Annotated in this window: 392 protein-coding genes, 8 tRNA genes, 3 rRNA genes, 7 pseudogenes and 2 riboswitches (2 of these 412 running past the window's edge); of the genes and pseudogenes, 147 read left to right on the forward strand and 263 right to left on the reverse strand. The window is 71.3% G+C overall.

Annotation, left to right across the window (positions count from 1 at the left end; all coding sequences use genetic code 11):
• Positions 1-67, reverse strand: the start of a protein-coding gene (locus tag OG965_RS09165; RefSeq protein WP_371651022.1) for a glutamate--cysteine ligase. It extends 1,454 nt beyond the left edge of the window; only the first 67 of its 1,521 coding nucleotides appear in the window; its start codon is at positions 65-67; its stop codon lies off the left edge, out of view.
• A gap of 490 nt (positions 68-557) precedes the next feature.
• On the opposite strand from OG965_RS09165, the gene OG965_RS09170 reads away from it, so the two are divergent.
• Together OG965_RS09170 and OG965_RS09175 are read left to right on the forward strand one after the other, a co-directional pair.
• Positions 558-1,145, forward strand: coding sequence for a hypothetical protein (locus OG965_RS09170; RefSeq protein WP_371651024.1), 588 nt, complete (start codon positions 558-560; stop codon positions 1,143-1,145).
• A 336-nt stretch (positions 1,146-1,481) separates the two neighbouring features.
• The gene (locus OG965_RS09175) at positions 1,482-1,688 is read left to right on the forward strand and encodes a DUF5999 family protein (protein ID WP_067155431.1); all 207 of its coding nucleotides are present in this window, start codon (positions 1,482-1,484) and stop codon (positions 1,686-1,688) included.
• Positions 1,689-1,822: 134 nt separating this feature from the next.
• Here OG965_RS09175 and gcvP read toward each other — a convergent pair whose 3' ends face one another.
• Complete coding sequence (gcvP, locus tag OG965_RS09180; protein WP_371651025.1) at positions 1,823-4,708, reverse strand: aminomethyl-transferring glycine dehydrogenase; 2,886 nt, start codon at positions 4,706-4,708, stop codon at positions 1,823-1,825.
• A gap of 194 nt (positions 4,709-4,902) precedes the next feature.
• A riboswitch (glycine riboswitch) is annotated at positions 4,903-5,000 on the reverse strand.
• A 112-nt stretch (positions 5,001-5,112) separates the two neighbouring features.
• On the opposite strand from gcvP, the gene OG965_RS09185 reads away from it, so the two are divergent.
• Positions 5,113-5,493 carry a PRC-barrel domain-containing protein gene (locus OG965_RS09185; RefSeq protein ID WP_371651026.1) on the forward strand — a complete coding sequence of 127 codons (381 nt, stop codon included), beginning with the start codon at positions 5,113-5,115 and terminating at the stop codon, positions 5,491-5,493.
• Here OG965_RS09185 and OG965_RS09190 read toward each other — a convergent pair.
• From OG965_RS09190 to OG965_RS09250, 13 genes are all read right to left on the reverse strand, one after another.
• On the reverse strand, positions 5,406-6,881 hold the full coding sequence (locus tag OG965_RS09190; RefSeq protein WP_371651028.1) for a DNA polymerase IV: 1,476 nt from the start codon (positions 6,879-6,881) through the stop codon (positions 5,406-5,408). The genes OG965_RS09185 and OG965_RS09190 overlap by 88 nt on opposite strands.
• 56 nt (positions 6,882-6,937) lie before the next feature.
• Positions 6,938-7,567 carry a MerR family transcriptional regulator gene (locus OG965_RS09195; RefSeq protein WP_371651029.1) on the reverse strand — a complete coding sequence of 210 codons (630 nt, stop codon included), beginning with the start codon at positions 7,565-7,567 and terminating at the stop codon, positions 6,938-6,940.
• Positions 7,568-7,752: 185 nt separating this feature from the next.
• Complete coding sequence (locus tag OG965_RS09200; protein ID WP_006123076.1) at positions 7,753-8,226, reverse strand: bifunctional nuclease family protein; 474 nt, start codon at positions 8,224-8,226, stop codon at positions 7,753-7,755.
• A gap of 53 nt (positions 8,227-8,279) precedes the next feature.
• Complete coding sequence (locus OG965_RS09205) at positions 8,280-9,023, reverse strand: MerR family transcriptional regulator (RefSeq protein ID WP_371651031.1); 744 nt, start codon at positions 9,021-9,023, stop codon at positions 8,280-8,282.
• A gap of 58 nt (positions 9,024-9,081) precedes the next feature.
• Complete coding sequence (locus OG965_RS09210) at positions 9,082-10,023, reverse strand: FHA domain-containing protein (RefSeq protein WP_371656892.1); 942 nt, start codon at positions 10,021-10,023, stop codon at positions 9,082-9,084.
• An 82-nt stretch (positions 10,024-10,105) separates the two neighbouring features.
• Positions 10,106-10,996, reverse strand: coding sequence for a DUF881 domain-containing protein (locus tag OG965_RS09215; RefSeq protein ID WP_371651032.1), 891 nt, complete (start codon positions 10,994-10,996; stop codon positions 10,106-10,108).
• A gap of 5 nt (positions 10,997-11,001) precedes the next feature.
• Positions 11,002-11,334 (reverse strand): small basic family protein, encoded by a 333-nt coding sequence (locus tag OG965_RS09220; RefSeq protein ID WP_003970459.1) that lies wholly within the window; start codon positions 11,332-11,334, stop codon positions 11,002-11,004.
• Positions 11,331-12,254, reverse strand: coding sequence for a DUF881 domain-containing protein (locus tag OG965_RS09225; protein WP_371651033.1), 924 nt, complete (start codon positions 12,252-12,254; stop codon positions 11,331-11,333). Before OG965_RS09225 ends, OG965_RS09220 begins: the two co-directional genes overlap by 4 nt.
• Before the next feature lie 96 nt (positions 12,255-12,350).
• The gene (locus OG965_RS09230) at positions 12,351-14,846 is read right to left on the reverse strand and encodes a sugar phosphate nucleotidyltransferase (RefSeq protein ID WP_371651034.1); all 2,496 of its coding nucleotides are present in this window, start codon (positions 14,844-14,846) and stop codon (positions 12,351-12,353) included.
• 110 nt (positions 14,847-14,956) lie between these two features.
• Positions 14,957-15,565, reverse strand: coding sequence for a CDP-alcohol phosphatidyltransferase family protein (locus OG965_RS09235; protein WP_371651036.1), 609 nt, complete (start codon positions 15,563-15,565; stop codon positions 14,957-14,959).
• A 154-nt stretch (positions 15,566-15,719) separates the two neighbouring features.
• A 5S ribosomal RNA gene (gene rrf / locus OG965_RS09240) occupies positions 15,720-15,836 on the reverse strand.
• 77 nt (positions 15,837-15,913) lie between these two features.
• Positions 15,914-19,037 (reverse strand): 23S ribosomal RNA (locus OG965_RS09245).
• A gap of 280 nt (positions 19,038-19,317) precedes the next feature.
• A 16S ribosomal RNA gene (locus tag OG965_RS09250) occupies positions 19,318-20,843 on the reverse strand.
• Together the 16S, 23S and 5S rRNA genes form the textbook arrangement of a ribosomal RNA operon.
• Positions 20,844-21,595: 752 nt before the next feature.
• On the opposite strand from OG965_RS09250, the gene OG965_RS09255 reads away from it, so the two are divergent.
• Both OG965_RS09255 and ptsP read left to right on the forward strand, forming a co-directional pair.
• Positions 21,596-22,045, forward strand: a complete 450-nt coding sequence (locus tag OG965_RS09255) for a PTS glucose transporter subunit IIA (RefSeq protein WP_371651037.1) — start codon at positions 21,596-21,598, stop codon at positions 22,043-22,045.
• A 94-nt stretch (positions 22,046-22,139) separates the two neighbouring features.
• Positions 22,140-23,810, forward strand: a complete 1,671-nt coding sequence (ptsP, locus tag OG965_RS09260; protein ID WP_371651038.1) for a phosphoenolpyruvate--protein phosphotransferase — start codon at positions 22,140-22,142, stop codon at positions 23,808-23,810.
• Between the two features lie 90 nt (positions 23,811-23,900).
• On the opposite strand, the gene OG965_RS09265 is transcribed toward ptsP, so the two are convergent.
• Positions 23,901-24,857 carry a hypothetical protein gene (locus OG965_RS09265; protein ID WP_371651039.1) on the reverse strand — a complete coding sequence of 319 codons (957 nt, stop codon included), beginning with the start codon at positions 24,855-24,857 and terminating at the stop codon, positions 23,901-23,903.
• 22 nt (positions 24,858-24,879) lie between these two features.
• The gene (locus OG965_RS09270) at positions 24,880-26,154 is read right to left on the reverse strand and encodes an MFS transporter (RefSeq protein WP_371651040.1); all 1,275 of its coding nucleotides are present in this window, start codon (positions 26,152-26,154) and stop codon (positions 24,880-24,882) included.
• A 45-nt stretch (positions 26,155-26,199) separates the two neighbouring features.
• On the opposite strand from OG965_RS09270, the gene OG965_RS09275 reads away from it, so the two are divergent.
• A complete protein-coding gene (locus OG965_RS09275) occupies positions 26,200-27,522 on the forward strand; it encodes an aminotransferase class I/II-fold pyridoxal phosphate-dependent enzyme (protein ID WP_371651042.1) in 1,323 nt (440 codons plus the stop codon).
• Positions 27,523-27,565: 43 nt separating this feature from the next.
• Here OG965_RS09275 and OG965_RS09280 read toward each other — a convergent pair whose 3' ends face one another.
• Positions 27,566-29,554, reverse strand: a complete 1,989-nt coding sequence (locus tag OG965_RS09280; protein ID WP_371651043.1) for an acetoacetate--CoA ligase — start codon at positions 29,552-29,554, stop codon at positions 27,566-27,568.
• A 218-nt stretch (positions 29,555-29,772) separates the two neighbouring features.
• Between OG965_RS09280 and OG965_RS09285 the strand changes: the two genes are divergently transcribed.
• Complete coding sequence (locus OG965_RS09285; RefSeq protein WP_371651045.1) at positions 29,773-32,139, forward strand: TIM-barrel domain-containing protein; 2,367 nt, start codon at positions 29,773-29,775, stop codon at positions 32,137-32,139.
• A gap of 152 nt (positions 32,140-32,291) precedes the next feature.
• Here the strand turns inward: OG965_RS09285 and OG965_RS09290 are convergent, their stop codons facing one another.
• Entirely contained in the window at positions 32,292-32,828 is a 537-nt protein-coding gene (locus OG965_RS09290; protein WP_371651046.1) for an NUDIX domain-containing protein, read from the reverse strand.
• 92 nt (positions 32,829-32,920) lie between these two features.
• Here OG965_RS09290 and OG965_RS09295 point away from each other — a divergent pair, with 92 nt between their 5' ends.
• The 5 genes from OG965_RS09295 to glpK (OG965_RS09315) all read left to right on the forward strand — a co-directional run bounded on the left by OG965_RS09295 (position 32,921) and on the right by glpK (OG965_RS09315) (position 38,031).
• On the forward strand, positions 32,921-33,727 hold the full coding sequence (locus OG965_RS09295; RefSeq protein WP_371651048.1) for a M15 family metallopeptidase: 807 nt from the start codon (positions 32,921-32,923) through the stop codon (positions 33,725-33,727).
• A 97-nt stretch (positions 33,728-33,824) separates the two neighbouring features.
• Entirely contained in the window at positions 33,825-34,253 is a 429-nt protein-coding gene (locus OG965_RS09300) for a Zn-ribbon domain-containing OB-fold protein (RefSeq protein ID WP_371656893.1), read from the forward strand.
• Positions 34,250-35,446, forward strand: a complete 1,197-nt coding sequence (locus OG965_RS09305; protein WP_371651050.1) for a lipid-transfer protein — start codon at positions 34,250-34,252, stop codon at positions 35,444-35,446. The genes OG965_RS09300 and OG965_RS09305 overlap by 4 nt, the downstream gene beginning before the upstream one ends.
• A gap of 305 nt (positions 35,447-35,751) precedes the next feature.
• Entirely contained in the window at positions 35,752-36,477 is a 726-nt protein-coding gene (locus tag OG965_RS09310; protein WP_371651052.1) for an MIP/aquaporin family protein, read from the forward strand.
• A gap of 42 nt (positions 36,478-36,519) precedes the next feature.
• Positions 36,520-38,031 (forward strand): glycerol kinase GlpK, encoded by a 1,512-nt coding sequence (gene glpK, locus OG965_RS09315; protein WP_371651053.1) that lies wholly within the window; start codon positions 36,520-36,522, stop codon positions 38,029-38,031.
• Positions 38,032-38,130: 99 nt separating this feature from the next.
• Here the strand turns inward: glpK (OG965_RS09315) and OG965_RS09320 are convergent, their stop codons facing one another.
• Genes OG965_RS09320 through OG965_RS09335 form a run of 4 tightly spaced genes read right to left on the reverse strand, consistent with a single transcriptional unit; the run spans position 38,131 to position 42,361 of the window.
• Positions 38,131-38,736: an ATP/GTP-binding protein gene (locus tag OG965_RS09320; RefSeq protein ID WP_371651055.1), complete on the reverse strand. Its 606-nt coding sequence runs from the start codon at positions 38,734-38,736 to the stop codon at positions 38,131-38,133.
• Positions 38,717-39,169 (reverse strand): DUF742 domain-containing protein, encoded by a 453-nt coding sequence (locus tag OG965_RS09325; protein ID WP_371651057.1) that lies wholly within the window; start codon positions 39,167-39,169, stop codon positions 38,717-38,719. The genes OG965_RS09320 and OG965_RS09325 overlap by 20 nt, the downstream gene beginning before the upstream one ends.
• A gap of 10 nt (positions 39,170-39,179) precedes the next feature.
• Positions 39,180-39,620 carry a roadblock/LC7 domain-containing protein gene (locus tag OG965_RS09330; protein WP_371651058.1) on the reverse strand — a complete coding sequence of 147 codons (441 nt, stop codon included), beginning with the start codon at positions 39,618-39,620 and terminating at the stop codon, positions 39,180-39,182.
• Entirely contained in the window at positions 39,617-42,361 is a 2,745-nt protein-coding gene (locus OG965_RS09335) for a nitrate- and nitrite sensing domain-containing protein (RefSeq protein WP_371651059.1), read from the reverse strand. The genes OG965_RS09330 and OG965_RS09335 overlap by 4 nt, the downstream gene beginning before the upstream one ends.
• Before the next feature lie 350 nt (positions 42,362-42,711).
• Between OG965_RS09335 and OG965_RS09340 the strand changes: the two genes are divergently transcribed.
• From OG965_RS09340 to OG965_RS09375, 8 genes are all read left to right on the forward strand, one after another.
• The gene (locus tag OG965_RS09340; protein ID WP_371651061.1) at positions 42,712-43,197 is read left to right on the forward strand and encodes a hypothetical protein; all 486 of its coding nucleotides are present in this window, start codon (positions 42,712-42,714) and stop codon (positions 43,195-43,197) included.
• Positions 43,198-43,215: 18 nt separating this feature from the next.
• Positions 43,216-44,019 (forward strand): IclR family transcriptional regulator, encoded by an 804-nt coding sequence (locus OG965_RS09345; RefSeq protein WP_371651063.1) that lies wholly within the window; start codon positions 43,216-43,218, stop codon positions 44,017-44,019.
• A gap of 166 nt (positions 44,020-44,185) precedes the next feature.
• Entirely contained in the window at positions 44,186-46,651 is a 2,466-nt protein-coding gene (locus OG965_RS09350; RefSeq protein ID WP_371651064.1) for an FAD-dependent oxidoreductase, read from the forward strand.
• Between the two features lie 68 nt (positions 46,652-46,719).
• Positions 46,720-47,955 carry an N-methyl-L-tryptophan oxidase gene (solA, locus tag OG965_RS09355; protein WP_371651066.1) on the forward strand — a complete coding sequence of 412 codons (1,236 nt, stop codon included), beginning with the start codon at positions 46,720-46,722 and terminating at the stop codon, positions 47,953-47,955.
• Positions 47,952-49,094 carry an aromatic ring-hydroxylating dioxygenase subunit alpha gene (locus OG965_RS09360; protein WP_371651068.1) on the forward strand — a complete coding sequence of 381 codons (1,143 nt, stop codon included), beginning with the start codon at positions 47,952-47,954 and terminating at the stop codon, positions 49,092-49,094. Before solA ends, OG965_RS09360 begins: the two co-directional genes overlap by 4 nt.
• Before the next feature lie 107 nt (positions 49,095-49,201).
• Positions 49,202-50,671, forward strand: coding sequence for an aldehyde dehydrogenase family protein (locus OG965_RS09365; protein WP_371651070.1), 1,470 nt, complete (start codon positions 49,202-49,204; stop codon positions 50,669-50,671).
• 82 nt (positions 50,672-50,753) lie between these two features.
• Positions 50,754-52,352 (forward strand): APC family permease, encoded by a 1,599-nt coding sequence (locus tag OG965_RS09370; protein ID WP_371651072.1) that lies wholly within the window; start codon positions 50,754-50,756, stop codon positions 52,350-52,352.
• 20 nt (positions 52,353-52,372) lie between these two features.
• The gene (locus OG965_RS09375; protein WP_371651074.1) at positions 52,373-53,950 is read left to right on the forward strand and encodes a GMC family oxidoreductase; all 1,578 of its coding nucleotides are present in this window, start codon (positions 52,373-52,375) and stop codon (positions 53,948-53,950) included.
• Between the two features lie 39 nt (positions 53,951-53,989).
• On the opposite strand, the gene OG965_RS09380 is transcribed toward OG965_RS09375, so the two are convergent.
• From OG965_RS09380 to OG965_RS09395, 4 genes are all read right to left on the reverse strand, one after another.
• Complete coding sequence (locus OG965_RS09380; RefSeq protein ID WP_371651076.1) at positions 53,990-58,660, reverse strand: hypothetical protein; 4,671 nt, start codon at positions 58,658-58,660, stop codon at positions 53,990-53,992.
• A 94-nt stretch (positions 58,661-58,754) separates the two neighbouring features.
• Positions 58,755-59,600, reverse strand: coding sequence for a hypothetical protein (locus OG965_RS09385; protein WP_371656894.1), 846 nt, complete (start codon positions 59,598-59,600; stop codon positions 58,755-58,757).
• A gap of 336 nt (positions 59,601-59,936) precedes the next feature.
• The gene (locus OG965_RS09390; RefSeq protein ID WP_371651078.1) at positions 59,937-61,460 is read right to left on the reverse strand and encodes a hypothetical protein; all 1,524 of its coding nucleotides are present in this window, start codon (positions 61,458-61,460) and stop codon (positions 59,937-59,939) included.
• 266 nt (positions 61,461-61,726) lie between these two features.
• Entirely contained in the window at positions 61,727-62,431 is a 705-nt protein-coding gene (locus tag OG965_RS09395) for a GntR family transcriptional regulator (RefSeq protein ID WP_371651080.1), read from the reverse strand.
• A gap of 187 nt (positions 62,432-62,618) precedes the next feature.
• Here OG965_RS09395 and OG965_RS09400 point away from each other — a divergent pair, with 187 nt between their 5' ends.
• From OG965_RS09400 to OG965_RS09415, 4 genes are read left to right on the forward strand one after another with little or no spacing between them, the layout of a single operon-like run.
• Positions 62,619-63,899, forward strand: coding sequence for an MFS transporter (locus OG965_RS09400; RefSeq protein ID WP_371651082.1), 1,281 nt, complete (start codon positions 62,619-62,621; stop codon positions 63,897-63,899).
• The gene (locus OG965_RS09405; protein ID WP_371651084.1) at positions 63,896-64,657 is read left to right on the forward strand and encodes a LamB/YcsF family protein; all 762 of its coding nucleotides are present in this window, start codon (positions 63,896-63,898) and stop codon (positions 64,655-64,657) included. Before OG965_RS09400 ends, OG965_RS09405 begins: the two co-directional genes overlap by 4 nt.
• Before the next feature lie 14 nt (positions 64,658-64,671).
• The gene (pxpB, locus tag OG965_RS09410; RefSeq protein WP_371656895.1) at positions 64,672-65,292 is read left to right on the forward strand and encodes a 5-oxoprolinase subunit PxpB; all 621 of its coding nucleotides are present in this window, start codon (positions 64,672-64,674) and stop codon (positions 65,290-65,292) included.
• The gene (locus OG965_RS09415) at positions 65,289-66,188 is read left to right on the forward strand and encodes a biotin-dependent carboxyltransferase family protein (protein WP_371651086.1); all 900 of its coding nucleotides are present in this window, start codon (positions 65,289-65,291) and stop codon (positions 66,186-66,188) included. The genes pxpB and OG965_RS09415 overlap by 4 nt, the downstream gene beginning before the upstream one ends.
• On the opposite strand, the gene OG965_RS09420 is transcribed toward OG965_RS09415, so the two are convergent.
• The 4 genes from OG965_RS09420 to OG965_RS09435 form a co-directional block, all read right to left on the reverse strand.
• Complete coding sequence (locus tag OG965_RS09420) at positions 66,176-69,751, reverse strand: hydantoinase B/oxoprolinase family protein (RefSeq protein WP_371651087.1); 3,576 nt, start codon at positions 69,749-69,751, stop codon at positions 66,176-66,178. The two genes, OG965_RS09415 and OG965_RS09420, sit on opposite strands and share 13 nt — an antisense overlap.
• The gene (locus OG965_RS09425) at positions 69,748-70,074 is read right to left on the reverse strand and encodes a hypothetical protein (protein ID WP_371651089.1); all 327 of its coding nucleotides are present in this window, start codon (positions 70,072-70,074) and stop codon (positions 69,748-69,750) included. Before OG965_RS09425 ends, OG965_RS09420 begins: the two co-directional genes overlap by 4 nt.
• A gap of 32 nt (positions 70,075-70,106) precedes the next feature.
• Complete coding sequence (locus OG965_RS09430; protein WP_371651091.1) at positions 70,107-71,525, reverse strand: HEAT repeat domain-containing protein; 1,419 nt, start codon at positions 71,523-71,525, stop codon at positions 70,107-70,109.
• Between the two features lie 256 nt (positions 71,526-71,781).
• Positions 71,782-72,174, reverse strand: coding sequence for an ankyrin repeat domain-containing protein (locus tag OG965_RS09435; protein WP_371651093.1), 393 nt, complete (start codon positions 72,172-72,174; stop codon positions 71,782-71,784).
• Positions 72,175-72,496: 322 nt separating this feature from the next.
• Here OG965_RS09435 and OG965_RS09440 point away from each other — a divergent pair, with 322 nt between their 5' ends.
• Both OG965_RS09440 and OG965_RS09445 read left to right on the forward strand, forming a co-directional pair.
• Entirely contained in the window at positions 72,497-72,691 is a 195-nt protein-coding gene (locus OG965_RS09440; protein ID WP_067155558.1) for a hypothetical protein, read from the forward strand.
• Positions 72,692-72,728: 37 nt separating this feature from the next.
• Entirely contained in the window at positions 72,729-74,282 is a 1,554-nt protein-coding gene (locus tag OG965_RS09445) for a hypothetical protein (protein WP_371651094.1), read from the forward strand.
• A 10-nt stretch (positions 74,283-74,292) separates the two neighbouring features.
• Here the strand turns inward: OG965_RS09445 and OG965_RS09450 are convergent, their stop codons facing one another.
• A complete protein-coding gene (locus OG965_RS09450; protein ID WP_371651096.1) occupies positions 74,293-75,789 on the reverse strand; it encodes a PLP-dependent aminotransferase family protein in 1,497 nt (498 codons plus the stop codon).
• A 64-nt stretch (positions 75,790-75,853) separates the two neighbouring features.
• Here OG965_RS09450 and OG965_RS09455 point away from each other — a divergent pair, with 64 nt between their 5' ends.
• The 4 genes from OG965_RS09455 to OG965_RS09470 all read left to right on the forward strand — a co-directional run bounded on the left by OG965_RS09455 (position 75,854) and on the right by OG965_RS09470 (position 79,369).
• Positions 75,854-76,567, forward strand: coding sequence for a YitT family protein (locus tag OG965_RS09455; RefSeq protein WP_371651097.1), 714 nt, complete (start codon positions 75,854-75,856; stop codon positions 76,565-76,567).
• Entirely contained in the window at positions 76,564-77,328 is a 765-nt protein-coding gene (locus tag OG965_RS09460; RefSeq protein ID WP_371651098.1) for a glycerophosphodiester phosphodiesterase, read from the forward strand. Before OG965_RS09455 ends, OG965_RS09460 begins: the two co-directional genes overlap by 4 nt.
• A 59-nt stretch (positions 77,329-77,387) precedes the next feature.
• A complete protein-coding gene (locus OG965_RS09465) occupies positions 77,388-78,740 on the forward strand; it encodes an MFS transporter (protein ID WP_371656896.1) in 1,353 nt (450 codons plus the stop codon).
• Between the two features lie 254 nt (positions 78,741-78,994).
• Positions 78,995-79,369 (forward strand): RNA polymerase-binding protein RbpA, encoded by a 375-nt coding sequence (locus OG965_RS09470; protein ID WP_067155573.1) that lies wholly within the window; start codon positions 78,995-78,997, stop codon positions 79,367-79,369.
• 121 nt (positions 79,370-79,490) lie between these two features.
• Here the strand turns inward: OG965_RS09470 and fxsA are convergent, their stop codons facing one another.
• The 4 genes from fxsA to OG965_RS09490 form a co-directional block, all read right to left on the reverse strand.
• Positions 79,491-80,066 carry an FxsA family membrane protein gene (fxsA, locus tag OG965_RS09475; protein WP_371651100.1) on the reverse strand — a complete coding sequence of 192 codons (576 nt, stop codon included), beginning with the start codon at positions 80,064-80,066 and terminating at the stop codon, positions 79,491-79,493.
• 80 nt (positions 80,067-80,146) lie between these two features.
• On the reverse strand, positions 80,147-80,914 hold the full coding sequence (locus OG965_RS09480) for a polyprenol monophosphomannose synthase (protein WP_371651102.1): 768 nt from the start codon (positions 80,912-80,914) through the stop codon (positions 80,147-80,149).
• A 412-nt stretch (positions 80,915-81,326) separates the two neighbouring features.
• Entirely contained in the window at positions 81,327-83,006 is a 1,680-nt protein-coding gene (locus tag OG965_RS09485; RefSeq protein ID WP_371651104.1) for an amidohydrolase, read from the reverse strand.
• Positions 83,007-83,015: 9 nt separating this feature from the next.
• Positions 83,016-83,456 (reverse strand): Lrp/AsnC family transcriptional regulator, encoded by a 441-nt coding sequence (locus tag OG965_RS09490; protein WP_067155585.1) that lies wholly within the window; start codon positions 83,454-83,456, stop codon positions 83,016-83,018.
• A gap of 203 nt (positions 83,457-83,659) precedes the next feature.
• Between OG965_RS09490 and OG965_RS09495 the strand changes: the two genes are divergently transcribed.
• Positions 83,660-84,100: a hypothetical protein gene (locus tag OG965_RS09495; RefSeq protein WP_371651107.1), complete on the forward strand. Its 441-nt coding sequence runs from the start codon at positions 83,660-83,662 to the stop codon at positions 84,098-84,100.
• Between the two features lie 12 nt (positions 84,101-84,112).
• On the opposite strand, the gene OG965_RS09500 is transcribed toward OG965_RS09495, so the two are convergent.
• The 3 genes from OG965_RS09500 to OG965_RS09510 form a co-directional block, all read right to left on the reverse strand.
• On the reverse strand, positions 84,113-85,207 hold the full coding sequence (locus OG965_RS09500; protein ID WP_371651109.1) for a phosphotransferase family protein: 1,095 nt from the start codon (positions 85,205-85,207) through the stop codon (positions 84,113-84,115).
• A gap of 25 nt (positions 85,208-85,232) precedes the next feature.
• Positions 85,233-86,354, reverse strand: coding sequence for a hypothetical protein (locus OG965_RS09505; RefSeq protein ID WP_371651111.1), 1,122 nt, complete (start codon positions 86,352-86,354; stop codon positions 85,233-85,235).
• A gap of 110 nt (positions 86,355-86,464) precedes the next feature.
• Positions 86,465-87,637 carry an acyl-CoA dehydrogenase family protein gene (locus OG965_RS09510; protein WP_371651113.1) on the reverse strand — a complete coding sequence of 391 codons (1,173 nt, stop codon included), beginning with the start codon at positions 87,635-87,637 and terminating at the stop codon, positions 86,465-86,467.
• A 337-nt stretch (positions 87,638-87,974) separates the two neighbouring features.
• Here OG965_RS09510 and OG965_RS09515 point away from each other — a divergent pair, with 337 nt between their 5' ends.
• Positions 87,975-89,216, forward strand: a complete 1,242-nt coding sequence (locus tag OG965_RS09515; RefSeq protein WP_371651115.1) for a glycoside hydrolase family 18 protein — start codon at positions 87,975-87,977, stop codon at positions 89,214-89,216.
• A gap of 57 nt (positions 89,217-89,273) precedes the next feature.
• Here OG965_RS09515 and OG965_RS09520 read toward each other — a convergent pair whose 3' ends face one another.
• On the reverse strand, positions 89,274-89,903 hold the full coding sequence (locus tag OG965_RS09520; protein WP_371651117.1) for a TetR/AcrR family transcriptional regulator: 630 nt from the start codon (positions 89,901-89,903) through the stop codon (positions 89,274-89,276).
• A gap of 168 nt (positions 89,904-90,071) precedes the next feature.
• On the opposite strand from OG965_RS09520, the gene OG965_RS09525 reads away from it, so the two are divergent.
• From OG965_RS09525 to OG965_RS09535, 3 genes are all read left to right on the forward strand, one after another.
• Positions 90,072-90,620: a DUF6230 family protein gene (locus OG965_RS09525; protein ID WP_371656897.1), complete on the forward strand. Its 549-nt coding sequence runs from the start codon at positions 90,072-90,074 to the stop codon at positions 90,618-90,620.
• 227 nt (positions 90,621-90,847) lie between these two features.
• Positions 90,848-91,786, forward strand: a complete 939-nt coding sequence (locus tag OG965_RS09530) for a DUF6114 domain-containing protein (protein ID WP_371651119.1) — start codon at positions 90,848-90,850, stop codon at positions 91,784-91,786.
• The gene (locus tag OG965_RS09535) at positions 91,783-92,670 is read left to right on the forward strand and encodes a hypothetical protein (protein ID WP_371651121.1); all 888 of its coding nucleotides are present in this window, start codon (positions 91,783-91,785) and stop codon (positions 92,668-92,670) included. Before OG965_RS09530 ends, OG965_RS09535 begins: the two co-directional genes overlap by 4 nt.
• Here OG965_RS09535 and OG965_RS09540 read toward each other — a convergent pair.
• Both OG965_RS09540 and OG965_RS09545 read right to left on the reverse strand, forming a co-directional pair.
• The gene (locus OG965_RS09540; protein WP_371651123.1) at positions 92,648-92,809 is read right to left on the reverse strand and encodes an SCO1431 family membrane protein; all 162 of its coding nucleotides are present in this window, start codon (positions 92,807-92,809) and stop codon (positions 92,648-92,650) included. The two genes, OG965_RS09535 and OG965_RS09540, sit on opposite strands and share 23 nt — an antisense overlap.
• A gap of 117 nt (positions 92,810-92,926) precedes the next feature.
• Positions 92,927-94,309 carry a peptidase C39 family protein gene (locus OG965_RS09545; protein WP_371651125.1) on the reverse strand — a complete coding sequence of 461 codons (1,383 nt, stop codon included), beginning with the start codon at positions 94,307-94,309 and terminating at the stop codon, positions 92,927-92,929.
• A gap of 179 nt (positions 94,310-94,488) precedes the next feature.
• On the opposite strand from OG965_RS09545, the gene OG965_RS09550 reads away from it, so the two are divergent.
• Together OG965_RS09550 and OG965_RS09555 are read left to right on the forward strand one after the other, a co-directional pair.
• Positions 94,489-95,118 (forward strand): uridine kinase, encoded by a 630-nt coding sequence (locus OG965_RS09550; protein WP_371651127.1) that lies wholly within the window; start codon positions 94,489-94,491, stop codon positions 95,116-95,118.
• Between the two features lie 355 nt (positions 95,119-95,473).
• A complete protein-coding gene (locus OG965_RS09555) occupies positions 95,474-97,360 on the forward strand; it encodes an AAA family ATPase (RefSeq protein ID WP_371651129.1) in 1,887 nt (628 codons plus the stop codon).
• A gap of 71 nt (positions 97,361-97,431) precedes the next feature.
• Here OG965_RS09555 and OG965_RS09560 read toward each other — a convergent pair whose 3' ends face one another.
• The 10 genes from OG965_RS09560 to ribD form a co-directional block, all read right to left on the reverse strand.
• Positions 97,432-98,499, reverse strand: a complete 1,068-nt coding sequence (locus OG965_RS09560; protein WP_371651131.1) for a hemolysin family protein — start codon at positions 98,497-98,499, stop codon at positions 97,432-97,434.
• On the reverse strand, positions 98,496-99,830 hold the full coding sequence (locus OG965_RS09565; protein WP_371651133.1) for a hemolysin family protein: 1,335 nt from the start codon (positions 99,828-99,830) through the stop codon (positions 98,496-98,498). The genes OG965_RS09560 and OG965_RS09565 overlap by 4 nt, the downstream gene beginning before the upstream one ends.
• 203 nt (positions 99,831-100,033) lie before the next feature.
• Positions 100,034-100,489 carry a PH domain-containing protein gene (locus OG965_RS09570; RefSeq protein ID WP_190089803.1) on the reverse strand — a complete coding sequence of 152 codons (456 nt, stop codon included), beginning with the start codon at positions 100,487-100,489 and terminating at the stop codon, positions 100,034-100,036.
• A gap of 46 nt (positions 100,490-100,535) precedes the next feature.
• On the reverse strand, positions 100,536-101,384 hold the full coding sequence (gene hisG / locus OG965_RS09575) for an ATP phosphoribosyltransferase (protein WP_371651135.1): 849 nt from the start codon (positions 101,382-101,384) through the stop codon (positions 100,536-100,538).
• Between the two features lie 49 nt (positions 101,385-101,433).
• Complete coding sequence (locus tag OG965_RS09580; protein WP_101387335.1) at positions 101,434-101,715, reverse strand: phosphoribosyl-ATP diphosphatase; 282 nt, start codon at positions 101,713-101,715, stop codon at positions 101,434-101,436.
• Positions 101,716-101,750: 35 nt separating this feature from the next.
• Positions 101,751-102,236 (reverse strand): 6,7-dimethyl-8-ribityllumazine synthase, encoded by a 486-nt coding sequence (gene ribH, locus OG965_RS09585; protein ID WP_101387336.1) that lies wholly within the window; start codon positions 102,234-102,236, stop codon positions 101,751-101,753.
• Positions 102,237-102,290: 54 nt separating this feature from the next.
• Positions 102,291-103,580: a bifunctional 3,4-dihydroxy-2-butanone-4-phosphate synthase/GTP cyclohydrolase II gene (locus OG965_RS09590; RefSeq protein ID WP_371651137.1), complete on the reverse strand. Its 1,290-nt coding sequence runs from the start codon at positions 103,578-103,580 to the stop codon at positions 102,291-102,293.
• Positions 103,577-104,221, reverse strand: coding sequence for a nicotinamide riboside transporter PnuC (locus OG965_RS09595; protein ID WP_371651139.1), 645 nt, complete (start codon positions 104,219-104,221; stop codon positions 103,577-103,579). The genes OG965_RS09590 and OG965_RS09595 overlap by 4 nt, the downstream gene beginning before the upstream one ends.
• Positions 104,218-104,826 (reverse strand): riboflavin synthase, encoded by a 609-nt coding sequence (locus OG965_RS09600; RefSeq protein ID WP_371656898.1) that lies wholly within the window; start codon positions 104,824-104,826, stop codon positions 104,218-104,220. Before OG965_RS09600 ends, OG965_RS09595 begins: the two co-directional genes overlap by 4 nt.
• 2 nt (positions 104,827-104,828) lie before the next feature.
• Complete coding sequence (gene ribD / locus OG965_RS09605) at positions 104,829-105,911, reverse strand: bifunctional diaminohydroxyphosphoribosylaminopyrimidine deaminase/5-amino-6-(5-phosphoribosylamino)uracil reductase RibD (protein ID WP_371651141.1); 1,083 nt, start codon at positions 105,909-105,911, stop codon at positions 104,829-104,831.
• 161 nt (positions 105,912-106,072) lie between these two features.
• Positions 106,073-106,203, reverse strand: a riboswitch (FMN riboswitch).
• Positions 106,204-106,491: 288 nt separating this feature from the next.
• Here ribD and OG965_RS09610 point away from each other — a divergent pair.
• Positions 106,492-108,858 (forward strand): chitinase C-terminal domain-containing protein, encoded by a 2,367-nt coding sequence (locus tag OG965_RS09610; protein ID WP_371656899.1) that lies wholly within the window; start codon positions 106,492-106,494, stop codon positions 108,856-108,858.
• Positions 108,859-109,030: 172 nt separating this feature from the next.
• Here the strand turns inward: OG965_RS09610 and OG965_RS09615 are convergent, their stop codons facing one another.
• Entirely contained in the window at positions 109,031-110,173 is a 1,143-nt protein-coding gene (locus OG965_RS09615; protein WP_371651143.1) for an ROK family transcriptional regulator, read from the reverse strand.
• A gap of 107 nt (positions 110,174-110,280) precedes the next feature.
• Between OG965_RS09615 and OG965_RS09620 the strand changes: the two genes are divergently transcribed.
• Positions 110,281-111,504: an MFS transporter gene (locus OG965_RS09620; RefSeq protein ID WP_371651145.1), complete on the forward strand. Its 1,224-nt coding sequence runs from the start codon at positions 110,281-110,283 to the stop codon at positions 111,502-111,504.
• A gap of 51 nt (positions 111,505-111,555) precedes the next feature.
• Here the strand turns inward: OG965_RS09620 and OG965_RS09625 are convergent, their stop codons facing one another.
• Positions 111,556-112,854 (reverse strand): alginate lyase family protein, encoded by a 1,299-nt coding sequence (locus tag OG965_RS09625; protein ID WP_371651147.1) that lies wholly within the window; start codon positions 112,852-112,854, stop codon positions 111,556-111,558.
• Positions 112,855-113,049: 195 nt separating this feature from the next.
• Between OG965_RS09625 and OG965_RS09630 the strand changes: the two genes are divergently transcribed.
• Positions 113,050-114,468 carry a uracil-xanthine permease family protein gene (locus OG965_RS09630; RefSeq protein ID WP_371651149.1) on the forward strand — a complete coding sequence of 473 codons (1,419 nt, stop codon included), beginning with the start codon at positions 113,050-113,052 and terminating at the stop codon, positions 114,466-114,468.
• On the opposite strand, the gene OG965_RS09635 is transcribed toward OG965_RS09630, so the two are convergent.
• On the reverse strand, positions 114,450-115,553 hold the full coding sequence (locus OG965_RS09635) for a glycoside hydrolase family 6 protein (protein WP_371656900.1): 1,104 nt from the start codon (positions 115,551-115,553) through the stop codon (positions 114,450-114,452). The two genes, OG965_RS09630 and OG965_RS09635, sit on opposite strands and share 19 nt — an antisense overlap.
• 188 nt (positions 115,554-115,741) lie before the next feature.
• Between OG965_RS09635 and OG965_RS09640 the strand changes: the two genes are divergently transcribed.
• Positions 115,742-116,509, forward strand: coding sequence for a DUF5995 family protein (locus OG965_RS09640; RefSeq protein ID WP_371651151.1), 768 nt, complete (start codon positions 115,742-115,744; stop codon positions 116,507-116,509).
• Positions 116,473-117,402: an LLM class F420-dependent oxidoreductase gene (locus OG965_RS09645; protein ID WP_371651153.1), complete on the forward strand. Its 930-nt coding sequence runs from the start codon at positions 116,473-116,475 to the stop codon at positions 117,400-117,402. Before OG965_RS09640 ends, OG965_RS09645 begins: the two co-directional genes overlap by 37 nt.
• Before the next feature lie 67 nt (positions 117,403-117,469).
• Here OG965_RS09645 and OG965_RS09650 read toward each other — a convergent pair whose 3' ends face one another.
• Together OG965_RS09650 and OG965_RS09655 are read right to left on the reverse strand one after the other, a co-directional pair.
• Positions 117,470-119,164, reverse strand: a complete 1,695-nt coding sequence (locus OG965_RS09650) for a flavin monoamine oxidase family protein (protein ID WP_371651155.1) — start codon at positions 119,162-119,164, stop codon at positions 117,470-117,472.
• A gap of 66 nt (positions 119,165-119,230) precedes the next feature.
• The gene (locus tag OG965_RS09655) at positions 119,231-120,028 is read right to left on the reverse strand and encodes a carbon-nitrogen hydrolase family protein (protein ID WP_371651157.1); all 798 of its coding nucleotides are present in this window, start codon (positions 120,026-120,028) and stop codon (positions 119,231-119,233) included.
• A gap of 313 nt (positions 120,029-120,341) precedes the next feature.
• On the opposite strand from OG965_RS09655, the gene OG965_RS09660 reads away from it, so the two are divergent.
• Positions 120,342-120,908, forward strand: coding sequence for a Repetin (locus OG965_RS09660; RefSeq protein WP_371651159.1), 567 nt, complete (start codon positions 120,342-120,344; stop codon positions 120,906-120,908).
• Positions 120,909-120,928: 20 nt separating this feature from the next.
• Here OG965_RS09660 and OG965_RS09665 read toward each other — a convergent pair whose 3' ends face one another.
• Both OG965_RS09665 and OG965_RS09670 read right to left on the reverse strand, forming a co-directional pair.
• Complete coding sequence (locus OG965_RS09665) at positions 120,929-121,384, reverse strand: Lrp/AsnC family transcriptional regulator (RefSeq protein ID WP_101387350.1); 456 nt, start codon at positions 121,382-121,384, stop codon at positions 120,929-120,931.
• A gap of 10 nt (positions 121,385-121,394) precedes the next feature.
• Positions 121,395-122,879 carry an amino acid permease gene (locus tag OG965_RS09670; RefSeq protein ID WP_371651161.1) on the reverse strand — a complete coding sequence of 495 codons (1,485 nt, stop codon included), beginning with the start codon at positions 122,877-122,879 and terminating at the stop codon, positions 121,395-121,397.
• 359 nt (positions 122,880-123,238) lie between these two features.
• Here OG965_RS09670 and OG965_RS09675 point away from each other — a divergent pair, with 359 nt between their 5' ends.
• Positions 123,239-124,222: a GDSL-type esterase/lipase family protein gene (locus tag OG965_RS09675; protein WP_371651163.1), complete on the forward strand. Its 984-nt coding sequence runs from the start codon at positions 123,239-123,241 to the stop codon at positions 124,220-124,222.
• Between the two features lie 133 nt (positions 124,223-124,355).
• Here OG965_RS09675 and OG965_RS09680 read toward each other — a convergent pair whose 3' ends face one another.
• The 3 genes from OG965_RS09680 to OG965_RS09690 all read right to left on the reverse strand — a co-directional run bounded on the left by OG965_RS09680 (position 124,356) and on the right by OG965_RS09690 (position 126,705).
• Entirely contained in the window at positions 124,356-125,798 is a 1,443-nt protein-coding gene (locus OG965_RS09680) for a GuaB1 family IMP dehydrogenase-related protein (RefSeq protein WP_371651165.1), read from the reverse strand.
• Between the two features lie 137 nt (positions 125,799-125,935).
• On the reverse strand, positions 125,936-126,280 hold the full coding sequence (locus OG965_RS09685; protein WP_371651167.1) for a barstar family protein: 345 nt from the start codon (positions 126,278-126,280) through the stop codon (positions 125,936-125,938).
• Complete coding sequence (locus tag OG965_RS09690) at positions 126,277-126,705, reverse strand: ribonuclease domain-containing protein (RefSeq protein WP_371651169.1); 429 nt, start codon at positions 126,703-126,705, stop codon at positions 126,277-126,279. The genes OG965_RS09685 and OG965_RS09690 overlap by 4 nt, the downstream gene beginning before the upstream one ends.
• Positions 126,706-126,763: 58 nt before the next feature.
• On the opposite strand from OG965_RS09690, the gene OG965_RS09695 reads away from it, so the two are divergent.
• Genes OG965_RS09695 through OG965_RS09705 form a run of 3 tightly spaced genes read left to right on the forward strand, consistent with a single transcriptional unit; the run spans position 126,764 to position 130,812 of the window.
• Entirely contained in the window at positions 126,764-128,308 is a 1,545-nt protein-coding gene (locus OG965_RS09695; RefSeq protein WP_371651171.1) for an ATP-dependent DNA ligase, read from the forward strand.
• Positions 128,309-128,312: 4 nt separating this feature from the next.
• On the forward strand, positions 128,313-129,641 hold the full coding sequence (locus OG965_RS09700; RefSeq protein ID WP_371651173.1) for a glutamine synthetase: 1,329 nt from the start codon (positions 128,313-128,315) through the stop codon (positions 129,639-129,641).
• Between the two features lies 1 nt (position 129,642).
• Positions 129,643-130,812 (forward strand): amidohydrolase family protein, encoded by a 1,170-nt coding sequence (locus OG965_RS09705; protein ID WP_371651175.1) that lies wholly within the window; start codon positions 129,643-129,645, stop codon positions 130,810-130,812.
• 96 nt (positions 130,813-130,908) lie between these two features.
• Here the strand turns inward: OG965_RS09705 and OG965_RS09710 are convergent, their stop codons facing one another.
• Complete coding sequence (locus OG965_RS09710; RefSeq protein ID WP_371651177.1) at positions 130,909-131,961, reverse strand: sugar-binding transcriptional regulator; 1,053 nt, start codon at positions 131,959-131,961, stop codon at positions 130,909-130,911.
• Positions 131,962-132,040: 79 nt separating this feature from the next.
• Positions 132,041-132,724: a ribulose-phosphate 3-epimerase gene (rpe, locus tag OG965_RS09715; RefSeq protein ID WP_371651179.1), complete on the reverse strand. Its 684-nt coding sequence runs from the start codon at positions 132,722-132,724 to the stop codon at positions 132,041-132,043.
• Between the two features lie 180 nt (positions 132,725-132,904).
• On the opposite strand from rpe, the gene OG965_RS09720 reads away from it, so the two are divergent.
• Positions 132,905-135,100, forward strand: coding sequence for an MMPL family transporter (locus OG965_RS09720; protein ID WP_371651181.1), 2,196 nt, complete (start codon positions 132,905-132,907; stop codon positions 135,098-135,100).
• Between the two features lie 83 nt (positions 135,101-135,183).
• On the opposite strand, the gene OG965_RS09725 is transcribed toward OG965_RS09720, so the two are convergent.
• Together OG965_RS09725 and fmt are read right to left on the reverse strand one after the other, a co-directional pair.
• Entirely contained in the window at positions 135,184-136,641 is a 1,458-nt protein-coding gene (locus OG965_RS09725) for an RsmB/NOP family class I SAM-dependent RNA methyltransferase (RefSeq protein ID WP_371651183.1), read from the reverse strand.
• Between the two features lie 89 nt (positions 136,642-136,730).
• Positions 136,731-137,660 carry a methionyl-tRNA formyltransferase gene (gene fmt, locus OG965_RS09730; protein WP_371651185.1) on the reverse strand — a complete coding sequence of 310 codons (930 nt, stop codon included), beginning with the start codon at positions 137,658-137,660 and terminating at the stop codon, positions 136,731-136,733.
• 282 nt (positions 137,661-137,942) lie between these two features.
• Between fmt and OG965_RS09735 the strand changes: the two genes are divergently transcribed.
• Positions 137,943-138,473 (forward strand): hypothetical protein, encoded by a 531-nt coding sequence (locus OG965_RS09735; RefSeq protein WP_329397113.1) that lies wholly within the window; start codon positions 137,943-137,945, stop codon positions 138,471-138,473.
• A gap of 187 nt (positions 138,474-138,660) precedes the next feature.
• Here the strand turns inward: OG965_RS09735 and OG965_RS09740 are convergent, their stop codons facing one another.
• A complete protein-coding gene (locus OG965_RS09740) occupies positions 138,661-140,808 on the reverse strand; it encodes a primosomal protein N' (RefSeq protein WP_371651187.1) in 2,148 nt (715 codons plus the stop codon).
• Positions 140,809-141,021: 213 nt separating this feature from the next.
• On the opposite strand from OG965_RS09740, the gene OG965_RS09745 reads away from it, so the two are divergent.
• From OG965_RS09745 to OG965_RS09760, 4 genes are all read left to right on the forward strand, one after another.
• Positions 141,022-142,314 carry a helix-turn-helix domain-containing protein gene (locus OG965_RS09745; protein WP_371651189.1) on the forward strand — a complete coding sequence of 431 codons (1,293 nt, stop codon included), beginning with the start codon at positions 141,022-141,024 and terminating at the stop codon, positions 142,312-142,314.
• Positions 142,315-142,367: 53 nt separating this feature from the next.
• Positions 142,368-143,051, forward strand: coding sequence for a TIR domain-containing protein (locus OG965_RS09750; RefSeq protein WP_371651191.1), 684 nt, complete (start codon positions 142,368-142,370; stop codon positions 143,049-143,051).
• A 185-nt stretch (positions 143,052-143,236) separates the two neighbouring features.
• Entirely contained in the window at positions 143,237-144,994 is a 1,758-nt protein-coding gene (locus tag OG965_RS09755; protein WP_371651193.1) for a hypothetical protein, read from the forward strand.
• Positions 144,995-145,019: 25 nt separating this feature from the next.
• Positions 145,020-146,117 carry a hypothetical protein gene (locus OG965_RS09760; protein ID WP_371651195.1) on the forward strand — a complete coding sequence of 366 codons (1,098 nt, stop codon included), beginning with the start codon at positions 145,020-145,022 and terminating at the stop codon, positions 146,115-146,117.
• Between the two features lie 58 nt (positions 146,118-146,175).
• Here OG965_RS09760 and metK read toward each other — a convergent pair whose 3' ends face one another.
• The 13 genes from metK to pyrR form a co-directional block, all read right to left on the reverse strand.
• A complete protein-coding gene (gene metK / locus OG965_RS09765; protein ID WP_371651198.1) occupies positions 146,176-147,384 on the reverse strand; it encodes a methionine adenosyltransferase in 1,209 nt (402 codons plus the stop codon).
• A 241-nt stretch (positions 147,385-147,625) separates the two neighbouring features.
• A complete protein-coding gene (gene coaBC / locus OG965_RS09770; RefSeq protein ID WP_371651200.1) occupies positions 147,626-148,843 on the reverse strand; it encodes a bifunctional phosphopantothenoylcysteine decarboxylase/phosphopantothenate--cysteine ligase CoaBC in 1,218 nt (405 codons plus the stop codon).
• Between the two features lie 80 nt (positions 148,844-148,923).
• A complete protein-coding gene (rpoZ, locus tag OG965_RS09775; RefSeq protein ID WP_003970369.1) occupies positions 148,924-149,196 on the reverse strand; it encodes a DNA-directed RNA polymerase subunit omega in 273 nt (90 codons plus the stop codon).
• A 26-nt stretch (positions 149,197-149,222) separates the two neighbouring features.
• Positions 149,223-149,816: a guanylate kinase gene (gene gmk / locus OG965_RS09780; RefSeq protein ID WP_371651203.1), complete on the reverse strand. Its 594-nt coding sequence runs from the start codon at positions 149,814-149,816 to the stop codon at positions 149,223-149,225.
• Positions 149,817-149,854: 38 nt separating this feature from the next.
• Positions 149,855-150,178, reverse strand: a complete 324-nt coding sequence (locus OG965_RS09785) for an integration host factor (RefSeq protein WP_030493613.1) — start codon at positions 150,176-150,178, stop codon at positions 149,855-149,857.
• A 275-nt stretch (positions 150,179-150,453) separates the two neighbouring features.
• Positions 150,454-151,293: an orotidine-5'-phosphate decarboxylase gene (pyrF, locus tag OG965_RS09790; RefSeq protein WP_371651205.1), complete on the reverse strand. Its 840-nt coding sequence runs from the start codon at positions 151,291-151,293 to the stop codon at positions 150,454-150,456.
• On the reverse strand, positions 151,290-152,399 hold the full coding sequence (locus tag OG965_RS09795; RefSeq protein ID WP_371651207.1) for a quinone-dependent dihydroorotate dehydrogenase: 1,110 nt from the start codon (positions 152,397-152,399) through the stop codon (positions 151,290-151,292). Before OG965_RS09795 ends, pyrF begins: the two co-directional genes overlap by 4 nt.
• A 57-nt stretch (positions 152,400-152,456) precedes the next feature.
• Positions 152,457-155,765: a carbamoyl-phosphate synthase large subunit gene (carB, locus tag OG965_RS09800; RefSeq protein WP_371651209.1), complete on the reverse strand. Its 3,309-nt coding sequence runs from the start codon at positions 155,763-155,765 to the stop codon at positions 152,457-152,459.
• A complete protein-coding gene (gene carA / locus OG965_RS09805; RefSeq protein ID WP_371651211.1) occupies positions 155,758-156,897 on the reverse strand; it encodes a glutamine-hydrolyzing carbamoyl-phosphate synthase small subunit in 1,140 nt (379 codons plus the stop codon). Before carA ends, carB begins: the two co-directional genes overlap by 8 nt.
• The gene (locus OG965_RS09810; protein WP_371651214.1) at positions 156,894-157,484 is read right to left on the reverse strand and encodes a hypothetical protein; all 591 of its coding nucleotides are present in this window, start codon (positions 157,482-157,484) and stop codon (positions 156,894-156,896) included. The genes carA and OG965_RS09810 overlap by 4 nt, the downstream gene beginning before the upstream one ends.
• Positions 157,481-158,767, reverse strand: a complete 1,287-nt coding sequence (locus OG965_RS09815; RefSeq protein WP_371651216.1) for a dihydroorotase — start codon at positions 158,765-158,767, stop codon at positions 157,481-157,483. The genes OG965_RS09810 and OG965_RS09815 overlap by 4 nt, the downstream gene beginning before the upstream one ends.
• 2 nt (positions 158,768-158,769) lie before the next feature.
• Entirely contained in the window at positions 158,770-159,756 is a 987-nt protein-coding gene (locus OG965_RS09820) for an aspartate carbamoyltransferase catalytic subunit (RefSeq protein ID WP_371651218.1), read from the reverse strand.
• A gap of 94 nt (positions 159,757-159,850) precedes the next feature.
• Entirely contained in the window at positions 159,851-160,426 is a 576-nt protein-coding gene (gene pyrR / locus OG965_RS09825; RefSeq protein WP_371651220.1) for a bifunctional pyr operon transcriptional regulator/uracil phosphoribosyltransferase PyrR, read from the reverse strand.
• A 228-nt stretch (positions 160,427-160,654) separates the two neighbouring features.
• On the opposite strand from pyrR, the gene bldD reads away from it, so the two are divergent.
• Positions 160,655-161,155 (forward strand): transcriptional regulator BldD, encoded by a 501-nt coding sequence (gene bldD, locus OG965_RS09830; protein ID WP_067155757.1) that lies wholly within the window; start codon positions 160,655-160,657, stop codon positions 161,153-161,155.
• Between the two features lie 194 nt (positions 161,156-161,349).
• On the opposite strand, the gene nusB is transcribed toward bldD, so the two are convergent.
• The 14 genes from nusB to OG965_RS09900 all read right to left on the reverse strand — a co-directional run bounded on the left by nusB (position 161,350) and on the right by OG965_RS09900 (position 174,789).
• Positions 161,350-161,781, reverse strand: a complete 432-nt coding sequence (gene nusB, locus OG965_RS09835) for a transcription antitermination factor NusB (RefSeq protein WP_371651222.1) — start codon at positions 161,779-161,781, stop codon at positions 161,350-161,352.
• A gap of 2 nt (positions 161,782-161,783) precedes the next feature.
• A complete protein-coding gene (efp, locus tag OG965_RS09840) occupies positions 161,784-162,350 on the reverse strand; it encodes an elongation factor P (protein ID WP_371651224.1) in 567 nt (188 codons plus the stop codon).
• 58 nt (positions 162,351-162,408) lie between these two features.
• The gene (locus tag OG965_RS09845) at positions 162,409-163,515 is read right to left on the reverse strand and encodes a M24 family metallopeptidase (RefSeq protein ID WP_371651226.1); all 1,107 of its coding nucleotides are present in this window, start codon (positions 163,513-163,515) and stop codon (positions 162,409-162,411) included.
• 240 nt (positions 163,516-163,755) lie between these two features.
• On the reverse strand, positions 163,756-164,625 hold the full coding sequence (locus tag OG965_RS09850; RefSeq protein WP_371651229.1) for a Pro-rich N-terminal domain-containing protein: 870 nt from the start codon (positions 164,623-164,625) through the stop codon (positions 163,756-163,758).
• Between the two features lie 128 nt (positions 164,626-164,753).
• On the reverse strand, positions 164,754-165,194 hold the full coding sequence (gene aroQ / locus OG965_RS09855; protein WP_371651231.1) for a type II 3-dehydroquinate dehydratase: 441 nt from the start codon (positions 165,192-165,194) through the stop codon (positions 164,754-164,756).
• The gene (gene aroB / locus OG965_RS09860; RefSeq protein ID WP_371651232.1) at positions 165,191-166,285 is read right to left on the reverse strand and encodes a 3-dehydroquinate synthase; all 1,095 of its coding nucleotides are present in this window, start codon (positions 166,283-166,285) and stop codon (positions 165,191-165,193) included. The genes aroQ and aroB overlap by 4 nt, the downstream gene beginning before the upstream one ends.
• On the reverse strand, positions 166,282-166,800 hold the full coding sequence (locus OG965_RS09865; protein ID WP_371651234.1) for a shikimate kinase: 519 nt from the start codon (positions 166,798-166,800) through the stop codon (positions 166,282-166,284). The genes aroB and OG965_RS09865 overlap by 4 nt, the downstream gene beginning before the upstream one ends.
• On the reverse strand, positions 166,797-167,981 hold the full coding sequence (gene aroC / locus OG965_RS09870) for a chorismate synthase (RefSeq protein WP_371651236.1): 1,185 nt from the start codon (positions 167,979-167,981) through the stop codon (positions 166,797-166,799). The genes OG965_RS09865 and aroC overlap by 4 nt, the downstream gene beginning before the upstream one ends.
• 214 nt (positions 167,982-168,195) lie before the next feature.
• Positions 168,196-169,032, reverse strand: a complete 837-nt coding sequence (locus OG965_RS09875) for a shikimate dehydrogenase (RefSeq protein ID WP_371656901.1) — start codon at positions 169,030-169,032, stop codon at positions 168,196-168,198.
• A 5-nt stretch (positions 169,033-169,037) separates the two neighbouring features.
• Positions 169,038-170,768, reverse strand: coding sequence for an endolytic transglycosylase MltG (gene mltG, locus OG965_RS09880; protein ID WP_371651238.1), 1,731 nt, complete (start codon positions 170,766-170,768; stop codon positions 169,038-169,040).
• A 101-nt stretch (positions 170,769-170,869) separates the two neighbouring features.
• Positions 170,870-171,334: a Holliday junction resolvase RuvX gene (gene ruvX, locus OG965_RS09885; protein WP_371651240.1), complete on the reverse strand. Its 465-nt coding sequence runs from the start codon at positions 171,332-171,334 to the stop codon at positions 170,870-170,872.
• Positions 171,334-174,018: an alanine--tRNA ligase gene (alaS, locus tag OG965_RS09890; RefSeq protein WP_371651242.1), complete on the reverse strand. Its 2,685-nt coding sequence runs from the start codon at positions 174,016-174,018 to the stop codon at positions 171,334-171,336. Before alaS ends, ruvX begins: the two co-directional genes overlap by 1 nt.
• Complete coding sequence (locus OG965_RS09895; RefSeq protein ID WP_371651244.1) at positions 174,018-174,359, reverse strand: DUF6167 family protein; 342 nt, start codon at positions 174,357-174,359, stop codon at positions 174,018-174,020. The genes alaS and OG965_RS09895 overlap by 1 nt, the downstream gene beginning before the upstream one ends.
• A gap of 7 nt (positions 174,360-174,366) precedes the next feature.
• Positions 174,367-174,789, reverse strand: a complete 423-nt coding sequence (locus OG965_RS09900; protein WP_188271526.1) for a DUF948 domain-containing protein — start codon at positions 174,787-174,789, stop codon at positions 174,367-174,369.
• Between the two features lie 161 nt (positions 174,790-174,950).
• Between OG965_RS09900 and OG965_RS09905 the strand changes: the two are divergent.
• A pseudogene (locus OG965_RS09905) lies at positions 174,951-176,414 on the forward strand (regulator); the annotation flags it as partial.
• A 189-nt stretch (positions 176,415-176,603) separates the two neighbouring features.
• A pseudogene (locus OG965_RS09910) lies at positions 176,604-177,296 on the forward strand (regulator); the annotation flags it as partial.
• 14 nt (positions 177,297-177,310) lie between these two features.
• Here the strand turns inward: OG965_RS09910 and rpsD are convergent.
• A complete protein-coding gene (rpsD, locus tag OG965_RS09915; protein ID WP_101392271.1) occupies positions 177,311-177,925 on the reverse strand; it encodes a 30S ribosomal protein S4 in 615 nt (204 codons plus the stop codon).
• Positions 177,926-178,168: 243 nt separating this feature from the next.
• Between rpsD and OG965_RS09920 the strand changes: the two genes are divergently transcribed.
• Positions 178,169-178,858: a DUF2470 domain-containing protein gene (locus OG965_RS09920; RefSeq protein ID WP_371656902.1), complete on the forward strand. Its 690-nt coding sequence runs from the start codon at positions 178,169-178,171 to the stop codon at positions 178,856-178,858.
• Between the two features lie 65 nt (positions 178,859-178,923).
• On the opposite strand, the gene OG965_RS09925 is transcribed toward OG965_RS09920, so the two are convergent.
• The 4 genes from OG965_RS09925 to OG965_RS09940 form a co-directional block, all read right to left on the reverse strand.
• Positions 178,924-180,276, reverse strand: coding sequence for a replication-associated recombination protein A (locus OG965_RS09925; RefSeq protein ID WP_371651246.1), 1,353 nt, complete (start codon positions 180,274-180,276; stop codon positions 178,924-178,926).
• Positions 180,277-180,341: 65 nt separating this feature from the next.
• Complete coding sequence (locus OG965_RS09930) at positions 180,342-180,974, reverse strand: vitamin K epoxide reductase family protein (protein ID WP_371651248.1); 633 nt, start codon at positions 180,972-180,974, stop codon at positions 180,342-180,344.
• Between the two features lie 193 nt (positions 180,975-181,167).
• Positions 181,168-182,430: a histidine--tRNA ligase gene (gene hisS / locus OG965_RS09935; RefSeq protein WP_371651250.1), complete on the reverse strand. Its 1,263-nt coding sequence runs from the start codon at positions 182,428-182,430 to the stop codon at positions 181,168-181,170.
• A gap of 14 nt (positions 182,431-182,444) precedes the next feature.
• Positions 182,445-183,155 carry an MBL fold metallo-hydrolase gene (locus tag OG965_RS09940; RefSeq protein ID WP_371651253.1) on the reverse strand — a complete coding sequence of 237 codons (711 nt, stop codon included), beginning with the start codon at positions 183,153-183,155 and terminating at the stop codon, positions 182,445-182,447.
• Between the two features lie 149 nt (positions 183,156-183,304).
• Here OG965_RS09940 and OG965_RS09945 point away from each other — a divergent pair, with 149 nt between their 5' ends.
• Both OG965_RS09945 and OG965_RS09950 read left to right on the forward strand, forming a co-directional pair.
• Entirely contained in the window at positions 183,305-184,096 is a 792-nt protein-coding gene (locus tag OG965_RS09945; protein WP_371651255.1) for a peptidylprolyl isomerase, read from the forward strand.
• 175 nt (positions 184,097-184,271) lie between these two features.
• Positions 184,272-185,501: a DUF349 domain-containing protein gene (locus OG965_RS09950; RefSeq protein WP_371651257.1), complete on the forward strand. Its 1,230-nt coding sequence runs from the start codon at positions 184,272-184,274 to the stop codon at positions 185,499-185,501.
• 68 nt (positions 185,502-185,569) lie between these two features.
• Here OG965_RS09950 and OG965_RS09955 read toward each other — a convergent pair whose 3' ends face one another.
• The 18 genes from OG965_RS09955 to pgsA all read right to left on the reverse strand — a co-directional run bounded on the left by OG965_RS09955 (position 185,570) and on the right by pgsA (position 203,854).
• On the reverse strand, positions 185,570-186,721 hold the full coding sequence (locus OG965_RS09955) for a caspase family protein (RefSeq protein WP_371651259.1): 1,152 nt from the start codon (positions 186,719-186,721) through the stop codon (positions 185,570-185,572).
• Positions 186,702-187,088, reverse strand: coding sequence for a hypothetical protein (locus tag OG965_RS09960; protein WP_371651261.1), 387 nt, complete (start codon positions 187,086-187,088; stop codon positions 186,702-186,704). Before OG965_RS09960 ends, OG965_RS09955 begins: the two co-directional genes overlap by 20 nt.
• A gap of 10 nt (positions 187,089-187,098) precedes the next feature.
• Positions 187,099-188,439, reverse strand: a complete 1,341-nt coding sequence (locus tag OG965_RS09965) for a protein kinase (protein ID WP_371651263.1) — start codon at positions 188,437-188,439, stop codon at positions 187,099-187,101.
• 92 nt (positions 188,440-188,531) lie between these two features.
• Positions 188,532-191,018, reverse strand: a complete 2,487-nt coding sequence (locus tag OG965_RS09970) for a bifunctional (p)ppGpp synthetase/guanosine-3',5'-bis(diphosphate) 3'-pyrophosphohydrolase (RefSeq protein WP_371651264.1) — start codon at positions 191,016-191,018, stop codon at positions 188,532-188,534.
• A gap of 195 nt (positions 191,019-191,213) precedes the next feature.
• Positions 191,214-191,756: an adenine phosphoribosyltransferase gene (locus OG965_RS09975; RefSeq protein WP_371651266.1), complete on the reverse strand. Its 543-nt coding sequence runs from the start codon at positions 191,754-191,756 to the stop codon at positions 191,214-191,216.
• Complete coding sequence (gene secF, locus OG965_RS09980; RefSeq protein WP_371651268.1) at positions 191,753-192,859, reverse strand: protein translocase subunit SecF; 1,107 nt, start codon at positions 192,857-192,859, stop codon at positions 191,753-191,755. Before secF ends, OG965_RS09975 begins: the two co-directional genes overlap by 4 nt.
• 1 nt (position 192,860) lies before the next feature.
• Positions 192,861-194,618 carry a protein translocase subunit SecD gene (secD, locus tag OG965_RS09985; RefSeq protein ID WP_371651270.1) on the reverse strand — a complete coding sequence of 586 codons (1,758 nt, stop codon included), beginning with the start codon at positions 194,616-194,618 and terminating at the stop codon, positions 192,861-192,863.
• A gap of 144 nt (positions 194,619-194,762) precedes the next feature.
• On the reverse strand, positions 194,763-195,236 hold the full coding sequence (gene yajC, locus OG965_RS09990; RefSeq protein ID WP_371651273.1) for a preprotein translocase subunit YajC: 474 nt from the start codon (positions 195,234-195,236) through the stop codon (positions 194,763-194,765).
• Positions 195,237-195,405: 169 nt separating this feature from the next.
• Entirely contained in the window at positions 195,406-196,485 is a 1,080-nt protein-coding gene (ruvB, locus tag OG965_RS09995; protein WP_371651275.1) for a Holliday junction branch migration DNA helicase RuvB, read from the reverse strand.
• Between the two features lie 25 nt (positions 196,486-196,510).
• Complete coding sequence (ruvA, locus tag OG965_RS10000) at positions 196,511-197,116, reverse strand: Holliday junction branch migration protein RuvA (RefSeq protein ID WP_371651277.1); 606 nt, start codon at positions 197,114-197,116, stop codon at positions 196,511-196,513.
• Entirely contained in the window at positions 197,113-197,658 is a 546-nt protein-coding gene (gene ruvC, locus OG965_RS10005) for a crossover junction endodeoxyribonuclease RuvC (protein ID WP_371651279.1), read from the reverse strand. The genes ruvA and ruvC overlap by 4 nt, the downstream gene beginning before the upstream one ends.
• A 119-nt stretch (positions 197,659-197,777) precedes the next feature.
• On the reverse strand, positions 197,778-198,530 hold the full coding sequence (locus OG965_RS10010) for a YebC/PmpR family DNA-binding transcriptional regulator (protein ID WP_371651281.1): 753 nt from the start codon (positions 198,528-198,530) through the stop codon (positions 197,778-197,780).
• 62 nt (positions 198,531-198,592) lie between these two features.
• Positions 198,593-199,180, reverse strand: a complete 588-nt coding sequence (gene pdxT / locus OG965_RS10015; protein WP_371651284.1) for a pyridoxal 5'-phosphate synthase glutaminase subunit PdxT — start codon at positions 199,178-199,180, stop codon at positions 198,593-198,595.
• Between the two features lie 7 nt (positions 199,181-199,187).
• Positions 199,188-200,102, reverse strand: a complete 915-nt coding sequence (pdxS, locus tag OG965_RS10020) for a pyridoxal 5'-phosphate synthase lyase subunit PdxS (protein ID WP_371651286.1) — start codon at positions 200,100-200,102, stop codon at positions 199,188-199,190.
• A gap of 203 nt (positions 200,103-200,305) precedes the next feature.
• Positions 200,306-200,851 carry a hypothetical protein gene (locus OG965_RS10025; protein ID WP_371651288.1) on the reverse strand — a complete coding sequence of 182 codons (546 nt, stop codon included), beginning with the start codon at positions 200,849-200,851 and terminating at the stop codon, positions 200,306-200,308.
• 293 nt (positions 200,852-201,144) lie between these two features.
• Positions 201,145-202,305, reverse strand: a complete 1,161-nt coding sequence (locus OG965_RS10030) for a glycosyltransferase family 4 protein (RefSeq protein ID WP_371651290.1) — start codon at positions 202,303-202,305, stop codon at positions 201,145-201,147.
• Positions 202,302-203,198, reverse strand: a complete 897-nt coding sequence (locus tag OG965_RS10035) for a phosphatidylinositol mannoside acyltransferase (RefSeq protein WP_371651292.1) — start codon at positions 203,196-203,198, stop codon at positions 202,302-202,304. The genes OG965_RS10030 and OG965_RS10035 overlap by 4 nt, the downstream gene beginning before the upstream one ends.
• On the reverse strand, positions 203,195-203,854 hold the full coding sequence (pgsA, locus tag OG965_RS10040; RefSeq protein WP_371651294.1) for a phosphatidylinositol phosphate synthase: 660 nt from the start codon (positions 203,852-203,854) through the stop codon (positions 203,195-203,197). The genes OG965_RS10035 and pgsA overlap by 4 nt, the downstream gene beginning before the upstream one ends.
• Positions 203,855-204,137: 283 nt before the next feature.
• Here pgsA and OG965_RS10045 point away from each other — a divergent pair, with 283 nt between their 5' ends.
• Complete coding sequence (locus OG965_RS10045) at positions 204,138-206,345, forward strand: elongation factor G-like protein EF-G2 (RefSeq protein WP_371651296.1); 2,208 nt, start codon at positions 204,138-204,140, stop codon at positions 206,343-206,345.
• A gap of 186 nt (positions 206,346-206,531) precedes the next feature.
• Positions 206,532-208,187 carry a hypothetical protein gene (locus tag OG965_RS10050; protein ID WP_371656903.1) on the forward strand — a complete coding sequence of 552 codons (1,656 nt, stop codon included), beginning with the start codon at positions 206,532-206,534 and terminating at the stop codon, positions 208,185-208,187.
• Positions 208,188-208,204: 17 nt separating this feature from the next.
• Here the strand turns inward: OG965_RS10050 and OG965_RS10055 are convergent, their stop codons facing one another.
• The 4 genes from OG965_RS10055 to OG965_RS10070 form a co-directional block, all read right to left on the reverse strand.
• Entirely contained in the window at positions 208,205-208,765 is a 561-nt protein-coding gene (locus OG965_RS10055; protein WP_371651298.1) for an HIT domain-containing protein, read from the reverse strand.
• Positions 208,766-208,844: 79 nt separating this feature from the next.
• Positions 208,845-210,821: a threonine--tRNA ligase gene (gene thrS, locus OG965_RS10060; RefSeq protein WP_371651300.1), complete on the reverse strand. Its 1,977-nt coding sequence runs from the start codon at positions 210,819-210,821 to the stop codon at positions 208,845-208,847.
• Positions 210,822-210,962: 141 nt separating this feature from the next.
• Positions 210,963-212,159 carry a hypothetical protein gene (locus OG965_RS10065; protein WP_371651301.1) on the reverse strand — a complete coding sequence of 399 codons (1,197 nt, stop codon included), beginning with the start codon at positions 212,157-212,159 and terminating at the stop codon, positions 210,963-210,965.
• Positions 212,159-212,725, reverse strand: a complete 567-nt coding sequence (locus tag OG965_RS10070) for a DUF4365 domain-containing protein (RefSeq protein ID WP_371651303.1) — start codon at positions 212,723-212,725, stop codon at positions 212,159-212,161. The genes OG965_RS10065 and OG965_RS10070 overlap by 1 nt, the downstream gene beginning before the upstream one ends.
• A 140-nt stretch (positions 212,726-212,865) precedes the next feature.
• Here OG965_RS10070 and OG965_RS10075 point away from each other — a divergent pair, with 140 nt between their 5' ends.
• Positions 212,866-213,591, forward strand: coding sequence for a 3'-5' exonuclease (locus OG965_RS10075; RefSeq protein WP_371651305.1), 726 nt, complete (start codon positions 212,866-212,868; stop codon positions 213,589-213,591).
• A gap of 64 nt (positions 213,592-213,655) precedes the next feature.
• On the opposite strand, the gene OG965_RS10080 is transcribed toward OG965_RS10075, so the two are convergent.
• The 4 genes from OG965_RS10080 to OG965_RS10095 all read right to left on the reverse strand — a co-directional run bounded on the left by OG965_RS10080 (position 213,656) and on the right by OG965_RS10095 (position 214,881).
• Positions 213,656-213,727 (reverse strand) — tRNA-Val (locus OG965_RS10080).
• Between the two features lie 39 nt (positions 213,728-213,766).
• Positions 213,767-214,228, reverse strand: coding sequence for an SRPBCC family protein (locus tag OG965_RS10085; RefSeq protein ID WP_371651306.1), 462 nt, complete (start codon positions 214,226-214,228; stop codon positions 213,767-213,769).
• A gap of 107 nt (positions 214,229-214,335) precedes the next feature.
• Positions 214,336-214,407 (reverse strand) — tRNA-Val (locus tag OG965_RS10090).
• A 63-nt stretch (positions 214,408-214,470) separates the two neighbouring features.
• Entirely contained in the window at positions 214,471-214,881 is a 411-nt protein-coding gene (locus tag OG965_RS10095; RefSeq protein ID WP_371651309.1) for a TIGR02611 family protein, read from the reverse strand.
• A 190-nt stretch (positions 214,882-215,071) separates the two neighbouring features.
• On the opposite strand from OG965_RS10095, the gene OG965_RS10100 reads away from it, so the two are divergent.
• Together OG965_RS10100 and OG965_RS10105 are read left to right on the forward strand one after the other, a co-directional pair.
• Positions 215,072-215,485: an SsgA family sporulation/cell division regulator gene (locus tag OG965_RS10100; RefSeq protein WP_003987206.1), complete on the forward strand. Its 414-nt coding sequence runs from the start codon at positions 215,072-215,074 to the stop codon at positions 215,483-215,485.
• Positions 215,486-215,692: 207 nt separating this feature from the next.
• A complete protein-coding gene (locus OG965_RS10105) occupies positions 215,693-216,250 on the forward strand; it encodes a CGNR zinc finger domain-containing protein (protein ID WP_371651311.1) in 558 nt (185 codons plus the stop codon).
• Positions 216,251-216,294: 44 nt separating this feature from the next.
• Here OG965_RS10105 and OG965_RS10110 read toward each other — a convergent pair whose 3' ends face one another.
• Both OG965_RS10110 and OG965_RS10115 read right to left on the reverse strand, forming a co-directional pair.
• Complete coding sequence (locus OG965_RS10110; RefSeq protein ID WP_371651313.1) at positions 216,295-216,474, reverse strand: hypothetical protein; 180 nt, start codon at positions 216,472-216,474, stop codon at positions 216,295-216,297.
• A gap of 388 nt (positions 216,475-216,862) precedes the next feature.
• The gene (locus OG965_RS10115) at positions 216,863-217,312 is read right to left on the reverse strand and encodes a hypothetical protein (protein ID WP_371651315.1); all 450 of its coding nucleotides are present in this window, start codon (positions 217,310-217,312) and stop codon (positions 216,863-216,865) included.
• Positions 217,313-217,467: 155 nt separating this feature from the next.
• Here OG965_RS10115 and OG965_RS10120 point away from each other — a divergent pair, with 155 nt between their 5' ends.
• A complete protein-coding gene (locus OG965_RS10120) occupies positions 217,468-217,995 on the forward strand; it encodes a DsbA family protein (protein ID WP_371651317.1) in 528 nt (175 codons plus the stop codon).
• A gap of 3 nt (positions 217,996-217,998) precedes the next feature.
• Here OG965_RS10120 and OG965_RS10125 read toward each other — a convergent pair whose 3' ends face one another.
• The 3 genes from OG965_RS10125 to OG965_RS10135 form a co-directional block, all read right to left on the reverse strand.
• Positions 217,999-218,835, reverse strand: a complete 837-nt coding sequence (locus tag OG965_RS10125; protein ID WP_371651319.1) for a GNAT family N-acetyltransferase — start codon at positions 218,833-218,835, stop codon at positions 217,999-218,001.
• 81 nt (positions 218,836-218,916) lie between these two features.
• Positions 218,917-219,738 carry an aminotransferase class IV gene (locus tag OG965_RS10130; RefSeq protein ID WP_371651321.1) on the reverse strand — a complete coding sequence of 274 codons (822 nt, stop codon included), beginning with the start codon at positions 219,736-219,738 and terminating at the stop codon, positions 218,917-218,919.
• Positions 219,739-220,785, reverse strand: a complete 1,047-nt coding sequence (locus OG965_RS10135; protein WP_371651323.1) for a chorismate-binding protein — start codon at positions 220,783-220,785, stop codon at positions 219,739-219,741. It abuts the gene before it with no gap.
• Between the two features lie 202 nt (positions 220,786-220,987).
• Between OG965_RS10135 and OG965_RS10140 the strand changes: the two genes are divergently transcribed.
• The 5 genes from OG965_RS10140 to OG965_RS10160 all read left to right on the forward strand — a co-directional run bounded on the left by OG965_RS10140 (position 220,988) and on the right by OG965_RS10160 (position 221,466).
• Positions 220,988-221,060 (forward strand) — tRNA-Gly (locus OG965_RS10140).
• 39 nt (positions 221,061-221,099) lie between these two features.
• Positions 221,100-221,173, forward strand: a tRNA-Cys gene (locus OG965_RS10145).
• A 1-nt stretch (position 221,174) separates the two neighbouring features.
• Positions 221,175-221,246: transfer RNA gene (locus tag OG965_RS10150), tRNA-Val, on the forward strand.
• A 26-nt stretch (positions 221,247-221,272) separates the two neighbouring features.
• Positions 221,273-221,344, forward strand: a tRNA-Val gene (locus OG965_RS10155).
• A 50-nt stretch (positions 221,345-221,394) separates the two neighbouring features.
• Positions 221,395-221,466, forward strand: a tRNA-Val gene (locus OG965_RS10160).
• A gap of 84 nt (positions 221,467-221,550) precedes the next feature.
• On the opposite strand, the gene OG965_RS10165 is transcribed toward OG965_RS10160, so the two are convergent.
• From OG965_RS10165 to OG965_RS10180, 4 genes are all read right to left on the reverse strand, one after another.
• A complete protein-coding gene (locus OG965_RS10165) occupies positions 221,551-221,871 on the reverse strand; it encodes a zf-TFIIB domain-containing protein (RefSeq protein ID WP_371651325.1) in 321 nt (106 codons plus the stop codon).
• 60 nt (positions 221,872-221,931) lie between these two features.
• On the reverse strand, positions 221,932-222,936 hold the full coding sequence (locus tag OG965_RS10170) for a phosphotransferase (RefSeq protein ID WP_371651327.1): 1,005 nt from the start codon (positions 222,934-222,936) through the stop codon (positions 221,932-221,934).
• A gap of 287 nt (positions 222,937-223,223) precedes the next feature.
• Positions 223,224-223,433, reverse strand: a complete 210-nt coding sequence (locus OG965_RS10175; protein WP_371651329.1) for a hypothetical protein — start codon at positions 223,431-223,433, stop codon at positions 223,224-223,226.
• Positions 223,434-223,620: 187 nt separating this feature from the next.
• Entirely contained in the window at positions 223,621-223,887 is a 267-nt protein-coding gene (locus OG965_RS10180; RefSeq protein WP_190089580.1) for a hypothetical protein, read from the reverse strand.
• 201 nt (positions 223,888-224,088) lie between these two features.
• Between OG965_RS10180 and OG965_RS10185 the strand changes: the two genes are divergently transcribed.
• The gene (locus tag OG965_RS10185; protein ID WP_371651331.1) at positions 224,089-225,312 is read left to right on the forward strand and encodes a serine/threonine-protein kinase; all 1,224 of its coding nucleotides are present in this window, start codon (positions 224,089-224,091) and stop codon (positions 225,310-225,312) included.
• Positions 225,313-225,399: 87 nt separating this feature from the next.
• On the opposite strand, the gene OG965_RS10190 is transcribed toward OG965_RS10185, so the two are convergent.
• The 8 genes from OG965_RS10190 to OG965_RS10225 form a co-directional block, all read right to left on the reverse strand.
• Positions 225,400-226,215, reverse strand: coding sequence for a TrmH family RNA methyltransferase (locus tag OG965_RS10190; RefSeq protein WP_371651333.1), 816 nt, complete (start codon positions 226,213-226,215; stop codon positions 225,400-225,402).
• A 64-nt stretch (positions 226,216-226,279) separates the two neighbouring features.
• Positions 226,280-227,509: a uroporphyrinogen-III C-methyltransferase gene (gene cobA / locus OG965_RS10195; RefSeq protein WP_371651335.1), complete on the reverse strand. Its 1,230-nt coding sequence runs from the start codon at positions 227,507-227,509 to the stop codon at positions 226,280-226,282.
• A 143-nt stretch (positions 227,510-227,652) separates the two neighbouring features.
• Positions 227,653-231,153 (reverse strand): nicotinate-nucleotide--dimethylbenzimidazole phosphoribosyltransferase, encoded by a 3,501-nt coding sequence (cobT, locus tag OG965_RS10200; protein WP_371651336.1) that lies wholly within the window; start codon positions 231,151-231,153, stop codon positions 227,653-227,655.
• Positions 231,154-231,489: 336 nt separating this feature from the next.
• On the reverse strand, positions 231,490-232,710 hold the full coding sequence (cbiE, locus tag OG965_RS10205; protein ID WP_371656904.1) for a precorrin-6y C5,15-methyltransferase (decarboxylating) subunit CbiE: 1,221 nt from the start codon (positions 232,708-232,710) through the stop codon (positions 231,490-231,492).
• A 103-nt stretch (positions 232,711-232,813) separates the two neighbouring features.
• Positions 232,814-233,470, reverse strand: a complete 657-nt coding sequence (locus OG965_RS10210; RefSeq protein ID WP_371651338.1) for a GNAT family N-acetyltransferase — start codon at positions 233,468-233,470, stop codon at positions 232,814-232,816.
• Positions 233,471-233,632: 162 nt separating this feature from the next.
• Positions 233,633-234,496, reverse strand: a complete 864-nt coding sequence (locus OG965_RS10215) for a MetQ/NlpA family ABC transporter substrate-binding protein (protein WP_371651340.1) — start codon at positions 234,494-234,496, stop codon at positions 233,633-233,635.
• Positions 234,497-234,565: 69 nt separating this feature from the next.
• On the reverse strand, positions 234,566-235,234 hold the full coding sequence (locus OG965_RS10220) for a methionine ABC transporter permease (RefSeq protein ID WP_371651342.1): 669 nt from the start codon (positions 235,232-235,234) through the stop codon (positions 234,566-234,568).
• Positions 235,231-236,301: a methionine ABC transporter ATP-binding protein gene (locus OG965_RS10225; RefSeq protein ID WP_371651344.1), complete on the reverse strand. Its 1,071-nt coding sequence runs from the start codon at positions 236,299-236,301 to the stop codon at positions 235,231-235,233. The genes OG965_RS10220 and OG965_RS10225 overlap by 4 nt, the downstream gene beginning before the upstream one ends.
• A gap of 548 nt (positions 236,302-236,849) precedes the next feature.
• Between OG965_RS10225 and OG965_RS10230 the strand changes: the two genes are divergently transcribed.
• Together OG965_RS10230 and OG965_RS10235 are read left to right on the forward strand one after the other, a co-directional pair.
• Positions 236,850-237,209: a hypothetical protein gene (locus OG965_RS10230; RefSeq protein ID WP_190089588.1), complete on the forward strand. Its 360-nt coding sequence runs from the start codon at positions 236,850-236,852 to the stop codon at positions 237,207-237,209.
• Between the two features lie 2 nt (positions 237,210-237,211).
• The gene (locus tag OG965_RS10235; protein WP_371651346.1) at positions 237,212-237,649 is read left to right on the forward strand and encodes a hypothetical protein; all 438 of its coding nucleotides are present in this window, start codon (positions 237,212-237,214) and stop codon (positions 237,647-237,649) included.
• 149 nt (positions 237,650-237,798) lie between these two features.
• Here the strand turns inward: OG965_RS10235 and OG965_RS10240 are convergent, their stop codons facing one another.
• The 3 genes from OG965_RS10240 to OG965_RS10250 all read right to left on the reverse strand — a co-directional run bounded on the left by OG965_RS10240 (position 237,799) and on the right by OG965_RS10250 (position 240,096).
• On the reverse strand, positions 237,799-238,302 hold the full coding sequence (locus OG965_RS10240) for a GNAT family N-acetyltransferase (RefSeq protein ID WP_371651348.1): 504 nt from the start codon (positions 238,300-238,302) through the stop codon (positions 237,799-237,801).
• A 36-nt stretch (positions 238,303-238,338) separates the two neighbouring features.
• The gene (locus tag OG965_RS10245) at positions 238,339-238,833 is read right to left on the reverse strand and encodes a sigma-70 family RNA polymerase sigma factor (protein ID WP_371651350.1); all 495 of its coding nucleotides are present in this window, start codon (positions 238,831-238,833) and stop codon (positions 238,339-238,341) included.
• A gap of 96 nt (positions 238,834-238,929) precedes the next feature.
• A complete protein-coding gene (locus OG965_RS10250; protein WP_371651352.1) occupies positions 238,930-240,096 on the reverse strand; it encodes a glycerophosphodiester phosphodiesterase in 1,167 nt (388 codons plus the stop codon).
• A 251-nt stretch (positions 240,097-240,347) separates the two neighbouring features.
• Between OG965_RS10250 and OG965_RS10255 the strand changes: the two genes are divergently transcribed.
• On the forward strand, positions 240,348-241,019 hold the full coding sequence (locus OG965_RS10255) for a 1-acyl-sn-glycerol-3-phosphate acyltransferase (protein ID WP_067155949.1): 672 nt from the start codon (positions 240,348-240,350) through the stop codon (positions 241,017-241,019).
• A gap of 132 nt (positions 241,020-241,151) precedes the next feature.
• On the opposite strand, the gene OG965_RS10260 is transcribed toward OG965_RS10255, so the two are convergent.
• Complete coding sequence (locus OG965_RS10260; protein WP_371651354.1) at positions 241,152-242,696, reverse strand: MFS transporter; 1,545 nt, start codon at positions 242,694-242,696, stop codon at positions 241,152-241,154.
• Positions 242,693-243,244, reverse strand: coding sequence for a TetR/AcrR family transcriptional regulator (locus OG965_RS10265; protein ID WP_371651356.1), 552 nt, complete (start codon positions 243,242-243,244; stop codon positions 242,693-242,695). The genes OG965_RS10260 and OG965_RS10265 overlap by 4 nt, the downstream gene beginning before the upstream one ends.
• Positions 243,245-243,360: 116 nt before the next feature.
• Between OG965_RS10265 and OG965_RS10270 the strand changes: the two genes are divergently transcribed.
• Positions 243,361-243,867 carry a DinB family protein gene (locus OG965_RS10270; RefSeq protein WP_371651358.1) on the forward strand — a complete coding sequence of 169 codons (507 nt, stop codon included), beginning with the start codon at positions 243,361-243,363 and terminating at the stop codon, positions 243,865-243,867.
• A 107-nt stretch (positions 243,868-243,974) separates the two neighbouring features.
• Here the strand turns inward: OG965_RS10270 and lepB are convergent, their stop codons facing one another.
• The 3 genes from lepB to OG965_RS10285 form a co-directional block, all read right to left on the reverse strand.
• Positions 243,975-244,910, reverse strand: a complete 936-nt coding sequence (lepB, locus tag OG965_RS10275; protein WP_371651360.1) for a signal peptidase I — start codon at positions 244,908-244,910, stop codon at positions 243,975-243,977.
• 117 nt (positions 244,911-245,027) lie between these two features.
• Positions 245,028-246,455, reverse strand: coding sequence for an argininosuccinate lyase (argH, locus tag OG965_RS10280; RefSeq protein WP_371651362.1), 1,428 nt, complete (start codon positions 246,453-246,455; stop codon positions 245,028-245,030).
• Positions 246,456-246,539: 84 nt separating this feature from the next.
• Positions 246,540-247,733, reverse strand: a complete 1,194-nt coding sequence (locus OG965_RS10285; protein WP_371651364.1) for an argininosuccinate synthase — start codon at positions 247,731-247,733, stop codon at positions 246,540-246,542.
• 195 nt (positions 247,734-247,928) lie between these two features.
• Between OG965_RS10285 and OG965_RS10290 the strand changes: the two genes are divergently transcribed.
• Positions 247,929-248,639: a L,D-transpeptidase family protein gene (locus OG965_RS10290; protein ID WP_371656905.1), complete on the forward strand. Its 711-nt coding sequence runs from the start codon at positions 247,929-247,931 to the stop codon at positions 248,637-248,639.
• Between the two features lie 12 nt (positions 248,640-248,651).
• On the opposite strand, the gene OG965_RS10295 is transcribed toward OG965_RS10290, so the two are convergent.
• From OG965_RS10295 to OG965_RS10335, 9 genes are all read right to left on the reverse strand, one after another.
• Positions 248,652-249,191, reverse strand: coding sequence for an arginine repressor (locus OG965_RS10295; protein ID WP_067155970.1), 540 nt, complete (start codon positions 249,189-249,191; stop codon positions 248,652-248,654).
• Positions 249,192-249,198: 7 nt separating this feature from the next.
• Positions 249,199-250,398 carry an acetylornithine transaminase gene (locus OG965_RS10300; RefSeq protein ID WP_371651367.1) on the reverse strand — a complete coding sequence of 400 codons (1,200 nt, stop codon included), beginning with the start codon at positions 250,396-250,398 and terminating at the stop codon, positions 249,199-249,201.
• The gene (argB, locus tag OG965_RS10305; protein ID WP_371651370.1) at positions 250,395-251,300 is read right to left on the reverse strand and encodes an acetylglutamate kinase; all 906 of its coding nucleotides are present in this window, start codon (positions 251,298-251,300) and stop codon (positions 250,395-250,397) included. Before argB ends, OG965_RS10300 begins: the two co-directional genes overlap by 4 nt.
• A complete protein-coding gene (gene argJ / locus OG965_RS10310) occupies positions 251,297-252,454 on the reverse strand; it encodes a bifunctional glutamate N-acetyltransferase/amino-acid acetyltransferase ArgJ (RefSeq protein ID WP_371651372.1) in 1,158 nt (385 codons plus the stop codon). Before argJ ends, argB begins: the two co-directional genes overlap by 4 nt.
• On the reverse strand, positions 252,451-253,482 hold the full coding sequence (gene argC / locus OG965_RS10315) for an N-acetyl-gamma-glutamyl-phosphate reductase (protein WP_371651374.1): 1,032 nt from the start codon (positions 253,480-253,482) through the stop codon (positions 252,451-252,453). Before argC ends, argJ begins: the two co-directional genes overlap by 4 nt.
• Before the next feature lie 73 nt (positions 253,483-253,555).
• Complete coding sequence (locus tag OG965_RS10320) at positions 253,556-254,233, reverse strand: response regulator (RefSeq protein ID WP_371651376.1); 678 nt, start codon at positions 254,231-254,233, stop codon at positions 253,556-253,558.
• On the reverse strand, positions 254,230-255,567 hold the full coding sequence (locus OG965_RS10325) for a sensor histidine kinase (protein WP_371651378.1): 1,338 nt from the start codon (positions 255,565-255,567) through the stop codon (positions 254,230-254,232). Before OG965_RS10325 ends, OG965_RS10320 begins: the two co-directional genes overlap by 4 nt.
• Complete coding sequence (locus OG965_RS10330; protein ID WP_371651380.1) at positions 255,560-256,729, reverse strand: acyltransferase; 1,170 nt, start codon at positions 256,727-256,729, stop codon at positions 255,560-255,562. The genes OG965_RS10325 and OG965_RS10330 overlap by 8 nt, the downstream gene beginning before the upstream one ends.
• A complete protein-coding gene (locus tag OG965_RS10335; RefSeq protein ID WP_371651382.1) occupies positions 256,722-257,693 on the reverse strand; it encodes an alpha/beta hydrolase in 972 nt (323 codons plus the stop codon). The genes OG965_RS10330 and OG965_RS10335 overlap by 8 nt, the downstream gene beginning before the upstream one ends.
• 281 nt (positions 257,694-257,974) lie before the next feature.
• Between OG965_RS10335 and OG965_RS10340 the strand changes: the two genes are divergently transcribed.
• Positions 257,975-258,532, forward strand: coding sequence for a sugar O-acetyltransferase (locus OG965_RS10340; RefSeq protein ID WP_371651384.1), 558 nt, complete (start codon positions 257,975-257,977; stop codon positions 258,530-258,532).
• A 32-nt stretch (positions 258,533-258,564) separates the two neighbouring features.
• Here the strand turns inward: OG965_RS10340 and OG965_RS10345 are convergent, their stop codons facing one another.
• Positions 258,565-259,140 (reverse strand): histidine phosphatase family protein, encoded by a 576-nt coding sequence (locus OG965_RS10345; protein WP_371651386.1) that lies wholly within the window; start codon positions 259,138-259,140, stop codon positions 258,565-258,567.
• 70 nt (positions 259,141-259,210) lie between these two features.
• The gene (locus tag OG965_RS10350; RefSeq protein WP_371651388.1) at positions 259,211-260,659 is read right to left on the reverse strand and encodes a PLP-dependent aminotransferase family protein; all 1,449 of its coding nucleotides are present in this window, start codon (positions 260,657-260,659) and stop codon (positions 259,211-259,213) included.
• On the opposite strand from OG965_RS10350, the gene OG965_RS10355 reads away from it, so the two are divergent.
• On the forward strand, positions 260,658-261,656 hold the full coding sequence (locus OG965_RS10355) for a DMT family transporter (protein WP_371651390.1): 999 nt from the start codon (positions 260,658-260,660) through the stop codon (positions 261,654-261,656). The two genes, OG965_RS10350 and OG965_RS10355, sit on opposite strands and share 2 nt — an antisense overlap.
• Before the next feature lie 73 nt (positions 261,657-261,729).
• Entirely contained in the window at positions 261,730-261,921 is a 192-nt protein-coding gene (locus tag OG965_RS10360; RefSeq protein WP_371651392.1) for a DUF1918 domain-containing protein, read from the forward strand.
• A 9-nt stretch (positions 261,922-261,930) separates the two neighbouring features.
• Here the strand turns inward: OG965_RS10360 and OG965_RS10365 are convergent, their stop codons facing one another.
• The gene (locus tag OG965_RS10365; RefSeq protein ID WP_371651394.1) at positions 261,931-263,214 is read right to left on the reverse strand and encodes a glycoside hydrolase family 10 protein; all 1,284 of its coding nucleotides are present in this window, start codon (positions 263,212-263,214) and stop codon (positions 261,931-261,933) included.
• A 164-nt stretch (positions 263,215-263,378) separates the two neighbouring features.
• On the opposite strand from OG965_RS10365, the gene OG965_RS10370 reads away from it, so the two are divergent.
• Together OG965_RS10370 and OG965_RS10375 are read left to right on the forward strand one after the other, a co-directional pair.
• Positions 263,379-264,239 carry a 3-hydroxybutyryl-CoA dehydrogenase gene (locus OG965_RS10370; RefSeq protein WP_371651396.1) on the forward strand — a complete coding sequence of 287 codons (861 nt, stop codon included), beginning with the start codon at positions 263,379-263,381 and terminating at the stop codon, positions 264,237-264,239.
• Positions 264,240-264,439: 200 nt separating this feature from the next.
• Positions 264,440-264,697, forward strand: coding sequence for a hypothetical protein (locus tag OG965_RS10375; protein ID WP_371651398.1), 258 nt, complete (start codon positions 264,440-264,442; stop codon positions 264,695-264,697).
• A gap of 15 nt (positions 264,698-264,712) precedes the next feature.
• Here OG965_RS10375 and OG965_RS10380 read toward each other — a convergent pair whose 3' ends face one another.
• The 10 genes from OG965_RS10380 to infC all read right to left on the reverse strand — a co-directional run bounded on the left by OG965_RS10380 (position 264,713) and on the right by infC (position 275,783).
• Positions 264,713-265,249 carry an NUDIX domain-containing protein gene (locus OG965_RS10380; protein WP_371651400.1) on the reverse strand — a complete coding sequence of 179 codons (537 nt, stop codon included), beginning with the start codon at positions 265,247-265,249 and terminating at the stop codon, positions 264,713-264,715.
• 51 nt (positions 265,250-265,300) lie between these two features.
• A complete protein-coding gene (locus tag OG965_RS10385; RefSeq protein WP_371651402.1) occupies positions 265,301-266,641 on the reverse strand; it encodes a transcriptional regulator in 1,341 nt (446 codons plus the stop codon).
• Positions 266,642-266,897: 256 nt separating this feature from the next.
• Complete coding sequence (locus OG965_RS10390) at positions 266,898-267,965, reverse strand: PP2C family protein-serine/threonine phosphatase (RefSeq protein ID WP_371651404.1); 1,068 nt, start codon at positions 267,963-267,965, stop codon at positions 266,898-266,900.
• A 219-nt stretch (positions 267,966-268,184) separates the two neighbouring features.
• Complete coding sequence (gene pheT, locus OG965_RS10395; protein ID WP_371651406.1) at positions 268,185-270,713, reverse strand: phenylalanine--tRNA ligase subunit beta; 2,529 nt, start codon at positions 270,711-270,713, stop codon at positions 268,185-268,187.
• Positions 270,713-271,834 (reverse strand): phenylalanine--tRNA ligase subunit alpha, encoded by a 1,122-nt coding sequence (gene pheS, locus OG965_RS10400; RefSeq protein ID WP_371651407.1) that lies wholly within the window; start codon positions 271,832-271,834, stop codon positions 270,713-270,715. The genes pheT and pheS overlap by 1 nt, the downstream gene beginning before the upstream one ends.
• Before the next feature lie 148 nt (positions 271,835-271,982).
• A complete protein-coding gene (locus OG965_RS10405) occupies positions 271,983-273,107 on the reverse strand; it encodes a sensor histidine kinase (RefSeq protein ID WP_371651409.1) in 1,125 nt (374 codons plus the stop codon).
• An 82-nt stretch (positions 273,108-273,189) separates the two neighbouring features.
• Complete coding sequence (locus OG965_RS10410; RefSeq protein ID WP_371651411.1) at positions 273,190-274,020, reverse strand: TrmH family RNA methyltransferase; 831 nt, start codon at positions 274,018-274,020, stop codon at positions 273,190-273,192.
• Between the two features lie 282 nt (positions 274,021-274,302).
• Positions 274,303-274,689 carry a 50S ribosomal protein L20 gene (rplT, locus tag OG965_RS10415; RefSeq protein ID WP_114037952.1) on the reverse strand — a complete coding sequence of 129 codons (387 nt, stop codon included), beginning with the start codon at positions 274,687-274,689 and terminating at the stop codon, positions 274,303-274,305.
• Positions 274,690-274,793: 104 nt separating this feature from the next.
• Complete coding sequence (gene rpmI, locus OG965_RS10420; RefSeq protein WP_329466136.1) at positions 274,794-274,988, reverse strand: 50S ribosomal protein L35; 195 nt, start codon at positions 274,986-274,988, stop codon at positions 274,794-274,796.
• 99 nt (positions 274,989-275,087) lie between these two features.
• Positions 275,088-275,783 carry a translation initiation factor IF-3 gene (gene infC, locus OG965_RS10425; RefSeq protein WP_371651414.1) on the reverse strand — a complete coding sequence of 232 codons (696 nt, stop codon included), beginning with the start codon at positions 275,781-275,783 and terminating at the stop codon, positions 275,088-275,090.
• A gap of 342 nt (positions 275,784-276,125) precedes the next feature.
• Between infC and OG965_RS10430 the strand changes: the two genes are divergently transcribed.
• Positions 276,126-276,491 (forward strand): DUF1844 domain-containing protein, encoded by a 366-nt coding sequence (locus OG965_RS10430; protein ID WP_371651416.1) that lies wholly within the window; start codon positions 276,126-276,128, stop codon positions 276,489-276,491.
• Positions 276,492-276,570: 79 nt separating this feature from the next.
• Here OG965_RS10430 and OG965_RS10435 read toward each other — a convergent pair whose 3' ends face one another.
• The 3 genes from OG965_RS10435 to OG965_RS10445 are packed head-to-tail and all read right to left on the reverse strand — an operon-like array spanning position 276,571 to position 279,745.
• Positions 276,571-277,308 carry an SseB family protein gene (locus tag OG965_RS10435; RefSeq protein ID WP_371651418.1) on the reverse strand — a complete coding sequence of 246 codons (738 nt, stop codon included), beginning with the start codon at positions 277,306-277,308 and terminating at the stop codon, positions 276,571-276,573.
• A 17-nt stretch (positions 277,309-277,325) separates the two neighbouring features.
• Positions 277,326-278,531 carry a type VII secretion-associated serine protease mycosin gene (gene mycP, locus OG965_RS10440; protein ID WP_371651420.1) on the reverse strand — a complete coding sequence of 402 codons (1,206 nt, stop codon included), beginning with the start codon at positions 278,529-278,531 and terminating at the stop codon, positions 277,326-277,328.
• Positions 278,528-279,745, reverse strand: coding sequence for a hypothetical protein (locus tag OG965_RS10445; protein ID WP_371651422.1), 1,218 nt, complete (start codon positions 279,743-279,745; stop codon positions 278,528-278,530). The genes mycP and OG965_RS10445 overlap by 4 nt, the downstream gene beginning before the upstream one ends.
• A 407-nt stretch (positions 279,746-280,152) precedes the next feature.
• Between OG965_RS10445 and OG965_RS10450 the strand changes: the two genes are divergently transcribed.
• A complete protein-coding gene (locus OG965_RS10450; RefSeq protein WP_371651424.1) occupies positions 280,153-281,355 on the forward strand; it encodes an amino acid deaminase/aldolase in 1,203 nt (400 codons plus the stop codon).
• 21 nt (positions 281,356-281,376) lie between these two features.
• Here OG965_RS10450 and OG965_RS10455 read toward each other — a convergent pair whose 3' ends face one another.
• The 5 genes from OG965_RS10455 to OG965_RS10475 form a co-directional block, all read right to left on the reverse strand.
• Positions 281,377-282,339, reverse strand: coding sequence for a DUF2510 domain-containing protein (locus OG965_RS10455; RefSeq protein ID WP_371651426.1), 963 nt, complete (start codon positions 282,337-282,339; stop codon positions 281,377-281,379).
• 28 nt (positions 282,340-282,367) lie between these two features.
• The gene (locus OG965_RS10460) at positions 282,368-283,642 is read right to left on the reverse strand and encodes a haloacid dehalogenase-like hydrolase (RefSeq protein ID WP_371651428.1); all 1,275 of its coding nucleotides are present in this window, start codon (positions 283,640-283,642) and stop codon (positions 282,368-282,370) included.
• A gap of 102 nt (positions 283,643-283,744) precedes the next feature.
• Positions 283,745-284,527 (reverse strand): 3-oxoacyl-ACP reductase, encoded by a 783-nt coding sequence (locus OG965_RS10465; RefSeq protein WP_371651430.1) that lies wholly within the window; start codon positions 284,525-284,527, stop codon positions 283,745-283,747.
• Between the two features lie 4 nt (positions 284,528-284,531).
• Positions 284,532-285,911: an aldehyde dehydrogenase gene (locus OG965_RS10470; protein ID WP_371651432.1), complete on the reverse strand. Its 1,380-nt coding sequence runs from the start codon at positions 285,909-285,911 to the stop codon at positions 284,532-284,534.
• A gap of 8 nt (positions 285,912-285,919) precedes the next feature.
• Positions 285,920-287,284 carry a glutamine synthetase family protein gene (locus tag OG965_RS10475; protein ID WP_371651434.1) on the reverse strand — a complete coding sequence of 455 codons (1,365 nt, stop codon included), beginning with the start codon at positions 287,282-287,284 and terminating at the stop codon, positions 285,920-285,922.
• Between the two features lie 78 nt (positions 287,285-287,362).
• Between OG965_RS10475 and OG965_RS10480 the strand changes: the two genes are divergently transcribed.
• From OG965_RS10480 to OG965_RS10490, 3 genes are all read left to right on the forward strand, one after another.
• On the forward strand, positions 287,363-288,088 hold the full coding sequence (locus tag OG965_RS10480; RefSeq protein WP_371651436.1) for a FadR/GntR family transcriptional regulator: 726 nt from the start codon (positions 287,363-287,365) through the stop codon (positions 288,086-288,088).
• Between the two features lie 198 nt (positions 288,089-288,286).
• Positions 288,287-289,741, forward strand: coding sequence for an ethanolamine permease (eat, locus tag OG965_RS10485; RefSeq protein ID WP_371651438.1), 1,455 nt, complete (start codon positions 288,287-288,289; stop codon positions 289,739-289,741).
• A gap of 44 nt (positions 289,742-289,785) precedes the next feature.
• Entirely contained in the window at positions 289,786-290,490 is a 705-nt protein-coding gene (locus tag OG965_RS10490; RefSeq protein WP_371651440.1) for a gamma-glutamyl-gamma-aminobutyrate hydrolase family protein, read from the forward strand.
• Between the two features lie 14 nt (positions 290,491-290,504).
• Here the strand turns inward: OG965_RS10490 and OG965_RS10495 are convergent, their stop codons facing one another.
• A complete protein-coding gene (locus tag OG965_RS10495; protein ID WP_371651442.1) occupies positions 290,505-291,446 on the reverse strand; it encodes a LysR family transcriptional regulator in 942 nt (313 codons plus the stop codon).
• A gap of 70 nt (positions 291,447-291,516) precedes the next feature.
• Here OG965_RS10495 and OG965_RS10500 point away from each other — a divergent pair, with 70 nt between their 5' ends.
• Positions 291,517-292,614, forward strand: coding sequence for a TDT family transporter (locus tag OG965_RS10500; protein WP_371651444.1), 1,098 nt, complete (start codon positions 291,517-291,519; stop codon positions 292,612-292,614).
• On the opposite strand, the gene OG965_RS10505 is transcribed toward OG965_RS10500, so the two are convergent.
• From OG965_RS10505 to OG965_RS10520, 4 genes are all read right to left on the reverse strand, one after another.
• Positions 292,583-293,323, reverse strand: coding sequence for a helical backbone metal receptor (locus OG965_RS10505; protein WP_371651446.1), 741 nt, complete (start codon positions 293,321-293,323; stop codon positions 292,583-292,585). The genes OG965_RS10500 and OG965_RS10505 overlap by 32 nt on opposite strands.
• On the reverse strand, positions 293,323-293,874 hold the full coding sequence (locus OG965_RS10510; protein WP_190089632.1) for a helix-turn-helix domain-containing protein: 552 nt from the start codon (positions 293,872-293,874) through the stop codon (positions 293,323-293,325). The genes OG965_RS10505 and OG965_RS10510 overlap by 1 nt, the downstream gene beginning before the upstream one ends.
• Before the next feature lie 213 nt (positions 293,875-294,087).
• A complete protein-coding gene (locus OG965_RS10515; RefSeq protein ID WP_371651449.1) occupies positions 294,088-295,884 on the reverse strand; it encodes an ABC transporter permease/substrate binding protein in 1,797 nt (598 codons plus the stop codon).
• Positions 295,877-296,941, reverse strand: a complete 1,065-nt coding sequence (locus tag OG965_RS10520; RefSeq protein WP_371651451.1) for a glycine betaine/L-proline ABC transporter ATP-binding protein — start codon at positions 296,939-296,941, stop codon at positions 295,877-295,879. Before OG965_RS10520 ends, OG965_RS10515 begins: the two co-directional genes overlap by 8 nt.
• 261 nt (positions 296,942-297,202) lie before the next feature.
• On the opposite strand from OG965_RS10520, the gene OG965_RS10525 reads away from it, so the two are divergent.
• Together OG965_RS10525 and OG965_RS10530 are read left to right on the forward strand one after the other, a co-directional pair.
• Positions 297,203-298,111, forward strand: a complete 909-nt coding sequence (locus OG965_RS10525) for a 5'-3' exonuclease H3TH domain-containing protein (protein WP_371656906.1) — start codon at positions 297,203-297,205, stop codon at positions 298,109-298,111.
• A gap of 136 nt (positions 298,112-298,247) precedes the next feature.
• Positions 298,248-299,087, forward strand: coding sequence for a siderophore-interacting protein (locus OG965_RS10530; protein ID WP_371651453.1), 840 nt, complete (start codon positions 298,248-298,250; stop codon positions 299,085-299,087).
• Positions 299,088-299,215: 128 nt separating this feature from the next.
• Here OG965_RS10530 and OG965_RS10535 read toward each other — a convergent pair whose 3' ends face one another.
• The 11 genes from OG965_RS10535 to OG965_RS10585 form a co-directional block, all read right to left on the reverse strand.
• On the reverse strand, positions 299,216-302,050 hold the full coding sequence (locus tag OG965_RS10535; protein WP_371651455.1) for a DEAD/DEAH box helicase: 2,835 nt from the start codon (positions 302,048-302,050) through the stop codon (positions 299,216-299,218).
• 144 nt (positions 302,051-302,194) lie between these two features.
• Positions 302,195-303,151: a twin-arginine translocase subunit TatC gene (gene tatC, locus OG965_RS10540; RefSeq protein WP_371651457.1), complete on the reverse strand. Its 957-nt coding sequence runs from the start codon at positions 303,149-303,151 to the stop codon at positions 302,195-302,197.
• A gap of 62 nt (positions 303,152-303,213) precedes the next feature.
• Complete coding sequence (gene tatA, locus OG965_RS10545; RefSeq protein WP_371651459.1) at positions 303,214-303,495, reverse strand: Sec-independent protein translocase subunit TatA; 282 nt, start codon at positions 303,493-303,495, stop codon at positions 303,214-303,216.
• A 223-nt stretch (positions 303,496-303,718) separates the two neighbouring features.
• Positions 303,719-303,916, reverse strand: a complete 198-nt coding sequence (locus OG965_RS10550) for a hypothetical protein (protein ID WP_371651461.1) — start codon at positions 303,914-303,916, stop codon at positions 303,719-303,721.
• A gap of 9 nt (positions 303,917-303,925) precedes the next feature.
• Positions 303,926-304,198: a hypothetical protein gene (locus tag OG965_RS10555; RefSeq protein ID WP_371651463.1), complete on the reverse strand. Its 273-nt coding sequence runs from the start codon at positions 304,196-304,198 to the stop codon at positions 303,926-303,928.
• Positions 304,199-304,204: 6 nt separating this feature from the next.
• The gene (locus OG965_RS10560) at positions 304,205-305,191 is read right to left on the reverse strand and encodes a helix-turn-helix transcriptional regulator (RefSeq protein ID WP_371651465.1); all 987 of its coding nucleotides are present in this window, start codon (positions 305,189-305,191) and stop codon (positions 304,205-304,207) included.
• 15 nt (positions 305,192-305,206) lie between these two features.
• Entirely contained in the window at positions 305,207-306,181 is a 975-nt protein-coding gene (locus tag OG965_RS10565) for a helix-turn-helix transcriptional regulator (RefSeq protein ID WP_371651467.1), read from the reverse strand.
• Between the two features lie 137 nt (positions 306,182-306,318).
• On the reverse strand, positions 306,319-306,690 hold the full coding sequence (locus OG965_RS10570; protein ID WP_371651469.1) for an FKBP-type peptidyl-prolyl cis-trans isomerase: 372 nt from the start codon (positions 306,688-306,690) through the stop codon (positions 306,319-306,321).
• A gap of 57 nt (positions 306,691-306,747) precedes the next feature.
• A complete protein-coding gene (locus OG965_RS10575; protein WP_371651471.1) occupies positions 306,748-307,698 on the reverse strand; it encodes an FKBP-type peptidyl-prolyl cis-trans isomerase in 951 nt (316 codons plus the stop codon).
• Positions 307,699-307,811: 113 nt separating this feature from the next.
• Positions 307,812-309,173, reverse strand: coding sequence for a Pup--protein ligase (gene pafA, locus OG965_RS10580; protein ID WP_371651473.1), 1,362 nt, complete (start codon positions 309,171-309,173; stop codon positions 307,812-307,814).
• A 24-nt stretch (positions 309,174-309,197) separates the two neighbouring features.
• Positions 309,198-310,442, reverse strand: a complete 1,245-nt coding sequence (locus OG965_RS10585) for an MFS transporter (protein WP_371651475.1) — start codon at positions 310,440-310,442, stop codon at positions 309,198-309,200.
• Positions 310,443-310,563: 121 nt separating this feature from the next.
• Between OG965_RS10585 and OG965_RS10590 the strand changes: the two genes are divergently transcribed.
• Positions 310,564-311,568 carry a LacI family DNA-binding transcriptional regulator gene (locus tag OG965_RS10590; RefSeq protein ID WP_371651477.1) on the forward strand — a complete coding sequence of 335 codons (1,005 nt, stop codon included), beginning with the start codon at positions 310,564-310,566 and terminating at the stop codon, positions 311,566-311,568.
• 79 nt (positions 311,569-311,647) lie between these two features.
• Here OG965_RS10590 and prcA read toward each other — a convergent pair whose 3' ends face one another.
• The 6 genes and pseudogenes from prcA to arc form a co-directional block, all read right to left on the reverse strand.
• Complete coding sequence (gene prcA / locus OG965_RS10595; RefSeq protein ID WP_371651479.1) at positions 311,648-312,397, reverse strand: proteasome subunit alpha; 750 nt, start codon at positions 312,395-312,397, stop codon at positions 311,648-311,650.
• 46 nt (positions 312,398-312,443) lie between these two features.
• Complete coding sequence (gene prcB / locus OG965_RS10600) at positions 312,444-313,289, reverse strand: proteasome subunit beta (RefSeq protein ID WP_371651481.1); 846 nt, start codon at positions 313,287-313,289, stop codon at positions 312,444-312,446.
• Positions 313,241-313,453 (reverse strand): annotated as a pseudogene (locus tag OG965_RS10605) (endonuclease domain-containing protein); the annotation flags it as partial. The pseudogene OG965_RS10605 and the gene prcB, both read right to left, overlap by 49 nt.
• A 69-nt stretch (positions 313,454-313,522) precedes the next feature.
• Positions 313,523-313,741 carry a ubiquitin-like protein Pup gene (locus OG965_RS10610; RefSeq protein ID WP_016325855.1) on the reverse strand — a complete coding sequence of 73 codons (219 nt, stop codon included), beginning with the start codon at positions 313,739-313,741 and terminating at the stop codon, positions 313,523-313,525.
• A 131-nt stretch (positions 313,742-313,872) separates the two neighbouring features.
• A complete protein-coding gene (dop, locus tag OG965_RS10615; RefSeq protein WP_371651484.1) occupies positions 313,873-315,384 on the reverse strand; it encodes a depupylase/deamidase Dop in 1,512 nt (503 codons plus the stop codon).
• A 246-nt stretch (positions 315,385-315,630) separates the two neighbouring features.
• Positions 315,631-317,397, reverse strand: a complete 1,767-nt coding sequence (gene arc, locus OG965_RS10620; protein WP_371651486.1) for a proteasome ATPase — start codon at positions 317,395-317,397, stop codon at positions 315,631-315,633.
• A gap of 277 nt (positions 317,398-317,674) precedes the next feature.
• Between arc and OG965_RS10625 the strand changes: the two genes are divergently transcribed.
• Positions 317,675-317,953 carry a ferredoxin gene (locus tag OG965_RS10625; protein WP_371651488.1) on the forward strand — a complete coding sequence of 93 codons (279 nt, stop codon included), beginning with the start codon at positions 317,675-317,677 and terminating at the stop codon, positions 317,951-317,953.
• 37 nt (positions 317,954-317,990) lie between these two features.
• Here the strand turns inward: OG965_RS10625 and OG965_RS10630 are convergent, their stop codons facing one another.
• The 3 genes from OG965_RS10630 to OG965_RS10640 all read right to left on the reverse strand — a co-directional run bounded on the left by OG965_RS10630 (position 317,991) and on the right by OG965_RS10640 (position 320,980).
• The gene (locus OG965_RS10630) at positions 317,991-318,563 is read right to left on the reverse strand and encodes a hypothetical protein (RefSeq protein ID WP_371651490.1); all 573 of its coding nucleotides are present in this window, start codon (positions 318,561-318,563) and stop codon (positions 317,991-317,993) included.
• 212 nt (positions 318,564-318,775) lie between these two features.
• Positions 318,776-319,663, reverse strand: coding sequence for a tRNA (adenine-N1)-methyltransferase (locus tag OG965_RS10635; protein ID WP_328313834.1), 888 nt, complete (start codon positions 319,661-319,663; stop codon positions 318,776-318,778).
• A gap of 66 nt (positions 319,664-319,729) precedes the next feature.
• Positions 319,730-320,980 (reverse strand): site-2 protease family protein, encoded by a 1,251-nt coding sequence (locus OG965_RS10640; RefSeq protein WP_371651494.1) that lies wholly within the window; start codon positions 320,978-320,980, stop codon positions 319,730-319,732.
• 103 nt (positions 320,981-321,083) lie between these two features.
• On the opposite strand from OG965_RS10640, the gene OG965_RS10645 reads away from it, so the two are divergent.
• Positions 321,084-321,974 carry a RecB family exonuclease gene (locus tag OG965_RS10645; RefSeq protein WP_371651496.1) on the forward strand — a complete coding sequence of 297 codons (891 nt, stop codon included), beginning with the start codon at positions 321,084-321,086 and terminating at the stop codon, positions 321,972-321,974.
• A 12-nt stretch (positions 321,975-321,986) separates the two neighbouring features.
• Entirely contained in the window at positions 321,987-322,658 is a 672-nt protein-coding gene (locus tag OG965_RS10650; RefSeq protein ID WP_053723497.1) for a response regulator transcription factor, read from the forward strand.
• 53 nt (positions 322,659-322,711) lie between these two features.
• On the opposite strand, the gene OG965_RS10655 is transcribed toward OG965_RS10650, so the two are convergent.
• The 4 genes from OG965_RS10655 to metH all read right to left on the reverse strand — a co-directional run bounded on the left by OG965_RS10655 (position 322,712) and on the right by metH (position 330,883).
• Positions 322,712-324,298 carry an ABC transporter substrate-binding protein gene (locus OG965_RS10655; RefSeq protein ID WP_371651498.1) on the reverse strand — a complete coding sequence of 529 codons (1,587 nt, stop codon included), beginning with the start codon at positions 324,296-324,298 and terminating at the stop codon, positions 322,712-322,714.
• Positions 324,299-324,407: 109 nt separating this feature from the next.
• Positions 324,408-326,006 (reverse strand): ABC transporter substrate-binding protein, encoded by a 1,599-nt coding sequence (locus tag OG965_RS10660; RefSeq protein ID WP_371651500.1) that lies wholly within the window; start codon positions 326,004-326,006, stop codon positions 324,408-324,410.
• Between the two features lie 514 nt (positions 326,007-326,520).
• Positions 326,521-327,222 carry an HAD family hydrolase gene (locus OG965_RS10665; RefSeq protein ID WP_371651502.1) on the reverse strand — a complete coding sequence of 234 codons (702 nt, stop codon included), beginning with the start codon at positions 327,220-327,222 and terminating at the stop codon, positions 326,521-326,523.
• Positions 327,223-327,352: 130 nt separating this feature from the next.
• Complete coding sequence (metH, locus tag OG965_RS10670; RefSeq protein WP_371651504.1) at positions 327,353-330,883, reverse strand: methionine synthase; 3,531 nt, start codon at positions 330,881-330,883, stop codon at positions 327,353-327,355.
• A gap of 280 nt (positions 330,884-331,163) precedes the next feature.
• Between metH and OG965_RS10675 the strand changes: the two genes are divergently transcribed.
• The 5 genes from OG965_RS10675 to OG965_RS10695 all read left to right on the forward strand — a co-directional run bounded on the left by OG965_RS10675 (position 331,164) and on the right by OG965_RS10695 (position 337,139).
• A complete protein-coding gene (locus OG965_RS10675) occupies positions 331,164-331,928 on the forward strand; it encodes an IclR family transcriptional regulator (RefSeq protein ID WP_371651506.1) in 765 nt (254 codons plus the stop codon).
• Between the two features lie 368 nt (positions 331,929-332,296).
• Positions 332,297-333,097, forward strand: a complete 801-nt coding sequence (locus OG965_RS10680) for an MIP/aquaporin family protein (RefSeq protein ID WP_371651508.1) — start codon at positions 332,297-332,299, stop codon at positions 333,095-333,097.
• Positions 333,098-333,139: 42 nt separating this feature from the next.
• Positions 333,140-334,702, forward strand: coding sequence for a glycerol kinase GlpK (glpK, locus tag OG965_RS10685; RefSeq protein WP_371651510.1), 1,563 nt, complete (start codon positions 333,140-333,142; stop codon positions 334,700-334,702).
• Between the two features lie 5 nt (positions 334,703-334,707).
• The gene (locus tag OG965_RS10690) at positions 334,708-336,318 is read left to right on the forward strand and encodes an FAD-dependent oxidoreductase (RefSeq protein ID WP_371651512.1); all 1,611 of its coding nucleotides are present in this window, start codon (positions 334,708-334,710) and stop codon (positions 336,316-336,318) included.
• A 149-nt stretch (positions 336,319-336,467) separates the two neighbouring features.
• Positions 336,468-337,139 (forward strand): FadR/GntR family transcriptional regulator, encoded by a 672-nt coding sequence (locus tag OG965_RS10695; RefSeq protein WP_371651514.1) that lies wholly within the window; start codon positions 336,468-336,470, stop codon positions 337,137-337,139.
• Between the two features lie 78 nt (positions 337,140-337,217).
• Here OG965_RS10695 and OG965_RS10700 read toward each other — a convergent pair whose 3' ends face one another.
• From OG965_RS10700 to OG965_RS10720, 5 genes are read right to left on the reverse strand one after another with little or no spacing between them, the layout of a single operon-like run.
• Positions 337,218-338,243: an ABC transporter permease gene (locus OG965_RS10700; protein WP_371651516.1), complete on the reverse strand. Its 1,026-nt coding sequence runs from the start codon at positions 338,241-338,243 to the stop codon at positions 337,218-337,220.
• Positions 338,240-339,739: a sugar ABC transporter ATP-binding protein gene (locus OG965_RS10705; protein WP_371651518.1), complete on the reverse strand. Its 1,500-nt coding sequence runs from the start codon at positions 339,737-339,739 to the stop codon at positions 338,240-338,242. The genes OG965_RS10700 and OG965_RS10705 overlap by 4 nt, the downstream gene beginning before the upstream one ends.
• A gap of 2 nt (positions 339,740-339,741) precedes the next feature.
• Entirely contained in the window at positions 339,742-340,779 is a 1,038-nt protein-coding gene (locus OG965_RS10710) for a sugar ABC transporter substrate-binding protein (protein ID WP_371651520.1), read from the reverse strand.
• Positions 340,780-340,804: 25 nt separating this feature from the next.
• Entirely contained in the window at positions 340,805-341,623 is an 819-nt protein-coding gene (locus OG965_RS10715; protein WP_371651522.1) for an SDR family NAD(P)-dependent oxidoreductase, read from the reverse strand.
• Positions 341,620-342,945 (reverse strand): enolase C-terminal domain-like protein, encoded by a 1,326-nt coding sequence (locus OG965_RS10720; RefSeq protein ID WP_371651524.1) that lies wholly within the window; start codon positions 342,943-342,945, stop codon positions 341,620-341,622. Before OG965_RS10720 ends, OG965_RS10715 begins: the two co-directional genes overlap by 4 nt.
• Positions 342,946-343,271: 326 nt before the next feature.
• Here OG965_RS10720 and OG965_RS10725 point away from each other — a divergent pair, with 326 nt between their 5' ends.
• From OG965_RS10725 to OG965_RS10735, 3 genes are all read left to right on the forward strand, one after another.
• Complete coding sequence (locus OG965_RS10725; RefSeq protein ID WP_371651526.1) at positions 343,272-344,267, forward strand: PAC2 family protein; 996 nt, start codon at positions 343,272-343,274, stop codon at positions 344,265-344,267.
• A gap of 294 nt (positions 344,268-344,561) precedes the next feature.
• On the forward strand, positions 344,562-346,220 hold the full coding sequence (locus OG965_RS10730) for a S8 family serine peptidase (protein WP_371651528.1): 1,659 nt from the start codon (positions 344,562-344,564) through the stop codon (positions 346,218-346,220).
• Positions 346,221-346,330: 110 nt separating this feature from the next.
• Positions 346,331-346,855, forward strand: a complete 525-nt coding sequence (locus tag OG965_RS10735; protein WP_371651530.1) for a hypothetical protein — start codon at positions 346,331-346,333, stop codon at positions 346,853-346,855.
• Between the two features lie 71 nt (positions 346,856-346,926).
• Here OG965_RS10735 and mshC read toward each other — a convergent pair whose 3' ends face one another.
• The 4 genes from mshC to OG965_RS10755 form a co-directional block, all read right to left on the reverse strand.
• Entirely contained in the window at positions 346,927-348,156 is a 1,230-nt protein-coding gene (mshC, locus tag OG965_RS10740; protein WP_371651532.1) for a cysteine--1-D-myo-inosityl 2-amino-2-deoxy-alpha-D-glucopyranoside ligase, read from the reverse strand.
• Between the two features lie 131 nt (positions 348,157-348,287).
• Positions 348,288-349,160 carry an SCO1664 family protein gene (locus OG965_RS10745; protein ID WP_371651533.1) on the reverse strand — a complete coding sequence of 291 codons (873 nt, stop codon included), beginning with the start codon at positions 349,158-349,160 and terminating at the stop codon, positions 348,288-348,290.
• Positions 349,124-349,714: a DUF3090 domain-containing protein gene (locus OG965_RS10750; protein WP_371651535.1), complete on the reverse strand. Its 591-nt coding sequence runs from the start codon at positions 349,712-349,714 to the stop codon at positions 349,124-349,126. The genes OG965_RS10745 and OG965_RS10750 overlap by 37 nt, the downstream gene beginning before the upstream one ends.
• 95 nt (positions 349,715-349,809) lie before the next feature.
• On the reverse strand, positions 349,810-350,508 hold the full coding sequence (locus OG965_RS10755; RefSeq protein ID WP_371651537.1) for a histidine phosphatase family protein: 699 nt from the start codon (positions 350,506-350,508) through the stop codon (positions 349,810-349,812).
• Between the two features lie 59 nt (positions 350,509-350,567).
• Here OG965_RS10755 and OG965_RS10760 point away from each other — a divergent pair, with 59 nt between their 5' ends.
• Complete coding sequence (locus OG965_RS10760) at positions 350,568-351,584, forward strand: magnesium and cobalt transport protein CorA (protein ID WP_371651539.1); 1,017 nt, start codon at positions 350,568-350,570, stop codon at positions 351,582-351,584.
• Between the two features lie 126 nt (positions 351,585-351,710).
• Here OG965_RS10760 and OG965_RS10765 read toward each other — a convergent pair whose 3' ends face one another.
• Together OG965_RS10765 and OG965_RS10770 are read right to left on the reverse strand one after the other, a co-directional pair.
• The gene (locus OG965_RS10765) at positions 351,711-352,499 is read right to left on the reverse strand and encodes a ferritin-like domain-containing protein (RefSeq protein WP_371651541.1); all 789 of its coding nucleotides are present in this window, start codon (positions 352,497-352,499) and stop codon (positions 351,711-351,713) included.
• 226 nt (positions 352,500-352,725) lie between these two features.
• Positions 352,726-353,781, reverse strand: a complete 1,056-nt coding sequence (locus tag OG965_RS10770; RefSeq protein WP_371651543.1) for an LLM class F420-dependent oxidoreductase — start codon at positions 353,779-353,781, stop codon at positions 352,726-352,728.
• A 138-nt stretch (positions 353,782-353,919) separates the two neighbouring features.
• On the opposite strand from OG965_RS10770, the gene OG965_RS10775 reads away from it, so the two are divergent.
• A complete protein-coding gene (locus tag OG965_RS10775) occupies positions 353,920-354,903 on the forward strand; it encodes an aldo/keto reductase (RefSeq protein ID WP_371651545.1) in 984 nt (327 codons plus the stop codon).
• Entirely contained in the window at positions 354,900-357,224 is a 2,325-nt protein-coding gene (locus OG965_RS10780; protein ID WP_371651547.1) for a helix-hairpin-helix domain-containing protein, read from the forward strand. Before OG965_RS10775 ends, OG965_RS10780 begins: the two co-directional genes overlap by 4 nt.
• A 90-nt stretch (positions 357,225-357,314) precedes the next feature.
• On the opposite strand, the gene OG965_RS10785 is transcribed toward OG965_RS10780, so the two are convergent.
• The gene (locus OG965_RS10785) at positions 357,315-357,980 is read right to left on the reverse strand and encodes a hypothetical protein (protein WP_371651550.1); all 666 of its coding nucleotides are present in this window, start codon (positions 357,978-357,980) and stop codon (positions 357,315-357,317) included.
• A 47-nt stretch (positions 357,981-358,027) separates the two neighbouring features.
• On the opposite strand from OG965_RS10785, the gene OG965_RS10790 reads away from it, so the two are divergent.
• A complete protein-coding gene (locus tag OG965_RS10790; RefSeq protein WP_188275129.1) occupies positions 358,028-358,216 on the forward strand; it encodes a DUF5703 family protein in 189 nt (62 codons plus the stop codon).
• A 92-nt stretch (positions 358,217-358,308) separates the two neighbouring features.
• Here the strand turns inward: OG965_RS10790 and OG965_RS10795 are convergent, their stop codons facing one another.
• The 3 genes from OG965_RS10795 to OG965_RS10805 form a co-directional block, all read right to left on the reverse strand.
• Positions 358,309-359,127 carry a chaplin family protein gene (locus OG965_RS10795; RefSeq protein ID WP_371651553.1) on the reverse strand — a complete coding sequence of 273 codons (819 nt, stop codon included), beginning with the start codon at positions 359,125-359,127 and terminating at the stop codon, positions 358,309-358,311.
• A 137-nt stretch (positions 359,128-359,264) separates the two neighbouring features.
• Positions 359,265-359,498 (reverse strand): chaplin ChpH, encoded by a 234-nt coding sequence (chpH, locus tag OG965_RS10800; RefSeq protein ID WP_067156120.1) that lies wholly within the window; start codon positions 359,496-359,498, stop codon positions 359,265-359,267.
• Positions 359,499-359,711: 213 nt separating this feature from the next.
• Entirely contained in the window at positions 359,712-361,037 is a 1,326-nt protein-coding gene (locus OG965_RS10805) for a M20/M25/M40 family metallo-hydrolase (RefSeq protein WP_266991443.1), read from the reverse strand.
• A 190-nt stretch (positions 361,038-361,227) separates the two neighbouring features.
• On the opposite strand from OG965_RS10805, the gene OG965_RS10810 reads away from it, so the two are divergent.
• A tRNA-Leu gene (locus OG965_RS10810) sits at positions 361,228-361,315 on the forward strand.
• Between the two features lie 241 nt (positions 361,316-361,556).
• Here the strand turns inward: OG965_RS10810 and OG965_RS10815 are convergent.
• Both OG965_RS10815 and OG965_RS10820 read right to left on the reverse strand, forming a co-directional pair.
• On the reverse strand, positions 361,557-363,359 hold the full coding sequence (locus OG965_RS10815) for a hypothetical protein (protein WP_371651556.1): 1,803 nt from the start codon (positions 363,357-363,359) through the stop codon (positions 361,557-361,559).
• 95 nt (positions 363,360-363,454) lie between these two features.
• Positions 363,455-364,456, reverse strand: a complete 1,002-nt coding sequence (locus OG965_RS10820; RefSeq protein WP_371651558.1) for a hypothetical protein — start codon at positions 364,454-364,456, stop codon at positions 363,455-363,457.
• Positions 364,457-364,477: 21 nt separating this feature from the next.
• On the opposite strand from OG965_RS10820, the gene OG965_RS10825 reads away from it, so the two are divergent.
• Entirely contained in the window at positions 364,478-364,798 is a 321-nt protein-coding gene (locus OG965_RS10825; protein ID WP_371651560.1) for a helix-turn-helix domain-containing protein, read from the forward strand.
• A 210-nt stretch (positions 364,799-365,008) separates the two neighbouring features.
• On the opposite strand, the gene OG965_RS10830 is transcribed toward OG965_RS10825, so the two are convergent.
• On the reverse strand, positions 365,009-365,530 hold the full coding sequence (locus tag OG965_RS10830; RefSeq protein ID WP_371651562.1) for a hypothetical protein: 522 nt from the start codon (positions 365,528-365,530) through the stop codon (positions 365,009-365,011).
• 276 nt (positions 365,531-365,806) lie between these two features.
• Between OG965_RS10830 and OG965_RS10835 the strand changes: the two genes are divergently transcribed.
• Positions 365,807-366,574, forward strand: coding sequence for an IclR family transcriptional regulator (locus OG965_RS10835; protein WP_371651564.1), 768 nt, complete (start codon positions 365,807-365,809; stop codon positions 366,572-366,574).
• 24 nt (positions 366,575-366,598) lie between these two features.
• On the opposite strand, the gene OG965_RS10840 is transcribed toward OG965_RS10835, so the two are convergent.
• Positions 366,599-367,219: an NUDIX domain-containing protein gene (locus OG965_RS10840; protein ID WP_371651565.1), complete on the reverse strand. Its 621-nt coding sequence runs from the start codon at positions 367,217-367,219 to the stop codon at positions 366,599-366,601.
• Positions 367,220-367,802: 583 nt separating this feature from the next.
• Here OG965_RS10840 and OG965_RS10845 point away from each other — a divergent pair.
• Positions 367,803-368,051 carry a DUF1653 domain-containing protein gene (locus tag OG965_RS10845; RefSeq protein WP_371651568.1) on the forward strand — a complete coding sequence of 83 codons (249 nt, stop codon included), beginning with the start codon at positions 367,803-367,805 and terminating at the stop codon, positions 368,049-368,051.
• Positions 368,052-368,093: 42 nt separating this feature from the next.
• The gene (locus tag OG965_RS10850; protein ID WP_371656907.1) at positions 368,094-369,605 is read left to right on the forward strand and encodes a GMC family oxidoreductase; all 1,512 of its coding nucleotides are present in this window, start codon (positions 368,094-368,096) and stop codon (positions 369,603-369,605) included.
• Here the strand turns inward: OG965_RS10850 and OG965_RS10855 are convergent.
• From OG965_RS10855 to OG965_RS10875, 5 genes are all read right to left on the reverse strand, one after another.
• On the reverse strand, positions 369,602-370,228 hold the full coding sequence (locus tag OG965_RS10855) for a hypothetical protein (protein WP_371651571.1): 627 nt from the start codon (positions 370,226-370,228) through the stop codon (positions 369,602-369,604). The two genes, OG965_RS10850 and OG965_RS10855, sit on opposite strands and share 4 nt — an antisense overlap.
• A gap of 130 nt (positions 370,229-370,358) precedes the next feature.
• Positions 370,359-371,852, reverse strand: a complete 1,494-nt coding sequence (locus tag OG965_RS10860; protein WP_371651573.1) for an aldehyde dehydrogenase — start codon at positions 371,850-371,852, stop codon at positions 370,359-370,361.
• 3 nt (positions 371,853-371,855) lie between these two features.
• Complete coding sequence (locus tag OG965_RS10865) at positions 371,856-373,286, reverse strand: hypothetical protein (RefSeq protein WP_371651575.1); 1,431 nt, start codon at positions 373,284-373,286, stop codon at positions 371,856-371,858.
• Positions 373,287-373,410: 124 nt separating this feature from the next.
• Entirely contained in the window at positions 373,411-374,601 is a 1,191-nt protein-coding gene (locus OG965_RS10870) for a hypothetical protein (protein ID WP_371651577.1), read from the reverse strand.
• A gap of 153 nt (positions 374,602-374,754) precedes the next feature.
• Positions 374,755-376,278, reverse strand: coding sequence for a hypothetical protein (locus OG965_RS10875; RefSeq protein ID WP_371651579.1), 1,524 nt, complete (start codon positions 376,276-376,278; stop codon positions 374,755-374,757).
• Positions 376,279-376,502: 224 nt separating this feature from the next.
• Here OG965_RS10875 and OG965_RS10880 point away from each other — a divergent pair, with 224 nt between their 5' ends.
• The 3 genes and pseudogenes from OG965_RS10880 to OG965_RS10890 form a co-directional block, all read left to right on the forward strand.
• A complete protein-coding gene (locus tag OG965_RS10880; protein ID WP_371651581.1) occupies positions 376,503-377,744 on the forward strand; it encodes a pyridoxal phosphate-dependent aminotransferase in 1,242 nt (413 codons plus the stop codon).
• Complete coding sequence (locus OG965_RS10885; RefSeq protein WP_371651583.1) at positions 377,741-378,862, forward strand: glutamate--cysteine ligase; 1,122 nt, start codon at positions 377,741-377,743, stop codon at positions 378,860-378,862. Before OG965_RS10880 ends, OG965_RS10885 begins: the two co-directional genes overlap by 4 nt.
• Positions 378,863-378,983: 121 nt before the next feature.
• Positions 378,984-379,471, forward strand: a pseudogene (locus tag OG965_RS10890) (transposase family protein); the annotation flags it as partial.
• A gap of 530 nt (positions 379,472-380,001) precedes the next feature.
• Here the strand turns inward: OG965_RS10890 and OG965_RS10895 are convergent.
• Both OG965_RS10895 and OG965_RS10900 read right to left on the reverse strand, forming a co-directional pair.
• Positions 380,002-380,645 (reverse strand): annotated as a pseudogene (locus OG965_RS10895) (ISKra4 family transposase); the annotation flags it as partial.
• A gap of 110 nt (positions 380,646-380,755) precedes the next feature.
• Positions 380,756-383,770 carry a DEAD/DEAH box helicase gene (locus tag OG965_RS10900; RefSeq protein ID WP_371651584.1) on the reverse strand — a complete coding sequence of 1,005 codons (3,015 nt, stop codon included), beginning with the start codon at positions 383,768-383,770 and terminating at the stop codon, positions 380,756-380,758.
• 735 nt (positions 383,771-384,505) lie between these two features.
• Here OG965_RS10900 and OG965_RS10905 point away from each other — a divergent pair.
• Complete coding sequence (locus OG965_RS10905) at positions 384,506-385,957, forward strand: hypothetical protein (RefSeq protein ID WP_371651586.1); 1,452 nt, start codon at positions 384,506-384,508, stop codon at positions 385,955-385,957.
• A 136-nt stretch (positions 385,958-386,093) separates the two neighbouring features.
• Here OG965_RS10905 and OG965_RS10910 read toward each other — a convergent pair whose 3' ends face one another.
• Together OG965_RS10910 and OG965_RS10915 are read right to left on the reverse strand one after the other, a co-directional pair.
• Positions 386,094-387,497, reverse strand: a complete 1,404-nt coding sequence (locus OG965_RS10910) for a restriction endonuclease (protein WP_371651588.1) — start codon at positions 387,495-387,497, stop codon at positions 386,094-386,096.
• 55 nt (positions 387,498-387,552) lie between these two features.
• Positions 387,553-391,179, reverse strand: a complete 3,627-nt coding sequence (locus OG965_RS10915) for a hypothetical protein (protein ID WP_371651590.1) — start codon at positions 391,177-391,179, stop codon at positions 387,553-387,555.
• A gap of 519 nt (positions 391,180-391,698) precedes the next feature.
• Between OG965_RS10915 and OG965_RS10920 the strand changes: the two genes are divergently transcribed.
• The 5 genes from OG965_RS10920 (at position 391,699) to OG965_RS10940 (ending at position 400,554) form a co-directional block, all read left to right on the forward strand.
• Positions 391,699-396,927: a sacsin N-terminal ATP-binding-like domain-containing protein gene (locus OG965_RS10920; protein ID WP_371656908.1), complete on the forward strand. Its 5,229-nt coding sequence runs from the start codon at positions 391,699-391,701 to the stop codon at positions 396,925-396,927.
• A 472-nt stretch (positions 396,928-397,399) separates the two neighbouring features.
• On the forward strand, positions 397,400-398,362 hold the full coding sequence (locus OG965_RS10925; RefSeq protein WP_371651592.1) for an RluA family pseudouridine synthase: 963 nt from the start codon (positions 397,400-397,402) through the stop codon (positions 398,360-398,362).
• Positions 398,363-398,432: 70 nt separating this feature from the next.
• Positions 398,433-399,380 (forward strand): aldo/keto reductase, encoded by a 948-nt coding sequence (locus tag OG965_RS10930; protein ID WP_371651593.1) that lies wholly within the window; start codon positions 398,433-398,435, stop codon positions 399,378-399,380.
• On the forward strand, positions 399,377-399,688 hold the full coding sequence (locus OG965_RS10935; RefSeq protein ID WP_371651595.1) for an L-rhamnose mutarotase: 312 nt from the start codon (positions 399,377-399,379) through the stop codon (positions 399,686-399,688). The genes OG965_RS10930 and OG965_RS10935 overlap by 4 nt, the downstream gene beginning before the upstream one ends.
• Positions 399,685-400,554, forward strand: coding sequence for an amidohydrolase (locus OG965_RS10940; RefSeq protein WP_371651597.1), 870 nt, complete (start codon positions 399,685-399,687; stop codon positions 400,552-400,554). Before OG965_RS10935 ends, OG965_RS10940 begins: the two co-directional genes overlap by 4 nt.
• Here OG965_RS10940 and OG965_RS10945 read toward each other — a convergent pair.
• The 4 genes from OG965_RS10945 to OG965_RS10960 form a co-directional block, all read right to left on the reverse strand.
• Positions 400,538-401,167, reverse strand: a complete 630-nt coding sequence (locus OG965_RS10945) for an MBL fold metallo-hydrolase (RefSeq protein WP_371651598.1) — start codon at positions 401,165-401,167, stop codon at positions 400,538-400,540. The two genes, OG965_RS10940 and OG965_RS10945, sit on opposite strands and share 17 nt — an antisense overlap.
• A complete protein-coding gene (locus OG965_RS10950) occupies positions 401,167-402,252 on the reverse strand; it encodes an S-(hydroxymethyl)mycothiol dehydrogenase (protein WP_371651600.1) in 1,086 nt (361 codons plus the stop codon). Before OG965_RS10950 ends, OG965_RS10945 begins: the two co-directional genes overlap by 1 nt.
• A 239-nt stretch (positions 402,253-402,491) precedes the next feature.
• Positions 402,492-403,940, reverse strand: a complete 1,449-nt coding sequence (locus tag OG965_RS10955; protein WP_371651602.1) for an amino acid permease — start codon at positions 403,938-403,940, stop codon at positions 402,492-402,494.
• A gap of 209 nt (positions 403,941-404,149) precedes the next feature.
• On the reverse strand, positions 404,150-404,851 hold the full coding sequence (locus tag OG965_RS10960; RefSeq protein ID WP_371651604.1) for a FadR/GntR family transcriptional regulator: 702 nt from the start codon (positions 404,849-404,851) through the stop codon (positions 404,150-404,152).
• Between the two features lie 194 nt (positions 404,852-405,045).
• Here OG965_RS10960 and OG965_RS10965 point away from each other — a divergent pair, with 194 nt between their 5' ends.
• Entirely contained in the window at positions 405,046-405,555 is a 510-nt protein-coding gene (locus OG965_RS10965; RefSeq protein ID WP_371651606.1) for a gluconokinase, read from the forward strand.
• A 34-nt stretch (positions 405,556-405,589) separates the two neighbouring features.
• Positions 405,590-406,996, forward strand: a complete 1,407-nt coding sequence (locus OG965_RS10970; RefSeq protein WP_371651608.1) for a gluconate:H+ symporter — start codon at positions 405,590-405,592, stop codon at positions 406,994-406,996.
• On the opposite strand, the gene OG965_RS10975 is transcribed toward OG965_RS10970, so the two are convergent.
• The 4 genes from OG965_RS10975 to OG965_RS10990 form a co-directional block, all read right to left on the reverse strand.
• Entirely contained in the window at positions 406,982-407,674 is a 693-nt protein-coding gene (locus OG965_RS10975; RefSeq protein ID WP_371651610.1) for a cytochrome b/b6 domain-containing protein, read from the reverse strand. The genes OG965_RS10970 and OG965_RS10975 overlap by 15 nt on opposite strands.
• On the reverse strand, positions 407,616-408,350 hold the full coding sequence (locus tag OG965_RS10980) for a molybdopterin-dependent oxidoreductase (RefSeq protein WP_371651612.1): 735 nt from the start codon (positions 408,348-408,350) through the stop codon (positions 407,616-407,618). The genes OG965_RS10975 and OG965_RS10980 overlap by 59 nt, the downstream gene beginning before the upstream one ends.
• 91 nt (positions 408,351-408,441) lie before the next feature.
• On the reverse strand, positions 408,442-409,971 hold the full coding sequence (locus tag OG965_RS10985) for an APC family permease (RefSeq protein WP_371651614.1): 1,530 nt from the start codon (positions 409,969-409,971) through the stop codon (positions 408,442-408,444).
• A 102-nt stretch (positions 409,972-410,073) separates the two neighbouring features.
• Positions 410,074-411,084 (reverse strand): hypothetical protein, encoded by a 1,011-nt coding sequence (locus OG965_RS10990; protein WP_371651616.1) that lies wholly within the window; start codon positions 411,082-411,084, stop codon positions 410,074-410,076.
• 616 nt (positions 411,085-411,700) lie between these two features.
• On the opposite strand from OG965_RS10990, the gene OG965_RS10995 reads away from it, so the two are divergent.
• From OG965_RS10995 to OG965_RS11025, 7 genes are all read left to right on the forward strand, one after another.
• On the forward strand, positions 411,701-412,594 hold the full coding sequence (locus OG965_RS10995) for a DMT family transporter (protein WP_371651618.1): 894 nt from the start codon (positions 411,701-411,703) through the stop codon (positions 412,592-412,594).
• A 33-nt stretch (positions 412,595-412,627) separates the two neighbouring features.
• On the forward strand, positions 412,628-413,161 hold the full coding sequence (locus OG965_RS11000; RefSeq protein WP_371651620.1) for an NUDIX hydrolase: 534 nt from the start codon (positions 412,628-412,630) through the stop codon (positions 413,159-413,161).
• 23 nt (positions 413,162-413,184) lie between these two features.
• Complete coding sequence (locus tag OG965_RS11005) at positions 413,185-413,577, forward strand: YidH family protein (protein ID WP_371651622.1); 393 nt, start codon at positions 413,185-413,187, stop codon at positions 413,575-413,577.
• Complete coding sequence (locus OG965_RS11010; RefSeq protein WP_371651624.1) at positions 413,574-413,891, forward strand: DUF202 domain-containing protein; 318 nt, start codon at positions 413,574-413,576, stop codon at positions 413,889-413,891. The genes OG965_RS11005 and OG965_RS11010 overlap by 4 nt, the downstream gene beginning before the upstream one ends.
• Positions 413,892-413,976: 85 nt before the next feature.
• The gene (locus OG965_RS11015; RefSeq protein WP_371651626.1) at positions 413,977-414,276 is read left to right on the forward strand and encodes a hypothetical protein; all 300 of its coding nucleotides are present in this window, start codon (positions 413,977-413,979) and stop codon (positions 414,274-414,276) included.
• A gap of 111 nt (positions 414,277-414,387) precedes the next feature.
• Positions 414,388-415,425 carry a phosphotransferase family protein gene (locus OG965_RS11020; RefSeq protein ID WP_371651627.1) on the forward strand — a complete coding sequence of 346 codons (1,038 nt, stop codon included), beginning with the start codon at positions 414,388-414,390 and terminating at the stop codon, positions 415,423-415,425.
• A gap of 9 nt (positions 415,426-415,434) precedes the next feature.
• Positions 415,435-416,649 (forward strand): acyl-CoA dehydrogenase family protein, encoded by a 1,215-nt coding sequence (locus OG965_RS11025; RefSeq protein ID WP_371651629.1) that lies wholly within the window; start codon positions 415,435-415,437, stop codon positions 416,647-416,649.
• 6 nt (positions 416,650-416,655) lie between these two features.
• Here the strand turns inward: OG965_RS11025 and OG965_RS11030 are convergent, their stop codons facing one another.
• From OG965_RS11030 to OG965_RS11040, 3 genes are read right to left on the reverse strand one after another with little or no spacing between them, the layout of a single operon-like run.
• Entirely contained in the window at positions 416,656-417,249 is a 594-nt protein-coding gene (locus OG965_RS11030; protein ID WP_358835900.1) for a TetR/AcrR family transcriptional regulator, read from the reverse strand.
• Positions 417,250-417,295: 46 nt separating this feature from the next.
• Positions 417,296-418,948, reverse strand: a complete 1,653-nt coding sequence (locus OG965_RS11035) for a class I adenylate-forming enzyme family protein (protein ID WP_371651631.1) — start codon at positions 418,946-418,948, stop codon at positions 417,296-417,298.
• Positions 418,945-419,718 (reverse strand): SDR family oxidoreductase, encoded by a 774-nt coding sequence (locus OG965_RS11040; RefSeq protein ID WP_371651633.1) that lies wholly within the window; start codon positions 419,716-419,718, stop codon positions 418,945-418,947. Before OG965_RS11040 ends, OG965_RS11035 begins: the two co-directional genes overlap by 4 nt.
• A gap of 165 nt (positions 419,719-419,883) precedes the next feature.
• On the opposite strand from OG965_RS11040, the gene OG965_RS11045 reads away from it, so the two are divergent.
• From OG965_RS11045 to OG965_RS11055, 3 genes are all read left to right on the forward strand, one after another.
• Positions 419,884-421,134, forward strand: coding sequence for an exo-beta-N-acetylmuramidase NamZ domain-containing protein (locus OG965_RS11045; protein WP_371651635.1), 1,251 nt, complete (start codon positions 419,884-419,886; stop codon positions 421,132-421,134).
• A gap of 80 nt (positions 421,135-421,214) precedes the next feature.
• Entirely contained in the window at positions 421,215-422,540 is a 1,326-nt protein-coding gene (locus OG965_RS11050) for an erythromycin esterase family protein (protein ID WP_371651637.1), read from the forward strand.
• A gap of 119 nt (positions 422,541-422,659) precedes the next feature.
• The gene (locus tag OG965_RS11055) at positions 422,660-423,976 is read left to right on the forward strand and encodes a serine-threonine protein kinase (RefSeq protein WP_371651639.1); all 1,317 of its coding nucleotides are present in this window, start codon (positions 422,660-422,662) and stop codon (positions 423,974-423,976) included.
• 107 nt (positions 423,977-424,083) lie between these two features.
• Here OG965_RS11055 and OG965_RS11060 read toward each other — a convergent pair whose 3' ends face one another.
• Positions 424,084-426,861, reverse strand: a complete 2,778-nt coding sequence (locus tag OG965_RS11060) for a penicillin acylase family protein (protein WP_371651641.1) — start codon at positions 426,859-426,861, stop codon at positions 424,084-424,086.
• A gap of 299 nt (positions 426,862-427,160) precedes the next feature.
• Here OG965_RS11060 and OG965_RS11065 point away from each other — a divergent pair, with 299 nt between their 5' ends.
• The gene (locus OG965_RS11065; RefSeq protein WP_371651643.1) at positions 427,161-427,772 is read left to right on the forward strand and encodes a hypothetical protein; all 612 of its coding nucleotides are present in this window, start codon (positions 427,161-427,163) and stop codon (positions 427,770-427,772) included.
• Between the two features lie 122 nt (positions 427,773-427,894).
• On the opposite strand, the gene soxR is transcribed toward OG965_RS11065, so the two are convergent.
• Complete coding sequence (gene soxR, locus OG965_RS11070; protein WP_371651645.1) at positions 427,895-428,395, reverse strand: redox-sensitive transcriptional activator SoxR; 501 nt, start codon at positions 428,393-428,395, stop codon at positions 427,895-427,897.
• A gap of 128 nt (positions 428,396-428,523) precedes the next feature.
• On the opposite strand from soxR, the gene OG965_RS11075 reads away from it, so the two are divergent.
• Positions 428,524-428,985, forward strand: a complete 462-nt coding sequence (locus OG965_RS11075; protein ID WP_371651647.1) for a MaoC family dehydratase — start codon at positions 428,524-428,526, stop codon at positions 428,983-428,985.
• A gap of 16 nt (positions 428,986-429,001) precedes the next feature.
• Here OG965_RS11075 and OG965_RS11080 read toward each other — a convergent pair whose 3' ends face one another.
• The 3 genes from OG965_RS11080 to OG965_RS11090 all read right to left on the reverse strand — a co-directional run bounded on the left by OG965_RS11080 (position 429,002) and on the right by OG965_RS11090 (position 431,209).
• Complete coding sequence (locus OG965_RS11080; protein ID WP_371651649.1) at positions 429,002-429,631, reverse strand: TetR/AcrR family transcriptional regulator; 630 nt, start codon at positions 429,629-429,631, stop codon at positions 429,002-429,004.
• A gap of 64 nt (positions 429,632-429,695) precedes the next feature.
• Entirely contained in the window at positions 429,696-429,983 is a 288-nt protein-coding gene (locus OG965_RS11085) for a YiaA/YiaB family inner membrane protein (protein WP_283144169.1), read from the reverse strand.
• A 74-nt stretch (positions 429,984-430,057) separates the two neighbouring features.
• Positions 430,058-431,209: an acyl-CoA dehydrogenase family protein gene (locus OG965_RS11090; RefSeq protein WP_371651651.1), complete on the reverse strand. Its 1,152-nt coding sequence runs from the start codon at positions 431,207-431,209 to the stop codon at positions 430,058-430,060.
• 88 nt (positions 431,210-431,297) lie between these two features.
• Here OG965_RS11090 and OG965_RS11095 point away from each other — a divergent pair, with 88 nt between their 5' ends.
• The 3 genes from OG965_RS11095 (at position 431,298) to OG965_RS11105 (ending at position 433,710) form a co-directional block, all read left to right on the forward strand.
• Positions 431,298-431,975, forward strand: a complete 678-nt coding sequence (locus OG965_RS11095; protein WP_371651653.1) for a TetR/AcrR family transcriptional regulator — start codon at positions 431,298-431,300, stop codon at positions 431,973-431,975.
• 18 nt (positions 431,976-431,993) lie between these two features.
• Positions 431,994-432,689 (forward strand): ArsR/SmtB family transcription factor, encoded by a 696-nt coding sequence (locus OG965_RS11100; RefSeq protein WP_371651655.1) that lies wholly within the window; start codon positions 431,994-431,996, stop codon positions 432,687-432,689.
• Positions 432,690-432,753: 64 nt separating this feature from the next.
• Positions 432,754-433,710, forward strand: a complete 957-nt coding sequence (locus tag OG965_RS11105; protein ID WP_371651657.1) for a DMT family transporter — start codon at positions 432,754-432,756, stop codon at positions 433,708-433,710.
• A gap of 7 nt (positions 433,711-433,717) precedes the next feature.
• Here the strand turns inward: OG965_RS11105 and OG965_RS11110 are convergent, their stop codons facing one another.
• The 7 genes from OG965_RS11110 to OG965_RS11140 all read right to left on the reverse strand — a co-directional run bounded on the left by OG965_RS11110 (position 433,718) and on the right by OG965_RS11140 (position 442,463).
• Positions 433,718-434,800 carry a Zn-dependent alcohol dehydrogenase gene (locus OG965_RS11110; protein ID WP_371656909.1) on the reverse strand — a complete coding sequence of 361 codons (1,083 nt, stop codon included), beginning with the start codon at positions 434,798-434,800 and terminating at the stop codon, positions 433,718-433,720.
• Between the two features lie 42 nt (positions 434,801-434,842).
• Positions 434,843-436,237 carry an aldehyde dehydrogenase family protein gene (locus tag OG965_RS11115; RefSeq protein ID WP_371651660.1) on the reverse strand — a complete coding sequence of 465 codons (1,395 nt, stop codon included), beginning with the start codon at positions 436,235-436,237 and terminating at the stop codon, positions 434,843-434,845.
• Between the two features lie 112 nt (positions 436,238-436,349).
• Entirely contained in the window at positions 436,350-437,162 is an 813-nt protein-coding gene (locus tag OG965_RS11120) for a class F sortase (RefSeq protein WP_371651662.1), read from the reverse strand.
• Positions 437,149-437,796, reverse strand: a complete 648-nt coding sequence (locus OG965_RS11125) for a hypothetical protein (protein WP_371651664.1) — start codon at positions 437,794-437,796, stop codon at positions 437,149-437,151. Before OG965_RS11125 ends, OG965_RS11120 begins: the two co-directional genes overlap by 14 nt.
• Positions 437,797-437,954: 158 nt before the next feature.
• Positions 437,955-439,334 carry a CitMHS family transporter gene (locus OG965_RS11130; RefSeq protein WP_371656910.1) on the reverse strand — a complete coding sequence of 460 codons (1,380 nt, stop codon included), beginning with the start codon at positions 439,332-439,334 and terminating at the stop codon, positions 437,955-437,957.
• A 122-nt stretch (positions 439,335-439,456) separates the two neighbouring features.
• Positions 439,457-441,676: a molybdopterin oxidoreductase family protein gene (locus tag OG965_RS11135; RefSeq protein ID WP_371651666.1), complete on the reverse strand. Its 2,220-nt coding sequence runs from the start codon at positions 441,674-441,676 to the stop codon at positions 439,457-439,459.
• 172 nt (positions 441,677-441,848) lie between these two features.
• Entirely contained in the window at positions 441,849-442,463 is a 615-nt protein-coding gene (locus OG965_RS11140; RefSeq protein WP_371656911.1) for a TetR family transcriptional regulator, read from the reverse strand.
• Between the two features lie 97 nt (positions 442,464-442,560).
• Here OG965_RS11140 and hmgA point away from each other — a divergent pair, with 97 nt between their 5' ends.
• The 4 genes and pseudogenes from hmgA to OG965_RS11160 form a co-directional block, all read left to right on the forward strand.
• A complete protein-coding gene (hmgA, locus tag OG965_RS11145; RefSeq protein ID WP_371651668.1) occupies positions 442,561-443,886 on the forward strand; it encodes a homogentisate 1,2-dioxygenase in 1,326 nt (441 codons plus the stop codon).
• Positions 443,887-444,122: 236 nt separating this feature from the next.
• Positions 444,123-444,905, forward strand: coding sequence for a GntR family transcriptional regulator (locus OG965_RS11150; protein WP_371651669.1), 783 nt, complete (start codon positions 444,123-444,125; stop codon positions 444,903-444,905).
• Between the two features lie 310 nt (positions 444,906-445,215).
• Positions 445,216-446,412 carry a type ISP restriction/modification enzyme gene (locus tag OG965_RS11155; RefSeq protein WP_371651671.1) on the forward strand — a complete coding sequence of 399 codons (1,197 nt, stop codon included), beginning with the start codon at positions 445,216-445,218 and terminating at the stop codon, positions 446,410-446,412.
• Positions 446,413-446,569: 157 nt separating this feature from the next.
• Positions 446,570-447,077, forward strand: a pseudogene (locus tag OG965_RS11160) (CoA transferase); the annotation flags it as partial.
• A 92-nt stretch (positions 447,078-447,169) separates the two neighbouring features.
• Here the strand turns inward: OG965_RS11160 and OG965_RS11165 are convergent.
• Positions 447,170-447,433, reverse strand: coding sequence for a hypothetical protein (locus OG965_RS11165; RefSeq protein WP_067156261.1), 264 nt, complete (start codon positions 447,431-447,433; stop codon positions 447,170-447,172).
• Positions 447,434-447,690: 257 nt separating this feature from the next.
• Between OG965_RS11165 and OG965_RS11170 the strand changes: the two genes are divergently transcribed.
• Positions 447,691-449,334, forward strand: a complete 1,644-nt coding sequence (locus OG965_RS11170) for a protein kinase (RefSeq protein ID WP_371651673.1) — start codon at positions 447,691-447,693, stop codon at positions 449,332-449,334.
• Between the two features lie 18 nt (positions 449,335-449,352).
• On the opposite strand, the gene OG965_RS11175 is transcribed toward OG965_RS11170, so the two are convergent.
• The gene (locus OG965_RS11175; protein ID WP_371651675.1) at positions 449,353-450,162 is read right to left on the reverse strand and encodes an SGNH/GDSL hydrolase family protein; all 810 of its coding nucleotides are present in this window, start codon (positions 450,160-450,162) and stop codon (positions 449,353-449,355) included.
• Between the two features lie 332 nt (positions 450,163-450,494).
• Here OG965_RS11175 and OG965_RS11180 point away from each other — a divergent pair, with 332 nt between their 5' ends.
• From OG965_RS11180 to OG965_RS11200, 5 genes and pseudogenes are all read left to right on the forward strand, one after another.
• A complete protein-coding gene (locus OG965_RS11180) occupies positions 450,495-450,827 on the forward strand; it encodes a hypothetical protein (RefSeq protein ID WP_371651677.1) in 333 nt (110 codons plus the stop codon).
• Positions 450,828-451,266: 439 nt separating this feature from the next.
• Positions 451,267-452,070 (forward strand): glycosyltransferase family 2 protein, encoded by an 804-nt coding sequence (locus OG965_RS11185; protein WP_371651679.1) that lies wholly within the window; start codon positions 451,267-451,269, stop codon positions 452,068-452,070.
• Entirely contained in the window at positions 452,067-453,194 is a 1,128-nt protein-coding gene (locus tag OG965_RS11190) for a glycosyltransferase family 2 protein (RefSeq protein ID WP_371651681.1), read from the forward strand. The genes OG965_RS11185 and OG965_RS11190 overlap by 4 nt, the downstream gene beginning before the upstream one ends.
• A 20-nt stretch (positions 453,195-453,214) precedes the next feature.
• The gene (locus tag OG965_RS11195) at positions 453,215-453,982 is read left to right on the forward strand and encodes a polysaccharide deacetylase family protein (protein WP_371656912.1); all 768 of its coding nucleotides are present in this window, start codon (positions 453,215-453,217) and stop codon (positions 453,980-453,982) included.
• Positions 453,983-454,081: 99 nt separating this feature from the next.
• Positions 454,082-455,317, forward strand: a pseudogene (locus OG965_RS11200) (lipopolysaccharide biosynthesis protein); the annotation flags it as partial.
• A gap of 14 nt (positions 455,318-455,331) precedes the next feature.
• On the opposite strand, the gene OG965_RS11205 reads toward OG965_RS11200, so the two are convergent.
• On the reverse strand, positions 455,332-456,684 hold the full coding sequence (locus tag OG965_RS11205) for a xylan 1,4-beta-xylosidase (RefSeq protein WP_371651683.1): 1,353 nt from the start codon (positions 456,682-456,684) through the stop codon (positions 455,332-455,334).
• Positions 456,685-456,834: 150 nt separating this feature from the next.
• Here OG965_RS11205 and OG965_RS11210 point away from each other — a divergent pair, with 150 nt between their 5' ends.
• A protein-coding gene (locus tag OG965_RS11210) for a DUF5925 domain-containing protein (protein ID WP_371651685.1) crosses the window boundary here: on the forward strand, positions 456,835-457,067 show its beginning. Its footprint extends 862 nt past the window's final position; 233 of the gene's 1,095 nt are visible here — the first part of the coding sequence; it begins with the start codon at positions 456,835-456,837; its stop codon lies off the right edge, out of view.

The following is a 457,067-nucleotide window of genomic DNA, read 5'->3' on the forward strand; positions in this document are numbered from 1 at the left end:
GGAGCTTCTGCCGGTACGCGTGCCGATCGGACAGGTCGAACTCGCCCGCCACGACCTTCTCACCCATCGAAGCGTCCCTCCTCGAATGGGCAGCCGGCCCGGCCGGCCGCGTGCGTCACGGTCGATAATGCCCAGGCTGACTGATCCATAACGCCCCATGGAAGGGAGCCTGCCGGTAAGCTGGTACGAACCGGCCTCAGGCACATGCATTCGGCATACAGCAACATGCGGATACCAACACTTCGGGAATCGTGAAAAACACCGACGCGTTTCGGCCTACCGCCGCCACAGGACCTTTCCAGGCCAGTCCGGTACCCCGTTCCGCGAATCGGGATGAATGCCGCATCACAAGGACCGGAATGCGACTTGCCCGCAATACGGGCGACAGCTAGATGAAACGCGCCGTGAACACGTGTCGTATAAACTTCGCGAACGAGGCAGAGAGTTGGCGCCCCGGCCACTGTCCCCCGGCCCCCCTCTGACCCCGTATCACCGCAGACAGCGCCGTCCGCACCGCCCACGCACCAACGTGTCTCCGAAGTGAGAGGCGACCCACCATGCCGCTGCATGTTCCCCCGGCCCCCGCGCCCGCCCTGCGCAGCGTCCTCGCGGCACTCGGTTCCCCCACCGCCGTCCGCGCGGCGCGCACCCCCGCCCTGCGATCCGCGCAAGGCCCGCTGACCCCCGAACTCCCGCTCCCCGTCCACGTGCTGGACCGGATCACCCCGAGCGCCCGCGCCCCGCGCAGCCGGCTGGCCGGCTGGCGCTTCCTGATCAGCGACGGAGAGGGCGCGGTCGCGGCCGCCGACACCATGCTCACCCCGGACGGCTGGGCCTTCTCGCACTTCTTCGAGGGCCCCTACATCGCCTCGACCCAGCACGCCCTGCGCCAGGCGGAGGCGCTGACCATGGACTTCGAGCCCCGGCTGCTCTCGGTGCCGGAGCTGTACATGCTCACCCTGTGGCTGCGGCGCGACACCACGGCCGACCCCGCCTCCGGCGCCCTGGACCCGGCCGACCTGCTGGTGCCGCTGGCGCCCGCCCCGCCCGGCATCTGCGCCCACCGCCCGCACCGGGTCTCCGAGCTGCTGCCGGTGATGACCCTGCGGCTCACCCCCGCGCCACTGCTGAGCCAGCCGGTCTGACACGCCGACCGGCCGCCGGCAGGAACGAGCCCACAGCGCTCCGGAGCCCCCTTCGGCCCGGGGCGCTGTGCCGTGCGCCCGTTCGCGTCCTCCGTACGGGCTAGCCCGTAACGGCCACCACGAACCACCCGAAGAGACTGGGCAGTTGAGTTGAACCGGCCGCACGAGTGATGCGTCAATATGCAGTAGGAAGTGGTGCCGCGAAATCCCTGCGGATTGACGCCCGTAGGGCAACACTGGGAGCGGACCGACCGACTTAAACAACGGGGGGCGGCCATGAAGACCGCATCGAGCCGCAGGACACTCACTACTACGACGCAGCGAAAGAACGCATCCATGTGCCAGCACCAGCCAGCCTGCCCGACAGCCGACTCCGCCGACCGGGAGGCCGCGCAGCTCGTGGCACACCACCCGGAACAGGGCTGGAGCCTGCTGTGCAACGGCGTCCTGATCTTCGAGGACACCGGCGAGCTGCTGCCGGACGGGCGGATCATCGCCCCGCACCGGGCGCTGACAGCCGGACAGGTGGCGAAGGCCGCCTAGCGCGGCACCGCCGGGCACGGACACGCGCACCGCACAGCTGAACAGCCGAACAGCACGACACGAAAAGAAGGGGCCGGCCCGGGGAGAAACCCCCGCACCGGCCCCGACGTATGTCAGCCGTAGACGGCTCTACATCAGTTGTCGTACTCGTCCATCGGCGGGCAGGAGCAGACCAGGTTGCGGTCGCCGAAGGCACCGTCGATACGGCGCACCGGCGGCCAGTACTTGTCGGCGGCCGAGACCCCGGCCGGGAAGACGGCCTCCTCGCGGCTGTACGCGTGGTTCCACTCGCCGCCGAGCGCCGCCGCGGTGTGCGGGGCGTTGGCGAGCGGGTTGTCGTCGGCGGGCCACTCGCCCGAGGCGACCTTCTCGATCTCGGCGCGGATCGCGATCATCGTCTCGCAGAACCGGTCGATCTCGTTCAGGTCCTCGCTCTCGGTCGGCTCGATCATCAGCGTGCCGGCCACCGGGAACGACATCGTCGGCGCGTGGAAGCCGTAGTCGATCAGACGCTTGGCGATGTCGTCGACGCTGACGCCGGTCGACTTCGACAGCGGCCGCAGGTCCACGATGCACTCGTGCGCCACCAGGCCGTTGGGGCCGGTGTAGAGCACCGGGTAGTGCGGCTCCAGGCGCTTGGCGATGTAGTTGGCCGCGAGCACCGCGACCTGCGTCGCGCGCTTGAGGCCCTCGCCACCCATCAGACGCACGTACGCCCACGAGATCGGCAGGATGCCCGCCGAGCCCCACGGGGCGGCCGAGATCGGGCCGACGCCCGTCTCGGGACCGGCCGTCGGCTGGAGCGGGTGGTTCGGCAGGAACGGCGCGAGGTGCGCGCGCACACCCACCGGGCCGACGCCGGGGCCGCCACCGCCGTGCGGGATGCAGAACGTCTTGTGCAGGTTCAGGTGCGAGACGTCGCCGCCGAACTTGCCCGGCTTGGCGAGGCCCACCAGGGCGTTGAGGTTGGCGCCGTCGACGTAGACCTGGCCGCCCGCGTCGTGCACCTCGCCGCAGATGTCCGCGACGTGCTCCTCGAACACACCGTGCGTGGACGGGTAGGTGATCATCAGCACCGAGAGCTCGTCGCGGTACTGCTCGATCTTGGCGCGCAGGTCGGCGATGTCGACCTCGCCGTCGTCGGCGGTCTTCACCACGACGACCTTCATACCGGCCATCACGGCGCTGGCGGCGTTGGTGCCGTGCGCGGAGGACGGGATGAGGCAGACCGTGCGCTGCTCGTCGCCGTTGGCCCGGTGGTAGGCGCGGACCGCGAGCAGACCCGCGAGCTCGCCCTGCGAACCGGCGTTGGGCTGGATCGACACCGCGTCGTACCCGGTGACCTCGGCGAGGCGCTCCTCCAGCTCGTGGATGAGCGTGAGGTAGCCCCCGGCCTGCTCGGCCGGCGCGAAGGGGTGCATCTGGCCGAACTCGGGCCAGGTGACCGGCTCCATCTCGGTGGTCGCGTTCAGCTTCATGGTGCAGGAGCCGAGCGGGATCATGCCGCGGTCCAGCGCGTAGTCGCGGTCGGCGAGCTTGCGCAGGTAGCGCAGCATCGCGGTCTCGGAGCGGTGCTGGTGGAAGACCGGGTGGGTCAGGACGTCGTCGGTGCGCAGCAGCGCGCCCGGCAGCGTGTCCGCGGCCGCGGTGTCCAGCGCCTCGATGTCGCCCTCGGCGCCGAAGGCGGCCCAGACGGCGGCGACGCGGTCGCGGTCGGTGGTCTCGTCGCAGGCGATCGAGACGGTGTCGGCGTCGACCAGGTACAGGTTGACCCCGCCGTCACGGGCGGCGGCGACGGCCTCGGCGGCCTTGCCGGGGACCCGGACGGTCAGCGTGTCGAAGTACGAGCCGTGCACGACCTCCACACCGGCGGCGCGCAGCCCCTCGGCGAGGATCACCGCGTACCGGTGGGTGCGGCGGGCGATCTGCCGCAGGCCGTCCGGACCGTGGTAGACCGCGTACATGCCCGCCATGACGGCGAGCAGGACCTGCGCCGTACAGATGTTGCTGGTGGCCTTCTCGCGGCGGATGTGCTGCTCGCGGGTCTGCAGGGCCAGGCGGTACGCCCGGTTGCCGTCCGCGTCGACGGAGACGCCGACCAGGCGGCCGGGCAGGCTGCGGGCGAACTTCTCCTGGACCGCCATGTAGCCGGCGTGCGGGCCGCCGAAGCCCATCGGGACGCCGAAGCGCTGGGTGGTGCCCACCGCGATGTCCGCGCCGAGCTCGCCGGGCGAGGTCAGCAGGGTCAGGGCGAGCAGGTCGGCGGCGACGGTGACGATCGCGCCCAGCTCGTGGGCCTCGTCGATGACCGGCTTGAGGTCGCGGACCTGGCCGGAGGCGCCCGGGTACTGGAGCAGCACACCGAAGACACCGCGCTCGGCCACCTCGGCCGGGATGCCGTGGCTCAGGTCGGCGACGACGACCTCGACACCGGTCGGCTCGGCGCGCGTCTCTATGACGGCGACGGTCTGCGGCAGCGTGTCCGCGTCGACGAGGAAGACCCCGCCCTTGACCTTGCCGACGCGGCGCGAGAGCGCGAGCGCCTCGGCGGCCGCGGTGCCCTCGTCGAGCAGCGAGGCGCCGGAGGTGGGCAGCCCGGTGAGGTCGGCGACGACGGTCTGGAAGTTGAGCAGCGCCTCCAGACGGCCCTGCGAGATCTCCGGCTGGTACGGCGTGTACGCGGTGTACCAGGCCGGGTTCTCCATGACGTTGCGCAGGATCACCGGCGGGGTGAACGTGCCGTAGTAGCCCAGGCCGATCATCGGGGCCAGGACCTTGTTGCGGTCGGCGAGAGTACGCAGCTCGGCCAGGACCTCGGCCTCGGTGCGGGCGCCGGGCAGACCCAGCGCCTCGGCGCTCTTGATCACGTCCGGCACGGCCGCGGCGGTCAGCTCGTCGAGCGAGCCGTAGCCGACCTGCGCGAGCATCTTCGCCTGGGCCTCGGCGTCGGGCCCGATGTGACGCTGCTCGAAGGGGATGCCACGCTCTAGCTCGGTGAGCGGCATGCGGTTGGCGGTCATAACGGAGGCCTCCTGGTCTGCACGACCTGCGAGGGGCACCACGGCGCGGATGCCCGGACGGCCTCCCCCTCTGTCATCTCAACCTGAGAGTTTCACCGGGGCGCGTGGGGGCGTCCCGGCTTTCACCGTCGGTGAGGAAGGGTGCGCGCACAGGCGTATGCCCGCACGTCCCCCGTCCTGCTTTCCAGAGTGACCTCGTCCGCGCGGTACGTGTGCCTGAGAGATTCCGGGGAGGATTTGCTCCTTCGGCGCCTCCGGACTTCTTTCCGAAGGACTCTCCCGCGCGGGGTCAGCAGCCATCGCCAGGGTACCAGCGCGTTCAGGCCCTGATCCTTCGAGTGGCCGACGCCCGCGATGTGCACTTTCGTAGTACTTACGAGCAGTTGCGACCAGTTGGAGGGACCGTGCAGACCGATATCGATCCGCGCAGCCTGATCGGCCGCAAGGCGTTCGACCGCAACGGCAACAAGATCGGCACGGTGGACGAGGTCTACCTCGACGACGCCACCGGAGTGCCCGAGTGGGCCGCCGTACGCACCGGCCTGTTCAGCCGGGACGCCTTCGTCCCGCTGGAGCCCAGCACCCTCGTCGACGAGGGCCTGCACATCCCCTACGACCGGGCGCTGATCAAGGACGCTCCCGACTTCGGCGTCGGCCGCCACCTCTCCCCCGAACAGGAGCTGCAGCTCTACCACCACTACGGTCTGGACATCGCCGCCCCCGATCCGCTCCCCGGCCCCGACCGGGACTTCGGACGGCTCGCGGGCGAGGAGGACGACACCTGACCCTCCGCGCCACCCGCCTCCGCCTCCGCGTCCCCTGGCCCGGCCACCAGCGGCAGCGGCTCGGACGGCTCCAGGTCGGGGTCGTCCACCCGGAACGTCCGCACCCGTCCGGGCACGGTCGCCGTGGGCGTCTCGAACCGGACGGTCACCCGCCCCACCCCGCTGCCCTGCACCCAGCCGGGGCCGAACTCGCGGTGGCGCACATCGTGCCCGGCCACCCAGCGCCGCTCTGCCGGGTCCGCCGCCTCCGCCTGCTCGGGGGCGGCCGGAGCCGTCTCCGCCTCGACGGCCGCCTCCTCCACCGCCTCCCGCTCACCGGCCGCCTGGGCGAAGAGGTCCTCCTGCGTGAAGTCCGCGAGGCCGCTGACCCCGACCCCCAGGAGGCGCACGCCGCCCGTCGTGTCCACGGAGTCGAGCAGCCGGCCGGCCGCCTCGCGCACCACCGCGGGGTCGTCCGTGGGCCCCCTGAGCGTCTCCGACCGGGTCAGCGTCGAGAAGTCGTACCTGCGGACCTTCAGGACGATCGTGCGGCCCGAGTGCCCGGACGCCCGCAGGCGCTGCACACACCGGTCGGCGAGCCGCCCCACCTCGTTCATCACCCGCACCCGGTCGTGCAGATCCACGTCGAAGGTGTCCTCGACCGACACGGATTTGGTGTCCCGCTCGGCCACCACCGGCCGGTCGTCGAGCCCGAGCGCCATCCGGTGCAGCGACGCCCCGTGCGCCTTGCCGAGCAGCCGTACGAGCTCGTCCTCGCCCGCCTCGGCGAGATCCGCGACCGTGGTCATCCCGGCCCTGCGCAGATGCTCCCCGGTCGCGGGCCCCACGCCCGGCAGCGTCCTGACCGGCATCGGGGCGAGCAGCGCCCGCTCGGTGCCGGGCTCTATGAGCACCAGCCCGTCGGGCTTGGCCTCCTCCGAGGCGATCTTCGCCAGCATCTTGGACCCGGCGAGCCCCACCGACCCCGTCAGGCCCGTCACCGCGCGGATGTCCTCACGCAGCCGCTGACCGGCCTCACGGGCCGACTGCGCGTCCCACGCGACTCCCCCGGCCTCCAGGTCCACGAAGGCCTCGTCGAGGCTCAGGGGCTCCACCAGAGGCGACAGCCGCCCCAGCAACTCCATCACCTGTTCGCTGATCGAGCGGTAGAAGCCGAAACGCGGCACCAGATACGCGCCATTGGGACACAGCCGTCTCGCCTGAGCCATCGGCATCGCGGAACGCGCGCCGAAGCGCCGAGCCTCGTATGACGCGGTGGCCACCACACCACGCGGTCCGAGGCCGCCCACGATCACGGGTTTTCCGCGCAGGCTGGGCTTCGACGCCTGCTCTGCGGCGGCGAAGAAGGCATCCATGTCGAGATGCAGAATGGTCGGCGCGGCTCTCACATCACCGATGCTGCCTCACGCCACTGACAATCGGCCCCCGGCGGCCCCGCGGCCCCTCAGACCGCGCGGTTGCGGCGCCGGGCGAGCTCGTCGGTGGGGTTCTGCCCGACCAGCGTCTCACCGGTGTCGACCCGCTCTCCGTGCAGCTGGGACAGGGCCGCCTCGACGTCGCGCCACACCACGCCGACCGCGATGCCGAAGACACCCTGGCCGCCCTGGAGCAGGTCGACGACCTCGTCGGGCGAGGAGCACTCGTAGACGGTGGCCCCGTCGCTCATCAGCGTCATCCGCTCCAGATCACGGAAGCCGCGCTCACGCAGGTGCTGCACGGCGGTGCGGATGTTCTGGAGGGCGACCCCGGTGTCCAGGAAACGCTTGACGATCTTGAGGACGACGACGTCCTTGAAGCTGTAGAGCCGCTGGGTGCCCGATCCGTACGCCGGACGCACACTGGGCTCGACCAGACCGGTGCGCGCCCAGTAGTCGAGCTGCCGGTAGGTGATCCCCGCCGCCGCGCACGCCGTCGGCCCCCGGTATCCGACGGTGTCGGTGTCGGTGCCGGTGTCCGCCGCACTGTCGTGAGGGGGGTACTCACTACTCGGCCGAGAGCCTGGGGGCGGGTACGGCCCGCTCTCCCCCGGACGTCCGGGGGCCTCCCCTGCCGTACTGTCGCCGCTGCTTCTCACGCCGACCCTCCGTCCTAGAACTGCCTTCACGACGGTAGGCAGTCACTCGGGGTGCGTCAACGATCGCCACACTCGGCACGCCGAGTGATAATCACCCTGAGAGTGGTTTCGCGTACCCCTCTTCGGGGAAAGGCTACTCGAATGCGCCGGAGCCGCCCGGTGTTCGGGGCTCCCGGCGCAGCGGCTCACTGACTGTTGGTGCCGAAGTCCTCGGGCGAGATCTGGTCGAGGAACTCGCGGAACTTCTCCACTTCGTCCTCCTGCTCGTCCGGGATCGCGATCCCCGCGTCGTCGAGCACCCCGTCACTGCCGTAGATCGGCGTTCCGGTGCGCAGGGCGAGCGCTATGGCGTCGGACGGACGCGCGCTCACCTCGACACCACTGGCGAAGACCAGCTCCGCGTAGAAGACACCTTCGCGCAGGTCCGTGATGCGGACCTCGGTGAGCTCCTGACCCACGGCCTCCAGCACGTCCTTGAAAAGGTCGTGCGTCAGCGGCCGCGCCGGAGCCATCCCCTGCTGGGCGAAGGCGATCGCGGTCGCCTCCCCTGGACCGATCCAGATGGGGAGGTACCGATCGCCTCCCACTTCACGCAGGAGCACGATCGGTTGGTTGGAGGGCATTTCCACCCGGACACCCACGACGTCGAGCTCGTTCACACAGCAACCCTAGGACGTGCCCGGCAGGTTTGGGTAGTCGGGGACCCCTTGGCTCAGTGCAGCCGGACCCCGAGAGCGGTCTGGACCAGGGCCGCGTGGAGCCGCACGGACAGCGCCGCCAGCTCCCTGACGGTCGCCTCCGCATGAGCCCTGGTCTGCGGGTTGCGGTGCAGCCGCAGGGGTGCGACCACCTGTTCGACCAGACCGGCCTCGCGGTCGGCCGCCGCCTTCATGGCGCGAAGATGCCGCGGTTCCAGACCGAATCGGCCCAGGTCCGCCACGAGACGCGCCACGTTCACCGACTCCGCGTCGTAGCCGCCCTCGGGACCGGCCTTGATCAGCCCGTAGGACTCCCACTCGGTCAGCTCCGCCTCGGTGACCTCGGCGGCCACCAGCAGCTCCGTACGCCCCACACGCGACGCCGTGCGGCGCTCCGGGTCGCCCTCGGCCCCGCCGTCCGCGAGATCGCCCGCTCCGCCCGCAGTGGGCAGCACGGGCTGCTCCCCCCGGCTCAGCGCGTCGAGGTGCTCGCGGATGACCTTCAGCGGCAGATAGTGGTCCCGCTGCATCCGCAGCACCTGGGCGAGCCGCTCCACGTCCTCGGGGCTGAACTTGCGGTACCCCGACGGCGTGCGCCGGGGCTCCACCAGACCCTCGGACTCCAGGAAGCGGATCTTGGAGATGGTGACTTCGGGGAACTCCTCGCGCAGCTGGTTCAGCACGGTGCCGATGCTCATCAGCCGGTCGCCGGCGGTGGCGGTGCCGTTTCCGGCACCGCCCCTCGGTGTGTGCAGCATGGGCCTTCCCTGGATGGTTCTTCCCCTGAGGGGCCCCCGAACGGAGTCTGGAAGAAGGTCAGACGCCGCGCTGGCTCGCGTAGAACACCAGGCGGTACTTCCCGATCTGCACCTCGTCGCCGTTGGACAGGTCGATCGAGTCGATCCGCTCCCGGTTCACATACGTACCGTTGAGGCTGCCGACGTCCGAGACGGTGAAACGGCCGTCCGCGCCGCGACGGAACTCCACATGACGGCGCGACACGGTCACGTCGTCGAGGAAGATGTCGCTCTGCGGATGCCGGCCCGCCGTGGTCAGCTCGCCGTCCAGCAGGAAGCGGCTGCCCGAGTTCGGTCCGCGGCGCACCACCAGGAGGGCGGAGCCCAGCGGCAGCGCGTCGACAGCGGCCTGCGCCTCCGGCGACAGCGACGGCAGTGCCGTCTGGCCCGTCACCTCGGAGTCGTACGCCTCCAGGCCGGAGATCGAGATCGTCGACGTGGTCTCCGCGGCACGCTCGGGAACCGCGCCCGGGCGCAGCGGCGCGCCACAGTTGGAGCAGAAACGGCTCGCCGCCGCATTGCTGTGCCCGCACCTCGTACACACCGGCATGGACGGATCCTCCTGTCCCGGCTGGACCGCGTGGGTGCTGGTCGCATACGGATCGGGCGTAAACCCTCCACCCGTACTTGACGATTCCCCGAAACCTATGCGGCCGGGACCGGCAGGGTCAACAGAAGACGCGCCCGGACCGCCCGGAATGTCACCACCGGGGCGGCCCACCTCATCGCGGAACAGCGGGCGCTCGCCGCCCTGCTCCTCCGCCTGTCCACGGCCTCGGGCACGATGCCGGGCGGAGCCGCTGGCACCGTCCTCACGTGCGCTCTTGCCGAACAACTTCGCAAACAACTTCACGGGCGATTCCCCTTGACCGAAACAGACCCGCCCGTGGGGCAGGACGAACCCAGAATCAACACACCGGCCGACCCGGACATCCTCACAACGTCCGTATCCGCCAAACAGTTTCCACCACGCACCACGAGTTGGGTGCGCCGACCCCCCGCAAGCTCATGCCCTTGTGCGGTCGCTCGCATGCGGCCCCGCGTCACCGCGAGGACGACCGAGCGTAGTCAGGCCGCTTCGCAGGTCGCAAGGCATCTACGACGATCTTCTCGGAACGGACCACAGTGGCCGTGGCCTGCTCCTTCTCCAGAGTCTGCACCACACCGCCGGGGATGTTGAGCGCGGGTTCGAGATCCTGTGGCTTCCCGATCACCTTGAAGACATAGGGAGCGGTGACCTTCCGGCCGTCGACCTCGATGCCCCCGTCGGCGTCCGAGAAGTACGTGTTGGCGACCACCCGGACGTCATTGACCTGGATCGCCTCCGCGCCCGCGGCGCGCAGCTCCTGGATGGTGTCGAGGAGTTTGTCCGCCTCGACCGCCTTCTTGGAGTCGATGATGGTCAGCGTGATGCCGGGGCCCTGCGCCGCGACCGTGCCGGCCAGGATCCCCAGCTGACGCTCCTTCTCCAGGGTCTGCTTGCGCGCCTCCGCCGCCTGGTTCGAGCTGGTCTCCAGCTCGGTGCGCTGCCCTTGCAGCCGCTGCTTCTCGTCCTCAAGACGCTTGGTACGGGAGTCGAGCTCGTCCAGGATGCGCACCAGGTCCTCCTGGCGGGCCCCGCGCAGCGCGCTGTTGTCGCTGGTGGAGCGGACCTGGATGGCCAGGCCCAGACCGAGCACGAACAGCAGCAGGGCGACGATCAGTTGAGCCCGGGTCACCCGCGGCGGCCACAGCCCCGCGGCCAGCCGCTGGCGGCCCGTCTGCTGCGGTCCCGACGGCTCCTGGGGCGCGGGGGCGGGCGTCTCGGACGCCGGGGGCGTCCCGGGCTCCTTCGGCGTGTCGGCCCGAGGGGGCTCCGGCACGGAAGGAGTACTTCCGGCGGCGGGCCGCGGGGTGCGATCCGGTCCCTGCTCCGGGGTGTCTTCGCTGCTCATCGGCCTCACGCCCGGAAGACGTGCCGGCGGATGGCCGCGGCGTTGGAGAAGATCCGGATGCCGAGCACGACGACCACACCGGTCGACAGCTGCGCGCCCACGCCCAACTTGTCACCGAGGAACACGATCAGCGCCGCCACGACGACGTTCGACAGGAAGGACACCACGAAGACCTTGTCGACGAAGATGCCGTCGAGCATGGCCCGCAGACCGCCGAAGACCGCGTCCAGCGCGGCGACGACGGCGATGGGCAGATACGGCTCGACCACCGCAGGCACCTCGGGCCGGACCAAAAGTCCGACCACGACTCCCACGACGAGGCCAAGTACGGCGATCACGATGTGCCTTTCCCTGTGGCGGCCGCGCCCCTGCCGGCGCCCGTGGCCTGCGGCTGTGCTGTACGTACGATCAGGCTCGGCGCGGCCGGCAGGCGCACCTCGCCCTGGTCCGAAATGCTGGTACGGATGCCGTAGTTCTCCTGGAGCACATGGAGATACTGACCGTCGGCGCTGTCCTGGAAGGCGGTGCTGAGTTTCTTCCCGTCCCCCACCGCGAGCACCGTGTACGGCGGCACCAGCGGCCTGTTGTCGACCAGTATGGCGTCGCCGGCCGCCCTGATCGCCGAAAGAGCGGTCAGCCGCTGCCCATTGATGGCCACGGCTTCGGCGCCGGACTGCCAGAGCCCGTTGACGATGCGCTGCATGTCCCGGTCGCGGACCCGGCCGGTGTCCGAGAAGCTGCTGTTCTCGCGCGGACCGCCACCCCCGCCCGACTCGGTGCTCTTGGCGTCGTCGACGACCAGCTTCACACCGGGGCCGCGCACCTCGGTCGCTCCCGACAGCAGCGCGACCAGTTCGCCCTGGTCACCGCCGTGCTTCTCCAGCGCCTTGCGCTGGCGTTCACCGACCTCGTCGCGCAGCGAGTCGACCTCCTTCTGGAGGTCGTCCGCCGCCTTGGTCTCCGCCTCCACACGCCCGATCAGCTCCTGGCGCTCCTTGGCGACCACCGGTGCCGTTATCCGCGCCTGCGCGGCGCCGATCGTCACCACCACGGCGGCGAGCACCAGACCGGCGGCCAGCCCGAGCTTCGCGCGCAGGGTGCGGGGCATGCCCTCCTGGCCCTCGGCCCTGCGCCGGGCCGTCGCCTCCGCGTACCCGTCGTCGAGCGCGTGGTCCATCACATTGGTCAGCAGCGACATGGACGCGTCGGGGCGGGACGGCGGAGAAGGCGTGCTCCGAACGGGGGGCTGCTGCGACATGCCGCACATCGTCGCACGTCGGCGCCCCTGCCGCCGAATGGCCCCACCGGTGCGCCGGACGGCCTCCCACGACCCCGCCCGGCGCCCCCGAAGGCCTCAGTGACCTGCGCTGTCCACGATCGCGGACCACTCGTCGAGCAGCGCCTGCGCGGAGGCGTCGTCGGGCCCCTCGGCCCACAGATGGGTGACCGCCTCGGCCGGGTCGGGCAGCACCATCACCCACCGGCCGTCGGCCTCGACGACCCGTACGCCGTCGGTCGTGTCCACCGACCGGTCCCCGGCCGCCTCGACCACCCGCCGCATGACCATGCCCTTGACCGCCCACGGCGTCGCCAGGTCCCGGCGCAGTACATGCGCGCGCGGTATCCGCGAATCGATCTGACTGAGCGTCAGCTGCGTCCGCGCCACCAGGCCGATCAGCCGTACGAAGGCGGCGGCGCCGTCGAAGACGCTGCTGAACTCGGGAATGATGAACCCGCCACGCCCGTCGCCGCCGAAGATGGTCGACTCCTCACGGCCCACGCGCGTGAGGTCGTCGGGCGACGTGGTCGTCCACTCCACCTGCGTGCCGTGGTACGCGGCGACCTGCTCGGCGATACGGGTCGTGGTCACCGGCAGCGCCACCCGCCCGCTGCGCCGCTCGGCCGCCACGAGATCGAGCATCACCAGGAGCGCCCGGTCGTCCTCGACGATCCGCCCGCGCTCGTCGACCAGCGACAGCTTCTCCCCGACCGGGTCGAACCGCACACCGAACGCGGCCCGGGCCGAGGCCACGATCTCCCCGAGCCGCACCAGACCGGCACGCCGCCCGTCCGCCGTCTCGGTCGGCCGCGACTCGTCGAGCCCCGGGTTGATGGTGAGCGAGTCCACCTGGAGCCGCCCGAGCAGACTGGGCAGGACCAGCCCCGCGCTGCCGTTGGACGCGTCGACCACGACCTTGAGACCGGCCTCCGCGACACCCGTCGTGTCGACCTTGCGCAGCAAGGAGCCTGTGTACGAGTCGAAGACGCTGCTCGGGAACTGCAGGTCCCCGATCTCGCCGGGGAACGCCCGCCGGTACTCCTGACGTGCGTACACCCGGTCCAGCTTGCGCTGCCCGGCCTGCGAGAGGTCCGCGCCCCGCTCGTCGAAGAACATGATGTCCACGGAGTCCGGCACACCCAGTGAGGTCCGGATCATGATCCCGCCGGCGCTGCCCCGCGCGGTCTGCTGTCTGGCCACCGGCAGCGGTACGTTCTCCAGGTCCCGTACGTCGATGGCACTGGCCTGGAGGGCCGAGATCACCGCCCGCTTCAGGGCGCGCGCCCCGCGCGAGTGGTCGCGCGCCGTCGTGACGGTCGCGCCCTTCTTCAGGGTCGTGGCGTACGCACCGGCCAGCCGCACCGCCAGCTCCGGGGTGATCTCCACATTGAGGATGCCGGAGACACCGCGCGCCCCGAAGAGATGGGCCTGGCCGCGCGACTCCCAGATCACCGAGGTGTTGACGAACGCACCCGCCTCGATGGTCTTGAACGGATAGACCCGGACATTGCCCTGAATGATCGATTCTTCACCGACCAGGCACTCGTCCCCGATAACGGCGCCGTCCTCGATCCGGGACGACCGCATGATGTCGGTGTTCCTGCCGATCACACAGCCGCGCAGATTGCTGTGCTGCCCGATGTAGACGTTGTCGTGGACGACGGCCTTGTGGAGGAAGGCCCCGGTCTTGACGACGACATTGGACCCGATGACCGTGTGCTCGCGGATCTCCACACCGGCTTCGACCTTGGCGTAGTCGCCGATGTAGAGCGGGCCGCGCAGCACCGCGTCCGGATGGACCTCCGCGCCCTCGGCGACCCAGACGCCGGGCGAGATCTCGAAGCCGTCGATGTCGACATCGACCTTGCCTTCGAGCACGTCGGCCTGCGCCTTCACATAGCTCTCGTGCGTGCCGACGTCCTCCCAGTAGCCCTCCGCGACATAGCCGTAGATGGGCTTGCCCTCCTTCATCAGCTGAGGGAAGACATCACCGGACCAGTCGACGGACACATCGGCGTCGACATAGTCGAAAACCTCCGGCTCCATCACATAGATTCCGGTGTTCACCGTGTCCGAGAAGACCTGGCCCCAGGTCGGCTTCTCCAGGAAGCGCTCGACCTTTCCCTCTTCATCGACGATGGTGATGCCGAATTCCAGCGGGTTGGGCACCCGGGTCAGGCACACCGTGACCAGCGCGCCCTTCTCCTTGTGGAAGTTGATGAGATCCGTCAGATCGAAGTCGGTGAGGGCGTCACCCGAGATGACGAGAAAGGCATCGTCCTTCAGGGCCTCCTCGGCGTTCTTGACGCTGCCCGCGGTACCGAGGGGCTTCTCCTCATTGGCATAGGTGAGCTCCATCCCGAGCTCCTCGCCGTCGCCGAAATAGTTCCTGACCAGCGAGGCCAGGAACTGCACGGTTACGACGGTCTCATTGAGCCCATGCCGCTTGAGCAGCCGCAGCACATGCTCCATGATCGGCCGGTTTACCACCGGCAGGAGCGGCTTGGGCATGCTTGAGGTCATGGGGCGAAGGCGTGTTCCTTCGCCACCGGCCATCACGACGGCCTTCATGTCGGAAGCGTCCTCCTTGACGAGACGACGGTCTAGCCGACTGCACCCGTCCGGGTGGGCCCCCTGGCATCATGCGCGGACCCCTCTGCTCCGAAGGACCGCCGACGAGCTCAATCGGCCGCTGAGTCCGCCTTCACCAGCCGGCGGACCTGAACCACATACAGGATCCCTGCCCACCAATACAGAGTTGTACCCCATCCGGCGAACGCCCATCCGAAAATCGCTCCCAGATCGGCGAGCCACCCGCTTCCGTCGCTCAGCAGAAGCAACGGGAAGGCGTACATGAGGTTGAACGTGGCCGCCTTACCCAGGAAGTTCACCTGCGGCGGCGGATAGCCGTGCCTGCGGAGGATTCCCACCATCACCAGAAGCATCAGCTCCCGGGCCAAAAGGGCAGCGGTCACCCAAACCGGCAGGATCTCCCGCCAGGTGAGACCGACCAGCGTGGAAAGGATGTACAGCCGGTCGGCCGCCGGGTCAAGGAGCCGGCCGAGACTGCTGATCTGGTTCCAGCGCCGGGCGAGCTTCCCGTCCAGGTAGTCACTGACACCGCTCAGCGCCAGTACGAGCAATGCCCAGCCATCACTCTTGGGCCCGCCGAACTCGGGTCGGAGGATCAGCCACAGGAACACGGGTACGCCGACGAGACGCGCCATGCTGAGGATGTTGGGGATGGTGAGCACCCGGTCCGTCTGAACGCGAGTCTCCTGGACCTCCACCCGGGGGCCTCCTGTGAAAGTGCCAACGATGCCCCCTGACCTTACCGGCAGCGGACGGGAACGAGTGCACAGGGGTACGCGTCCGATAAGGCCCTGAACGCAAAAATGCCTCAACCCCCGGCCCAAAAGGGCACGGGGGTTGAGGCTAAAGATTGTTCGGCGGCGTCCTACTCTCCCACAGGGTCCCCCCTGCAGTACCATCGGCGCTGAAAGGCTTAGCTTCCGGGTTCGGAATGTAACCGGGCGTTTCCCTAACGCTATGACCACCGAAACACTATGAAATTAACGATGCTGGTGTTGACACAGCCGTTCGTTATTTCAGAACTAACACAGTGGACGCGAGCAACTGAGGACAAGCCCTCGGCCTATTAGTACCAGTCAGCTCCACCCCTTACGAGGCTTCCACATCTGGCCTATCAACCCAGTCGTCTACTGGGAGCCTTACCCTCTCAAGGAGGTGGGAATACTCATCTCGAAGCAGGCTTCCCGCTTAGATGCTTTCAGCGGTTATCCTTTCCGAACGTAGCCAACCAGCCATGCCCTTGGCAGGACAACTGGCACACCAGAGGTTCGTCCGTCCCGGTCCTCTCGTACTAGGGACAGCCCTTCTCAATATTCCTGCGCGCGCAGCGGATAGGGACCGAACTGTCTCACGACGTTCTAAACCCAGCTCGCGTACCGCTTTAATGGGCGAACAGCCCAACCCTTGGGACCGACTCCAGCCCCAGGATGCGACGAGCCGACATCGAGGTGCCAAACCATCCCGTCGATATGGACTCTTGGGGAAGATCAGCCTGTTATCCCCGGGGTACCTTTTATCCGTTGAGCGACGGCGCTTCCACAAGCCACCGCCGGATCACTAGTCCCGACTTTCGTCCCTGCTCGACCCGTCGGTCTCACAGTCAAGCTCCCTTGTGCACTTACACTCAACACCTGATTGCCAACCAGGCTGAGGGAACCTTTGGGCGCCTCCGTTACTCTTTAGGAGGCAACCGCCCCAGTTAAACTACCCATCAGACACTGTCCCTGATCCGGATCACGGACCCAGGTTAGACATCCAGCACGACCAGAGTGGTATTTCAACGACGACTCCACAACCACTGGCGTGGCCGCTTCACAGTCTCCCACCTATCCTACACAAGCCGAACCGAACACCAATATCAAACTGTAGTAAAGGTCCCGGGGTCTTTCCGTCCTGCTGCGCGAAACGAGCATCTTTACTCGTAGTGCAATTTCACCGGGCCTATGGTTGAGACAGTCGAGAAGTCGTTACGCCATTCGTGCAGGTCGGAACTTACCCGACAAGGAATTTCGCTACCTTAGGATGGTTATAGTTACCACCGCCGTTTACTGGCGCTTAAGTTCTCAGCTTCGCCAAGACGAATCTTGACTAACCGGTCCCCTTAACGTTCCAGCACCGGGCAGGCGTCAGTCCGTATACATCGCCTTACGGCTTCGCACGGACCTGTGTTTTTAGTAAACAGTCGCTTCTCGCTGGTCTCTGCGGCCACCCCCAGCTCAGGAAGCAAGTTCCCTCACCAGTGATGGCCCCCCTTCTCCCGAAGTTACGGGGGCATTTTGCCGAGTTCCTTAACCATAGTTCACCCGAACGCCTCGGTATTCTCTACCTGACCACCTGAGTCGGTTTAGGGTACGGGCCGCCATGAAACTCGCTAGAGGCTTTTCTCGACAGCATAGGATCATCCACTTCACCACAATCGGCTCGGCATCAGGTCTCAGCCTTAATGTGTGACGGATTTGCCTATCACACGGCCTACACCCTTACCCCGGGACTACCACCGCCCGGGCTGGACTACCTTCCTGCGTCACCCCATCGCTTACCTACTACCACCTTGGATCGACGGCTCCACCACTTTCCTTTCCCCGAAGGGTCCGGAACGGCTTCACGGCCTTAGCATTAATGGATTCGATATTGGGCGTTTCAAAGCGGGTACCGGAATATCAACCGGTTGTCCATCGACTACGCCTGTCGGCCTCGCCTTAGGTCCCGACTTACCCTGGGCAGATCAGCTTGACCCAGGAACCCTTAGTCAATCGGCGCACACGTTTCTCACGTGTGTATCGCTACTCATGCCTGCATTCTCACTCGTGAACCGTCCACCACTAGCTTCCGCTGCGGCTTCACCCGGCACACGACGCTCCCCTACCCATCCATACGCCCGTTGGGGCTATGTGTATGAATGACACGACTTCGGCGGTACGCTTGAGCCCCGCTACATTGTCGGCGCGGAATCACTTGACCAGTGAGCTATTACGCACTCTTTCAAGGGTGGCTGCTTCTAAGCCAACCTCCTGGTTGTCTCTGCGACTCCACATCCTTTCCCACTTAGCGTACGCTTAGGGGCCTTAGTCGATGCTCTGGGCTGTTTCCCTCTCGACCATGGAGCTTATCCCCCACAGTCTCACTGCCGCGCTCTCACTTACCGGCATTCGGAGTTTGGCTAAGGTCAGTAACCCGGTAGGGCCCATCGCCTATCCAGTGCTCTACCTCCGGCAAGAAACACACGACGCTGCACCTAAATGCATTTCGGGGAGAACCAGCTATCACGGAGTTTGATTGGCCTTTCACCCCTAACCACAGGTCATCCCCCAGGTTTTCAACCCTGGTGGGTTCGGTCCTCCACGAAGTCTTACCTCCGCTTCAACCTGCCCATGGCTAGATCACTCCGCTTCGGGTCTAGAGCGTGCAACTCAAACGCCCTGTTCGGACTCGCTTTCGCTACGGCTTCCCCACACGGGTTAACCTCGCTACACACCGCTAACTCGCAGGCTCATTCTTCAAAAGGCACGCAGTCACGACTGCTGTTCCGAAGAACAACAGCGACGCTCCCACGGCTTGTAGGCACACGGTTTCAGGTACTATTTCACTCCGCTCCCGCGGTACTTTTCACCATTCCCTCACGGTACTATCCGCTATCGGTCACCAGGGAATATTTAGGCTTAACGGGTGGTCCCGCCAGATTCACACGGGATTTCTCGGGCCCCGTGCTACTTGGGTGTCTCTTAAACGAGCCGCATGAATTTCAGCTACGGGGGTCTTACCCTCTACGCCGGACCTTTCGCATGTCCTTCGCCTATTCATACGGTTTCTGACTCGTCCTGTCGCCGGCAGACGACAGCAAAGAGATCCCACAACCCCCACGACGCAACCCCTGCCGGGTATCACACGTCGTAGGTTTGGCCTCATCCGGTTTCGCTCGCCACTACTCCCGGAATCACGGTTGTTTTCTCTTCCTGAGGGTACTGAGATGTTTCACTTCCCCTCGTTCCCTCCACATGCCCTATGTGTTCAGGCATGGGTGACAGCCCATGACGACTGCCGGGTTTCCCCATTCGGAAACCCCCGGATCAAAGCCTGGTTGACGGCTCCCCGGGGACTATCGTGGCCTCCCACGTCCTTCATCGGTTCCTGGTGCCAAGGCATCCACCGTGCGCCCTTAAAAACTTGGCCACAGATGCTCGCGTCCACTGTGCAGTTCTCAAACAACGACCAGCCACCCATCACCCCACCACATACGCGGTGAGTGCACTGGGGCCGGCATACCGAAGGACAGGCTTTACAGCCCGTGCCTTCAGACACCCAACAGCGTGCCCGGCCCGGCCCCTCAGGAGTTCACGTTCCACGCCGAAGCAGTACTAGTGATCCCGAAGAACCGTGCCGAATAGTCAACGTTCCACCCATGAGCTGACCGTGCAGAACATTTGCCTGCAATCGGTACTGTGCTCCTTAGAAAGGAGGTGATCCAGCCGCACCTTCCGGTACGGCTACCTTGTTACGACTTCGTCCCAATCGCCAGTCCCACCTTCGACAGCTCCCTCCCACAAGGGGTTGGGCCACCGGCTTCGGGTGTTACCGACTTTCGTGACGTGACGGGCGGTGTGTACAAGGCCCGGGAACGTATTCACCGCAGCAATGCTGATCTGCGATTACTAGCAACTCCGACTTCATGGGGTCGAGTTGCAGACCCCAATCCGAACTGAGACCGGCTTTTTGAGATTCGCTCCGCCTCACGGCATCGCAGCTCATTGTACCGGCCATTGTAGCACGTGTGCAGCCCAAGACATAAGGGGCATGATGACTTGACGTCGTCCCCACCTTCCTCCGAGTTGACCCCGGCAGTCTCCTGTGAGTCCCCATCACCCCGAAGGGCATGCTGGCAACACAGAACAAGGGTTGCGCTCGTTGCGGGACTTAACCCAACATCTCACGACACGAGCTGACGACAGCCATGCACCACCTGTATACCGACCACAAGGGGGCGACCATCTCTGGCCGTTTCCGGTATATGTCAAGCCTTGGTAAGGTTCTTCGCGTTGCGTCGAATTAAGCCACATGCTCCGCTGCTTGTGCGGGCCCCCGTCAATTCCTTTGAGTTTTAGCCTTGCGGCCGTACTCCCCAGGCGGGGAACTTAATGCGTTAGCTGCGGCACCGACGACGTGGAATGTCGCCAACACCTAGTTCCCAACGTTTACGGCGTGGACTACCAGGGTATCTAATCCTGTTCGCTCCCCACGCTTTCGCTCCTCAGCGTCAGTAATGGCCCAGAGATCCGCCTTCGCCACCGGTGTTCCTCCTGATATCTGCGCATTTCACCGCTACACCAGGAATTCCGATCTCCCCTACCACACTCTAGCTAGCCCGTATCGAATGCAGACCCGGGGTTAAGCCCCGGGCTTTCACATCCGACGTGACAAGCCGCCTACGAGCTCTTTACGCCCAATAATTCCGGACAACGCTTGCGCCCTACGTATTACCGCGGCTGCTGGCACGTAGTTAGCCGGCGCTTCTTCTGCAGGTACCGTCACTTTCGCTTCTTCCCTGCTGAAAGAGGTTTACAACCCGAAGGCCGTCATCCCTCACGCGGCGTCGCTGCATCAGGCTTTCGCCCATTGTGCAATATTCCCCACTGCTGCCTCCCGTAGGAGTCTGGGCCGTGTCTCAGTCCCAGTGTGGCCGGTCGCCCTCTCAGGCCGGCTACCCGTCGTCGCCTTGGTAGGCCATCACCCCACCAACAAGCTGATAGGCCGCGGGCTCATCCTTCACCGCCGGAGCTTTCAACCCCCGCCCATGCAGGCAGGAGTGTTATCCGGTATTAGACCCCGTTTCCAGGGCTTGTCCCAGAGTGAAGGGCAGATTGCCCACGTGTTACTCACCCGTTCGCCACTAATCCACCCCGAAAGGCTTCATCGTTCGACTTGCATGTGTTAAGCACGCCGCCAGCGTTCGTCCTGAGCCAGGATCAAACTCTCCATGAATGTTTACCGGTAATCCGGTCCACACACACGAAAGAGCGGGACAGTCATGTCGGAATAAGACCGACCGTCCTCAGCGTCCTCGCTGTGTAATCGCCTGCCCGCCACAAGGGCGCACAGGACTTTTCAAAGGAACCTCCAACCCACCACAAGGGATGGGCCGGGGTTGTCAATCTGGCGTTGACTTTTGGCACGCTGTTGAGTTCTCAAGGTACGGACGCTTCCTTTGTTCCCGTTTCCGGGCCCTCCGGGCGCTTCCTTCGTTTCCGACTCTATCAGACTCTTTCGTATCCGATTCCCAGTCGGCGGGATTCGCTTTCCAGGTTTTCGCTTTCGCGTTTCCCTTTCCGGCGACTCCGACTCTACCAGTGCTTTTCCGTCTCCCTGACCACTTCGTTTTGCGGCGCACGGAAATACCGACACAGCAAAGCGAGGCGCAGGTCAAGATCAGCAAGTGAAGAGGAGCCTGCCCGTCCCGACGCATTCACGTGAAGTTCACACGTTGCGGTCAGGCGGGACTTAGGACAGTACAGGCCCCGGTGTGGTCCGGGCAAATCGGCCCTAGGGCCTCCGGGGGTCTATGGTCTAGTCCACTACCGCACCGGTCTAGTCCAGTAGTCTCCGTCGGGTAAGCCCGGACTGGAGTCATACCAGGCGAACCCGGACTTCTTATGACTTACCCTTCTGAACAGTACGCCGTCACACAGCAAGTAGTGACGGTGACACGAAGAAGCCCCACCCCTGGGAGGCCATCCATGACCACCGTGACGTCCCCGCTCGCCGGGCGTGCCATCGGACTCGCGGCAGTGCCCGATCCGGTGTTCTCCGGCGCAATGGTGGGCCCCGGTACCGCCATCGACCCCGTACGAGAGCCCTCGGAGGCGGTTTCCCCCGTCGACGGCGTCATCGTCTCCCTGCACCCGCACGCTTTCGTCGTCGTCGACGACGAGGGCCACGGCGTGCTGACGCACCTCGGTATCGACACCGTGCAGCTCAACGGCGAGGGCTTCGAGCTTCTCGTCAACAAGGGCGACACCGTCACGCGCGGCCAGGCCGTCGTGCGCTGGAACCCGGCCGCCGTGGAAGAGGCCGGGAAGTCCCCCGTATGCCCCATCGTGGCCCTCGAAGCCACTGCTGACTCCCTCGGCGACCTCCGTGAGGACGGCGATGTGAAGGCCGGCGACGTCCTCTTCACCTGGAAGTAGTTCAGCCAGAAGTCGTACGCCGCCGTCGTCGAGACGGTGAGTCGGACATCCACCGCGGCGGCTCAGACCGCCGCACCAATCGGAGACGGGTGAAATGGAGACAACGCTGCGAGGCGTCGGCGTGAGCCACGGTGTGGCGATCGGCCAGGTCCGGCACATGGGCACTGCGGTCCTGGAGCCGCCGGCCAAGCAGATTCCGGCGGAGGAGGCGGAGCGCGAACAGGGGCGTGCCCGCAAGGCCGTCGAGGCCGTGGCGGCCGACCTGAACGCGCGCGGCAACCTGGCTGGGGGTGAGGCGCAGGCCGTGCTGGAGGCTCAGGCCCTGATCGCCCAGGACCCCGAGCTGATCGCCGACGTCGATCGGCGCATCGCCGTCGGCAGCACGGCCGAGCGTGCCGTGTACGACGCGTTCTCCCACTACCGCGAGCTGCTCGCGGGCGCCGGTGAGTACATGGCCGGGCGCGTGGCGGACCTCGACGACGTGCGCAACCGCATCGTGGCGCGCCTGCTGGGCGTCCCGATGCCGGGCGTTCCGGACAGCGACGAGCCGTACGTACTGATCGCGCGCGACCTCGCTCCGGCCGACACCGCGCTGCTCGACCCGGCGCTCGTGCTCGGCTTCGTGACCGAGGAGGGCGGGCCGACCAGCCACAGCGCGATTCTGGCGCGGGCGCTGGGCGTCCCGGCGATCGTGGCGCTGCCGGGCGCCGGTGAGCTGGCCGAGGGCACGCTGGTCGCCGTCGACGGCAGCACCGGCGAGATCTTCGTCGACCCGACCCACGAGAAGCGCGCCGAGCTGGAGCGTGCCGCAGCCGAGCGCAAGGCCGCGCTGGCCGCGTCCTCCGGTCCGGGTGCGACCTCGGACGGGCACAAGGTGCCGCTGCTCGCCAACGTCGGCGGTCCCGCCGATGTGCCGGCGGCGGTGGAGGCGGGCGCCGAGGGCGTCGGTCTGTTCCGTACCGAGTTCCTCTTCCTCGACGACTCCGCGAAGGCGCCGTCGGAGGAGAAGCAGGTCGAGGCGTACCGCAAGGTGCTTGAGGCGTTCCCCGAGGGCCGTGTGGTCGTGCGGGTGCTGGACGCGGGCGCCGACAAGCCGCTGGACTTCCTGACGCCCGCCGACGAGCCGAACCCGGCGCTCGGCGTGCGCGGTCTGCGGTCGCTCCTGGACCACCCCGAGGTGCTCCGCACGCAGCTGACGGCGCTGGCCAAGGCCGTCGAGGGGCTTCCGGTGTACCTGGAGGTCATGGCGCCGATGGTCGCGGACCGTGCGGACGCCAAGGCGTTCGCGGACGCGTGCCGGGCGGCCGGGCTGCAGGCGAAGTTCGGCGCGATGGTGGAGATCCCCTCCGCCGCGCTCCGCGCGCGCTCGATCCTCCAGGAGGTCGAGTTCCTGTCGCTGGGCACCAACGACCTGGCCCAGTACACGTTCGCGGCCGACCGGCAGGTCGGTGCGGTGTCGCGGCTGCAGGACCCGTGGCAGCCCGCGCTGCTCGACCTGGTCGCGCTGTCCGCCGACGCGGCCAAGGCCGAGGGCAAGAGCTGTGGTGTCTGTGGCGAGGCTGCCTCCGATCCGCTGCTCGCGTGTGTGCTCACCGGTCTGGGTGTGACCAGCCTGTCGATGGGTGCCGCGTCCATTCCTTACGTGCGCGCGACGCTGGCGAAGTACACGCTCGCCCAGTGCGAGCGCGCGGCCGCCGCGGCCCGTGCCGCGGACTCGGCCGAGGAGGCCCGTGTGGCCGCGCAGGCGGTGCTGTCCGGGGAGTGACCCGGGCCGCTGTCCGCTGCCTCCGCGCAGTGTCCGAGTGAGAGGGGCTTCCCGTCGCGGGTGCGGCGGGGAGCCCCTTTCGCTTGTCCGTCAGTGGTCGGTGGTGGGCTGGTCGAACGGGAAGCCCGCCCGGTAGTCCACTCCTGGTTCGGGTGCCACCGGGTCTCCGGTGTCGGCATCGGTGCAGTAGGCGCTGAAGACTTCCCCGGCCGTGAGCGGGAGGAGGCTGCCCTCGTGCAGCCGCCAACCGTGGACGCGGTCGGGTGCGTCCGGCGCTGTCGTCCGCAGCACCAGGCCGCCCGGGCTGTGCTGGGCGATGCCCGCGGCGAGGACGGTGACGAACTCGGCGACGTCCGTCTCGTCGAGCAGGGCCGCGTCGCCGCCGCGGCTCTCGGCGTGGAGCACGGCGATGAGGTGCTCCTGCTGTGCCTGGACGCTGCACACCATGTGGTGCAGGCCCGGGCCCGCCGCCTCGATCAGGCGCGTGAGGATCGTCGAGGCGCGTTCGAAGGCGGAGCGGCCGATGTCCTGGCCGCATTCGGCGCACTCCCCCAGGTCCGCCAGGAGCAGGGTCGCGTAGTCCCAGGTCGCCTGGCGGACCGCTTTGTTGATGAGCTCGGGCACCAGGCTGTCGATGGGCTGGCCCGCGTAGGCGACGCGGGCGCCGCCCGCCGCGATCTCGGCGGTGAAGCGGGTGCGGCTGTCGGCGGTGTCGGGGTCGATGCCGGTGGCCGTGCAGAACTCGGTGAACTCCTCCGGGTCGAAGAGGGCGACCGTGGTGTGCAGTCCCTGGGCGGCGAGGGATCTGAGCAGGCCGTCGACCTGGCGGAGATAGGCGGTGTGGTCGTCGAAGGCGAAGGACCGGTACCGCGTCATCGCCTCGAAGTCGTACGCGTCGGCCAGCAGCCCCACCGTGCCGGGCGTCTCCCGGCGCAGGGTCCGCCGCATGGCTCTGGCCGCGTGGACGGGCCGGGAGCCACGGGGTGTTCTGGACCGGGTGGACGTCGTCGGGCTGGTGGATTTCCTGGAGTTGCGGATGTGCGCCATGCTTCCCCCTGCGTACTGTCGATCAGTGCTCACTCACCGTAACCGGGGCCACTGACAACGCCGGTCGCGGCAGCCGGTCCCGTACGAGCCGGTGCTGAACACAGCAGGTCAGAGCGATGACGGCGCCGAAGGCCGTCCAGCCGGCGGGGCCGGTCGCGATGGCCGCGGTGACGGCGAGCGGTCCCGCGCTGCGCTGTGCGGACTGGGCCAGCCCGTGCACGCCGAGGTAGCTGCCCTGGGCCTGCTCCGGGGCCAGCGCGATCGAGAGTTCCCACGAGACGGTGGCGTGGATCATCTCGGCCAGGGTGAAGGCGGCGGTCGAGACGGTCAGGCAGATGCTCGCCAGTACGGCGCCGTGGACCGCGGAGGCGGCCATGGCGACGCCGGCGGCGGCGAAGACGGCGGCGAGCGGGAGGAGCAGGCGGTGTGCCGCCTTGGTGGTCGCGCCGAAGCGGGCCAGGGGGACCTGGAGGCCCACCACCATCACGTTGTTGAGCACCATCAGTAGCGGTACGAGGCCGTGGGGCACGTCCGTGGCGGAGACCGCCCAGAGGGGGATGCCGACCTTGAATACGGCGTCGTCCATGAAGAGCACCGACTCGGTGGCCACATAGGCCAGGTAGGTGCGGTCCTTCCAGGGGCTGCCCGGTCGCGCGGCGGGGGCGGGGTCCTTGGAGGTGGCGACCGTGCGCATGGGCGAGGGCGGTTCGGCGCAGCGGGCGGTGACCAGGGCGGCGCCGACGAAGGAGAGGGCGTCTCCGGCGAGCAGCCACTGGTAGGCGGCCGTGCTGGCGAGTGCGAGGGCGGCTGCCGCCGCGAGGCCTCCGACGGCCCAGCCCGCGTTGGCCAGGGTGCGGCTGACGGCCTGGTAGCGGACGCGGTCGGGTCCGGCGACGCGGGCCGCGTACAGCTTGGTGAGTACGTTGGCGGAGCGGTCGCCGAAGCTGCCGACGGCCGAGTACGCCAGCAGGAGCGCGTAGTTGTCGGTGGTGAGCAGTGCGGCGGCGGCGAGGGCGCGCAGGACCTGGAAGACGATGAGCACGCGCGTGAGGGGCAGCCGGTCCGCGATGCGGCCTCCTATGGGGGCGCCCGCGATGCCGGCCGCGCCGGCGAGGGCGACCAGCGTGCCGACCTGGGTGACCGAGAGTCCGGCCACGTAGGTGAAGTACAGGACCGAGACGGCGGCCCACAGGCCGCTTCCGGTCCGGTCGACGAAGGCGACCCAGAGCATCAGTCGGCCGTCGCGGCCTCCCGGGACTCGTTCCCACAGTGCGGCACGTCGGCTGCGCAAAGTCACTGCTCCCCCTTGACTGGCATTATGTATTGATACATAGTTCAGTACGTGGCAGAACAATATGCGATTACTGGCACCTCGGCCAAGGGAATTGCCGCTTCCGTCGAACGGGCCGTCGCCGACGGCGGTTTGGCGCCGGGGGACACGCTTCCTCCGGTCCGCCGGCTCGCGGACGACCTGGGCGTGAGTCCCGGCACGGTGGCGACGGCGTACAAGGAGCTGCGCGGGCGCGGCGTCGTGGTCACGCACGGGCGGGGCGGAACCGTCGTCGCGGCCGCGCCCTCGGTCGCCTCGCGGCGCCCGCCGAAGGTGCCGGAGGGGCTGCGGGACCTCGCGGGCGGTCACCCCGACCCGGCCTTCCTGCCCGAACTGCCCGCGCCGGTGCGGATGACGGCCGGTGCGCGGTCGCACCGCTCGACGCCCCGGCTGCCCCTGCTGGAGGAGCGCGTCCAGGAATGGCTGGGTGCCGACGGCGTGCCGACCGGGTCGGTGACCTTCGCCCACGGCGCGCTCGACTGCGTCGCCCGGCTGCTCACCACCGAGCTGCGGCCCGGTGACGCGGTGGCCATGGAGGACCCCGGCTACCACCATCTGCTCGACCTGGTGCAGGTGATGGGGCTGCGTACGGTCCCCGTCGCCGTCGACGACCAGGGGATGCGGCCGGAAGCCCTGCGCGAAGCGCTGCGGGCGGGGGCGCGGGCCGTCGTGTGCAGCCCGCGGGCGCAGAACCCGTACGGCGGCTGCTTCTCGGAGCGGCGCCGCGACGACCTGGTGGAGGTGCTGAGAGCGGCGCCCGAGGTCCTGGTGATCGAGAACGACCACGCCGCGGAGATCGCGGGTGCGCCGCTGTACACCCTGACGGCGGACGGTCAGCTGGCACGCTGGGCGCATGTGCGGACGGTGACGAAGTACCTGGGCACGGATCTGCGGTGGGCGGCCGCCGCCTGTGACCCGGCGACGCTGGCGCGGCACGACGGCCGACTGCTGCTGACCTCCGGCTGGGTGAGCCATCTGCTCCAGGGCACGGTGCTCGGGCTGCTCACCGACCGGATGGCGCGGGAGCTCGTGCACCGCGCGCGTGACGCCTACGGGGAGCGGCGCCGCGCTCTGGCGGGCGAGCTGGAGCGGCGCGGGATCGCCTCGCACGGGGCGAGCGGGATGAACCTGTGGGTGCCGGTGCGGGACGAGTCCGCGGTGGTGAACGGGCTGCGCTCGCGCGGCTGGTGGGTCGCCGCGGGGGCGCGGTTCCGGATCGCTTCGGGGGCCGGTGTACGGATCACCGCGGCGGGGCTCGAACCGGCCGAGGCGGCCCGGCTGGCCTCGGACTTCAGCGAGGTGCTGGGCGAGTCCGAGGCCACATACGGAGGGTGAGGGGCGGCGCCCCGGCCCTGCGGGCGGCCGGGGCGCGCTCTTGTCAGCCGTGCTTGCGGGCGACCGCTTCGTAGAAGCGGAGGAGGTCGAGGTTGTCGACCGAGCCCGGGTTGACCGCCTTCTCCAGGGGTGTGCCCTGGAGAAGGCGCTTGACCGGCACCTCGATGCGCTTGCCCGTCAACGTGTGCGGAACGCCCGGGACTTCGATGATCTCGTCCGGGACATGGCGCGGGGAGAGCTGCTCCCGGATCGCCTGCTTGACCTTCGTACGGAGGGCGTCGTCCAGGACCGCGCCCTCGGCGAGGTGGACGAAGAGCGGCATCCAGTAGCCGCCGTCCGGCTCTTCGAGGCCGATGACCAGGGATTCACGGATCTCCGGGAGGCGTTCGACGACTTCGTAGATGTCGGCCGAACCCATGCGGACGCCCTGGCGGTTGAGGGTGGAGTCGGAGCGGCCGTGGATGACCACCGAGCCGTGGTCGGTGATCGTGATCCAGTCGCCGTGGCGCCACGCGCCGGGGAACATCTCGAAGTAGCTGTCGTGGTAGCGGCTGCCGTCCGGGTCGTTCCAGAAGCGGATCGGCATGGAGGGCATCGGGTTGACCACGACCAGCTCGCCCACCTCGCCCACGACCGGCTTGCCCTGCGGGTCCCAGGCCTGCAGGTCCGTGCCCAGACAGGCGGCCTGGAGCTCGCCGATGTGCACGGGGAGCGTCGGGACGGCGCCCGCGAAGCAGGAGCACACGTCGGTGCCACCGCTGACGGACGCGATCCACAGGTCCTCGCGGACCTCGTCGTGGAGCCAGCGGAAGCCGTCGGGCGGGAGCGGCGAGCCGGTGGTGGCGACGCACTTCACGCGCGAGAGGTCGTGGTCGCGGGACGGGTGCACACCGGCCTTGCGGCAGGCCATCACGTACGCGGCTGAGGTGCCGAAGAGGGTGGCGCCGGTCCGCTCGGCGACGCCCCACTGGGCGCCGGTCTCCGGGAAGCCCGGGCTGCCGTCGTACAGAACGACCGTGGTGCCGGTCAGCAGGCCGGAGACGAGGAAGTTCCACATCATCCAGCCGGTGGAGGTGTACCAGAAGAAACGGTCCTCGGGGCCCAGGTCGCAGTGGAGGCCGAGCTGTTTGAAGTGTTCGAGGAGGATGCCGCCCTGGGACTGGACGATGGCCTTGGGCAGGCCGGTCGTGCCGGAGGAGTAGAGAACCCAGAGCGGGTGGTCGAAGGGAACTTGCTCGAAGACCGGCTCGTTGTCACTCTCAGTGAGCGAAGACCATTCGAGAGTTCCCTGGGGGGCAGCGGTGCCGAGCAATGGGATGTGGACGACGGCGCGCAGGGTGGGCAGTTCGCGGCGGAGCTCCGCGACGACGTCGGTGCGGTCGTGCTCCTTGCCGCCGTAGCGGTAGCCGTCGACGGTGAACAGGACGACGGGTTCGACCTGCTGGAACCGGTCGAGGACGCTGCGCGCGCCGAAGTCGGGGGCGCAGGACGTCCACACGGCGCCGACGGCCGCGGTGGCCAGGAGCGCGGTGACGGCCTGTGGGACGTTCGGCAGATATCCGCTGACGCGGTCCCCGGGCCGTACGCCGAGGGCGCGCAGCTCGGCGGCGAGCGAGCCGACCTGGCGGCGCAGCTCCGCCCAGCTGGTGGCGACGGACTCGTGCGTCTCGTCGACGTGCAGGAGCGCGGCGTCGTCGGCGCGGGCCGGGTCCTCGGCGGTGCGCAGCGCGTGCTCGGCGTAGTTGAGGGTGGCGCCGGGGAACCACTGGGCGCCCGGCATCGACCGGTCGGCGAGCACCGTCTCGTACGGGGTCGAGAAGCGCACCTCGAACCAGTCGGCGACGGCCTTCCAGAAGGTGTCGAGTTCGGTGACGGACCAGCGGTGCAGCGCCGCGTAGCCGCCCTCGGCAGGTGCGCCGTAGCGCTCGGCGGCCCAGGTCTGGAACGCGGTGATCCGCGCCCCGGCGATGCGGTCGGGGCCCGGCTGCCACAGGGGCGCGGGCTGCGGCGCGGCGTTCGCTGGTGAGGTCATGGGTCGGCTCCCGGGCTGGTACGCGTGGTGTGCGTGTGCCGCGCGCACACGCGTAGGGGTGTGCGCATGCGGCGGCTCACAGGGACGATGCCATGTGATCGTCTTCCGCACCAGGGTGTGCCGCCCATAGTCGGGCACCTGACGATGTGGTGCCACCACGGGTGAACGGAAGTTGAACGGAGCACACAGCTCATGATCCGGATGGCAGGGTGAGCCGCATGGACGGCAATGACCTGGTGCGCTCGGTGAAGGCGGTCGGCTCGGTACAGGGGCTGCGGGCGGTCCGCTCGGCCCTGCGGCGGCGCCGTGCGGACGCCTGGGGGCTGCCCGCGCGCGGGCCCGAGCGCGCCCGGGTACCCGGTCAGGTACGGGACGCGGAGCCCCGGCCGGGTGGCGGCGTGGTGCGGTTCGCGCGCTCCGAGCTGGAGGTGCGGGTGGCGGCGGGCGGCGCCGTGTTCTGGGGCTGGGACGGAGCCGGCCCCGAGCCGTCGTACGCGCTGTCAGGGCCCGCGCCCGAGCCCGACGCGCGCGCCGCCCTGGAGCCCGATACGGACGGCGGCTGGCGGGTGGTCTCCGAACGGGTGATGGTGGCGGTGTCCCGGCACGGGGCGGTGGAGGTGCGCACCCCCGGCGGGGTGGTGCTCCGCCGCGAGCTGCCGCCGCGCTGGTGGGAGCCGGTCGGCGGCGGTCCCGCGCGCTGGGTGCAGCGCTCCGAAGTGGCCGCCGACGCGCGTGTGTTCGGGCTCGGCGGGCGCGCGGACGGCCCCCGGCTGCGCGACGGGGCGTACCGGCTGTGGAACACGGACCCGCGCGGCGGCTTCGCCCCCGGCGACGACCCGCTGTACATCACGATGCCGGTGCAGCTGGTGGTGGCGGACGCCGGGACCCATCTGGCGTTCTACGACAACGCCTGGGACGGCCGGGTCCTGCTCCGCGAGGGCGAGGAGGGTGCCGGTTCCGGTCATGACCGGGCCGGGAGCAGCGAGCTGCGGATGGAGGGCGGGCCGTTGCGCTGCTGGGTGGTGGTGGGCACCCCCGCGCGCGTGCTGCAGGGGTGGACGGCGCTGACCGGCGCGCCCGCGCTGCCGCCGTCCTGGGCGCTGGGCCCGCAACACGCCCGCTGGGGTTTCGGCAGCGAGGCCGAGGTGCGGCGGGTCGTCGCCGGGTACCGGGAACACGGGCTGCCGCTGTCCGCGCTCCATCTGGACATCGACCACTACGACGCCCACCAGGTGTTCACGGTCGACCGCGAGCGCTTCCCGGATCTGCCCCGCCTCGCCAAGGACCTGGCCGAGGAGGGTGTGCGGCTGGTGTCGATCGTCGATCCGGCGGTGAAGGCGCAGCGCGGCAACGCCGTGTACGAGAGCGGGCTCGCGGCGGACGCGTTCGTGCGGGACGCGCGCGGCGACGAGGTGCGGGGCGTGGTCTGGCCGGGCGAGTGCGTGTATCCCGACTTCACCGATCCACGCGCGCGTGAGTGGTGGGGCGGGCTCTACCAGGAGCGGCTGGACCAGGGCTTCGCCGGGGTGTGGCACGACATGAACGAGCCGACGTCGTTCGCGCCCTTCGGCGATCCGACCCTGCCCCGCTCGGCGCGGCACGTGCTGGAGGGCCGGGGCGGCGACCACCGCGAGGCCCACAACGTGTACGGCCTGACCATGGCGCGGGCGGGCTACGAGGGTTTGCGCAGGCTGCGCCCCGACGACCGTCCTTTTCTGTTCAGCCGCTCCGGCTGGGTCGGGATGCAGCGCTACGGGGGCACCTGGTCGGGTGATGTGAGCACCGGCTGGCCGGGGTTGCGGGCCTCGCTCGCCCTGGTGCTCGGACTCGGGCTGTGCGGGGTGCCGTACTCGGGCCCGGACGTGGGCGGATTCAGCGGCACCCCGTCGCCGGAGCTGTATCTGCGCTGGTTGCAGCTGGCGGCCCGGCTGCCGTTCTTCCGTACGCACTCGGCGATCTGGGCCGGGCGCCGGGAGCCGTGGGAGTTCGGTCCCGAGGTGCTCGGCCACGCGCGCGTGGCGCTGACCGAGCGGGAGCGGCTGCACCCGTACTTCATGACGCTGGCGCAGCTCGCCCGGCTGACCGGGGCGCCCTACGCACGGCCCGTGTGGTGGGGCACGCCGGGCGACAAGGCGCTGCGGGACTGCGAGGACGCGTTCCTGCTCGGTGACGCGCTGCTGGTGGCGCCCGTCTTCGAGCGGGGCACGGACCGGCGGGCGGTGCGGCTGCCGCGCGGCCGCTGGTACGACACGGCGACCGAGGAGCCCCACGAGGGCCCCTGCCAGGTCCTCGTGGACGCGCCCCTGGCCCGTATCCCGGTGCTGGCCAGGGCCGGTTCCGTCATCCCGGTGCGCGGCGCGCAGGGCGAGGTGGAGCTGGAGGTGTGGGCCCCGGCGGCCGGGCGCACCGGCGGCGGCCTCGTCGTACGGGACGCGGGCGACGGGTGGGGGCAGGCGGTGGTGGAGCGTTTCACCACCCGTACGGCGGGCGGCCGGGTGGTGGTGGAGCGGATCACGGACGAGGGGGCGACGCGGGAGGTGGGGTACGCGGTGCGGGTACGGGGTGAGGGCCGTGGGGTGGGGTGACCTGCGCTTGGCGCCGCGAGGCGAGTGCGGCCAGCCTGTGCCGATGGGGCTGCGCTCAGCGAGTGGCCGCCACTCTTCAGCGAGCGCGGCTGGCCCTCAGCGAGAGCCGCCGACTCTCGCCCCCCCCTCAACGCCCCGCCGCCCCGCCCCCCTCACCCCCTCTCGCCCCCGGCGAACCACCCCCGTACCACCTGCGTATGCAGCGGAAACGCCAGTTCCTCGGGGCGGCGGAGCACCCGCCAGCCCGCGGTCTCGTCGGTCGGGGCGGGCGGTGGGAGTTCGGCTGCGGCGCGGGCGGGGAGCAGGCCGAACAGGAGGACGTGGTGCGGGGAGCTGAGCGCGTCCACGAGGCGTACATCGGAGGCGGAGGCTTCTATTCCGGTCTCCTCGTACAGCTCGCGGACGACCGCCTCCTGCCACAGCTCGCCGTCGTCGACGAAGCCGCCGGGCAGGGCGGAGCGGCCGATATGGGGTTCCACCGCGCGGGTGATGACGACGAGTCCCGTACCGCGCGCGTCCTCCACGGGAAGGAGGGCGACGGCGACCGGCAACGGGTTGCGATAGGTGACGGTCCCGCAGGCCGCGCAGGGGCGGGGCCAGCAGGCCGAGGCCGAGGGGTAGGGCGATCCGCACGCGGTGCAGTGCGAGTCCTTCACAGGCTGCTTCGAGGTCTTCGAGGTCCCGGTCACGCGCGGACTTTAACCGAATACATTCGGCCATCGGATCACATTGCCCCAACTCCCCCTTTTCTACGACCCGTTGAGCAATGAAGGGTGTGCACATGACACTCAGATCGACCGTGCGCGACCTCGTCGCCGCTGCCGCCGCCCTGCTCGCCGTGACCGCCGCCTCGCCCGCGGCCCGGGCCACGCCCGAACCCAAGGCACCCGCCGAGTTCGTGGCGCTGGCCACCGTGGACCCGACGATCATCCAGGAGATGCGCTACATCACGCCGCACAACTTCGTGGGCCGGCCGATCGACGGCTACCGCCAGCCGGTGTGCATCCTGACCCGCCAGGCGGCCCAGGCACTGCACCAGGCGCAGCTGAAACTGCTCCGCGAGGGCTACTCGCTGAAGGTGTACGACTGCTATCGGCCGCAGCGGGCCGTCGACACCTTCGTGGAGTGGGCGAAGGACCTCGACGACCAGCGGATGAAGACCGAGTTCTATCCTCTTGTCGACAAGTCGAGGCTGTTCGAGGACGTGTACATCGCGGCCAAGTCCGGGCACAGCCGGGGCAGTTCGATCGACGTCACCATCGTCCGGCTGCCCGCGTGGCCGACCCCGCCCTACCGCCCCGGCCAGCCGCTCGTGCCGTGCTTCGCACCGAAGGACCAGCGCTTCCCCGACAACTCCGTCGACATGGGCACCGGTTTCGACTGCTTCGACACCCTGTCGCACACCGACGACCCCCGCATCCAGGGCGTCCAGCGCGCCAACCGCCAGCTCCTGAAGGGCACGCTCCAGGCCGCCGGGTTCGTCGGGATCCCCCAGGAGTGGTGGCACTACACCTTCCAGCCGGAGCCGTTCCCGGACACCTACTTCGACTTCCCGGTGGCGTGGCGCTCGGTGGCCGGCCACCGCTGAGCGACGCCCCCTGCCGGAGCGCGGCCGCCCGTGGCACACTTCTGACGTTCCGTCAGATTCGAGGCCGGGAGGGGTTTTGACGCGCACGCGCACGCCCGTGGTGGCGGGCTGGTTCACGGAGGCGGAGGATCAGGGGTTCCGGCTGCTCGGCACCCGGTGCTCCGCCTGCGCCTCCGTGTTCTTCCCCCGCGAGGACTCCTTCTGCCGCAACCCCGCCTGCTCCGGGCGGGAGTTGACCGAGGTGCCGCTCTCCGGGCGCGGGCGCGTCTGGTCGTACACCGACGGGCGCTACCGGCCGCCCGCGCCCTATGTCTCCGACCCCGAGGCCGTCTGGCAGCCGTACACACTGGTCGCCGTGGAGCTGGAGGCCGAGCGGATGGTCGTCCTGGGACAGGCCGTGCCGGGTGTGACCACCGCCGACCTCGCCGTCGGAATGGAGGTCGAGGTGGTGCCCGGCGTGCTCGACGAGGACGCCGGGACCGTCTGGACGACCTGGCACTGGCGGCCCGTGGGGGCGAGCGCATGAGCGGCACGGACGACATCGCGGTCCTCGGCGCCGGGATGCACCCCTGGGGCAAATGGGGCAGGAGTTTCATCGAGTACGGGACGGTCGCGGCCCACGCCGCGCTCGCCGACGCCGGGCTCGACTGGCCGGACGTGCGGTCCGTGGTCGGCGCGGAGACCGTGCGCGGCGGCTACCCCGGGTATGTGGCCGGGGCGACCTTCGCACGGGCCCTCGGCTGGCAGGGCGCGCGCGTGACGAGCGTGTACGCGGCCTGCGCGTCCGGGGCGCAGGCGATCAACACCGCGCGGGCGCAGATCCTCTCCGGGATGGCCGAGGTGGTGCTCGTGGTGGGCGCCGACGCGGCGCCCAAGGGGTTCTTCGCCCCGGCGGGCGGCGAGCGGCCGGACGATCCCGACTGGCTGCGCTTCCGGGTCCTGGGCGCCACCAACCCGGCCTACTTCGGTCTCTACGCCCGCCGCCGCATGGCCCTGCACGGGGACACCATCGATGATTTCGCGCTGGTCAAGGTGAAGAACGCGGCGGCGGGCGCGCTCAACCCGTACGCCCGCTACCGCAAGGCGGTGACCGCCGAGGAGGTCGCCGCCTCGGCCGTGGTCGCCGATCCGCTGCGGCTGCTCGACATCTGCGCGACCTCCGACGGGGCGGCCGCCCTGGTGCTGTGCGGCATGGACTACGCGCGCCGGCACGGGGCGCTCGACCCGGTCCGTATACGAGCCGTGTCCACGGTCACGCCCACCTACCCGAACACGGTCCTGGACCTGCCGGACATCGCCACCGACTCGGCGGTCGCGGCGGAGCCCTCGCCGTACTCCTTCCGCGCCTCCATCGCACGGGCCGCCTACGAGGAGGCCGGGATCGGGCCCGAGGACCTGTCGCTGGCCGAGGTGTACGACCTGTCGACCGCCCTGGAGCTGGAGTGGTACGAGGATCTGGGGCTGTGCGGCGCCGGGGAGGGCGCGAAGCTCGTACGGGAGGGCGTGACAGCGCTCGGCGGTCGCGTTCCGGTCAACGCGAGCGGGGGGCTCGCATCGTTCGGCGAGGCGGTGCCCGCCCAGGCCATCGCGCAGGTCTGCGAGCTCACCCGGCAGCTGCGCGGCACGGCGGGCGAGCGGCAGATCGACGGGGCACGGGCCGGGATCACCGCCAATCAGGGGCTGTTCGGGCACGGCTCGTCGGTGATCGCGGTGCGCTGAACTCCCGGCCGCCGCTGCGTCCGTACCCCGGTAGCCGTTGCTGTCGGCGACCTTGACGCTCCATCACGGCCGGTGAACACTTCCCGTTGTCTCTCGGCTTCGCCGTTCCTCGGCTCCCGGCCGCGTGCCGTCGCACGCGGTCGCCGGGCCGCTCCCCCACAGGGCGATTCCGCCAGACCAGCACGCTCGTCACGGATGCCGGGCGGGGTCCAGCGGACCCTCACCACCGGCTCCGCAGCCATGGGAAAGCACGCACCCTGCACGGCGGACCGGGCCACGCCCCGGGCGAGGGCATAGGAGCAGCCATGAGCAACGGAGACATCTTCCTCGGTGAGGTCATCGGCACGTCGATCCTGATCCTCTTCGGCGCCGGGGTCTGCGCGGCGGTCACGCTCAACCACTCCAAGGCGAGGGGCGCCGGCTGGGTGGTCATCGCCTTCGGCTGGGGCTTCGGCGTGCTGGCCGGGGCGTACACCGCGGCGCCTCTGTCGGGCGGCCATCTCAATCCGGCGGTGACGGTCGGCGTCGCCGTCGACACCGGCGAGTGGGACAAGGTCTGGCTCTACGTCCTGGGCCAGCTGACCGGTGCGATGCTCGGCGCGGTCCTCGCCTACCTCGTGTACTTCGCCCAGTTCCGGGCCAACTCCGAGCGGGACGGCGCCGTTGCGACGCTCGGCATCTTCTCGACGATCCCCGAGATCAGGAATCCGGCCGCCAATCTGGTCACCGAGATCATCGCCACGGTGGGCCTGGTGCTGCCCGTGCTCGCCTTCGGCGACACCGAGGGCCTGGGCGAATCCGGCGGCACGGTGCTGATCGTGTCGCTGCTCGTCGTCGGCATCGGACTCTCCCTCGGCGGGCCCACCGGGTACGCCATCAACCCGGCCCGCGACCTCGGCCCGCGCCTGGTGCACAGCGTGCTGCCGATCCCCCGCAAGGGGACGTCGGACTGGGGTTACGCCTGGATACCGGTGGCGGGACCGCTGGCCGGCGGGGCCCTCGGCGGCCTCATCCACCACGCGGCCTTCTGAGCACGCGCCGCGCCACCGCAGCCTTCAGACCTAGGGGTAGCCATGACGGAGAAGTTCGTCGCAGCCATCGACCAGGGCACCACGTCCAGCCGCTGCATCATCTTCGACCAGAGCGGCGCCATCGTCGCCGTGGACCAGCGCGAGCACCGCCAGATCTTCCCGAAGCCCGGCTGGGTCGAGCACGACGCCACCGAGATCTGGTCCAAGGTGCAGGCCGTGGTCGCGGGCGCGCTGGCCAAGGCCGGGATGCGCGCGGAACAGCTCAGCGCGCTCGGCATCACCAACCAGCGCGAGACGACGGTCCTGTGGGACCGGGCGACCGGCAAGCCCGTGCACAACGCGATCGTCTGGCAGGACACCAGGACCTCCGCGCTCTGTGCCCAACTCGGCGCCGGGGACGGCCAGGACCGCTTCCGGGACGCCACCGGGCTGCCGCTGGCCAGCTACTTCTCCGGGCCGAAGGCGGCCTGGCTGCTCGACAACGTCCCGGGGCTGCGGACCCGCGCCGAGCGCGGCGAGATCGCGTTCGGGACCGTCGACTCCTGGCTGATCTGGAACCTGACCGGCGGCACGGCCGGCGGAGTGCACGTCACCGACGTCACCAACGCCTCGCGGACCATGCTGATGAATCTGGAGACCCTGGAGTGGGACTCCTCGATCCTGGCCGCGATGAACGTACCGGAGGCGATCCTTCCGGAGATCCGGTCCTCGGCCGAGGTGTACGGGACGGCGGTGGGCCAACTGGCGGGCGTGCCGGTGGCGTCCGCGCTCGGCGACCAGCAGGCGGCGATCTTCGGGCAGGCCTGCTACGACACCGGGACGGCCAAGAACACGTACGGGACCGGGAGTTTCCTGCTGCTCAACACCGGCGGCCGGCCCGTGCCCTCCAAGAGCGGCCTGATCACCACCGTTGGCTACAAGATCGGTGACCAGGCGCCGGTCTACTGCCTGGAGGGCTCGATCGCGATCACCGGAGCCCTGGTCCAGTGGTTCCGGGACCAGCTCGGCCTCATCCGCAGCGCCAACGAGATCGAGACGCTCGCCGCGAGCGTCGAGGACAACGGCGGCGCCTACATCGTGCCCGCCTTCTCCGGCCTGTTCGCGCCCTACTGGCGCTCGGACGCGCGCGGTGTCATCACCGGCCTGACCCGGTACGTCACCAAGGCGCACCTGGCCCGCGCGGTCCTGGAGGCCACCAGCTGGCAGACCCGCGAGGTGGTGGACGCGATGTACCAGGACTCCGGGGTACGGATCACCACGCTCAAGGTCGACGGCGGGATGACCGTCAACAAGCTCCTGATGCAGCATCAGGCGGATGTGCTCGGCGTGCCCGTGATCCGGCCGAAGGTCTCCGAGACGACCTGTCTGGGCGCCGCCTACGCGGCCGGGCTCGCCACCGGGGTGTGGGCGGGCCTGGACGAGCTCAAGGCGCACTGGCAGAAGGACGTGGAGTGGGTGCCCGCCATGGAGGCGCAGCTGCGCGAGCGCGAGTACGGCAACTGGCGCAAGGCGGTGGAGCGCAGCCTCGGCTGGCACGAGGAGGACGGGAAGTAGCCGCCTCGGCCCCGAGGGCACGGGAGCGGCAACTCCCCCAAGACGCACGGCCCGTACCCCAGTCGGTGGGGGTACGGGCCGTGTCCCTGCGCGGGGGCCTCAGATCGAGACCGGCCGGCGTCTGCGCTCGGAGAGGACCATCGCGTGCTCCACGACCGCGACCAGCACGTCCTTGACGGCCTCGCGGTCGCGCGCGTCCGTCATGATCAGCGGCACGTCCGGGTCGAGGTCGAGCGCGGAGCGCACGGCGTCGGCCGGGTAACGGGCCGCGTCGTCGAAGCAGTTGACGGCCACGGTGAAGGGCAGCCCCCGGCGCTCGAAGTAGTCGATCGCCGCGAAGGAGTCCTCCAGGCGGCGGGTGTCCGCGAGGACCACCGCGCCCAGCGCCCCCTGCGCCAGCTCGTCCCAGAGGAACCAGAAGCGGTCCTGTCCGGGCGTGCCGAACAGGTACAGCACCAGGTCCTCGCGGAGGGTGATGCGCCCGAAGTCCATCGCGACGGTGGTGGTGTTCTTCGCCTCCACGCCCGCGACGTCGTCGACCGGCCGCCCGGCCTCGCTGAGCCGCTCCTCGGTGCGCAACGGCCGGATCTCGCTGACCGCGCCCACCAGAGTGGTCTTGCCGACTCCGAAGCCGCCCGCCACCAGGATCTTGAGCGTCACCGGTTCGACGGGCCGCTTCCTGCGGCTAGAGCGCCCGAAGGCCATTGATCACCTCGCGGAGAAGGGACTCGTCCGGCAGCTCGGCCGGCGGAACGGGTCGGGAGACGTGCACCAGCTGGTCCTGGACGAGATCGCCCACCAGGACGCGGACCACCCCGACGGGCAGGTCGAGTCCGGCGGCGAGCTCGGCGATGGACTGCGGGGTGCCGACGCAGCGCTCGACGATCTCGACGTGTTCGGGCGAGAGCGAGTGGTCCCGCCCCGGGTCGTCGGCGGCCGGTTCGGGCACCACCACCGCGATCAGGTCGAGGCGGTGCTGACCGACGCTGGTGGTGCGGCCGCGGGTCATCGCGTACGGCCGCACCACCGGTCCCGCGTCGTCGTCGAACCAGTGGTGCTGCCGGGGCGGCGACTGCTGCGGCACCCGGTCCGGCTGCTGCGGGCCGTTCGCCGGCGCCCGCTGGTCTGCTTCACTCATACCGTCGCGCTCACCCTGCGGTGGGCAGGCCGGTCCGTGGTGCCGTGGTGAGGTGGGCCCCGACCCGCTTGACCATCAGGGTCATCTCGTACGCCACCTGGCCGACGTCCGACTCGGCGTCGGACAGGACGGCCAGACAGCTGCCGTCGCCGGCGGCGGTCACGAACAGGAAGGCGTCGTCGAGCTCCACGACGGTCTGGCGGACCCCGCCCACGTCGAAGTGGCGGCCGACCCCCTTGGCGAGGCTGTGGAAACCGGAGGCCACGGCGGCCAGGTGCTCGCCGTCCTCCCGCGTCAGATCCCTCGACGTGCCGGTGGGCAGGCCGTCGCTGGACAGGACGAGCGCCTTACGGATGGAACCGACCCGGTCGACCAACTCGTCCAGCAACCAGTTGAGTTCCCCGGCGCCCTTCCCGATGACGTCCTGTGCTGCGGACTTCGGTGCGGTCATCGACCGTCCCCCTCCGATGTATAACGTCGTACGTCGCCCAGGGCCTGGTCGGGCCCGTCGGCTGTGGTCTCTGCGCTGGTCATCGCGTTGTGCCGACGCCCGCGCTGCCAGCCACGCTGCATCGACGCCATACGGTTGCGCACTTCCTCTGCGTCGCGCTCGGGCTGCGGCTGAGCGCCCGGGCCGCCCGGCCCGGTGCGGTCCGCGGGCTCGGCGGAGGTCTGTTTCAGCTGGGGGGCGAGGCTGGCCTGGCGGACCCGGCGGGGCAGAGCGCCCTGCGGACCGGTTCCGTCGGCGCTCTCGGGGCCGGGAGCGGGCCGCCGCAGCGGCTCGGGCGCCGGGGCCGGGACGAGCCCGCTGGCGCGCAGCGCGTCGGCCCGCCGCCGCTCCGGAGTCGGCCCGGCCGGACGGACCGGCTCCGCCGCGGGCGACGGGTGGTCGCGGCCCGGCTGGTCGTCGACCCGGCGCCCGTGGTCGCTGACCAGCGTCGGCGCGGGCGGGCGGCGGCGCGGCAGCGGTACGGGGCCGAACGGCTGGACCGGGGCTCCGGCGCCTTCGTCGGCCGCCTGCTCGTGCTGCCGGTGCTCGGCCGGGACCCCGCGGGGCGCACCGAGGAAGCCGGTGCGGGCGTCGTCCCGCTGGTCGGCACCCAGGACGTGCGGGGCGACCGGCTCCAACGGGTCCACGGGTGCCTCCAGTTCGACCGGCCCGTCGAGCACGGCGCGGTCGGGGATGCCCACCGGGAGCGGGGAGAGCGCGCGGGGTCCGCCGTCGCGCTCGCGGCGCCCGGCCGCGTCGCCGTGGGCCGCCTTGCGGTCGAGGCGGAAGCCGGTGCCGTTGGTGTCCGGCGCGTCGGTGAGCAGGGCCGCCGGAATGAACACGACGGCCGTGGTGCCGCCGTACGGGGAGGGCTGGAGCGAGACGCGGACGTTCTGCCGCTGGGCGAGCCGGCTGACCACGAACAGGCCGAGCCGGTCGGTGTCGGAGAGCTCGAACTCGGGGGTCTCGGCGAGCCGCAGGTTGGCGTCGAGGAGCGCTTCGGGCGTCATGCCCAGGCCCCGGTCGTGGATCTCCAGGGTGAAGCCGTTGGCCACCCGCTCGCCGTGCACCTGGACGGCGGTGTGCGGGGGCGAGAACACCGTGGCGTTCTCCAGGAGTTCGGCCACCAGGTGGGTGAGGTCCGCGACGGCCGGGCCGCCCACGCCGAGCCGGGGCAGCCTGCGGACCTCGATGCGCTCGTAGTCCTCGACCTCGGCCACGGCCGCCCGGACGACGTCCATCAGCTGGACGGGCTTGCGCCACTGGCGGGACGGGGCGGCGCCGGAGAGGATCACCAGGCCCTCGGCGTGACGGCGCATACGGGTGGTGAGGTGGTCGAGCCGGAAGAGGTCGGCGAGCTCGTCGGTGTCCTCGGTGCGGCGCTCCATGGTGTCGAGGAGCGTGAGCTGGCGGTGGAGGAGGACCTGGTTGCGGCGGGCCAGGTTGACGAACACCTCGGCCACCCCGCGCCGCACGTCGGCCTGTTTGACGGCGGCCTCGACGGCCGCGCGCTGAAGGGTGTTGAGGGCCTGGCCGACCTGGCCGACCTCGTCCTTCTCGTAGTCCAGGCGCGGCGCCTCGGTCTCGACGTCGACGTGTTCGCCGGCGGCGAGGCGGCGCATCACGCTCGGCAGGCGCACGCCGGACACCTCGTGCGCCTCCTTGCGGAGGCGGGTGAGGTCGCGGATCAGCTCGCGGCCGATGCGGACGGAGAGGAAGAGCGAGAAGACCAGGGCGAGGAAGCCGAGGACGCCCGCGACACCGGCCTTGATGAGGACGTTGAAGGCGACCGGGTGGACGCGGTCGCGGTAGCGGTCGTCGGCGTCGGAGACGGCCTGCGAGAGACGCGAGAGCAGCGGGGTCGCGGTCTGCTGCCAGCGGGCCAGGTCGACGCGCGGGTTCTTGGTGGGGCCCGCGGTGATGATGTTCTGCTCGGCGGCGCGCAGCGACTCGGAGCCGGCGGCGGCCCAGAACCGCTCGAAGATCTCGCGTTCGCCGCCGGGCAGGTTCTCCAGGCTTATCTCGTACAGGAGCGTGCGGTTGGCCACCAGGTTGACCACCTCGCGCAGTTCGTTCCAGGTGAACTGCGGCGGCGCGACCAGCGAGGAGGCGATCAGGGCGTCCTCGCGCGCCAGCATCTCGCGCGCCCGGGCCAGGCCCACGACCGCGCGGCCCTGCTTGTCCATGTCGACGTTCTCCAGCGCGTGGAGATTGGTCAGGAACGTGTAGCAGGGCTCGATGACTCCGCTGTAAGCCTCCAGCGCCTGGGTGCGGTTGACGCTGCGCCGGTCGATCTGCCGACGCAGATCACCGATGCCGTCGAACTCCTGGAGGACGGTCTTCAGCCGCGACCTGGCCGCCGGGCGCAGATCGTCGCGCACCTGGGAGTCGTCGGCGGCGGAACGAATCTTCGCCACCGCGCGGTCGGTGTCCCGGCGGCGGCTCTGCAGCGCGGCGAGCGCGTCGGAGGCTCGCTGGTCGGCCAGGTAGACGAGCGTCTGACGGCGCTCCTCCTGGATGACCTGAACCGTGTCCTCCATCGGCGAGCCGACCTTGTCCACGATGTACGTGACGTTCAGGAGCTCGTTGGCCTCGCGGCCGGTGATGTAGGTCGTGAATCCCCAGAGAGCGGTGAGGGAGACGAGCGGCACCAGCAGCAACGCCACGATCTTCCTGCGGATGGACTTCCCGCGAAAGCGCATGGCCTCCCCCAGATCAACCGTCAACAAACGGCGCGAGCCTACTACTGCCACACAGACAACTCGAAGGCACGTCCGGACGATTTTCGGCCGCCCTCACAGGAGTTGATCATGGGTTGTCCTGGTATTACGGGAGATCACCTACCGAGTGTGGCCGAGGACACCCGTAGGGCCAGTGGTTCCCGTACCGGCCCGGATGGCTGGAATTCTGCCTTCCACGCAAATCCGGGGAACTTCGGGGAGTTCCGTTCGTCCTTCTGTACGGGGGTTGTGACGGGATGTACGGACCCGTTCGCATCGGGAGGCATCGATGCGCCGGTGGTGGGGAGTGAGTATCCATGGGCACTGAAGGCATGAGTGCGGACCGTGTGGCATCGGAGGGCTCGCGCGCGGACGGCAGGCATGACGACAGCGGGCGGAGCGGCGGCGGACGCGGCGCGGGCGAACTGCCGCCGCTGTGGGTGGAGGAGCCCGCGATCCGGCCGCGGCTGCCCGATCCGATCAGGAACGCGGCGGTGCGCTCGGTGCTGATCGTCGCGTTCACGCTGATCCAGGCGGTGATCGCGTTCCTGTGCACGGTGGCGGGTTCCTGGCTGGCCTTCCCGATGGTCCTCAGCAGCGTGGCGAGCACGGTGGTGGCGACCTGGGCGGTCCTGGACGTGTGGGTCACCCGCCAGGTGTGGAACCAGCGCAACGGCGTGGTGTCGGTGCCGAGCAGCACCGCGCGCCAACTGCGCCGGGAGCGGCGCCGGGTGCGGCGTGGTGCGGCCCGTGCAGCCGAGAGGTCGGGGACCGGCCGAATAGGCCAGAGCGAGACGGGCAGCCTCTCCCGGGCATAGCGGCCCGGAGGAGTGCTGGTGGGTGAGGTGCAGGAGCCGGACGCGGCCGCGGGCAGACGACGGGGCGGCGCCGGGGCACTGCGGTCGGTCGACCGCGCGGTCAGCGTCCTTGAGGCGCTGGCCCGGCTCGGCGAGGCCGGAGTCACCGAGATCGCCGATGAGTTGGGGGTGCACAAGTCGACCGCGTTCCGGCTGCTCGGCGCGCTGGAGAACCGGGGTCTGGTCGGCCAGGAGAAGGAGCGGGGGAAGTACTTCCTGGGCGCCGGGATGCTGCGCCTGGCCGGTGCCGCGGCCGTGCGGCTCGACATCTCGCAGGAGGGCGTGCCGGTCTGCCGCGCGCTCGCGGACGTCACGGGCGAGACCGCCAACGTCGCCGTGCTCGACGGCGACGCGGCCGTCAACATCATGCAGGCGCGCGGCGCGGCGGCCGTCACAGCGTTCAACTGGCTGGGTAGGCGCACCCCGCTCCACGCGACCGCTAGCGGCAAGGCGCTGCTCGCCCATCTCCCGGAGGAGCGCCGCGAGGCACTGCTGGCCGAAGGGCTGGCGCGCTTCACCACGCACACCGTCACGGATCCGGCCGTTCTCCGCGCCGAGCTGGCCCGGGTGGTGGAGCGGGGGTACGCGCGGACGGCCGAGGAGCTGGAGGACGGGCTCAACGCCCTGGGGGCGGTGGTGCGCGGCCACGACGGCTCGGTCATCGGCGCGATCGGGGTCTCGGGCCCGGCGTACCGGATGCCGCGGGAGTCGCTCCCGGAGGTCGCCGAGCACGTCATGGAGGCCGCTCGGGACCTCTCGCGCCGCATGGGTCATCCCGGGTAACACGCGGGCTGACCATACGTCACAGTCCTTTTCCGCCAGGCGAATTCATGGCTCGGTAGCCCTCGGCCGACGACCGGTCAGACCCTCTTGACGCTCTCCTGGGCCGTCCTCAGGATGTCTCACATCGCGCAACCGGTAGTGCTCTGCGCAACAGGAGGGTGAGGCCGTGTCTCACGAGATCCGCACCGCCCCCGCACCCGATCCCGCCCACGCGCGCGTAGTCGTCATCGGCGCCGGGATCGTGGGCTGTTCGCTCGCCGACGAGCTCACCGCACGGGGCTGGTCGCACGTCACTGTCGTGGAGCAGGGGCCGCTGCCCGCGCCGGGCGGGTCCAGCTCGCACGCGCCCGGCCTCGTCTTCCAGACCAATGCCTCCAGGACGATGACGGCCTTCGCGGCGTACACGGTGGACACGCTGCGCGGGCTGAGCGTGGACGGCGAGCCCTGTTTCCGGGCGGTCGGCGGGCTTGAGGTCGCCACCACCCGGGAGCGCTGGGCCGATCTGCACCGCAAGGTGGGCGTCGCGGCCGCCTGGGGCGTGCGGGGCGAGCTGCTCACCGCGCACCGGTGCAGGGCGCTGTGGCCGCCGCTCGACGTGGAGAAGGTCCTCGGCGGCTTCCACACCCCCGACGACGGGCTCGCCGACGCGGTGCTCGCCTCCCGGGCGCTGCGGGCACGCGCACAGGCCCGGGGCGCCCGGTTCCTGGCGCGGCACACGGTCACGGCCATCGAGCGGGAGGACGGCCGCGTCACCGCCGTCGTCACCGACCGGGGTCGCTTCCCGGCCGATCTCGTGGTCTCGGCCGCCGGGTTCTGGGGCCCGGTGATCGGTCGGCTGGCCGGGGTGACCGTGCCGCTGCTGCCGCTCGCCCACCAGTACGCGACGACCGCCCCGCTGGCCGGACTCACCGCACGGGCGGCGGCCGCGCTGCCGATCCTGCGCCACCAGGACCGCGACCTGTACTTCCGTGCGCACCCGGACGCGGACGGGGCACGGCTCGGCATCGGCTCGTACGCCCATCGGCCGCTGCCGGTGGACCCGTTCGCGGTCCCGGCGTACGACGACGCGCCCGTCATGCCCTCCTCGCTCGCCTTCACCCCGGAGGACTTCGCGCCGAGTTGGGCGGACGCCACGGCGCTGCTGCCCGAGCTCGCGCACAGCGCGGTGGCGCACGGCTTCAACGGCGTCTTCTCCTTCACGCCCGACGGTATGCCGCTGCTCGGCGAGTCCCGGGAGCTGCGCGGGTTCTGGCTGGCCGAGGCGGTGTGGGTGACGCACTCGGCGGGGGTGGCCAGGGCGGTCGCCGAGTGGATGACGGACGGCCGCCCGTCGCTCGACGTGCACGCCTGCGACATCCGGCGCTTCGAGGACGTGCAGCTCACTCCGCGGTACATCGAGGAGCGGGCGGCCCAGAGCTTCGTCGAGGTGTACGACGTCATCCATCCGCTCCAGCCGATGGAGCGCCCGCGCCCGCTGCGGACCAGCCCCTTCCACGTACGCCAGCGCGAGCTGGGGGCGTACTTCCTGGAGGGCGGCGGCTGGGAGCGGCCGCACTGGTACGAGACGAACGCGCCCCTGGTGGACGGGCTGCACATCCCCGTGCGCGACGCGTGGTCGGCGCGGTACTGGTCGCCGATCGCGGCCGCGGAGGCGAAGGCGACGCGCGAGCGGGTCGCGCTGTACGACATGACCCCGCTGCGGCGCCTGGAGGTGACCGGGCGCGGCGCCCTGGCGTTCCTGCAGCGGATGACGACCAACCAGCTGGAGAAGAAGCCGGGTTCGGTGACGTACACGCTGCTGCTCGACGAGGCGGGCGGGATCCGGTCCGATCTGACCGTGGCGCGCCTGGGCCCCGACCGCTTCCAGGTGGGCGCCAACTCCCCCGCCGACCTGGACTGGCTGCTCGCGCACGCGCCGGACTCCGTGTCCGTCCGGGACATCACCTCCGGCACCTGCTGCGTCGGCGTCTGGGGCCCGCTCGCCCGTGAGCTGGTGCAGCCCCTGACCCGCGACGACTTCTCGCACACCGCGTTCGGCTACTTCCGGGCGAAGGAGACGGTCATCGGGAACGTCCCGGTCACCGCGCTGCGGCTGAGCTACGTCGGCGAGCTGGGCTGGGAGCTGTACACCAGCGCCGATCTCGGGCTGCGGCTGTGGGACACGCTCTGGGACGCGGGGCGGCGGCTCGACGCGGTCGCGGCGGGCCGCAGCGCCTTCGAGTCGCTGCGCCTGGAGAAGGGCTACCGAGCCTGGAGCCGCGACATGACGGCCGAGCACACCCCGTACGAGGCGGGGCTCGGCTTCGCGGTCCGGCTCGGCAAGGGCGAGTTCATCGGCCGCGCGGCGCTCGGCGACCCCGAGGCCGTGAAGCGCCGGCTCACCTGTCTGACCCTGGACTCCCGTTCGGCGGTGGTCCTCGGCGGCGAGCCGGTGCTGGTCGACGGTGTGCCCGCCGGTTACGTCACCAGCGCCGCGTACGGCTACACGGTCGGCCGGTGCGTCGCGTACGCCTGGCTGCCCGTCCTGGCGCCGGGCACGGCGGTCCATGTCGAGTACTTCGGCGAGAAGGTCCCCGCGACCGTCTCCGAAGAGCCGCTGTTCGACCCGCGGATGGCTCACCTCATGCGGTGAACGGCGTCCCGCGGTGAACGGCGTCACGAGGCGTGCCCGGCCGGGCACCGACCCCTCCGGGAGGAACCATGGCTCCGACGTACGACGTGATCGTTCTCGGCCTCGGCGGCATGGGTTCGGCCGCCGCCCAGCATCTCGCCGCGCGCGGCGTGCGCGTCCTCGGCCTGGAGCGGTTCGGCCCGGTGCACGCGCACGGCTCCAGCCACGGCGGCTCGCGGATCACCCGGCAGTCCTACTTCGAGGACCCGGCGTACGTGCCGCTGCTGCTGCGGGCGTACGAGCTGTACGAGCGGATCGAGCGGGATTCGGGGCGCGAGATAGCGCTGCTGTGCGGCGGGATGATGGTGGGCCGCCCCGACTGCCGTACGGTCGCGGGCGCGGTGCGCTCGGCCCGGCAGTGGGATCTGCCGCACGAGATGCTGGACGCCCGCGAGATCCGCCGCCGCTTCCCCGCCATGAACCCGCTCGACGACGAGGTGGCGCTCTACGAGGCGCGGGCCGGGCTGCTGCGGCCCGAGACCACTGTGGCTGCCCATCTCCAGCTCGCCACCAAGGCGGGCGCCGAGCTCCACTTCGAGGAGCCGGTGACCCGCTGGGAGGAGCTGCCGGGCGGGCGCGGGGTCCGCGTCCACACGGCCGAGAACAGCTACACGGCGGGCCACCTGGTGATCTGTCCGGGTGCCTGGGCGCCCGAGCTGCTCGCGGACCTCGGTGTGCCGGTCCGGGTCGAGCGGCAGGTCATGTACTGGTTCGGGCCCGAGGGCGGCACCGAACCGTTCCTCCCGGAGCGCCAGCCGGTCTTCGTGTGGGAGGAGGCGGACGGGGTCCAGGTGTACGGGTTCCCGGCCATCGACGAGCCCTCGGGAGGCGTCAAGGTGGCGTTCTTCCGCAAGAACGGCGCCCCCTGCACGCCCGCCACCATCGACCGTACGGTGGCCCCGGCCGAGGTCGAGGAGATGGCGACGGCCATGCGCCGGGTGACCCCCACCCTGCCCGGAACGTTCCTGCGGGCCGTGACCTGCATGTACTCGAACACTCCGGACGAGCACTTCGTGATCGCGCCGCACCCGGCGCACACGGGGACCGCCACCGTGGCCTGCGGCTTCTCGGGGCACGGCTTCAAGTTCGTGCCGGTGGTCGGCGAGATCCTCGCCGACCTGGCGCTCGACGGTACGACGGCCCACCCCATCGAGCTCTTCGACCCGCACAGGTTCGGCGCGCAGGCGGACACGGGCGCGGGGGCGGGCACCTCCGCAAGCACCTCCGGGGGCACCTCCGCCGACGCCCGTGGAGGCGCGCGATGACCGCCGAGGCCGCCGAGCGCACGCCGAGCCTGCTTGAGACCCTGCCCGGCCGGTTCTACTGCGACCCGGCGGTCTTCGCCCGCGAGCAGGAGCGGATCTTCGAAGCGCTGTGGTTCTGCGCGGTCCGCGCCGCCGACCTCGACAGACCCGGCGCCTTCCGCACGGTCCAGGTGGGCCGCGAGAACGTGCTGGTGGTGCGGACGCGCGAGGGCGTGCTGCGGGCGTTCCTCAACGTCTGCCGGCACCGGGGCGCCCGGGTGTGCGCCGAGGAGAGCGGCACGGTCCGGCGCACCCTGCAGTGCCCGTACCACGCCTGGACGTACGACCTCGACGGCAGACTGGTCGCCGCGCCGAACCTGGCGCGGATGCCGGACGTGGACCGCGAGGAGCGCGGGCTGCTGCGGGTCGCGCTGCGCGAGTGGCTCGGCTACGCGTGGGTGTGCCTGGCCGAGGAGCCGCCGTCGTTCGAGGACACGGTGGTCGGCGCGGCCACCGAGCGCCTGGGCGACCCGGCGGCGGTCGAGCGCTACCGGGCCGCGGAACTGGCCCTGGGCCGCCGGATCTCGTACGACGTGCGCGCCAACTGGAAGCTGATCGTCGAGAACTTCATGGAGTGCTACCACTGCGCGACGATCCACCCCGAACTCACCCACGTACTGCCGGAGTTCGCCAAGGGGGTCGCCGCCCAGTACTACGTGGGGCACGGCGCCGAGTTCGCGCGGGGCGCGGAGGGGTTCACCGTGGACGGCAGCGCGGGCTTCGGCCGCCTCGCGGGTCTGGCGGACGCACAGGACCGCCGCTACTACGCGATCACCGTGAAACCGCAGGTGTTCGTGAACCTGGTGCCCGACCACGTGATCGTCCACCGGATGTTCCCGCTGGCCGTGGACCGCACGGTCGTCGAGTGCGACTGGCTGTACGCGCCGCAGGTCGTGGCGTCCGGCGCCGACGTCTCCCGGTCCGTGGAGCTGTTCCACCGCGTCAACGCGCAGGACTTCGAGGCGTGCGAGCGCACCCAGCCCGCCATGGATTCGCGGGCGTACCGGCACGGCGGGGTGCTGGTTCCCAGCGAACACCACATCCGGGCCTTCCACGAGTGGGTTCTGACCTGTCTGAATCGTCACATGTCTGAAGTGTGAATTCCTGGGTAGCGGCGACCCGGGGCGCCTCGTGATCACGGCGCCCCCGACTCTGCCGCACGGCTGTCGCCGGGCGGCCGGGGGAACTGAGGAAGTCAAGGAGCGTCATGCCTGAACTGTTCATCGGCGGCCGATGGAGCGCCGCCGTCGACGGGGAGACCCGCGAGATCCGCTGTCCTGCGGACGGCTCGCAGGTCGCCGTGGTCGACGAGGCGGGTCCCAAGGACGCGGCGGCCGCGGTGGCCGCCGCCCGCGAGGCCTTCGACCGGGGCCCCTGGCCCACAACCCCCGCCGCCCAGCGGGCCGCGCTGCTGCTGCGCGTCGCCGACCTCATCGAGCGTGACGCGGCCGCGCTGGCCCGCGCCGAGTCCCTGGACACCGGCAAGCGGCTGGTCGAGTCCGAGTACGACATGGCGGACATCGCCAACTGCTTCCGCCACTTCGGCCACCTCGTCGCGGCCCAGGAGCCCGGCCGGGTCATCGACACCGGGAACCCGGTGACGGACAGCCGTACCGTCACCGAGCCGGTCGGCGTCTGCGCGCTGATCACTCCGTGGAACTACCCGCTGCTGCAGACCGCGTGGAAGGTCGCGCCGGCCATCGGCGCGGGCAACACCTTCGTCCTCAAGCCCAGCGAGCTGACCCCGCACACCGCGATCATGCTGATGCGCCTGCTCACCGAGGCCGGACTGCCGGACGGGGTCGCCAATCTGGTCCTGGGCACCGGCTCCGCCGCCGGGGCGCCGCTGGTCGAGGACGAGCGCGTGGACCTGGTGTCGTTCACCGGTGGACTGACCACCGGGCGGCGCGTGATGGCGTCGGCGGCGGCCACCGTCAAGCGCACCGCGCTGGAACTCGGCGGCAAGAACCCCAACATCGTCTTCGCCGACGCCGACTTCGAGACGGCCGTCGACTACGCGCTGACCGCCGTGTTCCTGCACTCCGGCCAGGTCTGCTCGGCGGGCGCGCGCCTGCTGGTGGAGGACTCGCTGCACGACCGCTTCGTCGACGAAGTGGTGCGCCGGGCGCGGCTGATCAGGCTCGGCGGCCCCTTCGACGAGCAGGCCCGCACCGGCCCGCTGATCTCGGCGGGCCATCTCGCCAAGGTCGAGGCGTATGTCGAGGCCGGGCTCGCCGAGGGCGCTGTGCTGCGCTGCGGCGGCGCCCGACCGGACGACCCGGCGCTCGCGGGCGGCCACTACTACCTGCCGACGGTCCTGGACGAGTGCACGGCCGCGATGTCCGTGGTCCGGGACGAGTCGTTCGGGCCGGTGCTGACCGTCGAGCGGTTCCGCGACGAGGACGAGGCCCTGGAGCTGGCCAACGGCACGATCTACGGCCTGGCCGGAGCGGTGTGGACCCGCGACGAGGCCCGCGCGCGCCGCGTCGCGGCCCGGCTGCGCGCGGGCACGGTGTGGATCAACGACTTCCACCCGTACGTCCCGCAGGCCGAGTGGGGCGGGATGAAGCAGTCGGGGACGGGCCGTGAGCTCGGTCTCGCCGGGCTCGCCGAATACCAGGAGACCAAGCACATCTGGCGCAACACCGAGCCGCGCCCGCAGCGCTGGTTCGACTGAGCGACCGCCGCACCCACCGGTCCGACCGCACGCCGTCCCCTGCCCTCCCCTCTGCGCGATCCTGTACGAGGAGTGATCCCCGATGACCGCCACCACACCCCCGCCCCCCTCGCCCTCCCCAGCCCGGGCGAGCGCCGACGCCGATGACGCCGCGCTCGCCGAACTCGGGTACAAGCCGGGGCTCAAGCGCACCCTCGGCAACTTCCACACCTTCGCCGCCGGGATCAGCTACATCTCGATCCTGACCGGCACGTTCCAGATGTTCTACTTCGGCGTCAGCCTCGGCGGCCCGGCCTACTGGTGGTCCTGGCCCCTGGTCTTCGTCGGCCAGTTGATGGTCGCGCTCTGCTTCTGCGAGCTGGCCGCCCGCTACCCGGTGGCCGGATCGGTCTACAACTGGGCCAAGAACCTGGGCGGTCCGCACGTCGGCTGGCTGGCCGGCTGGATGATGACGCTGGCGAGCATGGTGTCGCTGGCCGCCGTCGCCCTGGCACTCCAGCTGACGCTCCCTCAGATCTCGTCGTGGTTCCAGTTCGTGGGCGACGGCAGCGGGAAGTACGACGCCGCGGCCAACGCGGTCGTCCTGGCCTGCGGGCTGATCCTCTTCACCACCGTGATCAACGCGTTCGGCGTCAAGCTGATGGCCCGGATCAACACGGCCGGCGTCTTCATCGAGCTGGTCGCCGCCGTGATCCTGGTGATCCTGCTGGCCGCGCACATCACCCGCGGCCCCAGCGCCATCGTGGAGACCCACGGCATAGGCGCCGGCCAGAACCTGGGCTACTTCGGCGCGTTCCTCACCGCCTCGCTCGCCTCCGCGTACGTCATGTACGGCTTCGACACCGCGTCCTCGCTCGGCGAGGAGGCGGTCGACCCGAGCCGCAACGCGCCGCGCGCGATCCTGCGGGCGCTGATCGCCTCGTTCGTCATCGGCGGCCTCATCCTGCTGTGCGCGCTGCTCGCCACGCCCGACCTGAGCGCGCCCGAACTCTCCGTGGACGGGCTCCAGTACGTGGTCCTGAGCACCCTCGGCGACACCATGGGCCAGGCGCTGCTCTGGTGCGTGGTGATCGCGGTCGTGGTGTGCGAGCTCGCCGTGCACACCGCGGGCATCCGGCTGATGTTCGCGATGGCCCGTGACAACAACCTGCCGGGCGGCAGTCGGCTCGCCAAGATCAGCCCGCGCTTCCAGACCCCGATCGCGCCCGCCGTGGTCTGCGGGATCGTCGCCATCGGCATCCTGCTGGTCAACATCAAGCAGCCGCAGATCTTCTCGGTCGTCACCAGCATCGCGATCATCATGATCTACGTGGCGTATCTGCTGGTCACGATGCCCATGCTGGTCCGCAGGCTGCGCGGCACCTGGCAGCCCGCGCCCGGCCGCTTCTCGCTCGGCCGCTTCGGCCTCCCCGTCAACATCGTCGCGGTGCTGTGGGGCCTGGGCATGACCGTCAACCTGCTGTGGCCGCGCGCCGCCGTCTACAACGCGGCGGCCCCGTACCACTGGTACCTGCGCTGGGGCGGCGTGCTGTTCGTCGGCGCCGTCACCGTGGGCGGCTTCGCCTACTACTGGTTCGTCCAGCGCCACCGCACCGGCGTCCTCGCGGACCACGCCGCCGAGAAGAAGCAGGACACCGACCCCACCACCACCCCCGGCACCACCGCCGCCGCCACCGGCTGAAGCAAGGAGCGAAGGAAATCATGAACGAGGCCAATACCGGTACGCACACGGACGAGTTCGACTACGTCGTCGTCGGCGGCGGCACCGCGGGCAACGTTGTCGCGGCCCGGCTCAGCGAGGACCCCTCGGTGACCGTGTGCGTCCTGGAGGCCGGCCCCTCGGACGTCGGCGACGACAACGTGCTGCGCCTGGAGCGCTGGATGGGGCTGCTCGACTCGGGCTACGACTGGGACTACCCGGTCGAGCCGCAGGAGCGCGGCAACAGCATGATGCGCCACGCGCGCGCCAAGGTGCTCGGCGGCTGCTCCTCGCACAACTCCTGCATAGCCTTCTGGGCGCCCGCCGAGGACCTGAACGGCTGGGCGGCCGAGGGCTGTACGGGCTGGGGCGCCGAGGACGTCTTCCCGCTCTACCGGCGCCTGGAGAACAACGACGCGCCCGGCGAGCACCACGGCCGCAGCGGCCCGGTGAAGCTGCGCACCATCAAGGGCGAGGACCCCTGCGGCAGCGCGCTGCTCGACGCGTGCGCCCAGAACGGCATCCCCACCACGCCCTTCAACACCGGCCGTACGGTCGTCCGAGGCGCCAACTGGTTCCAGATCAACTCGGACGAGAACAACATCCGCCAGTCGTCCTCGGTCGCGTATCTGCATCCGATCATCGGCAAGCGGCCCAATCTGACCGTACGGACGGGGATCCGCGCCAAGCGGCTGGTGATCGGCGAGGACCGGCGCTGCACCGGGGTCGAGTACCTGGACCCGGACCTGGTGCACAGCCGTACCGTCTCCGCGCGGCGCGAGGTCGTCGTCAGCTGCGGCTCCATCGACACGCCGAAGCTGCTGATGCTCTCCGGAATCGGCCCCGCCGACCATCTGCGCGAGGTGGGCGTCGAGACGCTGGTGCACTCCCCCGGCGTCGGCGAGAACCTCCAGGACCACCCCGAGGGCGTCATCATGTGGGACGCCAAGCGGCCGATGCCGACCCGCTCCAACCAGTGGTGGGAGATCGGGATCTTCGCGGACACCGAGCCGGGCCTGGACCGGCCGGACCTGATGTTCCACTACGGCTCGGTGCCGTTCGACATGAACACCGCCCGGCACGGCTACCCGAGCAGCGAGAACGCGTTCTGTCTGACGCCCAACGTCACGCACGCCAAGTCGCGCGGCACGGTACGGCTGCGCACCCGCGACTACCGCGACAAGCCGATGGTCGACCCGCGCTACTTCACCCATGAGCACGATGTGCGGGTGATGACGTACGGGCTGCGGCTCGCCCGGGAGATCGCCGCGCAGCCCGCGCTGGCGGACTGGGCGGGCGCGGAGCTGGCGCCCGGGCCCGACGTCCGCACCGACGACGAGCTGTTCGAGTACATCCGCACCACGCACAACACCGTCTACCACCCGGCGTGCACGGTGAAGATGGGCGCCGACGACGACGCGATGGCACCGCTCGACGCCCGACTGCGCGTCAAGGGCATCAGCGGACTGCGCGTCGCCGACGGCTCGGTGATGCCGGAGCTGGTCACCGTCAACCCGTGCATCACGACGATGATGATCGGCGAGAAGTGCGCGGACATGATCAAGGCGGACGCGAGCTGACGCGGGCGGGGGGTGCTTACGCGCCCCCCGCCCCCCGGCTCACGCCGGCTTCTTGAACATCCGCGTCGCGGTGATCTCCCCGTGCACGGTCTCCTCGGCCGGGTCCTGCTTCGGCAGACCCGGCCGCAGGTGTTCCTCCACGCTGATGTACTTCAGACCCGCCCGCAGGTCCGCGTCATTGCGCAACCGGATGACCAGCGGGAACTCCGCGAGCGCCGTCGTGTCGAACAGGCCCGTCGTGTACAGGAGCTGGACGCCGAGCGCGTCGGAGACGGCCCGCTGGAGCTCAAGCAGATACGTGGCGTTGGCCCGGCCGATCGGGTTGTCCAGGAACAGCGTGCCCGCGTGGCGGTGCTTGTCGCGGCCCCGGTCGTTGCTGCGCAGCGCGGCCATCGTGCAGTACAGCGCGATCGCGGCGGTGAGCAGCTGCCCGCCGGAGAACACGTCGCCCATCTGCCCGACCGGGACGCGCTCGGCGCGCAGCACCGCGTCCGGCTTGAGGATCTCCACGGCGATGCCGCGCGGCTCCAGGGCCGCCTGAACTCCCCGCAGCAGCAAGGACATTCCGTCCCGGCGCATGTCGGAGTTCTTCTTCACGGCCGCGCGCGTCGCCTCGTCGATGACCTCGCCGAGCCTCTCGGTCAGCGTCGCCTGGTCGGGCTCCTCGAAGCGGATCCGCAGGAACTCCTGCCCCGACCACTCACCGAGCCCCTCCGGCAGCTGCGAGAGCCGCTGGGCCGAGCGCAGCGTGGTCAGCGCCGACTCGACGAGCCCGCGCAGCCGGTCCACGATCGAGTCCCGGTTGCGCTCCAGCTGCTCCAGCTCGTCGGTGAGGACCCGCAGCCGGGGTGCGAACGCCACCGCCCACGAGGCCGCGTGCTCGGGCAGCGCGGCGGCGGGCAGCTCCCGGATCTGCTGGCGGGCGGGGGTGCGCACCTGCTCGTACCGCGTCGCGTTGGCATGCCGGACCAGGATGTCCGAGGCCTCCCTGACGGCGGCCTCGGCGGCCGACAGGTCGCCCGCGCAGCCGCGCAGCGAACGCCGGGCCTCGGCGGCCGACTGCCGGGCCTCGGCCAGCTCGCTGGGGAACGGCTCGGGCGTCTGCTCGTCCTCCTCCTGCTGGTGGTCGCGGAGCAGGTCGCGCAGGAGCGCGGCCGTCTCGTCGAAGCCTCCGGCCCCGTCCTCGGCGGCCCGGTGAGCCTGCAGGAGCTCGGCGTGCGCGGCGCGCGAGGTCTCAAGATCGGCGGTGCGGGCGGCCAGTTCGGCCGTGGCGGTGCGCAGCAGGGCCTGCGCCTGCTCGGCGTCGCCGGGCACCTGCTCCTCGGGCAGCTCGGTGTGCGCCTCGCCGTCCTCGGGGGCCAGCCGCTCGGCCTCGCCGCGCAGTCGCCCGAGCTGCTCGCTCGCCGCCGAGGCCCTGGTCTCCAGGAGCTGTACGAGGGATTCGGCGCGGGCCGCGGCGGCCTGCCGGGACGGGCCGTCGGCGCCGTCGGTGCCCTCCAGGAGCTGGGCGGCGCGGGTGCGGACCTTGTTGGTGAGCCGGTTCAGCTCGGTGAGCGCGGCGCTCTCGTCGCTCTCCGCGCGCGCCTGCTCGGCGCGCAGATCGGCGCCGACGCCGACCTTCTCGTACAGCTGCGAGGCGGCTCGGTAGGCCTCGCGCAGGGCGGGCAGCGCGGCCTTGGGGGCGGCGCCGTCCGGCTCCGGCAGGTTCTCCGGCGCGCCCGCGATCTCGGCGCGCTCGGCGCGCAGCGCGCGGGCCGTGCGGTGGGCGTCGTCGGCGGCGCGCTGGGTGGCGCGGCGGTCCTCGTCGGCGGCCCGGGCGCGCTCCAGGAGCGACTGGGCGCGGGCCTCGGACTCGGCGGCCTCGTCGACGAGTTCGCGCAGGGTGCTCTGCCAGCCCGCGCGCTCGCGCAGCCGGAAGGCGAGCCCGGCCAGCACGTCGGCGGCGCGGCGGGCGCGCTGGGCGGACTCCTGGCGCTCGTCGCGGACCCGGGCCGCCTCGGCGGCGGCCTCGTCGGCCTCCGCCCGCTCCGTACGGGCCTCGGTCAGTTCCTCGACGGCGGCGCGGGCGGCTTCGCGCGCGTCCCGCGCGGCCGTGGCGAGCTCGTCGAGCATCCCGGGCGGGCAGTCGGCGCGCCAGGAGCCGAGCCGCGCGGCGAGCCCCCGGTCGCCCGCGAGGCGCGCGGCCAGGGCGCGGATCTCCTCGTCGCGGGCGGCGGCGCGGGTGCGCAGCGCCTGCCGCTCCTCGTCGGCGGCGTGCTCGTCGTGCATGGCCGGGTTCGGCGGGACGAGGAACACCTCGTTCCCGCTCTCGCCCTGCGCGCCCTGTCGGGGCACCGGCGCGAGCAGCGCGGCGGCGGTGCCGACGGCCACCGCGGACCGGGGCAGCAGCGCGGCGCCGGCCAGCACCTCGCGGGCCCGGACGTGCGAGGCGGGGTCGGTGATCACCACGCCGTCGACCAGCTCGGGCCGGGCCGCGAGCACCGAGGCGTGGTCGGCGGGGTCGACGGCCTGGGCGAGGTAGCGCCAGCCGGGCAGGGCCGGGATGCCGTGCTCGCCCAAGTACTCGACGGTGGCGAGGACGTCGGGGCCCGGCGGCAGCAGTCCGCCGTCGCCGAGCGCGCCGAGGATACGGGCGTCGTCGGCGGCGCCGGTCCGCAGCTCGAAGAGCTGCCGCTCGGCGGAGGCGACGTTCTGGTCGAGGAGCCGGCGCAGATCGTCGGCCTGGCGGTCCAGCTCCTCGGCGGTCAGCGGGGTGTCCGCGCCGTCCGTCCCGAAGTCGGCGGGGGTGCCGCGCACCGCCGCGTGGACGGCCTCCGCCGCGTACATCGTCGCGTTGCGCGGCAGCGGGACCCCGGCCGCCGGGGCGGACGGGAGGCCGAGAAGCTCCGCGAGGCGTTCGTCGGCGGCGATCGACTCGGCGGCGCGGTGCTCCGCGTCGTACGCGTTCCCGGCGGCCTCGGCCGCGTCCTGGGCGCGGGCCGCGGCCAGTTCGGCGCGCGCCTGCTCGGCGGCGGCCTCGCGGGCGCGGTCGGCGGTGGCGCGGGCGCTCTCGCGGGCCGTGTCCCAGGCGGCGACCGCAGTCTTCTCGGCGTCGCTCGCGGCGAGCGCGGCCCTGGCCGGGTCGGCGTCCGGGGCGCTGTCGTCCAGCCAGCCCGCCCGCACCGCCTCGGCGGTCTCCTGCTCGACCTCGGCGAGGCGCTGACGCAGATGCCCGGCCTCGCTGCGGGCGCGCTGCGCCTCGGTGGCGGCGGCCGTGGCGTCTCGGTGGGCCGCCTCGCTCGCCTCCTGGAGCGCGGCGGACCGCTCCTCCTCCTCGGCCGCGACCCGCTCGCCGTCCTCGGCGGCCGTGTGCAGCGCCCGTACGAGATCGGCGGCGGCGGTGGCGCGGGCGGCGAGCGCGGGCGCGGCGTCCCGCTCGGCCTCGCGGATCGCGACGGCCACGCGCGCGGAGCGGTCGGCCGCGGCCTTGTGCCGCAGCACCGCCTCGGCGGCCTGCCAGGCCGAGTGCAGCGTACGGGCGTCGGCCAGCTCGCGGCGCTGGGCGGTGGCGGCCTTCTCGGTGACGGCGAGCGCCAGCGAGGCGTGGCGGTAGGCGAGTTCGGAGGCGATCAGGGCGCTGCGGCCGCGCGCCTGCTCGGCCTCGGTGACGGTGTGCGCGGCGGCGGTGACCCGGCCGGCCAGGTCGGTGGCGCGCCCGCGCTCCTGGCCCGCGCGCGCGGAGAGCCTGCGCGCGAGCGTACGCGTACGGCGCTCGGCCCCGGCGTGGATGTCGCGCGCGCGGGAGCGGGCCTCGGCGGCCTCGACGATCCGGTTGAGCAGGTCCACCGAACCCGCGGTGAAGTCGCGCTCCGCGATCAGTTCGGCGCGGCGGCCCAGCTTGTTACCGAAGCCGCCGACCAGGTCCGCGAGGCCGTCGGTGTCCCGGGTGTCGGTGACGGCGCGCAGCAGCAGGTCGGTGAAGTCGGAGTCCTTCTTGACCGCGAAGAGACCGGCCGCCTCGCCCTCGTCGGCGTTCATCTCGCGCTGGTAGCGGAAGAGTTCGGGGTCCAGGCCCAGGTCGCCCAGGTGCTCGTTCCAGCGGTCGTGGATCTCCTCCCACACCACGTCGAGGTGCGGATACGCCTTGCCCGCCTCGGTGACCGCGTCGCGGAAGCCCTTCATGGTGCGGCGCCTGCCCTGGGCGCCGGACGCGCCCTCGGCGGCCGGGCGCACCGCGCTGGACTCGGCGACCGGCAGCGAGTCGAGGCTGAGGCCGGGGCCGGGCCGGAACGAGTACCAGGCCTCGGCGAACTTCCTCGGGTCGTTGGAGACCTGCCGCCCGCGCCACTCGCTCACCTTGCCGACCACGACCAGCTCGCCGGTGAGGGTGTGCTGCCACTCCAGGGCGACATGGCCGCAGTCGTCGGCGAGCAGGAACTTGCGCAGCACGCCGGAGCTGGCGCCGCCGAGGGTGTTGCGGTGGCCGGGCAGCATCACCGAGAAGATCAGCTTGAGCAGGACGGACTTGCCGCCGCCGTTCTCCAGGAAGAGCACGCCGGCGGGGGCGGGGCGGCGCGGCGGGCCGACCGGCTCGTCCTCGAAGAACTCCGCCTGGGTGGGCGCCGGGTGGGGCACGGGCGCGCCCACGCCGCGCAGGTCCAGCACGGTGTCGGCGTAACGCGCACCGGCGGGACCGATGGAGTAGAGGCGGACCCGGGACAGCTCGTACATGGCGGACTCTCGTAGATGTGGCGGAGGTGGGGGTGTTCTGTTGCGGAGTGTTCTGTTGCGGGGTGTTCTGCTGCGAGGAGTTCTTTTGCGGGGGTCAGGCGTGGAACGGGAGCCCGGCGTCGGCGGCCAGGTCGAGGTCGTCGCCGTCGGGGGGCGGCAGCAGGGTCGCGCTGCCGTCGCTCACCGCGACCACCCCGAGCTCCAGGAGCTCGGTGAGCGCGGCGGTGCCGGCCATGTCGCGGACCTGGAGCTGGTAGCGGGCGGTGGTGCGGTACGCGCCGCCCGCGTCGTCGCCGGTCCGCTGGAGGAAGCCGGACTCGGTGAGGAACGCGACGGCCTTGGCCACGATGCCGGTGGTGGATCCGGCGAGGCGGCGGGCGTCCTTGGTGGCGCCGGTCGAGCTGCGCCGGGCGTAGATGCGCCAGGCGGCCTCCAGGCCGGGGGCGCCGGTCTCCGGGTCGGTGTTCTCGCCCTGCTCGGCGGCGCGCTCCTCCAGACGGCGACAGGCCTGGCGTACGAACGCGTCGACGCCGTTGACCGTGATCCGCCCGATGTAGCCGTCGTCGGCCAGGTCCTCGGGGCGGGGGAAGGCCATCGCGGCGACGGCGAGGTGCGCGAGGCCGTGCAGGAAGCGGTCCGCCGAGTCGGTGGCGGCGCGGCGGGCGTAGTCGCCCATGCGGACGGCGAAGACGGAGTCCTCGGCGGCCGTCACGGCCATGCCGGCGCGGGGCGAGACCTCCAGGACGACGAGCCCGAGGCCCGCGGCGACGGCGTCCGCGAGCCTGGCGAACGCGGGGTCCTCGCGGTGGCGGCGGAGCAGTTCCGCGTACTCCGCGTCGCGGGCGGGGAGCAGTTTGGGCTGGAGCCCGAAGGCGACGAGGCGGGCGGCGTCGGCGGCGTCACCGGGGGTGATCCGCCGCTCGCCCCCGTCCCGGGGCACCTCGCCGACACCGTCGCCGGCCTCGGGCTCACGCTCGGGGTGGTGGTCGGTCACGGGGGGCTCCTTGGGGGGTGTTCGTTCTTGGTGCGGTGGGGGGGCGGTGGGTGCGGTGCGGGTGGGCGGCGCCTGCGGCGGGCCTGTCCCCCGCCCCGCCCCTTCCCTAAAGCCCTGGGCGGGCGGCCGGGGGCTGCGCCCCTGGGGCCGGAATTCGTCTGCGGGTCGGTGGGGGCTGGTCGCGCAGTTCCCCGCGCCCCTTGAATGCCGCTGCGCGACCAGCCGCAGAGGGCCCGCAGGCGAACGGGGACCGGGGCGCAGCGCAGAAGCGGGGTGGGGCCATCACGCCGCCTCCCGGGCCGCCGCCATCCCCGCCGCGTCCAGCCGGGCCGTCCCCACGATCAGGTCCGCCCCGCCGAACTCCGGGTCGTCCAGCTGCGTCCCGTCGTCGACGGCGAACAGCAGCCGCTCCTCGCCCTGCCGGTACGCCGTACCGACCGGCGGGCTCGCCGCGTGCACCGCGAGCAGTGCGACCAGGTACGGCAGCTCCGGGTCGAGCCCGCGCGCCTCGGCGAGCAGGCCGGACAGCCGACGCGGCGCGTCGTGTTCCAGGTCGAGCAGCTCCATCGCCGTCGCCAGCTGCTCCTCACTGAAGCGGCTGTCGTCCGGCGTGGCGATCAGATCGGGCTCGGGCATCTCCGCACCGAGGTGCTCCCGCTCTATCGGAGGCGTGAGCAGTATGTCCACGAGGTCCGACACCCGCACCGACACCGGCGTCCGCAGCCCTGTCCCGCGCGCGAAGAACGCGTCCGTCACCCGCGTCGCGTCCTCGACCGGCAGCGGCAGCAGTGGCGCGACCAGCTGCCCGTACAGGTCGAGGCCGGTCCGGGCGGCCGGGCGCGCGAACGCCTGGCGGTCCTGCTCGGCGCGGAACAGCGGCCCGGCCTCCAGGAGGCGCGACTGCAGCTGGGTGTGGCGCCGGATGCAGTCCTTGACGATGTCGACGAGCTCGGCGGCCCGCCGCTTGTGCTCGGGCTCCTCCGCCTCGTCCCGGGCCTTGCGGATGTTGGTCAGGATCGCGTTCTCGTGCCGGTAGCGGTCGGCCACGTGGTCGAGCGCCTCCGCGATCATGTCCGGGACCGCGTTCAGCCAGTCGACCGCGCGGACGTTGCGCCGGGTCGCCTCCAGGGTGCGGCGCAGGGTCTCCGCGTACTGCACGGTCCGGTAGCGCGCCTGCTCGGCGGCGAGCTGGGCGTCGGCCAGCCTGCCCCGGCTGATCAGCACCTCCAGCTTCACCTCGGCGGCGATCTGGGCGCTGGTGACATCCGTGTCGAGCGCGCCCACCAGCACGTTCACGGCCTCGTCCGTCGTACGGAGGTAGACGCTGCCCCCGTACCCCGGGACCTCTTCGATCAGCTTGAAGTCGTAGTCCCGGCGCACATAGACGCCGTCCGGGCTGAACGTCCCGTACACCGCGCGGAAGCCGCGGTCCACGCTGCCGACGTTGATCAGGTTCTCCAGGACCCAGCGGGCCACCCGCTCGTGCTCGGCGGCGGGGCGGCCCGGCGCCTGCGCGGCGACCCTCGGGATCAGCCTGGCCACTATCTGCTCGTGGTCGGCGCCCGTGTCGAAGTCCATGTTCAGCGTGATGAGGTCGATCGAGGCGAGGGCGACCTCCGCCATCGCGTAGACCGAGTACTCGCCCGCGAGGTTCGCCTTGCGCACGTCCAGGTCGTGCAGCGGGGCGGTGCAGGCGAGCGCGCGAAGCCTGCGCGCCAGCCCCTCGTCGGCGGCCGGGCCCGGTGCCGGGCGCGGCCCCGCGCTGAGCTGGGGCGGAACGGGTTCCGTCGAGGCAGGCGAAGTCACGCTGCACAGATTAGGTCCTCGCACTGACAACGGTCGAAACGGCGCAGATACGACCGCCCGGCCGCCGCCCCCGCCGCCCAGGGCCTGTCCGGTGGATCTGGTCGGCACGCGCGGCCCTGGTGCGCCCATCTGCCGCGTTGTCGTCAGTTGCCGACGCTCCGCGTCGACGCCCTCCTCCGCCTTGCAGCTGGACCCACCAGACCCCCGCTCACCAGCACCAAAAAAGGCACCCCGAGCCGAAGCCGACCAGATCCACCGGACAGGCCCTAGTCGCCGGCCGCCACCAGCCCCGCGTACGCCTCCACCAACTGCCTCCGGGAGTCGTCGAGATAGTCGGCCAGCAGCCGGACCGCCCCGTTCCGCTCGCCCGACCGCAGCGCTTCCAGAATCTCCCGGTTCCGTATGAGATAGGGCTGATGGAGCCGTTTCGGGTCGTCCACCACATGGAAGGCGAGCCGCAGTTCGGCCAGGACGCCGCGCATCAGCTCGTCCGTGCGCGCGCTGCCCGCGAGGCCGACGAGCTCCCGGTGGAAGTGGATGTTGGCGGTGGAGACGCCCTTCCAGTCGTGGCGGCGGGCCGCCCGCTCCCCGCCCGCCACCGCCGCGTCCAGCGTCTCCAGCGCGTACGGGGGCCTGCCGAGGCCCTGGACGACGGCGCACTCGACCAGGCGCCTGGTCCGGTAGATGTCCTCGACGTCCTCGACCGCCAGGACCCGCACGAACACCCCGCGGTTGAGCTCGTGGACCAGCAGCCGCTCGTGGCTCAGCAGCCGGAACGCCTCGCGCAGTGTGTTGCGCGAGACCCCGAGCGCCTTGCCGATGCTGTCCTCCGCGAGGCGCTCCCCCGGCGGGAAGTAGCCCTCGGCGATGCGGCCGCGCAGGATGTCCGCGACGCGCTCGGCCGTACTGGTGCGGCCGAGCAGCGGGCGGTCCTCCGCCAGCCCGCCGACCTCGGACTCCGTCGTTCCCACGGCATCCCCACTCCCCCGCCGGGCTCCCGGCGACGCACGGCTTCCATCGTAGAAGGACTGCAGGGGAGCGGGGGACGAAAGAACGTGCCGACACGACTCTTGTCGGATTGTTCAACGATCCTCTAACTTGGGCGTCACCGCACAGCCCCACCACACCCCCCGCGCACGCTCCCCCTGCGAGGTGCAGATGAGCACGACCCAGGCACAGTCGAAAGAGGGCGAACTCCCCGGCGGCGGCGGCCCGTTCGGGTGGCTGCGGGACCTCGGTCCGCGCGGCCGCCGCGCCTTCGGCGGCGCGTTCGGCGGCTACGCCCTCGACTCCTACGACTACTTCACCCTGCCGCTGAGCATGGTCGCGATCGGCGCGTACTTCGGCCTCGACCACGGCCAGACCGGCCTGCTCACCACGGTGACCCTGGTGGTCTCGGCGGTCGGCGGCGCGCTCGCCGGGATCCTGGCCGACCGCATCGGCCGGGTGAAGGCGCTGATGATCACGGTGATCACGTACGCGGTGTTCACCGTGGCCTGCGGCTTCGCGCCCACGTACGAGACGCTCATGGTCTGCCGCGCCCTGCAGGGCTTCGGCTTCGGCGGCGAGTGGGCGGTCGGCGCGATCCTGGTCGCCGAGTACGCCTCGGCCAAGGAGCGCGGCCGGACCCTCGGCGCGGTGCAGAGCGCCTGGGCGGCAGGCTGGGCGCTGGCCGTCATCGTCTACACGCTGGTCTTCCACTACGTGGACGCGGACACCGCCTGGCGCGTGATGTTCTGGACGGGCGCGCTGCCCGCCCTCCTGGTGATCTACATCCGGCGCCATGTGAGCGATGCCCCGGAGGCGGCCGAGCAGCGCCGCGCGGCCGGCTCGGGGCGCGGCTCCTTCGCCGCGATCTTCAAGAAGGACCTGCTGCGCTCCACGTTCTTCGCGACGCTGCTCTCCACCGGCGTCCAGGGCGGCTACTACACGCTCGCCACCTGGGTGCCGACCTACCTCAAGACCGACCGCGGGCTCACCGTCGTCGGCACCGGCGGCTATCTGACGTTCCTGATCTCCGGCGCCTTCCTCGGCTATCTCACCGGCGGCGTGCTCAGCGACCGGCTCGGGCGCAAGCGGAACATCCAGCTCTTCGCCGTCCTGTCCGCGCTCTGCATCCTGGTGTACACACACATCCCGTCCGGCGCGAACAACCTGCTGCTCGTCCTCGGCTTCCCGCTGGGCTTCTGCATGTCCGCGATCTTCAGCGGGTTCGGCTCGTTCCTGAGCGAGCTCTATCCGACGGCGGTACGCGGGACGGGCCAGGGCTTCACGTACAACAGCGGCCGGGCCGTCGGCGCCTTCCTGCCCACCCTTGTGGGCTACCTCTCCGACAGCTGGGGCGTGGGCGGCGCGCTGGCCCTCGGCGCGATCGGCTACGCACTGGCCTTCGTGGCCCTGTTCGGACTGCCCGAGACACGTGGACAGGAACTGACATGACCCCGGTCATCGACCTCAACGCCGACCTGGGCGAGGGCTTCGGCCGCTGGCGGCTGACCGACGACGAGCAGCTGCTGTCCGTCGTCACCAGCGCCAATGTGGCCTGCGGCTTCCACGCGGGCGACGCGGCCACCATGCGGCGCGTGTGCGCGACGGCGGCCGAGCGCGGGGTGCGGATCGGCGCCCAGGTCTCGTATCGCGATCTGGCCGGGTTCGGACGGCGGGCGATGGACGTCCCGCCGGACGAGCTCGCGGCCGAGGTCGCCTACCAGATAGGCGCGTTGGAGGTCTTCGCCCGGGCCGCGGGCAGCCGGGTCGCCTACGTCAAACCGCACGGCGCGCTCTACAACCGCGTCGTCCACGACGAGGAGCAGGCGGCGGCCGTCGTCGAGGGGGTGCGCCTGGCAGGCGGCCTGCTCGCGGTGCTCGGGCTGCCCGGCTCGCGCCTCCTGGCGCGCGCCGCGAAGGCCGGACTGCCCGTCGTCAGCGAGGCGTTCGCGGACCGCGCGTACACCGAGCGCGCGACCCTCGTCCCGCGCGGCCAGGAGGGCGCGGTCATCACCCACCCGGACGCGGTCGTGGAGCGGTCGCTCTCACTGGCCCGGACCGGCACGGTGGTCGCCGCCACGGGCGAGAGCGTCGAGGTACGCGCGCGTTCGCTCTGTCTGCACGGCGACACCCCCGGCGCCGCCGCCCTCGCCCACCGGGTGCGGCAGGCCCTGGAGGGCGCGGGCGTGCGGGTGAAGGCGTTCGCGTGAGACGCGCCCTGCCGATGCGGACGCTGCCGGTCGGCGACCGCGCGCTCCTCGTCGAGCTGGACAGCGGCGAGGACGCCGAGGCCCTCCACGCCGAGCTGCTGCGCCGCCGCGCCGCCGGAAGCCTGCCGCCCGTACGGGAGATCGTCCCGGCGGCCCGTACGGTCCTGCTCGACGGTCTGGACGATCCGGCGCGCCTTGCCGCGCTGCTGCCCGGCTGGGAGGTCGCGCCGCCGCGCGCGGACACGGGCGCGGCGGTGGAGATCCCGGTCCGCTACGACGGCCCCGATCTGGCCGAGGTCGCGACGGTGTGGGGCGTCTCGCCCGAGGCGGCGGTACGGATCCACTGCGCGGCCGAATTCCGGGTGGCCTTCTGCGGGTTCGCGCCCGGCTTCGGCTATCTGACCGGGCTGCCCGAGCGGTACGGGGTGCCCCGCCGGGCCACCCCGAGGACCTCGGTCCCCGCCGGGTCGGTCGCCCTGGCGGGCCCGTACACCGGCGTCTATCCGCGCTCGTCGCCGGGCGGCTGGCAGCTCGTCGGCAGCACGGACGCCGTGCTGTGGGACCCGGACCGGGAGCCCGCCGCACTCCTCGCACCGGGCACCCGGGTGCGCTTCGTCCCCCGGGGCGGGGCATGACGGACCGGGCCTTCTGCGTGGTGCGGGCCGGCGCGCTCACCTCCGTCCAGGACGAGGGGCGCCATGGCCACGCCCACCTCGGTGTGCCGCGCTCGGGAGCGCTCGACCTGCCCGCGAGCCGCCTCGCCAACCGGCTGGTGGGGAACCGGCCGGGCGCCGCCGTCCTGGAGACGACTCTGAACGGGTGCGCGGTGCGCCCGCGCCGGGCCGTCACGGTCGCGGTGACGGGAGCGCCCTGCCCGGTGGCCGTCGACGGGCGCCCCGCGGCGTGGGGCGCGCCGGTGCGGGTGCCCGCGGGGGCCGTCCTGGAGGTCGGCGCCGCCGTGCGCGGGGTGCGCTCCTATGTGGCGTTCGCCGGGGGGATCGCGGTCGAGCCGGTCCTCGGCAGCCGCTCCACCGATCTGCTGTCGGGGCTCGGCCCGGCGCCGCTCGCGGACGGCGCCGTACTGCCCCTGGGGCATCCGGCCGAGCACTACGCGCGCGTGGACGCGGCACCCGCGCCGGGGCCGCCGCGGGAGTTGGTGCTGCGCATGCTGCCGGGGCCGCGCGCCGACTGGTTCACGGAGAACGCTTTCGTCGCCCTCGCCACCGGCGGCTACCGGGTCTCCGCCGCGAGCAACCGCATCGGCCTGCGCACCGAGGGCCCGGCGCTCGAACGGGCGGTCCACGGCGAGCTGCCCAGCGAGGGCATGGTGTGGGGCGCGGTCCAAGTGCCGCCGGACGGGCGCCCGGTGGTGTTCCTGGCCGACCATCCGACCACCGGCGGCTATCCGGTGGTGGGCGTGGTGGCCGGGGCGGATCTGGCCGCCGCCGCGCAGGCCGTGCCCGGCACCCCGCTGCGGTTCGTGCCCCTGCGACGGGGCCCCGCATCCGTACGGAGGCGTCAGGAGCCGTAGCCGCCGCCTCCGGGCGTGCGGACGACCAGGACGTCCCCGGGGCCCACCTCGACCGTGTCCACGCCGCCCAACGCCTCGCTGCGGCCGTCCGCACGCTCCACCAGGTTCGCGCCGAGCCCGCCGGGCGCGCCGCCCGCCATGCCGTACGGCGGGACGCGCCGGTGGCCGGTCAGCAGGGCGACGGTCATCGGCTCCAGGAAGCGGATCCGGCGCTCGACCCCGCATCCGCCCGTCCACCGGCCCCGCCCGCCGCTGCCCTCCCGTACCGCGAAGGCGTCCACGCGCACCGGATAGCGCCACTCCAGCACCTCGGGGTCGGTGAGGCGCGAGTTGGTCATGTGGGTCTGCACGGCGTCCGCGCCGTCGAAGCCGTCGCCCGCGCCCGAGCCACTGGCCACCGTCTCGTAGTACTGCACCCGGTCGTTGCCGAAGGTCACGTTGTTCATCGTGCCCGAGCCCTCGGCCTGGATCCCGAGGGCCGCGTAGAGCGCGCCGGTGACGGCCTGCGAGGTCTCGACGTTTCCGGCGACGGTCGCGGCCGGGTGCTCGGGCGCCAGCATCGAGCCGGGCGGCACCCGTACCTCCAGCGGCTTGAGACAGCCGCTGTTGAGCGGGATGTCGTCGTCCACCAGCGTCCGGAAGACGTACAGGACGGCCGCCATCACCACCGACCGGGGCGCGTTGAAGTTGCCGGGCTGCTGCGGCGAGGTGCCGGCGAAGTCCACTACGGCGCTGCGGCTGTCGCGGTCCACGGTGACGGCGACCCGGATGACGGCGCCGCCGTCGGTCTCGTACGTGTACGAGCCGTCGCTCAGCCCCGCCACGATCCGCCGCACGGACTCCTCGGCGTTGGCCTGCACATGTCCCATGTACGCCTGGACGACGTCGAGCCCGAACTCGTCGGTCATGCGCCGCAGTTCGGCGATGCCCTTCTCGTTGGCGGCGATCTGGGCGCGCAGGTCGGCGAGGTTGGTGTCGGGGTCGCGCGAGGGGTGAACGGCACCGGTCAACAGCGCCCGCGTCTCCGCCTCGCGCAGCCGTCCGTCCCGGACGAGGAGCCAGTTGTCGAAGAGGACGCCCTCCTCCTCGATGGTGCGGCTGAAGGCGGGCATCGAGCCCGGGGTGATGCCGCCGATCTCGGCGTGGTGGCCGCGCGAGGCGACCAGGAACCGCAGCTCCTCGCCGTCGAACACCGGGGTCACCACGGTGATGTCGGGCAGATGGGTGCCGCCGTGGTACGGGTCGTTGACGGCGTAGACGTCACCGGGCCGCATGGCGCCCGCGTTGCGGTGCAGCACCTCCTTGATGGACTCGCCCATCGAGCCCAAGTGCACCGGGATGTGCGGGGCGTTGGCGATCAGGTTGCCCTCGGCGTCGAAGAGCGCGCAGGAGAAGTCGAGGCGTTCCTTGATGTTGACGGAGTGGGCGGTGTTCTCCAGGCGTACGCCCATCTGCTCGGCGATCGCCATGAAGAGGTTGTTGAAGACCTCCAGCATCACCGGGTCGACATCCGTGCCGACGGCGGTGCGGCCGGGGCGGGGGCGCACCCGGGTGAGCAGCAGATGCCCCAGGTCACCGGCGGCGGCCTGCCAGCCGTCGTCCACCACGGTGGTGGCGTCGGCCTCGGCGACGATCGCGGGCCCGGCCACCGTGTCGCCCGGCCGCAGGGCGGCGCGCCGGTACAGCGGGACGTCCCGGCGCCCGCCCGCCACGAACATGCCCACGGTGGCACAGGGTCCGCTCGCACCCTCGCGCGCGTACTCCTCGACCTCGGGGACGCCGTGCGGCCCGGCGGCGCCGACGGCCTCCACCGACACCGCCTCCATGACCAGCGGCTTGTCCATGGTGAAGGCGTACCGCGCGCGGTGTTCGCGCTCGAACGCCTCCTTCATGGCGTCCGCCGTGTCCAGGGCCAACGGCAGGCTCGCGTCCGTACCGGCGTAGCGGAGCAGTACGCGCGCGTGGGTGGTGATCGCTCCGTCCGGGATGCTGTCGGCGCGCAGTTCGGCACGGGTGCGTGCCGCGAGTTCGTCGCACAGCTCGCGCACCCGCCCGACGGAGTCCCCGTCCAGCTCGGCCTCGACGGACCGCTCGCGCATCGCGGTCGCGTCGGCGAGGCCGATGCCGTAGGCGGAGAGGACTCCGGCCAGCGGCGGTACGACGACGGTGTCGATGCCGAGCGCGTCCGCGACCGCGCAGGCGTGCTGGCCGCCCGCGCCGCCGAAGCTGGTCAGGGCGTAGCGGGTGACGTCGTGGCCGCGCTGCACGGAGATCTTCTTGACCGCGTTCGCCATGTTGAGCACGGCGATCTCCAGGAATCCGGCGGCGACCTCCTCGGGGGTGCGGCCGCCGCCGGTCCGCTCGGCCAGGGCGGCGAACCCCTCCCGTACCACCTCGGCGTCCAGCGGCAGTTCGCCGCCGGGGCCGAACACCGCCGGGAAGTGGGCGGGCTGGATCCGGCCGAGCATCACATTGGCATCGGTGACGGTGAGCGGGCCGCCGCGCCGGTAGCAGGCCGGGCCCGGGACCGCGCCCGCCGAGTCGGGGCCGACCCGGTAGCGCTGTCCGTCGAAGTGGAGCACCGAGCCGCCGCCCGCCGCCACGGTGTGGATGTTCATCATGGGGGCGCGCATCCGCACCCCGGCGACCTGGGTGGCGAAGTCCCGCTCGAAGGCGCCCGCGTAGTGCGAGACGTCGGTCGAGGTGCCGCCCATGTCGAAGCCGATCACGCGCGCGTAGCCGGCCTGTCCGGAGGTGCGGGCCATGCCGACCACTCCGCCGGCGGGTCCGGAGAGCACCGCGTCCTTGCCCCGGAAGTGCGCGGCCTCCCGCAGGCCACCGTTGGACTGCATGAACATCAGCCGTACGCCGTCGAGTTCCTTGGCGACCTCGTCGACGTATCGGCGCAGGATCGGCGAGAGGTAGGCGTCCACCACCGTGGTGTCGCCGCGCGGCACCAGCTTGATGAGCGGGCTCACCTCGTGCGAGCAGCTGACCTGGGTGAAGCCGAGCGAGCGGGCGGCCTCGGCGACGGCCAGCTCGTGGTCCGGGTAGCGGTAGCCGTGCATCAGGACGACGGCGGCGCTGCGCAGTCCCTCCGCGTGGGCGGCCCGCAGCCCCTCGGTGACGCCCGCGAGGTCGAGCGGGCGGACGGTGGCGCCGTGCGCGTCGACCCGCTCGGCCACCTCGACGACCCGCGCGTACACCGCGTCCGGCAGCACGATGTGCCGGTCGAACAGCCGCGGCCGGTTCTGGTACGCGATCCGCAGCGCGTCCCGGAAGCCCTCGGTGACGACCAGGACGGTGGGCTCGCCGCGCCGCTCCAGGAGGGCGTTGGTGGCGACGGTGGTGCCCATCTTGACGACCGAGATCCGGTCGGCCGGGACCGGCTCGTCGGGCCCGAGGCCGAGCAGCAGCCGGATCCCGGCGACCGCGGCGTCGCGGTGGCGCTCCGGGTCGTGGGAGAGGAGCTTGCGGCTGACCAGGCGCCCGTCGGGCCGTCTGCCCACCACGTCGGTGAAGGTGCCGCCACGGTCGATCCAGAACTCCCAGCGCCCTGTCATCCCTCCATTCTGGCAAGGCGGCCCGGGCCGGGGGGCGCGCTGACGGTCGCGAGCGCTGGGGAGAGCGCCTCTGCGGCGCACGGACCGAGGTGGGGGCGGTGCCGCGCGCGGCGTGGCCCCGCCCCGCGCCGCACCGCCCCGGCGAGGCCGGGCAGCTGGGGCAGCAGGTCCGTGGAGCGCCGCGCCACCCGGGCGGTCCCGGCCGTCGCCGGCCACAGCAGCACGGCGGACCGGCCGCGCGGCGGCCGGTCCGGCTCGTACGAGGGTGGTGCGCCCGGCCCGAGGCTGGGCTCGGCGAGCAGGCTCTGGCAGCGGGCCGCCATCCAGTCGGACAGCGCCCGTAGGCCCTAGCGGCTCATATCGCGGCGGCGTCCGGGCCCATCCGGTTGTGGATGGCGCTCTGTACCTCGGCCTCCTCGGCCGGGTCGTCGGCCAGGCGCCGCAGCCGCTCCGCCACGCGCGCGTCGACGAGCTCGGCATGCTGCGCGGCCACTTCGCGGGTGGTCTCCTCGCAGTCCCACAGGCACTCGACGGCGAAACCGGTGGGGAAGGAGGGGTCGGTGGCGGCGAGCGCGCGGGCGGTGCGGCCGCGCAGCTCGGAGGAGGCGGTCTCCCGGTAGAGGTGCCTCAGTACGGGGGCGGCGCAGGCGATGCCGAGCCGTCCGGCCCCGTCGACGAGGGGGCGCAGCAGGGTCGCGTCGGGCCCCTCGGAGCGCACGCACTCGCGCAGTGCGCCGAGGACCAGCTGGGCGTCGTCGGCTTCGCCCCGGCAGGCGAGGACGCCCGCGGCGGCGGCGCCGAGCGCGTCGGGCCGGTGCACCCAGCCGCGCGCCCGGTCGACGGCCTCGGGCCCGCACATCCGCTCGAAGGCGTGGACGGCGGCCTCGGCCACGGTGTGTGAGCCGCCGCCGACGGCGGCCTCGATGAGGTCGAGCACGCGGGGGTCGCGTGACTCGGTGAGGTAGTGCAGGGCGGCGCAACGGGCGCCGTCCGAGCCGGCGCGCGCGGCCTCGACGATCAGGTCGCGATCGTCGGGCCCGGCCACCGCGCCCAGGCAGCGGGCGGCGGGAAGGGTGAGGTCGGCGCCGCGCTCCAGGCCCTCCTGGGCCCAGTCGAAGACGGCTTGGACGCTCCAGCCGGGACGGGGCCCGGACGGTCGCATCTGGCGCTGCCAGCGGTCGAAGGACCCGGCTTCCTGGGCGGCGCGCACCCGTGCGCCGACCGCGTCCCGGGTGTCCTCGGCCCACAGCCGCCAGGGCCGTGGCTCGAAGGCGTCCCGGACGGTGGCGGCCAGTTCGGCGTCGCCCTCGGGGGTGCCGGGGAACCGGGCGAGGACGGGGTCGGCGAGGCCGCGCAGGCCCGCGTCGTCGTCACGCAGGGCGAGCTCGTCCAGGGCCCAGCCCCAGTTGGCGCCGCGCACGGCGTACCGCCGCAGCAGCAGCAGCGCGTCGTCCCTGCCGTAGGAGGCGAGGTGGCCGAGGACCGCGAGCGCGAGACCGGTGCGGTGCTCGTCGCTGTCAAGGACGTCCTCGGCGCTGAAGAGATGGGCCTCGATCTCGTCGAGTCCGCCGTCGAGATCCAGGTAGAGGCGCGCGTAGTACAGGGAGCGGTTCTCCACCTGCCAGTCGTGGCGGGGGTCGCCCAGTACACAGTGGTTCAGGGCCGCCAGGGCTTCTGGGCGCGGGGCGGCGAGCGCGTGCAGGGTGCCGTCGCCGCGGCCCCGCTGCAGCAGGCCGAGCAGCGTACCGCTCGGCGCTATGACCGGATCAAACATGGAAGTAGCCTCACATCAAGCTGTTGACGCAACCGGGATTCGTGCCGTGCCCTAGTAGGCCGCGCGCCAACATGTTCGGCCGTCCGCCGTCTTCTTGCTGTGAGTCATCTTCCTGCCTCCAGTCGTGTGGCCCCCGATGTATGGACCCTGCCCCTGATGAAGGGGCTCGTCGTCATGATGACCCAGGCATTTCGCCACCGCGACCACATTTACGAGCCCCTCTCACCAGGTACGCAGGGGGCACCCGGTGCAAACCTCAGCGGTCGCCGAAGAGTGCGAGCAGTTCCGTCTTGCCGAACATCCGTGCGGTGTCGAGCGCGGACGGCGTTCCGGCGGAAGGATCGGCTCCGCCTGCGAGCAGGGCCTTGACGACCGCGTCCTCGCCCTTGAAGACCGCACCCGCGAGCGGGGTCTGGCCGCGGTCGTTGGCGCGGTCGGCGTCCGCACCGCGCGCGAGGAGCACGGAGACCGCCTCCGCGTGCCCGTGATAGGCGGCGAGCATGACGAGCGTGTGGCCCTTGTCATTGGTGAGGTCCGGCGAGACCCCGGCGTCGACGTACGCGGCGAGCGCCTCCGCGTCTCCCCGGCGCGCCAGATCGAAGATCCTGGTCGCCAGCTCGACCACCTCGGGATCGAGGTCATCGCTCATCGCACGGACCGCCTTTCGCTGCGTACGGCGCTCCTCGGAACGCCTGTGACCTGGGCTCGTACGGCACCGGGGCCGTACGAGTGAATCGACAGGGTACTGCCCGTCGGGCGACATGGTTCGGCCCGCCCGGGGCACATCTCACCGCGAGTGACGGCATCCGGCCCCGCGGCCGCACAGTGTCCCGCCCGCGACCCGGTTCCGTATCCGCCACTCCAGTGAAAATCAGAGAATTTCACCCGATTGCAGCTTTTATCACATAGATACTTCCTGTGATCCTGGAAGAACTCATGGTGACTGTCCCCATCAACCAGGAGAACTTCTCATGATCCTGTCCATCTCAGGCGTCGTCCTGCTCGGAATCATCGTCTTCCTCTTCTTCCGGAAAGACGGTCTGAAGGCGTCGCACGCCATGGTCTGTGCCCTCTTCGGCTTCTACCTCGCGGGCACCGCGATCGCCCCGAGCATCAAGGCCGGCGGCCAGAGCCTGGCCAGCCTGCTGGGCGGGATCAAGTTCTGACCTCCCGCAGTCCCGACCACCCCCTCAGGAGACCGACGTGGCCCGGCGACCACTCCCCCGCATTCTGAGCAGCACGAGCGTTCCGATCGCCCGCAGCCGCGAGATCGCGCGCACGGCCGCCGACAGCGCCACCGACGTCCTCCATCCGCTCATCACGATCAGCCGCGGCCTGCGGCTGATCGCCGCCGCCCTGCGCGGCAAGTGGGCCGCCACGCCCAGGGAACGGCGTGGTCCCGCGCTGTTCCTGGTGGCGGCCGTGGTCCTGGTGGTCGCGCTCATCCCGTACGGGCCGCTGCTCGCCCTGATCACGGTGATGGCCGCGGCCGCCTGGAAGGGCCGCGAGCGCACTCCCGTCAAGACCGGACCCGACGAGGCCGAGACCGGCCGCCTCCAGGCGCTCTACGAGGCGCTGGTGCCGTACTTCTCGGTGGCGGAGGACCCCAGCCCGCTCTTCGCCCACGGCGGGGAGTGGGCCAACGCCTTCAGTGAGTACGAGTTCGACGACGCGGGCCGCGTCACCCGGCTCCTCATCCGCTACCCCGCGTACTTCACGGACGGCGAGCCCGAGGCGCGCGCCCGTATCGAACAGCTGCTGCACACCAAGTCCGGGCGCGGCCGGGAGTACCGGTTCGAGTGGGACGAGGAGGGCAACCAGCTCGTCATGCGCGTCCTCGACGCGCTCTCCACCTCGATCGCCGCCCAGCGGTTCGTCGCCGGCCCCGGTGAGACCGTGCTCGGCTTCACCGACGCCGACGCGGTGCAGCGGACCGTGCCGGTCACCGAGGGCGACGACGTCCGCGACGCGCCGCCGGTCGTCTGGCGCACCGGCCCGCGCTCCACCGAGCCGCACCTGCTGGCGGTGGGCGAGCCCGGCAGCGGCACCACGACCCTGCTGCGCTCCATCGCCCTTCAGGTGCTCCAGCACGGCGACGTGCTCGTGGTCGAGGGCAGCGGCACCGGTGAGTACGCGTGTCTGACCGGGCGCCGGGGCGTGCTCGCCGTCGAGTGCGGCCTCGCCGGGGCGCTGGCCACCCTGGAGTGGGCCGCGCACGAGACCGAGCGCCGGCTCATCGCCGCCAACCGCGCTCGCCAGGGAGGCCACCCGGCCCCGGACGACATCAAGCGGCCACTGTGGATCCTGCTCGACCGGCCGAGCGTCTTCGGGCACCTGGCCGCCGCCGACGGGCGGCCCGACCCGCAGCAGCTGCTCCAGACCCCGCTGCGGCACGGCCGGGCGGCCGGGGTGACCGTGGTGGTCGCCGAGCAGTTCGACAGCCTGGAGGCGCTGACCGAGCCGGTACGCACGCACACCCGCGCGCGCGTGGTGCTCGGCCCCGCCACCCCGGCGCTCGCCGAGTGGGTCCTCGGCGTCCCGCCGCACACCACCCCGACCACGGCGGTCCCGCCCGGTCGCGGCTACGCCCGCCTGGGCACCGGGCCCGTCCTGCGCCTCCAGGTCCCGGCGACGCCGGACCCGTACGACGACGCGACCAGCGAGCAGCACCGCCAGGCGGTCCTGGACCTGCTCCCGGAGCGCGACCTCCCGGTGGAGGCGGCGCCCCGCCAGCAGGCGGTGCCGGCGGAGGGCTGACGGGCGACCGTCACGCCACGAACGTACGCGGCGACTCGCCCCCGTTGCTCGCGCCCTTCTCCACCAAGCGGGCCGCCGCGGCGAGCCGGGCCGCCGCCTCGTCCGCGACCGGGCCACTGACCGTGAACGGCAGCCGTACGTACCCCTCGAAGGCGCCGTCCACGCCGAACCGGGGGCCGGAGGGCACCCGTACGCCGACCCGTTCGCCCACCTCCGCCAGCCGCGAGCCGGAGACTCCCCCGGTGCGCACCCAGAGCGTGAGCCCGCCCACCGGCACGTCGAACTCCCACTCCGGCAGCTCCCGGCGGACCGCCGCCACCAGTGCGTCACGGTTCTCGCGCGCCTGGGCGCGGCGCAGGTCGACCGCCTGCTCCCAACCGCCCGTGGCCATCAGCCAGTTGACGGCGAGCTGTTCCAGGACAGGGGTGCCGAGGTCGGCGTAGGCGCGGGCGGCGACGAGGGAGCGGATGACGTCGGGGGCGGCGCGCACCCAGCCGATGCGCATGCCCGCCCAGAACGCCTTGCTCGCCGAGCCCACCGTGAGCACGGTCGCGCCCGCCGGGTCGAAGGCGCAGACGGGGCGCGGCATGTCGATGCCCTCGTCCAGCCAGAGCTCGGACATGGTCTCGTCGACGACGAGCACGGTCCCGGCCGAGCGGGCCGCGTCCACCAGGGCGCGGCGCTGGTCCTCGTCGGCCAGCGCGCCCGTCGGGTTGTGGAAGTCGGCGACCACATAGGCGAGCCGGGGCGCGGAGTCGCGCAGCACCTGCCGCCACAGGGGCATGTCCCAGCCGGTCAGCCCCTCGGCCATGGCGACCGGCACCAGCCGGGCCCCGGCCTCGCGCATCAGCTGGAGGATGTTGGCGTACGAGGGCGACTCCACCGCGATCCGCTCGCCGCGCCCGGCGAAGAGGTGGCAGATGGCGTCGATGGCGCCCATCGCGCCGGTGGTGACCATGATCTGCTCGGGCATGGTGGGGATGCCGCGCGCCGTGTACCGCTCGGCGAGCATCTGGCGCAGCGCGGGCAGCCCGGCCGGGTAGTCGCCGTGGGTGTGCGCGTACGGCGGCAGCTCCTCCAGGGCGCCCTGGACCGAACGCGTCAGCCAGGGCTCGGGCGCGGGCAGCGCCGCGCACCCCAGGTCGATCATGGAGCCCAGCGACTCCGGCGGCAGCGGCTCCAGGCCGCGCGCGGGCAGCGGGTTGCCCGCCGGCACGGCCGTCCAGCTGCCCGCGCCCCGGCGGGACTCCAGGAAGCCCTCGCCGCGCAGCGCCTCGTAGGCGGCGGCGACCGTGGTGCGGCTGACCGAGAGCGCCAGGGCCAGCTCCCGCTCGGCGGGGAGGCGGGCGGCCACCGGCACCCGTCCTTCGAGGACGAGGAGGCGGATCCCGTCGGCGAGGGCCCGGTAGGCGGGCGGCTTGCGGGTGCCCGCCGGGCGGGGCTGCTGCTGTGCGTTGAGCTGACGGGCGAGCTGTGCCGGCCCGACCGCCGAGGTCCACTGCGCCATGGAAGTCAGTCCACCTTCCCCGAATTGGCCATGGTTGGGATGGGTTTCCCAGCCACAGAGTGTCATGCATCGGTCCACTACCACCAGACAGGGGGGCACTGACGTGTCCACGCACCTCACCCGCAGGCTGCTCCAGCTCTACGTCGGCCTGACGCTGTACGGCGTGAGCTCCGGGCTGCTCGTGCGCAGCGGGCTCGGGCTCGAACCGTGGGGCGTGCTGCACCAGGGGATCGCCGAGCGCACCGGGCTGACCATCGGCGTCGTCTCGATCATCGTGGGCGCGCTCGTACTGCTGCTGTGGATCCCGATCCGGCAGCGCCCGGGCCTGGGCACGGTCTCCAACGTCTTCGCCATCGGCATCGCGATGGACTCCACGCTCGCCCTGGTGCCGGACGTGCACGGGCTCGCCGCCCAGATCCCCCTGCTGGTCGGCGGGATCCTGCTCAACGGTGTGGCGACCGGCCTGTACATCTCGGCGCGGTTCGGGCCCGGCCCGCGCGACGGTCTGATGACCGGGCTGCACCGGCTCACCGGCCGCTCCATCCGGCTGGTGCGCACCTCACTGGAGGTGGCGGTCGTGGTGACCGGGTTCCTGCTCGGCGGCTCGCTGGGCGTCGGTACGGTCGCCTACGCCCTCGCCATCGGCCCGCTCGCCCAGTTCTTCCTGCGCGTCTTCGCCGTCCCCGGGCCGGAGCGGACGACCGCCCCGGAGCCCGCGCCCGCCGTCGCCGAGCCCGTCACCGGTGCGACACCGGCACAGGCGATACTGCGCGGGTGACTCGCGTACGCCACCCCTATCTGGACCACCCGACGCCGATCGCCTTCGCCCACCGCGGCGGGGCGGCCGACGGCATCGAGAACACCGCGGCCGCCTTCGGCCGGGCCGCGGCGGCCGGTTTCCGGTACTTCGAGACCGATGTGCACACCACCGTGGACGGCCGTCTCGTCGCCTTCCACGACTCCACCCTGGACCGGGTCACCGACGCCGTGGGGCGGATCGCCGATCTGCCGTGGGCCGAGGTGTCGCAGGCCCGGGTGGCGGGCCGCGAGCCGCTGCCGCTCTTCGAGGAGCTCCTGGAGGCGTTCCCCGAGGCCCGCTGGAACGTCGACCTCAAGGCCGAGTCCGCGCTCGGCCCGCTCGTGGAACTGATCCGCCGGACCGGTTCGTGGGACCGGGTGTGCGTGGGCTCGTTCTCGGAGAGCCGGGTGGCCCGGGCCGCGAAACTGGCGGGCCCGCGCCTGGCCACCTCGTACGGGGTGCGCGGCGTCGCCGCCCTGAGGCTGCGCTCGCTCGGCGTCCCCGTGCCGCTGCGCCGGGGCGCGGTGTGCGCGCAGGTACCCGAGACCCAGAGCGGCATCCGGGTGGTGGACCGGCGCTTCGTGGAGACCGCGCACGCCCTGGGCCTGCAGGTACACGTGTGGACAATCAATGATCCCGATCGGATGACGAAACTCCTGGACCTCGGCGTGGATGGCATCATGACCGATCATCTGGAGACGCTGCGCAAGGTACTGACCGACCGGGGAACCGGGTTCTGAAACACCCCGCGCGCGCCCGTGGAACGAACGAGAGGGCGCGGGGTTTGACCGCCGAGACCATGGGCCGGGCCGCCGCACAGGCGGCGCCGGACCCCGACCGCCGCCGCGAACAGCGCGGCTGGTACTTCTACGACTTCGCGTGCTCGGTCTACTCGACGACCGTCCTGACGGTGTTCCTCGGGCCCTATCTGACGACGATCGCCAAGGACGCCGCCGACGCGGACGGCTTTGTGCACCCGCTGGGCGTTCCGGTGCGGGCCGGGTCCCTCTTCGCGTACGCGGTGTCCGCCTCGGTGGTGCTCGCGGTGGTCCTGATGCCGATGGTGGGCGCCGCCGCGGACCGCACCGGCCGCAAGAAGCCGCTGCTCGCGGCGGCCGCGTACACCGGAGCCGCGGCGACCGCGGGCATGTTCTTCCTGGACGGGCACCGCTATCTCCTCGGCGCGGTGCTGCTGATCGTCGCCAATGCCGCGCTGTCGGTCTCGATGGTGCTCTACAACGCCTATCTGCCGCAGATCGCGGGCCCCGAGGAGCGCGACCGCGTCTCCTCGCGCGGCTGGGCCTTCGGCTACACCGCGGGCGCGTTCGTCCTGATCCTCAACCTGATCCTCTACTCGGGCCACGACAGCTTCGGACTCTCCGAGGGCACGGCCGTACGGATCTGTCTGGCCTCGGCGGGGGTCTGGTGGGGCGCCTTCACGCTCGTACCACTGCGGCGGCTGCGGGACCGGCACACGCCCGCCGGGCACGCCCCGGCCGAGGGCAAGGTCGGCGCGGGCTGGCGCCAGCTCGTCGCGACGCTGCGCGACATGCGCGCACGTCCGCTCACACTGGCCTTCCTGCTCGCGTATCTGATCTACAACGACGGCGTGCAGACGGTGATCTCGCAGGCGTCGCTGTACGGCTCCGAGGAGCTCGGGCTCGACCAGAACACGCTGATCGTCGCCGTGCTGCTCGTGCAGGTGCTCGCCGTGGCCGGGGCGCTCGGGATGGGGCGGCTCGCGCAGACGTACGGCGCCAAGCGCACGATCCTCGCCTCGCTGGCGGTGTGGGCGCTGATCCTGGGCACCGGGTACTTCCTGCCCGCCCACTCGCCCGCGCTCTTCTTCGTCCTGGCAGCGGCGATCGGCACGGTCCTGGGCGGCAGCCAGGCGCTGTCGCGGTCGCTTTTCTCACACATGGTGCCGAGCGGCAAGGAGGCCGAGTACTTCTCGGCCTACGAGATGAGCGACCGCGGACTGAGCTGGCTGGGGCCACTGGTGTTCGGGCTCGCGTATCAGCTGACCGGGAGCTACCGGGATGCGATCATCTCCCTCGTGATCTTCTTCGTGGCCGGCTTCGCGCTGCTCGCCCGGGTGCCGGTGCGGGCCGCTGTGGCGGCCGCGGGGAACCCGGTTCCGGCGCGGATTTAGACGTTGAAGTGAAAGGCCGGTAGTGTACGCCTTTGGCCTGCCAGGCGGACCGTTACTGCGTGCTCAAGTAGTGAAGACGCTGGGTGACATCTGCTGCCAGATGTGACAAACCGGGCACTGGTGGGTACAACAAGGGGCGGCACGACGGCGACACATGACCCACAACGGGAATCTTTACCGCCGACCGGACGTTGACCGGATGACGACGACAGCGACACCTGTCCTGTGGGCGACAAGCCCGGGAGGCACGATTCATGAGTGAGCGAGCTCTTCGCGGCACGCGCCTCGTGGTGACCAGCTACGAGACCGACCGCGGCATCGATCTGGCCCCGCGCCAGGCGGTGGAGTACGCATGCGAGAACGGACATCGATTTGAGATGCCGTTCTCGGTGGAGGCGGACATCCCGCCGGAGTGGGAGTGCAAGGCGTGTGGCGCCATGGCACTCCTCGTGGACGGCGAAGGTCCTGAAGAGAAGAAGGGCAAGCCCGCGCGTACGCACTGGGACATGCTCATGGAGCGGCGCACCCGCGAAGAGCTGGAGGAGGTTCTGGCCGAAAGGCTGGAGGTCCTGCGTTCCGGCGCCATGAACATTGCCGTGCATCCGCGCGACAGTCGCAAGTCCGCGTAGGCGCGCAAGCGCTCTTGGCGGAAACCGAAGAGTCGAGGGCCGGTCACACCGTTACGGTGTGACCGGCCCTCTTCTTTTGCGTCACGTCGCAGTACGCGTCATGACGCGGTACGTACGAACCTCAGTGGGTCAGTGGCGGGCGGGGCCCCTGCTCGTCCCGCTGCGGGCGCTGGTCGTCCCGGATGACCTCGCCCTGCACCACCTTGCCGTCCGGGTGCTGCATACGGGCCTGCTGGAAGGCGTCGCCCAGGCTGCCGGGCGCCGCCGTGCGCATCCGCTTCTCCAGCGAGCGCTCGGCGTACCGGGAGACCGCCTTGCGCACCGGCGGCACCAGGCAGAGCAGCCCGAGCGCGTCCGAGAGCAGGCCCGGGACGATCAGGAGCAGGCCGCCCAGCATGGTCAGGGCGTTGCCCTCGCTGCCGGGCTGGGGGCCCGCGCCGGGAGCCGTCCCGGACTGCTGCTGCTGGATGGTCTCGGTCAGGTTGCGAAAGGCCCGGCGCCCGGCCCGCTTGATGACGAACGAGCCGAGCACGACACCGCCGACCAGCAGGGCGAACACGGCCAGTCCGCCGGCGGCGTCCGCCACGGTGATCAGCAGCCAGATCTCCACGAGGAGCCAGGCGGCGATCCCCAGCGGGACCAGGGTGCGCGCACGGGAGCGCTTGGGCAGGGTCGGGGGCACGGTGCCGGTCGTCATGCTCCCAGTGTGCCTGGGAGCATGACAGGACGGCGTAAAGGATCCGTCAGCGGACGGCGAACCGGAGCGGAACCGGCCGCTCAGGACGGCTTGCGGCCCAGGAGCTTGTTGGCGCGCGAGCCGACGCCCCAGGCGGTGACCCGCCACAGCGCCTCGACGATGATGTCGTTGCTCATCTTGGAGTCGCCGCGCTCGCGCTCGACGAAGGTGATCGGCACCTCGACCACGTGGTAGCCGGCGGCGACGGCACGGCGGGCCAGGTCGACCTGGAAGCAGTAGCCCTGCGAGGCCACCTCGTCCAGGCCGAGGCCTTCGAGGGTCTCGCGGCGGAAGGCCCGGAACCCGCCGGTGACATCGCGGATGTCCACGCCGAGCAGCAGCCGGGAGTAGGTGGAGCCGCCGCGGGAGATGAACTCGCGGCTCTTGGGCCAGTTCACCACCCGGCCGCCCGGCACCCAGCGCGAGCCGAGGACCAGGTCGGCCCCCTTGAGCGCGGTGAGCAGCCGGGGCAGCTCCTCGGGCTGGTGGGAGCCGTCGGCGTCCATCTCGACCAGGACGTCGTAGCCCTCGTCGGCGCCCCAGCGGAAGCCCGCGAGGTAGGCGGCGCCCAGGCCCTCCTTGCCCTTGCGGTGCAGGACGTGGACGTGGTCGTCCTCGGCGGCCAGCTCGTCGGCGATCTTGCCGGTGCCGTCGGGGCTGTTGTCGTCGGCGATCAGGACGTGGGCCTCGGGGACCGACTCCCTGACGCGGGAGACGATCGGCTTGATGTTCTCCGCCTCGTTGTAGGTCGGAATGATCACCAAGGCTCTGCCGAGCGGGCCGTACCGCCTCTGACCGCCGTCGTTCACTGCTGCCCCTTATTGTCCGTACGCAGGGCACCACCATAGCGAGCGGTCCGGGCACTCCCGCACCGCGAGGTCCCGGGGTGTCGGAATGGGGGCCCGGCGCCCTTCGGGCCGGCCTGGGACCCGCTGGCTGCGGGCTGCCTGGAGCCGTTGTCTACTGAACGTCCGGACCCCATCCGGGTCGCACCCTCCCCCGAGCTCCCGCGGAGCAGGGGGGACCCCCCGGACGGCAGAAACCTTCTGTCGGCCGGACGTCCTGTGGTGGACCCGGCCGAACCTACCCGCCCCCGGCCGCTCTCTGTCAACAGCCGTTTGACCTGCGGCGTCGAGGGAAACCAGCAGGTCAGCAAGGAAGATCCGCAGGTGACGGCAGCGCCCGGAGGGCAGCCTGACGGGTGTACGAAATGTCCCTACGTCACTCGTTCGGCCGGACGAAGACCGTTTGTCCGAACACCACCGTGCGCAGGCAGACCGGCAGCGCCGCCCCGGGGCTGAGGTCCGGCAGTCCGGGCGTCCCCGAGCGCGGGTCGGTCGACCAGCGGGCCACCCGGTCGTCCGGCGCCTGCACCACGAGCTCGCCGGTGCGCCACACCGCGTAGTCGGCGGGCGCGCCCGGCACCAGGGTGCCCGCGTCGTCCCGGCCGATGGCGCGCCAGCCGCCCCGGGTGTGGGCGGTGAAGGCGGCGCGGGCCGAGACCCGGTGCTCGGGGGTCCGGTGGAAGGCGGCGGCGCGGACGGTGCCCCACGGATCCAGCGGGGTGACCGGCGAGTCCGAGCCGAAGGCGAGCGGCACCCCGGCGCGCAGCAGGGCCGCGTACGGGTTGAGGGTGCGCGCCCGCTCGACACCGAGCCGCTCGGCGTACATGCCCTCCTCGCCGCCCCACAGCGCGTCGAACGCGGGCTGTACGGAGGCGGTGAGGCCGAGCTCGGCGAAGGCGGCGATGGTCTCGGGCGTGAGCATCTCGGCGTGCTCCACGCGGTGCCGGGCGGCGCGGACGCGGGCCAGGCCCACCTTCGCGGCGGCGGCCCGCACCCCCTCGACGACCGCGGTGACGGCGGCGTCCCCGATGGCGTGGAACCCGGCCTGGAGCCCGGCCTCGGTGCAGGCGACCACATGGGCGGCGACGTCCGCCGCGTCCAGGTGGCCGGTGCCGGTGTGCGGGGCGTCGGCGTACGGCTCGTGCAGACAGGCGGTGTGCGAGCCGAGCGCGCCGTCGACGAAGAGGTCCCCGGCCGCGCCGAGCGCGCCGAGTTCGCGGATGCGATCGGCGTCCTTGGGGCCGGTGACCCGCTCGGCCCAGTAGCCGAAGACGCGCGGGCCCGCCTCGTCGCGGGCCAGCTTCAGGAGCGAGGTGAAGTCGTCCTCGTCGGAGATCTCGGGGCCGCCGCACTCGTGGAGGGTGCCGATGCCGAGCGAGGCCGCCCGGTGCAGCGCGGCCCGCTGGGCCTCCTCGCGCTGGCGCGGGGTGATCGCCGCGTGGGCGGCGGCCCGTACCGCGTGGTGGGCGGCGGCGGTCAGCGGGGCGTCCGGGTGGTAGCCGTCGAGCCCGGTGACGCCGGGGATCCGGTCGAGCAGCGCGGTGGTCGCGACGGCCGAGTGGACGTCGATGCGCGGCAGGTAGAGCGGGCGGCCGCCGGTGGCCTCGTCGAGCTCGGCGCGGGTGGGCGGGGTCCGCTCGGGCCAGCGCGCGGAGTCCCACCCGTGGCCGAGCAGCACGTCGTCGTCGGGGCGGGACGCGGCGTACGCCCGTACCGCCGCCAGGGCCTCGGCGCGGGTGCGGGCGGACGACAGGTCGAGGCCGGTGAGCGCCAGGCCGGTGGCCGTGGTGTGCACATGCGCATCGGTGAACGCCGGGGTGACCAGGGCCCCTTCGAGGTCGATCACCTCGTCGACGCCGGCCGCGAAGGCGTCGGCCGCGCCCTCGGAGCCGACCCAGGCGACGTGCCCGCGTTCGACGACCATCGCCGTGGCGAACGGGTCGGCGGGGCTGTGGACCTCCCCGCCGCGCAGGAGCACGGTGCGGTGGTCGGGCTCGCCGGTGGACAGCGGGGCAACGGTTCGGGCCGGAAGGGCGGCGGCGCTCTCGGAACTCATGGGAACAGCCTAGATACGCGGCGGCCGTGCCTCGTACGGGGTCGAGAGAACGACGGTCGTCCGGGTGGAGACGCCGGCCAGCGAACGGATGCGGGTCAGCAGGTGCTCCAGCTCAAGGGGCGTGGCCACCCGCACCTTGAGGATGTAGTTCTCGTCGCCCGCGACGCTGTGGCACGCCTCTATCTCCGGCACGTCGGCCAGCCGTTCGGCGATGTCGTCGGGCGCGCTCGGGTCGAACGGCTTGACCGAGATGAACGCGGTCAGCGGCAGCCCCACCGCCTCGGGGTCCACGACGGCGACATAGCCGCGGATGACTCCGCGCTGCTCCAGACGGCGTACCCGCTGGTGTACGGCCGAGGTGGACAGGCCTGTGGCCTTGCCCAGGTCGGTGTAGCTCATCCGCCCGTCCTTGACGAGCAGATCCACGATCTGACGGTCCAGCTCCTCCATGCGGATCAACCTATTCCCACAGGTCCCCTCAGGCACAGTCGGCGGCAACCGGAAGGGGCACCTGCGGGGGGCATGTGACGAATGCCACAGGCTTGTGACGTGCTGCGGCGGGGCGCCGCGGTTACGGCGGGGGCCTGGCGGGAATTGCTTGCTTTGGTCGCGGCGACGGCGCCTTGCCGGCCCACCCGAGGGGGAGAACCCAAATGCAGAACATGAAGCGTGGCGGACGTGTGTCGAATGAACGCACCGATGAACGCACCGATCCGGAGCCCGTTGATCGCACCGTCGAGGACGAGCTCACCGACGACGAGGCGACGGACGCCTACGACACCTTCGAGATGTACCGGGTGATCTGCCCGGACTGCGCCCAGCCGATCGCGCTCCTCGCGGACGAGACGGTGCTGCCGGAGCACGCGCTGTGCCCGAGCCCCTGGAACCCGTTCGTCCTCACGGTGTGCGCCGGGACCGGCCGCGCCGCCTCGCAGAGCAGGCCCGCGGACACCTCCAAGGACGTCCAGGAGCAGGACACCGCGCTGCTCCTGACGCTCCCCCAGGGCCTGGACTGGCGGACGCAGCCCTTCTCGCACGTCCACGGTCCGGGCTCGCGTCCGATGCGGGTGCCGGGCATGCGACGTGCCGCCTAGAGCCTGTCCGGGTCAGTCCCAGTACGTTCCCCGCACCATCGCCTCCAGGCTGCCCCGGTGCAGGATCAGCGCGTCCGGGTCCTCGGGGGCCCGGACCTCGCCGAAGTGCAGCTGCCGGTAGGCGATCCTGAGCATCACCACGGCGTGCCGCAGGGCGGCGTAGAGCGTGTGGAACTCCATGGCGCGCGGGGTGTGCCCGGTCAACTCGGCGTAGCGCGCCTCGATGTGGTCCCGCCTCAGGAAGTCGGGCAGGCCCGGTTGGCCGAAACTCACCGTCAGATCCTGGAAGAAGCGGTGCAGATAGACGGTCCAGCCGAGGTCGAGTTCGCGCGGGCCCAGGGCCGCCATCTCCCAATCGAGGACGGCGGCGGGCTCGAATCCGTCGTAGACGATGTTGCCGATCCGCGCGTCGCCCCAGCAGAGCACCGCCGGACCTTCGTCGGTGGGCCAGTGCACGTCGAGCCAGTCGAAGGCGGACTCGATGAGCGGGGAGCGGGTCAGACCGTCCACCACCCAGTCGTAGTAGGCCCGTTGGGCCGCCACATGGCGCCGCAGGGGTGAGCCCTCGCCCTCCGGGAGCAGGAAGGCGGCCTCCTCGGCCGGGAACCGGTCGTGCAGCCGGGCGAGCACCGCGACCGTGGCGTCCTGAAGGCGCGCCCGCTCGGCGTCGCTCGCGGAGTGCAGCCAGTTCCCCTCGTACGTATAGGGCATGACGTCGGGCGGTACGCGCCCCTCGGCGCGCTCCATCACGAAGAACGGGGCGCCGAGCGCGGTGGGGTCCTCTTCCAGCCACAGCACCCGGGGCACCGGGACGTCGGTGTGCTCGGCGACCAGGCGCATCACCCGGTGCTGGCGGGCCATGTCGTAGACCGGGAAGACGGTGTACGCGGCGGGGTCGGCGGCGAGCCGCAGGGCGCAGGCGCGCACCTGCGCGTCCGGGTGGTCGAGGCCGAAGAGCAGGGTCTCGCTCGACATGCCGTTGGAGGCCGGGACCTCGACGTCGGTGACACGGGCGCCGGGCAGCCGTGCGTCGAGCCAGCCGGTGAGCCGGCGGGTGAGCTCCTGGAGGTCGCGCGTGGTGGTGCGGGGGCGTGGTGCCGTGGCCATGGGCGGTTCCCTTCTCGCGGAGGGGTCAGGGCGCGACGGAGGTGTACGTGGCGAAGCCGCTGGGGTCGTGGCGGCCGAAGCTGCCGTGCTCGAAGATGCCGTATCCGGTCCGCCCGTCGAGGGTGAAGCGGGCGGCGTGGTCGGTGACTCCGTAGGCGGCCATCGGGTGGGCGGCCGGGTCGGAGAGGTCGTAGCGGCGGCGGTCGATCCAGCCCCGGCCCTGCCAGGTGCCGTGCTGCCAGTCGTCGGCGGGCGGATACCCGGCGCCGACGGCCAGCGGCGAGGAGGCGAGCACCTCGACGCCGACTTCGAGGGACTTGCGGGCGGTGTCGGTGAGGTGGACGACCGCGCGTTCGGGGTGGCGGGTGCCGGACCGGTAGGTGATGTCGGCCCGGGGCCAGCCCAGTTGGGCGTCGGGGTGGCCCTCGCGGACGAGCACGGCCTCGTTGAGCGTGCGGTAGCCGTCGGCGTCCTCCTGGGCGATGACCATCAGGAAGCGGTCGTCGAAGCGGACCGGCATCCAGAGCCAGTGGAACCCCTCGGGCCGGTGCTCCTCGGCGCGCCCGTCGCTCTCGCCGGGGATCGGCCGCACCCCCCAGCTGCGGTCGCGGGTGCCGGTCCACTCCCCCGCCGTGACCGGTATCTCCTCGCCCGCGACCCGGATCGTGCCGGTGCAGTGGCCCGCCTGGACGAAGCGGCGGCCTTCGAGGGTGAGGCGGTCGCCCCGGCGCTGGACGTGGTGCGGCTCCCAGACGGCCGGGAAGGCGGCCTGCCAGGTGATCTCGTACGAGAGCGAGCCGGGGTCGGCGGGGTCCGGGGCGCAGTGCAGGGTGAGGCGGCGCAGCGGCTCGTCGACGGTGATACGCAGCGGGCCGACCGAGAGGTTCATCCGGTCGTCGGTGAGCGCGTCGCCGGCGCGGACGGCGTGCAGTTGGTCGCCGAGGCGCAGGGTGGCGTAGGCGTCGATGACCCCGGTGTTGGGGTAGACGCCGAGTCCGGCGATCAGCAGCGCGCGGCCGTGGTGGTCGAAGACGTGGAAGATGCAGCGGTCGTAGGCGTTGCGGTCGCCGGTGGCGACGTGTTTCAGGGAGAGCGGGACCTGGTGGATCGGGTATTCGTCGAGTGCGATCGGACGGTCCTGGGACACGGCTGACCTCCTTGGACGACAGGGAAGTTGACGGTACGTCAGATGCCGTGAAAATCCAGCCCCCGCGGGCCGGGGCGTACGGATTCACACACCCCGGCCCGTACGAGAGGTCAGCGGGTCTCCGGCCCGGCCAGGTGGCGGGCGACGACCATCCGCTGGATCTGGTTGGTGCCCTCGACGATCTGGAGGACCTTGGCCTCGCGCATCAGGCGCTCGACCGGGAAGTCGGCGGTGTAGCCGTAGCCGCCGAGCACCTGGACCGCGTCGATGGTGACCTTCATCGCCGCGTCCGTGCAGAACAGCTTCGCCATCGCGGCCTCCTTGGAGAAGGGCCGTCCGGCATCCCGCAGCCGCGCGGCCGACAGGTACAGCGCCCGGCCCGCCTCGATCTGGGTGGCCATGTCCGCCAGCATGAACCGCAGGCCCTGGAAGTCCGCGATGGGCCGGCCGAACTGCTGCCGTCCGGTCGCATACGCCACCGCCTCGTCCAGGGCGGCCTGGGCGACGCCGATGGCGCAGGCGGCGATCCCGAGCCGGCCGGAGTCCAGGGCGGAGAGCGCGATGGCGAAGCCCTGGCCCTCCTCGCCGAGGCGCCGGCTGTCGGGCACCCGGACCCCGTCGAAGTGCAGCTGGGCGGTGGGCGAGCCCTTCATGCCCATCTTCTTCTCGGGGGCGGCCGCGCTCAGCCCCTCGGCGTCGCCGGGGACCAGGAAGGCCGTGATGCCCCGGGCACCTTCGCCGCCGGTGCGGGCGAGGACCGTGTAGAAGTCGGCGATCCCGCCGTGGGTGATCCAGGCCTTGGTCCCGGTGATCACCCAGTCGTCGCCATCGCGGACTGCCTTGGTGCGCAGTGAGGCCGCGTCGGAGCCCGCGGCGGGCTCGGAGAGGCAGTACGCGCCGAGCAGACCGCCGCCGAGCATGGCGGGCAGATGGTCGGCCTGCTGCTGCTTGGTGCCGTAGCCCGCCAGGGCGTGGCAGGCCAGCGAGTGGACGCTGACGCCGAGGCCGACCGTGAGGCGGGCGGCGGCGAGCTCTTCGAGGACCTGGAGATACACCTCGTACGGCTGGTCACCGCCGCCGAACTCGGAGTCGTACGGAAGGCCGAGCAGCCCGGATTCGGACAGCAGCGAGAAGACCTCGCGCGGAAAGTGTCCGGCGTCCTCCTGCTCGGCGGCATGAGGAGCGATCTCCCGCTGGACGATGTCGCGTACCAGCGCAACGAGGTCCCGGGCCTCCTCGGTGGGCAGCTGTCGGTCCACCGGCTGCGGGGCGCGGTCGGGCATGGCGGCGCTCTCCTCCCTGTCGGGCGCTTCGGCGGACGCGCGCGCAGGGTGTGGCGGCGCCGCCGGTGACTCTGCTGGACAGCCGATGCCTACCCTCCCGGATCACGGAAGCTGCAGGCTGGTGGCTGTGGCGCTGTGAGTATGCCCGATCGGACGCGTCCAGTCACTGGTTCCAAGATCACGGATTGCCCATACGGCAGTTACGGAATGAGCTGCTCCGAAGTTGGTCCGAACCATTGACGGAACTGGTCTAGTCCTCCTACCGTTCCGTTGAACGATTCACCGCGTTCATGTCAAGCACCTGTGAACGGCTCCCCTCCCCCACGAGGAGATCACGATGCTCGGACCACCCCGCACCCCCATCCGCGCCCTGGTCGCCGCCGCGTGTACCGCCGCACTCGGCGTCACCCTGCTCGCCGGGACCGGCAGCGCCACCGCCTCGCCCGAACCCGCCGCCGCCCGGGCCCCGTTGGCGGCCGGTTCCAAGGTCGTCGGGTACTTCACCGACTGGGGCGTCTACCAGCGCAACTACCACGTCAAGAACATCGAGACCTCGGGCTCGGCGGCCAGACTGACCCACATCAACTACGCGTTCGGCAACGTCACCGGCGGCAAGTGCGCCATCGGGGACGCCTACGCCGACTACCAGAAGACCTATGACGCCTCCTCCAGCGTCGACGGCACCGCCGACAAGTGGGACCAGCCGGTCGCGGGCAGCTTCAACCAGCTGCGCGAGCTCAAGAAGAAGCACCCCGGGCTCAAGGTGCTGTGGTCGTTCGGCGGCTGGACCTGGTCGGGCGGGTTCGCCGAGGCCGCCAAGAACCCCGCCGCCTTCGCCAACTCCTGCTACAGCCTGGTCGAGGACCCGCGCTGGGCCGACGTCTTCGACGGCATCGACATCGACTGGGAGTACCCCAACGCCTGCGGCCTTTCCTGCGACACCAGCGGGCGGGCGGCCTTCAAGAACGTGATGGCCGCACTGCGGGCCAAGTTCGGCTCCGCCAACCTGGTCACCGCCGCGATCACCGCAGACGCCTCGGCGGGCGGCAAGATCGAGAAGGCCGACTACGCGGGCGCGGCCCAGTACGTCGACTGGTACAACCCGATGACGTACGACTTCTTCGGCGCCTGGGCGGCGCAGGGCCCCACGGCCCCGCACTCCCCGCTGACCTCCTACAGCGGCATCCCCACCCAGGGCTTCCACACCGACGCGGCCATGCAGAAGCTGAAGGGCCTCGGCATCCCGGCGGGCAAGCTGCTGCTCGGCATCGGCTTCTACGGGCGCGGCTGGACCGGCGTGACCCAGAAGGCGCCGGGCGGCACCGCCACCGGTCCGGCGTCCGGCACCTATGAGCAGGGCATCGACGACTACAAGGTGCTCAAGACCAAGTGCCCGGCCAACGGCACGGTCGCGGGCACGGCGTACGCGTACTGCGGGAACAACTGGTGGAGCTATGACACCCCGTCCACCATCGCCGGGAAGATGACCTACAAGAACAACCAGGGTCTCGGCGGCACGTTCTTCTGGGAGCTGAGCGGCGACACCTCAAGCGGTGAGCTGATCAGGTCCATCAACTAGCCCGGGAGCGGGGCGACGAGGGGCGGCCGGCCGTGTGGCCCGGCCGCCCCTGCGTCGTCACCGTCCGGGTTCGGGCGAGGGACAGGCCGGCTCGAACTCGCCGATGGTGTCCATGGTCTGGCGCAGCATCCGCACCAGCAGATCGCGTACGGTCGCCCGGTCCGGCTCCAGCGTCCCCAGCCACTCCAGGGTCACGCTCTCCACACAGCCCATCCAGCCGAGCAGCGCGAGCCGGGCGAGCACCGGAATGTCACGTCTGCCGTAGGCGCCCTCCGCGATGGTGGCGATCAGCTCCTCGCGGACGGCGTCGCGTATCGCCTGGACCTGGGTGTCGAAGCCGACGCCGCCGGTGACGATCGTGCGGTAGGCCGCCTGGTGGTGCTGGGCGTAGAGCAGATACCCCTCCATCGTGCGGTGGACGCGGTCGGCGCGCGGCAGCTCGGTGTCGCTCGCGGCCCGGGCGACCAGATCGGCCACCGAGTCCTCGACGATGGCCAGGTAATAGCCGCGCTTGCTCTTGAAGTAGTAGTAGATGAGGCCTTTGGCGACCCCGGCGTGCTTGGCGATGTCGTCCATCGACAAGGCGTCGTACGACGTGTCGGCGAACAACTTCCGCCCTGTCGCGATGAGTTCGGAGCGACGCACCTGGGACTTCTCGGTCGCGCCTCGCTGTTGACTATTATTCAAATTCGGCCCTAGTCTCCAACTGCCACAGGATCTCCGCAGTATGGCAGACCTGCACACGCACTCCCCCTGCACCGCTTGGACACGGACGTACGGGAGGAACAAGTGAGCGCAGACAGGCGGCCGTTGGCCGAGGGAAGAACCGCCTGGAAGAAGGCGGCGCTCGTCGCGATGCCGGCGGTCCTCGCCGTAGGGGTCATGGCCAATGTGATGGCCGAGGGAGCACTGGCCGCCTCCTTCGCCGTCTCGGGCACCAGCTTCCAGGTCTCCTCCGGGAAGCTGACGAGCCAGGGCCTCGCCTCCTACGTACAGACCGACAGGTCCGTGGACGGCAAGGGCCATCCGGTCGCCCTGCTCGGCATCGGGGACGCCCGGCTCAGCGACATCTGCCAGTCCGCCCAGGTCAAGACGCCGGTCGGCACGGTGGTGTTCAAGCTGACGGCGGGCGGCGACGCGGGCGAGGTCACGGCGACCAATCTCGTCATCGACGGCGAGGACCTGGTCGGGGACGCCCGGTTCGGCACCGCCGAGATCGGCCGGGACGCCTCCACGCTCGACCAAGTGCCGGGAGTCCACGGCGAGAAGGGCAAGTTCGGCCTCCAGGCCGGGGACATCGAGGTCGCCGGGGTGCGGTCGCACGCCTGGTCGGCGACCGGCGGCAACTTCCGGCTGAAGGGCATGCGGGTCGATGTGAGCATCGGCGGCAAGAAGTGCTTCTGAGCGAGGGGTGGCTAGGGTCTGTCCGGCGGATCTGGTCGGCTTCGGCCCGGGGTGCCTTTTTCGGTGCTGGCGAGCGGGGGTCTGGTGCTTCCCCAAGCTCTCAACTTCGTTCGAGCAGGGGAGACCCCAATGCTGCAAGGCGGAGGAGGGCGACATGGCGGAGCCATGGCAACCGACGACAACGCCGCTGGGGGTCCCCCCTGGCCCTTAAGGCCTTGGGGGAGGGCGTGCCAGACCCCCGCGTGCCGACCAGATCCGCCGGACAGACCCTAGGGCGCCGCCTCCCCCTGCCCGACGCCCGGCGGGCCGCCCGGCGCTGGCGCCGTACCCGCCCCTTCTGGGCCGGACTGCTGCTCGTCCTCGGCGGGGCGGAGCTGCTGCTCGTGCCGCTCTCGCCGCTGACGATCCTGGTCAGCCTGGGGCTCGGCGGGATCGCGGCCATCGGGATCGGGCTCGCCCTGATCGTCGCCGGGCTCTTCCTCTGGTTCCTGCCGCACACCCGGCACTATGTCTCGATCAACGCGCTGCTCCTGTCGGTGCTCTCGTTCGTCGCGACCAACCTGGGCGGCTTCCTGGTCGGCATGGGCCTGGGCATCGCGGGCAGCGCCATGGGGTTCGCCTGGACACCGGCGCGCGAACCGGAACCGGGGCTGCGGGAGGGGCGCGGCACGCGCACGCTCGCGGCCGCGCTGCCGGTGGCCGTGCTGCTGGCGCTCGGCGGCCCGGCCACCGTGCGGCGGGCCCCCGCGCCCGGCGCGGTCGAGGTGCCGCGCGTCCCGCCGACCGTCACCACCACCCTCTTCGCGCCGAACGGCTTCCTGCTCGCCGGGGTGCGCACGGTGCCCAGCGCGGGCGGACCGGTGAAGGTGATGGTCCTCAAGATGGCCTCCGCCTCGCTCACCGACTACCGGCTGCGCACCCACGACGGCCACGACGAACTCGCCCTGGGCGCCGACACGTTGGACCTCAGCGGCGAGGTGACGCTCTACCTCACCAGGTTCAGCGGCTGTCTGGAGGGCGTCCTGTGTCTGACCTTCACCCCGGACCGGCTGCCGGTGCCGCCGGTCGTACCGCCCTTCGTCTTCATGACCGACGTGAGCGCCGAGCAGGCGCTGGTCACCTCGGACTCGATCGTGGCGGGCGGACTGAAGCTGGAGGCCTCGTGATCCAGATCCAGGCCGCGCTGTTCTGGGCGTACGCGACGGGCGCGGCCTTCGCCGTCTCGGCGGGGCGCCAACTGCAGTGGTGGGAGCGTTCGGTGTACGGGGAGGGCGTCCGCACCCGCAGCCGCGCCGCCAACCCCTATCTGGCGCTCACCCTGCTCCACGCGGCGGTGCTGCTCGTCCCGAGCGGCCTGTTCATGCTGTGGCGCAACCCGTCCTGGGCGACCATGCAGGTGGCCCGGGACCACGACGGCGTCTGGGCCGGGTTCGTGCTCCTCTACGCGGGCGGCATCGTCGTCGCCTCGCTGCTCGGCTTCCTGGCGGCCCAGCTGCTGGTGCTTGTCGGGGCCGGCTACTGGGCCTACCTCCAGAGCGTCGGCGGCCACTTCCTGCTGTTCGGGACGCTCATCCACGGCTGGGACGGCAACGGCTACCGCAGGACCCTGACCACCAGCGCCCGGGCCTACCGGGAGTGGCCGCGGGACAGCGTGGTCAACAACGTGCTGCACTTCCTGACCTCGGGCACGTTCCTCGCCCTGCTGGTCCTCGGCTCGGCCGTGCTCGGCACCCTGTTCCTCACCGAGATCGGCTGGCTGGTGGAGGGGTGGCAGCTGCCGGGCGCCGACGAGGAGCGCAAGGTGCCCCGGCCGGTCGCGGTGGGCATCGCGGCGGCCGGTGTCTACGGGCTGCCGTTCACCGGCGCGCTGGGCGCGAGTCTGCTCGTACGCCTGGCGGGGTGGCCGCTGGGTCTCGCCGCCTTCGCGGCCCTGGCGGGTGTGACGCTGCTCACCCGGCGCTCGCCGGTGCGATGGCTCTACGGCCTGGTGGGCGTGCCGGGCCGGCACTGGAAGGCCGACCCGGAGGTCAGAGCAGCCCGGTCTGCGTGACCAGCATCGCCAGGACCACCACGAGGGTCCATCCCAGGAAGTGCTCCAGGAGCTTGGGGCCGTCGTCGGGGCCGCCGGTGCGGGCGCGCAGCTCGGCCAGGGCGCGCGGGTCGTCGGCGGTGGTGGCGTGCAGGGTCATGGGAGCTCACTCGGTCGTCTGGCGGTGGACGGTCCCCCCGGGTGCCATTTCAGAGTGCCAGTGGATGCGGCCCCCGAGGGAGAGACGTTGGTCACTGGCGCTGGGGAGGCGCTGTTCTCACACCCGTACGCCCACCGAGGCCAGGGCCCTGCGCCGGCGCTCGTCGGGGTGCGCGGGCCAGTACAGATAGCAGACCCCGCCCGTGCCCGAGACGACCTTGCCGCTCGCGTTGTACCGCTTGGTGCGCAGCCAGATGTTCTCCCACTCGCGCCGCAGATAGACGCGGCGCACCTCCGGGTCGCTCGGCGAGGCGGGGTCGTTGGCGATCACGTCGCCGTCGGCCGTGAAGCCGATCACCGTCATGAGGTGGCCCGAGGTGCCGTACCCGGCGCCGGTCAGCTCGGTCTTGAGGAAGGACTGGGACGTTATGGCCGGGATGCCCGCCCGGATCAGCGTCTCCAGGTCGTTCAGCGAGCGCAGCCTGGTCACCACCGCGCTCATGTCCCGGTACGTACTGGCGTACGCGGCGTTGAAGGGCCAGTTGCCGCAGCCGTTGTACTGGTAGTCGAAGGTGTACCGGGCTGCGTGGCAGACCTGCGGGTCGGCGAAGGAGGGGTCCACCCAGGCCAGGTCGGCGGCGCTCGGCCGCCGGTCCCAGTACTCGACGATCATCTGCGAGGAGGTCGGGCTGCACCAGGCCTCGCCACCGTTGTCGTACTGCGGGTACTGCCCCTTGTGGATCTCCTGCGAGTAGCGCGGTACGAGGAGCTCGCCCGCGTACGCGGGGGCCGAGGCGGGCACCGTGAAGCGGTCCGGGATGTCGGAGGCCATCGCGCCGAGCCGCCAGACGGTCGGGGTGAGGCGGGTGCCCGGGGTGCGGTAGAGGGTCAGGCGCAGCCGGTAGGAGGCCAGGCGCAGCCCGCTCGCCGCGTTGTCGATGGCGAAGGTGTCGGTGTAGACGGTGCTCTTGCCGTCCTTCTGGTCGTCGACCGAGGTGCGCCGGATGTCGGCGTCGCCGTCGCCCGCCGTCCAGCGGCCCATCACATACGCCGGGGTCGCCGTGGAGTCGGAGTAGGCGCCGAGCAGCTCGACCTGGAGCCAGGTCCCGGCGGGGGCGTGCGCGTTCCAGTGGGCGATGACCTCGGTGGCCGGGACGGGCGAGCGGTGCACCGGCGAGGTCCAGGTGGCGTACTCCCAGGTGGCCGTCTTCTTGGTGTGCGGGTCGGTGTAGTCGGTGCGGCCCGCCGGGCGGGCGATGACCAGGCCCGGGCGGCGGCCCGGCACGGCCCGCACACCGGCGGCGTCGCCCGAGCACCAGTCGGCGTGCGTGGTCCAGGCGCGGTTGTCCACCAGCGAGGGGATGCCTTTCGAGGGCCTGCCGACGGCGGACCGCTCGGTCGACGGGGCGGAGGCGGCCGCGGCGGAGGCCGGGACGGCCGTGCCCGCCGCGGCGGCGAGCGCGGCGGCCAGGACGGTTCTGCGCGGAGTGGAGCTGGTCATGATCGGGACCCCCCGGTCGGACGAGGATGGGGTGGTGGGCACGACAGTGGGCCAACTATCCCGGGTCCCGGGCGACTTCTGCCAGTGACGCGCGCCGTGCCGCGCCACCAATATGGGTCTGGACCACTGGCATGACCTGCGCGGCCGTCGCCGGAGGGATGTCGATCTAGGGTGGGGGCATGGCAGAAATCGACCGAATCGCGGCCGCCGTGCGCGCACTGCCGCCCTCGTGCGGCCCGGTCCGGCTGGTCGCGGTGGACGGGCACGCGGGCTCCGGCAAGTCCACCTTCGCGGGACGCCTCGCCGCGGCGCTCGGCGGGGCGCCGGTCGTCCGCCTCGACGACCTGGCCACGCACGAGGAGTTCTTCGCCTGGACGGCCCGGCTGCGTACACAGGTGATCGAGCCGCTGGCGCGCGGGGAAGCCGGGGGCGTGACGCCGTACGACTGGAACCTGCGCCGGTTCGGTCCGGCCGGCGCCCTGGAGCCCGCGCCCGTGGTGCTGATCGAGGGCGTCGGGGCGGGCCGGCGCGAGGTGCGGCCGTGGCTGGCGTTGCTGCTGTGGATGGAAATGGACGCCGAGGGGTCCTGGGCACGCGGGCGCCGACGGGACGGAGCGGCGCTTTCCGGCTTCTGGGACGAGTGGACGGCGGCGGAGATGCGCCATTTCGCCGCGGATCCGTCCCGTCCGTATGCGGATGCGCTGGTACGGCAGTGTCAGGAGGGATACGAGTGGCTCCCGAGGCGCGATTCCGCACCCCTCGCACACCGTTCCGCTACAGACAGTGAGGAGCTCCCCCCACCGCGCTGAACCGTCGGAAAACCGCCCCTCAGAGTCACCCAACTCCGCTTGACCCGGGGGCCGTACAGGTCTTACGTTCTGAATGTGCGGCTTTCCGGAGCCGCCGCAGACGCGAAGCCCCCGGTTGTTCCCCCGTGATCGGGGGCTTCGTTCTGCCCTTTCCGGCCCTTTCATCGCGCCACATCAGCGGCTTTCGCTCACCCTCGGTCACCGCCAAAGTCGTGCTGCCGCAGCCCTCGCGCCACCCTTCGGTCCGGGGCCCCCTCGCAGGTACGATGCAACTGGTGCGGTCAATTCCCGTCAATTCCGTTCGGTGCTCTGTGAATTGGCGGTTCAGCACGGGGGCACGGTGGTGGGGGACGTGATGGACTTCGGCACGCAGGGCGCGCACGCCCCGGCCGATCTCGCCTGGCTGCGGGGCATCGACGCGTACACCATGGGCGCGTATCCGCAGGCCGAGGAGGAGTTCCGGGCCGCGGTACGGATGGATCCGGGCATGGTGGACGGCTGGCTGGGACTGCATGCGCTGCGGGTGGACACCACCACCGCGCTGCTGCGCATGTACCGCCACCGCGAGCGCTTCGGCGAACAGCGCGCCCGGCACCGGCGCACCCTCAACTCCTGGTACTGGCTGGGCTGGTGGGTCCAGCCGGTCCTGGAGAGCCCGCGCGATCTGCTGCTCGCGCACGCCTCCCACTGGCTCGACGGCCGCCATGTGCCGGAGCTGGACCGCGCGCTGGCCGGTCTGCCACCGGTGGACACGGACCCCCAGGTCCGCTTCCTGCACGCCTGCCGGGCGTATCTGGTCAAGGACTGGGACCAACTGGTGCGGCACACCGAGCCGTTGCTGGGCGATCCGCTGCTCGGGATCGAGGCCGGGCTCTTCGGCGGGATGGCGCGGGTCCGCCTGGAGATGTTCGGGCAGGCCGAGCCGCTCCTCTCGGCGGCCCTGATGCGCTGCCGCAGCGAACAGCCCCAGCGCAAGGAGCTGCGCTACTGGCTGGCCCGCGCCCACGAGGGCACCGGCCGCTCCGCCGCCGCGCTGCCCCTGTACCGGGCGGTGCACCGGGTCGACCCGGCCTTCATGGACACCTCGGCGCGGCTGGCCGCGATCACCGAGTCGGACGGCCTGGACGGGTCGTACGGCTCCGACGACCCGGCCGATCTGGCATCCGTCTCGCTGGCCGGGTTCGGCCAGGACGGCACGGTGGAGGGCGCCGAGCCCGAGGCGGCGCCCCTCGAACCGCCGGAGGGGCGAGAGGTGCGGGCGCCGGTCGTCGGCCCGGCGGTGGCGGTGCCGCCGCCCGACGGCGTACGGGAGAAGGCGGACATCCCGGCCCAGCCCGCCCCGCCGCCGGTGCCGACCGGCCCCACGGACTCGGCGCTGCTCGCCCAGGCGCTGGCGGAGCTGGAGCGGATGGTGGGCCTGGAGCCGGTGAAACGCCAGGTCAAGGCGTTGTCGGCGCAACTGAACATGGCCCGCCTACGAGTCGGCCAGGGCCTCCCCGTCCAGCCGCCGAAACGTCACTTTGTCTTCTCCGGCCCCAGCGGCACCGGCAAGACCACGGTCGCACGGATCCTGGGCCGGGTCTTCTACGCGCTCGGCCTGCTGGGCGGTGACCATCTCGTGGAGGCCCAACGGGCCGACCTGGTCGGCGAGTTCCTCGGCCAGACGGCGGTCAAGGCGAACGAGCTGATCGACTCGGCGCTCGGCGGGGTGCTGTTCGTGGACGAGGCGTACAGCCTCTCCAACTCCGGCTACAGCAAGGGCGACGCGTACGGCGACGAGGCGCTCCAGGTGCTCCTGAAGCGCGCCGAGGACAACCGCGACCACCTGGTGGTCATCCTCGCGGGCTACCCCGAGGGGATGGACCGCCTGCTGGCCACCAACCCTGGCCTGTCCTCGCGCTTCACCACCCGGGTGGACTTCCCCTCGTACCGCCCCCTGGAGCTGACGGCGATCGGCGAGGTCCTGGCGGCGGAGAACGGGGACGGATGGGACGAGGAGGCGCTGGACGAGCTGCGCTCGATCAGCGGGCACGTGGTGGACCAGGGCTGGATCGACGAACTCGGCAACGGCCGCTTCCTGCGCACGCTCTACGAGAAGAGCTGCGCGTACCGCGACCTGCGCCTGTCGACGTACCCCGGCACACCGGGCCGCGAGGACCTGGCGACGCTGCGACTGCCGGATCTGATGCAGGCGTACGGGGAGGTCCTGTCGGGGCGGGGCGGAGCGGTGGACCCGCTGTAGCCCTTCCCCACCCCGCCCGTTCCCTTAACCCTCCGGGGGTGGGTGGGGGTGGAGGAGGGTTTCCCGGGGGCTCAACCCGCCAGTGCCTGCTCCGCGCGCGGCTGTGTCGGGAACGGGCGGTGGGACGGGTCGCGGACCTCGCCGACCAGCATCTCCAGGACGTCCTCCAGGGCCACAAGCCCCAGCACCCGCCCCGACGCGTCCGCCACCTGCGCGAGGTGCGCCGCCGCCCGCCGCATCACGGTGAGCGCGTCGTCGAGCGGCAGCTCCGCCCGCAGGGTGACCAGCGGCCGCCACACCTGCTGCGGCACCGCCCGCTCCCGGTCCTCCAGGTCCAGCACGTCCTTGACGTGGAGGAAGCCCATGAAGGCACCCCCTTCCGCGCACACCGGGAAGCGGGAGTAGCCGGTACGGACCGTCAGTTCCTCCAGCTCCCGGGGCGTCACCGAGCAGCCCACCGTCACCAGGGACGACCGGTCGAGCAGCACGTCCGTCACCGGGCGGCTGCCCAGCTCCAGCGCGTCCTCCAGGCGCTCCATCTCCTGCGGGTCCAGCAGGCCCGCCTGCCCGGAGTCCTCCACCAGGCGGTTGAGCTGCTCGCTGGTGAAGACCGCCTCCACCTCGTCCTTGGGCTCCACCCGGAACGCCCGCAGCACCAGCCGCGCGCACGCGCCCAGCGCCACCGTGACCGGACGGCACACCCGGGCGAAGGCCACGAGGCCCGGGCTGAACCAGAGCGCGGTCCTCTCGGGCGCCGCCATCGCCAGGTTCTTCGGGACCATCTCGCCGATGACGAGGTGGAGGAAGACGACGAGGGCGAGCGCGATCGCGAAGCCGAGGGGGTGGATCAGGCCCGCCGGGACCCGGGCCGCCTCGAAGACGGGTTCCAGGAGGTGGGCCACCGTGGGCTCGGCCACCGCGCCCAGCGTCAACGAGCAGACGGTGATGCCGAATTGCGCGGCCGCCATCATCTGCGGCAGGTTCTCCAGGCCGTGCAGCACCTGCCGGGCCCGCGCCGACTGGGACGCGAGCGGTTCGATCTGGCTGCGGCGCACGGACACCAGGGCGAACTCGGCCCCGACGAAGAAGCCGTTCGCCAGCACCAGGAGCAGGGCGAAGAAGAGTTGCAGCACGCTCATCGCACGGCCTCGCTCAGGACGTCGGCGGTCCGTACGAAGCGCACCCGCTCCGCCCGGTACCGCTCGACCCGGCGGACCTGGATCCGCCAGCCGGGCAGCTCGGCGCGGTCACCGGGGACCGGGATGCGGCCGAGCAGATCGGCGACGAGCCCGGCGACCGTCTCGTAGGGGCCGTCCGGCGCGTCCAGTCCTATCCGGCGCAGGCTCAGCACCCGGCAGCTGCCGTCGGCGTCCCACGCGGGGTGGCCGTCGTCGCTCGCCACTGCGGCGAGTTCGGGCCCGGTGTCGCCCTCGGCGTCGTGCTCGTCGCGCACCTCGCCGACCAGTTCCTCGACGATGTCCTCCAGGGTGACGACCCCGGCCGTACCGCCGTACTCGTCGACGACCACGGCTATCGGCTGCTCGCTGCGCAGCCGCTCCAGGAGCTGCTGCACGGGCAGGGTCTCGGGCACCAGGAGCGGCGGCACCGCGATCCGCGCGGCGGGCGTGCGATGGCGCTCCTGCGGCGGCACCGCCAGCGCGTCCTTGAGGTGGACCATGCCGACGACCTCGTCGATCCGCTCCCGGTAGACGGGGAAGCGGGAGAGCCCGGTGGCCCGGGTGAGGTTGAGGACGTCGGCGGCGGTCGCGGAGGTCTGCAGGGCGCTCACCTTCACGCGCGGCGTCATCACGTTCTCCGCGGTGAGCCGCCCGAGCGCGAGGGTGCGTACGAAGAGGTCGGCGGTGTCCTGCTCGATGGCTCCGGCCCGCGCCGAGTGGCGGGCCAGCGAGACCAGTTCGCCGGGCGTGCGGGCGGAGGCCAGCTCGTCGGCGGGCTCCACGCCGAGCGCCCGGACCAGCCGGTTGGCGACGGTGTTCAGGAGCGAGATGACCGGCCGGAAGAGCCGGGAGAAGCGGCTCTGCGGCCCGGCGACGAACCGCGCGACCTGGAGGGGCCGCGACACCGCCCAGTTCTTGGGGACGAGTTCGCCGATCACCATCTGGACGGCGGAGGCGAGCAGCATGCCGACGACGACGCTCACCCCGGGCACCACCCCGTCCGGCAGGCCGGTCGCGGTGAGCGGCCCGTCGAGCAGTCCGGCGAGCGCGGGTTCCGCGAGCATGCCGACGACGAGCGAGGTGATGGTGATGCCGAGCTGGGTGCCGGAGAGCTGGAAGGACAGCTCGCGCAGGGCCTTGACGACGGTGCCGGCGCGGCGGTCGCCGTCGGCGGCGGCCTTTTCGGCGTCCGGGCGGTCCACGGTGATCAGGCCGAACTCGGCGGCCACGAAGAATCCGTTGGCGAGGATGAGAAGGAATGCCGCGGCGAGCAGCAGAAGCGGGGTGGTCATGCCGCCGCCTCCTGCGAGGGGGCGGCGCAGGTACTACCGGACGATCCGTCCATTGCTGGAGGGAGTCACTCCTCGGGTCGCTGGTGCCCCGCAGGCCGATGGTGCTGCCTTGTGCGCGGGGCGGGCGCGTTGAGCGCCACCGTCACCAGGGTAGCTATTGAGATCGTCGCCGCAATGCTTGCCCCGGTGCTGAAAAGGGCGGGTCAGCCGTCCTGGCGGGTGCCGTGCGACTCGGCGAGCGCGCGCAGCGCCCGGGCGTCGCGGATGGCCCGCTCCTTGGCGATGCCGGGCTGGATGCCGAGCGCGGGCAGGCTGGTGCCGTCGCTGAGGTCCAGGAACACCCAGGGGTCGCCGGGGCGGAGGTTGACGCGCAGGATCTCCGCCCAGGCGAGGCGCCGTGTCCGGGTGAGGTTGACGACCGTGACGCCCGTGTCGTCGGCGACGACCTTGGGGCGGCTCAGCAGTGCGAGGACCGCGAAGAACATCGCCGCGGTGAACACGAAGCTGGCCCGCTCGCCCCCGCTCATGTTCTCCAGGAGCAGCGCGACGCCGGTGATCACGGCGAACATCACGGCGCCCACGCTCAGCAGCACGGCCCGGGTGCGGGTCGGCCGGAACGTGACCGGGAGAGCGGGGAGTTGGGGCGCGGGGGCGGACACGGGGTACGTCACTTCCGTACGGGAGTCAGGGGATCGGAGGCGTCGGTCAGAGGCGGCAGGCGTGGATGGCCGTGGTGAGGATGGCCCGGGCGCCCAGCTCGTACAAATCGTCCATGATCCGCTGGGCCTCCTTGGCCGGGACCATGGCGCGGACGGCGACCCAGCCCTCGTTGTGGAGGGGCGAGATCGTCGGCGACTCCAGGCCCGGGGTGAGGGCGACGGCCTTCTCCAGGTGCTCCGCGCGGCAGTCGTAGTCCATCATCACGTAGCTGCGGGCGACCAGGACACCCTGGAGGCGGCGCAGGAACTGGGCGACCTTGGGGTCGTCGCCGTCGGCGCCGGAGCGGCGGATGACGACGGCCTCGGACTTCATGATCGGCTCGCCGAAGACCTCAAGGCCGGCGTTGCGCAGCGAGGTGCCGGTCTCCACGACGTCCGCGATGACCTGGGCGACGCCCAGCTCGATGGCGGTCTCCACGGCCCCGTCGAGGTGCACCACGGAGGCGTCGACGCCGGACTCGGCCAAGTGCTTGGCAACGATGCCCTCGTAGGAGGTGGCGATCGTCTTGCCCGCCAGGCCCTCGATGCCCGAGACGGTGCCGGGCTTGGCCGCGAAGCGGAAGGTGGAACGGGCGAAGCCGAGCGGCAGGATCACCTCGGCATCGGCGCCGGAGTCGATCAGCAGGTCCTCGCCGGTGATGCCGATGTCGAGCTTGCCCGCCGAGACGTAGATCGCGATGTCCTTGGGGCGGAGGTAGAAGAACTCGACCTCGTTCGTGGGGTCGACGAGGACGAGCTCCTTCGACTCCTTGCGCATCCGGTAGCCGGCCTCATGGAGCATCGCCGCCGCGGGTCCGGACAGTGCACCCTTGTTGGGGACGGCGATGCGCAGCATGAGGTCGGCTTCCTTACTTGGAGACGTACGGGGGGTGTTTCGGGTGTGCTCAGAGGTGCGCGTAGACGTCGTCGAGCGAGATCCCGCGCGCGACCATCATCACCTGGACGTGGTACAGCAGCTGCGAGATCTCCTCGGCGGCGGCGTCCTTGCTCTCGTACTCGGCGGCCATCCAGACCTCGGCGGCCTCCTCGACGACCTTCTTGCCGATGGCATGCACGCCCTTGTCCACCAGCTCGGCGGTGCGGGAGGTGGACGGGTCGCCGTTGGCGGCCTTGAGCTGGAGCTCCGCGAAGAGCTCTTCGAAACTCTTGGAGGGTTTGTTCGCCATGATGCTTCTTAGGGTAAGGGGTGCGTCCCTGCCACTCAGCGCCAGGGTTCGCTGACGGTGCGCAGCGTGGCGGCCGTGGCGACGGCGGCGGTGACCGCTTCGTGCCCCTTGTCCTCGTTCGACCCTTCGAGGCCGGCCCGGTCCAGGGCCTGCTCCTCGGTGTCGCAGGTCAGCACGCCGAAGCCGACGGGTACGCCGGTGTCGATGCTGACCTGGGTGAGACCGTTGGTGACACCCTGGCACACGTAGTCGAAGTGCGGCGTACCGCCCCTGATGACGACGCCGAGGGCGACCACCGCATCGTACCCGCGGCCCGCGAGCACCTTGGCGACGACCGGCAGCTCGAAGCTGCCGGGGACGCGCAGCAGCGTCGGCTCGTCGATGCCGAGCTCGTGCAGGGCGCGCAGGGCGCCGTCGACGAGTCCGTCCATGACCTTCTCGTGCCACTGCGCCGCGATGACCGCGACCCGGAGGTCTGCGCAGTTGCGTACGGACAGTTCGGGTGCGCCCTTGCCACTCACGTGCTACTCCTCAGTGATCTTTCAGCTGTTGCGGGTGTCGCTGTACGGGTGTCGCTACTGGTTGCCGCAGGTCGACGCGGTCGCGTCCAGCCACGGCAGGTCGTGTCCCATCCGGTCGCGCTTGGTGCGCAGGTACCGCAGATTGTGCTCGCCCGCCTGGACGGGCATCGGCTCGCGGCCGGTGACCTTGAGACCGTGGCTCACCAGCGCGGTGGTCTTCTCCGGGTTGTTGGTCATCAGCCGCAGGCTGCGCACGCCCAGGTTCTCCAGGATCTGCGCGCCGGCCGCGTAGTCGCGGGCGTCGGCGGGCAGGCCCAGCTCCAGGTTGGCGTCGAGTGTGTCGCGGCCCCGCTCCTGGAGCTCGTAGGCGCGCAGCTTGGAGAGCAGTCCGATGCCGCGCCCCTCGTGGCCGCGCAGATAGACGACGACACCGCGGCCCGCCTCGGTGATGCGCTCCATGGAGGCCTGTAGCTGGGGGCCGCAGTCGCAGCGCTGCGAGTGGAAGATGTCGCCGGTCAGGCACTCGGAGTGGACCCGCACCAGCACGTCCTCGCCGTCGCCGATCTCGCCGTGGACCAGCGCCACGTGCTCGACGCCGTCGACGGTGGAGCGGTAGCCGTAGGCGGTGAACTCGCCGAAGGAGGTGGGGAGGTGGACCTCGGCCTCGCGGCGCACGGTCGGCTCGGCGGAGCGGCGGTAGGCGATCAGGTCCTCGATGGAGATGATCGTCAGACCGTGCTTGCGGGCGAACGGGATGAGCTCGGGCAGCCGCAGCATCACCCCGTCCTCGCCCGCGATCTCCACGATCGCGCCGGCCGGGGCGAGCCCCGCGAGCCGGGCCAGGTCGACCGCGGCCTCGGTGTGGCCGTTGCGGACGAGGACGCCGCCGGGCTTGGCGCGCAGCGGGAAGATGTGCCCGGGGCGGACGAAGTCCCCGGCGTCCGAGTGCCCGTCGGCCAGCAGACGCAGCGTGGTGGCGCGGTCGGCGGCGGAGATGCCGGTGGAGACGCCGTGCGCGGCGGACGCGTCGACCGAGACGGTGAACGCGGTCTTCATCGACTCGGTGTTGTGGTCCACCATCTGGGGCAGCTGGAGCCGGTCGAGCGCCTCGCCCTCCATGGGCGCGCAGATCAGCCCGCGGCACTCGCTCATCATGAAGGCGACGATCTCGGGGGTCGCCTTCTCGGCGGCGATGACGAGGTCGCCCTCGTTCTCGCGGTCCTCGTCGTCCACGACCACGACCGGCCGGCCGGCCGCAATGTCGCGGATCGCCTGCTCGACGGGGTCGAGGGAGAGGTCCTCGCGATTGTCGGTGGAGTACCAGGTGGGTGTGGTGGCGCTCATGCCGCCGCTCCTTCCAGGACGGGCTGCGCGCTCGTACGGGAGCGCAGCCACCAGTCGCGCAGGCCCCAGAGGACGATTGCGCCGTAGATGACGTAGACGAAGCCGGAGAAAGCGAAGCCGTTGGCGAAGTTGAGCGGCACGCCCACGGCGTCGACGAGGAGCCAGGCGAGCCAGAACTCGACCATGCCGCGCGCCTGGGCGTACATGGCGACGATCGTGCCGACGAAGATGTACGCGTCCGGCCACGGGTCCCACGACAGCGTCGGGAAGGCGGTGAACAGTCCGCCGACGGCGAGGGTGCCGACGGCGGCGCCGGCGACCAGCAGGCCGCGCTCGCGCCAGGTGGCGAACCGCACCGCGATGGAGCCGTCCCGCCCCTGCTGCTTGCCGGCCTGCCACTGGTACCAGCCCCACAGGGCGACCACGATGACCACGACCTGCTTGCCGGCGCTGCCGGAGAGGTGGGCGGTGCTGAACGCGGCGAGCAGGATGACGCCGGAGAGGAACTGGGCGGGCCAGGTCCATATGGAGCGCCGCCAGCCGAGCGCGAGGGCGGCCAGACCGACCGTGTTGCCGATCATGTCGGACCACATGATGTGCTGGTCGAAGGCGGTGAACGCCTCGGAGTTGAGCCAGTTCACTTGGGGTCCTCCTGGCCGTGCGCGCCGAGCAGGCGCTCGACGTACTTGGCGATCACGTCGACCTCCAGGTTGACCGGGTCACCGGGCTGCTTGAGGCCGAGCGTGGTCAGCGCGAGGGTGGTGGGGATGAGGCTGATGGTGAAGTAGTCGGGGCCCGCGTCGACCACCGTGAGGCTGACGCCGTCGACGGTGATCGAGCCCTTCTCGACGACGTAGCGGGAGAGCTCCGCGGGCAGCGAGACCTTGACGATCTCCCAGTTCTCCGAGGGGGTGCGCGCGACGATGGCGCCGGTGCCGTCGACGTGGCCCTGGACGATGTGCCCGCCGAGGCGGCCGCCGACGGCCATGGGCCGCTCCAGGTTGACCCGGGAGCCGACGTCGAGGGCGCCGAGGCTGGAGCGCTTCAGCGTCTCCTCCATGACGTCGGCGGTGAACTCGCCGTCGCCGGTCTCCACGACGGTCAGACAGACCCCGTTGACGGCGATCGAGTCGCCGTGCCGGGCGCCCTCGGTGACGACGGGGCCGCGCAGACGGAAGCGGGAGGAGTCGCCGAGCTTCTCGACGGCGGTGACCTCACCCAGCTCTTCGACGATTCCGGTGAACACGCTCATCGCTCCTTGGGAGTGGCACTGATACGGAGATCGGGGCCGATGCGGACGGTCTCGGTCAGTTCGAGCCGCAACGCTTCGGCGATCGTGGTGATTCCGGCGCCGGTCAGGGCCGCCGGGCCCGCGCCGAGCAGGACGGGTGCGAGATAGCCGACGACCTTGTCGACGGCGCCCGCGGCGACGAAGGCCCCGGCGAGGGCCGGGCCGCCTTCGAGGAGTACGGACCGGACGCCGCGCCCGTGCAAGGCGGCCAGCAGCGCCGGGATGTCCAGACCTGTGGCGGCGCGCGGCAGCCGGACGACGTCGGTGTCCGCCAGATGGGCGGTGTCGGCGTCCTCGGCGACCGCGACCAGGGTCGGCGCGGCGTCGTCGAGGACCCGGGCGCCGGGCCGCACGGCCTTCGCCTCGGTGTCGACGACGACCCGCAGCGGCTGGACGGCGCCCTCGATGCCGCGTACGGCGAGGTGGGGGTCGTCGGTGCGGGCCGTGCCGGAGCCGACCACCACGGCGTCGGCCTCGGCGCGCAGCCGGTGGACGTCCGCGCGGGCCTCGGGCGAGGTGATCCAGCGGCTGCTGCCGTCCTCGGCGGCGATCCGGCCGTCGAGGGTCGCCGCGTACTTCCACAGGACGTGGGGCCGGCCGAGCCGTACGGAGGTGAGCCAGGCGGCGTTGCCCGCCTCGGCCTCCTCGGCGAGCAGGCCCTGCTCCACCTCGGCCCCGGCCGCCCGCAGCGTGTCGGCGCCGCCGGTGGCCTGCGGGTTCGGGTCGCCGACCGCGTACACGACACGGGCGATCCCGGCCTCGACGAGCGCCTGGGCGCAGGGGCCGGTGCGACCGGTGTGGTTGCAGGGTTCGAGGGTGACGTACGCGGTGCCGCCCCGGGCCTTGCCGCCCGCGGCGGACAGGGCGTGGACCTCGGCGTGCGGGCCGCCGGCCTTCTGGTGGAAGCCCTCGCCGACGACGGCGCCCGAGGCGTCGGTGATGACGCACCCGACGACCGGGTTGGGGCTGGTGGAGCCGAGTCCGCGCGCGGCGAGCTCAATGGCTCGGCGCATGGCGTCTGCGTCGGCTGCGGTGGCCACCGGGTCCTCCTGCCTCTTCGGGCACGGACTCCGGGGCTGTCGATGAACGACAGAGAGCGGGAACAGGGCCGTACATACAGCTCACGCATGGCCGAAGGGAACCGACCGCCGTGGACGGCGATCAGCACAAACGGCCGACATGAGCCCTGAGGGCCCGCCCGCCGCGCACTGCCTCCCATCCGGACTTTCACCGTCGGTCCAGGAATTCCACCTGGTCAACCGGCCACTGGATGCGGCCGGGTCGCGGACTATTACCGCCGGTTCGGAATTACACCGACCCCGGAGTGCGCTGCTGCTGGTACACGGTCAGTGTGCCACGACTGATCGTCGGCCATACGGGCGAACATCTATGGCCTGGGTCACAGTGCCGGTCGCGGCCCGTAGCGGGGGTTCACCGTCCGCCATATCGCACACCCGCCCTGGGCTCGGCATTGGTCCATACCTATTGACGCTCTGGTCTAGTCCTCTTAATCTCCGTGTCACCTCCGAGGTGAGGCCCGCCGGTGTGCGCACGCCCTGGGCCGCCGCACGACCGCCCGCAGTCCTGTGTCACACCGACCTCCCCCAGGAGGAACAGATGGTGCTGTCCCCCACCCGCATGAGAGCCACGCTGCTCGCGACCGGTGCCGCGGTCGCCGGGCTGCTGCTCTCCTCGCTCTCCGCGGGCGTCTCGCACGCCGCCGACAACGAGTCCTGTCGCCCGGACGGGCTGTACAAGACGCCCCGAGTCGACGTCCCCTACTGCTCCGTGTACGACTCGGACGGCCGCGAGAAGATGGGCGCCGACCACCAGCGCCGGGTCATCGGGTACTTCACCGGCTGGCGCACCGGCCAGGACGGGACCCCCGCCTATCTCGCCTCCGACGTCCCGTGGGACAAGGTCACCCACGTCAACTACGCCTTCGCGCACATCGGTTCCGACAACAAGATCTCCGTCGGCGGCGACAGCGAGAAGAACGCGGCGACCGGAATGACCTGGCCGGGCGTCGCCGGGGCCGAGATGGACCCCGCGCTCCCCTACAAGGGCCACTTCAACCTCCTGAACAAATTCAAGAAGCAGCACCCCGACGTGAAGACGCTGATCTCCGTGGGAGGTTGGGCCGAGACCGGCGGCTATTTCGGTGACGACGGAAAGCGCGTCGCCTCGGGCGGCTTCTACTCGATGGCCACGAACGCCGACGGTTCGGTGAACCAGCCGGGCATCGACACCTTCGCGGATTCGGCCGTCGCCTTCATCAAGAAGTACGGGTTCAACGGCGTCGACATCGACTACGAGTACCCCACGACGATGAAGGACGCGGGCAACCCGCTGGACTGGAGCCTGTCCAACGCGCGCCGGGCGGGCCTGGTCAAGAGCTATGCGGCGCTGATGAAGTCGCTGCGCGAGAAGCTGGACCGCGCGGGAGCGGCCGACGGAAAGCACTATCTGCTCTCCGTCGCCGCGCCTTCGTCCGGCTATCTGCTGCGCGGAATGGAGACGTTCCAGATCCAGAAGTACCTGGACTACGTCAACATCATGTCGTACGACCTGCACGGCGCCTGGAACGAATACGTGGGGCCGAACGCCTCGCTCTTCGACGACGGCAAGGACGCGGAGCTCGCGGCGGCGGGTGTCTATTCGACTTCCCAGTACGGCGGAATCGGCTATCTCAACGCGGACTGGGCCTACCACTACTTCCGCGGTTCGATGCCGGCCGGGCGCATCAACATGGGCCTGCCGTACTACACCCGGGGCTTCAAGAACGTGAGCGGCGGGACGGACGGGCTGTGGGGCAAGGCCGCGACTACCAGCTGCCCGGCCGGGTCGGGGCTCACCAAGTGCGGTGACGGCGCGACCGGCATCGACAACCTCTGGCACGACCTCGACGACAACGGCAAGGAGGCCCCGGCGGGCTCCAACCCGATGTGGCACGCCAAGAACCTGGAGAAGGGCGTCGTCGGGGACTACGTGACCAAGTACGGCTTCCCCGCGGACACCAAGCTGACCGGCGCCTACGCCCGCAAGTACGACTCCACCCTGGTGGCGCCCTGGCTGTGGAACGACCAGAAGAAGGTCTTCCTCTCCACCGAGGACGAGCAGTCGGTGAACGCCAAGGCCGACTACGTGGTCGACAAGGGCATCGGCGGCACCATGGTCTGGGAGCTCGCGGGCGACTACAAGTACAACGCGGCCAAGGGGCAGTACGAGCCGGGCTCGACGCTGACGTCCGCGATGTACGACAAGTTCAAGTCGGCCGCCCCGTACGGCGCCAAGCGCTCCACCGTCACCCTGCCGACGCAGGCGCTCGACATCGGCGTGGACTTCGGGCAGTTCCCGCTCGGCGACTCCAACTACCCGATCAGCCCGAAGGTGACGCTCACCAACCGCACCAAGGCGACGCTGCCGGGCGGCACGGAGTTCCAGTTCGACTACGGGACCTCGGCCCCGGCGAACGCCAAGGACCAGTCCGGCTTCGGCACGACGATCGTCCGCAGCGACCACAGCGGCAGCAACGTGGGCGGTCTGAAGGGGGACTACAACCGGGTCTCGCTGAAGCTCCCGGCGTGGCAGTCGCTGGCCCCGGGCGCCTCGGTGACGCTGGACTTCGTCTACTACCTGCCGGTGTCGACACCCTCCAACTGGACGGTGACCTTCGGCGGCCGCGGCTACGCGCTGGCCGGGGACCTCACCCGGGGCGCGACGGTCACCGAACCGGAGACCGGCACACCGTCCCCGTCGCCCTCGCCGTCCGGCGGTACGACGGGTGGTTCGACCGGCGGGTCCACCGGTGGCTCCACGGGCGGCGGCTCATGCACCGCGCCCGCCTGGACGGCCACGGCCGAGTACGGTGGCTCCACGACCGTCTCGTACAAGTCCCACAACTGGAAGTCGAAGTGGTGGACGAAGGGCGAGGAGCCCGGAACCACCGGCGACTGGGGAGTCTGGCAGGACCTCGGGGCCTGCTGATCCCCCGCCCCCCAACGCCCGGCGGCCGCGACTCGGGCCCTTGCCGCGGCCGCCGGGCACCCACGGTGAAGCGCCCGCACCCCGGCCGGATCTCCCCGGCCGGGGTGCGGTGCGTCAGCGCCGAGCGTGCGTGCCGGGCGTCGGGGCGCAGGCGGGGTTCAAAGACAGGCTCTCAGGGTGCGGGCGGCGCGAACAGTTCGTCCTGCGCCGCGCCCCGCGCCGCGAGCAGGGCGCCGCGCAGCACCGCCCGGTCCCCGAGTTCGCTGGGCCGGACCTCGGCGCCCAGCGGGGTGAGCTCGGCGAGCCGGCTCCGCACCCGGGCGGAGAGCAACGCGCCGCCCGCGTGGCCGAGTTCGCCGCCGAGCACGATGAGGCCCGGGTCCAGTACGGAGACCACGGCCGCGGCGCCGATGGCGATCCGCTCGGCCAGCGCGTCGAGGAAGGGGCCGGTCGCCTCGCGCACCAGGGTCTCGGCGCTGCCCGTCAGCCCGTGCCCGGCGGCGAGCCGCACCACCGCGTCGGCGCCCGCGAGCGCATGGAATCCGCCGTCGCAGCCGGTCGCGGACGGCAGCGCGCCGGTGCCCGGAACGGGCAGGAAGCCGATCTCGCCCGCGCCGCCGGAGGCTCCCCGGCGCAGCTTGCCGTCGAGGAAGACCGCCGCGCCCACGCCCTGGCCCAGCCAGAACAGTACGAAGTCGTCCTGGCCGCGCGCGGCGCCGAGCCGGTGCTCGGCCATCGCCGCCAGGTTCACCTCGTTCTCCACGAGGACCGCGGCCGACAGCCGCCCGTGCAGGGCGGGGACCAGCTCCCGGTGCCAGGCGGGCAGGCCCGTGCTGTCACGCAGCTCGCCCGTCGCCGGGTCGATCAGGCCGGGCGCCCCGATGCCGATGCTGTGCAGCCGCTCGGCGCCCGCCTCCTTCGCGGTCCGCTCCAGGAGCGCCACCGTCTGCTCCACGGCGGGCTCGGTCCCGGCCTCGGCCCCGATCGGGAGGGCGGCCTCCGCGAGGGGCGCTCCGAGCAGATCGGCCACGAGCACGGTGACGCCGTCGGTGCGCACATCGAGGGCTGCGAGGTGGGCCCGGTCGGCGACGATGCCGTACAGCCGGGCGTTGGGTCCGCGCCGCTCGGCGCCCGACTCCCCCACAACCTCGACGAGCCCCGAGCCCTGGAGCCGTTCGACCAGGTCGGCGACGGAGGGGCGGGACAGGCCCGTGAGCTTCTTGAGCTGACCAGCCGTCAACGGCCCCTCGTCCTGGAGCAGGCGCAGGGCGAGGCGGTCGTTGATGACCCGGGCGGTGCTGGGTGATGCGGGCATGCCGGGAATCCTTCCAGACGACCGGAATCCGATGGACGGCGGAGTATTTATCAGGCAGGGTTCCTGATAGTTTATCGCGCACCGGCATCCAGGGGAGGACCGCGCTGATGGCGACCGAAGCGGGCGACGGCATACGGCAGTTGAGGCGGGCCAGGATCGCGATCGCCGCGGTGTTCTGCGTCCACGGCACGGTCACCGGCAACTTCGCGACCCGGGTCCCGTGGATCCAGGACCACACCGGGGTCTCCACCGGTCAGCTCGGCCTGGCGCTCGCGTTTCCCGCCATCGGCTCGTCGCTGCTGATGCCGCTCTCCGGCGCGATCACCCACCGCTTCGGGGCGCGCCGTGCGCTGCGCGGGCTGCTCGCCCTGTGGACCCTCGCCCTCGCGCTCCCGGCGCTCGCGCCGAACCTCTACACGCTCTGCGCGGCGCTCTTCGTGTTCGGGGCGACGGCGGGCATGTCCGACGTGGCCATGAACGCGCTGGGCGTGCAGACCGAGGACCGGCTCGGCCGGTCCATCATGTCCGGGCTGCACGGCATGTGGAGCGCGGGCGCCCTGATCGGCTCGACCACCGGCACGCTGGCCGCGCACCTCGGCGTCGACGCGCGCGTGCACCACCTGGTCGCGGCGGCCGTCCTCACCGTGCTCGGCGCGCTCGTCTGCGGCGGCGTGCTCGACCTGCGCAGCGCGCCCGACGAGGCCCCGCCGCCGCGCTTCGCCCGGCCGCCCAGGACCGCGCTGGCCATCGGGCTCGTCGCCTTCTGCGCGGTGTTCGCCGAGGGGGCGAGCCTCGACTGGTCGGCGGTGTACCTGCGGGACACCATGGACGCCTCGGCCGGCCTCGCCGCCGCCTCGACCACCGCGTTCACGCTGACCATGGCGGTGGTGCGGATCGCGGGCGACAAGGTCGTGGACCGGTTCGGCGCGGTACGGACGGTCCGCTGCGGGGGCGTGCTGGCGACCGCGGGCGGGCTCGCGGTGGTCCTGGCGCCCGGACCGGCCGTGGCGATGGGCGGGTTCGCGCTGATCGGCCTCGGGGTCGCGGTCGTAGTGCCACTGGCCTTCGCCGCGGCGGGCCGCAGCGGCCCGAACCCGAGTCAGGCCATCGCGGGCGTCGCCACCATCACGTACACCTCGGGCCTCATCGCTCCCTCCGCCATCGGCGGCATCGCCGATCTGACCTCGCTGGTGGTGTCGTTCGGCCTGGTCACGCTGTTGGCGCTGGGGCTGGTTGCGGGGGCGGAGGTGCTGCGTACGGGAGTGCGCGCCAGGTCCGGCGGCCGCGTGGCGGAGGCGGCGCCGGTGCGGTCCACCGACGCCGCCAAGTAGCCGACGGCTGAACCGTATGGGGGGCGGTTCAGCCGGGGCGCTCCTTCGGCCTCAGCCGGCGATCGAGTCCAGCTGTTCGGCGGCGGGCCGCAGCACCCAGAGGTCACCGCCGGGCGGCGCCTGGAGCAACGGCTCGGCCGCGCGGGCCTTCTTGTCGCCCGCGTCGGCCGCCGCGTGCACCACGTCGCTCGCCGCGTACCGGTAGAACTCCAGCTCCGGGTGGGGCCAGGCGGCCGCGCCGGTCGCCGCGGGCAGCAGATAGTCGACGGCCCTGAACAGGCTCTGCCCCTGCGGCCCCCGGTAGCCCCACAGGTCCACCCCGACCTGCCTGCCGATCGCCGCGAGCCGGGTGTACGCCACCAGGTCGAAGGTCGAGTAGTGCCAGCTGCGGGTGCGGGCGAGCTCCTGGGGCTGGCTGCCGTCGGCGGCGATCTGCGGATCGACCCTCAGCTTCTCGGCGCCCCGGACCGTCCTGCGCGCCAGGTCCTTGTCCCCGGTGGCCAGCGCGAGCGCGGCGATCTGCATGTCCTGGAAGGTGCCGTGGTTGTTCTTGGCGGCCGACTCCTCCTTGCCGAAGGGCGAAGTCACCAGCCAGTTCAGGAACTTCTTGTTCCAGTCGAGCATTCGCGCGCGGTCGTCCGCCCGCCAGCCGGGCGCGCCCAGATCGAGGACGGCGACCGCGTCGAGGACGCTGGTGTACTGCTGCGAGAAGTCGATGATGCCGATGGCCCGGCCGTCGTACTTGCAGGGGATGAACTGCCCGTGGTCCAGGTTGGGATTCATCCGGGTCGCCGGGTCCAGGAACCAGGTGCGCAGGACGGTCGAGGCCTGCTCGGCGTACCGCGCCCTGCCGGTGTAGTACCAGGCGAGGCTGAGCGTGGTCACGGAGCCCACGACCTTGCCGAGGTCGGGCCGGTCGGTGCCGGTGTCGACCTCGGGGTTGCGCTGCCCGTCCTTCTGCACGTACGGGCAGCCCCAGGGGTTGTCGGCGGTCCTCGGCTTCGAGGGCCACCAGTACGGGGCCTGGCTGAGGTAGTCGTGGGGGTCGCCGCCCGGCGCGGGCTTCGGCTTGTCCACGACCGTCCAGGGCCCCTGCCCGAGTCGGCCGTCGGCGGCCGCAGTCAGCTTCCCCACGGCGGTGCGCAGCGCCGGGTCGCCGGCGTCGAGCCGCAGCCGCGCGTCCCTCATGCGCGCGCCGTCGACGACCACGGTGTGCGGGGCCTTCGGCGCGGCGGGCTTCGAGGCGGCGGCCTCCGAGGCGTGCGAGGCGGCCGGTACGAGCGCCGACGCGAGCACCGCGGCCGTGGCCAGCAGGGCCACGAGCCCGCTGCGAGATCTTCCGCCGTCCATCAGGGCATCCCCTCCGTCAGGGTTTCACGGATTTCACATATCTGAACTCTGTTCACGGATAAGGCGGTTGGAGCGTAGGCCCAGCAGTTCCGGGTGACAATGCCTCGCGCAGGATTCACGGATGGGACCCGAGATCACGGGGCCCACTACCATTGCGCTGATTCTTCTCAGCACGGAACGAACTGGAGCGAACTCATGGGCCTCGGCGTGCGCTGGACCCTGCACGGTGACGGGCGGACCCCCGCCCCCGGCGCCGTCGTACGTCCCGACGAGCGGCTCTCCTGGCCCCGGACCATCGGCCTCGGCGCCCAGCACGTGGTGGCCATGTTCGGCGCGTCCTTCGTGGCGCCGGTCCTCATGGGCCTCGACCCCAACCTCGCGATCATGATGTCCGGCGTCGCCACGGTCATCTTCCTGCTCGCCACCAAGGGCCGGGTGCCCAGCTATCTGGGCTGCTCCCTCTCCTTCGTCGGCGTCGCGGCCGCGATCCGGGCCACCGGCGGCACCAGCGCCACCGTCACCGGCGCGGTCTTCGTCGTCGGCATCGTGCTGTTCGCGGCGGGCCTGGCGGTGCAGCGGTTCGGTGCGCGGGTCATCCATGCCGCGATGCCGCCCGTCGTGACCGGTTCGGTCGTGCTCCTAATCGGATTCAGCCTGGCACCCGTCTCCGCCTCCACCTACTGGCCGCAGGACCAGTGGACCGCGCTCCTGGTGATGCTGTTCACCGGGCTTGCCGTGGTCTGTCTGCGCGGCTTCTGGTCCCGGGTCGCGATCTTCCTCGGCCTGCTCTTCGGCTACGGCATCTCCTGGCTCTTCGACCGCGTCTTCGGCAAGATCCACTCCGTTCCGGGTGCGGGCGAGGCCACCGACCACTGGCGGCTCGACCTCTCCGGCGTCGGCCGGGCCGACTGGATCGGCCTGCCCTCCTTCCACGCCCCGCACTTCGAGTGGTCCGCCATCCTGGTCGCCCTCCCCGTGGTGATCGCGCTGATCGCCGAGAACGCCGGACACGTCAAGGCCGTCGGCGAGATGACCGGCGACGACCTCGACGACAAGCTGGGCACCGCGATCGCCGCGGACGGCGCCGCCTCGATGCTCTCCACCGCCGTCGGCGGCCCGCCCAACACCACGTACTCCGAGAACATCGGCGTCATGGCCGCCACCCGCGTCTACTCGACCGCCGCCTACTGGGCCGCTGCCGGCTTCGCGCTGCTCTTCGGCCTCTGCCCCAAGTTCGGCGCGATCGTCGCGGCCATCCCCGGCGGCGTCCTCGGCGGCATCACCGTCATCCTGTACGGCATGATCGGCCTCCTGGGCGCCCAGATCTGGATCAACGCCAAGGTGGATCTGCGCAATCCGCTGAACCTGGTCCCGGCGGCCGCGGGCATCATCATCGGCATCGGCGGCGTCACCCTGAAGTTCACCGACGACTTCCGCCTCAGCGGGATCGCCCTCGGCACCATCGTGGTCATCACCGGCTACCACGTGCTGCGCGCCCTGGCCCCGGCCCATCTCAAGGAGCAGGAGCCGCTGCTCGACGAGGGCACGTCGTCGTACGACGACAGCGGCGACGAGGGCGGCGCGGCCGCGGGGACTCAGCGCGCCAGGTCGTAGGCGTAGTCGGGGGTGAAACTGCCCGCCGTGCCCCGGCAGCCGTCGGACTCGCCGGGCAGCTTCACCCACAGATAGGCGTCGATGCGCGCCTCGCCCGTGTGCGTGGTCGGGGCGCGCCCCAGCGCCCGCCCGGCCGGGTCGCACCACTGACCGTCGGGCGGCGCGCCCCTGCCGTTGCGGCTGGTGTCGATCACCGCGCCCAGCCGCGCGGGACCGCCCAGCGCCTTGAGCACCTGCCGCGCGTACACCACTTCGTCCGAGGTGCGGTGGAAGTTGGAGACGTTGGTGAAGATGCCGTCTCCGCTGGTGGCCGCACCCGCCGCGCGCAGCAGGCCGGCCATCTCCCCGGCGTCGCGCCATCCGGAGTGGCCCGCGTCGAAGTACACCCTGGCCCGGGGGTCGGCGGCGTGGATCGCCCGCCCCGCCCTGGCCAGCGAGGCGAACCGGGCGGCGCGCTCGCCCTCGGAGAGGCAGTCCGACTGGGCGATCGCGTCCGGCTCCAGGACCACGATGACCGGTGAACGCCCGAGCCCCGCCGCGAAGTTCCCGATCCAGGTGTCGTACGCCTGCGGGCTCGGCGCACCGCCCTGCGAGGCGCCGCCGCAGTCCCGGCCGGGAATCGCGTAGGGGACGAGCACCGGCACCCGGCCCTGTACGGCCGCCGCCGAGGTCACCGCCCGCACCTCGCGGGTGATCGCGCCGGGGTCGTACTCGGCGAACCAGACCGCCGCCGGCTGATCCGCGATCCGCCGCTCGATCAGCGACCGGCGGGGGTCGTCGGGGTGGGCCCGCACCCAGTCCAGGACCTGCGAGTCGGGCGAGCGATAGAGCGCGGCGGAGACCGCCGCCCGCGACGGCGACGGGGTGGCCGAGGGCTTCGGGGCGAGGGACGGCCGGGCCGGGCGCCGGGTCTCGGGCGTACGGGACGGTGCCGCGGATGCCGACGTGGGCACGGCGGGCAGGGACACCGTGGCGGGCGAGGCGGTCACCGTGGGCCGGGCCACCTCGTCGCCCCCGCCCCCGAGGGCCGCCACGGCACCCGAGACCGCGCCGGCGGCCACGACCGCGCAGGCCAGCCCCACCATGGCGGCGCGCCGCACGGCCGAGCGGCGCGCGGCTCTGTCGTCCCGGCGCCTACGCGCGCGTGACGGCGGTGTTCCCGGCACCGTGAACTCCCCTCCCCCAAGGCCCCGATGGCCGCGTTTTCACCCGTTCCGGGGAAGCCCCGGGCCCGGCGGCGTCCCACAAAGCGCGGTGCTGGGACGCTGCCCTCATGGTGCTGATCGAACAGCGGACAGGTGGCACGGGGCTCTCCGGAGCGTCGGTGGACACCGTAGCGGCGCGGATGCGGGCGCTGCGCACGAGCCTGCCGCCCAAGGACGGTCTGGCCGTCTTCAACCGGGTCTATCTGGCGGTCACCGAGGAGATCGGCCGGTCCCTCACCCGGGGCGCGTTCGACGACTCCCGGGCAGCGGCGACGCTGGACGTGCTGTTCGCCGGGCGGTATCTGCGGGCGGTCGACGCGGTGGCGGCAGGGCTGCGGCCGCCCGCCTGCTGGCGGCCGCTCTTCCAGTACCGGCGCCACCCGGGCGTACGCCCCCTCCAGTTCGCGCTCTGCGGTATCAACGCCCACATCGGGCACGACCTGGCGCTCGCCGTCGTCGACAGCTGCCGCGCCCTGGAGTGCGAACCGGAGGGCCTTGAGCGGGACTTCGAACGGGTCGGCGACACCCTGGTGGCGCTGGAGGAGCGGGTGCGCGAGGAGCTGATGCCCGGGCCCGATCTACTGGAGGTCGCGGACCCGCTCACGCACCTGCTGGCGTCGTGGAGCCTGGAGCGGGCGCGCGACGCGGCCTGGTCGTCGGCCCGGTTGCTGTGGAGGCTGCGGGAACTTCCCGACCTGTCCCGGGAGTTCAGGGAGCGGATGGACGCGGGTGTCGGCCTGGTGGGGCGGTGCCTGCTGACGCCTTACGCAGGCCCTTCTTCGGCACGAGGAGTTCACTCATGGCAATCCGGCTCGGACTCGGCCTTCCGCAGATGAAGCAGTACGACATCGGGCGGGACATCCCCGCGGTCGCGCGCGCCGCCGAGGAGTTGGGCTACGAGAGCCTGTGGGTGTTCGAGCGGGTGATCTTCCCCACGCCCACGACCCAGGGGCTGTACGGAATACCGGACCTGCCCTGGCCGGACTCCTACCGGTCGGTGGCCGACCCGCTGGTCTCGCTCACCCTCGCGGCGGCGGCCACCGAGCGGGCGCGCCTGGGCACGAGCGTGCTCGTGGCGCCGTTGCACGTGCCGTTCCAGCTGGCCCGCTCGCTCGCCTCGCTGGACGCGGCGAGCGGCGGCCGGGTGCTCGCGGGGATCGGCACGGGCTGGTCCCTCGACGAGTACGCGGCGGCGGCCGTGGCACCGTTCGAGAAGCGCGGCGAGCTGCTCGACGAGACGCTGGACGTGTTCGCGGCGGTCTGGGGCCCGGACCCGGTCGCGTACGAGGGCGAGTTGACCACCATCGCCCCCTCCGAGGTCGGCCCCAAACCGGCCCGGCCGATCCCGGTGTACCTCGCGGCGGCGGGCCCGAGGGCGGTCCGCCGTGTGGTGGACCGGGCGGACGGCTGGATGCCGGTTGCCCAGGGCGCGGACCAGCTCGCCACGGCGTGGACGGGGCTGCGGGAGCTCGCCGCCGAGCGCGGCCGGGAGCGCGCGATAGAGGTGTGCGTCCGCGTGAACGCGCGGTACACCCCGAAGCCGTACGAGGGCGACGGGCGCCCGCCGTTCGCCGGGAGCGCCGCGCAGATAGTCGAGGACCTGGTGGCCCATGCCCACGAGGGCATAGGCGAGTTCCTGCTCGACCTCCAGGGCGCCACGCGCGACGCGGAGGAGCTGACGGACGTGGCGGCGGAGGTGTACGGGCTGGCGCGCGCGGCGGGGCTGTAACCGGAAAGGGGCCCGGGGGCAAAAGCCCCCGAGCCCCTCGCCGTCAACAGGCGTCAGTCAACTGCCGTCAGTCCTCCGGCAGCTCGACCGGCGCGATCTCGTCGTACAGGTCGCCCGGGCCCGGGTTGGTGCCGTCCGTCGCGCCGCCCAGGTGGTGCATGACGCCCCACACGGCGTTCAGGGCGGTCTGCACCGCGCCCTCGGCCCAGCCCGCCGTCCAGGAGATGTCGTCGCCCGCGAGGAAGATGCCCCGCTTGTCCTCGGGCAGCGAGTCCTGCATGAAGTGCGTGAACAGACGGCGCTGGTAGCGGTAGTGGCCCGGCAGGTTCGCCTTGAAGGCGCCCATGAAGTAGGGCTCGTTCTCCCACGACACGGTCACCGGGTTGCCGATGATGTGCCCCCGGATGTCGACCTTCGGGTAGATCTCGCCGAGCGACTTGAGCATGACCTCCATGCGCTCGTTCGCCGACAGCGGCAGCCACTTCAGGCTGTCGTCGCACCAGGTGTAGGAGAGGCAGATGACGGCGGGCTGGTCCGGCCCGTTGTCCAGGAGGTAGGTGCCTCGGGTCATCCGGTCGGTGAGCGTCATCGACATGACGTCCCGGCCGGTCTCCTCGTCCTTGTCCAGCCAGAACGGCCGGTCCACCGGCACGAAGAGCTTGGAGCTCTCCATGTAGTGGGTGCGCTCCATCGCCGTCCAGTGGTCGATCGGGAAGAGCGAGTCGTCGCACGCGATCTTGGAGAGCAGCATCCAGGACTGCGCGGTGAAGATCGCCGCGCGGTAGGTGCGGATGTCGCCGGACGCGTCGGTCACGGTGATCCGGTTGCCCGCGGTGCGGGTCAGACGGGTCACCGCCGGGCGCGGCGCGCCCTCGTGCAGCGAGGAGAGCGAGGTGCCCTGCGCCCAGTGCACGATCTTCTCCGGCTCGCGCTCCCACAGCCGCAGCGGCAGCTGCTGGGAGCCGCCGACGATGCCGCGGTGGTGGTCGTCCGCCTCGGTGTAGACGACGCGCAGGATCTCCAGGATGGAGTTGGGGAAGTCGGTGTCCCAGCCGCCGGTGCCGAAGCCGACCTGGCCGAAGATCTCGCGGTGGCGGAAGGACTTGAAGGCCTCCGACTTGCAGAGGAACCCGTAGAAGGTCTCGTCGTCGAGCTTCTCGACGAGCTTGGCCCAGATCTCGCGGATGCGCGGGACGTCCCGCTCGCGCATCGCCGTGTTCATGTCGGAGAAGTCGGCGCCCTCGTCCAGACAGGCGTTCCAAGCGGCGGACACGTCGCGGTAGACCTGCGGCAGGTCGGCGATGGTCTCGGCGTAGTGCGTCTCGCCCTTGAGGTCGACGACCGTCGAGGGGGTGGACTCGGCGAGCGGGTTCGGGAACGGCTCGGTGACCAGGCCGACGAGGTCGATGTAGTGCTGGAGCGCCGTCGAGGAGGGCGGGAAGCGCATCGCGCCCATCTCGGCGGTCAGACCGTCCGTGCCGGGCCCGTCGAACTCGACGGTGCGCAGCCGCCCGCCGATCTGGTCGGCCTCGTACACGACGGGCTTGAGGCCCATCTTCATCAGCTCGTACGCGGAGATGATGCCGGACAGACCGCCGCCGATGACGGCGACCTCGGTGCCGTGCTCGGTCGCGGGTATCTGACCGAGCCCGGCCGGGTGGGCCAGGAAGTCGTCGTACGCGTAGGGGAAGTCCGGACCGAACATGGTGATCGGCGGCTGGCCGTCGGTGTGCGGGACAGCGGTGGGCACCGTGGACGTCATGGGGTACGGACTCCTTGCGCGGTACGAGCGGTACGAGGGGGGTGGGGGCGGCCGGAAGGGTCCGGGTCAGACGAGGGAGGTGTAGAGGCCGGGGCGGCGGTCCCGCAGATACGGGTTGTTCGCGCGCGAGGCGGCCAGGAACTCGGGGTCGGCGTCACCGACGACCAGCTCGGCCTCGCGGCCCGCGCGGGCCCGGGCGGTGCCGTCGGGCCCGGCCAGGCAGCTCAGCCCGACGAACTCGAACTCGCCCTCGGGGCCGGTCCGGTTGACGTACGCGATGTACATCTGGTTCTCGAAGGCGCGCACCGGCACCACGGACTCGGCGACGAACTGGAAGGGGTGCATCTGCGCGGTGGGCACCAGGAGGAGGTCGGTGCCGGCCAGCGCGTGCGCCCGGACGTTCTCGGGGAACTCCACGTCGTAGCAGATCATCATCCCCAGCCGCAGCCCGTGCAGCTCGGCCTGGACGACCTGCTGGTCGCCGGGGGTGAACCACTCCTGCTCGAAGCAGCCGAAGAGGTGGGTCTTGCGGTAGTTCGCCAGGCGCTGCCCGCCGGCGTCGATGAGCTGCGCCGAGTTGTAGACGGTCTCGCCGTCCCGCTCCGGGTAGCCGTAGAGGACCGCGAGCCCGTGCCGCACCGCGATCTCGGCGACGGCCTGCGCCCCGGGACCGTCGGCGGCCTCGGCGAGCTTGGGCACGTCGTCCCCGATGGCGTAGCCGGTGAGGAACATCTCGGGGCAGACGAGGAGCCCGGCCCCGGTCGCCGCGGCCCGGCCCGCCGCCTCGTCCAGCACCTTCAGGTTCGCGGCGACGTCACCCGGACGGCCGGAGCTCTGAAGCAGGGCGGTGCGCAGCGGCGGCATGGCAGACCTCGGGGGCGTGAGGGGGTGAGGGGGTCGCATATGACGGTACGTTCCGGCCTTCGGCCCGGACAAGGCGCGACCGTTGCGCGCCGGAGGATGATTCATTGCGCGTCGGGGGCCCTCGACGGTGATTCGTTGCGTGGCGTTGACGTGGCCCTTACGCCTCGGGGTGTACCCGAGGGCCCGCTCCCCCGCCGTACGGCGGAGGCGGTCCCTCCTCGGGTGCGATGCGGCGGGCCCGGCAGCGGCGGGAAGCTGAGTGTGCCCGGAGGAACCGGGCGCCGCGCAGCACGACCGCTTCGGAGGACCCGCAATGAACCGTCCCGCCCTCTCCCGCCCCCGTACCCGCACCCTGGCGCTGGCCGCGGCCCTGCTGATCGGCGCGGGCGCCGCCGGGTCGGCGGTCGCCTCCGACAACGGGGCCGGGCCGGACGCGCCGCGCGAGGCGGCCGCCCTGACGGGCACGGCCAAGCTCTACCGCCCGGCCGGTGACGACATCACCTTCTCCTTCGACGCGCATCTGGCGGCGAAGGACAACAAGGACCCGGAGAAGGCGTTCGGCACCTTCAGCTTCCGGCACGTCTTCCCGGACGGCCGGACCGGTACGGCCAAGGCGAAGGTCGACTGCCTGATCACCGGCGGCAAGGTCGCGGTGGTGACGGGGATCGTCACCGAGAGCGACACCCCGTTCAAGGGCAAGCGCGTCGGTGTCTCGGTCAACGACCAGGGCACACACGACCGGCTCGGCTACAGCTGGATCGGCTCGGAGGACGAGGCGACCAAGAAGCTGCCGAAGTGCATGAGCGCCGCCCCCTTCGAGAAGGTCAAGGCGGGCACGGGCGACTTCCACGTGCTGCCGTGGCAGGTCCCGTACAACTAGGACCTGTCCGGCGGATCCGGTCAGGCGGGCGAGCCCGACGAGAACCGCCTGAGCAGCGGAGAGAGCACCAGGACGGACTTCGTCCGCTCCACGTACGGCTCGCCCGCGATCCGTTCGAGGACCCGCTCGAAGTGGCGCATGTCCGAGGCGAAGACCTGGACGATCGCGTCCGCCTCACCGGTGACGGTGGAGGCGGACGCGACCTCGGGGTACCGCTCCAGGCCGCGCCTGATGGCGTCGGGCGAGGTGTTGCGGCGGCAGTAGATCTCGATGAAGCCCTCGGTCTCCCAGCCGAGCGCCGCGGGGTCCACCCGGACGGTGAATCCGGTGATGGCCCCCTCGGCGCGCAGCCGGTCCACGCGCCGCTTCACGGCGGGCGCGGACAAGCCGATCAGCGAGCCGATGTCGGCGTAGGAGCGGCGGGCGTCTTCAGCGAGCGCGTGGACGATGCGCTCGTCGAGGTCATTGAGTCGCACTGCGGGTGGATCACTTCTCTGCGGATGCGGTCTCCGTGGCCGTGGCCAGTCGGGAGCGGCGGATGCCGTATCCGAAGTAGATCACGAGACCGACGGCCATCCAGACTCCGAACACGGTCCAGGTGGACGTACCGAGGCCCTTCATCATGTAGATGCAGAAGAAGAAGCCGAGGATCGGGCAGACCCAGCCGAGCGGGGCGCGGAAGCTGCGCGGCATGTCCGGGCGGGTCTTGCGCAGGACGATGACGGCCACGTTGACCAGCGCGAAGGCGAAGAGCGTGCCGATGCTGGTGGCGTCGACGAGGTCGCCGAGCGGGATGGCCGCGGCGAGCACACCGCAGAAGAGCGACACGATGACCGTGTTGGCGCGGGGGGTGCCGGTCTTCGGGTTGACCTTGCCGAAGACCTTGGGGACCAGGCCGTCGCGGGACATCGAGAACAGGATGCGGGTCTGGCCGTACAGCACGGTCAGCACCACGCTGGCGATGGAGATGACGGCACCGGCGGCGAGCAGCGTGCCCCAGAAGGTCTGGCCGCTGACGTCGTTCATGATCGCGGCGAGGGTCGCCTCGCTGCCCTCGAAGGTGCTCCACTTGCGGGCGCCCACGGCGACGGCGGCGACCAGGACGTACAGCGCGGTGACGATGATCAGCGAGAGCATGATCGCGCGCGGCAGGTCGCGCTGCGGGTTCTTGGCCTCCTCACCGGCGGTGGAGGCGGCGTCGAAGCCGATGTAGGAGAAGAAGAGCGAGGAGCCCGCGGCGCTGACACCGGCCATGCCCAGCGGCATGAAGTCGGAGTAGTTGCCGGACTTGAAGCCCATGATGCCGATCGAGCAGAAGAGCACCAGGGTGACGATCTTCACCGCGACCATGATGGTGTTCGCGCGGGCCGACTCGCGGGCGCCGCCGAGCAGGAACACCATCGCGAGCAGCACGACGATCAGCGCGGGCAGGTTGAATATCCCGCCGTCGCCGGGCGGCGCGGAGAGCGCGTCCGGGATGGTGACGCCGATGGTCCCGTCCAGGAGCTCGTTGAGGTACTGGCCCCAGCCCACGGCCACGGCCGCGACCGAGACGCCGTACTCCAGGATCAGACACCAGCCGCAGATCCAGGCGACGAGTTCGCCCAGCGTTGCGTACGCGTACGAGTACGAGGAGCCCGCGACGGGGATGGAGCCCGCCAACTCGGCGTAGGAGAGCGCGGAGAACAGCGCGGTGAGTCCGGCGAGGACGAACGACAGGGTGACCGCCGGTCCGGCCTCGGGAACGGCCTCGCCCAGGACGACGAAGATCCCGGTGCCGAGCGTGGCGCCGATGCTGATCATCGTCAGCTGCCACATGCCGAGGGTGCGGCGCAGAGTGCCGCCCTCGCCCTTGCCACCCTCGGCGACCAGCAGTTCTACCGGCTTGCGGCGCAACAGCGGGTTGCCGGGCCGCCGACCCCCGTCGACCGGTGCTGCTGCGGTGGGGGGCGCTGTGCCGTGGTCCAACACTTCAGTGGGCTCCTTGTCGCTGCCTTCGGAAGCCGACGACCGCGACGGTCCGGCCCTTCCCGCACGAAGGGGAAATCCGGGCATGACTGAGCACACCGTGGCCGGTACCGCCGAGCAGGCGGTCGCCGCCACTCCACGTATCGCGAGAAGAGTAAAGGGTTCCGCTTCCCGCTCGTAATGCAGCAACCTTGCGCATCGGCGAATGATCATTGCGCACAAGGGCGACGGATGGGTGTTTGTTGCGCATCAGCGTTCGATCCGTGCGTGAACGGTGCGCGCGGCCCCTGCGCGGCGGGGTAGGAGTGAGGTCCCCGACACCCCTCCCGGCCCGCTCGGGCACCCCGCGATCGGAGGCACCGATGACCTGGCTGGACCCGGATCCGTTTCTGCGCGGAGTGGCATGGCGGGACGCGAGGGGCCGGCCGGTGCGCGCCGACCCCGACGACCTGGCCCGGCTGCCCTGGGACACGGCGGAACGAGCCGGGCTGCCGATCGGGGTGCGGCTCGAATTCGCTGCTGACGGCGCGTCGGCCGTGGAGATCCGCTACCGCGCCGAGGTGCCCGCGCCCACCGAGAGGATGCGCGCGCTCGCCCACACCTTCGCACTCTGGGCGGACGGCCGCCGCGTCCACGAGACGGCCGTGGCACCGGCCGAGGAGGCGGTGGCCGTACTCCGACTCCCGCCCGGCGGCGGCCCGTTCACGGTCCATCCGCCGCAGGACCGCTCGCCCCGGATCCTCGCCGTGCGCGGGGTCGGCGGCACGCTCGCGCCCGCGCCGCGCGGGCCGCGCTGGCTGGTACACGGCGACTCGATCACCGAGGGCTGGTGGTCGACGCGCCCCGCCCACGCCTGGCCCGCCGCGGCCGGGCGCACGCTCGGCCTGGACACCGTCAACCTTGGTTACGCGGGTGCCGCGCGCGGCGAACTCGCCACCGCCGAACAGCTCGCGTCCCTGCCCGCCGACGTCCTGACCCTGGCGTTCGGCACCAACTGCTGGTCGGGCGTGCCGAGTTCGGCGCCGCTGCTGTACGAGACGACGCGCGCGTTCCTCACCCTGGTGCGCCGGGGCCACCCGCACACCCCGCTCCTACTGCTCTCCCCGCTACTGCGTCCGGCCGCCGAACGGACACCGAACGCCCTGGGCGCCACCCTGAGCGCCCTGCGCGCCGCGATGGAGGCGGCGGCCCAGGACCGCGCCACAGACGGCGACAGCCACCTTCACGTGCTTCCTGGCCGGAACCTGCTGACCGAGGCCGACCTGGCAGACGGCCTGCACCCGAACGACGGAGGCCACGAGAAGATCGCGGGGGCGGTGGCAGAAACCCTGAGGCCCCACATATAAGAAGGGTCGCCCCCCGCGCGTGGCGCGGGGGGCGACCCTTCTTGGGGGCGCGGGGCTGTGACATCGTGCGGCTCCGCCGCGTGGGCGCGACCAGCCACAACCGGCCCGCAGACGAAACACTGCCCCAGGAGCGCTAGCTCCAGCTGGCGTGCAGCGGCTTGCCCTCGGCGTAACCGGCGGCGGACTGGATCCCCACGACCGCCTTCTCCTCGAACTCGGCCAGCGAGCTCGCACCCGCGTAGGTGCAGGAGGAGCGGACGCCCGCGATGATCGAGTCGATCAGGTCCTCCACGCCCGGCCGGGTCGGGTCGAGGAACATCCGCGACGTGGAGATGCCCTCCTCGAACAGCGCCTTGCGGGCCCGGTCGTACGCGGACTCGTCGCTCGTGCGGTTGCGGACGGCGCGGGCCGAGGCCATGCCGAACGACTCCTTGTACAGACGCCCGTCGGCGGTCTGCTGGAGGTCGCCCGGGGACTCGTACGTACCGGCGAACCAGGAGCCGATCATGACGTTGGAGGCACCGGCGGCGAGCGCCATGGCGACGTCGCGCGGGTGGCGCACACCACCGTCGGCCCACACGTGCTTGCCGAACTTCTTCGCCTCGGCGGCGCACTCCAGGACGGCGGAGAACTGCGGGCGGCCCACGCCCGTCATCATCCGGGTGGTGCACATGGCGCCGGGGCCCACACCGACCTTGATGATGTCGGCGCCGGCCTCGATGAGGTCGCGCACGCCCTCGGCGGCGACGATGTTGCCCGCGACGATCGGGACCTTCGGGTCGAGGCCGCGGACGGCCTTGATCGCGGCGATCATCGACTCCTGGTGGCCGTGCGCGGTGTCCACGACGATCGTGTCCGCACCGGCGTCGAGGAGCTGCTTGGCCTTGCCCGCCACGTCGCCGTTGATGCCGACGGCGGCGGCGATGCGCAGCTTGCCGCCGGCGTCGGTCGCCGGGGTGTACAGGGTCGCGCGCAGGGCGCCCTTGCGGGTCAGGATGCCGGCCAGGCGGCCGTCCTTGTCCACGGCCGGGGCGTAGCGGCGGTTGGCGTTGTCGAGCTTGGTGAACGCCTCGCCCGGGTCGATGTCCGCGTCGAGCAGCAGCAGGTCCTTGGACATGACCTCGGAGAGCTGCGTGAAGCGGTCGACGCCGGTCAGGTCCTCGTCGGTGACGACGCCGACCGGGCGCCCCTCGGCGTCGACGACGACACCGGCGTTGTGGGCGCGCTTGGGCAGCAGCGCGAGCGCGTCGGCGACGGTCTGGCCGGGGGCGAGGACGATCGGGGTGTCGAGCACATGGTGACGCGTCTTGACCCAGGTGATGACGTCGGTGACGACCTCGATCGGAATGTCCTGCGGGATGACGACGATACCGCCGCGGCGCGCCACGGTCTCGGCCATCCGCCGTCCCGCGATCGCCGTCATGTTGGCGACGACGAGCGGGATCGTGGTGCCGGAGCCGTCGGGCGAGGCCAGGTCGACGCCCTGGCGGGAGCCCACCGCGGAGCGGCTGGGGACCATGAACACATCGTCGTACGTCAGGTCGTACGGCGGCTTGATGTCATTGAGGAAACGCACGTGCAGAACATCCCAGTCGATCGGAGTGACCCCAGGCATTTCAGCCGGGGCTAAACGCACGTACTTCATTGTCCCATGTTCGGGTGATTGCGCCGCCCGGGCCGATCATCCAGGGCTTGGACGACCCGCTGGTGGGATCACACGAAGGCGCCGAGCGCGAGCACCACGGCGAGGGTGCCGCCGTCGCCGCTGACCGCCGCCTCGTCCAGCACGTCCCGCGCGGTCTCCCACTCGTCGGGCCGCGCCGCCGCGTACCCCTGCCAGCGCCGCACCACCAGGAGCCGGCCGGGGTCGGCCGGGCCCCAGTCGGGGTCGCCCAGGCAGTCGGCGAGGGCGTCCCAGTTGCGCCCGAACCACTCCGGCAGGCGCAGCGCACGGGCGCAGCGGTCCATAAAACCGGCCTTGTCGGTGACCCCGGCGAGGTCGAGCACGTCGACCTGCCAGCCGGTGGCCCTCACGGCGTCGAACGGGTCGGCCGTCATCGCAGCACCGCCTTGAACGTCTTGTAGTGGTCGCCGGTGTAGTAGATCTCGCCGCTCTGCCCGGTGACCAGGCGCCGGGCGCCCCGGTCGCGCGACTTCGGGGTGTTGACCGTGTACTCGTGGTAGTAGCCGCGCTTCTGCTGCGGCAGGGCCTTCTCGAAGTTCCCGAAGACCGTGCCGTCCTTGGCGTACGGGAACGGGCCGCCCTGGTCGATCAGCTTCAATGTCTGCCGCGCCTCGGGCGGCAGCTGGGAGGCGCGGACGGTGGCCCTGCCCTTGGCCCAGCCGGGTGTGGCGGCGGCGCTGGAGGCGGTGGCCCCGGACGGCTCCGCGTCCTTCTTCGACGCGCCCGCGCACCCCGTGAGCAGGAGCGCCAGGCACGCGAGCAGGACGGCGACGGTCGTTCGGACGGACCTGGTGAGCATGGGCCGATGCTGCCACCCAGAGCCTGCGGACGCGAACGCGCCGGGTGACGATGGGGCCATGCTCCTCGCCGATGTGGCCACCACCTCCCGGGAGATCACGGCGACCTCCTCCCGTACGGAGAAGTCCGCCCTGCTCGCCGCGCTGTTCCGCGAGACCGCGCCGGACGAGGCCCCGCTGGTGGTCACCTATCTCGCCGGACGGCTGCCGCAGCGCCGCACGGGGCTCGGCTGGAGCACGCTCAAGGACCGCCCGCCGCCCGCCGCGAGCCCCGCCCTGACGGTCCAGGAGGTGGACGCGGCGCTCGACCGGATCGCGGCCCTGTCGGGCAAGGGCGCCGGGAGCGAGCGCAAGCGGCTCGCCCGTGAGCTGATGGCCGCCGCCACCGACGAGGAGCAGCGTTTCCTCTTCGGCCTGATCACCGGTGAGGTCCGGCAGGGCGCGCTCGACGCGGCCGCCGTGGAGGGGCTCGCCGAGGCGGCCGGCGCCCCGGCGGCGGACGTGCGGCGCGCGGTGATGCTCGGCGGTTCGCTGGGGACGGTGGCCGCGGCGCTCCTCGGCGGCGGCGCCGGGGCGCTGGCCGCCTTCCGGCTGGACGTGGGCCGGCCGGTGCTGCCGATGCTGGCGCAGACCGCCAAGGACGTGGACGAGGCGCTGGAGCGGCTGGGCCCGTGCGCGGTGGAGGAGAAGCTGGACGGCATCCGGGTGCAGGTGCACCGCGACGGCGACGAGGTGCGGGTCTTCACCCGTACGCTGGACGAGATCACCGGACGGCTGCCCGAAGTGGTGGCCGCCGCCGGGGAGTTGACGGCGGAGCGGGCGATCCTCGACGGCGAGGTGATCGCGCTCGACCAGGAGGGGCGGCCCCGGCAGTTCCAGGACATCGCGGGCCGGGTCGGCTCACGGCTGGATGTGACCGGCGCACAGGACAGGTTGCCGCTGTTTCCGGTCTTTTTCGATCTGCTCTCGGTGGACGGCCGCGATCTGCTCGACCTCTCCGTACGGGAGCGGAGCGCCGAGCTCGTCCGGGTGGCGCCCGGGCCGCGCCGGGTGCGGCGGGTGACGGTGGAGGACCCGGACGATCCCGAACAGCGCGCCGCGGCACGGGAGTTCGCGGCCCTGACGCTGGAGCGCGGCCACGAGGGCGTGGTGGTGAAGGCGCTGGACTCGGCGTACAGCGCGGGCCGCAGGGGCGCCTCCTGGCTCAAGGTCAAGCCGGTGCACACCCTCGACCTGGTGGTGCTCGCGGCCGAGTGGGGCCACGGCCGGCGCACCGGCACGCTCTCCAATCTGCACCTCGGCGCCCGCCGCCCGGACGGCTCGTTCGCCATGCTGGGCAAGACCTTCAAGGGGCTCACCGACGCGCTGCTCGCCTGGCAGACCGAGCGGCTGAGGGAACTGGCGGTGGCCGAGGAGCCGTGGGGCGTGCGGGTGCGGCCGGAACTCGTCGTAGAGATCGCCTTCGACGGGGTGCAGAGATCGTCGCGCTACCCGGAGGGGGTGACACTGAGGTTCGCGCGGGTAGTGCGCTACCGCGAGGACAAGAGCGCCTCGGAGGCGGACACGGTCGCCACGGTGAAGGCACTGGGCGGCGGGAGGGACTGAACAAGTGCGGTCGGAGCAGGTGCGGGAGCGGGTACAGCGGGCCCGGCAGGAGGCGGCGCGACTCGCCGCCGAGGGGGTGCGCGCGGTGGCGCTGACCTCGGTCGACAACGCGGGCATCGCCCGTGTGAAGGCGGTGCCCGCGGCCCGCCTCCCCTCGGCCGTGGAGCGCGGGGTCGGCATGTCGCCGTGCTTCGACGCCTTCCTGGTGGACGACTCGGCCACCTCCAGCCGCTACAGCGGCGGCCCGGACGGCGATCTGCGGCTCTTCCCCGATCTGGACCGGCTGACCGTGCTCGCCGGGCAGCCGGGCTGGGCCTGGGCCCCGGTCGACCGCTACGACCAGCAGGGCGGTGAACACCCGGGCTGCCAGCGGCTGTTCGCCCGGCGGATGACGCGCCGGGCCGCCGAGCGGGGCCTCTCGCTGCGGATGGGCTTCGAGACGGAGTGGACGGTCTCGCCCTCCCTCGAAGGCCCGGCCTACGGGATGGCGCGCATCGTGGAGCGGTCGGCGTATCTGGGTGATGTGCTCGGCGCACTCGTGGAGCAGGGCGTGGAGGTGCTCCAGATCCACCCCGAGTACACCGAGGGCCAGTTCGAGGTGTCGGTGGCCCCCACCGATCCGGTGGGGGCGGCGGATCTGGCGGTGCTGGTGCGCGAGACGATCCGCGCGGTCTCGGTACGCCACGGGCTCACCCCGTTCTTCGGCCCGGTCGTCACAGCGGGCGGCGTCGGCAACGGCGCCCACCTCCACCTCAGCCTCTGGCAGGACGACCGGAACCTGTGCGGCGGAGGGGACGGCCGGTTCGCCATGACGGCCGACGGCGAGTCGTTCCTCGCGGGCGTCCTGGCGGCCCTGCCCGCCCTCCTCGCCGTCGGCGCCCCCTCCCCCGCCAGCTACCTCCGCCTGGAACCTTCCCGCTGGGCCGGCGCGTTCCAGTGCTGGGGGCTGGAGAACCGGGAGGCCGCCCTCCGCTTCATCGCCGGCCCGCCCGACGACCCGGACACCGCCAACGCCGAGGTCAAGTGCTTCGACCCGGCCGCCAATCCGTACCTGGCGGTGGGTGCGGTGATCGCGGCCGGTCTCGCGGGCCTCGACGCCAAGGCGATGCTGCCCGACCCGGTCGCGGGCGACCCTGCGGTGGTCGGCGGCCGTCCCCGGCTCCCCGCCTCCCTGCCCGAGGCACTGCGCCACTTCACCGCCTCCGAGGTCCTGCGCGAGGCGATGGGCGACCCGCTCTTCGAGGCGTTCGCGGCGGTCCGCAAGGCGGAGTCGGCCCTGTTCGAGGGCAAATCCGCGCAGGAGATCGCGGACGCGACGCGGGGAAGGTACTGAGGTGACGGGACAGGAGGGGGCGGCGGGCGCGCCCGGGAGCGCGGCGGTCGAGGCACCCCCGGGCACCCTGCTCGACCACCACTGTCACGGCGTGCTGCGCACCGACCCCGGCCCGGCCGCCTTCGAGGCGTTCCTGACCGAGGCCGACGGTCCCGCCGCGCCCGGGACCAGCTTCTTCGACACCCAGCTCGGCTTCGCGGTGCGCCGCTGGTGCCCGCCGCTGCTCGGCCTGGAGCCGCACTGCACGCCGGAGCGCTATCTGGCCCGGCGCCACGAGCTCGGCGCCCGCGAGGCGACCCGGCTGCTGCTGCGGGGCAGCGGCATCGGCGCGTACGTCATGGACACCGGCCTCCCCGGGGACATCACCGGGCCCGACGAGCTCGCCGAGCTGAGCGGCGCCCCCGTCCACGAGATCGTGCGCCTGGAGCGGCTGGCCGAGCTCGCCGCCGACACGACCCGGGACGCGGACACGTTCCTGGCGGAGCTGGCGGCGGGGATCCGCTCGGCGGCGACCACGGCCGTGGGCTTCAAGTCGGTGGCCGCCTACCGGTACGGGCTCGACCTCGCCCCCGAGCCGCCCGCGCTCCACGAGGTGCGCGACGCGGCGGCGAATTGGCTGAAAAAACGGCCGAAGGACGACCGTCTCAAGGATCCGGTCCTGCTGCGCCATCTGCTGTGGTCGGCGGTGGCCACCCGGCTCCCGCTCCAGCTGCACACCGGCTTCGGCGACCCGGACCTACGGCTGCACCGCTGCGACCCGCTGCTCCTGACCGACTTCATCCGGGCCACCCGCCGCTCCGGCACCCCGCTGATCCTGCTGCACGGCTACCCGTACCACCGCAACGCCGCCTACCTCGCCCACGTGTATCCGCATGTGTACGCGGACATGGGGCTCACCCTCAGCCACACGGGCGCCCGGGCCGGTGCCGTACTGGCCGAGATGCTGGAGCTCACCCCGTTCGGCAAGCTCCTCTTCTCCACCGACGCCTACGGCCTGCCCGAGCTGTACGTGGTGGGAGCCCGCCTCTTCAAGGAGGGCCTGGACGAGCTGCTGGGGACCTGGACGGCGTCGGGCGCGTGGTCGCACACGGACGCGGACAGGGTGGCGGAGCTGTTGGGGAGCAAGAACGCCGAGCGGGTCTACGCAACCCCCCAGCCAGGAGGTGCCTAAGGGGCGCGGGGAACTGCGCGACCAGCCACAGCGGACCGGCAGCCGAGAGGGGGCCCAGGGCGAAGCCCCGGAAAGGGCCCGACACCGACAGGGGGCTCAGTCCCCGTCGGGGTCGGCCCGATCCAGCGCGGGCCGAGGCTGCGCACCGGTCTCGTGCAGCAGGAAGTCCGCCGCGGCGGTATCCGTCACCAAACTGGTGACAAGGCCGGACCGCAGCACCGCATCGATCGCGGAAGCCTTCCGCTGCCCCCCGGCGATCGCGACGACCTCCGGAATCCGCCGCAGCCGGTCCGCCTCGACGGTGATGCACCGCTCCCCGAGGTCCCGGCCGACCCGTCGGCCGTCCGCGTCGAAGAGGTGCGCGGACATCTCGGCCGCGACGCCGAGCGAGGCGTAGTGCGCCCGCTCCTCGTCGGTGAGCATGTCGTGCACCGTGGAGATGCCCGGCTCCCACGAGCCGATGGAGACGGCCGCGACCGTCACCTTGTCGAAGTACTCGAAGGCCCGCGCGATCCCGGTCTGGTTGCGCAGCGCGGCCGCGGTGGCCGCGTCCGGCAGCAGCATCGGCGCGTAGATGGGGTGGGCGTCACCGCCGGAGACCTGGGCGGCGCGCCGTACGGCCTCCACCGAGCCGCGCTCGGCCGTGCCCGCGTCGTACACCCCGGTGAGCTGCACGACCGTGCACGGCGGCAGCCGGTCGAGGGCCGCGGCCATGTGGATGGTGGACCGGCCCCAGGCCAGGCCGAGGACGTCGCCCTCGCTGACCAGCTCGCCGAGCAGATCCGCGGCGACCTCGCCCAGGTTCTCGGGGTCGGGCGACGACTCGTCCTCGCCGGCCTCGGGGGACTCGACGACGACGGCGTGCCGCAGCCCGTACCGGGCGCGCAGCGCGTCCGAGCGCTCCGCGTCCAGCTCCGCCGGGACGCGGATCTCGATCCGCACCAGGTCGCGCTCAAGGGCGGTCTCCAGGACCCGGGCCACCTTGAAGCGGCTGACGCCGAACTCCTCGGCGATCTGGATCTTGGACTTGCCCTCCAGATAGAAGCGGCGGGCCATGGCCGCCGCCTGCACCAGCTCCGCGGGTCCCATCCGCAGGGCTGACCGACCCGCCGACATTGCAGACACCGCGATCTCCTCACTGCTGTTCACACTCTGGACTCGCTGTTCATCCTGTCAGATCCAACGGTCCTTGATCAGCCCCGTAGGGCCGCGTTCACCGAGCCGTGGCTCAGTGGCCGCATGCCCATGGGGCGCTCGCCGTGCTCCGTTCCGCCATGGAGCGCAGGGTACGCACCGCGTCGGCGGGGTCCTTCGCTCCGTATACGGCCGACCCGGCCACGAACACGTCCGCGCCCGCCTCCGCGCACCGCTCGATGGTCGTCGCGGAGACCCCGCCGTCCACCTGGAGCCACAGTTCGAGGCCGTGCTTGGAGATCAGCTCCCGGGTGCGGCGGATCTTCGGCAGCATCACGTCCAGGAAGGGCTGACCGCCGAAACCGGGCTCCACGGTCATGATGAGCAGCATGTCCAGCTCGGGCAGCAGGTCCTCGTACGGCTCGATGGGCGTCGCGGGCCTGAGCGCCATCGACGCCCGCGCCCCCTTGGCCCGGATCTCCCGCGCGAGCCGCACCGGCGCGGCGGCGGCCTCCGCGTGGAAGGTGACCGATCCGGCCCCCGCCTCGACGTACTGCGGGGCCCACCGATCGGGGTCCTCGATCATCAGATGGCAGTCCAGCGGGGTCTCCGTCGCCCGGCGCAGGGATTCCACGACCGGCAGGCCGAGCGTGAGGTTCGGCACGAAGTGGTTGTCCATGACGTCCACGTGCAGCCAGTCGGCGCCCTCGACGGCCTTGGCCTCTTCGGCGAGCCGCGCGAAGTCGGCGGAGAGAATGCTGGGGTTGATCTGAGCCATGCCCCAAGCCTGCCATGCCTCGCACCACTTGCCTGCCACGGTACGGATTCGAGGCCCCCGGGACACGAGACCTACGTCTCTCCTACGACTCGCCGGACCGGGAGACTCCATGTAATCCTGATGTTTCAGGCCATTTCGGGAGCGGCACCCCGCGCCGTCCGCGGGCCCATGGGGGACGTGATGTCCGACCCGCGCACTCACCCTGACCAGAGCGAGGAACACCCCGCGGCGACCGGGCAGGGACCCGGCCCCCGCGGAGTCGCGTGGCTCGTCTGCGGACGGCGCACCAAATGGCTGGTGCTCGTCCTCTGGCTGATCGTGGTCGCGGTCGCCTTCCCGCTCGCCCAGAAGCTCACCGACGCCCAGGACAACGACGCCACCTCGTGGCTGCCCGGCAGCGCCGAGTCCACCCAAGTCTTCAACTCCGCCAAGGCGTTCAGGCCGGAGGAGATCCCGGCGATCGTCGTCTACGCGCGCGACGGCGGCCTCACCCTCGCCGACAAGCAGAAGATCGGCGCCGACGCCAGCGCGATGCGCGGGATGAGCGCGGACGGGATCCAGGGCGCCCGCGTCCAGGGCCCGCAGTTCGACCCCGGCGCCACCGCCGCGCAGATCCTCGTGCCGATCAAGATGGACAAGAACGGCTGGAACCACATCGCGGACGCCGCGGACCGGCTGCGCGACCAGTCGGGCACCAGCGACAGCGGGCTCCAGGTGCACATCACCGGCCCGGGCGGCACCTCGGCCGACTTCGCCAAGGCCTTCTCCGGCATCGACTCCACCCTGCTCTTCTCGGCGCTCGCGGTGGTCGTGGTGATGCTTCTCATCACGTACCGCAGTCCCACGCTGATCCTGGTGCCGGTGATCTCCGTGGTCTGGGCGCTCTCCGCCGCGCAGGCGCTGATCTATCTGCTGGCCCGGCACGCGGGCCTGACCGTCAACGGCCAGAGCGCCGGCATCCTCACCGTGCTGGTCTTCGGCGCGGGCACCGACTACGCGCTGCTGCTCGTCTCCCGCTACCGCGAGGAGCTGCGCCGCCACGAGGACCGCCACGAGGCGATGGCGCTCGCCCTGCACCGGGCCGGGCCCGCGGTCCTCGCCAGCGGCGCCACGGTCGTCCTCGGCATGCTGGTCCTGATGGTGGCCGAGATGAACTCCACCAAGGGCCTCGGCCCGGTCGCGGCCATCGGCGTCGCGGTCGCGCTGCTCGCCATGCTCACGCTGTTCCCGGCGCTCCTGGTGATCTTCGGCCGCTGGATCTTCTGGCCGGCCAAGCCCGTCTTCGGCTCCCCCGACCCGACCGCGCGCGGGGTCTGGGCCCACACCGGCCGCCGTATCGCCACCCGTCCCCGTACGGTCTGGGTGACGACCGCCGTGGTGCTCGCGGCGTGCTCGCTCGGCCTGCTCCAGCTGAAGGCGAACGGCCTGAGCAACGCGGACTCGTTCACCGGCAGACCGGACTCGATCGTGGGCGCGGAGGTGCAGGCGAAGCACTTCCCGGCGGGCAGCGGCGATCCCCTGGTGATCATCACGGCGGCCGACAAGGCGGCGGAGGTGCGCCGGGCCGTCGCGGCCACCGACGGCGTGGTGCCCGCCTCGATCGGGGTGCCACCGGGCACCGCGGCCGAGCACGACGGCGAGGTCCTGATCGAAGCCACGATGACCGCGAGCCCGGACAGCGCCGCCGCGCACGCGACCGTCGAGCGGGTGCGGGACGCGGTCCACGCGGTGCCCGGCGCCCATGCCCGGGTGGGCGGCGGTACGGCCGCGGTCCTGGACATGGAGAAGGCCACCACGCACGACAACAAGCTGGTCATCCCGCTGGTGCTGCTGGTGGTGCTGTGCGTCCTGGGGATCCTGCTGCGGGCACTGGTCGCACCGCTGCTGCTGATCGCGACGGTCGTGCTGTCGTTCGCGGCGGCGCTCGGCATCAGCGCGCTCGCCTTCCGCCATCTCTTCGACTACGCGGGCGAGTCCACCGACTTCCCGCTCTTCGTCTTCGTCTTCCTGGTGGCCCTGGGCATCGACTACAACATCTTCCTGTCCACCCGCATCCGCGAGGAGGCGGCCCGCCAGGGCACCCGCCGGGGTGTCGTGACCGGCCTCGCCGCCACCGGCGCGGTGATCACCTCGGCGGGCCTCGTCCTGGCGGGCACCTTCGCGGTGCTCGGCACCCTGCCGATGGTGGCGTTCGCCGAGATCGGCTTCGCGGTGGCGCTGGGCGTCCTGCTGGACACCTTCATCGTCCGCTCGATCCTGGTGACGTCGCTGTTCCTGGACGTGGGGCGGCGGGTGTGGTGGCCGCACCGGCTGTCGCGCGACCCGGAGGAGGGCCCGGCGGCGGTACCGGCGGGGGCCGGACCACCGACCGACTGAGGGCGAGCGGGGACACCCTCAACGAACCAGGACGTCCCCGACCAACCGGAAAGGGCCCGGAGTCGACACTCCGGGCCCTTCTCTCACGCCGTGCGCCGCAGCAGCGCCAGATACATCGCGTCCGTCCCGTGCAGATGCGGCCACAGCTGTACGTCGGGGCCCTCGCCCAGGCCCGCGACGCCCGTCATCAGCGGCCGTACGTCGATCCACTCGGCCTCGACGGGAGCCCCGCCGCGGCCCTTGAGCACGTCCTCCACCACGATCCGCGTCTCGGCGAGGTGCGGCGAGCAGGTCGCGTAACCGACCACGCCGCCCACCCGGACCGCCGAGAGCGCCTCGCGCAGCAGCCCGCGCTGGAGCGGCGCGAAGCCCTCCAGGTCCTCGGGGCGGCGGCGCCACCGGGCCTCGGGGCGGCGGCGCAGCGCGCCAAGCCCGGAGCACGGCACGTCCATCAGGACCCGGTCGAAGGAGCCCTCCCGCCACGGCGGCCGGGTGCCGTCGGCCGCGATCACCTGGTACGGGCCGGGGTTGCCGGCGAGCGCGCGCTCCACGAGCCGGGCCCGGTGGGGCTGCTTCTCGGAGGCGAGCAGGGCGGCTCCGCGCTCGGCGGCGAGCGCGGCGAGCAGCGCCGCCTTGCCGCCGGGGCCCGCGCACCCGTCCAGCCAGCGCTCGTCCCGCCCCTCGATCGGCGCGTTCGCGAGTGCGATGGCCACCAGCTGGCTGCCCTCGTCCTGCACTCCGGCCCGGCCGTCCTTCACGGCGTCGAGCGCGCCCGGCTCGCCGCCCTCGGCCATCCGTACGGCATAGGGCGACCAGCGGCCGGGCAGCGCGTTGTCCTCGCCGAGAACGTCCGTCAGCTCGTCGGTGGTGGACCGGCCGGGGCGGGCGACCAGGGTCACCTCGGGCCGCTCGTTGTCGGCCTCCAGGAGGTCCTCGATGCCCGCGCGGCCGCCGCCCAGCGCGTCCCAGAGCGCCGAGACGACCCATCGCGGGTGCGAATGCACGATCGCGAGGTGGTCCTCGGCGTCCTCGTCGTACGGGGGCGCGACCTTCTCCAGCCAGCCGTCCAGGTCGTTCGCCGCGATCTTGCGCAGCACGGCGTTGACGAACCTGGCCCGGCCGTCGCCGAGCACCACGCGGGCGAGCTCGACACTGGCCGAGACCGCGGCGTGGCTCGGGATCCGGGTGCCGAGCAACTGGTGCGCGCCGAGCGCGAGCACGTCGAGGACCGGCGGGTCCACCTCGCGCAGCGGCCGGTCGATGCAGGCAGCGATGATCGCGTCGTAGGTGCCCTGGCGGCGCAGCGTGCCGTAGACGAGCTCGGTGGCCAGCGCCGCGTCGCGGCCGTCGAAGTTCCCGCCCTCGCGGGCCTTGCGCAGCAGCGGCGGCAGTACGAGGTTGGCGTACGCGTCCCGCTCGTCGACGGCGCGCAGCGCCTCGAAGGCGAGGATGCGGACGGGGTCCTTCTTGGGGCGGCGGTACGGCTTGCCACCGCCCTTGCCGTCGCTGTTCCGGGGACGGCTGTGCGGCTGATCGTTCACGTGAAAGGTGCTCCGCTGGTCAGATGGTGCGAACCCGACCAGCGTACGACTGTTCGCCGCGCGCCCCCACCCGGGTCGGCGCGCCCGCGTCAGCCGACGTGCTCGTCCGCGGCGATGCGCACGCCCCGCGCCCAGTCCGCGCCCTTCATCGGCTTCTTGCCCTGGGGCTGGACCCAGAGCAGCTCGACGGCGTACGAGCCGGTGCCGACGTACACGTTGTTCTTCCCGGCGGACAGCTCGCCCGGCGCCAGGTCCGTACGGTCCGGGACCGGCACCGCCTGGACGAGCTTGAGCCGCTCGCCGCGGAAGACGGTCCAGGCACCCGGGGCCGGGGTGCAGCCGCGCACCACGCGGTCGACCCGGAGCGCCGGGGCGGACCAGTCGATCTGCGCGTCCTCAACGGTGATCTTCGGGGCGAGGGTGATCCCGTCGGCGGGCTGCGGAACGGCCTTGAGGGAGCCGTCCTCGATGCCGTCCATGGTCGCGGCGAGCAGCCCGGAACCGGCGAACGCGAGCCGGGTCAGCAGGTCGCCGCTGGTGTCGGTGGGGCGGACGACCTCGGTCACCGTCCCGTACAGCGGACCGGAGTCGAGCCCGCGCTCGATCAGGAACGTGGAGGCACCGGTGATCTCGTCGCCCGCCATCAGCGCGTGCTGGACGGGGGCCGCGCCGCGCCAGGCGGGGAGCAGCGAGAAGTGCAGGTTCACCCAGCCGTGGGCCGGGATGTCGAGCGCCACCTGCGGGAGCAGCGCCCCGTAGGCGACGACCGGGCAGCAGTCGGGGGCGATCTCGCGCAGCCGCGCCAGGAAGTCCTCGTCGCGCGGCTTCACCGGCTTCAGCACCTCGATGCCGGCCTCCTCGGCGCGCTGGGCGACGGGGCTGGCCACCAGTCGGCGGCCGCGTCCGGCGGGCGCGTCGGGCCGGGTCACCACGGCGGCGACCTCGTGGCGGCCGGAGGCGATCAGGGCGTCCAGGGCGGGAACGGCGACCTCGGGGGTGCCTGCGAAGACGAGCTTCACTGGGGGGTACCTCGCTTTGTAGAGAGCGACGCCCAGTCTATTGGGTGTCCCGGCCGGTCGGTTGGGTGTCCCGGCCGTGCCGCCGGGTGTCCCGCCGGGGCGTTCCGCACGCGCTGCGGGGACAGGGGCGTACGCGGCCCCGCGCGCCCTCTGCATATGCCCATACGCCCCCGCAGCGTGACCACAACACCAGGTGGCGCGTTGGTCAAGAGAGATTGACCGAAACGGGCCGCGCTTGCGGCCCGATCCCTTTTCAACAACGCCGGTTCGAGAGGCTTGTTCATGGCCGACCACGCAACCCACGACGCCCAGGCACGGGCCAGTCTGCACCTGTTGGTGCGGGACATCGAGCGGGTCCGCCGGCAGGTGGACGCGCTGCGCACCCTCACCGCCCAGCTCGGCAACGTCTACCGTCCGCGCCGCTCCGGCCCGTCCACGGGCTTCGTCGTCTACGGCAGGGCTCCCGCCCCCACCGTCCGGCTCGCCCAGGAGCTGCGGGACAGCGTCGAGACCCTGGTGACGGCGGCGGTGGACTTCGACCGCTCCCTGGGCTTCTCGTGGGACGCGGTGGGTTCGGCGCTGGGGGTCACCAAGCAGGCGGTGCACCGGCGTTACGGGGCGCGGCGGGCCGCCGCCCAGACCGCCGAGGCGGAGCACCCGGCCGAGGCGACCGTGACGCGCACCCTGCCGGTCCCCGCCGGGATCCCCGCGGTGCCGGCCGCCCGCTCGATGCCGCCCCAGCCGACAGCGACCACGCAGTCGCTGCGCGAGGAGGCCCGCACGACGGCGTTCCCGGGCCCGCGCAACGGCTGACCGCACCCTTTTGTCTTTTCGTGCCCTCGTCGCATCTGAACGCGCGCCGGGGGCACCTGTCTGCGCGGCTCCGCGGGGCGTACGGAGCGGGCCACCCAGGGCGCAAAGGGCGCCGGGTGCACGGGGCCGGGCCACCGCCGCCGACAGCCCGCCAGGCGCCCCGCCGCCCCGCCCACGAGGCAGCCCCTCAGCCGATGTCCGGCGGGTCCACCCTGATCCGCACCGGGTCGCCGCCCCCGCGCGCCAGCCGTACCGCCTGAGCGGTCTTCAGCGCGGCGGCCAGGGCCGAGCCGCTGCCGGGGGGCACCCGGAGCAGGGCCCGCTCCCAGGTCTCCCCCACCGGAGGGTCGCCGGGGCGCCGGGCCCGGCCCGGCTCGCTCGGCCGCATCGGGACCGGGCCGAGCACCTGTGCGTCGGGCGGCAGCTGAGCGCTCGTCAGGAACGCCTCGACCGCCTCCGGGCGGCCCAGGACCTCGGCCATCCGGGAGACCGGCGGGAAGCCCAGCTCGGCCCGCTCGGACAGCTCGCGCAGCGCGTGGCCGACCGGGTCCCAGCGGACCAGGGCCTGGACCGGCCGCAGCGTCGGCTCGGCGACCACCACCACCGTGCCGCCCTCGTCCTGGCCGCGCACCAGCGAGGCCGCGCCGATCCAGCGCCGCAGCGCCTCCTCCCCGGCGCGCAGATCGGGCCGCCCGAGCATCGCCCAGCCGTCGAGGAGCAGCGCCGCCGCGTAACCGCCCTCGGCGACCGGCTCGGCGCCCGGTGTGGAGACGACCAGCGCGGGCCGCCCGGGCACGCTGTCCAGCACGTGGTCGCGCCCGGAGGTCCGAACCGGCACCGCCGGGAACGCCCGGCCGAGCTCCTCGGCGGTCCGGCGCGCCCCGACGACCCGCGCCCTCAGCCGTACGCCGCCGCACTCCGCGCAGCGCCACTCCGGCTCGCCCCGCCCGCACCACCCGCACTGCAGATCCCGCTCGTCCGGCGCCTCCAGGGGCCCGGCGCAGTGCCGGCAGCGCGCGGGCGTCCGGCACCGCTCGCAGGAGAGCCGGGGTACGTATCCCCGCCGCGGCACCTGGACCAGGACCGGGCCGCTCTTCAGCCCGTCCCGGACGACCTGCCAGGCGAGGCTGGGCAGTCGGGCGGCGCGCGCCGCCTCGTCCCGGGCCAGCTCGCCGTCCCCGACGGTGCGCACCAGCGGCGCGGCCGCCCGTACGGTGGCCCGGTCGGCCACCAGCGGCGCCGCCCAGCCGCTCTCGACGAGCTGCGCGGCCTCGACCGTACAACTCGTACTGCCCAGCAGGAACGCGCACTTGTCGTGGGTGGCGCGCAGTTCAAGGACCTCGCGGACGTGCGGGAAGGGCGCGTGGTCGTCGCTGTGGCTGGAGTCGCCGTCCTCCCAGACGACCACCAGGCCGAGCCTCTCGACCGGGGCGAACATCGCGGCCCGGGTCCCGACCACGGCCCGCACCGAGCCCCGCCGCACCGCGAGCCACTGCCGGTACCGCTTCTCCGGGCCGGACTCGGCGGTCAGCAGCGCGTGCCGCCCCTCTCCGAGCAGCGCCGTGAGCGCGCCGTCCACCCGCCCGGCGCTGCGCCCGTCGGGCACCACGACCAGCGCGCCGCGCCCGCCCGCGAGCGTGGCCGCGACGGCCCGGGCGATCTCGTCGGCCCAGGACGCGCCGGGCAGCGCGGTCCACACCGCGCGCGGCGCCCCGCCCGCGGCCAGCGCGCGCAGGAACGCGCCCCCGTTCCCGTACCGCACCCAGGTCCCCGCGTCCGGCACCGGCGGCGCCCCCGGCGGCTCGGGCGAAGGCTTCGCCTCGGCCCTTGCGTTCCTCGGCGGCACCGCGAGCTGCAGCACGTCCGCCAGGCTCCCCGCGTACCGGTCGGCGACCGCCCGGGCCAGGGCCAGCATCTCGGGGCTGAGCACCCGCTCCGGCGAGACGACACTGGCCAGCGCGGCGAGCGGCCCCGAGTAGTCGGACTCGGCGAGGCGCTCGACCACGAACCCGTCGATCAGCCCGCCGCCCTCCCGGCGCCCGTCCCGCACCTGGCGCGCCCCGGCCCCGAACCGCACCCGCACCCGCACCCCCGGCTGCGCGTCCGCGTCCAGCTCCTCCGGGACCGCGTAGTCGAAGAACCGGTCGAGGTGGACGCCGCCCTTGTCCACCACGACCCGCGCCACGGGCAGCCCCTTGGCAAGGGCGGCCCCGCGCCAGGTCCGCGGTTTGGCCTTGGGCACCTTGGCCTTGCGCACGGTCTCCCGAATGAGCGCGAGCTGCTCCGCCCCGCCCCCCTCGGCGCCCCCGCCCGGCTTCTCGTTCTCGCTGCTCACAGCCAAATTCCTACCAGACGGCACTGACAGGGGCCTTCGGCCATGGGTCCGGCCATCCCGACCGACGGCTCTCTCGACAGCCCGGGCGCGGTGCTGTTCCCTCCCGGAGAGGAAACGGGAAACGTCCCCATTCGCCTTGTTCAGCCGTGTCGGCTGCCGCACGCTGATTCGCGTCGCTTCCGGCCGCACGGACGGGAAGCGACGGAGGTAGCCATGCAGGAGCACCCGCAGGAGTTCGGCTTCGGGCAAGAACTTCGCCGAAGGCGCCTGGAGGCCCAGTTCTCCCTTGAACGACTGGGCAAACGCGTGCATTACAGCAAAGCGCAGCTGAGCAAGGTGGAACGTGGCCTCAAACGCCCCAGCCCCGAGCTGGCGCGGCTGTGCGACGCGGAGCTCAACGCCGGAGGCTCACTGGCCCGGCTGCTTCCACCCCCGGTTTCCCGCAAACCGCTCCCCACTCCCGAGGGCGACGATGAGGTGTGGTTGATGTACCTGGACAAGGACGGCACCAGTTCCTTCCAGCCGGTCAAGCGCCGCAGCGTCATGACCGCCGGGGCCGCTTCGATCTTCTCGCTGCACATCGGCGATGAGCTCCTCGCGGTGGAAACCGGGGCCGCGACCCTGGTGGAGGCCTCCCGGGTGCTGTTCGACCAGTTCCGTCGCATCGGTCAGGCAGCCGGGCCGGGAAGCGTCCTGCCCTCTCTGATAGCCCAGGCACATTCCCTGGAGCGGCTGGCCGGCCGAGTCGGCACCCACACCCGGCGCGAGCTGCTCGTCTTGGCTTCCCGGTATGCCGAATACACGGGGTGGATGGCGCAGGAGGCGGGCGACGACTCCGCCGCGCTGTGGTGGACGGACCGGGCCGTCCACCTGGCGCAGGGCGGTGACGACACCACTTTGGCGTCGTACGCGCTGGTCAGGCGCTCGCTGATATGTCTGTACGGCGGCGACACGGCACAAGCCGTCGAACTGTCCGGCGCTGCACTGCGCAGTGGAGCACCCCCTCGGGTACGCGGCCTCGCCGCACAGCACCTGGCTCAATGCCGCGCGGTCGAGGGCGACTACGACGCGACCCTGCGCAGCCTGGACCGCGCCAGGGAACTGCTCGCCCTCGCGGCCCGCCACTCCGAAGCACCCGTGCTGGGCGCGTCGCACGTCCCGGACGTCGTGGAGATGTTCACCGGATGGTGTCTCCACGACCTCGGTCGGCCGCAGCGAGCAGCCGAGCTGCTCGACCGGGAGACCGCTCGTATCCCCGCGCATGCGTTGCGGACACGCTCGCGCTACGGCGTGCGCCGCGCACTCGCTCATGCGGCAGCGGGAGAGATCGACCACGCCTGCGCGATCACCACCGAGGTACTCGCCACTGTCGGAGCGGTTGGTTCGGCGACCATCGTCGCCGATCTGCGGCGCCTCGCCAAGGTCCTGGGACGGCACCCCGGCAACGCCCAGGTGCGCGCCACCATGCCCCGTCTGAGCACAGCCCTGACTCAACCGGTGCCCTAGGCACCCGAGAGCCGCACAGACAAGCACAACCCAATCATCGAAGGGACATTCCCGTGCATGAGCTCTTCCTCAACTACCGCACCGAGGGTGGCGGCAAGGAGGCCGCGTACATCTGCGACACCCAGCTTTCGGTCAGGTTCGGTTCAGAGAGCATCTTCCGTGCCCAGAAATCCATCGACCTGGGTGCCGACTACAACGACGCACTCATCAACGGCGTCCGCCGCAGTCGGGTCCTGCTCGCTCTCATCGGCCCAAAGTGGCTTGATGCTCCGGACCGGGAACGCCCCGGCCACCGGGCACTGGAGAATCCGAAGGACTGGGTGCGGCGTGAGATCGAGGAGGCTTTCGCCTCGGGCGTTCTCGTCGTTCCCGTGCTGGTGGGACGGCAGCAGGAGCAGATCGAGCGGCTGCGGCTGCCCAAGTCGCTGGCGGGACTCGCCGAGTGCCAGTACGAACGGCTCGTCTCCACCCGCACAGCCGACACCGATCTCGCCCGGATCGGCGACCGCCTGGTGCGCCAGGTGCCGGAGCTGGCCGCGGTGGACCGACGCCGCGCTGCCGACCGCCCGGCGAAGCGACGTTCCGTACGCCCGGACGTCCGGAACAGGGGACAGAGCGGCGGCATCGGCAACGTCAACGGCGATGTCGGTACGTTCGTCAACGAGTCGCACGGTCCCCTGCACACGGGCTCGGGAGACCAGATCAACGGCCTGCCGACCGATCAGGTCGGCTGGTGAGCGAGTATGTGGGCGCGTACATCGGCGAAGCGGGTGGTGCTGTCCACACGGGCGAGGGAAGTCAGTACAACTTCTATCTCGCGGCCGCTGCGGAGAGGGTCCGCGATCGGGCGGGACCGGGCCGCCGGAGCATCACCGAAGACGCACGCAAGCGGCTCTCCGAACGGTTTGTGCACCCTCCACGCATGCGCGAGGCACGTGACCTCCTCGACCGACATTCCCTGGTCCTGGTCGCGGGCCCGCCGGGTGCCGGAAGGCGCGCCACCGCGCTGATGCTGCTGCATGAACTGCCACCAGGAGCGGGCGGCTTCTACGAGCTGCCGGACACCGAGGACGACGAAGGGTCCACGCTGGAGGCCGTGGCCGTCCACGAGGGCGACCGGCTGCTCCTGGATCTGTCCGTCATCGACGAGACGCGCTACCTCTCCGTCCAGGAACGTCTGCACGACTTCCACGCGAAGCTGATCGAGCGCAGCGCCCATCTCGCACTGGTGCTTCCGCAGCACCTCGCCTATCTGCAGCGCAGCGATCTGAAGCCCCACACCGTGGAAATAGGCCGACCGTCGGCCCGGGACGTTCTGAGCAGACATCTGCAGCGGGACGACATACGCCCGGACTCGACAGAGCTGACCACGCGGAGGCTGACCACCTACCTGGCGAGGGCTCCACTGCGCGACGTGGCCGACCTCGCCGACCGGATCCGACGCTTCCGAGACGATGGCGTGCCAGGCGGCTTCCCGGGGTGGCGCGACCATGCCTTGGAGCGGCTGGCAGACCACAGCGCCCAAGTCGCGGCCGACATCGCCGCCCACAGTGCGGGCCGGGAGCGGGCATTGCTGCTCGCGCTGGCCATGTTCCACGGGTCATCACCGGCAACGGTGTTCCATGGCGCGTCAGCGCTGCTCAATACCCTCTCGCACCCGCCCGACGAACGACCGCGGCTGGAACACGCCGACCTCAACGCGGAATTCACCGCGCTCGGCGCCGAGACCCGCGCCGATGGGCTCGTACAGTTCCGGACCCACAACTACGACCAGGCCGTCCGCACGCACTTCTGGACATACTTCCCGGATTTGAGCGAGCAGCTGCGCCGATGGGTCGGCCAGTGCGTCTCCTGGACCGGGCTCGACGAAGCGGCGCACGAGGAGGTGATCACGCGCTTCGCCGAGCAGTGCCTCGCGGCCGGGCGCCCTCAGGACCTGCTCTGGCTGGCTGAATCCTGGACCGGCGACGGCGGTCACCCACGGCTCATCCCGGACGCGGTACAGGCTTTGGTCCACGGCCTGTCGCACGAGCAGTTCGGACAGCTCTTCCGTCGGCAGATCTACGAGTGGTCGACGAATCACGCCCTTCCGCCGAACCTCAAGCAGGTGCTTGTCCTGGTCTGCTCGGAGGCGATGCGGCGTACCCATCCGCATCAGGCACTGGTGCGTCTGCACCACCTCGACCATCGGGCGGAAGGCCCGGTCGCCGCCACGGCACGCACAGCGCTGCTCGGCCTCGCACGCGCCGACAGCACCATGTACCGCCTGCTCCTCCAGCGCATCGGGCGCGATCTGCCGGACGGGCGCTGGAAGAGGGATCTCATTCTGTTTCTCGAACTCTCCACGTCTGTACGCCTGTTGGGAGCCCCCGATGTACGGGGCGGCCTGACCGCAGGGTGGGCGGCGGCGTTCCGCAGACTCCCGGTCGACAGCTGGCGTCCGTACGCGGAGCACTGGTTCGCGTACCGAACCGACGGCCTCGACCGAGACCGGTTGCTGGACGTACTCGTCGCGGCGTGCGGGCACTCACCCGCCTCGCTCGGCAGCCTCTATCGGGTCGCCCGTGAGTGGGAACGATCCGGGCGGTATCGATCCGCGCACCATGACGACGTGAGCGGACGCCTGTTCCAGAAGATCAATTCCGCTCAGGGTCTCGAGACCCTGGGCACCACCGTCTGACACCACTTCCCGGGGGAGGAATGCGATGGGCTCCGGCCGCAAGACCATGACCGTCTTCGTCACTCTGCTGTCGGGGTTGATTCTCGTCATCACGGGAATCGCCCTGCACTGGCCCTACTGGGCTTGGCCCGCACTAGGGGTTCTCCTGGTCGCCGCCGCTGTGGCGATCCATCGGATCATCGGCGGGGACGGCGGGGACTTTCCACGTGAATACACACTGGAACCCGATCTTCCGATTCCCCCGGCTCCACGCCAGGAGCAGCGGGTCGGCGAAGTGGCCCTCCCCAGCGTTGTCGCCGACTACGACTTTGTGTTCTCGGCCACGGTCCGCTGGACCCTGCTGGACCCACCCGACGGTGCACCCCTCATCAACCCCGCCGGACTGGCCGTCGACGCCGTCCTCAAGCGGGCCCGGGAGATCACCGTGGAGCAGCCACCCACCCGGAGCAAACTGGCGCAACACGCGCTGGACGGCGCCCTGGGGATGATGCAGCCGGACGTCACAGGGCGCGTACTCGCCATGGCGCGAGACGTCTCGCTGAGCCTCCCCGACACGGACCGGGAACGGCTGGCCAAGCTGTCCGCCGTACGCAAGAACGAGGACGTATGGGAACACCAGCGCAATCATGAGCGCAACAAGCGCGCCTATCTCGGCGGCGACGTCCTGAAGGACACCGGCAGCGCGGTCGTCTGGTGGCTGTCGCGGAACGAGGAGCACATCGAAGGGGCCGTCGACCGTATCGGTGTCCTCGCCCGGCTGACCGCCGCGGCCAACAACGAGGAGGTCGCTCCGCAGTTCCAGCATCTGTTCCCTCCACAGCCCCAGGCGGATCCCGCTGCGGCGGAACAGCCGTCGGCGGACGCCGACTCGGCAGAACCGTTCACCTCGGAGGCTTCCGGTACGGGATCCGAGGTCCTGGTGGACGATCTGCTGAGCTGGTTCGGCTTCGGGCCGGAAGACCCTGACCTGCTGCTGTTTGCGGAACGGCTCGCCGATGTCGCCGAGAAGCACGGGAAGGGCGAGGCTGCGGAGGCCATCAAGCGCCGCGTCGGAGGACCGGGGTCGCAAGACCAGGAGCCGGAGGCGCCATCGAATGAGCCCCCGGTGGACGGATCAGGGTGAGCCGAACGCGCGACAGCCCCGGACCATCGAGATCCGGGGCTGTCGTACAGGGGTTCGCCTACAGACCCGCGGCCTTGCGCAGCGCGTCCACGCGGTCCGTGCGCTCCCAGGTGAAGTCGGGAAGCTCACGGCCGAAGTGGCCGTACGCCGCGGTCTGGGCGTAGATCGGGCGGAGCAGGTCGAGGTCGCGGATGATCGCGGCCGGGCGGAGGTCGAAGACCTCGGCGATGGCGGTCTCGATCTTGTCCGTGTCGATCGTGGCGGTGCCGAAGGTCTCGACGAAGAGACCGACCGGCTCGGCCTTGCCGATCGCGTACGCGACCTGGACCTCGCAGCGGGCCGCGAGGCCGGCGGCGACGACGTTCTTCGCCACCCAGCGCATCGCGTACGCCGCGGAGCGGTCGACCTTGGACGGGTCCTTGCCCGAGAAGGCGCCGCCGCCGTGGCGGGCCATGCCGCCGTACGTGTCGATGATGATCTTGCGGCCGGTCAGACCGGCGTCGCCCATCGGGCCGCCGATCTCGAAGCGGCCGGTCGGGTTGACCAGCAGGCGGTAGCCGTCGGTGTCCAGCTTGATGCCGTCCTCGACGAGCTGCTTGAGCACGTGCTCGACGACGAACTCGCGGATGTCCGGGGCGAGCAGCGAGTCCAGGTCGATGTCGCTCGCGTGCTGCGAGGAGACGACGACGGTGTCGAGGCGGACGGCCTTGTCGCCGTCGTACTCGATGGTGACCTGGGTCTTGCCGTCGGGGCGCAGGTAGGGGATGGTCCCGTTCTTGCGCACCTCGGACAGCCGGCGCGAGAGGCGGTGCGCCAGGTGGATCGGGAGCGGCATCAGCTCGGGCGTCTCGTCGCACGCGTAGCCGAACATCAGGCCCTGGTCGCCGGCGCCCTGCTTGTCGAGCTCGTCCTCGTCGCCCTCGACCCGCTTCTCGTACGCGGTGTCGACGCCCTGCGCGATGTCCGGGGACTGCGCGCCGATGGAGACCGAGACGCCGCAGGACGCGCCGTCGAAGCCCTTCTTCGACGAGTCGTACCCGATCTCCAGGATCTTGTCGCGGACGAGCTGGGCGATCGGCGCGTACGCCTTGGTCGTGACCTCGCCCGCGACGTGGACCAGACCCGTGGTGATCAGGGTCTCCACGGCGACACGGGACGTCGGGTCCTCGCGCAGAAGCGCGTCGAGGATCGTGTCGCTGATCTGGTCAGCGATCTTGTCGGGGTGACCCTCGGTCACAGACTCCGAGGTGAACAGACGACGGGACACAACGCTCCCTGGGGTTGCAGCGGCTGCTGGCTGATCATGGGTGGGACGGGTCGGAGGCTGCGCCCGACGTCGTTCCACGACCAGTTTATCGGTCGGTACCGGTCACTGGGCCACTTGTCTCGCACATTGAAAGCTCTGTGACCTGCGACACCGCATTCTGCGGTACGAAGATCGGCCCTCGCCAGAGGCTCCGGGGCCGGTATTTGGCGGGTTTCGGGCGGCCGTGAAGGCGCACGTGAATTTATGCGAAACGCGGGACGACAAGATCCCACACCACGTCCGCGAGCGCTTCCTTGGGCCCGTACGGAACCGGGGTCTCGGCTCCGTCGGCGGCCAGCACGACCGCCTCGTTCTCCTCCGAGCCGAAGGTCTTGCGCTCCCCCACCTCATTGACGACCAACAGGTCACAGCCCTTGCGCCGGAGTTTCAGGCGGCCGTTGGCGAGGACGTCGTCGGTCTCTGCGGCGAAGCCGACGACCACCTGGCCGGGGCGCGGCCGGTCGGCGGAGAGCTCGGCGAGGATGTCGGGGTTGCGGACCAGGGCGAGCGGCGCGGGCTCCTGGCCGTCCTTCTTCTTGATCTTCCCGGCGGCGTACGACTCCGGCCGGAAATCGGCCACGGCGGCCGCCATGACCACCGCGTCCGCCTCCGAGGCGGCCTTCAGCACCGCCTCCCGCAGTTGCACAGCGGTGCCCACCCGGACGACGTCCACCCCGGCCGGGTCGGGCAGCCCGGTGTTGGCCTCGATCAGCGTGACCCGGGCCCCCCGGGCGACGGCCGTGCGGGCCAGGGCGTACCCCTGCTTCCCGGAGGAACGGTTCCCCAGGTAGCGGACCGGGTCCAGCGGCTCACGCGTGCCGCCCGCGCTGACCACCACATGGCGGCCCTCCAGGTCCCGCTCGCCGGTGCCCCGGGCAAGCACCCGACGACAGACCTCGAAGATCTCCGCGGGCTCGGGGAGGCGCCCCTTGCCGGTGTCGACGCCGGTGAGGCGGCCGACGGCGGGCTCGATGACGACCGCGCCCCGGCGGCGCAGCGTCGCCACGTTCTCCTGGGTGGCGGGGTGCTCCCACATCTCGGTGTGCATCGCGGGTGCGAAGACGACCGGACAGCGGGCGGTGAGCAGGGTGTTGGTGAGCAGGTCGTCGGCGAGGCCGTGGGCCGCCTTGGCCAGCATGTCGGCGGTGGCGGGGGCGACCACCACGAGGTCGGCCTGCTGGCCGATCCGCACGTGCGGCACCTCGTGGACGTCGTTCCAGACCTCGGTGGAGACCGGGTGCCCGGAGAGCGCCGACCAGGTGGCCGCACCCACGAAGTGCAGCGCCGACGCGGTCGGCACCACACGCGTGTCGTGCCCGGACTCGGTCAGCCGGCGCAGCAGCTCGCACGCCTTGTAGGCGGCGATCCCACCGCTGACCCCCAGAACGACCTTCGGCTTGTCCACCGCGTCTCCCCGCATTCGGATACGTACCCCCCCTATGACACACCACAGGCCCGGCAGTCGCGCTGCCGGGCCTGTGGTCAGATGAAACGGAGGCCTTACTGAGCCGGGCCCTCGATGGCCTCGGAGGTCAGCAGACCCGCGTTGATCTCGCGAAGCGCGATAGAGAGCGGCTTCTCGTGGACGTGGGTGTCCACCAGGGGGCCGACGTACTCCAGCAGGCCCTCACCGAGCTGCGAGTAGTAAGCGTTGATCTGGCGCGCGCGCTTGGCGGCGTAGATCACGAGGCTGTACTTCGAGTCGGTTGCTTCGAGCAGCTCATCAATCGGCGGGTTGATGATGCCCTCGGGCGTGGTGATGGAAGAGGACACGTCTGCCTTCCGAAGGGGAATAAAGATCAAACAACTTTCATCAAGGCTAGCAGCTCGCGCGCCACATCCTCGACGGAGGTATTGACCAGCGTCGTATCGAACTCCGACTCTGCGGCCAATTCCCCCTTCGCGGCCGCCAGCCGACGCTCGATGACGTCGGGCGCCTCGGTCCCCCGGCCGGTGAGCCGGCGGACCAGCTCGTCCCAGCTCGGCGGGGCCAGGAAGACGAGCAGTGCCTCGGGCATCGACTCGCGCACCAGCCGGGCGCCCTGGAGATCGATCTCCAGGAGGACCGGCTCGCCTGCCTCCAGGCGGTCCAGGACGGCGCGGCGCGGTGTGCCGTAGCGGTTGCCCGCGAATTCGGCCCACTCAAGCAGTTCGCCATTGGCGATCAGCTTGTCGAATTCCTCGTCGTCCACGAAGAAGTAGTGAACGCCGTGGCGCTCGCCGGGGCGCGGCTTGCGGGTCGTCGCCGACACCGAGAGCCAGACCTCGGGATGAACCTTGCGCATATGAGCGACGACCGTGCTCTTGCCGACCCCGGAGGGGCCGGAGAGCACGGTCAGCCGCGGACGTGCGTCCGGGGGTACGGGGGATGACCCCCGGGGTGTAGCTGCCATGCAGCGATTATTCCAGCTTCCCGGGGGTGCCCGGGACGTCAGGCCCCCGCACCGCCGAACTCGCGCTCAAGGGATGCGATCTGGTTGGAGCCGAGACCCCGCACACGGCGGCTCTCGGAGATCCCCAGCCGCTCCATGATCTGCTTGGCCCGGACCTTGCCCACGCCGGGCAGGGACTCAAGCAGGGCGGAGACCTTCATCTTGCCGATGACGTCGTTCTCCTGGCCCTGCTTGATGACCTCGTGGAGGGAGGCGCCGGAGTGCTTGAGTCGATTCTTGACCTCGGCCCGCTCCCGGCGAGCCGCGGCGGCCTTTTCGAGCGCGGCTGCGCGCTGTTCAGGGGTAAGGGGCGGAAGAGCCACGCCTACGTCACCTCGGATGTCGAACTGTCGGATACGGACCGGTGCGGAACCTAGGCGCTCCACACCAGGCGAGCAACGAGCGGCGAACAATGTCCGTTCGCTCGTCTCTGCTCTCGTCGGAGACTAGCGGCCAGGACCGCTCCAGTCAGCGAGAACAGACGAAAAGTCCTGGTCAGCCTCTGCCGACCAGGACATTCGCGACATAACACCCCGGTTTTGGGTAAGGATTGCGTCAACCTTTGGCGCGCGGACTCCGGCGAAGGGCGCGCACGCCGCTAGGCCGAGGCCACCGCCGTACGGATCTCGTCCGCGAAACGGGCGGCCGAATCCCGCAGTCCCGCGAGGTCGGGACCGTGACGCAGAACACCTCGGCTGACGTTCGGGACCACGTTGCGGACGGCCGCGCCGAACACCGCGGGAAGGTCCGCGGCCGTCGCGCCCTGCGCGCCGATGCCCGGAGCGAGCAGCGGCCCGTTGATGTCGAGGTCGAAGGCCGACAGATCGCCGAGGGTCGCCCCCACCACGGCGCCGAACGAGCCCATCGGGGTCGCGCCCGCGTTCTCGTCCGCCAGGTGCGCCAGCATGGTCGCGCCGATCGTGCGGCCGTCCTCGCGCACCGCGCGCTGCACCTCCGCACCCTCCGGGTTGGAGGTCAGGGCGAGCACGAAGAGCCCGGCGCCGCTCTCGCGGGCCAGCTCCACGGCGGGCCCCAGCGAGCCGTAGCCGAGGTAGGGCGAGACGGTGAGCGCGTCGGAGAACAGCGGCGCGTCCTTGTGCAGGAAGGTCTCGGCGTACGCGGCCATGGTGGAGCCGATGTCACCGCGCTTGGCGTCCATCAGGACCAGGGTTCCGGCCGCGCGGGCGTCCGCCACGGTCCGCTCCAGGACCGCGATGCCGCGCGAGCCGAAGCGCTCGAAGAACGCCGCCTGCGGCTTGAAGACGGCCACCTGGTCGGCCAGGGCCTCCACGACCGTACGGGAGAACCTCTCCAGGCCCGCGATGTCGTCACCGAGGCCCCAGTCGGCGAGCAGCGAGGCGTGCGGGTCGATGCCGACGCAGAGCGGACCGCGCTCGTCCATGGCGTGGCGCAGCCGCGCGCCGAAGGGAAGAGTCACTTCACGGCCTTTCGGGTCTCGGCGCCGACGGCCTCGGCGAGAGTGGCGTACGGGGAGGCGGCGAGCCGGGCCGCGAGGCCCTTGTGGATCGCCCGGCCCCAGAAGGGGCCCTGGTAGATGAAGGCGCTGTAGCCCTGGACCAGGGTGGCCCCGGCCAGGATCCGCTGCCAGGCGTCCTCGGCCGTCTCGATGCCGCCGACGCCCACCAGGGTGATCGAGTTGCCCACGCGCGCGTAGAGGCGGCTCAGGACCTCCAGGGAGCGCTCCTTGAGGGGGGCGCCGGAGAGGCCGCCGGTCTCCTTCACGAGCGCCGGGTCCGACTTCAGGCCGAGGCTCTCGCGCGCGATGGTCGTGTTGGTGGCGATGATGCCGTCCAGGCCGAGCTCGACCGCGAGGTCGGCGACGGCGTCGACGTCCTCGTCCGCGAGGTCCGGGGCGATCTTGACGAGCAGCGGCACCCGCCGGGAGGTCACCGTGCGGTCGGCGGCCTCGCGCACTGCGGTGAGCAGCGGCCGCAGCGACTCGGTCGCCTGGAGGTTGCGCAGCCCGGGCGTGTTCGGGGAGGACACGTTCACCACGAGGTAGTCGGCGTGCGCGGCGAGCCGCTCGGTCGACTTCACGTAGTCGGCGGCGGCGTCCGCCTCGGCGACGACCTTGGTCTTGCCGATGTTGACGCCGACCGTCGTACGGAAGACGGCCTTACGGGCCGCCAGGCGCTCGGCCACGGCCGCCGAACCCTCGTTGTTGAAGCCCATGCGGTTGATCAGCGCGCGGTCCTGGACCAGCCGGAACAGCCGCTTCTTGGGGTTGCCGGACTGGGCCTCGCCGGTGACCGTGCCGATCTCGATGTGGTCGAAGCCGAGCATCGACATGCCGTCGATCGCCACGGCGTTCTTGTCGAAGCCCGCGGCGAGGCCGAACGGGCCGTGCATCCGCAGGCCGAACGCCTCGGTGCGCAGCTCCTCGAAGCGGGGCGCGAGCGCGGCCGCGACGAACGTGCGCAGGACGGGGATCCGGGCGGCGAGGCGGATCCAGCGGAAGGCCAGGTAGTGGGCCTGCTCCGGGTCCATCCGCTTGAAGACCAGGTTGAAGAACAGCTTGTACATGTCGGAGTCCTCATGCGGAGGGGGACACCGGATTCCGGTGTCCCCCTCGGGCGTTTGCTAGTCGCGGGCCGCGGTCAGGTGTTCCGCGTGTTCCTGGAGCGAACGGACGCCCACGTCACCGTGGTTGAGTGCGTCGATGCCTTGTACGGCGGCTGCGAGGGCTTGGACGGTGGTCAGGCAGGGGACGCTGCGGGCGACGGCGGCGGTGCGGATTTCGTAGCCGTCGAGGCGGCCGCCGGTGCCGTAGGGGGTGTTGACGATGAGGTCGACCTGGCCGTCGTGGATGAGCTGGACGATGGTCTTCTCGCCGCTGGGGCCCTCGCCCTCGGACTGCTTGCGCACGACGGTGGCGTTGATGCCGTTGCGCTTGAGGACCTCGGCGGTGCCGGAGGTGGCGAGGAGTTCGAAGCCGTGGGCGACCAGCTCGCGCGCCGGGAAGATCATCGAGCGCTTGTCGCGGTTGGCGACCGAGATGAACGCGCGGCCCTTGGTGGGCAGCGGGCCGTAGGCGCCGGCCTGGGACTTGGCGTAGGCGGTGCCGAAGACCGAGTCGATGCCCATGACCTCGCCGGTGGAGCGCATCTCCGGGCCGAGCACGGTGTCCACGCCGCGGCCGTGGATGTCACGGAAGCGGCTCCAGGGCATGACGGCCTCCTTGACGGAGATCGGCGCGTCCAGCGGCAGCGTGCCGCCGTCGCCGTTCCTCGGCAGCAGGCCCTCGGCGCGCAGTTCGGCGATGGTGGCGCCCAGCGAGATACGGGCGGCGGCCTTGGCGAGCGGCACCGCGGTCGCCTTCGAGGTGAAGGGCACGGTGCGGGAGGCGCGCGGGTTGGCCTCCAGGACGTAGAGGATGTCCCCGGCCATCGCGAACTGGATGTTGATCAGGCCGCGCACCCCGACGCCCTTGGCGATGGCCTCGGTGGAGGCGCGCAGGCGCTTGATGTCGAAGCCGCCGAGCGTGATGGGGGGCAGCGCGCACGCCGAGTCGCCGGAGTGGATACCGGCCTCCTCGATGTGTTCCATGACGCCGCCGAGGTAGAGCTCGGTGCCGTCGTAGAGCGCGTCCACGTCGATCTCGATGGCGTCGTCCAGGAAGCGGTCGACCAGGACCGGACGGGTCGGGGAGATCTCGGTGGACTCCGCGATGTAGGACTGAAGGCGGGTCTCGTCGTAGACGATCTCCATGCCGCGCCCGCCCAGCACATAGGAGGGGCGCACCAGCACCGGGTAGCCGATCTCGTCCGCGATGGCCTTCGCACCCGCGAAGGTGGTGGCGGTGCCGTGCTTGGGGGCCGGCAGGCCGGCCTCCGCGAGGACCTGGCCGAAGGCGCCGCGGTCCTCGGCGGCGTGGATGGCCTCCGGCGGGGTGCCGACCACCGGGACGCCGTTGTCCTTGAGCGCCTGCGCCAGGCCCAGCGGGGTCTGGCCGCCGAGCTGCACGATGACGCCCGCGACGGGACCGGCCAGCGTCTCGGCGTGGACGATCTCCAGCACGTCTTCGAGGGTGAGCGGCTCGAAGTAGAGGCGGTCGGAGGTGTCGTAGTCGGTGGAGACGGTCTCCGGGTTGCAGTTGACCATCACCGTCTCGTAGCCCGCCTCGCTCAGCGCGAACGAGGCATGCACACAGGAGTAGTCGAACTCGATGCCCTGGCCGATACGGTTCGGACCCGAGCCCAGGATGATCACCGCGGGCTTCTCGCGGGGCGCGACCTCGCACTCCTCGTCGTAGGAGGAGTAGAAGTACGGGGTCTTCGCGGCGAACTCGGCAGCGCAGGTGTCGACCGTCTTGTAGACCGGACGCACACCCAGCGCGTGGCGGACCTCGCGCACCACGTCCTCGCGCAGGCCGCGGATCTCGGCGATCTGGGCGTCCGAGAAGCCGTGCCGCTTCGCTTCCGCAAGGATCTCCGGGTCCAGCTTCTCGGCAGCGGCGAGGTCGTCCGCGATCTCCTTGATCAGGAAGAGCTGGTCCACGAACCACGGGTCGATCTTCGTGGAGTCGAAGACCTCTTCCTGGGTGGCGCCGGCGCGGATGGCCTGCATGACGGTGTTGATGCGGCCGTCGGTCGGGCGGACCGCCTCGCGCAGCAGCTCATCCTTGTCGCCGATGGGGCCGACGAAGGTGAACTGCGAGCCCTTCTTCTCCAGCGAGCGCAGCGCCTTCTGCAGCGCCTCGGTGAAGTTCCGGCCGATCGCCATCGCCTCGCCCACCGACTTCATGGTGGTCGTCAGCGTGGAGTCGGCGGAGGGGAACTTCTCGAAGGCGAAACGGGGGGCCTTGACCACGACATAGTCAAGGGTCGGCTCGAAGGACGCCGGGGTCTTCTCGGTGATGTCGTTGGGGACCTCGTCCAGCGTGTAACCGATGGCGAGCTTCGCAGCGATCTTCGCGATCGGGAAGCCCGTCGCCTTCGAGGCTAGCGCCGAGGACCGCGAGACACGCGGGTTCATCTCAATCACGATGACCCGCCCGTCAGCGGGGTCGATGGCGAACTGGATGTTGCAGCCACCGGTGTCCACACCCACCTCGCGGATGATCGCGATACCGATGTCACGCAGCCGCTGGTACTCGCGGTCGGTCAGCGTCATCGCCGGGGCCACCGTGATCGAGTCACCGGTGTGCACACCCATCGGGTCGAAGTTCTCGATGGAGCAGACGACCACCACATTGTCCCTGGTGTCACGCATCAGCTCCAGCTCGTACTCCTTCCAGCCCAGGATGGACTCCTCCAGGAGCACCTCGGTGGTCGGGGACAGCGTCAGGCCCTGCCCGGCGATGCGCCGCAGCTCCTCCTCGTCGTGCGCGAAACCGGAACCGGCGCCGCCCATGGTGAACGAGGGGCGCACCACGACGGGGTAGCCGCCGAGGGTCTCGACGCCGGCGATGACGTCGTCCATCGAGTGGCAGATCACCGAGCGGGCGGACTCGCCGTAGCCGATCTTCGCCTTGACGGCCTCGACGACGCCCTTGAACAGGTCACGGTCCTCGCCCTTGTTGATCGCCTCGACATTGGCGCCGATCAGCTCGACACCGTACTTCTCCAGCACACCCTGCTCATGCATGGAGATCGCCGTGTTCAGCGCGGTCTGACCGCCCAGCGTCGGCAGCAGCGCGTCGGGCCGCTCCTTCGCGATGATCTTCTCGACGAACTCCGGAGTGATCGGCTCGACATAAGTGGCGTCGGCGATCTCCGGGTCCGTCATGATCGTCGCCGGGTTGGAGTTCACCAGGATGACCCGCAGACCCTCGGCCTTCAGAACACGGCAGGCCTGGGTACCCGAATAGTCGAACTCCGCTGCCTGACCGATCACGATCGGGCCGGAGCCGATGACCAGGACGGACTGGATATCGGTGCGCTTAGGCACGCTGGCCCTCCATGAGCTCTACGAAGCGGTCGAACAGGTACGCGGCGTCGTGCGGGCCCGCGGCGGCTTCGGGGTGGTACTGGACGCTGAAGGCCGGCTGGTCGAGCAGCTGGAGGCCCTCCACCACGTTGTCGTTGAGGCAGACGTGGGAGACCTGGGCGCGGCCGAAGGGGGTGTCGGAGACCTCGTCGAGCGGGGCGTCGACGGCGAATCCGTGGTTGTGCGCGGTGACCTCGACCTTGCCGGTCGTGCGGTCCTGCACGGGCTGGTTGATACCGCGGTGGCCGTACTTCAGCTTGTACGTGCCGAAGCCGAGCGCGCGGCCCAGGATCTGGTTGCCGAAGCAGATGCCGAACAGCGGCGTCTTCCGCTCCAGGACGGCCTTCATCACGGAGACCGGGCCGTCGGCGGTGGACGGGTCGCCGGGGCCGTTGGAGAAGAACACGCCGTCCGGGTTCACCGCGTACACGTCCTCCACCGTGGCGGTCGCGGGCAGCACGTGCACCTCGATGCCGCGCTCGGCCATCCGGTGCGGGGTCATGCCCTTGATGCCGAGGTCGACGGCGGCCACGGTGAACTTCTTCTCACCGATCGCCGGGACGACGTACGCCTCCTTGGTGGCGACCTCGGCGGAGAGGTCCGCGCCCTGCATCTCGGGGGCCTGGCGGACCTCGGCGAGCATGGTGCCCGCGTCGGGCAGCGCGTTGCCGGAGAAGATGCCGACGCGCATCGCGCCGCGCTCGCGCAGATGGCGGGTCAGGGCGCGGGTGTCGATGCCGGAGATGCCGACGACGCCCTGCCGGCGCAGCTCCTCGTCGAGCGAGCGCTTGGCGCGCCAGTTGGAGGGCACGCGCGCGGGGTCGCGCACGACGTATCCGGCGACCCAGATCCGCTGCGACTCGGGGTCCTCGTCGTTGACGCCGGTGTTGCCGACGTGCGGCGCGGTCATCACGACGACCTGGCGGTGGTACGACGGGTCGGTGAGGGTCTCCTGGTAGCCGGTCATGCCGGTGGAGAACACGGCCTCGCCGAAGGTCACCCCCACGGCCCCGTAGGCGCGGCCGTGGAACGTACGGCCGTCCTCCAGGACGAGTACTGCGGGAGCCTTGGCTCCTCTGGTGGAGGTCGTCATCGTGCGGCGCCTTCCGTCGTGGTGGTGGGGTGGTTCATGGAGTTGATGGCCTCGATCCAGGCGGCGTGCTCGGCCGCCCGGTCGGAGCGGAAGCCGGAGTCGATCAGCTTGTCGCCGTGCGCCCAGGTGACGACCAGCAGGCCGCCCTCCGGGAGGACCTTTCCGGCGATGGCCTTCTCGGACCGGGCCTCGCGCAGCGCCTCGGCCGGGATGAAGAAGTCGTTCGCCCCGGGGCGTACGACGTTCACTCCCTCGGCCGTCAGGGTGAGCTCGGCCTTGCTGCGTACGCCCAGACCGTGCGCGACGATCCGGTCGAGCCACTGCCCGGCCGTGGTGGAGCCGTGGTAGCGGCCGCTCATGCTCAGTGTCGCCGGGCCGGTCGCCTTGGGCACGGCGGGCAGCTCGGGCAGGTCCGACTGGAGGGTGCCGCGCCACTTCCAGCCCTGGCGCATCAGCCAGTACACGAGGCCGATGAAGATCAGCACGCCGACGACCCAGGCGATCCGGGCCCCCCAGTGCGTCACCTCTGCCGACTTCTGCTCATCGGCCAGCGTCTGTACGCCGAGATTGAAGAGTGCAGATGTCATGCCAGCTTCCCGTCCACGACCGTCGCCCTGCCCCGCAGGAAGGTGTGGGTGACGCGACCCGGCAGCTCGCGGCCCTCGTACGGGGTGTTGCGGCTGCGGGAGGCGAAGCCCGCGGGGTTCACGGGACCACGGTATGCCGGATCCAGCAGCGTGAGGTTGGCGGGCTCGCCTGCCGAGACGGGGCGGCCGTGGTCCTCGGCGCCGCCGATCCTGGCGGGCTTGACCGACATGCGGTCGGCGACGTCGGCCCAGTTCATCAGGCCGGAGTCGACCATCGTGTGCTGGACGACGGAGAGCGCGGTCTCCAGGCCCACCATGCCCATGGCGGCCGCGGCCCACTCGCAGTCCTTGTCCTCGTGCGGGTGCGGGGCGTGGTCGGTGGCGACGATGTCGATCGTGCCGTCCGCGAGCGCCTCGCGCAGCGCCATGACGTCGGCCTCGGTGCGCAGCGGCGGGTTCACCTTGTAGACCGGGTTGTACGAGCGGACCAGCTCGTCGGTGAGGAGCAGGTGGTGCGGGGTGACCTCGGCGGTGACGTCGATGCCGCGCGACTTGGCCCAGCGGACGATCTCGACCGAGCCGGCCGTGGAGAGGTGGCAGATGTGCACCCGGGAGCCGACGTGCTCGGCGAGCAGCACATCGCGCGCGATGATCGACTCCTCGGCGACGGCGGGCCAGCCGCCGAGGCCGAGCTCGGCCGAGACGATGCCCTCGTTCATCTGGGCGCCCTCGGTGAGGCGGGGCTCCTGGGCGTGCTGGGCGACGACGCCGCCGAAGGCCTTCACGTACTCCAGGGCGCGGCGCATGATCACGGCGTCGTCCACGCACTTGCCGTCGTCGGAGAAGACGGTGACCCCGGCGGCCGAGTCGTGCATCGCGCCGAGCTCGGCGAGCTGCTTGCCCTCCAGGCCGACGGTGACGGCGCCGATGGGCTGCACGTCGCAGTAGCCGTGCTCGCGGCCGAGCCGCCAGACCTGCTCGACGACGCCCGCGGTGTCGGCGACCGGGAAGGTGTTGGCCATGGCGAACACCGAGGTGTACCCGCCGCGCGCGGCGGCCCGGGTGCCGGTCAGGACGGTCTCGGAGTCCTCGCGGCCCGGCTCGCGCAGATGGGTGTGGAGGTCGACGAGACCGGGGAGCAGGATCTGGCCCGCCGCGTCGATCACCCGGGCGCCCTCGTCGGAGAGCCCGGTGCCGACGGCCGCGACCGTCTCGCCGTCGATCAGGACGTCCTGGACCTCGCCGCCCAGCACCTTCGCACCACGGATGAGGATCTTGCTCATGATTACTTGGTCTCCGAATCGACGGGGCGGGCGTGGCTGACGGCGGGCTCGTTGCCGCCCAGAAGCAGGTAGAGGACCGCCATACGGGTGTGGACGCCGTTGGCGACCTGCTCGATGACGGTGCAGCGGTCGGAGTCGGCGACCTCGGCGGTGATCTCCATGCCCCGGACCATCGGGCCGGGGTGCATCACGATGCCGTGCTCGGGCATCTTCGCCATGCGCTCGCCGTCCAGGCCGTACCGCCGCGAGTACTCGCGCTCGGTCGGGAAGAAGGCGGCGTTCATCCGTTCGCGCTGCACACGCAGCATCATCACCGCGTCGGACTTCGGCAGCACGCTGTCGAGGTCGTAACTGACGTCGCAGGTCCAGTGGTCGACGCCGACCGGCAGCAGGGTGGGCGGGGCCACCAGGGTGACCTCGGCGCCCAGGGTGTGCAGCAGGTCCACGTTGGAGCGGGCCACCCGGCTGTGCAGCACGTCGCCGACGATGGTGATGCGCTTGCCGGCCAGGTCCTGGCCGAGCCCGGCGTCCCGGCCGACCAGGCGGCGGCGCATGGTGAAGGCGTCGAGCAGGGCCTGGGTGGGGTGCTGGTGGGTGCCGTCGCCGGCGTTGATGACGGCCGCGTCGATCCAGTCGGAGGTGGCGAGCCGGTAGGGGGCTCCGGAGGCGCCGTGCCGGATGACGACGGCGTCCACGCCCATGGCTTCGAGGGTCTGGGCGGTGTCCTTCAGGGACTCACCCTTGGACACGCTCGATCCCTTGGCGGTGAAGTTGATGACGTCGGCGGACAGGCGCTTCTCTGCGGCCTCGAACGAGATCCGGGTGCGGGTCGAGTCCTCGAAGAAGAGGTTGACGACGGTACGGCCGCGCAGGGTGGGCAGCTTCTTGATCGGCCGGTCGGCGACCCTGGCCATCTCTTCGGTGGTGTCGAGGATGAGCACGGCGTCGTCGCGGGTGAGGTCGGCGGCCGAGATGAGGTGACGCTTCATCTGGTTTCTTCTCCAGGAGGGTGGAGGTTCGGGCGTGCGGGCGCGCAGAAGTTCCGCACGGGCCGGTGCGACCCGTGCTCCGTGCGGAAGTGGCTTACTGCTCGCCGGCCTGGGCGGTCCGCTTGGCACCGAGCAGCACGGCGTCGCGGCCGTCCTCCTCGGCGAGCAGGACCTTGACCGTCTCCCGCAGCGACGTCGGGAGGTTCTTGCCGACGTAGTCGGCGCGGATCGGGAGTTCGCGGTGACCGCGGTCGACGAGGACCGCGAGCTGCACGGCGCGCGGGCGGCCGAGGTCGTTCAGCGCGTCGAGCGCGGCGCGGATGGTGCGGCCGGAGAAGAGCACGTCGTCGACGAGGACGACCAGCTTGCCGTCCAGGCCGTCACCGGGGATCTCGGTGCGGGCCAGCGCGCGCGGCGGGTGCATGCGCAGGTCGTCGCGGTACATGGTGATGTCGAGGGAGCCGACCGGGATCTTGCCCGCGGTGATCTCTTCGAGCTTGTCGGCCAGCCTGCGGGCGAGGAAGACGCCACGGGTGGGAATGCCGAGGAGCACCACGTCGTCGGCGCCCTTGGCGCGTTCGACGATCTCATGGGCGATGCGGGTCAGTACCCGCGCGATGTCGGGGCCCTCAAGAACGGGGCGCGCCGGATCGCTCTGCTGCGTGTCCATACGAAACGGACCTCCTTCTCCGCCTCACGGGACGGACCTTAAAGGACGTCGGAATTACAGCGTCCACGGTACCAGGGCCTTTGCCCGTCTTCACACGGGGTCGTCACCCGTCTGGGGTGGGGGTGTGGACCATTCGGCTTGACGCGGGCAAGTAACGCTGCGTAACCTCACAGTGAGTTACCAGCCACGCGGCGGAGCCGCACGTTGTCACAGCGTCCGGGGAGCTATATGTCCAGCGAATACGCAAAACAGCTCGGGGCCAAGCTCCGCGCCATCCGCACCCAGCAGGGTCTGTCCCTCCATGGTGTGGAGGAGAAGTCCCAGGGCCGCTGGAAGGCCGTAGTGGTCGGGTCGTACGAGCGCGGCGACCGCGCCGTGACCGTACAGCGCCTTGCCGAGCTGGCGGACTTCTACGGGGTCCCGGTGCAGGAGCTGCTGCCCGGCACCACGCCCGGCGGCGCGGCCGAGCCGCCGCCGAAGCTCGTGCTCGACCTTGAGCGCCTCGCGCACGTCCCGCCAGAGAAGGCGGGCCCCCTGCAGAGGTACGCGGCGACGATCCAGTCGCAGCGCGGCGACTACAACGGCAAGGTGCTGTCGATCCGCCAGGACGACCTGCGCACCCTCGCCGTCATCTACGACCAGTCGCCCTCGGTCCTCACCGAGCAGCTGATCAGCTGGGGCGTCCTGGACGCGGACGCGCGCCGCGCGGTCGCCCACGAGGACAACTGACACCTCTGACGCTTCAGCAGAAACGTGCCGCCGCCGGGCCGGCCCGGACCTTTCGGGGTCCTGGCCGGCCCGGCGGCTTTCTGCGCGCCCCGGACGGCCGGGTGGGCGCCGGGGCCCGGACATGACGAAGGGGCCCGCCGTACGTGCGTACAGCGGGCCCCTTCGGGTGTCTGGTGCCTGGTGCCTGGCCTGGGCTAGGCGTCCCGGCGAAGACTCGGCTTGAGCTCCTTGAAACGGGCCAGCAGCCCGTTCACGAAGGCCGGGGAGTCGTCCGTGGAGAACTCCTTCGCCAGGTTCACCGCTTCGTCGATGACGACGGCGTCCGGCGTTTCGTCCTCCCAGACCAGCTCGTACGTCCCGAGCCGCAGGATGTTCCGGTCGACGACCGGCATCCGGTCGAGCGTCCAGTCGACGGAGTACGTGGAGATGAGGTCGTCGATGCGCGCCACGTACTGGGCGTACCCCTCGACGAGCTGCATCGTGTACTCGTTGACCGGCGGCTGGCGGTCGTCGGACCGCGAGTGGCGCACCCAGTCCGCGAGGACCGTCTGCACGGACTCACCGCGCTGGTCGGCCTCGAAGAGGATCTGGAAGGCGCGCTTGCGCGCCTTGTTCCGGGCAGCCACGGTTAGCTGTTCACCCGGCCGAGGTAGTCGCTCGTACGGGTGTCGACCTTGACCTTCTCACCAGTGGTGATGAAGAGCGGGACCTGGATCTGGTAGCCGGTCTCCAGGGTGGCGGGCTTGGTGCCACCCGTGGAACGGTCGCCCTGGACACCCGGCTCGGTCTCCTGGATGACGAGCTCGACGGCGGCCGGCAGCTCCACGTAGAGCACCGCGCCCTCGTGCTGCGCCACGGAGGCGGTGAAGCCCTCGATCAGGAAGTTGGCGGCGTCGCCGACGGACTTGCGGTCGACCATCAGCTGGTCGTAGGTGTCCATGTCCATGAAGACGAAGTACTCGCCGTCCATGTACGAGAACTGCATGTCGCGGCGGTCGATGGTGGCGGTCTCGACCTTCGTACCGGCGTTGAAGGTCTTGTCGACGACCTTGCCGGAGAGCACGTGCTTGAGCTTGGTGCGCACGAAGGCCGGGCCCTTGCCGGGCTTGACGTGCTGGAACTCGACGACGGACCAGAGCTGGCCCCCGTCGAGCTTGAGCACCATGCCGTTCTTGAGGTCGTTCGTGGAAGCCACGGTTGCGGAATCTCCTGGACTGAAGCTGGTGGGACCGAGGGTGCGCGGCACAGCAGGGCTAGAGCGCGAGCAGTTCCTTGGTCGTAATGGTGAGTAGCTCTGGCCCACCGTCCGCCTCGGGGCGGACGACGAGCGTGTCATCGATTCGGACACCACCCCGGCCCGGGAGGTGGACCCCCGGTTCGACGGTGACCGGCACGCAAGCGTCCAGTTTACCCATGGCTCCAGGTGCGAGCTGCGGGTCCTCACTGATTTCGAGCCCGACGCCGTGTCCGGTGCACGCTCCCAGGCCCTCCGCGTGGCCCGCCGCGTCCAGCACCTGGCGGGCCGCGCGGTCCACCGCGCGGTACTCGGCGCCCGGGGCCAGCGCCTCCCGGCCGGCCCGCTGAGCGGCGAAGACGACGTCGTAGAGCTCGATCTGCCAGTCGGCGGGAGTCGTCCCGATCACGAACGTACGGCCGATCTCACAGCGGTAGCCGCGGTAGGTGGCGCCGAGGCAGACGGAGAGGAAATCACCTTCCTCGACCCGCCGGTCCGAGGGCCGGTGGCCGCCGCGGCCGGAGTTGGGGCCGGTCCCGACGGAGGTGGTGAAGGCGGGGCCGTCGGCGCCGTGGTCGACGAGGCGGCGCTCCAGCTCCAGGGCGAGGTGGCGTTCGGTGCGGCCGACGAGGATCGACTCCAGGAGCTCGCCGAGCGCCTGGTCGGTGATCTCGGCCGCGATGCGCAGACACGCGATCTCCTCCTCGTCCTTGACCAGCCGCTTCTGCTCGACCGCTCCCCCGAGGTCGCCGAGGAGCAGCCGGGGCGCGACCGAGCCGAGCGCGCGGTGCCGGGCGACGGTGAGGTCGTGCTCCTCCACGCTCAGCGAGTCGGCGCCGGAGGCCTGGGCGAGGTCGGCCGCGGCGACCGCCGGGTCGCCCCCGGGCGCGGGCAGCACGGTGACCCGCAGCAGCTCGTCGAGCCGCCCCTCCACGAGGTCGCCGGTGGGCGTACGGGGGCAGAGCAGGACGTCCTCGGCCGGGCCGAGCAGCAGTACGGCGCCGGGCGGGGCGCCGCCCGCGAGATAGCGGACATTGGCGGGGCGGGAGACCAGGGCGGCGGCGCTGCCCGCGGCGGCGCACCGGTCCCTCAGCCAGCCGCGGCGGACCGCGTACACCTCTGACATGCGTCGAGCGTATGAGGGGGGTGGGGGGTCGGCCGTTTCTGCGCGTCCTTCCGGGGGTCGTCCCGGTGGCCGATGCGTCCTCAGTGGCCGGACCGGCTCGCGGCTCCCGCCGGTGGTTGGTTTACCGCGGGCCGTCTGTGGCTGGTCGCGCCCACGCGGCGGAGCCGCGCAATGTCACAGCCTCGCGCCCCTTATCGGCCCTTCGGGCCTCGTCCTCAAACGCCGGACGGGCTGAAACATCTACCAGCTCGGCGGGCTTGCGATCGCTCTCGCCAAGACGTCGTCCAGTAGGCGGGCCGTCGTGGGGACGTCGTACTGGGAGTTGTCGATGATCGGGAGGCCCGAGCCGTACCAGCCGGCCATGCGGCCGTGGATGCCGGCGACCTCCTCGTCCGAGAGGCGGCGGTTGCCGGAGCGCTCGGCGTTGCGCTCCAGGACGATGTCCAGGCCCGGCAGGAGGACGACGGGCAGCAGGCCGGGGCCGACGTGGCGCTTCCAGCCGCCGAGGCCGACGACCGGGCGGTCCGGGAAGACCGCGTCGTCGAGGATGCAGGAGATGCCGTTGGCCAGGAAGTTCCGGGCGGCGAAGCCGCAGGTGCGGCGGGCCAGGCGGTACTGCGCCTCGGAGTGGTCGTTCCAGCCCGACTGCGGGTCGGCGAAGCCCGCGCAGACCCATTCGCGCACGTCGTCGAGGCTGATGTGGGCGGTGGGGACGCGGCGGTGCTGGGCCCAGTAGCGGGCGACCGTGGTCTTGCCCGCGCCCGCCGGTCCTATGAGCAGCACGGCGAGCGTGGTGACCCCGGTGCCCTCCGGGGCCTGCGGCAGCGGCACGGGGCCGCCCGGGGGCAGCTGGACGTGCCCCGTGGTGTCCCGGGACGGCGGCGCCGGGGCGTGCACGGGGGCCGGGGCGTGCCAGCCCGGGGCGGGCGGTGGGGGCGGCGGACCGGGGACCGGGGGCAGCTGGGCGCCGTGGGTGAGGGGCTGGTGGGCACCCGGGGCCGCGGGTCCGGCCTGGGCCACGGGCTGGTGGGCGGCGAAAGCCCAGTCGGGCCCTGCTCCGTGCCCCGGCGCGTGGGGCGGCGGAAGCGGCGCTCCCGCTTCGTGCTGCATCCGGTGCCACTCCGTCTCGTACAAGGCAACTGGCGCTGGTCCGACGCCCGTCGGAGGCGTCCGGTCCAGAACCGTACCTTCCCCGGCCGTCCCAGTGTGAACGGCCGGGGTGCGACGAAGGTGCCCGGTCAGCCGCCGGTCTCGTCGGCGAGCGCGCGCAGCGCCAGGCGGTACGAGCCGATGCCGAAGCCCGCGACGGTGCCGCTGGCCACGGCCGCCACCACGGAGGTGTGGCGGAACTCCTCGCGGGTGTACGGGTTCGAGATGTGCACCTCGATGAGCGGGGCGGTGCGCTGGGCGGCCGCGTCCCGCATTCCGTACGAATAATGGGTGAACGCGCCCGGGTTGAGAACGACCGGAATCTTTCCGTCGGCCGCCTCGTGCAGCCAGCGGATCATGTCGCCCTCGTCGTTGGTCTCGCGGACCTCCACGTCGAAGCCGAGCTCCTTGCCGAGGGTCTGGCAGACCTCGACGAGACCGGCGTACGTCGTCGCCCCGTACACGTCCGGCTCCCGCGAGCCGAGGCGGCCCAGGTTGGGGCCGTTGAGCACCAGGACGCGGCGGCTCACGAGGACACCTCGCCGTACGCGGCGAGCAGCACCGCCGGGTCCGGGCCCTCCAGGACCGTCGGCTTGGCGAGCCCGTCCAGGACGATGAAGCGCAGCAGGTTGCCCCGCGACTTCTTGTCCAGCTTCATGTTCTCGACCAGCTTGGGCCACTGGTCGGCGCGGTAGGTGAGCGGCAGGCCCACCGACTCCAGGATGGAGCGGTGCCGGTCGGCCGTGGCGTCGTCGAGGCGCCCGGCGAGGCGGCCCAGCTCGGCCGCGAAGACCAGGCCGACGGAGACGGCGGCGCCGTGGCGCCACTTGTAGCGCTCGTTCTTCTCGATGGCGTGCGCGAGGGTGTGCCCGTAGTTCAGGATCTCGCGCAGGCCCGACTCCTTGAGGTCGCTGGAGACGACCTCCGCCTTCACCCGGATCGCGCGCTCGATCAGCTCGGCCGTGTGCGGGCCCTCGGGGGTGCGGGCGCCCGCCGGGTCGGCCTCGATCAGATCGAGGATGACCGGGTCGGAGATGAAACCGGCCTTGATGACCTCGGCCATGCCGGAGACGAAGTCGTGGACCGGCAGCGAGTCCAGCGCCGCGAGGTCGCACAGGACGCCCACGGGCGGGTGGAACGCGCCCACCAGGTTCTTGCCCTCGGCGGTGTTGATGCCGGTCTTGCCGCCGACGGCCGCGTCGACCATGCCGAGCACGGTGGTCGGGACCGAGATCCACCGCACCCCGCGCAGCCAGGTCGCCGCGACGAAGCCCGCGAGGTCGGTGGTGGCGCCGCCGCCCACGCCGACGACGACGTCGGTACGGGTGAAGCCGGACTGGCCGAGCGCCTTCCAGCAGTACGCGGCGACCTCGTAGGTCTTCGCCTCCTCGGCGTTGGGCACCTGGATGGCGATGACCTCGTAGCCCTGGGCGGCCAGGTCCTCGCGGATGGCGTCGCCGGTGCCGGCCAGCGCCTCCGGGTGGACGACGGCGACCTTGTGGGCCTTGCTGCCGATCAGGCCGGGCAGTTCGGCGAGGAGGTTGCGGCCGACGAGCACTTCGTACGGGTCCGTCCCGGCGGTACCGCCGACCTGGATCCGGGTGGGTGCCTGCTCGCTCATGCGGATTTCAGCTCCAGTGCGTCGAGGACCGCCTGGGCGACCTCTTCGGGGGTACGGCCGTCGGTCTCGACGACGACCCGGGCGGCTTCGGTGTACAGATGGCGCCGGGCTTCCATCAGTTCGCGCCACTGGCGGCGCGGGTTGACGGCGAGGAGCGGGCGGGCGGTGTTGAGGCCGACCCGCTTCACCGCCTCCTCGACGTCCATGGACAGATAGACGACCGGCAGGCCGGACAGCGACGCGCGCGTGGACGCGTCGAGGATGGCGCCGCCGCCGAGGGAGAGCACACCGGTGTGCTCGGCGACCGCGGCGCGCACCGCCTCCCGCTCCAGCTCGCGGAAGTGCGGCTCTCCCTCGTCGACGAAGATGTCGGCGATCTCCCGGCCCTGGGCGGCCACGATGTCGGCGTCGGTGTCCCGGTAGGGCGCGCCGAGCCGCTCGGCCAGCAGCGCGCCCACGGTGGACTTTCCGGAGCCCATCGGGCCGATCAGGACGACCAGTGGACCGGTGGTCACCGGATCTGCAGGTTGTCGAGGTAGGACTGGACGTTGCGGCGGGTCTCGGGGACCGAGTCGCCGCCGAACTTCTCCGCGACCGCGTCCGCGAGGACCAGCGCGACCATGGCCTCGGCCACGATCCCGGCGGCGGGCACGGCGCACACGTCGGAGCGCTGGTGGTGGGCCTTGGTCGCCTCGCCGGTGACCACGTCGATGGTCGCCAGCGCGCGCGGCACGGTCGCGATCGGCTTCATCGCCGCCCGTACGCGCAGCAGCTCACCGGTGGTCAGACCGCCCTCGGTGCCGCCCGCACGACCGGAGGTGCGCCTGACGCCCTCCGCGGTCTTGACGATCTCGTCGTGCGCCTTCGAGCCGGGCACCCGGGCCAGGTCGAAGCCGTCGCCGACCTCGACGCCCTTGATCGCCTGGATACCCATCAGGGCAGCGGCGAGGCGGGCGTCCAGGCGCCGGTCCCAGTGCACGTGCGAGCCGAGGCCGACCGGCACACCGTAGGCGAGGACCTCGACCACGCCACCGAGCGTGTCGCCGTCCTTGTGGGCCTGGTCGATCTCCGCGACCATCGCCTTCGACGCGTCCGCGTCCAGGCAGCGCACCGGGTCGGCGTCGAGCTTCTCGACATCGGCCGGGGTCGGGTACACGCCGTACGGCGCCTTGGCCGAGGCCAGCTCGACCACGTGGGAGACGACCTCGATGCCCGCCGTCTCCTTCAGGTACGAACGAGCCACCGCGCCGAGGGCCACCCGGGCGGCCGTCTCACGGGCGCTGGCGCGCTCCAGGATCGGCCGGGCCTCGTCGAAGCCGTACTTCTGCATGCCCGCGAGGTCGGCGTGCCCGGGGCGCGGGCGCGTCAGCGGCGCGTTGCGGGCCAGGTCGGCGAGGATCGCGGGGTCCACGGGGTCGGCCGACATCACCTGCTCCCACTTGGGCCACTCGGTGTTGCCGACCATGATCGCGATGGGGGAACCCATCGACAGGCCGTGCCGTACGCCGCCGAGGAAGGTCACCTCGTCGCGCTCGAACTTCATGCGGGCGCCGCGTCCATAGCCGAGACGCCGCCGGGCCAGGTGGTCACCCACCATCTCCGTGGTGATCGGCACGCCGGCGGGAAGGCCCTCCAGCGTTGCCACCAGTGCGGGTCCGTGGGACTCCCCCGCGGTCAGCCAGCGCAACCTGCTCAACGGTGCTCCTCATTGCTCTCGCGCCTTGGTACTGCGACGGCGCGGCCGGGTGCGCGGCCCTGGCCCGCCTTCCCTGATCCTCCCATGTCCGGTGCGCCGACCTGCCCGAAGGTCCAGCAAGCGGACGCTTCTCCGTCAAGTGCGGGAGCTTTGTGGCCGGTCACAGCCCCGCGCCCCTGAAGGGGCGCCACCTCAGCCGTACGCGCAGAAAACCTCAGCGGGACGCCAGAGCCTTCTCGCCCGCCTCGCGCATGGCCGCCAAGGGAGCCTTCTCCGCGCCCGTCATCTGTTCCACCTGGAGCACCGCCTGGTGTACCAGGAGGTCCAGGCCGCCCACGACCGCTCCCCCGTTTCCGGACCAGGCTGCGGCCAGCGGCGTCGGCCAGGGGTCGTACAGGACGTCGAAGAGGGTGCCGGGCCGTTCGGGAACGGCCGCCGCGAGCGCGTCGGTGGTGCCCGCCGGGGTGGTGGCGACGACCAGCGGCGCCTCGAAGGCCCCGGCCGCGTCCGCCCAGTCGGCGATGCGCACGGCCACCCCGAGCCGCTCGCCCCAGCCCCGCATCTCCTCGGCCCGCGCGGCGCTGCGCACGTACGCGGTGACCTCTCCCGTACAGATGCGGGCGAGGGCGGCCAGCGCGGAGGACGCGGTGGCGCCCGCGCCGAGGACGGCGGCGGACGGCACTCGCTCGACGCCGCGCTCACGCAGGGCGGCGATCATGCCGGGGATGTCGGTGTTGTCGCCGTAGCGGCGCCCGTCGGCGGTGAGGACGACCGTGTTGACCGCCTCCACGGAGGAGGCGGTGTCGCTGATGCCGTCGAGCAGCGGGATGACCGCCCGCTTCAGCGGCATCGTGAGCGAGAGCCCCGCCCACGACCGGTCGAGGCCGTCGATGAAGCCGGGCAGCGCGTCCTCGTCCACCTCGAACCGGTCGTACGACCAGTGGCTGAGGCCGAGTTCACGGTAGGCGGCGCGGTGCAGCACCGGGGAGAGCGAGTGCGCGATGGGCGATCCCAGTACGGCCGCCCGTCGCGCACCGCTCTCCTGGCTCACGGAACTCACTGGCCGGATTTCTCCTTCTCGTACCTCTTGCGGTTCTGCTCGTGCTCTTCGTTGGTGACCGCGAACAGGGTCTCGTTCTCGGTGACGGAGACGAAGTAGTACCACGGGCCCGGCGTCGGGTTGAGCGCCGAGTGCAGCGCGGAGTCGCCGGGGTTGCCGATCGGACCGGGCGGCAGACCGTGGATGTAGTACGTGTTGTACGGGTGCTTGAACTCCCGCAGCTTCTTGACCGAGCCGGTGTCGAGGGTCGACTGGCTCTTCGCGTAGTTCACCGTCGAGTCGAAGTCGAGCAGGCCGTAGGTCTCGGTGTTGTTGGGCTTCAGACGGTTGTAGACGACCCGCGCGACCTTGTCGAAGTCGTGCTTGTACTTGCCTTCCGCCTGGACGAGGCTCGCGACCGTGAGGAGCTGGAGGGGCGACTTCAGGCCGAGCTTGGAGGCCATGCCCTTCAGGTCGACCTTGCCGTACTCCTGGTTGGCGCGGGAGACCATCTTGCGCAGCACGTCCTCGGGCTTGGTGCCCTTGGCGACCGGGTAGCTGGCGGGGTAGAGGAACCCTTCCAGCGGGTCCGCGATCTCCTTGTTGTCGTTCGCCCAGTCGGGCAGACCGAGGTTCTTCGCCTGGGCCTTCGCGACGTCCTGGGTCGTACCCGCCTTGAGTTCGAGGCGCTTGTCGATCTGCTCGTAGACCCAGGCGTTCCGCTTGCCCTCGGGAATGATGAAGTTGCTGCGGCTGGCCGGGTTGAGCATCGCCGCGACCGCGTTCGCCGCCGACATTCCCTTGTTGAGCGTGTAGACGCCCGCCTGGAGGGTCTTGCCCTTGGGGTTGTCGTTCTGCGCGGAGACGAACGCGCCCTGGCTCTTGACCACTCCGGCCTTCGCCAGAATGCTGCCGATCTCGTAACCGCCGGCGCCCTGGGGGATCTCCACCTGGACCGGGGTGGAGCCTGCTCCGACGTAGTCGGGGGCCGCGCCGAACTTCTTCTGCCAGAACTGGTAGCCGAAATAGCCGGCGCCGCCGACGCCGAGCGAGAAGACCACGACGAGCACCAGGCAGGCGCGCCCGCTCTTGCCCTTCTTCTTGCCCTTGCCCCGGCGGTCGCGGCCACCGCCGCCACGCCGGGAGCCGCGCGGCTCGTCCTCGTCGGACTCCGGCTCGTCGCCGCTGCCGCCGTCGCTGAAGAAGGGGTGGGTCTCCTCCTCCGGCTCCGGCTCCTGCTCCGCCTCGGGGTTCCACTCCGGCGCCTGCTCGGGCACCGCGCGCCGCTGCCCCGGGGGCTGCGGCGGCGGATACGCCTCGGGCGTGCCGTAGTAGTCCGGGGTCTCGGTGCCGTAGCCCTGGTAACCCTCGGGCTGCTGGCCCGCGTAGGGCATGGCGGCCTGCTGGCCGGTGTCCCATCCCGGGTTGTACTGGGCCTGGGCCTGCTGTACGTACTGCTGCTCCTGCGGGTAACCCTGCTGGGGCTGCTCGCCGTAGTGCGGCTGCTGCCCGTACGGGTCCTGCGGCTGCTGCACGTACTGCTGCTGGTGCTGAGGATGCTGCTGGTTTTGCTGGTACTGCTGCTGGTGTTGCTGATTCTGCTGCTGGGCGTACTGCTGCTGGGCCTGCTGGTCGCCGTACGGAGCCTGACCGGGCGCAGCCTGCTGCGCTCCCCACCCCTGGTCCCCGTAGAGGGGATCCTCGGGATGCCACGGTTCGGGACCTGCGCCCCGGCCATACTCAGTCATCGGTCCCCTAGAGCCGCGAGGCATCCGGACGGTCCGCCTCTTTTGCTGTGCGGCCGCTGTTCGAATGTCGCCGCATCGCGCGGAACGTTACCGTATCGCGATCAGATAACCACTTCGACGCCCTCGCCGGGCGGGCGTCCTGACACCCGTTCGGCCTCAAGCGCGGTCTGCAGAATGACCACTGCGGCAGCCTGATCGATGACCGACCTGCCCTTCTTCGCCTTCACACCGGAAGCGCGCAGTCCGTGGGTGGCTGTGACCGTAGTCATCCGCTCGTCGACCAGACGGACCGGCACCGGGGCGATGCCCTTCGCCATCTCCTGGGCGAACTTGCGGACCTTGACGGCCGCCGGGCCCTCGCCCCCGCTGAGGGAGCGAGGCAGCCCCACGACGACCTCGATGGGCTCGTACTCCTCGACGATCTGGCGCAACCGCCGGTGGGCGGCCGGGACGTCACGTCCCGGCACGGTCTCCACCGGCGTGGCGAGGACCCCGTCGGGGTCGCACGAGGCGACCCCGATCCGGGCGTCCCCGACGTCGATCGCGAGACGGCGTCCGCGTCGCATCAGACGGTCTCGCCGACCTGGCGCTCGACGGCGTCGATGGCGTCGCCGATCGCGTCCGGGTTCTGGCCGCCGCCCTGGGCGACGTCCGGCTTGCCGCCACCGCCGCCGCCGAGGGTCTTGGCGGCGGTACGGACCAGCTCACCGGCCTTGAGACCGCGCTCGCGGGCGGCCTCGTTGGTGGCGATGACCGTCACCGGGCGGCCGTTGGCCGTGGTGAAGAGCGCCACCACGACCGGACGGTCGGACGCCCCCGACAATTGATCCAGCCGGCCGCGCACGTCGAGGACGAGCTTGCGCAGGTCGTCGCTGGAGGTGCCGTCCGGCACCTGGCCGGTGACCACGGCCACGCCCTGGACGTCCTTGGCACCCTGGGCGAGCCCGGCGGCGGCCTGGAGCACCTTCTCGGCGCGGAACTTCTCGATCTCCTTCTCGGCGTCCTTCAGCTTGCCGAGCATGGTGGAGATCTTCTCCGGCAGCTCCTCGGGGCGGCCCTTGACCAGCTCCTGGAGCTGGGCGACGACCGTGTGCTCGCGGGCGAGGAAGTTGTACGCGTCCACGCCGACCAGAGCCTCGATGCGGCGCACGCCGGAGCCGATGGACGACTCGCCGAGCAGCTTCACCAGGCCCAGCTGGGCGGTGTTGTGGACGTGCGTACCGCCGCAGAGCTCCTTGGAGAAGTCCCCGATGGTGACCACGCGGACGCGCTCGCCGTACTTCTCGCCGAACTCGGCGATGGCGCCCTGCTTCTTGGCCTCGTCGATCGACATGACCTCGGCCTGGACGTCCAGTTCGCGCGAGAGAACCTCGTTGATCTTCTGCTCGACGTCGGTGAGGACCGTGCCGGGAACGGCGGCGGGCGAGCCGAAGTCGAAGCGGAAGCGGCCCGGCGAGTTCTCCGAACCGGCCTGGGCGGCCGTCGGGCCGAGCGCGTCGCGCAGGGCCTGGTGGGTCAGGTGCGTGGCGCTGTGGGCGCGGGCGATGGCGCGGCGACGCTTGATGTCGATGACGGCGTAGGCCGAGGCGCCGACGGTGACCTCGCCGACCTGGACGACGCCCTTGTGGACGTGGACGCCGGGGACCGGCTTCTGCACGTCGCGGACCTCGATGATCGCGCCGGTGTCGAGCTTGATGCGGCCCTGGTCGGCGAGCTGGCCGCCGCCCTCGGCGTAGAAGGGGGTGCGGTCGAGGACGACCTCGACCTCGTCGCCCTCGGAGGCGGCGGGCGAGGGCACGCCGTCGACGAGGAGACCGACGACCGTCGACTCGTTCTCGGTGAGCGCGTAGCCGGTGAAGTCGGTCTCGCCGGAGTTGTCGGCCACCTCACGGTAGGCGGACAGGTCGGCGTGGCCGGTCTTCTTGGCGCGGGCGTCGGCCTTGGCGCGGTCCCGCTGCTCCTTCATCAGACGGCGGAAGCCGTCCTCGTCCACGGAGAGGCCCTGCTCGGCGGCCATCTCCAGGGTGAGGTCGATCGGGAAGCCCCAGGTGTCGTGGAGCAGGAAGGCCTTCTCACCGGCCAGGACCGTGCCGCCGGCGGCCTTGGTGTCGGTGACGGCGGTGTCCAGGATGTTGGTGCCGCCCTTGAGGGCCTTCAGGAAGGCGGCCTCTTCGGCGAGCGCGACCGTCTCGATGCGCTTGCGGTCGGTGATCAGCTCCGGGTACTGCCGGCCCATCGTGTCGATCACGACGTCGATGAGCTTCTGGACGACCGGGCCGGTGGCGCCCATCAGACGCATGTTGCGGATGGCGCGGCGCATGATGCGGCGCAGCACATAGCCGCGGCCCTCGTTGCCGGGGGTCACACCGTCGCCGATGAGCATCACGGACGTACGGATGTGGTCGGCCACCACACGCATGGAGACGTCGGTGTCGTGCTTGTCGCCGTAGCGCACACCGGTCAGCTCGGTGGCCTGGTCCATGACGACGCGCAGGGTGTCGGTCTCGTACATGTTCTGTACGCCCTGCAGGATCATGGCGAGACGCTCAAGACCCAGACCGGTGTCGATGTTCTTCGACGGCAGGTCACCGAGGATCGGGAACTCCTCCTTGCCCTCGCCGGCGCCCCGCTCGTACTGCATGAAGACGAGGTTCCAGATCTCCACGTACCGCTCGTCGTTGACGGCCGGGCCGCCCTCGACGCCGAACTCGGGGCCGCGGTCGTAGTTGATCTCGGAGCAGGGGCCGCAGGGGCCGGGGACGCCCATGGACCAGAAGTTGTCCTTCTTGCCCAGACGCTGGATGCGCTCGGCCGGGACGCCGATCTTCTCGCGCCAGATCTGCTCGGCCTCGTCGTCGTCGAGGTAGACCGTGATCCAGAGCTTCTCCGGCTCCAGGCCGAAGCCGCCGTCCGCCACGGAGCCGGTCAGCAGCTCCCAGGCGTACTCGATGGCGCCTTCCTTGAAGTAGTCGCCGAACGAGAAGTTGCCGCACATCTGGAAGAACGTGCCGTGCCGGGTGGTCTTGCCGACCTCTTCGATGTCCGGCGTGCGCACGCACTTCTGCACGCTCGTGGCACGCGGGGCGGGCGGCTTGGTCTCACCGAGGAAGTACGGCTTGAACGGCACCATGCCCGCGTTGACCAGGAGCAGAGTCGGGTCGTCCGCGATGAGCGACGCCGAAGGGACGACGGTGTGACCGCGCTCCTCGAAGAAGCTCAGCCAGCGGCGGCGGATTTCAGCCGACTCCATCAGTGGTCCTCATTCCGGTTGTACGAGATCTTCTTGTGCGAGATCTTCGGGTTCTGCTGGTTGGGTTGGTCGATGGCCGCGAGGCGGCGCTGCGCCGGGAGCTCCCGCACGTTGGAGGCGTTGAGCCCCAGCGCGTCGTTGAGTTCGGACTCGCGCTCGACCATTCCGGCCTTCACGTCGAGCGCGAAGTCCTTGAGCCGGTGGCCCGCCTCGATCGCCTTGTCGGCGGTGCGCGCGGCCAGCGACTCCGGGGTGAGCTGCTTCAGCTTCCGGTTGACCTTGGTGGTGGCCCACACACCGGCTGCGGCGCCCGCGGTGAACCAGAACGTACGGCGGAACATCGCAGCGTCAGCCCTTTCGCTTGCTCCGCCGCGCGGACGGCAGAGTCCGCCCGACGATCACCGTACGAGGCGGCTCGGCGGGCCCGGTTTTCCGTCCGATGGCCCGGCGCACCCCGTACCCGAAGGCCGCGACCTTCACCAGCGGGCCGCCGAAGGTCGAGGCGACCGTGGTGGAGAGCGCCGAGGCGTTGGAGGTGACCTCCTGGACGTCCGAGGCGATCGCGTCGACCCGGTCCAGCTGGGTCTGCGCCGAACGCACCGCCGAAGAGGCGTCCGCGAGGAGCGGGACGGCCTGTTCGGTCACGTCCGCCACCAGCTTGGTCGTCGCCTTCAGCGTCTGGGCCAGCCTCACGAGGACTACGGCGAGGAAGGACACCAGGATCGCCCAGAAGACGGCCACCAGGATCCCGGCCACCTCTCCACCGGACACTTCGCACCGCTCCCTGCGCATCGACCGTCGGACAAGAAAAAGTTGTCTCCCGACCCTATCGCGCCGAGGGTCTTGCCCCCTACCGCATTAGGGGCCCGCGCGGGCGGAGTCTCGCAAGCCGCTTGTACGCAGTGTTGGCCCTTGAGTACTCTGCGTGTCCCATGCGCTCCCATCTGCCCTCAGAGCTGAATCGCTTCGTAGGGCGAGAACGTGAACTGGCCGCGCTGCACGGGCTGCTGACCGAATCGCGGCTGACCACCGTGGTCGGGGTCGGCGGCGTCGGGAAGAGCAGGCTCGCCCTGCGCGCCGCGTCCGCCGCATCGGTGCAGGAACGCTACTGCGACGGGGTCTGGCCGGCGGACCTCTCCACGGTCACCGACCCGGGACTGCTCGACCACGCGGTGATGGAGGCGCTCGGGCTGACCGACCACACCAGCCGCCCGCCCCGCCGCATACTCCTGGACCACCTCGCCGACCGCAGCCTGCTGCTGGTCCTGGACGGCTTCGAGCAACTCGTGGACGCCTGCGCCGAGCTGGTGTGCGAGCTGCTGCGGCGCTCCCCCGGGCTGCGGGTGCTGGCCGCCGGGCGGCTGCCGCTGCGCCTGGCCGGCGAGCGGCTGCTCGCGCTCGCGCCGATGGACGACGAGGACGCGGTGACGCTCTTCGCCGACCGGGCCGCCGCCGGACGCGGCGGTTTCACGCTCACCGACGAGCGGGCGGCGGCCACCTTGGAGCTGTGCCGAAGGCTCGACGGGATCCCGCTCGCCCTGGAGCTGGCGGCCGGGCGGCTCGGCGCGCTCTCGGTGGAGCAGGTGCTGCGCCGCCTCGACGACCGGTTCCGGCTGCTGACCGGCGGCGGGCGCGGAGTGCTGGCGCGCCATCAGACCCTGCGCACCACGATCGGCTGGAGCCACGAGCTGTGCACCGCGGCCCAACGGCTGCTGTGGGCGCGGCTCTCGGTGTTCGCCGGGCAGTTCGACCTGGAGGCCGTCGAATACATCTGCGTCGGCCCCGACCTGCCGCCCGAGTCCGTCCTCGACGTGGTCCAGGAGCTCCTCGACCACTCACTGGTGGTGCGCGAGGACGGCCCGGCGGGCGTGCGCTACCGAATGCTCGACACCGTACGGGAGTACGGCGCCGACTGGCTGGCGGCGACCGGCGACGCGGAGCGGCTGCGCCGGCGCCACCGCGACTGGTACCTGGGGCTCGCCACCTGGTGCGAGCTCGACTGGTTCAGCCCGCGCCAGGCCGAGGTGGCGGTGCGGGTGGAGGCCGAACTGCCCAATCTGCGCGCGGCGATGGACCACTCGCTGGACTGCGGGCAGGACACGCACCTGGCCCAGTACCTGGCGGGCACGCTCTGGTTCTGCTGGGTGGGCTGCGGGCGGCTGGCCGAGGGCGCGCACTGGCTGGCCCAGGTCCTGGAGGCCGACGGCGGCCACGACAGCGCCCGGCTCAAGGCGCTGTGGGTGCTCGGTTACGTCTCGGTGCTGCGGGGCGACACGGCGGCGGCGATCGCGGCCCTGCACGAGTGCCGCGAGGAGGCCGAGCGCACCGGCGACGCGGTGGCGCGGGCGTACGCGGTGCACCGGATGGGCTGTCTGGCGCTGGTCTCGGACGACATGCCTAGGGCCTGTCCGGCGGATCTGGTCGGCTTCGGCGCGGGGTGCCCTTTTCGGTGCTGGTGAGTGGGGGTCTGGTGCGTCCAGCTGCAAGGCGGAGGAGGGCGACATGGCGGAGCCATGGCAACTGACGACAACGCCGCAGATGGGCGTGCCAGACCCCCGCGTGCCGACCAGATCCGCCGGACAGGCCCTAGGGCCGAGGAGCTGTTACGGGCGGCCCTCGCCCAGTACGAGGAGATCGGCGAGCTCAACAGCAATGTGCTGATGGCGCGGATCGAGCTGGCGATGGCGGTGGCCTTCCTCGGCCACCTCGAAGAGGCCGTCGTGATGTGCGGGCAGGTGGTGGAGGTCTGCGCGGACCACGGCGAGCGCTGGGCCCGGGCGTACGCGCTGTACGTCCTCGGGTACGCGGCCTGGCACGCCCAGGACCTGGGCCGGGCGCGGGCGCTGCTCTCCGAGTGCCTGGTGATCGACCACGCCTTCCACGACCTGCTCGGCACGGTGCTCGCGCTGGAGCTGATGGCGCTGGTCGCGGTGGACGGCGGCGATCCGGCGGAGGCGGCGGTGCTCCAGGGGGCGGCCGAGGGGATCTGGCCGTCGGTGGGGCTGCCGCTGTTCGGCTCGGCATGCTTCAACGCGGCGCACGTGCTGTGCGAGGAGCGGGCCCGGGGGCGGCTGGGCGACCCGGCGTACGAGACGTTCCGGACCCGGGGCCGCGGGCTCGGCCTGGACGCGGCGGTGGCCCGGGCGCTGGCGGGTACCGACGAGACGGCACGCGAGGCGCCCCCGGCCCGCGACGCACCTGCCCCGGAAACGCGAGGACCCGCCGCCTCCCGCTCCGTGCGGAGCGAGGGGACGGCGGGCCGGAGCGCGGAGCGCTGAATACTGCGCCTGACTCAGCGGGCGTAGTACTCGACGACGAGCTGCTCGTCGCAGATGACCGGGATTTCCTTGCGGTTCGGGTCACGGTCCAGGCGGAAGGCCAGGGCCTTCAGGTTCACCTGGAGGTAGCGCGGGGTCTCGCCCTCGCCGGCGTAGCCACCCTCGCGGGCAACCTGGAAGGGGTGCTTCTCGCGGCTGCGCTCGCGGACGGTGATGACGTCGTCCGGACGGACACGGAACGACGGCTTGTCGACCTTGCCACCGTTGACCTCGATGTGGCCGTGGACGACCATCTGGCGGGCCTGGTAGATGGTGCGGGCGATGCCCGAACGCAGGACCAGGGCGTCGAGGCGACGCTCAAGCTCGACGACCAGCGCCTCGCCCGTCTTGCCCTCGGCCTTCTTGGCGCGGTCGTAGGCACGCGCCATCTGACGCTCAGAGATGTCGTACTGCGCGCGCAGACGCTGCTTCTCCAGCAGACGGACCTTGTAGTCCGAGTTCTGCTTGCGGCCACGGCCGTGCTCGCCCGGCGGGTACGGACGGGCCTCGAAGTACTTGACGGCCTTCGGCGTCAGCGCAATGCCGAGCGCACGAGACTTCTTGACCTTGGGACGCGACTGGTTAGGCACGTTCTCCAAACCTCCATGGTTGGGTTAGGTTAGGCTCACCTTACTCAAGGAGATCGTATGTCTCGTCCGGGGAACACCAGTCACATCACGGACAGCACGAAGAAGGTCGACCCCGCGCAGGGGGTCGACTCCACCGGCCCGCAAGATGGGGCCGGTACCGGCGCGCAGCATGGCGCCGGTCACGTGACGGAGGTCCGATCAGATCGTGGTCAGCCGCGTCCCAGCGGACTTGAAATCGCACGGATGCCGTCAGCAGCCGAGCGCACACGAACTCTCGTACATAGTACCTGCTCGTCGGTGCTTCTCATCACCGGCCTCGACGGCGCCCGCCCGGAGCAGCTGGAGCCCCGGCTGCGGAACGTGGGGCCCGAGGGCGATCTGTTCCTGCTCTTCCCCGCCGACTCCCCCGCCGTACGGGCCGCCACGCACGCCCAGGACGACGAGCTGTCGGCCGTCCTGGAGATCACCGATGTGGCGCCGGTCTCTGTCCCCCACCGTATCCGGGGCCGCGCCTGGATCACCGGCTGGCTCACCCGCGTCCCCGGCCTGGCCCCGCCCGGCAGCATGACGCTGCGCCTGGAGGTGAACGAGGCGTACGTGGACGATCTGTGGGGCGCGAGCGCGGTCGAGCCCGAGGAGTTCGCGGCCGCTCTGCCCGATCCGCTGATCCGGGACGAGACGGAGCTGCTCCAGCATCTGCACGCCCACCACGGGGAGCAGGTGCGGTCACTGTGCGGGCTGGTCGGGCGCGAGGGGGAGCGGGGGATGAAGTCGGTCACGCCGCTGGCGCTCGACCGGTTCGGTCTGCGGGTCCGCTTCCAGGACACCGCCGGGCCCTGCTTCGACGCGCGCTTCGAGTTCCCGGAGCCGGTGGCGGACCTCGCCCAGCTGCGCCGGGCCATGCGGCGGCTCTTCGAGGCGGCGACGGACTGAGCCGGTCCGGGGGCCGGGGCGGGAGAGCGGCCCGCCGGGGCAGGGGCTCCGGGGGCCCGGGGCCGCTACTCCCCCCGGCCCAGCCTCTCGCGGACCTTCTCCACCACGTCCGCGTACCGCGCCTCCGCGCCATAGCGCGTCGGCTCGTAGTAGCGCTTGTCGGCCACCGCGTCCGGCGCGTACTGCTGGGCCGCGATCGCGCCGGGCACGTCGTGCGGGTACACATACCCCTGGGCGTGGCCGAGCTTGGCCGCGCCCTTGTAGTGGCCGTCGCGCAGATGCGGCGGGACGGGGCCGGCCAGGCCCTTCCGTACGTCCTCCATCGCGGCGAAGATCGCGTTCGTCGCCGCGTTCGACTTCGGGGCGAGGGCCAGGGCGATGGTGGCGTGGCTGAGCGTGAGGGCCGCCTCGGGGAAGCCGATCATGGCGACGGCCTGGGCGGCGGCGACGGCCGTCGGCAGCGCCGTCGGGTCCGCGAGGCCGATGTCCTCGCTCGCGGAGATCATCAGGCGGCGCGCGATGAACCGCGGGTCCTCGCCCGCCTCGATCATCCGGGCCAGATAGTGCAGCGCCGCGTCCACGTCCGAGCCGCGGATGGACTTGATCAGGGCGCTCGCCACGTCGTAATGCTGGTCGCCGTCCTTGTCGTACTTCACCGCCGCCCGGTCGACCGTCTCCTCGACCGTCTGGAGCGTGACCTCGGGCTCCTTCTTGGCCAGGGCCGAGCCCGCCGCCGCCTCCAGGGCGGTGAGCGCGCGCCGGGCGTCGCCACCCGCGATCCGCAGCAGATGCGCCTCGGCGTCCTCGGCCAGCGTCACCGCCCCGCCGAGCCCGCGCTCCTCCTCGACGGCCCGGCGCAGCAGGGCGCGCAGGTCGTCGTCGGTGAGCGGCTCCAGGGTCAGCAGCAGGGAGCGGGAGAGCAGCGGGGAGATCACCGAGAAGTACGGGTTCTCCGTCGTCGCCGCGATCAGCGTCACCCAGCGGTTCTCCACCGCCGGGAGCAGTGAGTCCTGCTGGGCCTTGGAGAAGCGGTGGATCTCGTCGAGGAAGAGGACGGTCTCCTTGCCGAAGCCGCCGATGGCCCGGCGGGCCCCCTCGATCACGGCCCGCACTTCCTTGACGCCCGCGGTGATCGCGGAGAGCTCGACGAAGCGCTTGTTGGTCGCCTTCGACACCACGTACGCCAGGGTCGTCTTGCCGGTGCCCGGCGGGCCCCACAGGATGACGGAGGAGGGCCCGGCGGGGCCGCCGCTCCCCTCCCCCACCAGACGCCGCAACGGCGAACCGGGCTTGAGCAGGTGCTGCTGCCCGACCACTTCGTCGAGGGTGCGCGGGCGCATCCGGACGGCCAGAGGGCTGCCCGCCGGGTCTTTCTCCTGGCGGTCCTCTGCGGCTGCGGTGAACAGGTCGGGCTCCACATCAGGAACCCTATGTCACCCCACTGACAACGCCCCCGGGCCCGGTACTGGGGCCCCGGTACCGGTCAGCTCGTCCAGAAGTCCCACCAGCGCGTCAGGACCAGCATTCCGATGATCCCGACGTGCACCACGGGCAGCACCCAGGTGAACTCCGACAGGAACGACTTCAGCCAGCCCGGCGCCGGCAGCAGGCCGCGGCGGATGTTGTGCGAGGTCACGTACCAGAACATGAAGATCGTGGCGACCCACGCCAGGCTGCACCACAGGCAGAGCGCGTTGATCCGGTACAGCGACTGGAACTGGAGCCAGGTGCAGAACCCGACGCCGAAGAGCGTGCCCGCGTTGAGGGTCAGCCAGTACCAGGGCCGGAAGCGCGCGCCCGCCAGCAGGCTCATGCCCACCGCGATCACGATCCCGTACGCCACCAGACCCAGCATCGGGTTCGGGAAGCCGAACGCCGAGGCCTGGTCGCTCTTCATGATGTTGCCGCAGGAGACCACCGGGTTGAGGCTGCAGCCCGGTGTGAAGTTCGGGTCTTCGAGCAGCTTGAACTTGTCGATGGTGATGACCCAGGCCGCGAGCAGTCCGGCGGCCCCCGTGATCACCAGGAGCCACGCGAACGCGCGGCTGCCGCCGACGGTGCCCTTGGTGCTCACCTGCTCCTGGCCGGAGGAGACGTCGTCAACTGTTGTGGTCATATCGCCGTTCCGTCATTCCGTGGCTGCTGGGCAGGGGCCATTGTGCCGCAATCCGTGGCCCGGCCACCGTTCGATGGAGATAAGGACGGCGACTTGCACCGCGCCAAGTCCGGCCCGCGACGACCGGACTTGGCACTTCGGCATCGGCGTCATCCATCAGGACGACGCCTTGCGTACCGGGTTGACCCGGCCGTCAGACCAGGCGCGTGCGCACGGCCTCGACGACCTCCGCGACGGGGACCGCCACCTGGTCGCCGGACTCCATGTCCTTCAGCTGGACCACGCCCTCGGCCAGGTCCCGCTCGCCCGCGACGATGGTGAGGCGGGCGCCGGAGCGGTTGGCGTTCTTCATGGCGCCCTTGAGGCCCTTGCCGCCGTAGCTGAAGTCCGTCGCGACCCCGGCCCGGCGCAGCTCGGTGACCACGCGGAACAGCACCCGGCGCGCCTCCTCGCCGAGCGGCACCGCGAACACGCTGGTCGCGGAGGGGATGTCGAGGGTGACGCCCTCGGCCTCCAGCGCCAGGACCGTACGGTCGACGCCCAGCGCCCAGCCCACCGACGGCAGCGCGGGGCCGCCGATCATCTCGGAGAGGCCGTCGTAGCGGCCACCGCCGCCGACCGCGGACTGCGAGCCCAGACCGTCGTGGACGAACTCGAAGGTCGTGCGGGTGTAGTAGTCGAGGCCGCGCACCAGCTTGGGGTCGTCCTCGTACTCGACGCCCTCGGCGTTCAGGAGCTCGCGGACCTCCTCGTGGTACGCCTTGCACGCGTCGCACAGGTAGTCGCGCAGCAGCGGCGCCCCCACCAGCTGCGCCTGCACCGCATCGCGCTTGTCGTCGAGCACCCGCAGCGGGTTGATCTCGGCCCGGCGCAGGGTGTCCTCGTCGAGGTCGAGGCCGCGCAGGAAGTCCTGGAGGGCGGCCCGGTAGACCGGTCGGCACTCCTGGTCGCCCAGCGAGTTCAGCAGGATGCGGAAGTTCCGCAGCCCCAGCGAGCGGTAGGCGTCGTTCGCCAGGATGATCAGCTCGGCGTCGAGCGCCGGGTCCTCCGCGCCGATCGCCTCGGCGCCGACCTGCGAGAAGTGCCTGTAGCGGCCCTTCTGGGGGCGCTCGTAGCGGTAGTACGAGCCCGAGTACCAGAGCTTGACGGGCAGGTTGCCGGCCTTGTGCAGATTGCCCTCCAGGGCCGCGCGCAGCACGGACGCGGTGCCCTCGGGGCGCAGCGCCAGCCTGTCGCCGCCCTTGGTCTCGAAGGCGTACATCTCTTTGGTCACGATGTCGGTGGACTCGCCGACACCGCGCGCGAAGAGCTCGACGTTCTCGAAGCCCGGGGTCTCGACGTACCCGTAGCCGGAGTTGCGCAGGGGCGCCGCGATCGCCTCGCGGACGGCCAGGTAGGTGGCGCTGTTCGGCGGCAGCAGGTCGTACGTGCCCTTGGGGGCCTGGAAGGTACTCATGGGGAAGCTTCTCGTCACATTCCTCGTCGGGGAGAGGCGATGCCCTCTCCCGGGCCGGCGGCCACCTGCCGCAGATACGGGTTGGTGGCGCGCTCCTGGCCGATGGTGGTCTGGGAGCCGTGGCCGGACAGCACCACGGTCGAGTCGTCGAGCGGCAGGCACACACGGCCCAGCGATTCGAGCAACTCGGCGTGGCTGCCGCCGGGCAGGTCGGTGCGTCCGACGGAGCCGGCGAAGAGCAGGTCGCCCGAGAACAGGATCGGAGGGATGTCCTCCGCCTCGGGCAGCCCGAACGTCACCGACCCCTTGGTATGGCCGGGCGCGTGCGACACGGTGAGCTCCATGCCGGCCAGCTTCAGCGTCGCGCCGTCCGTCAGCTCCTTGACGTCGTCCGGTTCGCCGATGGTCAGCTCGCCCATGATCTGCGCGCCGAAGGAGCGGCCGAGCGCCTTCTCCGGGTCGCTCATCATGTACCGGTCCGAGGGGTGGATCCAGGCGGGCACGTCGTGGGCCCCGCACACCGGGACGACCGAGGCGCAGTGGTCGATGTGGCCGTGGGTGAGGACGACGGCGACGGGCTTGAGCCGATGCTTCCTGAGCGCGTCCTCGACTCCCTGGGCGGCCTGGTGGCCCGGGTCGATGATCACGCACTCCTCGCCTGCGGCGGGGGCGACCAGATAGCAGTTGGTGCCCCAGGCCCCGGCGGGGAACCCGGCAATGAGCACGATCGTCCTCAATTTCTCGTACGACGGGTGATTGCGGCTGTTCAGAGCCTACCGGCGCTGCTCCTGTCACAGCGAACCCATATACGGTACGGGCACAGTCCGCGCGTACACGCGTCCGTACTCCACTACACCGCACAAGGAGACCACCGGTGGTCAGCAGCGATCAGCGCCGGCGCCAGCTCGCCCGGGAGAAGTTCGAGCGTCAGCAGCAGCGCCGCGAACAGGCCCGTCGCAAGTCCAAACGCCTCAACACCGTCATCGCGGCCACCCTCGCGGTGGTCGTCGCGGCGGGCGGGGCGGCCTTCGCCACGGGAGCCTTCTCCTCCGACGACGACAAGAAGAAGTCGGACTCCGCCGCGCCGTCCGAGACCCCGACGCCCTCGGCGAGCAAGGACTCCGCGCCGGAGCCGAAGATGGCGATCGACCAGAAGGCCTCGTACACGATGTCGCTGAAGACCAGCGCCGGTGACATCGCGTTCAAGATGGCGGCGGCGAAGACCCCGCACACGGTCAACTCGTTCAAGTCCCTCGCCGACAAGGGCTACTTCACCAACACGAAGTGTCACCGGCTGACCACGCAGGGCATCTTCGTGCTCCAGTGCGGCGACCCCAAGGGCGACGGCAGCGGCGGCCCCGGCTACACGATCCCCGACGAGAACCTGACGGGTCTGGGCAAGGCGGGCGCGGACGGCACCGTGACGTTCCCGGCGGGCACGGTCGCGATGGCCAACACCAGCCAGCCGCACACCGGCGGCAGCCAGTTCTTCCTGGTCTACAAGGACACCAAACTGCCGCCCAGTTACACGCCGTTCGGCACGATGGACGACGCGGCGCTCAAGGTCGTGCAGGAAGTGGCGAAGGCAGGGGTGGCCGGCGGCGCCGGGGACGGTGCGCCGAAGACGGCCGTCACCATCACGAAGGCCGCCGTCAACAAGGACTGACCCGCGGAATTCGGCCGCGCTGAGTGCGGACAGCCGGGCGGCCGGTCGCCTAGATTGGCGTTGTGCAGCGCGGTGAAAATCGCGTTGTGGAGGGCGGGCGAGGCCCGTCCCGGAAACTGTGGACGATGCCACGAGGGCCGAACCCCTCGCGCAGGCATCATGTGGAGGAGGCGCTGTGAGCAGCGACCCGTGGGGCCGCGTCGACGAGACGGGCACCGTGTATGTGCGTACAGCCGAGGGCGAAGTCGTCGTCGGATCGTGGCAGGCGGGGTCTCCCGAGGAGGCCCTGGCCTACTTCGAGCGCAAATACGAGGGCCTGGTTGTCGAGATCGGCCTCCTCGAACGACGGGTGAAGACCACCGACCTGTCGGCGAAGGACGCCCAGACCGCGATCGAGCACCTGCGCACCCAGGTGGACGAGCACCACGCGGTGGGCGACCTCGAAGCGCTTCGCAAGCGGCTCGACAAGCTCGTCGAGACCGTCGATTCGCGGCGCGAGGAGCGCAAGGTCCAGAAGGCCAAGCAGACCGACGAGGCCAAGCACGCCAAGGAGGCGCTGGTCACCGAGGCCGAGGAGCTGGCGCAGAGCGAGCAGTGGCGCTCGGCCGGCGAGCGGCTGCGGGCTCTCGTGGACACCTGGAAGGGCCTGCCGCGGCTCGACCGGAAGTCCGACGACGAGCTGTGGCACCGCTTCTCGCACGCGCGCTCGGCGTTCTCCAAGCGCCGCAAGGCGCACTTCGCGTCGCTCGACGCGCAGCGCGAGGAGGCCCGCAAGGCCAAGGAGAAGCTGGTCGTCGAGGCCGAGTCGCTGTCCTCGTCCACGGACTGGGGCACCACGGCCGCCCGCTACCGCGACCTGATGACGGACTGGAAGGCGGCGGGCCGCGCCCAGCGCGAGGCCGAGGACGAGCTGTGGAACCGCTTCCGCGGCGCCCAGGACGTCTTCTTCGCCGCGCGCGGCGAGGTCTTCGCGGAGCGTGACGCCGAGCAGACCGAGAACCTGAAGCTCAAGGAAGACCTGGCCGTCGAGGCCGAGAAGCTCGTCCCGGTGACCGACCTGAAGGCGGCCCGCGCCACCTTCCGCGGCATCAACGAGCGCTGGGAGGCCGTCGGCCACGTGCCGCGCGACGCCCGCCCGAAGGTCGAGGGCCGGATGCACGCCGTGGAGCGGGCCCTGCAGGAGGCCGAGGAGTCGGAGTGGCGCCGCACCAACCCGGAGGCACGCGCGCGTGCCGCGGGTCTGACGGGCCAGCTCCAGGCCGCCGTCGACAAGCTGCGCGGCCAGATCGACGCGGCGCGCGCGGCGGGCAACAACGCCAGGGCCGACAAGCTCGCCAAGGAGCTCGAAGGCCGTCAGGCGCTGCTGGACCAGGCTCTGAAGGGCCTTGAGGAGTTCGGCGGCTGACACACCCGCCGCCACGGCGAAAGGGCCTCCCGTACGTGACGTACGGGAGGCCCTTTCGTGTGTGTCGCTCAGGCCGTGGCGCCGGGCTGCCGGGTGGAGCGCTCCAGGCTGTCCAGCGCGTGGCGCAGCACCTCGCAGGCCTGGCTGTGGTTGCCGGCGGTCTGGAGCAGTTCGGACAGGCGCCGGGAGACGGTGACGGCTTCCGGGCCGAACCGCTTGTGGGTCTGGTGGAAGGCGCTCTCCAGGACCTGGATGGCCTGCTGGTCCTGGCCGGTCTCGGTGAGCAGTTCGGCGAGCTCCAGGTGCACGGTGATGGTGTCGCCGTCGGCGTCGGGCACGCTGTTCTGGAGGATCATGCGGAGCACCGGCAGGGCGTCCCTGCCGCGGCCCACCGATCTGAGCAGCCGGGCCAGTTGGAGCCCGGAGGAGACCATCGCGGCCTCGACGTCGGCGTCGATGACCGGCCCGGCCGGGGCTCTGGCCGACGCCTTCGCACGGTTGCGCACCAGCGGGAGCCGGCCGACGTCGTTCTCCTGGCTGCGCTGCGGACGCGGCCGGTTCCGCGCGCCGAGCCGGGCGTCGACCGCGCGGAACAGCGTTTCCAGGTCCAGGGTGTCGGGGGCCTCCGGGAGCCCGTTGTCGAGGACGTGCAGCAGCTCCCCGGTGAACGCGGTGTGCCGCTCGCCTTCCGGCGCGAGGGCGACATGGTCCTTGGGCGAGGCGGTGAGCACATAGGCGCCCTGGATGCCGGCCTGCGCGGCGAGGGCGCCCGGACCGCTCAGGGTGCGGGCGGCGCGCCCGCTGAAGCAGCAGTCGAGTACGACGATCTTGCGGCGGGCCGGGGAGGCGAGGATCGCGGCGCGCAGATGCCGGTACTCGACCGCCGTGTAGCCGGAGCTCTCGCGCGAGCCGGTGAGGGCGACATAGAGGTCGGCGGAGTCGGAGTCGCGCAGGCCGTGGCCGCAGTAGTAGACGAACAGGGTGTCCTGCGCCCGCTCGCCCGCCGCGTACACGGGGTCGAGGAAGGCGGCCGGGGTCTCGGGGTCGGCCACCGTCAGGGTGTTCCCGCCGGGCAGCCCCCACACGGTCGGATCCTGGAGGATCCTCGACAGGTCCGCGATGTTCGTCTCGACGGCCGGCAGCTGGGGCAGGTGCAGATAGCTGGACGTGCCGATCAGGACGGCCGCCGACGCGGAGGGGTCAGGCAGGCCCGCCGGCATCGCCCTGCTCCTCGTCCGCGGGCTCCCTCAGCAGCTCGGCGATGTCCCGTACGGTCCGCGCGTCCGCGCCGTCCACCTCGATCTCCCACCCGTCCCTGCGCAGCGTGACCCGGCGGGCGCCGCGCCGGCCCGCGCGCCACTGGTCGACGGCCAGGGATAGCTGCGCGGCGGAGAGCCCGCCGCTCACGCTGAGCGAGATGAGGTCGAGCAGTACGCCCAGGTGGTCGGGGCGGGCGGGCTCGGAGCTCGCCAGCACGCCGTGCACACCGCGTCCGATGTCGTCGTCCGCCTTGAGCCAGCGCAGCAGTGAGCGCAGCTCCTCCTCGGAGTCGGCCCCGCCGGTCACCCGGACCTCGATCTGCGTCACTGGCCCCTCATCACCTTTCGTCGGACGGATGCGGTTCGGCGCCCGAGGCGATCCGGGCGAGCTTCTGCTGGGTGAGGGCGCGGTGGGCCGCGGCGGACACGGTCGAGAACTTGGCGACCGCCTCCCCCGCGGCACCGAGCCGGGCGAGGCAGACTCCCTGCCAGTAGTTGCAGGTGAGGGTGGCGGGGTGGTCGGGGCCGTAGCTGGTGCGCCACACCTCGGCGACCACGGAGAGGAGCTGTACGGCCTCTTCGAGTGAGCCCCGCAGCACGAGGTTGACGGCTTCGCGCTGGCGGGCCTCGGCGGCCTCCGGCGACATGGCCAACAGGATCTGGCTGCGGGTGCTGCGGCTGAGGGCGAGCGGCTCGTCGGGCTGCGGCAGCTGCCAGGGGGGCGCCTCCCGCGCCTCCTTCGACACGGCCGCAGGCGGCTCCGGGGGCTCCGGGGTGGTGGCGGACCGGGCTTCGGGGGCGAGCGGAGCGAAGTTCTCGACGGCCCGCTGGCGCAGCTCCCCCGTGACCGCCTCCGCGACCAGTTCGTCGGCGTCCGCAGGGCAGCGGAGCAGGGGGATCGCCGCCTGGGCGGTGGGCCGCTTGGCCGGCTCCTTCTGCAACAGCGCCGCGACCAGATCCGCGAGGTCGTCCGGGATACCGGGGCTGCCGTGCAGAGGCGGCGCCGGCTCCTGAGTGATCCTGAACATGATGGCGTGCACCGACTCGGCCGCGAACGGCGGAGCGCCGGTCAGCATCGCGAAGATGCAGCTGCCCACGGCATACATGTCGGACTGCGGCCCGGACGGCGCGCCCATGAGCTGCTCGGGGGCCAGGTAGGCGGGCGTTCCGACCACGATCCCGGTGCGGGTGACCGCCGTGGAGTCGTGCTGCTGCGCGATGCCGAAGTCGTGCAGGGCCACCCGGCCCGTCCTGGTCAGCTGGACGTTGCTGGGCTTGACGTCCCGGTGCACCATGCCCGCCCGGTGCACGGCCGCGAGTGCCTCGCAGATTCCGGCGGCCACCGCGCGTACCGTCGCCTCGTCCTGCGGCCCGCGCTCCCTGAGCAGGTCCTGGAGGCCCACCCCCTCCAGGAGCTCCATCACCAGGTAGGGGACGTCGTCCTGCACCCCCGCCTCGTACACCGTGACGACATTGGGGTGGTCGATCCTGGCCAGCGCCCGCGCCTCCCGCGCGAACCGCGCGCCGGACTCGTCGGACATGAGCGCGGAGCGGATGAGCTTGACGGCGACCCGGCGGTCGAGTGCCGTGTCCAGCGCCTCGTAGACCTCACCCATGCCGCCGGCTCCCAGGCGCCGCAGCACCTCGAAGCGCCCGCCGATCAAGGTTGGCTCCGCCATCTCACCCCCCGCTGCCGCCCGCCCCGATCATTCGCCCAACTCGCCTGCACCGCAAGCTGATTGGACGATCCGGGGCGGACGCCGTGGAGGGGTCAGGGCCTGCGCGCCGAGGTCACCCGGTAGACGTCGTACACGCCCTCCACTCCCCGCACCGCCTTCAGTACGTGCCCGAGGTGCTTCGGGTCGCCCATTTCGAAGGTGAAGCGGGAGGTGGCCACCCGGTCGCGGGAGGTCTGGACGGCCGCCGAGAGGATGTTGACGTGCTGGTCGGAGAGGACCCGTGTGACGTCGGACAGGAGGCGCGAGCGGTCCAGTGCCTCCACCTGGATGGCGACCAGGAAGACGGACGACTGGGTGGGCGCCCACTCGACTTCGAGGATCCGCTCCGGCTGCTGCGAGAGCGAGTCGACGTTGACGCAGTCCGCGCGGTGCACCGAGACGCCGCTGCCGCGCGTCACGAAGCCGATGATCGGGTCGCCGGGGACGGGCGTACAGCAGCGGGCCAGCTTGACCCACACGTCGTCGACGCCCTTGACGACCACGCCCGGATCGGCGTTGGCCCGGCGCTTGCTGCGGCCGCGCGAGGGCGGCGCCGACTCGGCGATGTCCTCGTTGGCCGCCTCCTCGCCGCCGAGCGCCTGCACCAGCTTCTGCACGACGCCCTGCGCGGCCACATGGCCCTCGCCGATCGCCGCGTAGAGGGACGAGATGTCGGGGTAGCGCATCTCGTGCGCGAGGGTGACCAGGGAGTCGCCGGTGAGGATGCGCTGGATCGGCAGGTTCTGCTTGCGCATGGCGCGCGCGATGGCGTCCTTGCCCTGCTCGATCGCCTCGTCGCGGCGCTCCTTGGAGAACCAGCCGCGGATCTTGTTGCGGGCGCGGGGCGACTTGACGAAGCCCAGCCAGTCGCGCGAGGGCCCGGCGCCGGCCGCCTTGGAGGTGAAGACCTCCACCAAGTCACCGTTGTCCAGGGTGGATTCGAGCGGGACGAGGCGGCCGTTGACCCGTGCGCCTATCGTGCGGTGGCCGACCTCCGTGTGGACCGCGTACGCGAAGTCCACCGGTGTCGCACCCGCCGGGAGCGCTATGACGTCGCCCTTGGGGGTGAAGACGAAGACCTCGTTGCGCGACAGGTCGAAGCGCAGGGACTCCAGGAACTCGCTGGGGTCCTCGGTCTCCTTCTGCCAGTCGAGCAGCTGGCGCAGCCACGCCATGTCGTTGATGTGGTCGTCCTTGCCGGCCTTCTTCGGCACGTCGGTACGCACCTTGGAGGCGCCGGCGGACGGATCCTGCTTGTACTTCCAGTGCGCGGCGATGCCGTACTCGGCGCGGCGGTGCATGTCGAACGTACGGATCTGCAGCTCGACCGGCTTGCCGTTGGGGCCGATGACCGTCGTGTGCAGCGACTGGTACATGTTGAACTTGGGCATCGCGATGTAGTCCTTGAACCGCCCCGGAACCGGGTTCCAGCGCGCGTGGACCGTGCCCAGCGCCGCGTAGCAGTCGCGGACCGTGTCCACCAGGACGCGGATGCCCACCAGGTCGTAGATCTCCGCGAAGTCACGGCCGCGGACGATCATCTTCTGGTAGACGGAGTAGTAGTGCTTCGGGCGGCCGGTGACCGTGGCCTTGATCCGGGCCGCGCGCAGGTCGGACTGGACCTCGTCGGTCACTATGGCCAGGTACTCGTCGCGCTTGGGCGCCCGCTCGGCCACCAGCCGTACGATCTCGTCGTACATCTTGGGGTAGAGGATCGCGAAGGCGAGGTCCTCCAGCTCCCACTTGATGGTGTTCATGCCCAGGCGGTGGGCCAGCGGAGCGTAGATCTCCAGGGTCTCGCGGGCCTTCTTCTCCTGCTTCTCCCGCTTGAGGTAGCGCATGGTGCGCATGTTGTGCAGGCGGTCCGCGAGCTTGATGACCAGGACGCGCGGGTCCTTGGCCATGGCGACGACCATCTTGCGCACGGTCTCGGCCTGCGCGGCGTCGCCGAACTGGACCCGGTCGAGCTTGGTGACGCCGTCGACGAGCAGGGCGACCTGGTCGCCGAAGTCGCGGCGCAGGGTGTCCAGGCCGTACTCGGTGTCCTCGACGGTGTCGTGGAGCAGCCCGGCCATCAGGGTCGCCGGGTCCATGCCCAGCTCGGCCAGGATGGTGGTGACGGCGAGCGGGTGCGTGATGTACGGGTCGCCGCTCTTGCGCTTCTGGCCGCGGTGCCAGCGCTCGGCGACCTGGTAGGCCTTCTCGACCTGGCGCAGGGTGGCGGTCTCGATCTTCGGGTCGTTGCTGCGCACTATCCGCAGCAGCGGCTCCAGGACCGGGTTGTACGTGGAGGAGCGCTGCACACCGAGGCGGGCGAGCCGGGCGCGGACGCGGTTGGAGGAGCCGCCGGAGCGGGTCACCGGGCTCGCGGGGGGCGTGGGCTTGGGGGCCGGGGCCGCCGCGAGGGGCCGCTGGGGCGGCTGCGGCGCGCTCGGCTTGGACTCCGCCGCCGGCTGCTCGGGCGCGGCGGGGGCCGCCGTAGCCTGCTCGGCCTGCTGGTCGGGCCGCTCGGCGGACAGTGGCTGGGCCTCGTCTGGCAAGAGCGCTCCTCTGGGGGTCCCCCCGGACGAAGTTCGGGGGAGGATCCGGGTCCCCCGGTCAGGCCCGGAAAGCCCATGGTATCGATCCTGGGCGGCCGGTTCGTGTCGGGCGGGTGTGACGGGCTGTACCCGGTAAACGCGGAAGGCGGGCGCCGGATTCCTCCGGCGCCCGCCTCCTGGCGATTACTGCCCTGGTCAGAGCGTGATGAGAGCCTCCAGCGGGGCCCCGCGCAAGGCGGGTTCCAGCCGGTTCCGCCCGGCCAGGAAGGCGAGCTCCATCAGGACCGCGACTCCGGCCACCTCGGCTCCGGCCCGCCGGATCAGCTCCAGGGAGGCCTCGGCCGTGCCGCCGGTCGCCAGCACGTCGTCGATGACCATGACGCGGTCGCCCGCGGCCAGGTCCTCGGCGTGCACCTCGATCTCCGCCGTGCCGTACTCCAGCTCGTACGCCTGCGAGAGCGTCGCTCCGGGGAGCTTGCCCGCCTTGCGCACGGGGATGAAGCCGATTCCGGCGCGGACCGCGACCGGGGCCGCCAGGATGAAGCCGCGCGCCTCCAGACCGACGATCTTCGTCGCGCCGTGCCGTACGCACAGCTCGGCGAGGGCGTCGGTCAGGGCCGCGAAGGCCGCCGGGTCCGCGAGCAGCGGCGTGATGTCCTTGAACAGCACGCCCGGCTTCGGGTAGTCCGGCACATCACGGATGCGGCTGAGCAGCAGCTCCTGGGTGGAGACCGTCATCGGCGCTTCCCCCGGTTGTTGCGGGAGGGCTGGCGGCGCTGGCCGACGACCGCGCCCGCGGTCTCGGCCGCGTCGTCGTCATCGGCGCCGTCCTGCGGCTCGGCGTCCTGCGGCTCGCCCGTCTCGCCCTTGGCTGCGGCCGCCGCCCGCTTGGCGAGCACCCGCTTCTTGAGGGCCTTCATCTGCGGGTCGCGCTCCTTGAGGTCGGCGACCAGCGGGGTGGCGATGAAGATCGAGGAGTACGCACCGGCCGCGAGGCCGACGAACAGCGACAGCGAGATGTCGTTCAGCATGCCGGCGCCGAGGACGCCGCCACCGATGAACAGCAGGCCCGCCACCGGGAGCAGCGCGACGATCGTGGTGTTGATGGAACGCACCAGGGTGCCGTTGAGGCTCTTGTTCGCCATCTCGCTGTAGGTGAGCCTGGTCTGCTTGGTGATGCCGCGCTGGCCCTCCTTGAGACCGTCGAAGACGACGACGGTGTCGTAGAGGGAGTAACCCAGGATGGTCAGCAGACCGATCACGGTGCCCGGGGTGACCTCGAAGCCGACCAGTGCGTAGACACCGACAGTGATCGTGATGTCGTGGATCAGCGCGACGAGCGCCGCGAGCGCCATGCGCCACTCGAAGGCGATCGCCAGATAGATCACCACGAGGATCATGAACACGATCAGACCGGTCCACGCCTTGTTGGCGATCTGGTCGCCCCAGCTGGGACCGACGAGGTCGGCGTTGATGTCCTCGGCCGGGACCTTGAGCTCCTTGGAGAGCTGGGACTTGATCGCGTCCGACTTCGCGGTGTCGATGCCGCTGATCTGGATGCGCAGGCCCTTGTTGCCGAGCTTCTGGACGATCGCGTCGTGGCCGGAGGCCCGCTCCGCGACCTCCTCCGCCTGGGCGACCGAGGCGCTGGTCTTCGGGGTGGTGAAGACCGCGCCGCCCTCGAACTCGATGCCCATCGTCAGACCCCGCACCGCCAGGCCCACGATGGCCGTGATGGTGATCAGGATCGAGATGCCGTACCAGATCTTCCGCTTGCCGACGAAGTCGTAGCCGACCTCACCGCGGTAGAGCCGGGCGCCGAGATGACCGAGTCGCGACATCTCACGCCTCCTTCGGGTCGGTGGGGGCGGAGGTGCGGCGGGAGCGGCGCAGCGGCGGCTTGGCACCGAGGCGCTGCGGATCCAGACCGGACCACGGGTGGCCGTTGGCGAAGAACTTCTTGCGCGCCAGGAGCGTCATCACCGGCTTGGTGAACAGGAACACCACGACGATGTCGAGCAGGGTGGTCAGACCCAGCGTGAACGCGAAGCCCTGGACCTTGCCGACGGTCACGATGAAGAGCACCGCCGCGGCGAGGAACGACACGAAGTCGGAGACCATGATCGTGCGCCGGGCGCGGGGCCAGGCCCGCTCGACGGCCGGGCGCAGCGTGCGGCCCTCGCGGATCTCGTCCCGGATCCGTTCGAAGTACACGATGAACGAGTCCGCGGTGATGCCGATGGCGACGATGGCGCCACATACCGCGGGCAGGTTCAGCGCGAAGTTGATGGCCGGACCGAGCAGCGCCATGATCACGTACGTGAGGATCGCGGAGACCACGAGGCTCAGGATGGCGACCAGCGCCAGACCCCGGTAGTAGAGCACCAGGTAGATGATGACCAGCGCCAGACCGATGGCACCGGCGATCAGACCGGCGTGCAGCTGGTCGGCGCCGAGCGCGGCGGTGACGGTGGTGACGCTCTGCTCCTCGAAGGAGAGCGGCAGGGCGCCGTAGGACAGCACGTTCGCCAGGTCGGTGGCGGAGCGCTGGTTGAAGCTGCCGGAGATCTCGGCGCTGCCGCTGAGCGTCTGGCTCACCGACGGGGCCGAGACGACCTGGCCGTCCAGGGCGATGGCGAACTGGTTCTGCGGGGACTGCTGCTTCGACAGCTTGCCGGTGATCGACTGGAACTTCTTCGAGCCCTTGCCCGTGAAGTCCATCTGGACGATCCACATGCCGCGCTGCTGGTCGATGACCGCCTTGGCCTTCTTGACGTCCGTACCCTCGATCTCGGCCGGGCCGAGGATGTACTTGGCGTCACCCGTCTGGCTGCAGGACGCGATCGTGTCGGTGGCCTTGCTGCCGAAGGCGGCCTTGGCGCGGGACTCCTTGGTGGAGCAGTCGAGCGACTCGAAGTCCTTCTGGAGCTTGGCGACGGCGGCCGCGTCGTTGGCGGACGGGGTGGGCGGCGTCGTGCCCGGCTTCGAGGTGTTCGGCGTCGGCGTCGTCTTCGGGGACGGCTTGCCGTCCGCCTTCAGGGCGTCGGTGAGAGCGCGGCCCTGCGGCGTCGACTTCGAGCTCGGCTTGGCCGACGGCGTCGTGGACGGCTTGTTCTTGTCGCCGTTCTTGTCCGCGCCCTTGCTGGCCGAGGGGCTCGGCGTGGTGCTGGGCGCGGGCTTCGTCGGGGTGCCGGCGGCTACCGTCAGGACGGGCCGGAAGTAGAGCTTGGCGGTGGTGCCGACCTGCTGGCGGGCCTGCTCCGAGTTCGTCCCCTTGGGGATGTTGACGATGATGTTGCGATCGCCCTGGGTCTGGACCTCGGCCTCGGAGACACCCAGGCCATTGACACGACGGTTCATGATCGAAACCGCGGTGTCCATATTGGCCTTGTTGATCGCCTTTTCCTGGCCGGGCTCGGCCTTGGCCTTGAGCGTGATGCTCGTACCGCCGGCGAGGTCGATGCCCAGGCGCGGCGTCTTGTGCCCGGAGGCGAACATGCCGCCCGCGAGGGCCACCATGGCGATCAGGAACAGGACCAGGGTGCGCCCCGGCCTGCCCTGGGCCCCCGCCGGCCTTCGGCCCTTCTTCGGTGCTGCCACCTTGTCGTTTCTCCCTGTCCAACCGCCCGCGCCGGGTGTGCGCCTGGGCGGCCACGAAGTGTTGTGGGGACGTCCCCCGTGGAAGTCGTCACCCTCGGCGGGACCGGCGGGCGCGGGTGCGCGCCCAGCGGTCCCCGAGAGTGGTTACTTCGCGTCCGACTCGCCGTCTGCCTTGCCGTCCTTGGGCGCGGCGGCGTCGTCCGCCTCGTCCTTCTTGCCCAGGTCGATCTTGCCGTCCGCCGGGGCGGCCTCGGCCGCGTCGGCCGCGTCCTCGGTGCTCTCGGTCAGCGCCGAGGCGTCGTCCGGCACGGCCGGGAGGTCGGACGTCTCGGCCGATTCGCCGTGCACGATGCGGTTGTACTCCTCGTCGGAGAGGACCGCGCCGATCGAGTTCTTCGCGTATACGGCGTGGACGCCCGGCGCCACCTCCAGAAGGACCGTGTCGTCGCCGATCTCCTTCACGGTGGCGTACATGCCGCCGATGGTGCGGACGCCGGTGCCGGGCTGCATCTCATTGCGCATGGAGGCGGCCTGCTGCTGCTTCCTCTTCGCCGAGCGGGTCATGAGGAACATGGCCCCGATGAGGACGATGAAGGGGAGAAGGGTCACGAGACTCACGGGACGAACTTCCTTCGCACGACCGCGCAAGGAGTGCGGCCTGATCTGGGGGTGGGTATGCCGACCGGTAAATGTATGGGCGGCATCGGCGGAGTCTAAGCGAGTCCGCACAGCTGGAACAACGCCCAGCATCCCACCGGGGTTCCTCCCCGTGCACCCACCCGCGCCGTCACGGCCCGAAGAGCCCCTGTTGTCCGCTTCCCGAGACGCCGCCCGGGCCCTGCTGGGGCGGGACGAGGCCGAGGTGCGCCCAGGCGGCGGGGGTGGCGACGCGCCCGCGCGGGGTCCGCGCGAGCAGGCCTTCCCGTACGAGGAAGGGCTCGGCCACCTCTTCGACGGTCTCGCGCTCCTCCCCCACCGCGACCGCCAGCGTGGACAGGCCGACCGGGCCGCCGCCGAACAGTTTCAGCAAGGCCTGCAAAACCGCCCGGTCCAGCCGGTCAAGACCCCGGCTGTCCACCTCGTACACCCGCAGGGCCGCCGCCGCGATCTCGCAGGTGATCACGCCGTCGGCCTTGACCTGCGCATAGTCCCTGACGCGGCGCAGCAGCCGGTTGGCGATACGGGGCGTGCCGCGCGAGCGGCCGGCGATCTCGGCCGCGCCCGCCGGGTCGATCTCCACATCGAGGAGGCGGGCCGAGCGGTGGATCACGCGCTCCAGCTCGGCGGGCTCGTAGAACTCCATGTGCCCGGTGAAGCCGAAGCGGTCGCGCAGCGGGGGCGGCAGCAGCCCCGCGCGCGTCGTGGCGCCGACCAGGGTGAAGGGGGGCAGCTCCAGCGGGATGGCGGTGGCGCCGGGGCCCTTGCCGACGATCACGTCGACCCGGAAGTCCTCCATCGCCATGTAGAGCATCTCCTCGGCGGGCCGCGACATCCGGTGGATCTCGTCGAGGAAGAGGACCTCACCCTCCTGGAGGGAGGAGAGGATCGCGGCGAGGTCGCCCGCGTGCTGGATCGCCGGGCCGCTGGTGATCCGGATGGGGGCGCCCATCTCGGCCGCGATGATCATCGAGAGCGTGGTCTTGCCGAGGCCGGGGGCGCCGGAGAGCAGCACGTGGTCGGCGGTGGCGCCGCGCGCGCGGGCCGCGCGCAGCACCAGGTCGAGCTGCTCGCGGACCTTCTCCTGGCCGACGAACTCGTCCAGGTCCTTGGGGCGCAGGGCGGCCTCGACGGCCTGGTCCTCGCCGTCGGCCACCGAGTCGACCAGCCTCGGGTCGGTGGCGTCGGCTCCGGTCTCGTCCCAGTTCATCAGTGTGGTTCTCTCGTCGGCTCGGTCAGCGGGCGCGGTTGAGGGTCTGCAGCGCGGCCTTCAGGAGCGCTCCGATGTTCGGGTTCCCGGCGGCCTCGGCCTGCGGGGCGACGGCGGCGACCGCCTCGTCGGCCTCCCGGGTCGCATAGCCGAGGCCGATCAGGGCGGCGTGCAGCTGGTCGCGCCAGCCCGCGGTGACCGGGGCGCCGACCGCCGGGGCGCTGCCGACGGGCGCGCCGAGCCGGTCCTTCAGCTCGATGAGGAGCTTCTGGGCGCCCTTCTTGCCGATGCCGGGGACGGCGGTCAGCGCCTTCTCGTCGCCGGAGGCGAAGGCCCGGCGCAGCGCGTCCGGCGTGTGCACCGAGAGGACCGCCTGGGCGAGCCGGGGGCCCACCCCGTTGGCGGTCTGGAGCAGTTCGAAGACCTGCTTCTCGTCGTCGTCCGCGAAGCCGTACAGCGTCAGCGAGTCCTCCCGTACGACCAACGACGTGGCCAGCTTGGCCTGTTGGCCGATACGGAGACCGGCAAGCGTGTTCGGAGTGCACTGGAGGGCCATGCCGACGCCGCCGACCTCGACCACCGCGGTGTCGGGGGCGAGGGCGGCGACCGGGCCGCTGACGAAGGCGATCATCGCGTGACCTTCTTTACGGAGAGTTGGGCACGGCGGGCCTGCTCGTGCGCCTGTTGCAGCCGGTTGACGGCGGGGGCGCGCCAGATGTGGCAGATGGCGAGGGCCAGCGCGTCCGCCGCGTCGGCCGGTTTCGGCGGGGCGTCGAGCCGAAGGAGCCGGGTCACCATCGCTCCGACCTGGGCCTTGTCGGCCCGGCCGCTGCCGGTGACGGCGGCCTTGACCTCGCTGGGGGTGTGCAGGGCGACCGGGATGCCGCGGCGGGAGGCGCAGAGCATGGCGACGGCGCTGGCCTGGGCGGTGCCCATCACCGTACGCACGTTGTGCTGGCTGAACACCCGCTCCACGGCGACGAATTCGGGCCGGTGCTCGTCGAGCCACCGCTCGATGCCCTGCTCGATGGCGACGAGGCGGTGGCCCAACTCGGCGTCCGCGGGCGTCCGTACGACACCGACGCCCAGCATGGTGAGCGGCCGGCCCGCGACCCCCTCGACGACGCCCACGCCACACCGCGTCAGTCCGGGGTCCACTCCGAGTACGCGCACGGCCCCTCCCCTCGGTGATCTTTGACTTGCTGCCAGGCTATCCGCTGCCACTGACAACAGCGGCGGGCCGGTGGGACGTGTCCCATCGGCCCGCCGAAACCGCTCAGCGCGCGGCAGCGCTACGCGTCGACCTTCTCCATGACCTCGTCGGAGACGTCGAAGTTGGCGAAGACGTTCTGCACGTCGTCGCTGTCCTCCAGCGCGTCGATCAGCTTGAAGATCTTGCGCGCGCCCTCCTCGTCCAGCTCGACCTGCATGGTCGGGACGAAGTTGGAGTCGGCCGAGTCGTAGTCGATGCTGGCGTCCTGGAGGGCCGTGCGGACCGCGACCAGGTCGGTGGCCTCGGAGATGATCTCGAAGGAGTCACCGAGGTCGTTGACCTCTTCGGCGCCGGCCTCCAGGACCGCGTCGAGGACGTCGTCCTCGGAGAGCTCGCCCTTGGGGAGGACGATGACGCCCTTGCGGTTGAAGAGGTACGAGACGGAGCCCGGGTCGGCCATGTTGCCGCCGTTGCGGGTCATGGCGACGCGGACGTCCGAGGCGGCACGGTTGCGGTTGTCGGTGAGGCACTCGATGAGCACCGCGACACCGTTGGGGCCGTAGCCCTCGTACATGATCGTCTCGTAGTCGGCGCCGCCCGCCTCAAGACCGGCACCGCGCTTGAGCGCGGAGTCGATGTTCTTGTTGGGCACCGACTGCTTCTTCGCCTTCTGCACGGCGTCGAAGAGGGTCGGGTTGCCGTCGATGTCGGCGCCGCCGGTGCGGGCCGCCACCTCGATGTTCTTGATCAGCTTCGCGAAGAGTTTGCCGCGCTTGGCGTCGATCACGGCCTTCTTGTGCTTCGTCGTAGCCCATTTAGAGTGGCCGGACATCTGCCTGTCTCCTTCGCGTAACCAATTCTGCGTCGTTCGGCAGAGATCCTACCGGGAGCCGGTCACCGGGCGTCGCGCACCATGTCCACGAAGAGGGCGTGCATCCGGTGATCGCCGGTCAGCTCGGGGTGGAACGAGGTCGCGAGGGCGTTGCCCTGGCGCACCGCCACGATGTGGCCGCCGTGCTCCGCGAGGACCTCGGTCTGCGCGCCGACCGACTCCACCCAGGGCGCCCGGATGAAGACGCCGTCGACGGGGCCGACTCCGGAGATCTCCACGGTGGCCTCGAACGACTCGTTCTGCCGTCCGAAGGCGTTGCGGCGCACGATCATGTCGATGCCGCCGATCGTCTCCTGGCCCGAGCGCGGGTCGAGGATCTTGTCGGCGAGCATGATCAGGCCGGCGCAGGTGCCGTAGACGGGCATGCCGTCGGCCACGCGCGCGCGGAGCGGCTCCATCATTGCGAAGAGGACCGCGAGCTTGGAGATGGTGGTGGACTCGCCGCCGGGTATGACCAGGCCGTCCACCTCGGCGAGCTCCTCGGGGCGCCGGACCGGCCTGGCCACGGCGTCCGCCGCGGCCAGGGCGATCAGGTGCTCCCGTACGTCGCCCTGGAGGGCCAGGACACCGATCACGGGGGTGTGCGTCATGTCGGTACTACCAGCCGCGGTTGGCGTAGCGCTCGGCCTCGGGGAGGGTGTCGCAGTTGATGCCGACCATGGCCTCGCCCAGGTTGCGGGAGGCGTCCGCGATGATCTTCGGGTCGTCGTAGAAGGTGGTGGCCTTCACGATGGCGGCGGCGCGCTTGGCCGGGTCGCCCGACTTGAAGATGCCGGAGCCGACGAAGACGCCCTCGGCGCCGAGCTGGCGCATCAGCGCGGCGTCGGCCGGGGTGGCGACGCCACCGGCGGAGAACAGCACCACCGGGAGCTTGCCGAGCTCGGCGACCTCCTTGACGAGCTCGTACGGGGCGCGCAGGTCCTTGGCGGCGGCGTACAGCTCGTTGTTGTCGAAGCCGCGCAGCTTGGCGATCTCGTTCTTGATCTGGCGCAGGTGGCGGACGGCCTCGACGACGTTGCCGGTGCCGGCCTCGCCCTTGGAGCGGATCATGGCCGCGCCCTCGGCGATACGGCGCAGGGCCTCGCCCAGGTTGGTGGCGCCACAGACGAACGGGGTCGTGAAGGCGAACTTGTCGCTGTGGTTGACCTCGTCGGCCGGGGTGAGGACCTCGGACTCGTCGATGTAGTCGACGCCGAGGGACTGGAGGACCTGGGCCTCGACGAAGTGGCCGATGCGGGACTTGGCCATGACCGGGATGGAGACGGCCTCGATGATCTCTTCGATCATGTTGGGGTCGGACATCCGGGCGACGCCGCCGTCCTTGCGGATGTCGGCCGGGACCCGCTCCAGGGCCATGACCGCCACGGCGCCCGCGTCCTCGGCGATCTTCGCCTGCTCGGCGTTGACCACGTCCATGATCACACCGCCCTTGAGCTGCTCGGCCATGCCGCGCTTCACGCGCGCGGTGCCGGTCTCGGGGGTGTGGGCGCTGTTGGAGATGGTGCTGGACACGGGACCTCACTGGGGTGAAGAAGGGGGTGAAGAAAGGGTTCTCTACTGCCCATGAGGGTGGCTCCGCGGACCAGTCCACAGCAAGGGCCAATGTGGAGGCGGTGGATCGTTTTGGCGGGCCGATCGGCCGGCGGGGCGCGGTTCGCGCGGGCGCCTCTCCGGTTACGGCCCCAGGGTTACGGCTACGGGCCCGGGGGTGACGGCTACGAGCCCGGGCGGTCCGCCAGCGCGGCCGGGGGCTCGTCGTCCATCTCGAAGGCCAGGGGGAACGGGGCGTGCCCGGCCAGCCGGAACCAGCGGACCGTGCGGTGCCTGCGCAGGGCGCGGGCGGCGCGTACGGCGTCGTTGTGGAAGCGGCGGGCCATCGGGACCCGGCGTACGGCCTGGGCCAGCTCCTCCGCCGCGTCCACGCCGCCGGGGGCCTCACGGACCGCCTCCATCTGGGCGGGCTCGCCGAAGACGGCCCGCAGCGCCTGGCTGAGCTCGCTCTCGGCGACCTCCCGGTGCTCCTCCTCGGCCTGGCGCGCCGCGTGCGCCGCCTCGTACAGCACGATGGACGCGGCGGGGTCCAGGACGCCGGAGGTGGCCAGTTCCTGGGTGACCGAGGCGCGGCGCAGCAGCTGGGCGTCGAGGGCGGCGCGGGCGGCGTCGATGCGGGCGTGCAGGCGGTCGAGGCGGCCGGCGGTCCAGCTGAGATAGAGGCCGGTCGCCACGAGGGCGACGACGATCCAGATGAGGGTTACGGTCACGGGCGGCAAGGCTACCGGGCCCTCCGGGGGTGGGCGGGAGTAGAGACGGTCACCCTGGGCCTGCGCCCCTGGACCCCGTTGCGGGGCCTGCGGCCCCCGCACCCCGCTTTCGGGGCTGCGCCCCGGGGTTTCCGTTCGTCTGCGGACCGTCGGTGGCTGGTCGCGCGGTTCCCCGCGCCCCTAGGAGGTTGGGGTCACCGGGGTTGCCACAGGATCGCCCCGCAGGGGCGCACTCAGGGGCGCGGGGAACTGCGCGACCAGCCCCCACCCACCCGCAGACGAACCCCGGGCCCTCAGTCCCGCGCCAATCCGAACCTCGCCCGGAACCCCGGGCGTTCGTCCGTGGCCACCGATGCCGCGCCGTCCGTCACCGTCTCGTAGACCGCGAGGATGTCCGCGCCCACCGTCGACCAGTCGAAGCGGCGTACGTGGGCGGAGCCCCTGGCGCTGAGTCCCGCTCGGCGGGCCGGGTCGGACAGGAGACCCACGGCCGCCTCGGCCAGCGCGTCCGCGTCCTCGTTGGCGAAGAGTTCGCCCGCGCCGCCCTGGTCCAGGACCTGCGCGAACGCGTCCAGGTCGCTCGCCAGGACCGCCGCCCCGGCCGACAGCGCCTCGACCAGGATGATGCCGAAGCTCTCGCCGCCGGTGTTGGGCGCCACGTACACGTCGACGCTGCTCAGGAAGCGCGCCTTGTCCTCGTCGCTGACCATGCCCAGGAACTCCACGCGGGAGCGCATCTGGGGCGGGAGGGACGCCACGGCTTCCTCCGCGTCGCCCTTGCCCGCCACCAGGAGGCGGGTCTGCGGGCGTTCCGCGAGGATCTTGGGCAGCGCCCTCATCAGGACCGGCAGGCCCTTCCTCGGCTCGTCGATGCGGCCCATGAAGCCGAGCGTGTCGCCCTGCCACTCAGGCCTCGGCTCGGCCTTGGCGAAGAAGTCGACGTCGACGCCGTTGGGGATCACCACCGCGTCGCCGCCGAGGTGCTCGACCAGCGTGCGCCGCGCGTACTCGCTCACCGCGATCCGCGCGCTGATCTTCTCCAGGGCGGGCTGCAGGATCGGATACGCCGCGATCATCGCCCGCGAGCGCGGGTTGGACGTGTGGAACGTCGCCACGATCGGCCCCTGCGCCGCCCAGCAGCTCAGCAGGCCGAGGGAGGGTGAGGCGGGCTCGTGGATGTGGATGACGTCGAAGGTGCCCTCGTGCAGCCACCGCCGCACCCGGGCCGCCGAGAGGAAGCCGAAGTTCAGCCGCGCCACCGAGCCGTTGTACGGGACGGGAACCGCCCGGCCCGCCGAGACCACGTACGGCGGGAGCGGCGTCTCGTCGTCGGCGGGGGCGAGGACGGAGACCTCGTGGCCGCGCCGGATCAGATGCTCGGCCAGGTCCCTGATGTGGAACTGGACGCCGCCCGGTACGTCCCAGGAGTACGGGCAGACGATGCCGATCCTCACGCCCGGCGCTCCTCAAGGTCGGCGAGCCACAGTCGCTGCAGCATGTGCCAGTCCTCCGGGTGTTCGGCGATTCCGGTGGCGAAGGCGTCCGCCAGCGCCTGGGTCATCACGGAGGTCTTCTCCGTGCGGGTGCCCGTCTCGGGCACGTCGATCGGCGGGTGCACCCTGCCCTGCATGACGGGCGACCCGTCGTACCAGAGCGTCACGGGCAGCAGCAGCGCGCCCGTCTGCTGGGCCAGCAGCGCGGGCCCGGCCGGCATCCGCGCGGCCTCCCCGAAGAACTTCACCTCGACGCCGGAGGCGGACAGGTCGCGGTCCGCGACCAGGCAGACCAGGCCGCCCGCCCGCAGCCGTTGAGCCAGCGTGCCGAAGGCCGAGCCGCCGGTGTGCGGCAGGACCTCCATGCCCAGGCTCTCGCGGTAGGCGACGAACCGGTCGTACAGCGTCTCGGGCTTGAGCCGCTCGGCGACCGTGGTGAACGGGGTGTCCAGCTTGGTGGTGACCCAGGCGCCCGCCAGGTCGTAGTTGCCCATGTGCGGCAGCGCCAGGACCACGCCCCGCCCGGAGGCGAGGCCGTCGGTGAGGTGGTGGAGGTCCCTCGGCGCGAAACCGGTCTTCATCCGGTCCCTGCTCCAGGCAGGCAGCCGGAACGACTCCATCCAGTACCGCATGTACGAGCGCATTCCGGCCTTGGACAGCTCGGCCAGGCGCTGCGGGGAGGCGTCGGGCACCACGCGCGCGAGGTTGGACTCCAGGCGCAGCACGCTCTTGCCGCGCCGCTTCCACACCGTGTCCGCGATCCGCCGGCCCAGGCCCGTGGCCATCGGCTCGGGGAGCTTCTTGACGGTGGCCCAGCCCAGTCCGTAGAGCGTGTCCGTCAGCCGTTCCCTCATGAGGCGGCCTCACTGGTCCTGGCGGCGGCGTCGGCCTCCGCCGCCTCGCGGCGCACCGTCACCACCCGCTGGATCAGCGTGATCAGGCTGCCCACGGCCACGACCCACAGCGCGATCGGCAGCAGGATCTGGATGCCGGGCACGCCGAACTTGTGCAGCCCCGCGAGACCGGCCGCGACCAGCGAGATGACCAGGCGCTCGGCCCGCTCGATCAGGCCGTTGACGGCGACCGGCAGCCCGATCGACTCGCCGCGCGCCTTGGTGTACGAGACGACCTGGCCGCTGGCCAGGCAGAAGATGGAGACCGCGCACAGGACGTTGTTGTCGCCGCTGCCCGCGTACCAGAGGGCGAAGCCGCCGAAGATCGCGCCGTCCGCGACGCGGTCGAGCGTCGAGTCGAGGAACGCGCCCCAGCGGCTGGAGATCCCCGCCTGGCGGGCCATGTTGCCGTCGACCAGGTCGGAGAAGACGAACAGGGTGATGACGATCGTGCCCCAGAAGAACTCGCCCCGGGGGAAGAAGACCAGCGCACCCGCCATCACTCCGGCCGTGCCGAGCAGGGTCACGGCATCCGGGCTCACCCCCCGGCGGAGCAGAAACGCGGCGAACGGCGTGAGGACACGCGTGAAGAATGCACGCGCGTACTTGTTCAGCATGGCCTTCCCGACGGTCGGTGTGGCCGCGCGGCCCTGCTGGCCACCGGCTGGCCCATCGTAGCCAGGCCCGGGGACCTCCACCGCCGCGCACCCTTCCCTGCCCGCGTTCCCGTACGACGTATGGACGCACAGTGACCGGAGTGGAACGCTGGAAAGACCGCGGGCACGCGAAGCCGCCTCCGCCGGGGTTCTCCCTGGCCGGGGGCCGGGGGAGGATTCCGCGCGGCCGCGCCCTTTCACCACCTCACCGTGCAAGAAACGGAAGCTATACGGGAGGAACGGCATGGGCGACAAGGCGAGTGCACATCCCGGAGCCGCCGGCAGGGCAGCTACGGCCGACCACCCCTCATCCGTACGGAACGTGGTGCTGGTCGGCCACAGCGGATCCGGGAAGACGACATTGGTGGAAGCGCTCGCGCTGACGGCGGGGGCCGTCAACCGCGCGGGCCGGGTCGAGGACGGCGGGACCGTCTCCGACTACGACGAGATCGAACACCGGCAGCAGCGCTCGGTCCAGCTGTCGCTGGTCCCCGTCGAGTGGGCCGGCTGCAAGATCAATATTTTGGACACCCCCGGATACGCCGACTTCGTCGGGGAACTCAGGGCCGGTCTGCGAGCGGCGGACGCGGCCCTTTTCGTCGTCTCCGCCTCGGACGGCGTGGACGGCGCGACCCGGATGGTGTGGGACGAGTGCGCGGCCGTGGGCATGCCGCGGGCCATCGTGATCACCCACCTGGAGGCGGCCCGCGCCGACTTCACCGAGATGACCCGGGTGTGCGCCGAGGCGTTCGGGGGCGACGACCCCGACGCCGTACTGCCGCTCTATCTGCCGCTGCACGGACCCGAGGGGCCGGACGGGCACGCGCCCGTCACCGGCCTGATCGGGCTCCTTTCGCAGCGCGTCTTCGACTACGCGTCCGGCGAGCGCAAGGAGGCCGAGCCCGGCCCCGAGCAGCTCCCGCTCGTCGAGGAGGCCCGTAACCGGCTGATCGAGGGGATCATCGCCGAGAGCGAGGACGAGACCCTCATGGACCGCTATCTCGGCGGCGAGGAGATCGACGTCAAGACGCTCGTCGACGACCTGGAACGGGCGGTGGCGCGCGGCACCTTCCACCCGGTCCTGGCGGCCGCCCCGGCCGCCGAGGGCGCCCGCCAGGGCATCGGCACGGTCGAGCTCCTTGAGCTGGTCACGGGCGGCTTCCCGACCCCCCTGGAGCGCACCGCGCCCGAGGTGACGACCCCGCAGGGCGCCGCGCGCCCCACCCCGGTCTGCGCCCCCGAGGGCCCGCTGGTCGCCGAAGTGATCAAGACCTCGTCCGACCCGTACGTGGGCCGGGTCAGCCTGGTCCGCGTCTTCTCCGGCACCCTGCACCCCGACGAGACCGTCCACGTCCTGGGGCACGGCATGACCGACCGGGGCCACGAGGGCCATGCCCTCCACGAAGCGGACGAGCGGATCGGCGCGCTCTCCTCGCCCTTCGGCAAACAGCAGCGCACCCTCAGTTCCTGCATCGCGGGCGACATCGCCTGTGTCGCCAAGCTGACCCGCGCCGAGACCGGCGACACCCTCTCCGGCAAGGACGACCCGCTGCTCATGGCGCCCTGGGAGATGCCCGACCCGCTGCTCCCGCTGGCCATCCAGGCCCACAGCAAGGCCGACGAGGACAAGCTCTCGCAGGGGCTCTCCCGGCTCGTCGCCGAGGACCCGACCATGCGCCTGGAGCAGAACCCGCACACCCACCAGCTGGTCCTGTGGTGCCTGGGCGAGGCCCACAAGGACGTGGCCCTGGAGCGGCTGCGCAGCCGCTACGGCGTCCAGGTCGACGTCGTCCCGCACAAGGTGTCGCTCCGCGAGACCTTCGGCGACACCGCCACCGGGCGCGGCCGCCACGTCAAGCAGTCCGGCGGCCACGGCCAGTACGCGATCTGCGAGATCGAGGTGGCGCCGCTGCCCCCCGGATCCGGCATCGAGTTCGTCGACAAGGTGGTGGGCGGCGCCGTGCCGCGCCAGTTCATCCCCTCCGTCGAGAAGGGCGTACGCGCCCAGGCCGCCAAGGGCGTCGCCGCGGGCTACCCGCTCGTCGACGTACGGATCACACTCCTGGACGGCAAGGCGCACTCGGTGGACTCCTCGGACGCCGCCTTCCAGACGGCCGGGGCCCTCGCCCTGCGGGAGGCCGCCGCCGACGCCCGCATCCACCTCCTGGAACCCGTCGCCGAGCTCCAGGTGCTGGTCCCCGACAACTACGTGGGCCCGGTCATGAGCGATCTGTCCGGCCGCCGGGGCCGCGTCGTCGGGACCGAGCAGGCGGGCCCGGGGCGCACCCTCGTACGGGCCGAGGTGCCCGAGATCGAGATCGGGCGGTACGCGGTGGACCTGCGCTCCGTCTCGCACGGCACCGGCCGCTTCGACCGCAGCTACGCCCGGCACGAGCCGATGCCGCCGCAACTGACGGAGAAGTTCCGTGAATCACTGGAAAAGACCGCTTAGGTACGGTAATTGACGGATCGTCGGAAACGCTGCCCGCCCAACCCCCTTGCGGCGGGCGGCATTCCGATGTCCCGTGTCGCGAGAGCGCCGACCCCGATACGCTGTGTCCCTGCTCAGCAGGTGTGCGGGGAACGGCAGTCGGGAACAGGCCGCAGAGCGATACAGTGCGCGGCGATGGGGGCGGCAGTGGCGGACCAACCATTCGACTTCTCACCCGGGGCCCAGGTCCCGCTCCAGGGCTCGGCGGGCCAGACGGCCGCGACCCAGGCACTGGCCTCGGCCGCCTACCGGGACAGCCCGGTCGCCGACATCCTCAAGGCCAACAACGAGTGGCACGAGTCGGCCGTCACCAAACCCCGGCTCTCCCTCTTCGAACCGAACCTCGGTGAGGCCTTCTCCCGCGCCGTGCAGTCCCGCATGCTCGGCGCCACCCGCAAGGCGATCATCCAGTCCTTCGGCACCGAACCGCAGACCGTCGTCGAGCACTGCCTCGCCGCGATCCGCATCCGCAAGGAGCGCGACACCAAACTCACCCTGGTCACCACCGTCTTCGGGGTGCTCTTCCTGCCCGGACTGCTGCTGTGGCTCGCCCTCTTCCAGCTGCGCCGCACCCTCGCCGGCGCCAAGGACCGCCGCGTCGGGGCCCTGGGCAACCTGCTGCTCGTCGCCTTCGCCGTGCTCGCCGTGATCGCGCTGGTCAAGCTGCCCTTCGGCGGCTTCCTCGCGATCTATCTGCGGGCCATGCTGGTGATGCCCGTCCTCGGCTGGTTCTGGGCCAAGCAGATCTGCGAATCCACCGCCAAGGACCTGCGCGCCCGCTGGAGCGGCCTGCTCTCCGGCGGCGGAGTCGGCGCCAAGATCCCCGAGGCCGTACCGAAGAACCCGCACGAGACCGCCGCCGAGCAACTGCGCCAGAACCTCGCCAAACTCACCGCCGAGCAGCACAGCAACGCCGTCTTCTACGCCGGCCCCAAGGGCATACTCGGCATGGGCACCCGCTGGGGCAGCTGGCAGCTCGCCGAGGAGCTCGTCTCCAAGGACCCCGGCAAGGAGATCCACGGCTTCCGCAGCTGGGACGTCATAAGGTCCATCCAGGACCGCCTGCACCTGCTCGAACGCGGCCCCCTGCACACCGGCGGCTTCCCCAAGCCCTCGGTCACCAACTGGGTCGTCTCCCCCGTCGGCGAGAACGCCAAGGAAGTCGCCCGGCCCACCGGCCAGGACGTCGACAACTTCCTGGTGCGCCAGCACGAGGTCCAGCGCATCTGCAACGAGCAGCAGTTCTCCAGCGGCAACCGCCACTACCTGGGCGTGCAGTTCACCCTCTGGGACGGCCAGCTGGTGATCACCATGATGATCACCGTGACCGTGCTCCACGAGACCCTGCGCATCGAGGTCACCGGACACGCCCTCGGCCCGGTGCACGCCCTGTTCACCACCAAGCCGAGCCCCAAGACCAAGTCGGTCGACAAGACCTTCAAGTTCTGGGAGAAGAAGGAGATACAGCTCCCGTTGGTCGAGCCGCGCGAGGTGGTCCGCCTCGCCGCCCGCGCCCCGCTCACCTGGTACCCGCCGCTCCTCGACCACCTCGGCGGCAAGCTGGTGCTGCCCGAGCCGTTCGGCCTGCGGCACGCCTGGGCCGACAAGCCCTGGCGCCACCGCTTCATGGCCGACGACGCGATGCGCGCGGCCACGCCCGTCCTGCGCGTGGTGCACGCCGCCGCGATGAAGGTGCTGGACGAGAACGGCGTGGACACCGAGCGCTTCAACAGCCGCTCGATGGCCCTGAGCGGCATGGTGCAGGACCCGGCGCCACGCAGGGCGGACTCGTACGACGCGTGAACGACGACACCTGAACCTCAGCCCCTGGGCCAGGCCTCCGCGAGCATCTTGCGGGTGTCGCCCAGGAGTTGGGGCAGGATCTTGGTGTGGCCGACGACCGGCATGAAGTTGGTGTCGCCGCCCCAGCGAGGCACGATGTGCTGATGCAGATGGGCGGCGATACCGGCCCCGGCCACGGTGCCCTGGTTCATGCCGATGTTGAAGCCGTGCGCCCCGGAAGCCGTCCGCAGGGCCGTCATCGCCTGCTTGGTGAGCTCCGCGAGCTCCACGGTCTCGGCGGCGTCCAGGTCCGTGTACTCGGCGACGTGCCGGTAGGGCACGACCATGAGGTGGCCGCCGTTGTACGGGTAGAGGTTGAGCACCGCGTACACATGCTCGCCACGGGCCACGATCAGCCCGTCCTCGTCGGATTTGGCCGGGATGGAGCAGAAGGGACAGCCGTCGCCCGCACCCGGGCCGGTCGGCTTGTTCTCACCCTGGATGTAGGCCATCCGGTGGGGCGTCCACAGGCGCTGGAAGGCGTCCTGGACACCCACCCCGATCTGCTGTTCCGGCTCACTCGTCATGCTGTGCAGCATATGACTTCACCTACGGGGACGAGGAGCGGCCCCCGGGGAGCAGGGCTTCCCGGGGGCCGCGTCGGGCGGGTGAGGGGCGTCAGACCTGCGCCCGCTCCTCGACGACCTTGAGCAGCTTGGCGATCGCCTCGTCGACCGGGACGCCGTTCTCCTGCGAACCGTCGCGGTAGCGGAACGACACCGCACCGGCGGCCATGTCCTCGTCACCCGCGATGATCATGAACGGAACCTTGGCCTTCTGCTGGTTCCTGATCTTCTTCTGCATCCGGTCCGAGGACGCGTCGACCTCGACCCGCAGCCCCTTCTTCCGCGCATCGGCGGCGAACTTCTGCAGGTACTCGACGTGCGCGTCACCGATCGGGATGCCGACCGCCTGGACCGGGGCCAGCCACGGCGGCATGGCGCCCGCGTAGTGCTCCAGGAGGACCGCGAAGAACCGCTCGATGGAGCCGAACAGCGCGCGGTGGATCATGACGGGGCGCTGCTTGGTGCCGTCCGGGCCGGTGTACTCCAGGTCGAAGCGCTCCGGCAGGTTGAAGTCGAGCTGCACGGTCGACATCTGCCAGGTACGGCCGATGGCGTCCTTGCACTGCACCGAGATCTTCGGGCCGTAGAAGGCGGCGCCGCCCGGGTCCGGGACCAGCGGGAGGCCCTGCTTCTCGGCCACCTGCCGCAGGGTCTCGGTGGCCTCCTCCCAGATCTCGTCCGAGCCGACGAACTTCTCCGGGTCCTTGGTGGACAGCTCCAGGTAGAAGTCGGTCAGACCGTAGTCGCGCAGCAGGTTCAGGACGAAGGTGAGGGTGCGGTCCAGCTCCTCCGCCATCTGCTCCTTGGTGCAGTAGATGTGCGCGTCGTCCTGGGTGAAGCCACGGGCCCGGGTCAGGCCGTGCACGACGCCCGACTTCTCGTACCGGTACACGGTGCCGAACTCGAACAGGCGCAGCGGCAGCTCACGGTAGGACCGGCCGCGCGCGTCGAAGATCAGGTTGTGCATCGGGCAGTTCATGGGCTTGAGGTAGTAGTCCACGCCCTCGTCGAGCTGCATGGGCGGGTACATGCCGTCGGCGTACCAGTCCAGGTGACCCGAGGTCTCGAAGAGCTTCCCCTTGGTGGCGTGCGGGGTGTAGACGAACTCGTAGCCCTCCTCCTCGTGCCTGCGGCGCGAGTAGTCCTCCATGACCCGGCGGATGATGCCGCCCTTGGGGTGGAAGACGGCCAGGCCGGAGCCGATCTGCTCCGGGATGGAGAACAGGTCGAGCTCGGCGCCGAGCTTGCGGTGGTCGCGCTTCTCGGCCTCGGCCAGGAATTCGAGGTGCGCCTTCAGCTCGTCCTTGGAGGGCCAGGCGGTCCCGTAGATGCGCTGGAGCATCGGGTTCTTCTCGCTGCCGCGCCAGTAGGCGGCGGCGTTGCGCATCAGCTTGAAGGCCGGGATGTTGCGGGTGGTCGGCAGGTGCGGACCCCGGCAGAGGTCCTTCCAGCACAGGTCGCCGGTCTTGGCGTCCAGGTTGTCGTAGATGGTCAGCTCGCCGCCGCCCACCTCGACGTCCGCGCCGTCGTCGCTCGAAGCGGAACCCTTGATGCCGATGAGCTCCAGCTTGTACGGCTCGCCTCCGAGCTCCTCGCGGGCGGCCTCGTCGGTGACCACCCGGCGGGAGAACTTCTGCCCCCGCTTCTGGATCTCCTGCATCTTCTTCTCGATGGCCTTGAGGTCCTCCGGGGTGAAGGGCCGTGCCACGTCGAAGTCGTAGTAGAAGCCGTCCCGGACCGGCGGGCCGATGCCCAGCTTGGCCTCGGGGAAGAGCTCCTGGACGGCCTGGGCCATCACATGGGCGGTGGAGTGGCGCAGGATGTTGAGGCCGTCCTCGGAGGAGATCTCGACGGGCTCGACCTCCTCGCCGTCCTTCACCTCGTACGCGAGGTCCTTCAGCTCGCCGGCCACGCGGGCCGCGACGATGGTGCGCTCACCGGCGAAGAGCTCGGCAGCCGTAGTGCCCGTCGTCACCACGCGCTCTTCCCGCTCGGAATCGCGTTGGATGATCACACGGACGTCTGACACCGGTCTCTCCTGACTGAAGGGGGCGCACCAGATTCATCTTCAGATGCGAGATGAATCCTACCGAGCCGGTAGGGCCGGTCGCGAAACGGTTTGTACGACGCCGCCCGCGAAGCCGCCCGCACCGGGACCCGCGCCCCCGCCTCACTCCTCCCCCGTGCACGCCTCCTCGAAGAAGGCCATGCTCTCCATGGTCCCCTGGATCGACTTCATCAAGCGGTCCCGCTCCGCGTCGTCCACCTGGACCGGCACCACCCCGGTCGCCCCGGCGAGCCGACGGAAGCCGCCCCGGCTCTCCAGTCGCCCGGCCACCCTGATCGGCAGGCCTACGAGGTGGGCGTGGCCCGCGATCCGGTAGGCCTCCTCGTCCAGCTGCATCCGTACGTACGGGATCTCCGCGCCCGCCAGGACCCGCAGCCGTACCGTCCCCGGGCCGCGCGGGCCCGAGCGCCGCAGCCGGACCACCGCGCCGGTGACCCGGACCGGCAGCGAGGGCTCGGCGCCGAGGTAGCGCGCCCCGGCCTCGCGCAGCGCGGGCAGGTCGCCGGGCGAGAACTCCACCGGTTCGGGGCGCGGCGCGCACCCGGCCGGGACGCCCGCCGCCGGGGCCCACTCCAGGGCGACCCGGACGCCCTCCGAGCCCGACACCAGGGCGACGACGGCCTCGGTGAGCTCGCGGCTGGCGCCCGCCCCGACGGCCGCGTCGAACGCCTCCATGCCGCCGGTGGTGCGGCGGTAGTCGATGGCCTCGCGGACCGCGTACAGCGCCTCGTAGAGCTGGACCACCACCGCGCGGCCCGGCTCCACGGGGACGAACGCGGTGAGCCGCCCGCCCGGTGCCGGGCCGACCAGGACGCCGTCGAGCGCGGCCAGTGCCTGTCTGCGGTGGCGGGCGCCGTAGTACCCGGCCCGGCCGCGCACGGCGAGCGCGCCCGCCAGGAGCATCCGGTGGGCGGCGCCCCGCAGCCGCTCCTGCTCGGTCCAGGGGGCGGCGCCGGAGGGGGCCGGCGGGGTGTCGCGCCACCAGCGGACCTCGTCGCTGGGCACGGCGAGCGAGACCAGCACCTCGCGCGCGGACGGCGCCGCCGAGCGGGCCAGCGCGGTGAGCGCCTCGCCGATCAGGTCCTCGCTGTCGGGGTACGCGCGGCTGTCGGGCACCAGCAGGCTCGTGCCGGAGCCGCCGCCCCCGGGCGGGGTCCAGCGCGCGTACCGCCCGGCCGCGCTGCCGCGCCGCTGCCAGCCGTGCCGGTGCAGCAGCACCCCGAGCACGGCCGGGTCCACCTGTGCCGGAACCGGCTCCACCGTCTCCGGCCCGCCGAACTCCCCGCTCGACAGACGCATCAGGGCCTCCCTCCCACCCCGACCCGGGTCATGATCTCGCAGAGCGCGTGATCGTCGAAGATCCGCGAGGTCGGTATCCGCACTGTGGTCCTGCGCCGCCCGGTCACCGCGTGGCCGGCCAGGTTGGTCCAGTAGCAGCAGTGCCGCAGCGCGAGCCGGTCGTGGCCCGCGCGCAGCCACTCGTCCCGGCTCCTGGGCACGAGCATCACGACCAGGATCTTGTGCACCGACACGGGTGTGCGGGCCAGCTTCACCAGGTGCTCGTTGTCGAGGGTGAAGGAGAAGGCCCCGCCCGGCGGGTGCGGCGGGATCTGGTACGTGCACTTGAGCTGCACCTTGATCGTGACTTCGTCGTCGACGGTGTGGCCGGGGGCGCTGTGGCTCACGTGCCAGTCGATTCCGTTGTCCGGAAAGGGCTGCGAGAGCGAACACCCGGCGGCGGCCGCCACGGCGTGGAGGTAGCCCACCTGGAGGGTCTCCATGCAGGCGGTGGTGGCGAGTGAGCCGCGCGGCGGGGCGATCCGCTCGGGCATCAGCCCGCCCGGCTCGGGCTGCGCGATCGCCATGGCCGTCGTACGCCTTCCGTCAACTTGCGGGCCCGTCACCTGTGTTGTTGCCGGAGGGCGTACGCCGCAAACGGCCCGGGTATCACGGAATCGGGCAGGGGACGCACGCCATCTGCCAAGGGCACAAAGGGAGTTGAACCATGACGTGCTGGTATGAAGGCCCCCTGGCCGCTTTCGACACCGAGACGACCGGCGTGGACGTGGAGCGGGACCGCATGGTCTCGGCCGCCCTGGTGGTCCAGGACGGACCGGGTTCGCGGCCCCGGGCGACGCGCTGGCTGGTGAACCCGGGCATATCCGTGCCGGAGGGCGCGACCGCCGTCCACGGGCTCACCGACGAGCACCTCCAGCTGAACGGGCGGTGGCCCGCGCCGGTGATGGAGGAGGTGGCCAGGGCGCTGGCGGAGGAGTGCGCGGCGGGGCGGCCAGTGGTGGTGATGAACGCGCCGTTCGACCTCACGCTGCTTGACCGGGAGTTGAGGCGCCACCGCGCCTCGTCGCTGGCGCGCTATCTGGACGGGGCGCCGCTGCGGGTCCTCGATCCCCGGGTCCTCGACAAGCACCTGGACCGCTACCGCAAGGGCCGCCGCACCCTCACCGATCTGTGCGCGCACTACGGTGTGACGCTGGACAGCGCGCACGACGCGGCGGCGGACGCGCTGGCCGCGCTGGAGGTCGTACGGGCGGTGGGGCGCCGGTACGCGGCGCGCCTTGAGCGGCTCACCCCGGCGGAGATCCACACCCTGCAGACCGGCTGGCACGCGGCCCAGGCGCGGGGCCTGCAGGCGTGGTTCACGCGCAACGGCACCCCGGAGGCGGTGGATCCGGCGTGGCCGTTGCGGCCCGAGCTGCCGGCGGCGGCCTGACCGGCGGACCGGCCGTCAGATGCGGAAAGGCCGGTCCGTCGATGACGGACCGGCCTTCTCCCGGTGGGCGATACTGGGTTCGAACCAGTGACCTCTTCGGTGTGAACGAAGCGCTCTCCCACTGAGCTAATCGCCCGGGAACGGACTGAACCATACAGGCCCGGACGGCCCGGGTTCAAACTCCGTTCAGGACAGCCGTCAGCCCCCGCCGCCCGGCGCGCATCATCAGGGCGTGGTTGGCGAGGAAGACGGGCCGCCCGGGGACGGCGAGCCGCCGCATCAGCGGCTTGCGCACCTCGACCTCCTGCTCGTACACCGCGCGCGTGCCGCCGCCGCAGGCGCTCAGCGTCCAGCGCGCCCAGCCGTCCAGGTCGCCGCTCATGGCCACTTCCAGGACGCCGGCCGCCTCGTCGCGGCGCCGCTCGCGGGCGGTGACGACCAGGTCGTACGGCAGGAGGGAGCGGAACCTGGCGGTGCCGGTGCGGTCGTCGACGGCGGTCACCTCGCGTATCTGCGGCCACCAGTGCGGATACGCCTCGGCGCGCTCCAGGACCGCGTAGACGGCGGCGGGCGGGGCGGGCAGGTGCCAGACGCTGCGGAACCGGTAGTGGCTCCAGCCCGCGGTTCTCGGCTTCATGGTTCAAGTCTGCGCCGGGGGGCGGGAAGTACACCGGCAGATGACCGGGCTCTCCGGAACGCCGAAGGCCCGGAGATCGTTGTCGATCTCCGGGCCTTCGGTCCGGGTGGGCGATACTGGGTTCGAACCAGTGACCTCTTCGGTGTGAACGAAGCGCTCTCCCACTGAGCTAATCGCCCGGGCGCACCGCAAACATTACCGCATGTCAGCGGGGCGTTTGACCATGGTGGCCGGTCCCGCCGTCACTCGTTGATCTTCCACGGCATGACGAGTCCGAACTTCCAGAGGTAGACCGTGGCGAGCGCCGCGACGATCACCAGGGCGATCGCCGTGAGGATGATGTTCCGCCGCCGCACCCTGGGATCGAGGGCCCGCTGGGCGGCCTCGGTGACCTTCCGCCTGGTCCAGCGCAGCACCAGCTGGGCCCAGACGAACTCGGTCGCCCAGATCGCCATACCGCCGAAGATCACCAGCCATCCGGGGCCGGGCAGCGGAAGCATGATGATGCCCGCCACGACCACCGCGAGGCCCACTATGAAGACGCCGACCTGCCAGCTCAGATGGAGCGGCCTGGACGCCTTGATGAAGGCGGGCGCCCGCGATCCCAGGACCGCCTCCGGCGCACCGGCCTGCTCGTCACTCCCCGTATTCATGCGCTCCAACCTACCCGACCGCGGACCCTCACCAGAATGGCCGCATAACCCAAAGTAATACTCCGCCGTACGAGCTACCTGAACGACCGCAAAACGGCCAGAGGGGTTTACAACGGCACCGTAGGTGGCATGTCGATTTCGCCGACGTGCGAATCCCCGAGCGCACACTGAGCGAAAGGCCCTGGCGCTTATGAACACCACGGTCAGCTGCGAGCTGCACCTGCGCCTCGTTGTGTCGAGCGAGTCCTCACTGCCTGTACCCGCGGGCCTGCGGTATGACACGGCCGATCCCTACGCCGTGCACGCCACCTTCCACACCGGAGCCGAGGAGACCGTCGAGTGGGTGTTCGCCCGCGACCTTCTCGCCGAGGGCCTGCACCGGCCCACCGGCACCGGAGACGTCAGAGTCTGGCCGTCGCGCAGTCACGGCCAGGGCGTCGTCTGCATCGCCCTCAGCTCCCCGGAAGGAGAGGCCCTGCTCGAAGCCCCTGCGCGGGCTCTGGAGTCGTTCCTCAAGCGGACCGACGCCGCGGTGCCACCGGGCACCGAGCACCGTCACTTCGATCTGGACACGGAGCTCTCGCACATCCTGGCGGAGAACTGAGCCAGACCGAGAACCGCACGGCGCCGTCCGACTCGGGGAGACGGCGCCGCGCGGACACCCGCATAGGCACGCCCACCGCATAGCCACTCCACCGACGCCCGTCCCGCGAAGACCCTCGCGGGACGGGCGCCGGTGCGCTCGCGCCCGAGCCGCTAGAGTCACCGGGCATCGGCGGGCACCGGCCCGCAGCAGGCCAGGGAGCGAATCGTGCTGATCCCTCACGACACCCGGATCGCCCTCGACATGGTGGTCGATCTGGTGAACACCTCGCCGGAGAGCGAGGAGCCCGACCGGCTCGCCGACATCGAGGCGCTGGACGGCTTCGTACGGGACCACGACATCAGCGGCGTGCAGAGCCTCACGGCGCGCGACCTCTCCGGCGTACGGACCGTACGCGGCCGTTTCGCGGGTGTTTTCGAGGCGCCGGACGCCCGGGCCGCGGCCGGTCTCGTCAACGAGATCGTGGCCGAGGCGGGCACCACGCCCCAGCTCACCGACCACGACGGCTACGACTGGCACGTGCATTACTTCGCGCCCGGCGCCTCGATCGCGGACCACGTGGCCGCCGACGGCGGGATGGCGCTCGCGTTCATCGTGGTGGCGGGCGAGCATGAGCGGCTGCGCCGGTGCGAGGCGCCGGACTGCGGGCGGGCCTTCGTGGACCTCTCCCGCAACCGCTCGCGCCGCTACTGCGACAGCCGCACCTGCGGGAACCGGCTGCACGTGGCCGCCTACCGGGCCCGGCGCAAGGAAGCGGCGGGCTGACCCGGGGCGCCGCCGCCCCGGGCGGGGCGCTCCCGTACCGCCGGTCACAACAGGTACAGGTCGTGCAGGGCCGCCATGAGCAGCAGGCAGCCGATCACTCCGAGGAAGATCATCAGGGGTGGCTGCGAAAGGGCGAAGAGACAGCCGCGCGGCTCGTCGGCCGGGGGCGTGGCGTGCGGTTCTTCGGGCGGCGCGGGGACGTGCCCCGGGGAAGTGTCCAGCATCTCGGGTGATGATGGACCAGCGGGGGCACCACGGGGCGCCAACACGCCCACTCGCAGCGGGAGTTACCTCGATGTTGCCGGACCGGCGCCGCGCCGGCCGCCGTCCGGGCCCGCGCCGCGTCGACGCCGGGGGCGAATTGAGGGCCGGGGCCGGGAAACGGTTCCGGAATCGGGTGTGGGAGCGCTCCCGTACGCTGGCCGGAATTCACTCCAACTGGAATTCCGCACACAGGAATTCATGACCGCGGAAATTCCCCGGTCAGGCCGGTCACGGCAAGTTATGGAGTGTCAGATTCCGACGCTCTTTCAGATTCCGCGCCGGGTTCCGTATCGGGTCCGGCCCCCTACCGGGGTTCCGTATCCGGACGTACGCGCCCTCGGCTCCGGGTCAGATCCCGTGCTTCTTCAGGATCGCCTCGATGTCGCTGAAGTCCTCCGCGCCGCCGGACTTGCCCTTCGCCTTCGGGGCCGGCTGTGCGGCGGACCGGCGACCCGCGCCCAGAGAGGGTGCGGAGGCCGCCGGGGCGATCGCCTCTCCCCCGGCCGCCTCGGCCGCCCTGCGCTCCTTGCGGGTGCCACCCTCGGAGCGCCGCTCCACGAGCCGGGTGGCGGAGAAGAGCAGCCAGGCGATGCCGAGCAGGCCGAAGCCCGCCCAGACGCTCGGCTTGAACACGATGCCGGACACCCATTCCACGACACCGGTCATGACCAGGGCCACGGGGACCAGCGAGTAGGCGGCGATCCGCGTGGCCGACAGGAAGCGCTTGCGGTACGCCGTGACGACAGCGATGCCCAGTCCGGCCGCGGACGCGGCGGAGCAGACGGTCTCGGCAAGCATCCGGTTCCTCCAGACATGGGGTGTGTGGCTCTTCCATCCTGCACCGGAGCGGGCCGTCCGGGCCACGGTGCGCCAGGACATCAGGGAGATCTCGGGGGCAGATCCTCCCCAGGTCCCGGTTGGGGCCCGTCGGCCGGGGCTGGAAGACTGGCCCCATGAGCGAGACCACCCCCGAAACCGCCCCCGGCTCCGCCACCCCCGTCGTCCTGGACGTGTGGTGCGAGCTCCAGTGCCCCGACTGCCACGCCGCCCTCGACGACGTCCGCGCCCTGCGGGCCCACTACGGCGACCGGCTCGACATCCGGCTGCGGCACTTCCCGCTGGAGAAGCACAAGCACGCCTACGCCGCCGCCCAGGCCGCCGAGGAAGCGTTCGAGCAGGGCCAGGGCTGGCCGTACGTGGAGGCGGTGCTCGCCCGCACCGGGGAGCTCGGTGAGCGGGGCGAGCGCGTGCTGCTCGACGCCGCGCGGGAACTCGGCCTGGACGCCGAGGAGTTCGACACCGCCCTCATCGACGGCCGGCACCTGCTGATCGTCGACGCCGACCAGGCCGAGGGCAAGGCGATCGGCGTCACCGGCACCCCCACGTACCTCATCGACGGCCAGCGCCTGGACGGCGGCAAGAGCCAGGAGGGCCTGCGCGCCCGCATCCAGGAGATCGCGGACCGGCTGCTGGGCGTCTGAGCCCTAGAGGAGAGCCTTGGCCCGGTTGTACTCCGTCGGCTCGTACCCCAGCGACTCGTACAGCCGCACGGCCGGGGTGTTGTCGGTGAAGACGTGCAGGGCCAGCGTGGACATGCCGTCGGCCAGCGCCGCCCGCTCGGCCAGCAGCATCAGGGCCCGGCCGTGGCCCCGGCCCCGGTGCTCCTCGGCGACCGCCACGTCGTAGACGTACGCGGCGGGCCCCGTCTCCAGCTCCTTGCGGGCGACCCAGACGTGTCCGACCACGGCGTCGCCGCTGACCAGCACCTCCAGGTGGACGCCGGGCGTCGCCAGGCCGTGGGGCAGCTGGTCGCGGTGGTCGGCCTCGGACTTGGCGCGGGCCTGGTCGGCCGGGACGCCCCGGGCGATCCAGCTGCGGGCGTAGTTCTCCTGCTCGTCGTGGTGCCAGACGGTGTACTCGGCCTCGGTCATCGGGCGCCCGGTGACCGAGGCGGGCAGGGCGGGCGGCTCGGCGGGCAGCCGCTTGACCATGTTGCGGCTGCGTTCGGTATAGCCGAGCGCGTCGGCCATTCGCAGGGCCGCGAGGGCGTCCGCGGGCACCGCCGCGCGCACCTGGGTGCAGCCCCAGCCGCGCAGCACCTCCTCGGCGGCGAGCGCGGCGACGGTCCCCCGGCCGCGGCCCCGGTCGGGCCCGTCGATGCGCAGCCCTCTGATCACCCCCATGGCGGGGCCGAACGCCGCGTCGGTGGCGACGGTGATGGTGCCGACGCGTCTGCTGTTCACACAGACGTCGTACGTACGGGAGGCGGCGCCGTCGGCGCCCTGCTGGAGCGGCCCTGTCGGCCGAATGGTCGTGGTCATCAAGGCCGTTGTACCTGCCGGACCGCCGTCCGTCACCGGATTTGTCGGGACGGGTCCGCTCGCTCGGGGTCTGCGCGGCGGCTACGGGTCGAGGTCGGAGGCGGCCCGCTCGTCGAAGACGCGCATCGCCTTGGCGGTGACCGGGCCGGGCGTGCCCGTCAGCTCGCGGCCGTCGACCCGGTGCACCGCCTGGACGTCCCTGAGGGTGGAGGTCAGGAAGACCTCCTCGGCGGTCTCCAGCACCTCCAGGGGCAGCTCGGTCTCCTGGGCGCCGGTCCACTCCACGACCAGCTCGCGGGTGATCCCGGCGAGGCAGCCGGAGGCGAGCGGCGGGGTGTGCAGCTGTCCGTCGACGACGACGAAGACGTTGGAGCCGGTCCCCTCGCAGAGCGCGCCGACGGTGTTGCCGAAGAGCGACTCGGTGGCCCCTTGCCCGTGGGCGCGGGCCAGCGCGACGACGTTCTCGGCGTACGAGGTGGTCTTGAGCCCGGCGACGGCGCTGCGCTCGTTGCGCGTCCAGGGGACGGTGATCACGGCGGTGGTGTCGGGGCGGCGCCGGGTCCCGCCGACCGCGACGACCAGCGTCGGGCCGGTGTCGCCGCGCTCGGAGCCGAGCGGGGCGAGGCCGCCGGTGTAGGTGATCCGCATACGGCCGAGTGCGACGGGGTTGGCGTCGAGCACGGCGGCGCAGGCGCGGCGGACCTCGTCCAGATCGGGGTCGGGCAGCCCGAGGCCGCGGGCCGAGCGGGTCAGCCGGGCGAGGTGGCGGGTGAGCGCGAACGTCGTCCCCTTCTCCGCCTTCACCGTCTCGAAGATGCCGTCGCCCGCGGTTATCCCGTGGTCGAGGACGGACACCTGTGCGGCGTCGGCGTCCCGCAGTCCGCCGTTCACCCAGATCTGCATTTACGCGGTCCTTCCACTCTGCGTATACGCGCCCGACGCTACCGCGAGGAGCCGTGCGGCCTTCAGCTCGGTCTCGGCCCACTCCCGCTCGGGGTCCGAGCCCCAGGTGATGCCCGCGCCGGTGCCGAAGCGCAGGACGCCCCGGGGGCGGTCGATCCAGAAGGTGCGTATACCGACGGCGAGCTCGGCCCGGCGCCGGTCGGCGTCGACCCAGCCGATGCCGCCGCAGTAGGGGCCGCGCGGGGCGGTCTCCAGGGCCTCGATGATCCGCAGCGCGCTGGACTTGGGCGCCCCGGTGACCGAGCCGGGCGGGAAGGAGGCGTCGAGGAGGTCCTTCCAGCCCGCTCCTTCGCGCAGCTCCCCGCGTACGGTCGAGACGAGGTGGACCAGGCCCGGGTGGGGCTCGACCGCGCAGAGCTCGGGCACGGTGACCGAGCCGGTGGCGCAGACCCGCCCCAGGTCGTTGCGGACCAGGTCGACGATCATCACGTTCTCGGCGTGGTCCTTCTCCAGGAGGTCCTCGGCCGTGCGGCCGGTCCCCTTGATGGGCCCGGACTCGACGACCCGTCCCGTACGCCGCAGGAAGAGTTCGGGCGAGGCGGTGGCGATCTCCACGCCGTGCGCGGGCAGCCGAATCGTTCCTGCATAGGGGGCGGGGTTGCCCCGGGCGAGCAGGGCGGTGAGCGCGTCGACGTCGGCGGCGGCCGGGTCGGGCAGCGGCGCGGTCAGGACGCGGCAGAGGTTCGCCTGGTAGACCTCGCCGGCCGCGATGTGCTCGCGGATCCTGCGCACGCCCGCGGTATACGCGGCGCGGTCGAGGGAGGACGTCCAGTCACCGGCGGCGGGCCCGCGCCAGGCACCCGGGACGGGCGCGGGGACGGGCACGGCCCGTACGTCCGCGAAGCGGGCACAGACGAGACGGCCCTCGAAGTCGGCGGCGACGGCCCAGAAGCCGGAGGAGTCCAGCGCCTCCGGGTCGGCGGTCACATCGCGGAGATCGGAGGCGAGGAGCCCGCCGAAGCGGGCCAGAGGAGCGAGGTCATGCACGGTTGTGAGTCTAGGGGCGCCGCCGTACCGCCGCCCCGGACCGGGCGCGGACCAGGCAGGACGCCGGGTCCGGGGCGGACCCGGCAGCGGGCACGGGGCGGGCACACCGCAGCACGCTGCACAAACGCGTTTTTGTACTGGCCCAGGAATCCGCTAGAGTTCAACACGTCGCCGGGACGCGCAAGCGAAACGGAAACGACAAGCGGACGTGGCTCAGTTGGTAGAGCATCACCTTGCCAAGGTGAGGGTCGCGAGTTCGAATCTCGTCGTCCGCTCGATGTGGGGGATCTTCCCGAACCCCTGCTCTCACTCCTGGTGGAGTGGCCGAGAGGCGAGGCAACGGCCTGCAAAGCCGTCTACACGGGTTCAAATCCCGTCTCCACCTCCAAGGACGATTAGCTCAGCGGGAGAGCGCTTCCCTGACACGGAAGAGGTCACTGGTTCAATCCCAGTATCGTCCACTGGATCTTCTCGAAGATCTGTACCCGCGCGATTAGCTCAGCGGGAGAGCGCTTCCCTGACACGGAAGAGGTCACTGGTTCAATCCCAGTATCGCGCACGCAGTACCACCCGGTCCGGAACCGTCCTGTATGGTTCTGACGGACCCCCGCGCGATTAGCTCAGCGGGAGAGCGCTTCCCTGACACGGAAGAGGTCACTGGTTCAATCCCAGTATCGCGCACAGCCCGAAGCCCCCGGCCTTCTCGAAGGCCGGGGGCTTCGTCGTGCAGGGGCCCCGCTGTGCGGGGCCGCGCCGCTCACGAGCTCAGGACGAGAAGAGCATGTGGCCGAAGCCCTTGTGGCGCTTGTGGCCGTAGTGACCACCGTGGCCGCCGTGCTGCTGCGGGGCGCCCCAGGCCGGGGCGTGCGGGGCCTGGGCCGGGTAGCCCTGCGGGGCCGGGGGCGCGGGGTAGGCCTGCGGGGCGGGTGCCGGCGGGGCCTGCTGCACCCACTGCGACTCCAGCCGGGTCAGCGACTCCAGCTCCCCGTAGTCGAGGAAGATTCCCCGGCAACCGCTGCACTGCTCGATCTGGACACCGTTGCGGTTGTACGTGTGCATGGGTGCGTGGCACTTGGGACACTGCATGACCGGCTCAACTCCTCGCCGTTTCTACGATGGGCAATCAGCACCCTACGTCGGCCGCCGTCACGGGAACTCGGGCGGGAGTGCTGCGATTCGGGTACAGCTCTCGATCATGGCCAGCTCCGCCTCGTCCGGCGCTCGGCGCTCGCTCGCGCACTTGGCGAGGGCCAGGGCCGCCGTCTGTACGGTCAGGGCGCGGGCGGGCACGTCGAGTTGGGGCCAGGGGTCGCCCTCCGGTGGGACGGCGGGACCGCCCGCTTCCCGGTACGCGGCGAGGAAGCGGGCCCAGTCGCCGGGGTCGAGCAGACCCGCCGCGTACCAGGCGGCGGGGCGCGCCAAGTCCCAGGCGGGGTCGCCGAGGCCGAGGTCGTCCACGTCGATGAGCAGCCAGTCGCCGCTCCCGGCCGGGTGCCGGACGAGCTGGCCCAGGTGGAAGTCGCCGTGGCAGAGCCGGGCGGGGCCGGGCCGCTGGGTCTCGGCCCGGGCCCACGCGGGGAGTTGACCCCAGGCGCGCAGCACGGAATCACCCGCCGCGCCCCGGACCCCGGCGCCCCGCATCCGCGCCACGGCCCTGGCCGCCTTGGCGGGCCCCCGCATCGCGGGCAGCGGCCCGGGCAGCACCTCGGCCGGCGCCCGGTGCAGCCCCGCCACCAGCCGCCCGGCCTCGGCCCAGGGGGCACTGTCGGGGTCGGTGGGGTCCACGGGGGTGCCGTGGGGCCAGAGGGTGACGGGCGGGCGGCCGGGTGCTTCGTCTGCGGGCCGGTGGGGGCTGGGCGCGCAGTTCCCCGCGCCCCTTGGGGGGACGGAAGCCTCGGGCTTGAGGGGTGGCAGCAGTACGCCGTGCAGGAGGGGGTGCGCGGCGATGGACAGGCGGACGTCGAGCGCGGGCCGGTCCGTGTCGGGGGCATGCGCCTTGGCAACGACGCGGCCGTGCCGGACGACGGTGCCGTCCGGGCGGTCGGCGAGGACCTCGGCCGCCGCGCACGTCCCGCACGGGTGGCGGGGTGCGGTGCGGTGGGCCGCCGTGCGGGCGGCCTCGGCCAGGGTGGCAACGAGTGAGGGGGGCATGGGTCTCCCAGCGTACGGCTCAGCCCGCGACGGCCCTCCTGCCGAGGTGCCCCGGCCCGGGCAGGCTCTCAGGGGCGCGGGGAACTGCGCGACCAGCCACAGACGGCCCGCAGCCAAACCACCGGGCCCAGCGGAGCACCCCCGCCCATGCAAAAGGCGTTGCCCGGCCGGCTCCCCAGCCGTCCGGGCAACGCCTTTTCTGCCGTCCGCCGCACCCCCGTCCCCACGGGGCTGAAAATGGCCGGATGTCCCCGACCCGGTCCGCTCTACCGGGTCCAGGGCGCCGCTCAGCGCCCCAGCATCACGCCCACGGACGACGCTTGTGTGACCACCGCGTCCCAGCCGCCGAAGACGACTGTCAGCAGGGCCGCCAGGGGAAGGGCCATGGCCGTCGCCACCAAGGGGTGGCGCGGACCGGACCGGCGGACACCGAACGCCGCGGCGTAAGCCCTGCGTCCTTGCGTGCGGAGAACCGTCCGCGTTGCCGTGTCCGCCATGGTCCCTCTCCTGTCGATTGGGCAGCGGCGGGCGTCTGACCTCGGGGGACGAGTGCTGCACCCGCCGCTTGACCTCAACATTAGGGAAACGGCGGCCGCCGGGCGTCATGCCCTCGTACCGATTGCCGGGCCTCCCAGGGGATGAGTGGGTCCCCACTCTCGTACTCCCCTGGGTGGAGACGCGGTCCTAGGACTTGGGGTCTTCCCGGAGGGGACGGGCCTGCGCCTCCGACGCGTCCTCCCTGGGGACGGGCTGCTCGACCAGGGCCAGGACCCGGTTCGCCATGAAGCGCGCGGTGCGCACCACCGTCCCACTACGGGTGACTTCGCTCACTTCGACCACCCCTCTGCGGACGGCCGTCTCCACCCTGCGACCCGCCCGGCTTGCCACCACTTCGTACGTCCGTGTCGTGTCACCCGCGTCCACGACTATCTCCACACGGTCACCCTTCACTGATCCAATCCCCCTTCTGCGACGGACGGTTGAGATCACGCTCGCGCCAGCGCGCCCCGCACGGCGGCTCGCTGACCACTCTTCAAGTTTCCCACCGGGCACTGACAATCGATCGGTGCGCGAGGGCGCGGCCTATGAGCACACCGGCCCGGGGGTACGTAAGCTGTGCCACGTCAACAGGACCGGGCAGCGGGGATGAAAATGGCGATGATGCGGCTCCGGCGCGAGGACCCGCGTGTCGTCGGCTCGTTCCGGCTCCACCGGCGCCTCGGCGCGGGTGGCATGGGTGTCGTCTACCTCGGCTCCGACCGGCGCGGCCAGCGGGTCGCGCTGAAGGTGATCCGGCCGGACCTCGCCGAGGACCAGGAGTTCCGCTCGCGCTTCGCCCGCGAGGTGTCGGCGGCCCGGCGCATCCGCGGCGGCTGCACGGCCCGGCTGGTCGCGGCCGACCTGGAGGCCGACCGCCCCTGGTTCGCGACGCAGTACGTGCCGGGCCCCTCGCTCCACGACAAGGTCGCCGAGGAGGGCCCGCTGGCCGCGTCCGAGACCGCCGCGATCGGCGCCGCGCTCTCCGAGGGGCTGGTGGCGGTCCACGAGGCCGGCGTGGTGCACCGGGACCTCAAGCCGTCCAACATCCTGCTCTCCCCCAAGGGCCCCAGGATCATCGACTTCGGCATCGCCTGGGCGACCGGCGCCTCCACGCTGACCCATGTCGGCACGGCGGTGGGCTCGCCGGGCTTCCTCGCGCCCGAGCAGGTGCGCGGCGCGGCGGTCACGCCCGCCACGGACGTCTTCTCGCTGGGCGCGACGCTGGCGTACGCGGCGATGGGCGACTCGCCCTTCGGGCACGGCAGTTCGGAGGTCATGCTCTACCGGGTCGTGCACGAGGAGCCGCAGCTGCACGGGGTGCCGGACGCGCTGGCGCCGCTGGTGCGGGCCTGTCTGGCCAAGGACCCGGAGGAGCGTCCCAGCACGCTCCAGCTCTCGATGCGGCTCAAGGAGATCGCGGCGCGGGAGGCGCAGGGCGGCGGCCTGGACGCGCGCCCGCCCGCCCAGCGCGACCGCTCCGAGGCGGACCGCCCCACCGGGCGGCTGAGCGAGCGCACCGAGCGGTACGAGCACGACGAGCGCACCCAGCGCTACACGGAGACCGGCCGGGGCACCGGCGCCGACCAGCGGGAGCGTGCTCCGCGGGGGTCGGCGCCGCGCACCGGAGGCTCTCGCCCGCCCGCGCCCCGCGGCGCCGCCCGCACCGGCAGCCGTACCAACGGCACCAACGGCCGCCCCGGCACGCGCCCGGGCACCCGTACCGGCACGGGCCGGCTGCGCCCCGCCAACCCGCGGCTGCTGCGCCAGCGTCTGATCGTGTTCTTCGTGGTCACGCTGATCGTGGCGCTGGGGATCGCGGCGGCGCAGCAGCTCTAGGCTCTTCGGGTTGGCTTTCGGCTGCGGGCCGTATGCGGCTGGTCACGCAGTTCGCCGCGCCCCTTAAGTGCGCCCCTGCGGGGCGCGCTACTCGGGGCGGCCCGTCGCGACCGCGTAGAAGGCGACTGCCGCCGCCGCGCCCACGTTGAGCGAGTCGACGCCGTGGGCCATCGGGATGCGGACCCATTCGTCGGCCGCGACCAGGGCCTGGGTGGAGAGCCCGTCGCCCTCCGCGCCGAGCATCAGGGCCACCTTGTCCAGCCGGTGGGGCGCCGCCTCGTTGATGGCGGAGGCCTTCTCGTCCGGGGTGAGGGCGAGCAGCCGGAAGCCCGCCTCGCGCACGGTCGCCAGGCTCTTGGGCCAGGCATCGAGGCGCGCGTACGGGACGGAGAAGACCGCGCCCATGGAGACCTTCACCGAGCGGCGGTAGAGCGGGTCGGCGCAGTCCGGCGAGAGCAGCACCGCGTCCATGCCGAGGGCGGCCGCGCTCCGGAAGATCGCGCCGATGTTGGTGTGGTCGTTCACGGCTTCCATCACGGCGACCCGGCGGCTGGTCGCGAGGATCTCCTCGGCCGTCGGCAGCGGCTTGCGCTGCATCGAGGCGAGGGCGCCGCGGTGCACGTGGTAGCCGGTGACGCGCTCGGCGAGGTCGGGGCTGACCGCGTAGACCGGCGCCGGGAGCTCGTCGATGACGTCGCGCATGACGTCGACCCACTTGGCGGAGAGCAGCATGGACCGCATCTCGTAACCGGCGTCCTTGGCACGTCTGATGACCTTCTCGCCCTCGGCGATGAACAGGCCCTCGGCGGGCTCGCGCTTGCGCCGCAGCTCGACGTCGGTCAGGCCCGTGTAGTCGCGCAGGCGCGGGTCGTCGGGGTCGTCGATGGTGATGAGATCAGCCACAGGGTGATACTGCCTTGTCCTGGGTGTGGTGCCAACGGCCCGGACCGAGATCCGTTACCGCGGGTTACGTAGTGGGGTGGGCAGAACCCACGGTGACGACGTCACCGATCACGATGACGGCCGGCGGCCGCACGTCCTGCGTGGTCACAGTCTCCCCCACGGTGGCGAGGGTCGCGTCGACCCGGCGCTGGGCGGCGGTGGTGCCCTCCTGGACAAGGGCCACGGGGGTCTCGGGGTTCTTGCCGTGGGCGATCAGCGTCCGGGCGATCGCGCCGATCTTGTCGACGCCCATCAGAATCACCAGCGTGCCGGTCAGCCGGGCGAGCGCCTCCCAGTCGACGAGCGAGCGCGCGTCGTCGGGCGCCACATGGCCGCTGACCACGGTGAACTCGTGCGCCACACCCCGGTGGGTGACGGGGATCCCGGCCGCGCCCGGCACCGAGATGGAGCTGGAGATGCCCGGGACGACCGTGCACGGGATGCCCGCCTCGGCGAGCGCGTGGAGCTCCTCCATGCCGCGGCCGAAGACGTACGGGTCGCCGCCCTTGAGCCGGACCACCGCCTTGCCCGCCTTGGCGTGCTCGATCAGCGCGTTGTTGATGGCCTCCTGGGCCATGAACCGGCCGTACGGGATCTTCGCGGCGTCGATCACCTCGACGTGCGGCGGGAGTTCGTCGAGCAGGTCGCGCGGGCCGAGCCGGTCGGCGATGACCACATCGGCCTCGGCGAGCAGCCGGCGGCCGCGCACGGTGATCAGGTCCGGGTCGCCGGGGCCGCCGCCGACCAGGGCGACGCCGGGGGTCCGGGTGCGGTGGTGCGGGGCGACCAGGGTGCCGTCGCGCAGGCCCTCGACCACCGCGTCGCGGATGGCGGCGGTGCGGCGGGGGTCGGGGGCGCCGCCGGTGAGCACGGCGACCGTGACGCCCTCGCTGCGGCCGGTGGCCGGGGTCCAGGCGGTGGCCTGGCTCGCGTCGTCGGAGCGCACGCACCAGACGCGGTGGCGCTCGGCCTCGGCGGAGGCGAGCCGGTTGGCCTCGGTGTCGCTGCTGGCGACCAGGGCGTACCAGGCGTCCGCGAGGTCGCCGTCCTCGTACGGGCGGCGGTGCCAGGTGATCTCGCCGGTGTCCGCCATCGCCTCCACGGAGGGAGTGGCGCCCGGGGAGACCAGGACGATGTCGGCACCGGCCGCGATCAGGGCCGGGAGGCGGCGCTGGGCCACCTGGCCGCCGCCGATGACGACTACGCGGCGGCCGGTGAGGCGCAGGCCTACGGGGTACGCGGGGTTCTCTGCCATGGCGGGTGGCTCCTGGTGCGGCGTCGGCGGGCGTCGTCGGAGGACAGGGGCGTCGCCCCGGACCCCATTGTCTGCGGACCGTCGCCCGGCGCGCCCCCCGTTCCGTACTGCGGAACGGGCGGGCACACCGGGTACGACAGTGGCTACTTCTCGGTAACTCCGGCCGAGTCGAAGGTCGCGACCTCGTGCATCGCCCGGGCCGCGCTCTGGACCAGCGGCAGGGCGAGGAGGGCGCCCGTGCCCTCGCCGAGGCGCAGGTCCAGGTCGACCAGCGGGCGCAGGCCCAGCTTGTTCAGGGCCGCGACGTGGCCGGGCTCCGCGCTGCGGTGGCCCGCGATGCACGCCGCCAGGGACTCCGGTGCGATGGCCCGGGCGACCAGGGCCGCCGCGCCCGCGCTCACGCCGTCCAGGATCACCGGTGTACGCAGCGAGGCGCCGCCGAGGATGAAGCCGACCATGGCCGCGTGCTCCAGGCCGCCGATCCCGGAGAGGACGCCGATCGGGTCGGCCGGGTCCGGGCTGTGCAGCTCCAGGGCGCGGCGGACCACATCGACCTTGCGGGCGTGCGTCTCGTCGTTGATGCCGGTGCCGCGGCCGGTGACCTCGGCCGGGTCGACGCCCGTGTAGAGGGAGATCAGGGCGGCCGACACGGTGGTGTTGGCGATGCCCATCTCGCCCGTGAGGAGCGCCTTGTTGCCCGCCGCCACCAGGTCGCGGGCGGTCTCGATGCCCACCTCGACGGCCGCGATGACCTCCTCGCGGGTCATGGCGGGCCCGGTGGTCATGTCGCCGGTGCCGGGGCGCACCTTGCGGGGCAGCAGCCCCGGGGTGGCCGGGAGTTCGCTCGCCACGCCCACGTCGATGACGCAGACCTCGGCGCCGACCTGGTTGGCGAACGCGTTGCAGACCGCGCCGCCGCCCAGGAAGTTGGCCACCATCTGGCCGGTGACCTCCTGCGGCCAGGGGGTGACGCCCTGCGCGTGCACACCGTGGTCGCCCGCGAAGATCGCCACGGCGGCGGGCTCCGGGATCGGCGGCGGGCACTTGCGCGAAAGGCCGCTGAGCTGCGCGGCGATGATCTCCAGCATGCCGAGCGCACCGGCCGGCTTGGTCATCCGCTTCTGCCGCTCCCACGCCTCGCCGAGCGCCTTGGCGTCCAGCGGGCGGATGTTGGCGACGGTCTCCTGGAGCAGGTCGTGCGGGTCCTCGCCGGGCAGGGCGCGGCGGCCGTACGTCTCCTCGTGGACCACCCAGGACAGCGGGCGCCGCTTGGACCAGCCCGCCTGCATCAGCTCGGGCTCCTCCGGGAACTCGTCCACGTACCCCACGCAGAGGTACGCGACGACCTCCAGGTGCTCGGGCAGGCCGAGCGCGCGGACCATCTCACGCTCGTCGAAGAAGCTGACCCAGCCGACACCCAGGCCCTCGGCGCGGGCGGCGAGCCAGAGGTTCTCGACGGCGAGCGCCGAGGAGTACGGAGCCATCTGCGGCTGGGTGTAGCGGCCCAGGGTGTGGCGGCCGCCCCGGGTGGGGTCGGCGGTGACCACGATGTTCACCGGGGTGTCGAGGATGGCCTCGATCTTCAGTTCCTTGAACTGCTTGGCCCGGCCCTTGGGCAGCGACTTCGCGTACGCGTCGCGCTGGCGCTGGGCGAGCTCGTGCATGGTGCGGCGGGTCTCGGCGGACCGGATGACCACGAAGTCCCAGGGCTGCGAGTGGCCCACGCTGGGGGCGGTGTGCGCGGCCTCCAGGACGCGCAGCAGCACCTCGTGCGGGATGGGGTCGCCGCGGAAGCCGTTGCGGATGTCGCGCCGCTCGCGCATCACGCGCAGCACGGCCTCGCGCTCGGCGTCGGCGTAGCCGGGGGCCGGGGCGCCCGGCTCGGCGTAGGCGTCCTCGCCGTCCGCGTCGATGCTCCCGGCCTCCGGGACCGCGTCGGCCTGGAGCGGCTCGCCCTGCTCGACGGCCTCGGCGGCCGGAGCGACCGGGGCGATCTCCTCAGCCGCGTCCTCGTCGTCCTCGATGATCACTGGAGCGGGCGCGGCCTGCTCCGGCTCGGCCTCGGCGGCCAGGGGCTCGGGCTCGTCCGTGACCAGCACGGGAGCCGGTGCCTCGGGGGCCGCCGGAACCGTCTCGGGCCGCGGCTCCGGGACGGACTCGGCGCGGGGTACGGGCACGACCGGCGTCGCGGCGGCCGGGACGGGCACGGCCTGCGGCTCCACCGCGTCCGGCTCCCGCGCCGGCGCCTGCTCGTGGACCTCGGCCACGGGCTCGGCGGGCACGGGCGCCACCTCGGGCTCCACGGCCTCCACGGCCTCCGGCGCCACGGCGACCGGTGCGACGGCCTCGGCGACCGGCTCCGGAACCGCGGCGGCCACGGCGGCGACGGGCTCGGCCACGGCGTCCGCGGCCTCGGGGCCCACGGCCACGGGCGCCACCGGCGCCGCGGGCTCGACGACCGTCACGGCCACCGGCTCCGGCTGCCCGCCCTCGGGCTGCGAGGGCCCCACGGGCTGAGGGATCTGCGGCGACGGCTCCGACGCGGCGGCCACGACCGGCCCGGCCACCGGCTCGGCGGCGGGCACCGCGACGGGCTCCGGCGCCGGTACGGGCGCGTGCTCGGCGGCGGGTGCGGCGACCGGCTCGACCGGCGACGGGGCCAGGTGCGGCCCGGTCGGGACCGAGCCCTCCACCGGCACGAACTGACCGACGGCGGGCGGCTGTACGGCCGCGACGGGCAGCACGGGCACCACGGGCGAGACCGGCGGCAACGGCGCCATGACCGGCGACGGCTGCTCGGCGGCGACGGCGTGGACGGGCACCCCGGCTGCCACGAACTCCGCCGGGACGACCGTTTCTGCGGCGCTGACCAGGCTGTTCGGTGACTGCTGGGGTTCCGGCTGCGCGAGGGACGGCTGGGGCTGCACGGCCTGCGGCAGAGCGGCCTCGGCTCGTACGGGCTCGGGCTGCCGGATCCGCTGGGCCGGCTGCGGCTCGGGCGCGGGCTGCGGCGCCGGGGCCTGCACGGCCTCCTGCGGCGCCACGGACTCCCACGGCGTCGCGCCCTGCGGCGGGAGCTCGCTCAGCTGGGGGGCGGGCCGGGGCGCGGCCGCCTCCTCACGGGGCACGTCCAGGTATTCGGGGCCGGTGGTCGGCGGGCCGGGGGTGCGCACCGGGGCCGGGTTCACCGGGGCGCCGGCGGCCGGGCCGCGGTCGGCGAGGGACCGTACGACACCGCCGGAGGCGTCGGGCACCTGCGGGCCCATGTGCAGCGGGCGGCGCGCGGGCGGGGGCGTCGCGGACTGGGTGCGGACGGCGCCCAGGTCCACCGAGCCGGAGTCGCGTCCGCCGGCCTCGTGGGCGCCGGGCTCGGCGGGCTGCTCCGGGGCGGGGGCGACGTGGGCGGCGTGCGCCGGGGACGGCACCGGCACGGGGGCCGCGAGCGGGGCGGGCGCGGACTGCGGGTCGATCCAGGCGCCCTGGGCGCCGGGCATCAGCAGGAGGTCGTCGTCGTCCGCGCCGAGCGCCGAACCGTCGGAGGGGTCGAGGAAGGTGTACGCGCCGGGAGCGGGGACGCCCGGCTGCTCCACCATGCCTGCGTCCTCCGGCAGTCCCTCGCCCGGGACCTGGCCGGTGTCAGTCATGCGTACCCCTCGCCCATCTGTAGTGCTTCCTCGGCCTGCGCCCGGGGACCGCCCACGCACGGCGCGCCCCGCACCCGTCAACAAGAACGAGCGGGTCCGCCGCGCGGTGCGAACGTCCCGCGAACACAAAGCATTCTCGCGGGAGATCGCCGACCTGGCGCCCCGTCTCGGCCACGGAACGTGTGGGGTGCGCCACGTTGCGCTTCCCCAGGATCCGACGTACCGCGACAGGGCCCCAAACCGGTTCCCCATTCCGGACATTGACGAACGTAGCGCCGAACGGCCCGGTGCGGTACAACAGTCGGCCAGCCTACCCCGGACGACACGCCGGAGAGATCACGGGGACCTTTCCCGGCGCCTTCCGGAGAGCAGGAAAGCGACCGAGCGTTCGCGTTCCGACCAGGCGCTCGTGTCCAGTTCCACGGACTGGAGGAGGGCGCACTCCACGTCGTACCCGCCGGCTTCGAGGGCGGCCCCGATCGCCTCGGCGCCGTCGCGGGTGGCGGCGTGCGCGACGATGCGTTCCGGGCGGCGGTCGGCGCACGCGGAGACGACCTCCGCTCCCCCGCCGCCGACGCGGACGACGTCGGGCTCGGGCAGCGACTCCAGTACGTGCGGGGCGCGGCCCGCACGTACCTGGAGCTGGACGCCGAAGCGGCGCGCGGCTGCCTCGGTGCGGGCGCAGGCGTCCGGGTCGGCGTCGACGGCGATGACGGCGGCCCCGAACCGGGCGGCCTCGACGGCCAGCGCCCCGCTGCCGCAGCCGATGTCCCAGACGAGGTCGCCGGTGCGCGGGCCGAGCCGGGCCAGCTGGGCGGCGCGCAGACCGGCCGATTCGCCCGGGCCGAGCCCGTCCCCGTACTCGTGCGCGGGCAGCGCCCAGCCGCGCACCTGCTGCGGGTGGCCCGGGTCGCGTCCGGCGATCCAGCCGGAGCCCGGTACGGCGCCGTGGCCGCCGCCGCCCATCACGATGACCAGGTTGGGGTCGCGCCAGGCGTGGTCGGCGACCTTGTCGGAGGTGAGGACGGTGACCTGCTCGCGCTCGCTGCCGAGCTCCTCGCAGATGACGAAGGTGCGGTGGACGCCTTCGAGGAGAAGGGCGAGCTCGGCGGGCCCGGCGCCCGGCGAGGTGAGGACGGCGACCTTGTTGTGCGCCCGGCACACGTTGACGGCTCGGCGCAGGGTGCGGCGGTGGGCGACGACGATCTGGGCGTCGTCCCAGGGCATCCCGGCCCGGGCGAACGCGGCGGCCACCGCCGAGACGGCCGGCACCACTTCGACTTCCAGGCCGTGCTCGGGGGCGCGCAGGGTGCGCACGACGCCGAAGAACCCTGGGTCGCCGTCGGCCAGGACGACCGCGCTGCCGCGGTGGCCGGCGATGCGGCGGGCGGCGAGGTCGACGCTGCCGAGGCGGATCCGCTCGGCGCGCGGCGGCACCTCGGGCAGCGCCAGGTGGTGGGCGGCGCCGGCCACCAGGGTGGCGGCGGACAGCGCGGACCTGGCCGCCGAGGTGAGCGGCGAGCCGTCCCAGCCGATCACCGTGACGCGGTCGGCCATCGTCGTCAGTCTCCTGGAGTTGTCGCAGGCCGGGGCGGCCCCGGTGGGCCCGGCCACGGTGAGAGTACCTGGTGCGGCGGGGGTGCGGTCGGGCGCGGCTGACTCAGTTCCAGTCGGCGTACGAGGCGTATCCGGCGTCCGCGAGCTGGTCGGCGACGCCGTCGAGGTCCTCGGGGAGCAGGCTCCACACGATCAGGTCGGTGCGGATGTCCGTCCAGCCGCCGTCCTCCGTCTGCGTCCGCGCTATCCAGGCGTTGCGCAGCACGCCCTCGCTGATGCAGCCGATCTTCTGGGCGACCTGCTGGGAGGCGGTGTTGTCGGCCGCGGTGCGCAGCTCGATGCGCTCGAAGCGCTGGTCCCGGAAGAGCCACTGCGCGGCGGCGAGCACGGCCTCGGTGGCATAGCCCTCGCCGCGTGCCCAGGGGGCGACGACGTAGCCGACCTCGGTGGCCAGGGTGCGCCAGTTGGTGTTCTGCAGGTGGATGACGCCGACCAGGCGCTGGGTGAGGAACTCGGTGACGGCGAAGACGATCCCGCGCCCCGAGGTGCGCTCGGCGGGGGCGTGCAGGCGTACGAACTCCAGGGCGTCGCGGGCCGTGTAGGGCTGGGGCACGGAGGTCCAGGCGATGACTTGCTCGTCGTTCATCATCTCGATGTGCGCCGGGATGTCGTCCTCGTCGAAGGCGCGCAGCACCAGCCGGTCCGTGCTGATGGAGATGTCCGGGAACACCGGGGTCGGGGTAGTCATGTGCCGCTCCATGCCGGGGGACGGTCGTCAGGCCGTAAAGGCACAGCATGCAGCATCGGCGCGGAGATGTGCATGGCCGGGGGGACGCCCGGGAGGTGGACGACCACGCCGGGGCCCCGCGCACCGTGCGGTGTGCGGGGCCCCGGCGTGGTGGCGGGAACTGACCGGCGGGGGTCAGGACTTGACGGCGCCGAAGGCCGGGATGACCGAGCCCTGGTACTTGTCCTGGATGAACTTCTTGACCTCGTCGGAGTTGAGGAGCTGGGCGAGCTTCTGGATCCGCGGGTCGGCCTCGTTGCCCTTCTTGACGGCGAGGAAGTTGGCGTACGGGTTGCCGTCCGACTTCTCCAGGACGAGCGCGTCCTTGGCCGGGCTGAGCTTGGCCTCGATGGCGTAGTTGCCGTTGATGACCGCGGCGTCGACGTCGTTCAGGGCGCGGGGCAGCGTGGCGGCCTCGATCTCCTTGAACTTCAGGCCCTTGCTGTCCTTGATGTCGGAGAGCTTGGCGGAGGTGCCGACGCCGTCCTTCAGCGTGATCAGGCCCTGGGAGGCGAGCAGCTGGAGCGAACGGCCCTCGTTGGTGGTGTCGTTCGGGACCGCGATGGTCTGCCCGGAGGTGAGCTCCTTGGCGGACTTGACCTTCTTGGAGTAGAGGCCGAGCGGCTCCAGCTCGACGTTCACGACGGGCACGATCGTCGTGTGGTTCTTCTTGTTGAAGTCGTCGAGGTACGGCTTGTGCTGGAAGAAGTTGGCGTCGACCTGGCCCTGCTGGGTGGCGGTGTTCGGCAGGACGTAGTCCGTGAACTCCTTCACCTCCAGCTTGAGTCCGGCCTTCTCCGCCAGGTTCTTCTTGACGAAGTTCAGGATGTCGGCGTGCGGGGTCGGGGACGCCGCGACGACGAGCGCCTTGGAGGTGTCGGCGGAGGCGCCCTTGGCGCTCGACGACTTGGGGTCGGAGGCCGTGCCGCAGGCGGTGAGGCCGAAGGCGAGGGCGGCGGTGGCGGCGGCAGCAGCGGTGATCTTGATGTTGTTACGCACGAAAAGTGCCTCTTTCTGGTGGTGCGGGTGGTCGCCCGGACAAGGAGTGCGGGCTCTGCGGAGAGAAGTTCAGGAGGTACGGCCCCGGCGGGCGAGGAGGCGTACGGCGCCGTCGCCGATCAGCTGGACCACGGTGACGATGGCGATCAGCACACCGACGGTGATGAGCATGAACGGGGTCTCGAAGCGCTGGAAGCCGTAGGTGATGGCCTTGGAGCCGAGGCCCTCGCCACCGACCGCGCCGGCCATCGCCGAGTAGCTGACCAGCGTGATCACGGTGGTGGTGAGCGCGGCGATCAGCGAGGGCAGCGCCTGCGGGAGCAGCACCTTGCCGACGATGGTCGGGATGGAGCCGCCCATCGACTGGACGGCCTCGACCAGACCGTGGTCGACCTCGCGGATCGCGGTCTCGACGAGCCGGGCGAAGAACGGGATGGCGCCGACGGCGAGCGGCACAATCATCGCGCTGGGGCCGATGAAGGTGCCGACCACCCAGGTGGTGAAGGGGATCAGCGCGATCAGCAGGATGATGAAGGGCATCGAGCGGCCGATGTTCACGATCACGCCGATGACCTTGTTCACCGGGCGGTTCTGGAGCAGCCCGCCCTTGTCGGTGAGGACGAGCAGCACACCCAGCGGCAGTCCGCCCGCGACGGTGACCAGGCTGGACCAGAGCACCATGTAGAGGGTGTCGATGGTTCCCTGGGACAGCAGCGGCTGCATCTCGGACCAGCTCACTTGGCACCTTCCTTGACCGGGGCGGCGATCTGCGCCGGGATGTCCACTACGGCGTCGGCCACGTCGGATTCGACGACGTCGACCTGGAGGCCCTGCTCGCGCAGGAAGCCGACCGGGACGACGTTCTCCTCGTACCGTCCGGGCAGTTCGATGCGCATCCGGCCGATCTGCTTGCCGCCGACGGTGTCCATCGCGGCGCCGAGGATCGAGATGTCGACGTTGTACGTGCGCGCCAGCTGCGAGATGACCGGCTGGGTGGCCGCGTCGCCGTGGAAGGTCACGTCGACGACGGTCCGATCGGGGCCGGTGGCCTCGCCGGTCACCGGGAACAGCTCGGCGGCGAGCTCGGAGCCGGGGGTGGCGAGGAGTTCGCCGACGGTGCCGGACTCGATGATCCTGCCCCGCTTCATCAGCGCGGCCGAGTCGCAGACCGTCTTCACGACGTCCATCTCGTGGGTGATGAGCAGCACGGTGAGGCCGAGCTGCTGGTTGAGGTCGCGCAGCAGCTGGAGGATGGAGCGGGTGGTCTCCGGGTCCAGCGCGCTGGTCGCCTCGTCGGAGAGCAGCACCTTGGGGTCGCCGGCCAGGGCGCGGGCGATGCCGACGCGCTGCTTCTGGCCGCCGGAGAGCTGGGCGGGGTACGCCTTGGCCTTGTCGGAGAGGCCGACCAGGTCGAGGAGTTCGAGGGCCTTGCGGGAGCGCTCCTTGCCGGAGACGCCGAGGATCTCCAGCGGCAGCTCGATGTTGTCCTGCACATTGCGCGCGGAGAGCAGGTTGAAGTGCTGGAAGACCATGCCGATACGGCTGCGCGCCTGGCGCAGCTCCTTGCCGGCGCGGCGGCCGCGCCCGGCGAGCGCGGTGAGGTCGACGCCGTCGACGGTCACCGTGCCGGTGGTCGGCCGCTCCAGGAGGTTGACGCAGCGGATGAGGGAGGATTTGCCGGCGCCGCTCTGGCCGATGACGCCGAAGACCTCGCCCTCGCGGACATGGAGGTCTACGCCGTCCAGGGCGGTGACCTCACGGCCGCGCGACTGGTAGACCTTGGTGAGGCCCGTAGTGGTGATCACAGGATTTCCGTCACTGTCGAGTGCGCGGCGCGGTGTCCGCCGGGCACGGGGCATTCGTGTTCGGGACGCGTCACAGCCACATCGGTGGTAACCGGGAGGCATGGCGTGCGCGGGCATGGCTCATGGGTCTCGCTTCGGGGCGCGAGGCTCAGGCGGGGGCCCTCAGAAGGCGCACATTCGACACATACAACGAGCACCGGGCGTGTTCATCGCCTCGGTCGCAAGGGTGCGGCTGCTCGTCGTGGTCATGCATGAAGTAAAGCAGAAGGAGCGAAGAGCGGATCAACGCTGTCCGTATTCCGGACAGCTATGGACCGCCATACGGACACCATCGGGACGGCCGGCGGACGGCGACGACACCCCGGTCAACACCCCCCTCCCCCGTCTGGCCTGGGCCGATACACCGGACACCGGCTGCCCGCCGACAGCGGCCACCACCTCCCCAGGAGTGCCGTCCTGTGGCCAAGGCCACGGCGGCCCGATCGGCCCGGCCGGTCCCGCCCGGGGCGCGCGCATCGGGCGCTTCGGGCCGTAATACGCTCGTTCTCATGCTTGACGCCCTGACGGTCGCGGTCGCCGCCGCCGCGCTCGCCCTCGCCGCCTGGTGCGGCTTCGCCGCCTACCGGGACCAGCCCACCAAGGACTGGCACTTCATCGGCATGGCCGTGGTCTCCGTACTGGCCCTGGCCCAGCTCGTGGTCGGCATCGTGCAGCTGGGGCGGGGCGAGCGGCCCGACCAGGGCATGGCGATCTTCATCGCCTATCTGGTGGGCTCGTTCGCGGCGGTCCCGGCGGCGGGTCTGCTCTCGCTGAGCGAGCGGACCAAGTGGGGTTCCGTGACGGTCTCGGCCGGCGCGGTGGTGCTCGCGGTGCTCGAAGTGCGTCTCTACGACATCTGGGGAGGGTGACCGTGGCCGAGTCCACCACCGAGTCCACCGGGCGGAACGAGTCCGACGACAGGAAGCTGGGCAGCGGCCCCGGCCGCGTACTGGTCTGGTTCTACGGGGTGTTCACCGTCGCCGCCGCCTCCCGCTCGATCGTCCAGATGATCCAGGACTTCGGCAAGGCGCCGCTGGCGTACGTCCTGTCGGCCGTGGCCGCCGTGGTGTACGGGTTCATCACGTTCTCACTGGTGCGCGGCGGCGAGCGGCTGCGGCGCACGGCGCTGGTGTGCTGCGCCGCCGAGCTGCTCTTCGTCCTGACCGTGGGCACGTGGACGCTGGCGGACAAGTCGGCGTTCCCCGATGCGACGGTGTGGTCGGACTACGGAGCGGGGTACTTGCTCATCCCGGTGATCCTGCCGGTGCTCGGCATGCTGTGGCTGCGACGCAATAGGGCTGCCGCCTGACGGTGTTCTGTGCCTGCGGGCTGTCTGTGGCTGGTCGCGCAGTTCCCCGCGCCCCTAGGAGGGCCCTTCGGGCCCCTTAAGGGGCGCGGGGAACTGCGCGAGCAACCCAGCACGGCCCGCAGACACAGCACCTGCCTCGCGCGGAGCGCTCACGCGCTGGCGACGAACTCCCGAGCCGCCGCATCCTTCTCCAGCGTGACCAAGGAAAGCCCTGGACTCAGCGCCTCCGTCGCGACGGGCGCATACCCGTGCTTCCGATACAACCGCAGGTTGGACTCGCTGCGATGCCCCGTGAGGAGCTGGAACCGCTTGGCCGACAGCTGACCGGCGAAGTGCTCCTCTATGGCGCTGAGCAGCCGGCTGCCCAGGCCGTGCCCCTGCATCCGCGGATGCACGATCAGCTTGTCGATCCGGCCGGTGCCCGACGCGTCCACGCTGCCTCTGACCGAGGCGACCACCTCGTCGCCGAGCCGCGCCACCAGCGCGTACCCGCGCCCGAGCTCGCTCCGCAGGCCGTCGAGCGTCTGGGTGAGCGGCTCGATGGAGTAGTCGCCGTAGAGCTCCGCCTCGCTCTGGTAGCAGAGGTACTGAAGCTTGAGGATCTGCTCGCAGTCGCCTTCACGCGCCGCAGAGATGATCACGCTCATGCCCATGTGTGCATGCCTTCCGCTCACCCGTCCGCCGGTTGTCTAACGCTCCATTCCCCGCAGGCCAGGAGCCGCAACCTCCGCCGCGAGCATTCTGCGCAGGCATCCCAGGCAACGGGAACGCATCGGCCCCAGACTCCCCTGTGAGATATCCAACTCCCCTGCGATTTCGCGGTAGGTGAGGTCGCTGGGCGAAAGAAGTGCGGTCAGCAGACGCGGGCAGTTCCCCGGGGTTCTGGCCACGGCCGTACGCAGAGCACTGCTCAGTTCCTCGCTCAGAACCTGGCGTTCCGGGCCTGTTTCCGGGTCGGCGGCCGGTTCCGCGGCGAACGGCAGCTCGCGCCGCGCCCGGCGGCGGGCCCGTCTCACTTCCGCCCGAACGGCCCAGCGCACCCACGGCACGGGGTCCGCCGGACGGCTTTCCAGCAGACGCACCCAGACGTCCTGTTCGAGGTCGGCGGGGTCGACTCCGGCGCCCGGCGCCTCCGCGGCGGCCTCGGCGGCCAGCAGCGGGCTCAGCTCTTTGACGAGGTCCATGCCGGGCGGGACGCGGCCGCCGCGCGAGGCGGTTTCGACGACGGCCGCATCTCACCCGTAAGTGAAGACTCGTATACGAGAGCTACTGGTACGGGACTAGCGCTTCGCGCGGAAGTCCGCTGCGGCGAGCAGCGCGGTGTCCGCGTTGTCGGAGAAGACCGCGTCGATGCCGGTGGCGAAGTACACCTTGAAGGCCCCGAAGGCGTCCCCGTAGGCGTTGGGGTCGGTGCCGCGCCGGAAGTCGGCGGGCAGGAAGGTGTTCTCGTCGCGCAACGTGTACGGGTGGAGGACGAGGCCGTGCGCGTGGGCGTCCGCGACCAGGGTGGTCGGCTTGGTGAGCCGGCCCGCCGCGTCCTTCGGGATGATCAGATCGAGGGTCGGGCCGATGCCCTGCGCGTACGAGGCGATCCACTTCAGGCCCTCGGGCTTGACCAGGTCGTCGGTCGTGCGCGGGTCGCCGCTCACCACGAAGTCCCAGGGCTTGCTGCCGGTGCCGGAGAGCAGCACGACCGACGGGGTGTCGACCAGCCGGCTCAGCCGCTGGATGCTGCTGGGCTCGAAGGACTGGAGGAACTGCGGGGAGTCGGCGCGGTGGCGGCCGTAGCGGCGCAGCAGCTTGGCGACCCGGTCCTCCAGGGGAAGACCGAGCCCCCGGAAGTAGGTGGGGTGCTTGGTCTCGGTGTGCAGCCAGATGCGACGGCCCAGGCGGCGGCCCTCGCGCTCGGCCCACTGGAGGACCTCCTCGAAGGTGGGCACGTCCCAGCGGCCGTCGTAGAGCGTGTTGCGCTGGCGGACGGCGGGCAGCCGCTCCTTGGCGCGCAGGGTCTTCAGCTCGGCGAGCGTGAAGTCCTCGGTGAACCAGCCGGTGACGGCCACGCCGTCGATGGTCTTGGTGGCCTTGCGGGCGGCGAACCCGGGGTGGTCGGCGACGTCCGTGGTGGCGGTGATGTCGTTCTCGTGACGGCAGACCAGATGCCCGTCCTTGGTGGGGACGAGGTCCTGCTCGATGACGTGCGCGCCGAGGTCCAGGGCGTGCTGGTAGGAGCCGAGGGTGTGCTCGGGGCGGTATCCGGCGGTGCCGCGGTGCCCGATCACGTACGGGACCGGCAGGTCCTTGTACGTGCCGTGGCGGCGCGCGTCGCCGTGCCCCTGCCGGGTCTGCGCGCTCGCGGCCGCGGCGGGCAGCCCGGCGGCAGCCGTGCCCAGAACCGCCGCGCCCAGCACGGTGCGCCGCCCGGGGCTCATCCGCTCACCCTGTGTCATGAACGCTCCTTGGAAGTGCCTGTTGTTGCATGTCCCGAACCTGTCAACGGGAGGGGACGAGCGTAGGCGTACCCCCCTTAAGGAGGGGAGCCCCCACGGCCAATGAGGGCGGAACGTGGCGTAAACACACGTCAACATCGCGTATCCACTCCGTGAACCCGATGTGCGATCAGACGCGGCCCGCGAGTATCGTCCTCACCTGCGCGGACCTCATTCCGCGCGGACCCCAGCCCACGACCCCGGAGGAAGCGTTGTCCCGACTCGCGCTCATCAAGGCAGTGCTCGGACCGATCATGCGCCTGATGTTCCGTCCGCAGGTGGAGGGCGTCGAGAACATTCCGGGGACGGGTCCGGTCATCCTCGCGGGCAACCACCTGACGTTCATCGACTCGATGATCATGCCGGTGTGTCTGGACCGTCCGGTGTACTTCATCGGCAAGGACGAGTACGTCACGGGCAAGGGCCTCAAGGGCCGGCTGATGGCGTGGTTCTTCAGCGGCGTCGGCATGATCCCGGTCAACCGGGACGGCGGCCACGGCGGTGTCGCGGCGCTGATGACGGGGCGTCAGGTCCTGGAAGAGGGCAAGGTCTTCAGCATCTACCCGGAGGGCACCCGCTCCCCCGACGGCCGTCTGTACCGCGGCCGCACCGGCATCGCGCGGCTGACCCTGATGACCGGTGCGCCGGTCGTGCCGTTCGCGATGATCGGCACGGACAAGATCCAGCCGAGCGGGGCGGGGCTGCCGCGGCCCGGCAAGGTGACGGTCCGCTTCGGCGAGCCGATGGAGTTCTCGCGGTACGAGGGCATGGACCGGGACCGCTATGTGCTGCGGGCCGTCACGGACTCGGTGATGGCGGAGGTCATGCGGCTGTCCGGGCAGGAGTACGTGGACATGTACGCCACGAAGGCAAAGGCGGCGTAGCCGCCCATTTTGGGGGCGCGGGGAACTGCGCGCTCAGCCCAGCACGGCCCGCAGCCATACGGCGACTTGTTCTCCGGCTGCGGGCCGTCTGTGGCTTGTCGCGCAGTTCCCCGCGCCCCTAGGGGGTACGGCTCAAGGGTGCTCCAGCCCCTCCTCCAGTTTCTGGCCCCGCAGCAGGAACCACGCCGCCACCGCCGTCGCGAACAGGACCGCGCTGCCGACCGCCGCCGCCGTCTGGAAGCCGTCCGTGAAGGCGTCCCGGGCGGCCGACAGCATCGGGGCCGCCTGCTCGGCCGGGAGCCGCGCGGCCACCTCCACCGCGCCGCCGAGCGAGTCGTGGGCCTCCGCGGAGACACCCGCGGGCAGGTCCGCCGGGGCCGTGAAGCCGCGGTAGATGCCCGTGACCACGGAACCCAGGAGCGCGATGCCGAGGGCCGCGCCCAACTCGTACGCCGTCTCCGAGACCGCCGACGCCGCCCCCGCCTGCTCCTTCGGCACGCTGGAGAGGATCACGTCGGCGGTGACCGTGAAGGCGAGACCGGCCCCCAGGCCGCCGACGAACAGTGCGATCCCGAGGGCGACGACCCCCGTGTCGGCCGATATCGCCACACAGGCCGCGAGGGCCGCGCCCACCGCCGCCAGACCCACGGCGACCGCACTGCGCACCGAGGCCCGGCGGGCCGCATAGCCCGCCGCGAGTCCGGCTCCCACCGCGCCCACGGCCGCGGGCAGTTCGATGAGACCGGCCTCCAACGGCGAGCGCCCCTGGACCAGTTGGAGGAACTGGGAGAGGAAGAACACCAGGCCGGACAGGCCCAGGATGGTCAGCAGATCGGCCAGGACCGCGCCGGAGAAGCCCCGGTGGTGGAAGAGCCGGATGTCGAGCAGCGGTGAGTCGAGGGTGAGCTGGCGGCGTACGAACCAGACCAGGGCCAGCACGCCCACCACCGCCACCCCGGCGATCTCCAGGCCGAAGCCGTTGACCGCCGCCTCCTTCACCGCGTACACGATCGCGACCATGCCGACCAGCGACAGAAGGACACTGACCACGTCCCACGGGCCCGGGTTGGGGTCGCGCGACTCGGGGAGCAGCTTGATGCCGACGAGTACGAGCACGGCCATCACGGGCAGGTTGATCAGGAAGACCGAGCCCCACCAGAAGTTCTCCAGGAGGAAGCCGCCGACGACCGGCCCGACGGCGGCGCCCGCCGAGGCCGCGGCCCCCCAGACGCCGACGGCCAGGCTGCGCTCGCGGGGGTCGTGGAAGATGTTCCGGATCAGCGCCAGGGTGGACGGCATCAGGGTCGCGCCCGCCACGCCGAGGAGCGCCCGCGCCAGGATCATCATCTCGGGGCTGGAGGCGTACGCGTTGAGCACCGAGACCGCGCCGAAGGCCACCGCGCCGCAGAGCAGCAGCCGTTTGCGGCCGATCCGGTCGCCGAGGCTGCCCATCGAGACGAGCAGGCCCGCGATGACGAACGAGTAGATGTCGCCGATCCACAGCAGCTGCGGGCCGGACGGCTTCAGGTCCTCGCTGAGGAACGGGGTGGCGAGCCCGAGCACGGTCGCGTCGACCGCGACGAGGAGCACGGCCAGCACGAGCACGGCGAGGGCGAGCCAGCGGCCCGGGTGGCGCACATCGGGGCCGGGCTCGGCCCGCCGGTCGGTACTGGTCATTTCTCCACGCTCCGTCGCGCTCCGCCGAGCAGCAACTCGACGATCATGTACTGGAAGTCGTTGGCGGCGACCCGGCCGACCTGGACGGCCCAGGCACAGGTGCCGATCAGGCCGTACAGGGCCTCGGTGAGCCACGCCGGGGTGAGGTCGATACGGAACTCGCCCTGCTCCTGGCCGCGCCGGAAGAGCGCGGAGACGCGGGCGTCCAGCCGGGCCCAGCCCTCGTTCATCTGGTCGCCCTCGAAGAGCTGGTTCTCGGTGACCAGGAAGGCGAGCAGCCCGGCCGCGGGCTCCACCTCGGCGATCAGCCGGCGCAGCGCGTCGGGGGCGGGCCCCTCGTCCAGCCGGGCCGCGTCCAGGGCGGCTTCGAACTGCTCGATGCCGAAGTTCTCCAGCGCCCTGACCAGCGCGTCGCGGCCGGCGAAGTGGCGGTGCAGGGTGGCGCGCCCGATGCCGGCGGCGCGGGCCACCTCGTCCATCGTGGCGGTCGATCTGCGGGAGAGCAGGGCGGCTGCCGTACGCAGCACCTGGTCGCGGTCCACGGTCATGAGACAACCATAGCCCGAATGAGACGTCAGTGTCTCATTCGAAATACTGTCGACTCGCGGCTCCTTGATCACTAGCCTGGCGGGCGCCCCCTCAACGCCCTCGGAAGGAACCCCAAATGACCGACAACCGCGTCCCGCCGCCCCTGCTCGCCGGTGAGCGCGAGACGCTTCGGGCCTTCCTCGACTACCACCGCGCGACGCTCGCGATGAAGTGCGAGGGCCTGACCGACGACGAACTGCGCGCGAAGTCCATGCCGCCCTCGACGCTCTCGCTGCTCGGTCTCGTACGGCACATGGCGGAGGTGGAGCGCACCTGGTTCCGCAAGGTCGTGGGCGGCGAGGACATCACGCTGGTCTACTCGGACGTCAACGACTACCAGGTGGCGTACGACGCGAGCGGCGCCACCCGGACGGACGCGTTCGAACGGTGGCAGGCCGAGGTCGAGCACTCCCGCCGCATCGAGCGCGAGGCCGAGTCGCTCGACACCGTCGTCCACGCCTCCCGGTGGGAGACGGACGTCTCGCTGCGGCTCGTGATGGTGCACGTGATGCTGGAGTACGCCCGCCACAACGGCCACGCGGACTTCCTGCGCGAGGGGATCGACGGGACGGTCGGGGCGTAGGCGCTCCGCTGGTAGTGCGGTGATTCGCCTGCGGACCGATGGGGGTCCCCCCTGCTCGAACGAAGTCGAGAGCTTGGGGGAGGCTGGTCGCGCAGTTCCCCGCGCCCCTACAGGGCGCGGGTGCTGCGCCGGCGCCTGCGCAGCAGCACGATCGGGGCCGCGCCGAGCAGGCCCAGTGCGGCGGGCGCGGCCGCCGCCACCGTGCCGATGCCCGACTGGCCGAAGGTGCTCGGCACCGGAAGCGTGTCCCAGCGGTTGATGGGCCAGGCGATGACGAGCGCGCGCCCGACGACCTTGTCGACCGGCACCGAGCCGCCGCCCGGCTGCTCCTGGTGGTAGCGGGAGTCCGCCGAGTTCTGCCGGTGGTCGCCCATGACCCAGATGCGGCCCTTGGGCACCGTGATCTTGAACTGGCTCTCCGGGTCCGTGCTGCACGGGGTGTTCCCGGCGAAGACGTACGGCTCGTTCAGGGCCTTGCCGTTGACCTTCAGGGGGCCCGTGCCCTTGCACTCCACGGTGTCGCCGCCGGTCGCGACGACCCGCTTGATCAGGTCCTTCTCCTCGGCGGACGGCATCAGCCCGACGAAGCTGAGCACCTTCTGAACGGCGTTGGGCTGCGGCGTCGGCTCGCCCTGGAGCCAGTTGCCCGGGTCGTGGAAGACGACGACCTCGCCGCGCTCGGGCGTGGAGCCGAACCACGGCGTCAGCTTGTCGACCAGGACGCGGTCACCGCGCTGGAGGGTGTTCTGCATCGAGTCCGAGGGGATCGAGAACGCCTGCACCAGAAACGTCTTGATCAGCAGCGCGAGGATCAGCGCGATACCGATGAGCAGCGGCAGCTCCTTCCAGAAGGAACGCTGCTTGCCGGCCTTCGGCGCGGTCCCGCCGACCGGCTGGGCCGACTCGCCGTGCACCGCCTCGGACGCCGTCGCCGTGCCCTCGGTCCCCTGGGGCCGGTCGAGCCCCTCGGGTCCCTCGGGGCCCTGCTGGGGCCGCTCGGCCTCCCCGTGTCCTTCTTGCGCGCCGACCGCCACGTCCCCCACGTCCACTCCCTCACCGCCGAAGGGACCATGGTCGCACGAAACGGGTGCCGCTGATCGACATCGGCGGCCCGTTCCATCCGTACGGGGCATGCGCGGCGCACACCCCGTACCGGTATCTCACTTCCTGGCGGTGGCCCAGGTGTGCTGGACGGTCAGGTCGGCCTTGACCTCGGCGAGTTGGACGGCGACGGCCGAAGGGGCGGTGCCGCCGCGGCCGTTACGGGACGCTAGGGCGCCGGGGACGTTGAGGACGGTCCGCACCTCGGGCGTCAGATGCTCGGAGATCTTGGCGAACTGGTCGTCGGTGAGCTCGTCGAGCTCGATGCCCTGCGCCTCGCAGACCTTGACGCACTCCCCCGCGACCTCGTGCGCCACCCGGAACGGCACGCCCTGCTTGACCAGCCACTCCGCGATGTCGGTGGCGAGCGAGAAGCCCGCGGGCGCCAGCTCCTCCATGCGCTCCCGGTTGACCGTGAGGGTCGCCATCATCCCGGTGAACGCGGGCAGCAGCACCTCCAGCTGGTCGCAGGAGTCGAAGACCGGCTCCTTGTCCTCCTGGAGGTCCCGGTTGTACGCGAGCGGCAGCGCCTTCAGCGTCGCCATCAGGCCGGTCAGGTTGCCGATCAGACGGCCGGACTTGCCGCGCGCCAGCTCCGCGATGTCCGGGTTCTTCTTCTGCGGCATGATCGAGGAGCCGGTGGAGAAGGCATCGTGCAGGGTGACGAAGGAGAACTCCTTCGTGTTCCAGATGATGACCTCCTCGGCGATCCGGGAGAGGTTCACGCCGATCATCGCGGTGATGAAGGCGAACTCCGCCACGAAGTCGCGGGAGGCCGTGCCGTCGATGGAGTTGGCCGCGCTGCCGTGCTCGAAGCCGAGGTCGGCGGCGACCGCCTCCGGGTCGAGGCCGAGGCTGCTGCCCGCGAGCGCGCCCGATCCGTACGGGGAGACCGCCGTGCGCTCGTCCCACTGCCGCAGCCGCTCGGCGTCCCGGGACAGGGACTGGACGTGGGCCAGGACGTGATGGGCGAAGAGGACCGGCTGGGCGTGCTGGAGGTGGGTGCGGCCGGGCATCGCCACATCGTGGTGCGCCTCGGCGAGGCCGACCAGCGCGTCCTGGAGCTCCGCGATCAGGCCGCCGATGATCCGGGCGTGGTCGCGCAGGTACATCCGGAAGAGCGTGGCGACCTGGTCGTTGCGGGACCGGCCGGCCCGCAGCTTGCCACCGAGGTCGGGGCCGAGCCGCTCAAGGAGGCCCCGCTCCAGGGCGGTGTGCACGTCCTCGTCGGCGATGGTGCCGGTGAACGAGCCGTCGGCGACGTCGGCCGCCAGCCGGTCCAGACCCTCGGTCATCCGGGCCAGCTCGTCGTCGGTGAGCAGACCCGCCTTGTGGAGCACTCGGGCGTGAGCGCGTGAGCCCGCGATGTCGTACGGGGCGAGCCGCCAGTCGAAGTGGACCGACGCGGACAGCTTCGCCAGTGCCTCGGCCGGACCGTCGGCGAACCGGGCGCCCCAGAGCCGGACGTCACCGTTGTTGCTGCTCACAGCTGTTGCTCCTCACAAGGGTGGATATGCGGCCGCCTCCCCGCCGCGGAGGATCGGGGAGGCGGCAATATCAACGAGTCGTCGTTACGCGAGGTCTCGCTTGGCAGCGATCTTCGAAGAGAGGCCGAAGATCTCGATGAAGCCCTGCGCCTTGGACTGGTCGAAGGTGTCGCCCGAGTCGTAGGTGGCGAGGTTGAAGTCGTAGAGGGACTCGCTGGACTTCCGGCCCGTGACAACCGCGCGGCCGCCGTGCAGGGTCATCCGGATGTCGCCGGTGACGTGCTGGTTGGCCTCGTTGATGAAGCCGTCCAGGGCGCGCTTGAGCGGGGAGAACCACAGGCCGTCGTAGACCATCTCGCCCCAGCGCTGCTCGACCTGCCGCTTGTAGCGGGCGAGTTCGCGCTCGACGGTGACGTTCTCCAGCTCCTGGTGCGCGGTGATCAGCGCGATCGCGCCCGGCGCCTCGTACACCTCGCGGGACTTGATGCCCACGAGCCGGTCCTCGACCATGTCGATCCGGCCGATGCCCTGGCCGCCGGCCCGCTCGTTGAGCTGCTGGATCGCCTGGAGCACGGTGACGGGCCTGCCGTCGATGGCGACCGGGACGCCCTCCTTGAAGGAGATGACGACCTCGTCGGCCTCGCGCTGCTCGGCCGGGTTCGAGGTGTACTCGTAGATGTCCTCGATCGGCGCGTTCCAGATGTCCTCCAGGAAGCCGGTCTCGACGGCCCGCCCGAAGACGTTCTGGTCGATCGAGTACGGCGACTTCTTGGTGGTGGCGATGGGGAGGTTCTTGGCCTCGCAGAAGGCGATCGCCTTGTCCCGGGTCATCGCGTAGTCGCGGACCGGGGCGATGCACTTCAGGTCGGGGCCGAGCGCGGCGATACCGGCCTCGAACCGCACCTGGTCGTTGCCCTTGCCGGTGCAGCCGTGGGCGACCGTGGTGGCGCCGTGCTTCTTGGCGGCGGCCACCAGGTGCTTGACGATGGTCGGCCGGGAGAGGGCCGACACCAGCGGGTAGCGGTCCATGTACAGGGCGTTGGCCTTGATCGCCGGGAGGCAGTACTCGTCGGCGAACTCGTCCTTCGCGTCCGCGACCTCGGCCTCGACGGCACCGCAGGCGAGCGCGCGCTTGCGGATGACGTCCAGGTCCTCGCCGCCCTGGCCGACGTCCACGGCAACGGCGATGACCTCGGCGCCCGTCTCCTCGGCGATCCAGCCGATGGCGACGGAGGTGTCCAGACCGCCCGAGTAGGCGAGTACGACGCGCTCGGTCACGGGTTTCTCCTTACGGTGCATTCGGTGATGGGTATAACTATGCAGTGCTCCGTATGTTTTGTCAACGAGAGGTGCGTCGAGGGGGTGAGGGGTCCACCCGGAGGCGGCCGGGAGCCCGTCGGCCACGCGGCTGGGGTAACGGTTCGGCCCCCTGAGAGGACGTCAGCGGGCGGGCCGCGTACGGTCTCGGGCATGATGCGTACCGCTCTCGCGCTCGGCGCGGCCCTGCTCGCGCTCGCGACCCCGGCCGCCGTGGCGGACTCCTGCCCGTTCCGCTCGCCGCACCTGCCCAACCGGATGGCCGACACCGGCGGCGGCACCCAGCTGATCACCGCCGAGGCATCGTCCACGGGCTCCACCACGGGCACGGTGACCTGGTGGAACAAGCGCGGGCCGCTGTGGGTGGTGGCGGGCCGGGCCGACGCCAGGTTCGGCTCCAACGGCCTGGTCGAGGGCACCGCCCGCAAGCAGAGCACCAGCACCACCCCGACCGGCCTCTACGACCTGCCGTACGCCTTCGGCACCACGGCCGCGCCCGCCGGGACCCGGTTCTCCTACCGCCGCGCCACCGACAAGTCCTGGTGGTGCGAGGACACCGCCTCGCAGGCGTACAACCGCTGGGTGGAGGGCCTGCCCGCCGACTGCCGCGCGAGCGAGTCCGAGCGGATCACCGCGTTCCCCACGCAGTACGCCCGCGCCCTGGTGGTCGGGTTCAACTACGACCAGCCGGTGCGCGGGCGGGGTGCGGGGATCTTCCTGCACATCAACGGGAAGGGGGCGACGGCCGGTTGCGTGTCCGTCCCGGCGGACGCGATGGCCCGCATCCTGGCCTGGGCGGACCCGGCCAAGCACCCCCATATCGCGATCGGCACGGCGTCCGGGCCGACCGCGATCACGCGTTACTGAACCCCGGGCCGGCTACCGGTCGTTCTGCGCCAGGCGCAGCAGGTGGTCGGCCAGGGCCTGGCCGCCGGCCGGGTCGCGGCTGATCAGCATCAGGGTGTCGTCACCCGCGATCGTGCCGAGGATGTCGTGCAGTTCGGCCTGGTCGATGGCCGAGGCGAGGAACTGGGCGGCGCCCGGCGGCGTACGCAGCACCACCAGGTTGGCGGAGGCCTCCGCGGAGATCAGCAGCTCCGCGGAGAGCCTGCGCATCCGCTCCTCCTTGGCGGACTCGCCGAGGGGGGCCTTGGGCGTGCGGAAGCCGCCCTCGCTGGGCACCGCGTAGATCAGCTCGCCGCCGGTGTTGCGGATCTTCACCGCGCCCAGCTCGTCGAGGTCGCGGGAGAGCGTCGCCTGGGTGACGCTCAGCCCGTCGTCCGCGAGCAGCTTGGCGAGCTGGCTCTGGGACCGCACCGGCTGCCGGTTGAGGATGTCCACGATCCGGCGGTGGCGGGCGGTGCGGGTCTGCGGTACGGCGGGGCCGCCCGGCTCGGAGTCCTGCGCCTCGTCGGTCATCGTCGTCTCATTCTCCGGATCTTCCGTCCCCGTTGGTCACTGCGTCGAGGACGCCGGGCAGCGACTGGAGGAACGCGTCCACCTCCGCGTCACCGATGATCAGCGGCGGCATGAGCCGTACGACATCGGGGGCGGGCGCGTTGACCAGGAAGCCGGCGTCCTGGGCCGCCCGCTGCACCTGAGCTGCGACGGCCTCGGTGAGCACGATACCCAGCAGCAGGCCCGCGCCACGGACATGGGAGACCAGCGGGTGCGCCAACGCCTCGATTTCGCCCCGCAGCCGCTCGCCCAGCCGCTTCACCCGGTCCAGGGCGCCGTCGGCGGCGAGGGTGTCCAGAACGGCGAGTCCGGCCGCGCACGCCACCGGGTTCCCGCCGAAGGTCGTGCCGTGCTGACCGGGCTTCAGGAGTTCGGCGGCCGGGCCGAAGGCGACGGTGGCGCCGATGGGCAGACCGCCGCCGAGGCCCTTGGCCAGGGTGACGAGGTCGGGCAGGACGCCCTCGTGCTGCTGGTACTCGAACCAGGTGCCGGTGCGGCCGATGCCGGTCTGCACCTCGTCCAGGACGAGCAGCGTGCCGGTGGCCGCGGTGATCTCGCGGGCCGCCCGCAGATAGCCCCTGGGCGGTACGACCACGCCGTTCTCGCCCTGGATGGGCTCGATGACCACCAGCGCGGTCTCCTCGGTGACCGCGGCCCGCAGCGCCTCGACGTCCCCGTACGGCACATGCGTGACGTCGCCGGGCAGCGGGCGGAAGGACTCCTGCTTCTTCGGCTGGCCGGTGAGCGAGAGCGCGCCCATCGTCCGGCCGTGGAAGCCGCCGACGGTCGCGACCATGTGCCCGCGCCCGGTCAGCCGCCCGATCTTGAAGGCGCCTTCGTTGGCCTCGGCGCCCGAGTTGCAGAAGAAGACCCGGCCCGGCCGCCCGAAGAGCTCGATCAGCCGCTCGGCGAGCGCCACCGGGGGCTCGGCGATGTACAGGTTGGAGACATGGCCGAGCGAGGCGATCTGGCGGGACACCGCCTCGACGACGGCCGGGTGGCCGTGGCCGAGGGCGTTCACCGCGATACCGCCGACGAAGTCGGTGTACTCGGTGCCGTCCGCGTCCCACACCTTGGCGCCCGCGCCGCGCACCAGCGCCAGGCCCGGGGTGCCGTAGTTGTCCGTCATCACCCGCTGCCAGCGCTGGGCCAGCTCCTGACCGGTCACTGTGCTTCCCCCTGCTGGTTGTCGGGCACGACCATCGTGCCGATGCCCTCGTCCGTGAAGATCTCAAGAAGGATGGAGTGCGGGACGCGGCCGTCGATCACGCGCGCGGTGGTGACGCCGTTGCGCACGGCGAACAGACAGCCCTCCATCTTGGGGACCATGCCGCTGGAGAGGTCGGGCAGCAGCTTCTCCAGCTGGCTCGCGGTGAGCCTGCTGATCACCTCGTCGCTGTGCGGCCAGTCCTCGTACAGACCCTCGACGTCGGTGAGGACCATCAGGGTCTCGGCGCCCAGCGCAGCCGCAAGAGCCGCAGCCGCCGTATCAGCATTGACGTTGTAGACATGTCCGTCGTCCTGGGAGCGGGCGATCGAGGAGATGACCGGGATCCGGCCGTCGGCGAGGAGCGCCTCGATGGCGCCGGTGTCGATCGCGGTGATCTCACCGACCCGGCCGATGTCGACGAGCTCGCCGTCGATCTCGGGCCGGTGCTGGGTGGCGGTGATGGTGTGGGCGTCCTCGCCGGTCATCCCGACGGCGAGCGGGCCGTGCTGGTTGAGCAGTCCGACGAGCTCGCGCTGGACCTGCCCGGCGAGCACCATCCGTACGACGTCCATGGCCTCGGGCGTGGTGACGCGAAGGCCCGCCTTGAACTCGCTGACCAGCCCGTGTTTGTCGAGCTGGGCGCTGATCTGGGGACCGCCGCCGTGCACCACGACGGGCTTGAGGCCGGCGTGCCGCAGGAAGACGACGTCCTGGGCGAAGGCGGCCTTGAGCGCCTCGTCGACCATGGCGTTGCCGCCGAACTTGATGACGACGGTCCTGCCGTGGTGGCGGGTCAGCCACGGCAACGCCTCGATGAGGATCCGCGCCTTCGGGAGCGCGGTGTGCTTACGGGTACTCATGAGCTGTACGCGCTGTTCTCGTGGACGTAGTCGGCGGTGAGGTCGTTGGCCCAGATGACGACGGGCCCGGCGGATCCGGCGGCGAGGTCGGCGGTGATCCGGACCTCCCGGTAGCGCATGTCGACGAGGTCGCGGTCCTCGCCGACGCTGCCGTTCCTGCAGACCCACACGCCGTTGATGGCGACGTTCAGCTGGTCGGGGTCGAAGGCCGCCTTGGTGGTGCCGATGGCGGAGAGCACCCGGCCCCAGTTGGGGTCCTCGCCGTGGATGGCGCACTTGAGGAGGTTGTTGCGGGCGATGGACCGCCCGACCTCGACGGCGTCGTCCTCGCTCGCGGCGTTCACCACCTCGATGCGGATGTCCTTGCTGGCGCCCTCGGCGTCCCCGATGAGCTGCCGTGCGAGGTCGTCGCACACGGTCCGTACGGCCTCGGCGAACTCCGCGTACTCCGGGGCTGCTTCGGAGGCGCCGGAGGCGAGCAGCAGCACGGTGTCGTTGGTGGACATGCAGCCGTCGGAGTCGACCCGGTCGAAGGTGGTCCGGGTGGCGTCGCGCAGGGCGCGGTCCAGGACGGGGGTGTCCAGGTCGGCGTCGGTGGTGAGCACGACGAGCATGGTGGCGAGGCCGGGGGCGAGCATGCCGGCGCCCTTGGCCATGCCGCCGACGGTCCAGCCGTCCTTGGTCACGACGGACGTCTTGTGGACGGTGTCGGTGGTCTTGATGGCGATGGCGGCCTTCTCGCCGCCGTGCGCGGAGAGCTCGGCGGCGGCCTTCTCGATGCCCGGCAGCAGCTTGTCCATCGGGAGCAGTACGCCGATGAGCCCCGTCGACGCGACGGCGACCTCGCCCGCGCTGTGGCCCTCCAGCACCTCGGCCACCTTCTCGGCGGTGGCGTGGGTGTCCTGGAAGCCCTTGGGTCCCGTACAGGCGTTGGCGCCACCGGAGTTGAGGACGACGGCGGTCACTTCGCCGCCCTTGAGCACCTGCTCGGACCACAGGACCGGCGCGGCCTTGACGCGGTTGGAGGTGAAGACGCCGGCGGCGGCTCGGCGGGGCCCGGTGTTGACCACGAGGGCCAGGTCCGGGTTGCCGTTCTCCTTGATCCCGGCGGCGATGCCCGCCGCCGTGAATCCCTTGGCTGCCGTCACGCTCACGGCGCAACTCCGATCGTGGTCAGGCCCGTGGTCTCGTCGAGCCCCAGGGCGATGTTCATGCTCTGCACCGCGGCGCCCGCGGTGCCCTTGGTGAGGTTGTCGAGGGCGGCGACCACGACGATCCGGTGGGCGCTCTCGTCGTACGCGACCTGGATCTGCACGGCGTTGGAGCCGTACACGGACGCGGTGGCGGGCCACTGCCCCTCGGGGAGCAGATGGACGAACGGCTCGTCGGCGAACGCCTTCTGGTACGCCGCCCGTACCGCCTCGGCGCTCACGCCCGGCTTCGCCTTGGCGGAGCAGGTGGCGAGGATGCCGCGCGCCATGGGGGCGAGGGTCGGTGTGAAGGAGACGGTGACGCGCTCCCCGGCTGCCGCGCTCAGGTTCTGGATCATCTCGGGGGTGTGGCGGTGGCCGCCGCCGACGCCGTACGGCGACATCGAGCCCATCACCTCGCTGCCGAGCAGGTGCGGCTTGGGGGCCTTGCCCGCGCCGGAGGTGCCGGAGGCCGCGACGATCACGGCCTCGGGCTCGGCGATGCCACTCTCGTACGCGGGGAAGAGCGCCAGCGAGACGGCGGTGGGGTAGCAACCGGGGACCGCGATGCGCTTGGACCCCTCCAGCGCGGCGCGGCCGCCCGGCAGTTCGGGCAGCCCGTAGGGCCAGGTCCCGGCGTGCGGCGAGCCGTAGAACCTCTCCCAGTCGGCGGCGTCCTTCAGCCGGAAGTCGGCGCCCATGTCCACGACCAGCACCTCGTCGCCGAGCTGCTCGGCGACGGCGGCGGACTGCCCGTGCGGCAGCGCCAGGAACACGACGTCGTGGTCGCGGGCGAGCACCTCGACGGTGGTCGGCTCCAGCACGCGTCCGGCCAGCGGCAGCAGGTGCGGCTGCAGCGCGCCGAGCCGCTGCCCGGCGTTGGTGTTCCCGGTCAGGGCGCCGATCTCGACACCGGGGTGCGCGATGAGCAGCCGCAGCAGCTCCCCGCCCGCATACCCACTCGCCCCGGCCACTGCCGCTCGTACCGCCATCGAAGCCTCCTCGTCGATGGCATGACTATACGCAGCTATGCAGTTTTATGCAAAGGTCGCCGACGCCGCCGCTTCAGTACCCGGTGGGCCGCACCAGCCCCGACTCGTACGCGAAGACCGCCGCCTGGGTGCGGTCGCGGAGGGCGAGTTTGACCAGGATGCGGCTGACGTGGGTTTTCACGGTCTGCTCGGCCACCGTCAGGGCTGTGGCGATCTCCGCGTTGGAGAGGCCCTGGGCGATCAGGGACAGGACCTCCGTCTCGCGTTCGGTCAGGGTGGCCACGCGGTCCTTGAGCGGGGCGCGGGGGGCGCCAATGGTGCGGGAGAACTCGGCTATCAGGCGCTTGGTCACACCAGGCGCCAGCAGGGCGTCGCCGGCCGCCACCACCCTTACCGCGTGGGCCAGTTCGGCGGCGGAGGCGTCCTTCAGGAGGAAGCCGGAGGCGCCCGCGCGAAGGGCCTCGTAGACGTACTCGTCCAGGTCGAAGGTGGTCAGGATGAGGACCTTGACCGTGGCGTCGGCGGGGGCGGTGACGCGGCGGGTGGCCTCGATTCCGCCGAGCTCGGGCATGCGGACGTCCATCAGGACGACGTCGGGGGCCAGTTCGGCGACCTTGGCCACGGCGTCGAGGCCGTCGACCGCCTGGCCGACCACCTCGATGCCGGGTTCCGCGTTGAGCAGCACCGTCAGGCCCTGCCGGACCATCATCTGGTCGTCGGCGATCAGGACGCGGATGGCGGGCGTCGTCATGGGGTTTCCTCGGTGGGGTTCGTGGAGGTGGTGGCGCGGGCCGTGGGCAGGAGGGCCGTGATCTCGTAACCGCCCTCCGGAGTGGGCCCGGTGGCCAGTTCGCCCCCCAGCATCGCAGCCCGCTCCCGCATCCCCAGCAGGCCGTGTCCGGTGCCCGGCGAGGGCGGGGCGGTCCCGGTGGGCGGGGAGTTGGTGACGCGGACGGTGACCGAGGACGGGTGGTAGCCGATCGCCACGTGCACGCTCGCCCCGGGCGCGTGCCGCATCGCGTTGCTCAGCGCCTCCTGGACGATGCGGAACGCCGAGAGCCCGACGCCCGGAGACAGCGGGCGCGGGGTGCCCGTGGTCTCGGTGGCCACCTCAAGACCGGCGGCCCGCACATTGGCGACCAGTTCGCCGAGCCGGTCGAGGGTGGGCTGCGGAGCGTGCCGTACGCCCTCCGCTTCCGGGGCCTCCGAGCGCAGCACGCCGAGGACCCGGCGCAGTTCGGTGAGCGCCTGGACGGCGTTCTCCCGGATGCCCGCCAGGTTCTCCGTGAGTTCCGCGGGCGGGTCGGCCACGAGGTGCGGGGCGACCTGGGCCTGGATGGAGATCACCGACATGTGGTGGGCGACCACGTCGTGCAGCTCGCGGGCGATGCGGCCGCGCTCCTCCAGGAGGGTGCGCCGGGCCCGCTCGTCGGCGGTGAGCACCTCCTGCTCGACCAGCCGGGAGCGGGCCACCCGGCTGATGCGCAGCGACGCTCCGACCACCACGGCGGTCCCGAAGGCGATGGCGGCCCGGGTGACGTCCTGGTTGTGGCTCCGGCCCGAGAGGGCCAGGTCGAGCAGCCCCGACCCGACGGTGACCGCCAGCGCAGCGGCGGCTACCCGGGGGCGGACCCGCAGCGACAGCAGGAGCAGCACCACGGTGTGCAGCGCGATCCCGGCGACACTCCACGGCCACACCCGGCCCTCGGGGACGGTGGCTCCCACGGACTCCGCCGATACGAAGAGCGCGGCCGTGGAGAGCCACCAGGCGGCCACCGGGCGCGAGAGCGCCATGACGACGGCTCCGGCCTGGGCCACGGAGCACACCGCGACGGCGGCCTTGGCCGACCCCGTCGCGTAGGTCCACTCCACCCCGTTGACCATCCCGACGCCCAGCGCGAACAGCACCACATGGACGTGCGGCAGCCAGCCCAGCACCCCCTGGCGCGGCAGCGGGTCGCGCGCCACCGTCCACAGCTCCCCGCGCATCCCGCGCGCCCCCGCCCGTACGGCCGCCACCAGCCGTTTCGTGTCCACCCGTGTCACTACTGCGCCCCCCTTGATCACATCGCTCACCCTAGGCATGCGGCACCGCCTTCTCGCTCCCGGCCCGGTGCACGCGCACGACCCGGCCGCCGCCGCGCGTGCGCCCGCCGCCCTGCTCGTACGTGCGGAACGCCGCCCAGCACACAAGGAGCGCCCCGGCGAACACCGGCAGCCAGGCGAGCCGGGCGAGCACCCAGCCCGCGCCGTCGGGCACGGTGTGCAGACCGGGCAGCGGGCGGCTCGCGAGCAGTCCGGTCGCGGTGACCGCGATCATCGCGGTCTGGTGCCAGAGGAAGACGGTCATCGCGTACAGGTTGAGCAGGGCCACCGCCGCCCAGAGCGCCGGGCGGGCGAGGACCCGCCGCAGCGGGCCGAGCAGCAGCAGCGCCGCGCCGCACTGGGCGAGGCCGAAGGCGACGGCCGCGAGGGTGGGCGGGTTCAGATTGGAGACGGCGGCGCCGGGCACGCCGACCATGGACGCCGGGTAGCCCGCGCACAGCACCAGAGCGGCGGTGGCGGCGGCGCCCCCGGCGAGGAGCACCCAGCCCGTGGTGCGGGAGCGCAGGCCGCCGCGCGCCCGCAGCGCGCCCAGGCAGTACGGGACCATCCAGCCCGCCGCCACGTTGATCCAGCCGAGGGCGGCGGGGCCGTCGAGCCCGAAGCGGAACAGGTCGACGTAGAGCACCACGGCCAGCGGCCACAGCGGGTGCATCCGGGCGAGCAGCGGGGTCGCCGCCGTCAGCGCGGTGAAGACCAGCAGGAACCAGAGCGGCGACAGGACCAGCTTGAGCAGTGCGTGCACGGTGTCGTAGCCGGCCCCGGCGGCGAACAGCGCGACCACGGCCACCGTCCACACCACGAGGACGGCGGCGACCGGCCGGAAGAGGCGGGCCAGCCGGGCGCGCAGCCACTGCCCGTACGTGGCGCCCCGGGCGCGTGCCGAGGCGTGGCCGCTCGCCGCCACCTGCCCGCCGACGAAGAAGAACACGGCCAGGGTCTGGAACATCCAGGAGACCGGCGCCAGTTCGGGCAGGTGCTGGAGGGGGCTGACGGCGCGCAGGGTGCCGCTGTCCGCGACCAGCGCGGTGACCAGCCAGTGGCCGAGCACCACGCCGAGGATGGCGAAGGCCCGCAGGGCGTCCACGGCACGGTCGCGGTCGGGTGGGGTGGCGGCGTCGATGCGCCGGACGAGCTCACGCATGGCGGCGCTCCTCGGTCGGGGTCTGGCCGGAGGCGATCAGGGCGATGTTGCGCAGGGGGACCGAGCCGGGCTTCAGGTAGTCGCTGTGGCCGCCGGTGCCCGCGTCGAAGATCCGCGCCCCGAACGCCTTGGACACCGGGTCGGTGCCGAACCCGACGGTGGCGGCCAGGAGCGGAAGCCGCAGATGGGGCACGTCGGCGATCCAGTCGCCCGACGCCCGGCCCGCCCAGACGTCGGCGCGGGTGTGCAACTGCCCGACGTCATCGGCGCCGGTGCCTGGACTGCCGTACAGGACCAGGGCGTCGGCGCGCAGCTCGGAGGCGGCCCGGGCGCAGACGACGGAGCCGTAGGAGTGACAGAGGACCGCCATCCGGGTGCCGGGCTTGGCCGCGCTCAACTCCCTTACGAACTTGCCCAGTTGAGGCGCCGCACGGTCGGCCCGGCCCGTCGTCACCGACCCGGCGCTGCCGGTCGCCGGGGTCGGGTAGCCGAGCCAGGCGACCACGGCGGACCGGGCGCCCATCTCCCGCTGGAGGGCCCCGGCCCCGGCCCGGAAGCGCCCGTACTTGTCGAGGCTGGTGTCCGAGCCCGGCACCAGTACGGCGATCCGGTCGGCGTGCGCGAGGTCCCCGACGACCTCGGCGGTGCGCCCGCCGCCCCGGCCGTCGAAGGAGAGGAAGTGCCGCCCGGGCCCGGCCATGGCGCGCAGCGCGGCGGCCCGTCTGCGGTCGCCGTGGCCGGTGGCCATCCGCTCGGCCGCCCTGATGCCGTCGCGGGCGGCGCCGTAGCGCGCGTCGAGTACGGCGGACGTCGCGGAGGTCAGCGGGGCGAGGGCGGCCGGGACGGGTGCCGGTACGGCCGCGGGTCGCACCGCGCCCGACAGCGGCACCGCCACCGAGGCGACGACGAGCGCGGCGAGCAGAGCGCGGAGCGCGCGACTGCCGACGCGGGGGCGGGGGGCCATGGGTGGGGGTCCTTCCGTACCGGGTGCCTCGCGCGACGGCCCGGGGGGGCGCCTGCGCGGTGACTCGCCTGATGGCTTGCCTGATCGGCTTGCTGATTGGCTTGCTGATTGGCTTGCCTGCTTGCGGTACCGACGTTATGGATCAAGCCCCGTCGCCCGCGTCGGACCAGGGAGGGCATCTTCCGCGTAGCTCCGAAGTACTACGGGTAGGGGGTGCGGGCCGCCGAACTGCCCCGCGGCGGCGGTGAGATCCTTGGTCACCAGGACGAGGAGGAGCTCCCGTGGGTGAGAACAAGCGGCTCATGCTGGCCGGTGAGTGGTATCTGCCCGACGACCCCGAGCTGGGCGCGGACACCGCCCGCCGGATCGCGCGGTGCGCCGCCTACAACGCGGCGGGCGGGGCCCCGCCCGCCGAACGGCACAAGCTGCTGGCCGAGTTGCTGGGCGAGGTCGACGAGAGCGTACGGGTGCGACCGCCGTTCCACTGCGACTTCGGCTACAACATCAGCATCGGCGCGGGTACGTTCGTGAACTTCGGCGCAGTGTTCCTGGACACCGGCCGGATCACCGTCGGCAGGGACGTCCAGATCGGGCCGAACGTCCAACTCCTCACGCCTACCCATGAGTTGGACGCCGAGCGGCGGCGCCAAGGGTGGGAGAAGGCCGAGCCGGTGACGATCGGGGACAACGTGTGGCTCGGCGGCGGGGTGATCGTCTGCCCCGGGGTGAGCATCGGCGCCAACACGGTGGTCGGCGCCGGGGCGGTGGTCACCAGGGACCTGCCCGCCGGGGTGCTGGCCGTCGGCAACCCGGCCCGGGTGATCCGCGAGCTCGGCTGAGAGCCTGTCTGTGAACCCCCGTCGTCCGCCCGCTATCCCGCCAGGCTTATCAGGCTCAGGTGCCAGCGGTGGGCGCCGCCGGTCAGGGTCACCGTCGACAGCGGCCGGACGTCGACGTTCCAGTACGCCGACGGCGGCGCCTTCAGGGCGTACACCAGCGCCGCCCGTACGACCGAGGGTTCGGCCACCGCGACCATCGCGCCGTCGTCGGCGGGCCGGGTGTCCAGCCAGCCCCCTATCCGGGTGATGAAACCGAGCAGCGGCTCCCCGCCGTGCGGGGCCGCGCGCGGGTCCGCGAGCCAGGCGTCGACGGCGTCGGGCTCCCGGGCCGCGACCTCGGCCAGGGTGTATCCGCGCCAGCGGCCCATGTCGCAGTCGCGCAGCGCGGGCTGGGCCATCGGCGCGTATCCGAGGGCGTCGCCGGTGGCCCGGCTGCGCGCGGTGGGCGAGCAGTAGCGCAGCTCGGCCGCGCCCAGGGGGACCAGGGCGTGCGCGGCGAGGGCGACCTCGTGCCAGCCCGCCCCGTCGAGCGGGCGGTCGTCGTCGAAGCGCTCGGCCAGCAGCGCCGAGGAGCGCGCCGCCGCGACCAGCGTCAACCGGACAGTCATGGCCGAGATCGTGCGACCGAACGGGCGGTTGGTCAAGAGCCCGCGACCGTGAGCGGTCCCGGCGGCCCGCTCAGACCGCTCGCCGGGCGCCCACCTCGTCGTACGCCGTGCGCAGCCGCCGTACGCCCTCGTCGATCTCGGCCCGGCCCGCCACGCCCGCGAAGCACAGCCGGAGGTGGGCGGCGGGGGGCTCGGCGCTGAAGTAGGGACGGCCGGCGGCGACGGCGACGCCGGAGCGCAGGGCCGCGGCGGCGACCGCGTCCTCGGGCGTGCCGTCGGGCAGCCGCAGCCAGAGGTGGTAGCCGCCGGAGGGCAGGTGCGGCACGTCCAGCTCGGGGAGGTGGACGGCCAGGGCGGTCGCCATGGCCTGTCTGCGGTCCCCCAGCTCCTGCGACACGGAACGCAGATGGCGGGGCCAGGCCGGGGAGCCGACCAGCTCCAGGGCCGCCTCCTGGAGCGGGCGCGGTACGAAGAAGCTGTCGACGACCTGGATCGCGCGCAGCCGTTCCAGGACCGGGCCGCGGGCGGCGAGCGCGCCGACCCGCAGGCTCGGCGAGGCCACCTTGGTGAGCGACCGGACGTGGACGACCACGCCGTCCGGGTCGTCGGCGGCGAGCGGCGCGGGCAGCGGGCCCGCGTCCGCGTGGGCGAGCAGGCGTGCGAAGTCGTCCTCGATGACGAACGCCCCGAACTCCCGGGCCACCGCGCGCACTTCGGCCCGGCGGGCCGGGGAGAGCACCGCGCCCGTCGGGTTCTGGAAGAGCGGCTGGCTGACCAGGACGCGGGCGCCGGTGGCCCGGAAGGCGGCCGCGAGCAGGTCGGGGCGCACCCCGTCGGTGTCGACCGGCACCGGCACCGGCCGCAGCCCCGAGGCGCGGGCCACCGCGAGCATGCCGGGGTAGGTGGGCGACTCCACCAGAACCGGCGCGCCCGGCGCCGCGAGCGCCCGCAGCGCCGTGGTGAGCGCGGACTGGCCACCGGCGCAGATCAGCACCTCGGCGGCGGTGACCGTGCCGCCGATCTCCCGGGCGAACCAGTCGCGCAGCTCGGGAAGCCCGTCGGTGGGCGGCCGCCCCCAGGCACCCGGGCGGCGGCCGGCCCGGGCGAGGGCGGCGGCCATCGCGCGCTCCGGCTGGAGGACGGGGGCGAGGTAGCCGCCGTTGAACTCGATCACCCCGGGCGGTGGTGCGGCGAGGGTGGCCAGGACCCCGGAGGCATCGACCGCGCGCGGCACCGCGTCGGTGGCGCCGTCGGCGCTGAGCGAGACCTCCTGCCAGGAGGTGTCGCCGGGGCGGGGCGCGGGCGTACGGGGCTCGGCGCGGAAGACCCCGGCGCCGGGCCGGGTGACGACGAGGCCCTCGGCGGCGAGCCGGGCCAGCGCCCGGGAGACGGTGACCGGCGAGACCCGGTACCGCTCGACCAGCACCCTGCTCGACGGCAGCTTTCCACCTACGGAGTAGCGGTCGAGCTCACTTCTGAGGATGGCTGCCAGTTCGGCCTCACTGCTACGCTCTTGCATGACAGCACAGGATAGCGCTACTGCCCGGACATCGATAGCGGTCGACGAGCCCTCGGCCCGCACCGCATCCGCCCGGACCACGTCCCCGGCCCCGAGCCCGGCAGCGCCTGCCGCTTCGCCTGCCACCGCCCCGGCCGCCGCCTCGCGGCAGGGCGCGCTCCTCGCCGGGCTCGGCGTCGTCGCCTTCTCCCTGACCTTCCCGGCCACCGCCTGGGGCCTGGAGACCTTCGGCCCGTGGTCGCTCGTCGCCGTCCGCAGTCTGCTCGCCGGGCTGATCGCGAGCGCGTTCCTGCTGGTGGGCCGGGTATCGCTGCCCGAGCGGCGGCACTGGGCCGGGCTCGCGGTGGTCGCGGCCGGGACCGTGGTCGGCTTCCCGCTCCTCACCACGCTCGCCCTGCAGACGTCGACGACCTCGCACGCGGCGGTCGTCGTGGGCCTGCTGCCGCTGACCACGGCCGCGCTCTCGGCGCTGCGGACCGGACGCCGCCCCTCCCGTGCCTTCTGGGCGGCGGCGCTGGCCGGAGCCGGGGTGGTGGTCGCCTTCACCGTCCAGCAGAGCGGCGGCGCCCTCTCCACTGGCGACCTCTACCTCTTCGGGGCGCTGCTGATCTGCGCCGCCGGATACACCGAGGGCGGACGCCTCGCCCGGGTGATGCCGGGGTGGCAGGTGATCGGCTGGGCGCTGATCCTCACCCTGCCGCTCGCCGTCCTCGGCTCGGCGGTCGCGCTCGCCGCCGAACCGGTCCATCTGAACGCGCACGGCGTCCTCGGGGTGCTGTGGGTGGCAGCCGGGTCGCAGTTCTTCGGGCTGTACGTCTGGTACCGGGGCATGGCCGCCATCGGCGTGCCCCGGGCCAGCCAGCTCCAGCTGGCGCAGCCGCTGCTCACGCTGGTCTGGGCGGTCCTGCTGCTCGGGGAGCACCTCTCCCCCGCCGCCCCGCTGGCCGCCGCGGGAGTGCTGGTCTGCATCGCCGTGACCCAGCGCGCGGCGGCCTGAAATCGCCCCGGCGGTGCCACGCGTGGCCCATCCGCACGGGCTCAACTCGGCCTGCGCGCCTTAGGATGGGCACATGCGAGCGAGCGTGGGCGACCGGCTGCTGGTTCATGGCAGAACCGTCGGACAGCACGACCGGAGCGCGGAAGTCATCGAGGTACTGGGCCCCGACGGGACACCGCCGTACCGGGTGCGCTTCGAGGACGGGCACGAGACCCTGATGTCACCGGGTCCCGACACCGTCGTCAGGCACCCGGCAGAGGAGTAGGCGGCGCGGTCACGGCCGCACCCGTCCCGGATAGTGGTCCGCGACCACGCGTGCCATCGCGCCGATCCGGTCCTGGGCGACGTCCTTCGCCGAGAAGAAGCAGTGGCCCCGCACGGAGCGGTACTTCCGTGCGAGCGTGAGGTGGCGGGACAGCTCGGCCGGGTCCTGCCACGCCGCGGGCTGGGCCGGGTTCCCGGCCTTGTAGAGGGCCTCCCCGACGATCAGCTGGGTGCCGCTGCCTCGCGCGACCGCGTCCCACCAGGGCACGAGCTTGGCGTAGTCGGCGGCCTGGAAGCCGATGTTCCAGTACACCTGCGGGCAGATGTAGTCGATCCAGTGCTCGCGCACCCATTTCCTGGTGTCGGCGTACAGGTCGTCGTAGGTCTGCACACCGGCCGTGGTGGGCGAGCCGAGCGGGTCGGTCGCCGCGTTGCGCCAGACCGCGAACGGGCTGATCCCGAACTTCACGCGGCGGCGGATCTGCTTGATCCGGGCGGCCGTCTCCCGCACCAGCTTGTCGATGTTGTCGCGGCGCCAGGCGGCGCGGTCCGGGAAGCCCGCGCCGTACCGGGCGTACGCGTCGTCGTCCGCGAAGGTCTGACCGGCCACCGGGTACGGATAGAAGTAGTCGTCCCAGTGCACCGCGTCCAGGTCGTAGCGCGCGACCGCGTCCAGCATCGCGTCCTGCACGAACCGGCGGACCTCGGGCAGCCCCGGGTTGTAGTAGAGCCGTCCGCCGTACGCCACGACCCAGTCGGGGTGCACGCGCGCGGGGTGGGTCGGCACCAGCCGGGACGGGTCGGTGTGGTTGGCCACCCGGTACGGGTTGAACCAGGCGTGCAGCTCAAGGCGGCGCCGGTGGGCCTCGCGGACGGCCGTGCCCAGCGGGTCCCAGCCCGGGTCCTGGCCCTGGACGCCGCTCAGATACTGGGCCCACGGCTCGTACGGCGAGGGCCACAGGGCGTCGGCGGTGGGGCGGACCTGGAGCGCCACCACGTTGAGTCTTCGCTCCGCCGCCCGGTCGAGGTGGGCGAGGAGCTCGGCCTCCTGCCGGTCCGGGGGCAGACCCGGTTGTGAGGGCCAGTCGAGGTTGGACACCGTCGCCAGCCACATCCCGCGGAACTCCAGGGGCCGGGGCGGGTTCCAGGGGCGGGCCGGGCCTGGGGTCGCCAGGACCCCGGGCGCACCCTCCGCGGCACTGGCCGCACCCGCTGTGACCAGCCCGTTCATCGCGCCCGCCGTTCCGGCCGCGAGGGTCCCCGCCAACAGTCCCCGTCGAGTGATCCGTCCCACTTGATGACCCCCTCGTCGCTACGAATGTCCGGTGTTGCGCACAGCATGCCCGCCCCACCCCGTGATCCACACGCAGGCGCGGAGTAACGTCGTGGGCCGGGACGGGCGCCGGAATCACACGGGGGACCCGCCAGGACTTTTCTGTCAGAAGCGAAAGGCACGATGTGACCGACATCGAACGCGTCGGAGTGGTGGGCTGCGGCCAGATGGGGGCCGGCATCGCGGAGGTCTGCGCCCGCAGCGGCTTGGACGTGAGGGTCGCCGAGACCACCGGCGAAGCCCTGGAGATCGGCCGTACCCGGCTGCACAACTCCCTTTCGAAGGCCGCCGAGCGCGGCAAGATCACCGAGCAGGAGCGCGACGAGACGCTCGCCCGGCTGAGCTTCACCACCGACCTCGGCGAGTTCGCCGACCGCGATCTCGTCATCGAGGCCGTGGTCGAGAACGAGCAGATCAAGACCGAGATCTTCCAGGTGCTCGACCAGGTGGTGACCCGCCCGGACGCGATCCTGGCCTCCAACACCTCCTCCATCCCGCTGGTGAAGCTCGCGGTCGCGACCTCGCGGCCCGACCAGGTCATCGGCATCCACTTCTTCAACCCGGCCCCGGTGCAGAAGCTCGTCGAGCTGATCCCGGCGCTCACCACCTCCGAGGGCACCCTCAGCCGGGCCCAGGCCATGGTGGAGAAGGTCCTCGGCAAGCACGCGATCCGCGCCCAGGACCGCTCGGGCTTCGTGGTCAACGCCCTCCTCATCCCGTATCTGCTCTCCGCGATCCGGATGTTCGAGTCGGGCATCGCCAGCCGCGAGGACATCGACAACGGCATGGAGCTGGGCTGCGCCCACCCGATGGGCCCGCTCAAGCTGTCCGACCTCATCGGCCTGGACACGGTCGCCTCGGTGGCGGACTCGATGTACGACGAGTTCAAGGAGCCGCTGTACGCGGCGCCGCCGCTGCTGCAGCGCATGGTGGACGCGGGGCGTCTGGGCCGCAAGACCGGGTCCGGTTTCTACTCGTACTCCTGAGCACACCTGCGTACATCGGGGACTTGTCGTCGCCGGGCCCGGCTCCTCTGCGTGAGGGCCGGGCCCGCCGCGTTCACACCCGGTGTGCGGCGCGAGCACGCATATGCTCTTCGCACACTCTCCCGCCCCTGGAACAGGGCGAGTTGACTCCTTGGCGAAAAGTCAATGGCATTCCGCCACAACGACGAAGGAGCCTCGCCGTGCCGAGCGACCCCGGCCATCCGATGGCCGTCGACGAACTGTTCGAGTTACGCCGTTCCCTGGAAGTGGGCCTGGCCCGCATCGATGGACAGCTGACACTGCACACCCACCGCGACGACCAGAGCGAACGCGAACTGACCGACCTGGGCGTGCGGGTGGCGTCCCTGGAACACACGAGGTGGCCGCTGCCCGCGCTCACGGTGCTCACCGCCCTCGGCGCGCTGACCGTGGCGGTGTGGCAGGCGCTGGGGCGGTGAGCGGGTGACGGCGGATCAGCCGTCGCCGAGCCGCATGTGGTGCAGGAGCAGGAGCCCGGCCGCCATGTTGGCGGCCGGGACCTCGCCGCGGGCGATCATGTCGGGTACCAGCTTGAGCGGTATCCACTCGCGCCGCGACGACTCGAAGTCGTCCTCGGGGTGGCCGATGTACTCGGCCGACTCCGACCAGTAGAGGTGGTGCCGGGCGTCGATGAGTCCGTTGGCGGGCTCGACGGTGAGGAGATGGCGCAGCGGGCCCGGCCGCCACCCGGTCTCCTCCTCCATCTCGCGGGCGGCCGCGGCCGCGATGTCCTCGCCGTCCTCGACGACCCCGGCGGCCAGCTCCCAGCCCCAGCTGTCGGTGATGAACCGGTGCCGCCACAGCAGCAGCACCTCGTTGGCCTCGTTGACGACGGTGGCCACGGCGACCGGGCGGAGCCGGATCACGAAGTGGTCGAGGTGCCGCCCGTCCGGGAGGGCGACGTCGGCGAGATTGACGCGGAACCAGCGGTTCTCATACACAGTTTGTTCACTCAGGTTCGTCCACTGCACGTTTTTGCCACCTTCCGACAAGTAGATGGCAATATCGCAGCAGGCGCACGCTCACAGGGGAACGCGCAGCGCCCCGTCGATCAGCTCGGCGGCTTCGTCGGCGCCGGCGCAACCGCTCTCCACCAGATGCTCGCGTACGACGCGCAACCGGTCGCGCAACCGCTGCGACTCCATCCCCCGGGCCCGCTCGGCCATCTCGACCGCCGTCGCGACGGCCCGGTCCGCCTCGCCCTGCCGGAGCTCGATCTGCGCGAGCATCGCAAGCCGGTGCACCCTGCCCCGGTCGTGCGAGGGGGCGCGCGCGGCCAGTCCCGCCTGCTCGCGCGCGGCCGGCAGATCGCCCAGCCGCAGCAGGGCCTCCGCCACCTGGACGTTGACCAGGCCCGGCTGGACGTAGCCGGTCTCGGCGGGTTCGTTCTTCGGCCGGATCCGCTCGGCCGCCCGCTCGGCGCCGCGGATCGCGCCGAGCGCGCTGCGCCCGTCGCCGAGGTGCGCGTACGCCTTCGCCTGCATCGCGTGCAGATCCGCGGCCAGCGCCGGAGTGAGCTGGTGGCCCGCCGTCCGCAGCGCCGCCTCCGCGAACGCGACCGCCTGGCGGTAGTCGTGCATGTACAGCGACTGGTTGACGAGCAGGGCGATCACATACGCGCCGAGCCCCCGGTCCCCGCTCGCCTTCGCCAGCCGCAGCGCCTGGTGGAAGTAACGCTGGGCCAGGCCCTGGGCGTTGGAGTCGTACGCGCAGATCCCGGCGATCGCGACCAGCCCCCCGGTCGCCCGGTGCAGCTGGCGGCCGGTCCGGTCGGTGTAGCAGCCGCGCAGCAGCGGCGCGGTCTCGGAGTTGAGGAAGCCCACGATGCGCGAGCGGGTGGCGATGCCCCCGGCCTTGCGGTACATCAGCTCGTAGTGCGCGCGGGCCGACCGCAGCATCTCGATGTCGCTCTCGCTCACCGCGGTCTGGCCGTGCCGTGACACATCGGTGTCCTCCGGCGGGTTCTCCCACTCCCACACCGGCATCACGGCCGGGGTGCCGGTGACCGCGGGCGCGCCCAGTATGTGCGGGCGCTGCTGCTCGTCGGAGCGCCACAGGGCGGTGGCGCGCTCCACGAACCCGGCGAGCGGCGAGCCGACCGGCGCGACCGGCTCGCCCGGCACGCCGAGCCCGATGTCGTCGAGGGTGACCGGCCGGTGCAGCCGGACCGCGAGCACCTCGCAGATCAGATCGGGCACCTGGCCGCGCGGCCGCTGGCCCTTCAACCACCGTGCCACCGCGGTGTGTTCGTACCTCAGTGCCAGCCCTCTGCCACGGCCGGCCTGGTTCACATGGGCCGCGAGCCCGGCGTTGGAGATGCCGGCCTCGTCGACCAGCGCGTCGAGCAGGGTATTGGGCTGCATCAGGCCCTCCGTTGGCTCGGTGCGCCCAGCGTAGACGAGGCGCGTTCACACGGGGTGTGAAGGGAGTACTCGCATTTATGCGCCGCGCACTCTGCCGCGAGGAAGCGGCTGCCGATTGACTGAACTGCCTCTCCACAGAGGCGTGCTGGGCCGCCGGCTCCCCCTCGTACAGTGCGGCGGCCCGCTCCCGGCGCCGCCGGTCCTGCCGAACTGCCCGTCACTCCGCGGCAGGACCGACGGCGCACGCCCGACCGGCTCAGCGCCGCGCCCGCGCGGTCGGGACGGCCGCGGTCTGTGCGGGCACGCGCACCCGGTCGTTGCGCAGCACCATCAGCGCCACGTCGTCGGCGAGCCGTCCGCCGGTGTGCCGCAGCAGCTCCCGCTGTACGCAGTGGACCACCGCGGCGGGTGACAGCGGGGTGTCCAGGGCCGCCCGGGCGAGTACTTCCTGCAGCCGGAAGAACCGCCCGGCGCGGTCCCGGGCATCCTCGGCGCCGTCCGTGTGCAGACACAGGGCCTCCCCGGGCAGCAGCCGGGTGCAGCGGTGCAGCGGCAGTTCGGCGGGGAGGGGGAAGGAGCCGAGCGGGGGCAGCGGGTCGCCGGGCAGCAGCGGCTCGGCGCCGCCGCACAGCCGGTAGGGCCACGGATGGCCGCAGTTGAGGGCGAGCACCAGGCCGTCGTCCCGGATCTCCAGGAGCAGTACGGTCACGAACTCCTCGGCGAGCGGGCTCTCGGGCTCGCCCGCGCAGCAGGCCGGATGCTCGCCGCGGGCCCGCTCGCGCAAGTGCCGTTGCAGCGCCCGGTCCAGGCGCCGCAGCACGCCCGCGAGGTCCGGCTCGTCGTGGGCGGCCTCGCGGAAGCTGCCGAGCACCGCCGCGACCGCGCCGAGCGGGCCGAGGCCATGCCCGCGCACATCGCCCATGATCACGCGCACCCCGTACGGCGTGGCCATCACCTCGTACAGATCGCCGCCGACCACCGCGCCCCGGGCCGCACAGAGCTGTCCGGCGGCCACGGTGAGCCCGTCGAGGCGGGGCGGCGGCGGCCGCAGCAGCACCCGCTGGGCGGCGTCGGCCACCTCCTGCACCTGCCGCAACTCCCGTGCCGCGCCCAGCCGTACGCCGTGCACCAGACAGATCACCGCGAGCAGGAAGGCCACGCAGGTGGCGATCCGCAGGCCCATGGACTCGTCGGTGGCCAGCGGGCAGGTCAGCTGCCAGCCCACCACCAGGGCCAGCCACAGGCCGGGCAGCGCGAGGGCGAGGCCCCGGCCCGTACCGAGGGCGCTCGCGCAGGCCGCCGTCCAACTCCTGGTACGGATCATGCCGTCGGCCCCCCTAGGCCTCTGCACCGTTCACCCCTGTACCGGCTGTCACCGGTTGCCCCGGCCTTCACGACCGGATTGATTCTGTCGACGGTGCGCCCCCTTTTGCGTACATCGCTCCCTCTTCTCACCCGAACGAGTGAGAACACGTGAGGACATGTGCGAAGGGCGCATCCGGAGATCCGGATGCGCCCTTCAGAGGTCCTGCCTGCCGGCGGGTTATGCCCCGCGGAGCACCGCGCCCGTGCGCTCGGCGGCCAGGGCCACCGCCGCGTCGCGGGCGGCCGAGGCCTCCTCGACGGTCAGCGTGCGGTCGGCGGCGCGGAAGCGCAGCGCGTACGCCAGCGACTTCTTGCCCTCACCGATCTGCTCGCCGGTGTAGACGTCGAACAGCCGGATGGACTCCAGGAGTTCACCGGCGCCGCCGCGCAGGAAGTACTCGACGACGGCGGACGGGACCTCCGTGTCGACGACCAGCGCCACGTCCTGGGTGGCCACCGGGAAGGTGGAGATCCGCGGCGCCTGCAGGGCGCCCTCTCCGGCCTTCGCGAGCAGGTCCAGGTCGAGCTCCATGGCGCAGGTGCGCTCGGGCAGGCTCAGCGCCTTGACCACGCGCGGGTGCAGCTCGCCCGCGTGCCCGATGACGACGATCTCGCTGTCGATGACGACGGCGAGCTCGGCGCACCGGCCCGGGTGCCACGGCCCGTACTGGCCCTGCTGGACGATGAGTTCGGCGCCGGCCTCGTGGGCCAGGGTCCGGGCGGCCTCGACCGCGTCGGCCCAGTCCGCCGGGCGGCCCTTGCCCCACCAGCCGGCCTGCTCGCGCGCACCGGCGAGGACCACGGCCGCGTGCCGGGGCTGCGAAGGCAGCACGGCGTCGAGCGCGGCGATCTCCTCGTCGGTGGGACGGCGGTCGACGGGCAGCTGGACGGCGACGCCCTGCCGCTCGGCGGGCTGGAAGACCAGACCGGTCTCGAAGAGGGCCAGGTCGTGGCTGCCACGGCCGTCGTTGCGGCGCAGCGAGGTGAGCAGCCCCGGCAGCAGCGTGGTGCGCAGCGCCGGCTCCTCGTCGTTGAGCGGGTTGACCAGCTTCACGACGCGGCGGGCCGGGTCAGCGGCCTCCAGGCCCAGCTGGTCGAAGACCTGCTCGGAGACGAACGGGTAGTTCAGCGCCTCGACGTAGCCGGCCCCGGCGAGCGCGCGGCCCGCCCGGCGGTGCAACCGCTGGCGCTCGGTCAGACCGCGGCCGGCGGGCGGCTTCGGCAGGGTGGAGGGCAGGTTCTCGTACCCCTCCAGCCGGATGACCTCTTCGGCGAGGTCGTTCGGCTCGGTGAGGTCGGGGCGCCACGAGGGCACGGTGACGACGAGCTCGTCCTGCCCGTAGACGTCGCAGCCGATCTCCTGGAGGCGGCGCACCACGGTCTCGCGGCCGTAGTCGACGCCCGCCACGCGGTCCGGGTGGTCGGCGGCGACCGAGATGGTGCGCGGCGCGGAGGGCGCGATGACCTCGGTGACGCCGGCCTCGGCGGTGCCGCCCGCGAGCAGCACGAGCAGGTCGACGGTCCGCTGGGCGGCCGCGGAGGCGGCCTGCGGGTCGACGCCGCGCTCGAAGCGCTTGGACGCCTCGGAGGACAGCTTGTGGCGGCGCGCGGTGCGGGCGATGGCGACCGGGTCGAAGTGCGCGGCCTCGATGACCACCTCGGTGGTGCCCCTGACCTGTCCGGTCTCCGGGTCGGTGACCGAGTCGGCGATCTCCGTGTTGGCGCCGCCCATCACACCGGCCAGGCCGATCGGGCCCCGGTTGTCGGTGATGACCAGGTCGGCGGCGTCCAGCTTGCGCTTGGCGCCGTCGAGGGTGGTGAGCACCTCGCCGGGCTCGGCGCGGCGAACGCCGATGGTGCCGTCGACCCGCGTGCGGTCGTAGGCGTGCAGCGGCTGGCCGAGCTCGATCATCACGTAGTTGGTGACGTCGACGGCGAGCGAGATCGGCCGCATGCCGGCCTTCTGGAGGCGGCGCTGGAGCCAGATCGGCGAGCGGGCCTCGGGGTCGAGGCCGCCCACGGTGCGCGCGGTGAAGCGGTCGCAGCCGATCGGGTCGGCGCTCTTCACCGGGTAGCCGTACGAGTTGGGCGCGGGCACGTCGAGCAGCGCCGGGTCGCGCAGCGGCAGGCCGTACGCGATGGCGGTCTCGCGGGCCACGCCGCGCATCGACAGGCAGTCGCCGCGGTTGGCGGTGACGGCGATGTCCAGGACCTCGTCGACGAGCTCAAGGAGCTCGATGGCGTCGGTGCCGGCCTCGTGCTCGGGCGGCAGGACGATGATGCCGCCCGTACCGTCGTCGCCCATGCCCAGCTCGTCGCCGGAGCAGATCATGCCGTGCGAGGTCTTCCCGTACGTCTGGCGGGCGGCGATGGCGAAGTCGCCGGGCAGCACGGCGCCGGGGAGCACCACGACGACCTTGTCGCCGACCTGGAAGTTGCGCGCGCCGCAGACGATCTCCTGCGGCTCACCGGTGCCGTTGGCCGTGCCGACGTCGACCGTGCAGAAGCGGATGGGCTTCTTGAAGCCCTCCAGCTCCTCGATGGTCAGTACCTTGCCGACGACCAGGGGGCCCTTGAGGCCGCCGCCGAGCTGCTCGACGGTCTCGACCTCCAGGCCGGCGGAAACGAGCTTGGCCTGGACGTCACGGCCGGTCTCCGTCGCCGGCAGGTCGACGTACTCCCGCAGCCAAGAAAGCGGGACCCGCATCAGATCTCCATCCCGAACGGCCGGGTGAACCGGACGTCACCCTCGACCATGTCTCGCATGTCTTCGACGTTGTGGCGGAACATCAGCAGGCGTTCGATGCCGAAGCCGAAGGCGAATCCGCTGTACTTCTCGGGGTCGACGCCGCAGGCGGTGAGCACCTTCGGGTTGACCATGCCGCAGCCGCCGAGCTCGATCCAGCCCTCGCTGGAGCAGGTGCGGCAGGGGCGGTCGGGGTTGCCGACGGACTCGCCGCGGCACACGTAGCAGACCATGTCCATCTCGGCGGACGGCTCGGTGAACGGGAAGAAGTTCGGCCGCAGCCGGGTCTTCATGTCCTGGCCGAAGAGCGACTGGACCATGTGGTCCAGGGTGCCCTTGAGGTCCGCCATGGTCAGGCCCTCGTCCACGGCGAGCAGCTCGACCTGGTTGAAGACCGGGGTGTGCGTGGCGTCCAGCTCGTCCGTGCGGTAGACCCGGCCGGGGCAGATCACGTACACCGGCGGCTCGCGGTCGAGCAGCGAGCGGATCTGCACCGGGGAGGTGTGCGTGCGCAGCACCGTGCCGGAGTTCGCGGAGCCGTCGGCGGCCTGGACGAAGAAGGTGTCCGCCTCGCCTCGGGCCGGGTGGTCCGGGCCGATGTTGAGCGCGTCGAAGTTGAACCACTCGGCCTCGACCTGCGGGCCCTCGGCGACCTCGTAGCCCATGGCCACGAAGATGTCCTCGATGCGCTCGGAGAGCGTGGTCAGCGGGTGGCGGGCGCCGGCCGGTACGCGGTCGTACGGCAGCGAGACGTCCACCGCCTCCTCGACCAGGACGCGCGCGTCGCGCTCGGCCTCCAGCTCGGCCTGGCGGGCGGCCAGCGCCTTGTTCACGGCGCCGCGGGCCATGCCCACGAGCTTGCCGGCCGCGGCCTTGGCCTGCGGCGGCAGGGCGCCGATCTCACGGTTGGCGAGCGACAGGGGCGAGGTGCCACCGGCGTGCGCGGTCTTCGCGTGTGCGAGCGCGTCGAGGTCACCGGCCGCGGCGAAGGCGGCGAGCGCCTCGTCCCGCATGCGCTCGATCTCTTCCGGTTTCAGCGCCTCGACCTCAACAGGGTCGTACGACTTATTGGGTGCCGACATCTCTTCCCGTACTTCCGATTGGCTTGGCTGGGGGTCCCGCCACCGCGACCGCGACTGGGCCGCGCGACAGCACGGACACGAACGCGCCAAAGGTCGAGTCTAACGGGGTGGGTGAATGCGGATGCGCCCGTGGGCGGCCCGGCGGTCGCTACTGGAGGTAGGCCGGGGCGCTGACGGGCAGGATAAATCGGAACTCGGCGCCGCCGCCGGAGCCGCGGCCCACCGCGATCGTCCCGCCGTGCGCCTCCACGATGCCCTTGACGATGTAGAGGCCGAGGCCGGTGCCGCCGCGTTTGCTGCCCCGCCAGAAGCGGGTGAAGACACGGCCCATCGACTCCTCGGGGATGCCGGGGCCTTCGTCGCTCACGGTGACGGCCGTTCCCTTCTCGTCGTGCTCGTCGATGCGGACGGGCGCGGGTGCCACCTCGATGGTGACGGTTCCCTCGCCGTGGCGCACCGCGTTTTCCAGCAGGTTGCCCAGGACCTGGTCGATCTTGTCCGGATCCGCCCACAGATCGGGCAGCGGCCGCTGGATGCGGACGAGGAAGCGGTCGGGGGCCTGACCGGCGGCGACATGGGCCTGGATGTGCCGGCCGACGGCGGCCGCTATGTCCACGGGCTGGCGGCGCACCTCAAGGCGGCCCGAGTCGATCCGGGAGATGTCCAGGAGCTCGGCGATCAGCCGGGTTACGCGGTTGGCGTCGGCGTCGACGGTCTCCAGCATCAGCCGCTTCTGGTCGTCCGTGAACCGCTCCCACTTGGCGAGCAGTGTCGCGGTGAACCCCTTGACCGAGGTCAGCGGCGAGCGCAGCTCGTGGGCGACGGTGGCGATCAGCTCGGCGTGGCTGCGCTCGGTGCGCCGCCGGGCCTCGGTCGAGCGCAGGCTCACCACGACCCGGCGCACCGGGCCCATGGGGTGCTCGCGCACGTACCGCGCGGAGACCAGCACCTCGCGTCCGCCGGGCAGCAGCAGATTGCGCTCGGGCTGGCCGACGCGGATGGCGAGACCGCCGTACGGATCGGTCAGCTGCCACCAGCGGCGGCCCTTGAGGTCCTCAAGCGGCAGGGCGCGCTCCAGCTCCACGCCCAGCGCGTCGCGCTTGGCGACCGCGGTGATCCGGGCGGCGGCCGCGTTGAAGCAGATGACCCGGCCCTTCTCGTCGGCGACGACGAGACCGTCGGGCAGGTCCTCGGGGTCTATCCCCAGGGCGCCTTGGCCAACGGAAGGGCACACCAGGGCGTTCTCACCGATGGTCCTCACGCCGACAGCCATCCCCGTATCCCACCTCTCCGAAGCGCACAGTGGGCCCCCGAGCCCGCCACACTACTAGCTGGAGGTGACGGTGCGGACCCCCTCAGCGAGGAGTGCGGGTGCGCTGGGCCCGAGCCGAGGCGTACAGGCACACCGCGGCGGCGGTCGCCAGGTTGAGGCTCTCGGCCCTGCCGTGGATCGGGACGCGCACCACGGCGTCCGCGAGGGCACGGGTCTCCTCCGGCAGGCCCCAGGCCTCGTTGCCGAAGATCCAGGCGGTGGGGCCGCCCATGGTGCCCGCGTCGAGCTCGTCGTCGAGGTCGTCCTCGCCCGCCCCGTCGGCGGCCAGGATCCGTACGCCCGCGTCCCGCAGCCCCTGTACGGCCTGCTCCACCGGCACCCCGACGGCGACCGGCAGATGGAAGAGCGAACCGACCGAGGCGCGCACCGACTTGGGGTTGTACAGGTCCACGGAGGCGTCGGTGAGGACGACCGCGTCGGCGCCGGCGGCGTCCGCGCAGCGCAGTACGGTGCCGGCGTTGCCGGGGTCGCGGACGTGCGCGAGGACGGCGACGAGCTTGGGCCGCGCCTTGAGGATCTCCTCGAACGGCGAGTCCAGGAAGCGGCAGACGCCGACGAGCCCCTGCGGGGTGACGGTCTGCGAGACCTCGGCGAGCACCTCGTCGTCCGCGTAGTGCACCCGGGCCCCGGCGTCGCGGGCGGCGTCCACGATGTCCGCGTACCGCTCCGCCGCCTCGACGGTGGTGAACAGCTCGACGAGCGTCGCCTCCCCGCCGACCCGGTGCTCCACGGCCTCCCGCACGGCCTGCGGCCCCTCGGCGATGAACAGCCGCTCCTTCCCCCGGAAGTTGCGCCGCGCGAGCCGCTTCGCGGCGGCGACGCGGGGGGAACGGGGGGAGATCAGCTCGGGCATGTTGGTCGCGGGGTTCTCTCTACGAGGGGTACGGGGTGCAGGGGGCCGTGCCCTTAAGAGCCTGGCCGTCGGTCGGGTGCGGGTCCGCTTGGGCTGGTCGCGCAGTTCCCCGCGCCCCTGAATGCGCCCCTTCGGGGCGCCCAGGGGATGCCGCGCAGCGGCATTCAAGGGGCGCGGGGAACCGCGCGAGCAACCCAGCACGGTCCGCAGACTCACAAACGCACCCGGACCCGCAGGCCATCGGCCTGCGGGTCCGGTCCGGCTCAACAAGCCGTCAGGCGCTTACGCGGCAGCCTTGGGCGCGTTGACGTCGCTCGGAAGCGCCTTCTGCGCGACCTCGACGAGCGCGGCGAACGCGTTGGCGTCGTTGACCGCGAGCTCGGCCAGGATCTTGCGGTCCACCTCGATGTTGGCGGCCTTCAGACCCTGGATGAGGCGGTTGTACGTCATGCCGTTCTGGCGGGCAGCGGCGTTGATGCGCTGGATCCACAGCTGACGGAAGTCGCCCTTGCGCTTCTTGCGGTCGTTGTAGTTGTAGACCAGGGAGTGGGTGACCTGCTCCTTGGCCTTGCGGTACAGGCGCGAACGCTGACCGCGGTAGCCGCTGGCGGCTTCGAGGATCGCCCGGCGCTTCTTGTGGGCGTTTACTGCCCGCTTGACGCGTGCCACTTGTTAACTCCTTGTAGCGGGGCCGTGGTTGGACTCACACGACCCGAAATCGAATAGGTCCCGGTCTCGACGTCCCGCCCCCGTTGACCGGAGGCGGAGGAACGTCACTTGCCGAGAAGCTTCTTGATCTTCTTGGCGTCGGCCGGAGCCACGACGACCGTGCCCGTCAGCGAGCGGGTCTTCTTGGACGACTTGTGCTCAAGCAGGTGGCGCTTGCCGGCACGCTCACGGAGCACCTTGCCGGAGCCAGTGATCTTGAATCGCTTGCTGGCACCGCTGTGCGACTTGTTCTTCGGCATAGCGCCGTTATCTCCTCGTCAGTGGCGCTCCCAGCCGGTCCGGGGACCGGCGCACGGGAGCGTCATATGTATCGGTAGTCCTGGGCGGGCTGCCCGGGATCAGGCCTCGGCGGGTTCCTCGGCAGACGCCTCGGCCGGTGCCTCGGCGACGGGCTCCGCGCCGGACTCCTCGACCTCGGCCTCGGCCTCGGCAGGCAGACCCTGGCGCTCCGCCTTGCGGGCGGCCTGCGCCTCGCGGGCTTCGGCCATCGCCTCGGTCTTCTTCTTGTGCGGACCGAGGACCATGATCATGTTTCGGCCGTCCTGCTTCGGGTTCGACTCGATGAACCCGAGGTCCTCGACGTCCGAAGCGAGACGCTGCAGCAGTCGGTAGCCGAGTTCCGGCCTGGACTGCTCGCGACCACGGAACATGATCGTGATCTTGACCTTGTCGCCCTGCTTGAGGAACCGGACGACGTGACCCTTCTTGGTGTCATAGTCGTGCGGGTCGATCTTCGGCCGGAGCTTCATCTCCTTGATGACCGTGTGCGCCTGGTTCTTGCGCGCCTCACGGGCCTTCATGGCCGACTCGTACTTGAACTTCCCGTAGTCCATGAGCTTGCACACGGGCGGACGGGCGGTCGCCGCCACCTCGACCAGGTCCAGGTCGTACTCCTGTGCGAGCTCCAGGGCCTTGGCAAGCGGAACAATCCCGACCTGCTCGCCGCTGGGACCGACAAGTCGCACTTCGGGAACGCGAATCCGGTCGTTGATGCGGGGCTCGGCGCTGATGGATCCTCCTCGGTAGCACCACACGACTGTCCGGCAGACAGCCGCGTATGTCTTCTCACTCGGACCAACCGGCGCGGCATATGAAAAATGCCCCGACGGGACACAGGCGGGGCTCCATGAACAACCGGAGCACCGCCGCGGTCAACCGCGGGGCGCACATCGGACGGCTCCATCGTCCGTACGGAACGATGGCGGCCGTCTGACCGGATGACCCGCCGCCCCGGAGGGCAGTCAGGTGGGAGATCGGAGCCTCCACTTGTGGGCCGGACACATGGGAGTGCCTGGCCGGTCGTTACACAAGGTTAGCAGGACACCGGCATGGGGGCCAATCGTGCGCACACCGCCCCACCGCCTATCGTGTGGGGCATGAGTGAGACCTCCCCCCAGTCCCCCGAGACCACCGACTTCGACACCATGACCCGCGACATCGCGGAGGTCCCGGCCGTCGAGGTGATCGTCACGGTCGCCGTGAACCTGATGAGCGCCGCCGCGGTGAAGCTCGGACTGACGGAGGAGGGTGACGAGCACAAGGACCTGGACGAGGCCCGCAAGCTCGTGCACGCGCTGGCCGGTCTGCTCGACGCCAGCACCACCGAGATCAGCTCGTTCCACGCCGCCCCGCTGCGCGACGGCCTGAAGTCGCTCCAGCTCGCCTTCCGCGAGGCCTCGGTCGTCCCGGACGAGCCGGGCCAGGGCCCGGGCGAGAAGTACACGGGCCCGGTGTACGGCTAGTCGCCGATCCTTCCCGTACGAAACGAAGCGCCCCCGGAAGAACCGGGGGCGCTTCTTCATGCGTCCCTACCGCCCGCGCTCAGCGCGTGAACAGGGGCTCGTTGGGCTGCGGGGCCGCGGCCGGGAGCAGGGCCAGGTCGAGGCCGCGGACGAGACGGGCGCGCAGCACCTCGTCGGCGGCGAGCAGCTCGACGACCCGGCGCGCGGCGTCGGCCGGCACCGCGCCGTCGGCCAGGACCAGGGCGAGCGTGCCGTCGGCGCTGCCGGGGCCGAGGTGGGCGCGCAGGACGGCCGGCTCGGCGGCGACCGCCGTGCGCACGGCCTCGATGACCGCCGGGTCGTCGAGCGGGTCCGCGCTGGTGCGCCCCTCGGCCAGGGCGAGCAGCGCCCCGCCCTTCAGCTCGTACGCGACGGGTCCCGCCAGATCGAGGACGACCGTGTCGGCGCGCTCGTGCGCGGCGGCCTGGAGCGCCTGGTGCAGCGGTACGGCGACGGGCCGGGCCTCCGGGTCCCACAGCGCGAGCGAGGCGAGGGAGGTGAAGGCGGGCAGCGCCTTGCGGTCGCCCGCGGTGAGCGTGGGCACCGCCATGTCGCTGGTCTTCTCGCGCCGCAGCCCGTTCTCGTCCGTCTCCACCTCGCCGAGCACGGCGACGACGGGGACGAGCAGCCGGGCGCCCTTGAGCGCGGCCAGGACGCGCGACTGGGCCGCGCCGCTCCCCCTGTCCTCGGCCCAGGCGGCGAGCGCCGCCGTGAGTTCGGGGTCGGCGGTGCCGTCGTCGTCGGAGAAACCGGGGTCCGGGATGTTCTTGAGCGCCACGGCACGAGCCTACGGTCTCAGGTTCCGGCGTGTTCGGCGGGGCGGCTGCCGCGCCACAGGGTCAGGGACGCGGTCAGGAGGAGGGCGCCGGCGGCGGCCGCGAGGGCGGCGAGCCAGTCGCCGCGGTGGTCGCGCTCCTTCTCCTTGTCGGGGCCCGCGCCGAAGTACGTGCGGGCGCGGCCGGTCGCCGTGTTCGTCCGTACGTCGGGCTTGAGTCGGGCGCCCGCGGCGATGGCGGCGGCCGGGTCGACGCTGCCGTAGCCCCGGGCGTCGTCGCGGCCGCCCCGGGGCGCGTTGCGGGCGGTGTCCGCGAGCAGGGTCTTGATCTGGGCCGGGGACAGGCCAGGGTGGGCCGAGCGGACCAGGGCGACGGCGCCGGAGACGAAGGCGGAGGCCGCGCTGGTGCCCCAGCCCTCGTAGTACTTGCGGTCCGGGTCCGCTATCACCACGCCCACGCCGGGCGCGGAGACGGTGGCGTACCAGCGGCGGGTGGAGAAGGCGGCGTGCGTGCCGTAGCGGTCGACGGCGGCGACGGCGATGACGCCCGGGTAGGCGGCGGGGTACGAGACGTGGTCGCCCTGTTCGCCGCCGTTGCCCGCGGAGGCGACGACGACGGAGCCCCGGGCGAGGGCGTACTGGATGGCGGCGTCCTCGGACGGCTCGGGGTGCGCGGAGGCGCTGTCGTCGCCGAGGGAGAGGTTGATGACGTCGGCGCCGTGGTCGGCGGCCCAGCGGATGCCCTCGGCGAGCGCGCCGCCGCGTGACTCGCGCGCCTTCTTGCGCGCCGGGTCGGTGGATTCGAGGATCACCCGGACCGGCAGGATCCTGGCTTCGGGGGCGATGCCGAGGACGCCGTCCTGGCCGCCGGGACCGTGTCCGTGGCCCGCGATGATCCCCGCCATGGCGGTGCCGTGCCGGGCCCAGTCGCGGCTGCCTCGGCCGGCCCCGAAGCCGACGAGGTCCTTGCCGGTGAGGACCTGTCCGGCGAGGTCGGGGTGGGTGGCGTCGACACCGGTGTCGAGCACGGCGACGGTGATTCCCTTGCCCTTGGTCGTCCGCCAGGCCTGCTGGGTGTGCATGGCGGCGAGCTCCCACTGGCGGTCCCGGATGGAGTCCGCGTGCGCGGGGGCGGCGGGCAGCAGGAGCGTGAGGGCGGCGGCGGTGGCCAGGGCGGCCGCGCGGTACCGCCCGGCCCGGCGGGGAGTGGCCCGTGGGGTGGTCATGACGGCTTCTTCGTTCCGGTGGCGGCGGTCTTGCGCAGGGCCCGTTCCACCCGGTCCGCGATGCCCTTGGCGTCGTAGGTGAGCCCCGCCTCGACGGGTGCGTCCGTCGCGCCCTCGTCGAGGGCGCGGTCGGCGGGCTGGGGGGCGGTGACGGTACGGGCGTCGGCGAAGCCGGTGACGGAGTAGACGACGACGGGGGCGTCGGTGAGGACGCGTACGGTCCAGCTCGCCCGCTGCCTGTCGCCGAACCGGGCGGCGGGGGTGCCCTTGACGGCGTACGGGCGCGGCATCAGGTCGTCGCGGTCGCCGAGGGACTCGTCGCTGAAGCGGGTGCGCAGCGCGGCCATCGCGTCGGCGTCGGCCTCGGTGAAGACGAGCCCGACGGTGGTGACGGCGGTGGAGGTGGCGTCGGTGTACGTGGCCCGCAACAGCCGTGCGCAGCCGACGGGTTGGAGCACCTTGAGCAGCAGCGGGTCGAGGGCCCCGGCGCACCCGGCGTCGGGCGCGACCCCGACGCGGTTCCAGACGCGGTCGGCGCCGCCCGGCCCGGCGCCGCCCCCGGTGATGGTCGGCGGGAAGAGGGTGTCCACGGGGGTGCTGTGCCACATCTCCCGGGCGGCGGTGTACCCGCCGCGCGCGTCCGCTCCCCCGGACCCCCCGCTCAGCCAGCTCCCGGCGGCGGCGCCCCCGAGCAGCCCGACCCCCAGCACGAGACAGACGGCCGCCGCGACGACCCGGCCACGACGACGGGCCGCCGGCGCGGCGACGGGTATGGGCGGCACGACGGGAACCGGTACCGGGGGAACCGGCAGCACGGGGTGCGGCAGCACGGGGTGCGGAACGGTCCCGGGGAACGGCGGCGCGGCGGACCGGGGTGCGGGCACGGCTGCCTGCGGCGCGGCGGGAGGGGCTGCGGTGGGGTGCGGCGGCGCGGCGGGCGCGGGCCCGGTGGACGGGGGTGGCGTCGGTGGGGCCGGGGGCCGGGTCGGGACGGGGTGCGGCGGGAGGGGCGGGCGCGCGGGCTGCGGGGAGGTGCGCGTCGGCGCGGCCGTGCGCACGGGGTCGGCCGCCGGAGCCGTCGGGGGCTTCGCGGGTATGCGCGGTCGGGGCGGCAGGGCGGTGTCCAGCAGGTCGATGGCCGAACGCGGCGGCGGCACCTCGGCGCGAGCGGGAACGGCGGGGCCGTCCCCCTCCGGGGACGGACGCCCGGGCACCGCGTCACCGGACGGTGCCCGGCCGGGTGCTTCGGCTGCGGGCCGGTGGGGGCTGGGCGCGCAGTTCCCCGCGGCTCTTGAGGGGACGGGGATCCCGGGGACGGAGGACTTGCCCGGGGTGGCGAATGGCGGGGCGGGCGTGGTTCCGGCCGGGGACTCGCGGTCCCGCTCCCCCTCTGCGGGGCGGCGCGCCGCGGACGGGGGGCGTTGTGCGTCCGTGGTCAATGGCCCCCCTCGTACCCCTCGTGCGTGCGCTGCGGATCGGCTTGGCCGGCAGGGCCGTTCGTCGCCGCGTTGGCGCTACTTTACGGGCTGGGGCGAGGGAGCAGGGCGGCGGTCCGGGCTCGGGGGATCTGCACCGACTCGTCCCCCTACCCCCGGGTAAGCCGTTCTGGCAGGCTCTGCGCATGACTCCCCGCGCCGCAGACCGGGCCCGGTACGACCGGGCCACCGCCCATCTCGACGCCCCGCTCGCGCTCGTGGATCTGGAGGCGTTCGACGCCAACGCCGACGACCTGGTCCGGCGCGCCCAGGGCAAGCCGATCCGGGTCGCCAGCAAGTCCGTGCGCTGCCGGGCGCTGCTCGAACGGGTGCTGGCCCGGGACGGGTTCGCCGGGATCATGTCGTTCACACTGGCGGAGTCGATCTGGCTGGCCAGGGCCGGGTTCGAGGACGTCCTCCTCGCCTATCCGTCCGCCGACCGGGACCGCTTCACGGAGCTCGCCGCCGACCCCAAGCTCGCGGCCGCCGTCACCGTCATGGTCGACGACCCGGCCCAGCTCGACCTCATCGACCGGGCCCGGGACCGCGACGACCTGCCCGTACGGATCTGTCTGGAACTGGACACCTCGCTCCAGCTGTTCGGCGGGCGCGTGCGCGTCGGGGCCCGCCGCTCCCCGCTGCGCGAACCGGCGCAACTCGCCGAGCTCGCCCGTAACGTCGCCCGTCGCCCGGGCTTCCGCCTGGTCGGGCTGATGGCGTACGAGGGGCACGTCGCCGGGGTCGGGGACGACATCGCGGGGCGGCCGGTGCGGTCGCGGGCGATCCGGCTGATGCAGGCCGCCGCGCGCAAGGAGCTCGCGGCCCGCCGGGCCGAGGTGGTGCGGGCGGTCCGGGCCGTGGCGCCCGACCTGGAGTTCGTCAACGGCGGCGGAACGGGGAGCGTGCAGCACACCGCGGCCGAGGACGCCGTCACCGAGATCGCCGCCGGGTCGGGGCTGTACGTGCCACGGCTCTTCGACAACTACACGTCGTTCACCGGGCGTCCCGCCGCGCTCTTCGCCCAGCCCGTGGTGCGCCGCCCGGGCGTGGGCGTCGTCACCGTGCTCGGCGGCGGCTATCCCGCCTCCGGGGCGGCGGGCGTCGACCGGCTGCCCGTTCCGTACCTCCCCGAGGGGCTGCGCTACGACCCGCAGGAGGGCCCGGGCGAGGTGCAGACGCCGCTGCTCGGCACGGCCGCCGACGATCTGCTGATCGGGGACAAGGTGTGGTTCCGGCACGCCAAGGCCGGTGAACTGTGCGAGCGGTTCGACGAGTTGCGGCTGGTGGAGGGCGACCGCGTCACCGCGACCGTCCCCACGTACCGGGGCGAGGGGCGCACGTTCCTCTGAGGACGCGGCCCTCGCGGTTGTTCACGGCGCCGGCACCGGGGGCGCCACGCTGCTGCCCACGCCGCCGCTCTCCTGGCCGCCGAGGACCCGGATCCCCGCCGTGATCCGGTCCAGCACGGTGAGCGGCGGGGCGCCCTTCACCGCGTCGAAGGCGAAGCGGACGATGATCATCGACTCGCTGCCGACGCTCGACGGGAAGGCCAGCGACTGTACGTAACCGCCGGGCCCCGCCCCCGTCCGCACGCTCCAGCGCACCAGGTATCCAGTGCGCCCGGCGACCACCACGGACGCGGACCTCACCTCGCGGTGCGAGACGATCCCGCCGTAGCGCTGACGCCCGATGCCGTCCTTCGCGAACGCGGCGTCGGCCGCGTCCGCGATGTCGTGCTTGGCGAGGGCCTCGGCGGTCTTGAGGTCGGTGCCGGTCGGCGTGCGGGTGTTGACCGTGGCGTGGTGGCAGAACGCGCCCGAGTCGCCCGGGCAGTCGAAGGTGTCCTTGGTCTGCATGGTGGGCAGGCCGTCGATCCTGGACTCGGCCTTCTCCCAGCCCGGCAGGACCGGCAGGGTGATGCCGTTGAGCTGGTCGACCAGGAGGTTCGGGTCGTCGCTCGCGGAAGACACCGGCGAAGGGGCCGCGGGCGACGGGGCCGTGCTCTGCGCCTGCGAGGCGGTCGTCCGGGTCGCGCCGCCGCCCGGCGCCGCGTCGGCCGCCGGTCCCCCGTCGTCCTCGTTCAGGACGATCACCCCGGCCACCAGCGCCGTGACGAGCACCGCGGCGGCCACGGCCACGGCGACCACCGGGCCGCGGCCGCGCTGCCGGGGCCGCGGCGCGACGGGTCCCAGGGGAACGGTCGGCGGCGCGGGCGGCGCCGCGGGCTGACCGGCGGCCCTGGTGTGCCCGGTCCAGGCGGCGCCGTCCCACCAGCGCTCCAGCACGGGGGTACCCGGATCCGGGTACCAGCCGGGCGGTGTCGTCATGCTCATCGGGCCACCCTAGGGTCTGTCCGGCGGTTCAGCCGCCGTACACCGTGTCCTGCTGGTCGGGTACGACCGTGCCGTCGGCCCGGCGGACCGGGGCTGCGGTGCCGTCGTGTTCGGTGTACGCGGTGGTGGCGCACGGGTAGGCGCCGCTCTTCTCGCCCTTGGGCTGGATGAACATGGGGTTGACGATCCAGCGGCCGTCGCCGTTGTCGTACGCCCGGCACATCAGCTCGTTCTTGTTGCGGTTCAGGACCAGCCGCAGGCCGGTCGCGTCGCGCAGGAAGGAGACGTCGGTGTCGGAGTCGCCGGCCGCGAACACCTGGCGCCGCGCGGCGGGCTGCACCCGCTCGGCGGCCGCCCCGCGCACCCCGAACACCTCCTGGTTGATCCAGCACCGCTTGCCGTCGATATACGTGATCATGGCGTCCTCGCCGTCCGCGACCGTGCCGCAGCCCTTGAGATGCGGGGTCAGGCGCCCGTGCGCGGTGACCGGCCGGATGCCGATGGTGTGGTCCGGCGCGACGCCGGCGCCGCCCGCCCACACGTCGACGACCGGCTCGGGCGACGCCGAGGTGATCCAGACGTCGAACCCGGCCTTCTGGAGGGCACGGATCAGATCGCGCTGCTGGTCGTAGTAGCGCACCCAGCCCGTCACCTCGGCCGTGCCGACGCGCTGCTCGGTGCCGATCGGCGCGGCCAGGTTCTCGGCGCGGGCGGCCCGGGCGAAGGAACGGACGTCGGCGGTGCGCCAGCCGCTCATCAGCTGGGCGAGCCAGGCGTACTGCGGCTCGATGGTGCGCCGGTCCCAGCCCGCGAAGGCGGTGGCACCGCCCGTGGTCTTCCCGTCCCCGTAGACCGTGCGTATCTCGTCGGCGCAGCGGGTGTCGGTGGCGGTGGGCAGGGTGGCGCCGTCGGCGGCCGGGCAGGCGGTGGCGAGCGCGGCGGCCGCCCGGTCGGTGAGGTAGCGGCTGGTGGTGTGCCAGTCGCCGTGCAGCGGGCGGCGGATCTTGGAGTGGCGCAGCATCCAGTACATCGTGGCGTCGCCGACGTCGTTCTTGACGACCGTGTTGTCCCAGTCGAAGACCGCGACGGGCTTGTGGCCCTTGGTACGGGCCGCGCCGCCGCACCTGCCGTAGGTGTCGACGAGCTCCTGGAGGCGGGCCTTGTTCTGCCCGTACCAGCCCTGCGTCACGGTGAGTTCGGGGCACGCGCCGGTCCGCGCCTGGGCGGTGGGGGCGGCGGCGAAGGCGCTGCCCGCGATCGCCAGGGCGGCGGCCGCGGCCTGCCAACGACGTGCACTGTGCATGAACACTCCTGTCACAAACGGAAGACCACCGGGGACGGTAGACAGAACAGCCGGGCGTCGTGCGACGCCCGGCTGTCGGGAGGGTGGAGTACGGGTGAACGCCTAGAGCGGCGTCACGTACGCGCCGGAGATTCCGCCGTCCACCAGGAAGTCGGTCGCGTTGACGAACGAGGAGTCGTCGCTGGCCAGGAACGCCACGGCGGCGGCGATCTCGTCGGCCTCGGCGAACCGGCCGAGCGGGATGTGCACCAGGCGCCGTGCCGCCCGCTCCGGGTCCTTGGCGAACAGCTCCTGCAGGAGCGGGGTGTTGACCGGCCCCGGGCAGAGGGCGTTGACGCGGATGCCCTCGCGGGCGAACTGCACGCCCAGCTCGCGGGACATGGCGAGGACGCCGCCCTTGGACGCGGTGTAGGAGATCTGCGAGGTCGCAGCCCCCATCCGGGCCACGAAGGACGCGGTGTTGATGATCGAGCCCCGGCGCTGCTCGCGCATGTATGGGATGGCCGCCTTGCAGCACAGGTACACGGAGGTCAGATTGACCTCCTGGACCCGCTTCCAGGCCTCCAGACCGGTCTCCAGGATGGAGTCGTCGTCGGGGGGCGAGATGCCGGCGTTGTTGAAGGCGATGTCGACGCTGCCGTAGGTGTCGTACGCGGCCTTGAAGAGCGCGTCGACCTGCTCGGCGTCGGTGACGTCGACGCGCACGGCGAGTCCGCCGACCTCGTCCGCGGCCTTCTTGGCGGCCGCCTCGTCGATGTCGCCGCAGACCACGTGGGCGCCCTCGGAGGCGAGCCGGCGCGCGGTCGCCAGGCCGATGCCGCTGCCGGCTCCGGTGATGACGGCGGTGCGGCCGACCAGGCGGCGGCAGGTGATGTCGTCGGTCATGTGCTCAGGCCTCCGTGCTGATGAAGACGTTCTTGGTTTCGGTGAAGGCGGCGAGTGCGTCCGGGCCGAGTTCACGGCCGAGGCCGGACTGCTTGTAGCCGCCGAAGGGGGTCCAGTAGCGCACGCTGGAGTGCGAGTTGACGGAGAGGTTGCCCGCCGCGACGGCGCCGGACACGCGCAGCGCGCGCCCCACGTCGCGGGTCCAGATCGAGCCGGACAGGCCGTACTCGGTCGCGTTGGCCAGCCGTACCGCGTCGGCCTCGTCGTCGAAGGGCAGGACGACGGCGACCGGCCCGAAGACCTCCTCGACCGCCACGGGGGCATCGGGCGCCGCGCCGGTGACCAGCGTCGGCGCGAACCAGAAGCCGGGGCCCTCGGGCGCGGTGCCCCGGATGCCCGGCAGGTCACTGGGCACGTACGCGCGCACCCGCTCCAGCTGGGTCCGCGAGATCAGCGGGCCCATCTGGGTCTTCTCGTCGGCCGGGTCGCCGACCACGACGGACTCGATGCCGGGGGCGAGGAGCTCCAGGAAGCGGTCGTAGACCGGGCGCTGGACGAGGATGCGGGTGCGGGCGCAGCAGTCCTGGCCGCTGTTGTCGAGGAAGGACATGGGGGCGGCGGCCGCGGCGGCCTCGACGTCGGCGTCCGCGAAGACGATGTTCGCGCTCTTGCCGCCGAGTTCGAGGGTGACCCGCTTCACCCGCTGGGCGCACTTGGCCATGATCTGCTTGCCGACCCGGGTGGAGCCGGTGAACACGATCTTGGCGACGCCGGGGTGCTCGACCAGCGCGTCGCCCGCGACGGCGCCCGCGCCCGGCAGCACCTGGAAGAGGTGCTCGGGCATCCCCGCCGCCAGGGCGAGTTCGGCGAGCCGCAGGGCGGTGAGCGGGGTGGTCTCGGCGGGTTTGAGGATCACCGCGTTGCCGGCCGCGAGCGCGGGGGCGGTGCCCCAGGCGGCGATCGGCATCGGGAAGTTCCAGGGCGCGATGACGCCGACGACGCCGAGCGGTTCCAGGATCGTGATGTCCAGGCCGCCCGCGACCGGGATCTGGCGTCCGGTCAGGCGCTCGACTCCCCCGGCCGCGTAGTCGAGCAGGTCGCGGACGTTGCCCGCCTCCCAGCGGGCGTTGCCGATGGTGTGCCCGGCCTCGCGCACCTCCAACTGGGCCAGTTCTTCGAGGTGTTCGTCGACGGCGGCGGCGAAGCGGCGCAGCAGCCGGGCGCGGTCGGCGGGGGCGAGCGCCGCCCACCTGGTCTGCGCCCGCGCGGCCCGCGCGACCGCCGCGTCCACGTCCGCGGCGGTGGCGGCGGGGACGGTCGCGATGACCTCCTCCGTCGCCGGGTTGAGCACCTGGTGCTCGTACGTGTCGTACGTGTCGGACAACGGGGGCCTCACAGGCGTTCGAAGGAGCGGCGGAGCTCCCAGTCGGTCACCGCGGCGTCGAAGGCGTCCAGCTCGACGCGCGCCATGTTGCGGTAGTGCGCGACCACCTCGTCCCCGAAGGCGGCCTTGGCGATGGGGCTGTTCTCCCACAGCTCGGCGGCCTCGCGCAGGGTGGTCGGGACGTGCTCGTAGTCGCCGGTGTAGGCGTTGCCGGTACAGGCGTCCGGCAGTTCCAGCTGGTGCTCGACGCCGTAGAGGCCCGCCGCGACGAGTCCGGCGACCGCGAGGTACGGGTTGACGTCGCCGCCGGGCAGCCGGTTCTCGAACCGCATCGAGCGGCCGTGGCCGACGACCCGCAGCGCGCAGGTGCGGTTGTCGTGGCCCCAGGCGGCGGCGGTGGGCGCGAAGGAGCCGGGCTGGAAGCGCTTGTAGGAGTTGATGTTCGGCGCGTACAGCAGCGAGAAGTCCCGCAGTGCGGCCAGCTGGCCCGCGAGGAAGTGGCGCATCAGCGGCGACATCCCCTCGGGCCCGTCGCCCTGCATGACGTTGCGGCCCTCCTCGTCGGTGAGCGAGAGGTGGATGTGACAGGAGTTGCCCTCGCGCTCGTTGTACTTCGCCATGAAGGTGAGCGAGACGCCCTCCTGGGAGGCGATCTCCTTGGCGCCGGTCTTGTAGACGGCGTGCTGGTCGCAGGTGACCAGGGCCTCGTCGTAGCGGAAGACGATCTCGTGCTGGCCCGGGTTGCACTCGCCCTTGGCGGACTCGACGGTCAGGCCCGCCGCCGCCATCTCGTTGCGGATGCGGCGCAGCAGCGGCTCGATCCGGCCGGTGCCGAGCACCGAGTAGTCGATGTTGTACTGGTTGGCCGGGGTCAGGCCCCGGTAGTCGGCGTCCCAGGCCTGCTCGTAGCTGTCCCGGAAGACGATGAACTCCAGCTCGGTGCCGACCTGGGCGGTCAGGCCGAGCTCGGCGAGCCGGTCGAGCTGGCGGCGCAGGATCTGGCGCGGGGCGGCGACGACGGGCGAGCCGTCGTTCCAGGCGAGGTCCGCGATGAGCAGCGCGGTGCCCTCGTTCCAGGGGACGCGGCGCAGGGTCGCGAGGTCGGAGTGCATGGCGAAGTCGCCGTACCCCCGCTCCCAGGACGACATGGCGTAGCCGTCGACGGTGTTCATCTCGGTGTCGACGGCGAGGAGGTAGTTGCAGCCCTCGGTGCCGTGGGCCACGACCTCGTCGAGGAAGAATCGTGCGGCGAACCGCTTGCCCTGGAGCCGCCCTTGCATATCGGGGAACGCCAGGACCACAGTGTCGATCTCGCCGCTCTCTACGAGGGCGCTCAGCGCCTCGATGTCGAGCGGGGGTGTGCGGTCTGCCACGGGAAAAGCCTCCTTCGGTCAGCCGAGAACCCATAAGGTATTGCCGAGAACCATTGCTTGGGAAGGGGGTGCGGCCAGATGTCGCAACCGGATTCCTCGGACCGGCTCGCGCCGGTACTGCGGACCGTACGGGCCGGCAACGGCTTCGAGGAGGCGCTGGAGCAGATCCTCCAGGTCGTACGCCTGGGCCTGGTGCCCGGTGGCGAACGGCTGCCGTCGGAGCGGGAGTTGGCCGAGCGGCTCGGCATCAGCCGGGTGACGCTGCGCGAGGTCCTGAAGGTGCTGACCGACCAGGGCCTGGTGGAGGCGCGGCGCGGCCGCTACGGCGGGACGTTCGTGCTGCCCAGGACCGAGTCGCCCGGCGAGGACGAGCTGCGGCGCCGGGTGGCCGGGGTCGACGTGGAGGACGCGCTGCGCTTCCGCGAGGTCCTGGAGGTGGGCGCGGCCGGGCTCTGCGCGGCGCACGGCCTCACCGACGAGCAGGCCGACCGGCTGCGGGACGCCCTGGCCCGCACCCATGACGCGCCGCTCGGCGACTACCGCCGGCTCGACACCCTGCTGCACCTCACCCTCGCCGAGCTCTCCGGCTCACCGACGCTGACCGCGCAGTACGCCGCCGTCCGCGCGACCGTGAACGACCTGCTGGACTGCATCCCGCTCCTGGTACGGAACCTGGAGCACTCCCAGCGCCAGCACACCGCGCTGGTCGAGGCGGTGCTCGACGGGGACGCGGACGGGGCGCGGGAGATGATGCGCGAGCACTGCGCGGGGACGGCGGCGCTGCTGCGGGGGTTTCTCACGTAACGGGAATCGCGCGGTCTTTCGGCTGCGGACCGTGCGTGGTTGCTCGCGCAGTTCCCCGCGCCCCTAGTAGGCGCCCGGTACCGCACCGCGCCCACCCCCCGTTTACCTCGACGTAACGCAAGGGGCTTGCTTTCCGGCCGGGTCCCCCGCAAAGGTATGGCCCCAGTCCATTGGCCCATCCCCGTCGGGAGCCGCGTCATGACCATCGAGTCCACGGAATCCGCCAAGCCCTCCGCCACCGAACCGGCGGACGACTACCTGGAGCGCCGCACGCTCCGCCGCGGCAGCGCAGGCTGGCTGCTGCTGACCGGCCTCGGCGTGGCGTACGTCGTCTCCGGCGACTACTCCGGCTGGAACTTCGGCCTCGCCGAGGGCGGCTTCGGCGGCCTCGCCATCGCCATGGCCCTGATGGGCCTGATGTACGTCTGCATGGTCTTCTCGCTCGCCGAGCTCTCCTCCGTCCTGCCCACGGCGGGCGGCGGCTACGGCTTCGCCCGGCGCGCGCTCGGCCCCTGGGGCGGCTTCCTGACCGGCACGGCCATCCTCATCGAGTACGTCCTGGCCCCCGCCGCGATCTCCATCTTCATCGGTGACTACGTGGAGTCCCTGGGCCTGTTCGGCCTCACCTCCGGCTGGCCGGTCTACCTCGCCTGCTTCGTCGTCTTCATCGGCATCCATCTGTGGGGCGTCGGCGAGGCGCTGCGGTTCAGCTTCGTCGTGACGGGCGTGGCGGTGGTGGCCCTGCTGGTCTTCGCGGTCGGCGCGTTCCTCGACTTCGACGCCTCCAAGCTCGACGACATCGCCGTCCACAAGGACGCGGTCGGCGCGAGCTCCTGGCTGCCGATGGGCGTGATGGGCATCTGGGCGGCGTTCCCGTTCGGCATGTGGTTCTTCCTCGGCGTGGAGGGCGTGCCGCTGGCCGCCGAGGAGACCCGCGACCCCGCCCGTACGCTCCCCAAGGCGATCCGCTGGTCCATGGGCATCCTGGTGGTCCTGGCCCTGCTCACCTTCTTCGCCTCGGCGGGCGCGCGCGGCTCGGCCGCGATCCAGGACGCGGGCAACCCGCTGGTGGAGGCGCTCCAGCCGGACGGCAGGGCCACGGCGCTGAGCCGGATCGTCAACTACGCGGGCCTGGCGGGCCTGGTGGCGTCGTTCTTCTCGCTGATCTACGCGGGCTCGCGCCAGCTCTTCGCCCTGTCCCGGGCGGGCTATCTGCCGCGCTTCCTGTCCCTGACCAGCCGCCGCAAGGCGCCCTACCTGGGCCTGCTCGTACCCGGCGCGATCGCCTTCTCGCTGGCGGCCGCGACCGGCGACGGGGCGCGGATGCTGAACGCCGCGGTCTTCGGCGCCACCGTCTCGTACGCACTGATGTCGCTTTCCCACATCGTGCTGCGCCGCCGTGAGCCGGACCTGGAGCGGCCCTACCGTACGCCGGGAGGAGCCCTGACCTCCTCGGTCGCGCTGGTCCTGGCGTGCGCGGCGCTGGTGGCCACGTTCCTGGTGGACGTGGTGGCGGCGCTGATCGCGCTGGGGGTGTACGCGGTCGCCGTCGCGTACTTCGGCCTCTACAGCCGCAAGCACCTGGTCGCGCGGGCACCCGAGGAGGAGTTCGCGGCGCTGGCGGCGGCGGAGGCCGAGCTGGAGCGCGAGTGAGTGTCCGGGCAGCACGGGATCGGCAGCACGAGAGGGAGAACGCGGTGGGACGGCCACTGATCGGTGTCAGCACATACCTGGAGGGTTCGGTGCGCTGGGGGGTGTGGGACTGGCCCGCCGCCCTGCTGCCCGCCTACTACCCCCGCCTCGTCAGGGCCGCGGGCGGCCTCACGGCGATGCTCCCGCCGGACGACCCGGAGACGGCCGCGGAGGTGGTGGCCCGGCTCGACGGCGTGGTCATCGCGGGCGGCCCGGACGTGGAGCCGCAACGGTACGGGGCCGCCCGCGACGCCCGGACCGGACCGCCCGCGCCGGAGCGGGACGTCTGGGAGACCGCCCTGATCGAGGCCGCGTTGGCGTCCGGGACGCCGCTGCTCGGCATCTGCCGGGGGATGCAGCTCCTGAACGTGGCGCTCGGCGGCACGCTCGTCCAGCACCTGGACGGGCACACCGGCGGCCACGGCGTCGTCGGCCGCCACACCGTGCACCCCGTGCCGGGCACGCGCTACGCGGGCATCGCGCCGGGCGAGGCGTCCGTGCCGACCTACCACCACCAGGCCGTGGACCGCCTCGCGGAGGGCCTGGTGGTGTCGGCCCGCGCCGAGGACGGCACCGTCGAGGCGGTCGAACTGCCGGGCGAGGCCTGGGTCCTCGGCGTCCAGTGGCACCCGGAGATGGGCGAGGACACCGAGGTGATGCGGGCGCTGGTGGCGGCAGCGGGGGCCCGGACGGCGGTGCCGGTGCCCTGAGCGCCCCAGGGCCCTCAGCCCGTCCCCGGCCCCGACCGCGTCAGCGACAGCAGGTCGCGGGCCGGGCCCGTGGGGCGGTGGCCGGTGCGCCAGACCGCGCGCAGGTCACGGCGCAGCCGCAACCCGTCCAGGGGGATGCGGACCAGCCGGCGGCCCGCCAGCTCCTCCCCCAGGGCGAGTTCACTCAGGACCGACGGGCCCGCGCCGCTCACCACCGCCGCCTTGACGGCCGTGGTGGAGGCGAGCTCCAGGAGCGGCCGGGCCACCCCGCCGTGGTCCGCGAGCGCCGCGTCCAGGACCTGCCGGGTGCCCGAGCCTTCTTCGCGCAGGATCAGCGGGGTCGCGGCGAGTTCGGCTGCGCCGAGCGGGGCGCGGCGCCGGGCCCAGGGGTGGGCGGGCGCGGTGACCACCACCAGGCGGTCGTGGCCGATCACGGCCCCGTCGAGCCCGGCCGGTACGGTCAGGCCCTCCACGAACCCGAGGTCCGCCTCGTCGGAGAGCAGCCGCTCGGCCACGAACACCGAGTTCCCGGCGAGCAGCGAGACGGCGGTGCCCGGGCGTTCGGCGCGCAGCGCGATCAGCCAGCCCGGCAGCAGATACTCGGCGATGGTCATGCTCGCGGCGACCCGGAGCCGGGAGTCGCGCCGCCCGCGCAGCGCCTGCGCGCCCACGTCGAACGCCTCGGCCGCCTCCACCACCCGCCGCGCCCAGTCCGTCACCAGCGCGCCCTCGGCGGTCAGCTTCGACCCGCGCGGCGAGCGGTCGACGAGGGCGACGCCAAGGTGCCGCTCCATCGAGCGGATGCGGCTGCTCGCGGCGGGCTGGGTGATCCCCAGGTCGCGCGCGGCGCGCCCGAGGCTGCCATGCCGGGCGACCGCGATCAGCAGCTCCATCGCGCTCAGGTCGGGCACCCGCTTCGACAGCGGACCGGCGTCCTCCGCACTGCTCATACTCATAAGCCCAGCTTATGTCCTCATAGGAAGATCCGGTCTGGCGACCCCCTCGTACCGGCGCGAAGGTGGATACATGGTCACCGTCACCCACCCCCGCGCCCACACCCTCGCCGCGCGCTTCGCACCCCTGCGGCACCTCGGTCCCAACTGGTACGCCACGGTCATGGGCACCGCGATCGTCGCCAACGCGGGCGCCGTGCTGCCGGTCCGCGTGCCGGGGCTGCCGGCGGTGTGGGCCCTGTCGCTGGCCATGCTCACCGTCCTCGTCGCCGCCCGCGCCGCGCACTGGCGCCACCACCGCGACCAGGCCCGCGCCCACCTCATGGACCCGGGCGTGGCCCCCTTCTACGGCTGTATGTCGATGGCGTTCCTGGCCGTCGGTATCGGCACCCTCACCGTCGGCAAGGACGTGATCGGCGAGGGCGCGGCGGTCCCGCTGGCCTGGGTGCTGTACGCGATAGGCACCGCGACCGGCCTCGTGGTCGCCGTGGGCATCCCCTACCTGATGGTGGTCCGCCACCAGGTCGCCCCCGGCACCGCCTCCCCGGTCTGGCTGCTGCCCGTGGTGGCCCCCATGGTCTCCGCGACCCTCGGCGCGCTCCTGGTCCCCCACGTTCCCGCGGGCCAGGGCCGTGAGGCGATGCTGCTCGCCTCGTACGCGATGTTCGGCATGAGCCTGCTCGCCGTCATGGTGCTGCTGCCCCTGGTCTTCGCCCGGCTCGTCCACCAGGGCCCGCTGCCCCTCGCCCTGACCCCCGCCCTGTTCCTCGTGCTCGGCCCCCTCGGCCAGTCCACCACCGCCGTGAACAAGCTGGCCGACGTGGCTCCTGGCGCTGTCGACGCCTCCTACGCGGACGGGCTCAGCGCCTTCGCCGTGATCTACGGCGTCCCCGTGATGGGCTTCGCCCTGATGTGGCTGGCCCTGGCCACCGCCATGGTGGTCCGCGCGGCCCGCTCCGGGATGCCCTTCGCGATGACCTGGTGGGCGTTCACCTTCCCCGTCGGCACCTGTGTCACCGGCGCCGAGGGCCTGGCCCACCACACCGGCCTGGACGCCTTCAACTGGCTCGCCTACGGCCTGTACGCGCTGCTCGCCGCCGCCTGGCTGGTGGCGGGCGCCCACACCGTACGCGGCCTGGTCAGCGGCAGGCTGCTCGCAGCGCCCCGCTGAGCGCGCCCGGCGCCGCCGCGAGCGACGGCCCGTACCAGGTGAGCAGGCGGCCGTCGACCAGCGCGGCGGGGAGTTGCGGGAATGCCTCCGGGCCGTCGTCGGCGGTGAAGCGGTAGGGCTCGTCGGGGAGGACCACCAGGTCCGCCCCGGCGGCCCTCAACTCGTCCAGGGGGACGCGCGGATAGCGCTCGGCGTGCTCCGCGTACACATTGCGGACGCCGAGCCGGTCGAGCAGGTCGCCCGCGAAGGTGTCGCGGCCGAGCACCATCCAGGGGCGGCGCCACACCGGCACCACGGCGGCGACCGGCTCGGCCGGGGGCGCCACGTGCTCCCACGCCTCGCGCGCCTCGTCGAGCCAGCGGGGCCGGGGCAACCCGCAGGCGTCCACCAGGACCCGCTCCAGCTCCGCGAACGCCTGGTCCAGGTCGCGGACCTCGGTGACCAGGACCTCCAGACCGGCCGCGCGCAGGGCGTCCAGGTCGGGCTCCCGGTTCTCCTCCTCGTTGGCGATCACCAGATCGGGGCGCAGCGCCGCGATCGCCTCCGGGTCGGGGTTCTTGGTGCCGCCGATCCTCGCCGCCGCGAGGTCGGGCGGGTGCGTGCACCAGTCGGTGGCGCCGACGACGAGCCCGGGGGCCGTGGCCGCGACCGCCTCGGTGAGCGAGGGCACCAGCGAGACCACCCGGGGACCGGCCGCCGGGGACGCCATCAGTGGCGGGTCTCCTCGATCGCCTCGATGTGGTCGGCGACCGCGACGAGCAGGATCCGGGTGCCGGGCACGGCCGCGCGCCAGCGGTGGCGCACCCCGCCGGACAGGCACAGCGTGTCGCCGCGTTCAAGGCGGTAGGCCCGCCCCTCCGCCTCGACCTCGGCGGCGCCGTCGGCCACGTACATCAACTCGTCGTTGCGGTGCTGGAATTCGCGCGCGGTGTCGTGCTCGCCGGTGAACTCCATGGCGTGCAGCTGGTGGTGACCGCGCAGCAGCTGGCGCACCCCGCCGCCGTCGCTGTCGTCGGCGCGGGCGACCTCGACCGTACGCGCGGTGTCGGCGGCGTCGTACAGCTCGGGGACCGTGGTGCCCAGGGCGTCGGCCACGCGCGCGAGGGAGCGGGCGCTGGGGCGGGCCCGTTCGTTCTCGATCTGACTCAGGAAGGGCACCGAGAGACCGCTGCGCTGCGCGACCGCGGCGAGCGTCAGCCCCAGCTCGCGGCGCAGCCGCCGCACCGCCACTCCCACCCGAAGAGTTTCCTTGTCGTCCATCTCTCCGGCTCCCTCCCCGTCACCTGGACCACTGCGGCCGCCGCACTTCCTGCACCCTACGCAGCTTCGGCGCCCGGGGGCACCATCACGTGGAAGAAGAGTGCCCGGACGGCGTGCTGGGCATACCTGCACGAATGGGGCCCCGCCGGTGTCCGGCGGGGCCCCATCCGTTGTGCGGGCGGCTGAAATCAATCGCCCGTTGTGCCTACGCGGCTACTTGCCGACAGGCGTCCACTTGTCCGCGAGCCCCGGGTTCGCGTCGAGCCAGTCGCGGACCGCCTGCTGCTCCTTGCCCTTGCCGGTCGACTGGATCTTCGCTTCGAGACCGGTGAGCTGCTGCTCGGTCATCTTGAAGTTCTTCAGCCAGGCGCCGACCTTCGGGTTGTCGTCCGAGAAGCCCTTGCGGGCCAGGGTGTGCACCCCGTCGCCCTTGCCCCAGCTGCCCTTGGGGTCCTTGAGCTTCGTCAGGTCGTACGTGCTGTACGCCCAGTGCGGCGACCAGAGCGTGACGACGACGGGCTCCTTCTTGTCGTACGCGCGCTTGAGCTCGGCGAGCATGGACGGCGTCGAGCCGTCGACGACCTTGTACTCGCCGTCCAGGCCGTACTCCTTGAGGACCTTGTCCTTGAGCAGGCCCATCATTCCGGCGCTCGGCTCGATGCCGATGATCCTGCCCTTGAACTGGCCGGACTTGCCCTTGAGGTCGTCGAGCGAGTCGACGCCCTTCATGTACGAGGGCACGCTGAGCTCCAGCGAGGTCGGGCCGTACCAGGAGCCGAGGTCCTCCAGCTTGTCGTGGTACTTCTGCCAGTACGTGGCGTGGGTGACCGGGAGCCAGGAGTCCGTCTCGAAGTCGATCTGGCCGCCCGCCATACCGGTGTAGAGCGCGCCCGCCTCGTACTGCTTGGTGTCCACCTTGTAGCCGCGCCGCTCCAGCAACTCCTTCCAGAGGAAGGTGGAGGCGATGCCCTCGTCCCAGGGGATGTAGCCCAGGGAGACCTTCTTGCCCTTGCCGACGTTCTCGGCGCCGGAGGCGGTGGCCGTCGACGAGGAGCCGAACATGCCCATGCCGCCGGCCACCAGCGCGAGGACGACCACGCCGACGACCGCGACGGCGGGCTGCGGGCGGTGGTTCCAGAACTTGGCGCCGGACGTCCTGGCCCGGGCCAGCGCCCGGCGGCCGACCGGCGAGACCTGACGGCCGAGCGCACCGGTCATCCGGTCGAGGTACATGGCCAGCACGACGATGGAGATGCCCGCCTCGAAGCCGAGGCCGATGTCGACGTTGCCGATGGCCCGGTAGACCGCGCCGCCGAGGCCGCCGCCGCCGACCATGCCCGCGATGACGACCATGGACAGGCCCAGCATGATGACCTGGTTGACGCCCGCCATGATGGTGGGCAGCGCCAGCGGGAGCTGGACCCTGAGCAGTGTGTTGCGCGGGGTGGTGCCGAACGCCTCGGCCGCCTCGACGAGTTCGGGGTCGACCTGGCGGATGCCGAGCTCCGTCATGCGCACGCCCGGGGGCAGCGAGAAGACGATGGTGGCGATGATGCCGGGGACCACGCCGACGCCGAAGAAGATGATGCCGGGGATCAGATAGACCATGGCGGGCATGGTCTGCATGAAGTCCAGGACCGGGCGGCTGATCGCGCTCACGGTCTTGGACCGGGACGACCAGATGCCCAGCGGCACCGCGAGGAGCAGTGTGACGACGGTCGCCACGAGGACCAGCGACAGCGTCGACATGGCCTCGTCCCACAGCTCGATCGAGTCGATCAGCGCGAACCCGCCGAAGGCGAGGACACCGGCGACCAGACCGCGCAGCCACCAGGCGACGACGGCGAGGATGCCCGCGAAGAGCAGTGGGTGGGGCGCGGACAGGACGGCGTCGATGCCGTCGTACATGCCGTTGACGACCTTGGTGATGGCGTCGAACAGCCAGGAGAGGTGGTTCTGGAGGAAGGTGACGGCGCTGTCCACCCACTCGCCGAGAGGGAGCCTAGGCACGGGCCACCTCCTGCATCGAGCAGGCGACCGGCCCGCGCTGGTCGTCCCCGAGGAAGGCGATCAGCCGCTCCTGCGGTACGACGCCGAGCAGCGACCCGTCGGTGTCCTTGACGGCCACGGGGTGCGGCACGCGCGCGGCGACGGCGCACAGGTCCGCGACGCTGGTGTCCGCGGTCACGGTCTCGCAGGCGCAGTCCCCGGCGTCGGGGCGGTGCGGTTCGGTCATCACGGACAGGGCGGTGAGCACCCGGGAGCGGTCGACGTCCTGGATGAACGAGGCGACGTAGTCGTTGGCGGGCGTCAGGAGGATGTCCTCGGCGCTGCCGAGCTGGACGATCCGCCCGTCGCGCATCACGGCGATGGAGTCGCCGAGCCGCATGGCCTCGTTGAGGTCGTGGGTGATGAACACGATGGTCTTCTTCAGGCGCTTCTGGAGTTCGAGGAGCTGGTCCTGCATGTCGCGCCGGATCAGCGGGTCGAGCGCGCTGAACGACTCGTCCATGAGGAGCAGGTCGGCGTCGGTGGCGAGGGCGCGGGCCAGGCCCACGCGCTGCTGCATGCCGCCGGAGAGCTCGTCGGGCCAGGAGTCGCCCCAGCCGGCGAGCCCGGTGAGCTCCAGGGCCTCGGCGGCGCGCTTCTCGCGCTCGGCGCGCGGGACGCCCTGGACCTCCAGGCCGTATGCGGCGTTCTCCAGGACGCTGCGGTGCGGGAAGAGCGCGAAGTGCTGGAACACCATGCTGATCTTGGTGGAGCGGACGGCGCGCAGCTCGCGCGGGCTCAGGCCGGTCAGGTCCTGACCGTCGTAGAGCACCCGCCCGGAGGTGGGCTCCAGGAGCCCGTTGAGCATCCGCAGCAGCGTGGACTTTCCGGACCCGGACAGACCCATGACGACGAAGATCTCGCCGGGCTCGACCGTGAACGACGCGTCGATCACCGCCGCGGTCGTCCCGTCGGCCCGCAGCTCGTCGCGGTCGGCGCCGCCTTCGAGCTTGCGCACCGCGTCGTCGGGTCGTCTGCCGAACACCTTGTAGAGCTGCTCGGCTTGCAGCGTGGACACATAAACCTCACGGATAGGACTGAGAACGGCCCGCATCCCCCGCGGGCGGGCCGTGGAGCGGCGCGGATTCGGTCCGTCGCCCTGTGTATGCGGTTCCGTAGTCGTTGAGACCGATACGAGGGTCCGCTCCGGCGCCGCGCCTGCCCGGCTTTACCTGGAGCAAACGCGAACGTGATCCAGTTCACTACGGCGCGTAGCGACAGTCGGCGCGCGGTGACTGTCAGTGGCGTACGGCATCATCGGGGTGTGACGCGACGCCTGATGCTCCTCGACACCGCTTCCCTGTACTTCCGGGCCTATTTCGGGGTCCCCGACACGGTCCGGGCCCCGGACGGCACCCCGGTCAACGCCGTGCGCGGCCTGCTCGACTTCATCACCCGCCTGGTCCAGGACCACCATCCGGACGACCTGGTCGCCTGTATGGACGCGGACTGGCGCCCGCACTGGCGCGTGGAGCTGATCCCGTCGTACAAGGCGCACCGGGTGGCGGTGGAGACGGCCGACGGCGTCCCGGACGAGGAGGAGGTCCCGGACACGCTGGCCCCACAGGTCCCGGTGATCGAGGCGGTCCTGGACGCACTGGGCATCGCCCGGGTCGGGGTCGCGGGGTACGAGGCGGACGACGTGATCGGCACCCTGGCCACGGCGGCCCCCGGCCCGGTGGACATCGTCACGGGCGACCGCGACCTGTTCCAGCTGGTCGACGACGGGCGCGGGGTGCGGGTCCTGTACCCGCGCAAGGGCGTGGGCGACTGCGACGCGGTCGACGAGGACCTGATCCGTACGAAGTACGGGGTACGGGCCGATCAGTACGCGGACTTCGCGGCCCTGCGCGGCGACGCCAGCGACGGCCTGCCGGGCGTGAAGGGCATCGGTGAGAAGACGGCCGCACAGCTGATCACGGAGTACGGCGACCTGGCGGGCGTGCGCACGGCGGCCGGGGACCGCACCTCCCGCCTCACCCCCGCCAAGCGCCGGGGCATCGTCGAGGCCGCCGCGTATCTGGACGTGGCCCCGAAGGTGGTCCGGGTGGCGCTGGACGTGCCGCTGCCCGCGTTCGACCCGGCGCTCCCGGCCGAGGCGCTGCACCCGGAGACGGTGGACGAACTGGCGCAGCGATGGGGGCTGGGAAGCTCCCTGACCCGGCTGCTGGCGACGCTGGGGCGCTGAGGTTCGGGGGCCGGCAAGGCGGCCGGAAAACGGATGAGCCCAGATGGCCGGGATGCTAACTTAGGCAAACCTAAGAAGAGCAGACGGTTCAGCGCGCCGGGCAGACGGGTCCGGCACACATCAGGGGAGAAACGCTGTGGCAGAACGACCGGCCCGCAAGGGGTCACGGGCCCATGAGACGCACGTGGTGCGCACGGAGTGGATCACTCCGCACATGGTCCGGGTGGTCCTGGGGGGCGCGGCGGCGAGCGGCTTCGCCGTCGGCGAGTACACCGACCACTATGTGAAGCTGCTCTTCCCGGCGCCCGGGGTGACCTACCCCGAGCCGTTCGACCTGGAGCGCGTGCGCACCGAGTTCCCGCGCGACCAGTGGCCGAGCAACCGGACGTACACGGTCCGGACGTGGGACGCCGAGCGGGACGAGCTGAGCATCGACTTCGTGGTCCACGGCGACGAGGGCCTGGCCGGACCGTGGGCCGCCCGTGCCCAGGCCGGCGACGTCATCCACCTCTCCGGCCCCGGCGGCGGCTACGGGCCGGACCCGGCCGCCGACTGGCACCTCCTGGTCGGCGACGAGAGCGCCCTCCCGGCGATCGCCGCCGCGCTGGAGCGGATGCCCGAGGGCGCGGTGGTCCACGCCTTCGTGGAGGTTCCCGGCCCGGAGGAGGAGCAGAAGATCCTCGCTCCCGAAGGGGTCGAGGTGACCTGGCTGCACCGCGGCGAGGCCCCGGTGGGCGACGCGGTGGTCGCGGCGGTGCGCGAGCTGGCCTTCCCCGAGGGCGACGTCCACGCCTTCGTCCACGGCGAGGCGGCCTTCGTCAAGGAACTCCGCCGCCATCTGCGCCTGGACCGGGAGATCCCCCGCGACCGCCTCTCCATCTCCGGCTACTGGCGCCTCGGCCAGAGCGACGAGGCCTGGCGCGCGGTCAAGCGCGAGTGGAACGAGCAGGTCGAGCGGGAGCAGGAGGCGGCGTAACGCGAAAGGGGAGGGCACCTGTCGGTGCCCTCCCCCGGCTCCGCCGCAACCCCCTCAGGGGCGCGGGGAACTGCGCGACCAGCCCCCACCGACCCGCAGACAAAAACCCGCCCCCCCCGGAGGGCCCGTCAGCCCACCGAGCTGTACGCCACCACGCCCCTCAGCACCGCGTCCACCGCCTTGCGGGCGTTCTTGGCGACCGTGCTTCCGGCCGAGGAGCCGGGGGCCGCCGCCGCGATCTGGCCGAGTACGTCGATGACCTGCTTGCACCAGCGCACGAAGTCGCCCGCGGGCATCTCCGCCTCGCGCAGCACCTCGTCCAGGCCCTGGCCCGACGCCCACTGGAAGGCCGCCCAGGCGAAGCCGAGGTCGGGCTCGCGCTGGCCGACGCCCTCCGCCTGGTTGATCTTGTGGTCCTCCTCCAGCGCGTCGAGCCGGCCCCAGATGCGGACCATCTCGCCGAGCGCCGCCTTGGCCGCGCCCGAGGGCAGCTTGGGCGCCACGGCGTCGTCGGCCTGGCGGGCCTCGTACACCAACGCCGAGACGCAGGCGGCCAGTTCGGCCGGGCTCAGGCCCTCCCAGACGCCCGCGCGCAGGCATTCGCTGGCCAGCAGGTCCAGCTCGCCGTAGAGCCGGGCGAGGCGGCGGCCGTGCTCGGTGACCTCGTCGTCGCGCAGATAGTCCAGCTCGGTCAGGAGCGCCACGATCCGGTCGAAGGTGCGGGCGATCGTATTGGTCCGCCCCTCGATGCGGTGCTCCAGCTGCTGGGTGTCCCGCTTGAGCCGGTAGTAGCGCTCGGCCCAGCGCGCGTGGTCCTCGCGCTCGTCGCAGCCGTGGCACGGGTGGGCGCGCAACTCGGCGCGCAGCCGTGCGATCTCGCGGTCGTCGGCGGCCTCGGCGCGGCCCCTGCGGTGCCGGTCGGGCACGATGTGGCCCGCCTTGGTGCGCAGCGCGGAGGCGAGGTCGCGACGGGACTGCGGCGAGCGCGCGTTGAAGGACTTGGGGACCCTCATCCGCTCGATCGCCTCCACCGGCACCGGGAAGTCGATCGCGGCGAGCCGCTTGACCTGCCGCTCGGCGGTGAGCACCAGCGGGCGCGGCCCGTCGTGCTGGTCGAAGCCGCGGTGGCCGTTGGAGCGCCCGGCCGGGATGCCCGGGTCGAGCACGAGCGCGAGCCCGGCGAACTTCCCGGTCGGCACGTGGATCACGTCGCCGGGCTTGAGCTTCTCCAGGGACGCGGCCGCGGCGGCCCGCCGCTGGCTGGCGCCCTGCTTGGCGAGCTCCGTCTCACGGTCCTTGAGGTCGCGGCGCAGTCGCGCGTACTCCTCGAAGTCCCCCAAGTGGCAGCTCATGCCCTCCTGGTAGCCCTCCAGGCCCTCCTCGTTGCGCTGCACCTGGCGGGAGATGCCGACGACGGACTTGTCCGCCTGGAACTGGGCGAAGGAAGTTTCCAGGAGCTCGCGCGAGCGGTGCCGGCCGAACTGCTCGACCAGGTTGACCGCCATGTTGTACGACGGCCGGAAGCTGGAGCGCAGCGGATACGTACGGGTGCCCGCGAGACCCGCCAGCGCGCCCGGGTCCATGCCGCGCTGCCAGAGCACCACGGCGTGGCCCTCGACGTCGATGCCGCGGCGCCCGGCACGACCGGTCAGCTGGGTGTACTCACCGGGGGTGATGTCGGCGTGCTGTTCGCCGTTCCACTTCACCAGCTTCTCCAGGATCACCGTCCTGGCGGGCATGTTGATACCCAGGGCGAGCGTCTCGGTGGCGAACACCGCCTTCACCAGGCCGCGCACGAACAGCTCCTCCACGACCTCCTTGAAGGTCGGCAGCATGCCCGCGTGGTGGGCCGCGATGCCCCGCTCCAGGCCCTCCAGCCACTCGTAGTACCCCAGGACGTGCAGGTCCTCGCCGGGGATGGAGGCGGTGCGCTCCTCGATGATCTCGCGCACCTTCTGGCGCGCCTCGTCATTGTTGAGGCGCAGGCCCGCGTACATGCACTGCTGGACCGCGGCCTCGCAGCCGGCCCGGCTGAAGATGAACGTGATGGCGGGCAACAGGCCCTCGGCGTCGAGCCGTTCGATGACCTCGGGGCGGCTCGGCGTCCAGATCCGGGTGCGCTGGCGGCGCTCGCGCTCGCGGTCGGCCTCACGGACCATCTTGCCGCGCCTGCGGTCGCGCGGGTTGTACGTCTTCTGGTTCTCCATCCGGGCCATGCGCAGCAGGTCCGGGTTGACCTCCCGGCGGGCGCCGCCGCGGCCGCCGTGGTCGGTGGACTCCTCGAAGAGGTCGTACGTCCGCCGTCCGGCCAGCACGTGCTGCCACAGCGGGACCGGGCGGTCCTCGGAGACGATCACTTCGGTGTCGCCGCGCACGGTGTCCAGCCAGTCGCCGAACTCCTCCGCGTTGGAGACGGTCGCCGACAGCGACACCAGCGTGACCGACTCGGGCAGGTGGATGATCACCTCTTCCCAGACGGCGCCCCGGAAGCGGTCGGAGAGGTAGTGCACCTCGTCCATGACCACGTAACCGAGGCCGAGGAGCGACTGGGAGCCCGCGTAGAGCATGTTGCGGAGCACCTCGGTGGTCATCACGACCACCGGCGCCTCGGAGTTGACGCTGTTATCACCGGTGAGCAGGCCCACCTTGTCCGCGCCGTAGCGTCTGGCCAGGTCGGCGTACTTCTGGTTGGAGAGCGCCTTGATCGGCGTGGTGTAGAAGCACTTGCGGCCCTGCTGGAGGGCCAGGTGCACGGCGAACTCGCCGACGATGGTCTTGCCGGAGCCGGTCGGGGCGGCCACGAGCACACCCTTGCCGGCTTCGAGTGCCTGGCACGCCTCGATCTGGAAGGGGTCCAGATCGAAGTCGTACAGGTCGCGGAAGGGTGCGAGCGCGGTGGCCTGCTCGGCGGCGCGGAGCCGGGCAGCTGCGTACGCTTCGGCTGGTGAGAGGTCCTCTGTCATCTTGTCTTCGAGCCTACCCGCCGCCTCTGACAGAGGTCGCGATCTTTATCGGGACGGGGGCCCGGGACGGAGTGCGCGGCGACCGGGAACGCGGAAGCGGCCGGGTGCGCGCCGTGCGCGCCCCGGCCGCTTCGCGGCGTGGGATCAGGTGATGTCGTCGTAGCCGTTCACACGGCTGCTGGAGCGGCCGCCGTCGGCCTGCTCGGGCAGCGACGGGGTGGTGACCGGCTCGATGTCGCCGATGTCCGCCGGAGTGAGGTCGAGGTCGGAGGCCTCGTCGTCGGCGGGCTTGGCTTCCTCGCGTTGGCGGCGGCGCTTGTCGTTGAGCATCGACACACCGACGGCGATGAAGTAGAGCAGCACGATCGGGGTGGCCAGCGAGAGCATCGACACGGGGTCGACGGTCGGCGTCGCGAAGGCCGCGAAGACCGTGACGCCCATGATCATGCCGCGCCACCAGCCCAGCATCCGGCGGCCGGTGATCACTCCGCTGAAGTTGAGCATGACCAGGAAGAGCGGCAGCTCGAACGAGAGGCCGAAGACGATGATCATCCGCAGCACGAGGTCGATGAGCTCGTTCAGCGGGAGCAGGTTCAGCGCGTCGTCGGGGGTGAACTCAAGGAGGACCTTCGCGGCCGCGGGCAGCACGTGGTAGGAGAACCAGCCGCCGGCGACGAAGAGCGGGAAGCCCGCCGCGACGAAGCCCAGGGAGTACTTCTTCTCGTTCTTGTGCAGGCCCGGGGCGACGAACGCCCAGAGCTGGTAGAGCCAGACGGGGCTGGCCGCCACGACGCCCGCCACCAGGGACGTCTTGATCATCAAGGTGAACGGCGACATGAGGCCGGACATCGTGACTTGGCCGCAGTGGTCCTTGTCGCTCTGCTTGGCCAGTTCGCCGAAGCCCTGCGTGCAGCCGACCGACTCCTTGATCGGCTTGATGATCAGGTCGACGATGTCCTTGTAGTAGAACGCCGCCACCACGGAGCAGACCAGGATCGCGAGGACCGCCTTGGCGAGCCGGTTGCGCAGCTCACGGAGATGGTCCGAGAGGGGCATCCGCCCCTCCGGGTCCTTCTGCTGATTGCGGGCAGACTTCAGCAACCCACGTCCTCATCTCGTGCGGCAGGGCGCCTTGGTGATCAGCGCCTGCTTCGGCCCAGGTGTCAGCGGGTGGAGTCGGTCGGCTCGGTCACGGGACGCGAGCTGCTGACGTCGCCGGGGGCCGACTGGATGGTGCGCTGCACCGGCGGCTGCTCGCCCGGCTGCGGCGGGTCGGCGGGGGCGGTCTGCTGGCCTTCGGTCTTCATCGCCTTCGCCTCGCTCTTGAGGATGCGAGCGGACTTGCCGAGCGAGCGCGCCATGTCCGGAAGCTTCTTCGCGCCGAACAGCAGGACGATGACGACGAGGATGAGAATGATCTCGGGGGCGCCGAGCCTTCCGAACATAAGCTTTTACCTTCTCACCGAGGCGACATGGGTGGGGCTGCGTGGGTTCGACCGGACTGGTGTCCGATCGCATGCGTGCAGCGATCGTAACGCGCAGGGGTAAACGCTGGGCAATCCCCGTGCGTACTCCCGTGACACGGCCCACTGCCTCGCTCCGTGGTCCGCGCTCTGAAGCGTACCTAAAGGGACGGACGGACAGGAGTGCGCACGACTCCCCGCACGGTCAGCGCAAGGTCTCCCCGGTGGCCGAGAGTTCAACTGCGGCCCGCTCCAGGTCCTCGGCGGCCTTGTTGATCTTATGTGTGGTGTCGGCCACTTGGCGGCCGAGCCGCTGCGCCTCGACGAACACCTTGATCGCGAGGACACCGAGGACGGCGATTCCGAGGAACCCGAGGGCGATGGCGGTCATCGGCCAGAACATGAGCGGACCCTAGACGCTGGAGTGGAGGCGGAGGGTGCGGACCCCTCCGCCGGTGAGGAGTTCGACGATGCGCTCACCGGCCGGCTTGCGCACGGCGGAGCCGCACTCGGGGCAGGTGAAGGAGTAGAAGGTGGTACGGCGGCTGGCGCCGATGGCGAGGCGCAGCGCCCCCGCGGCCAGCTCGAAGCGGGCACGGCAGTCGGGGCAGGCGGCCTTGAAGAGCACCGACTGAACCGCGGCCATCTGACGGGAAATACCGGGCAATACCGACATATTCCGCATATCTCCTCAGCTCTGTCCGTCGTGCGCGCTCTGCTCTTCGTACGCCGCCAGCGCCGCCAGCGCCGCACTGCGGGCACTTTCGGCCAGTTCGCCGGGGGCGACGATCCGGCCGTCGCGGCCGAGGCGCAGCGCGAGGCGCCGCAGCGAGGCCGGCTCGGGGGTGCGCAGGGTGATCCGCAGGCCGCCGTCCGCCAGCTCCTCGGCGCTGTCGTGCGGGTAGTACTCGGCGACCCAGCGTCCGCCGGGCCCCACCTCGACGATCACCTCCGGGTCCTCGGCGGCGGGCTGCACCAAGCCCTCCGAGAGGTCCCGCAGCTCCAGCTCCGGCGGCGCGGCCGGCTCGTCGAGCAGTCGGATCTCGGCCACCCGGTCGAGGCGGAAGGTGCGCCGCGCCTCCGAGAGCCGGCACCACGCCTCCATATAGGTGTGGCCGACGGCGAAGAGCCGGATCGGGTCGACCTCGCGCTCGGTGAGCTCGTCGCGCGCGGGCGAGTAGTAACGCACCCACAGCCGCCGCCGCTCCGAGATCGCCCGGTCGACGTCCGCGAAGACCCCGCCCTCCGACTCGAAGGTCACCGACAGCCGGGAGCTGGCGCCCGCCGCCTCCCCGGCCGCCGCCTCCAGCTTGGCGGTGGCGCGCAGCAGCGCCTGGCGGTCGCCCTCGCGCAGACCCGGCAGCGTCGCCACCGCGCGGGCCGCGACCAGGAGCGCGGTCGCCTCGTCGGCGGCGATCCGCAGCGGCTCGGCCGCCTCGGCGCCCAGGGCGCCGGGATTGCGCCACCAGATGCGGTCGCCGTCGGTGTCGATGTCGAGGAGGTCGCCGCCGCGGAAGCTGGTCCCGCACATGGGCAGCACGTCGAGGTCCGAGATCAGCTCGTCCTCGGTGATCCCGAAGGCGCGGGCGACGTCGGCGACGTGCGCCCCGGGCCGCTCGCGCAGATAGGTGACGAGGGAGAGCATCCGCCGCGTCTGGTCGATGGCGTTGGCAGCCATGGTCGTCCGGTCCCCTCAGCCCTTGGCCACAGCGCGCAGCCGGTCCACCACGTCGGCCCGCAGGTCCGCGGGCTCCAGCACGACCACATCGGGGCCGAACTCCACGAGCCAGGCGTCCAGCCCGTGCCCGTACGGAATCTCCAACTCGTCCCACCCGTCGCCGAGTTCCCGCGTCGAGGTGGCCCGCGAGCGCAGCGGATAGCCGGCGCCCGCGCGCAGCCTGATCCGCGCGGAGCGGGTGGCGGTCTCCCCCGCCCAGCTCTCCACGGTCTCGCGCACGGTGACCACGTCGGGCACCGGCACGGTGAAGGAGCCGGCCCGCGAGCGCACCTTGCCGGTGATCCGGGAGAGCCGGAAGACCCGCTCGGCGCCCCGGTCGCGGTCCCAGCCCGCCAGGTACCAGTGGCCGCGCCAGCACTCCAGGGACCACGGCTCGACGTGGCGGGTCCCGGGGCGGGCGGCGGTGGCCTTGCGGTATTCGAAGACGACCGCGCGGCGGTCGCGGCACGCCAGCATCAATGGCTCGAAAGCGGCCTCGTGGACCGGGATCCGTGGCTCGATCGCGCTGTGCTCGTACGGGTTGTCCGCTTCCGGCATTCCGGCGGCGCGCAGCTTCTGCAGTGCGCCGCTGGCCGCGCCCGCGAGCCGGGCCTGCTGCCAGACCCGGGCGGCCAGGCCGAGCGCGGCGGCCTCCTCGGCGTCCAGCTGGACCGGTGGCAGCCGGTTGGAGTCACGGCGGGCCAGATAGCCCGTCTCGCCGTCGAGGTTCTCCACCGTCTCGATGACCAGGCCGAGTTCGCGCAGATCATCCTTGTCGCGCTCGAACATCCGGTTGAAGGCGTCGTCCGACCCCGCCGCGCTTTCTCCCGGCCCAATGGCCTCGACATACGCCTCGATGGAACCGCGCAGCTCGCGCTTGCTGAGCGGACGGCGCGTCCCCAGCAGACACAGCGCCAGGTTCATCAACCGCTCGGCCTTGGCAATCGCCATCGACGCCCTTCGCCTCTCCTCGTCATGAGGGAGCTGCTCCGCCGCTCCCGACCGTTGACCGTACCGTCCCCGGGTGTCGTGGCAAAAGCCGAGGGCCCGTGCCAGGCGGCACGGGCCCTCGGTGTGATCGGGTGTGATCAGACAGCGACCAGGTCGCAGACGAAGATAAGCGTCTCACCCGGCGCGATCCGGCCACCGGCGCCACGGTCGCCGTAGGCGAGGTGCGCGGGGATGACCAGCTGGCGGCGGCCGCCGACCTTCATGCCCTGGATGCCCTTGTCCCAGCCCTGGATGACCTGACCGGCACCGAGCTGGAACTCCAGCGGGTTGCCGCGGTTCCAGGACGCGTCGAACTCCTCGCCGGTGGAGAAGGCCACGCCCACGTAGTGGACCTTGACGTAGTCGCCGGCCTTGGCGACGGTGCCGTCGCCCTCCCAGATCTCCTTGATCTCAAGGTCCGCCGGCGGCTCGCCACCGGGGAAGTCGATCTCGGGCTTCTCGATGCTCACTGAACTGCTCCTCTTGAATACGTGCAGGGCAACCCGGACAGTCTTACATCTTCACCGTCACATCTTGGCCAGGATGTCGATCGAGAAGACCATGGTCGAGTTGGCCGGGATGCCCGACTGCTCCTTGTCGCCCAGGCCCTGGTCCGGCGGGACGACGACCAGGATGCGGCTGCCGACCTTCTTGCCGATCAGACCGGCCTTGAGGCCCTTGAGGGTCAGGTTCGGCAGCGCGAAGGTCTGCGTCTTGCCCTGCTCGTAGGTGCTGTCGAACTTCTTGCTGTCCTTCCACAGGACGCCCTCGTACGCCAGGACCACGCTGTCCGTGTCCTTCACCACGTCACCGTCGCTCTCCAGCACGTAGTTGGAGACCAGCTTCTTGGGCGCGTCGGTCTTGGGGACGGTCAGCGTCGGCGCCTTGCCGTCGGTGTTGGTGCCCACCTTCGGCAGGTCCTTGTCCTCCTGCGCGACCTCCTTGCCCTTGGCGGAGGCCGGGATGGTGGTCGCCTTCACGATGTCCACGACGAAGACCAGCGTGGCGTTGGGCTTGATGTCGCCCTGACCCTGCGCGCCGTAACCCAGCTCCGGCGGAATGCCCAGCTCGACGCGGCTGCCGACCTTCTGGCCCTCCAGGCCCTGGTCCCAGCCCTTGATGACCTGGCCGGCGCCGAGGGTCAGCGTGAACGGCTCCTTGCGGTCGAAGCTGTTGTCGAACGGCTTGTCCGAGTCCCAGGCCTGGCCGAGGTAGTTCACGGAGACGGCGTCGTTCTTCTTGAGCACCGCACCCTTGCCCTCGCTGAGGACGTTCACCTTGAGGGCCTTGGGCGGGGTGCCCTCACCCTTGGCGAGGGTCGGCTTCTCCCCGAACTTGGCGCCCGCGGTGATGGCGGGCAGGCCGTTCTTCATCGAGGCGGAGTCGGAGGTGGAGTCGGAGCCCTTGTCGTCGCTTCCGCAGGCGGCTGTGGCAATCAGCAGCAGCGGGACGGCGAGCAGGCCGGCAAGTCGGCGCACGTGTTCCTCAGATCTCAGACGGCACGGTAGTTTGCCCGCCACTCTAAGGCGTACTACGGGCCCCGTACGAGGAACGTACGGGGCCCGTGTTCACGTTGCCGGTCGCTTCCCGGTCACATACCGGCGATCAGTTTCTCCACCCGGTCGTCCACGGAACGGAATGGGTCCTTGCACAGCACGGTGCGCTGTGCCTGGTCGTTGAGCTTGAGGTGCACCCAGTCGACGGTGAAGTCCCGCCGCTGTTCCTGCGCCCGGCGGATGAAGTCGCCGCGCAACCGCGCCCGAGTGGTCTGCGGGGGCACCGACTTGCCCTCGAAGATCTTCAGGTCGTTGCAGATCCGGGCCGCCTGGCCCTTGCGCTCCAGCAGGTAATACAGACCCCGCTGGCGGTGGATGTCGTGGTACGCCAGGTCTATCTGGGCGACCCGGGGGTGCGACATGGTCATGTTGTTCTTCGCCCGGTACCGCTCGATCAGCTGGTACTTCATGACCCAGTCGATCTCGGTGCCGATCCGGTCCAGGTCCTCGGCGTCGATCGCGTCGAGCGTGCGGCCCCAGAGCTCCAGGACCTGCTCGACGGTGCCGGTGCGGATGCCCCGGCGCTCCACGAAGTCGACGGCCTTCTCGTAGTACTCCCGCTGCACCTCCAGCGCCGAGGCCTCGCGGCCACTGGCGAGGCGCACCTTGCGCTGGCCCGTGATGTCGTGCGAGACCTCGCGGATGGCCCGGATCGGGTTCTCCAGTGTCAGGTCGCGCATCACCGTGCCCGCCTCGATCATGCGCAGCACCAGGTCGGTGGCGCCGACCTTGAGCAGCATGGTCGTCTCGGACATGTTGGAGTCGCCCACGATCACGTGCAGGCGCCGGTAGCGCTCGGCGTCCGCGTGCGGCTCGTCCCTGGTGTTGATGATCGGGCGCGAGCGGGTCGTCGCGGAGCTGACGCCCTCCCAGATGTGCTCGGCGCGCTGGCTGACGCAGTAGACCGCGCCACGCGGGGTCTGGAGGACCTTGCCCGCCCCGCACAGGAGCTGACGGGTGACCAGGAACGGGATGAGGATGTCCGCAAGGCGGGAGAACTCACCGTGCCGGGCCACGAGATAGTTCTCGTGGCACCCGTAGGAGTTTCCCGCGGAATCGGTGTTGTTCTTGAAGAGATAGACGTCGCCCGCGATTCCCTCCTCGTGCAGGCGGCGCTCGGCGTCGACGAGCAGGCCTTCGAGAATGCGCTCGCCGGCCTTGTCGTGAGTGACCAGCTCGGTCACGTTGTCGCATTCGGGAGTTGCGTATTCCGGATGCGAACCCACGTCGAGGTAGAGGCGGGCGCCGTTCCGCAGGAAGACATTGCTGCTGCGGCCCCATGACACAACACGGCGGAAGAGGTAGCGCGCCACTTCGTCAGGTGACAGTCGGCGCTGTCCCCTGAACGTGCACGTGACGCCGTACTCGTTCTCCAGCCCGAAAATGCGGCGGTCCATGACTGAACATTACGCCCGATGGCCTCAGCTGAAACCGGGTTCGGCAGCACGGGTTGGATCATTTTGGTCAACTACCACGACACTTTCCGTACGCCCGGGAGCTGCGAGGACCCGTCGGGTGGCGAGCAGCACCACGAGCGCGGCCGCTCCACCGCCGCCCGCGACGGCGAAGCTCGCCGCGCTGCCGCCGAGTTCGACGGCGGGCCCGGCGACGGCCGTGCCGAGCGCGGTGCCGACCCCGAACGCGGTCACCAGCCAGGAGAACGCCTCGGTCACGGTGCCGCGCGGCGCGTGCCGGTCGACCACGATGAACGCGCAGGCGATGCACGGCGCGAGGAAGAGCCCGGACACCACGGCCAGTCCCACCATGGGTACGACACCGGGTACGAGCATCAGCGGCAGATAGCCGACGGCGAGCAGCGCGACGAGCGAAATCAGCCGTTTCTCGGGAGTTCCGGCCCACTGGCGCGCCCCGTACACGAGACCGCCGAGCAGCGCCCCGAGGCCGTTGGCCGCCATCAGCCAGCCGTAGACCGCGTCCCGGCCGTGGTCGTCGGCGTAGGCCGACGCCGCCACGATGATCGCGCCCAGCGCGAGGCCGACGAAGAAGAAGGCTCCGAGGAGCGCGAGCAACCCCGTGGAGCGCAGTGCGCCCAGCCAGTGCGCCTCGCGCGGGGCGGAGCGCCAGGCGCGCGAGGGTCCCGAGAGGACCACCGAGAGCGCGCCGAGCACCCCGAGCACGTTGATCGCGACCAGGGCGGTGGCGGGCGACCACAGGGCGATGCCGAGGGTGACCAGGAGCGGGCCGACCGTGAACATCACCTCCTGGGCTATCGCGTCCATCGCGTACGCGGTGTGCACCTGGTCCTGGCGGGTCAGGACGCTGGGCCACAGCGCCCGCAGCCCGCCCTCCAGCGGCGGTGTGCAGAACCCGGCGACCACCATCGCCGCGTACGCCACCGCGACCGGCTCGGTGCCGCTGAACGCGAGGACGGCCATGCCCAGCGCGCTGGCCACCGACGCCGGCAGCATCACCCGGGGCTGCCCGTAGAGGTCCACGGCCCGTCCGAGCAGCGGCTGCCCGGCCGCGGTGGCCACGCCGTACACCGCGGTGAGCGCGCCCGCCAGCGAGTAGCTGCCGCCCTCGGCGCGGACGAACAGGACCACGGCGATGGCCGCGGTGGCGTTCGGCAGCCGCCCCGTCAGCGTCCCCACCAGCAGTCGCGCGGCGTGCCGCGTCCGGAGGATCTCCAGATATCCCGCCGCCATGTCGCCTCTCGGTTGGATTAGTTTTACGTATAACGTCCGACGTCATACGTACCATGTCGACAACCCCCGGGTCCACCCCGGACCAAGGACACCCAGCCGCCACACCCCGCCGGAGGACCCCGTGAAGACCCAGCCGACCAGCCGGGACGTCGCCCGCGCGGCCGGGGTCTCCCAGGCCACCGTCTCCCTCGTCCTCGGCGACAAGTGGCGCGGCCGCGTCTCCGAGAGGACCGCCGCCCTCGTCCGCGACGCGGCCCGCGAACTCGGCTACCGGCCCAACCTCGCCGCCCGCAGCCTGCGCCTCGGCCGCACCCGTACCGCCCTCCTCGTCGTCCCCGCCCTCACCAACGAGTTCTTCGCCCGCGTCTACACCGGCGCCGCCCGCGTCGCCGCCGAACACGACTTCGGCGTCGTCCTCTACCCCTCCCCCGACGGCGTCGGCCCCGCCCGCGACCCCTTCGACTCCGCCCGCGCCGCCCTCGACGGCGTCATCGCCTCCTCCATGGCCGCCGACGCCCTCGCCGGCATCCGGGGCACCGACCTGCCCCTGGTGATGCTCGACAGCGACCCCGCCGAAGCCGGCCCCGCCGCCCGCGTCAACCTCGACATCGCCGACGGCATACGGCAGGTGACGGAGCATCTGCTCGGCCTCGGCCACCGCAGATTCGCCCACCTCGCCTCCGCCGTGGACTCCTGGACCTTCCAGGTACGCGGCCGCGCCCTGGAGGACGCACTGCGCCGGGCACCCGACGCCGAAGTCCTGACCGTGCCCTCCGCACTCACCGTCGACGCCGCCCGCCGGGCGGCCGAACACGCCCTCACCCGCCCCGGCGCCCGCCCCACCGCACTCATCTGCGACGACGACATCCTGGCGGCGGGAGCTTGCAAGGCCGCCCGACGGCTCGGTCTGCGCATCCCCGACGACATCTCGGTGGCCGGATTCGACGACCTCGCCCTCGCCACCGCCCTCGAACCCGAACTCACCACCGTCCAACTGCCCGCCGAGCAGGTGGGCGAGCGCGGTATGGCCGCACTGCTCGCCGTCCTGGACGGCCGCGAGCCCGAAGCGGGCGATCTGCCCGTCACCCTGGTCGTGCGCGGCTCCACGGCCCCGCCCGCGCCCTGAACCGGGAAAGGCCCGTGCCCCGCCGTGACGAACGGCGGGGCACGGGCCTGTACGTCGACTTGGCCGACGCTTCTGCTGTCTACTCGTCGTCGTTGTCCGACGGCACCTCGGTCGGCTCGGCGCTCGCCTCTTCCGTCTGCAGGAGACGGGACAGCTGACGACCGACGATCCGCTTGAACTTGCGCTGCTGCGGCCGCGTACGGTCGAGCACCGCGACCTCCAGACGCTCCGCGGGAATCTCCCGCTCGGCACCGTTGGTCTGGTTCGACAGCGCCTGCACGGCCAGCTTCAGCGCCTCCGCCAACGACATGCCGTCCTGGTGGCGCTGGTCGAGGAACGTGCTGATCTGCTCCGCGTTGCCGCCGACCGCGACCGAGCCGTGCTCGTCCACGATCGAGCCGTCGTGCGGCAGCCGGTAGATCTGGTCCTCCTCCGGCGTCGCCCCGACCTCGGCGACCACCAGCTCCACCTCGTACGGCTTCTCGCCGACACTGGAGAAGATGGTGCCCAGCGTCTGCGCGTACACGTTCGCCAGACCGCGGGCCGTCACGTCGTGGCGGTCGTAGGTGTATCCCCGCAGATCCGCGTAGCGCACACCGCCGATCCGGAGGTTCTCGTACTCGTTGTACTTGCCGGCGGCCGCGAAGCCGATCCGGTCGTAGATCTCGCTGAACTTGTGCAGCGCACGGGACGGGTTCTCGCCGACGAAGACAATGCCGTCGGCGAACTGCAGCACGACCAGGCTGCGGCCGCGCGCGATGCCCTTGCGGGCGTACTCGGCACGGTCGGCCATGGCCTGCTGGGGTGAGACATAGAACGGCGTCGACACCGGCTATCCGTCCCTTTCTGTCAGTGGCGGGGTCATCTCAGCGGCCTCAGAGCAGCGCGGCACGCGGGCCGTCGGGCTGCTCCAGACGCCGCTCCAGGATCGAGCGGGCGATCTCGGAGGACTCCGCCTCGGTCAGCCGCCGGAAGCCCTCGTCGCTGATGACGGTGACGATCGGATAGATCCGGCGGGCGACATCGGGACCGCCGGTCGCCGAGTCGTCGTCCGCCGCGTCGTAGAGCGCCTGGACGACCAGGGTGGTGGTCTGCTGCTCGGTCAGGTCCTCGCGGTACAGCTTCTTCATCGAGCCGCGGGCGAAGATCGAACCGGAGCCGGTGGCCGCGTAGCCGTGTTCCTCGGAGCGGCCGCCGGTGACGTCGTACGAGAAGATGCGGCCCTTCTCGCGGTCCACGTCGTACCCCGCGAAGAGCGGGACCACGGCCAGGCCCTGCATGGCCATGCCGAGGTTGCCGCGGATCATGGTGGAGAGCCGGTTGGCCTTGCCCTCCAGGGAGAGGGTGGCGCCCTCGACCTTCTCGAAGTGCTCCAGCTCCAGTTGGAAGAGCTTGACCATCTCCACGGCGAGACCGGCGGTACCGGCGATGCCCACCGCCGAGTACTCGTCCGCCGGGAAGACCTTCTCGATGTCGCGCTGGGCGATCATGTTGCCCATCGTCGCCCGCCGGTCACCGGCGAGCACCACGCCGCCGGGGAACGTCGCCGCCACGATGGTCGTGCCGTGCGGCGCCTCCACGTGCCCCTGCACGGGCGGCAGGACCCGCTTGCCGGGCAGCATCTCGGGCGAGTGGTCGGACAGGAAGTCCATGAACGAGGACGAGCCCGGCGTCAGGAAGGCAGCTGGTAGACGCCCTGTGCCACGGGTGTTGGCTTCCACGAGGTTCCCTCCAGGTAGGCGGCAGCCCGACGAACCGCGTCGGGATCGTCTCCCAACTTGCCGATGGCCGGATTGCAGTTGAAGCACCGTACGCCACGGACCTTACCCGTCCCGTGGCGGTGATCCACATGAACGGCGAGGGTGGAAAGGCGGGTTGGGCACACCGCGTGCCGCGCCCGCCGGGGGAAGCCGTCGCTCCCTCGGACACACCCCCCGCCGTTCACATCCGTGGACTACTGTCCACCCTTCTGAACGAAGGAACGGACAAAGTCCTCCGCGTTCTCCTCCAGCACATCGTCGATCTCGTCCAGCACCGAGTCGACGTCGTCGGAGAGCTTCTCCTGGCGCTCCTTGAGGTCCTCCGAAGCCTGCGCGTCCTGGGCCTGCTCCTCGACCTCCTCGGTGGAACGCGTGGCCTTCTGCTGTCCGCCGCCGGTGTCCTTGGTCGCCATCTACCTCACCCCGCTCGGTTCGATGTCCTTGATCAGACCCTACAAGCAGGGCCTGACATCGGCCCCGCACTTGATGGAACGTGCGGGGCCTACCTCTGTGTTTCCCACGCCGCCGGCTTTTCAGCCCCGGGTCAGCCGCCCGAGAGCACCCGGACCAGATCCTCGGCCGTCCGGCAGCGGTCGAGCAGCTCCTTCACGTGATTACGCGTTCCGCGAAGCGGTTCCAGGGTTGGTACGCGCTGGAGCGAGTCGCGGCCCGGCAGATCGAAGATCACCGAGTCCCAGGAGGCCGCCGCGACGTCGTCCGCGTACTGCTCCAGGCAGCGGCCGCGGAAGTACGCCCTGGTGTCCTCGGGGGGCTTCGCACGGGCCCGGGAGACCGCCGGCTCGTCGAGGAGCCGCTTCATCTTGCCGCGGGCCGCCAAGCGGTTGTAGAGGCCCTTCTCGGCCCGTACGTCGGCGTACTGGAGGTCGACGAGGTGCAGCCGGGCCGCGTCCCAGCCGAGGCCGTCGCGCCGCCGGTAGCCCTCCATGAGCTCTCGTTTGGCGATCCAGTCGAGTTCGCCGGAGAGGCTCATCGGGTCGTTCTCCAGCCGGTTGAGCACGTCCTCCCAGCGGCCGAGGACGTCCTTGGTCTGGTCGTCGGCGTCGACGCCGAACCGCTCCTCCACGTACTTGCGCGCCAGCTCGAAGTACTCCATCTGGAGTTGTACGGCGGTCAGCGTGCGGCCGCTGCGCAGGGTGACGAGGTGGCGCAGGTCCGGGTCGTGGGAGACCTGGTGGAGGGTGCGGACCGGCTGGTCGACGGCGAGGTCGACGTTGATGAAGCCGTCCTCGATCATCGAGAGGACGAGGGCCGTCGTACCGAGTTTGAGATAGGTGGAGATCTCGGAGAGGTTGGCGTCGCCGATGATGACGTGCAGCCGGCGGTACTTCTCCGCGTCCGCGTGCGGCTCGTCGCGCGTGTTGATGATCGGGCGCTTGAGGGTGGTCTCCAGGCCCACCTCGACCTCGAAGTAGTCGGCGCGCTGGCTGATCTGGAAGCCGTGCTCGTGACCGTCCTGGCCGATGCCGACGCGGCCGGCGCCGGTGATGACCTGGCGGGAGACGAAGAACGGGGTGAGGTGGCGCACGATGTCGCTGAAGGGGGTCTCCCGCTTCATCAGGTAGTTCTCGTGCGTGCCGTAGGAAGCGCCCTTGTTGTCGGTGTTGTTCTTGTAGAGGTGGATCGGCTGGGCGCCGGGGAGCTGCGCCGCGCGTTCGGCCGCCTCGGCCATGATGCGCTCGCCCGCCTTGTCCCAGAGCACCGCGTCGAACGGGTTGGTGACTTCGGGTGAGCTGTACTCGGGGTGGGCGTGGTCGACGTACAGCCGTGCCCCGTTGGTGAGGATGACGTTGGCGAGGCCGATGTCCTCGTCGGTGAGCTGGCTGTTGTCGGCGGCCTCGCGGGCGAGGTCGAAGCCGCGGGCGTCCCGCAGCGGGTTCTCCTCCTCGAAGTCCCAGCGGGCGCGGCGCGCCCGGTGCATCGCCGCCGCGTAGGCGTTGACGATCTGGGACGAGGTGAGCATGGCATTGGCATTGGGGTGGCCGGGGACGGAGATGCCGTACTCCGTCTCGATGCCCATTACTCGCCGTACGGTCATGCGGCCCTCCTTGCCCGGCGGCGCTCCCCTCCGGGAGCGGCGCTCAAGTACCGCTGTTTCTCCGGTGCGTGTGCGGTGCCCGTCCCCGCACTGCGCGACTCGGCGGTACGGAAGAGCCTAGAACGCCTTTGCGCTGGTGGGGAGATCAATTCCGTCATTGCTCTTGGTCTGTCTGTGGCCTGTTTTTGGCCGGAAAAGCAGTCGGCTGCGGATGCCCCGGTCGGGCACCCGCAGCCGCCCTGTGTGCTACAGGTACTGACCGGTGTTGGCCACGGTGTCGATGGAGCGTCCGGTGTCCGCGCCCTGCTTTCCGGTGACGAGGGTACGGATGAACACGATCCGTTCGCCCTTCTTTCCGGAGATACGGGCCCAGTCGTCGGGGTTGGTGGTGTTGGGCAGGTCCTCGTTCTCCTTGAACTCGTCCACGCAGGCCTGGAGGAGGTGGGAGACGCGGATGCCCTTCTGGTTGTGGTCGAGGAAGGCCTTGATGGCCATCTTCTTGGCCCGGTCCACGATGTTCTGGATCATGGCGCCGGAGTTGAAGTCCTTGAAGTAGAGGACTTCCTTGTCGCCGTTGGCGTACGTGACTTCCAGGAAGCGGTTCTCCTCGGATTCCGCGTACATCTGCTCCACGACGGACTGGATCATCCCGTGTGCCGCGGCGTCCTTGGAACCGCTGTGCTCGGACAGGTCGTCCGCGTGCAGCGGCAGGGATGCCGTGAGGTACTTGGCGAAGATGTCCTTGGCCGCCTCCGCGTCCGGGCGCTCGATCTTGATCTTGACGTCGAGCCGACCGGGCCGCAGGATCGCGGGGTCGATCATGTCCTCGCGGTTGGAGGCGCCGATGACGATGACGTTCTCCAGGCCCTCCACACCGTCGATCTCGGCGAGCAGCTGGGGGACGATGGTGTTCTCCACGTCCGAGCTGACACCGGATCCGCGGGTGCGGAAGAGGGACTCCATCTCGTCGAAGAAGACGATGACGGGGGTGCCCTCGCTGGCCTTCTCGCGGGCTCGCTGGAAGACGAGGCGGATGTGCCGCTCGGTCTCTCCGACGTACTTGTTGAGGAGTTCGGGGCCCTTGATGTTGAGGAAGTAACTCTTCCCCGCGGGCTGGCCGGTGACCTCCGCGACCTTCTTGGCGAGCGAGTTGGCGACGGCCTTGGCGATGAGCGTCTTGCCGCAGCCGGGCGGACCGTAGAGCAGGATGCCCTTGGGCGGCCGCAGTTCGTGCTCCTTGAAGAGGTCCGGGTAGAGGTAGGGGAGCTCGACCGCGTCGCGGATCATCTCGATCTGGCCGCCGAGTCCGCCGATCTTCTCGTAGTCGACGTCCGGGACCTCTTCGAGGACCAGTTCCTCGACCTCGCTCTTGGGGACCACTTCGTACACGTAGCCGGAGCGGGGTTCGAGCAGGAGGGCGTCGCCGGGGCGGATGGTGGCGTCCAGCAGCGGCTCGGCGAGCCTGACCACCCGTTCCTCGTCGGTGTGCCCGACCACCAGGGCGCGCTCGCCGTCCTCAAGGATCTCCTTGAGGGTGACGATGTCCCCGGCGCGCTCGAACTCCATGGCCTCGACCACGTTGAGCGCTTCGTTGAGCATGACTTCCTGGCCGCGCCGGAGCTCGTCGAGCTCGACGCTGGGGCTGACGTTCACCCGGAGCTTGCGGCCCCCGGTGAAGATGTCGGCGGTGCCGTCCTCGTTGGCGTGCAGGAAGACACCGAAACCGGCCGGCGGCTGTGCGAGCCGGTCGACCTCCTCCTTGAGGGCCACGATCTGGTCCCGGGCCTCGCGGAGCGTATTGGCGAGCCGCTCGTTCTGCGCGGACACGCCCGCCAGGTTGGTCTGCAGCTCGACGATCCGCTCTTCGAGAATCCTCGTATGACGCGGAGAGTCGGCGAGCTTGCGTCGCAGGACGGCGATTTCCTGCTCTAGATAGGCAACCTGGCCGGCTGGGTCCTCAGACCCCCGCCCGGGCCGGATGCCGCGGTTGATGTCGTCGTCGTGGGCTGCCACGGTCCTCACCTCCTCCAAGGGGAGCTGGACGCTTCCTGACCCTACCTGGGCGGGTGGTGATTGAAACCCCTAGATCACAAAGACTGCGGGGTGTGTCCGATCTTCACCCTTGCGCTCTCCCTCACGCCAGGGGAATACCCACCCATCAACATCGGAAAGCGGGCGGTTGTATCGTCGAGTCGGTCAACACCCGTCAGGACTGGTGCCGATTGCTCGGCTGTCCCGGCCGGTGTGGCACTCCGCACCAACACAGCACCGCGCACGAACGGCAGGCAACATGAACGACGCTCTTGAGGTCTGGATCGACCAGGAGCTCTGCACCGGCGACGGCATCTGTGTGCAGTACGCGCCCGAGGTCTTCGAGCTGGACATCGATGGTCTGGCCTATGTGAAGAGCGCCGAGGACGAGCTGTTGCAGACACCGGGCGCCGTGGCGCCGGTCCCGCTGCCGCTGCTCCAGGACGTCGTCGACTCGGTGAAGGACTGCCCGGGCGACTGCATTCACGTACGACGGGTTTCGGACAGCACCGAGGTGTACGGACCGGACGCCGACTGAGACGGTACGTGACGAAGTACGTACGCTAGGTGACGGATCAGGCGCCCAGCGCCTGGGACTGGGTGCTCCGGACGAACTTCCCGCCCTGCCAGCGCCACTTGGCCTTCTGCTCCTCGTCGGGGCAGCAGCGCGGCACGCTCGGCGACGAGTAGCCGAGCAGCGTGGCCGTGACCGTCCCGTCCTGGACCGCGAGGCCCGAGACGCCGAACTTCTCCCGGGGGTCGGCCAGCGTCGCCACCAGGCGCGGCGGGGCGCCCTTCACGGCGGGCCGGGTCAGGACGTAGATCCCGCTCGGCGGGGTGCCCGAGCCGGCCCGGCAGTGGACGACGGCCACGGTCTCGGGGCTGCCGTCGCCGTCGAGGTCCCCCGCAGCCTGGGCCGCTACCTGGGTGCCCACCGTGCCGCACTGGAGCGGGTAGGCGACGGCCGCCGCGTTCGGGGCCGGAGCCGCTGCCGTGCGGGCTCCCGCGGCCCCTTGGGAGGCCTTGGCGGCGTCCGGCTGCAGCCAGCCGGCCAGCGCCACCACCCCGGCCATCACGGCGGCCGTGGCCAGCCAGTGCACCGGGCGGGCGTGGGTGTGCGCGAGCTCGGGGACGGCGGCAGTCTGCACGCGGGAGGTCTCCTGTGAGGGGTGATGCGGGTGGTGGGAGTGGCCAGCATCGTGCCACACGTCACAGTCGGGCGGAACAGCGGGGTCCGGAGGTTCTGCGCCCCCTTCGGCTTCGCCGTGCCCGTACCTCCAACGGAAAAGCGCCGCCGCCGAGTTCCCCGGAGTGTCCGGGAACTCGGCGGCGGCGCCGGTGCGTTGAGCTGACGGGCTCGTCAGTCCTTGTTGGGGCCCTCGTAGTCGTCTCCGTACGCGCCCTTGGCGGGGCGGCGGCGGCGCATCGGGGGCTCGACACCGTCCGCGAGGCGGCGGGCGGTGACGAGGAAGCCGGTGTGGCCGATCATCCGGTGGTCGGGGCGGACGGCCAGGCCCTCGACGTGCCAGTTGCGGATCATCGATTCCCAGGGCTGCGGCTCGGCGAAGCAGCCGATCTCCCGGATGGACTCGACGGTGCGCGAGAGCTGGGTGGTGGTGGCCACGTAGCAGCAGAGGATGCCGCCGGGCACCAGCGCCTTGGACACGGCGTCCAGGCACTCCCAGGGAGCGAGCATGTCGAGGATGACGCGGTCGACGTCGGTGTCCGACAGGTTGTCCTGGAGGTCGCCGACGGTGAGCTGCCAGGCGGGGTGCGGTCCGCCGAAGTAGCGCTCCACGTTCTGCGTGGCGATCTCGGCGAAGTCCTCGCGGCGCTCGTAGGAGTGCAGCATTCCGTGGTCGCCGACGGCGCGCAGCAGGAACGCGCTCAGCGAGCCCGAGCCCACCCCGGCCTCGACGACGCGGGCGCCGGCGAAGATGTCGGCGAAGGCCAGGATCTGCCCCGCGTCCTTGGGGTAGACCACGGCGGCGCCGCGGGGCATGGACAGGACGAAGTCGGGGAGCAGGGGGCGCAGCGCGAGGTAGGCGACGTTTCCCGTGGTACGGACAACACTGCCCTCGGGAGCACCGATCAGCTCGTCATGCGGGAAGGAACCCTTGTGGGTGTGGAAATTCTTCCCGGCTTCGAGCGTGAACGTGTAGTGGCGTCCCTTGGGGTCGGTGAGCTGGACCTGGTCCCCGACCTTGAAGGGCCCGCGACGGCGGGCGGCACCGGTCGGTTCGGACATACGAACAGGGTACCGGCCCTGTTGACCGCGGAACGCCACGGCCTGCGCGGACAGGGGGCCGGGCGGTTACGGGGTGGGCCGGGCCATCGCCGCCACGAAGGCCTTCTCGACGTCGGCCGCCGAGAGCACTCCGTAGATCTCTCCGGTCTCCTCGACGACCAGGTACTCGGTGGCGGGGGTGGCGCGGAGCTTGTCGAGGAGCGGTTCGCCGGCCAGCTCGGCCGGGACGCGCATGCCATCGGTGAGGTCCTGGGCGAGCCCGCTGACCGCGACCCAGGGGCGGCGGTGCTCCGGTACACCGACGATGGCGGCCTCGCGGACCAGGCCGGTGGGGTCGCCGTGGCCGTCGACGACGACCAGGGCGCGCGCCCCGGCCTCGTTGGCCCGGCGCAGCGCCTCGGAGAGGGGGGTGGCCGACTCGACGGGGACGGCCCGGCGGGTGAGGTTGCGGGCGCGCAGCTCCGGCAGGTGCTCGCGCAGCCGGGCCATCCGCAGGCTGTTGCCCGCGCCGGTCCAGATGATCGCGGCGAGGATCGCGGCGAGCAGCGCGTCGGTGACGGTGTCCATGCCGTCGACCTCTTCGGGCGCGTTGCCGAGGGCGCCGGTCTGGGTGAGCAGCGGGAGGCCGATGAGGACGGTGACGGCGAGGGCACGGCCGACCCAGGCGGCGGCGACGGTGCCGCTCATGGGCTTGCCGGTGATCTTCCACACGACGGCGCGGAGCATCCGGCCGCCGTCCAGCGGCAGACCGGGCAGCAGGTTGAAGCCCGCCACGATCAGGTTGGAGATCATCAGCCCGGCGAGCAGGACCCCGGGGACGGTGCCGGGCTCGACGGCCTGCATCCCGATGTAGAACAGGCCGGACAGGACCAGGGAGAGCAGCGGGCCGACGAAGGCGAGCACGAACTCGCGGCCCGGCGTCTCGGTCTCCTTCTCGATCTCGGAGACACCGCCGAAGAACTGGAGCTGGATACGGCGCACGGGGAGCTTGAAGCGCAGCGCGGCGACGGTGTGGGCGAGCTCGTGCACCAGCACCGAGGCGTAGAAGGCGACCGCGAAGAAGAGCGAGACGAGGTAGCGGGCGGCGCCGAGCTCGGGCAGCACGCGGTCGAGCTGGCCGCCGAAGACCCAGGTGATGAGGGCGGCGACCAGGAACCAGCTGGGTGCGACGTAGACCGGCACGCCGAACGGGCGCCCCATGAGGATTCCGCCGCCCGGCTCGGGTCCACGGGGCGACTTGCCGTTGTCGGGCGCGGCGCCGGGACCTTCGTCCCCCGCGCCGGACTGCGGCCTTTTGCTGTCGCCGCTCTCGTCCACGGTGTCCCTTCGTCGGTGCTTCTGTCTCGATCATGCAGTGTGAGGGGGCTCGTCGTCGATGGTATTCCGCTCGCTGTCAGTGGCGGGTCGTAGGGTCTGTGTCATGGATACGAGCACCGGAGGGGCCGCGGCGGCCCAGCGCCCCGCGTCGTTGTCGCCGTCGCGGGCGAACGACTTCATGCAGTGCCCCTTGCTGTACCGGTTCCGGGTGATCGACAAGCTCCCCGAGAAGCCGAGCGAGGCGGCGACGCGCGGCACGCTGGTGCACGCGGTGCTGGAGCGCCTCTTCGACGACCCGGCGGCGGAGCGGACCGCTCCGCGCGCGAAGGCGATGATTCCCGGCCAGTGGGACCGGCTCCTTGAGTCGAAGCCGGAGCTCACGGAGCTGTTCGCCGAGGACACCGGGGGCGAGCGGCTGACCAAGTGGCTGGCGGATGCCGAGCGGCTGGTGGAGCGGTGGTTCTCGCTGGAGGATCCGACGCTTCTGGAGCCGGTGGAGCGGGAGTTCTTCGTCGAGACGGAGCTGGAGTCGGGGCTGCGGCTGCGCGGGGTGATCGACCGGGTCGACGTGGCGCCGACCGGTGAGGTCCGCATCGTCGACTACAAGACGGGCAAGGCCCCGCGTCCGGAGTACGCGGAGGGCGCGCTGTTCCAGATGAAGTTCTACGCCCTGGTGGTGTGGCGGCTGAAGAACGTGCTGCCGCGCCGTCTCCAGCTGGTCTACCTGGGCAGCGGTGACGTGCTGACGTACGACCCGGTGGAGGCGGATCTGCACCAGGTGGAGCGGAAGCTGCACGCTCTGTGGGAGGCGATCCGGCTGGCCACCGAGACGGGCGACTGGCGGCCGCGGCCGAGCAAGCTGTGCGGCTGGTGCGACCACCAGGCGGTCTGTCCGGAATTCGGGGGGACTCCCCCGGTCTATCCATTGCAGGTGCTCCCGGCCGGATCGACGCAGGATGAGCAGGGCAGAATGGACCCGGTCCAGCAATCCTGATGAGGAGTTCCCGTGGCTATCCGCGTCCTACTGGTCGACGACCAGCCGCTGCTGCGCACCGGTTTCCGGATGATCCTGGAGGCCGAGCAGGACATCGCGGTGGTGGGCGAGGCCGGTGACGGTCTCCAGGCCCTCGACCAGGTGCGGGCGCTCCAGCCCGATGTGGTGCTGATGGACATCCGGATGCCCCGGATGGACGGTGTGGAGGCGACCCGGCAGATCAGCGGCCCGGGCAAGGACGGCCCGGCGAAGGTGCTGGTGCTGACCACGTTCGACCTCGACGAGTACGTGGTGGAGGCGCTGAAGGCGGGGGCCAGCGGCTTCCTGCTGAAGGACGCACCCGCCAATGAGCTGGTGCAGGCGATCCGGGTGGTCGCGGCGGGCGAGGCGATGCTCGCCCCGTCGATCACGCGCCGCCTGCTCGACAAGTACGCGGACCATCTGCCCTCGGGCGAGGAGCCGGTCCCGGACACGCTGCACACGCTCACCGACCGCGAGGTCGAGGTCCTGAAGCTGGTGGCGCGCGGGCTCTCCAACGCGGAGATCGCCGCGGATCTGTTCGTCAGCGAGACGACGGTGAAGACGCACGTCGGCCATGTGCTGACGAAGCTGGGGCTGCGCGACCGCGTCCAGGCGGCGGTGTACGCGTACGAGAGCGGACTGGTCCGGCCCGGAGCGCAGTAGAAAAAAGGGGTGCGGAGGCTAAGCCCCCGCACCCCCTCGGGGCCGCGCCCCCGCTAGTTCTTGCTGATCTCCCAGAACCGGAACACGGTCGACGGGTCCAGGGTCCACTCCAGGCCGACCACGCCCTCGCGGGCCACCGCGTACTGCTTGCCCTGCCACAGCGGCAGGAGCGGCAGGTCCGCGGCGACGAGGTCCTGGAGGCGGGCGAAGTCGGCCTCGGTGGCCGAGCGGTCTTCCGTGGCGGCCGTCGACGGGATGATCTCGTCGGTGATCGCCTTGTTCACGTAGTGGTTGGACAGCACGTTGTCCTTGCCGAAGAACGGCGAGGTGAAGTTGTCCGGGTCCGGGTAGTCCGGGATCCAGCCCTTCACGTACACGCCGTACTTGCCGGCCGCGATGTCCTTCTCGTACTGCTTGAACTCGACGGACTGCACCTCGGCGTCGAACAGCCCGCTCGCGTTGAGCTGCTTGGCGATGGCCCGCATCTCGTCGTCGGTGCCCGGTCCGTAGCGGATGGGCGTGGACCACAGGGTGAGCTTCACCTTGCCGGTGATGCCGGCCTTGTGCAGGACCTGCTTGGCCTTCGCGGGCTGCGGGCTGCCGCCGTACATGTCGAACAGCGAGGTGCTGTGCGCGGTGATGCCGGACGGGACGATCGAATAGAGCGGCGTCGCGGTCGACTTGTAGACGTCGCGCACCAGCGCCTCGCGGTCGACGAGGTAGGCGATGGCCTTGCGGACGGCGGGCTTGCCGGCGACCGCGTCGTTCATGTTGAAGACCAGGTGCTGGACCTCGGCGCTGGTGCCCTCGACGACCTTGACGCCCTTCTTGTCCACCACGCTGGTGGCCTGGAGGTCGGCGATGTCCTTGGCGGTGAGACCGCGGTAGGCGAGGTCCACGTCGCCGTTCTTCAGCGCGTCCGCCAGGTCCTTCTGCCGGCCGTGGAAGAGCTTCATGGTCATGCCGGAGTTCTTGACCTTGGCATTGCCCTTGTAGCTGGAGTTGACCGAGAAGCTCGCCTGCTTCTCGCCGAACGCGTCCAGCTTGTAGACGCCCGAGCCGACCGCCTTGCCGTCGGTGCGCAGCTTGTCCGCCGGGTACGTCTCGTGGTCGACGATCGAGCCGGCACCGGAGGCGATCTTGCTGGGGAAGGTGGCGTCCGGCACCTTGAGGTGGAAGACGACGGTCTGCTCGTTCGGGGTGTCGATCTTGCCCAGGGTGGAGAGCAGCGGCGCGGGCCCGTTGGCGTCGTTGATCTTCAGTACCCGCTGGAACGAGAACTTGACGTCCTCGGAGGTCAGCGCGTGGCCGTTGGAGAACTTCAGACCGGAGCGCAGGGTGCAGCGGAAGACCTGGGAGCCGCCCTTGTCGAACGAGCAGCGCTCGGCCGCCTCGGGCTGCGGGGCGGTGCTCCCCTTGGGGAAGCTGAGCAGCGACTGGAAGACGTTGTTGAACAGCAGCCAGGAGCCCGGGTCGTAACCGGAGGCCGGGTCGGTGGCCAGGATGTCGTCCGACATTCCCATGACCACCGACGCGCCGCTCCCGGACGAGGACCCGTCCTCCGAGCCGCAGCCGCTGAGGAGACCGGCTGCCAGCCCCGCGGCGAGCGGGGCCGTCAGCCATCGGTTCCGTATCTTCACGTGCAAGTGCCTCACAGTCGTTGTTCGGCTGGGGTCCGGGTTGTCCCGGGGAGACGCAGCCTCACTGAAATTGCTTGCCGGCACGTGAATATCGCGGCCGGGTCCTGCGTTACTTCACGCCGCGGCCCAGCTCCCAGAGCTGGAGGTCGGCGGAGGAGTTGAGCGCCCACTCGGTGCCCGTGATCTCGCTGCGGGCGGCGACGTACTGCTTGCCCTGCCACAGCGGCAGTACGGGGACGTCGTTGGCGACGATGTCCTGGATCTTCTCGAACGGCTTGGAGGCCTGGTTGCGGTCGGCCGCGACGCGGGATTCCGGGATCAGGGTGTTGCGCACCTCGACGTTGGAATACGGCGAGTTGAGGAAGTTGTCGCGGCCGAGGAAGGGCGCGACGTAGTTGTCCGGGTCCGGGAAGTCGGGGAACCAGCCGAGGCCGTAGACGGCGTACTCGCCGGCCTTCTGGGCCGGGCGGTACTTGGGCCAGTCGGTCGCCTTGAGCGTGGTGGCGAACAGGCCGGTGGAGTTCAGCTGGTCCCGCAGGATCGAGAACTCCTTGGCGGTGCCCGGGCCGTAGTGGTCGCTCGTGTAGTTCAGCGTGAGCTTCACCGGGGTGGACACATTCGCGGCCTTCAGAATGGCGGAGGCCTTCTGCTTGCTCGGCTCGCCGTACTTGTTGAAGAACGAGTTGGTGTGCCCGGCGATCGAGGTCGGGATGAGCGAGTAGAGCGGCTCGGCGGTCGCCCCGTACACCTTGGAGGCCAGCGCGCCGCGGTCGACGACGGCGGCCATCGCCTGGCGGACGGCCTTGTTCTTCACCGACGGGTCGTTGGTGTTGAAGCCCAGGTAACGGATTTCCAGGCCGGGCATCTCGACCAGGTTGACGTTCTTCGGCGGGGTGACCGAGTACTTCTGGATCTGGTCCGGCGACATGGAACGCGTCATCAGGTCGATCTTGCCGGACTCCAGCTCGGCGCCCATGGAATCGGCGTCGGCGAACGAGCGCAGCTCGACCTTGTCGTTGTTGACCTTCAAGTCCCCCTTGTAATGGGGGTTCTTGCTGAAGACGGCCTTGACGACCTTGTCGCCGTCGTACTCGGCCTTGAGGGTGTACGGGCCGGAGCCGTCGACCTCGAAGCCGCCGCGCAGCGCCTTCGGCCGGTACTTGTCCTTCTGCACGATCGCGGCGGCGGGCGTCGCGAGCTTGTACGGGAAGGTGGCGTCCGGGGTCTTCAGATGGAAGACGATCTCGTCGTCGCCCTTGGTCTCCATCGTGTCGATGTTCTCAAGGAGCGCGACGGGACCGTTGCCGTCCTTGATGTTCAGGACGCGCTGGATGGAGTAGTGGACGTCGGCGGCGGTCAGCTTGGAGCCGTCGGCGAACTTGATGCCGCTGCGCAGCTTGCAGCGGTAGCTCTCGTTCTCCTTGTCGGTGAACGAGCAGCTGGAGGCCGCGTCCGGGACGGGCTCGCCGCCGCCGCGCGGGACGTGGACGAGCATCTGCACGGTCTGGCGCAGCACGTTCCAGGCACCGGTGTCGTACGCGTAGGCCGGGTCGAAGGGAGCGGGCGCGTCCTTGGTGACCACGAACTGGTCCGTGGTGCCCACGACGATGGCCTTGCCGCCGCCCCCACTTCCTGCCCCGCCACATGCGGCGAGTACGGGGGCGAGCAGGCCCACTACGGCCGGCAGCACCAAAGTCTTGCGGTTCATCCTGGACGTTCTCCCTATGTGTCCGGCACTGGGGTACAGCGGTGTACGAATCACTCCGCCGCGGCCGCCCGGTCGGGGCGGGGGCGATCGGGCCGGTACGTACGATCGGACCTGCGCGCCCGGCGGCTTGGTGGGTGCCGGGGCAGTTGAGGGTGCGGCGAAGTTCTCGCGACGAGATTAGTGGGCGGGCCGGGAAAGCCCGTACTGGGCCTGCTCCATTCACACGCCACGCAGTGGCCGGAAATAGCGGCCCGCCGATATCGAGGCGGCGGAATCTTTCGTACAGGAGATACCCAAACAGGACACAAGGGCACCTCCCGAGCGCCGCGAGATGCCCTTGAAGCCGGTCACTGACGGCAGATCAGGTGACGAACGTCACCCCCTTGACATGCATTGACGCGTCGTGAATTCCACCGTTGCGACGGTGCCGCGAAGCCCTTGCGAGGTCACGGAAAATGCACGGCCGGATGCGATGAGTTTGCGCCGCATTCAAGGGGCACGCTGTGTGAACGGATCAGTTCATCCGTGTGATCAGGGTCCGCAGAAAAGCCAGGTCGACTTGTTCGAGGGAATCGACGACGACCCGGCCCGAGGCGGGCTCGATGGGCGCGACGGACGGCACCGCCACCACCCGGCAGCCGGCCGCCTCGGCGGCCGCCACACCGGTCGCGGTGTCCTCGACGACCGCGCATCTGGTGGGGTCCGCGCCGAGCCCGGAGGCGGCGAACAGATACGGATCGGGGTGCGGCTTGGTGCGGCCGACCTCGTCCCCGGCGACGGTGAGAGCGAAGTTGCGCGCGCCCAGCGAGTGCAGGACCCGGTCGATGATCCGCCGGTGCGAGGCCGAGACCAGGGCGGTCGGCACCGAGTGCTCGGCGAGCTCGCCGAGCAGCCGGGCGGCTCCCGGCATCAGCGGGACCCCGCGGCTGATGCGCGCCTCGAAGCGGTCGTTGAGCAGCACCGTGAGCTCGGGGACGGTGATGTCGGCGCCCGTCGCCTCGATGAGGAACCCGGCGCTGCGGGTCATGGGCCCGCCCACCACGACATCGCGCCAGCTTTCGTGGAGAGGGTGGCCGAGCGCGGCGAAGACCTCCACCTCGGCGTCCCACCAGAACCCCTCGGTGTCGACCAGCGTGCCGTCCATGTCCAGGAAGACGGCTTCGAGGGCCGATCCTTCGGCCGTACCGGTAACGGGCACGGGAACCGTGGTGGTCATCCGGGCACACCTCCTGGAGGGACGAGAAGGCCGGTTCCCAGGGTGGGAACCGGCCTGCGCTGGACCGACAAGTGTACGTCTCGGCAGCGGGAAACGCTCGTGATAAAGCTCGCGGCCGCCCCGCGACCCGCTAGCGGGCGTTGAAGTACTTCGCCTCGGGGTGGTGGATGACGATGGCGTCCGTGGACTGCTCGGGGTGGAGCTGGAACTCCTCGGAGAGGTGGACGCCGATCCGCTCGGGCTGCAGCAGCTCGGCGATCTTGGCGCGGTCCTCCAGGTCGGGGCAGGCCCCGTAGCCGAGCGAGAAGCGCGCGCCGCGGTACTTGAGGGCGAACATGTCCTCCACGTCGGACGGGTCCTCCCCGGCGAAGCCGAGCTCGCCGCGCACGCGCGCGTGCCAGTACTCGGCCAGGGCCTCCGCCAACTGCACGGACAGACCGTGCAGTTCGAGGTAGTCGCGGTAGGAGTTGGCCTCGAACAGCTCGGCCGTGGCCTCGCCGATCTTCGAGCCGACCGTGACCACCTGGAGCCCGACCACGTCGGTCTCGCCGGACTCCTCCGGGCGGAAGAAGTCCGCCAGGCACAGCCGGCGGCCGCGGCGCTGGCGCGGGAAGGTGAAGCGGGTCCGCTCCGAGCCGTCCTCGTTGAGGATGATCAGGTCGTCGCCCTTGGAGACGCACGGGAAGTAGCCGTGGACGACGGCCGCCTCCAGCAGGTTCCTGGTGTGCAGCTGCTCCAGCCAGCCGCGCAGCCGCGGGCGGCCCTCGGTCTCCGCCAGCTCCTCGTAGCTCGGCCCGTCGCCGGCCCGGTTCTGCTTGAGGCCCCACTGGCCCTTGAAGAGCGCGCCCTCGTCGAGCCAGGAGGCGTACTCCTTGAGGCCGATGCCCTTGATCACCCGGGTGCCCCAGAACGGCGGCTCGGGGATGCGGTTGTCGACGGCCACGTCCGAGCGGACCGAGCCCTCGGGCTCCTTCTCCTCGGGCAGGGCCGCCACGCGCTTGGGCACCCGGCGCTGCTTGAGCTCGGGCAGGGTCGCGCCGGGCACGCCGCGCTTCACCGCGACCAGGGCGTCCATCAGGCGCAGGCCCTCGAACGCGTCGCGGGCGTAGCGGACTTCACCCTCGTAGATCTCGTGCAGGTCCTGCTCGACGTACGCGCGCGTGAGGGCCGCGCCACCGAGGATCACCGGGTAGTCGGCGGCCATCTTGCGCTGGTTGAGCTCCTGCAGGTTCTCCTTCATGATCACGGTCGACTTCACCAGGAGGCCGGACATGCCGATCACATCGGCCCGGTGCTCCTCGGCGGCCTCCAGGATCGCGGAGACGGGCTGCTTGATGCCGAGGTTGACGACGTTGTAGCCGTTGTTGGAGAGGATGATGTCGACGAGGTTCTTGCCGATGTCGTGGACGTCGCCGCGCACGGTGGCGAGCACGATGGTGCCCTTGCCCTCCGCGTCGGACTTCTCCATGTACGGCTCCAGATGGGCCACGGCCGTCTTCATGACCTCGGCGGACTGGAGGACGAACGGCAGCTGCATCTGGCCGGAGCCGAAGAGCTCGCCGACGACCTTCATGCCCTCCAGGAGGGTGTCGTTGACGATGTCGAGGGCGGGGCGGGTGAGCAGCGCCTCGTCGAGGTCGGCGGCCAGGCCGTTCTTCTCGCCGTCGATGATCCGGCGCTGGAGGCGCTCGTCCAGCGGCAGCGCGAGGAGCTCCTCGGCCTTGCCCGCCTTCATCGACTTGGTGCTGACGCCCTCGAAGAGCTCCATGAGCCGCTGCAGCGGGTCATAAGCCGGTTCGTCCCCCTGCTGGGGGCGTCGGCGGTCGTAGACGAGGTCGAGGGCGACCTTGACCTGCTCCTCCTCCAGACGCGCGATCGGCAGGATCTTGGAGGCGTGCACGATCGCGGAGTCGAGGCCCGCCTTGACGCACTCGTCCAGGAAGACGGAGTTCAGTACGACACGGGCGGCCGGGTTGAGGCCGAAGGAGATGTTGGACAGGCCGAGGGTGGTCTGGACGTCCGGGCGGCGGCGCTTGAGCTCGCGGATCGCCTCGATGGTGGCGATGCCGTCCTTGCGGGACTCCTCCTGGCCGGTGCAGATGGTGAAGGTCAGCGCGTCGATGAGGATGTCGGACTCGTGCACGCCCCAGTTGCCGGTGAGGTCGTCGATGAGCCGCTCCGCGATGGCGACCTTGTGCTCGACGGTACGGGCCTGGCCCTCCTCGTCGATGGTGAGCGCGATCAGCGCCGCGCCATGCTCCACGGCCAGCTCGGTGACCTTGGCGAACCGCGACTCGGGCCCGTCGCCGTCCTCGTAGTTGACGGAGTTGATGACCGCGCGCCCGCCGAGCTTCTCCAGACCGGCCTGGAGGACGTTCACCTCGGTGGAGTCGAGGACGATCGGCAGGGTGGAGGCGGTGGCGAAGCGGCCGGCGAGCTCCTCCATGTCGGCGACGCCGTCGCGGCCCACGTAGTCGACGCAGAGGTCGAGCATGTGGGCGCCCTCGCGGATCTGGTCGCGGGCCATCTCCACGCAGTCGTCCCAGCGGCCCTCCAGCATGGCATCGCGGAACTTCTTGGACCCGTTGGCGTTGGTGCGCTCGCCGATCGCCATGTACGAGGTGTCCTGGCGGAACGGCACGGTCTGATAGAGCGAGGCGGCGCCGGGCTCGGGGCGCGGGTGGCGCTCGGTGGGGGCGAGGCCGCGGACCCGCTCGACGACCTGGCGCAGGTGCTCGGGCGTGGTGCCGCAGCAGCCGCCGACCAGCGAGAGGCCGTACTCGCGGACGAACGTCTCCTGGGCGTCGGCGAGTTCCGGCGCGGAGAGCGGGTAGTGCGCGCCGTCCTTGCCGAGGACGGGCAGTCCGGCGTTGGGCATGCAGGACAGCGGCACCCGGGAGTTGCGGGCGAGGTAGCGCAGGTGCTCGCTCATCTCGGCGGGGCCGGTGGCGCAGTTGAGGCCGATCATGTCGATGCCCAGCGGCTCAAGGGCGGTGAGCGCGGCGCCGATCTCGGAGCCGAGCAGCATGGTGCCGGTGGTCTCGACGGTGACCGAGCAGATGATCGGGACCCGGTAGCCGGCCACGTCCAGGGCGCGCTGGGCGCCGAGGATGGCGGCCTTGGTCTGGAGCAGGTCCTGGGTGGTCTCCACCAGGAGCGCGTCGGCGCCGCCGGCGAGCATGCCCTCGGCGTTCTGCTGGTAGGCGTCGCGCAGCAGGGTGTACGGGGCGTGGCCGAGGGTGGGGAGCTTGGTGCCGGGGCCCATGGAACCGAGCACCCAGCGCTGCTGTCCGGTCGAGGCGGTGAACTCGTCGGCGACCTCGCGGGCGATCCGGGCACCCGACTCGGACAGCTCGTACACGCGCTCGGGGATGTCGTACTCACCGAGCGCGGAGAAGTTCGCGCCGAAGGTGTTGGTCTCGACGCAGTCGACGCCGACCGCGAAGTACTCCTGGTGCACCGAGCGCACGATGTCGGGCCGGGTGACGTTGAGGATCTCGTTGCAGCCCTCAAGGTCCTGGAAGTCCTCCAGGGTGGGGTCCTGCGCCTGGAGCATGGTGCCCATGGCTCCGTCGGCCACCACCACGCGGGTGGCGAGCGCTTCGCGGAGCGCGTCTGCGCGGGTCCGGCTGTCAGCGGAAGGGGTAGGCAACGAGGCCATGGATCTGCTCCCTGGAGTGCGACGGCTGTCGGCTTTGCGGCGTCCGAGGGGAGGCCGCACCCGGTCAGGGTAACCGGGAGCGGGGCGGGTGGGCACAGGTGTCCCACGGGGCGGACTGCGAGGCGGGCCGCCCGGGTGACGGCCGGATGGCCCCGGTGGGTCTGTCATCTGAACTGGCCGGATGGTGGCGGGGACCGTCCATCACGGTGACACGAGGTCGACAACGGCCGATACTGTTCAGCATTGTCGAACTCAACGTTCCGAAGTGGGAGGAAGCGCGATGGCGCGGAACATCCAGTCGCTCGAACGGGCGGCCGCCATGCTGCGGCTGCTCGCGGGCGGCGAGCGGCGGCTCGGCCTGTCCGAGGTGGCCTCCGCGCTCGGCCTGGCGAAGGGCACCGCGCACGGCATCCTGCGCACCCTCCAGGCGGAGGGGTTCGTCGAGCAGGACCCGGCCTCCGGCCGCTACCAGCTCGGCGCGGAGCTGCTGCGCCTGGGCAACAGCTATCTGGACGTCCACGAGCTGCGGGCGCGCGCCCTGGTGTGGACGGACGACCTGGCGCGCTCCAGCGGAGAGAGCGTGTACGTGGGCGTCCTGCACCAGCAGGGCGTGCTGATCATGCACCACGTCTTCCGGCCCGACGACAGCCGTCAGGTGCTGGAGGTCGGGGCGATGCAGCCACTGCACTCCACCGCGCTCGGCAAGGTCCTGTCGGCGTTCGACCCGGTGGCGCACACCGAGGCGGTGGACGGCGAGCGGACCGCGTTCACGCCCCGCACGGTGACCACGGGCGACGGCTTCGAGGAGCTGCTCGACCTGGCGCGGGCGCGCGGCTGGGCGAGCGACATGGAGGAGACCTGGGACGGGGTGGCCTCGGTGGCCGCGCCGATCTTCGACCGGCGCCGGATGCCGGTGGGCGCGGTGGGGGTGACCGGGGCCGTGGAGCGCGTCTGCAAGGACGGCGAGGTCCGCTCCGAGCTGGTGGCGGCGGTGCGCGACTGCGCCCGCTCGGTCTCGCGCGATCTGGGCGCCGGCCGCTTCTGACCCGGCCGCGGGTTTTTCACGGCCTGCCCCCTGGCCCCTCGCGGCCCGGCCGCCCGCCCTTCGCGCGGGCCTGACCAGCCACTTCCCGCCCCGTTCTGATCGTTTCCGATCCTGGCTGGAAGTTTTCGATCAATGTGGCCGAAAGATACCTGCTGGTAACGATCGGGATACCGGCCACAGAACCCTTGACGTCGACTTAACGCCAGAGCAACACTGCCGTTCATCGGTCGGCATTGTCGAACACCTAACGGCAATACGAGTTAGAGTGTGACAACGCCAAGGGCCGTCAAGCCCTCGACGTGAGGGCGCGGACTTCCGGAGCAACCCGGGGTTCGCCTTCCCCTGGACGAAGGACAAAGGAGTCGCGGGTGTCCAGCTCCGACATCTTCACCGGCGAGATCATCGGTACCGCCGTTCTCATCCTGCTGGGCGGTGGCGTGTGCGCCGCCGTCACACTGAAGAGCTCCAAGGCACGCAATGCGGGCTGGCTCGCCATCACCTTCGGGTGGGGTTTCGCGGTGCTCACCGGCGCTTACATCTCCGCCCCGCTCTCGGGTGCGCACCTCAATCCGGCGGTGACGCTCGGCCTCGCCATCGAGGGCGGCACCGAGTGGAGCGACGTGCCCGTCTACCTCGCGGGACAGCTGCTCGGCGCGATGATCGGCGCCACGCTGGTCTGGCTGGCCTACTACGGCCAGTTCCAGGCGCACCTGACCGATCCGGAGATCGTCGGCAAGCCTGCCGACAGTGCCGACAAGCCGGTCGAGGGACCGCACAACGGCGCCGCCAACGCGGGCCCGGTGCTCGGGATCTTCTCCACCGGCCCCGAGATCCGCAACGCGATACAGAACCTCACCACCGAGATCATCGGTACGGCCGTGCTGGTCCTCGCGATCCTCACGCAGGGCCTCAACGGCGACGGCAAGGGCCTCGGCGTCATCGGTGTCCTGATCACCTCCCTGGTCGTCGTCGGCCTCGGCCTCTCGCTCGGCGGCCCCACGGGCTACGCCATCAACCCGTTCCGCGACCTGGGTCCGCGCATCGTGCACTCGCTGCTGCCGCTGCCCAACAAGGGCGGTTCGGACTGGGCGTACGCCTGGGTGCCGGTTGTCGGCCCGCTGGCCGGTGCCGCCCTCGCGGGCGGCCTGTACAACCTCGCCTTCGCCTGAGCCGTTGAGCTGTAGAGACCTTCAGACCTCCAGGAGAACCTCGTGAGCGACACCCACACCACCGCCTCGCACGGTCACGGCACCGCTTCCCATGGCCATGGGCCATTCATTGCGGCCATCGACCAGGGCACCACCTCGTCCCGCTGCATCGTCTTCGACAAGGACGGCCGGATCGTCTCGGTCGACCAGAAGGAGCACGAGCAGATCTTCCCGAAGCCGGGCTGGGTCGAGCACGACGCCGCCGAGATCTGGACCAACGTCCAGGAAGTCGTGGCGGGCGCCGTCGACAAGGCGGGCATCACCGCCGCCGACGTCAAGGCGATCGGCATCACCAACCAGCGCGAGACCACCCTGCTGTGGGACAAGAACACCGGCGAGCCCGTGCACAACGCGCTCGTCTGGCAGGACACCCGCACCGACGCGCTCTGCAGGGAGCTCGGCCGCAACGTCGGCCAGGACCGCTTCCGCCGCGAGACGGGCCTGCCGCTCGCGTCGTACTTCGCCGGCCCCAAGGTCCGCTGGCTGCTCGACAACGTCGAGGGCCTGCGCGAGCGCGCCGAGCGCGGCGACATCCTCTTCGGCACCATGGACTCCTGGGTCATCTGGAACCTGACCGGTGGCGTCGACGGCGGTGTGCACGTCACGGACGTCACCAACGCCTCGCGCACGCTGCTCATGAACCTGCACGAGATGGCCTGGGACGAGAAGATCCTCCAGTCCATGGACATCCCGGCGGCCGTGCTGCCCGAGATCCGCTCCTCCGCCGAGGTGTACGGGCACGCCAAGGGCGGCGTCCTGGACGGCATCCCGGTCGCCTCCGCGCTCGGCGACCAGCAGGCGGCCCTGTTCGGCCAGACCTGCTTCTCGGAGGGCGAGGCCAAGTCGACGTACGGCACCGGCACCTTCATGCTGATGAACACCGGTGACAAGCCCGTCAACTCCTACAACGGCCTGCTGACCACCGTCGGCTACCAGATCGGCGACCAGAAGCCGGTCTACGCCCTCGAAGGCTCGATCGCCGTCACCGGCTCGCTCGTCCAGTGGATGCGCGACCAGATGGGCATGATCAAGACCGCCGCCGAGATCGAGACCCTGGCGTCCTCGGTCGAGGACAACGGCGGCGCGTACTTCGTGCCGGCCTTCTCCGGTCTGTTCGCCCCGTACTGGCGCTCCGACGCCCGCGGTGTGATCGCCGGTCTCACCCGGTACGTCACCAAGGCGCACATCGCGCGCGCCGTGCTTGAGGCCACCGCCTGGCAGACCCGCGAGATCACCGACGCCATGACGAAGGACTCCGGCGTCGAGCTGACCGCGCTCAAGGTCGACGGCGGCATGACCTCCAACAACCTGCTGATGCAGACCCTCTCGGACTTCCTGGACGCGCCGGTGGTGCGTCCGATGGTCGCCGAGACCACCTGCCTCGGCGCCGCCTACGCCGCCGGTCTGGCCGTCGGCTTCTGGCCGGACACCGACGCGCTGCGCGCCAACTGGCGCCGGGCGGCGGAATGGACCCCTCGCATGGACGCCGACAAGCGTGACAGCGAGTACAAGAGCTGGCTCAAGGCCGTCGAGCGGACCATGGGCTGGATCGAGGACGAGGAGTAATCGAAATGACCACCCTGCAGAGCGTCCCTGCCCTTGGGACGCACCCGGCCTCCGGCTCTCACCCGAGCCGCGCCGAAACTCGGGAGCAGCTTTCCAAGGCGACGTACGACCTCCTGGTGATCGGCGGCGGCATCCTGGGCATCTCCACCGCCTGGCACGCCGCGCAGTCCGGGCTGCGGGTGGCCCTGGTGGACGCCGGCGACTTCGCCGGCGCCACCTCCTCGGCCTCCTCCAAGCTCCTCCACGGCGGTCTGCGCTACCTGCAGACCGGTGCGGTGAAGCTGGTGGCCGAGAACCACTTCGAGCGGCGTGCGGTGTCGCGTCAGGTGGCACCGCACCTCGCCAACCCGCTCACCTTCTACCTGCCCGTCTACAAGGGCGGCCCGCACGGCGCGGCCAAGCTCGGCGCGGGCGTCTTCGCCTACTCGGCGCTGTCCGCGTTCGGTGACGGCGTCGGCCACCTGCTGTCGCCCTCCAAGGCCGCGCAGGACGTGCCGGAGCTGCGCACGGACAACCTGAAGGCCGTGGCCGTGTACGGCGACGACCAGATGAACGACGCGCGCATGGCCCTGATGACGGTCCGCGCCGCCGTGGACGCGGGCGCGGCCGTGCTCAACCACGCCGAGGTCACCGGGCTGCGCTTCACCAAGGGCCGGGTCACCGGCGCCGATCTGCGCGACCGGCTCTCCGGCGACGAGTTCGGCGTCAACGCCCGCCTGGTGCTCAACGCGACCGGCCCGTGGGTCGACCACCTGCGCAAGATGGAGGACGCGGACGCGGCCCCCTCCATCCGGCTGTCCAAGGGCGCGCACCTGGTCCTCAAGCGCACCTCCCCCTGGAAGGCGGCGCTGGCGACCCCGATCGACAAGTACCGCATCACCTTCGCCCTGCCGTGGGAGGACATGCTCCTGCTCGGCACCACGGACGAGGAGTTCGAGGGCGACCCGGCGGACGTCGCGGTCACCGAGAAGGACACCGCCCAGATCCTCGACGAGGCCGCGTTCTCCATCCGCGACCAGCAGCTGTCGCGCGATCTGATCACGTACTCCTTCGCGGGTCTGCGGGTGCTGCCGGGCGGTCCCGGCGACACCTCCAAGGCCAAGCGCGAGACGGTCGTCACCGAGGGCCGCGGCGGCATGCTGTCGGTGGCCGGCGGCAAGTGGACGACCTTCCGCCACATCGGCCGTACGGTGATGCAGAAGCTGGAGCAGCTTCCGGGACGTCCGCTCGGTGACGACTTCGAGCCGATCTCCTCGCTCCCCGGCAAGCTGCCGCTGCCCGGCATAGCGAACCCGCGCGCCGTCGCCCACCGCCTGATGGTGGACGGCCCGGCGCCCGGCCCGCGCATGGCGGCCGACACCGCCAGGCACCTCGCCACGCACTACGGCTCGCTCTCCTTCGACATCGCGCGCCTGGCCAACGAGGACGCGGCGCTGGCCGAGCGGATCCACCCGGACGCGCCGGAGATCTGGGCACAGGTCGTCTACGCGCGCGACCACGAGTGGGCCGAGACGGCCGACGACGTGCTGCGCCGCCGCACCACGCTCACGATCCGGGGCCTTGCCACGGACGAGATCCGCGGCAAGGTCGACGACCTGCTCGGCAAGAAGAACTGACGTATAGTTAGTCCGGCCAGTCAGCGCCGGAAGGGGCGGTTCCCACGGGGGGAGCCGCCCCTTTCGCATGCGGGAGGCGCCGACGCGGCGCTGGGACGCATAATGGGGACCGATTCATCGGATGTATGCCCCTGTATGGAGGTCGCCCCATGGCAGTCACCGACGAGGCCATCGAGAAGATCAAGGAAATGATCGTCTCCGGTGCGCTGCGCCCGGGCGACCGGCTGCCCAAGGAGAGCGAACTCGCCGCCGAGCTCGGCCTGTCCAGGAACTCGCTGCGCGAGGCGGTCCGCGCGCTCTCCCTGATCCGCATCCTGGATGTGCGCCAGGGCGACGGTACGTACGTCACCAGCCTGGACCCCCAGCTGCTGCTGGAGGCGATGAGCTTCGTCGTGGACTTCCACCGGGACGACACGGTCCTGGAGTTCCTGGCGGTGCGGCGGATCCTGGAGCCGGCGGCGACGGCGATGGCGGCGTCCCGGATCGAGGACGCGGAACTGGACGCGCTGGCGGCCCAGTTGGACGCGCTGGGGCCTGACCCGTCGGTGGAGGAGCTGGTCGCCTGCGACCTGGAGTTCCACCGGGGGATCGTGCAGAGCGCCGGGAACTCGGTGCTCTGCTCCCTCCTGGACGGCCTCTCGGGCCCCACCACCCGGGCCCGGGTGTGGCGCGGCCTGACCCAGGAGGACGCGGTGGCCCGCACCCTCCACGAACACCGCGCCATCCTCGCGGCCCTGCGCGACCGGGACGCGGAGGCGGCGCGGTCCTGGGCGACGGTCCACATCGCCAGCGTGGAGCAGTGGCTCAGGTCGACCCTGTAGGCGACGTTCTGGACGCCCCGGACTACCCAGGGGCGCGGGGAACTGCGCGACCAGCCACAGACGGCCCGCAGACGAACATCAGTCCTGCTTCTCCCCGCTCGCGAAGCGCGAGATCACCAGCGCGACGATGATGATCGCCCCGTTCAGGAACTGGTTCCACAGCGCCGGGACCCCGCCCAGGGTCATGACGTTGACCACCAGTTGCAGCGTCAGCACACCCGTGAGCGCGCCGAACAGCGTGCCCCGGCCGCCCTTCAGACTGATCCCGCCGATCACCGCCGCCGCGAACACCTGGAAGATCCAGCCGTTGCCCTGGGTCGCGGCCACCGAGCCGTAGTGGCCGGTGTAGAGGATCCCCGCGAACGCGGCGAGCAGGCCGCCGATCGCCAGGACCGCCCAGGTGATCCGGTCCACCCGGATCCCGGCCGCCCGCGCCGCCTCCGGGTTGCCCCCGATCGCGTACAGCGCCCGCCCGTGGCGCAGCCAGGCGAGCGCGGCGCCGCCGACGGCGAAGAGGGTCAGACAGATCCAGACGGCGGCCGGGGCGCCCAGCCAGTCGGTCTTGCCGAGGTAGCGGAAGGACTCCGGCACCTCGGTGATCGACTTGCCCTCGGTGATGCCGACGTGGAGGCCGCGCAGCATCGTCAGCATGCCCAGGGTGGCGATGAACCCGTTGACGTTCAGCTTGAGCATCAGGAAGCCGTTGACCGTGCCGATCGCCACGCCCACCAGGAGGCAGAGCGGGATCGCCGTCCAGGAGGGCAGCAGACCGAGCCCGGCGAACCGGCCGCCCTCGGACGGCAGCACCAGCCACATCGCGATCACCGGCGCGATGCCGATCGTGGACTCCAGGGAGAGGTCCATCCGGCCGCAGATGAGGATCAGCGCCTGGCCGAGCACCAGCAGGCTCAGCTCGGAGGACTGCTGGATCACGCTGATCAGGTTGTCCGAGGTGAGGAAGACCGGCGACACGATGAAGCCGATCACCATCAGCACCAGGATCACCGGGACCAGCGAGAAGTCGCTCCAGCGCACATGCGCGAGCCGCCGCCGCGCGCCCGCGCCCGTCAGCTCGGCGGGCGCCGTGGTCACCGTCTCGGTCATGGCCGCTCCCCCACACCTTCCATGGCGGCGACCAGTTCCCGGTCGGTCCACCCGCTGTCGTATTCGGCGACGACCCGCCCGTGGAACAGTGCGAGCACCCGGTCGCACACCCGCAGGTCGTCCAGCTCGTCGGAGACGATCACGGCGGCGTTCCCCTCGTCGGCGACCCGTCGCACCACCGCGAGCAGCGCCTCCTTGGACTTCACGTCGACCCCGGCCGTGGGGCGCACCGCGACCAGCGCCACCGGCCTTCTGGCCAGCGCCCGCGCCACCACGACCTTCTGCTGGTTGCCGCCGGAGAGCCCGGACACCGGCTGCCCCGGCCCCCGGGTCTTGATGTCGAGCGAGGCGATCATCGACCGGGCGAACTCCCTCGTACGGGAGGGCAGTACGGTCCCCCACGGCCCGAGCTGGTCGGTGACCGTGAGCGTGGCGTTCTCCGCGACCGAGCGCTGGGGCACCAGGCCCTGGCGGTGCCGGTCCTCGGGGATGTAGCCGATGCCCGCGTCGAGCGCGTGCGGCACGCTGCCCGGCCTCACCGCCCGGCCGCGCACCGCGATCCGCCCCGCGCTCGCCCGGCGCATCCCGGCCAGGGTCTCGCCGAGCGCGGTGTTCCCGCTGGCCGCGGCCCCCGCGAGGCCCAGCACCTCGCCGGGGCGCACGGCGAGGTCGACCGGCTCGAACTCGCCGTCCAGGGCGAGCCCTTCGGCCGTCAGGACCGCGGCCGCGTCCTCGCGCACCGCACGGGCGCCCGCGTGCCAGGAGGCTCCGCCGCCCGCCTCGCCGGTCATCGCCGCCACCAGGTCGTCCTTGGCCAGCTCGGCCACCGGCGCGGTGAGCACATGGCGGGCGTCGCGGTAGACGGTGACGGCGGTGCACAGCTCGTACACCTCCTGGAGGTGGTGCGAGATGAAGAGGAACGCCACTCCCTGGGCCTGGAGCTCGCGCAGCTTGGTGAACAGGCGCTCGATGCCGCGCGCGTCCAGCTGGGCGGTCGGCTCGTCCAGGACGATCAGGCGGGCGCCGAAGGAGAGGGCGCGGGCGATCTCCACGAACTGGCGCTGCTCCACGGTCAGTTCACGGGCCCGTGCGTCCGGGTCGACGTTCACCCCGTACCCGGCGAGCAGGTCCGCCGCGCGCCGCCGCAGCCGCCCCCAGCGGATCGGGCCGCCCTCGAACCGGTTCAGGAAGAGGTTCTCGGCGACGGTGAGGTCCGGGACGACCATGGACCGCTGGTAGACGCACGCCACCTTGGACTGCCAGGCCGCCCTGTCGCCGAAGGCGGGCGCGGGCGCCCCGCCGAACGCCACCGTGCCGGCGTCCTGCCGGTGCAGTCCGGTGACCACGCCGACCAGCGTGGACTTGCCCGCGCCGTTGCGGCCGACGAGCGCGTGGGACTCGCCGGGCCGCACGGTCAGCGCGACCGAGTCGAGCGCCAGGGTCGGCCCGAAGCGCTTGACGATCCCCCGGGCCTCCAGGGCGGGCTCGGCGCTCACGGTCAGCCCTTCTTCTGGAGCTGGTTGGCCCACAGCGCCGGGTCACCGGCGTTGGCCCGGGTCACCAGGGGCGCCGGGAGCTGGTCCTCGTAGCCGCCGGGGATCTTGACGATGGTGGAGCCGTGGTCGGTCGGGCCCTCCTTGAAGGTCTTTCCGTCCAGGGCCGCCTTCGCGTAGTACAGCGCGTACTTGGCATAGAGGTCGGCGGGCTGGGAGACGGTGGCGTCGATCTTCCCGGCCTTGATGGCGTCGAGCTCCTCGGGGATGCCGTCGTTGGAGACGATGGTGATGTGGCCGGGGCCGCCCGGCGGCTTCAGCAGGTGCTTCTGCTCCAGGAGGGCGAGGGTGGGCTGGAGGAAGACGCCGCCCGCCTGCAGGTAGATGCCGTTCAGGTCGGGGTGGGCGGCGAGGGTCGACTGGAGCTTGGCGGAGGCGACGTCGCCCTTCCAGTCGGTGGCCAGCTCGAAGACCTGGATGCCGGGGTAGTCCTTGGCCATGCAGGCCTTGAACGCCTGGGACCGGTCGCGGCCGTTGATGGAGGACAGATCGCCCTGGAACTCGGCGACCTTGCCCTTCCCCTTCAGCTGCCCGCCGAGGAACGTGCAGGCCTTCTCGCCGTACGCCTTGTTGTCGGCCCGTACGACCATGTAGACGTCGCCCTTGTCGGGGCGGGTGTCGACACTGACGACCGGGATCTTCCTGCTGTGCAGGGCCTCCAGGGTCGAGGCGACCGCGCCGGTGTCCTGCGGGGCCATGATCACGGCCTTGGCGCCCCGGTCCATGAAGGCGGTGACGTTGGCGACGAGCTTGCCGATGTCGTTCTGCGAGTTGGTGAGCGGCAGCGCGGAGACCTCGCCCGCCTTGGTGCCCTTCTGGATGTACTGCTGGTAGGAGTTCCAGAAGTCGCTGTCGCTGCGCGGCAGGTCGATACCGACCTTCTTGTCCCCGGTGCCGCCGCCGGAGTCGCGGTTGCAGCCCGCCAGCGCCCCGGCCGCCAGAAGTACACAGCAGACGGCGGCAGTTGTCGTACGCACTCTCATGGTGATGTCCTTCGCGGTTCGCGGCTCAGATGGTGGGGCGCGGGCGCAGACCCTGCATGCCGCCGTCGACGGCCAGGGCGGTACCGGTGACGCAGGAGGCGGCCGGGCTCGCCAGATACGCGATGGCGGCGCCCACCTCGTCGGCGGTGACAAGCCGCCCCATGGGCTGGCGGGCCCGCAGCGCGGCCCGCTCGGCCTCCGGGTCCTCGGCCCCGGCGAGCAGCCGGGCGACCCAAGGGGTGTCCGCCGTGCCCGGGTTGACGCAGTTCACCCGGACCCCCTCGGCCACGTGGTCGGCGGCCATGGCGAGGGTGAGGGAGAGCACGGCGCCCTTGGCGGCGCTGTACAGGGCGCGTTGCGGCAGGCCCGCGGTGGCGGCGATCGAGCAGGTGTGGGTGACGGAGACGTGGCCGGGCCGCTCCTGGGCGGCGCGCCGCAGATGCGGCAGCGCGTGGCGGGCGACCCGGACCATGCCGAGGACGTTGACGTCGAGGACCCGGTGCCACTCGGCGTCGTCGTTGTCCTCGACGGTGCCGGTGGCGCCGGTCCCGGCGTTGGAGACGAGCGTGTGCAGGGCGCCGAACTCGCGCGCGGCCCGGGCCACCGCCTCCCGTACGCCCGCGTCGTCGGTGACGTCGGCCTCCAGGGCGAGGGTGCCGTGCGGGGCGCCCTCGACGTCCCGGTCGAGCACGGCGACGCGGGCTCCCCGGGCGACGAGCAGCCCGGCGGTGGCCGCGCCGATCCCGGAGGCGCCGCCGGTGACCAGCGCGGCCATCCCGGCGAAGTCCCGGGGTGCGGCCTCGGATGCGGCCTCGGATGCGGTGAACTCCCGCGGGGTGCTCATGAGATGACCTCCTGGGCCGGGCGGCGGGCCCGCCACTGCGGTCCGTCCGGGTAGCGGTAGGCGGCGATCGACTCGGGGCGCATCCGGGCCGAGAAGCCCGGGGCGCGCGGTGCGCGGTAGCGGCCGCCCTCGATGACGGCCGGGTGGATGAAGTGCTCGTGGAGGTGGTCGACGTACTCGATGACGCGGTCCTCGCGGGTGCCGGAGACCGCCACGTAGTCGAACATCGCCAGATGCTGGACGAGTTCGCACAGGCCCACGCCGCCCGCGTGCGGGCAGACGGGGACGCCGTACTTGGCGGCGAGCAGCAGGATCGCCAGGTTCTCGTTGACGCCGGAGACCCTCGCCGCGTCGATCTGCACGAAGTCGACCGCGCCGGCCTGGAGGAGCTGCTTGAACACGACCCGGTTGGCGACGTGTTCGCCGGTGGCCACCTTCACCGGCTGCCCGGCGCGTACGGCGGCGTGGCCGAGGATGTCGTCGGGGCTGGTCGGCTCCTCGATCCAGTGCGGGGCGTACGGGGCGAGCGCGGCCATCCAGCGCAGCGCGTCCGGCACGTCCCAGCGCTGGTTGGCGTCGACGGCGATGCGGATGCCGGGGCCGACCGCCGCGCGGGCCAGCCGCAGCCGCCGTACGTCGTCGTCGAGGTCGGCGCCGACCTTCAGCTTGATCTGCGCGAAGCCGTCCGCGACCGCCTCCTTGGCGAGCCGGACCAGCTTGTCGTCGTCGTAGCCGAGCCAGCCGGGCGAGGTGGTGTAGGCGGGATAGCCCTCGGCGCGCAGCAGCCGGGCCCGCTCGGCGCGGCCCGGTTCGGCGGCCCGCAGCAGGGCGAGAGCCTCCTCGCGGGTCAGTACGTCGGTGAGGTAGCGGAAGTCGACGAGGGAGACCAGCTCCTCGGGGGTCATCGCGGCCAGGAACTCCCAGACGGGCAGCCCGGCGGCGGTCGCGGCCAGGTCCCAGGCCGCGTTGACGACCGCGCCGGCCGCCATGTGCGTGACGCCCTTCTCCGGGCCGAGCCAGCGCAACTGCGAGTCATGGGTGAGGTCGTGGTGGAGGGCCGCGAGATCGGCGGCGCTTCTCGGCGCCGGACGGCCCACCACGTACGGCCGCAGCGCCTCGATGGCGGCGGCGGTGACATCGTTGCCGCGGCCGATGGTGAAGACGAGACCGTGGCCCTCGGTGCGGGCCGGGCCGTCGGTGCGCAGCACCACATAGGCGGCCGAGTAGTCCGGGTCGGGGTTCATCGCGTCCGAGCCGTCGAGCTGCTCGGAGGTGGGGAAGCGGATGTCGTATACGTCGAACCCGGTGACACTCGGCCTCATGCACGCCCCCTGTGGCTGAGTCCTGTCTGAAGAACTCTTGCGACGAACTTCTGCTCGAACATCCGACCTCTCACGGTCATCCGATGTATTCCGGATGTATAGCGCCGGACGGGCGGGACAGTCCAGGGGCGCGACAGAAACAGGGCGGAAATTTCCTCGCACAGCTCGGATGAATCACGAGAGAGATCACGCTCTGCCCCGGCTGCTGCCCGTTCATGCGGGGATCACTCCGGCGGGGACGGTGCCGTGCACGGGGGCTGCGGCGGGGTAGTGCTGAAGCCGTAAGGTTGGGGCGTATGCAAGAGAACTTCGGAGGGAGGCACTGGGTGATCGAGCTGGAGGGAGTTCCCGAGCTGGTCGACCCGGTCATGATCGCCGCGTTCGAGGGCTGGAACGACGCGGGCGACTCCGCCTCCTCAGCCGTCGCTCACCTGGAGCGCGAGTGGAAGGGCGAGGTCTTCGCCGCGCTCGACGCTGAGGACTACTACGACTTCCAGGTCAACCGGCCGACCGTGTTCCTGGAGGGCGGGGTCCGCAGGATCACCTGGCCCACCACCCGGCTCTCCGTCGTCCGGGTCGGCGGCGACAAGCCGCGCGATCTGGTCCTGGTGCGCGGGATCGAACCGTCGATGCGCTGGCGCTCGTTCTGCAACGAGATCCTCGGCTTCGCGCACGAGCTGGGCGTGGAGATGGTGGTGATCCTGGGCGCGCTGCTCGGGGACACCCCGCACACCCGCCCGGTGCCGGTCAGCGGGGTCACCTCCGACCCCGACCTGGCCCGCACGATGGACCTGGAGGAGACCCGGTACGAGGGCCCGACCGGCATCGTCGGCATCCTCCAGGAGGCGTGCACCCACGCGGGCGTCCCGGCGGTCAGCCTCTGGGCGGCGGTGCCCCACTATGTGTCGCAGCCGCCGAACCCCAAGGCCACGCTCGCCCTGCTCAACCGCCTCGAAGACCTCATCGACCTGCGCATCCCGCTGGGCGAGCTGGCCGAGGACGCCCGGGCGTGGCAGCTCGGGGTGGACCAGTTGGCGGCCGAGGACAGCGAAGTGGCCGAGTACGTCCAGACGCTGGAGGAGGCGCGGGACACCGCGGACCTGCCCGAGGCGTCCGGCGAGGCGATCGCCCGCGAGTTCGAGCGGTATCTGCGCCGCCGCGACGGTGGACCGGGCGCGCCCGGCGGCCACATCACGGACGGGGGCGAGTCCACGTCGTATCTGCGCGACACGAGCAGCGGGCGGACTCGGCCGCCGAAGCCGGCGCGTGAGGAGCCGGATGAGCCTGGCGAAGGCTCGGGCTCGGAGTCCTCGGAGGACTGAGCGCGTCGCCTGGAAGCGTGGTGACGTGACCGCGGGCCGGCTGTGGCTGGCCGCTCCCCCCAAGTTCGCGGCTTCGCTCGAACAGGGGGGACCCCCATCGCGGCGGAGCCGCACATGTCACAGTCCCGCGCCCCTGACACGGCCCGAATTGCACATGTTGCCCAACCCGCCTTTATTCCAAACCCAATTGGCCGTACGGGGTGGACGAGTCGGCATCCTGGTAGCAGGGTGTGCCGGGTACGGACGCGCGCGAACCCGATCCGATAACGGCATCAGATGGGAGCGGGAGCGGCCATGACCGACCAGGCACTCCCGGGCCAGGGCCCCGGAACGGCGGGCCCCGGACCCGATGGAGCTGGATTCACCTACCAAGGCGCCGAGCCGGAGCTGATCGTCGTCACCGGCTCGGACCCAGGAGCGGACACCACGGCGCTCACCATGTTCCTCGGCGACCAACAACTGGCACTCGAACCGCTCTTCGGCCGGGGCGCGCCGCCCGACCTGTCGCTCTTCCGCCGCGTACGCGGCGGGGCGGACCGGGCCGAGGAGATCGCCGCCCGGCTGGCCGCGCTGCCGGGGATCGAGACCGCCTATGTGAAGCCGGGCGCCGTCCCGGCCGACCACGCCGGTCCCGACGACGAGGCGGTGCGGCGGCTCAAGGAGGGCACGCCCGTCACCCCCGACTTCACCGGCCGCCAGGGCTACTTACGAGCCGCGCCCGAGGGTGTCGACGCGTACTGGGCCTGGCAGCGGCCCGGCGGCTCCGGCCGGGGCGTCACCGTCGTCGACGTCGAGGGCGCCTGGCAGCTGGGCCACGAGGACCTGGCGGACAAGCTCGCCGGGATCGTCGTCGGCACCCCGGTCCAGGACCTGGCGTGGCGCAACCACGGCACCGCGGTCCTCGGAGTGATCGGCGGCGACCGCGACGACAAGGGCATCACCGGGATCGCCCCGGAGGCGGTCACGGCGGCGGCCTCCTACGCCTCCATCGGCACGGCCGCGGCGATCCACGCCGCCGCCGAACGGCTGGCGCCCGGCGACGTCGTACTGGTCGCACTGCACCGGCCGGGACCCCGGTTCGCCTATGAACACCGCGACGACCAGGCCGGTTTCCTCCCCCTTGAGTGGTGGCCGGACGACTTCGCCGCGATCCGGCGGGCGACGGCCAGGGGCGTCCTGGTGGTCGCGGCCGCGGGCAACGGCGGGGAGAGCCTGGACGACGGGCTGTACGAGCGTCGGCCCGAGCGGTTCCCCCGGACCTGGCGCAATCCCTTCAACCCGGCCAACCCGTCCTCCGGCGCGGTCCTGGTCGGCGCGGGCGCCCCGCCGCCCGGCACCCACGGGCGCGACCACGGCCCGGACCGCTCACGGCTCGCCTTCTCCAACTACGGGGCGCGGCTCGACGCCCAGGGCTGGGGCCGGGAGGCCACCACGACCGGCGGGTTCTGGGACCGGGAGGGTGAACTCCAGGGCGGCGCCGAGGAGATCGCCTGGTACACCGACGCGTTCTCCGGCACCTCCGCCGCGGCGCCCGTGGTGACCGGCGCCCTCGTCTGCCTCCAGGGGATCCTGAAGGCGGCGGACCTCGCGCCGATGACCCCCGAGCGGGCCCGCGAGATCCTGCGGACGACCGGCTCGCCGCAGCAGGACGCGCCCGGGCGGCCCGCCTCCCAGCGCATCGGCAGCCGGCCCGACGTCAGGGCCGCGGTGACCCGGCTCATGCCCTCGACGGTCGGCACCGGCCAGGCCGAGCGGTACTGGGACGAGCTCCTCCCGTACCCCCCTGAACTCCCGCCGAGGCTCCGGCTGTTCGTCGCCGGGGCGTGGCGCAACCTCAACGACCCGGCGCCGGAGCTGCGCCGCGCGGTGCACGCCGCCTTCACCGGGGGACGGCCCGACGTACGCGTCTGGTTCTCGGACGACGAGGTCGTCGGTCTCGTCGTAGCGGGCTGACCGCTCCACGCGCCGGCCCACCACACCTCCACCCACCCCTCCATCCGCACATCGACCCATGACCCACCCATGACCGACCCACGCATCGACACAGGGAAGGTGACACCCGTATGAGCACCACCCCGCAGATGAGTCAGCAGCAGTACGGTCAGCCTCAGTACGGCCAGCAACAGGGCTTCCCGCAGCAACAGGGGTTCCCGCAGGGGCAGCAGGGGTTCCCGCAGCAGCAGGGCCCGCACGACCAGCAGCAGGGCCCCAGCACCTCGCCGCCGCAGATCCAGCAGCAGCTCCAGCAGCTCGGTCAGCAGCAGCCCTTCCAGCAGCTGCTCCAGCAGATGGGGCAGCCGATGGGCGGTATGCAGCAGACCGAGCAGCCGCTCGTGCTGCCGAGCGCCGTCGAGGCGGCCTCGGTGACCAGCGGCATCGCCACCAAGTTCTGGGACGTGGTGACCCCGCTGCCCGGCCAGCCGTCGATCCTGTACCTGTTCATCGCCAACAACTGGCACCCGCTGGTGAACCCGAACCAGGTCACGCATGACGCGGTCCAGGAGGCCTTCGCCTTCGGCCAGCAGGTCATCGGGTTCTTCGACACCAAGACGGGCACGATCCAGGCCGTCGTGGTGAACCGCCAGTAGCACCGGCACGTACGCGAAAAGGCGCCGGGTGGGCAGTGCCCACCCGGCGCCGTGCTGTTTCTTCTACGGCCTTACAGGGCCACGCCGAGCAGCGCGTCGACGGCGCGCGAGGCCACGCCGGGCGCGCCCTCGTCCGTACCGCCGTCGGACTGCTGGAGAGCGGCCCACCGGTCCACGGCCAGGAGCGCCGTCGGGGCGTCCAGGTCGTGGGAGAGGGCGTCGCGGATCTCCTCGACCAGCGCGTCCGCGGACGGCCCGTCGGGGCGGGAGACGGCCGCGCGCCAGCGGTCGAGCCGCTCCAGGGCGTCCTGGAGGACCTGGTCGGTCCACTCCCAGTCGGCCCGGTAGTGGTGCGAGAGCAGCGCGAGCCGGATCGCCGCCGGGTCGACACCGTCGCGGCGCAGCTTGGAGACGAAGACCAGGTTGCCCCGGGACTTCGACATCTTCTCGCCGTGCAGCGCGACCATGCCGGCGTGGACGTACGCCTTGGCCATCGGGAACTCGCCGGTGAGCACCTGGGCGTGCGAGGCGCCCATCTCGTGGTGCGGGAAGGCGAGGTCGGAGCCGCCGCCCTGCACGTCGAAGCCCATGCCGAGGTGGTCGAGGGCGATGGCGACGCACTCGATGTGCCAGCCCGGCCGGCCGCGGCCCAGGCTCGCGCCGTCCCAGCTCGGCTCGCCCTCGCGGGCGGCCATCCAGAGCATCGGGTCGAGCGGGTTCTTCTTGCCGGGGCGCTCGGGGTCGCCGCCGCGCTCGGCGGAGAGCCGCCGCATGGCTTCGGCGTCGAGGTGGGAGACCTGCCCGAAGTGGGCGTCGCTCTCCACGGAGAAGTAGACGTCCCCGTCGAGTTCGTAGGCGGCGCCCGCGTCCCGCAGCCGCTCGACGAGCGGCACGATGCCGGGTATCGCCTCGACGGCTCCGATGTAGTGCTTCGGGGGAAGCATCCGCAGGGCGGTCATGTCCTCGCGGAAGAGTGCGGTCTCACGCTCGGCGAGCGCGGTCCAGTCGTGCCCGTCGCGGATGGCGCGCTCCAGGAGCGGGTCGTCCACGTCGGTGACGTTCTGGACGTAGTGCACCTGCCGCTTGGTGTCGAGCCACACGCGCTGAACGAGGTCGAACGCGTTGTAGGTCGCCGCGTGACCCATGTGGGTCGCGTCGTACGGGGTGATGCCGCAGACGTAGATACGGGCGACGGGACCGGGGTCGAGGGTGACAAGACCGCCGGTCGCGGTGTCGTGGATCCGGAGGTCGCGGCCCTTGCCGGGCAGGGCGGGGACCTCAGAAGCGGGCCAGGCATGCATGTCATGAGCGTAACCGGACGCACGCTCCATATTCGAACCGGATGTGCGCTCTTGGCCGAATACGTGGTCTTGCGCGGACCCGGCCCACCGTGCATGGATCCCGCTTGTCCCGTTACGTCACCTGTGCCGGGCTACACCGGCGGCCAGGGAATCGGCGGCCATTCGCCCGACGGGCTGCGGTGCACCCCGTCCGCCAGCAGGCCCGCCACCCGGTCCCGCAGCGCGTCCAGCTCGGCCGCGGTGATCAGCTCCGCCAGTCGGGTGGCCAGCGGCTCGCCGGGGGCGAGCACGGCCCCGAGACGGGTCAGCGCCGCCACCGCCTCCCCGGTCAGCGGCTCGCCCGCCCACCCCCACAGCAGTGTGCGCAGCTTGTCGTCGACGTTGAAGGTGACCCCGTGGTCGATGCCGTAGAGGCGGCCGCCCTCGGCGGGCAGCAGATGGCCGCCCTTGCGGTCGCCGTTGTTGATCACGGCGTCGAGCACGGCGAGCCGCCGCAGCCGCTCGTCGTCGGCGTGCACCAGGAGCGCCGTGCGGCCCTCCCCCACGTCCGCGAGCCCGACCGCCTTCCAGCCCTCGCCCGGCTCCTCCCCGTCGACGAGCGCGAGCAGCCCGCCGTCGGCCTGCTCGGCGCCCTGGCCGTCGTCGGAGCCCTCGGCGTCGCCGGCCTCTTCGGTGAGCGTCTCGATCCACAGCTGGACCATGCCCTCGCCGTACGGCCCGTCGCGCAGCACGGTCGGCGGCACCAGGTCCCAGCCGAGGGCCGCGCTGACCTCGTAGGCGGCTACCTCGCGCTGGGCGAGGGTGCCGTCCGGGAAGTCCCACAGCGGGCGTTCCCCGGCCACCGGCTTGTAGACGCAGTGGGCGCTCTCGCCCTCGTACGCGACGGAGCAGTACAGCACCGCGTTGGACGCCTCGCGGATCCGGCCGCGGACGGTGAGCTCACCCTTGGCAAGCAGTTCCACCGCCGTCAGGCTCCCCGTCGGTATCCGTTCTGGCGCGGGCATACGTGTCCTTCCGGGTCGAGCGGCAGGCTGCACAGCGGGCACGGCGGGCGGCCCGCGTTGACCACGTCCAGGGCGCGCTTGGCGAAGGCGCGGGCCTGGGCGCCGGTGAGGCGGACCCGCAGCATCGGCGGGCCGTTCTCGTCGTCCTGGAGCAGCCGCTCCTCGGCCTCGGCGAGGTCCTCGTCGGAGTCGGCGTCGAGCTCGACCAGGGCCTGCGCCTCGATGACCATGCGCTGCTCCTCGCCGTCCCAGGCGAGCGCCATGGTGCCGACGCGGAACTCCTCCTCGACGGGCGCGTCGAGCGGCGCGGTGTCGGTGACGTCGGCGGGGGCGACGGCCGGGACGGGCGCGTTGCCGCCGGTGCGCCGCACGACCTCGTCCAGGAGCTCGTCGATCCGCTCGGCGAGGGCCGCGACCTGGGTCTTCTCCAGGGCGACGCTGGTGGTACGGCTGCCCGCGGACGCCTGGAGGAAGAACGTACGGCGCCCGGGCAGCCCGACCGTACCGGCCACGAAGCGGTCCGGTGGGTCGTAGAAGAACACCTGACGGGACACGTCCTGGTCTCCCTATGTCGGATTGAGCGGTGGATGCGGGCCCGCCGGGGCGGAGCGCGGTGTTTTCAGCCCGTCCACCCTACTGCGCCCGGCGATCACGGTGCTCCCGCGCCACCCCCGACGACGGCCCGCCCCTCGGCGGCCTCGCTTTCCTTGGCCGCCCGCGGCGCCAGCGAGCCGAAGTCCCCGGTCTCGCCCAGGCGCATCAGGAACGGGCGCAGCCGGGTGTAGCGGATCGCGGTCAGGGAACACGGTTCCACCGAGATCCGCTGAAAGAGGTCCAGATGCATTCCGAGGGCGTCGGCGACGATCGACTTGATGATGTCCCCGTGCGAGCACATGACGAACACGGCGTCCGGGCCGTGCTCGGCCTCCACGCGCGCGTTCCACTCGCGCACCGCCCCGACGGCGCGCTGCTGCATGGCCGGCATCGACTCGCCGCCCGGGAAGGCCGCGGCCGACGGGTGCTGCTGCACCACCTCCATCAGCGGGTCCTCGGAGAGCTCGGCGAGCTTGCGGCCCGACCAGTCGCCGTAGTCGCACTCGCTGATGCGCTCGTCGGTGTGGAGTTCCAGCCCGGGCCGCGCCTCCAGCAGAGGCCGCAGGGTCTCGCGGCAGCGCTCCAGCGGGCTGGAGACGGCGGCGGCCAGCGGCAGTCCGGCGAGCCGGGCGGGCAGCGCGGCGGCCTGGGCGGCGCCGCGCTCGTCGAGCAGCACACCGGGCGTGCGCCCGGCCAGCACACCGGAGGTGTTGGCGGTGGAGCGTCCGTGACGTACGAGGATCAGCGTGGCCATGTCCGCCAGCGTAGGCCGAGCGGCGCGAGCGGGTGCGCCCGGTACGGGTTCGCGGAAGAATGCGCGCCGTGATCGTCGACTGCGCCATCTACCGGGACGGCCGCCGCACCGAGGGCCCGCCGGACTACTCCGATGCGCTGGAAGAGGCCCGGGCGGCCGGGGACGCGTTCGTGTGGCTGGGCTTGTACGAGCCCACCGAGGACGAGTTCGACCTGGTCAGCAGCGAGTTCGGGCTGCACGCGCTGGCGGTCGAGGACGCGCTGACGGCCCATCAGCGACCCAAGCTGGAGGTGTACGACGACTCGCTGTTCGTGGTCCTCAAGCCGGTGACGTACGAGCAGGAGAGCGACAAGGTCAGCACCGGCGAGCTGATGCTGTTCATCGGCGACTCGTTCGTGGTGACGGTCCGGCACGGCGAGGGCGCACCGCTGCACGATGTGCGCATGCGCCTGGAGGCCGAGCCCGAACTGCTCCGGCACGGCCCGACGACCGTCCTGTACGTGGTGAGCGATGCCGTCGTCGACCACTACACGGAGGTGGCCGCCGAGCTCCAGACGGACCTGGAGGAGCTGGAGGCGGAGGTCTTCGCGCCGGTCGGCCGCGAGGGCAAGGGCCGCGCCCCGGGCGACGGGAGCACGGTCGCGTCCCGGATCTACACCTTCAAGCGGCAGGTCCTGGAGTTCCGCCGGGCGAGCGGGCCGCTGGCGGAGCCGATGCAGCGGCTCTCCGGGGCCGGGGTGCCGTTCGTGCACGACAAGGCACAGCCGTTCTTCCGTGATGTGAGCGACCACCTCACCCGCGCCAACGAAGGCGTGGAGGGCCTGGACCGGCTGCTCTCCGACATCCTCTCCGCCCATCTCGCACAGATGGGCGTGCGGCAGAACGACGACATGCGGAAGATCTCCGCGTGGGCGGCGATGGCCGCGGTGCCGACGATGGTCGCGGGGATCTACGGCATGAACTTCGAGCACATGCCGGAGCTGGGGTACGTCTGGGCGTATCCGGCGGTCCTCGCGCTGATGGCGGCGCTCGAAGTGCTGCTGTACCGCACGTTCAAGCGCCGCGGCTGGCTCTAGGGTCTGTCCGGTGGATCTGGTCGGCACGCGGGGGTCTGGCACGCCCATCTGCGGCGTTGTCGTCAGTTGCCGACGCTCCGCGCCGAAGCCGACCAGATCCACCGGACAGACCCTAGAGCCGCGCGGTCACGCGAACCCGGGCGCCGGGGCGGCCGGTCCGCCCAGTGCGTCGCGGTGCTCCGGCATCGCCAGGGTGACCATTCGGCGCCAGCCGCCGGCCCGTTCGTAGGCGTACACGCCGTGGATCCCGGCCGTCAGCGCCGCCGACTTGGCCTTCGGCCAGCCGAGGATGCGGCCCATGTGCGCCATCACGGCGAGGCTGACGTCCCGGTAGACGCGGATCTCGGCGAGCGCGCACTCGCGCAGCACGCGCTGGATGGTGCGGCCGTGCCCGGCGTACGCCAGGCGCAGCAGCTCCTCGTGGCAGTAGGCGAGGTGGTTGTCCTCGTCGTTGCTGATCATCCGGATCGCCCGGCCGACGTCGGGATGGTCCCCGAAGTACCTGACCAGCATCACCATCTGGTCGGCGGCACGCTGCTCGGTGACCCGGCTGTGCGAGAGGTAGGTGACGACGTCCTGCTCGGTCAGCGGCCGCTCGGCGCGCAGCCGTTCATGGGCGAGCCCGATCCCGTGGCGCTCCAGGAGCATCGTGTAGTCGGTGTCGGCCGGCACCGGGACCGGGGTCAGGCCGCGCTTCTTGAGCAGCGCGTTGAAGATCCGCCCGTGCTTGTCCTCGTCGGCGCCGTGCCGGGCGATCTTGGGGGCCAGCTCGCGCTGCTCCGGTGGGACCAGCGCGGAGATGCGGCCGTTCTCCCAGCCGCCCTGCGTCTCGCCGCTGGCCGCGATCGAGCAGAAGAGCCGGAACGACTCGTCGTTGTCGAGGATCTCCTGGAACAGGCTCTTGGCCGAAAGCATCGCCGTACCTCCGCATGACTCCCGTACAGACATCTGCAAAGAGCAAGTCAAGTGCGGAGGACAGAACGGGGCAACAGGGGTGCCTCTCCACTGGGCCGAACGAAGGAACGGACGGGGGTGTGTCCGCCCGTAACCCACTCGGCGCACGGCGCGTTGTTCGGGGTGACGGCCGTGGCGGGGAAGACCCCCCGAGCCCCCACCACGGCCGCGGACTTCCCGTTCCGCCCTACGCCAGACCGGCGCGCTCCAGCGCCTCGGTGCCCGCCCGCAGCGCCGCCACCCGCTCGTCCAGCGTGAAGCCGGCCGGGGCGAGGGTGAGAGTGGTGACCCCGGCGGCGGCGTAGGCCCGCATCCGGTCGGCGATGCGCTCCACCGAGCCGAGCAGCGTGGTGGAGTCGATGAGCTGGTGCGGGATGGCGGCGGCCGCGCCCGCCTTGTCGCCGGAGAGGTACTTCTCCTGGATCTCGGCGGCCTCCTTCTCGTACCCCATGCGCTGCGCGAGCTGGTTGTAGAAGTTCTGCTTGAAGCTGCCCATGCCGCCGACGTAGAGCGCGGTGTACGGGCGGAACATGTCCGCGAGCGCGGGGACGTCGGCGTCCGCGCCGAGCGCCAGCGGCAGGGTCGGGCAGACGTCGAAGCCCTCCAGGGTCTTGCCCGCCTTCTCGCGGCCCGCCCGGATGTGGCGGATCGCGGTGTCCTCCAGGTGGTCGGCGGAGGGGAAGATCAGCAGCGCGCCGTCGGCGATCTCGCCGGTCTGCTCCAGGTTCTTGGGGCCGATCGCGGCGATGTAGAGCGGGATGTGCTCGCGCTCGGGGTGGACGGTGAGCTTGAGGGACTTGCCGGGACCGCCGGGCAGCGGCAGCGTCCAGTGCTCGCCCTCGTAACTGAGCCGCTCGCGGGTCATCGCCCGGCGGACGATCTCGACGTACTCGCGGGTGCGGGCGAGCGGCTTGTCGAACTTGACGCCGTACCAGCCCTCGGAGACCTGCGGGCCCGAGACGCCGAGGCCGAGGCGGAAGCGGCCGCCGGAGAGCGAGTCGAGGGTGGCGGCGGTCATCGCCGTCATCGCGGGCTGGCGGGCCGGGATCTGGAGGATCGCGGAGCCGACGTCGATGCGCTCGGTCTGGGCGGCGACCCAGGCCAGGACGGTGGGCGCGTCCGAGCCGTAGGCCTCGGCGGCCCAGCAGACGTCGTAGCCGAGCCGGTCGGCCTCCTGGGCGACGGCGAGGTTGTCGCCGTCCATTCCGGCGCCCCAGTAGCCGAGGTTGATCCCGAGCCGCATGACGGTCCCCTTACTGATCAGTAACGTCCCTGTTCCGGGGGACTCTAGCGCGCGGGCGGGCGGGACGGCAGGGCTCCTGGAGCCGAGTTGTCCACAGGGCCCCACCGGCTCGCGCCATGGCCAGTAATCTCAGCGCCCATGGAGCAGAGGCACCTGGGCCGTACGGGCCTGCGCGTATCCCGGATCGGGCTCGGCACTCTCACCTGGGGCCGGGACACCGACGAGCACGACGCCGCCGATCTGTTGAAGGCGTTCTGGGAGGCCGGCGGCACGCTGGTCGACACGGCGGACGTGTACGGGGGCGGGGACGCCGAATATCTGCTCGGGCAGCTGGTGGAGCGGCTGGTGCCGCGCCGCGATCTGGTCATCGCGACCAAGGCGGGCAGCGTGCCCGACCCGGACCGGCGCTTCGACGGCTCGCGCGGCCATCTGCTCGCCGCGCTCGACGAGTCGCTGGAACGTCTCGGCACGGACTACGTCGACATCTGGCAGGTCCACGCCTTCGATCCGCAGACCCCGCTCGACGAGACGCTCCAGGCCCTGGACATCGCGGTGAGCAGCGGCCGCGTGCGGTACGCGGGCGTGTCCAACTTCTGCGGCTGGCAGCTCGCGAAGGCCGCTACCTGGCAGTTGGGCGCCCCGAGCGTGCGAACCCGGCTGGCCAGTACGCAGATGGAGTACTCACTGCTCCAGCGCGGTGTGGAGCGGGAGGTGCTGCCGGCCGCGCTCGACCTCGGGATCGGGCTGCTGCCGTCCTCGCCGCTGGGGCGCGGGGTGCTGACGGGGAAGTACCGCAACGGCACCCCGGCGGACTCGCGCGGGGCGTCCCAGGCGCTGGCGCCGTTCGTCGCGCCGTATCTGGACGAGGCGGCGAGCCGGATCGTCGACGCGGTGACGATAGCCGCGGACGGCCTCGCGGCGACGCCGCTGCAAGTCGCGCTCGCGTGGGTGCGGGACCGGCCCGGAGTGACCGCGCCGATCGTCGGCGCGCGCAACGCGCAGCAGCTCGCGGCGGCATTGTCAGTGGAGGCGCTTAGTCTTCCAGACGAGATCTGCCGGGCGCTGGACGATGTGTCGGCGCCCGTGCACCGCTATCCCGACCAGGACTGGAGCACCTTGTGACCGCGCTTCCCCCGGGGACGGCCCCCGGAACCCGGGCCGATGGCGCCGAAGGCGCCGAAGAAGCCGGTGCGGCCGAAGTGGCCGAGGCAGCCGACACACCCGAAGGCGCGGGGGAGGTCGCGGAGGACTCGGCTCCGGCCGCCGAGGACGCGGCCGACGCGCCCGACGGCTCGGCCGGGGACGGCGCCGCGGACGAAGCCGCGGACGAAGCCGCGGACGAGGCGGGTCCGGCGGCCGAGGGCGCCGACACCCCCGCCCCGGGCGCCGACGGCGCCGCCGGGACCGGTGACGGCTCCGCCGAGTTGTCCGAGGCCCAGGCCGAGCTCGCCGCACAGCGCGAGTTGCGGGCGCGGATCGAGGCGCGGAAGGCCGAGAAGGAGGGGGCCGTCGCGGCCGGGACCAAGCTCAGCGGGCAGGCCGCCGACCTGCTCGCGGCCGTACGGGCGGTCGAGAGCGGTGAGAAGCCGGGGGCGTCGTTCTTCGCCTCCGCCCCGGCCCCGCGCCGCCCCGCCCCGCTACCGGACGCCCCCGCGCCCGTACGGACGCAGGCGCCGCAGCCCGCGCGCGTGGCCGCCGGGCCGGAGGCGCTGGCCGCGGTGCGGGCCGTGCTGAGCGACGGCGGAGCGCCGGACTCGCTGGCCCCGCAGGTCACGGACGCCCTGGGCGAGCAGGCGGCCGACGTGCTGCGGACCGACCCCTGGCAGCTGCTCGCCGTGCCCGGGGTCCGCCCCGAGCAGGCCGACGGCTTCGCCCGGGCGCTGCTCGGCGCGGAGTGCGGCCCGGACGACCCGCGCCGGGCGGCCGCGCTGGTCGCCTGGGCCCTGGAGCGCGCGTCGGTCCAGGGCCACACCGCGCTGCCGATCGCGGCGGTGAAGGCGGCGCTGGCCGAGCGTTCGGTGCCGGACCCGGACGAGGCCGTACGGCACGTGATCAGCGAGGGCGTGGTGCTGGTCTTCGAGGACGGAGTGGCCGCGCTGGACGGTGGGACGGCCGACGACGAAGAGGACGAGGCGGAGGACGAGGCGGACGAGACCGTCCCTGTCGAGGTGCTGCTCGGCCTCGACCGGTACGCGCTGGCGGAGGAGAGCCTCGCCGACGGTCTCGCCCGGCTCGCCAACGCCCCCGTGAAGGACGACGGTTCGGACTGGGCGGCCGCCGCGGCGGCCGCCCCCTCGCCGTCCGCCGCCGAGCTGATCAGGGCGGTGGCGGGCAACGGCCTGGTCACCCACTCCGGCGGTGAGGCCGCCCGCGCCGAGTCCGCGGCCGTGGTCACCGCCGCACACGGCCTCGGCCTGCGGGCGGCCGCCGCCGCGCACACCAGGGACGGGCGGCGCCGGCTCGCCGGGGCGGTGGGGACCGAGCGCGCGTTCACCGTGGCCGCGCTGCTCTCCGGGGCCGAGGGGCCGGGCCGGGACGAGGACGGGGCGCTCGCCCTGGACGTGCTGGTCGTACAGGACGCCCCGCAGCTCGACGTGGAGGGCGCGGCGATGCTCGTCGAGTCCCTGCCGGACGGCTGCCGTCTGGTGCTCGGCGGGGACCCGGAGGTGCTGGGTTCGGCGGGCGCGGGCCGGGTGTTCGCCGATGTACTGGCGGCCCGGGCGGTCCCGCACGTGGCGTCGCGCACCCCGGACCCCGGCCCGATCGGCGAGCTGGTCTCGGGGATTGGCGCCGGTGAGCTCGGCCAGGTCGAGGCGCCGGGCAAGGAGGTCGTGATCGTCCCGGTGCGGGACGCGGGCGAGGCGGTGCACCGCTGCGTCCAGCTGGTCGCGGACTCGGTGCCGCGCGCGATCGGGGTGCCGGCCGAGCAGACCCAGGTGATCACGGTCGGCCACGGCGGCTCGGCGGGTACGCGGGCGCTGAACGCCGCCCTGAAGGAGCGGCTCAACCCGGGCCCCGGCCGGTTCGCGGGCTTCGACCCGGGCGACCGCGTGGCGTACGCGGAGGCGCCCGGGCGCACCTCGGTGGGCGTGGTCGGCTCGGCGGGCCCGGACGGGCTGCACCTCGACTGCGCCGGTGAGCCGCTCGTCGTACCGAAGGAGCGGGTCGAGTCGGCGCTGCGGCACGGCTGGGCCCTGACCGCCCACCAGGCGGCCGGGACGCGCTGGCCCGCGGTCGTGGCGGTGCTGCCCGGGGACGCGGCGCAGGGGCTCAGCCGGGCGTGGGTCTACACGGCGTTCGGCCGCGCCGAGCGCCATCTGTCCGTGGTCCACGGCGTGGACCAGGCACTCCCGCGCGCGGTGGCCGAGGTGCCCGCCCCCGCGCGTACGACCCGGCTCACGCCCCTTCTGATGGCCCTGCTGCGGACACCCGAGGCGGAGTAGCCCCGGGGGCCCCGCCGCCGATACGCGACAGCCTCCGTGCCCGTACGGGCACGGAGGCTGTCCGCGAAAAGCGTCAGAACGCCGGAGGTGTCACGAAGCCCCCGGCAGGTCGTCCTCGTCCTCCAGCTCGTCCTCGTCGAAGACCGCGCTGACGTCGAACCGGCACACCACCCGCTGCGGATCCGCGTGGTCGAACGGCGTGCTCAGCCACTCCCCCGGCTCCGGCGGCTCGTCCGCCGCCGACACCCACAGCGTGGAGTCGCCCTCCTCCAGGCCGAACTCCTTGTGCCGGGAGGCGATCTCGTCCGGTTCGTACTCCCCGAAGAGCACCCCGAGCGCCGCGTGCACGCTCGTACCGACGACAGCGGCCGCCCGGTCCACCTCGGCCGACTCGCTCGCCTCCGGGTCCAGGTCCGCGATCCGCTGGGCCTGGGCGAGCAGCCGCTGGGGTTCCACCACCGCGTAGTCACGGCGGATCAGCACACTCAGCGCGTTCGGCTCCTCCGGGCCCGTGTAGGGCGGCAGGGAGTCGTCGGCGCCCGGGATCTCGAAGGGGGTGACCTCGTCGTACCGGTCGTAGAGCCGCTCGTCGTACGCCTCGGCAGCGGCCGCCAGGGCGTTGAACGCGTCGTACACGGCCGGATCGTCGTCCCCGGTGCGGCGTTCCACCGCCTCCAGGTGGCGGTCCAGCGCGGCTTTGACCGCGTCGGCGGCGGCACGTACCTCGGCAGCGGAGGGCTGCGCAGCATCAGACATAGTGCAGACGCTATCCGTACCAGGGCTCTGCCCGCACAATAGATGCGATGCCGGAATACGAATTTGTCGACGTGTACGTGCCTCGCGGGGTCTCCCGCAAGGACGCCACACGCCTGCTGACCGACCACGCCGAGTACGGACACTGGGAGTTGGAGCGACTGAGCCTGCTGCGTGACGGCAGCCGCAGGGTGCGGCTGCGCAGGCGGATCATCCGCCAGCTGCGCGCCACGTGGTGACGGACATCGTGTGACGAAAACGGATCGGGCCCCGCGGTCGCGGGGCCCGATCCGTTCTGTCTGATTCCTGCCGCTCTGGTGCGCGGCTCCACTTACGCGCCGGAGCGGGCGCGGCGGTAGAGCGTGGCACCGGCGAGCAGCAGACCCGCACCGGCCGGCAGGGCGATGCCCACCGCGTCCGACCCGGTGTGCGCCAGCGCCCCGGCGGCCTGCGGGGCCGTCACGGCCTGGGTGCCCGGGCCGTGCGGAGCGGCCGGGGTACCCGGAGTGCCCGGGGTGTGCGGGTGCTGGCCGGGCTTGGTCCGGTGGATCGGCTTGACCGCGTCCCCGGGCTTGCCCGGGTGGTGCGGCGTGCCGGGGTGGTGCGTGCCCGGGTGCTCGCCCTCGCACGGCTCACCGGGCTTGCCGGGGTGGCCCGGCTTTCCCGGGTGGCCGGGGTGGCCGGGCTTGCCGGGGTGGTGCGGGGTGCCGGCGTGGTGACCGTCGCCGGACACGTTGGCGCAGTCGTTGCCGAAGACCGGGTTGAGGGCCCCGATCACGGTGACGCCGTTGCCGCAGGCGTTGACCGGGACGTCGACGGGCGCCTGGACGCTGTTGCCGGAGCCCACGCCGGGCGAGTCGCTCGCGTGGCCGTGGGCCGTGGCACCGCCGCCGCCGTGATGCGAACCACCCTTGTTGACACAGGTGTTGCCCATCGCCGGGTTGAGCAGCCCGATGACGTTGACGGTGTTGCCGCACGCGTTGACCGGCACGTGGATGGGCGCCTGCACCGCGTTGCCGGACAGGACGCCCGGGGAGTTGGTCGCGGAGCCGTTCGCCTTCGAGTCGGCGTGTGCGTAGCCACTGCCCATGGCGATGACGCCGGTGGCGGCGGCCATGGTGATCAGGCCTTTTCTGGTGACCTGTCGCATAGGTTGTTCCCTGCCTTCTACCTTCCGGATGCTCCCGGACACCGTTGCGCCCGGGAGTGGGTGCCTGGCGGCCCCGGAGTGCATGGCGCGCACTCCGGGGCCGCCGGACTCAGACCCTCACGGGTTCAGGCTCGACGTCACTTGTTGACGCAGGTGTTGCCGAAGGCGGGGTTCAGCAGCCCGATCACCGAGATCGTGTTGCCGCAGACGTTCACCGGCACGTGGACCGGAACCTGGATGACGTTGCCCGAGGCGACACCGGGGGAGCCCACCGCAGCACCCTGCGCACCCGCGTCGGCGACGGCGAGGCCCGCACCCGCGAGAACCAGACCACCAGTGACAGCCGCAGCAGCGACGACCTTCTTGATCATTACTTCCTCCTTGTTGGCAAAGGTGCGATCCCAGCCGCGGACCGCACACCCTGTAACGACGGAGAAGTTATGGGGCTACGAGCTTATGAACGCATTCACTCTTCTCAGTCAACTGCGCACGCCTGGACGATTGTTGGCTTTTCGTTTCAGCAAAGTGGCCGTTGAGAGGTCCACGGGTGCCGTGCGTGCCCGGCACCCGTGGACCTGCCCAGGTCAGGACGCGTCGATGAACCGGTCGAGGACCCGTACGCCGAACTTCAGGCCGTCCACCGGCACCCGCTCGTCCACGCCGTGGAACATCCCGGCGAAGTCCAGCTCCGGCGGCAGCTTCAGCGGCGCGAAGCCGAAGCAGCGGATTCCCAGGTCCGCGAAGGACTTGGCGTCGGTGCCGGCCGAGAGCATGTACGGCACGGCGCGCGCGATCGGGTCCTCGGCCACCAGGGCCGTCTGCATGGCGTCGACGAGCGCCCCGTCGAAGGTGGTCTCCAGCGCCTTGTCGGCGTGCACGTCCTCGCGCCGGACCCGGGGCCCCAGGATCCGGTCGAGGTCGGCGAGGAACTCCTCCTCGTACCCCGGCAGGAAGCGGCCGTCGACGTGCGCGGTCGCCTGCCCCGGAATCACGTTGACCTTGTAGCCGGCGCCCAGCTGGGTCGGGTTGGCGGTGTTCTGGAGCGAGGCGCCGATGAGCTTGGCGATGCCGCCGAGCTTGGCCAGCGTCTCGTCCATGTTCTCCGGGTCGAGCTCGGTGCCCAGCGCGTCGCCGAGCTCGTCGAGGAAGTGCCGCAGCGTCTTGGTGACGCGGACCGGGAACTTGTGCCGCCCGAGCCGCCCGACGGCCTCGGAGAGCTCGGTGATGGCGTTGTCCTTGTGGATCATCGAACCGTGCCCGGCGCTGCCGTCCACGGTCAGCTTCATCCAGTGCATGCCCTTCTGGGCGGTCTCCACGAGGTAGAGCCGCAGGTTCTCGTTGACGGTGAACGAGAAGCCGCCGACCTCGCTGATCGCCTCCGTCACACCCTCGAACAGGTCGGGGTGCTTGTCGACGAGGTAGCGGGCCCCGTACGTGCCGCCCGCCTCCTCGTCGGCGAGGAAGGCGAGCACGATGTCGCGCGGGGGCTTGCGGCCGCTGCGCAGCCGGTCCCGTACGACCGCGAGGGTCATCGCGTCCATGTCCTTCATGTCGACCGCGCCGCGCCCCCAGACGCAGCCGTCCGCGATCTCGCCCGAGAACGGGTGGTGCGTCCAGTCGTCGGCGTTGGCCGGGACGACATCGGTGTGGCCGTGGATGAGCAGCGCGGGCCGCGACGGGTCCTCGCCCTGGATCCGGGCCACGGTGGAGGCCCGCCCGGTGTGCGATTCGAAGATCTTCGGTTCGAGCCCCACCTCCGCGAGCTTCTCGGCCACGTACTCGGCCGCCGCCCGCTCGCCGGGACCGGAGTGGTCCCCGTAGTTGCTGGTGTCCATCCTGATCAGATCGCGACAGAGGTCGACGACCTCGTCCTCGCCGGTCACGCCCCGCGCCGCCTTCGACTCGCTCACGCTGCTTCCTCCCGTTGCCGCTGCCGCTTCCAGAGTCCTCCTCATCCTCCCCCCACGCCCCCGCCCGCCCAAGGGCGGCTTCCCGTCGACATACGACGTTCACGCAGGCCACGGGGGTGATCGAGCACCCCCAGATGTTTGCTATTGTTTTCCACGTCGGAACGGGCACGGCCCGCGAGACAGACACCTTGTCCGGGTGGCGGAATGGCAGACGCGCTAGCTTGAGGTGCTAGTGCCCTTTATCGGGCGTGGGGGTTCAAGTCCCCCCTCGGACACCACTTGGGACGTTCACGAGATCGTCCCGAAGCGTTCACGAATTACCGGCGAGTCATGTGACTCGCCGGTAATTCGTCGTTTCTGGGGCCTTGAGCCTCGTGATCGGCTCGATGAGGGGGTGAGGCGGTGGCGGTCCAGGCACTGCGCCTCTCACCAGCGGAAACAAGACATGCCTGCGCGACGGCTGGTAGCCGTGGCGCAGGCATGTGGGGTTTTCAGGGGGCGGGGCGCGGCTGGGGTGTGTCACTCGCGTGGCGGAGGCTCGGCCTGCTCGGTCGGGAGCGGTCGCGCCTGCGGTGGATCGGAGTACGCACCGAGTCGGGTTGCGGTGCTCTGCGTGCCGGCTTTGCGGGGCTGGATGCCCTGGTCGCGGAGGAACCGTCGGATGGCTCTGAGGTTCGCCACGAAGATGATGACGGCATTGAGCAGGGTCTGTGCGACGCGTCCGTGCGGCAGGCGGAGCTGGGGATTGTCGATGCTGTCGAGGGCGGACTTCTTGAGGTTGCCGTTGCCGCCCTCATTCTGACTGCGCAGTCCGGACCAGGCTTCCTGCCACAGAGGGGTGAACAGGGGGTATTTCTGCCGCCACTTGGCCAACACGGTGCCCGGGACGGTGATGCTCTTCCCCCTGCAGATGTCGGGGTAGACGGGGGGGTCCCGTTTGGGCCTAGGGATGGTGGGCAGGGCTGCCGACGTGCGGACAGTGGGGGCGTCGAGGTCGACGACGGTGGATGGGCGTGGCTGGGGCCGGCGGTAGCAGGTGACCGTGGCGTGCGGCCCGAGGGCGGGGCACTGTCGACGCTGATCTCCTGCGGGCCCGTATTCCTTGATCTTGGTTTGGTAGTCCTTCCGGGACTGGATCAGGTTGAGTGCGTGGGCGCGGTCCTCGTCCGTGCGGCTGTCGATGTATGTGGCGCCTGCATTGATGAGCGAGGTGGGCATCAGCGGGCAGTAGAACTCGCCGCCGACCAGCTGCATGCCGCGGAACTCTCCCTGCCGGTCGACCTTGTCGTCGTTGTAGTGCTTCACCGCGTTGAGGCCGAGTTTGAGCAGCTGCAGATGCAGGTTGTGAGGCTTGGCCTGGGTGATGCCCCGGTCGGCACAGAACAGGTCTTTGACCAGGCCTCGTTCGAAGGCTGGCTGGATGGCGCGCAGGGCGGCCGGGCCGGGTTCAGTGCCGGGGGTGTGAAGGATCATGCCGAGGCAGACCGCCGGGTAGGCGCCGGCGAGGTCGCCATGGCCATGGCCCGGGAACGCGGCCATCATGGCGTAGCGGAACTCTCTCTTCTCCGGCGCCTTGGCCTTCTCCTCCTGTCCCGACTTGGTCTTGCGAGGCGGTGGCTTGTTTGCCGTGCCGCGCCGGGTGCCAGTGTTCGCGGAGGCCGCAGCTTTGCCGCTGGGCCCCGGCTTCTTCTGCGTTCCTCCCTTCACGTACATCCCGGCGGTGATCTCAAGCGAGGCCCGGTCCTGGTGGTAGTCCGGCTCTTTGCCCCAGACCGGAACCGGAGTGTCGTCGACCGCGATGTGGCCAGGCCACCGAGCGAAGTCGCCGCGCCGGTAGGAAGCCATCACCGGAGCGAGAATCAGATCCTGGGCGATGGCCTCCAGCTTGCGTACAGTGTCCTGGTTGTCGTGGGCATTCCACTTCCGTCGGATCTTCTTGGCCTCGCTGAGGGACAGCCGCTTGCGGCGGTCGTGCGGTGCAGGGTCGAGACGCCGGGTCATCGAGGACCAGGACCGGTAGACGCGCTTCGACGTCGCGTACTGGTGGTGCGCGACGCGGTCGATTTCTTCTCGTGTTGCGCCCTCGCGGATGTGCAGGTCGACGTCGGGGACGTCAAGGAGGGCTTTGGACCCTGGAGACAAGGCGGAGAAGAGCGTCTCCCACGCGTCGTTGATGTTCGCGCTCTTGCCCATGTACTGCGACAAGATCAGGCCGATCAGCACTGTGCGGAACGGAAAGCCCTTCGGGCCTGGCCGGTGCTCGTTGGAGGGAAGGCGTTCCACTACTCCGCTGTGGCGCACGAGGTCGAAGACCTGCCTCACAACGCGGTCGCTGAGGGTACGGCCGGGGGCCTGCGGTGCAGGGCGTAAAGCGAGGCCGGTACGCCGGCAAGGTTTGTCCTCCGGGTTCTTCCTGCTCATGCCGCCCCCCGCAACAGCTCGGATGCCTCCGCTTCGGGCACGTCGTGGAGGAAGACGAGGTAGCGCGAGAGGCTGTGCAGGGTTCCGAGTCCGGACGCTTTGAGGACCACCTTCAGCGGAATACCTGCATTCAGCAGATCGACGAGCCAGGTCGTGCGCAGCCGCTGGGTCTGCAGCACTGCACCGTCACAACGGCCGATGATCCGCGGGTACCTGGCCAGCCAGTCCGATGCGATGTGCTTGCTGGTGCGGTCCTGCCAGTCCGGCCGGAAGGCGTACGCGTCTGCCGGGATGTGGGCGGCTTCCGCCAGCAGCAGTTCCTCGTAGGCGTACCGGCATACGACAGTGCGCGGACGGCGCCCGTGCACCTTGACCAGTGCCCGGCCGGTGGGGCCCGCGAGGATGTCCCGCCCCTGAACGTACGCAAGATCCTCAACGGCAAGCCCGCAACCCAGGCCGAGACAGAACAGAAGACAGGCGTTGCGCCGCTGGGCGGGGGTGGGCAGGCTCTGCGCCCAGATCAGCCAGTAGGCGATTTCTGCCGGCGGGTAGGGGGCCACTGGGGCGGCGGTGGCCTTCAGACGGATCGGCGGATGCTGTCCGAGCTGGTCCAGCAGGAGTGCTTCCGAGGCCCGGCGCAGCTGGCTGCTGCAGGTTCGGCGGCTGTTGGCGGCCATGTCGCGGCAGCCGACGAGGATGAACCGTTCGACAGTGCTCTGGTCAAGGATCACCGAGGGTTCGAGCAGGAGGCCCTGGGACTCGACCCAGGCGACCAGCCGTGCGAGCGGCGTCATGACCACGTCTGGGCCGTAGGGTCCCGCTGCGACGGCCATGAATCCCAGCGAGCGGACGACCGGAGCGATGCGGCGCCACTGGGCGGGCGGCACCGTCTCCGCCTTCGGTGCGTAGGCCAGCAGGCGATTCGACACAGCGACCTCCAGGCGCAAGGCCCATGACAGGTGGCCGGTTAACCGGCCACTGGTGTCAGTGTCGATCACGATCTGAAGGAACGCATCTTTATGACCGGAGGCCGAGCGCGCACGGCGCCGCCATGGAGCTACGCCGTCGATCCGGAGGAGTGGCCGGATGCCCGGATCGCCAGGGAGCCCGCCGCGGCGGTGGTCCAGACGATTGCCCGCCGCCTCGCCGCCGCCCTGCGTGAGAGGCCGGAGCTCTCGCTGCGTGCACTGGCCGCCCAGAGCAACGTCGGCAGACAGACCATCGGCGATCTGCTGGCGGGCGCCACCTGGCCGGATGTGCTGACGGTCTGCCGGCTGGAGCGTGCCCTGGGTCTCGCGCTCTGGCCCGGATCGAATGCGACCCAAAGTGCTCATGACTGACCCCCAATTGCCTGTTTGAGGTCAGTCGTGCACGCTCAAGTGCGGAATGGCGCAGACGCCCTATAGCGCCACCCGTGGGAGCGCTAGAGTGAACGTGCGCGACGGACCGGAACCCTGCTAGGAGAAGCGTCCGTTCGCGTGTTTGGCGGCCTCCCTCGACCGCTAATCGAGGGAGGCCTGCTTGTTGGGTTAGGGTCGTTCTCGGGTAGATCAAGCAGCCCGGGATGACAGCACGGCCCGAAACATTCCCGGTGCTACGTTTTCCACCTCGCCAAGTTGCTTCATACGGTTGAGGGTTTTTCCTACGGATGAGCGGACCGTCGCGTCCGCTCCCGGGCGCACCGCCGCCGCGATATCGGTGATGGACATTGCCTCTTGAGCGGCGCACAGGAGTGTGAGGATCGCATCGCGCATGCTTCCGTTACGCGGTGGCCCCAGGGTCCGAGTGCCAATCCCCGGGCGCGCATCTTCGGGCGAAGGATCCTCGTCGGCGACAGAAACTTCAGACGGACCCTCCCGGCAAGGCTGGGCGGTTTCCGCGTCCTCGCCAGTGTCCAGCGGCTCTTCGCGGACATCGGTGGATTCGGCGCCCTGGCACATCATCGCGTACACAGCTTCCAATGTCGCCAACTCGCCGCGCAGTGAAGTGATCAGCTCCTTCACGGCATGCCGGGCCTGGCCGATGTAGACACCCTTGTCTGACGCAGGTGCGCTGGTCCGGTATCCCGCCATAGCGAACTCCTAAGGAAGGCCGCTGCCAGTGTAGGGACGGCACACTGTGGCACGCACGCAGTTCCTGTGAGGCGCTATCAAACGGTCAGCACTGCGCTCAAGCACGACAAGTCCGGTCGGGGTTATCGCAGGATCGACCTATCTTGGTGCAGAGTTGGCTCGCCGGGTTCGAGTGATGCCGCACCGGAACTGTGAGACGTGCCATCACAGAATCCTGACGTGTGGATCTGTCGAAGCTCCCGGTCTCCGGGAACGTTTGAGCGTTACGGTTCCTTCATGGTGGATGGCAAGCATCTGTCGGCGACGGAGGCCTTAGCGTCGGTGACGAAGGCCCTGGATGTTCTCGTCCTGGCGTATGACCGGGGGGAAGTCGGTGTTACCGAAACCGCCCGGGAGCTCGGTATCTCACGTTCCACTGCACACCGCATCCTGGTCACCCTGCAGCGCACGGGTTTCCTCCGCCACGATCCTGGTCAGCACGGATACTCAGCGGGGCCGCAGCTCGTACGCATGGGACTGGCCGCGATCGCCCAGCTGGACGTCCGACGACAAGCGCGCAGGCCCCTGGAGGAGCTCTCCGAGAAGCTGCAGGAGACGGTGTGCCTGTACTCCCTGGATGCGGCCGTCGTCCGACTACTCGACGGAATCGAGTGCCGGCATGTCCTGCGCGTCAGCGTTCCGCTCGGACAGGAGCTCCCCGCCCACGTCACAGCGGCGGGCAAGGCCCTGATCGCACTGCGCGACCCGGCAGATGTACGCGCGATACTGCCGGCCGTGCTCCCTGCCACGGCGGCAGGAAGCATCACTGAGTGGCCGCTGCTCGAGGTGGAGTTGGAGGAAGTCAGAGTCCGAGGATGGGCGGCAGACCTCGAGGAAAGTGCACACGACCTGCACGGCGTAGGCGTGGCCATCCGCAACCGCATCGGGGAACCGCTCGCCGCGATCTCCGTGTACGCACCCGCCGTACGTCTGCGCGAACAGGACATGCCAGCGGTTGCGACGGCCCTGCAGGAGACCGCCACCACGATCGCCAGGGCAGAGTGATAGCGGGTGCCGAGGCGCCGGGACTCAAGGCCCCAACGTGATCCGCCCGTCCGGGATCCACCCCTCCAGGTATCCCGTCAACAGCACATCCACATCTGGCAGATCGCACCGTGTGCACAACTCCTGCCACTGCTCAGGCCCCGCCCAGCGCGTCGCTCCCCAGGACAGATGATCCGGCGGAGCGCCAGCCGCAGCGAGACGAAAGATGAACACGTGCGCCTCTCGACGGCTCCGGCCTACGGGCACAGGCACCTGAGCCCAGCGGCATCCTTCAACAGTGCCCCCGCGCACCGGCATCGCGCCGACCGCATCGCGGAGTACGCGCACTGCCGCCTCACGGTAGGTTTCTGTGGCTCGGGCGGACCCTGAAGGGAGTAGCCATCGGGGGAGAGCTCCAGGCAGGTCGTCTGTCACCAGGACAAGCCGCCCGTCCGAGCTCAGCACCGCGACGAACACCACCCGCCGCATCCTGGGAGGCGGCACGGCAGGGCCATTGAACTCTCGGCAGCGTCCAGGAAAACAGGCACGGTCCGATCCTGACACATGGCCGGTTAACCGGCTACTCGCGCCCTGGATCGACACGAGTTTCATCTCGGTGCTCAATGCGGCGAACCTGATCCGTGTCTGGGTAGTAGCAAGCCACATGGATGCTGCGAAGGCGGGGATCTGTCGGAAAACGTGTCTGAAATTGGTGCCCAGGTGGACAGGCCCAGTCAGATGGGGTCCTAGCAGTGTGATGGCGGCCTAGCCGACGCACGGCTGTGCCACCGCCGTTAGTGTAGCGCGTGGGACCTCTGCGGCCAGCGAGTCAGTCAGGTTGCCTGCCTGATGGCCGGTCTGTGCGGGATGTGGGAGGCCGGTCTTAGGACCTCCAGAAGAACAACATGCTGGTTTCGTGTCTGGAGCTCGCCGCCGTGGCATTACTGCCTGTTCGCGAGTCACGAGGATCTACGCCATACCGGCCTGGAGGGGCGTATGTTCTGCTCCACGCGACAATGCAGCAGGTCAATACGCGCTACGGCAGTTACTCAACCGGCCGTTGAAAGCAAGGTGTTGTTCTTCTGTAGACTCTAAGCCGTCCACAATTGTCCTTGTTGCGAGAGATCGACTCTCCCGTTGTCTGGCGTCGGTAGCATGGCCGCCCCAGCGAGTATGGAGGGTCACAACAGTGGCGGTCAGTAATTACCAGGGTAGCGGGGCGAGCGAAAAGCCCATGGTCAGGATGGGCATGCATGCGCACTTCACCGGTCACCTCTACGAGGTGACCGGTACCGGACACCTCGTACTCGGTCAGGGGACGGACGAGCAGGTGGGCTCGGAGGTGGTCGTCTACCATGCGCTGTTCCACTCCCCTGCCTACGGCGATCGGCACACGTGGGTGAGGCCGGTCGACAATTTCCTGGAGGAAGTGGAAGTCGACGGGCGGCGCGTACCCAGGTTCCGGTTCGTGGGAGACGGGCAGGGGAAGACCCACTGACCGTTGACGGCCGGATCCGCGGTGACGCCCGATCTGGTGATAGTGGGGGCCGGTACGGCTGGTTGTCTGCTGGCCGATCGGTTGTCGCGGGACGGAGCGCGTCGGGTTCTGCTGCTCGAGGCCGGCCCGGACTACCGGGCCGGTGGGCAACCGCGGGATCTCGCCTCGTGTTCCGACCTGACGGTGTCCCACGACTGGTCGTACACGGCCTCGGCCGGCCCGTTCAACCCGGCCCAGCCGCTTCCTCGTGCGAAGGTGATGGGTGGTTGTTCGGCGACCAACGCCTGCCTTGCCGTGCGGGGCAATCCGGACGACTACGACGCCTGGGCACGGGCGGGAGGCAGCCGGTGGTCGTTCCGGGAGGTGTCTGGCTTCTTCCGCTCGCTGGAGACGGATACCGACTTCCCCGACGACGAACACCACGGCCAGGAGGGTCTGGTCCGCGTACAGCGGTACTCGAGGGACGCGTTGACGTCCTTCAACTCTGCGTTGCTACGGGGGGCGTGGGAGGCCGGTTGCGCGGTGGTGCACGATCACAACCGACCGGGTGCAGTGGGGGCAGGGCCGGCTCCGGTTACCTCGTGGGAGGGGCGGCGGTTGAGTACTGCCGCGGTCCATCTGGCCCGTGCACGGGGGCGTTCGAACCTCGTACTGCGTGCGGAGACCATGGTCGATCATGTGGTGATACGCCGGGGCAGGGTGCTGGGCGTCAGGCTCGTGGGAGGCGAGTACGTGCCAGCCGGCGCGGTGGTCCTGTCGGCCGGAACGTACGGCAGTTGTGTGCTGCTGCTGAGGTCCGGCGTTGGCCCCGGCGGGGAGTTGGCGGGGCTGGGCATCGAGACGCATGCGGACCTGGCCGGTGTCGGCCGCAATCTGCAGGACCACCCGGGGGTGAGCGTGCGGTGGACGACACCGGCGGTGCCGCCCCTGGAGCCCCGGTACCAGGTGCTCATCACCGCCGCGGACCCGAACCGGGCACCCGACCGGGTGGCCCTGCATCTGATCGGTGCCTGCGCGCCGACCAGGAGCCGGGACGAGGCCGAGGCGTTTCTGTCCGTGCGCGTCATGCGCTCGTCGTCGCACGGGCGGGTCCGTCTCATTGGACCGGGGCCGCACACCCCGCCGGTGATCGAGCCGTTCTACTTCACTGACCCCGCCGATGTGGATCTGTTGCGGGAAGGGCTTCGGCGGGCCTACGCGCTCCTGCGGACCGAGCCAATGCGCGGGGCGGCGGACGCACGGCCGTTGCCCACCGCCGCAGTCCTGGAGGGTGACGCGGAGCTGCTGCGGTGGCTGCGGCGTGCGTCCAGCACCTACCACCATCCGGTCGGCACCTGCCGGATGGGCGACGACCCGGCGCGCGGGGCGGTCACCGACTGGGCCGGCGCCGTGCACGGCATCTCCGGCCTGTGGGTGTGCGACGCATCGGTGATGCCGGTGATACCGGCCGCGAACACGGCCCTGCCGACCATGATGGTGGCCGAGCGCATGGCGGCCTTGTGGGCGGAAGCGTCGCCGGGCAACAGGCTGACCCCCCGCACGGCCGCTGCCTAACGGGGAGTCAAATGATAGGTGCCTGCCTGCACGGCCAGGGCTCCCGCGAAGGCCCACCAGGGCAACCCGCCCAGGAGCGTCCAGGTCAGGGACGTCGCCACCAGCCCGCACGGGTAGACATAGGGCGTCGGGCGACGGTATCCGGCCAGCACCGGCACCGTCATGACGTTCTCCTCGGCGTCCTTGGCCGCGTCTCTGATGTCACCGAGCAGGTTCCGGAACGACATCAGCACCAGGACCAGGGCGGCGGAGCCCGCGGTCGTGGCCGGTGTCGCCAGCGAGAGGAACGTCTTCAGCATTCCGTTGAGCAGCGGGGAGACCGCGGCAGCCCAACGGAAGCGCTTCTTGTACGCATAGCCGACGGCGCAGAGGTAGAAGGCGACCGTCCCATAGCCGGGTACGACGAACAACGCCGCGAGCCACAACAGCGCCCATATCGACCAGTGCCAGCCCAGGCGTCCGCGGTCCCGATGGCGCCATTCGAGATGGATCAGGAACCCGAACCACAGGAGGCTGGCCCCGCACACCACCCGGAGGCTGGCGTGCAGGGCCCAGAATAGGAGCACCAGATCAACGTAGGAGTAGAACCGTAGCTGGCCGACGTAGTTGCGTATGTGGGCCATGCGACCTCCAGCTAGGGCCGTGGCCAGGCCCTCAGCCTTCACAGGCAGCCACGGCTGTCGTCCCACTGTGCCAGCCCGGCTTTCGGGGTCGGTTCGGTCGGGGGTGGTGCCTTGCAGAAGGGTGCCGAGGTCAGGGAGCCCGGTAGATGACCTTCGTGGTGAGGAACTCCTCGATGCCCTCCAGGCCGAGGTCCTTGCCGTTGCCCGACAGCTTCGTCCCACCCCACGGCACATGGGGGAGGAAGTAGCCGAAGCAGTTCACCCAACAGGTACCGACCCGGACACGGTCGGCGAACGTCTCAGCCGTCGCGGTGTCACGGGTCCAGACCGAGGCGGACAGGCCGTAGTCGGAGTCGTTGGCGAGCGCGACCGCTTCGTCGACCGAGTCGAACAGGTAGACGCACCCGACCGGGCCGAAGACCTCCTCCTGGGAGATCGGCGCGTTGGCGGGCGCCTCGGACAGGAGGGTGGGCGCGTAGAATAGCCCGCCGAGTTCGGCCGGTGAGCCGCCGGTGAGACACGTGGCGCCGGCCTCGACAGCCGCTGTCACCTTCGCGTGAACCGATCGCAGGTGGTCCCGGTCGATGAGGGGGCCCTGCTGGGAGGAGTCGTCGAGAGGATCGCCCAGTCGTCGTTCCCTGGCCAGGGTCACCAGCCGGGCGACGAACTCGTCGTACGCGTCCCGCTGCACGTAAGTGCGCGCGGCCGCACAGCAGTTCTGGCCCGACAGGTCGAAGACGGCGTCCGCGGCGTTGCTGATGGCGGCCTCCAGATCAGCGTCGGCGAAGACCACGTTCGCCCCCTTGCCGCCGAGTTCGGTTGTCAGGCGGGGCATCCGCCACGAGGAGTCACGGGTGATGGCTCGTGCCGTCTCGGTGCTGCCGGTGAAGGTGATCCTGTCGATACGGGGGTCCGAGGTCAGGGCATGGCCGGCGACCTCACCGGTGCCCGTGACCACGTTGACCACTCCCGGCGGGAACCCCGCTTCCTCGAACAGCGCGGCCAGCGCGTGGGCAGACAGCGGCGCCCGCTCGGCCGCCTTGACCACCACGGTGCAGCCCGCGGCCAGCGCCGGGGCGATCTTCCATGACATGCAGGCGAAGGGGAAGTTCCAGGGGATGACGGCGGCGCAGACCCCGATCGGCTCCCGCTGGGTGGAGATGCGGATGGCTCCGGCGCTGGGCAGTGTCTGGCCGCAGACGCGCCCCGCCCAGTCCGCGTAGTAGCGGTACATGGTGGCCGCGTGGGGGATGTCCCAGCCGCGTACGCCGGCGAAACGCTTGCCCGCGTCGGTGGCCTCCAGCAGCGCCAGGTCCGGCAGGTCACGCTCGATGAGGTCGGCGAGCCGGTGCAGCACCGCGCTGCGGTCATCGGGGGTCATGCGGGGCCAGGGGCCCTCGTCGAAGGCGGCGCGGGCCGCCGTAACCGCGTCGTGGACATCGGCTTCGCAGGCTGCCGGAAGCGTGGCCAGTGTCCGCTCGGTCATGGGGTCCGTTACCGTCAGGGTGGCTGCCGACTTCGGTTCGACGAACGCCCCGCCGATGAAGGGGCGCAGGTCGAGGCCCGGCACGAGCTTGCCGGTGACGTGGCTGCGGCGTTCGGATGCTTCAGTGGGATATGACACGCGTCAACTCCACGAGGGGTGGGACGGCAGGGGCTGCTGGGGCAGTACGAGTCGACCGGCCCCGAACAGCTCCACTGGATGGCGGATGAAGATTGACTCTTTGGGGAACATCAGGACGGGCGTCCGGTCGGGGAGCGCGAGGTCTTCCTCGCGGATGCCGAACAGACGCGCCGCTTCCTTTCTGCCACCGCCGGACAGCGTCAACTGGGTCTCCCGGCTGCGAGCTTCGAGGAAGTCGATGTTGTCGGCCATCGAGCGAATACTGCAGACATCGATCTCCCAGCTCGCAGAGTTCTCGGCGAGACTGATCCAGGGGAAATAGCCGATTCCGCCGCCGTAGTAGCTGTAGTCAGCTCCGGCGTCGACGCTGGGAGGTGTCACTAGTCGCACACTTGTACCCATGGCGCGGTAACGCAGCATCACATGCCAGAGGGTGACCAGTTGTACGCGTGGGACCAGTTGGGCGTCCTCGTTGGGGAGAGGTAGGAGTCGTTCGCTGGTGAATTCCGACTTGCCACGGCTTATGTCGTACGTGGCTTTCATGAAGTGGTGGTAGCACGTCGAGAACAGCCATAGATTGGCCGTTCCGAACAGGGCCTCCGGACAGTAGTTGCGCACCACGTCGATACAGGCAGCCGCGTCATGCATGCGCTCCCGGATGATGCCGAGTGCGCCGGCCAGTCCGGTGCGAAAATTGATCTTCGCGAACTCGGCCGGGTCGAGCTCCTTGCGATAGCGCGGCAGTCTCTTCTGCAGGAAATCCCATCTGTACTGCCGGACGAGTTCAAGACTCGATCTCTCGTCGAAGACAGTTCTGATGTCGGAGGCCAGCTCGGGCACGCTGAACACGTCCGATCCGACGAGGACGCGGAAGAACCCGTCGACCCAGTGGGCGCTCCACAGAAGGGAGAAGGTGGCCAGGTTCAGCCGGTTGTGCGCCGGGACGAAGATCGCCCCACCCTGCTTCTGCCACTCGACACGTCGAAAGTACTCCTCGAGGTCGAGGACGTACCAGTCGAAGCGATCGGTCGGCGGTAAGTACATCAGGTCGTATGCCGGAACCTCGGTGTCGCGTTGCACGGCCAGCGCCAGCAGGAGGCGTCCGGTACGGCTCGCCTCGTACAAACCCTCCATCATCTTGCGTCCTGCCTCGTACCGCAGGCATAAGCAGTCGAGCGGGCCTTCGGAGACGAGGCGGATCTTCTCCTTGTCGGTCGACTTGATCTGCCATCTGAACTCGACTTGATCCGCTGCCCGCCACAGTGAGGGAATGCGCACCAGGTAATCGATCTTCTGTGTGTCGGGCTGGGTCTTGGAAACGTGAAAGGGTGCCATGTTCGCCAACCACAGAAGCATCAGGTCGTGGAAGGTGCTCTCCGCCGCGGCACCGCGTTGCTCCGCATTGATTCCGCTTCGGCTCCGGTTGGCGTTCATGGCCCTCCCGCGGTGTCGCTCGGCCGATCATCGTTTCAATGGGGGGCTCAGTGGCGAACGAGCTCGGCCTGTGGCCACCGTGGGCGACGATATTAGCGTGTGCCGTCCCGTAGGCCAACATCGATTATTCGACATTAAAGGGAGCAGGCGTTAACTCGTTCATATGCCCGAGGTAGTTGCGCACTTCTGTCAGATCACCGCACACGCCACTGTGTGCGATCTGAGCGGCCGCACTGCGCGTTCTGTACACGACATCCGAACGTTCCTGTGCGCCATAGAGAAACGCAAGCAGTCGGCTCGAACGCTCCACCAACTCGAATCCCCTGGTCACCGCCGATCCGGAACGGATCATTTCGGCGGCCCAGCGCACATTGCCGATCCAGGACTCCACCAGGGTCGAACAAAGCGTCAGGTTGCGGTGGTAACAGCCCAGCCAGCGACACCGACCCGAAGCCCGGAACCGGTACGGCGCCCACACCACCCGCACCCTGTCGACCGCGAAGAGCACGCCTCCCGACCGCCATGCCCGGCCCCTCAGGCCGTGCTCGCTCAGCGGTCCGGGCCGGGCGACCCCCGCCCATCCTTCCCGTTCGGCGAGACAGGCAAGGAAACGGTGCACGTCATTGCCCTCGGCGAGGGCGCAGTCCTCGTCGCTGCCGCTGCCCTCGACGAGGGAGATCACGACAAAGGGGTCCGTGCCACGGTCCTCCGCCCCGGGCGGCCAGGCGCCCCTGGCCGCGGCAAGGCGGTCCAGCAGCACCGAGGCGGTCGCCCTGATGGATCGGGCGGTGCCGGCCTCGTCCGCCAGCTGGAGCCGCAGGTCTCTCTCGTAGCCGGCGACGCGCTCCGCCCAGCCGCGCGGATCGTCGGTTCCCCGGCATGTCAGGGACACCGTCACGGTGTTGGCCAGCGGATGGCACAGCGCCTCCACCGCCACCCGCACTGACGGCTGTGTCGAGGTCACCTTGACCGGCAGCCGCGGACGCAAGGGCACTTGAGCCTGCCACGCCTGTGCGCCGGAGGCATCCCGGTAGGACCGTGTGCGCAGGGACCGGTGCCAGAAGTTGCTGATGTCGCCCTGCGCGCTGCCGGCGCCGAGCCAGGGCAGCGTCAGCGGGAACGCGCCCGTGATCCCCGGCCACGTGCCGGCAGGTGAGCCTATTGCGGAGGAACGCGCCTGTCCGAAGACCCGGTCATAGGAGACCGGAGTGAGGAAGCCGGGCACGACGACAGCCCGCTCCGGGGGCGCCGCGAGTCCGGGTACGACGGAGGAGAAGACGTAGCTGATCCGCACCTGATGCAACAGGATGGCCATGCCGGTCCCGCTTTCGCCCTAGTATGGGGGAGATTCGGTTCGAGGCCCGTGGCAAGCCCACGGTCGCCCGGCTACCGGGTGGGTCGAGAACCCAAACGGCGCTCGTCGCCGCGGGGCAGTCTCACGGAGGCTGCCCCGAACTCTCCACCGAGGTCAAGGACCCTGCTGCCCGCCGGGCAGCGATTCCCGTAGCACCGGAGCCGGGACGAGTTCGGCGGTGATGGCCTCGGTCGTCACCTTGACCGGATGCTGCAGCACCCCCGGCGCCCAGGAGAGCGTCACGTCCTGACGTCCGCGCACCACGCGCCACAGCTCCTGCGCGGAACCGCGCAGGGCGTTCTGTACTTCGTCGACCCGGGGCGCGGGCGCCGCCGGATCGATGACGCAGAGGATCGCTGGTACGCACCACACCTCGTCCGGTTGGTCGGGCCGGCCCGCCAGGCGGAAACCCTGCCGCTCCGGGCCGGATTCCGCTGTGAATCGCACCTGCGGCAGGACCAGCGAACCGCCCGCCCGCGCCAGCCTGCGCAGCAGGGTCCGGGGGTCATCGCTCGTGCGGGGTGTCCTTCGGTCGGCGCTCGTCCTGGACCAGGCCCACGGCAGCGCGAACGCCGTGAAGCCGATTCCGGCCGAGGCCAGCCACACCGTGATCAGGTCCCTGACCCCGTATCCCTGGAGATAGGTGCGGGGACTGCCCAGAGCCCATGTCACGGCCCAGTACACCGGGATGGCCAGGATGGACAGCGTGGCCGACACGGCGACGAACTCCGGGGCACTGGCGTCCAGAGCCGGTAGCTCCACCCCGCGCGCCGCCGCACGCCGCGCCGGAATCCGATAGGCCATCAGCACCAGGAAGCCCGGCAGCAGCAGGAAGGACGGTACGCCGACGCCGGTGAGGAACTCCGACTCCCCGAGCACCGCGTACGAGAAGCGATGGGCCGACACGATCTCGGCCTGCCGCTGGACCCCGGCTTCCTCGAACGACACCCGAGTGGTGAACACGGCCTCGTGGTCCCCGGACTGCGACCGCGAGAGGGCCTCCACCCGGAACCGGAACGCCCCGACCGCGCCCGGGGCGACAGGCTGTGGTGACCAGGCGGATGGTGCGCGGGCGCAGGAAGGAGGCGCGTCCCTCGCACGGGAAGCCCACCGCCAGGGACATATCCGCCCGTCCGGCGACACGGCCGCGCTCACGCTCTCCACCGCGACCGGCATGGTCGAGACGTTGTGGACCATGACGTCGACGTCTCGCGGACGGCCCTCCTGAAGCACCGTCAGCGTGGTCATCAAGGACACCTTCACCACCTGGTCGACACCTACCGGCGGCACGGGCGTGACGGACAGGCTCCCCACGCCGACGGTGCCCTCCGGTGAGGCGGCCTCGAAAACCACTTCGGCCGCGGAGGCCCGCTCCCAGGACCAGTGAAGACGCACCCGCCACCGGGTCGTTCCGGCCGACCTCTCCACCCGGGAGATCACCACCGACAAGCCCGCCACCGGCACCGAGGACAGTCTCAGCGGCTTCGACGTCCGGCCCCGCACGAGCACATCCACCTGGCCCGTGGCGCCGGACTGTAAGGACAGCTCAGCCGGAACGACCCGGATGCCGGCCTCGTCGGCGTAGGCGCCTGCCGGGGCGGGCCAGAAAAGGGCGGAAGCGACCGTGACACCGATCAACAGTCTTACGAGCCAACTCAATGACAGGCCGCTGCGGACCCTGCACGGCATCCCCACCCCAGCCCACCCTCTTCCCGCATCGCAACAGGCGTTCTTTCACCTGTAGATGGGCAGGTGCCCCCCAACCGGGCGATCGTCATAATAGTGGCGACAGCCCGTCTCGAGGCAGGCTTTCGGGCACGCCGCGTCCCTGCTCCGTCCCCGCAGACATGAGGGAAACCACCATGACGGATGCCATCAGCAGCCCGCACGGCTCGGCCCCGAGCGCGTCTCTGTCACCTCGCTTACGCGGTATGCCGGAGGGCCTCGGCCGTTGGCTGGCCATCGCGACCGGGTCGGACACCGTCGACCTCGCGTTGGGCACGCCGGAATTCCCCACCGCCCCTCGCTCCGCTGTCCACGCGGCGAGCCACGCGATGCGCCAGGGGCACAACCAGTACGACGTCCCCGCCGGAAACAGCCGGCTGCGGGCCTCGGTGGCGTGTCGTCTGCGCGGCCGGCCGGACCCGGACACGGAGATGACCGTGACCGTCGGGGCCACCGAAGCCCTGAGCGCCACCTTGCTCGCACTCCTGGACCAGGGAGACGAGGTCGTCCTCACCGAGCCCTACTACCCGAACTTCCTCTCCGCCCTGGCGCTGGCCGGTGGCCGCCCGCGCTTCGTACCGCTCAGCCCGCCCGACTGGGCCTTCGATCTGGAACGTTTCCTCGACGCGATCGGGCCGCGAACCCGCCTCGTCCTGTTGAACAGCCCGCACAACCCCACGGGTAGGCTGCTCTCGCCCGAGGCCGTCCGAGCCGTCGGGATGCGCTGCGCCCGGAACGGGGTGTGGCTGGTGTGCGACGAGGTCTATGCGGCCTACGCCTACGACGGCCGGGCGCACGTTTCCGTCTGCGATCAGGGGGGTCTGGAGGACATCGCCGTCAGCATCGGCAGCTTCTCCAAGAGCCATGCCCTCAGCGGATGGCGCCTGGGGTACGTACGCGCCACGCCGCGCACCACGCGCGCCGTCCGCCTCGTCCACGAGGCACTGACCGGTGGTGCGCCGTCACCGCTGCAACGGGGCCTGACCGCGGTCCTGGACGAGGCGGTCCGGACGCCCCGCGAGGCGATGCAACGCCGGCGTGACGAGGCGGTGGCCATGTTCACCGACGCGCGTCTGGTCTGTACGAACCCTGAGGGCGGCTGCTACTTCACCGCTGAGCAGCGCGACGGGTCGGCGGACGGAGACCAGCTCGCACAGCGCCTCCTCACCCGAGCGGGTGTCGCCGTGCTTCCCGGCAGCCTGTTCACCACCGCTGACGATCCCCGCATGCGGCGGTTCGTCCGTGTCGCCTTCAACCGGTCCCGCTCCACGCTAGCCGCCGCGCGCACCGGTCTGTCGGGATTCGCGGCAGCCCTACCGGACATGGCAGCCCCACCGGACATGGTGGCTTCGCCGGCGGCCGGGGCGGAGGCCGAATGACCCGCCCGCTCCCTCCGCAGTCCTCGGCCGAGGGCACCGTCGGAGTCGAGGAGGAGTTCCTGGTGGTGGACGCCGCCACCCGCGGCCCGGTGCCCGGGGCGGACCTCGTTCTGCCCGCCGCCGCACGGCTCGGCGCTGCCGTCACGGGGGAGCTGACACCCATGCAGGTCGAGTTGATAACACCGGTCTGCACCACGCTGGCCGAGGTCGGCGGTGCCCTGGCCCGGGGCCGCCTGGCTCTGGCCCGTGCCGCGGCGTCGCACGGCTGGCGGATCGCGGCCTCCGGCACTCCGGCACTCACATCTGCCGGACCACCTCCGCTGTGCGAGACACCCCGGTACCAGGCACTGGCCGACCGGTTCGGCAGCCTTGTCGACGAGCAAGGTACATGCGGTCTGCACATCCACGTCGGCGTTCCGGACCGGGACGAGGCCATACGCGCATGCGGTCATCTCAGACCGTGGCTGGCGTGTCTGCTGGCGATCAGCGCCAACTCCCCTTTCCACGCGGGCCGGGACACCGGTTACGCCAGTTGGCGCGCGGTGGTGGCCGGCCGCTGGCCCACCATCGGCCCTCCTCCGGTGATGGACGGACTGGAGGGGTACCACCAGGCCGTCGGCCGATTACGGCACCACGGTGTCGCCGAGGGCGAGCGGGACGTCTACTGGTGGGCGCGACCGTCCGCCACCTACCCCACGGTCGAGATCAGGATCGCCGACACGCAGCCCACTGTCGCCGACACTCTCCTCGTCGCCGCTCTGGCGCGTGCCGCCGTGCTGGAAGCACTGGACGCCGTACGGCGCGGCGTACGTCCTCCCTGTCTCGAGGACGCCGAGGTGAACGCCATGATCTGGCGGGCGGCCCGAGACGGGATGGCTCACCCCCGGACCGGCGACGATCCCGCCTCCGCCGTGGCCGTCCGCGTACAGCAGCTCGTCCGCCGGCTGCGCCCGCGCCTGGAGCAGATGGGTGACCTGGCCACCGTCATCCGCCTGCGCAGGCGGATGTGTTCCTTGGGCACGGGCGCCGATCGCCAGCGGGCAGCCGTACGACAGCACGGAGGCCTTCACGCAGCTGTCGACGCAGTCATTTTCCCCGTGACCGTGCAACGACAGTAGCGATGGCTTGGCCTGGACCAGCCGTGACGGAGGAGTGCCTCTATCCGCAGTCAGCTTCTTGATCGCCAGTGACACCGAGTGATTGCTTGCATGAACACATTGGAGTGTTCAGCGCTGGCAGCTGCGCGAGGCCAATCCCAACTACGTCCTGCTCGACGGCACTCTCGCGGAGTGCGGCCGACTGGGCGACGGCCGAGCCCAATACTCAGCCAAACACCGCCAGCACAGCATGAACGCGCAGTTGGTGACCGATCCGGACGACCAGCTGTTGTAGATCTCGCCTGCGCTGCCCGGCCGTACGCACAACCTCACCGTGGCCCGCACCCACCAGATTATCCGAATCTGCGAACGTCAAGGCATGCCGATCCTCGCCGACCGCGCCTACATGGGAGCTGGATCATGGGTGGCGACACCCCTCAGACGCCAGCCGGGTGCGACCTCACACCAACACAGCAAACCGTCAACCGCGCACTGTCCATGGCCCAAGCACCCGTCGAGGGCGGAGTCGCACGGCTCAAGTCGTGGCGGATCTTCCGCAAGGCGCGATGCAGCCCGAATCGAATGTCGTCAATCTCCGCCGCCGTCCTCGACCTAGAGCGACAGCGCTGAAAGAACTCAGTGTCTGGCTGCGGGGTGTGCGAGATGGGCATGTAGCAGGGCTGAGCTATCGGCTACTTAAATAGCAATGGGCGTGCCGCCCAGTTGGTGAGTGCCTACCGGGTCGGAGCAGGAGTGGGCTGCGAGATGCGTGCGACTGGCCACCTCGCGCCTTCGCTGGTTGTAGCGAATCAGGCTCCGCGCAGCCATTCGCGACACATGTCATGAGCTGCGAGAACACTGAAAAGGCGTTTGAGATTCGCGCTGTAGCGTTTCGGGGTGCCGCATATCATCAGACCTGACCTGCGGCGACGGAATTTCCCACACATCCCTGGATGCTGCGGCACCCGCTGCCTGCGAATTGTGCCGCGGCCACGCCGGTGATGTGGCTGATTACCGAGCTAAGCGTCACGGCAGCCTGGCTTGACCTACTGCAGCTGAGGCTACGACGACGGCCGACTTGGGGTGCCCCGCGCTTACAAGGCAAGCCGGCTGGTTCCCATATGCTGATGGGTGCGGGTCCTCTGAAGTGACGGTCGGGATCAAGCTGTGAGGCTGTAGTTCTGCTGGTCGGGGCCGGGGTAGAGGCGTTGATGTTCACGGGCAGTGTGGAAGCCCCAGTAGTTGTCGAAGTCGCCGTTCGTGATCAGTGCGCGGAGTTGGAGGACGGCTTCGGCGCCGTCGAGTCCCCAGCGGGCGCCGGTGATGTCGAGGCGATCGGTGGTCAGGTGACGGCAGGCGCCTTCGACGGCGCCGGTGGCGATCGGCCAGCCGGCCGCGAGGGGGTGTCGTAGTGAAGCTGATCGAGGTGGCCGGCGAGGTAGCGGTGGCAGGGAGCCGTTCGGCTGTAGCCTGGGCTGTCATCTCGGTGGCGGCGCGTTCGGCGTGTCCGGCGAGGATCGCGGTGAGTTTGTCCGCGGCCCAGGTCTCGGCCGCACGGCTGCCGGGCGGATGAAAAGCATGCGCCGCTGCCCAGCAGTACTCGGCGACATGGACGAAGTCGAGCAGGACGTTGAGGCGGATGCCGCGTCGGGCGGCTTCGGCTTGGATCAGGTCAAGTTGGTGGCGGGCGCCGTCAACAACTGACGATCCAGTCCCGTAGCTGCTGCGGGTCGCGGGCCTCGGCCTGGACGAAGGCGTGGGCGACGACCTGTTCCGGAGGACGGATTACCGAGACGGTGCACCATGCACCGAAGGGTGCCGACTAGATGAAGGCCGGAACCCAACTGCTGGCTACGAAGGCCGTGGCGAAGACCGCACCTGAGCCGAAGAGGCGAGGCTTGCTACGTCCCGTGGTTAGGGGTGGACGATCACTTGGAGGACGCTATTGGCAGTGTCCATCGCGTACACCTCGGCGCAGGCGAGCAGATGAAGTTGGTCCTCGGAAACGCGGGCTTTGGAGACACCGGGCTGAACGATGGTGATAGTGAACTTGGGTTCCAGGAGCGGAGCGCGCTGGGCGAGTTCGTAGAGTGTCTGGTCCGTCCCCTTTTCCAGTCCAGACCGGCCTTGGTCACGGCGGTGACCTTCGCGGCGGATCAGGTTGTTGAAGAGACGACCTGGGCGGTGCCTCCATTTAGTGGATTTGTGGACCTGGCCGCACACTTCGTACAGATCGGCGACTCGGGCACCGGGGACGTCTCCGTGCGCGTACTTGCAGTGGACGAGGTTTACATGGAGCTGGTTGCCTTCGATGCGGGCGGCGACGATGTCTGCGACTTCGCCGGCGCCGTCGTCGTCGATGACGAGGTCCCAGTCGGCCTCGCCGAGGAGGTGCTGGATGGTCTGTGCCTGGATGGAAGTGGGGTCACGGTCGGCGCCCTGGGTCTCCTTGCGCAGGTTGATGCCCGTCCAGTCGATGGTCAGGAGCCGTTCGGGGCTGAATGGCGCAACGGTTCCTGCTGGGCGAATGAGGAGCATGTCCGGTTCCAGGATCGCTTCGTCCTCGAAGAGAATCCGTAGACCGTGCTGGTTCAAGTATTCGCCGAATGGCTGGGCTTGGCGGCTCATCGCGACTGTTGGTTCGGGACCATCGCACGTGAAATTGATGCGGCCGCCCGCGATGGTGATCTGGCATTCGACGCTCCAGTGCGGTGTGTGAAGGGTGAAGCCGATCGGGCCTTCACGGGTGAACGTGGTGATGGTGAGGTCGGTGTCGATCACTGGCCAGCTGAAGTTGTCGCGCTTGATTTCGACGCTCTCGTTGATGCCGAGGAAGAACTGGATCGGCCACTCTAGGGCCAGCGGGACGAGCTCAGGACGTTCCGCGACTTCGGTGGGGATGATGAAACCCTTGAGGACGTCTGCAGGATCGACAGTCTCGTCGGTGAGTTTGGCGCCGACTTCATCGCACCAGTCGACCCAGCGTTTGAGTGTGTGTGCCACGCCGTAGTTCCAGACGCGCCCCTTCAGCGAGGCACCTACGTTGACGCGCTCGCCGCCCTCGTAGCCATTGACGAAAATGTTGGTCTGGCTCTTGTTGCGTCTTGCTGCCTCGGGATAGTCGAGTAGGACGTCGGCGCCGACCGCGAGCTGAAAGCGGCGGCTGCGGCTGCGGGCGTCGAGGGTCCCTACGTTGGTCGGCACGCACCGCCGGATCTTCGCCATGATCCGGTAGACGACTGACCCCTTGATCCGGATGGCATCCGGGCCAGCCACCGCTTGGGCAAGATCTTCATGGATGCTGCTGGTGTTGGAGCTGTTGATGTAGAGCAGTCCGTGTGTCTTGTCCCAGTACAGGACGTACAGGTCGTGCGAGACGTCCTCCAGGCTTTTCACTGTGCCCCAGGCGACGGGTTTTCGCTCGCGTGCCACGAGCCAGGCGACCCGGTCTCGTTCGTTGATCGCAACCGGGTGGGTGAGCAGCCGGTCGCCGAAGAACGGCGCGAGCGCTTCGGGCTTCCACTGCAGAGTGCTGGTGCGATAGACGACGGTGCTCATCCGCGGTGCGATGTTCCGGAGTGAGACCCCGTCGGGCAGGCTTGAGAAGGCCTCTTCGAAGTCGCTGAGTTCTTCCTGCTCGCCGACCGCGTGCGCGGAGAGGATCTCAATTACGTCGTTCCAGTCGGCGTCCTCGGCATACAGCTTCTTCAAGTTCTCATCGAACTGAGTCTCGGTGCGGTTGACGACGACGGTCGCCGTCCCGATCGAGGTGCCGGCTACTCGTGTGAACCTGCCGATGAACTGCAGCGTGATGCCCAAGCTCTTGTGCTGGTCATGGATTGCCGCGATCTTGAGCGAGGGCAGATCGAAGCCTTCACCGAGCATGTCGACACAGACGACGATCTTGCTGCTCCGGTCGTGGAGCGCTCCCAGCGCGGCTTTGAGGTCTGTCCTACGGCCTTTGCTGTGCAGGATGACAGGGTTCAGGTCGGGAGCGAGCTCCTGGTAGAGCGGCAGGACATCCTCGGCGCGGCCGATCCGTTTGACCCGAGCCATGAGTAGGTGGTCGAAGCCGACAGTCAGATCCTCGCGGAGAAGTTCGACGGCCCGCTGCGCGATGGCGCGGTCCGGGTCAAACAGGTCGACCACGGGAGCGTATGTGATCTTTGAGAAGTAGCCCTGCTGATATGCGTCTTTGAGTGAGAAGCTGAACACGAATCGGCCGCCGAGGTCGGCGCCGTCGCTGCGGAACGGGGTGGCCGTGAACTGGACAACGCGCTTCCCGCCGAAATGATCGCGAATCTCACGCCAAGTCTGCGAGGTCACATGATGGGCCTCATCGACGAACAAATGGGTGCACGCCCCAATCAGGGCATCCCGTGCTTCTGGGGAGAAGTGCTGCATGGCGGACGGTGTCGCCACGATCACATTGCAGTACGCCGCGAACTCGTGAGCCAGGACGGGATCTTGGATCCCGCGTTTGACCCGCCCGACGATCGGCTTGAGTGCCGACCCGGTTACGGTGCCGAAGTCCTGCAGCAGCCCCAGTCCTTCGAACTTGGTCGCGACCTGGTCCCGCAAGGCGTCGGAAGGAACGATAACCAGCAGGCGCTCAACGCTCCCGGCCACCAACAAGGCCACCATGGTCTCGGTCTTGCCCGTCCCTGTGGGCATGACGACCGTAGCGGGCTCAGGCCGCCTTGACGCCCAGTGCCCAAGAACTGCGTGTACGGCTCCAAGTTGCGGCTCCCGCAAGCCAGCCAAGCCCCGCTGCAAGTCCTCTTGGCGGAACCGGAAGGCTTCATCGAACGAGGCATGCACCTGGGCTGGGTCGACACGGTCGGCAGCACCATTCGGAGCCACGAGGCGCCAGGCTATGTTGCCTTCAATATCACAATGCCTGAGCCGGCCGGAGGGATCCACTCTCATGATGCCTCGCACAAGGTAGGTGCTTCAAGAAGCTAATCAAAAATCAGGCGTTAGTAACATTATCAGCAGTCACGAGTCACTCTTGCGATATCCGCATTGCGGGTGGCGTTCCAAATGATCGAGACGATGAGGGGTCGGTTACCAACTGAAGTCTTTGAGAGTTTCCGCTCTGGGGTGAAGCCAGCTGCGGCGATGCACGCCGCTCGGTTCGGACTGCACCTGGCTCCGCGAAAAATCTGCCAGGACTTCCGGTAGGTCATGGCCTGCTTGACTGGTATACGCACCGTAGAGAGCGCGTGGTTGGCCGTGTGCTGGGGCAGCAACAGGCCCACCGCTGGGCGGGCGTCTGTCAAGTGTGGTGGGGAGCGTGCCGGATGCCGTGCGGCCGACCTGGGGAGCATGGCATGGGCGGATCCCATCCGATGCCAACTGGCTTGTGGCATCGGCGATCCCCGCTAGGGTTCATATCCCGTCCACAATCGCTCTCGGCGGGGGTCTTGTTCGTGTCGCGGATTGCTGCTCGTCGTGCTTTTGACCCGGCTCGGATCGGGCGCTTCCGGGTGATCGGGGCGCTGGGCGCGGGTGGGATGGGCGCCGTGTACGCCGCGGTCGGGGAGCGGAGCGAGAGCGGGTAGCGGTGACGCCGTGCACGCCGGGCAGGCCGCGGATGACCAGTTCCGGGCCCGATTCCGGCGCGAGGTGCAAGTTCTGCGGAGGGTGTCGGGTCCGTGTCTGGTGCCGCTGCTGGAGGCCGATCCCGAGGCGGACATCCCGTGGCTGGCGACCGCCTACGTACCCGGCTCGACGCTCGGAGAGCACACGGCGGTGCACGGGCCGCTGGCCGGGATCCAGCTGCACCTGTTCGCCGCGGGGACGGCCGGGGCGCTCGCGGCCGTGCACGCCGCCGGGGTGGTCCACCGCGACCTGACCCGCGAATGTGATCCTGGCCCCGGACGGACCGCGGGTACTGGACTTCGGTATCGCCCACGTCGCCGACGGCACCGCGGTCACCCGCACCGGCCTGCTCACCGGGACCCCGGGCTGGCTGAGCCCCGAGTACTACCGTGGCAGCACCGCCGGGCCGCCAGGGGCGTCTATGCCTGGGGCGCACTGCTCGCCTTCGCAGCCACCGGCCGCCACCCCTTCGGCACCGGCAACGCCGAGGCCGTCGCCTTCCGCGTCCTGAACGCGGAGCCGGACCTCGACGGCGTCCCCGACGACATGCTCAACCTGGTGACGGCGTGCCTCGCCAAAGACCCGGACCACCGGCCGCCGTCCGCTGGCGTGGCACAGGAGACCGCCGAGCTGCTCGGCAAGCAGGCGACCCAGGTCCTCGGGGATGTCCACGACCGGCCAACCGAGGTCCCGAACCTGATCGCAGAGCAGTGGCACCCCCCGACCGTCGAAGACCCCGCCTGGTCGGCTGCCGCGATACGCCCTCCCTACAGGCGCGCCCGGCTCATCGTCGTCGCGGCCACCGTGTTCGCCGCGGCCGCCACAGGCACCTGGTTCGCGCTGGCCCCCGGCCACGCCCCAGCGCGCGCCACCCACTCCCCGCAGTCGGCCGCGGCCCGTTCCACCCCTGGCGCCACACCGGCTGCGACCACGTCATCCCTCGCCCGCACAGCCGTCACCGAGTCACAAACCCCGACCGCCGCGGCGTCGTCCGCGACGCAGACCCAGGTGGTCACCCTCAGCCCCTGGTCCCCAGGCGGCACCCCGGCAACCGGCATCACCATGACCGACCGGGCCAGCGGCTCCTGCTTCGGGACCGCCGAATCCACGATGCGCACGGACGCCTGGCGCTGCACCGCCGGCGACCGGATCCTCGACCCGTGCTTCTCCCCGGACTCCGATCCCGCAGACACCAGCGCGCTGTGCCTGGACGGAGCTCCCGGCCGCATGGTCGAACTGTCGGTCCCCGAGGGCTTTCCCGGCAACAACAACTACATGCCGGGCGGAACTGACATCGAATCGATCATCTTTGCCCTGGCCGACGGCGCCCGCTGCTCGTTCAGCGGCGGAGGAACCCTGACGCTGGCGGGACAGCGCCTGAAATACGGCTGCGACAACGGCGGCTACCTGTACGGCTACCCGAACAAGACAGCCGCCGTGTGGACCATCTCCTACACCGCCCCCGGCAGCGGATCCAGCGTCTCTACATCGATCACCACCGTCTACCAGTAGCAAATTGACGGCCGTCCAGCTGAAGCGGCGGGTGATCAGGTAGGCCACCGCCGTGACTGCTTGCGGGCAGTCCGAAACAATGGCGGGCTCGGTGCCGGGGCCGCGATTGACGCGCAGAGTGGGGCCAAGTCGGAGATCAACGCAGCATCGTGGCCGGGAGCTCCAATTGCAGCAGGTGAGGCCGCGGGGTCTGATCGTTGCCACGGATGTCGGTCAGGAGGTACACCATGTCGTCGGGCCCGTGGGCGAATCCGGTGATCTGGGTGGTGTTGGGCAGACGGAGCAACAACGTAGAGGTGTGGTCGTGGATGTCGACGGCGTAGACGGCCTTCTCGAATCCCTGGGGGCTTCGGCCTGCCAGGAGCACCGTGTGGTCGCCTACGGCGAGCGCGGCATCGGGAGTGAGGGGTGCTGAATCGGCCCAGCGGTCCGCGGGGCAGCGCCAGTTGTGCTTACAATCGGTAGTGACGCTGTGGCCGCCCCCACTGATGTAGAGGGATCCGGCGCCAGTGAGAACGGCTTGATGGACCCAACCGGGGAAGTCGACCTCGCAGGTAACGCCGTCGGGAAAGTCCGCTGCAAGCTGGGTGAGCGTGTGGCCACCGTGGCCTTCGGCCCTACGCGGTCCGGACGAGGCGAACACCCACGCAGTGTTGTCGGGCCCGGGTAGGAGCTGTCGGCTGCCCACGAACCCGCCGCTGGCGACATCGACGCTGCTGTCCTTGCAGAAGCGCAACGCCGCCTCCTCGACCAGCACGACCATGCTGCCGTCGGCCTCGGAGAGGGCCGGTCCGTGGCAGAAGGACGGGGCGGTCGTCCACATGCTGGCGCCACTGTCAGGAGCGACCTGCAGCACGCCTTCACGAGTCGTCCACAGCAGACGCCCGTCCGCTGTGGACGCCATGCCGTCCACTTTTCCAGCCGCCCACGGCCCGCCGGAAGTTAGCACGCTGGAGACGGTCAGCCCGGCCTCGGGCCAGGCGGGAAAGCCTTCGATCGGCTGGTCGACCGGACGCAGAGCGGGCAGCGGCTCGCCTGCTGCGGCCGGGGTGTCGAGGAGGCCGGCCAGAAGCACGTAGGCACCGCCCTGGCGGCCGGTCACCGACAGCAGCTCGTGGAAGAGACGGTCCGCGCTGAACAGGCCGGCGACCATCGCCTCCACGTGCTGCCGGTCCATCAGGAGGATCTGCGCGTGGTACTCGGCCTTGTCATAGACGGCCTTGGTGTATCCCGACATGGACACGAAGAAGCCTTGAACACCGGGACGTCGGGTTTCCAGCCGGCCCTTGAGCTTGGCGATCGCCGTCTCATCGACCCTCTCGCGTTCCCACTTGGCCTCCAGGATGCAGCTGGTGTAGCCGAGGGTGAAATGGACATCGATTTCGTCCCGCCCGTGAAGACCGCGCAGATCACTGCGCGCGTCATGCAGGTTGCCGCGGCGCAGCAAGTCGGCAAGGAAGGCGTTGAACTGCCTACCACGGGCCTGTTCCTGCCCCGGGGCCGCGTGGTGGAGTGCGCGGTAGGTGCTGATCTGGTCCATGGGGTATCAGGGTAGGACGCCGTGGGTCCCGGGAAGACACTACTGGTCGAGCCTGTCAAGACTTCCATGGCACCAGGCCAGCGGCGAGGAGACGGCGGGCTGCCGTGAATTTGAGACGGCTATAGAACGCCTGGTGGCTGGTGAACGCTTCGTTCCGCCGGGCCGGACTGCCGAGGTCGAAGCCGAAACCGTACAGCACCAGGACTCGCCGATGTCTGTCTGCGGCGGCGAGCCACTGCTGTTGTGGCCGGATGCGGGCGCGGGCACGTAGGACTCCGGCCGAGTCTTTGAGAGTGAGTTGGCCTCGGTGGCGGCGCAGTTGCCAGCCGGCCGGCGTGGGAACGGTGAAGGCTTCGGGGACCACCAGCCGGAAGCCTGAGCTGCAGATTCGATGGACCTGCAACTCCATGCTGAGGCCGTCGGCCGTGCCGATGGCCAGCATGTGTGTGGGCTCTATGACGGCCACAGCAATGGTCCTGTCCCTGCCGACTGTGCCAGCGGTTGGAAGAGCAGCGAAGCCGAGGATGTCAAAGGGCGCCTCGGAGCTCAGAGCCAAGCGGATGCCAACATCGGCTCGTTCCAGGACGCGGGCCAAATTGGGATCCCCTTGCCATCCTGGCGCCAGCGTCTGCAGCAGTTTCTCGCCGTGCACTTGGAAATTCTCGTGCACAGTCCTGGCGGCGATGTCACGCAGTCGGCCAATGAGATGGTGGAGAAGATCCTCCCAGGGGGTTTCCTCGTTCGTCTCCTTGTCGAGTGGGTGGGTCCCGAGGTCGTGCATCAGCGTCTCGAAGGCTGAAGTGTCATTGCGGCTGGCTGCCGCCACGGCCTTGAGCAATGTGTACCGAGTGCGTTCGACGAGCGGCACTTGCCTGCTAAGGGTATCCACGTCCATCTCGCTGACAATGCGGTTCAGCAGGGCAGCCGCGGCTTCGTCTCCCGCCACAACCCAGGCGAGCGCGCAGGTCAGACCCACGTTGTGCACGAGCATCTGTTCCGCAAAGCGATGCAAGGAGCGAGGTCGGGTGCGGGCAAGGAAGCTTTCGAACTCCGCCTCGGCCTCTTGCCAGCGCCTCTGAACAGTCAGGGCTTCGATCAGGATCCGCTGCACTTCCGCGGAATTGCCGGTCCAGTCTTCCCCGTAAGATGCCAGCGCCTCCCGCGCGGCGCGTTCTGCTGCCTCGGTTTGCCCTGCTTCGAAGAGGCGCCCGACAGCCCGTGCCTGTGCCATCTCCGCGACGGTGGAAGGCGTGGGGAGCAGGCCGCTCAGAGTGGTGAAGGAGCGGTGCAGGTGTACGAGACGCTCGTTGCGCGCATGCCGCCGAAGTAGCTCTTCCAGGATCGCTGCAGCTTCGGCTGTGAGCACGGCAGCGGCGTTCCGTGCAGGTTCTTCCTGTCGGATGTGTTCGATGTAAGCGAGCACGGGGGTGAGCAGCCGAAGAGCCTGGTCGGCTTCTCCGGGCAGCTCCGCGATCTGGTGAGCGTGGGCCAACTGAATCCGTGTCTGTGCCTGAAGGACCTCATTCGGCTCTTCGATCTCATCGAGCCAGGCCAGCTCAAGCGTCAGCAGCTCTATGGCTTCGCGGACCTCTCCCTGGAGTTTCTTGAATCCTGCAAGGTTCCCGAGCAGAACGGCCGTGTGGTTGTCCTTCACATCCCTGCGGCGGGCGTGCGCCGCGAGGGCAGCCGCGTGCTGAGCCAATTCCCAGCTTCGGTCGGCATGTGAAACCTCCATGGAGACGTACAGCCAGCGGTCGGTGTGGAAGGCGCATTGGGAGAGTGCTTCTTTGCTGCCAGGCGTCTGTTCGTAGTACTGGCGGAGAATCTCTTGGAGAACGGCATTCATCGAGACCGTGTCGTCGATGCCGACAGGGGACTTGCTGGACAGCGGCGCCAGAGGCTCTGTGTATCGGACGAACGAGACCTTTACCAGGGCGCGGAAGATCTCTCGGAGTGGCACGTCGCTTTCGTCGACGGCCGTAGGCAATGGAGTCGTCGGGACGTCCTCCGGGGAGAAGAAGGCGCTGACGGCGGCCAGATGGATGGGGATGCGCTGCGGGGCGAAGTTCGTCAGGTAGCCGAGGACTTCTCGCACTTGCCGGGACAGCTGTTGGTCGCCCGCCAGAACATGGACCAGTCGGGCCAGGCTCAAGTCCACCGCGGCGACCAGGGTGCGCGGGTAGCCGTGCGGTATGGAGAAGCGGTCGTCTAGTGCCCGTGACAGCAGTGCATGGCGGTACTGGTCGATCCTGTCGACGGGGATGGCGCAGCTCCGGAGGTAGCCGCAGGCCAGTTCGATCGCAAGTGGCCACCCATCGAGGGCGTCTGCCAGCGTGGCCAGATCTTGCCGGTGGCGTTCCGCGTCACTGTCTGTCAAGGCAAGTCGACGTGTCATCAGTTCACAGGCATGGTCGGTGCTCATCCTGTCTACCGATACTCGGTGCCTTGCCCACGTCCATCCGGCATTGTCGATGGACGTGATCAGTACGTCCCCGCGGCCGAGTCGGGGGATCCAGGGGGACACGATGTCGGCGAAGGCATCGTCGAAAACGATCAGCCAACGCCCGGGTAAGGCGCTGAGTAACTCGTGCGCCTGCTCCCGGAGGTGGTCCGCGCTGCGTGCAGACTGATCGTCGAACTGTCCGTGCAGGTGCCCGCACAGGCGTCGGAACGATGCCGTCAGGGATTCGGTCGTGGAGGCGTCAGCCCAGAAGATGAGGTCGTACCTGTCCGCGTGCTCAGCGACGTACGCCGCCGCTGTGCTGGACTTGCCGATGCCCGACAAGCCGGTGACCACGCAGCTCTGAACACCGCCCGGAGCACTGTCTGCCGGAGTCAGTGCGTCTGCGACTTTTGCGAGGAGCGCTGGACGGACGATGTCAGGTACGGGAGTGACAGGTCCATAGACCGCGGCCCAGTCCTTACGGCCCAGCGCGCGGATCAAGACGTCGTCTTCCACCAGGACCGCATTTGTGAAGTCTGAGATGCTCCAGAATGCCTCCTGCGGAGTGGCAGCACGGCGCAGGACCTCGGCCGTGAGATATCCCAGAATCAACCCGGCCGACCTCTCGCCCAGGCCGGCTCGACGCTGCCTACGCCGCTGCCGCAGCTGATCGTGGAGATCGCGGCGCAGGACGGCCTCGTCCCGGTTGTCGAAGACGATTCGGCACCTTCCTAGGCGCTCGACCTCTTCGGCAGACAGTGCCTGTAAGCGAGCACTAGCTCGGGGAGCCTGGCCGAGTAACTGAGCCACGGAGAAACGGAGTTCTTCCGGATCCTGACTCTGGACGGCAAGGGCTGCGGCGAGTGCACGGCATTTGGTGTCCGGCATCGCGGTCGTGATCAGCTCGTAAGCCTTAGAGTCTGACTTGGTGACCATCTCGGCCAGTACTGCGAAGGCTTCGGGCGCACTGCTCCGTCGGCCAGGAGCTGCGCTCTTCACTTGCGCGGCGACCAGGCATTCGCCCTGTCGGTCGACCAAGTCAAAGTCGACGACGTCAACAGCAGACGCCGTGCTGTCGGGGGCCGGGCCCTCGATTCTGCATCCATCGACATCGGGACGGTCCCAGCCCGCCAAGAGAGCTTCCAATGTACGCAGGTATTGATACTGAAAGCCGCGCGCGGCCACTCGGCCACCATCCAAGTTGCTCACCAACCATGCCCCCTTCAGTGCGGTGAACACTCTCTGAGCGTAGCCAGCACGTCTGACAATAGGCGCGGCGGAGTCTGTCGGCTCGGGCGCGGACCCGTTTCGGTGCTCGGGCCGACGTAACCGAGCTTGTCGATCAGTGCGACGAGCGCTGGCGTCAGATCGTGGTGCGCAACTGCTACCGCCAGCCCAGGAAGGTCGCTACCGCGGCCAGCGTCGTCCGGCGGTAGTTGATACCAGCTGTTGGGCTGACTTCTGGTTGTTCTGTCCAACGCCCCGGATTGAATGATCTGGCACCAATCGTCCCCTCCGGTGCCTTCGCTGATCGGGCAGAGAGCGGGGGCTTCGAGGGCGTTCGTGTCGGCCTGTAGGGGAGGGGAGCCCCCGCAGACCGGCATGTTCCGGGTTGTGCGTCTGAATGTCAGTGGTCACCTCTATCGTCGTCATCAGTACGTTCAGGGGGCTTCGGGGGGAACAGTGACCGACGGGCAGGGGCGGGCGAGGCGGTCCATGGGCGCTGGCGGCTCGGCCAGGCGGAAGCAGGTCGTGGCGATGGCGGTCATGGAGGCCGAGGGATGCCTCGCCGACCTCAAGCGCGGACGACGTGCTGCCCTCGAGATCAAAGAGGTCACCGAGCGGATGCTGTCGCCCGAGTACAAGGGGCGCGTGCTCGTGGAACTGCTCCAGAACGCCCATGACGCGCACCCCGCGCGGGACGGCGTCGGCCGCGTCGAGATCATGCTTGACGAGGACGAGGGCGAACACGGCGTCCTGTACGTGGCGAACGGTGGCAGGCCCCTCGCATACAAGAACTTCGAGGCGCTGTGCAGCATCGGCCTGTCGAGCAAGCGCCCCGAAGAGGGCATTGGCCACAAGGGCGTCGGCTTCAAGAGCGTTCTGCAACTCACCGCCGCCCCGGAGCTGTACAGCGTCGTGCGAGCCACGTCCAAGACCTTCGACGGGTTCTGTTTCCGTTTCGCCCGGGACGAGGACTTCGACTGGCTGACGGACCAGGTCGCGCCCGGCCGCCCGGAGCCAGCCGGTCAACTGCGCGCGAACCTGTCGTCGTTGAAGGTCCCGGTGCCGGTGGACGACGTCCCGGCCGCAGTGCTGCCCTTCCGCCGCCGTGGACTGGTGACCGTGGTCCGGCTCCCGCTGCGGAACGCCGACGCGAAGCAGGAAGCAGTACGCCAGCTGCGCGAACTGACCGACGACGGGGTTCCGTTCGAGCTCTTCCTGGACCGTCTCGGCAAGGTTTCAGTGACGCATCGCGTGGGCGGCCGGGGGCGCCCGAGCGTCTACACACGCAAGGTGGATTTGCTCTTCACCTCGCGCGGCCTGAAGGTCCAGCAGATCACACTGCGCCGTCACACACGCCTGATCATGGTGACGGCCGCAGTGGACCGTGAGCGCGCGCACGAGGCCATCGCCGCTGGCGTCGAATCCGGACCGCTGACGGATGGCTGGCAGGCTCTAGGACACTCGGCAGTGGTCAGCGTGGCGGTGCCCGCGGGCGAGCCACTGGAGCGCGGGAGGCTGTACACCTTCCTGCCCATGGGCGCACAGCCGGCGTGCCCGGTCCGCGGATTCCTCAACGCGCCGTTCCACACAGACGTGAGCCGACGCATCATGGCGGAGGCCACGCAGTGGAACGACCTGCTGCTCGACACCGCGGCCGAGGCCTGCGCTCAGACGGCCGTGCTGGTCGACGAGGGACGCGTCACGATGCCCGCGGGTGCTCTGGTCGACCTGATGTGCTGGGAGCACGATCAGATGCGGCGCCTGGAGCTGGCCTTCAAGGCACAGGGCCGTGAGTTCGATGACGTGCCGTTCATGCCGGTACTGCACCCTGCGGGCACACGTATCTCGTACCGGCACGGTTATTTGTGGCGCGGACCCGATCGGGCCCGCGTGTTCACACCGCAGGCCGTTGCCGCTGCCGGGGCTCAGCAGATGATCGACCCGCGGCTCCATTCTCTGCGCGCCGAGCGACTGGTTGCGCTGGGTGCGGTTCGTGCGCTGGGGCTCCTCCCGCCCACCTCCGTGCTCGCCGGCTGGGCGGAGAGCGTCGCCTCGTACCTCTCCGAGGGGGAGTTCGACGCAGGCACGTGGGCGGACTATTACCACGACCTTTCGGTCTGCTTCGCCCGCAACGGCGAGGAACTGAAGGGGAGGGAAATCGTCCTCACGGTTGACGGGAAGCGGGCTCCGGCCGGCGATCCCGGGTTGTTCTTCCGCCGTTCGGATGGGCCGTCGGCTGCACTGCCTGCCCTGCCACGCGGACTCGCGAAGAGCATCTCCTTCGTCCATACGGAGATCGCCTGGACGGGAAGGCGAACCAGTCGGCGCTCCCGAGGTCGTACCTGGCTGGAGGAACAGGGGCTGGTGCGCGACTACAGTTCGCAAGCCCTCCTGGAGGTGCTGGGTGACGCCATGCGTAAGGTCCGTGAGGACGACGAGGCCCTGCGCGAACACCTCCTGTTTGCCTGTGACCTGTGGGCGTCGTCCCTGGACCGGCACAACAAGCGGCCTGTGATTAAGGGGCTGTTGGTGCCGGGGCGCAAGGGTTGGGTGCTCGCGACGGAGGCCATGTTCGGAGAAGGCTGGTCGGGCGGGCACGGTGGAATCGACCGGACACTGGCCCGCTTCCTCGACTGCACCGAGGCTGCCTCTCGTACCCTGGTCGCCGCCGCCGACCGGGTCGTCCGCCCCGCCCAGGACATCTGTGCCGGTACCCGCACCGACACACAGATCCTGCGACGCTTCCTCGAACAGCAGGGGGTTCGCCACGGCCTGCTACCGACCTACGTGCCCACGCTTCAGGCGGTGAAGGGGCAGCATCTCAACCATCCATCCGTCTTTCCCGGCCTGTGGGCCCTGAACCTGGCCCCGGACGAGCGGGTCCAATGGCAAGCGACGGCCCAGAGCTGGCCCAAGCGCCGCGACGATCTCTTCCAGACTGTCGAGTACCGCCCGACCCGCAGGAGGGTGGCAATGCTCCCCGGCCAGCGGGAGTACGCCGCGTTCGACGAGGAGAGTCGCCGACTCTACGCCGAACTGATCGTTGACGGTTTAGACAACTGGGCTCCCGAGGTACTCGAGTTCCGCTTCGCGGGCGGCTCGGATCAGAAGGGCACACCATGGCCCACCCCGCTGGCCGCCTTCCTGAGCCGAGCGCCGTGGATTCCCCAGACGGGCGACGACGAAGATACCCCCGCTTTCACCACGGCCGGCCAGGCGTGGTGGTGGGCTTCGGCGGAGGCGCCGCCCGCCTACCGGACCGTTGCCTCTGCCGCGCTACGCAGACGGCAGTCAGACCGCGTGCTCAAACGCCTGGAACTGCTCGGCGTACGCCGATGGGACGATGCCGGGACCGCCGCGGACCGGCTCCGCCACCTGCCCGCCCTCCTCCGCCGTATGCCCCGGCTACGGCAAGGGCGCCTCGGGCATCTGCTGCAGCGGGCGTACGAACAGGCCTGGGCGGACCTCCTTCCTCCGGACGGGTTCGGCAGCGGGTGGCGGTCCGGGATCCTCCCCGAACTCCTTGTGAGCCGGGCCGGGACGCTGGATGTCCTGGCAGCCGAGTCCGAGCCAGAGCCGGTCTACGTGGCTGACATCCGCGGCACCCAGCAGCGGAGGCTGCTCGACCAGGCACCCCTCCCCGTCCTACCGGTCGACGACCGGGCTCTGGGCCAGCGCGTCCACGAGCACCTGGAGGCGCAGGGCCGTTTCGTGATCCGGACGACGAGCGAGGCGGACCTCGACGTCCGGGTCGACCAGCTGCCGATCGCCAACGCACCCCGAGTACCGCTGTTCACCCTGGCCGGGCCCTGGCTGGAGACCCTCATGGTCGCGCTGGTCGAGTTCGACGAGGAGCGGTCCTCCCGAGCCACGGTCCCCGCCGCGCGCCGAATAAGGCAACGGCTTCGATCCTGTGGCGTCGTCGTGGCGCGGACCGCGGTCACTCGTATCGCCGGGCATGCCCTCGACGCCTCCGGCGATGACCGCTCCCTCCTGCACGACGATCCGGGGGAACCTCTCCTCGTCGTGGTGTGCGCGCGGCAGCGCTCCGACTGGCATGCGCTGGAGGTCGCCGCGACGGCCCTGAGTACTCTGATCGGCGCCCCGTACTTGAGCACGGCGGTGCAGCTGGCGTTCATCGCACTGAACCGGCTGGGCCGGGCCGTCGCAGACGTCACAGAGGGGGACATCGCCTCCGTGCTGGCCATCCCGCGCCAGCGCCTGGAGGCGGTGCTCGCCGACCGTGCCTCGATCCGCTCCGGCAGCGCCCGACTAGTCCCCCTGCTTGCCTGCGTCGACCTCGCCCTCGCCGAGGAACTGCAACGCGGACAGGAGACCTTGCACGATCGCGGCGAGCTCCACGACTGGCTGGTCGCCCGGCTCGATGTTGAGCGCGCCGACCACTTGCTGGGGCTCGTGGAGGAGAACGACTGGCGGCGGATGCTGTCCGCGCTCGGGGTGCCTCTGGCCGAGGCCAATCGCGCTTGGCAGACACTGGGTCTGCCGACCGTCGACAACGCGGAGACCCACCGACGCCAGTTCCAGGCATGGCTGCAGCAGAACCGGGCCCGCGCGGCCGACCGTGTCCGAGACGCCTACGTGACCACGCACAAGGCGGGCGCTCCCCTCACGGAGTACATCCGGCTCCGCTCGCTGCCCGGACTGGAGCCGGACCCCCGGTGGGGACTCGAACATTGGGACCTTCCTGTTTACCTCCTCGACGCCCATGCCGAGGAATGGACGGTCATGCACCTGCCCCCGCCGCTGGCACGGCAGCACCACCCGCGCCCGGTGGCTGAGATCCACGAGGACTGCGTCGACACCATCCACGCGCGCTTCCCCCGCCTGCGTGTCCGGATGGAAGCCTGGCTGAACCGCCAGGGCCGCGAGGCCCCTTCTCTGCCGTCGGCCACCGAGGTCGCGTCGGCGATGGACGCTGAGGGCCTGCTCGACTTCGAGCCGATCGGCACCCGTACGCTCATCGCCTGGCTCCAGACCCACGGTCACTGGCCCGCCGGCATGCCCGCCACGGACCGGGCGGCCGACCTCGGCCTTCACGAACCCCCGCCCCTTCCACCGAGCCCTCCCGCTGGTAGCATCCCGCTCCCCGCCCCGCCGTTGGGCCCGTCACTTCTCTTGAACGGCCGTGCCCTACCGATCGGCCCCGACCATCTGCGCGACCTCGCCCGACAGGTCGCCGCCGACCTCACCCCCGGCCAACTCGCCGCTGTCCCACAGCCCGGGACACCGTCGGCACCCGCCCTCCCGAGGCAACGAACCACCTCTGCGGTCGCCGGCCGCGGCGGGGGATACCGGGCCGTCCCCCGGGACCCTCAGAGGGACAGAGCCGTCGGACTCGCCGGGGAGGTGGCCGTAGCCACCTGGCTGGAGCAGCACTACGGTGTCCCCCGCGAAGAATCCTGGAAGTCCGGGCTACGCCAGCACGTCCTCGCCGACGGCTCGGGCGACGACAGCCTCGGCTACGACTTCCTGATCCACGATGGCGATCGCACCCTCCTGTACGAGGTGAAGGCCTCGACCGGGGACCGGGGCGAGTTCGAACTCGGCGAGTCCGAAGTCGAACGAGCCAGTCACCTCCGCCCGGACGAGACCTACACCATCGTCTACGTCACCCACGTCCTCGACCGCACCCACCGACGTATAACGCCCCTCCCCAACCCGTTCAGCGCTCCCGGCCTCGCCGGTTACCGCCTCGTCGGCACGGCTATGCGCCTGCGGTTCGAACTACCGCCGGGGTGACCGGAACCTTCCCCGTAGGCAATCGAGGTCGAACTGCCCCCATGCCAGCACATGCCTGTCGACAACGGGTAGGGAGCGCGAGCCCTCGGGAGCTGCCAGCCCGTCGGGAGTCCAGAACCTGGTTGGAGAAGGCTTCGAAGATCTCTCTCCACCGGGCGATCCGCGTGTCCAGCCCGTGAGGTGTGATCTCCACTGCCCGCACTCGTCGGTCAGACCCGCAGCAGCCTTGCGTACGGCAAGACCCTTGCGCTCCAGATTATCCACGATGCGCATGGGCCCTGCCTGGTACGACCCCGTCGCCGGCACGGGGCGCAAGTACATCCCAGCAATAATTGCATGCGCATACTCTCGGGGAGTGATCATGCGGCTTGCGGGAACCTCAACATCGATTAGCCCTGATACGCCTGGTCAAGGGATCTCGTGAACGACCCACCACTTGAAAACCCCAGCTGAGCTGGGGTTTTCTTGTTTTGTGAGACATAGAGCCAGGATCCCGGCCGCCCCGCTCCCCCAGCGCGACGGCATCGACCCGGTGCGGGTGCGGCTGCCCGTGGACCCGGACGGGGTCTGGGGGACGGTCCGGGAGTATCTGGTCGAGCGGTTCCGGGGCGCCATCGGGGCCGCGCGGGTGGAGGAGATGGTGCGCGGCGGGCGGTTCCTGACCGCCGACGGGCCCGTGGACGACGAGCTGGCGTACCGGCCGGGGATGTACGTCTGGTTCCACCGGGACTTCGCCCCCGAGGTACCCGTGCCGTTCGGGATCGGGATCGTCCACCGCGACGAGCGGATCGTGATCGCGGACAAGCCGCACTTCCTGGCCACCACGCCCCGGGGCCGGCACATCACCGAGACCGCCGTCGCCCGGCTGCGGCGCGAGCTCGGCCTGCCCGCGCTCCAGCCCGCGCACCGCCTCGACCGGCTGACCGCCGGTCTCGCCCTGTTCGTCGTGCGCCCCGAGGACCGGGGCGCGTACCAGAGCCTGTTCGCCGAGCGGCGGGTGCGCAAGGAGTACGAGGCGGTCGCCCCGTACGACGCGGGCGTGGCGCTGCCGGTGACCGTGCGCAGCCGGATCGTCAAGGAGCGCGGGGTGATCGCCGCGCGTGAGGAGGCGGGCGAGCCGAACGCCGAGAGCCGGATCGAGCTGATCGGGCACCGGGGCGGGCTCGGCCGCTACCGGCTGCTTCCGGCGACCGGGCGCACCCATCAGCTGCGGGTCCATATGAACGGCCTGGGGCTGCCGATCCTCAACGACCCGGTCTATCCGGTGGTGGCCGAGGAGCCCGACCCGGACGACTTCACCCGTCCTCTGCAACTGCTGGCGAAGGTACTGGAGTTCACGGATCCGGTGGACGGGCGGGAGCGGAGGTTCGAGAGCGGGCTGCGGCTCGCCGCGTGGTATCCGGACGATGGCGATCGCGATACATCGGACCAATAGGCCCCGGGCGGAGCGAAATTGGGGGTTCAGGGGTACCTCAACCCCTGAGACATCTGATAAATGTGCTCGCATGCGCGTCACTAAGCTCGGTGCCAGCGGCTGTGCCGTCAGTGCGCTCTCCCTCGGCGCGGCCGGGCTCGGCAACCTCCTCGGCGAGGTGTCCGACGCCGACGCACGGGACGCGGTCGACGCCGCCTGGGACGCCGGTGTCCGCTACTTCGACACCGCCCCGCACTACGGCCTGGGGCTCTCCGAGCGCCGCATCGGCGCGGCGCTGCGGGACCGCCCCCGGGACGCGTACACCGTGTCCACCAAGGTCGGCCGCGTCCTGGAGCCGCTGGCGGAGCCGGCCGGTGACGATTCCGCCGAGGGGTTCGCCGTGCCCGCCACCCACCGCCGCCGCTGGGACTTCAGCGCGGACGGGGTGCGGCGGAGCATCGAGGACAGCCTCGGGCGCCTGGGCCTGGACCGGATCGACGTCGTCTTCCTGCACGACCCCGACGACCACGCCGAACAGGCCCTGGACAAGGCCTATCCGGCCCTTGAGCGGCTGCGTGCGGAAGGCGTCGTACGGGCCATAGGGGCCGGGATGAACCAGGCCCGGCTGCTGGCCCGGTTCGTACGGGAGACGGACGTGGACGCGGTGCTGTGCGCCGGGCGGTACTCACTGCTCGACCAGCGGGCGGGCGACGAGTTGTTGCCCGAGGCGGCCGCGCGCGGCAAGAGCGTGGTCGTCGGCGGGGTCTTCAACTCGGGGCTGCTCGCCGATCCCCGGCCGGGCGCCCCCTACGACTACGCGGCCGCGCCCCCGGCCCTCCTGGAGCGGGCGCTGCGGATCAAGGCGGTCTGTGAGTCGCACGGCGTCCCGCTGCGGGCCGCGGCCCTCGCCTTCCCGCTGCGGCACCCGGCGGTGGCGAGCGTGCTGGTGGGCGCACGCTCGGCGGCCGAGGTGCGGGACGCGGCCGAACAGTTCGGGCGGCCGGTGCCGCAGGCGCTGTGGGAGGAGCTGGGCGTATGAGGGTCGCACTGCACACCAGGGTCCGGGGCGACCGGATCGGGGCGTACGAGGCCGCGCACCGGGAGGTCCCGGCGGAGCTGACGGCGGCGATCCGGGCCGCCGGGGTCACCGGGTGGACGATCTGGCGCAGCGGCACCGAGCTGTTCCATGTGATCGAGTGCGCCGACTACGGGCGGCTGCTCGCCGAGTTGGAGCGGCTGCCGGTCAATATCGCCTGGCAGGCGAGGATGGCCGAGCTGCTCGACGTCGTCCACGACTACTCCGGCGCGGGTGCGGACGCCGGGCTGCCGGTGGTGTGGGAGCTGTGACGCCTGGGACGGGCGTGCGGGTCGTCGACGCGCACCACCATGTGTGGGACCTCTCCGTCCGCGACCAGGAGTGGATCGCCGGGCCCGAACTCGCCCCGCTGCGACGCACCTTCACCCTCGACCAGTTGCGGGGGGAGGCCGACGCCGCCGGGGTGGCGGCCACCGTGCTCGTGCAGACCGTGACGGTGGCCGAGGAGACCCCGGAGTTCCTGGCGCTCGCCGGGGACGACCCTCTTGTACGCGGCGTCGTCGGCTGGACCGATCTCACCGCGCCCGGGGTCGCCGACGAGCTGGCCCGGCTGCGGGAACTGCCGGGCGGGGAGCGGCTGGTGGGGATCCGCCATCAGGTGCAGGGCGAGCGCGACCCCGAGTGGCTGCTGCGGCCGGACGTGAGCCGGGGGCTGGCCGCCGTCGCGGCCGCGAGGCTGGCGTACGACTTGGTGGTCCTCCCCCACCAGCTGCCCGCCTGCGTACGGGCTGCCGGGCTCCACCCCGGCCTCGCCTTCGTCCTCGACCACCTGGGCAAGCCGCCGATCGCCTCGGGCGCCACCGGGCCCTGGGGATCGGCGGTCCGCGCGCTCGCCACGCTCCCGAACACCGTCTGCAAGCTGTCGGGCCTGGTCACCGAGGCGGGCCCGGACTGGAAGGTGGCCGGTCTGCGGCCGTACGCGGACACGGTCCTGGAGGCGTTCGGACCCGGGCGGCTGATGTACGGCTCGGACTGGCCGGTGTGCCTGCTCGCCGCCTCGTACGGCGAAGTCCTGGACGCGGCGCGGGCGCTGGCCGAGGACCTGGGCCCGGATGAACGGGCTCAGGTCCTCGGCGGCACGGCGGACCGCGTCTACGGGCTCAGTGGCCGCGCTTGACCCACTCGTCCAGGTGGGGTGCCTCGGCGCCGATGGTGGTGGAGTCGCCGTGGCCCGTCCGTACCACCGTCCCGGGCGGCAGGGTGAGCAGCCGCTCGCGGATCGAGTCGACAATCGTCGGGAAGTGCGAGAACGACCGGCCGGTCGCGCCGGGGCCACCGGCGAACAGGGTGTCACCGGTGAACACCGTGCCCAGCTCGGGGGCGTACAGGCACACCGCGCCCGGGGCGTGGCCCGGGGTGTGCAGCACGGTCAGCGTGGTGCCCGCGACCGTGACGGCCTCCCCGTCGGCCAGCTCGCCGTCGGGGGCGCGGTCCGGGTGGGTGAGCTTCCACAGCGGCAGGTCGTCGGGGTGGAGCAGCACCGGCGCCCCGGTGGCCTCGGCGAGCTCCGGGGCGGCGTCGATGTGGTCGTTGTGGGCGTGGGTGCAGACGATCGCGCGCAGGGTGCGGCCGCCCAGCGCGGCCAGGATCGCCGATGCGTCGTGGGCGGCGTCGATGACCACCGCCTCCTCGTCGTCGCCGACGATCCAGACGTTGTTGTCGACGTCCCACACGCCGCCGTCCAGCGCGAACGTGCCCGAGGTGACCAGGTGTTCGATGCGGGCGGCCATCAGAACGCCACCACCGAGCGCAGCACGTCGCCCTCGTGCATGCGCTCGAAGGCCTTCTCGACCTCGTCGAGCGCGATGGTCTCGGTGACGAAGGCGGCGAGGTCGATCCGGCCCTGCTGGTGCAGGTCGATCAGCATCGGGAAGTCCCGCGAGGGCAGGCAGTCGCCGTACCAGGACGACTTGAGCGCGCCGCCGCGTCCGAAGACGTCGATCAGCGGCAGTTCCAGCTTCATGTCCGGGGTGGGCACGCCGACCAGGACCACGGTTCCGGCCAGGTCGCGGGCGTAGAACGCCTGCTTGTAGGTCTCGGGGCGGCCGACCGCCTCGATGACCACGTCGGCGCCGAAGCCTCCGGTCAGGGCGCGGACGGCCTCGATGGCGTCCTCGGTGCGCGAGTTGACGGTGTGGGTGGCGCCCATGATCTTCGCGGTGGCGAGCTTGCGGTCGTCGATGTCCACGGCGACGATCTTCGCCGCGCCCGCGAGCCGGGCGCCCACGACGGCCGCGTCCCCGACCCCGCCGCAGCCGATGACGGCGACCGTGTCGCCGCGGCCGACGTTGCCGGTGTTGAGGGCGGCGCCGATGCCCGCCATGACACCGCAGCCGAGCAGCCCGGCGACGGCCGGGGAGACCGAAGGGTCGACCTTGGTGCACTGCCCGGCCGCGACCAGCGTCTTCTCGGCGAAGGCGCCGATGCCGAGCGCGGGCGACAGCTCGGTGCCGTCCAGCAGGGTCATCTTCTGCTTGGCGTTGTGGGTGTTGAAGCAGTACTGGGGGCGGCCGCGCAGACAGGAGCGGCACTGGCCGCACACCGCACGCCAGTTGAGGATCACGAAGTCGCCGGGCGCCACGTCACTCACCCCGGCGCCGACCGACTCGACCACACCGGCGGCCTCGTGGCCGAGCAGGAAGGGGAAGTCGTCGTTGATCCCGCCCTGCTTGTAGTGCAGATCGGTGTGGCAGACCCCGCACGCCTGGACCTTCACCACGGCCTCGCCGGGCCCCGGATCCGGCACCACGATCGTCTCCACCCGCACGGGCTCGTCCTTCCCCGGCGCGATGACCCCTCGGACCTGCTGCGGCATGCGTGAACTTCCTTCCTGGCACCGCCGGTACGCGCGGACGCGTACGGGCGGAAATGTGTACGGGCCCGACCTCCGCACGTTACTCCGGTCGGCCCGGTGCAGGTCTACCGGGCGCTCCGGATGGGCCCGCTTGTCCGGCTGGGGGTCCGGGGGTTATCCCCCGGGAAGATGCAGCCCTGGCGCATGCCGAAGGGCGGCACCCCGCGCCGGGATGCCGCCCTTCTCGTATGTACGCGGTGCTACTTGGCCGCGAGCTCCGCGACCCGCTTGCGGACCAGGAACCAGCCGCCGACCAGCATGCCCAGGATCACGGGCAGGCAGTAGACGGTGGTGCGGCCCACGCCGCCGCCGTACCACATCAGGTACAGCACGGTGGCGAGGAAGACCAGCGTGACGATCTGGGTGTACGGGGCCCAGGGCAGCTGATAGGAGGGACGGGTGAGCTTGCCCTCCTGGGCGCGGCGCCAGAACAGCAGCGAGCAGATCATGATCATCGCCCAGGTGCCGAGGATGCCGATGGAGGCGAAGTTCAGCACGATCTCGAAGGCGTCGTCGGGCATCAGCTTGTTCAGGGCGACACCGGCGGCGCCGAACGCGGCGGTCAGCAGGACACCGCCGTAGGGCACATGGCCCTTGTTCATCCGGGCCGTGAACTTGGGCGCGGAGCCCGCCACGGCCATCGAGCGCAGGATGCGGCCGGTGGAGTACAGGCCCGAGTTGAGGCTGGAGAGCGCGGCGGTCAGGACCACCAGGTTCATCACACCGGCCGCGCCCGGCACGCCGAGCTTGTCCAGGACGGTGACGAAGGGGCTCTGCTCGCCGGAGTACTCGGTGTACGGCAGGAGCAGCGCCAGCAGGACGACCGAGCCGACGTAGAAGATGCCGACGCGCCACATGATCGAGTTGATCGCCTTGGGCAGGATCTTCTGCGGGTTCTCGGTCTCGCCCGCCGCGACACCGCAGAGCTCGACCGAGGCGTACGCGAAGACGACGCCCTGGACGACCAGGAGCATCGGCAGCATGCCCATCGGGAAGATGCCGCCGTGGTCGGTGATGTTGGCCAGGCCCGGGGTGTTGCCGTCGACGCTGTGCTGGGTGGCGACCAGGTAGATGCCCACCGCCATGAAGGCGACCAGGGCGGCGACCTTGACGATCGCGAACCAGAACTCCATCTCGCCGAAGTACTTCACCGAGATCAGGTTGGCGGTGAGGACCACTGCCAGGGCGATCAGGGCGAGGACCCACTGCGGGATGTCGCTGAACATGGCCCAGAAGTGGGCGTAGGTCGCGGCGGCCGTGATGTCGGCCACGGCGGTGGTCGACCAGTTCAGGAAGTACAGCCAGCCCGCCGTGTAGGCGCCCTTCTCGCCCATGAACTCACGGGCGTAGGAGACGAAGGCGCCGGAGGAGGGCCGGTAGAGCACGAGCTCGCCCAGCGCCCGGACGACGAAGAACGCGAAGACGCCGCAGACCGCGTAGGCGATCGCGAGCGAGGGGCCGGCGCCCGCCATCCGGCCGCCGGCGCCGAGGAACAGGCCGGTGCCTATCGCGCCGCCGATGGCGATCATGTTGATGTGGCGGGACTTGAGGTCCTTGCTGTAACCGGCGTCACCGGCATCGATGTGGGGGGTGCCCTGCGCCGGCGCGGACGCCGACGTCTCGGCCGCAGGCATGGTGCGGTCACTCATGTAGCTGTATCGCCTTCGTGAGGGGTCATGCGGTCGTGCGATACCGGGCTGTGCCGGTGCCGTCCCGGCTGTGGCCGGTGATGCGGGTGAGCTCTGGGGTCACCGCGGCGTGGCTGATTCGGGACATGGTCGCGGCTCGACGGGGCATTTGGCAGTGGCCAATGTCACGTGCGGGCAGATCTGTGATGAATCTGAGGTAAATCTGAGCTTTAGGGGGCGAGTACGTCCAATTCCTTGAGAGCCCCGACGGCGATCTCGCGGGTGAGTCTCTCGGCCCGTTCCGCGTCCCGCTCCCGGACCGCCTCGGCCACCTGGACGTGCAGGGTGACGGCCGCCGGATCGGGATCCTCGAACATCACCTGGTGGTGGGTTCTGCCGGTCAGCACCTCGGCGACCACGTCGCCGAGCCGGGCGAACATCTCGTTGCCGGAGGCGTTCAGGACGATCCGGTGGAAGGCGACGTCGTGGACGAGGTAGTCCTCCAGCCGGCGCCCGCGCGAGGTGGCGACCATGCCGAGCGCCTGCTCGGTGAGGGCGGCGCACTGCTCGGGGGTGGCGTGGTCGGCGGCGAGCCCGGCGGCGACCGGCTCCACGGCCGAGCGCAGCACGGTCAGTGAGCGCAGCTGGCGCGGCCGGTCGGATCCGGCCAGGCGCCAGCGGATGACCTGGGGGTCGTACACGTTCCACTGCTCGGTGGCCCGGACCGTCACCCCGACCCGGCGCCGGGACTCGACCAGCTGCATGGACTCCAGGACCCGGATCGCCTCGCGGATCACGGTGCGCGAGACGTCGAAGCGCTGGGCGAGCTCGTCGCCGCGCAGCACGCTGCCGGGCGGGTATTCGCCCGCGGTGATCGCGCGGCCGAGGGTGTCGAGCACCTGCGCGTGCAGTCCCTGGGCCTGTGTGGTCATGGCCGTAAGGGTACGGGGCGGTGGGGTCGGGGCAGGACGGGCACGCGGGGGCCGCGAGCGAAAAAGTATTACTTATTAATCACGAGGTCTTGAATACGTCGCACCTTTGGGTTTCAGTAGCGCGACGGGCAGATGGCCGGAAACGACCCCCGCCCGGAACACATCGATGTCGACGAAGACAGCGAGGCACCGCTATGAGCACCCCCCACGTCGTCGTGGTGATGGGCGTGGCCGGCACCGGCAAGACCACGATCGGCCCCCTGGTCGCCGTCGCGCTCGGCGTTCCGTACGCCGAGGGCGACGACTTCCACCCGGCGGCCAACGTCGCCAAGATGTCGGCCGGCGTCCCGCTGGACGACGGCGACCGATGGCCCTGGCTCGACGCGATCGGGCAGTGGGCGCACGGCCGGGCCGGCCTCGGCGGGGTGGTGAGCAGCTCCGCGCTGAAGCGGGCCTACCGCGACCGGCTGCGGGCGGCCGCCCCCGGCCTCGTCTTCCTGCACCTCACCGGCGACCGGGAGCTCATCGAGCGGCGGATGAGCGAGCGCAGGGGCCACTTCATGCCCACCGCGCTGCTCGACTCGCAGTTCGCCACGCTCCAGCCGCTCGGGGCGGACGAGGCCGGGGTGGCCGTCGACGTCGCCGGGACCCCCGAGGACATCACCGACCGGGCCGTCGCCGCGCTGCGCCGGCTCGCCGACTGACCCACCGGCCAACTCACCAACCAAGGACCACACCGTGACCAGTCTCAGCGTCGAGATCCTGGCAGCGGGCGCGGCCGAGCCGATCACCTCGGCGGGCAACGCCCGGCTGGGGATCGCCGTACTCGCCGGCATCGCCGTCATCGTCCTGCTCATCACCAAGTTCAAGCTGCACGCGTTCCTCGCCCTGACCATCGGCTCGCTGGCGCTCGGCGCCTTCGCGGGAGCGCCACTGGACAAGGCGATCACCAGCTTCACCACCGGCCTGGGCAACACCGTCGCCGGTGTCGGGGTGCTCATCGCCCTCGGCGCGATCCTCGGCAAACTGCTCGCCGACTCGGGCGGCGCGGATCAGATCGTCGACACGATCCTGGCGAAGGCCGGGAAGTCCGGCGGGCGCGCGATGCCGTGGGCGATGGTGGTCATCGCCTCGATCATCGGCCTGCCGCTGTTCTTCGAGGTCGGGATCGTGCTGCTGATCCCGGTGGTGCTGCTCGTCGCCAAGCGCGGCAACTACTCGCTGATGCGGATCGGCATCCCGGCGCTCGCCGGTCTCTCGGTGATGCACGGGCTGATCCCGCCGCACCCGGGCCCACTGGTCGCCATCGACGCGGTCGGCGCCAACCTGGGCGTCACGCTCGCCCTGGGTGTGCTGGTGGCCATCCCCACGGTGATCATCGCCGGGCCGGTCTTCTCCCGGTACGCGGCGCGCTGGGTCGACATCCCGGCGCCGGACCGCATGATTCCCACGCGCCCCTCCGAGGACCTGGAGACCCGGCCGAGCTTCGTCGCGACGGTGTCGACCGTGCTCCTGCCGGTCGTGCTGATGCTGGTGAAGGCCCTGGTCGACATCGTGGTCGACGATCCGAAGAACCACCTCCAGCGGGTCACCGACGTGATCGGCTCACCGCTGATCGCGCTGCTCGCGGCCGTACTCGTCGCCATCTTCACGCTGGGCCGGGCCGCCGGGTTCAGCAAGGAGCGGATCTCCACGACGGTCGAGAAGTCGCTCGCCCCGATCGCGGGCATCCTCATGATCGTCGGCGCGGGCGGCGGCTTCAAGCAGACGCTGATCGACGTGGGCGTGGGGCAGATGATCCTGGACATCTCCAAGGACTGGTCCATTCCCGCGCTGCTGCTCGCCTGGCTGATCGCGGTCGCGATCCGGCTCGCGACGGGCTCGGCCACGGTGGCGACGATCTCCGCCGCCGGCCTGGTGGCCCCGCTGGCCGCCGACATGTCCACCGGGCACACGGCCCTGCTGGTCCTCGCCGTCGGCGCGGGCTCGCTCTTCTTCAGCCATGTCAACGACGCGGGGTTCTGGCTGGTGAAGGAGTACTTCGGGATGGACGTCGGCCAGACGGTCAAGACCTGGTCGGTGATGGAGACGATCATCTCGGTGGTGGCGCTGGGGTTCGTGCTGCTGCTGTCACTGGTGATCTAGCGGACCACCGCTCCCCCGGCCCTCCAGCTCCTCCAGCCACAGCCCGTGCTCCCGCCGGGCCCAAGAACGCCCCACCGACCCGGTGCGCATGCCACGGCGTGCCTCCGGGTCGAGGAGCGCCATGGTCACATGGCCGGTGAGTACGATCCCGACGGCCAGCGCCAGCCAGTCGTGGACGAACGTCGAGCCGACCCGCACCGCCAGCGGCGCCAGGTGCGTGAACCACATGAACAGACCGGTGCCGAGCAGAACGAGCGCGGCCCCGGTGATCCACCCCGCGTAGACCTTCTGCCCGGCGTTGAACTTGCCCGCCGTACGCGGGTGTTCGTCCCGGGTGAGCGCCGACCGCAGCCAGCGCCGGTCGTGCGGCCCGAACCGGTTGAGGCGGCGCAGATCGGCGCGGAAGGCGCGGGAGACGAGCCCCGCCAGGACCGGTACGGGCAGCAGCACGCCCGAGATCTCGTGCACTCGCACCACCAGCTCCCGGCGCCCCACGGCCTCGGCGAACTGCGGGAGATAGAGGACGGCGGCCGACAGCACGCACACGCCGAACACCAGGGCGTTGATCCGGTGCACCCAGCGCTCGGCCCGGGTGAACCGCCGTACGCGCGCGGCCGGTTCAGCTCGTGGGGTGGTCGTCGCGCCCGTTGGACCTGCCGACCCAGGCATCCGTGTCATAGCCCCGCTCCTCCCAGAATCCCCGCCGCACCTTGCCCGTCACGGTGATCCCGGAGAGCCATTTCGCCGACTTGTAGAAGTACATGGGCGCCACATAGAGGCGGACCGGGCCGCCGTGGGCGTGCGACACGGGCTTGTCCCGCATGCTCAGGGCGACCAGCACGTCGTCGCGGCGGGCCTGTTCGAGCGTGAGGCTCTCGGTGTACGTGCCGTCGAAGCAGGTGAAGCGGACCGCCCCGGCTCCTGGGCGCACCCCTGCGGCGTCGAGAAGCCGGGACAGCCGTACCCCCGCGAACGGTGTGCCGGGCACCCGCCAGCCCGTCACGCACTGCACGTCCCTCACCAGCCGGGTCTGCGGCAGCGCCCGCAGCGCGTCAAGGGTGTAGGTGGCCGGGCGGTCGACCAGGCCGTCGACGGTGAGCCGGTAGTCGGCGGCGCCCTTGTGCGGTACGGAGGCGGCGACCGAGTAGTAGCGGAAGCCGCCGCCGTTGGGCAGCAGGCCGGTCAGACCGGTGGGGTCCTTCCCGGCGGCGGCGCCGAGGAACGACTCCAGGCCGCGCTGGAGGACCGGGGCGGCGGCGACCCCGGCGACGCCGAGGCCGAGCATGCCGAGCACGATGCGGCGGCCGACGGGGGCGCTCTCGGCGGCGGACGGTTCGGGTGGTTCGGGTTTCACCCCCCGATTCGAGCACCGGCGGCCCCCGGACACCAGGGGCCGAGGCACACCGTCATCGTTTGGTCAGAGTTCGCTCGGGCCCGAGGGCGGCCTACGCCTGGCCGCGTCCCGTCGCCCTCTCCAGCGTCTCCAGCCGGAAGGCCTCGTTGCCCTGGCCGATCCGGGCGTGCGCCTCGGGCCGCACCGCCCGTACGAAGAGGCCGTACGCCACACCCGCCGCCAGGGCGAGCGCGATGATCGAGGGCAGGAGCCAGCTGAGCGAGGAGTCCGGTCCCGCGCCGACGAGGACGTCGAAGTCCTTGACCGTGTAGACCGCGATGACGACGAGCGCGACCCCGGCGATGCCGGAGGCGAGCAGCCGCCACAGCTGGGCGGCGGCCGCGCCCCGGCGGACGAAGAAGGCGATGACCGCGAAGCAGGCGGCGGCCATCAGCACGATCACGCCGAGCGCGCCCACGTTGCCCATCCAGGTGAACAGGTGCAGGACGGCGGCGGTCGGGTCGCCGGTGGGCTTGTCGTCAGTGACGGCGAAGGCGACGACGACCACGAGCGAGATCACGGTCTGGAGCAGCGAGCCGGTGCCCGGGGCGCCGCTGGTCTGGTTGGTACGGCCGAACGCGGCGGGCAGCAGCCCCTCGCGGCCCATGGCGAAGACGTACCGGGAGACGACGTTGTGGAAGCTGAGCAGCGCGGCGAACATCCCGGTGACGAAGAGGACGTGCAGGACGTCGGTGAAGGTGGTGCCGAGCCGGTCCTCGGTGAGCCCGAACAGCAGGCCGGGACCGTTCTTGCGGGAGGCGTCGATGATGCCGGAGGGCCCGGTGGCCACGGTGAGCGCCCAGGAGCTGAGCGCGAAGAACACGGCGGTGAAGCCGACGGCCAGGAACATCACGCGCGAGACGACCAGATGCGGGCGGCTGGTCTCCTCCGCGTACACCGGCGCCTGCTCGAAGCCGGTGAACGCGGCGATGCAGAAGCACAGGGCGGTGCCGATGCCCGCGCCGGAGAGCGTGGACGGGTTGAACGCGTGCAGCGACAGGCCCTCCTTGGCGGGGTCGGCGACGGCGGCGAAGTCGAAGACGACGACCAGGGCGACCTCGATGACCAGCAGCACGCCGAGGACCTTGGCGTTGAGGTCGATCTTCAGCCAGGCGAGCACGCCGACCAGCGCGACGGCGGCCAGCGCCGGGATCCACCAGGCGAGTTCGGTGTCGAGGTAGGTGGCGAAGAGGCTGGAGACCTCGAAGCCGAACATGCCGTAGATGCCGACCTGGAGGGTGCTGTACGCGACGAGCGCCACGAAGGCGGCGCCCGAACCGGCGGTGGGGCCGAGGCCCCTGGCTATGTACGCGTAGAACGCGCCCGCGTTGTGGACGTGGCGGCTCATCTCGGCGTACCCGAAGCTGAACAGGACCAGGACGGCGCCGAGGATGAGGAAGAGCAGGGGCTGGCCGACGATGCCCATCACGCCGTACGTGGTGGGCATGACACCCGCGACCACCATCAGCGGGGCGCTCGCGGCGAGCACCGAGAGCAGCAGGCCCGAAGTGCCGAGCCGGTCGGCGCGCAGGGCTCTCTCCTGCCCCTTGTACGTACGGATCTCATCGGTGTCGCTCGACATGGCGGGGGTGCCCTTTCGGTGGGACGCGGGGGGTGGTGCCGAGGGGGTGGAGCCGTGGTGCCGGGTGCCGTGGTGGCGGGTGCCGTGGTGGCGGGGATGGGGCTAGGCGGTGCCGAGTGCGGCGCTGCGGGCGGCCTGGAAGGCGCGGTACGGGTCCCGGTCCGGGTACGACCAGGGGGCGGGGGTGAAGTGCCGGCCGATGCGGTGGAAGAGGGCCGCGGCCTCGGCGGGGCGGCCCTCGCAGTGCTTGGCGTGGGCGAGGAAGTTGAGGTCGACGCCGGCCCGGGGGTGGTCCTCGCGCTCCCACTCCAGCCACCAGTCGAACGCGGACTTGATCACCTGGCGGGCGCGGCGGCCGGTCCAGTGCTCCGAGTCGACGGGGTCGCCCGGCGCCGCGCCCCCGGCCGCGAGCACCCGGTACCGCTCGGCGTGGGCGACCAGCGGGAGCAGGGCGAGCGGGGAGTCGGCGGGGGCGCGGGAGACGGAGGCGGCGGCGAAGGCGTACACCTCGTGCATCGGGTCGGCGCCGTCGCCCGGGCGGCGCTCGGCCAGCCGGGCGGCCATCAGGTGGTGGGCGTGATGGTGGTCCGGGTGGCGGGAGCACACCTCGGCGAAGATCTGCTCGGTCTCGTTGTCCGAGCCGAGGCGGCGGGAGAGCGCGAGGAGGGCGAGCCAGGGGGTGGGGTCGGCGGGGGCGAGCCGGGCCGCCTCCAGGCAGGCGTCGCGGGCGCGGTCCGTGTGGCCGTTGCCGCCACTCCCGCCCTGTCCACCCCTTCCGCCCTTTCCATCCTTTCCGTCCCTTCCGTCCTTCTCGCCGAGGCAGCGGGAGACGAGGGCACAGGCGTAGAGGGCGGCGGCGTCGGGGCTGTCCGGCTCGGCGAGCAGCCACTCGCGGGCCCAGGCCCCGGAGGTGGCGGGCTCGCCCAGGACGGTGAGGCGGTGGCCGCGGCGGTCCCAGTCGTCGCCGGTCGCGACCAGCAGCGAGCGGACCCTGGTCCACCGGCCCTGCGCCAACTGGGCACGGACGGCGACGAGTTCGGCGTCGTCGAGCGCCGGGTCGAAGGCTCGTCCGCCGCGTTTGCGGGGGCGGCCGAGCGGGGGCGGGGGCGGCATCCGCGTACTTCCCGGGGGGTGGTTGGGGTGATGCGGGTGTGGTGATGCGTGTGTGGTGTGTGTGGTGGGTGTGGTTATTGGGCCGGGTGACAGGGTGATCGCGGACAGCAAAGCGGTACCCAAGGCTCCACGTCAAGGTCGGGTGGGTGGGTGGTGGGGTTCAACTTGGGGGGTGGTCGCGGGGTTTGACCCCCACCCCGCCCCTCCCCTAAACCCTCCGGGGGTGGGTGGGGGTGAAGGTGGGGTTTCCCGGGGGCTGCGCCCCCGGACCCCGGGCGGGGGCTACGCCCCCTGCACCCCTTTTGCGGGGCCTGCGGCCCCTGCACCCCGCTTCGGGGCTCCGCCCCGGACCCCGCTCCTCAAACGCCGGAGGGGCTGGATTTGCCCGGGCCCCGCTCCTTGCACACCGGGGGCTGGAGTTACCTAAGGGGCGCGGGGAACTGCGCGACCAGCCCCCACCGAGCCCGCAGACGAACAGGGTCCCCCGACAACGAACCCCTAGGCCGAAAAGGGGTCTGGGGAGCGCCCCAGTGGGTGCTCGGGAGGCGTCAGGGCGCCCGGGGCGCTATCGTCGAGCAAGTTCGCAACCCCCGGCCGCACTTGAAGGTGTCCCCACGTGTCGGTTCTCGTCCTCGCTCTCGCCGTGGGCGCGGCCTGCTGTCTGGGCTTCGGGTTTGTGCTCCAGCAGAACGCCGCCCAGCACGCCCCGCTGAGCGACTTCCTCTCGCCGCGGCTGCTGCTGGACCTGGTACGGGTGCCCCGCTGGCTCGCCGGGATGGGGCTGATGGTCGCGGGCATGGTGCTCGGCGCGCTGGCGCTGGGCCAGGGCGAGGTCTCCCAGGTGGAGCCGCTCCTCGCCACCAACCTCTTCTTCGCCATGGCCCTGTCCCGCTGGCAGACCAAGCAGTCCCTGGGCCGCCAGGGCTGGGCTGGGCTCACCCTCCTCGCGGGCGGGGTGACCGCCTTCATGGTGGCGGGCCAGCCGCACGGCGGCAACGACGTCTCCGGGGCTCTGCGGCACTGGCTGATCGTCGGGATCGTCGTCGGGACCGCGCTCGTCCTCACCGTGTACGCCAAGCGGTCCCGCCTCAGCGCCGGACCCACCCTCCTCGCCATCGCCGCGGGGCTCCTCTACGGCCTCCAGGACGCCCTCACCCGGGTCAGCGGCGAACGGTTCAGGGCCGACGGCTTCGCCCACATGCTGACGGGCTGGCAGCCGTACGGCGTGCTGGCGCTCGGCGTGACCGGCCTGATCCTGGTGCAGAGCGCCTTCGAGACCGCCCCGCTGCGGATGTCGCTGCCCGCGCTCACCGCCGCCCAGCCGCTCGCCGGTATCGCCTGCGGCGTCGGCTTCCTGGGCGACCAGTTGCGTACCGACGCGTCAGCGCTCGCCTGGGAGGCGTGCGGACTCGCCGCCGTCGTGGCCGGCATCGTCCTGCTCGGGCTCCATCCGGCGATGCCGTCCGGCACCGGGCCGAAGGAGCGGATCCGCGACCTTCAGCCGCACTGAACAGCCCGGTGGTTGGATGATTGGATGAGCCGTATGAGCTCATCTCCGTCCTCTCCCGCCGACGAGATCCTCGACATCGTCGACGAGCACGACCGCGTCGTCGGCCAGGCCCCGCGCGGCGAGGCGTACGCCCGGGGGCTGCGCCACCGCTGCGCCTTCATCCTCGTCCGGGACGCCGAGGACCGGATCTTCGTCCACCGGCGCACCCCGACCAAACTGGTCTTCCCCTCGCTGTACGACATGTTCGTCGGCGGTGTCGTCGGCGCGGGCGAGAGCTATGACGACGCCGCCCTGCGCGAGGCCGAGGAGGAGCTCGGGGTCTCCGGGCTGCCCCGGCCCGTACCGCTGTTCACGTTCCTCTACGAGGGCGGGGCGGACGGGCGGCAGACATGGTGGTCGGCTGTGTATGAAGTGCGCTGCACGCTGCCGGTGCGGCCGCAGGTGGAGGAGGTCGCGTGGCACGACTTCCTGGCCGAGGCCGAAGTCGAGCGGCGGCTCGACACATGGGAGTGGGTGCCGGACGGGCTCGACGCGTACCGGCGGCTGCGCGCGCACCGGGCCGGATGATCCCCTGCGGGTAGTGTGCAAAGGTGATCAGCATCGCGCAGACCCTGCGGCTGTGGTTCGCGCCCGAGCGCATCTCCGAGGAGGGCGAGACGCCGGACTACCGGTTCTCGCTCGCCAACGAGCGTACGTTCCTGGCCTGGATCCGGACGTCGCTCGCCCTGGTCGGCGGCGGGTTCGCGGTGGACCAGTTCCTGCCGGACCTGCGCTGGGGCGTACGGGTCGGGCTCGCCCTGGCGCTGCTGGCGGCCGGGGTGCTGTGCGCCCTGCGGGCCGTGAACCACTGGGTGCGGTGCGAGCGGGCGATGCGGCGCGGCGAGGACCTGCCCGTGTCTCGCTTCCCCACCCTGCTGAGCGTGGCGGTGGCGGTGGTCGCCGTCGCCATGGTGGTCGTCGTCGTCTTCGGCTGGGCCGGGTGACGGGCGCGCCCGACCGGGATCCCGGCCTCCAGCCCGAGCGGACCCGGCTCGCCTGGCGCCGTACGACGCTGTCCTGCACGGTGGCGGCGGTCCTCGCGGCCAAACAGGGCCTGCACGGCGGCAGGACGGCCGTCGGCCTGGTCGCCGTGGCCCTGAGCGGTCTGGTCTGGCTGGGCTTCCTGGCCGTGGCCCACCGCCGCATCCAGTCCCTGACCCGCTCGGCCCGCCCCGGGGTGCTGCGGGCCCGCGAGGCGGTCGCGGCGACGGCGTGCGTGGCGGCGCTGGCGCTGTGCGCGGTGGCGATGCTGCTCTGAACGGCAGCACGGCCCCGCGCCCTCGCAGGCGGGGCCGTGCCCTGCGTATTAGCCTGAGAAGTAAGCGATCTTGAGGGTGAACGCCATGACCGTGAGCCACGAGGAACACCCCACCACCCACGAGCACGCGCACGGCCCCACCTGCGGGCACCGGGCGGTGCCGCACGGCGACCACACGGACTACGCCCACGACGGGCACATGCACCGCGAGCACTCCGGCCACTGGGACGAGTGCGAGCCGGCCGGTCACGTCGCCCACGACGGGCACGCGCACGAGCACGGCGTCGGCTGCGGCCACCAGTCCGTGGAGCACGGCGACCACCTGGACTACGTCCACGACGGCCACCGGCACGCCGAGCACGAGGGCCACTGGGACGACCACTGAGCCCTGGTCCCCCATGGGCGGCCGCATCCGGGAGCGACGACATCTGGACGACATACCGACTGGTCGGTAGCGTGTCCGTGACACGATCGCCGTTCCCGGAGGTAGCCCGCCATGAGCACAGTCCCGCCAGGTCTCGATCCGAAGCGGCTGCGCGCCCATCTCGACCGCGAGCGGCCGGGGCTCGTGACCGGGCCGCTCAGCGCCCGGCTGATCGAGGGCGGCCGGTCCAACCTCACGTACATCGTGACCGACGGGACGGGCCAGTGGGTGGTCCGGCGGCCGCCGCTGGGGCATGTCCTGGCCACCGCGCACGACATGAAGCGCGAGCACCGGGTGATCAGCGCCCTGCACCCGACGTCGGTCCCGGTGCCGGAGCCGCTGCTCCTGTGCGAGGACGAGTCGGTGCTCGGCGCGCCGTTCTACGTGATGGAGTACGTGGCCGGGACCCCGTACCGCACGGCCGAGCAGCTGGCTCCGCTGGGCCCGGAGCGCACCCGGGCCGCGATCCTCGGCCTGGTGGACACGCTGGTCGAGCTGCACGCGGTGGACCCCGAGGCGGTCGGCCTCGGCGACTTCGGGCGCCCGGAGGGCTTCCTGGACCGCCAGTTGCGGCGCTGGGGCAAGCAGCTCGACGCCTCCCGCAACCGGGAGCTGGCCGGCATCGACGAGCTGCACGCGGCGCTCGGCCGTGAGCTCCCCGTCTCCCCCGCCCCCACGGTCATCCACGGCGACTACCGGCTCGACAACGTCCTGGTGGGTGAGGACGACCGGATCAACGCCGTCCTCGACTGGGAGATGTCGACCCTCGGGGATCCGCTGACCGACCTCGGGCTGCTCGTGATGTACAGCGCCGAGCTGACGGTGAAGGACTCCCCGGTGTCCACCACCGCCGGGGCCGCCGGGCACCCCACCCCCGCCGAGCTGATCGAGCGGTACGCCGCCGGCTCGGGCCGGGACACCTCGGCCATCTCCTGGTACACGGCGTTCGCCTGGTTCAAGCTCGCCGTGATCCTGGAGGGCATCCACTACCGCTACACCCTGGGCCAGACCGTCGGCGCGGGCTTCGACCGCATCGGGGACCTGGTGCCCGTCTTCATCGACCACGGCCTCACCACCCTCCAGTCACCGCAGTCACCGCAGGAAGGCTGAACTCCCGCCATGGACTTCGCATTCGACGCACGGACCCAAGAGCTGCGCGGCAGGCTGCTCACCTTCATGGAGCAGTACGTCTACCCGGCCGAGACCACCGCGCACGAGCAGCGCCTCCTCCTGAAGTCGCCTTGGGACACGCCCGCCGTGGTGGCCGAGCTGAAGGCCGAGGCCCGCAGCCAGGGGCTGTGGAACCTGTTCCTGCCGGACGCCGAGCACGGCGCCGGGCTCACCAACCTCCAGTACGCGCCGCTCGCCGAGATCACCGGCCGCTCCCCGCACCTGGCGCCCACCGCCCTCAACTGCGCGGCACCGGACACCGGGAACATGGAGGTGCTCGCCCAGTTCGGCTCGGACGAGCAGAAGAAGCGGTGGCTGGAGCCGCTGCTTGCCGGGGAGATCCGCTCCGCGTTCGCGATGACCGAGCCGGAGGTGGCCTCCTCGGACGCCACCAACATCGAGACCCGGATCGCCAGGGAAGGCGACGAGTACGTCATCACGGGCCGCAAGTGGTACATCTCCGGCGCGATGAACCCCGACTGCAAGATCTTCATCGTGATGGGCAAGACCGACCCGAGCAACGAGGACGTCCGCCGCCAGCAGTCGATGGTGCTGGTGCCGCGCGACACCCCGGGCGTCGAGGTCCGCCGCGCCATGCAGGTGTACGGGTACGAGGACCACTCGCACGGCGGCCACGCCGAGGTCGTCTTCCACGGGGCCCGGGTGCCCGTGGAGAACCTGGTGGGCGAGGAGGGCGGCGGCTTCGCCATCGCCCAGGCCCGCCTCGGGCCCGGCCGGATCCACCACTGCATGCGGCTGATCGGCATGGCCGAGCGGGCCATCGAGCTGATGTGCCGGCGGGCGGTGGCCCGGACCGCCTTCGGCAAGCCGATCGCCCAGCAGGGCGTGGTGCAGGAGTGGATCGCGGACGCCCGCGTGGCGGTGGAGCAGCTGCGGCTGCTCGTCCTGAAGACCGCCTGGCTGATGGACACCGTGGGCAACCGCGGCGCCCACACCGAGATCCAGGCCATCAAGATCGCCACGCCCCGGACGGTCCTCGACATCCTCGACAAGGCCGTCCAGGTCCACGGCGCGGGCGGCGTCAGCCAGGACTTCCCGCTCGCCGAGCTGTGGGCGGCGGCGCGGACGCTGCGCATCGCGGACGGCCCCGACGAGGTCCACCAGCGCTCGCTGGCCCGCCGGGAGCTGAAGAAGTACCTGTAGTTCCGGCTACGGGCGCAGCGCCCGCAGCAGCAGGTCGGCGAGGTGGTCGGCGACCTGCTGCGGGGTGAGCGGGCCGTCCGGCCGGTACCAGGTGGACAGGTGGTGGACCGACCCGAAGTGGTAGTCCACCACCAGGTCGGCCGGGGTGGCCGTGGAGAAGACCCCGGCCGCCTGGCCCTCCTCGATCAGGGCCCGGAACCGCTCGTGGTAGCGGCGCCGCTCCACCCGTACCTGCTTGTTCTTCTCGGGGCTGAGGTGGTGCATCGAGCGGAAGAAGATGGACGCGTCGTCGAGGTTGTCGATGGTGGTGACGACCACGTCGGCGGCCGCGTCGCGCAGCCGACGCTCGACCGGCGCGTCCGCGTCCGCGAAGGCGTCGAGCCGCTCCTGCTGGAGGCGCAGCACGCGCGCGTAGACCTCCTGGAGCAGGTCCTCCTTGGAGCCGAAGTAGTGATACAGCGCTCCCTTGGTGACGCCCGCCGCCTCGACGATCTCCTGGACCGAGGTCCTGTCGTACCCGTTCTCGGCGAAGAGGCGGGTGGCGGCGGCCAGCAGCCTCTGGGGGACGGGGGTGCCGCTCCCGTCCGTCGTCCTGGCCATGCCGTCGCCGCCTCTCTCCTGGTCCACCCGTTGCTTTTGCGCCGTTCTAGTGGCGGGAACGCAGTTCCCGTCTGAGGATCTTCCCACTCGCCGTCTTGGGAAGCTCCGCGAGTACCTCGACCTGCCGGGGATATTTGTACGCGGCCAGCCGCTCCTCGCAGTACGCGGAGAGCTCGCCGGGCGTGGCCTCGGCGCCGGGGCGCAGGCTCACGTACGCCTTGACGTTCTCGCCCCGGTACGGGTCGGGGACGCCGACGACGGCCGCCTCGCGCACCGCGGGGTGACCGTAGAGCACGTCCTCGACCTCGCGCGGCCACACCTTGAAGCCGGACGCGTTGATCATGTCCTTCTTGCGGTCGACGACGTAGAGCCAGCCGTCCCGGTCCATGAACCCGATGTCGCCGGTGCGCAGTTCGCCGTCCGGGAAGGTCTCGGCGGTGGCCTCGGGGCGGCGCCAGTAGCCGGGGACGACCTGCGGGCCGCGCACCACGATCTCGCCCTGCTCGCCGAAGGCCACCTCCTCGCCCTCCTCGTCGACGATCCGTACGACCGTCTCGGGGCCGGGCAGACCGACCGAGAGGGTCCCCGAGACCGGGTCGACCGGGGCCTCCCGCTCCGGCGGCACCGAGGCACAGGGGGCGGTGCACTCGGTCAACCCGTAGCCGTTGCGCAGATACGGGCCGAACGCCGCCCGGAACTTCTCCACCAGCGCGGGCGGCACCGGTGCGCCGCCCGAGGAGATCACCCGGAAGGAGTCGAAGTGCTCGCGGGTGGCGCCGGGTGCGGCCGCGAGCGCCATGAAGGCGGTGGAGGGGCCCACGGTGTACGCGGGCCGGTGCTCGGTGAAGGCGTCGAGGACCACACCGGGGTGGAAGCGGTAGGCCAGGATCAGCGTGCCCGCGTTGGCGACGCACGCGGCGAGCTGGCAGACCATGCCGGTGATGTGGAAGAGCGGGGCCAGCGCGAAGTAGCCCGCGCCCTCGGCTATCGGGTGGCCGGTGCGCTGGCGCTCGGCGTTGTAGGTGATGCCCCGGTGGGTGTTCATGGCCCCCTTGGGGGTGCCGCTGGTCCCCGAGGTGTAGCTGATCAACGCCGTGGCGTCGGGGGCGGGTTCGCGCCCGCCCGGCGCGGGCAGGCCCTGCCGGGCGACGGCCAGCAGGTCGTCGGTGTCGGCGGGGCGGGGCAGCCGCTCGAAGGCGAGCACGCGCGCGTCGTCGCGGCTCTGCAGGTCGAGCTCGCAGGCGGTGAGCGCGATCCGGACGGGCGAGGCGGCCGCGGTGTCCCGCAGATACGCCTCCCAGGCCCGGTCGGAGCAGATCAGCGCGGCGGCCTCGGAGTCGCCCAGGACGTGCCCGACCTCGGCCGACTTGTACATCGGGTTGAGCGGGACGACGGTCGCGCCCGCCTTCCAGGCGCCGAGCAGCGCGATCACGAAGTGCGGGGTGTTCTGGAGCATGATCGCGACCCGGTCGCCGGGCTTGAGGCCCCGGGCGGCGAGGTGGCCTGCCACCGAGTCGGAGAGCGCGTCGGTGTCGCGGTAGCTGAGCCGCCCGTCGAAGTAGGCGAGCGCGGTGCGGTCGGGGGCGCGCAGGACGGCCGCGCGGAAGGCGTGCACCACGCTCGCGGGCGGGCTGACCGGTGCCCGCTGGGCCTCGGTGAGCTGCCCGAGCCAGGGCTTGGCCGCGTAGCGGGAGGTCATGCGCCGTCCGCCTCCCACTTCTGCTGGAGGTGGTTCATGGAGGTGAGCCAGCGGTCCGGATCGCCGGCCCGCGCGCCGTAGTAGCCGGCGACCTCCGGGTGCGGCAGCACCAGGAAGCGCTCCTCGGCCATCGCCTCGAAGAGCGCGTCGGCGACGGCCGCGGGCTCTATCGCGGTCGGCGCGAGCACCAGGTCCCCGGCCGAGCCGGTGGCGGCCAGCATGTCGGTGCGCACGCCCTGCGGGCAGATCGCGTGGACCTGGAGGCCCCGGTGCCGGTAGGTGAGCGAGAGCCACTCCGCGAAGGCGAGGGCGCCGTGCTTGGTGACGCTGTACGGGGCCGCGCCGATCATGGTGAGCAGCCCGGCCGCCGACACGGTCGACACGAACCGGCCGCCGCCGCGCTCCAGCCAGTCGGGCAGCAGCTCGCGGGCGGCGCGGACGTGGGCCATCACGTTGACGTCCCAGGCGGCCGCCCAGACGTCCTCGGGCGCGGCTTCGGAACCGCCGGAGCCCAGGCCCGCGTTGGCGCAGTAGACGTCGATGGTTCCGCCGAGGGCCTCGCGGGCGAGCGGGACGACGTCCGAGGCGTCCCCGGGGACGGCGATCGCGCCGATCTCCTCGGCGGTCCTGCGGGCCTTGGCCTCGTCGAGGTCGTTGACGACGACCCGGGCGCCCTCCGCCGCGAATCTGCGCGCGAGCGCGGCGCCGATGCCGCCGCCCGCCCCGGTGACCACCACTGCCGCGCCCTGGACGCCCTGAACCGAACCCATCGAGAATCCGCCTCTCCATATGCCGACTGATGTGCAGACTAACCAGTCGGTATGTACGGGCGGAAGGGGCCGTCGCGAACCGTCCCGTGCGGCTCGTTCCCCCTCGCACGCCCGCGCGCTAGCGTGCGTGGCCATGACACCGCGAGCGGCCGTGGAGGTACGCCGATGAGCCTGTCCAGACGGGGCCTGCTGGCGGGGACGGGGACAGTGGCGGGCGCGGTGGTCACCGGCGCGGCCGCCTCCCCCGCCTCCGCCCACCACCTCCCCAAGCCCGTGCGGACCGGCTTCGACCGGCTGGCCGCCGACGGTTACCGGGCGCTGGAGGGCCGCAAGGTCGGGGTGGTCACCAACCCGACCGGGGTGACGGCGGACGTCCGGCACATCGTGGACGTCATGCACGCCGACCCGCGCGTGAACCTGGTCGCGGTGTTCGGGCCCGAGCACGGCTTCCGGGGCACCGCGCAGGCGGGCGGCTCCGAGGGGCGCTACGACGACCCGGCGACCGGGCTTCCGGTGTACGACACGTACGGCGTGAGCGGAGCGAAGCTCGCCGCCGTGTTCACCGCGTCGGGCGTGGACACGGTCGTCTTCGACATCCAGGACGTGGGCGCGCGCTTCTACACGTACATCTGGACGCTCTACGACTGCATGGAGGCGGCCGCCCTCGCCGGGAAGCGGTTCGTCGTCCTGGACCGGCCGAACCCGGTGACCGGCCGGGCGGCTAGCGGACCCGTGCTCGACAAGGCGTTCGCGACGTTCGTCGGGCGCGAGCCGATCGCGCAGGCGCACGGGATGACGGTGGGCGAGCTGGCGGGGCTCTTCGACGCCGAGTTCCTGGGCGGGCGCGTACGGGTGGAGACCGTACGGATGACGGGCTGGCGGCGTGACGGCTTCCACGACTCCACCGGACTGCCCTGGGTCCCGCCGAGCCCCAACATGCCGACTCCCGACACGGCACTCGTCTACGCGGGCACCTGCATGTTCGAGGGGACGAACCTCTCGGAGGGGCGCGGCACCACCCGCCCCTTCGAGCTGCTCGGCGCCGAGGGGATCGACGGGCGCTGGGCGGCCGCCGTGAACGCCCTGGAACTGCCGGGGGTCCGCTTCCGCGAGGCGTACTTCACGCCCACCTTCTCCAAGTTCCAGGGAAAGACCGTCGGCGGCGTCCAACTCCACGTCCACGACCGCGAGTCGTACGACCCGGTACGCACCGGTGTCGCGCTCCTGGTGACGGCGAGGAAGGAGTGGAGCGGCTTCGCCTGGCGGGCGGACCACTGGATCGACAAGCTCACCGGGTCGGCGGCGGTGCGCACCCTCATCGACGCGGGCGCGGGCACCGACGAGGTGGTGGGCGCCTGGCAGACCGGGCTCACGGCGTTCCGCGCGACACGGGCGCGGTATCTGCTGTACCGGTGAGGGCCCGGGGGAAAACCCCCGGGGGCGGACGGTGGCTGGCGGGATGGGCCCGGCCGCCACCCGGCCGACAGGCTGGGGCCATGCATCTGTTCCACGACACACACCACCGTCTGCGCCAGGCCTTACTCCTGCTGCTCGGTCTGACGCTCGGCGTGTTCACGGCGGCCGCCCCGGGGGCCCGGGCCGCCGAACCCCCCACCCCGGAACGGCAGTTGGCGCGATCGGCACACCCCCTCGACGATCTGCGACCGCTCGGCCGCATGGTCGGCTCGGCGGACATCGTCGGCCTCGGCGAGGCGACGCACAACTCGCACGAGTTCTTCGCGACCAAGCAGCGCGTGTTCCAGTACCTCGTCGAGAAGAAGGGCTTCACCACCTTCGCCCTGGAGACGGCCTGGTCCTCGGGGATGCGCGTCAACGACTACGTGCTGCGCGGCGAGGGCGACCCCGAGCGGATCGTGCGCGAGGAGTTCCAGAGCTCGTACGCGATGTGGGAGACCCGGGAGTACCTGGACCTGATCCGCTGGATGCGCGGCTACAACCTGCACCACAGTCGCAAGGTCCAGTTCATGGGCGACGACATGGGGTACGCGGGCCCGGAGCTCTTCAGCAAGGTGACCGCGTACACCGCGAAGCGCTACCCCACGCTGCTGCCCCGCGTCACGGCGCTCTACAAGGCGTCCCGGCCCACCGCGGGCGTCGGCGACACCATGAACAGCACGCTCAAGCGCCCGCTCGCCGAGCGGAAGCGGCAGGCCGACGAGGTGCGCCGGGCCTATGAGCTGCTCGCCGCCCAGCGGCCCGGACCGGACCGGGCCGAGCACGCCTGGATCCTCCAGTACGCGCGCACCATCGCGCAGACCGGCGCCATGTGGGCGTTCGACTTCTTCGACGCGGACCAGCTCAAGGAGTCCCGGCTCTACCGGGACCGGATCATGGCCGAGAACACCGTGTGGTGGCAGCGCCAAACCGGGCACAAGATGCTGCTCTCCGCGCACAACGGCCATGTCGGGTACGCCCCGACGCTCAGCGCCGAGTACCCGAAGGTGCAGGGCGCCTTCATCCGGGAGGCGGTCGGCTCCGCGTACATGAACATCGGATTCACCTTCGGGCAGGGCTCGTTCAACGCGCTCGACCTGAACGACCCGGCCGAGCCGATCCGCGAGTTCACCGTCGGGCCGCACGAGCCGGGCAGCAACGAGGAGGTCCTCGAACGCGTGTCGCCGCGCGACTACTACCTCGATCTGCGCAAGGTGGCGAAGCCGGCGAAGGACTGGCTGGGCACTTTCCGGCCGACGCGGTCCATCGGCAACTCCTGGCCCCAGGACACCGACCAGATGCGGCTCGGACCCTCGTTCGACGTACTGGTGCACCTGCATCGGGTCACGGCGGCGCACCGGCTCTGACCTCCTCCGATCTCACCCTTTCTGCGATGTCCTGCGTATGGTCAGCCCTCCGGTCCGGCGGGACGATGTGAGGCCTCAACCTCGCCCCATCGTCAGCGAACGGACCGGAGGGCCACGCCATGCCCGACATCGGAGTCGAGCCATATCGGGAGATCACCTTCGACGCGGACGGCGACGCCGATCCGGCCGAGCGCGCGGCCCTCGCCGATCTGAACGTCACCGATCTGGTGATGTTCTCGCACGGCTGGAACAACACCCCATCGGTCGCGACGGCCCTGTACCGCCACTTCTTCGCCCCCTTCCCCGGCCTGCTGGCCCAGTCGGGCCCGGCCGGGGCGCGGGTGCGCCTCGGATACGCGGGCATCGTCTGGCCCTCCATCCGCTTCGCCGACGAGCACATCCCGAACTTCCCGCACGCCGCCCTGGGCGTGGAGCCGGGCCCGGGTCTGGACGCGGCGACCGTGGACGCGCTCAAGCGGGCGTTCCCCGGGCAGGAGGTGACCGTCGACGCGCTGGCCCGGCTGCTCGGCGAACAGCCGGACTCGGAGGAGGCATTCCGCCAATTCGGGCTCCTCACCCGACAGTTGGTGGCGGATGACGTGGAATCGTCTGGCTTCGCCGCCGACACCGTGCATCACGGCGCGGGCGGCGCGACGCTCCTCACGGACGACATGCTCGGGCTGTGCCGGGAGTTCACGCTCGCCCTGTCCGACACCGGCATGCGGGTCGAACCGGGCCCGCCCGGCCCCTCGTTCTCGCTCGGCAACTCGCTCAAGCACCTGTGGCACGGCGCCAAGGAGGTGCTGCGGCAGACCACGTACTACGAGATGAAGCGCCGGTCGGGCAAGATCGGCCAGCTCGGGCTCGGGCCGCTGCTCGGCGAGCTCGCCCGGACCAGACCCACGCTGCGGATCCATCTGGTCGGGCACAGCCAGGGCGGGCGGCTGGTCGCGTTCGCGCTGAAGGGGCTGCCGGAGGAGGCGCGCAACATCAAGTCGGTGACCCTGCTCGAAGGGGCCTTCTCGCACTACGCGTTCGCCGAGCGGCTGCCGTCGGGGCTCGACGGGGCGGGCGCGCTCGCGGCGCTCCAGCGGCGGGTCGACGGCCCGGTGGTCTCCTGCTACTCGCGCTTCGACACCGCCCTCGGGGTGATCTACCCGCTGGCGTCGAAGCTCGCCGGGGACTACCGGGGGCTGCTGCAGCTCGACCGCCGCTGGTGGGCGATCGGCCACGACGGCATCCAGTCGGTGGCGCCGTGCACCGAACTCACCCTGGCGGAGGTGCTGCGGGACGGCGTGCCCGACTCGGGGTGCGTGAGCGTGAACGCCGAGTCGGTGGTGCGCGCGGGCGGCCCGCCGTCGGGCGCCCACAGCGACATCTGCCATCCGGAACTGGCGAGGGTGGTACTGGCGGCAGGACGGATCGCCTGCACCTGACAACCCCCCGCGCCCCTATCCCCCTTCCTTTAGGGGCGCGGGGCTGTGACATTTTGCGGCTCCGCCGCGTGGGCGCGACCAGCCCAAGACGGCCCGCAGCCAAGCAACTACCGGTGCGAAGCGAATTCCACGACCTGCTGATACGTAGGCCGGTTCTGCCAGTTGATGGAATTCTGCGAAATTCCACCCAACGGCCGCTGCACGATGGAATCGGCACACCACTGATTGCCCGCCGCACAACCACCGTCACCGGGATACACCTGCGCCGGTGTCTTCGCGGCGGCCTGCCCAAGCGTGGCGAGCAGGACGTCGCGGCAGGCGGACAGCTGCCCCCCGCCGCAGTACGCGCGGGCCAGCGGCCCCTGCACCGGCTCCCCCAGGACCGTACGCAGATCCTTGTCGGCGTAGCTCCACCAGCCGTACTGGAAGGCGGATCCGGCGTGCGCCCCGGTCGGGCCGTGCCCGGCCGACGGCGCCTCGTCGGTGGACAGGTTCGACGTGAGCGCCGAGTAGAGCCCGTCCCCGAGGCCCGGCCGGAACTCGGCCTCGATCATCAGCGGCCACCAGGCGTCCATCAGTCGCACGGCCTCGGGGTGGGTGTAGGTGTGCGAGCCCTGCGCGGTCTCGCGGCGCTGGGTCCCGTCGGCCTTCCACGACTCCAACTGCTGGACGGCGGTCGCCAGTTGCGGATCGGTGACGGGGGCGCTGCGGATGACCTTCAGGAGCTCGGGCAGCACGTCCTCGCCGCGCAGATCGGTGACGGCGGCCTGCGCCATGGCCCGGGTGAGCGCGGCGCGGGTCACCCCGCCCTGTGCGACCAGCGCCTTGACGCGGTCGTCGAGGAGGTTGCCCCGGTGCACCGAGCCGTTGCCGAACCCGGCGGCCGTGTAGTCCTTGGCCTGCTTGTTGTTCCAGGAGATGTAGTAGTCCTGCCCGACGGACTGCGGGTGCTGGGCGGGCGGGGTGTAGTCGGCGGTGTTGTACGCGGGGTCGAAGCCCTGCCACTCGTAGGCGCGGTCGGCCGCGATCGGCAGCGACGGGTCGACGGCGGGGTTGCGGACCGGGTTCTTGCCGCTGTTGTAGTACGCGGCGGTGCGGGAGTCCGCGTAGAACCAGTTGAAGGCGTAGTCGACGTGCTGGGCGGCCTGCTGGAAGGTGGCCGCGTCCTTGACGTAGGTGGGGTCGTTGAACATCTGGAAGCCGATGATCGAGTCGGCCTCGTGGCGGTAGGTCGAGCGCAGTGCGGTGTACGCGATCCGCTTGCCGCCGACCGTGGCGCGGGCGGTCACGATGCCGTAGTTGGTGCGCCAGACCTGCATCCGGTAGGAGCCGGCGGCCGTGTTGTCGGCGGTGGTCGGCTTCCAGGCGTTGGTCTTCTCCAGCTTCTCCATCGGGGTGCAGACACCCCGGTAGAGGTAGTGGGCCGCGTCCTGGCAGAGCTCGACGGAGTAGGTGTCGGTGATGTCCTGCCCGGCGGAGGTGGCCGACCAGGCGTAGTCCTGGCCCCGGCCGAGCTGGACGTACATGCCGACGCCCGCGAAGGAGGCGCCCCGGGCGCTGATGCCCGGGCCCTGGATCTCCTGGAGCATCAGCAGCTGTGGCGCGAAGTAGCCGGTCTGCGGTCCGAAGACGGCGACCGGGTTGCCGCTCGCGGTGCGGCTGCCGGAGACGAGCAGTGCGTTGGACATCCCGCGTGGCTTGCCGATGTCGAAGCCGGGCAGCGCGCCGTTGTTGAAGATGCCCTTGAGCGACTTGAGTTGCTCGGGCACCCGCACCTCGGCCCTGGCCTTGGTGACGGCCGAGCCGGTGCGGTCGTAGACGAGCTGTTCGGGCACGACCGTGCCGGCGTCGGGCATCGCGGTGCCCTGCGCGTTCGCGGGCTTGGTGGCGTACGGGAAGCTGGTGCCGTCGTGGACGGTGAGGGCCGCCTCGGGGTCGTTGCGCTCGCGGAACGACTCCCAGACCTTGGTGCCCTCGGTGACGCCGTACTTGGCCTGGGCGGCCTGCAGCGAGAGCGCGGCCTGCACCTCGCCGCCACCGCCCCCGCCGAAGAGCCCGCCGACGACGGAGGCGAGCGCGATCAGGTCGGTGACCTTGAACGGCTGGATCTCCCCCACGTTGGTGATGGCGTCGATCTTGCCGGTGAGGACGTACTCGCCGGGGAAGTACCGGCCGTCCTTGGACTGCTTGGCGTAGGCGTTGATGCCGTCCACGTACGCCTGCGCGTCGGTCATCGCCTGCTCGCCGCGCGGGCCGTTGGCGGAGCGGATCCGGTCGACCTGGGCCTGGAGGTCGGCCTCGGTGTACGGGGCCTGCGGCCAGAACTCCTGCTCCAGGCCCTGGTTGGCGAGCGCGCCGCCCGCGAACGAGGTGAGCTCGCCGCGCCCGATGTGCCGGAACAGGTCCATCAGCCACAGCCGGTCCTGCCCGGCCGCGAACCCGGCGCCGAACTCCGTTCCGTAGCGGGTGGTGCCCTTGATGTGCGGGACGCCGGTCGCCTTGTCCCGGGTGATGGTGACGTCGGGGCGCGGGGAGCTGGTGGAGGCGACCTGGCCGCTGGGCACCCCGAAGGAGGCGTCGTTGAAGAAGGAGTTGAGCTTGTCGTCGGTGAGCGAGGACTGGCCGGCGACCAGCGCGTCGTACTTGCCGAGCTGGTCGTCGCTGTGCGCGGGATGGGTGCCGAAGGCCTTGTTGCCGAGGATCTCGACGAGGGTGGCGTTGCCGTTCTCGCCGGGCGGCAGGATGTCGCCGCAGCGCCCAAGGCAGTAGTCGCTGTTGGGTGGTTCGGCGGCGCCGGCCTGGCTGAGCGGGGCGAGCAAAGCGGCCGAGAGGGCGATCACGGTGGCGGCGGTGGCGGTTCTGAGCCGTGCGGTGGGTCGTCGCATGCGTGCTCCTTGTGAGGACCGATGCGGCGGACGTTACTGAGGGGTACCGCCGGAGGGAAGATGAACACACGTCACCTTTCCCGAACGTGCGTGACCTTTCCGGAATCACCACAGGGCGACATCACCACAGGGCGACGGAGGCGGGGCGCCCGGAGCACGCGGGGGGCGTGCGACGGTATCCGGTCAGCGCTGCCTGATGGGGCCCATCGGATTTTCGATGGAGCCGGATCGGGTAGCCGTACGTCCATTCCTCGACGCCGAGCATTCGCCGAAGTACGAGTGACGGAGGTGGCAGGGCCATGGCTGGTTTCCGCAGCCTTGCGAGACAGGTGCGCGACCCAGGGAACGATCTCGCACTGCGCCGGTATTCGCTGCGCAAGTGCCTTGAACGGTTCGCCCCTTATGGACACCGGGCGACCTGGGACCATCTGTGTGCGGGGCACGGCATCGGGCCGGAGGACCGGGCGCCCGATCCGGCGCGGCTGGTGGCCGCGCTCGACGAGCTGGAGGCGGCGCGGGCCGTCTGGCTCGGATACGAAGCGGAGTTCGCGGCCCGCAGGAAGCGTGAGAAGCACGCCGGCCTGCGCAACCCCGGCTCCTTCGACGACTGGCACCGGCGGACCTGGGGCGGTTTCGGGGTCGCCTGGTGCGACGACCCGTCGGTGCATCCGACGCGGCCGCTGGCCGAGGTGCTCGGCCGGATCATCGCGGCCCTGCGGACGGTGCCGGGCGCGGGTTGCCCGGTGTGCGACGGGCAGGCGCTGGTGTGGCAGCGGGACCTGGCCCACGATCCGTGGTGCGGCCCGGTCTGCACGGGCTGCGGAATCCTGGTGCCGCAGCCGGTGCTGACCGCCGAGGCACTGGTGCGCGCCAAGTCGGTACGGCGCGGAGCGCTGGCATCGGTGGCCTGAGACACGCGGGGGCGGAGGCGGCCACGGGCCGCACGGGGGCCGCCCCCGCGATGTCAGGACGCCCGCTTCCCGTACGGCCGACTCCCGTACGCCCACTTCCCGTACGGCCAGCTTCCGTACGGCTAACAGGCCTCGCACGCGGCGGCGTCGGGCGCGACCTGCTTCTTCTTGCGCTCGGGCAGCAGTCGCGAGCCGGTGAGGCGTTCGCCGGAGATGTCGTCCGGGTTGGACAGGACACAGGTCTCCAGCGACAGACACCCGCAGCCGATGCAGTCCGTCAGATGGTTGCGCAGCCGGTTCAGCTGCTTGATGCGCTCGTCGAGTTCGGAGCGCCAGGTCTCGGAGAGCCGCGCCCAGTCCTCGCGGGTCGGGGTGCGCTCCTCGGGGAGTTCGGAGAGGGCGTCCCGGATCGTGGCGAGCGGGATGCCCACGCGCTGGGCGGCCCGCACGAAGGCGACCCGGCGCAGCACGTCGCGGCTGTAGCGGCGCTGGTTGCCCGAGGTGCGGCGGCTGCTGATCAGACCCTTGGACTCGTAGAAGTGCAGGGCGGACACGGCGGCCCCGCTACGGGCGGACAGCTGACCGACCGTGAGCTCATGGACCTTCTCTGGAATCTGCGGCACTCCTCGAACCCTACTGCTCGGCTGTGATCGCCGTTGACAGCGGGCACCGCCCCCAGCATGCTGAGCAAGCGCTTGGACAGTGGAGGCGCAAAGGCAGCTGAAGCATGCGAGAGAGGCAGGAACCGGGCATGGCAGAGCCGAGGATCTTCACCTCCGCCGACGAGCTGAAGGCCGGAGTGGGCGAGCCGCTCGGGTACAGCGACTGGCTGGAGATCGACCAGCACCGCATCGACCTGTTCGCCGACGCCACCGGGGACCACCAGTGGATCCACGTCGACCCGGCCCGCGCCGCGGCCGGCCCGTTCGGCACGACAATCGCGCACGGCTATCTGACGCTCTCCCTTCTCCCGGCCCTGGTACCGCAGGTGTTGCGCGTCGAGGGCATGAAGATGGGCATCAACTACGGCACGGAGAAGGTCCGTTTCCCCGCCCCGGTCCCGGTCGGCTCCCGTCTGCGCGCCACCGCCGTCCTGACGGACGTGGCGGAGGCGGGCGGCGGGGTACAGGTGACCGCGAAGGTCACGGTGGAGCGCGAGGGCGGCGAGAAGCCGGTGTGCGTGGCGGAGTCCGTGTCCCGGTACTTCTTCTGAGCGGACCCGCGGGCCGCTACTTCCGCTGCGCCCCGACCATCCGCAGCACCAGGTCCGCGTAGAGCGCGCCGACCTCGTCCGGGGTGCGGCGGCCCTCGGTGTTGAACCAGCGGGCCACGTCGATGCAGAGCGACAGCACCGCGAGGGTGGTGCCGGGGACGTCCGGGACGTCGAACTCGCCCGTCGCCACGCCCTCGTTGAGGATGCGCCGCACGGCGGCGTCGCTGCGGCGGCGCAGGCCCACGATCTCGGTGCGGTGCTCGGCGCCGAGCGCGTCGAGCTCGTACTGGACCACTCGGGCGGTCATGTGGTGCCCGGCGTGCCACCGTACGAAGGAGCGCACCGCGCCGTCGAGCCGGTCGGCGGCGGTGCCCGGAGCGTCCGCCGCCGTCTCCAGGATCTCCAGGGCCTTGTCGTGGCCGATCCGGCTGATCCGGTGAAGCAGCTCTTCCTTGGTCTTGTAGTGGATGTAGAGCGCGGCCGGGCTCATTCCGGCGCGGCCCGCGATGTCACGGGTCGTCGTGGCGTGGTAGCCGCGCTCCGCGAAGGCCTCCACGGCGGCGACGAGCAGCCTCCGGGCGGCCTCGGGCGTGACCTCGCCCCACGGCTTGTCCTCGCCGCCCACCGTCTGCTCAGCCGCGTCCATCGCCTGCCCCTTCCTTCGGACGAACACCATACCCCGAAGGTGAGCAAGCGCTTAGAGCGTGCGGCTACAGCTTCTGGAACGGGTCGTGCTCGGCGAGCAGCTTCTCCAGGCGGGCCTGGTCGACCCGGCTGACGATCTGCCCGGCCTCCTGGCGGTCGCGGACCACCTTGGCGAGCGTGAAGGCGGAGGTGACGAGGTAGAGGACGGCTATCCCGAGGAAGGCGCGCACCCAGGCGTCGGCCTGGAGCCGGGTGATGCCGATGGCCGTGGCCCCGATGGCGATGGCGAAGGACGCGACGGCCTGCCCGTAGTACGCGGCCGTGTTCTGCTGCTTGACCGGTGTCTCACTCATGCGCACAGGATGCGACGGGTGTGGCCGGGGCCACATCCGCTCACGTACTCAGGGCGTACTCAGAACACCGGGACTCAGAACGCCGAGACCCCGGTCTCCGCCCGGCCGATGATCAGCTTCTGGATCTGGCTGGTGCCCTCGTAGAGCGTCATCACGCGCGCGTCGCGGAGCAGCTTGCCGACCGGGTACTCGTCGATGTAGCCGTAACCCCCGTACACCTGAAGAGCGTTGTTGGCCGCGCGCACGGCGGCCTCGGAGGCGAACAGCTTCGCCTTGGAGGCGGCGGTGGCGAACTCCTCGCCCCGGTCGATGAGATCGGCGACCCGCCAGGTCAGCAGCCGGGCCGCGTCCACGTCCACGGAGATGTCGCTGATCAGCTCCTGGACCAGCTGGTAGTGCGCGATGGTCCGGCCGAACTGCTCGCGCTGCCCGGCGTACGCGACCGCCGCGTCCAGGGCCGCTTGCGCGATGCCGACGCAGCCCGCCGCCACCGACATCCGCCCCTTGGCCAGCGCGGACATCGCGATCGAGAAGCCTTTGCCCTCCGGCCCGAGCAGCGCGCCGGAAGGGACGCGCACGTCCTGGAGGACCACCTCGGCGGTCGCCTGGCCGCGCAGGCCGAGCTTGCCGTGGATGGGGCGGCGGCTGAGACCGGGGGTGTCGGCCGGCACCAGGAAGGCGGAGACGCCGCGGTGTCCGGGGGTGTCGTTGGTGCGGGCGAAGAGCAGCACCACATCGGCCCAGGTGCCGTTGGTGATGAACATCTTGGAGCCGTTGATGACGTAGTCGTCGCCGTCGCGGACCGCCCGGGTGGCGAGGTTCCCGGCGTCGGAGCCGGTGCCGGGCTCGGTCAGGCCGAAGCAGCCGAGCGCCTCGCCGGAGGTCAGGCGCGGCAGCCAGGCCCGCTTCTGCTCCTCGCTGCCCCAGTGCGCGAGGGTCTTGGCGACGAGGCCGAGCGAGACGGAGACGATGCCGCGCACCGACGAGTCGCCGCGCCCCAGCTCCTCGGTCACCAGGCAGTACGCGAGGTGGTCGCCGCCGGAGCCGCCGTACTCCTCCGGGATGGTGAGCCCGAGGAAGCCGAGCGCGCCCAGCTTCTTCACGATCGACCTGTCGACGCTCTCGGCACGGTCCCAGGCGGCGGCGTACGGGACGACCTCGCGGGCGGTGAAGTCCTCGGCGAGCCGCCGCACCGCGGCCTGCTCCTCGCTCAGCTCCAGGTTCATGTCGCTCGCACCCCAGGTAGTCCGGTCGGTCGGTCCGCCGTTTAATTAGCGCTGCTAGTTTTCCGTGCGCAGGCCTACTATGTGCCGCATGGCCCGACCGCGCAAGCCCCTCCTCAGCCACGACCGCATCGTCGCGGCGGCGAGCGCGCTCGTGGACGCCGAGGGGCTCGCGGCCGTCTCGACCCGCCGCCTCGCCGCCGAGCTGGGCGTCAGCGGGCCCTCGCTCTACAACCACTTCCGTACCAAGGACGAGATCCTGGAGGCGGTGGCGGACGCGACCTCCGCACAGGTCGACCTGTCGATGTTCGAGGCGGGCGACGCCCGCGGCTGGCGCACCGCGCTGCACGACTGGGCCGTCGCCTACCGCGCGGTCCTCACCCGCCACCCCAACATCGTCCCGGTGCTCGCCCAGGGCCCCGGCCGCCGCCCGGCGGGCCTGCGGCTCGCGGACGCGGTGTTCGGCGCGATGGTCGCGGCGGGCTGGCCGCCCGCGCAGGCCACCCGCATCGGCGCGCTGATGCGGTACTTCATCATGGGCTCGGCCCTCGGCTCCTTCGCCCGCGGCTTCGTGGACGACGAGACGGCGTACGACCCGGCCGACTACCCCCACCTCGGCCAGGCCCATCTGCTGGCCGAGCGGCAGGAGGAGATCGACGAGGGCGCGTTCGGGACCGGGCTGCGGGCGCTCCTGGACGGGCTCCAGACGCAGTACGACGCGCTGCCCCGCCGGACCGCCGTCCACGGTTCGGCCCCCGCCGAAGGGTGACGGCGGCATCCTGGAGGCATGACAACCACAAGGGGATCCGGACTGGCCGCGTTCGCCGCGCTGCTCGCCGACGAGACCCGGGCGGCCTTCTGTCTGGCGCTGCTCGACGGGCGGGCCTGGACGGCCGGGGAGCTGGCGCGGTACGCGAAGGTCGCCCCCTCCACGGCCAGTGAGCACCTGGGCAAACTGGTCGCGGGCGGACTGCTCTCCGAGGAGCGGCAGGGGCGGCACCGGTATGTGCGCCTGGCCGACTCCGGGGTCGCCCACCTCGTCGAGGAGCTGGCGGCCCGTACGGCGCCGGTACGGCCGGGCAACCTCCGGGCCGCGTCCGCGGGCAGCGCGATGGCCCGCGGACGCACCTGCTACGACCACCTCGCCGGCCGCCTCGGCATGGCCGTCACGGACGCGATGACGGTACGGGGGCTGCTCACCCAGGACGCCGGGTTCGCGCTGACGCGCGAAGGGGTGGGCTGGTACGGGGAGTTGGGGCTCGCCCTCGACCACAAGGGCAAGCGCCCGCTGGTGCGCTCGTGCCTGGACTGGACCGAGCGCCGCCCCCATCTGGCCGGGGTGGCCGGAGCCGTGCTGTGCGCGCACGCGCTGGACGCCGGGTGGTGCGTACGGATCGGCTCCGAGCGGGCGGTGCGGGTGACGCCGGCGGGCGAGGAGGCCCTGGCCGAGCTGCTCGGGATCGAGAAGGCGACCCTGCGGTGAGCCGAGGGGGGAGCGCCGAATAATTCGGTGAGCGCCGAACGGTTCCGGCCGTACCGTTCGGCGCATGACGAACTCCTCCCCCACCGGGCGTCGCTCGGAACGACTCGCCCTCGCCGCCGCCGGGGTCTCAGTGGTGCTGTGGGCCTCGGCCTTCGTGTCGATCCGCAGCGCCGGTGACGCCTACTCCCCGGGGGCGCTCGCCCTGGGGCGGCTGCTCGCCGGCACCGCCGTGCTCGGCGTACTCCTGGTCGCCCGGCGCGAGGGCCTCCCGCCGCGCGCCGCCTGGCGGGGCATAGCCGTCTCCGGGCTGCTGTGGTTCGGCCTCTACATGGTGGTGCTCAACTGGGGCGAGCAGCAGGTCGACGCGGGGACGGCCGCGATGGTCGTCAACATCGGCCCGATCCTCATCGCGCTGCTCGGCGCCCGGTTCCTCGGGGAGCGGCTGCCGCCCCGGCTCGTGGCGGGCATGGGCGTCTCGTTCGCGGGCGCGGTGGCCGTCGGCCTTTCGATGTCCGGCGACGGCGGCGCCAATGTGCTCGGGGTGGTGCTGTGCATGCTCGCGGCGGTGTCGTACGCGGCCGGTGTCGTGGCGCAGAAGCCCGCGCTCGCCCACGCCAGCGCCCTCCAAGTGACCTTCTTCGGCTGTCTGGTGGGGGCCGTGGTCTGTCTCCCGTTCAGCGGGCAGCTGGTGTCGGACGCCGCCGACGCGCCGCTCACGGCGACGCTGAACATGGTCTATCTGGGGGTCTTCCCGACCGCACTCGCCTTCACGACCTGGGCGTACGCCCTGGCCCGCACGACGGCTGGCCGCCTCGGCGCGACCACCTATGTGGTGCCCGCGCTGGTGGTGCTGATGTCCTGGCTGGTCCTCGACGAGGTCCCGGCATGGCTCACCCTGGTCGGCGGCGCCCTCTGCCTCGCGGGCGTCGCGGTCTCGCGCTCCCGCCCCCGGCGCCGCACCGAACGTACGGAACCGGAGAGCGGGAGCACAGCCGTGCCCGCCGTGGCGGACGCCCGATAAGGCTTCCCTAGAACACCACCAGCGCCCGGCCGCCCTTGCCCGCGAGCATGTTGTCGAACGCGGCCGGGATCCCGTCGAGCCCGATCCGCTCCGACACCATCGCGCCCAGGTCGAGACGCCCGGCCCGGACGTGGTCGGCGAGCACCGGCAGGTCGCGCGCCGGGTCGCTGTTGCCGTAGACGCAGCCCGAGAGCGTACGGCCCCAGTGGAAGATCTCCAGGGCGTTGAAGGAGACCTGCTGGTCCTTGCCGCCGATGCCGACGACCGTGGTGCGCCCGCCGCGCCGGGTGGACTCCCAGGCGGTACGGATGGTCACCGCGCGGCCGACGCACTCCACGGCCACGTCCACCCCGTGGCCGCCGGTCAGCTTGCGGACGTCCTTGGCGGTCGTGTCCGAGGCGAGGACGAAGTCGGTGGCGCCCGCCCGCCGCGCCAGCTCCTCCTTGGCCGGGGAGACGTCGACCGCCACGATCCGGGCGGCGCCCGCGATCCGGGCCGACTGGAGGGTGGCCAGGCCCACGCCGCCGACGCCGAACACCGCGACCGTCTCGCCCTCGCGCACCTTGGCCGAGTGGTGGATCGCGCCGTATCCGGTGAGGACCGCGCAGCCGAGCAGCGCGGCCTCGGTGAGCGGGATGCCCTCGGGCAGCGGCAGCAGACAGTTCTCGGCCACCACCGTCTCCTCCGCGAACGCGGCGACGTTGAGCCCGGGGTGGAGCTCGGTCCCGGCGGAGGTGCGCGCGTACACCGCGCCCGCGCCCGTCAGCGCGTTCACACAGAGCCAGACCTCGCCGAGGGAGCAGGGGTGGCAGCTGCCGCACGAGGGCGCCCAGTTGAGGACCACGCCGTCGCCGGGCGCCACCGAGGTGACCCCCTCGCCGACGGAGATCACCGTGCCCGCGCCCTCGTGGCCGAGGACCGCGGGGACCGGCACGCGCATGGTGCCGTTGGTGAGCGACAGGTCGGAGTGGCAGACCCCGGCGGCGGCGAGGCGGACCCGCACCTGGCCGGGGCCGGGCTCGGGGAGTTCTATCTCGGTGACCTCCAGCGGGGAGCCGATGGAGGGAAGGACTGCGGCGCGGACCACGATGCTGCTCCCGGGAATGAGAAGTGGTTCAGAAGTAACAGTGCGTCAGAACTGGAGGGACTTCGTCTGGAGGTACTCGGTCAGGCCGTGCGGGCCGAGCTCGCGGCCGACGCCCGACTGCTTGTACCCGCCGAACGGGGCCAGCGGGTTGAACCGGCCGCCGTTGATGTCGACCTGCCCGGTGTCCATCCGCCGGGCGAAGGCGACCGCCTCGGCCTCGTCCCCGGCCCAGACCGCTCCCGCGAGCCCGTACACCGTGCCGTTGGCGATCCGCAGCGCGTCGTCCTCGTCCTCGTACCGGATGAGCGAGACGACCGGGCCGAAGATCTCCTCCTGGGCGATGGTCATGCCGGGTGCGACGTCGGCGAAGACGGTCGGCGCCACGTAGTACCCCTGCTCCAGCGGGGCCTCGGCGCCGCCCGCGACGAGGCGGGCGCCCTCCTCGACGCCCTTGGCGATGTAACCGCGCACCCGCTCCCGCTGCTTGGCGCTGACCAGCGGGCCGACGCGGTCGCCCGCCGGGTACTTGGCGACGGCGGCCCTGGCGAGCTCGACCGCCTCCTCGTACCGGTCGCTGTGGACCAGCATCCGGGTCCAGGCGCTGCACGTCTGGCCCGCGTTGCTCATGACGTTGGCGATGCCGACGGCGACCGCCTTGGCCAGGTCGGCGGAGGGCAGGATGACGTTGGCGGACTTGCCGCCCAGCTCCAGGGCGACGCGCTTGACGGCCGCGCCCGCGGTGGCGCCGATCTGCCGGCCCACGGCCGTCGAGCCGGTGAAGGAGACGAGGTCGACCCCCTCGTGCTCGGCGAGCGCCTGGCCCGCGACCGGGCCGAGTCCGGTGACCAGGTTGAACACCCCGGCGGGCAGCCCGGCTTCGTGCACCGCCTCGGCGAAGAGCCGTGCGGTGAGCGGGGTGTCCTCGGCGGGCTTGAGCACGACCGTGCAGCCCGCCGCGAGGGCGGGGGCGACCTTGGCGACGATCTGGTGCAGCGGGTAGTTCCACGGCGTGATCGCGCCGACCACGCCGACCGGCTCGTGGAAGACCGTGGAGTTCCCTATGCGCTCCTCGAAGCCGTACGAGGCGGCGAGTTCGGCGTACGAACCGGCGACCGCGATCGGCAGGCCGACGTGCACCTGCTGGGCGAACTGCTCGGGCGCGCCGAGCTCGGCGGTGACGGTCGCGGCGATCTCGTCCTTGCGGGCGGCGAGCCGGTCCCGCAGGGCGGCGATCAGGGCGGCGCGCCCGGCGGGCGGGGTCGCGGCCCAGCCCGGCAGCGCCGCGCGGGCCGCGCGCACCGCCGCGTCGACGTCCTCGGCGGTACCCGCCGGGACGTGGGCGATGACCTGCTCGTCCGCCGGGTTCACCACGGCGATCGTGTCGCCGCCCGCGGCGGGCGTCCACCGGCCGCCTATGTACATCCCGTCGTGGGCGTTCATCGCGCTCCTCCTGAGCCTGGGGTCCTGCGTCTGGGTCCGGGGACCCAAACTAGCGCCGGTAGTTTTCCGGCACCAGGGGCTGCCCGGCCAGTCCCCGGGCGTCAGGAGGAGGCTATGCGGTCCGGCCCGGGCCCCGGACGGCGGTCAGATGGGCGAAGACGACGACGTTGCTCTCGTAGCCCTTCTTGCGGTCGAACTTGCCGCCGCAGGTGATCAGCCGCAGCTCCGGCCGGTTCCGCGGGCCGTACACCTCCTCGTTGGGAAAGTGCGCCTTGTCGTACTTGCGGACCGCGTCCACCGTGTACACCGCGGTCCGGCCGTCGGCGCGCCGGGCCTCGACGAGCCTGCCGGGCCGCAGCACCGAGAGGTTGGCGAAGACGGCCGCCCCGGTGCGGGTGTCGCGGTGGCCGACCGCGAGGGCCGTGCCCGTCTCGCCCGGGGTGGGCCCGCCCTGGAACCAGCCGACCAGCTTGGGGTCGTCGACCGGCGGGGTGGCCAGGTGCCGCCCCGGGTCGAGCCCGAGGCCGACGACCGGCGCCTTCAGGCTCAGATACGGGATGGCGAGGCCGGTCGCCCTGGACGGCGGCAGCGGCCGGGGCGGGCGGGCGGCCGCCTTGGGCACGGCGAGCCTGCCGCGCCCGGCCGGGGCAGCCCGGCCCCCCGTGCCGGGCGGCTTGGCGCCCGGCACGACCGGGGCCGCGGGCGCCCCCGGGGCCTGCTTGTCCCCGTCGGCCCCCGTGGGGGCCGAGGGCGTCGCCGCACCCCCGGCCCCCACGGCGCCCATGGCGACCGGTGCGACCGACCCGTCGTCCTGGGCCCACCAGACGCCGCCGACGACCAGGGTCGCGGCCAGCGCCGCCGTCCGCGTCAGCCGGTAGGCGCGGGTGCGGTGGAAGGGCCTTGGGGAACCTCTACGCGGCGCCATGGGGGCGGCGGCGCAGCCGTCGGACGAAGAGCACCCCGGAGACCCCGACCAGACCGAGGGCCGCGATGCCCGCGGCCGGCGAGACACCGTCGGTGAAGCCGTCGGTCCCGGCCAGGCCGCCGCCGCCGGCGTTCGGCCCGCCGTGGGGGCCGCCGGTGCCGCCGGTCGAGCCGCCGGTCGCACCGCCCGAGCTGGTGCCGACGGGGGCGCAGTCGACCTTGAAGACCTTGTGCTTGCCCGCGCCGTTGCCGCCGGTGATGTTCCAGGTGAGCTTGTACTGCCCGTCCGGGAGGGTGAGCGGCACGGTGTGGCCGGTGCCGGTGGCGAGGGTGATGGCGCCGTTGAGGGTGGCACCGCCCGCCCTGAGCGGCTGTGTCTGGATGGACCAGGTGATGCCCTGTGCGACGTCGAAGTTGAACGCGTCGAGGTAGAACCCGCAGACCTTGGGCTCGTTGCGCTGGTCGGTGAACGGGGTGCCCAGGTTGTGGATCTTCACGTCGCCGTTGTCGCCGGGGGCGGCGTGTGCGGCGGGCGCCCCGGCCAGGGCGGCTCCGGTGAGCCCGAGGGCGAGGGCCGCGGCGGCGGTGACGGCCGGGCGGCGGACGGTGGGACGCGGGGGTGAGAAGGCAGGCATGCGCTTTCCTTTGAGTCAGATTGTCATATAAATCGACCTTTCGTCTGACTCTCTTTCACACCTTCACGGCGAAACGGCGGAGCAGCGCCGGACGGGAGGCTCGATATCGCCCGTCCGGCGCAGCGCGCCCTCTGTCCGCGTCCTGTGTCCGGCCCGCCTCAGATGATCCCGAAAAGGATGCCCGCGCCGAGGACCACCAGCGAGGTGAGCGCCGCCCACTTCACCGTGAACCGGGTGTGGTCGCCGAACTCGACCTTGGCCATGCCCACCAGGACGTATACGGCGGGAACCAGCGGGCTCGACATGTGCAGCGCCTGTCCGACCAGCGAGGCGCGGGCGATCTCCACGGAGGAGACGCCGTGCGCGGCACCGGCCTCCGCGAGGACCGGCAGGACGCCGAAGTAGAAGCCGTCGTTGGACATGAAGTACGTGAGCGGCAGGCTCAGGACGCCGGTGACCAGCGCCATGTGCGGGCCCATGCCGTCGGGAACGGCGCCGACCAGCCAGTCCGCCATGTGCTTGACCATGCCGGTGCCGTTGAGGACGCCGGTGAAGACGGCCGCGGCGAAGACCATGCCCGCCACGTTGACGACATTGTCGGAGTGGGCGGCGATCCGGGCCTTCTGGTCCGGCATGTGCGGGAAGTTGACGGTGAGCGCGAGCGCCGCGCCCAGCAGGAACAGCACCGGGATCGGCAGCCACTCCATGATCATGGCGGTGAGCAGCACCACGGTGAGGGCCGCATTGAACCAGTACAGCTTGGGGCGCAGGGTCGCGCGCTTGGGGTCGAGCCCCTGGAGGTCGGGCGCCTCGGGCAGGTCCTGGTCCGACCCGCCGCCCGTACCGGGGCGCGGCGCCTCGGAGCCGCCCGCCGCCACCAGGACCGTCTCGCTCTCCGGCTCCAGGACCTCGTCCAGCGTGAGGTAGCCGAGCCGCTTGCGCTCGCGGCGCCCCAGGACGTACGCGAGGACGAAGACCGCCACCAGGCCGACCGCGAGGGCCGGGATCATCGGGACGAAGATGTCGGACGCGTCGAGCTTGAGGGCGGTGGCGGCGCGGGCGGTCGGGCCGCCCCAGGGCAGGGTGTTCATCACGCCGTTGGCGGTGGCGGCGACCCCGGTCATCACCACGAGGCTCATCTTCAGCCGCTTGTAGAGCGGATACATCGCGGAGACCGTGATCATGAAGGTGGTCGAGCCGTCGCCGTCGAGCGAGACGATCGCGGCGAGCACCGCCGTACCGACGACCACACGCACCGGGTCGGCCTTGCAGAACCGCAGGATGCCCCGGACGATCGGATCGAAGAGGCCGACGTCGATCATCACGCCGAAGTAGATGATCGCGAACATCAGCATCGCGGCGGTCGGCGCGAGCTTGCCCACGCCGTCGACCACGTAGTCACCGAGGTGGGCGCCCTTGCCCACGAAGACGCAGAAGAGGGCGGGGATCAGAACCAGCGCCGCGATGGGCGACAGCTTCTTCAGCATGATCAGCACCAGGAAGGTCGCGATCATGGTGAAGCCGAGGACGGTCAGCATGGAGGACACCTAACGTTCACCCTTGAACTCCCACCAGGGGGCTGGCGGTGGGATGACGTTAGGTCGGCCCTTCCGGCGTTAACAAGATGTTGACGTGTGAGCAATACGAGCAAAACCCCAGGTCAACGAAGTGCGACCAGCTCGACCGGGAAACCGTTGAGCACCGCCGTCCCCGACAGCGGGTCCAGGCGCGAGCCGTCGAGCAGCTGGTTGACGTTGACCCCGGGCTGCCCGGCGGCGACCCCGAGCCGGGTCCCGGGGCGGTTGTGCCCCCACCCGTGCGGGAGGCTGACCACGCCCGTACGGATGGAGTCGGTGATCTCCACGGGCGCCGCCACCTCGCCGCCGTCCGCCTTGACGCGTACGGGATCGCCGTCGCGCAGACCGAGCCGTGCCGCGTCCTCGGGATGTACGTGGAGGGTGCAGCGGTTGGAACCGCCGTTCAGCGACGGGATGTTGTGCAGCCAGCTGTTGTTGGAGCGCAGATGGCGCCGGCCGACCAGGACGAGCCCGTCCGGGCGGGCGCCGAGGGCCGCGCGCAGCCGGGGCAGATCACCGGCGATCGGTGCGGGCAGCAGCTCGATCCGCCCGCTGCGGGTCCGCAGCACCTGCGGCAGCCGGGGCTCCAGCGGGCCGAGGTCGATGCCGTGCGGATGGGCGAGCACCCGCTCCAGGCCGAGTCCGTCCGGGGCGGCGCCGAAGCCGTCGCCGTAGGGGCCGAGCCGCAGCATCATGTCGAGCCGCCGCTCGGGACCGTTCTCCCCGGTCAGCGCCGCGGCGAGCTCCTTGGGATCGCGTCCGTGCACGGCCGAGTGCGGGTCGGCCACGGCCTTGCCCAGCGTACGGTCGACGACCATCGCGTCCACGGCGTCCGCCGGGGCGCCGTGCATCCCGGTCGCCGCGAGGACGAGCCGGGCATGGATCTCGCACTCGTCGAGCCTGCCCTCGGCGAGCGGCACGGCGGGCCGGGTGTAGCGGACCTGGTTGCGCACGGCGAGCGCGTTGAAGGCGAAGTCGAAGTGGGCGCTCTGGGAGGGCGGCGGCGGGGGCAGGACGACGTCGGCGTGGCGCGAGGTCTCGTTGAGGTACGGGTCGATGCTGACCATGAAGTCGAGCCCGGCCAGCGCGCGGTCGAGCCGGTCGCCGTCGGGGGCGGAGAGCACCGGGTTGGCGGCGCAGACGATCAGCGCCCGGACCTTCCCCTCGCCCGGCGTCTCGATCTCCTCGGCGAGCGCGGCCGCCGGCAGCTCCGACTTGGCCTCCGGGTGGCCGCCGACCCGGCTGCGCCAGCGGCCGATCTCGAACCCCTTGCCGGGCCCGGCCGGACGCGGGGCGCGGTCGGTGGCGGAGAGCGGGAAGAGCGCGCCGCCGGGCCGGTCCAGATTGCCGGTGAGGATGTTGAGGACGTCGACGAGCCAGCTGGCGAGGGTGCCGTGCTCCACCGTGCAGCTGCCGATGCGGCCGTAGACGGCGGCGGTGGGCGCGGCCGCGAGCTCCCGGGCGAGGATGCGGATCTCGTCCGGGTCGAGGTCGCAGGCCGCCCCGACCGCCTCGGGGGTGAACTCCCGTACGGCCTCCTGGACTTCGGCCAGCCCCTCCACCCGGTCCGCGAGCTCCCCGAGCGAGGTCAGCTTCTCCTCGAAGAGGACGTGGGCGAGCGCGGCGAGCAGCAGCGCGTCGGTGCCGGGCCGGGGGGCCAGATGCCGGTCCGCCAGCTTGGCGGTACGGGTGCGGCGCGGGTCGACGACGGTGAGGGTGCCGCCGCGCCGGCGCAGCGCCTTGAGCCTGCCGGGGAAGTCCGGCGCGGTGCACAGGCTCCCGTTGGACTCCAGGGGGTTGGCGCCGAGCAGCAGCAGGTGGTCGGTGCGGTCGAGGTCCGGCACCGGGATGGCGAAGGGGTCGCCGAAGAGCAGCCCGCTGGAGACGTGCTTGGGCATCTGGTCGAGGGTGCTGGCGGTGAAGAGGCTGCGGGTGTGCAGCCCGCCGAGCAGTACGGGCGGGTAGAGGGCCCCGGCCATGGTGTGGACGTTGGGGTTGCCGAGCACGACCCCGACGGCGTCGGCGCCGTACATCTCGACCACCGGCCGCAGCCGCGCCGCGACCAGGTCGAACGCCTCGTCCCAAGTCGCCTGCTCCAGCCTGCCGTCGCGGCGGACGAGGGGCGCGGTGAGCCGGTCGGGGTCGCTGTCGACCTCGCCGAACGAGGCGCCCTTGGGGCAGATGAACCCCTGGCTGAACACATCGTCCCGGTCGCCGCGGGCGCCGGTGACCCGGGTCCCCTCGACGGTCAGGGTCAGCCCGCAGGTGGCTTCGCAGAGGGGGCAGATGCGGAGTGCGGACATGGGGGGGTCCTCCCCGGGGCGGCGGGTGGTGACGCGCGGGCGGTTTTGAGCATACCGACCGGTAGGCATGGTGGCGAGGGTCGAGGAGCACCGGGGATTGCTCGGGAGCACCGGGGTTCGGGAAACCCCGAGGGCCGAGGAAGACCGATCCTGCCGGGCCGTGGCCGAGGGCTCAGCCCAGGGTCCTGGCCAGATACGCGTGCAGCAGCTCGCGGGTCTCGGACACGATGCCCGGGTCGCCGTCCGGGTCGGTGCGGAAGGCGAGCCGCAGCAGGGCGTCCGCCGCCTCCACCGCGACCAGGATGGTCCGGCGCAGCTCGGCGTCCGGAGCGCGGCCGAACTGCGCCGGGAGCAGCTCGGCGAGCCGGTCGGCCAGGAGGTGGTTGGCGTCGGTGGCGGGGTCGACGACCGGCTGCGGGCCGCCGAAGTCGACCAGGTTGAACCCGGGCACGGTCTTCTTCAGGACCAGGTACTCGTCGAGCACCGCGTCGATCGCCCCGCGCCAGTCCGCTGCCTCGATCGTGACGAGCCGGGCACCGACGATCTCCGCGAACCGGTCCAGATTGCGGGCGGCGAGCGCCTCCGCGAGCGCCCGCTTGTTGCTGAAGAAGCGGTAGACCGACCCGATGGGCACCCCGGCCCGCTGGGCGACGGCCCGGGTCGACAGCTCGTCGTACCCGGTCTCGTCCAGGAGCTCGGCGCAGGCGTCCAGGATCCGGCTGAGGCGCTCGGCACTGCGCTGCTGCACCGGTGCGCGGCGGAGGTTCGCATGGGACACGCGCCCCATCATGCCGCGCTCGGCCGGTTTTGCCGTTGACGCGGTCGAATCCGAATCCTACGGTGACCCATAGGATTGCAGGATTCTTCGGCGGCGGGAGCGGTAGATGACGACCAGCAGCGAGCAGGCCAGGAAGACGGCGGAGGCGCTGACGTACTCCCCCGGGTTCGGCAACGAGCACAGCTCGGAGGCGGTTCCCGGCGCCCTGCCGCATGGCCGGAACTCGCCGCAGCGCGCCCCCCTCGGGCTCTACGCGGAGCAGCTGAGCGGCTCGGCGTTCACCGAGCCGAGGGCGCACAACCGCCGCTCCTGGCTGTACCGGATCACGCCGTCGGCCGCGCACCCCGCCTTCGTCCGCACCGACAACGGCCGGCTGCGCAGCGCGCCCTTCACCGAGACCGTGCCCGACCCCAACCGGCTGCGCTGGAACCCGCTGCCCGAGCCGGAGCGGGGCACCGACTGGCTGGCGGGCCTGTGGACGCTGGGCGGCAACGGCGACGCCACCCAGCGCACCGGTATGGCGGTGCACCTCTACCACGCCAACGCCTCCATGGACCGGGTCTTCAGCGACGCGGACGGCGAGCTGCTGATCGTCCCCGAGCACGGCGGACTGCTGCTGCGCACCGAGTTCGGCCTCCTCGCGGCCCGCCCCGGCGAGGTCGCGCTGATCCCGCGCGGCGTGCGCTTCCGGGTCGAGCTGCTCGACGAGACGGCCCGCGGTTACGTGTGCGAGAACTACGGCCAGCCGTTCCAGCTCCCCGACCTCGGCCCGATCGGTGCCAACGGCCTCGCGGGCGCCCGCGACTTCCTGGCGCCGGTCGCGGCGTACGAGGAGGTCGAGGGCCCGGTGGAGGTGGTCAACAAGTTCTGCGGCAACCTCTGGTCCGCGCGGTACGACCACTCCCCGCTGGACGTGGTCGCGTGGCACGGCAACCACGTCCCGTACGTGTACGACCTGCGCCGCTTCAACGTCATCGGCACGATCTCGTACGACCACCCGGACCCGTCGATCTTCACGGTCCTCACCTCCCCGTCGGACACCCCCGGCCTCGCGGGCGTCGACTTCGTCGTCTTCGCGCCGCGCTGGCTGGTGGGCGAGGACACGTTCCGGCCGCCGTACTTCCACCGGAACGTGATGAGCGAGTACATGGGCCTGATCGAGGGCGCGTACGACGCCAAGGCGGAGGGATTCGTGCCCGGCGGCGGCTCGCTGCACAACATGATGTCGGCGCACGGCCCCGACCGGGAGACGTTCGACAGGGCGAGCGCGGCGGAGCTGAAGCCCCAGAAGATCGACGACGGCCTCGCGTTCATGTTCGAGACCCGATGGCCGGTGACGGCAACGGAACAGGCGGCGTCGGCGGGGCATCTGCAGCGGGGGTACGACGAGGTGTGGCGGGGGCTGGAGCGCCACTTCGGCGCGGAGAGGTAGGGCCCGGAGTTCGTCTGCAGGCCATCTGTGGCTGGTCGCGCAGTTCCCCGCGCCCCTGAGATGCGCCCCTGCGGGGCGCCCAGGGGATGCCGCGCAGCGGCATATTTAGGGGCGCGGGGAACTGCGCGACCAGCCCCCACCGGCCCGCAGACAAACACCGGGCCCCGGGCCCTCGTCGCCTCTCGGATCCTGATCAGTACCTTCCGCTTCGCCCCAGAGCCTGATACGGAATCCCCGTGACCTCCTCGACCCCCTCCCCCACTCCCCCGACCTCCTCCTTCGCCCCCGACTCGCTGGTCCTCAACCGCAAGCTGCCGCTCTGGTACCAGGTCTCGCAGTCCCTGCGCGCGTCGATACTCGGCCGCACCCCGGACGCCTCGCTGCGGCTGCCCACCGAGGAGCGGCTGGCCGCGCACTACGGCGTGAGCGTGCTGACCATGCGGCAGGCGCTGAAGGAGCTAGAGGAGGAGGGGCTGATCACCCGGCACCGGCGGCGCGGCACATTCATCGATCCGGCCGCGCGGCGCGGGGCGCCGGTGCGGCTGCTCGGATCGATCGACGCGATCGTGGCGCAGCAGTCGGGCGAGCCGACGACGGTGCTCGGGCACGGACCGGAGCCGGTGCCGGGGGAACTCGCGGAGTACTTCCCCGACTGCGCGTCGGTCGTCACCTACCGGCGCCTGCGGCGGGACGGGGCTACCGGGGAGCCCACCAACTGGGCGGAGAACGCGGTACGTCCGGAGCTCGCGGCCGGGATCGAGGTGTCCGACCTCGAACGGTGGCCCATGACGAAGGTGCTGCGGGACGCGGTGGGGGTGCGGATCAGCCGGATCACGGACACGGTGGAGGCTCGGCTGGCGGATCCGGTGACGGCGGAACTCCTTGAGGTGCCGCTACTGTCGCCGATCCTGCACTACACGGGGGTGACGTACGACGCGGCGGGCCGCGTGGTGGACGTCGCCCGCATCCGGTACCGGGGGGACCGGTTCTCGTTCTCCGTGACGGTGGAGGCCCGTTGATCTCGCCGGAGGCGGCTTTCCCGGGGGCTGCGCCCCGGACCCCGTTCGTCTGCGGATTGTCCGTGGCTGGTCGCGCAGTTCCCCGCGCCCCTACAGGGCGCCCCGCAGGGGCGCTTTCAGGGGCGCGGGGAACTGCGCGAGCAACCCAGCACGGCCCGCAGACAAAAGAAGCGGGGTGCAGGGGCCGCAGGCCCCGCAACAGGGTCCGGGGGCGCAGCCCCCGGGAGAGCCACCTCCACCCCCACCCACCCCCGGAGGGTCTAGGTGAAGGGGCGGGGAGGGGCCAAAACCCCCCGCCGGACGCCTAGCATTGGCCCCCGTGAGTGACGACCTGCAGCCGCTCGACGACCTGATGCCCTGGTCCGTGGCCCAACTCCGCCCCGGCCGCCCCTGGGTCACCGCCCCGGACGCCCGCACACTCCGCACCCGCTGGGACAGACTCGTCCAAGCGGACAGAGAAACCCGCGAACACCTCTTCCACCCCACCCGCACCCGCACCCTCCACACCCGAGTCACCGCCCTCCCCCTCCGCCCCACCAACACCGCTCCCCTGGCCCTGGAATCCGGCCCCTGCCCCACCCCCCTCCGCTTCACCCACGGCCCCTTCGACCAGCAGTGGCTGATACCCGATCACCGCCTCCTGGACGCCGCCCGCCCTGAGCTGTGGCGCGTCGCCGACGAGCGGCAGTTGTTCGTGGTGGAGCAGGGGTATCTGCCGAAGGCCGACGGCCCCGCCCTCACCGTCTCCGCCCTGCTCCCCGACGGCCGCTCCCCCGCCGGCCGCCCGGGGCGCATCCGCCCCCTCTACCGCCGCCCGGGCGCCACGGAACCCAACCTCACCCCCGGCCTGCTCCCCTTCCTCGGCAAGGCGTACGGGCACGACGTCACCCCCGAGGACCTGCTCGCCTGGACCGTGGCCGCCGCGCGGCCCTCGTCCTCCGGGTGCGTGCTGCCGCTCACCCCCGACCCGCTGCTCTGGGAGCGGGGCGTAGAGCTGGGGCACCGGATCGTCGAGCTGACCGTGCGCGGGGCGCGCGGCGGTGCGAAGCCCCGGCTGCCCGGCGGACGGCGGCCGTACGTACGGGCCGCGATCCCGGCCCGGCCGGACGCCCTGCGCTACGACCCGGAGGACGAGAGCCTGTACCTCGGCGAGGGCCGGATCTCGCCCGTCCCGCCGGGCGCCTGGGAGTTCGAGGTGAGCGGCGTACGCGTACTGGAGCTGTGGTTCGAGCAGCGGACCGAGAGCGGCGAGCCCGGCACGCTGGAGGCCGTCCGGCCCGCCTCCTGGCCGCAGGAGTGGACCTCCGAGCTGCTTGAGCTCATCACCGTGCTGGCCCTGCTGGACGAACTGCGGCCGCGGCAGCGGGAGCTGGCCGACGGACCCCGTCTCGCCCGGGACCGGCTCGTCGAGGCGCGTGTCCTGCCCGTACCACCCGCGGCCCGCCGCCCCGCCTCCGTACTCGATCATCATGAAGAGGGCCCGGACGGCCAGCTGGCCCTCCTCTGATCCCGATGATCCCGAGCCAACCCGTGACAAAAGCGGTCCGTCCGCGATAAGCACGGCCCCATGAGCACTCCGCAGCCCCTCCCCCTCGACGGGATCACGGTCGTCGCCGTGGAACAGGCCGTCTCCGCCCCGTTCGCCACCCTCCCCCAAGCTCTTTCCATACGCGCACAAGCGGGCGTACGACATGCTTGTCCAGTGCGAGGCCGGTCTGGTCTCCGTGACGGGGACCAGCTGCGCCGGGGTACGACCGGCCGGGGCGGCCCGGTGGAGATCTCGATGCTGGAGGCGCTGGCGGAGTGGCTGGGGCATCCCCTGCACCAGGTGATGCACGGGGGAACGGAACCGGCGCGCACCGGGGTCGCGCACGCCGTCATCGCCCCGTACAACGCCTATGCGACGGCGGACGGCCAGGTGCTGCTCTCCGTACAGAACGACCGCGAGTGGCAGAGGCTGACCGAACAGGTCCTGGAGCGACCGGAGTTGGCCGAAGATGCGGCGTAGGCGACCAACACCGCGCGGACCGCGCACCGGGTGGAGACGGACAAGGGGTCGGTGAAGCGCTGGCGGTGCCGGCGCTGGGTGAGCACACCGAAGCGCTGCTGCGAGCCCTGGGGATGACAGAGGAGCTGACAGCAGCGCTGCGCCGGGACGGCGTGATCGCCTGAACGTGGATCAGGAAGTCAATGATTTCTCAGGACATCGGTTCCCCGGGACGCCGGTTTCTCGGGGGAGTCACTGATCGTGGGCTTTCGTGGCTTCAGCCGCGGCTGCCGAAGAGCGAGCGGCGAAGGCGCCGCAGCGGGGCGAAGAGCGAGACGCGGGCGCTCTTGCTCCTCCGGCGGTGCGCGGCGTCACGCGAGGTCAGCTCACGCATCAGCAACGTCGCCTCGGCCGACTCCCGCAGCGGGACGGCGGGGCCGCCCAGCACCGAGAGATGGCGGTCGAGCCGCGAGCTGGTCGCACTGCTCCCGCAGGTGATGGCAGGCACTCGCGCCCTGCTGCGCACTGTTATCTGTTCCATGTCACTCCCCACCCATACGAGGGCACCCGGCCCCGGGCAGGGTAACCCTATCGCCCTCGCATCACACTCGTGTATCCCGGTGGTGGGATTCACCTCTCCCGGGGTGGGGTTGACACGAGGCACTGATTACTCTCCGAATATGCCTGATTCCAGGGCGAGTTGGACAACGCGTCCGAGGGGGCCACTACCGCGCTGACCTGAGCTAACGTGGAGAGGATCCGCCGTTGTGGTCGCGCCCTCGCCGAGGAGGCCCGCCAGTGAGCGAAGTGCCGGGCAATGCAGAGCGCGTGATCGGGGGCCGCTACCGACTGCTGTCCCCGCTCGGCCGCGGCGGCATGGGCGAGGTGTGGCGGGCGCGCGACGAGGTACTGGGGCGCGAGGTCGCGGTCAAGGAGGTCCGGGCGCCGGCCGGGCTGGACTCCACCGACGAACAACGGCTGTACGCACGCCTCGAACGCGAGGCGTGGGCCGCGGCCCGGATCTCGCACCGCAATGTGGTGACGGTCTACGACGTGGCGACCCACGACGGCCGCCCCTGGATCGTGATGGAACTGGTGCGCGGGCTCTCGCTCTCCGAGGTACTGGAGGCGGACGGGCCGCTGTCCCCGCAGCGCGCCGGGCACATCGGGGCCGAGATCGTCGCGGCCCTGCGCGCCGCGCACGACGCCGGGGTGCTGCACCGCGATGTGAAGCCCGCCAACGTACTGCTCGCCAACGACGGCCGGGTGGTCCTCACCGACTTCGGCATCGCCATGGTGGCGGGCACGTCCACGCTCACCATGACGGGCGAGGTGATCGGGTCGCCCGAATTCCTCTCCCCCGAACAGGCGTTGGGGCGCACGCCCGGTCCCGCGTCGGACCTGTGGTCGCTCGGAGTGCTGCTGTACGCGGCGGTCGAGGGCAGCTCGCCGTTCCGCCAGGCGACCCCGCTCTCCACCCTGCGGGCCGTGGTCGACGAGGAGCTGCCGCCGCCGCGCCGGGCGGGCGCGCTCGCCCCGGTGATCGGGGGGCTGCTGCGCAAGGACCCGGCCGAGCGGCTGTCTCCGGAGGAGGCCGAGCACCAGCTGCGCGTGGTGGGCGCCGGTGGTGAGGTACGGGACGTGCCGCCGCCGCACCCCGGGGCATACGGGCCGACGGTCACTTCCGGGACGCCGGGCCTCGGCCGGACGCCGCCGCTGCCGATCCCGGTGGCGTCGGGAGCGTACGGCCCGGAGACCCCGGAGCCGTCGACGGGCCGTCAGAGGCAGGCGGGCGTGGTGCTGTTGGTCGGGGCCCTGATCCTGCTGCTCGCGCTGGGCGGCCTCGCGTGGGCCCTGGCGCACAGCGGAGACGGCGGAGGAGGCGACGACGACGCGGGCACACCCTCCGCGCCGGGGCCGGTCTCGCACTCCACGCCGCACACCAGCAGCGCGGCCACCAAGAGCCACAGCACCACGAGCGCCACCACGGGCACCCCCAGTTCCAGCCCGAGCAGCTCGTCGGCGCCCGTGCCGTCCGTGAAGGTCTCCCTCCAGAGCGTTCGCGGAAGTTACGAGGGAACGTGCCCGCCGCCGGACGGCTCGGCCCCGGCCATGGTCGCCTCCTTCACCGTGGGCCGTACGCCGGTGGACGTCCAGTACCGCTGGGTGACGGCGGCCGGGGAGTCGTCCGACCCGGGCTGGAAGACGCTGAGCTTCGGGTCCGGCGACGCCAGGAGCAGGCAGGTGCAGCACATCGAGACGGGGTTCGAGGCCGGGAAGACGGTCCACAACGCGGTGCGGCTGGAAGTGCGCTCACCGGTCGCGGTGAACTCCAACTCCGTTTCGTACTCGGTCACTTGCACGGAGAAGACCCCGACGGGCGGGGCCTCCTCCTCGTACACGGCGCCGACGGGCGGTGGCTCGGGTTCGCCCGCCGGCTGAGGTGACGTCGGGCCGGGATCAGGCGGCGTTGGTGAAGGTGGGCAGGTAGGCGCCGGACTGTCCGGCGGCGGTCGGGTGGTAGGACTCGCCGATGTTGGTCCAGACGAGGCTGTTCAGCCAGGAGTTGCTGGAGCAGATCTCATGGTTGACGTAGGGCGGGACGACCGAGGCGAAGGTGTAGCCGTGGTCGGCCGCGCGCTTGGCGGTGACGGTGTTCAGCTCGTCCGCCGCGCCGTTGATCGCCGCGCGCGAGGTGTCGCTCAGCCCGCCGAAGCAGCTGCCGCCGATCTTGTAGAAGTGCGGGTAGCCGATGACGACGACATGGGCGTTCGGCGCCTTGGCTCTGATCGCGCTGTAGACGGAGTCGAGCTTTCCGGGCAGGACGGTGTCGGCGTAGGTGCGCGCCTGGTTGATGCGGTTGATACAGGTGGACTGCGAGTTCAGGACGCAGGTGGTCATGACGTCGGCGAAGCCCGCGTCATTGCCGCCGATGGTGATGGAGACGAGGTCGGTGGAGGAGTTGAGCGGGCCGAGCTGCTTGGCGGTGACATCGTCGGTGATCGCGCCCGAACACGCGGTGAAGGCGAACGAGGCAGGCGCGTGGGACGCCGCCCAGAGGGACGGGTAGGCCTTGGGCGAGCGCTTGCAGGAGCCGCTGGAGCTGTCGTACGTACCGGTTCCCACTCCTGAGGAGTAGGAGTCGCCGAGCGCCACATAGTCGGTGCCTGCGGCCTGGGTCGCGGCATTGGCCACGCCTGCCCCGGTGAGGGCGAAGGCTGCGGCCAGGAAGATCGACGACACATAGGCCGTCATACGGGAGAGCTTCATGTGGGGGCCTCCTAGTGCGGGATATCCGCCACAGATGTCGTACCAGCGAGTAGGGATCACCGGAAGTGGACATGCCAAGAACTTTCAGAAATCCGCTCCAACGGGGGAACCCCTGACCCTGAGATCCCGTCAATTGACCTTCACGGCACGGAAGTTCACCTGCACGCCCCTTGCCTTGACGGCCCTCCTGGGGGTGCGCCACATTGAAGCCCCGCTCACCCACGCAGAGGATCAGAGTGGCCCGGACGGCATCGGCCCCACGGGGTCCGCGACATGACAGGTCATCGGTTCACGCGGACGCGGCGGCGGTCGCGAGTGGCGCCGCGCTCGCCGTGTCCGGGGCCGGTGCCGCGCTCGCGTACATTCCGCTGGATTCGCCACTGCGCGCCCCGTTGGCGCTGTTCTTCTTGATCGCCGCGCCCGCCGAGGCGCTGTTTTTCGCCTTGCGCCGACTGGAACCGCTCACCCGCACGGTGGCGTCGTTATCCGGGGCGGTACTCATCGATCTGATGATCGCCGAAATCATGGCGGGCGCCCATGTCCGGTCCGTACGTGGCGAGATCATGGCGGTCGCCTTGATCAGCTTTCTTCTCTTCCTGGCGGGAACAGGAGTAAATAACTCCGCAAGCGACCGGTCGAGAAAGGCCAAAAACCCAAAAACGTGAGGCCACGTTCCAAGGTCTTGCCATACAGCCCCAACCATCAATACCGTCTTACATCCACCCGCATCGGTCCATCGTGCCAAGCGACGCCAGGGGAGGGGCTCAAGCGTCGCGATGGTGTGCCGGGCGGGGCGCGCTAGGGGGGTACCGTGCTCGGTCTTCGTGCGTCGTCGACCGGTCGCGGGCCGCGCGGCCAGCAAAGCCAGCTCACCCACACAGCACGGAATGCAAGACCTTCATGGCGGAAATGCCAGCTCGTCATGACCGGGGTGAGAACCCCCCTTTCGTAACCGGAAACTCATCCGGACCGCCCGGGGGCGGGCGGTCCACCGGACGAGAGGGTCAGAGACTCGTGAGCTCTTTTGTGCGCCCGGGCAGCCGGGAACAAGATCCAGCGGCCGAATCGCCGGGCCGAGAGGCCGACGGTCCCGCGTTGATCGCGGTGGCAGATGAATCCGCCGCCCGAATACTGGCCTTTCCCGCGCACTACCGCGCGGTCTCGCCGAATCTCGCGATCGCGCCGCCGGTCAGCGTCGTGATCCCCGCCATGAACGAGGCGGAAAACCTCCCGTACGTCTTCAGGACACTTCCGGACTGGATCCACGAAGTCGTCCTGGTCGACGGGAATTCCACCGACGACACCGTGCGGGTCGCCCGTGAACTGCGGCCCGACGTCAAGGTCGTCAAGCAGGTCGGAAAGGGCAAGGGAGACGCTCTGATCAGCGGATTCGCCGCCTGCACCGGCGACATCATCGTGATGGTCGACGCGGACGGCTCGGCCGACGGCGAGGAGATCGTCAGCTATGTGTCCGCCCTGGTCGGCGGCGCCGACTTCGCCAAGGGCTCCCGCTTCGCCAACGGCGGCGGCACGGACGACATGACGCCCGTCCGCAAGCTCGGCAACTGGGCCCTGTGCGCCATCGTCAACCGCAAGTTCGGCGCCCGCTACACCGACCTCTGCTACGGCTACAACGCCTTCTGGAAGCACTGCCTCGACAAGATCGTCCTGGACTGCAGCGGCTTCGAGATAGAGACCCTGATCAACATCCGGATCGTCAAGGCCGGTCTGCGGGTCCAGGAGGTGCCCAGCCACGAGTACAACCGGATCCACGGCGTCTCCAACCTCAGCGCCGTGCGCGACGGCATCCGGGTGCTCAAGGTGATCCTCAAGGAGAAGGCCGTACCCCGCAGCCACCGTCGACCGCAGGCGATCGGCCTCAACACCAGTCGGGGAGAAGTGTCTTGACCGACCGTCAGACCCGCGACTTCTCCGTGGTGATCTGCGTGTACACCGAGGACCGCTGGGAGGACATCCTCGCGGCGGTCGCCTCGGTGCGCCACCAGTCACGGCCGGCCCTGGAGACCCTGCTGGTCGTGGACCACAACCCGGCGCTGCTCGAACGGCTGGGCGGGGAGTACAAGAAGTGCGCGGCGGACGGGGAGGTGCGGGTGCTCGCCAACGCGGGCCCCCGCGGCCTCTCGGCCGGCCGCAACACCGGGATCGCCGCCGCGCGGGGCGCGTACGTGGCCTTCCTGGACGACGACGCCGTGGCCGAGCGCGACTGGCTGCGGCACTTCCACGAGGGGTACGCCGACCCCCGGGTGATGGCGGTCGGCGGGCGCACCGAGCCCGCCTGGGCCTCCGGACGCCGCCCGGCCTGGTTCCCCGAGGAGTTCGACTGGGTGGTGGGCTGTACGTACCGGGGCCTGCCGCCCGGCCGGGTGCGGGTCCGCAACGTCCTGGGCGGCAACGCCTCCTTCCGGCGCACGGCGTTCGACGCGGCCGGGGGCTTCGCCACCGGCATCGGCCGCGACGGCGACAGACGGCCGCTGGGCTGCGAGGAGACGGAGCTGTGCATCCGGCTCTCACGGGCCCTGCCCGACGCGGTGCTCCTGATCGACGACCGCGCGGTGATCCACCACCGCGTCCCGCCCGCCCGCGAGCACTTCGGCTACTTCCGCACGCGGACCTACGCCGAGGGCCTCTCCAAGGCGCTGGTCGCCCGAAGTGTGGGGGCCGACAAGGGACTGGAGTCGGAGCGCCGCTATACGACGAGGGTGCTTCCGGCCGGTGTCGTACGGGGGCTGCGCGACGCGGTACTCGGCCGGGCCGACGGGGCGGGGCGCGCGGGCGCGATCGTGACGGGCGTCGCGGTGGCCGCGGCCGGCTATCTCCTCGGCACCCTGCGGGCCCGCCGGGGCGGGACGGCCTTCGAGATCGCCCCGATCGCGGCGACGGCGGAGGCCGGAATGCGGGCGGATGAACCGGATGAAACTCAGCGGGACGGGCGCGAGCCGGACCGGAGCAGGCCTGGCGGAGCCGATCCGGGCGCGGACAAGTCGGCCGGGGACGAGGAGGAGGCCGCGTGAGTGCGCCCGTGCCGATCCTGATGTACCACGCGGTGGGCCACCGCCCGGCCGAGGCGGCCTACGGGCTCTCCGTCTCCCCGGACGCGTTCGCCGAGCAGATGAACGTGCTGGCAGACCGGGGCTTCACCCCGCTCACCACGGCCGGGCTGGCGCACGCGTGGCGCACGGCGGGAGCACTGCCGAGGCGCCCCGTCCTGATCACCTTCGACGACGGGTACGAGGGAGTGCACCGGCACGCCCTGCCGGTGCTCGCCAAACACGGCTTCGCCGCCACCCTCTTCGTCTCGACCGGCTGGCTGCGCGGCGCACACGAGGAGGGCGGCGCCCTCGACACCATGCTCGACTGGGACCAGGTGCGCGAACTGGCCGCGGCCGGCACGGAGATCGGCGGCCACAGCCACACCCACCCGCAGCTCGACCAACTCACCGCCGACCGGCTGTGGTTCGAGACCCTGCGCTGCAAGGAGATCGTCACCGAGGAGCTCGGCACCCGGCCCGTCTCCTTCGCCTACCCCTACGGCTACTCCAGCCGCCGGGTGCGCCGGACCGTCCGCGCGGCCGGGTTCGCCCAGGCGCTGGCGGTCGGCAACGCACTCGCCCGGCGCCGCCAGGGCCCGTATGCCCTGGAGCGGGTCACCGTGCGGCGCGGTACCGGTGTCGAGGAGTTCGAGCGGCTGGTCGAGGGGCGCGCCGTCGGCCGCACCTTCGCCCGCGACCGCGTCCTCACCAAGGGGTACGCGATGGTCCGCCGGGGACGGCAGGCCGGGCGCGCACTGGCCGGAAGGTGAGCGGCGGCGGTGACCGGGACGACCGCCGCCCGGCGGCGCGGGGCGCATGCCCGGGAGGAACGTGACGGCACCCCGCTCTTCCGGAACGCCTATGCCCTGATGGTCAACACCGGTATCAGCGCGGTCCTCGGCCTCGGCTTCTGGCTGGTGGCCGCGCACCACTACACGGAGGACGCGGTCGGCCAGGGGTCGGCGGCCATCGCGGCGATGAAGTTCCTCGCCGGGATCACCGCACTCACCCTGACCGGCGCCCTGGCCCGGTTCATCCCGGTGTCGGGCGCGGCCACCGGCAGGCTGGTGTTCCGCACCTACGCGGCGAGCGCCGTCGTCGTGGCCGTGGCCACCGTGCTCTTCCTCCTCACACTGAACGTCTGGGGCCCCTCCTACCGTTTTCTGCACGGAACGCTGCACGGCCTCGGCTTCGTCGCCGCCGTCGTCGCCTGGGCGGTCCTCACCCTCCAGGACGGGGTGCTGACCGGGCTGCGCAGCGCGTTCTGGGTGCCGGTCGGCAACACCGCCTTCTCCACGGTGAAACTCCTCCTCCTGGTGGCGATCGCCACCGCGCTGCCCACCACGGGCGTCTTCGTCTCCTGGGTGGCGGCGATCGCGGTCTCCGTACTGCCGCTGGGCTGGCTGGTCTTCCGGCGCCTTGTGCCCCGGCATGTGGAACTGACCGCCGCGACCGCGCGACCGCCCGGCCACCGCGAGCTCGTCCGCTTCCTCGCGGGCGACTGCACGGGCTCGCTCTTCGCCCTCGCCGTCGTCTATCTGGTGCCGGTGATCGTCGCCTCCCAGGTGAGCTCGTCCGACAACGCGTACTTCTACATCACCGCCACCATCGGCGGCACGGTGGAACTCCTCGCCATCAACATGGGCGCCTCACTGACCGTCGAGGGCGCCCACGACCCCGACCGCCTCGGACGCAACGCGCGCGCCGCGCTGATCCGGATGGCCAAGATCGTGGTGCCGATCTGTGCCGTGCTCTTCGTCCTGGCACCGCTGGTCCTGCGGGTCTTCGGCCAGGGGTACGCGGACCACGCGACGCCGCTGCTGCGCCTGTTGGTGACCGGAGCCGCCCTCAGGGTCGTGATCGAGCTGTACTTCGCGGTGCTGCGCGCGCGGAGCCGCACCGCCGGACTCGCCTACCTCCAAGGCGCGTTGTGCCTCCTGGTGCTCGGCTCGACCCTGGCCCTGCTCCCGCCGATGGGTCTGACAGGAGTGGGCATCGCCGAGGTGTCCAGCCTCGCCGTGATCGCGGTGATCGCGGCGGCGAAGCTGTACGGGGTGCTGCGGGCGGGGACGGGGGCGGACGCGGGAGCCGACGCGGAGGTTGCTCCGGACGCCCCGGATCAGCGGTCGAGCCAGCGCACCTCGTAGCCGGCCAGCGGGACCGACCGGCCGTCGACACGGGCCTGGACCGCGCGGTCCAGGGTGTTGACGACGAGGGCGGACTTGCCGCTCGCCAGCACCCGTATCCCCGATATGTCGTCACCGGTGCTCTCGGCCTTCTCGTACCGCGTGCCGGGCGGGAACTCCTTGGCGAACCGGGAGATCAGCCCGTACATCGGCAACGCCGCTCCCCCGTCGGCCAGTTGGGTCGGCTTCCACAGACAGCCGGGGCACTGCGCGGTGGTCTGCTGCGGGCTCCAGTAGAACGCGGTGGTCGCCCCGCCCCGCGCGATGGCGATCATCGCGGCGGCCTGGGCGGCGACCCGGCGCTGCTCGCTCCAGCCGGAGTTCTCCGGCTCCACGTAGTACTCCGTCCACCACAGCGGCAGTCCGTCCGACTGCTCGCGCAGCCAGCGGCCGACATCGGTGAACTTGTCGAGCGCGGTGAACGGGTCGGGCAGCGCCTGGTTGTCGCGGGTGAACCCGGCGCCGTCGACGGCCACGAAGTCGGCGCCCTTCTTGTGCGCGTTCCAGTAGGTGAAGGCGTCCAGCACCCGCTGGTCGACCGAGCCCCAGGGCCCCTTGAGCTCGGAGGCGAACTGGGTGTCCGCCGGAGCGTAGCTGTCCATGACCAGATAGGGGCCGCCCACCTGGTTGTCCTCGTTGACCTGCTTCACCTCGTCGTAGACGAGGTTGTACAGCTGTGTGTACCCCTCGTAGTTCCAGCGCTGGCTGGTGTCGTCGAAGAACCCCTTGAACTCGTTCCACACCACGAAGTGGCGCACGTCCGGGTAGCGCCTGGCGACGGTCGCCGCGAGCTCCGCGAAGTCCTGGTAGTGCGACGGAAGGGGCGCGGACTCCAAGGACTTGAGGCTCCAGTCCGTGTGATCCGCGCCCGCCTTGCCGCCCTTCATCCAGTCGGGCGCGCAGCACAGCGTGATCACGGGGGTGGATCCCGTGGAGCGGATGAAGGCGATCCGCCGGTCGAGGTCCGAGAAGTCGTACACACCCGGCGACGGCTCCGGGTTGCCCGCCCCCCAGCCCATGATCGCCTGGTCCTGCGGCAGGGACTGCCCGGCCAGCAGCGTGCGGGCGCGCGCTACGGCCTCGGTGGTGCCGCTGTCCGCGCTGAACTGGGTGTGGGTGAAGCCCCAGCCGAGCTCGGGGTCGTCCCGGGCGGGGCCGGTGGGGCCGCCGGAGCCGGACTTGCCTTCGGACGGGCCGCCCGTGGAGCCCCTCATGGCGAGGACCAGCGCGAGCACGGCCGCGACCAGGCCGAGCAGTGCGGCCGGAGCCCATACATGACGACGCATCACGATTCAGCCTATCGACGGAGGTTGCCTTTCGGACGTTTTTCAACCGAACACTCATGGAACGTCCGGCCCCCCACCTCCGGTTCCCGCCCCGGCCCAACGGGACAAAACACCGTGCACGGCGAGGCGTGTTGCCGGATCATGGAAGCCATGTCCGCGAACCCTGAAGCCACGCTGCCGATCCGGCTGAACGTGGACGACAGCGACTCCCCGTCCGATGTCGTCGACGCGCTGTTCCTCGGCCGGTTCGCCACGGGCGAGCAGCCGTTCTCGCACAGCTCCTCCATAGACCGGGTCAAGAAGGGCGTCAGCCTGCTGCCGGCCGGGGCGACCGTGCTGCGCGCGGCGCGCGACGACGACCGCAGCGCCACGCTCGCCGAGGG

The organism is Streptomyces sp. NBC_00224, from assembly GCF_041435195.1.
Classification (GTDB): Bacteria; Actinomycetota; Actinomycetes; order Streptomycetales; family Streptomycetaceae; genus Streptomyces.

What these genes read in the sequence shown, in the direction of transcription:
- tatA (WP_371651459.1), bottom strand. Translation starts at nt 303,495, where the DNA reads ATGTTCGGAAGGCTCGGCGCCCCCGAGATCATTCTCATCCTCGTCGTC.
- OG965_RS11120 (WP_371651662.1), bottom strand. Translation starts at nt 437,162, where the DNA reads ATGGCGCCGCGTAGAGGTTCCCCAAGGCCCTTCCACCGCACCCGCGCC.
- pafA (WP_371651473.1), bottom strand. Translation starts at nt 309,173, where the DNA reads ATGGACCGCCGCATTTTCGGGCTGGAGAACGAGTACGGCGTCACGTGC.
- OG965_RS10610 (WP_016325855.1), bottom strand. Translation starts at nt 313,741, where the DNA reads ATGGCGACCAAGGACACCGGCGGCGGACAGCAGAAGGCCACGCGTTCC.
- OG965_RS09655 (WP_371651157.1), bottom strand. Translation starts at nt 120,028, where the DNA reads ATGCCGCCGCTGCGCACCGCCCTGCTTCAGAGCTCCGGCCGTCCGGGT.
- ptsP (WP_371651038.1), top strand. Translation starts at nt 22,140, where the DNA reads ATGGAGACAACGCTGCGAGGCGTCGGCGTGAGCCACGGTGTGGCGATC.
- OG965_RS09485 (WP_371651104.1), bottom strand. Translation starts at nt 83,006, where the DNA reads ATGAGTTCCGAGAGCGCCGCCGCCCTTCCGGCCCGAACCGTTGCCCCG.
- OG965_RS09320 (WP_371651055.1), bottom strand. Translation starts at nt 38,736, where the DNA reads ATGGCCTTCGGGCGCTCTAGCCGCAGGAAGCGGCCCGTCGAACCGGTG.
- OG965_RS10500 (WP_371651444.1), top strand. Translation starts at nt 291,517, where the DNA reads ATGGTCACCGTCACCCACCCCCGCGCCCACACCCTCGCCGCGCGCTTC.
- OG965_RS11040 (WP_371651633.1), bottom strand. Translation starts at nt 419,718, where the DNA reads ATGGGTTCGGTTCAGGGCGTCCAGGGCGCGGCAGTGGTGGTCACCGGG.
- OG965_RS10730 (WP_371651528.1), top strand. Translation starts at nt 344,562, where the DNA reads ATGACCGACCAGGCACTCCCGGGCCAGGGCCCCGGAACGGCGGGCCCC.
- OG965_RS10700 (WP_371651516.1), bottom strand. Translation starts at nt 338,243, where the DNA reads ATGACCGAGACGGTGACCACGGCGCCCGCCGAGCTGACGGGCGCGGGC.
- rpe (WP_371651179.1), bottom strand. Translation starts at nt 132,724, where the DNA reads ATGGCTCAGATCAACCCCAGCATTCTCTCCGCCGACTTCGCGCGGCTC.
- OG965_RS10345 (WP_371651386.1), bottom strand. Translation starts at nt 259,140, where the DNA reads ATGACTGTCCGGTTGACGCTGGTCGCGGCGGCGCGCTCCTCGGCGCTG.
- OG965_RS09280 (WP_371651043.1), bottom strand. Translation starts at nt 29,554, where the DNA reads ATGACCTCACCAGCGAACGCCGCGCCGCAGCCCGCGCCCCTGTGGCAG.
- OG965_RS10855 (WP_371651571.1), bottom strand. Translation starts at nt 370,228, where the DNA reads ATGGCCCACATACGCAACTACGTCGGCCAGCTACGGTTCTACTCCTAC.
- OG965_RS10510 (WP_190089632.1), bottom strand. Translation starts at nt 293,874, where the DNA reads ATGGACGACAAGGAAACTCTTCGGGTGGGAGTGGCGGTGCGGCGGCTG.
- OG965_RS11000 (WP_371651620.1), top strand. Translation starts at nt 412,628, where the DNA reads ATGAGCTCATCTCCGTCCTCTCCCGCCGACGAGATCCTCGACATCGTC.
- OG965_RS10975 (WP_371651610.1), bottom strand. Translation starts at nt 407,674, where the DNA reads ATGACACGGATGCCTGGGTCGGCAGGTCCAACGGGCGCGACGACCACC.
- OG965_RS11195 (WP_371656912.1), top strand. Translation starts at nt 453,215, where the DNA reads ATGTACCACGCGGTGGGCCACCGCCCGGCCGAGGCGGCCTACGGGCTC.
- OG965_RS10950 (WP_371651600.1), bottom strand. Translation starts at nt 402,252, where the DNA reads ATGCCGCAGCAGGTCCGAGGGGTCATCGCGCCGGGGAAGGACGAGCCC.
- OG965_RS10635 (WP_328313834.1), bottom strand. Translation starts at nt 319,663, where the DNA reads ATGTCCGAACCGACCGGTGCCGCCCGCCGTCGCGGGCCCTTCAAGGTC.
- OG965_RS10055 (WP_371651298.1), bottom strand. Translation starts at nt 208,765, where the DNA reads ATGCTGCACAGCATGACGAGTGAGCCGGAACAGCAGATCGGGGTGGGT.
- OG965_RS10185 (WP_371651331.1), top strand. Translation starts at nt 224,089, where the DNA reads ATGGCGATGATGCGGCTCCGGCGCGAGGACCCGCGTGTCGTCGGCTCG.
- ruvA (WP_371651277.1), bottom strand. Translation starts at nt 197,116, where the DNA reads ATGATCGCCTTCGTCAGCGGCCCGGTCGCCGCCCTCGCCCCCGACACC.
- OG965_RS09735 (WP_329397113.1), top strand. Translation starts at nt 137,943, where the DNA reads ATGGCCGACCACGCAACCCACGACGCCCAGGCACGGGCCAGTCTGCAC.
- OG965_RS10335 (WP_371651382.1), bottom strand. Translation starts at nt 257,693, where the DNA reads ATGGCCCCCCGCCCCCGCGTCGGCAGTCGCGCGCTCCGCGCTCTGCTC.
- OG965_RS10535 (WP_371651455.1), bottom strand. Translation starts at nt 302,050, where the DNA reads ATGACAGAGGACCTCTCACCAGCCGAAGCGTACGCAGCTGCCCGGCTC.
- OG965_RS11140 (WP_371656911.1), bottom strand. Translation starts at nt 442,463, where the DNA reads ATGGGGCGCGTGTCCCATGCGAACCTCCGCCGCGCACCGGTGCAGCAG.
- OG965_RS09310 (WP_371651052.1), top strand. Translation starts at nt 35,752, where the DNA reads ATGAGCAACGGAGACATCTTCCTCGGTGAGGTCATCGGCACGTCGATC.
- OG965_RS09580 (WP_101387335.1), bottom strand. Translation starts at nt 101,715, where the DNA reads ATGGCGAACAAACCCTCCAAGAGTTTCGAAGAGCTCTTCGCGGAGCTC.
- ruvB (WP_371651275.1), bottom strand. Translation starts at nt 196,485, where the DNA reads ATGAACTGGGACGAGACCGGAGCCGACGCCACCGACCCGAGGCTGGTC.
- OG965_RS09555 (WP_371651129.1), top strand. Translation starts at nt 95,474, where the DNA reads ATGGACTTCGGCACGCAGGGCGCGCACGCCCCGGCCGATCTCGCCTGG.
- OG965_RS10325 (WP_371651378.1), bottom strand. Translation starts at nt 255,567, where the DNA reads ATGCCTAGGGTGAGCGATGTGATCAAGGGGGGCGCAGTAGTGACACGG.
- OG965_RS10045 (WP_371651296.1), top strand. Translation starts at nt 204,138, where the DNA reads ATGGGCGACAAGGCGAGTGCACATCCCGGAGCCGCCGGCAGGGCAGCT.
- OG965_RS10095 (WP_371651309.1), bottom strand. Translation starts at nt 214,881, where the DNA reads ATGAATACGGGGAGTGACGAGCAGGCCGGTGCGCCGGAGGCGGTCCTG.
- OG965_RS09405 (WP_371651084.1), top strand. Translation starts at nt 63,896, where the DNA reads ATGACCCCGGTCATCGACCTCAACGCCGACCTGGGCGAGGGCTTCGGC.
- OG965_RS09850 (WP_371651229.1), bottom strand. Translation starts at nt 164,625, where the DNA reads ATGCAGCACGAAGCGGGAGCGCCGCTTCCGCCGCCCCACGCGCCGGGG.
- OG965_RS09365 (WP_371651070.1), top strand. Translation starts at nt 49,202, where the DNA reads ATGCCTGAACTGTTCATCGGCGGCCGATGGAGCGCCGCCGTCGACGGG.
- OG965_RS11085 (WP_283144169.1), bottom strand. Translation starts at nt 429,983, where the DNA reads ATGAGTGAGACACCGGTCAAGCAGCAGAACACGGCCGCGTACTACGGG.
- OG965_RS10230 (WP_190089588.1), top strand. Translation starts at nt 236,850, where the DNA reads ATGCTTGACGCCCTGACGGTCGCGGTCGCCGCCGCCGCGCTCGCCCTC.
- OG965_RS09565 (WP_371651133.1), bottom strand. Translation starts at nt 99,830, where the DNA reads ATGACCACCCCGCTTCTGCTGCTCGCCGCGGCATTCCTTCTCATCCTC.
- OG965_RS10100 (WP_003987206.1), top strand. Translation starts at nt 215,072, where the DNA reads ATGAACACCACGGTCAGCTGCGAGCTGCACCTGCGCCTCGTTGTGTCG.
- OG965_RS11135 (WP_371651666.1), bottom strand. Translation starts at nt 441,676, where the DNA reads ATGTCCGCACTCCGCATCTGCCCCCTCTGCGAAGCCACCTGCGGGCTG.
- ruvX (WP_371651240.1), bottom strand. Translation starts at nt 171,334, where the DNA reads ATGCGACGCGGACGCCGTCTCGCGATCGACGTCGGGGACGCCCGGATC.
- OG965_RS09285 (WP_371651045.1), top strand. Translation starts at nt 29,773, where the DNA reads ATGGACGGCAATGACCTGGTGCGCTCGGTGAAGGCGGTCGGCTCGGTA.
- OG965_RS11115 (WP_371651660.1), bottom strand. Translation starts at nt 436,237, where the DNA reads ATGAACGCCCACGACGGGATGTACATAGGCGGCCGGTGGACGCCCGCC.
- OG965_RS09820 (WP_371651218.1), bottom strand. Translation starts at nt 159,756, where the DNA reads ATGAAGCGTCACCTCATCTCGGCCGCCGACCTCACCCGCGACGACGCC.
- OG965_RS09375 (WP_371651074.1), top strand. Translation starts at nt 52,373, where the DNA reads ATGAACGAGGCCAATACCGGTACGCACACGGACGAGTTCGACTACGTC.
- OG965_RS09425 (WP_371651089.1), bottom strand. Translation starts at nt 70,074, where the DNA reads ATGGCGGCCCGCTGCCAGAGCCTGCTCGCCGAGCCCAGCCTCGGGCCG.
- OG965_RS09225 (WP_371651033.1), bottom strand. Translation starts at nt 12,254, where the DNA reads ATGTCGCAGCAGCCCCCCGTTCGGAGCACGCCTTCTCCGCCGTCCCGC.
- OG965_RS09340 (WP_371651061.1), top strand. Translation starts at nt 42,712, where the DNA reads ATGAGTGCGGACCGTGTGGCATCGGAGGGCTCGCGCGCGGACGGCAGG.
- OG965_RS09450 (WP_371651096.1), bottom strand. Translation starts at nt 75,789, where the DNA reads ATGGCGCAGTGGACCTCGGCGGTCGGGCCGGCACAGCTCGCCCGTCAG.
- OG965_RS10070 (WP_371651303.1), bottom strand. Translation starts at nt 212,725, where the DNA reads ATGGCGATCGCGCAGCCCGAGCCGGGCGGGCTGATGCCCGAGCGGATC.
- OG965_RS09230 (WP_371651034.1), bottom strand. Translation starts at nt 14,846, where the DNA reads ATGAAGGCCGTCGTGATGGCCGGTGGCGAAGGAACACGCCTTCGCCCC.
- OG965_RS09265 (WP_371651039.1), bottom strand. Translation starts at nt 24,857, where the DNA reads ATGGCGCACATCCGCAACTCCAGGAAATCCACCAGCCCGACGACGTCC.
- OG965_RS10525 (WP_371656906.1), top strand. Translation starts at nt 297,203, where the DNA reads ATGCTCCTCGACACCGCTTCCCTGTACTTCCGGGCCTATTTCGGGGTC.
- mycP (WP_371651420.1), bottom strand. Translation starts at nt 278,531, where the DNA reads ATGACCACCCCACGGGCCACTCCCCGCCGGGCCGGGCGGTACCGCGCG.
- fxsA (WP_371651100.1), bottom strand. Translation starts at nt 80,066, where the DNA reads ATGACGACCGGCACCGTGCCCCCGACCCTGCCCAAGCGCTCCCGTGCG.
- OG965_RS10385 (WP_371651402.1), bottom strand. Translation starts at nt 266,641, where the DNA reads ATGCAGCCCAATACCCTGCTCGACGCGCTGGTCGACGAGGCCGGCATC.
- metH (WP_371651504.1), bottom strand. Translation starts at nt 330,883, where the DNA reads ATGGCCTCGTTGCCTACCCCTTCCGCTGACAGCCGGACCCGCGCAGAC.
- OG965_RS09325 (WP_371651057.1), bottom strand. Translation starts at nt 39,169, where the DNA reads ATGAGTGAAGCAGACCAGCGGGCGCCGGCGAACGGCCCGCAGCAGCCG.
- OG965_RS10270 (WP_371651358.1), top strand. Translation starts at nt 243,361, where the DNA reads ATGACCGACAACCGCGTCCCGCCGCCCCTGCTCGCCGGTGAGCGCGAG.
- bldD (WP_067155757.1), top strand. Translation starts at nt 160,655, where the DNA reads ATGTCCAGCGAATACGCAAAACAGCTCGGGGCCAAGCTCCGCGCCATC.
- OG965_RS10825 (WP_371651560.1), top strand. Translation starts at nt 364,478, where the DNA reads ATGACCGGAGGCCGAGCGCGCACGGCGCCGCCATGGAGCTACGCCGTC.
- OG965_RS10210 (WP_371651338.1), bottom strand. Translation starts at nt 233,470, where the DNA reads ATGGAGCGGCACATGACTACCCCGACCCCGGTGTTCCCGGACATCTCC.
- OG965_RS11060 (WP_371651641.1), bottom strand. Translation starts at nt 426,861, where the DNA reads ATGCGACGACCCACCGCACGGCTCAGAACCGCCACCGCCGCCACCGTG.
- OG965_RS09895 (WP_371651244.1), bottom strand. Translation starts at nt 174,359, where the DNA reads ATGTTCCGCCGTACGTTCTGGTTCACCGCGGGCGCCGCAGCCGGTGTG.
- OG965_RS10900 (WP_371651584.1), bottom strand. Translation starts at nt 383,770, where the DNA reads ATGAGAGTGGATCCCTCCGGCCGGCTCAGGCATTGTGATATTGAAGGC.
- OG965_RS10695 (WP_371651514.1), top strand. Translation starts at nt 336,468, where the DNA reads ATGGCAGTCACCGACGAGGCCATCGAGAAGATCAAGGAAATGATCGTC.
- OG965_RS10075 (WP_371651305.1), top strand. Translation starts at nt 212,866, where the DNA reads ATGACGTGCTGGTATGAAGGCCCCCTGGCCGCTTTCGACACCGAGACG.
- OG965_RS10675 (WP_371651506.1), top strand. Translation starts at nt 331,164, where the DNA reads ATGGCGCGGAACATCCAGTCGCTCGAACGGGCGGCCGCCATGCTGCGG.
- OG965_RS09745 (WP_371651189.1), top strand. Translation starts at nt 141,022, where the DNA reads ATGCAGGAGCACCCGCAGGAGTTCGGCTTCGGGCAAGAACTTCGCCGA.
- OG965_RS10085 (WP_371651306.1), bottom strand. Translation starts at nt 214,228, where the DNA reads ATGAAGCCGAGAACCGCGGGCTGGAGCCACTACCGGTTCCGCAGCGTC.
- OG965_RS10585 (WP_371651475.1), bottom strand. Translation starts at nt 310,442, where the DNA reads ATGGCGGCGGGATATCTGGAGATCCTCCGGACGCGGCACGCCGCGCGA.
- OG965_RS10115 (WP_371651315.1), bottom strand. Translation starts at nt 217,312, where the DNA reads ATGCTTGCCGAGACCGTCTGCTCCGCCGCGTCCGCGGCCGGACTGGGC.
- OG965_RS09465 (WP_371656896.1), top strand. Translation starts at nt 77,388, where the DNA reads ATGGGCCGGGCCGCCGCACAGGCGGCGCCGGACCCCGACCGCCGCCGC.
- OG965_RS10990 (WP_371651616.1), bottom strand. Translation starts at nt 411,084, where the DNA reads ATGCCGCCCCCGCCCCCGCTCGGCCGCCCCCGCAAACGCGGCGGACGA.
- OG965_RS10120 (WP_371651317.1), top strand. Translation starts at nt 217,468, where the DNA reads ATGAGCGAGACCACCCCCGAAACCGCCCCCGGCTCCGCCACCCCCGTC.
- OG965_RS10755 (WP_371651537.1), bottom strand. Translation starts at nt 350,508, where the DNA reads ATGGCCACGCTGATCCTCGTACGTCACGGACGCTCCACCGCCAACACC.
- OG965_RS10845 (WP_371651568.1), top strand. Translation starts at nt 367,803, where the DNA reads ATGCATGCGCACTTCACCGGTCACCTCTACGAGGTGACCGGTACCGGA.
- eat (WP_371651438.1), top strand. Translation starts at nt 288,287, where the DNA reads ATGACCATCGAGTCCACGGAATCCGCCAAGCCCTCCGCCACCGAACCG.
- OG965_RS09930 (WP_371651248.1), bottom strand. Translation starts at nt 180,974, where the DNA reads ATGACCACAACAGTTGACGACGTCTCCTCCGGCCAGGAGCAGGTGAGC.
- OG965_RS11095 (WP_371651653.1), top strand. Translation starts at nt 431,298, where the DNA reads ATGGCCCGACCGCGCAAGCCCCTCCTCAGCCACGACCGCATCGTCGCG.
- OG965_RS09420 (WP_371651087.1), bottom strand. Translation starts at nt 69,751, where the DNA reads ATGACAGGGCGCTGGGAGTTCTGGATCGACCGTGGCGGCACCTTCACC.
- OG965_RS09175 (WP_067155431.1), top strand. Translation starts at nt 1,482, where the DNA reads ATGTGCCAGCACCAGCCAGCCTGCCCGACAGCCGACTCCGCCGACCGG.
- OG965_RS11045 (WP_371651635.1), top strand. Translation starts at nt 419,884, where the DNA reads ATGAGCCTGTCCAGACGGGGCCTGCTGGCGGGGACGGGGACAGTGGCG.
- OG965_RS10355 (WP_371651390.1), top strand. Translation starts at nt 260,658, where the DNA reads ATGACAGCACAGGATAGCGCTACTGCCCGGACATCGATAGCGGTCGAC.
- hisS (WP_371651250.1), bottom strand. Translation starts at nt 182,430, where the DNA reads ATGAGTACCTTCCAGGCCCCCAAGGGCACGTACGACCTGCTGCCGCCG.
- OG965_RS10390 (WP_371651404.1), bottom strand. Translation starts at nt 267,965, where the DNA reads ATGATCCGTACCAGGAGTTGGACGGCGGCCTGCGCGAGCGCCCTCGGT.
- OG965_RS10175 (WP_371651329.1), bottom strand. Translation starts at nt 223,433, where the DNA reads ATGGCGGACACGGCAACGCGGACGGTTCTCCGCACGCAAGGACGCAGG.
- OG965_RS10035 (WP_371651292.1), bottom strand. Translation starts at nt 203,198, where the DNA reads ATGAGGGAACGGCTGACGGACACGCTCTACGGACTGGGCTGGGCCACC.
- OG965_RS10745 (WP_371651533.1), bottom strand. Translation starts at nt 349,160, where the DNA reads ATGCCCGCGCCAGAACGGATACCGACGGGGAGCCTGACGGCGGTGGAA.
- OG965_RS10295 (WP_067155970.1), bottom strand. Translation starts at nt 249,191, where the DNA reads ATGACCGACGAGGCGCAGGACTCCGAGCCGGGCGGCCCCGCCGTACCG.
- OG965_RS10910 (WP_371651588.1), bottom strand. Translation starts at nt 387,497, where the DNA reads ATGGACCAGATCAGCACCTACCGCGCACTCCACCACGCGGCCCCGGGG.
- OG965_RS09620 (WP_371651145.1), top strand. Translation starts at nt 110,281, where the DNA reads ATGGCGACCGAAGCGGGCGACGGCATACGGCAGTTGAGGCGGGCCAGG.
- OG965_RS11175 (WP_371651675.1), bottom strand. Translation starts at nt 450,162, where the DNA reads ATGAAGCTCTCCCGTATGACGGCCTATGTGTCGTCGATCTTCCTGGCC.
- OG965_RS10665 (WP_371651502.1), bottom strand. Translation starts at nt 327,222, where the DNA reads ATGACCACCACGGTTCCCGTGCCCGTTACCGGTACGGCCGAAGGATCG.
- OG965_RS11165 (WP_067156261.1), bottom strand. Translation starts at nt 447,433, where the DNA reads ATGGAACAGATAACAGTGCGCAGCAGGGCGCGAGTGCCTGCCATCACC.
- OG965_RS10330 (WP_371651380.1), bottom strand. Translation starts at nt 256,729, where the DNA reads ATGCGTGAGCTCGTCCGGCGCATCGACGCCGCCACCCCACCCGACCGC.
- OG965_RS11105 (WP_371651657.1), top strand. Translation starts at nt 432,754, where the DNA reads ATGACGAACTCCTCCCCCACCGGGCGTCGCTCGGAACGACTCGCCCTC.
- OG965_RS11050 (WP_371651637.1), top strand. Translation starts at nt 421,215, where the DNA reads ATGCATCTGTTCCACGACACACACCACCGTCTGCGCCAGGCCTTACTC.
- OG965_RS09170 (WP_371651024.1), top strand. Translation starts at nt 558, where the DNA reads ATGCCGCTGCATGTTCCCCCGGCCCCCGCGCCCGCCCTGCGCAGCGTC.
- OG965_RS09295 (WP_371651048.1), top strand. Translation starts at nt 32,921, where the DNA reads ATGACACTCAGATCGACCGTGCGCGACCTCGTCGCCGCTGCCGCCGCC.
- OG965_RS11030 (WP_358835900.1), bottom strand. Translation starts at nt 417,249, where the DNA reads ATGGCCAGGACGACGGACGGGAGCGGCACCCCCGTCCCCCAGAGGCTG.
- OG965_RS11130 (WP_371656910.1), bottom strand. Translation starts at nt 439,334, where the DNA reads ATGCTGACCGTCCTCGGCTTCACCATGATCGCGACCTTCCTGGTGCTG.
- OG965_RS09540 (WP_371651123.1), bottom strand. Translation starts at nt 92,809, where the DNA reads ATGACCCTGCACGCCACCACCGCCGACGACCCGCGCGCCCTGGCCGAG.
- OG965_RS09630 (WP_371651149.1), top strand. Translation starts at nt 113,050, where the DNA reads ATGGGCCTCGGCGTGCGCTGGACCCTGCACGGTGACGGGCGGACCCCC.
- OG965_RS09635 (WP_371656900.1), bottom strand. Translation starts at nt 115,553, where the DNA reads ATGGTGGGGCTGGCCTGCGCGGTCGTGGCCGCCGGCGCGGTCTCGGGT.
- OG965_RS10710 (WP_371651520.1), bottom strand. Translation starts at nt 340,779, where the DNA reads ATGAGAGTGCGTACGACAACTGCCGCCGTCTGCTGTGTACTTCTGGCG.
- OG965_RS09650 (WP_371651155.1), bottom strand. Translation starts at nt 119,164, where the DNA reads ATGACGTCCACGGTGCCCACCGCTGTCCCGCACACCGACGGCCAGCCG.
- OG965_RS10065 (WP_371651301.1), bottom strand. Translation starts at nt 212,159, where the DNA reads ATGCGTCTGTCGAGCGGGGAGTTCGGCGGGCCGGAGACGGTGGAGCCG.
- OG965_RS10170 (WP_371651327.1), bottom strand. Translation starts at nt 222,936, where the DNA reads ATGCCCCCCTCACTCGTTGCCACCCTGGCCGAGGCCGCCCGCACGGCG.
- OG965_RS10715 (WP_371651522.1), bottom strand. Translation starts at nt 341,623, where the DNA reads ATGAGCACCCCGCGGGAGTTCACCGCATCCGAGGCCGCATCCGAGGCC.
- hisG (WP_371651135.1), bottom strand. Translation starts at nt 101,384, where the DNA reads ATGCTGCGCATCGCCGTCCCCAACAAGGGTGCACTGTCCGGACCCGCG.
- OG965_RS09760 (WP_371651195.1), top strand. Translation starts at nt 145,020, where the DNA reads ATGGGCTCCGGCCGCAAGACCATGACCGTCTTCGTCACTCTGCTGTCG.
- chpH (WP_067156120.1), bottom strand. Translation starts at nt 359,498, where the DNA reads ATGATCAAGAAGGTCGTCGCTGCTGCGGCTGTCACTGGTGGTCTGGTT.
- OG965_RS11065 (WP_371651643.1), top strand. Translation starts at nt 427,161, where the DNA reads ATGGCTGGTTTCCGCAGCCTTGCGAGACAGGTGCGCGACCCAGGGAAC.
- OG965_RS09205 (WP_371651031.1), bottom strand. Translation starts at nt 9,023, where the DNA reads ATGCTGCACACACCGAGGGGCGGTGCCGGAAACGGCACCGCCACCGCC.
- OG965_RS09305 (WP_371651050.1), top strand. Translation starts at nt 34,250, where the DNA reads ATGAGCGGCACGGACGACATCGCGGTCCTCGGCGCCGGGATGCACCCC.
- OG965_RS10735 (WP_371651530.1), top strand. Translation starts at nt 346,331, where the DNA reads ATGAGCACCACCCCGCAGATGAGTCAGCAGCAGTACGGTCAGCCTCAG.
- OG965_RS10565 (WP_371651467.1), bottom strand. Translation starts at nt 306,181, where the DNA reads ATGGCGATTGCCAAGGCCGAGCGGTTGATGAACCTGGCGCTGTGTCTG.
- OG965_RS10865 (WP_371651575.1), bottom strand. Translation starts at nt 373,286, where the DNA reads ATGAACGCCAACCGGAGCCGAAGCGGAATCAATGCGGAGCAACGCGGT.
- OG965_RS10880 (WP_371651581.1), top strand. Translation starts at nt 376,503, where the DNA reads ATGACGGATGCCATCAGCAGCCCGCACGGCTCGGCCCCGAGCGCGTCT.
- solA (WP_371651066.1), top strand. Translation starts at nt 46,720, where the DNA reads ATGGCTCCGACGTACGACGTGATCGTTCTCGGCCTCGGCGGCATGGGT.
- OG965_RS11075 (WP_371651647.1), top strand. Translation starts at nt 428,524, where the DNA reads ATGGCAGAGCCGAGGATCTTCACCTCCGCCGACGAGCTGAAGGCCGGA.
- OG965_RS10920 (WP_371656908.1), top strand. Translation starts at nt 391,699, where the DNA reads ATGGCGGTCATGGAGGCCGAGGGATGCCTCGCCGACCTCAAGCGCGGA.
- cbiE (WP_371656904.1), bottom strand. Translation starts at nt 232,710, where the DNA reads ATGGCCGACCGCGTCACGGTGATCGGCTGGGACGGCTCGCCGCTCACC.
- OG965_RS09440 (WP_067155558.1), top strand. Translation starts at nt 72,497, where the DNA reads ATGATCCTGTCCATCTCAGGCGTCGTCCTGCTCGGAATCATCGTCTTC.
- dop (WP_371651484.1), bottom strand. Translation starts at nt 315,384, where the DNA reads ATGACCGTACGGCGAGTAATGGGCATCGAGACGGAGTACGGCATCTCC.
- OG965_RS10795 (WP_371651553.1), bottom strand. Translation starts at nt 359,127, where the DNA reads ATGCGACAGGTCACCAGAAAAGGCCTGATCACCATGGCCGCCGCCACC.
- OG965_RS11125 (WP_371651664.1), bottom strand. Translation starts at nt 437,796, where the DNA reads ATGCCTGCCTTCTCACCCCCGCGTCCCACCGTCCGCCGCCCGGCCGTC.
- OG965_RS09590 (WP_371651137.1), bottom strand. Translation starts at nt 103,580, where the DNA reads ATGAGCGCCACCACACCCACCTGGTACTCCACCGACAATCGCGAGGAC.
- OG965_RS11020 (WP_371651627.1), top strand. Translation starts at nt 414,388, where the DNA reads ATGAGCACAGTCCCGCCAGGTCTCGATCCGAAGCGGCTGCGCGCCCAT.
- OG965_RS10495 (WP_371651442.1), bottom strand. Translation starts at nt 291,446, where the DNA reads ATGAGTATGAGCAGTGCGGAGGACGCCGGTCCGCTGTCGAAGCGGGTG.
- OG965_RS10290 (WP_371656905.1), top strand. Translation starts at nt 247,929, where the DNA reads ATGCGTACCGCTCTCGCGCTCGGCGCGGCCCTGCTCGCGCTCGCGACC.
- OG965_RS09500 (WP_371651109.1), bottom strand. Translation starts at nt 85,207, where the DNA reads ATGGCCACGGCACCACGCCCCCGCACCACCACGCGCGACCTCCAGGAG.
- OG965_RS11025 (WP_371651629.1), top strand. Translation starts at nt 415,435, where the DNA reads ATGGACTTCGCATTCGACGCACGGACCCAAGAGCTGCGCGGCAGGCTG.
- OG965_RS09515 (WP_371651115.1), top strand. Translation starts at nt 87,975, where the DNA reads ATGCTCGGACCACCCCGCACCCCCATCCGCGCCCTGGTCGCCGCCGCG.
- mshC (WP_371651532.1), bottom strand. Translation starts at nt 348,156, where the DNA reads ATGCATGCCTGGCCCGCTTCTGAGGTCCCCGCCCTGCCCGGCAAGGGC.
- OG965_RS10130 (WP_371651321.1), bottom strand. Translation starts at nt 219,738, where the DNA reads ATGCAGATCTGGGTGAACGGCGGACTGCGGGACGCCGACGCCGCACAG.
- cobT (WP_371651336.1), bottom strand. Translation starts at nt 231,153, where the DNA reads ATGACTGACACCGGCCAGGTCCCGGGCGAGGGACTGCCGGAGGACGCA.
- OG965_RS10260 (WP_371651354.1), bottom strand. Translation starts at nt 242,696, where the DNA reads ATGACCAGTACCGACCGGCGGGCCGAGCCCGGCCCCGATGTGCGCCAC.
- OG965_RS09720 (WP_371651181.1), top strand. Translation starts at nt 132,905, where the DNA reads ATGTCCGACCCGCGCACTCACCCTGACCAGAGCGAGGAACACCCCGCG.
- OG965_RS09360 (WP_371651068.1), top strand. Translation starts at nt 47,952, where the DNA reads ATGACCGCCGAGGCCGCCGAGCGCACGCCGAGCCTGCTTGAGACCCTG.
- OG965_RS09755 (WP_371651193.1), top strand. Translation starts at nt 143,237, where the DNA reads ATGCGCGAGGCACGTGACCTCCTCGACCGACATTCCCTGGTCCTGGTC.
- rpmI (WP_329466136.1), bottom strand. Translation starts at nt 274,988, where the DNA reads ATGCCGAAGAACAAGTCGCACAGCGGTGCCAGCAAGCGATTCAAGATC.
- gmk (WP_371651203.1), bottom strand. Translation starts at nt 149,816, where the DNA reads ATGGCAGCTACACCCCGGGGGTCATCCCCCGTACCCCCGGACGCACGT.
- OG965_RS11055 (WP_371651639.1), top strand. Translation starts at nt 422,660, where the DNA reads ATGCCCGACATCGGAGTCGAGCCATATCGGGAGATCACCTTCGACGCG.
- OG965_RS10350 (WP_371651388.1), bottom strand. Translation starts at nt 260,659, where the DNA reads ATGCAAGAGCGTAGCAGTGAGGCCGAACTGGCAGCCATCCTCAGAAGT.
- OG965_RS09675 (WP_371651163.1), top strand. Translation starts at nt 123,239, where the DNA reads ATGACCTGGCTGGACCCGGATCCGTTTCTGCGCGGAGTGGCATGGCGG.
- OG965_RS09255 (WP_371651037.1), top strand. Translation starts at nt 21,596, where the DNA reads ATGACCACCGTGACGTCCCCGCTCGCCGGGCGTGCCATCGGACTCGCG.
- OG965_RS10265 (WP_371651356.1), bottom strand. Translation starts at nt 243,244, where the DNA reads ATGACCGTGGACCGCGACCAGGTGCTGCGTACGGCAGCCGCCCTGCTC.
- OG965_RS09920 (WP_371656902.1), top strand. Translation starts at nt 178,169, where the DNA reads ATGCCGTCAGCAGCCGAGCGCACACGAACTCTCGTACATAGTACCTGC.
- pgsA (WP_371651294.1), bottom strand. Translation starts at nt 203,854, where the DNA reads ATGCTGAACAAGTACGCGCGTGCATTCTTCACGCGTGTCCTCACGCCG.
- OG965_RS10840 (WP_371651565.1), bottom strand. Translation starts at nt 367,219, where the DNA reads ATGTGGCTTGCTACTACCCAGACACGGATCAGGTTCGCCGCATTGAGC.
- OG965_RS10835 (WP_371651564.1), top strand. Translation starts at nt 365,807, where the DNA reads ATGGTGGATGGCAAGCATCTGTCGGCGACGGAGGCCTTAGCGTCGGTG.
- OG965_RS11100 (WP_371651655.1), top strand. Translation starts at nt 431,994, where the DNA reads ATGACAACCACAAGGGGATCCGGACTGGCCGCGTTCGCCGCGCTGCTC.
- OG965_RS10410 (WP_371651411.1), bottom strand. Translation starts at nt 274,020, where the DNA reads ATGCCCGAGCTGATCTCCCCCCGTTCCCCCCGCGTCGCCGCCGCGAAG.
- OG965_RS09615 (WP_371651143.1), bottom strand. Translation starts at nt 110,173, where the DNA reads ATGCCCGCATCACCCAGCACCGCCCGGGTCATCAACGACCGCCTCGCC.
- OG965_RS10110 (WP_371651313.1), bottom strand. Translation starts at nt 216,474, where the DNA reads ATGCTGGACACTTCCCCGGGGCACGTCCCCGCGCCGCCCGAAGAACCG.
- glpK (WP_371651053.1), top strand. Translation starts at nt 36,520, where the DNA reads ATGACGGAGAAGTTCGTCGCAGCCATCGACCAGGGCACCACGTCCAGC.
- OG965_RS10460 (WP_371651428.1), bottom strand. Translation starts at nt 283,642, where the DNA reads ATGCACAGTGCACGTCGTTGGCAGGCCGCGGCCGCCGCCCTGGCGATC.
- OG965_RS09660 (WP_371651159.1), top strand. Translation starts at nt 120,342, where the DNA reads ATGAACCGTCCCGCCCTCTCCCGCCCCCGTACCCGCACCCTGGCGCTG.
- OG965_RS09490 (WP_067155585.1), bottom strand. Translation starts at nt 83,456, where the DNA reads ATGGAGGAGCTGGACCGTCAGATCGTGGATCTGCTCGTCAAGGACGGG.
- OG965_RS10945 (WP_371651598.1), bottom strand. Translation starts at nt 401,167, where the DNA reads ATGGCCGCCCGCATCGAACACCTGGTCACCTCGGGCACGTTCGCGCTG.
- OG965_RS10760 (WP_371651539.1), top strand. Translation starts at nt 350,568, where the DNA reads ATGCGCGCCGTGATCGTCGACTGCGCCATCTACCGGGACGGCCGCCGC.
- OG965_RS10560 (WP_371651465.1), bottom strand. Translation starts at nt 305,191, where the DNA reads ATGGCTGCCAACGCCATCGACCAGACGCGGCGGATGCTCTCCCTCGTC.
- OG965_RS10250 (WP_371651352.1), bottom strand. Translation starts at nt 240,096, where the DNA reads ATGACACAGGGTGAGCGGATGAGCCCCGGGCGGCGCACCGTGCTGGGC.
- OG965_RS10125 (WP_371651319.1), bottom strand. Translation starts at nt 218,835, where the DNA reads ATGACCACGACCATTCGGCCGACAGGGCCGCTCCAGCAGGGCGCCGAC.
- mltG (WP_371651238.1), bottom strand. Translation starts at nt 170,768, where the DNA reads ATGACTGAGTATGGCCGGGGCGCAGGTCCCGAACCGTGGCATCCCGAG.
- argC (WP_371651374.1), bottom strand. Translation starts at nt 253,482, where the DNA reads ATGGCGGTACGAGCGGCAGTGGCCGGGGCGAGTGGGTATGCGGGCGGG.
- OG965_RS11080 (WP_371651649.1), bottom strand. Translation starts at nt 429,631, where the DNA reads ATGGACGCGGCTGAGCAGACGGTGGGCGGCGAGGACAAGCCGTGGGGC.
- OG965_RS10405 (WP_371651409.1), bottom strand. Translation starts at nt 273,107, where the DNA reads ATGGCTGTCGGCGTGAGGACCATCGGTGAGAACGCCCTGGTGTGCCCT.
- OG965_RS09795 (WP_371651207.1), bottom strand. Translation starts at nt 152,399, where the DNA reads ATGTACAAGCTGTTCTTCAACCTGGTCTTCAAGCGGATGGACCCGGAG.
- OG965_RS09455 (WP_371651097.1), top strand. Translation starts at nt 75,854, where the DNA reads ATGCATCGGTCCACTACCACCAGACAGGGGGGCACTGACGTGTCCACG.
- OG965_RS09690 (WP_371651169.1), bottom strand. Translation starts at nt 126,705, where the DNA reads ATGCTCACCAGGTCCGTCCGAACGACCGTCGCCGTCCTGCTCGCGTGC.
- aroB (WP_371651232.1), bottom strand. Translation starts at nt 166,285, where the DNA reads ATGAGCGAGCAGGCACCCACCCGGATCCAGGTCGGCGGTACCGCCGGG.
- OG965_RS10465 (WP_371651430.1), bottom strand. Translation starts at nt 284,527, where the DNA reads ATGACCGACGACATCACCTGCCGCCGCCTGGTCGGCCGCACCGCCGTC.
- OG965_RS10790 (WP_188275129.1), top strand. Translation starts at nt 358,028, where the DNA reads ATGCCGGAATACGAATTTGTCGACGTGTACGTGCCTCGCGGGGTCTCC.
- OG965_RS09685 (WP_371651167.1), bottom strand. Translation starts at nt 126,280, where the DNA reads ATGACGGCCGACCCGTTCGACGCCGTGAGGGCCACCGGCTGGCAGGTC.
- OG965_RS10770 (WP_371651543.1), bottom strand. Translation starts at nt 353,781, where the DNA reads ATGCGGCTCGGGATCAACCTCGGCTACTGGGGCGCCGGAATGGACGGC.
- OG965_RS10720 (WP_371651524.1), bottom strand. Translation starts at nt 342,945, where the DNA reads ATGAGGCCGAGTGTCACCGGGTTCGACGTATACGACATCCGCTTCCCC.
- pheS (WP_371651407.1), bottom strand. Translation starts at nt 271,834, where the DNA reads ATGTCGGCACCCAATAAGTCGTACGACCCTGTTGAGGTCGAGGCGCTG.
- OG965_RS10320 (WP_371651376.1), bottom strand. Translation starts at nt 254,233, where the DNA reads ATGACGACGCCCGCCATCCGCGTCCTGATCGCCGACGACCAGATGATG.
- OG965_RS09640 (WP_371651151.1), top strand. Translation starts at nt 115,742, where the DNA reads ATGGTGCTGATCGAACAGCGGACAGGTGGCACGGGGCTCTCCGGAGCG.
- OG965_RS09335 (WP_371651059.1), bottom strand. Translation starts at nt 42,361, where the DNA reads ATGCGCTTTCGCGGGAAGTCCATCCGCAGGAAGATCGTGGCGTTGCTG.
- OG965_RS10885 (WP_371651583.1), top strand. Translation starts at nt 377,741, where the DNA reads ATGACCCGCCCGCTCCCTCCGCAGTCCTCGGCCGAGGGCACCGTCGGA.
- argB (WP_371651370.1), bottom strand. Translation starts at nt 251,300, where the DNA reads ATGAGTACCCGTAAGCACACCGCGCTCCCGAAGGCGCGGATCCTCATC.
- OG965_RS09330 (WP_371651058.1), bottom strand. Translation starts at nt 39,620, where the DNA reads ATGACCGCACCGAAGTCCGCAGCACAGGACGTCATCGGGAAGGGCGCC.
- OG965_RS09965 (WP_371651263.1), bottom strand. Translation starts at nt 188,439, where the DNA reads ATGGCGGAGCCAACCTTGATCGGCGGGCGCTTCGAGGTGCTGCGGCGC.
- OG965_RS10625 (WP_371651488.1), top strand. Translation starts at nt 317,675, where the DNA reads ATGAACGACGCTCTTGAGGTCTGGATCGACCAGGAGCTCTGCACCGGC.
- OG965_RS10165 (WP_371651325.1), bottom strand. Translation starts at nt 221,871, where the DNA reads ATGCAGTGTCCCAAGTGCCACGCACCCATGCACACGTACAACCGCAAC.
- OG965_RS09815 (WP_371651216.1), bottom strand. Translation starts at nt 158,767, where the DNA reads ATGAGCAAGATCCTCATCCGTGGTGCGAAGGTGCTGGGCGGCGAGGTC.
- OG965_RS10010 (WP_371651281.1), bottom strand. Translation starts at nt 198,530, where the DNA reads ATGTCCGGCCACTCTAAATGGGCTACGACGAAGCACAAGAAGGCCGTG.
- gcvP (WP_371651025.1), bottom strand. Translation starts at nt 4,708, where the DNA reads ATGACCGCCAACCGCATGCCGCTCACCGAGCTAGAGCGTGGCATCCCC.
- OG965_RS10960 (WP_371651604.1), bottom strand. Translation starts at nt 404,851, where the DNA reads ATGACCACACAGGCCCAGGGACTGCACGCGCAGGTGCTCGACACCCTC.
- OG965_RS09470 (WP_067155573.1), top strand. Translation starts at nt 78,995, where the DNA reads ATGAGTGAGCGAGCTCTTCGCGGCACGCGCCTCGTGGTGACCAGCTAC.
- OG965_RS09810 (WP_371651214.1), bottom strand. Translation starts at nt 157,484, where the DNA reads ATGACATCTGCACTCTTCAATCTCGGCGTACAGACGCTGGCCGATGAG.
- carA (WP_371651211.1), bottom strand. Translation starts at nt 156,897, where the DNA reads ATGACGACCTCCACCAGAGGAGCCAAGGCTCCCGCAGTACTCGTCCTG.
- pheT (WP_371651406.1), bottom strand. Translation starts at nt 270,713, where the DNA reads ATGCGGGTCCCGCTTTCTTGGCTGCGGGAGTACGTCGACCTGCCGGCG.
- OG965_RS10480 (WP_371651436.1), top strand. Translation starts at nt 287,363, where the DNA reads ATGTCGCAACCGGATTCCTCGGACCGGCTCGCGCCGGTACTGCGGACC.
- OG965_RS09955 (WP_371651259.1), bottom strand. Translation starts at nt 186,721, where the DNA reads ATGCCGGCGGGCCTGCCTGACCCCTCCGCGTCGGCGGCCGTCCTGATC.
- OG965_RS10985 (WP_371651614.1), bottom strand. Translation starts at nt 409,971, where the DNA reads ATGTCGAGCGACACCGATGAGATCCGTACGTACAAGGGGCAGGAGAGA.
- OG965_RS10930 (WP_371651593.1), top strand. Translation starts at nt 398,433, where the DNA reads ATGCGCGTCACTAAGCTCGGTGCCAGCGGCTGTGCCGTCAGTGCGCTC.
- OG965_RS09550 (WP_371651127.1), top strand. Translation starts at nt 94,489, where the DNA reads ATGGCAGAAATCGACCGAATCGCGGCCGCCGTGCGCGCACTGCCGCCC.
- OG965_RS10430 (WP_371651416.1), top strand. Translation starts at nt 276,126, where the DNA reads ATGAGTGAGACCTCCCCCCAGTCCCCCGAGACCACCGACTTCGACACC.
- hmgA (WP_371651668.1), top strand. Translation starts at nt 442,561, where the DNA reads ATGACGACCAGCAGCGAGCAGGCCAGGAAGACGGCGGAGGCGCTGACG.
- pdxT (WP_371651284.1), bottom strand. Translation starts at nt 199,180, where the DNA reads ATGACGCACACCCCCGTGATCGGTGTCCTGGCCCTCCAGGGCGACGTA.
- OG965_RS09975 (WP_371651266.1), bottom strand. Translation starts at nt 191,756, where the DNA reads ATGACGGTCTCCACCCAGGAGCTGCTGCTCAGCCGCATCCGTGATGTG.
- OG965_RS10505 (WP_371651446.1), bottom strand. Translation starts at nt 293,323, where the DNA reads ATGGCGTCCCCGGCGGCCGGTCCCCGGGTGGTCTCGCTGGTGCCCTCG.
- OG965_RS10645 (WP_371651496.1), top strand. Translation starts at nt 321,084, where the DNA reads ATGGATACGAGCACCGGAGGGGCCGCGGCGGCCCAGCGCCCCGCGTCG.
- secF (WP_371651268.1), bottom strand. Translation starts at nt 192,859, where the DNA reads ATGTCGCGACTCGGTCATCTCGGCGCCCGGCTCTACCGCGGTGAGGTC.
- OG965_RS10765 (WP_371651541.1), bottom strand. Translation starts at nt 352,499, where the DNA reads ATGCTTTCGGCCAAGAGCCTGTTCCAGGAGATCCTCGACAACGACGAG.
- OG965_RS10450 (WP_371651424.1), top strand. Translation starts at nt 280,153, where the DNA reads ATGACTCCCCGCGCCGCAGACCGGGCCCGGTACGACCGGGCCACCGCC.
- OG965_RS10550 (WP_371651461.1), bottom strand. Translation starts at nt 303,916, where the DNA reads ATGTTCTGGCCGATGACCGCCATCGCCCTCGGGTTCCTCGGAATCGCC.
- pxpB (WP_371656895.1), top strand. Translation starts at nt 64,672, where the DNA reads ATGCGGACGCTGCCGGTCGGCGACCGCGCGCTCCTCGTCGAGCTGGAC.
- OG965_RS10785 (WP_371651550.1), bottom strand. Translation starts at nt 357,980, where the DNA reads ATGTCTGATGCTGCGCAGCCCTCCGCTGCCGAGGTACGTGCCGCCGCC.
- OG965_RS09510 (WP_371651113.1), bottom strand. Translation starts at nt 87,637, where the DNA reads ATGCCCGACCGCGCCCCGCAGCCGGTGGACCGACAGCTGCCCACCGAG.
- OG965_RS10555 (WP_371651463.1), bottom strand. Translation starts at nt 304,198, where the DNA reads ATGCGGAATATGTCGGTATTGCCCGGTATTTCCCGTCAGATGGCCGCG.
- OG965_RS11015 (WP_371651626.1), top strand. Translation starts at nt 413,977, where the DNA reads ATGACCGTGAGCCACGAGGAACACCCCACCACCCACGAGCACGCGCAC.
- OG965_RS09430 (WP_371651091.1), bottom strand. Translation starts at nt 71,525, where the DNA reads ATGTTTGATCCGGTCATAGCGCCGAGCGGTACGCTGCTCGGCCTGCTG.
- OG965_RS10935 (WP_371651595.1), top strand. Translation starts at nt 399,377, where the DNA reads ATGAGGGTCGCACTGCACACCAGGGTCCGGGGCGACCGGATCGGGGCG.
- OG965_RS09560 (WP_371651131.1), bottom strand. Translation starts at nt 98,499, where the DNA reads ATGAGCGTGCTGCAACTCTTCTTCGCCCTGCTCCTGGTGCTGGCGAAC.
- OG965_RS10690 (WP_371651512.1), top strand. Translation starts at nt 334,708, where the DNA reads ATGACCACCCTGCAGAGCGTCCCTGCCCTTGGGACGCACCCGGCCTCC.
- OG965_RS10955 (WP_371651602.1), bottom strand. Translation starts at nt 403,940, where the DNA reads ATGAGTGACCGCACCATGCCTGCGGCCGAGACGTCGGCGTCCGCGCCG.
- OG965_RS09415 (WP_371651086.1), top strand. Translation starts at nt 65,289, where the DNA reads ATGACGGACCGGGCCTTCTGCGTGGTGCGGGCCGGCGCGCTCACCTCC.
- OG965_RS09845 (WP_371651226.1), bottom strand. Translation starts at nt 163,515, where the DNA reads ATGTCAGAGGTGTACGCGGTCCGCCGCGGCTGGCTGAGGGACCGGTGC.
- OG965_RS09370 (WP_371651072.1), top strand. Translation starts at nt 50,754, where the DNA reads ATGACCGCCACCACACCCCCGCCCCCCTCGCCCTCCCCAGCCCGGGCG.
- OG965_RS09545 (WP_371651125.1), bottom strand. Translation starts at nt 94,309, where the DNA reads ATGACCAGCTCCACTCCGCGCAGAACCGTCCTGGCCGCCGCGCTCGCC.
- OG965_RS10660 (WP_371651500.1), bottom strand. Translation starts at nt 326,006, where the DNA reads ATGAACCGCAAGACTTTGGTGCTGCCGGCCGTAGTGGGCCTGCTCGCC.
- OG965_RS09495 (WP_371651107.1), top strand. Translation starts at nt 83,660, where the DNA reads ATGCAGAACATGAAGCGTGGCGGACGTGTGTCGAATGAACGCACCGAT.
- OG965_RS10455 (WP_371651426.1), bottom strand. Translation starts at nt 282,339, where the DNA reads ATGAGCATGACGACACCGCCCGGCTGGTACCCGGATCCGGGTACCCCC.
- OG965_RS09215 (WP_371651032.1), bottom strand. Translation starts at nt 10,996, where the DNA reads ATGAGCAGCGAAGACACCCCGGAGCAGGGACCGGATCGCACCCCGCGG.
- OG965_RS10830 (WP_371651562.1), bottom strand. Translation starts at nt 365,530, where the DNA reads ATGGCGGGATACCGGACCAGCGCACCTGCGTCAGACAAGGGTGTCTAC.
- OG965_RS09435 (WP_371651093.1), bottom strand. Translation starts at nt 72,174, where the DNA reads ATGAGCGATGACCTCGATCCCGAGGTGGTCGAGCTGGCGACCAGGATC.
- OG965_RS10965 (WP_371651606.1), top strand. Translation starts at nt 405,046, where the DNA reads ATGAGCACCCCCCACGTCGTCGTGGTGATGGGCGTGGCCGGCACCGGC.
- OG965_RS10775 (WP_371651545.1), top strand. Translation starts at nt 353,920, where the DNA reads ATGGAGCAGAGGCACCTGGGCCGTACGGGCCTGCGCGTATCCCGGATC.
- OG965_RS09625 (WP_371651147.1), bottom strand. Translation starts at nt 112,854, where the DNA reads ATGGACGGCGGAAGATCTCGCAGCGGGCTCGTGGCCCTGCTGGCCACG.
- pyrR (WP_371651220.1), bottom strand. Translation starts at nt 160,426, where the DNA reads ATGGACACGCAGCAGAGCGATCCGGCGCGCCCCGTTCTTGAGGGCCCC.
- OG965_RS10245 (WP_371651350.1), bottom strand. Translation starts at nt 238,833, where the DNA reads ATGGACCTCGTCAAAGAGCTGAGCCCGCTGCTGGCCGCCGAGGCCGCC.
- OG965_RS11090 (WP_371651651.1), bottom strand. Translation starts at nt 431,209, where the DNA reads ATGAACCTGGAGCTGAGCGAGGAGCAGGCCGCGGTGCGGCGGCTCGCC.
- OG965_RS10870 (WP_371651577.1), bottom strand. Translation starts at nt 374,601, where the DNA reads ATGGCCATCCTGTTGCATCAGGTGCGGATCAGCTACGTCTTCTCCTCC.
- OG965_RS09400 (WP_371651082.1), top strand. Translation starts at nt 62,619, where the DNA reads ATGAGCACGACCCAGGCACAGTCGAAAGAGGGCGAACTCCCCGGCGGC.
- OG965_RS09645 (WP_371651153.1), top strand. Translation starts at nt 116,473, where the DNA reads ATGGCAATCCGGCTCGGACTCGGCCTTCCGCAGATGAAGCAGTACGAC.
- alaS (WP_371651242.1), bottom strand. Translation starts at nt 174,018, where the DNA reads ATGGAGTCGGCTGAAATCCGCCGCCGCTGGCTGAGCTTCTTCGAGGAG.
- OG965_RS10240 (WP_371651348.1), bottom strand. Translation starts at nt 238,302, where the DNA reads ATGGGCATGAGCGTGATCATCTCTGCGGCGCGTGAAGGCGACTGCGAG.
- OG965_RS11035 (WP_371651631.1), bottom strand. Translation starts at nt 418,948, where the DNA reads ATGACCTCCCGCTACGCGGCCAAGCCCTGGCTCGGGCAGCTCACCGAG.
- OG965_RS09695 (WP_371651171.1), top strand. Translation starts at nt 126,764, where the DNA reads ATGCTCCTCGCCGATGTGGCCACCACCTCCCGGGAGATCACGGCGACC.
- OG965_RS11205 (WP_371651683.1), bottom strand. Translation starts at nt 456,684, where the DNA reads ATGCGTCGTCATGTATGGGCTCCGGCCGCACTGCTCGGCCTGGTCGCG.
- OG965_RS10360 (WP_371651392.1), top strand. Translation starts at nt 261,730, where the DNA reads ATGCGAGCGAGCGTGGGCGACCGGCTGCTGGTTCATGGCAGAACCGTC.
- coaBC (WP_371651200.1), bottom strand. Translation starts at nt 148,843, where the DNA reads ATGCGGGGAGACGCGGTGGACAAGCCGAAGGTCGTTCTGGGGGTCAGC.
- OG965_RS09525 (WP_371656897.1), top strand. Translation starts at nt 90,072, where the DNA reads ATGCCGGCGGTCCTCGCCGTAGGGGTCATGGCCAATGTGATGGCCGAG.
- OG965_RS09380 (WP_371651076.1), bottom strand. Translation starts at nt 58,660, where the DNA reads ATGTACGAGCTGTCCCGGGTCCGCCTCTACTCCATCGGTCCCGCCGGT.
- cobA (WP_371651335.1), bottom strand. Translation starts at nt 227,509, where the DNA reads ATGGCAGAGAACCCCGCGTACCCCGTAGGCCTGCGCCTCACCGGCCGC.